This is a genomic window from Aurantiacibacter spongiae (genome assembly GCF_003815535.1).
GTDB classification, from domain to species: Bacteria; Pseudomonadota; Alphaproteobacteria; order Sphingomonadales; family Sphingomonadaceae; genus Alteraurantiacibacter; species Alteraurantiacibacter spongiae.
The window spans coordinates 1,189,130-1,640,547 of sequence record NZ_RPFZ01000001.1 but is presented as its reverse complement, the minus strand read 5'-3'; the positions used below and the strand labels follow the sequence as shown (position 1 = coordinate 1,640,547).

The following is a 451,418-nucleotide window of genomic DNA, read 5'->3' as shown; positions in this document are numbered from 1 at the left end:
CGATCCGCAGCCCGCCGGGGAGGCCGTCGCCCTGCGCGCGGGCGACCTCGCCACCTGGTCCGCCCCGGCGAACCTCGCCATCGCCACCCGCGCCCGTCTGCCGATCGCCGCGAGGCAGGATGCCGAGATCGTCGCCTTCCGCAGCGCCGACGACATGCGCGAGCACGTCGCGCTCGTGCTGGGCACCCGCAATTCGGACCGCGTGCCGCTCGTCCGCCTGCATTCCGAGTGCCTGACGGGCGACATCTTCGGCAGCCTCAAATGCGATTGCGGCCCGCAACTGGATGGCGCGCTCGCGGTCATGGCGCGCGAGGCGGATGCCGGCGGCTGGGGCGTGCTGCTCTACATGCGGCAGGAAGGGCGCGGCATCGGCCTCGTCAACAAGCTGCGCGCCTACCGCTTGCAGGATGACGGCTATGACACGCTCGATGCCAACGCCCGGCTCGGCCTGCCCGAGGAGGCGCGCGATTTCCCGCTGGCCGCGCGGATGCTGGATCTCATGGGGATCGCGCGGGTGCGGCTAATGACGAACAACCCCGAAAAGGTCGTCGCGCTGGAGAATGCCGGGATCACCATCGTGGAGCGCGTGCCGCATCAACTGGCGCCGAACCCGCACAACGAACGCTATCTCGCCACCAAACGCGACCGCGCCGGGCACCTGCTACGCTGACCAGCGCCCCAGCGCCTCTCCCATGCGCACGGCGTCGCCGGCGCGCCTGTCCGCCAGCCATTCCACGCGTCCCGGCTCGAACAGCAGCACGCAGGTCGAACCGAGGATGAAGCGACCCATCTCGTCGCCCGCATCGTAGGACAGGTCGCGGCCACCGAAATCCTCGCGCACGAGTTCGGACGCGTGGGTTTCGACGAGGCCCGACCACACCGTCTCGATCCCCGCCACGATCATGGCCCCGACCATGACACTGGCGAAGCGACCGTGCGGCCCGTCGAACAGGCAGGCGAGCCGCTCGTTACGGGCAAACAGACCGTCGATGTTTTCCGCCGTGACCTGGTTGACGGAAAACAGGTCGCCCGGAACGTAGGTCGTCGTCGCCAGCCGGCCGGCGGCGGGCATGTGGACGCGGTGGTAATCCTTCGGGCTCAGGTAGATCGTGGCGAAGGCTCCGCCCTCGAACCGCCGGGCCGCCTGGGCATCCCCGCCCAGCAGCTGCCGCGCCGTGAAATGCCGGCCCTTGGCCTGGAAGATGCGCCCCTCCTTCACCCGGCCGATCTGACTGATCGTGCCGTCCGCCGGGCTGAGGACGTGCCGCCCGGCATCGGCCAGCGGACGCGCGCCGGGCCTGAGTTCGCGGGTGAAGAAGTCGTTGAAACTGCGATAGGCTTCCACGGGCCGCGCCGCTTCGGCCATGTTCACGCCATAGGCGGCGATGAATCGGCGGATCAGCAGGGTTTTCAGCCACGGCGTCTCGCTCGCGGCGAACGTGCCGGCGAGACGCGAGACCGCGTGATGCGGCACGGCCCGCTGCAACCGGATGAACGCACGGCTCATGTCAGCGCAGCTGGCTGTCCTTGGACCCGCGCCGGTTGATGGAGGAGTGGCGCACGGCGCTGTCGCGGCCCGACTGACAGGCCACGCAGGTGCGCACGCCGGGCACGGCCTCGCGCCGCTTTTGCGGGATATCCTCGCCGCAGATATCGCAGTATTCCGCGCTCTCGCCCCGCGGCATCCGCGAACGGGCCGCGGCGACCGCATCGCTCACCGTATCGTCGATCTGATCCTGAACCGCGCCGTCGCGCGACCATCCGCCTGCCATGTCGGCCTCCTTCCCCACCTCAACGGGCGGGAGCGGCCGCCCGTTCCTCAGCGGATGCGTTCGTAGCGGGTCAGGCGGGGGGCGAGGCTGTTGTCGGCGACGTTCGTCACATCGCCCGACCAATCCGCCACGAAGATGGATTCGCGGTCCACCCCGGTGGCGAAACGGGCATCGTTGTTCGTGACGGCAAGCGCCGAACTGTCATGCGCGCGCCCCTCGGCCGCGACGGCGATGAAGGCGGCGTAGTTCTCCTTGTCCGCCCCTTGCACGAACCAGTTGTTGCTGATCTGCCCGGCGGCCCCGCCCGGCAGGTCGATCATGTAGTTGGTCGCGCGGCCCGCCGCGTCGTCGAAGCTGGATGCGGCGATATCCACGCGCGCGGCGCGCGCCTTCACGTAATGGCCGCCGCGCCCTTCCTCGAAGCGGGAATTGGTGATGCGGACATGGCCGTATTCGCCGGTGTAGATCGAATGCGCGCAGCCGCCCGCTCCCTCGCAGGTGCCGAGGCGGGAGAAGGTGGACCGGTCGACCACCAGCGTGGCGGCCGGATCGTTCGCGGTCAGGATACCCTGCTGGCTGTCGCGGAACCAGCTTTGCGCGACGGTCAGATCGCCCCGCTCCAGCCGGATGCCCGCGCCGTTGAAGTCGGGCACGCGAATGTGTTCGAAGATCAGCCCCGCTACCTCGGCTCCGCGACCGCGCAGCACCAGCGCCGCCTTGCCCTCGCACGCGACGCCGTCGAAGATGGCGGACCCGGGATCGTTCGCGAAGTAGGAGAGATCGCCGCTGCTCTGCACCGCGCATTGTTCGTACCGGCCCGGCGCGATGGCGATGGTGCCCCGCGCATCGCCGATAGCGTCGACCGCGTCCTGAAGCCTGGCATAGCCCTGCCCGGTCTCGATCACGGTGAAGGGAGCGGCGCGCTCCTGCGCCATCAGGCTCGCTATCGGGATCGCCAACACGGCCAGTACCGAGAACGGCGCGGCGGCCTTCGCCGACAGGCGTCTGGGAACGATATGGGCCGCCGGGTTGGTCACGCCGGCATGGATAGCGCGGGGAAGGTTAAGGCCGCGTCAACACCTGCGCATTGTCAGTTGCGGGCGATGACCTTCAGGAACGCCTCGCCATAGGCGGCGAGCTTCTTCGCCCCGACGCCCGGGACGTTCGAGAGCGCGTCGAGGCTGGCGGGGCGCGCAGCGGTCATGTCGCGCAGAACCGAATCGTGAAAGATGACATAGGGCGGCACCTGCGCTTCGCTGGCGAGATCGCGGCGCAGGGTGCGAAGTGCCTCGAACAGCGGATCGCCGACCGGATTGGGCGTGCTGTCACCCCGCCTGCGCCCGTGCCCGCGATTGCCACCCGGCCGCACCGGGGGGCGCACCATGAACAGCTGCGCCTCGCCCTTCAGCAGATCGGGCGCGTCGCCTGCCAGATGCAGACCGCCATGTTCGGTGGCCACCAGGCTGCCCCGCACCTGCAAGGCCCGCGCGACGGGTTGCAGCAGAGCGGCATCGGCCCCCTCGACGATGCCGAAAACCGACAGGTCATCGTGCCCCCTGGCCCGGACGCGCTCATCCTCCGCGCCCGTCAGCACCTTCTGCAGATGGCCGAAGCCGAAGCTCTGCCCGGTGCGATAGACGGCGGATAGCAGCTTGCGCGCCAGCTGCGTCACGTCGATCACCTCGGGCGGGTCGAGGCAGTTGTCGCAATTGCCGCAGGCCGGCGGCGGATCCTCGCCGAAATGACGCAGCAGCACCGCGCGGCGGCAGCCCGCCGTCTCGACCAGGCCGGCCAGCGCGTCGAGCCGCTGGCGCTCGCCGCCCTGCCGCGCCGCGTCCATATCGGCGACGCGCGCGCGGGCGGTGGCGAAGTCGCCCGCCCCCCAGAGCATGAGGGCCACCGACGGATCGCCGTCGCGCCCGGCGCGCCCGGTTTCCTGGTAATAGGCCTCGATCGACTTGGGGATGCCGGCATGGGCGACGAACCGCACGTCCGGCTTGTCGATTCCCATGCCGAAGGCGATGGTCGCCACGATCACCATGTCCTCGCTGGCTACGAAGGCCGCCTGGTTCGCCGCCCGTTCCTCCGCCGGCAGGCCGGCGTGGTAGGGCAGCACAGGCCGGCCGGTGTCGCGCGCGAGGCTCTCGGCCAGCTGCTCCACCTTCCGGCGCGTGGGTGCGTAGACGATGCCGGGGCCGGGATTGTCCGCGCACAGACGGGCCAGTTGCCGGGGCAGCGATTCGCGCGGGGCGATGACGTAGCGGATGTTGGGCCGGTCGAAGCCGGCCACCACCAGACCTTCGTCGGGTATTCCCAGCTGTGCCAGGATATCGGCACGGGTATGCGCATCCGCCGTCGCCGTAAGCGCGAGGCGCGGCACGGCGGGAAAGGCGTCCATCAGCGGGCGCAACTGCCGGTAGTCGGGGCGGAAATCGTGCCCCCATTCGGACACGCAGTGCGCCTCGTCCACGGCGAAAAGCGACAGCGGCGCGCTTCCCAGCAGCTCGCGGAAAGCCGGCTGGCTGGCGCGTTCGGGGGCGACGTAGAGCAGGTCCAGCTCGCCGCTGCGGAAGGCATCGAGCGTCTCGCGCCAGTCGGCATCGGCGCTGGTCAGGGTGGCCGCGCGAATGCCGTTCGCCCGCGCGGCGCGCAACTGGTCGTGCATCAGGGCGATCAGCGGCGAGATGACCACGCAGGTTCCGTCGAGCATGGTGGCGGGCAACTGATAGGTGAGCGACTTGCCGGCCCCCGTCGGCATGACCGCCAGCGTGTTCTCGCCCGCCAGAACCCGTGCGATCACATCGGGCTGGCTGCCGCGGAAGTCGGCGAAGCCGAACAGGCGACGCAGGTCTTCCCGCGCGCGGTCGAGGGTTGGGGCCGATGGCATGGACCGTGCGTGTGACAGATGAGACGCCGCGTTCCTAGGGTGCGAAAAGCGCATTTTCACATCGCCCCGACGCCGCTAGGAACGGGCGCGTCCAACACCAGTGAAGAGGGGCTATCCCGATGAAGAAACTTGTCCTTGCCGCCGTTCCGCTTGCCTTCGCGCTGACAGGCTGCGGCGATTCCACCGATGCGTCGGAAGACGCGGTCGCCGACACCGTCGAAGTCCCTGCGGACGAGGCCATGGCCGACGTCCCGCCGCCCGCCGCGCAGGAGACGATGACGCCGCAGCAGGCCGAGGCGACCATCGAGGAGAACGACCAGAGCGCCGAGGACGCCGCCGACGCCGCGCAGAGCACCGTCGACGACGCGATGGCCGCCGCCGAGGCCGCCACCTCCGAAGCCGAGGATTCGATGGAGTGACGATGGACCCGGCCCGGCGCCGGCATTTCCTGGTGCCGGGCCTCGTCCTCTTTCTCGCCGCCTGTTCGGGTGACGCAGCCGACCCGCCGCGCGCGCCGACCAGGGGAGAACGAGCGGCGCTCGCCGACGCGGCGGACATGCTCGATACGCGCGAACCCGAAGCACCCGGCGCACCGCCTGCCCGGCGATAGGACGATTGGCGGGACGCCGCGCGGTGTGATAGTAACCGCCGCATGAACGATCTTGCCGACACACCCCGCGCGACGCCCGGCGACGCCCCGGATTTCAGCACCCTTCCCGACGTTTCCAGCGACGTCTTCACCGCCCCGCTCAAGCGCCCCGAACACGTTACCGAGGACTGGCTCGAGCCGGCACAGACCGACTACGACAGCGAGGACAATCGCATCTGGGACGAACTGTTCGCCCGGCAGATGGAAATCCTTCCCGGCCGCGCCTGTTCGGCCATGCTGGACGGGCTGGAAAAGCTCGACCTGGGCAAGGGCGGCGTGCCCGATTTCGGGCGTCTGTCGGAGGAACTGGGAGACATGACGGGGTGGAGCGTGGTGCCGGTTCCCATGCTCATTCCCGATCACGTGTTCTTCTGGCACCTCGCCAACCGGCGCTTTCCGGCGGGCAATTTCATCCGCACCCGCGAGACGTTCGACTACATCCAGGAGCCCGACGTCTTCCACGACGTGTTCGGCCACGTTCCCCTGCTGACCAACCAGACCTTCGCCGATTACATGCAGGAATACGGCCGCGCCGGGTGGAAGGCGATGCGGCACAACCGGCTCAAGGCGCTGGGCGCGCTCTACTGGTACACGGTCGAGTTCGGTCTCGTCATGGAGAAGGGCGAACCGCGGATCTACGGTGCCGGCATTTCGAGCGGCCCGCGCGAAGCCATCTTCGCGCTGGAGGGCCAGTCGCCCAACCGCATCATGCTGAATGTCGACCGCGTCATGCGCACCGATTACGTGATCGACGACCTGCAACCGACCTATTTCGTGATCGAGAGTTTCGAGGATCTGTTCCGGCAGACGGTGGAGCGCGATTTCGATCGGCTTTACCGCAACCTTTCGCCCGGCTTCACCTATGCCAATTCCGCGGTGATCGACGTCGACTACGTCCTGCATCGCGGTACCCAGGAATACTTCCTGCGCGGCGGGCGCGGATCGGACGCCGATCCGGTGTAACCGCCATCGCCAGCGCACAAACGAAAAAGGCCGGCCCCCGTCATGCGGGTGCCGGCCTTTTCATGTCGCACGAAGGCGAAGGTTACATGGCGTCGTTGGCGTCCGCCGCGCCTTCGTCCATCGCCTCGCCCTGCTCTTCCATGGCATCGGCGCGATCTTCGACCTGGTCGGTGATGGCATCGGACTGCTCGTCGCTCATCGTGCCGGCGTCTTCCATCGCGTCGACCTGCTCGTTCACGGCTTCGGCCTGCTGCTCGCCGGCGTCTTCCATGGCATTCTCGTTCGGACCGTCGCAGGCGGCCAGGCCGAGGCCCAGGACAGCGGCGGATGCAATCGCAACAATCTTCTTCATGTCATTTCCTTCCTAGAACCAAGAAGGGGCGCCCGCGATGGGCACCCCTTCCCGCATGTAGATGCTGCAAGCAGCTTACATCGTTTCGTCGACCTGGTCTTCCGCGTTCTCTTCCATCGCGTCGGTCTGGTCGTCCATGGCGTCGGCCTGCTCGTCGGTGATCTGGCCGGAGGCTTCCATCTCGTTCACCTGGGCGTCGCGAGCGTCTTCCATCTGCTCGATATTGTCCTCGGCCTCGTTCTCGGCGGCGCTATCACAGGCGGCGACGCCCAGACCCAGGGCGGTGGCGGCGGCGATGGCTACGATCTTCTTCATTATGCTTCCTTTTCACAAACGGGCGGCGCACGCGCCTTCCCGGGAAAATGAATGACCAGAATAAGGCATCCACCGACTCGCTTAACGCAAATCAGGAAGCCGGAACAGGTTTAATGGCAAAATAAAGGCAACAGCACCGGCAAGCGACACGAGAAGCGCACTGATGCGGCAGCTTTCGCCCAGCATCTCGCCCGTTCCGAGCGCGGGACTGATCGCGATCCCGGCGACCAGCGCGCCGAGAATACCGGCGGCTACGTTGTGCTGAAGCGCGCGCGTTCCGTCGCTTCGCGCCACGAAGGCCGCGATCCATCCGACGATCGCACCGGCAACGACCATGAACACCAGACCGACCAATTCGCGCACATCCTCTCGAGGCTTCGTTCGATATCCAACCGGATAAACATATATTGGTTCCCTATCCGCGCACGATGCGGGGCAGTGTGGCGCAGGGGCAACAGGTCAGAACAGGGCGAGCAGCAGCACGCCCATCGCGATGCGATAGATCACGAAGACCAGCATCGAAGCCTTCTTCAGGAAGTTCATCAGGAACGCCATGGTCGCGAAGGCGGCGATGAAGGTCAGCCCGCCCGTGATCAGCGCTTCCGTCACCAGCTCGCTTCCGGCCTCGAACAGGTCGGGCAGGATCAGCACGCCTGCCCCCGCGACCGCCGGGATCGACAGCAGGAAGGAGAAGCGCGCCGCTTCCACCCGGTGGAAGCCGAGCGTGCGGGCCGCCGTCATGGTGATGCCCGAGCGGCTTGTCCCGGGTATCAGCGCCAGGGCCTGCGCCAGTCCGACGATCAGCCCGTCGCGCCAGGTCATGTCCTCGAACCGGCGCCTTTCGGGGCCGAAGCGATCGGCGATGCCGAGCAGGATGCCGTAGACGATCAGGTTCACCGCGATCAGATCGGTGAAGCGCAGGGATTCGAGCAGGTCGTCATTCTCGACCGTCAGGCCGAACCATGTTTCGGCGATGGAATTGAACGCGCCCAGCTTGATCGACAGGCCCACCACCACCGCGGGAATGGTGCCCAGGATGATCCACCAGAACAGGCGTTTTTCGTGCGGGGCGCGGCCGATGCCCACGGTCGCGAAACCGCCGCGTGCCAGCACCATCACGTCCTTGAAGAAATAGACGATGATGGCGAGCAGCGAACCGACATGGACGGAAATGTCCAGCATCGGTCCCTGATCGGGCATGCCGAAGAAGATCGGCGTGAGGATCAGATGCCCGGAAGAGGAGATCGGGAGAAATTCGGTGACCCCCTGCACGATGGCGAGGATCAGCATTTGCAGGAAGGTCATGCGGAAAGCGGCTCCCAGAAAGACTTCTGCCGCCAATACGCTTGCGGGGGCGAAGTCAAGACCTCGCCCCCGCACCCGATGTTCGAACGCTCGTGTTCAGGCGTTACCAGATGACCACGCGCTCTTCCGGCGGCAGGTAGAGATCGTCATCCGGCGTCACATTGAAGGCCTGATACCAGGCATCCATGTTCCGCACCGCGCCGTTGGTGCGATATTCCTCCGGGCTGTGCGGATCGGTCAGCAGGCGCTGCCGGCCCGCCGCCTCGCGCTGGATCGAGCGCCACACCTGCGCCCAGGCGAGGAAGAAGCGCTGGTCGCCGGTGAGGCCGTCGATGACGGGAGCCTCCCGACCGTTCAGCGCCATCTTGTAGGCGCGGTAGGCGACCGACAGGCCGCCGACATCGCCGATGTTCTCGCCCAGCGTGAAGCGGCCGTTCACGCAGGTCTCGCCATCGTCGTACGGGCAGTAGCTGTTGTACTGCTCCACCAGCTGATCCCCGAGTTCGTCGAAGCGGGCGCGGTCGGCATCCTGCCACCAGTTCGCCAGCGCACCGCTGGCGTCGTACTTGGAGCCCTGGTCGTCGAAGCCGTGGCCCATCTCGTGACCGATGACGGCACCGATGCCGCCATAGTTCACGGCAAGGTCCGCGTCCGGCCCGAAGAAGGGCTGCTGCAGGATACCGGCCGGGAACACGATCTCGTTGAAGGACGGATTGTAATAGGCGTTGACCGTCTGGGGCAGCATGAACCATTCGGTCCGGTCGACCGGTTCGCCCAGCTTGCTCTTGTTGTCCTCGACGTTCCAGGCGATCGAGCGGATACGGTTGCCCAGCGGATCGCCGGGAACGATCTCCAGCCCGTCATAGGTCTCGAATTCGTCGGGATAGCCGATCTTGGGGAAGAAGCTGGCGAGCTTCGCCTGCGCCTGCTCCTTGGTTTCCGGCGTCATCCAGTCGTTCTCGGCAATGCTCTGGCCGAGCGAGGCGCGCAAATTCGCCACCAGCTGCTCCATCGCCGCCTTGCTCTCGGCCGGGAAATACCGCTCGGCGTAAAGCTGGCCGAGCTGTTCGCCGAGCTGTCCCTCGGTCGAGGCGATGGCCCGCTTCCAGCGCGGGCGCTGCTCTTCCTGGCCGCCGAGGAACTTGCCGAAGAAATCGAAATTGGCGTTGTCGAGCTCGCTCGGCAGGACCGAGGCGTTGTTCGAGAGGAATTCCTTGGCCATGTACGCCTTGAGGGTGGCGAGCGGGGTGGTCGTCAGCAATTCCATCATCGCCGGCAGACCCCCGCCGATCTTGGCGAGATCTTCCGCGTCCAGACCCAACTCGGCCGCTTCCTCCGCGCTCGGCGGTTCCTGCGAGACGAGGAAATAGTCCTGGTCGGCGAAGTCCTCGGCCTGCAGCAGCGCGCGCGTCGGGAAGGTGGAGGACATGGCCAGCACCTGATCACGGCTCAGCTTGTTGTAGGTGAGGTCGGAATTGCGCAGCATCGTGCGATCCCACTCGACCTGGGCCACCTGCCGCTCGAAATCGTAGACCGCCTGCGCTGCAGCGGCCGGATCCTGGTATCCGGCCTTGCCCAGCATGAATTCGAGGTAATCCATGTAGCGGGCGCGGATTTCCTCGTTCCGTTCGCTGTCGACCAGGTAGTAGTCGCGGTCCGGCAGGCCCATGCCGTTGAAGCCCAGCGACACGATGTAGGCGTTGGGATCCTTGTCATCCACGGTCACGCCGCCGGACACGAGCGAGGGATAGCCCGGTTCGGCGAACAGTTCGACCAGGTCCTCCAGCGAGGATGCGTTGTAGATGTTGCTGAGATAGGGATAGGCGGGGGCCAGACCGGCGGCGTCGATGGCGTCGGTATCGAGATAGGAATTGTAGGCGGCGACGATCCGCGCCTCTGTCGATCCCGGGGCCGGGTTGGAAGCGACGAGATCGCGCACCAGCGTCTCGACGTCGGCGGTCGACTGCTCGCGCAGGATATTGAAAGCACCGAAGCGGCTGTATTCGGCCGGGATCGGGTTCTCGCGGATCCACTTGCCGTTGGCGTATTCGAAGAAGTCGTCACCCGGATCGACCGAGGGATCGAGCGCGTCGGGATCGAAGCCCCAGTCGCCGAATTCCATGGTCGGCGTCGGCGCGCGCTCCTCGTCCTGTGCAGCGGCGGGCAGGGAGAGAGCGAGCGCGGCGGCGGATACGCCGGTTGCAAGAAGTTTGCGGATCATGGGCGGCCTTTCGGTTCGAGTGAAACTCTGCGCGCGGTTCCGCCGCTCGCGATGCGAGGGGGACGCGCCGGCGTGATATGTCGGCACATCACGCCGATTACAAATGAAACATTCACCCTGAACCGGGGCTTGCCAGCGACCAGCCGAGTCGCCGGGGGCGTTCAGGCCGCGGCGCTGTCGCTGAATTGCAGACCCGCCAGATGCGCGTAGAGCCCGCCCTGTTCGGTCAGGCTGGCGTGATCGCCCTGCTCGACGATGCGCGCCTCGTCCATCACCACGATCCGGTCCGCCGCGCGCACGGTCGCGAGTCGATGAGCGATGACGAGCGTCGTGCGATCCGCCATCAGCCGGTCGAGCGCTTCCTGCACCAGCCGTTCGCTTTCGGCATCGAGCGCGCTCGTCGCCTCGTCCAGCAGCAGGATGGGAGCATCGCGCAGCAGGGCGCGGGCAATGGCGATGCGCTGGCGCTGGCCGCCCGAGAGCCGCGCGCCGCCTTCGCCGAGAAACGTGTCGAGGCCGTCCGGCAGATCGCGCAGGAACCCCTCGGCATTGGCCGCACGCGCGGCGTCCCAGATCGCCTCGTCATCGGCGTCCCACGCCCCGTAGCGCAGATTGTCGCGGGCATTGGCGGCGAACAGGATGCCTTCCTGCGGGACGAGCGCGATCCGGCGGCGGATATCGGCGGGGTCGGCCTGCGTCAGCGGCACCCCGTCGATCCGCACGGTGCCCTGCTGCGGATCGTAGAAGCGCTCGGCCAGCTGGAAGATCGTCGACTTGCCCGCTCCCGACGGACCGACGATGGCGACCGTCTCCCCCGGTTCGACGGTCAGGGAGAAATCGGCGATCGCGGTATCGGTGGGGCGCGTGGGGTAGCTGAACGTCACGTTCTGGAACGACAGGCTGCCGCGCGGGGGCCGGGGCAGGGCCTGCGGACGCGCGGGCGGGGCGATGTCGGGGCGTTCCCGCAGCAGTTCGTTCAGCCGGCTGGCCGCGCCCGATCCACGCAGCAGGTCGCCGTACACCTCGGTCAGCGCGCCGAACGCGCTCGCCACGATCACCCCGGCGAAGATGAACGCGCCGATCGTGCCGCCGGTGATCTCGCCCGCCACCACCAGCGTCGCCCCGCGCCAGAGCAGTACGGTGATGGCGCCGAACACGAGCGTAATGAGGAGCGCCGTCATCACCGCGCGCACCATGATGCGCGTCTTCGCGGTGGCGAAGGTGGCTTCCACGGCGCCGGCGAAGCGATCGCCCTCGCGCCCCTCCTGGTTGAAACCCTGGACGATCTTCATGGCGGACAGCACCTCGGTGGTGATGCCGCCGACATCGGCCACCCTGTCCTGGCTGGTCCGGCTGATCGTGCGCAGCCGCCGTCCGAACAGCGCGATGGGCACGATCACCAGCGGGATAGCCAGGATCAGCCAGATCGCCAGTTGCGGCGCCAGGTAGAACAGGTAGCCGAGGCCCAGTACCGCGATGATGAGGTTGCGCAGCGCGACCGAGACCGTGGTTCCCACGACGCTTTCGATGATGGCGGTGTCGGCGGTCATGCGGCTGCTGATCTCCTTCGGGCTCGTCTCCTCGAAGAAGGACGGCGAGAGGCGCAGGAGATTGCGATAGACCGCCTCGCGGATGTCGGCGACGACCCGCTCTCCCAGCCAGCTGACGAAGTAGAAGCGAACCGCCGTGCCCACGCCCAGCACGCCGACCAGCATCAGCAGATAGCGAAACCAGCGCCCGATCTCGTCCCCGCCGGAAAAGCCGCGGTCGATGATGAGCTTCAGCGCCGAAGGCAGGGCGAGCGAGGTGACGACGGCGGTGACAAGCAGCGCCGTGGCGGCAAGGGCGAGTTGCAGCGGGTAAAGGCGCAAGGCCCGCACGACCATCGCCAGCGGCGAGAGGCTCTTTGCCGGTTCGGCTGCGTCTGACACTTCGGGGGAGCGCATCGTGCCTGCCAGTTAGGGTGTCACGGCGGGGCTGGCAATGGCGGCGCGGCCGGGGCGCAGCCACGCATACGGGCGGGGCAAATGTTCTTGCCGCGTTGCAACATGGCGCGCAAAGGCCCATGTAGGCTTCACAAACTTGAAGACGCGGTATGGGGCGGGAAGCGCTTGCCCGCCGCGATAACGGGTCATTCAGGGGCAACAATCCTTTGCTTTATTCCATCTATGAAATGCAGCGCGCCTGGCTCAACACGGCGAGCGAATGGGCTTCGGTCGGCGCGCGCCTGCTCGACAATCCGGCTCTGCCGATGGGATATACCGGCATGGGGCCGGTCATGGCCTCGGGCCTCAAGGTGTTCGCCCACCTCTACGAAGACCGCGGCAAGCCCGACTGGGACATCCAGCCGGTCAAGGTCGAGGGCAGGCAGCACCTTGTCAGCGAGACGGTGGTTTTCGAAAAGCCGTTCGGTTCGCTGCGCCGCTTTCGCCGCGACGATCTGCCAGAAGACGCACCCAGGCTGATGATCGCCGCACCGATGAGCGGGCACTACGCCTCGCTGCTGCGCGGCACGGTGCAGCGCATGGTGGAAAACCAGGAAGTCTACGTCACCGACTGGGCGGACGCGAAGATGGTGCCGGTGGAGGAAGGGACGTTCGATCTCGACGACTACATCGACTACCTGATCGAGTTCCTGCATTTCATCGGCCCCAAGGCGCACGTTCTGGCGGTGTGCCAGCCCAGCGTTCCCGCCTTTGCCGCCGCCGCCATCATGGGCGCGGAGAAGGACGAGTGCCGTCCCAAGACGCTTACCATGATGGGCGGCCCGATCGACACCCGCGCCAGCCCGACCGGCGTCAACGACCTGGCGATGGACAAGCCGCTAAGCTGGTTCCGCAATACCGTCATCGCCACGGTGCCGCTCAACTATCCCGGCGCGGGCCGCCGCGTCTATCCCGGCTTCCTGCAACTGGCCGGCTTCATTTCCATGAACCTCGCCGATCACATGATGAGCCATTACGAGATGTTCAAACACCTCACCCAAGGCGATCAGGAGAGCGCGGACCGGACCAAGCAGTTCTACGACGAATACCTGTCGGTCTGCGACATGACGGCGGAATTCTACCTACAGACGATCGAGCACGTGTTCCAGGAACACGCCCTTCCCAAAGGCGAGTTCATGCATCGCGGCAAGCTGATCGATCCGGGTGCGATCCGCGACACCGCGTTGCTGGCCATCGAGGGGGAGAAGGATGACATCTCCGGCATCGGCCAGACCCGCGCGGCGCTCGACCTGGCACGGGATTTGCCCGTGAGGATGACAAAATACCACCTCGCCCGCGACGTGGGCCATTACGGCATCTTCAACGGCAGCAAATGGCGCACGCGCATCGCGCCGGTGGTCGAGGAGTGGATGCGCGCGTTCTGACCCGTTCGCGAGCGCGCCCGCGCCGGGTCGTTCCCGCCCGCGGCCCGGCGCCGTCTATTCGGCGGGAACGCGCGGGGCGGCGGGGCGCGGGGCGCGGCGATTGAGCCAGCGCTGCGCCGGCTTTTCCCACCACCGGTGAAGCGCGCCCGACAACGCCAGCAGCACCGCGCAATAGACGACGAAACCCACAGGGCCGAGTTGCAGTCGCTCGTCCACGCCGACTAGCTTGACGAGAATGAACAGCGGAAAATGGATCAGGTAGGTGGCGTAACTCGCATCGCCCAGCCAGCGCAGCGGGGCCGAGCCGAGGGCGCGCGCAATCGGCCCCCCGTCGAGGGCCAGCGCGAGCAGGAGGGCGGCGAAGGCGAGCGGCACGAACGCCGTCTCCGGCCAGCCGACGGCAATTCCGAGCGCCGCCAGGACCCCGCCGGCGAGCGCCGAGGCAAGCGCGCCGGTCCACCCTGCGCGCCACGATAGCCACAGATTGGCGCACATGACGCCGATGGCAAATTCCAGCACACAGCGGACCAGTCCAAGTCGCGCGATCCGTCCGCCGAGGCCCGGTTCTCCGGCGAGGGCGAACACGGCGTGCAGCGCAAACGCCGCGCCGATCATGGCCGCGATCAGCATGGCGGGGCGCATGTCTTCCCACCGGACACTGACGGCGACAAGCGGGAACAGCAGATACGCGCCCAGCTCCGCGCTGATCGACCAGGCCGGATGGTTCCACGAAAGATCGGGCGTGAAGCCCCAGTTCTGCACCAGCAGCAGATGCAGCGGCAGCTCGCCGAAGGGATAGCCCGCCGTGCTCCGCCCCGCCGCCAGCAGGACGAGGGCGAAGGCGACCATGCCCGCCAGCACCAGCGCGTGGAGCGGCCAGATGCGCGCGATGCGTCGCCACCAGAAGCGCGGCGCGCCGGCCAGCCCGTCGCGCCGCAATCGGGGGCCGTAATTGAGCCACATGACGAAGCCGGAGAGCAGGAAGAACACATCGACCGCCAGGTAGCCCATGCCCGCCATCGCGGTGACGCCCCCCGGCAGCCAGTCGGTCAGAAGCAGCCGCGCGTGGTAGAGGACGACCATCCAGGCGGCGACGCCCCGCAGGCCCGTCAGCGCGGCGAGGTGCGGAATCCGGGTGTCGAGAGGCGGGGCGATCACGCCGGTGCGCCCTCCCCCGCGCGGCCCCGGCGGCTGGCGAGCCACGGCTTCGCGCGCGCGGCGCCAGCTGCACGCAGCCGCCCGCGCATCAGCGACCACAGCGCGATCTGCAGACCCAGCAACATGAACATGAACGGCTGATAGGCGACCCCGATGAACATCGCGCCGACCAGATAGACGAGTTGTCCGTGCTGCAGCGCGGTCGCCAGCGCCCGCCAGCGCAGGTCGTCCGGATTGCCCGATCCGGCGAAGCGGCGGCGCAGCGTCTCCATCTGCCACAGTCCCGTCAGCTGGAGCGCCAGCCAGATGAGGATGCCCGGAAAACCCTGCTCTCCCAGCACTTCGAAATAGGCGGAGTGGAAGGCTCGGCCCTGCTCCGTGACCTCGCTGTATTCTACCGCTCTCGAACCGCCCTCGTCCACCGTGGTGCGGGTGTCGTAGGTGAACGAATTGCCGAGAAAGGCGTCGAACCCGCCGCCCAGCGGATTGCGCTGCACGTAATCCATCGTCCACATCCACACCGCCACGCGGGTCGAGGCGGACTGGTCGGCCTCGTGATCGGCGATGGTCGACATGCGCTCGGTATAGGATGCAGGCAGGAACGGAAGCGCCGCCGCCAGCGCCAGCGCCGCGCCGCCCGCATAGAGGAAGCGGTGGCGGACCTGGCGCAGCATCACCATCGCCAGGACGGCGATGCAAAGCAGGCCGGTGCGCGTCTGCGTGCCAATCGGCACCAGCAGCGCGGCGAAGATCAGCGCCGCGGCGAAGGCGCGCGTCCAGACGCTTTTCGGAAAGATCGTCGAATGGCGCGCGACCCAGACGATCAGGGGGATCATGGCGATCGCCACGGTCGACAGCGTGCTGCCTTCGTACAGCCCCGAATTGTCCGTCACCAGCGAGGCGAGCTGGCCGTAGCCGCCCCCTCCCAGCAGCGTCTTGATGCCGGCCGGAATGATGATCGAGGCGGCGCTGAGAACCATGACCAGCGCCGCTGCCTCCAGTCTCAGCCGGGTGCGCAGCGTCAGCGGAAGGAAGGCGGCGAAGACCAGGCTCTTCCACACCCAGTCCCATTTCGCCCATGCCGAATCGGGAAAGTCCGCCCCCAGCGTCGTGATCGCGCACCACGCCAGCAACGCGGCGATCAACCCCTGTCGCCAGGCGAACCGGCTGCCCTTCTTGTCGTCGAGGACGAGGTAGCCGAGAAAGGCGGCCACGAAGACCAGCAGCGACAGCGAGATCGAGGTGATGACCCCCCAGCCGATCTTCTGCGGCGCGACGATATCGACATAGATGTACAGCAGCACCCACAGGAACGGGCGCTTCAGCCCCATCGCCGCGATGGCGCCGATGAAGGCGAGAAGGACGAGATCAACCATCGCCGCCTCGGCCGGGCGGCGCGGCACGGTTGGCGAGCCACGGCCGCCTGTCTTCGGGTTCGCCCCGAGCTTCGCACTCCGGGGTCAGCGTGTCGTCGTCCAGCTCGCCGCGCAGCAGCAGCCGCCATGCGGCAAGCAGGATCAGGCCATGCGTCAGCGCGATGGAGAAATAGTCGATCATCGCGAAAGGGGCTTTCGGTCGAGGCGGGCGTGCGGCACATGCTGCGCTTACGCCCGGGGTCTTGACGGGCCGTTAAGCCTGTTGTGGCAGGGCAGCGGGCGATGACCCGGATCCTGCACGTCCTCGACCACTCGCTGCCGATGCACAGCGGCTACACCTTCCGTACCCGCGCGATCATGCGCGCCCAGGCGGCGAGCGGGCTTGACGTGCGCGGGCTGACGGGCCTGCGTCATACCGAGGCCGGTCCCGCGATCCAGACGGTCGACGGCCTTACCTTCCACCGCACGCCCGGAACCGCGCACGGGCCGGCGGGCTTGCGCGAATGGCGGGAGATCGACGCGCTTGCCGATGCGATCGGCGCGCTCGCGCAGGAGTGGCGGCCCGATATCCTGCACGCCCACAGCCCCGCGCTGGGGGGACTCGCCGCGATCCGCGCCGGCCGGCGGCTGGGCATTCCGGTGGTCTACGAGATCCGCGCCTTCTGGGAAGATGCCGCCGTCGGCAATCTGCAGGGGCGCGAGGGCTCGCTCAGATACCGCCTGACCCGGCAGCTGGAAACGCTGGCGGTCGGCGGGGCCGGCGCGGTCGTGACGATCTGCCGGGGATTGAAGGACGATCTGATCGCGCGCGGCATCGCGCCCGGCAAGATCGCGATCATGCCCAACGGCGTCGACCTGACGACCTTCGGCGATCCGAAACCGCGCGATGCGCAGTTGGCGCGGGAACTGGACATGGGCGACGGGCCGGTGATCGGCTTCATCGGCAGCTTCTACGATTACGAAGGGCTGGACGATCTCATAGCCGCCATGCCGCGCCTGCTGGCCCGGCACTGCGACGCGCGTCTGCTGCTGGTCGGGGGCGGCCCGATGGACAAGGCCCTGCGCGCGCAGGCCGAGGCCAGCCCCGCCGCCCACGCGATCCGTTTTACCGGGCGCGTGCCCCATACCGAGGTAGAGCGCTATTACGCGCTCGCCGACATCATGGCCTATCCGCGCAAGGCCAGCCGGCTGACCGAACTCGTCACGCCGCTCAAGCCGCTGGAGGCGATGGCGCAGATGAAGCTCGTGGCGGCGAGCGATGTGGGCGGGCACCGCGAACTCGTCACCCACGGCGATACCGGCACGCTGTTCGCGCCCGACGATCCGGCGGCCTGCGCCGACGTGCTGGCGGACCTCGTCGATCGTCGCGGCGAGTGGAACGCGCTGCGCGAACGCGCCCGCGACCATGTCCGCGCCGCGCATGACTGGCACGATAATGTCCAGCGTTATCAGGTCGTTTACCACCGCCTGCTAGGCACCCAGCGCAATGGCCGCATGACCGACGCCGCCTGACGGCGCGTTCGGCAACCCGCGGCGCTGGAACAGGATTGGCACGTGGCCCGAAGGCTCGATCAGACGGATGACAACGGCGCGCCGGCCCGGCCGCCGCTCGCCGCGCATCCCGCCTTCCCCTTCATCGTCGCGCTGTGGTTCGCCGCCCTGCTGGGGATAGGCAGCCTGGTCGTGCCGGTCGCGCTTGTGGAAGGCGGCGTTTCGGCAACGGGGCTGCCGTCCGTGCTGCCGCAGGCCGCGCCACCGCTGGGCTTCACCGCCCGGGTGCTGGTCGCGCTGGCGGCGACGGCGCTGGGGATCGTGCTCGGCCTCGTCGCCGCGCGCCGGATCGCCGCATCCCACCACGACACGCAGGCCCGGCGAATCGGTGCGCGCGCACCGCTCAGCGCCCGTGACGATCTCGACCCCGAAGGTCTCGAGGACGGCGACGGCGACACCGTCGACATCGCAGCGGATGACGGGCCTCGCCTTGCCGGGTCACGCCGCCGCGCGCTGGCGATGGAGGAGGACGCAGGACCGAGCGACTTCCTCTACGCCGCCCCGTTGCCCGGCGAATACGATGACGCGGCCTTCGTCACGGATGGCGAGGACGAGCCGCTCGAACTGGAAGACCTGGCCGCCGAGCCGCATCTTGCCAGCGCCGATATCCGGCCGGGCTTCGATTTCGGCCCGCCGAGCGCGGACGCGGACGCGTTCGAAGAGAACGCGGCAGACGAAGCCACGGCCGAGGCCGAAAACCCGGCCGAGCAGGAAAAGCGCGACGAAATCGAGGCGCCGCTCGCCATTGCCGCCCTGCCCCGGCCCGCCGAGCAGCCGGCGCCGGCGCCCGAACCGCTGGCCTTCTCGCCGCCATCGATGGCGCGCCGGGAGGAAGCCGGCGATGCGCCCACCCCCGAACTTCCAGAAGAGGTCGTCACCGTGTCCGAACCCGATTCCGAACCGTTCCGCCCCTTCGACCGATCCGGGTCGCCGCCACCGCATGACGAGGAGGCCGGGAGCGATCGTACCGAAGGCGCCGAGCACAGCGAACAGGGCGATGAGGCGGACATGCCGGAGGAGGCGCGTGCCCCGTCCGGCCCGGCCCTGATCCACCTGGTCGAACGACTCGGGGCGACGCTCGAGAGGCACCGGGAATGGAGCGCGCAGAGGGTGGAAACGCCCCCGCCGCCAGTCTCCGAACCCGCACCGCCGGACGATGACGAACCGCAGGACGGCCCCGTCGCCGGTGTTCCCGGCGATTTCGACCCCGCCGCCGCCGACGAGGCCGCGCAGGCCATGGCCGCCTACTTCGCCCGCTCCGCCGCGCCGCAGGAACCCTTGCCGGACGAGACGGCGCCGGACGAGATGGCGCCGGACGAGACGATGCCCGACGATTCGGCCAGGGACGATTCCGGCTCGCGCGCGTTCGATGCGCCCGAAGCGCCGTCGCAGACGGCCGGTCCTGCCCGCGTTCTGTTCGGCGGTGCGACCATCGTGCCGGACGACGAAGAGGACGAGGAAGAGGACGCGGAACTCGACGAAGTGGCAGCGTCCTTTTCGCTTCCCCTCGTCCGGGGACCGGCGGCAGTGCCGCACCGAAGCGAACCGGACGCCGGCGACCGGCAAGCCCCCGCGCACGAAGAGCGCGCGCCCTTTGCCAACCCGTTTCGTCCCACGGGGGAAACCTTCGTGCGGATCGATGAACCGGACGACCCGCACGAAACCGACGGAACCGAACCGGCGGTCCAGTTCCCTAACCAGAAGGTCCGCTCAGCGGGAGCTGGGGGCAGTGCACGCCTGTTCGATCCGCCTTCGGGACAGGCCCCGGATGCCGCCGGCGAGCGCCCCCGCGCCTCGAACGACGATAACGAACGGGCCCTGCGCGAGGCGCTGATGAACCTGCAACGCATGGGCAAGTAGGGCGGGCATACGCCGGAGCCGCCCTTGTGCGGCGCAACAAAACTTGCAAAGAGCCATTCCTGTCGCCAATATCGGGCTTCGCGACATTTTCGTGCAGCCACCAGAGCCTGCGAGTCGCGTTTCGTTACCGTTGAAACCGGTCGCGAAGCGCGTTTCTTGCTCGCTCGCCAGACAGGAAGAGCTTTCGACTTGACCGAGTTACCCCCGCGCCAGGGCCTCTACGATCCGGTAAACGAACACGACGCCTGCGGCGTGGGCTTCGTCGCCCATATCAAGGGCGCGAAATCGCACGCGATCGTCACCCAGGCGCTGGAGATCCTGGCCAATCTCGACCATCGCGGCGCGGTGGGGGCCGATCCGCTGCTCGGCGACGGGGCGGGCATCCTCATGCAGATCCCCGACCGGCTGTATCGCAAGTGGGCCGACGCCCATGGGCTGACCCTGCCGCAGCCCGGCGATTACGCGGTGGCGATGTGCTTCATGCCTCAGGACGCGGAGGCGCGCAGCTTCATCACCGAGCAGTTCGAGAAGTTCATCGACAAGGAAGGTCAGCGCCTGATCGGCTGGCGCGACGTGCCGACCGATCCGGAGGGGCTGGGCGAGGCGGTGCTCGCCTCCATGCCGGTGGTGCGCCAGTGCTTCATCGCGCGCGGCGAGAACTGCGAGGATCAGGACGCGTTCGAGCGCAAGCTGATCGTGATCCGCAAGCAGACCCAGAACCCGCTGAAGGAACTGGCGGCCAGGCACCACATGCCGGAACTCGAAAAGCTCTACATGCCCAGCTTCTCCAGCCGCACCGTCGTCTACAAGGGCCTGCTGCTGGCGACGCAGGTGGGCAGTTTCTACCGCGACCTGCGCGACCCGGATTGCGAGAGCGCGCTGGGCCTCGTCCACCAGCGCTTTTCGACCAACACCTTCCCCAGCTGGCGGCTGGCGCAGCCCTTCCGGCTGATCGCCCACAATGGCGAGATCAACACCGTGCGCGGCAACGTCAACTGGATGAACGCGCGGCGCCGGACGATGGAATCGGATCTGCTGGGGGCCGATCTCGACAAGCTCTGGCCGATCGTCCCGCACGGCCAGTCCGACACCGCCTGCCTCGACAACGCGCTCGAACTGCTGCTGCTGGGCGGCTACAGCCTCGCCCATGCGATGATGATGCTGATCCCCGAGGCGTGGGCGAAGAACGCGCAGATGGACCCGAAGCGACGGGCCTTCTACGAATACCACGCCGCGCTGATGGAGCCGTGGGACGGCCCCGCCGCCGTCGCCTTTACCGACGGACGCCAGATCGCCGCGACGCTCGACCGCAATGGCCTGCGGCCCGCGCGCTACTGCGTGACGAAGGACGACATCGTCTGCCTCGCCTCGGAAAGCGGCGTGCTGCCGTTTGCGGAAGAGGATATCGTGCGCAAGTGGCGCCTGCAGCCGGGGCGGATGCTGCTGATCGATCTCGAACAGGGCCGCATCGTCGAGGACGAGGAACTGAAGGCGGAACTGGCCGGCGCGCAGCCCTACGAGGAATGGCTGGAACAGGCGCAGTACAAGCTGCGCGACATCGAGGCCATCGAGACCGATCAGTCGGCGGTGCAGGAGGCCGAGATCAGCCTGCTCGATCGCCAGCAGGCGTTCGGCTACACGCAGGAGGACATCGCCCGCTTCCTGGAACCGATGGCGGTCAAGGGAGATGATCCCATAGGCTCCATGGGCACCGACACGCCCATCGCCGTCCTCAGCAAGCGGCCGCGCCTGCTGTACGATTATTTCAAGCAGAACTTCGCCCAGGTCACCAACCCGCCGATCGACCCGATCCGCGAGGAACTGGTGATGAGCCTGCTGTCCATGATCGGCCCGCGCCCCAACCTGCTGGGGCGCGACGCCGGCACGCACCGACGGCTGGAGATCAGCCAGCCCATCCTCACCAATCGCGGCATGGAGAAGATCCGCAGCGTCGAGGCCAGCCTCGACGGGGCGTTCCGCACCGCCACCATCGACATCACCTGGGACGCCGCCAGCGGGGCCGAGGGGCTGGAGATGGCAATCAAGGAAATGTGCTGGGCCGCGACCGAGGCGGTGCTGCAGGACCGCAACATCCTGATCCTGTCAGACCGCGCGCAGGGGCCGGGGCGCATACCCATGCCCGCCCTGCTCGCCACCTCCGCGGTGCATCACCAGCTCACCCGGCAGGGCCTGCGGATGCAGACCGGCATCGTGGTGGAGACCGGCGAGGCGCGCGAGGTGCATCATTTCTGCGTGCTGGCGGGATACGGCGCGGAAGCGATCAACCCCTATCTCGCCTTCGAGACGATCGAGGCGATCCGCGCCGACAAGGTGCCCGAACTCGCGCCCGAGGCGGCCGAGAAGAACTATATCAAGGCGATCGGCAAGGGCATTCTCAAGGTCATGTCCAAGATGGGCATATCGACCTACCAGTCCTATTGCGGGGCGCAGATCTTCGACGCGGTAGGCCTGTCGAGCGCCTTCATCGACGGCTATTTCCCGCGCACGTCCACCACCATCGAAGGCGTGGGGCTTGCCGAAGTCGCGGCGGAAACCGTCACCCGCCATGCCCAGGCCTATGGCGACAATCCGATCTATCGCAACATGCTCGATGTCGGGGGCATCTACCAGTATCGCCTGCGCGGGGAAGACCACGCCTGGACGCCGTCCAACATCGCGCAGTTGCAGCACGCCGTGCGCAAGGCGGACCGGGAGGACGGGTGGGACGATTACGCCCAGTTCGCCGCCAGCATCAACGAACAGTCCGAACGCCTGCTGACCATCCGCGGGTTGATGGACCTGCGGATGGCCGAGCAGCCGATCCCGCTGGACGAGGTCGAGCCGGCGGAGGAGATCGTCAAGCGCTTCAGCACCGGCGCGATGAGCTTCGGCTCCATCAGTCACGAGGCGCATTCCACCCTCGCCATCGCCATGAACCGCATCGGCGGGCGCTCCAACACCGGGGAGGGCGGAGAGGAGCCGGCCCGGTTCAAGCCGATGGACAACGGCGATTCGATGCGCAGCCGGATCAAGCAGGTGGCTTCGGGCCGGTTCGGCGTGACGACCGAATACCTCGCCAATTCGGACGACATCCAGATCAAGATGGCGCAGGGCGCGAAGCCGGGCGAGGGCGGCCAGTTGCCCGGCCACAAGGTCGACAAGCGTATCGGCGCGGTGCGCCACGCGACGCCGGGCGTCGGCCTCATCAGCCCGCCCCCCCATCACGACATCTACTCGATCGAGGATCTGGCGCAGCTCATCCACGACCTCAAGAACGTCAATCCGACGGCGCGCATCTCGGTCAAGCTGGTATCGGAAGTGGGCGTGGGCACGGTCGCGGCGGGCGTTTCCAAGGCGCGCGCCGACCATGTGACCATCTCGGGCTACGAGGGGGGAACGGGCGCCTCGCCGCTCACCAGCCTCACTCATGCCGGCTCTCCGTGGGAAATCGGCCTCGCCGAAACGCAGCAGACGCTGTTGCTCAACGACCTCAGGAGCCGCATCGCTGTGCAGGTCGACGGCGGACTGCGCACCGGCCGCGACGTCGCCATCGGCGCGCTGCTCGGCGCGGACGAATTCGGCTTCGCCACCGCCCCGCTGATCGCGGCGGGCTGCATCATGATGCGCAAGTGCCATCTCAACACCTGCCCCGTCGGCGTGGCGACGCAGAACCCGGACCTGCGCAAGCTGTTCAACGGTCAGCCCGAACACGTCATCAACTACTTCTTCTACGTCGCCGAGGAATTGCGGCAGCTGATGGCGGAGATGGGCTTCCGCACGGTCGAGGAGATGATCGGCCGGGTGGACCGGATCGACATGAAGCGCGCCATCCGCCACTGGAAGGCCGATGGCGTCGACCTTTCCCGCCTGCTCCACCGCCCGCAGGTCGACGGCGACGTGCCGCTGTGGAACACGATGACGCAGGATCACGGTCTGGAAGGGGCGATGGACAACGACCTCATCAATGCCGCCGCCGACGCCATCGAGGACCAGGCGCCGGTGCAACTGACCCGGCAGATCCGCAACGTCCACCGTGCCGTGGGTGCCATGCTGTCGGGCAGGATCGCGCTGAAATACGGTCACGCCGGGCTTCCCGCCGACACCATCAGGGTGAGCTTCACCGGCACCGCAGGGCAGAGCTTCGCAGCCTGGCTCGTCCATGGCGTCACGCTGGAACTGACGGGCGATGCCAACGACTATGTCGGCAAGGGCCTGTCGGGCGGGCGCGTGATCGTGCGCCAGCCCGCAGGGGTAGCGCGCGACCCGGTGGACAACATCATCGTCGGCAATACCTGCCTCTACGGCGCCATCGCGGGCGAGGCGTATTTCTCGGGCGTGGCGGGCGAACGCTTCGCGGTACGCAATTCGGGCGCGGTGGCGGTGGTCGAGGGGACCGGCGATCACGGCTGCGAATACATGACCGGCGGCGTGGTCGCGGTCCTCGGCCCTACCGGGCGAAACTTCGCCGCCGGGATGAGCGGCGGCATCGCCTATGTCTACGATCCGGACGGCAGCTTCGCCGATCGCTGCAACCTGGCGCAGGTCGAGTTGCAGGATATCGCCGAAGGCCCGGTGGAGGGGGAGGGCCGCTCCACCGGAGAACCGCGTCAGCGCGGCACTTCGGTCGAGGATTTCGGCATGGGCGATCCGCTCTATCACGACGCCGCGCGGCTGAAGATCCTGCTCGAACGCCACAAGCTGCATACCGGATCGGCTCGCGCCGCCGCGCTGCTGGCCGACTGGGACACCGCGCGCGGTGCCTTCGTCAAGGTCATGCCGACCGATTACGCGCGCGCGCTCCGGCTGCTGCAAGCCGAGCGCGAGGAGGCCGCCAGCGTGGCGGCGGAATGACGGGGCGGGCACCCGCCATTACGACAACGGACTGACAGGAACGATGGGCAAGGAAACCGGATTTCTCGAGATCGAGCGGCAGGACCGCTCCTATGCCGCGCCCGAGGAACGGCTCGCGCATTATCGCGAATTCGCCATCCCGCATACCGAGGACCAGCTGCAATTGCAGGCGGCGCGCTGCATGAATTGCGGCATCCCGTTCTGCCATACCGGCTGCCCGGTCAACAACATCATCCCCGACTGGAACCACCTCGTTTACGAAGGCGACTGGCGCGATGCGCTGGAGGTGCTCCATTCCACCAACAACTTCCCCGAATTCACCGGGCGCGTGTGCCCCGCCCCGTGCGAGGCGAGCTGCACGCTCAACATCACCGACCAGCCGGTGACGATCAAGAGCATCGAATGCGCCATCGTCGATCGCGGGTGGAAGGAAGGCTGGATCACCCCTCAGGTGCCGAAGGAGCGCACCGGGCGGCGGGTGGCGGTGGTCGGTTCCGGCCCCGCGGGCCTCGCCTGCGCGCAGCAACTGGCGCGCGCCGGCCATTCGGTCACGCTGTTCGAGAAGAACGACAGGGTCGGTGGCCTGCTGCGCTACGGCATTCCCGACTTCAAGATGGAAAAGTCGCTCGTCAACCGGCGGGCGGTGCAGATGGAGGCCGAGGGCGTGACCTTCCGCACCAGCACGGAGGTGGGCGTCGACATCTCGATGAAGTCGCTCAAGGAGAACTTCGACGCCATCGTGCTCGCCGGCGGGGCCGAGGAAGCGCGCGGGCTGGACATTCCCGGTGCCGAACTGCCCGGGGTGCGGCAGGCGATGGAATTCCTCGCCCAGCAGAACAAGCGCAACGCCGGCGACGACGAGACGCGCGCCGCCCCGCGCGGCACGCTGACGGCCACGGACAAGCGCGTGATCGTGATCGGCGGCGGCGATACCGGCTCGGACTGCGTGGGCACCTCCAACCGCCAGGGCGCGCGCTCGGTCACGCAGATCGAGATCATGCCGCAGCCGCCGGCCCGGGAAGACAAGCTGCTGACCTGGCCCGACTGGCCGATGAAGCTCAGAACCTCCTCCAGCCACGAGGAAGGGGTGGAGCGCGACTGGTCCGTCCTGACCAAGCGCGTGGTGGGGGAAGACGGCAAGGTCACCGGCCTCGAATGCACGCGCCTGGAATGGGAAGGGCGCGAGATGAAGGAGGTGCCGGGCAGCGAGTTCACCATCCCCGCCGATCTCATCCTGCTGGCCATGGGCTTTCTCGGCCCGCGCAAGACCGGCCTCATCGACCAGTCGGGCGTCAGCCTGACCGATCGCGGAAACGTCGCCGCCGACACCGCCTCCTACCGCTCCAGCGAGGACGGCATATGGGCATGCGGCGACATGCGGCGCGGCCAGAGCCTCGTCGTCTGGGCGATCCGCGAGGGGCGGCAATGCGCCGCCGCGGTGGACGAGGCGCTCATGGGCACGACGCAGCTGCCCCGTTAAGGCGAACCGGCGGCGACGGGCGCCCGCACGGGCGGGGGCGTCAGTCGCGCCGCCCCGCCCGCCACAGCGCCAGCGCCGGCAGCGCGCACGCGACCACCGCCACGCCGAAGCCGATGGCCGCGCCCCACGCCATCGCGTCGGGGCCGAGCAGCCACAGGCCGAGCACCCCGCCGGCGATGGGCAGCACCAGCAGCAGGAGGCATCCCGCAACGGCCATTGTCCTCGCCCGGTCGCCTAGCCGGCTTGCAGGGCGTCGGCCAGCTGCCGGCACTGGCCCGCACCGGGCCGGGCGGCGGTGGCCAGTTCCCGCGCCTCGGCCTGCGCGGCGGCGAGGTCGGCGATGAATTGCGGGTCCGACGAAAGCCGGGCCAGCGTTGCCGAGGCGATGACGCGGGCTTCCTCGACATCGCTTTGCCAGTGCAGGTTGCAGATCGCCCGGCTATCGCCGAACGCACGCCCCCGCGCCACCAGCTCGCTCGCGCGGTCGGGAAAGACGCTCGCCAGAACCAGCCCGGTGCCCCATCCCAGTGCCGAGTGGCCCGACGGGTAGGAACCATTCTGCGCCAGCGCCGCCTCGTCCCGCGGCGTGCAGGTCGGCGCGCCATTGGCGACGAACGGGCGCGGGCGCGAATAGCGGGCCTTCACCGCGCTCGTCGAGATCGCGAAGTCGGCCGCCGCGCGGCGTACCAACCGCGCGATGGCGGGCGTGTTCGCATCGGTCAGGCTGACCCCGGCGGCGCAGGAAAAGGCCGCGTCGAACCAGCCGGGCGCAAGGCTCGCATCCTCCAGCGCCAGCGCGCGTCGCGGCGTGTCGGCGAGCGTCAGCGCGCGGGCATTCGCCTCGGCATCCTGGCGCTGGCGGGCCGATCCCTGTTCCGGCGGCGGGGGCACGAGCGCCTCGGTTCCGGGGATGGGCTGTCCGCCCAGATAGGGCGGGCCAAGATCGTAAACCGGCCGCTCGGCCGCGGGCGGAGCGTCCTGCGCGCCCGCCACCTGCGCCATGCCCGTCGCCCCCGCACAGGCCGTCGCCGCCAGGGCGAACCCTACCATCATCCGTTTCATCGCTGTCATGTCCTCGTGTCGACGTCCCGCACGCGGCTCACCACCCCGGCGCCCCCGCGTCAAGCGGTTCACGCGGCCAGCAGGACGAGCGCGGCCAGCGCGAAGGCGGCGGCGTAGGTGGTCTGCGCGGCGTCGAGCACGCCTGCCACGGCGGAGTGGCGCCGGTGCCCGGGGCGATCGCGCCAGGCTGCGATCAGCAGCGCGGCGGACCACGCCATCAAAGGCGCGAAGGCCACCCAGTAGCGGCCGCTCGACTTGTGGACGAAGGGCTGGGCAAACGCCGCTGCCGTGCCCAGCTTGATCAGCAGCGATTGCAGCCGTTGCCCGTCGCCGCCGCGCAGCCGCGCGACATTCGCGAGCAGCAGGGCGGCCAGCATCGGCGCGTAGAGTAGCCAGGTGGCGAGCGCGACGAAGGCGAGCAGCCCGGCGCGCATGCCGGGCGGGACGCCGTGCATCACCGGCTCGAACAGGCGGGCGACATGCGAAGGCTCGAACAGGAAACGAGCGAAGTTCGCTCGCACCGTGCGCAGATATGTCCGTGGCGACAGGCCGCTCAGCGATGCGCGCATCATGCGCCGCTCTACCACGAGCGGATTTTCCCCCGTTTGCGCCGCGCGCCCCTGCGCGAATTGCCAGGCGGGCCAGATGTCGCGGCCCGCCGGGCACCGCCCGAAACAGGTGCGCGCCGGGTCGCCGAACCCGTCCGCCAGCACCAGCGGAACGTTGGTGGTGGTGATGACGGTCGCATCGAAGTGCCGGCTCGCCGCGATGCTCCACGGAGCCAGCGCCAGCGCGATGGCGAGGCACCCGGCCGCGAGGCGCGGCAGCGCGCCGCGCATGGCGAGGACGGCCAGCAGGATCAGGAACCCGTTCAACGCCAGCGCCAGCAGCAGCGCCGGTCCGCGCAGATAGAGCGCCGCGATCAGGCAGACTTCCATCGCCGCCACGTCCTGCCATTCCGGCAAGCTGCCGCGCGAAATCCGCACCGCGCAGCGCCAGCCGGCCAGCAGTGCCAGAGTCGACAGCAGCCCGGCGGTAATCTCGGGAAACCAGGATAGCGCACTGAAATACCAACCGGCGGCGAGGCCGGGAAACAGCATCGCCAGCGCCGCGTGTCGCGGTCCGAACTGGCGTGCGAACCGGCGGATGAGCAGCGCCGTCAGACCCAGGTTGATCGCGAGCAGCCAGCCGCGTTGCAGCCAGTGCGGCGGATCGTCCGTCAGCACGAAGGGCGGCGCGCCGATCAGCGCGATGCCCGGCATGAACCAGCCCGTTCCGAAGATCGCCTGCATCGCCTGCCGACCCGAAACCGACCCGCGCAACCATTCGCCCACGGCCCGGGCCATTGCCGAATAGGTATATTCGTCCCCGCGCCAGTCGCTCGCTCGCATGATCAGCAGCGCGAGCACCGAGGCGGCGAGGATCGCGGCGGGGGCGAAGCGCCGGACGGCGCGTGCGATACGCTCAACCATCGAGGAGCCGGTAGGGAAGGCCGGGCGAACGGCCATGCCGATCCGCAGACGCGGGCACCCTGCTCATCCGCCCTGCGCGCAGGTCACGCAGGTCGCCCGTGCCGGATCGCTCGCCAGCCGGCCCGCCGCGATCGCCTCTCCGCAGGTCACGCACCAGCCCCACTCGCCCTCCTCCATGCGCTCCAACGCCTGACCGATGCGAACCCGCTCGGCCCGCCGGCGACGCTGTTCGGCCTGCGCCATCGCCTGTTGCTGCATGGCGTCCATGCGCGACAGTCGCCCGACGCTGTCCTGCTGCAATTCGACCGGCTTGCCGGCCTCCTCGCCCGAGGCATCGAGCGCGTCGAGTTCGGCGAGACGGGCGACAAGGGCGGTGCGGGCTTGGGCTGGCGTCATGGCCATCGCAGCTTTCCTACACACGGGCGGCTTGTCAAAGGGAGAGCATGATCGCGCGCCCTTCTTCCCGTTTTCGTGCCGACGGAGTGTCACCTTCGCACGGGAAGGATAAAATCTTGATAAGCCGAGATTTCCTTCGCGAAAGCACGGGTTACACGGTGTCAACTTCGTCAGCTTGCGTGATCCGGATCCAGCCGCCATTCGACCGCTTCGCGTCCGTTGGCGATCAGGAAGTCGTTGGCGCGGCTGAAGGGGCGCGAACCGAAGAAGCCGCGATAGGCCGACAGCGGGCTGGGATGCGGGCTTTCGATGAGCAGGTGCGGGCCATCCTCGACCAGGTCCGGAATGGCCCGCGCCCGGGTCTGCGCGTGGCTGCCCCAGGCGACGAAGACGGTCGGCGCGTCGCGCCGCGCCACCGCGCGCAGGATGGCATCGGTGATCGGGGCCCAGCCGCGTCTGGCATGGCTGCCGGCGCGCCCCTCCTCCACCGACAGCGCGGTGTTGAGCAGGAGAACCCCGCGCCTCGCCCACGCCGTCAGATCGCCGCTTTCGGGCGCGGGAACGCCGAGATCGTCCTCCAGCTCGCGCAGGATGTTGCGCAACGAGGGCGGCGGCCTGATGCCCGCGGGGACGGAGAAGGCAAGGCCGTGCGCCTGCCCGGCGCCGTGATAGGGATCCTGCCCCAGGATCACGACCTTCACCGCGTCGGGAGGGGTCAGTCCGAGCGCGCGGAAGCGCTGCCGAGCCGGGGGAAAGACAAGCCTGCCCGCGGCCTCCTCGTCCATGAGCCAGCGATCCAGCGCCCGCGCGCCGGCGGTGCCGAGCACGGGATCGAGAATGGCGGACCAGCTGGCGGGCGGGGCGATCATCGCGGCAGCGATAGGGCGCGCGGGGCGACGATGCAAAGCCGCCCTTCCCTCGCATCGACGATACGCCTAGAGCCGGCGGGATGACAGTGCATTTCCATGAAGAAGACCTGCCCGAAGGTGTTCTCGCCCACGGCCCCGTTGCCGTCGATACCGAAACGATGGGTCTCGTCACCCCGCGCGACCGACTGTGCGTCGTGCAGATCTCCGATGGCGGGGGCGACGAACATCTCGTCCGCTTCCGCAACAACAGCCCCTACGACGCGCCGAACCTGAAGGCGGTGCTGGGCGATCCGTCGCGGGTGAAGATCTACCACTTCGCCCGCTTCGACCTCGCCGCGATCGAGCATTACCTGGGCGTCGTCGCCGCGCCGGTGTTCTGCACCAAGATCGCCAGCAAGCTGACGCGCACCTATACCGACCGCCACGGTCTGAAAAACCTGATCCACGAATTGCTGGGGGAGGATATCTCCAAGCAGCAGCAGTCGAGCGACTGGGGCGCCGCCACGCTGACGGAGGCGCAGCGCGAATATGCCGCCTCCGACGTGCGTTTCCTGCACCGGCTGCGCGACATCCTGATAGAGCGGCTGGCGCGTGAGGGGCGGCTGGAAATGGCGCAGGCGGCCTTCGACTTCCTGCCCACCCGCGCGCGGCTCGACATTGCCGGCTGGGCGGACAAGGACATCTTCAGTCACGAGTAATCGGCGACTGTGGTAGAGCCAGCCCATGACCGCCCGCGCCGACCGCATCCGCAACCGCCGCCAGCGCTTCGCCGCGCCGGGAAGCGCGCTCGACCGGATCGTGCGGGTTCTGGCGGTGGTGCTGCCGGCGGGGGTCGGCGTGATCGCGGCGATGATGCTGATTACGCCGCTCGGTCCCAAGGGGGAGGTCAGCTTCCTGCTCGACCGCGACAAGGTGCCGACCGCGAAGGACCGGCTGCGCGTCGACAACGCCATGTATCGCGGATCGGACAATCGCGGCCGACCCTTCTCGCTGGTCGCCGGCGAAGCCGTGCAGCGCACCAACGCCGTGCCGCTGGTAGAGATGGAGGATCTGACCGCGCGCATCCTGCTGTCCGAAGGCCCCGCGGTGCTGAGCACCAGGGCCGGGGAATACGACATCGACGACGAGCGGGTTTCGGTGCCGGGTATCATCCGGTTCGAGGCCGCCGACGGCTATTCCCTGTCGGCGCGCAACGTGACGCTGGACCTGGTCGATACGCTGCTGGTGGGCGACGGGCGGGTGTACGGGACGATACCTGCCGGGAGGTTTTCGGCGAACACCATGCGCGTCGACCTGGCCGAACGCACCATCACGCTTGCCGGCCAGGCGCGCATGACGATGGTGCCCGGACGGTTGCAGATGCCGGGGGGATTGTAGGGGAATGGCGAGAATGACTGTGAACGAAAGCTCTGGCAGCACGCCGCGACTGCGGCGCGTCGCGCTGCGCTCGCTGGCCGGTGGGCTGATTGCGGGCGGGATCGCCTCGCTCGCCTTCGGCTCGGTCGCGGATGCGCAGAACATCGCCGGTTTCAACTCGAACCAGCCGGTCAACTACGCGGCCGACCGCATCGAGTTGCAGGACCGCCAGAACCGCGTCGTGCTGACCGGCGGGGTGGTGATCGAACAGGGCGATCTCAGGCTGACCGCACAGCGCACCACCGTGGCCTACACCGATGCGGGAACGCTGCAAATCCAGCGCATCGACGCCACCGGCGGGGTGGTGGTGACACGGGGCGACGAACGGGCCAGCGGCAATGCGGCGGTGTACGACTTCAACCGGCGGGTGATCGTCCTGTCGGGCAACGTCGCGCTACGCCGCGGCAGCGATACGCTGAACGGCGGGAGGCTGACCGTCGATCTGGGATCGGGCGTGTCGAGCGTGGACGGGGCCGGCGGCGCGCCCGCCAATGGGCAGCCGGCGGGGCGTGTGTCAGGCACCTTCGCGGTGCCCCAGTCCGACTAGCGTTCCCGGCATTCCCCCGGCCAGAAGCGCGCCGCCTCTTCGTCGAGACCGCTATTGCGGAACGTGATCGCGACGACGCGCAGATGGCGGCAGGCAGGGGCGGCGCCGCGACGGGCCGCCAGTTCCAGCGTGGTCGCGAGATTGTGCGGCTCGTTGACGGCGCTGGCGAGGCGCAGGCCCGGACCCTGCCAGCGCCCGCCCTCGCCCAGCAGGTCGGCAAAGGCGTCGCGCCCGGCCGGTGTTCGCAGCAAGATGTCGAGCAGTCCCGAGCCCTCGCCGCGAAGGTCCGGCGTCGCCATCAGGGCGGCGATATGCCGCGCGGCCTCTTCGTAACGTCGCCCGGCCAACGCCCCGTCCGCGGCGGCGAGTTGCGCGGGGCCGGCGCGCCAGCCACGTGTCCCGGCCGCTCGCAGAGCGCGGGCATCCTCGACGCCCGCCGCCCGCGACGCGCGCGCCAGCAGGACGAGCGGTTGCGGCGCGATCGGCCGGTTGCGTACGGCGATCCGGGCTTCGCCCACCGCACCCGGCCCATCGCCCCTGCCCAGCGCAAGCCGCGCCCTCGCCCCTGCCGCTTCCCCGGACATCCAGGCTGGGACAAGGGCCGCCGCCACAGGCATGCGCCGGGCGTCGACCTCGAGCGCGGCGAGAATCGCCAGGCATGCCAGGATCGCCAGGCAGACGGCGCCGGCGACCTGCAATACACCGTATGCGGGGATCAGCGCCGACGAGCGCATCGGTCCTGCCAGAGGCGACCGCGATCGGCCCCGTATCCCTCGCGCTTCAAGGCCTGCCCTACGCGGCGCAGCTGTGCGCAGGAGAAGGTCACCCCCTCGGCCAGAGCGAGGGTGACGGTCCTCGCGGTATCCCGGGGAGCGGCGCGCGCGCTCATCGCGGTCAAGGCGTAATCCTGCGCGCCAGTGCGGTCGGCGAGAACCGAAACGAAAGCTTCACGGCCTTCGGAAGACCGGAGCAGTCCGGCCAGCAAATCGAGCGCGTCATCCCGCAGTTCGCCCACGGCGAGCAGCGCCGATACGCGCCGGGCCGCGGCAGTCGCATCGTTCGAGGCAAGTGCCGCTCGTGCCGCGGCGAGCTGGGCGACCGGCTCGCGCCAGCCGCGCCTGGCGGAGGCCTCGAGCGCGGGTATGGCCGCTTCGTCCTGCCCGCTGCGCGCCATTGCGAGGGCGAAAAGCGTCAGGTTTTCCGCCGGTATCGGCCTGCGAAGGAGCAGGTCGCGGGCGGAGTTGGCCGCAGCGTCCCAGTTTTCGGTCCCGATGTCCGTGCGCACCCGCTGCGCCGCGGCGAAACCCGAAAACGCCCGGGGCACAAGCGGCGTCAGCTCGGGCTGATAGCGGACCTGCCGATCGACCTGGGCGAAGACCGCGACCACGCCGGTCGCCAGCAAGGCTGCGATCCAGAGCAGTTTGGCGATCACGGTTCCAGATCCCGCCGTGGCGCCATCAGGATGACCATCAACGCCACCACACACAGCAGGCTCTGGTTGCGGAGCGGATAGTCGACCAACGATTGCGCCGCTACGCAGGCGATGGCCAGCCCGCCGCCGAGACAGAGCCAGTCCTCCCCGCCGGAGCGGCGGCGCAAGGCCGCAAAGCCGCTCCAGGCCAGCCAGGCGAACGCCAGCAGCAATGCGGTCAAACCGCCCTCGATCGCCATCTCGATATAGTCGTTATGCGCGCGGCCGGCGCGCCTCGGCGAAACATATTCGAGCGATTCGTAAACCTGAAACACCTCGTCGAACGTCCCCATGCCGCTTCCGGCCGGCCAGTATTGCCCGGCGACGTACGTACCGTCGTCCCACATGCCCAGCCGATCGGTTTCGATCGTCTCGAAGCGCGCGAAACTGCTCGCTACGCGTCCGCCGTCGGGCGCTACGGCGACGACCGCGATCACCGCGGCCAGCGCTGCGAGCCCCGTCTTGACGACTATTCTCGGGGAGAAGGAAACCCGGTTCGCCCGGGAAGCGCTGAAACGGGCGAACGCCACCCGCAATACCACGAAGGCAATCGGCACCAGCAAGAGGACGATGCTGCTGCGCGACTGGGTCAGGATCGTTCCCAGCGTCAGCAGGGCCCCCGCGGTCCAGGCCGCGGCCAACCACCCTCTTCCTTTCGGCCACGGTACGGCGATCAGCGCGACAAGGGTAATGACGAAGAACAGGCCGGTGGAATTGCGGTTCGCGAAGGTTGCGTAGAGAATGTCGGGCCGGGGCGGGTTGATGAACGGGAAAGCCGCGGTATTGGCCGAAAGGATCTGTATGGTTCCGAGGGCGAACGCACCAAGAGCGGCGACGATCAATGTCCGGACGAGGCGGATGCGCCCTTGTTGCCCCAAGGTCGTGCCCACCGCTATCACTGTCGCAGGGGCGAGCGTGCCGCAAAACGCGACGAGCGTACGGGCACGATCAAGGCTGAACGGGTACCAGATACCAGCATCGTAACCGGCAATCGCCAGACTCTCACCGGCGAGATCGCGCTGCGGAAGAGATCGCCAGACGGCGGGCGGAAGGGGAACGAGTTGAAGCAGGGGCAAGGCCAAGGTGGCCAGGACGAGGGCTACGAGCACCCGCGGGCCGCGCTGGACGAATTCGATGGTCCGCCGACCATTCAGGGCGAGGACCAATAGAGCGAAAAGCTGCACGGCGAGGTTGCGCAGACCGTACGCAACGCCTCCCCCACCGACAAGAACCGCGAGAACGACAAGGATCTGAAGATGCGCCACTGGCGATCGCAGCAGTTGGCGCCTGACCGGTTTGGGCGGCGGGACGGGGGGAGCGGTGGCCATTGTCCTGATCTGACGTCCCGAGATTATAAGACCCGATCATGCATGCAAAAAAACGGCCCGCAAGTCACCTTGCGAGCCGCATTTTACTGTTCAGCCGATCAGGTCAGTTGGCGCCGGGCGACGCGTTGCCGTTATCTTCGTCACCATCGGTGACGATGACGATGACGACGCCTGCGGCAATAAGGAGGGCAAGAAGGTAGCCCACCTTGCCAGCGAGGCCGATTTCCTCGCCACCAGAGTAATCGGCACCAGCGCGATCGAGCGAGGCGAGCGACACATCGGAATCGATGGCACGAGTACCGGCCTGGGCAGCGATCGGGGCGAAAACCATGGTCGTGGCGGCCAGTCCGGCGAGAATGTTCTTCGTCATTGTTTGGCTCCTGAAATAGCCACGGATTTGTTCGATTTGCCCTTTTCTACCGCAACGCAGCAAAAAATTCAAGGTCGATTACGTAATTACCCTGAGGAACCTTCGTTCCGATTCGCATGCGAGATCCGTATCCGCTACCCGTCATAAAGAACCGTATAGGGGGCTACATCACCTCCGGTCACGATCGTTTCGCCGTAAGAAAGCCAGGCGTGCGGTCCGAATTCGCGCGAGGGGGAGAATTGCGCGCCGATGACGATGCGCGTCGCGATCCCCCTTTGGGTCAGCCAACTTTGCGCCGCCAGGGCGCGTACGAGGCAGTCCGATCTGAAGGGCATCCGCGAAGCAAGCCGTTCGATCACGAAACCGGCGCGGGCGGCAATCTCCGCGTCATCGGGACGCGCGGCGTCGGGGTCGCGCCCGCGATCGCTGGACAGGGCGTTTCGCTGCTCGATATCGGCGATCCCGAGCGTGCGGAGGGCCAGTCGCGCGCGCGACAGTTCATAGGTTGCGCGCGGCGCCCCGCGAAGCATCCGAACGATACGGTGCGGACTGCTCCAACTCGATCCGCGAAAGCGTGCGGGTTGCGCGAGGCGGTCTTTCATGGGCAAGACTTCGCACAATCATGGTTCCAAGCCAACAAGGGGCGACCCGGCCATCCGTGGCGCGGCAATTCGGAGGAATTCGCTGATGCAGCTTGCGAGGATACCGGCGTGAGCGGAATCGCCGCGATCTTCCGCAGGGATGGGGCGTCGCTCGAACCATCCGTGGTTGAAGCCATGACAGATGCGATGGCCTATCGCGGTCCCGACGGCATCTCGCACTGGCACGGTCACGGGGCGGCGATCGGCTTCTGTGCGCTGCACACCACGCGGCAATGCGCGCAGTCTAGACAACCGCTCCAGGACGAGGCCGGCGACCTGGTCCTTGCATTCGCCGGCTACCTTGCGAACCGCGATGACCTGCTGCGCGATCTGGAACAGTCGGGCCATGTCCGGCCCGGCAGGAGCGACGCCGAACTGGTGATGAGCGGTTGGCGGCGCTGGGGGACCGACCTGCCTCGCCGTCTGGAAGGCGAATTTGCCTTCGTCGTATGGGATGCGCGCCGGCGGATGGCCTACGCGGCGCGCGACCACCAGGGTTTGCGGCCGCTCCTGTACCGGTGGGATGGTCAGACACTCGTAATCGCCTCCGACATGGCGGCCCTGCTGGCGGGTCTTGCCGATCCCCCCGCGCTGAACGAGGGCTACCTCGCGGAAATCATGGCGGACGAATGGTGGAGCCTTGACGAGACGGTCTGGTCCGGCGTGAAGCGACTGGAACAGGCGTATTCACTGACGTTGCGGGACGGGGATCTGCGGCTCGAAGAATACTGGAGACTGCCCGCTTCGGACCGAATTCGATACCAGCGCGAAGAGGATTACGTCGAACATTACCGGCAATTGCTGAACGAATGCGTAGGGCACGCCGCGCGTACCCATCGTCCGCTCGCATGCGAAGTTAGCGGCGGCCTCGATTCTTCCGCGGTTTTCGCGGTTGCGCACAACCTGGAACAGGAAGGTCGACTGCCCGCTCCTGCCCTTCGCGGCTATACTCTGACTGGTGAACCGGGCTCCGCTGCGGACGAGATCGCTTACGTCGAAGCGATAGAAGATCACCTTGGCGTGTCGATCGCCCGCGCCCCTCTCGTCTTTCCGGACCTTTTCTGGTTCGCCGAGCGGGCGCGAGACGATCGCGACATGCCGATGTACCCGAATTCCGCGATGTCGCTCGAACTCGAGGAGAGGATGGCGGCAGATGGCTGCCGCGTCGCGCTCAACGGCCATGGCGGCGATCATTGGCTGGACGGCAGCCGCCGCTATTACAGGGAACTGGTACGCGAACGAGACTGGCGAAACCTGAAGTCCCGTTATGCGGATGATGCCGCCGACCTCGGTGCCTACCGGGCGATACGCCTGCTCCTGCGATTGGGCCTCGGCCAGTTCCTGCCCCCCGCGCTGAAGCGATTCGCGCGCCGCGTCACCGGCGAAATGCCCCCCGGCGAGACAGGTAGGGCGCATTGGCTCGACGAACCATCGCGGCGGGAAGTGATGCGGCGCGCCGAACGCTATCTCGACACCCTGGATCGCAACGAGTCGGTAAGTTTCCGGCAGCGAAAGCATCGATCCGGAGCGCTGGCGATGGCGCTCGAACTGCGAGAACGGCAGTTGGCCCGCAACGGTCTTTCCAGCCGCAGCCCGATGCTATCGCGAAGATTTATCGAATTTTCTGCGGCCACGCCCGAGCATATCCGCCTTCGTGGAAGAACCCGGAAATTCGTGCATCGGCGCGCCATGACCGGATTGCTTCCCCCCGGTGTCATCGCCCGGGTCGACAAGGCGGAATTCAGCGAAACCTACTATCGGCACATCCCGGCACTTAAGCAAAGATACATATCTGCTCCCCATCATCAGGGCGCTGCAGAAATTCTGAAAATCAACGCAATTCCGGAACTTTTCGCCGATTATTGCGTCGCAGCAATTGACGAAAAGCCCTTATGGCCTCTATGGGGTGTATACGTAGGTGAAATATTGACGGAGCTGGACGCATCGCTCCGATGAAAGGAACTGGTTATGAGCAACAATCACGCAAATGAAAGTCGCGACAGCCAGTATGTGCGTCCGCAGCTTACCGTTTACGGTACGGTTCGCAATCTGACGGGCGGCAGCACCGGAACGCAGAACGACGGCGGCGGGGTCCGCGCCCGTACGCAGGGCGGCGGCGGCTTCGGTTCCGATCCGCGCTTCAAGGAAAACGTGGTCGAGGTCGGTCAGCATCCGGCCGGATTCGGCCTGTATCTGTTCGATTACAAGGCCGAGTTCAGGGATGAGTTCGGTCACGGTCGTCGCTTCGGCGTCATGGCGGACGAGATTGCCGATATCGCGCCTGACGCTGTCATCACTCGTGAGGACGGATACCGGCTCGTGGATTACGGCAAGATCGGCGTTACGCTTCACTAGTCCGAGCGATACCATTCGAACAGACATGCGCCGGGCCGCGAGGTCCGGCGTTGTCGTATGCAGTGCGGACGCGCTCACCGGCAAGACCCAGCCCGGATGTGCGAGTCACTGGCGCAGGGAAAGGTTCGTGACGCGTCTCGAAAAGCACCCGGCCCGCGAACAGGTGGCGCTTGCACGGGAACCATACGACCGCTGGATTACGCCCGCGGGTGATACGCTGGCGGAGTTCCACCGCGAGAACGGCGGCTACCTCGTTCGATTCCGCGGACAAGCGGACTTCCATATCGATGCCGGCACGCAGGTGGCGATTTGCGTGCCGGTTCCCGGCCTTTCAGCGTCGGTTGTCGATACCCTCTACCGAAACTCGGTCCTGCCGATGCTCGGCAATCACGGCAACGGCCTGAACCTGCATGGCAGCGCGGTCGCCATCGGAGATGTGGCCGTCGCGTTCACGGGCCTGTCCCGCCGGGGCAAGACGACGCTGGCCGGGGCCATGGCGCGAACCGGGCATCCCCTGGTCAGCGAAGACGTGCTCGCCCTCGAACGAAGGGGCGACGACTTCTGGGTTCAACCGATGCGGCCATCCTTGCGCGTCTTTGGCGACAGCGCCCGCTATCTTTTCGGCGAGCGCGAGACCAACAGCGCGGTCGGCGAGAAGGCCGACTATGCGTTCGCAGCCGAGATTCCGTTTGCCGATCGCAGCCTGCCACTGGCCGCCATTCACATTCTCGGCCCGGGAACGGCGCCAACCGTTTCGATCGAACCGGTGGGAGAGGCCGCCGCCCTCGCAGAGATGCTGAACCACGCTTTCATCCTGGATGTCGAGGATCGACAGCGTCTGCAGGCCCATTTCGATCGCATGGCGGACCTTGCACGAATGGTTCCCTGCCTAGCGCTTGACTACCCCCGGCAATTCGATCACCTGCCCGAAGTCATCGCGACACTCGTCGCTCGGTATCGCTGAAGCCGGAGGCTCATGAAGCTCGACGACCGCATCGTACAGGCAGACAACGTCGTAGCTCGCCAGGTGGGCGGCGAGATGGTGCTGCTCCACCTCGACGCCGGCACGTATTACGGCCTGAATTCGGTGGGGGCGATACTGTGGGAGGCCCTTTCCGACAATGGCCGAACCATAGCCGCCCTGAGTGATCTGCTGATCGAGAAATACGGCATAGACACGCAGGTCGCGCGAACCGACGTGTTGGCCCTCGCCAGCGACATGCTCGAGCATAAACTGATATCGCTGGATGAAGGGGGCACCCGCTAGCGCGTGGGCCTGCATTCTTCTGTCCGGATTACGCCATTCTCGACGACAGCCACCCGGTCGGCGAGCGCGAGCGTCGCCGCCCGGTGCGTGATGATGATGACCGTGCGATCCACGAGCGCTGTCATGCAGTCCTTGACGAAGGCCGCTTCGCTTTCCAGATCGTACATCGATGTCGCCTCGTCGAGGACGAGGATCGGCGGATTGCCGATCAGAGCGCGGGCAAGGCCGATACGCTGCCCCTGACCGCCGGAAAGGCGCACTCCGTGATCGCCGATGCGCGTTTCCAGCCCTTCCGGCAGGGCGCTCACCAGGTCTCGAGCCTGCGCGAGATCGATCGCGGCGTTCAGTCGGTCCGGATCGACGTTTCTTATCCCGAGCGTGATGTTTTCGCGCAATGTCCCGTCAAACAGCAAGGGGCGTTGCGGCACCATTCCGATCGCCCGTCGCAAATGCTGCACGTGGATAGCGGCTATGTCCGTATCGTCGAGCAGGATCGTTCCCCGTTGCGGCTCGTAAAATCGCGTGAGCAGTTTCACGAGAGTCGATTTCCCTGCGCCGTTGGCGCCCGTGAGAGCCACGATCTCGCCCTTTTCGATGTCCAGGCTTGCCCCTCGCAGCGGACCGGTGCGCCCGGGATAGGAGAAATGAACGTCCTGGAAGGAGATGGATCCCGCGATCCGCGAAGGTCGTTCGCCTGCTGCATAGCCCGGTTCGGGATCGCGCGAGAGCACGATGCGCAACCGGGTGAGCGTACCCTTCGCCCATTGGAATTGCCCGTAGAGGTTCGCCAGTCCGCCTACGGGACGGGCGAGGAGGGCCGCATAGAAGAGAAAGCTGAAGAGGTCTCCGGGATCGCGATTTGCTTCGAACCTCGCCCCTGCCGTCAGGACGAGTCCGATCGCGGCGAGCGCTGCGAGAAGACCCATCGCCGGCGCGAGCGCGGCATCGATACGGGAATGGGACAGGGCGACAAGGCGGGCGCGTTCGAGAGCCCTGGAATAGCTTTCGGCTCGCGCGTCCTCGATCGCGAAGGCCTTGATCGCCGGAAGCATGTCGAGGTTCGTCTCGGCAGCCACGACGACATCGGCGTCGGCCATGCGGGCTCGTCGCGAAAGCACCCGTAGCCGGCGCCCCGCCAGTTTCGCCAGAATGTAGAAAAGCGGAACGAGAACCGGAACGAACAGGGCCATTGCGGGGTCGATCAGGAACAGCAGCACGACCGCACCCGCCGCGGTCAGCAGCAGCGAGGGCACCGTCGCTAGCGTGGAGGTGAGGAAGGTGCTCAGCATCGCGACTTCGAAGGTGATGAGGGTCAGCATTTCCCCCTGCCGCGAACGATCGTGAAAACTCTGCGGCAAGGTCTGAACGTGACGATAGGCCTGCAAGCGCAGATCGGCGAGGATATGCCCGGAGGTCGCGGCTGAAAGAATGGTACTGCCGATCTGCAGCCCCGTGGTTGCGACGAGCGCACCCACGAGCAAGATGACGACCAGCGGGATACCCGGTGCCCGATCGGCAATCACTCCGCCGAGCAACTGCCCGGCGAGCCAGGGTATCGACAGCGTGAAGATCGATCCTGCCAGGGTCAGCACGCTGATGCCGACAAGACTTTTGCGATACGGCTGCGCCAGTTCGAGAATGAAGCGCAGGGAATTCATCGGCGCAGCAATCGCCCGCTCCTGGTGAAATTGCGGGAGAGACGACGCATGTGCAGAAAGGCGAGCGGCGAATCCGCGTCGTCGGGATACAGCTGGCGCAAATGCCACGCGGGCGGAAACAGCGCGCCTGCCAACAGGCGCCCCTTCTCCCTCACTCCCGGTGTCTCCCGAAGGTCGGCCACGAACCGGGCCTGGTTACTCTCCGAATGAAGGTAGCGCATGACCGGTGTATCGGTCTCGGCTGTGGCCAGGCGTTCGAACACGTCGCCCGGAACTTCGGTGCCCAGCGCAGTCCTCGCCCATTCCAGCGCCGCAATGCACACGGGCGCACTACCGCCTGCAAGAGCCCGCTCCGCCAGGTTCCCCCAGTCTCTGGCTTCGAACGCCGACACGAGCAGATGGGTATCGCATGCCCAAACGAGACGTTCTCCGCCGAATACCTTGGTGGCCCCCATCGAGTATCCGAAACGGGCATGCCACGCCTGGTTAAGCGCGCCATGAAGGAACAACGAAACGCGATCCGGCATGTTCGCCCCCTGCCCCAGGCCTTGCACTTCACAAGTGTCAGCGAAACAGTCTTCCGCGCAGAGTGCTTGCTGGAGAACAGGCGAATCCACCGGTCGCCAATGCAAATCTACGATGTGATCCTGCCCGTCGTCGCGGGCCTGAACCCACATTTCCTGAAAATACAAACCGAACGGCTCATTCGCGCGCACGAAACCGGCAGATTTGAGAACCTCGCGCGCCGCCTTTACGTCGGTTTCGCGGACAAGCAGATCGGTATCGCCCCGGCCGCGCGCTGCGGGATCGGGATAGATGCCATAGGCAAGCGCAGTACCCTTGAGCAGTACGCTTTCAACGCTGGCCTGTCGCAACCCGCCAAGAACGCGGAGCAGGGCGCGGACATGCATTTCCTCCCAGAAAACGCGATCCATGGCACCTCTACGCAGCCCCTGGAGAAGAGCCTTCGGCCAGCCCGGCCTCATGTCCGCGCGGCTGAACAGTGCGTAATCAATGCCGTGAAATGCTATGCGGTCAGCTACCCGGGCTGCCATCTCGGCGAGCCAATCGCCTGGCCAGGCTGGATCATCGCCGCGCAGCGCGGACGCCAGAAAGGCATCGATGGAGGACGTCGAGGGCATCCGGCGCAGATGTGCCAGCGCCTGCCAGGCTTGGCAATGACCCCGCCGGCCGCCGGCGACATCCGCGGATGGTTGACCGTAACCGGCCGTGATGCGATGCAGCAGAGCCTTTCGGGCATAGGGAAAGTTACGCAATCATGGCGGACAGGCCGCGCAAGGGCATTATACTGGCGGGCGGTTCCGGAACACGCCTCTATCCCCTGACGCGCGGGGTATCGAAGCAGCTGATGCCCGTTTTCGACAAGCCCATGATCTATTATCCGCTCAGCACGCTGATGCTGGCCGGGATACGCGATATCCTCGTGATTACCGCCCCCGAAGACGGCGATCAGTTCCGCCGCGTACTGGGAGACGGTTCGGATTTCGGCGTTTCGCTTCGCTATGCCGAACAACCCAGTCCCGATGGCCTCGCGCAGGCCTTTCTGATCGGCGAGGAGTTTCTGGACGGCTCGCCCGCCGCACTCGTTCTGGGCGACAACATCTTCTACGGCCACGGACTTCCCGAACTCCTGCACGCAGCGAATGCGCGAAGGGAAGGCGCAAGTGTATTTGCCTACCGTGTGAAGGATCCGTCGGCCTACGGCGTCGTCTCGTTCGACGGAGCGGGCACGGCCCGGACCATAGAGGAAAAGCCCGCGCAGCCGCGTTCGTCCTTCGCGGTGACCGGTCTCTATTTCTACGATGCTACCGTCGCCGAACGCGCCCGCACGCTGAAGCCCTCTCCGCGCGGCGAACTGGAGATCACGGATCTCAACCGCCTGTACATGGAAGAGGGGGCGCTTTCGGTGGAGATCATGGGGCGCGGCTTCGCCTGGCTCGACACGGGCACCCACAGATCGCTCCTCGACGCCGCAGAATATGTGCGCATCACCGAGGAACGACAGGGCCTGAAGATCTGCTGTCCCGAAGAGATAGCCTGGCGTCGGGGCTTCATCGACGACGAGGCGCTGGCAGCCATTGCGGCGCCACTGCGCAAGTCCGGATACGGCGACTATCTGCTGGCCCTGCTCGACATGGGCCGAGCGGGATGAAGATCGTCCCGTGCGAAATTGACGGGCTGCTCGTCATAGAGCCGGACGTGCACGGCGACGAACGCGGCTTCTTCATGGAAAGCTGGAACCGCCGCACGTTCGCGAAGGCAGGGCTGGATCGCGATTTCGTGCAGGACAATCACAGTCGGTCGCAGAAGGGCGTCTTGCGCGGAATGCATTTCCAGAACCCCGGACCTCAAGGGAAGCTGGTGCGCGTGGTCCGCGGGGCGGTGTTCGACGCGGCGGTCGACCTGCGCCGATCCTCGCCGACCTTCGGCCAATGGGCCGGCGTGACGCTTTCGGGCGAGAACAGGCGCATGTTCTGGGTGCCACAGGGTTTCGCCCACGGTTTCCTGACGCTCGAGGACGATACGGATTTCCTCTACAAGTGCGATGCAGCCTACGCACCCGAAGCAGAACATTCGCTTGCCTGGGACGATCCCGAAGTGGCCATAGACTGGCCGTTGGATGACCTCGACGTTCAACTCTCTTCCAAGGATCGAAATGGATTGCCGCTCAGTGCGGTGGAACCGTTCGCGTGAAGGCGCTGATTACCGGTGCGACGGGACAGGTCGGACGGGCCTTGCTGGCCCTTGCGCCCGAAGGCGCGCAGGTCACGGCCTTGGGTCGATGCCAGCTAGACCTGACCGATTCCGCCGCAATCGAGGAGACCATCGCGGTCCTGCAACCCGACATCGTTCTCAACGCCGCGGCCTATACATCGGTCGACAGGGCCGAGAGCGAGGAAGCGATGGCGCAGGCCATCAATGCCGACGCGGTCGGCATGATCGTCGCCGCGCTGGACAGGCACGGCGGCAGGCTGGCGCATATCTCGACCGATTTCGTTTTCGACGGTGCCCGCGCCTCTGCCTGGCGACCGGCCGACAAACGCAATCCGCTCTCCGTCTACGGCCGTTCCAAGGCCGCCGGCGAAGACTATTTGCGTGAACAGGATCTGCTGTTGCGAACATCGTGGGTCCACGCGGCGGGCGGTGTCAATTTCGTGCGGACGATGCTGCGATTGATGCGTGAGCGGGACAGGCTGACTGTCGTGAACGACCAGATCGGCGCTCCCACATGGGCGAGTGCGCTGGCCGATGTGCTCTGGCGCTCCGTCCAGCGAGGTGTGAGTGGGACATACCATTACAGCGACGCCGGGATTGCCAGCTGGTACGACTTTGCAGTCGCAATCGGCGAGGAGGCGCAGCTGCTTGGTCTTCTCGAAAAGAACGTGACGATCCTGCCCGTCGGCAGTCAGGATTACCCGGTTCCGGCCACGCGCCCGGCATTTTCCGTTCTCGATTCTCGTTCGACCCACGAAGTGCTGTCGCTGACGCCCGTTCACTGGCGTTCGAACCTGCGCCGCATGCTCGCCGAGGAGAAGGCGCATGGCTGATCTGCTCGTGACCGGCGGGGCCGGTTTCATCGGCGGCAACTTCGTGCGTTACTGGGCACGCCGGCACCCCGGCGACAGTGTGACGGTTCTCGACAGCCTGACCTATGCCGGCAATCGCTCGACGATCGAGGGAGCATCGGGCGCCGAGCTCATCGTTGGCGATATTCGCAACACCGATCTGGTCGAGACATTGATGGCGGAGCGGTCGATCGACACCATCGTGCACTTCGCGGCGGAAAGTCACGTCGACCGATCGATCAGCGGACCCGATGCCTTCATCGATACCAATATTCTCGGAACGAACAGTCTTCTCAAGGCTGCGCGTGCCGTATGGCTCGATGGGGGATCGGGGCACGATCACCGATTCCATCACATCTCTACCGACGAGGTTTACGGCTCTCTGAATCCTGAGGAGCCAGCTTTCAGTGAAACGACACCCTATCGGCCGAATTCACCCTACTCCGCTTCCAAGGCGGCTTCGGATCACCTGGTGCGCGCATATCACCACACCTTCGGCCTGCAGGTAACAACGAGCAACTGTTCCAACAATTACGGTCCCTATCAATATCCCGAGAAGCTCATTCCGCTCTTTCTGCTCAACGCGCTGCACGGGCGGCCGCTGCCGATCTACGGGGACGGGATGAACGTGCGGGACTGGCTGCACGTCGAGGATCACTGCCGCGGCATAGAAGCGTGCCTTAAGCGTGGTCGGCCCGGCGAGACCTACAATATCGGCGGAGGCGAGGAATTGCCCAACATGGCCGTGATCGACCGCATCTGCGAGGAAGTGGACGGGGCCTTCACCGAAATTCACGGTCTATCCGAACGCTATCCCGATGCGCCCGCAGCACGCGGGCGAACGACCAGCGAACTCAAGACTTTCGTGACAGACCGCAAGGGGCACGACCGCCGTTACGCCATCGACGAAAGCAAGTCGCGAAACGAACTGGGTTATGCCCCCCGGCACGGCTTCGCCGGCGGATTGGCATCGACCCTGCGGTGGTATCTCGACCATGAAGGATGGTGGCGGAATCTGCCGAACCACCCCTTCTCAGCCAGCTAGGCCGCGCGGGGCAGGATCTCATGTCAGCAACCAGCAGATGGGCCGAACGCGTCGTGCAATGGAGCAACGCGCGAGGGCTGGAAATACGCTTCCGCCGCGTCCGCAGGTCAAGACCGGGCCGGAGGGTCATCTACTTCCTGCATGTCGGGAAGGCGGCGGGTTCGCAGATCAAGCAGGCTATCGCACAGATAAACCGCGCCGAGGACGGGGTACTGCTGTTTTCTCTCAACCACGACGTCTATCTCGAAGACCTGCCGCTCGAAAGCGACTACTTCTTTTCAATCCGGGAGCCGGTCAGTCGATTCCGCTCTGGCTTCTACTCCCGCAAGCGGCGTGGTCGGCCTCTCAACGATATCGCCTGGACACCTCATGAAGAGACGGCGTTCGCCCGGTTCGAACACGCCAATGATCTTGCCGAGGCGCTGTTCGAACCGGGCGAGACGGGCATGCGCGCCGTCGCGGCAATGAAATCCATTCGCCATGCCTCGCAGAACCAGTCCGACTGGATTGGTCTTGCCGGCGATATCTTCTCTGTGCGCCAGCCGATCTGGATCATTCGCCAGGAACATTTCGAAGAAGATCTCGATATGTTTCTGCGGCGGGCGGGCATCGCCTGTCGTCCGGAACTGCAAACCGGACGCAGGGGCGCGCACAGCAACGATTACGCCGGCACTCCCGAATTCAGCGACAAGGCGCGGGACAACCTGCGGCGATGGTATGCGCAGGATGTGGCACTTTACGAAGCGGTGGAAACCTGGATGCGTGAACAATCCCCCGAAAGCGGCTAGATACGGCGCAGGCGAAAGCGCAATGTCGCAAATGAGAGGGTGTTTCTCAGGATGATCGCACTCGTCGCTCCAATTGCCGCGCCGAGCATGCCGTATGGCGGTATCAAAACAATGGTCAGCAAGACCCCCGCTGCGGTCGCGACGACCTCGATCCGCAATACGGCTTTTTCCGACTTCATCATCGTCAGCGCTGCACCGACCGGGCCGAAGGCAACGTTGAGGAATTGACCGGCGGCCAGCACCCGCAGGGCATTCGCTCCGCGGATGAAGTCCGGCCCGAACAGGCGCATCGCGTCTTCCGCAAACACCATAAGACCCAGAAGCAGCGGGAGACAAATGCCGCAGCCGAGAAGGGTTGCGGTACGCAGCGTGCCCTTGACGCCGCCGGCGTCCCGCACCGCTGCCGCCCTGGCGATATGCGGGCCGATCATCATGGCGAAACTGCTGTTGATGAGCGTGAAGAGCAGGCAGAACTGGAAACCCACCCGGAATATCCCCGCACTCGCGGCACCCGCGCTCGCGGTCAGCAGAGCCAGCCCGATCCACGTGTTGAACTGCGCCAGGGCGTTGAACCCGGCAATTCTCAGGCCGGGCGCGACGGAGAGAGCGGCCTTGCGATCGACGGTCCATCCTCGGGTCATACGCACAACGACGATCAGGCCCGCGGTCATGACGATTGTCGTCCCGCCGAGATAGGCGGCGGCCGGAAGCCGAGCGTCTGCCGTCATTCCGGACAGCCAGATCGACCCGACTACGATTGCGGCGATGCCGGAATAGGTCCATCCGTCGAGAGACTGGGATAGCATCACATCTCCACGCGCGCGCAGCAGGGACGCGCTCACGCGGATGATCGCAGTCGTGACGAGCGCCGGAGCGAGTATCCGCAAGTGAACCGCGGCGGCCGGTTCCCTCAGGAGCCGATTGGCAAGCGGATCGGCGAAAACGACGATCAGAACAGTCAACGGTATCCCGACGCAGAGGATGCGCGTGCAGGCGGTCAGGAATTTGGCCTTGCCCTCGGCGAGATTTCCTTCGTGAATAGCGACCGATGCATCGCGCACGAGAATGCGGTCGAGACCCTGGCAGGCGAGCACCGAGGAAAGCGTCATGGTCACGATGCCGAGTTGGTAGAGACCGACGACTTCTGCACCGAATACCTGGACGATCAGCCAGACGAGGGCGAACCCTGTCACCGCGCTCGCACCGCGCAGCACCAGGCCGAGAATGAGCTCGAAGCGGAGTCGACCGAGCCGGCTTGCCACCCGGTTCAGGTTCTTGCGGAGTGGACCGGAAGGCATAGTCGACTGTGGCTCCGGGCGAGTGCGTATCCGCATCGCGTGAAATTCGACGTTGCCGTGAAGGAATAGGCGTGCAAAATCCAGCCCGAGCTCGGGCCAACGACGTATCCGGACACGCCAGGATCTAACAGGCGGACAGACCGCGAATGATAATCAGCGACACCCATCGGTTCGCCTTCGTGCATATTCCGAAGTGCGCTGGCACGTCCGTTCGCAGCGTTCTGGAACCGTTTGACGAGAGCGGGGCGAGCATGGCCGTCGGCCTGCCGCCCCATCCCGAGCGGGCTTTCACCTTCGCCGTGGGAGACGAGCATGACTATCGGGATTTTCATCACCTGACGCTTCGCTGCCTCCGGGACCGGTTCCCGCGTGAATTCGGCAAACTGCGCGATTACCGGTGCTATGCGATCCTCAGGGAGCCGCACGAACGCCTGGTATCCTCGGTGGCGCAAAGGTTGAAGCAGTTTCACCGCGTAGCGGTGGGCGATCTGTCCGCCACGGCGCTGGAAGATGCGGTGAGCCGAACGCTTCGCGAGATCGAGCCGCTGTTGATTAGCGGCAACGATCTTCCGTATGGCTACGTGCATTTCGAAAGACAGTCGGCGTTTGTCGAACTCGATGGAGAAACGGTCGCGGACCGGCTCTTTACGACGCGGACGCTGCAACGAATGCACGGCGATCTGCAACGATATCTCCAAAGGGGGGATATGAAGATCGCACCCTTTCACGAAACACGCGCCAACACGACCAAGACGCACCGCTTCGCGCTGTTGCGCAGGTTCGCCGAAGGGAGCGAAGGAAGGTTGAAAGCGGTGAAGGCCATTCTGCCGCAGAGCGCGAAACCGGTCTTGCAAAGGTTCGTCTATCGGGACCGTGCGGCGGGGGACGAGGGCGTTCGTCTGGAAGACGGGGAAGTAGTGCGCGATTTTGTCCGCCGCCATTATGGCAGGGACTTGCAAATCTGGCGGCACCTTCGCAGCCGGGCTGCATGATGACCACGCCCGCCCCTGTTTACAAGAACCCGCCGGACAAGCGCCAGCGTCGGATGCGGTTCGTTCGCTCGATACTCGATCCCCGGGCGTGGCTGCATCTTCTCAAGATGGTCAATTACTACAATTACGGCCACGTTGTCCCACTGCGCGAAATGACACTGGGCCGGCAGAGCAACATCAGTTTCGATGCCAACTTCACAAATCCGCACAATATCGTGATTGGAAAGCGCGTGCGGATCGGTTCGCGTTGCCATATCTGGGCCGGTCCCCTTCAGGGCCGTATACGGATCGGCGACGATGTCCTGTTCGGTCCGGAAGTCATGCTGACGGCGGCAACCTACGACATCGGGGCGGGCGAGCCTATATCGGAACAACCCATGCGAGAAGGTGACATCGTCATCGGTGACGATGTCTGGCTCGCCACCCGCGCGCTTATCCTGCCTGGCGTCACCATCGGTCGCGGCGCCGTGATTGCGGCGGGTGCGGTGGTGAAAACCGACGCGCCTGACTTCGCAATCGTGGCCGGATCGCCCGCCCGCATAGTGGGAGAGCGGCGGTTGCCGGACCGGCCCGACCGGTCACGAAACACCCGCCCCTCCCCCTGAAGACGATCAGGCAAGCGCTCCCGCAGCGCACAGGACGGGCCGTTTCTCGAACTGCGCGTCGTATTGCACCACGGGCGGCCGCAGGGCGGTCAGCAAAGCTCCTGCGGGTCTGAAGTCGCCGGATTGCACATTCGCGTACAGACTGGTCTCGTCCCCGCCAATTGTTGTCCCGATTGCGCCCACCGGCACGCTGGAGCCGGCATGCAAGTGGTTCCCGGCGATCGCCAGATCGCCATCGGGCGCCCCGGCGAATTCGATCCGGTCGCCGGCATTGTTCGCGATGAGGCAGTAGCGATCGAGGTCGAAGCCGGCATTATCCGTGCGGATCAGGATGCGCTGGTTGACGAAGGTATTGTGGGCGATGACGATGTGGCTCGCCACCGTATCGCGCCGACCCAGTTGGCTCGAAAGCGCGGCAGGATCATAGTACTCGCCCGCGACGGGGTTGATGAAGAAGGTGTTGTTGATGAACACCATGTCGTTCGAATAACCGGGTCGCTTCGTCGTCGATATGAAGATGCACTGCGTCTCCACGTTATCGAGCAGATTGTCGGCGCAGTAGACGTTCTCCATATTGCCGGTCCCGTGCTGGAAGAAGTCGCCGTGGCGATCGAACATCGCCACGATCTGGACGTCGCGCGCCTTTGCATCCGCCGGAGCGTTCTGGTTGCCGCCGCCGCCGAACCCCTGCCCCTTGAGCTGACGAAGCGAGCCGTGACCCGCAGCGACTTCCCTGGCGAAGGTGGGATCATCCACGCTCGCATTCCAGCCGGGCAGCGAATTCACCCAGTCGATCACGTCCTGAAAGAAGTAGCCGTCGCCATCGGTGCCGAGGTAGTATTTCTCCAGATTGCCGGTCACGAAAGTTGCCGTGCTTGTGCCCCATGTCGCGGTGTAGACCGCGTTCGCCGCGCTGGCCCCGCCGCTACGCGACAGCGTGGCGGCCGCTTCCGCGCCGTCGTAGCGGACGGTGAAGACCGGATTATCCCTATTGAACCATTCCGAACTATGGTTCGAGATCGAATTGCCGACGATACAATGGGCCTGCGTCGCGATGTCGTAGGTGATTTCCTCCATGGTGCACCCGCGAACAAGCGCGCAGCGACTTGCGGGCCCCGCGATCTTGCTGAACGCGCATTCAGTGACCCACGGATATCCTCGCGCAAACCATCCGAACGCATCCGCCGCGATACCCCGCCGCAACTCGTACCGCCCCGCAGGATCGGAGGTCGATACGTTGATTCCGTCCAGCCAGTGAAAACCGGCGTCGCTCGTCGGTCCCCAGATCTCGACCACGTTGTTGCGGTCGATCGTCAGGTCACGCCCGGCGAAGTGGATCGGCATGTTGTTGTTCTGCAAGACCGCCGAACTGTCATCGACATAGGCGGACTTCCCGATGGACACGCCCGGAACGCTGGCTGTGATCGTGCAGTAGCCGGGCATGTCGTTCATGACCGGCGCGTTATCGGCTGTCATGTCGTACAACCCCGGCTCTATGATCGTGATAAGCGAACTGCGCCAACCGCGTGCCTTCACGTGGTCCGTCGCTTCGTCCAGCGTGGCAAAATCGGCGCCGCCGGCGGAGCCAACCGTCACCTCTCCTTCATAAACGACATCTTGCGGTGCGAAGACATAAGGGCCGATCACCCGCCCTTGCATGGAAGCGTCCTGCGCAATTGCCTCCACGTAGAGGTTGGCGAAGCCCTTTACGCCAACAGGTCGCTTCAGGCGCACCCACCAGCCCAGATATGTGACGGTGTCGCCGTTGACGTCGGCGAAGGTGTGAAACCCGGGCGTATCGACTTCGACCGCGCTGCCCTCGAAATGAAAGACGACCTTGTCCATCCCGAGATTGTCGATCAGCGACCCGCCGGAGTTGGCCGCGGCAGCCACGCCTACGACAAGCTCGTCCGTGAACCATTGGCGCGGCGGCGTCAGAAGTCGGCAGACCGGTTTTGCGGTGATGCGGACAGGGTCGGCCGGCACGGTCGTGAAGCCGCTTCCGGCAATGCCGTCCCATTCCGGCGCGGGGCTGAGGGATCGTAGCATGGCGCCAGGCCCGCCGCCCGGCCAGACCGGAGACGCCGCGATCGCGCCGAAACCGAAACCGAGACCAGCCATCAGGCAAGGCCCACGATGGCGCCGGCGGTGGTTCCCGCCGATCGCACGGCGCGAACGCGCAAGCTGAGGACCGCGCCCGCCGGAACGTTACGGAAAGTCACATCTTCATCATTCGCGAGCGTTCGCACCACGATATCACCACCTTCGCCGATGTAGATTGCCTTCGTAACCCGGGCCAGGTCCGCATCGTCCGCCGGCGTCACAGGGAAACATTCCTCGGCCGGTGCCATCGGATTATCGGCGAACTGGGCGAACGGATCGTAGGTCATATTGCGCTCCTTAATGTTTGAACAGCTGGCGCGTGTGGAAGGCCGGGGGATGTAGGAAAGCAGTATTTGCAATCGCCAAGGTTGTGCGCGCCGCGTCATGCGGGGTATGCGGCTGTGGCGCTAAGTTGCGAGATCGGATCGAACATGGCCAGCGTGCCCGCCCCAGTTAGCAATGACGACCGGCGCCAACACGCCGAGGCAACGGGTCCGGTGCGGATGACCGGGGCCTATGTCGGGGCAATCCTCATCTACGCGATGCTCATGCCGCCGCAATTTTCCGTATCGGTCGGCGATATCCTCCTGCCGTTGTTCCGGATCGTCCTGCTCGTGAGCATCCCTTACGTCCTGCGATCGCTGCAGGCAGGCCGCTGGCGTTGGCGGGTGGTGGATTCGCTGGTTCTCGTCGCTGCCCTCTGGATATTCGTCGCGCTTTACCAGAACACGGGTCTGTCCACCGCGTTAAGTACCGGGGGCGGGCAGGTAATCGAGATTGCCCTGTCCTACTTTCTCGCCAGATCATGCATCACCAGCGTCCGGCACTTGCGCTTCATGCTGGTGATGAGCGCGCCGGGCCTGATCGTGGTCGGCGGCCTGATGGCTTTGGAATCCGTCAGCCGCACACTCATCATTCAGCCGCTCGCCGCGCAGATCATGGGAGACAACTACATCGGTCGTCCGATCGAGCGGCTGGGCCTGCTGCGGACGCCCGGACCGTTCGCCCATCCGATACTAGGAGGTGTGTTCCTGTGCAGCTTCCTGCCAATCTACGCCCTTTCCTCCTTGAGGGGTTGGCCGCGGATCGCCGGCCTCCTGGCATCGTTTTGCGGCTTCTTCTCGATCAGCTCGGCGGCCATCCTGGCGCTCGTATCCGGCACCGCCCTCGTCGGGTACAATTTCCTCGTGGAAAGGGTGCGCAAGGCGAGCTGGCGTCTGCTCCTTCTGATCGGCGGGGTATTCCTGTTCGTCGCCCAGTTCGCGACCGAGGCCGGAGCGTTCCGGCTGCTGGTTCGCTACGCCTCGCTCAACTCGGCAAGTGCATTCAACCGGGTACTGATCTGGCGGTACGGGTCCGCCTCGGTTGAAAACAATCCTCTGTTCGGCAGCGGTATAGACCAGTGGGAGCGCCCGGTCTGGATGCAGGCATCGGTCGACAATTACTGGCTGCTGCTTGCGATCCAGTACGGTATTCTGCCCCCGCTTCTGCTGATAGTCGGCACGATCGTCGCACTTGTCTCTATATCGCGAGCTGCCAAGCGCCATTCGATCATCGACAGGCGGTTGCTGGTCGGAGTCGCCGTTTCTCTCGCGGTCTTTGCCTTCGGGCTGGTTTCGGTCGCCGCATGGCTGAGCCTTCAGACCTGGTATTTCTTCCTGCTGGGAAGCTGCGTATCGCTCGGCACGCTCGGTCTGCGCAGTAGTCCTGCTACCCTGGCCGAACGGCGGACCTGAGCGCCGCAACATAGGCATCGGCGATATTCTCCCGCATGAAGCGACGGGCTTCCGCGCTTTGCTGCCACTCGGCCAGATCGGCTTTCGCTTCCGCCTCGTTCTCGAGCATGTGAGCCATTGCCGCGGCAATGGCCCTGTTGTCACGAGGGTTTACCGCGACGGCGAAGCTGCGTTTTTCGAAAAAGCCGGAAATGGCCTGCCCGGCGGGATAGATGACAGGGCATCCCGCCAGCAGTGCCTCGATGAACACGAGGCCGAAACTCTCGCGCAAGGAGGGCAGGACGAACGCGGAGGCGGCATTCATTCTGGCGGCCATCGCGTCTCTCCCGATCGCACCTTCGAACGTGACTGGCCTGGTCCCGGCCAAGCGGGTGACGGCCTCGATATCATCCTCCGACCCGCCCCCCGCGACACAGAGCCGTGGTTCCGATCCGCGTAGCGAGAGTATGTCGAGCGCGGAGAGCATCCCGGCGAAATTCTTGCGGCGATAGCTCTTGAGGTGAAACACCGTGAGGAACTTGCCGTCCCCTGCCCGGGGGGATTTCACACCGTCGAGATCGGTAGGGCACGGAATGACGAATGTACCGACATCGCGGGGGCCCAGGAGACGCTCGACCTGCTCGAGTGACCACGGGGCAAGGGAAACGACGGCGCCGGCGCCGCGATAAATATCACCGAGCTTTCGCCGAAGGTCGGGCCGCGCGCGAAGAATTTTCGTATCCGTGTCGCCCTGTATCGTGAGCGCATAGGGAAGGTGCAACTCGCGCGCCATGCGGTGGACGACAAAGCCCTCCACGGTCAACTTGTGACCCACCAGCAGATCCGGCGAGAAACCGGGCGGGGGGGCGAGTTCGCCGGCCAGTCGCTCAAGGCGGGTACGGTGCAGGATGCCTTTGGGCGGAGCGCGATACCTCACCGCGACATTGTGGCCGAACGCAACTTTCTGTGAGATGATCGGGTCGCGCCTTCTCCCGAAGATTGTTCCGACCGCGGTCGAGAAAGATGCGCCGAATGTCCGGTTGAGGGAAATCACCCGGTTGGAAAATGCGCGGTCGCTCAGCTTCACGAACGCTTCGATGGCCTTCGTCTTGTCCCCCTCTATAGGGTCGGGAAGATCGTTCGAAACGTGAAGAACGTTCATGGTGTCAATACACGGACGAGAACGTGCGACATGAAACCGCGCGGATCAGGCCGTGTCCGCCGCCTCATAGGCGTAATAATTGTATGCGTACCTGTAGCCCTCGCCGGCTTCCAGCGGCTTGTACTTGGTCAGCACAGCGCCGGCGACGTTAGCATCGACGTCCCGCAAGCGGCGAATTGCGTGGCGGGTCTGTCCTGCCTGCGCGCGGTTGGCCTCAATCACGAACAACACGCCGTCGGCATGGCGGGACATCAGCGGCGCGTCGGCGATGCCGATCACGGGGCAACTGTCGAGAATGACCACATCCCACTGCCGGCGAACCTTGGCGATGAATTCGTCGATGAGACCCGAAGAGAGTATCTCGACCGGATTTTCAGGAGGTTTGACCACGCCGAGCACGCTCAAATTCTCAAATCCGCTCGCGACCAGCGCATCTTCGATGCGGGCCCGTCCGTAGAGGACGTCGACCAGGCCGAGCTTTGGTTTTTTCAATCCCATCGACCTGACGGCGGACGGACGCCTGAGGTCGAAATCGACGATCAGCGTCTTGCGGCCGAGGGAGGCATATTTCTCACCTAGCGCGATAGCTGATGTCGTCTTGCCTTCACCGGGCTGCGTACTCGTGAATTGCAACACCAGCGGAAGTTTCTGATCCATCGCGGCATCGAGCGAAGCGCGAATGGAGGAATAGACCTCCCCGAGCGGAGAGAATGGATTTTCGAGCTCATGCTCGATCCCTTCTTTCGTGTTCGGAGTCTGGCCCAGTACCGGCAGGCCCGTCTTGCGGGCGACTTCATCCGTCGTGCGCAGGCGGTCGTCGAGAAGTTCACGCAGGATCACGATCAGCGCGGCGATGCCAAGCCCGAGGACAAGCGATACGAGCAGATTGCGTAGCAGGTTGGGTTCCGTCGGTGCGCCCGGCCGGTTGGCATAATCGAGGACCGAGAGGTCCGACGTGCGCGCATTGGCCGCCGACTGCAGATCGTTGTAGCGCGTGACGAGCGAAGCGAGCTGGGTCCGCAGACCTTCCGCGTCCCGGTCGTAGATATTGTACTGAACCCGGCGATCCTGCTCGTCGAGCGTGCTGTCGGCAGCGTTCTCGACAGCCTGGGCGAGAGCCTGTTCCTGCATCTGCGCAGTTTCGTACTGATTGCGGATACCCGCCTTGATCTCCTGCTGCGTGGAATTGAGTTCCGATTGCGCAGTGCGCAGTTCCACCAGTGCTTCCTGCAATTCGGGATAATCGTCCTGGTAACGTTCGCGCAGATTCGCGATGCGCGAACGAAGTTCGGCAATACGGGTGTTGAGCGACTGGACGGAGGAATTTTGCTGCACTTCGGGCAGGATCGCAGCTGGTCGGTCCGCGATGGCCCGCCAGCGCTGCTCGGCGCTTATCCGGTCCGCACGGGCGGACATCAGGCGTTCGTTCAGACCGGACAGGTTCGAGGCGGTGAGCGTCGGCGCAATACCCGTGCCGGTCGATCCCGCGCTTCCCGCTTCCCCGGTCATCGGCTGGCCGACGAGCCGGTTGGCCCTGGCATAATTGTTGGCCTGCAATTCGGCGTCGCGCAGCTTCTGGCGAACCTCGGCGATCTGCCCTTCGAGAAAATCCCTGGCATAGACGTTCTGATCGGCCGCCGATGTGAGATCGTAGACCACGAAAGCGTCTGCATAGGCGTTGGCGACCTTCTGCGCCATGCCGGGATCGGGGGAGCGATACGAGATGGTAATGACCCGCGCAGTATCCTCGACTTCGGCGGACACTCCCTGACGAAGCACGGCCGCCGCCGTGGCGAGTCTGGCATCGCGACTGGCTTCCACGGCCGCACCGCCGAAATCGGGATCGGTGTCGAGTTCCAGACGCTCCGCGACCAGCTTCGCGAGACTCCGGCTTTCGATGACGTAGGTGAGGGTCGTGATGTAATCGGGAATCTCGTTGCTCGCCATGTAGGGATCAACGAGATCCTGGCCCTGGACAATGGGAATGCTGTTCGGGTTCACCCGCACGGTCGACTGCGCCGTGTAGATCGGGGTCATCAGCAAGGTTGCGGTCAGGCCGATCAGCAGGGCCAGAGCGACGATGGCGGCCACGATGAACTTCTGGCGCCAGAGAATGCCCCGTATCGTGGCCAGATCGAACAGGTTTTCCACCCGCGACCCGGAATCGTGCATGTCGCCGCCGGGCATGTAGCGTTCGATCGCGGACCCCGAGGGTGTGGACATGCTGCTCGACTGGTTCATTCTCGTTCCCGATCAGAGGCGGGTGAACAGGGCGAAGACCGGAATGGCCTTCAGCGCATCCTGCCAGCCTTGGGAAAGGGCGCTCGTGCCGACGACCACACGATCACCCGGCATCAGGACGGGGTCCAGCATGCGGCCAGCCTGGACCGCCCCGTAATCGAACTTCGCCACCGTCGGCCCGTCGGGCGATTCCCGGAAGATCGCCACGTTCGAACGATCGGCCTCGCGAACCATGCCCTGCGCCAGCGCGATCGCTCCGGAAAGCCGAGTGCCCGGCTGAAACGTGAAGATGCCCGGCTGCTCCACCTGACCTTCGACCACGACGCGGTGGGAGGCGGCTTCGAGCACGTTCACGCTGACATTCGCATCGCGCAGATACTGCGCATCCAGGCTGCGCTCCAATTGCGATTCGAGTTCAGACGTCGTCAGTCCGGCCGCCTGGATCGTGCCCAGGAGTGGCACCGAGATATGGCCATCCGCCGAAATGGGCGTCTCGCCAAGTGAAAGATCGGGTTCCCGAAAGACAGTGACGCTGATGACATCTGACTGGCGAAGCACGTAATCGACGGGTAGTGCCGTTCCGTATCCGACCTGGCCCAGGCTCGGCACCGGGGCGGTCGCTGCCGGGCCCAATTGAAAGTCGGGACCGCTACGACAAGCGCCAAGGGTGGACGCTGCCGCTGGCAGCATCAGCACGACAACAAGGCGCCTGATGTTCATGGCCGAAATTTCCCATCCAACTTCGCCGTCGGCGCGACGATCATGCGTGGCACTACCGATGATAGACCTAAGGGACAATACCTAACATTACCGCGACTTTCCGTCGTGCCGCCTGCCCTGCTAGGAGATCAATTCTTGCAGTGAAGCGTCAGCTGACCGGAGTAGATTTTCTGAGCGGTTTTTCCCTTATCGGTTTGCTTGCCTATCTGGCTGTCGCGGTTCTCGCCCTTGCCACCGGTGCGCTGGCGCGGCGTTTCGTGCGCCCGGCAGATCAGGTGCGGGGTTGGATTTTACTGGCAGTCTGGTTCGTCTGCCTTGCCGCATATCGCGGCTTCGCGGTCGAGGACGCGGCAAAAGCCCTGGTCAGGGGCCGGTTTCGGGAGAGCGGCGTCTATGCGGATCGATGGTATGTTCAGGCACCCACGATTCTGCTCGTCATGCTGCTCGTAACCGTACTGGCCTATGCCGCTTTCCGCGTCCTGCGCGCGAACTGGCAAAGGCGAGGCAAGGCGGCGATGCTGATCGCACAGGTCGCTGCGGCAGCCCATGTGCCGCTTTCGATCCTACGCATCGTCTCGCTGAACACGGTTGACAAGCTGCTTTATCGAGGAAGCCTGCGGCTGAACTGGCTGCTTGAACTGGCGATGCTGACCGCCGTGTTCGTGTGCGCGGCGTGGTATATCCGCAACCTGTTCAGGATGCGGTCCCTCAACGCCGCGAGAGCGCCATTTGATAGGCGTCAAGCAGAGGATCGATCTGCCGGTTCCAGTTGAGTTCGGATTCCACCCGTTTCCGCCCGCGTTCACCCATTGCCTGCCGCCGCTGCGGATCGTCGAGAAGTTCGACGATCCGTCCGGCAAGATCGACCGGATCGTTCGCCCTTGCATAGAGCGAGGCGTCCTGCGCCGAGAAACGGCCCTCGGTCACATCGAACTGCACGATCGCCTTGCCGAGCGCCATGTACTCCATGATCTTGTTCATGGTCGACTTGTCGTTCATCGCATTCACGCGGTCGGGATTGACGCCGATATCCATGGTCGACAGCACCTCGAACAGATCGTCGTCCGGGGCGCGTCCGGTGAAGTGTATCCATTCTTCCAGTTGGCGCGAGGCGACATCCGCCTTCAGTGCTTCCAGGCTCGGCCCGCCGCCCACCAGGACGAAGCGAATATCCCTGCGTCCCGTTCTCCGGACGAGATGTTCTACCGCATCGATCAGCAGGTCGATGCCCTCCTGTTCGCCCATGACGCCGACATAGCCGACCATGTATTGCTTGCCGGCCTTCCAGCTTTCGACCGGCTCGACACGCTTCAGCCGGGACAGATCGGGGCCCGATCGCACCACGAAGACCCTTGCCGGATCCATTCCGCCGCGCTCCACCGCGATTGCCTTGTAGCTTTCGTTCGTCGCGATCGAGACATCGGCCGATCTGAATGTCAGCTTCTCGAACAGGACCATCAGCTTCCAGAAGAATCCGCGCCGGGCGAACTTCGCCTCGTAGAGCTCGGGATTGATGTCATGATGGTCGAAAATGTAGCGTACGCCGAACAGGCGGAACGGCAATGCCACCAGAAAGATGAGGTCCGGGGGATTGCATCCCTGGATCACGTCGATTCCGCGCTTGAAGAAGATGCGCCAGGCCAGCACCGTTTCCCAGAACAACGCCGCCCCGTATTCCAGCAGGAATCCAGCCGCCCCGCTCGCCTCGATCGGCAGGGGGTGGCGGTGGATGTGAACGCCCTCGATTTCCTCGTACCGCTTCTCGTAACCCTTGCCGGTCGGACAGATCACCGAAACCGTCGCTCCTGCGGCCTTGAGCGTGCGCGCTTCCTGCCAAACGCGGCGATCGAAGGGAAGCGGCAGGTTCTCGACGACGATGAGGATCGAACGCCCCTCGAGCGGGCGGCCCTCTATCTCCGTCGGGAAGGCGTAGTCGGCCTGCGCGGCGGGCATCAGGCGATGACGCTCGCGTCCAGCACCGGAGTGTCGCCAAGCTCTAACGCATCGACCAGCCGGTTAGTCGCGACGACGCGGGCATAGTCGCGCGTTTCCGCCTCCTCGCGCGAGACGAGCAGCGTTTCTATCGCCGGCAGCGCGGCGAAGGCGTAGCCCAGGTTCTGACCGACCAGGTCAGCTGGCTTGAGAGCGGGATCGAAGATGTCGAGATCGAAGCCTGCCGCCAGCATCTTGCGCGCCAGATCCACCGCCGGGCTCTCGCGAAGATCGTCCGTGTCCTTCTTGAAGGCGAGGCCGACGAGCAGGATCCTGTCCCCTTCTTCGAGCCCGTGCGTGGCCTTCAGGAACTGGTGATGCTTGTGCGCCTCGTTGGTGCGCATCAGGGCGTCGACCAGATGCGTGTTGGCGCCCACATCAGCGGCAATATGTTGCAGCGCACGCACGTCCTTGGGCAGGCACGACCCGCCGAACGCGCCGCCGGGACGTGTGTAATAGGCACTGATATTGAGCTTCGTGTCCGACACGAAGATCTCGTGAACCTGACGGGCGGAGATATCGAGCTGCTCGCATACCCGGCCGATCTCGTTGGCGAAGGCGACCTTCACCGCGTGCCAGCTATTGTCGACGAACTTGGTGATCTCGGCCTCGCGAAGGCCGACATGGAAGATCGGGGCATCGATACCGTTGTGAAGGTCCTCCATCCGCGCGCAGCGTCGTCCGTCGCGCGTGCCGAGCACGATCTTGGGCGGATCGAAATAATCCCTGATCGCGCTGGCCTCGCGCAGGAATTCCGGATTGTAGACCAGTTCCACCAGATCATCCGTTCTCTCCGCCAGACGCGAGCGGAAGATCGGCAGGATCAGGTGATCGGTTGAACCGGGCCGCATGGTCGAACGGTATGCGACGGTGAGGGGGGCTGCTCGGTCCGGTTTGACAGCGTCCGCAATGGAGCGGGTCACCTGGACGATGTAGCTCATATTGTGCGCACCCTCGACCCCGCTGGGCGTGCCGACGCAGACGATAGCGATGTCGCAGTCGTCGAGGTTCGAGCCGATCTGCGTCGTCGCCGAAAGCAGTCCGTCCCGCCGTGCTTTCGCGATCAGATCGGCTAGTCCCGGTTCCGCGACGGGAGAGCGGCCTTCGTTGACGGCGGACACCTTCGCGGAACTGACGTCGATACCGACGACCTCGTGCCCCTGGCTGGCGATGCAGCCCGCGGCGGTCGAGCCGACATAGCCGAGACCGAATATAGCTACTTTCACCTAAGGCCTCGCTCGCTGGATCGTCCGGACCGGTCGACGGCGGAACGGTGCCTGTAACGTGAACGCGAGGGCGCGTTCAAGGACTTATCGCACTGCACAATACCGGGTGCGGCAGCGGTGCTGCGCTTGCAAACCACCCACCGCGAACCTAGAGGGAACCACGTAGTCCTGCCCAGGCGGCGGCAGGACGAAACCGAGGCGTTGAACCGAGTGACCACCGATTGCGACGGCCTGCCGCTCAGCATCATCATGGTCAATTACAAGACCCCGGACCTGACCTGCGAGGCGATAGCCAGCGCCTTTCGCGAAACCGATACTCCGTTCGAGCTGATCCTCGTGGACAACGCCTCTGACGATGGCATCGTCGAGCGGGTAAGGCACGACTTCCCCCAGGTCCGCATCATCGCGAACGAGGAGAACGTGGGCTTTGCCGAGGCGAACAACCAGGCGGCCAGGATCGCTGCGGGCGAATATCTGCTGCTCTTGAACAGCGATACGGTGACGCTCGATCACGCCATCGACAACTTGCTGGCCTTCGCCCGGCGCACGCCCGAAGCGAAGATCTGGGGCGGCCGCACGCTGTTCGGCGACCGCACGCTGAACGAGACGTCCTGCTTCGACCGCATGACCTTGCGCAGCGTCCTGTTCTCGTCAATCGGCCTGAGCGCCCTGTTTCGCGGCAGCACTTTCTTCAATCCCGAACGCATCGCCGGATGGAAGCGCGACAGCGAGCGGCAGGTCGACATCGTTACCGGCTGTTTCCTGATGATCGAACGCGATTTCTGGAACGCGCTCGGGGGCTTCGATCCGGCGTTCTTCATGTTCGGAGAGGAAACCGACCTGTGCGCCCGCGCCCGCGCCAGGGGCGCCCGCCCGCGCATCACCCCCGAAGCGACCATCGTGCACTACGGCGGGCGAAGTGTATCTTTGAGAGCACAGCGGGCAACTTACGTCGCGGCGGCCCGCGTCGGCATCGCGAAGCGACATCTACCGCCCCTACGCGGGCGACTGGTGCGCGAACTGATTATCATGAGGATACGCCTGATGCACGCATTCTCCGCGATTACGGCACGCAATAGCCCCGAGAGGCGCGACTACCTCAAAACCATCAAGGAAAACATTCCCGTTATTCGCAAGGGGCCGATATCTCCGGGCGAACGATCGTGAGTGGATTGGCGACCCGATTGCGGCATGGCTGGCGCAATGTTCGAAAGGTCCGGCGTGATCTCAAATACCGGGTTCTTGGCCAACCCTGGATGGATGTGCGACCGGATGACCGGTTCCTGTTTTCCTATCCCCGGTCCGGCAATACCTGGTTGCGGCATATCGTATTCTACGCGCTCAATCGTGATCACGTGACCGACATGGAACGTCTCGAACAGCAAATCCCTACGGTCGACACCCTGGAATTTCCCGCTCGCCTGGCGAAGCTGGGAGATCGCCAACGTATTATCAAATCGCATCTTCCCTTCGCGCCATATTTTCTCGACGGGAAGGTCGTCTACATCGTGCGCGATGGCCGCGATACGATCCTGTCCTATTACGATTACTTCCAGCACATCCACGCCTATCGCGGCAGTTTCGACCAGTTTTTGCAGAAGGCGCTGGCCGGCCGCATGCGTTACGGATCATGGCAGGACAATGTGGGCTCCTGGTATGGTTACCGGGACGATCCGAACATGCTTCTGGTAAGATACGAGGACATGCGGGCCGACCCTGTCGCGATGGCCGAGCGTATCCTGTCCTTTTGCGGAATCGACGCGGATCGCGCGGTCTGCGAGGCGGCCGTCGCCGCCAGCGACGTCGGGAAGGTGCACAAGACCTTCCAGAGCTGGAACAGTGCGCGGGGAACGGGGTTCTCGGGCGGAGCCAGCGGCGGCGGACGCAAGGACTGGCGCTCCCGCATGACCGACGACCAGAACGCCTTTTTCCAGGACCATGCCGGCGACCTGCTCGAACAGCTGGGATACGAACGATCCTGAGCCGCCGCGCCTGTCAGACCCAGGACTGGAACCAGCGCTTGGCCTGCACTTTCACGTTGTAGCGATCGACGTCGCGCTGCCGCCCGGGCGGGATGTCGCCGATCAGCGCCGCCGTTACCGAGAAGGTGGAGTGGCTCGAATGGACGAGCCATTCGCATCTTGAAAGGGCGATCATGTCCGCCAGCGCGGCTCGCGCCTCGGTCAGCGGATCGGCAGCTTCGTCGCTGCGAAAGTGAAGGCCGGCATCGCCAGCCGACAGCGTCTTCTCGAGGGCATGGACGTTGTCGAAAGACGCGTGGACAGCATCCTGCGCCTCGGCGCTGTCGGTAGCGAGGAAGATGGGCGCATCGGGCTCCTGTTCGCGAAGTCCGCGAATACGCTCGAGGATCTTCGGCAGGGGTGCCTTGCGGTCGGTGAAGCGGATATGGACACCGATGACAGGGCCGGAAAACCGGGCGAACAGGGCATCGACGGCGCTGAGGACCGGCTCCACCGGGGTAAAATGCGTTTTCAGGGTTTGGCGAACGATCACTCGTTCCGGCCTGCCGGCGAACCGCGCGTCATGCGCCAGGCGACGCCTTAGACGCGGCATCTTGGGCAAATAGGACCAGAAGACCGCGACCTCGCTGGCCGGGTCGCTATTCGCCAGATCGACACACAGCTTGCGATAGACGAGCGGGTTACGATGCGAAGCGGGGAAATGCCGGCGGATCATGTCGGCGGGATGCTCGTCCAGCGATCCGGCCCAGATCGCCGGCGTGACATCGCTCGCCTCGTCGAACCGCGCGGGATCGAGGCTTTGCGAATCATCGAAGAGCAGCGGATAGAGGTTTTGCCCTTCGGGCAGATACATCCCGTCACGCCAGTCTATCGCAACCGCGCGTCCGACGAGTTCGGCCAGGACGCAGGCCGTGACCGCCGACAGCATGCGGTTGCCGAGGCCGCCCTTGGCCTTGACGATCAATACTCGCCGGTCGTCTGGATCTAGCAAGGAACGGGGAACTTTCGCTGCGTGAAACGTCGCGCTCGCCTACATGCCGATCACGCGCGTTGCACTAGCGAATTGCCCCTTCGACCGGTGAGCCGGCGGCCGCGTCGGATAATGCGCCGCGAGCCTTGATCGTGCTTCTCGACCCGCAATCGCCCAATCCATCGCTAGACCTTTGCTTTTCGGTCGTTATGCCCTTGTGGGACCATTCGGGGGGCTAGTGCGTGAAAAGGCAGTTGCGATTCGTGCAGACGAAATTCCCGTCCGTGCGCCCGGCGAAGTTTGCCTTCCAAAACTTCCTGACCCGCGCTTTCGGCCTGCACATGGATATCGACTTCCGCGTCCTTTCCGCGCTTCGCCCGATAGGCCTGGCGCTCGATATCGGCGGAAACTGGGGCCAGAGCATCCACGCCCTGCAGCGCTGCGCCTCGCCCGGAAGGATACTCAGCTTCGAACCCAACCGGGAACTGGCCGACCGGCTCGCGGCCCGGTTCACGCGCGACGATACGGTGGACGTCGTGTCGAAGGCACTCGCCGACAAAAGCGGTCAGATGACGCTCTACGTCCCGCGATACGGTCGATACAGCTACGACGGATTGGCCTCGATAGACCGGGAGGAGGCCCGGTCGTGGCTCAATCCGAAGACAATGAGCTGGTTCGACGAAAATGCGATGGAGCTGGACGAACACGTCGTCGAAGTGATCAGGCTGGACGATCTCCGGCTGTCGCCCGACGTTGTGAAGATCGACGTCCAGGGTGCGGAGGAACTGGTCGTTCGCGGCGGCATCGAAACCTTCGAACGGCACAGGCCGGTCAGCATCATCGAAAACCCATCCGCCCCGCTTACCAGGCTGCTCGGTGAGCTCGGCCTCGATCCCTATGCGTTCGACGGCAGAAAACTTTGTCCGCATGACGGTACGTGGAAGAACACCATCTTCATGAGTGAAACGGACGCGAAGAGGGTATCCGCTTCACGTGAATAGGCGGTTGCTTATGGTCCGGAACCGGCGCGCGAAGTAGACACGAAGCGCTGCCGGAGGATCGCGCAATGGCTTGTCACACGCCGCCACGCCGTAAATTGCCCCGAATGATCTCCCCCAGCGGGAAGAAGCTTGCCGCGTTGGCGGCCCCTGCAATAATCCTCGCACAGCCCGCCCTGGCGGATACCCGGGGCGACTGGGCGACGGCAAGCGATGTCGGTGTCGGCGCACTCACCGCGTGGTCCATCGGCGTTCCGGTGGCCGAGGGCGATGCGCGCGGTGCGATCGAGGCGGGGGTGTCCATCAGCGCGGCCGAACTGGCGGCGCAGGGGCTGAAGGCGACTATCTCCGAGAGGCGCCCGGACGGGAGCGATGCCAACAGCTTCCCCTCCGGCCACGCTAGCATGGCTTTCTCGGCGGCGACCCGCATCGCCGAGCGGCGCGGATTGAGCGAAGGCATCCCCGCCTTCGCGCTTGCCGGTTTCGTGGGCGTGGCGCGCGTCCAGGCGGACAAGCACTACTGGCACGACGTGGCGGCGGGCGCCGGCATCGGCGTGCTGTCGGGCATCCTGCTCACGCACGCACGCCATCCCGACAGGGCGACGATGGTATGGGGCGATGCTCACGGCGCGGGGGTGAGTTACGCGATGCGGTTCTGAGCGTTACGCAATACGTTCGGATCGCTCATAAAATCGCGCGGCGTAGGGTCGCCGGAGAAGCTGACGCGCCAAGCCGCCGAATTTTGCAACAGCGACCAGTCGAAAATGAGGCCTTTGCTTCTAAGAAAATTGTCGCGGCGACGAACGAGCCGCATGTTGGCCTGCCAAACATTAAGACCGATAAAACCGGCACTCATGAGAAACAGTGCAATCGATACCGCAAACACCGGCCAACCGATTTCAACCAGACCAAGTTCGACCGGAATATATGGCAACAAGGCGGCCAACATGGCGGTCGAAATAACCAACTTGGACCATCTGTTGAATTCCCGATCGCCACGACGTGATATGGACTTGGTGACCGCCGTTCTCCGCAGTTTCCGGCGAAGATTTCTTGTCCAACGTATCACCCCTCCCGCTCGACCTCGCGCCAGCCGATGTCCCGGCGGGTGAAGCCGCTAGCAAAGGAAATGGCGTCCACCCCCCGGTAGGCACGGTGCCGCGCTTCGTGCACCGTATCGCCGGTGGCGGTGACATTGAGGACTCGGCCACCATTGGCGGTAAGGGTGCCATCCTCGCCGCGTGCGGTACCGGCGTGGAAGACGATGGCGCCGTCCGCCTCCGCCCCTCCCAGATCGATGGAGCCGCCCTTTTCCGGCGTGCCGGGATAGCCCTTCGCCGCCATGACGACGGTGAGCGCGGTTTCGTCGGAAAAGCGCGGCGCGGGCCGACCGGCCAGCGTGCCGTTGGCGCAGGCGAGCATGGCGTCGGCGAGGTCGCTGTCCAGCCGCACCATCAGCACCTGACATTCCGGGTCGCCGAAGCGGCAATTGTATTCGACCAGTTTCGGACCATCATCCGTCAGCATCAGGCCTGCGTAAAGCACGCCGGAATAAGGCGCGCCCTCCGCGGCCATCTGGCGGACGGTCGGCGCGACGATCTCCGTCATGGCCCGCGCCAGCAAGCCTTCCGTCAGCACCCGCGCCGGGCTGTAGGCGCCCATGCCGCCGGTATTCGGGCCAGTATCGCCCTCGCCCACCCGCTTGTGATCCTGCGCGGTGCCGAAGGGGACAACGGTCTCGCCATCGGAGAGGGCGAAGAGGCTGACTTCCTCGCCTTTCATGAACTCCTCGATCACGACTTCCGCTCCGGCCTCTCCGAAGGCGCCGCCGAACATCTCGACCAGCGCGTCCTCGGCCGCCTCGCGCGTTTCGGCAATGACGACACCCTTCCCCGCGGCCAGCCCGTCGGCCTTCAGCACCCACGGCGCCGCGAATCGGTCCAGCGCTGCCTTCGCGTCAGGAAGCGACGTCGCATGGACGTAGCCCGCCGTGGGAATTCCCGCCCGCGCGCACAGATCCTTGGTGAAGCTCTTGCTGCCTTCAAGCCGCGCGGCTGCCTTCGAAGGACCGAATACCGGCACGCCCGCGCCCCGCAAGCTATCCGCGAGACCTGCTACCAGCGGCGCTTCCGGACCGATCACGACCAGACCAATATCCTTCGCGCGGGCGAAGGCGACCACCGCCGCGTGATCGCCGGCGTCGATCTTGGCCAGCGTCGCGCATTGCGCGATGCCGGGGTTTCCGGGCGATGCGAACAGCGTTCCGCCGTTTTCGCGGATCGCCCGGCATTGCGCGAGCTTCCAGCAAAGCGCATGTTCGCGTCCGCCCGATCCCAGCACCAGGATGTTCATGCCGCGCAATTCTCCGTTCGACGATCAGCCTTCGGCCGACCTGTTAGCGACCAGCGAAGCGGGCGACAATTCCGCGCCGATTTCCGTGTCGGAATTGTCTCAGGCACTGAAGCGCACGGTAGAGGACCGGTTCGGTTACGTGCGCCTGCGCGGCGAACTCTCGGGCGTGAAGCGCGCAGCGTCGGGCCACATGTATCTGGCGTTGAAGGACGACAAGGCGGTGCTGGACGGGGTAATGTGGAAGAGCGCGGTTCCGCGTCTTTCCTTCCACCCCGAAGACGGGATCGAGGTGGTCGCCAGCGGCAAGCTCACCACCTATCCGGGTCGCAGCAAATACCAGATCGTGATCGAGCGGATGGAGATCGCGGGCGAGGGCGCGCTGCTTGCCCTGCTCGAAAAGACCCGGAAGCGGCTGGAGGCCGAGGGGCTGTTCGCCACCGAACGCAAGCGCCCCCTGCCCTTCGCGCCGCGCGTGATCGGCGTCGTCACCTCGCCCACCGGGGCAGTGATTCGCGACATCCTGCACCGGCTCGAGGATCGCTTTCCCACGCATGTCGTGGTCTGGCCGGTCGTCGTGCAGGGGGACGGCGCGGCAAAACAGGTCGCCGATGCGGTGCACGGCTTCGGAACACTCCCCGGCGGGGGGAAAGTGCCACGGCCGGACTTGCTGATCGTGGCGCGCGGCGGCGGTTCCATAGAGGATCTGTGGTCCTTCAACGAGGAGATCGTGGTGCGTGCCGTCGCCGAAAGCCCGATCCCCGTCATCAGCGCCGTCGGGCACGAAACCGATACCACGCTATGCGACCATGCTGCCGACCGGCGTGCGCCCACGCCCACCGCCGCCGCCGAGATCGCGGTGCCGGTGCTGCGCGAGATCGCGGCCATGCTGGAGGAAATGCGCCTGCGCCAGCGCAGATGCGCCGACCGCCCCGTGCAGCTCGGCCGCGAACGGCTGGGGGCGCGGGTATCGCGTCTGCCGCGACCCGAAGCGCTGTTGCAGGCGCAGGCGCAGCGGCTCGACGAGGCAGGCGAACGGCTGCGGCGCGCCCTGCTGGACCGCGCGGCACGCGGGCGGCACGCGCTGGCGGACCTGCGTCTCTCCCCGGCGATGCTGCGTGACCGGGCTGAAACCGCGCGCACCCGGCTTTCCGCTGCAACGCCGCGCCCCGCCGCGATGCAGGATCGGCTGTCGCGATCGGAAGAGCGGCTGGCAGCGGTCCGGTTCGCCCCTTACCTCGCAACCGCCCCTGTCGTTCGTGCCAGGGACCGTCTCGCCGCGACGCGGCTCACCCCCGCCCTCGTCACCCGGCCGCTGGCGGAACGTGGACAACGCCTCGCCGCGCTTGAGCGGCTACGCGTCCAGCTCGACCCCAAAGCGCCTCTGCAACGCGGCTACGCGCTGGTTTGCGCGCCGGGCCATCCGGTCATCTCGAGCAGGGACGTGGCGGAGCGGCAGGATGTCCTGACGCTCGAATTCGCCGACGGCACCCTGCAGGCGGTGCCCGCCGCGTCCGCACCGCGCAGGCGTGCATCGGTCAAACGTGCTGCGGCGAAACCTGCGGACGGACAACCCAAATTGCTTTGAGGACAGACGCGCATTACATGCAGCTCCATGTTGATGTCCGCTTCGGAAAAACCCGCCACCCTGATCTACGGCCCCAACGGCTTTCGCGTCGTGAAACCGGGCCACTACGTCTCCTGCGCCGTTAGCGGCATTCCGGTGCCGCTGGAGGAATTGCGCTACTGGAGCGTGGACCGCCAGGAAGCCTACGCCACCGCCGAACTCAGTACTCGCCGGGCGCTCGGCGAAGAATGAGACGGACGATCCGCGCCGTATGGGCGCTCGCCGCGACCGCGTCGATTTCGGCATGCGCCGTCGTTCCGCAAACGGATACGCCCCGAGAAACGTCGACGGTGCAGGCGGTTCCGATGCCAACCTCCTCCCCGGCTCCGGTGACCCTTCCCGCGCCCGCTCCGGCACCGACCGGTCCCAGCACCTTCGTCTATGACGGCGAGCTGACGCAAGGTGGCTGGATTCGCGGGCAGGCGCCCGGGGGAACGCAGTCGGCCAGGTTGGGCGATGAGGTGCTGGTCCTGGACGATGACGGCCACTTCTTCGCCGCGTTCGACCGCGATGCCGGCCTGCAGACCGAACTGGTCGCCACGCTGGACGACGGCCGCACGATTCGCAGCCCACTGGCCGTTTCTGCGCGCGACTGGAATATAGAGCGGGTCAACGTCGCGCGCAGCAGCGGCGGACCGAGCGAGGCGTTCATGCGCCGTCGGCAACCCGAACTCGAAGCCATCTGGGACGCGCGCACCGCCGACTCCAATACCGATGGCTGGAAGCAGGATTTCATCTGGCCGCTGACGGGCCGCATCTCCGGGCGCTTCGGTTCGCAACGCATCTATCGCGGCGAACCGGGAAGCTACCATTCGGGGATCGACATAGCGACAGGCGGCAGCGGCGATCCCTTCGTCGCCCCGGCGGACGGCGTGGTGACGCTGGCGACCGATTCGCCCTTCAGCCTCGAGGGCAACCTCCTCATCATCGATCACGGCGCCGGGCTGAACAGCGCCTTCCTGCATCTGACCGACATCGCGGTGCACGAGGGCGAGCGGGTGCGCCAGGGCCAGCTGCTCGGCCATATCGGCAGTTCGGGCCGCGCCACCGGCCCGCATTTGCACTGGAGCCTGAAATGGCGCGACGCGCGGCTCGATCCGATCCTCTTCACCGGGCCGATGCCCTGATCTGCGCCCCCTGGCCGGGCCTGGCGGCGAAGGGGCCGGCGTGAGGCATCGGCGGATCGCCGCCATCGCCGCGCTCGTTCTTGGCCTTGCCCCGTCGACATGGCTGCGCAGCGAGGTCGTAGACGGCAAGCTTGCGGATTTCCGGATCACGCCGCTATCCGACTTCACCAGTGACCCGGTCGCCACCGGCGTCCGGATCGAGGGCGTGTGGGAAATCCAGGCCGACAACCTCCAGTTCGGTGGATATTCCGCCCTGCTTCCGCTTGCCGGCGGTCACTTGCGCGCCTTTTCCGATCGCGGCTACCGCCTGACCTTTCCGGAACCCGGCGCACGAGGCCGCTTCCCGACGCTGTCGCGCCAGCTCGCGCTTGCCCCTTACGCCCCGGAGCTGTGGGATATCGAATCGGCCACGCGCGACCCCGATGGCGGCGATTACTGGCTCGGCTACGAGAGCACCCACGCATTCCAGCGATTCTCGAACGCCAGCACGCCGATGGCTGTCCGACTGATCGGGGGCGACGTGAACTGGCCCTCCAACAGCGGCGCCGAATCGCTGGTGCGGCTTGCCGATGGGCGCTTTCTCGTCCTGCCCGAAAGCGGGCGGGACGCGCTGATCTATCGCGGCGATCCGGTCGAGACCCCTTCCTTCGCCACATCCCCGGTGAGCTGGCCGATAGCGGGCTACAACCCCACCGACGCCGCCCAGCTTCCCGACGGGCGCGTGATCATCCTGATGCGCAGGGTTGCCTGGGGTTTCCCGCCATTCTCCAGCCTGCTGGTCATCGCCGATCCCGCGACCCTGCAAGCCGGCCAGCCCTGGAACACATATCTGCTGGCGCGACTGGACCGGCTGGTGCCCAGCGAGAATTACGAAGGTCTGGCCGTTCGCCGGGCCGGGCGGGACGCGGCGGAAATCTGGATGATATCCGACGACAATCGCTCCGCCTTCCAGCGTACGCTGCTCGTCCGGATGCGGCTCGACTACGCATCGGGCAAAGTGCACCAAAAAGCGCGCGAGAGCCGGTAGCCCCCGCGCGCCTTCCTCTCATCTGGTGAAGGAGGCCGTGCGGCCTCAGGCGGCGGCGCTGTCCGATCCAGCCATCGCCTTCTTCAGTTCGCGCTTCACCTTGAGCGCCTGCGCCGACAGCTTGGCGTCGCTGGTCTTCAGCAGCCAGTTGTCGAGCCCGCCATTGTGCTCCACCGAACGCAGCCCGTGCGTCGACACGCGGAACTTGAAGCTGCGATCCAGCTTCTCGCTCAGCAACGTGACGTGTTGCAGGTTCGGCAGAAAGACGCGCTTGGTCTTGTTGTTGGCGTGGCTGACATTGTGGCCGACCTGGCGGCCCTTGCCGGTAAGTTCGCAGATGCGCGACATGGCGATTCTCTCGCTTGGAAAAGAGTTTTACGGTACAGCAATGAGCTGGGAAAGGCGCGCGCTTACAGACGCCGTGCAGATTCGTCAAGCGCCGGGGGCGCTTGCCACGGCGGTCCGCTTGGCTATAGCGGCGGGGCAACCAAGGGAGTCAATCATGAAGAAAATCATCGCCGTAATGGCCGTGGCGGGTGCCGCCCTGTCGCTCGCCGCCTGCGACGTCGACCAGACCGAAGAGGCCGAGCTGCCCGAGGTCGAAGGTGGCAACATGCCCGAATACGACGTTTCCGCGCCGGACGTGGATGTCGAGACCGGCACCGAGACGGTCGAGGTTCCCACCCTCGACGTCGATGTCGATGAAGCGGACGACGCCGCGGGCGAGCCCGTCACCGGCGACGAAGAGTAAACCCCGACCGGCTGGTTCCGGCGTGTTCGGCCGTCCGTTCATGGACCGCGCGCTGGACCTGGCCCGCGAAGCGGCGCTGGCAGGCGAAGTGCCCGTCGGCGCCGTTATCGTGAGCGGCGGGGAGATCGTTGCGGAGGCGGCGAACGAGACGCGCCGCCGGCCTGACCCCACCGCCCACGCCGAAATGCTGGCAATCCGCCGCGCGGCCCACACGCTCGGGCAGGAGCGCCTGACCGGCTGCGAACTCTACGTCACGCTCGAGCCATGCGCCATGTGCGCCGGCGCCATCGCCCACGCCCGCCTGGCCCGCCTCCACTACGCCGCGTCCGATCCCAAGGGCGGCGCGGTCGATCACGGCGCGCGCATATTCGCGCAGCTGCAATGCCTTCACAGCCCGGAGGTGACGGCGGGGACTGGGGAAGGCGAGGCGGCGAGCCTGCTTCGCGCGTTCTTTGTGGAACGGCGGTGAGGGTTTGTCGCGCCGGCGGGGGCTGCTTGCCGCCAGGATGCTACTCCAGCGCGGGGATCATCTTCGCTGGAACCCTTATCGTCTTCGAACGGGAATCGGTGATGTTGTAACCGGGCGAAAACAGCCGCAGGCACAGATCGTCCTTCGTTTCGCGAAGATCGTAAGTCGGCAGCCGAACTTGCCCTGACGTCTCCGGCCGAACTTCCCGATGAGCTACCGGGACGTAGACGCGGTAGTGAAACGCGTCATCAGTACCGGGTTGCAATACCGGCGATGCGGAGAGCAGGCCGAGATCGTCGCCATTCCCGCTATATGGTCCGAAAGCGATAAGACCGCGTGGGTTGGAAAGCGGACAGAAATCGGCATGGACGTACACGCTATCTACCGCGTCCGCGAGGGCTGTCAGATTCGTTTCGGAGCGCAAGCGAATTTCCAGAAACTCTCCATAATACGCCGCGGTTTTGGCGCGAACAGGCGGAGAGGTGGCGATGTGCACGGACTCCACGGCGTAGGTTCCAAGGTTCTGACCGCAACCGGCAAGCAGACATGCCACCGAGAGAACGGCAATTCGCACAGGCAGCTTCATGATACTCGCCTTGTTGGAGACGAAGTCCCGCGTTCGACAGGCGATGCGATCTGCCATTTTTCAACGCCCCCCTTCGCAAGCCTTCACAACCCGCGCCAGATCCGTACCCGCTCGGCGTCCGCCGGGCCGAACCGCCGCGCGTCGCAGCGAGCAGGGCGGAAACGGGTATCGTAGCACAGACGCATTTCCTCCAGCCAGCCGCGTTCGTTGAGGACGAGGCCGACCATCTCCGGCTCCCAGTAGCGATTGGCGTCGGCGAAGGCGTTGCGGATATCGGAGGCGCTCAGATCGCGGTCGCGGGACAGGCGATCGAAGTCGGGCCAGCGCAGCGAATTCCATAAGATGCGCGTGATTCTGAGATATCCGTCCGGATCGCGCACCATGCACGAGCCGTGCTTGGCCCATTCATGCGCGATCAGGCCCGCATCGGGTGTCATGCACAGGCTCGCGCGGACCTCCGTTTGCGAGGGGCGGCGGTCGGTGGGGCACCATTGCGGCCAGCCGCCCCGCCGCCCTTCCGGCCACAGACCGTGAACCACGAAGGCGAACCGTCCTTCGCGCCCCGAACACTGGCGTGCGTGGCGGGCATTTCCCTCGCGGAAGCGGCAGAATTCGGGGCTCCAGCTGAGGGCGAGGGTGTATCCGCCGACCGGCACCCTCCGCACCGGTCCGTCACGGCGGACATTCGGCAGGATTACGGGGCCGGACGGAACGCGGCACTGGTAGGCCTGCGCCCGCGCGTTTCCGGGCATGCCCGGTGCGGCGAGGGCGACCGCGGCAGCCGCCGCCAGCGTGCCCGCCGCCGCTATCGACCGCGCGTGGCGAGCCATTCCCTGGCATCGGGCTGAAACAGGAACCATAGGGCAACCGCCTGAAAGATGATCGTGACGAGCCCGGTTATGCTGACCGAGCCGACACCCGCGATCAGCGCCAGCGGAATGGTGACGACGTTGTAGACAAGGATCGCCAGCATGATCCACTTCACGAAACCCAGCCGCTTTCGCGAGACGAGCCACCACAGCACGACCGACAGCAGGAAGCCGAAGGCGAGACTGGCGTAAAGCGTCGCCTCACCGGTCGATCCCATGCCGCCAAGGCCGCTGCGCGCCAGTTCGGCTTCCAGCGTGGCACGCATGGTGCCGAGGTTGAGAAGCGTCTTCGCCAGCCCCGTCAGAATCGACAGGATGTAGAACATGTCGAACTTGCGGATGGAATCGGGTCGCATCCTTGTCCCCTCGCGCGATGCCGCCTGTTGCGACGGGGCGAATGGCACAGCCGGGCGAACCGGTAAAGCAGGCAGACGCCTATTCGCGGCCCCCGGCGAACCACGCCGCGGCCGCAGGGGTGAACAGGCATACGGCTGCGAAGAGCGCGAGCGCGAGGCTCGCCCACCATGCCCCGCTCGCCGTTCCGTCGGCAATCGCGACAGGCGCGCTCGCCAGCCGGGCCAGTGCCACGGCGGCGACGAACCAGCGGGCGAAGCGCACGGCCAGCAGCCACACGAGCGCCACCGGGATCGCGGCGATGGTCAGCCGGGCGCTGGCAAGGACGATCGCGGCGTCCCGCCCCGGCGCGGGCACCGGCAGATGCGACACGTACCAGGCGGCATAGGCGGGAAGGTCGGTCATGGCCGCGCCAAAGGCGATCAGCCCCTGCGCGAGAAACAGCGCGGCGAACAGGTGGATAGCTAGGGGCCGCGGGCCGGACCGGCGGCGCACGACCCTCACAGCGGCGTGAAATCGAGCCCGATATCGGCCGCCGGCGCGCTTTGCGTAAGCCGTCCGACCGAAACGAAGTCCACGCCCGTTGCCGCTTTCGCCGCAATCGTGGTGAGGTCGATACCCCCCGACGCCTCGCTCGCGGCGCGGCCGGCAATGATGCCGACCGCCTCGCGCAGCGTGTCGGCGTCCATGTTGTCGAGCAGGATGTGGTCCGCCCCCGCGGCAAGTGCCGGTTCGATCTGGTCCAGGCGGTCGACCTCGCAGATGATGCGTCCCACGCCCGCCTCGCGCGCCCGGCGAACCGCCTCCCCAACACTTCCGGCGACGAGGATGTGGTTGTCCTTGATCATCGCCGCGTCCCACAACCCCATGCGGTGATTGCTGCCCCCGCCGGTGCGGACGGCGTATTTCTCCAGCTGCCGCAGACCCGGAATGGTCTTGCGCGTGTCGAGCAAGGTGCAATCGGCATCATCCATCGCGCGCACGTATTCGCGCACCATGGTGGCGATACCCGACAGGTGCTGCACGGTGTTCAACGCGCTGCGCTCTGCGGTCAGCATGGCGCGGGCATTGCCCGACAGGCGCATGAGATCGGTGCCCGGTTCGACCTCGGCCCCCTCCTCGACCAGCATCGCGATCTCCATCCCGGGATCGAGCCGGCGAAAGAACGCCTCGGCGACCGGCAGGCCGGCGACGACGATCGCGTCGCGGCTATCCATCACGCCCGAGAACCGCGCATCTGCCGGAATCACGCTCTCGGCCGTCACGTCCGCCCCGCCGCCGGGCAGTCCTTCGCCGAGATCCTCGGCCAGCGTGTCGCGGACAAAGGTGGCAAGGTCGAAGCCTTCGATGCGGAACTCTTTCACGATCTCTCCGGAGGGGGAGGTCAATGCACGAACCGCGCCACGACATCCCTGTAGGAGCGGCTGACCTTCACCTCCTGCCCGCTTTCCAGCACCAGGAAACATTCGCCATTGGTGTGCGGCTTCACCTGCCGCACCTGGTCGAGATTGACGATGGTGGACCGGTGCACGCGCTGGAAATTCTTCGGATCGAGCCGGCGCTCGAGGTCTTTCATCGTTTCGCGCAGGATCAGCGAGTTGTCGCCGGTATAGATGCACATGTAGTCGCCGGCAGCCTCGATATGCTCGATCGTGTCGACATCCACGCGGAAGATCTGCCCGCGATCCTTGACGTTGATCATCTTCTCGTAGCGGCCCGCGACTTCCTCGCCGCCCTCCATCTCGTCGAGGCTTTCCGGACTGACTTCCGCCAGCACGTCTTTCAGCTTCTCGGCCTCGTGCGCGCTCGCCTTCTCTGCCATCCGCTGGCGCACGCGCTCGACGGTGTCGGCCAGCTTGTCCTCGTCCACCGGCTTCATCAGGTAATTGACGGCGTTGGCCTCGAACGCGCGGATGGCGTGTTCCTGGTAGGCGGTGACGAAAACGAACAGCGGCGGCTCGATCTCCATCACCCCCTTGACCACGGAAAAGCCGTCGAAACCAGGCATCTGGATATCGAGGAAGACGAGGTCGGGCTTCAACGTCTTGATCGCGCGTATCGCCTCGCGCCCGTTGGCACAGGTTTCTATCACCTCGATATCGGAAAAGGGTTCGAGGCGGAGTTGCAGGCCCTGGATGGCCAGTTTCTCGTCATCGACGAGGATCGTGCGTATGCTCATGCGGGTGTTCCGATTTGTGAGGCCCTGTTGCGGTCGGTCCTGTCCGCATCAACGGACGAGGGGCGGGTAGGTTTCGCCGGGGACGAGACGCTCTCGGCCTCGTTTTCGGCAGGTTCGTGGGGCACTTCGATGATGACGGTAAAACCACCGTCCGGCGGTGTCTCGATATCGAAACGGTGATCCTCCTCGCCATAGGCCTGGTTCAGCCGTTCGGCGATATTGGCGAGCCCCACGCCGGTCGAGGAAGGTCGGTTGGCGAGCGTTTCGGCACCACGCTGCTTGCCCTGAAGGCCGGGCCCGGTGTCGGACACCGTCAGCCTGAGGCGCGAGCCGATGATCTGCGCGGCGAGCGAGATGCGTGCGCCCTCCTCCTGAGCGGACACGCCATACTTGATCGCGTTCTCCACCAGCGGTTGCAGCAGGAAAGAAGGAATGCAGGCGTCCGCCGCGCGCGGATCGATGCGGAAATCGGTACGCAGCCGTTCCTCGAACCGCATGCGTTCGATATCGAGATAGAGTTTCAGCGTTTCCACCTCCTGCGCCACCGTGACCCGCGCGCCGGGTTGCGTGACGAGCGTGTGGCGCAGAAAGCTCGAAAGCCGGGTCAGCATGGCGTTCGCCGGCTCCGACTGCTTGAGCAGGACGAGCGTGCTGATCGAGTTCAACGTGTTGAACAGGAAATGCGGATTGAGCTGGTAGCGCAGCATCGCGAGTTGCGCGCTCGTCGCCTGGGCTTCCAGCCGTTCAAGCCGGTCCGCCTGCTGCTCCACCTGAAGGAAGAAGTTGATCGCGTAATACAAGGCCGACCACGCTCCCAGCAAGGTCATGTCGAGATAGGACACGCCTAGCATCAGCTGCGCGAAACTGGCCTCGCTTCCCTGATAGACGTCGATCGTCCAGGCGTCGATGAAGGCGCTGACCGCCACCGCGATCGCCAGTGCCACCACGGTCGCGCTCCACGTGACGATGGGCCGGCGGTTGATGAGGTTCGAATAGACGACGGACAGGACGGTGCTGATGGAAAAGCCGGCGACGGCTGCAATGACCAGCACCACGAGAAAGTCGAAAGGGCGCTCGTTGGCGATGGAAGTCGCCGCCCGAAACACCAGGGAACCGCCCCAGCCGAAGGTCTGCAACCGCCAGAAGGCGCGGTTCTTGTCCGCGAAGAAGGGTGTCGGTTGAAAGGGCAGCATGGCCATGGTGCCCGTTCTAGCGGGCGCAGGGGCTCTCGTCAGAGGGATTTGCATGAAGGCATCTCCCCTTTCCCCCGTTCCGTCTCAGGATTCGCGCGCCGCGGCGACCGCATCGTCCAGCGCCTGCTGACCGACCGCGCCCGCCAGCATCCTGTCGCCCGCGATGAAGGCGGGCGTCCCGCCCACCCCCAGCTGCTGCGCAAGGAAAACGTTGTTCTGCAACTGCCCGTCAAACGCGCCGCTGTCGATCGCAGCGCGCGCACGCGCGAGATCGACGCCGGCGGCGCGCGCTGCGTTCGCGATGCTTTGCGCAGAGAGGGAATCGGCGGTGAACATGGCGTTGTGGAACGCTTCGAACTTGCCCTGCCCCGCGGCGGCAAGGGCCATGCGCGCGGCATCGACACTGCCCTCGGACAGGATGGGATACTCACGGATGACCACCTTCAGATCGGGATTGGCGGCGACGAGGGCATTCACGTCGTCGACGCTCTGGCGGCAGTAGCCACACGCGTAATCGGAGAATTCGACAAGCGTGACCGCGCCGTCCGGATTGCCCAGCACGGCCCCGGGGAAGGCCGTTTCCAGCTCGCCGCGCAGCGGTGCGAGTTTCGCCACCGTGTCGCGTCGCTGCAATTCGTCTATCGCCTCGGGCAGAACTTCGGGGTGCGCAAGAAGATATTCGCGCGTCTCGCTCGGGCCCAGGCCCGCCCACTCCCAGGCAGCGGCCCCGGCAAATCCGGCGAGGAGGGCGATGATGACGGTGACAATCCAGCGCATGACGCCCCCGTGGCTAGTCGCGCGAGCGCTGTTCGTCCAGTTGCGCGCGGGCCTGCATGGCGACGTCCTGCGCGCGAATCCAGTCAGCGGAGCCGGACGGCAACGCCGCTTCCGCGCTTTGCGCGCTGACGAGCGCGGCCTGCGGATTGCCCGACATGATCTGCTGCTCGGCACTGGCAAGGCGGGCGCGCGGAATATCACCGCGCATGCCGTAGACCATGCCCAGCTGGTACCAGGCGAAGGGATTCTCCCGGTCGCGGCCCACCGCCGCCCGAAGCACCGTTTCCGCCTCGTCGAGATGCGAGCGATCCTCCGTCGCCAGCAGCGCATGGCCGAGCATGGAGGCGATCAGCGGATTGGCGTTCGTCAGCCGGGTCGCGCCGCGCAGCGGATCCAGTGCCTCGTCCACCCGGCCCGATTCGAGCAGGACCTGTCCCTTGAGTTCAAGGAAGTAGGGATTGTCGGGATCGTGCTCCAGCAGGGCGTTCACCTCGTCCAGCGACTGCTCGACGCGGGCCTCCTTGTGGTAGGCATAGGCCCGGGCATAGCGCGCCGGATCGCTCGTCATGCTTTCGGGGAAGAAGGTCAGCGTCCGCTCCGGCGGAGCGAGAAACCCGTAGAGCTTCGCCTTAACCCGCTGAAAGCGTTCCTCGATTTCGGGATCGCCGGGAGCGTTCCACGCCGGGTCCGCTTCGTACCCTTCGCGAAGCCGCGCCAGCCGGTTGCCGGTCAGCGGGTGCGTGCGGGAGTATTCGCGGTCGTCCGCCTGGCTCACGCCGTGCCGGAATTCGAGGTTCTGCAGTTTCTCGAAGAAGGCCAGGCTGCCCCGGCCGCTTATGCCGGCATCGGAAAGAAATTGCGCACCGGCGGCATCGGCGCTCGCCTCCTGCACGCGGCTGAAGGAAAGGAAAGAGCCCATCGCAGCCTGCTGTCCGGCGGCCATGACGCCCATCGCCGCGTCCCCCGAACCAGCCAGCGCGGCGGCGGCGGCAAGGACCATCGACAGCAGCGAGATCTTCGCGGCGTTGCCGGCACCTTCGGAATAGCGGTTCACGTGGCCGCCGGTAATGTGGCCCATTTCATGCGCCAGGACGCCCTGAACCTCGTTGGCGCTGTCGGCGGCGTTGATGAGGCCCGAATGCACGAAGATGCGCTGGCCGCCGGCGACGAAGGCATTGATCGAATTGTCGTTGACCAGCACGACATCGACAGCGCCCTCGCCCAGCCCCGCCGCCTCGGCCAGCGGATCCACCATGTCCTGCAACAGCTGCTCGGTTTCCGCATCGCGCAGGATGCTCATGCCACCTTGCGCCGCGACGGGTTGGACGGTCATGGCGAGAGCGGCCAGCACGGCGAGCATCCGCGCGCTCCAGCGGGCGAGAATGCGGTCCGTACGAGCGGACGGCGGGGCGGGGTTGCGGGTCATGTGCGATTGCTGCCTAGACCCTTCGGCGCTGAACCGGAACTGAAGATCACGGGCCGCCCGGATCCCCCGCGATCGGCTCGGCACCGGTGTCGACCTTCTCGACCGCCTTCACGATCTGCTCCGTCTCACCGCCCGGCGTGAAGCCGACAGTGTCGAGGAAATCGCGACCCTCGACGTAGGTTTCCCCGAGCCAGAGCGGCACGCCCGCCGCCTCTATCGCTGCCTGAGCCGCTACTTCCGCGGGCGAAAATTCGCTCTCGGAAACCTTGCGCAGGAACACCGCGGCGATGCGTCCGGGAAAGCGCTCTACCGCGCCGGCGAAGGCCGGCAGATCGCCCTGCGTATCGTCGCCGATCAGGGCGAAGCGCATCGCCGGATACATTCCCAGCACCTCGTCGATGGCAGCGTCCTTGTGCGCGCCGTGACTGTTCGACCCGAAAGTCTCGCGGTTCAATCCCCAGTCGCGCAGCTTGAGGGGGCCGAGCGGCAGTCCCTTGGCGCGCTGGAAGGCGACGAGGTAGGAAAACAGGTTCCACGGCGAGCTTGAAACGTAGAAGAATGGCCGCCTGGTCGCCGGTATGCATTCCCTGGCGCGTTTTTCGCCCGGTTCCAGCACCCCGCCGCTCAACTGGCCGAAAAAAGCGTCGGCACCGGGGACCGCGACCCGGTCGCCGGGCATCTGCGCGAACACCCGGTCCCAGTTTCGCGCGAACCCCCTGAGGCCGCCGGTCAGGCCTGTCTCGATGATCGTGTCGTCGATGTCGGAGATGACCGCGATCCGGCTGTCGCTACCCGGGGCGAGAATATGGGCGTCGACCCGTTGCGGCCGGGCGGTGCCAGTCCAGTGGAGGCTCGCCGTCTCCCAGACGGGACGGTCGGGCAGATCCCAGGGCCGGGAAAAGGTGACGTCGAACAGGACGTAGCCCTCCTTATCCGTTATCCGCTCCTCGCGCAGCAGCAGACCGTTGGGACCGGCGATCTCGAGGCGGACGCTAAGCCCGGCAATCTCGTGACTGATGAAATGGCGGGCCATCCGGCTGATCGCGCCGAGCCGGCTCACCTTGCCGAAATCCGCTGATCTCGACCGCAGGGCCCGCGCCGACAGGATCAGCCGGTCGCGGCTGCGATGGCCCAATAACGGCTGGATGCGAACGGGGTGACGGGGGATGAACGGCATGGGCGGCGAAGCGCTAGCCGTTCAGTCCCGGCGATGCAAAACCGCGTTCGCGGCGCCGAACCCTCAGCCGATCAATTCCCGCGCCGCCTTTTCGATCAGCGGCGTATTGCCCGGAACCTCGCCCAGCACGACAACCTCTCCGGCTTCGGTCCGGCGGATCATGACGAGGGCGAACTCCTCGCCCCGATCGGACAGGGCGGTGAAATCCTGCGGGGCAAGCGCGCGCAGCTTCCTCGCGATGGCGAGGCGTGGACCCCGTGGCCGTTCGTCCTGCGGCACCCCGCTAGCAGCGCGGCGGTGGGCCCGCTCGGCGGCCACGACCCCCTTGAGACCGCCTTCGGCATTGCCGAGATATCCGGCGAGCGCTCCTTGCGGAATACCCTCTCTCTGCGCCAGCGACAGCACGGCGGCGTATTCGGTCAGGCGGGTCTTGTCGTAATCGGCCCCGAATACGAGCTTCACGACCGGCGTCATTGGCGCGCGATCCTGCATGGCGATTCCGGCATCCTCCAGCAGGGCCGCGAAATCAGCGGGCTCCCGGGCCGCGGCAAGCGCGAAATCGTGCGCTCGCGAGACCGCCTCGTATAGGGCGGCCCGGGTGCGATCCTCGCTTGCGCGGGCGGCTCGCGCCATTTCGCGCGCCACGGCCAACCAGTCCCCCAGCGCCATGTCCGCGTTGTCCGGAGCCTGCGGAAAGGCCACCTCATCGAGATCGAGAACGTCCTCGTCATCGGCTGGCCGTTCGACATGGGATAGGCCGAAGGTCGGTGCCGGCAAATCCTTGTGCGGCACCGGCTCGCTATCGACCGCCGCCGGCGTACCAGGGCCATCGGCCCAGTCGGTCAGCCCATCTGCCGCGCGGCGCGACACGGCTAGCGGCGAATCGAGCGCTTGATCGATTTCCAGCAGCAACTCGTCGGCCGAGTGGCTGTCGGCCATTTCCTTCCAGTTGATGACGCCGAAGATGAAGTCGATCGTCTCGTCATCGCTGGAGAACGGCAGAAGGATGCCGCGATAAAGAATCGTTGCTCCGCGCTGATTGACGAATTCGGCCTCGAACCCGATCGGCGCCTGGTTGGCGAGGATCTGCATGTAGTGATCCGTGATGCGGCTCAGCAGCGAGCGCGACGGCACATCCGAAAGGCGGTCGATATCCATCTCCGCCGCGTCGCATTCCGCAGCCAGTTTCGGACCGAGATAGCCGATTCGCGGATCCTCGATGCCGTGCGAGAAGTCGAGCAGCACCGAATGCGGCCCGAAATCGGGAAGCAGATCGGGGTCGAGATCCTCGATCGAGGGAAAGCTGCGCTCGTCCAGCAGGCCGGCCCAGAAATTGTAGGCGCGTACCTGCATCCGGCGCTCGTCCTGGCCGATGGCGGGCGGCGGCGCGTCGTCGGCGGAAGAGTGAGCGGGCTCGTCTTCCACCACGTCGATCTCGTCCGTATCGAACGCTCCGAAAGTTCCACGCATCTGATCCATGCCGTCCATGCCCTTTATCCCTTGCTGGCACGGCCTTTCTGGCGCGACGTGGTAAATAAATCGTGAAGTTGCGCCCGTTTCGGCGCATCGCCGAACCCGGTCGCTAGAGCATGTAGCGCATGCGGATCGAGCGGTGCTGCGCCGTTTCGCCAACCGCTATCGCGGCCTCGTCGAACTTGGGCGGGCCCATGCGCACCGGTGCGTCGCGCGAAAAGCCGAATCCTTCCTTGGGCATCATGCCGAGAGCGCGATCGGCGCGACCGTTGTCGTTCTCGTCATGCAGTAGCGCGATGGCGTATCTCCCCGGCGACACTCCGCGAAAATGCAATTCGTGCGCCTGCGATGCGGGCACCACGACACGGAAGCTTCGCGCATCGTCGCGGCAGCGGGGAAATCGCTCGGGATCGGCCGTCATGCAGGCACGCACCGTGCCCTCGCCCGAGCGCAGGTTCGTCACCTCGACGATCACCTCGGTCCCCCCCGTGCGCGCCGGATCGGCCGCCAGCGGCGTGGAGAATCCGGCCAGCACGAGCGAGGCGGTGACGAAGGTCAGGGTGCGGAAAGTCCGCGGTCGGTTTGGCACAGGCGATCCCAGAAGCGAAAATAGAGGCCGTAATTGCAGTTGTAGGCCTGATGATGAACGTGGTGGTGGCTCGCCGTTATCAGCCATTTGCCTAAGGGCGAATGAACGAAACGCGCGGGAAACATCTCCCAGCCCATGTGATTGGTCACGCCCATCACGGTCATGATCGTCAGCACGAGCGCGAGGACCGCGACATGAACCGGCACCAGGAAGACGAGCAGCGGAATCACGACGGCGCCCGTAACCGCTTCGATCGGGTGAAAGCTCATCGCCGCCCAGGCGGTGGGCGGACGACTGGCATGATGCACGGCATGAGCGATGCGGAACAGGCGCGGGCGGTGCATCAGTCGGTGCGTCCAGTAGAACCAGCTATCGTGCGCGAAGAGGTAGATCAGCAGCGAAACCGGCAGGTACCAGAGCGGAAGTGCCGTCCATTCGGTGTAGATGCGCGTCCAACCTCGCTCCTGCCAACCCCAGGCGACCACGCCTGCCGGAATGCCGTAGATCGCCGCTGAAACCAGAGACCAGCGGATTTCCCGCCCGATCTGCTTGCCCAGCCTGTCGTACAGGCCAGGGCGTCTTCGCGAGGTCGCAAGGGCGAAGGCACCGCTCGCCAAAGCGTAGCGCGCGGCGACGATACCCGTCATGGCGAGGGCGGAAAGGACGATCGCAAACCACATGGCCATGCTTCGTATGCCCGCATTCGGACGCGATTGACAGGGCGGAACGAGCCGCGCGCGCTAGCCGGCCAGTTCGGCGCCCCAGCTACTGCAATGCGGATCGGCGGCAACGAGCTGGCGGCGCATGGACGTGCGCGCCAGGCGCTCGACCTCCAGCCGGCGGCGCGCGGCGGCGAGAGGATGGCTCGGCGCCGGGCGAACGATCTCCGCATCGTATTCGTCGGCCACGATCACGCCGCAGCATTCGGGTCGGTAATCCGCCCCGTCCAGGATCGCGCGATCGAGTTCGGGAGGAAGGCCCCAGTAGAAGCGATCGCAAAAGTCGAGATAGTCCGGCCACTTCCCGTCACCCAGCAGATCGCCGCGCGCCGTCTTCACCTCCACGATCACGATCTTGCCCTTGGCATCGACCCCCATGAGATCGGCGCGGCGACCGTTGCGCAGCGGCATTTCCGTCAGCGTCCAGATGTCGTTGCGGGCGAACAAACGCCCTATGCCCCGGCATACGGCGCGCGAACGCAACGCGAAGGCATCCTGGGCGGAAGCGGTATCTTGGTCCGGCTTGGCGGCGGCGATCAGCGAATCGGGCATGGCCGCATGCTGGAACGAAATAAGAACACGGTCAAGCGCGGGGAAGCGCGGTCGAACCCTTCATGCGTAGCGGCGGGGGCCCATCTCCCCGGCGGGGGGCAGCAGTGCGAGCACCGCGCACCGCGCCTGCGTGAATTCGCGCCACAGGGCGAGCGCGGCCGGTTTGCAGTCGGCCCCGCGGGCGTTAACCGCGAGCAGGGTCGCTATGCCCGGCTCCATGACTGCCGCCAGATCGGCGCAGCCCCTGTCCGCCATTTCGCGCCGCCAGGGCTCGGCATCGCGGATGAGCGCCGGGAAATTGCGGATGTCCTTGCCCGGTCTTTCCGGCTCGATGCCGGCCAGCATGGCGACGACCTGCGCCGCCTCGCTCAGCGCGGCCCAACGCATCGAAGTGGTGCTGGCGCTCACCGTCGAGCGCGCCTGCGAAGAGCCGAAATTGGGGGGAATGGCGTTCATTGCCCCCGCCTCTACCGCGTCGAAGTTTCCATCCGGTTAGCGCCCATGCCCGAGGTCCGGGCATCGACCCGGCAACCGTAGTCCGCCCGCCCGATCTCTCTACCCGACTACGCACCGGATCAGGTTGCTGTGCAGCATAAAGGTAAAACGGGCAGACGGCGGAAAAGCTGGCGCACCCGACAGGATTCGAACCTGTGGCCTCTGCCTTCGGAGGGCAGCGCTCTATCCAGCTGAGCTACGGGTGCCTTGGTCTGTGACCGGTCGTTGCGGGCGATTAGCAACGTGCGGGCCTGTCGCCAAGTCTATTCGGCGGCCCATCCAGTCTCGAGGAATTTCGTGGCGCAACCTGCGAGGAAGGCGGTGCCGCGCGGCAGGACGCTTTCGTCGAGCACCATTCGCGTGGAGTGCAGGCCGCAGCATCCCTTCCAGTCGGCCCCTTCCGCCGCGGCGCCGATGAACAGCATCGCCCCGGGAACCTGTTCCAGCACGTAGCTGAAATCCTCGGCCCCCATCGTCGGGGCCGGGCGGTCGTGCCAGCCGTGCTCGCCGCCGATCTGGCAAGCGATGTCGCGGGCGAGCGCGACGGCGCGCGGGTCGTTCATCGTGACCGGAAATCCATCGGTGAACGTCACCGAGCCGGTGCAGTCATGCGCCGCGGCAACGTTTTCCACGACCCGGGAAATCGCGTCACGCACGGCTGCACGCCGTTCGGGAGATAAAGTGCGGATCGTGCCCTTCAACTCGACCTGGTCGGGGATGACGTTGTGCGCCGAACCGGCCTGCATCGTCGTCACGGTCACGACCGCAGCCTCGGCAGCATCGAAGCGGCGGGTCATCATGGTTTGCACGGCGAGGACGATCTCGGCGCCGACAGGAACGGGATCGGTTGCGTCGTAGGGCATGGAGGCGTGGCCGCCCGCGCCCTCGACAGTGATGTCGAACTGATCGGCGGAGGCCATCATGGCGGGGGCGCGACCTTCGATGCGGCCATGCGGAGCGTTGGGCCACACGTGAAGGGCGAAGGCGGCATCGGGCAACGCCTCGCCGCTGTCCCCACCGCCCAGAAGCCCGTCTCGCAGCATGTGACGCGCGCCGTGATAGCCTTCCTCGCCCGGCTGGAACATGAAGAGCACCCGCCCCGGCAACTCGCCCCGCCGCTCTGCGAGCACGCGCGCGGCGCCGGCCAGCATGGCGGTGTGCGCGTCGTGTCCGCAGGCGTGCATGCGCCCATCGATCGTCGACGCGAAATCGAGACCTGTCGCTTCCTGCATGGGCAGCGCGTCCATGTCGCCGCGCAGCAGCACGGTGCGGCCCGGGCGCGCGCCCTCGAGCACCGCTACCGCGCCGGTGCAGGATGGCCCCTCCCGCCAGTCCAGCGGAAGATCGGCGAGTTCCGCCCTGACCTTGGCCAGCGTCATCGGCGTATCGAGGCCCAGTTCGGGCTCCGCGTGTATCGCCCGGCGCAAGGCGGTGATGCGCTCTTCGTGGCCGCGCGCGGCGTCGAGCAGGGCTTTTGTCAGCATGGCTTCAGCAATCCTTGTTCACACGTGCGGTCCGGGCGCTCATTCGCGATCTGTAACGGCAAACGGGCGGACGGAACAACTCCGGCCTGCCGCCGGTTCTCCCGGAAATCGCCTGCTTGCCGTGTTGCAGGAGGACGACAGGCGTCCCATTTTCGTTTCTGGGCATGGTAAACTGACGAAACCCATGTTTAAGGCAAAAGGATAATGCACGGGACCATCCACCTCTTCGAACGGCTGCCACAGATGGATGCGAAGCCCGTCGCCGCCAACGACGTGCCGCTCTTCCCCGTGCGCGCCCGCCCGCTGGTGGGGATGATCCGCAATTCGCGCAGCCATCGTAACGAGAATGGCCTCGAGCCGTCGACCCTGCGCGACGACGTGATCGTGGCCATGCCCGAACGGCGCAAGGAACTGGCAGGTATCCTTGCCGATTTCGCATCGAAGCGGGTCGATTACATTGCCATCGACGGTGGCGATGGGACGGTGCGCGACGTGCTGACCTGTGGGGCGGGCGTATTCGCCGGCAACTGGCCGCGCCTCATCATCCTGCCCAACGGCAAGACAAACGCACTGGCGCACGATCTGCGACTGCCCTCCGGCTGGACGCTGGACGAGGCACTCCAGGCGGCGCGGCGTGGGCGTGCAGCCTTCCGCCGCCCGCTGGTCGTGACCCAGCGCGAGAACGAGCGGGCGCAGGTGCGCGGCTTCGTGCTGGGCGCGGGCGCTTTCACCCGCGCGATCGCCCTTGGCCAGCGCAGCCACGATCTGGGCGCCTTCAACAATGCCGTCGTCGGTCTGACCACGGCATGGAGCGTCGCGCAGGCCTTTTTCGGCAGCAACGAGAATGCCTGGCGGCGCGGCACGCCGATGCGCCTTCGTGACAGCGAGGGCGCGGACCTGCCGCATCGCGGGGGTTTGCCGGCGGGCGAGCGCTGGATGGTGTTCGCCTCTACGCTCGAACGCTTCCCCGCAGGTCTTGCCCCCTTTCGCGGGATCGAGGAACCGTTGCGTCTCGCGGTGATGGACAATGTTCGGCGCAGCCTGTTGCTGCGGCTGGGGGCAATCCTGCGAGGCAACGCCAGCGAGCGGACCCGGGAGCGCGGTTTTCACGCCTACGGCGCCGAAACGGTCGATTTCGACATCGAGAACAATTTCATCCTCGACGGGGAGGCCTTTCCCCCCGGCGAGTACCGGTTGTCGGCGGGGCCGAGGCTGCGCTTCGTCGTTCCGTGAGCCTGTCTGCGCGGGTGGAGGCGGCGCTGTCGCGAGCCGTCGATCCAGCGGTAACCGAATTCGCCGCAGTCCTGGCCCGGGAAGCCGGCGCGTTGGCCGTCCTGTTCTACGGCTCGAACCTCAGGACAGGCTCGCGCGAGGGGGTGCTCGACTATTATGTCCTGCTTCCCGGCCGACCAGAACGGGGCATCTGGCCCCGCGTTTCCTATCGCGAACGGGCTTGCAAAGACGAGATCCTGCGCGCCAAGATCGCGACCATGACCCTCGCGAAATTCGCCGAGGCGGCGCGGGGAGAAACGCTCGACACGACGATCTGGGCGCGCTTCGTGCAGCCATCCGCGCTGGTCTGGTATCGGGACGACGCAGCGCGCGTCGAAGTGACGCAGGCGACCGAGGCCGCTGTCCTGACGGCGGCGCGACTTGCGGTGGCAGTCGGGCCTTGCAGCGGGACGGAGGCGGACTACTGGCGGGCCCTGTTCCGGGCAACCTACCAGGCCGAATTGCGGGTCGAGAAAGCCGGGCGGGAAAACTCGATACTCGAACTCAACGCCGGCCATTTCGACGGTCTGTTGAGCGACGCCCTGAAGTCGGACGACATCCATTTCCGACGACACGGGTCGCATATCGCGCCCGACATGGCGGCGAACAGGCGCCGGTCGATCAAGGCCTGGTGGCGAACGCGGCGGCGCCTGGGCAAGCCGATCAACATTCTGCGCCTGCTGCGGGCAACGCGAACATTCGACGGGGCGGCCCGATACGGTGCCTGGAAGGTCGAGCGGCATACGGGCATCGCAGTCAAGCTGACGCCCTGGCGCGAACGCCACCCGGTCCTCGCCGCGCCGGGAGTAATGTGGCGCGTATGGCGCGCCAAGCGACGCGCCTGACGCGGCTTCTACATGTAGCGCATGCGGATCGTCATCGGGAGCACCTCGCGGCCCACGGTAAACCGCGTTCGGTTGATGCTCGGACGACCGAGGTTGAAGATGTTGATGCTCGGATTGTTCGACATGCCCCCGCCATCCGACATGATATCGGTGCTGCCATTGCCGTTAGCGTCGTGCCTGATCGCCAGCGCGTAGCTTCCCGCGGCGGGAACGGGCATACACACCTGCATGACGCCCTGCCTGGCGGGAACCTCGATCCGGGTCAGCCAGCGGCCGTCCTCCAGCCAGTCGCGTTCGGTACCGCGGTAAAGCTGAACGCGGAGCTTTCCTGTCGAGTTCTTGATATTGGTCACGTTGATCCAAACCGCCGGACCACTTCCCTGGCACGGCGCGATCGAATGGCGCACCTCGCGATTGTACTGCTGCGCGGCAACCGGCACCGCTCCGCCCGTCGCCATGGCGCCCGCCGCGACCGTGGCAGCCGCGATACGTGTGAACCTGCTCATCATAAAAACAACCTTCAGTCATTGCCCGGGCGCGGGGCCACCAGACCCATGACCTGTCCGAAGCGGCCATGAACAGTCTCGCGCCAAGTGTACCCGATAATTACGGGAGAAATTAGGTTTCGCCAGTGAACCGCCGCTGAAGAGAACGTTCGTCAGGTGAAAGCCGAAGGAAAAGAAGCGGAACGCCGCATACGTCTCACGATTGGTGGAAAAGAAAGTCCGCGCCGCTTGTAGGGCGATTCGCACATCCTTAACGAAGTGATCCGAGCCATGACCGTCCAGTCCAGATCACCGCTGATTTCCCCGTCGATCCTGTCGGCCGATTTCGCTCGCCTGGGGGAAGAAGTTCGCGCCATCGACGAGGCGGGTTGCGACTGGATCCATGTCGATGTGATGGACGGGCACTACGTCCCCAACCTCACCATCGGCCCCGCCGTGGTGAAGGCGCTGCGTCCGCACTCCGAAAAACCTTTCGATGTTCACTTGATGGTATCGCCGGTCGACAACTGGATCGAGCCTTTCACGGGGGCTGGCGCGGATATCATCACCATTCACCCGGAGGCGGGAGCGCATGTGCACCGCACCATCCAGGCGATCCGTTCGGCAGGCTGCAAGGCTGGCATATCGCTCAATCCCGGAACGCCGGCCAAGATGCTCGACTACCTGATCGAAGAGATCGACCTCGTCTTGGTGATGAGCGTCAATCCCGGTTTCGGCGGGCAGAGCTTCATCACCAGTCAGCTCAAGAAGATCGAGGCGGTTCGCCGGATGATCGACAAGGGCGGTCACGAGGTGCTGATCGAGGTCGACGGCGGCGTCAACGCGGATACCGCGCGCCAGTGCGTGGACGCGGGCGCAGACGTACTCGTCGCCGGCTCCGCCACATTCGAAGGCGGGGCGGAACGCTACGGCGAGAACATTGCTGCGCTGAGGGGAGAACGCGCGTGAACGCCCATGCCGGAGAACTCAAGGACGGACCCCGGCAGGGTAAATCGGCCAAATCCTCGCGCCCCGAACAGCTCGCTATCCCGCTGGGTACCGAAACCGCTGAGCCGCTGGTCGAGACGCGACCTGCAAAGGCCCATGACAGGCCAGTCGCCCGCCGCGAATCCGCACCCATCGGCGGGACACCGCAAGGCACCGCCCCGCTCGCTGCCGACCGCGCGCTCGTCGTTACTGATTTCGAGCCGCCGCGCATCTCCGCTGGCGAGAAGCTCATCCGTCTCGCCTATCGCATGGGGTTTTCGGGCACCACGATCGTCGCGCCGTTCCGCAAGCCGGCGCGCCCCCGCCTGCTCGCGACGGTGGAAAGCCCGTTGCCGGGGGACGGACCGGCCGGGACGGCGCTTCGCGCGGGGCATTTCCATATCTTCGGGGTCAAAACTCCCATCGCGCAGATGGATTTCGGGCCGACCGCCAAGCATGTTCCCCCGGTCGAGCGGTCGATCCACGGCTTTTCCTGGTTGCGCGATCTTTCCAGTTGTGCGCCGCGCGAGCAGTGCACGGCAACCGCGCAGCGCATCCTGGAAAGCTGGCTCGATGCCAATCCGCGCCCCGGCAAGGGGCCGGCGTGGAAGGTCGAGCATGCCGGTGCGCGGCTGCTCAACTGGTTGGTCCATGCCCCGCTGTTGCTGGGCGGGGACCATGCCGCCCTTCGCCAGCGCATGCTCGACGCCATGACCGACACGGCCCGCTGGCTCGACCGGAACATCGGGCGGGCACCCGATCGACTCGCGGAAGTCACGGGATGGTGCGCGATCGTCGCCGCCGGCCTGTTGCTCCCCGAAGGCAAGCCGCGCCGCCTCTTCGGCGAGGCCGGGCTGGTGCGTGCCCTGGGCGAACTGGTGGGCGACGATGGAGGCGTCCTGTCGCGCAGCCCGGTAGGACAGATGGACGTCATCGCCGATCTTGTCGATCTGCGGGCCTGCTACGCCGCCTGCGACAGGGACGTTCCGCAGGCGGTGGAGACGATGCTGGCGATGCTCGTTCCACCCTTGCTGGCGCTGACCCATTCGGACGGTGGCCTCGGTAGCTGGCAAGGGGGGGCGGCGACGAGTGCGGAGCGACTGAAAGCTCTGATCGACGCGACGGGCGTGCGCGCCCGCCCTCTCAAGGAACCACGCGGCTGGGGCTACGCACGCGTCACGGCGCGCCGGTCCACGCTGCTGCTCGACGGATCGCCCCCGCCGCTCGGTCGCCATGCCAGACACGGCTGCGCCTCGACACTCGCGTTCGAATTCAGTCATGGCGAACATAGGCTGGTCGTCAATTGCGGGGGCGCGGCGCTGGCTGGCGGGCAGACCCCGATCCGCATAGAGCAGGGGCTGCGCGCCACCGCCGCCCATTCCACGATGGCGCTCGGCGATGCCAATTCCACCGCCGTGCTCATCAACGGCAAGCTTGGCGCCGGCGTGGGCGAGGTCGAGATCGATCAGCGCGTGGTGCAGCTCGATGGTTCACAGGCAACCCGGGTGGATGCCAGCCACGATGGCTATGCGGCCCGGTTCGGTCTCGTGCATCGGCGTATTCTGATTTTGCGCGACGACGGGCAGGAACTGCGTGGGGAGGATATCCTCGTCCCTTCGGGTCGCAAGGGAAAGCGCGGCAAGGTACCCTATGCGCTGCGCTTCCATCTCGGTCGTCACGTGGTGGCCACCCTGGGAGAAAAGGGGCGCGGTGCCTCGCTCAGCCTGCCCGACGGCTCCTTGTGGAAATTCGCCACCGGGGCGGACGGGCTCGAGATCGAGGAAAGCCTGTGGGTCGACGGCAACGGCCGGCCGCATCCCGTGCAGCAACTCGTCATCCAGGGTTTCGCCTCTCGCGGGGGCGGCAACTTTTCCTGGCTTTTCAAGAAAATGAACTAGCAGGACTTACCTCATGAGCGATGTGACGATCAGGCGGGCACTGCTGTCAGTGAGCGATAAGGAGGGCATTGTCGATCTTGCCTCGCGCCTGGCGAAGAACGGCGTCGAGCTCGTTTCTACCGGCGGCACGGCGCACGCGCTGCGCGAGGCGGGGCTCGAGGTGCGCGACGTTGCGGACCTGACGCAATTTCCCGAAATGATGGACGGGCGGGTAAAGACCCTGCACCCCATGGTCCACGGCGGCCTGCTCGCGGTGCGCGATGATCCGGGTCACACCGCGGCGATGGAGGCGCACGGCATCGCCGCGATCGATCTCGTGGTGGTCAATCTCTATCCGTTCGAAGCGACGGTTGCCCGGGGGGCCGAACGTGGCGAGGTCATCGAGAACATCGATATAGGCGGGCCGAGCATGGTCCGCTCCGCCGCGAAGAATCACTCCCACGTCACGATCGTGACAGACCCGGCAGACTACGGGGAACTCGGCCGCGAACTGGCAGATCGCGGCGGCGCGACCGGGCTCGATTTTCGCAGGCGCATGGCGGCAAAGGCATTTGCAGCCACTGCTGCCTATGACGCGGCGATTTCCAGCTGGTTCGCCTTTTCCGATCAGCAGGCGATGTTTCCGCAATCGCTGTCACTGGCCAGCCACCTGTCATCGACGCTTCGCTATGGCGAAAATCCGCACCAGCAGGCTGCCCTCTATCTGCCCAACGGTCCTGCAAACGCGGGCGTGCCGCAGGCCCGTCAGGTGCAGGGCAAGCCGCTGAGCTACAACAATCTCAACGATGCGGACGCGGCGCTTGGCCTGGTGGCGGAATTTTCGGCGGAGCGCCCCTGCGTGGTCATCGTCAAGCACGCCAATCCGTGCGGGGTGGCGGTGGCCGATACGCTCCTGGAAGCCTGGCAGGAGGCGCTTGCCTGCGACAGTATCTCGGCCTTCGGGGGAATCGTCGCGACGAACGTTCCGCTGGACGGAGCCACGGCCAGGGCAATCGCGAAGATATTCACAGAGGTGGTCATCGCGCCCGGGGCCAGCGACGAGGCATGCGACGCGTTCGCGGCGAAAAAGAACTTGCGCTTGCTCCTGCTCGACCATCTGCCCGACCCGGCCCGCCCTGGCCTCGACATCAAGACCATCGCCGGCGGAATGCTCGTGCAGTCACGTGACAATGGTGTCGTCACGGAAGGCGACCTCGAGGTTGTGACCAAACGCCACCCGAGCGAGAGGGAAGTCGCTGATGCCCTGTTCGCGTGGAAGGTGGCGAAACACGTGAAGTCCAATGCCATAGTCTACGCCAGGGACGGGGCGACGGTGGGCATTGGCGCAGGTCAGATGAACCGGCGCGATTCGAGTCGCATCGCCGCCGAACGCGCACGGGAAGCCGCCGAAACCGAAGGCTGGGACGCCCCGCGCACGACCGGCAGCGCGGTTGCATCCGACGCGTTCTTCCCCTTTGCCGACGGTCTGCTTTCCGCGATCGAAGCCGGAGCCACCATGGTGATCCAGCCGGGTGGCTCCATGCGTGATGAGGACGTAATCGCCGCCGCAGACGAGGCAGGCATTGCCATGGTCTTTACCGGGATGCGTCACTTCCGCCATTGACCTCGGTCGGCTTTCGACTGCTATCCGCCGAATACCGCGTGCGGAAGCGGGGCAACGCGCCGAAACGATGGCTATGCAGGACGAAAGCGGAAATTGTCTTTCGCATTCACTGCGAAGTCAGACGCGCATTCCTATATAGGTTGCGAAACGCAATTCTATTCTTCCGGACAGTGACCATGAAATTCTTGAAATCCGATCTCTTCCGATCCTTCTTCGTCGGTTTCGGCGTGACCGCCGTCATCATGACGATCGATCTGATGCCGCATCTGGCGGGGGCTTGAGCATGAAGCACGTCGGCCCCTTCATCGCCGCCGCCGCGCTGGGCTTCGCGGGGCTTTCCCTGCCGGCTATTGCGCGGGCGGAAGCGGTGTTCGATGCGCCGGTCGCTGCGCGCCAGGCTCACGAAACGGGTCTCAAGACCGCGGTTTTCGCGGGCGGTTGCTTCTGGGGCACCGAGGCCGTGTTCAGTCATGTGCGCGGTGTGACGAGCGTGATCTCGGGGTTCAGTGGCGGTACGCAGGGCACGGCGAATTACCGCCGGGTATCCGCGGGCGGAACCGGTCATGCCGAGGCGGTGAAGGTGACATACGATCCCGACGTCGTGCGCTACGATCAACTGTTGCAGATCCTGTTTTCCGTTGTCGCCGACCCGACGTTGCAGGATCGACAGGGTCCGGATGTCGGGTCGCAATATCGCGCGGCGATCATGCCCCGGTCGGACGAGCAGCGCGCCGTGGCGCGGGCCTACGTTCGCCAGATGGGCCGCTCCGGGGTATGGAACAGCCCCATCCGGGTGCAGGTGGAGCGGGCGCAGGGCTTCTTCCCGGCAGAGGACTACCACCAGGATTTCGCTTACCGGAACCCCGGCCATCCCTATATCCGCCGTTGGGACGCGCCCAAGGTTCGCGCGTTGCGAGAGCAATTCCCCCAGCTCTACAGGTCGGCATTCCGCACCGGCTGATTGCCGCCCGCGGCGCCTGCACCTATGTAGGGGGCATGGCGAAGCACGATCACAGCGAGCATTCGGGGGACGCACTTGTCAAAGAGGCGGGCAGCGTCCTCATCGAGTCCGGTGAGCAATGGACCACCATGCGCGAGGACGTGTTTCGCGCCCTCGCCGCGCAGGATCGTCCGGCTTCAGCCTACGACATCGCGGAAATCGTCGGCAAGGCGCGAGGCAAGCGGGTGGCCGCGAACAGCGTCTACCGCATTCTCGACCTTTTCGTGCGGACCAATCTCGCCAACCGGATCGAGAGCGCCAACGCCTACCTCGCCAACACCCACCCCGGCTGCCGGCACGATTGCATCTTCCTGATTTGCGACGATTGTGGACAGGCGGACCATTTCGACGACGATCGCCTGACTGGTTCGCTGCGGCAGGCCGGGGAGGAACACGGGTATTCGGCCGTTCGCCCGGTGGTCGAATTGCGCGGCCTGTGTGCCGAGTGCGCCGGCTGATCGGACGACCAACCGTTGCTTTTCGTCGATCAAGCGTTCATCGACTTGGCAGGTTTGCCGGTGTAAGGATCATGTCATGACCAATTCCCGCCCGGAAACGCCGCTTCTCGATCAGGTCGACACGCCCGAGGATCTTCGTCGCCTCGAGCCCGAGCAGCTGCGCCAGCTGTCCGACGAGTTGCGCGCCGAAATGATCGACGCGGTTGGTTCCACCGGCGGCCATCTGGGGTCGGGCCTCGGCGTGGTCGAACTGACAACCGCCATTCACTATGTCTTCAACACGCCGGAAGACCGGCTGATCTGGGACGTCGGCCACCAGGCCTATCCGCACAAGATCCTGACCGGCCGGCGCGACCGTATCCGCACCTTGCGCCAGGGCGGTGGCCTGAGCGGCTTCACGAAAAGGTCGGAAAGCGAGTACGATCCGTTCGGCGCGGCGCATTCGAGCACCTCGATCAGCGCCGGGCTGGGCTTCGCGGTCGCCAACAAGCTGAATGACCGGCCGGGCAAGGCCATCGCGGTCATCGGCGATGGCGCGATGAGTGCCGGGATGGCCTATGAGGCGATGAACAATGCCGAGCAGGCGGGCAACCGGCTCATCGTGATCCTCAACGACAACGACATGTCCATTGCTCCGCCGGTGGGCGGCCTGTCCGCCTATCTGGCGCGCATGGTGTCCTCCAGCGAGTATCTTGGCCTGCGCACCCTCGCCTCGAAGGTCGCGCGCCGCCTTCACCGCAAGGTCCATTCCGGACTTGAAAAGGCGGAGGAATACGCGCGCGGCATGGTAACGGGCGGGACCATGTTCGAGGAACTGGGATTCTACTATGTCGGCCCTATCGACGGGCACAATCTCGATCACCTCATCCCGGTGCTGGAAAACGTACGCGATTCCGAACAGGGACCGGTGCTGGTCCACGTCGTCACGACCAAGGGAAAGGGGTACGAACCGGCGGAAAACAGCGCCGACAAGTATCACGGCGTTCCCAAGTTCGACGTCGTCACCGGCGAGAAGAAGAAGTCCGCCGCCGGCCCGCCGGCCTATCAGAACGTGTTCGGGGAAACGCTCGCAAAACTGGCTGAGACGGACGAGCGCATATGCGCCATCACCGCCGCCATGCCGGGCGGCACCGGCGTCGACAAGTTCGCCGCGGCGCACCCTGACCGCGCCTTCGACGTGGGCATCGCCGAACAGCACGGGGTCACCTTCGCCGCAGGTCTTGCGGCGCAGGGCATGCGCCCGTTTGCCGCGATCTACTCCACTTTCCTCCAGCGCGCCTACGATCAGGTGGTGCACGACGTGGCGATCCAGAACCTGCCCGTCCGTTTCGCCATCGACCGCGCCGGTCTGGTCGGTGCGGACGGTGCGACCCATGCCGGCAGCTTCGACGTCACCTACCTCGCCAGCCTGCCGAATTTCGTAGTCATGGCCGCAGCGGACGAAGCGGAACTGGTCCACATGACCTATACCGCCGCCGAACACGACAGCGGCCCCATCGCCTTTCGCTATCCGCGCGGAAACGGCGTGGGTGTCGCGCTGCCGGAACAACCGCAGAAACTCGCGATCGGCAAGGGACGCATCGTGCGACCCGAGAGCGGCAATATCGAGAAGGGCGGCAAGGTCGCCATCCTCTCCCTCGGCGCAAGGCTGGCGGAGGCGCAGAAAGCCGCCGACCAGCTCGAGGCGAAGGGCCTGACCACCACCGTTGCCGACATGCGCTTTGCCAAGCCGCTGGACGAGGAACTTATCCGCAAGCTCGCCGCCACGCACGATGTCGTCGTGACGCTGGAGGAGGCTGCGATCGGCGGTCTGGGCGCCCATGTCCTTACCCTGGCGAGCGACGAGGGACTGCTCGATGCCGGTCTGAAGATCCGTACCATGCGCCTGCCCGATGTGTTCATCGATCAGGACGATCCGGACAAGCAGTACGATCAGGCCGGCCTCAACGCTCCGCAGATCGTAGATACCGTGCTGGCAGCGCTGCGGCACAACAGCGCCGCCGTGAAGAAGGCCCGGGCCTGACGGCATTTGTCGGGCGAAGGACGCCGGAGCGGTGACTGCGGGAGAGACCTTCGATTACCTCGCGGTGCTGTATTCCGTCGTCATCGGCCTCGCCCTGACGGAATTGCTGCAAGGGTTTCGCCGGTTGCTCGCCGCCCGGCGGCGCGTGGTGCCATACTGGCCGGCGCTGCTGTGGTCCTTCACCCTGATACTCGTCCTGGCGCAGACCTGGTGGGCGATGTTCGGACTAAGGGTTGCCGGCGAATGGACCTTTGCAACCTACGGCGTCGTGCTCCTGCATACGGTCCTGCTGTACCTTGCCGCCGGCCTTGCCATGCCGGAATTGGGCGGTGGGGAACGGGTCGATCTGCGGGCGCGATACTTCGCCAACGCCCGCCCCTTCTTCACCTTGCTGGTCGCCTTCGGCCTGGCGAGCTTCGCCAAGGAAGCGGTGCTTTACGAACGGTTGCCCGCACTGGCCGATACCGTCTTCCAGATGATATTCGTCGCTGGCGCGGCGATCGCCGCTGTTGTGCCCAACGAACGATTCCACAAGATCATCTCGGTCATCTTCCTCGTGCTGTTCGCTAGCTACATCGCCATCCTCTTCGAATCCTCGTTCTGAGCGGCTGCCGTCAGCAGATGACCCGCAGGGCGTGGCCTACCTTCGCATGATCGGCTGGATCGCGACCGCGACGCTGGTCGTCTATCTCGGCCTGGTCGCGGCTGCCTGGGCAATGCAGTCGCGGATGATCTATCCCGCCCCGCCCGTCTCGACCGAATTGCCCGACGGGTTCGAACGGGTGACCTATCGCACAGCCGACGGCCTCGATCTCGTCGCGGGCTATCGACCGGCGCGCGATGGAATGCCCACCGTGCTGTTCTTTCACGGCAATGGCACGCACTGGCAATCAAGCGCATGGGTCACACGCGATCTCGCAGGGCATGGCTACGGCGTGCTGGCGGCTGAATATCGCGGCTATGGCGGCAATCCGGGGGTGCCGGGGGAAGCTGGCCTCTACGCGGACGGACGCGCCGCCCGGGCTTACCTGCATGACCGCGGCGTGGCAGCAGACGAGATCGTTCTCGTCGGCAACTCCATCGGCTCAGGCGTAGCGACGCAATTGGCGACCGAGATCGAGCCGCTCGCGCTCGTCCTGGTGTCGCCGTTCGACAGCCTTGCGGCAACCGCCGCGCGCAAGGTGCGCTGGCTGCCGGTGAAGATGCTGCTTCGCGATCGCTACGACAACCGGGCCAAACTACCCGCGGTCGCGGCGCCCGTGCTGATATTGCATGGCGGGGCGGACACGCTCATCGCTCCGGAACAGGCGCAGGCGCTCGCCGACGCGAGGCCCGGGACCGAACTGGTCATTCATCCCGGCCGGGGCCACGACCTGATCGCCGATGACGAGGTCCAGTCGAGGATCGCGTCGTTCGTGGCCGAGTTGCGAACGGACAGGTGAGGGCGGCGCCGAAGCGCAGCGCGCCGCGGATTCCAGCGATGGCGCAGGTCAGGAGCGCGCAAGGGCAACCGCCGACAGGGCGAGCAACCCTGCGAGGGCGATGCCGATCTGGGGCGGTCGCAAACCTGCGAAAAAGCGCGGCGCCTCGCCGTGCCGTGCGGCGTGCGGATCGTACACGAGCACGCTTGCATATCCTGCCACGAGTATCGGAAACGCCCACTGGGGCGAGAGAACGAGCGCCAGCAGCCCGCACCCGAAGCGCCCCATCATGATGATAAGCTGCGAAACCTGCGGTCCCGGCACGGTAAAGAAGCTGAGGCCGCGCGCCACCCCGGCAAGAAATAGGAAGATCGCCGCCGCCCAGACCCGCGCCACAGGCACCGCCCAGGAATACCCGGTCAGCGCGGCGAGAGCCAGCAATGCAAGAAGCGCCACCGGCGCGTAAGCCAGTATCACGCTGAGCGGGGGCGTTGCGTCTGGCGTATCGTTGCGCGGCGAGGGCATCGGACTATCGACTATGCGACTAGGCCATGTGCGACAAGGCCACCGGTTCCGCAACTGAGCTTGGCTTGGGCTATAGGTTCGTTCGGACAGGGGGGCTGGTCACGCAACGGGTCGCCGGCGGTGTTGCCCTCGCCCGGTCTTCCTGCCCTTCGCCTGTTGATGCCGGGTGTGGCGCTCCGCGTGCGTCAGCTCACCCAGCGCCACAGGCCGGCGGGCACCCCGGCGGCGTCGATGTGCAGCCAGGTGATGCCCAACCAGGCGGCGACTGCGATGACCCATAGCAGCCAGCCGACCGAGGCCAGTCGGTGCCAGCGCGGCCAGTAGCTGGTCTTAGCCTGCCAGCCGATCCACGCTGCGCCCTGCAGCCGTGCTTTCTTGCGGTCCTGCAAATGGGCGCCGAGCAGGGCGAGAACGAGGATCGCGCCGGCGACGATCACCGTGCGCCAGCTCCACCACAACAGCATGTGCGCTGCGGCCCATAGCGCAAAGCCCCACATCATCGGGTGACGGGTTACGCGAAACACGCCGGCGGGTTCGTGATGCGCCGTATCCGCCGCGGCCGGCGACGGGAAGGCCGGATTGCCTCGCAGCGAGCCGAGGAACAGGACGAGGGCAATCACGGTCAGCGCGCTGGCCACGGCCCAGCCGATATTGCTGCTGCCGGCAAGATCAGGGGAAGGCGCCGCCCGAAAGGCGCGCGTCATCCACCACAGACCCGCGATGGCTACCACCGAATAGAGACCCAGGAATGGCCGCTCGCCGATGCGCGAGACGAGCGGCGCCCGCAGCGGATGGGAAAGGGCGAAATGCGTTCCGACGAAAGCGACGCTCGCCGCGACTAGCGACAGGAGCGCGGGGTCCACGGCGCGCCCTCGCTACCACTCGTAGCCGCGCGGCAGCTGGCTTTCGTCCAGCGTGCGGTAGCGTTCGCGAAGGCGCGTCTGGTGGTTGTCGAGCGGTTGCTCCACACCGTCGATGAAGACGCGGACCGGCGCTGAACTGGTTTCGAGCGGATCGCCGTCCCACACCACCAGATCCCCCAGCGCGCCCGGTGTCAGCGTGCCGCCGGTCTCGCCGAGGCCGGCGATGTGGGCGGGCACCGAACTGATGGCGGCGAAGGCTTCGCCCCAGGTTAGCCCCGTGGCTCCCGGTACACGGCTCAGACCGACCAGATTCCCGGCCTGCTGGGGCAATCCGCGCGGATGATCGCCGCTGCTGTCGTAAAGACCGATCGCAACCTCGACCCCGGCATCGCGCATCCGGCCGACATTGCTCTGCGTGGCGGCGAGCTGTTCGAAGCTGACCGGCAGGTCGCGCAGACCCGCGGCAATCACCGGCACGCCGGCGGCGGCGATACGGTCGGCGACCATCCATCCCTCCGCCGCGCCGACAATGACAATGTCGAGGCGCGGAAATTCGTCCTTCAACGCGATGGCCGAAAGAATGTCCGAAGCGCGTTCCACTCCGATGTAAAGCTTCTGCTCGCCGGTCACGACGGGAACCAGCGCCGCGGCGTCGAAGCGGGAAAGCAGCACGTCGGTATCGCGTTCCGCGCGGCCCGTCAGGCGCGGATCGATCCTGAGGTCGTCATAAGTGCGCATGTCGCGGGTTTCGCTGCGACCCACCAGTTCGGCATCCTCGCCGTAGGCGCTCGCCTCGCGCAGGGCATTGCGAAACAGCGCGTGACTGGACGTGCGGCTGCCTCCGGCAAGGCGCGCACCGCCTTCGCCCAGTTCGACATACTGGAACGCGCGCGGGCGGCGCACCGCATCGTAATCCGCGCCCAGGTCAATCAGCGCGCCCTGCCCGGCAAAGATGGTCGAGCCGGCATTGGGAGTAACGGTGGCGCGAGTGACGCCGCCAGCGCGGCTGTAGGCGAAATCCTGCGCCATCGGGTTGATGACGGGTGACACGTCGAGCGCGGCTCCGAAGGGGGATCCCGTGGCATAGACGTCGTTGCTCTCGTCCACCGCGTCGACATCGACAAGGCCGAGATGGGTCATGGACGCGAACAGGCCGGGCGTCACCCACATGCCGGTGCCGTCGATGGCCTGCATGCCTGCTGGCACGGAAACACCGCTACCCGCGGCCGTCACGCGGCCACCACGCACCACCACGGTCGCGTTCTCCACCGGATCGCTGCCATCGCCCAGGGCAACGGTAGCACCGGTGATGGCGACGTCCTGGGCATTCGCAGGGGTGGCGAGCGAACTGGCGAGGGCGAACACGGCACCGGCGAACAAGGACAGGCGGCTGGTCATTTCACGTCTCCCGCACCGGGCTGGCCGAGCTCGAAATCGCTGATCGGGCGGCGCCGCGGATCGTTGTAGTCGTACATCAGCGCCCCGTCGATCCAGACCATTTCGGGCCGGGTATAGACCGACAGCGGATCGCCGTTCCATAGCACCACGTCGGCCATCTTGCCCGGTTGCAGGCTGCCCGTCATCTCGTCGATCCCCATCGCCCGTGCGGCGTTGAGGGTGAACCACGAGATCACCTGCTCGTCGGGGATGTCGATACCCATGCGGCGGCCGTCCGCCTGCGCCTTTGCGGCCTCCTGATTCAGACGCTGGATGCCGTTTTCGTCATCGGAATGGATGACGACGCAGGCACCGGCATTATGGATGAGCGCGGCGTTTTCGGGAATGGCGTCGTAGGCTTCCATCTTGAAGCCGTACCAGTCCGCCCATACCGCGCTGCATACGCCGTTGTCGCGCAGCAGATCGGCGATCTTGTAGCTTTCGACCGCATGATGAAAAGCGGTCACGCGGTATCCGAACTCGCGCGCCATATCCATCACCAGCGCCATTTCGTCGGCGCGGTAGCAGTGGTTCTGGATGAGGATGTCTCCGTCCAGCACGCCGGCGAGCGTCTCCATGGCGAGATCGCGATCCTCTCGGTCGCCATCGGCGTATTCGCGCGCCTCGATCCAGGTTTCGCGGTTGACCGCGAAATTGCCCATGCGGGTTGAGGGCATCCGCCCCCGGCTGCCATAGACGCGCTTGGGATTCTCTCCGCACGCCATCTTCAGCGAGTAAGGCGCGCCGGGAAATTTCATTCCCTGCACCGTGCGGCTGGGCACGTTCTTGACGGTGACGGAGCGTCCACCCATCAGGTTGGCCGAGCCGGGCAGGATCTGCAGCGAGGTGACGCCCCCGTTGGCCAGCGCGCGGGCGAAGCCGGGATCCTGCGGCCATACCGAGTGCTCCGCCCACACCTCCGGCGTGGTCGGATCGGTTGCCTCGTTGCCATCGGCATGGGCATCGACGCTGGGCGTCGGATAATCGCCGAGGTGCGAGTGCACGTCGATGACTCCCGGCGTCACGAACTTGCCGGTTCCGTCGATACGCGTGTAGCCGGCGGGCACCGCGAGGTCCGCCCCGCCGATGCCGACCACTTCGCCATCGGCGAACAGCACGATACCGTTGTCGATCCGGCCGCCCGCACCATCATAGACGGTAGCGCCCACCAGCGCGGTCGGGACACCGGGATAGCGCGTGTAAGTGGAGGCGTAGGGGACCTGCGCCGTTTCCGCCGCTGCCGGGCGGTTGGCGGCGGGCCGTTCCTCGCCGCCTGCGGTAGCACAGCCGGCGAGTGCCAGAGGCAACGCGGCAAGGGCTGGAAGAAGGCCGATGCCGGCGCTGCGTCTGGTCATCTCTTATGCTCCCTGTTTCGAGCGGTTCGTTATTGCGGACGGGTGGCCGGGTGGAAGCCGGCCTCCTGCTCCGACAGCCCTGCTTGCGGCAGACCTTCCAGATCGTCCGAGACGTTGTCGTCGCGCAAGGTGTCGAGGTGCATCAGCTTCTTGACCAGCGGGCTGACCAGAACGACGAGCACGCCGATACCGATGGCGACGAGACCCATCGACCAGTAGACGTTCAGCGCCGCTTCGCGGGTCATCTCGCCTTCCTCGCCCTCGCCCATGATCGAGCCGAGGAAGCCCGCGACGTAATTGCCGCCCGCCGTGCCGAAGAAGAATGCCGCCATCATCAGGCTGGCCATGTGGGTCACCGACAATCGGTTGACCGCGGACAGGCCGACGGGGCTGAGGCAGAGTTCCCCGGTCGTGGAGAGCAGGTAGAACAGGAAGATGAACAACACCGGCAACAGCAGCACGCCTGCCTCGTTGGCGGAACTGAAATTGTTCGCTCCCCAGACCAGCACCACGAAGGCGAGGCCCATCTGGATGATGCCCAGCCCCATCTTGGCAGGGGTGGAGGGTTCGATGCCGCGCCTGGCGAGGAACTGCCACAGGCCTGCAAAGACCGGGCCGAGCAGGATGATGTAGATCGGGTTGATCGACTGGAACAGCGAGGTCGGAACCCCGCCCTTGTCGACGTAGCGATCGGTGAACAGGTTCACCGAACCGCCTGCCTGCTCGAACAGGCCCCAGAACACCGGCATCAGCAGGATGAAGAAGATCATCGCGTAGACGCGCTCTCGCGCATCCTTGTCCAGCTTGGCCGATTCCTTGAGCACGTAAGCCAGCAGGGCGACGCCGGATGCGAGCAGGATCCAGCCGACCGCTTCCTGGAACTGGATCAGCGCCCAGATCACGACCACGCCGGCCAGACCGACCAGGTAGAGAAACCATTCGAGCTTGATGCCGGCGACGTTCGTCCGCAGCCGTTCGGGCACTGGCGGCTCGCCCCGGCCCTTGAGCAACGGCTTGCCCATGATGAAGACGATCAGGCCGAGCAGCATGCCGATGCCCGCGGCGCCGAAGCCGTAGGCCCAGCCGATCGTCTCGCCCAGATATCCGGCGATGATCGTGCCGGCCGCGGCGCCGACGTTAATGCCGATGTAGAAGATCGTGTAGGCGGAATCGCGGCGGATGTCGGTACGCGGATACAGTTGGCCGACGATCACCGAGATATTGGCCTTGAGAAAGCCCGAACCCACGATGATGAGGGAGAGCGCGAGCCAGAAGACGTTGAGCGTGGGATCGTTCTGGTAGCCTGATCCGTCGCCTTCGAACGCCATGCAGAAATGGCCCAGCGTCAGCAGCACGGCACCGAACAGCACCGCCTTGCGCTGCCCCAGGTAACGGTCCGCCAGCCAGCCGCCCAGAACCGGGGTGATGTAAACCAGAGAGGTGTAGGCGCCGTAGATCAGATTGGCGCTGCCGTCGGAATAGAGCCAGTGCTTGACGAGATAGAGCGTCAGCAGGGCTCGCATGCCGTAATAGGAGAAGCGCTCCCACATCTCCGCGAAGAAGAGGATGACCAGTCCCTTGGGATGGCCGATCACTTCCTCTCCCCTGCGACTGACCGCAGCGAGTCCCGCGATCAGGAAGATGGCGAGGATGACCGACGCGATCGCCGCGATCCAGTCGCCCTCATTCCAAAGTGCCATGTCTTTCATGCGTGCTTCCCCGAATGTCTTGTCTTGCGCGCAGCCTTCTGCTCGATCCCCGTCGAACTGCGCGAAAGCCCGGCACCCTAACGATTGTTTCACCCATGTGAAGCCGTTTCGGTTGCGCGGGAAACGATTGCCCGCCCGGCTTTGCGTCAGCCGCCGCTTGCCCGAGGCGCTGTATTATGGCACCAATCCACCTGTCATGCCCGATACCCGCCCTGTCTATCTGCGCCTGCGCGAACGGATCGCCGCCGCCATCATTGACGGGCGCTACGCCGAAGGGGAGATGCTCCCCTCGGTGCGCGCCTTCGCGGCCGAGCAGGGGGCAAACCCGTTGACGGTGGCCAAGGCCTATCAGCAATTCCAGGCCGACGGGCTCATCCGGGTTCAGCGCGGTGTTGGCATGTTCGTGCGCGCGGGTGCTGCGGAAACGCTCCGCGATTCGGAACGGGCGCAATTCATGCGCGAGGAATGGCCTTCTATCCGCGACCGCATGGCGCGGCTTGGCATCGAACCGGCGGACCTTCTCGACGAAGCGTGAGCCTGCGCGATACCGGCAAAGGTCGGTGATTGACAATTATGAGTTTTTCCGCGCATTATTGTTTCCGGAATCGCCGTTTTCCGGCATTGTTCCGCACGTTCGCGAACAGGATGGGGCTTTCGCGACCTCGCACGTTACAAAGGCCGAGGGGGCACCGACGCTCGGCAGACCACAGCTTATTTGGAGAGCGATCATGATCCGGTCCGAATTGCTGCAGGCCCTAGCTGCCGAGAATCCGGATCTTCGGCCCGAGGAAGTCGAGCAGGTTCTCGACATCTTCTTCGAGGAGATCTCCTCCCGGTTGGCCGAAGGCGGCCGTGTCGAGCTGCGCGGGTTCGGCACCTTTTCCACCCGCCAGCGCGAAGCGCGCACCGGGCGTAACCCGCGTACCGGGGAGGCGGTCGACGTGCCCGCCAAGCGGGTTCCCTATTTCAAGCCGGGCAAGGAAATGCGCGAGCGGCTGAACGCCGACTGACGGTTCGCCCGCCTCGAAGGTCGGACTGGTGCGGGCGGCGGGACTCGAACCCGCACGAGCAAGGCTCAGGGGATTTTAAGTCCCCGGCGTCTACCGGTTCCGCCACGCCCGCAATTCGCATCTCGTACCCTGCGCCTAGCGTCTTTCGTCGCTGCTTGCCAATCGCGCGTGGGCGCATCCGGGTGCCTGGCCCTCGATATGCTCCGGCAGGTGAAGTTAACACGCTGGCGCGGTTTCGATGCGCATTCTTCGCCCTTCCGGGTTAGCGACTCGTCAACGCATGGATTCGTACAAATGTTGACCGAGAAAAAGGCCGTCGACGGTCCGCCCCAGGGTGGATCACGTCCGCCGAAGGGAAACGACAAGATCATGGCAGAACCGCTACGCAACCGCATTCCGGCACCGACGCAATTCTTCGCTCCGGACACGAGGGCGGCACCGGTTCCCGGCCCCACTCCACGCGTCGAGGCGACGCTGGATCAGCGCATCGCGCCCCGCTTCACCCTTTTGATCCGGGCGGCGAAGCTGATCGCGGCAGACGGCGAATACCTGTGCATCATCCGCGACGCGTCCGAAACGGGGATCAGCGTTCGCACCTTCCATCCCCTGCCCGTCGGCAGTCAGATGGTGATCGAACTGCAGAACGGCGATCGCTACCACGCCGATCTCGTCTGGCAGCAGGATGACCGTGCCGGCTTCGCTTTCGATCAGCCGGCGGACATTGCGCGCATCATCGCAAGCCCCAGCCGCTATTCGAAGCGCGCCATTCGCGTGAGCCTGACCGCCGAGGCCGAGATCGTCGCGGGGGGCACCGTCGCTGACGCGACCATCCGGGACATCTCCCAGCAGGGGGCCAAGATCGACTGCGGCTTTCGGCTGGCGATGGACCAGCGCGTCAAGCTGAGGGCCGCGGGCATGGTCGAGACCGACGCCATCGTACGCTGGCGCCGCGAAGGACAATGCGGCCTCGTTTTCGACGAGACCTTCCAGTTCGGTGAACTGGCGCGGATCGTCATGGAAATACAGCGGCGGCGCGCCACTTAACCTCTTCATAACCAATTTCCTTCACTCCCGTTCAGGACAGTTAACGGGGGTCTGGTTTCATGCAGAACAGTTCAATAGCTGGGGTCGCGGCGGCTGACGAAGCGGTCGTCGATGTCGCCATCGTCGGGGCCGGACCGGCCGGCCTTACCGCAGGCTATCTGCTCGCCAAGGCGGGCAAGACCGTCGCCATCATCGAGCGCGACGAGACTTACGTGGGCGGCATCAGCCGCACTGTAGAGCACGACGGCTATCGCTTCGACATCGGCGGCCACCGCTTCTTCTCGAAGAGCCAGCAAGTCGTCGACCTGTGGAACGAGATCCTGCCCGACGACTTCATCCAGCGCCCCCGGATGAGCCGCATCTATTACGAGGGCAAGTTCTATTCCTACCCGTTGCGCGCGTTCGAGGCGCTGTGGAATCTCGGCATCTTGCGGTCCACCATGTGCATGGCGAGCTATGTCAAGGCGAAGGCCTTTCCGAAGCGCGACATCCGCAGCTTCGAGGACTGGACCAGCAACCAGTTCGGCAAGAAGCTCTATTCGATCTTCTTCAAGACCTACACCGAAAAGGTGTGGGGAATGCCGTGCAACGAGATGAGCGCCGACTGGGCCGCGCAGCGTATCAAGGGGCTGTCCCTGTGGGGCGCCGTGGTCGACGGTCTGAAGCGTTCGCTCGGCCTCAACAAGCTCAACGACGGCAGCGGCACGCAGGCCAAGACCCTGCTCGAGACCTTCCGCTATCCACGGCTCGGCCCCGGCATGATGTGGGAAGCCGCGCGCGACCGTATCGAGCAATCCGGCATGGGCCAGGTGCTCATGGGTCGCGAGTTGAAGCAGCTCGCGACTGACGGACAGGGCGGCTGGCGCATGACCGCGACCAGCGCCGACGGAGCCGAAACCGTGATCCGGGCCGCGCACGCCGTCAGTTCCGCGCCGATGCGCCAGCTCGCCGCGCGCCTCCACCCGTTGCCCGCCACGACGCTGCAAGCCAATAACCTCAAATATCGCGACTTCCTGACGGTAGCGCTGATGATCCGCAGCGAGGATCTGTTCCCGGATAACTGGATCTACATCCACGATTCGAAGGTGAAGGTCGGCCGGGTGCAGAACTTCCGCAGCTGGTCGCCCGAAATGGTGCCGGACGAGGACGTGGCCTGCGTGGGTCTGGAATATTTCTGCTTCGAGGGCGACGGGCTCTGGTCGATGGCGGACGACGATCTCGTCGAACTGGCCAAGACGGAAATGGATATTCTCGGCCTCGTCAGCCCCGACAAGGTGATCGGCGGCGCCGTCGTGCGGCAGGAGAAGGCCTATCCCGTCTACGACGAGGACTATGCCGCCAATGTCGAGGCGATGCGAACGGAACTGGAAGAGCGCCACCCGACGCTGCACCTGGTCGGCCGCAACGGCATGCACCGCTACAACAACCAGGACCACGCGATGATGACCGCCATGCTGACGGTCGAGAACATCCTCGCCGGAGAGCGGGTCTACGACACCTGGTGCGTCAACGAGGACGCCGAATATCACGAGGCGGGAGACGAGGGCGAAGAGAAGGCGATCGCAGGTCGAAAGGTCAGCGAGGACCAGGCCGCCGCGCTCGCCTCGGTGCGCGAAGTGCCGGGCCGCGTCGCTGCCGACGCAGGATCTGGCGAAGAACGCCGCGCGGCCTGACGTGGCGAGCGTACCTGTTACCGGCGCCGGGTCTAACGGCAAGCCCCTGGAGATTCTGATCTCCAACGGTGAGGCACGCGCAATGGCCATCTGGCTGCTCGTCTGGGTGGTGCTTGCCAATCTGGTCTTCGCAACGATGTGGCTTCTGGGAGCACCACCTCGGTCTGGGGAGATCGTCGCCGGAGCCGCGATAGGCCTACTCGTCCGCAAATCAAGCTATTGGGTGAAAGCAGCAGCCTTCATTGTCGTGATGGCCTACTCTGTCGCAAGTTTCACTTCCGGTCTGTTCAATCTCGCCGTCTCTTCGTTATTGCATTCCGTCCGGTTCTTTCTCGAACTCAACCCTTCGGAATCGACTGAATACCTCTCCGGTGCAGTCTTTCTGGCCTGCACCATTGGGCTCGCCCTTAAGCTCCTGCGCAAAGATACAACTTTTCACGATACTCGCCTCGTCCTCTTCGTGATCCTCGTCAGCCTATCGTTGGGCGCGGTTGACCACTGGATAGGTCAAGGCATGAGAGGACATTACAATCGAATTGCGAACAGTGACGCACAGTTCAGTTCTGCGAGCGGTGCTTCTGGTTTTGCCCATCCCACGGGGGGAAAGAAGCCCCATCTCATGCTTATCATGGTAGAATCCCTAGGCGAACCGATGGGCAATCCGGAAATGTCCCGCCTGCTGTTCGCCCGGTTCAAAAGTCCTGCAATCCGAAAGCGGTTCGATCTGACCTTAGGCGATACCACCTATTTCAACTCGACGACCGCCGGGGAAATTCGCGAGTTGTGCGGACGGTGGGGGGACTATTATGACGTACTCGACGCTAAAGACGAATCCTGCTTGCCGGCGAGGCTCGCCGTCCAAGGATACGACACTCGAGCCTATCATAGTTTCACCGGCAACTTCTTCGATCGCCGTACTTGGTATCCGAACATCGGTTTCCAGCATCAAGAGTTTTCCGACGAACTGCGGGAGCGCGGCGCGCGCGAATGTGGCGGCGTTTTTCCGGGAGTTTGCGATCGCGATATCCCCGCTATCCTCGCCAAGGACCTTAAAGCGGCGAAGAACCCTCAGTTCGTTTACTGGCTGACGGTCAATTCGCACCTACCCGTGCCGCCCGGAATGAATCTCGATGTCGACCATTGCGAGGATATTTCCCTCGGCCTTGCTCGGGATTTCCCCATGATCTGCCGCCAGTTCGCGCTTTGGGATCAACTCGAGAAGGCACTTGTAGAGGAAATTACCGCTAGCGACTTCCCGGAAACGGACATTCTCGTCGTAGGCGATCACATGCCGCCCTATTTTGGCTACCGACAGCGAAGCCAGTTCGCGCCAGACCGCGTGCCGTTCCTGTTTTTGAAGTGGAAGCACGATAACAAGGTCGGCATTCCGGTCGAAATAGCTAGTCATTCGCCAACAAGAACAGGGCGGTCACCCGGCTAATGCATTTTCTCTATGTCAAGTCTGCAAGCGGTCTCGCCACTTTGGTCCGTTATCTCATCGCCAGCGTAGGTGCGCTCGCAATGGATTATTGGTGCTTCCTGGTGTTACTGGGTCTGGACGCCTGGGCAGCGCCCGCGTCCGCCGTCAGCTATTCGGCTGGTATCGCGGTTCACTGGAATCTCAGCAGTCGCGCCGTGTTTTCCGGTGGTCTCGCGGAAGCTGGATCGGCTCGACATCGACAAAAAGCACTCTTCCTCGCTTCCGCCCTTCTGGGACTAATGCTGACAACAACTATCGTATGGTCAGGCGGCGTGGTGGGCGTAGATCCGCGCATCGCGAAACTTGTAGCGATCGTGATCAGTTTCGTTGCGGTTTGGCTCTTGCGCAGTCGCATAGTGTTTCGGTGACCGGCGACTGTGCCGAAGCCGAGCCTGTTCGACACTGATTTGGTGCGCTCCCCCCGTGCAGTGCTGCTCGCGTGGTCTGCTTGGGCCGCCCTCTGCCTGATCGTCCAACTGCATTTCGACTGGGAACCGGAAAGCACGGATGACTGGATGCGCCTTCTGGAAGTTCGTGCCTTATTGGATGGACAGGGCTGGTGGGATATTTCGCAATACCGGATAAACGATCCGGCGGGCTTTTCGATGCACTGGTCGCGCCTTGTCGATCTGCCTCTTATAATCGCTTTCACGAGCGTCGGCGAAACGGCGGGCATGGCATTCGTACCTCTGCTATGGCTAATTCCCGTACTGTTCGCGCTCAGGTCAATCATGCTCCGCCTGAATTTCGCACCATTCCCGTTTGCTATCGGTCTGCTCGCAATGCCGCTGTTTCCGCTATTGCCAAGCGTTTTCGTACCTTTTGAAATTGATCATCACGGTCCTCAGGCGGCGCTAGCCCTGATTACGGCGGCACTGGCTTTGTCCCATCGGCGCATGGCCGCGGCAGGGTCGGGACTGGCGGCGGCGGCATGGGTCGTAATTTCGCTGGAAGGATTGCCGCTCATTGCAGTTTTTGCCGGACTTTACGGCATTCGCTACTGGTGGGCGGCGCAGCGTCTTCTGCCATGCTTTCTCGGTACGCTAGCAGCGGGCACCGCGCTGCTTTCTTTGACAACAAGGCCGGTATCCGATTTCTCTGCGGGGTACTGCGACATCGTGCTGCCCGGTCATGTCCTTTCCTTCGCGATAGCCGCAATACTGTCCGCCGCAATGCCCTTGGGTCCAGGCCAACGTAGATCGAAGGGTCGGTTCGTCGCGCTATGTGTGGTCGGGACTGCTGCCCTGGTGGCTGGTATTTCCGCTCTCGGCCCCTGCGCCGCGAATCCGATGGCGTCGCTCGATCCTATTCTGCGAACCTATTGGTATGACCATGTTGTCGAGGGCCTGCCTGTCAACAGACAAAGCGCATCGGTCATGGTAATGTTGATCATGCCGCTATTTATTGTCGGAGCCGGCTGGTGGAGTGCAGTCCGCACCGGCCAAACCCATGATGGGCGCGCGTTAGCGTGGTTCCTGCTGACTGTTCTTGCACTGGCGGCGTCTATTTTCTCGCTCGTCGTAATGCGCGGTGCTGTGATCGCGCAGTTGCTTGCGATTCCCTTCGCAGCGATCCTGTTGGGAACGTGGCTGCCGAAAGCCCGCGCCATATCGTCGACCGTGGCGCGCTTTGCCGCAACACTTGCGGTAATCGCTATGTCCACTCCCATTTTCACGACGGCAATGGCCAAACCCCTTGATCGATATATGCCGAGTGCAGGGTCGATCGCACCACTCGCGTCAGGAAATTGCGATTACGCGGGTTTAGCGGCGCTTCGCCCGGGAAAGATGATAGCTCCCCTCGACGCCGGGCCGGAGATACTGGGAAAAACCAGTCATACGGTTGTAGCTGCCGGCTATCATCGCAACCAGATACCGATGAACAGGGTTATCGCAGGTTTCATTGGTCCGGCAAACGTCATGCAGCGCACAGCGCGCCTGCTTGACGTCGATTATATCGTCGCCTGTCTCGCGGCACCTGATTTCGCGATCTACGCCCAAGTGCAGAAAGACAACTTGGCTAGCGAGATTGTCGCAAATCGTCCGCCCGCCTGGCTCGAGCCGGCGCCCGACTTCGCCAGCGGGGCGCTGCGCGTTTATCGCGTGCGCGATCCCGTCAGGCCGGGCGGAAATCCAACGCCACACCGTTGATACAGTGTCGCTTGCCGGTCGGGCGCGGGCCGTCGTTGAAGACGTGGCCCAGATGCCCGCCGCAATCGGCACAATGCACCTCCCGCCGCGCGTAGCCGAGCGAGCGATCCGTCCGATAGCCCACCGCGCCGTCGTCGATCGACTGCCAGAAGCTCGGCCAGCCGGTACCGCTTTCGAACTTGGTGCGGCTCGAATAGACCGCATTGCCGCAGCCCGCGCAGCTGAATGTCCCGGCGCGCTTCTCGTCATTGAGGGGGGAGCTGTAGGGGCGTTCGGTCGCCTCCTGCCGCAACACCCGAAACTCCTGCGCGCTCAAGCGGCGGCGCCATTCGGCCTCGCTGCGCGATACGGGAAAACTGCCCTGAGCCTGCGCCGTGCTGCTGTTGCCGCAGGCGGCGAGCACGGCGATGGAAGCGCCCCCTCCCAGAACGGCGAGAGCGGAGCGGCGGCTGGTGGCTGTGTCGATCATCGCGTCGATCCTACGCCGTCCCGGACGAACCTCTGCTGAACAGCGCATTGCCGAGGCGGGAGAACAGGCTTTCGCGCTTCGCACCCTGCGGGCCGGACTTCATCACCCGGCGGCGGAACAGGTTGGATCCGACGCGCACGAAGATCGCCACGCAAAGCGCCTGCCAGGCGAGCGCCAGCACGTGCGGCCAGAGCGCCTCGTCCATGGCGGCGCGTGCGACCATCGCGAACGGGGAGCTCAGCGGAAACAGGATCGCGGCCGCCTCCATCCAGCCGTTCCGGTCGGTCACGGCAAGGCTGGCGAGGAAGAACACGATGATCTGGAACATCGTTGCCGGCATGGACAAGGTCTGCACCTCGCGCACCGTTGTCGCCAGCGATCCGATGGCGAGGAAGATCGAGCCGAGCAGCAGATAGCCCATCCCGAAATAGACCGCGAAAAGACAGAAGAACATCGGCCAGCCGACGCCCGGATTGGCGTAGTCCGCGAGCGACACGCCGCCCGCCGCCAGGATGGCGAAGCCGGTCGTCCCCCACACCGCTATGCCGACCGCGGAGATGCCGAGCATGGCGAACAGCTTGCCGACGAACACCGCGTCCATCGGTATGGCGGCGGCGAGGATCTCGATGATCTTGTTCCCCTTCTCTTCCACCAGGTTCGATAACACCATGCTGGCGAGCAGCATGATGAGCAGGAACAGCAGCAACTGCCCGCCCTGCGCGGTATGCAGTCGAGCGGTATTCTGCGACGCGCCGCTGGTCGCGACGATCCGCGTCGAGACAGGCGGCACGGGGCGCGAGCCGCCCTCCGCCGCGTTCGCGGCGATCAGCCCGATCATCCCCTGCCACCGCGCCGCCCGCCCCTCGGTTGCGGTCAGTTCGGGCGCGGCGAGCGTGCCGGTGACGATGCCCGCGAGGCTCCCTTCCCGCGATTCGAGCACCGCGCGCGGATCGAAGCGTTCGCCCGGTTCCAGCCGTTCGAGGGCGATCATCGGGGGAACGGCGGGACCGATCCGGTTCGCCAGTTCGTTGCGGGCAGCCAGCATGGCGTCGAGTTCGCCGCCCGGCATGGCGATGCCGACATTGGCCGCCGCCGCCTCGGACTGTACCTGGGCCCCTACTCCACCGGCAAGCGCCATCACGGCGACCGGAAAGAGCGGTCCGAGCAGGAAGAAGATGAAGGCCCGGCTGAACAGGATCGCGGTGAAATCGCGCCGCGCGACGGTCCAGGCCGCACGCGGCAGGGAGAGGCGGCCAGACGCGTCGGGGGCGCTCACGCCGGCTCCCCCGTCCGGTTCGCGACCATGTCTCGGGCAGCCGCTTCCCCGGCGATCGCGACGAAGGCGTCGTGCAGTCCGGCCCGTTCGATGGACAGCGAGAGGATGCCCGCGTCGCCATCGATAAGCGCGCGCAGCAACGGTTCGATGCCGCTTTCCGGCAGCGGAAAATACCAGAAGTCGCCGACGCGGCGAGCATCGTGCGGCAAGGCGGCGCGCCATGGGCCGCCGCGCTTGCGCGTTTCCAGGCGAACCTGCGCGGGAATGCGGTCGCGCGCCTCGTCGACCCGGCCCGCGAACGGAACCTTGCCGCCGGCAATGATCGCGATGCCTTCGCAAAGCCGCTCTGCATGGGCGATGACGTGGGTGGAGAAGATGACTGTCGTACCCCGATCCGCCAGTCCGCGAATCAGGTCCTCCAGATGACCCTGGTTGATGGCGTCGAGGCCGGAAAACGGCTCGTCCAGCACCACCAGTTTAGGCTCGTGAACCAGCGTGCCGAGCAATTGCACGGTCTGCGCCATGCCCTTGGACAACTGGCGGATCTGCCGCTCGACCGCGTGGCCCAATCCGTGTTCCTGCATCAGTGCCCGGCCCCGGCTGCGCCCCACGGCAAGCGGCACGCCGCGCAGCGCACCCATGAAGGCGATCGCCTCGTAGCTTTTCATGGAAGGATAGAGACCGCGCTCTTCCGGCAGATAGCCGATACGGCGCGCGACATGCTGCGGGTTGGCCGCCCCGAGAACGCGCCGGTAGCCCTCGTCCGGGTCGATGATTCCCAGCAGCATCCTGAGCGTCGTCGTCTTGCCCGCCCCGTTGGGTCCGAGAATGCCGTAGATCGCACCTTCGGGCACGGCGAGGTCCACCCCGTCGACCGCTCGCGTGCCGTCGAAGGTCTTCACCAGCCCGCGTGCCTCTATCGCGAGGTCGCGGGTCAGCGCCGGGTCCGCATGCAATTCGCCTGTCGCCATGTCCATGCGCTATTGGCTAATGGCGAGGCATGAATGCAACCCACCCCTGTCATGGTTAACGCAGCCGACACCAATTCCCTCGAAACCGAGCTGAAGGCAAAGGCGCGCGAACTCGGCTTCGCCGCCTGCGGTATTGCGCCCGCCGCCGACGATCCGCTGCGAGCGCATCGGCTCCACGAGTGGCTGGGCGAAGGAATGCATGGCGACATGGGCTGGATGGCGGATCGCGCCACCGTACGGCAAGGTCCGCAAAGCATGTGGCCAGCGGCGAGAAGCGTCGTTGCCCTTGGCATGAGCTATGCCCCCGAGGGGGATCCGCTGGCGCTGGAGGGCCGCGGCGACAAGGCGCGCATTTCGGTCTATGCGCAGGGGCGCGACTATCACGATACGGTGAAAAAGGCGCTCAAGGCCCTCGCCCGCTGGCTGGTGGAGCGCGAACCCGGCTCACAGCTCAAGGTATTCGTCGATACCGCGCCGGTCATGGAAAAGCCCCTCGGCGAGGCAGCAGGTGTCGGCTGGCAGGGCAAGCACACCAATCTCGTCAGCCGCGATCACGGCAGCTGGCTGTTCCTGGGCGCGATCTACACGACGCTTGAACTGACACCCGACGAACCCCATCGCGACCTGTGCGGTTCGTGCCGCAAATGCCAGGACGCCTGCCCCACCGACGCCTTTCCGCAGCCCTATCGGCTCGACGCGCGGCGCTGCATTTCCTACCTCACGATCGAGCACAAGGGGCCGATCCCGGAGGAATTCCGGGAGGCGATCGGCAATCGCATCTACGGTTGCGACGATTGTCTGGCGGTATGCCCGTGGAACAAGTTCGCCCGAACGGCCCATCGCCACCGCGCCTTCGCCCCCCGCCCGGAGCTGGTCGCGCCGTCTCTTGCAGAGCTGCTGAAACTGGACGATGCGGCATTCCGCGCGACGTTCTCCGGATCGCCCATCAAGCGGATCGGACGCGATCGCTTCATCCGCAATTGCCTGATCGCGGCAGGAAACAGCGGCGACCCCGGCCTTGCGGAACAGGTCCGGACGCTGTCAGGCGACCCTGATCCTGTCGTGGCCGAGGCGGCCAGCTGGGCGCTCGCGAGACTGGAAGCCGCCTAGCGCAGATCCTTCAAGGGAATGTCGGTATTAGCCAGATCGCCGGGAGCAGGCGCCGCGCGCGCCTCCACCAGCTTTCGACCCTGGACGTAGTCCTTGACCGAATTGACCGCGTCGACGGCAATCATCCGTCCGTCACGCATATAGATCACCGAGAAGCTGCGGGTTTCAGGATCGCCGCGAAGCACTGTCTCGTCGTAATTCATCGCCAGCCCGGCGGTCTGCAACCTGACGTCGTACTGGTTCGACCAGAACCACGGAAACGCCTCGTAAGGTTCGGGCTTGTCGCAGATCGCCTTCGCTGCCGTAGTCGCCATGTCGTGCGCGTTCTGCACGCTTTCCACTCGAATGACGGAACCGTCGGCCCAGACATTGGCGTGGGCGGCGCAGTCCCCGATAGCGTAGACGTGGTCCAGGCTGGTGTGGCAGATGTCGGACACGTCGACACCGTTTGCCCCGGCCGCGCCGGCGGCGATCAAAGGACCGACGGCAGGCACGATGCCGATGCCGACGACGACCGCGTCACAGGCGACGTCCTCGCCACCCGTCAGCGCCACGCCCGTTACCCGATCCTCGCCCAGCAGGCGCTCGACACCCGAGGACAGGCGGACGTCGACCCCCTGGCGCCGATGTTCGGCGGCGTAGAATTCGGACAGGTCCGTTCCGGCCACGCGGGACAAGAGCCTGTCGGCCACTTCGACCAAGGTGACTTCGCACCCCCGCTGACGCAGGACAGCCGCGGTTTCCAGACCGATATAACCGCCACCGATCACGACAAGGCGCTTCGCTCCGGCGTCTAGCTCTGCCCTCAGCCGGTCCACATCGGCGCGATCGCGCACGCAATGAACGCGGCCCAGATGACCGCCCGGACACGATAGCCGGCGGGCGTCTCCGCCCGCCGCCCAGACGAGCTGACGGTAACCGATGCGGTCCCCCGAGGCGAGCACGACCTCGCGCGGTTGCGGCTTCAGCCGGGAAACGGACGCGCCCAGCATCAGCGCCACGTCTTTATCCGCCCAGAACTGCTCCGGGCGGATCAGGAGCCGCTCGAACGGCTTGTTCCCGGCGAGATACTCCTTCGACAGCGGCGGGCGCTCATACGGCGGCGACGGATCGCGCCCGATCATCAGGATCGAACCGTCGAACCCCTGCTGCCGTAGCGCGATCGCGGCCTGCGCTCCGCCGTGGCCGGTGCCCACGATGATGACGTCGTATCGCTTCATGGGCACCCGGTGGGACAAACCATGCGCGCACGTCAAGCGTCACGGGCCGCTTCGCGCCCGGCGTCAGGCGGCAACCGCGCCGTGTCCCGGCCCCTGCAGCAGATTTCGTGCCTGGCTGGCGATCTGTGCCAGCATCGCCGGGGCGACGGGGGTTGCCGCCTGCGCCCGAGCGATCATCCGGCGGAACTGCGCGATGGCAGCCTTGTTCGCCTCCGCCCACTCGGCGATGCTGGCCGAGGGGTCGGTCGCCTTCTTGCCGCCCGCAGCCCGCGCGCGGCCGCGCAGGAATTCGAAACGCACCGCCTGGAAATCCCGCGCCAGGCCCGCGACGAGAAGCCGCTCCCACGGGTCGGCGGGGCTCATCACCGCAGCGCGCGACTGGGCCCAGTCGATTCCCAGCAATTCGCCGAGCTCGATAAAGGCGTTGGCGAGCGCGATGGCGTCGATGCCGGTTTCACTCGACAGCCGGGCGAGGCCAATGGCGCCGTCTATGGCAAAGAGACGGGCCACGCTTTCCGACAGGTCTTCCGGCGCGCCTTCCGCGACCATCCGCGACGCGATCTGATCGGCATGGGTGCGGGCCTCGTCACCGAGAAGAGTATCGACCTCGTCGATCAGCTTCCGGACGATATCGCCGACCTCGCGGCGCAGTTCGGAGGGCGGGCAGTTCGCACCCCCGGCCCGCAACAGGTCTGCGATATGGCCGCGAAGCGCCAGCGCCGCCTGATCGAACAGCATGAGCCGCGCGGTTTCGGGCATCTGCGCGGTATCGATGGAGTCCCAGATTTCCTCCATACCGAGAAGTCCGCTGGCGGCGACGAAACCGCTGCCGATGTCGGCGAGGCCGGCCCCTTCCTCTTCCGCCAGTTCGAAGGGGTGCAGCATTCCCATGCGGTTGACGATGCGGTTGGCGACGACCGTGCCCACGATCTCGTTGCGGAGCCGGTGGGTCAGCAGTTGCCTGGCGTAGTTCTCCCGCATCTGTTCGGGAAAGTCCTGCAGCACCAGCGGATCGGCAGCCTCGTCGCTCGCTAGTTCGCTGGCTTCGACCGCATCCTGCAGCACCAGCTTGGAATTCGACAGGAGGACGGCGAGTTCGGGGCGCGTGAGCCCACGTCCGTCCGCCTGCCTTCGCTTCAGATCCTCCGAATCGCCCAGGCCCTGCGTGCGCCGGTCGAGACCGCCCAGTTCCTCCAGCGTCTCGATCAGGCGGGCCTGCGCGCCGACCGTGCGGCTCCCACCCTGTTCGGCGATCGACAGGGCCAGCGCCTGAAGGCGGTTGTCCTCGAGCACCAGCGCGCTGACCTCCTCGGTCATGTCCTTGAGAAGCGCGTTGCGCTTCGCTTCGGACAGCTTGCCGTTGCGCCGCAGGGGCTGCAACGCGATCTTGATGTTGACCTCGTTGTCAGAGCAGTCGACGCCGGCCGAATTGTCGATGAAGTCGGTGTTGATGCGTCCGCCCTGCAACGCGAATTCGATCCGGCCCGCCTGCGTCGCGCCGAGGTTGGCGCCTTCCCCGATGACCTTGGCGCGCACGTCCTCGCCGTTTACGCGTAGGGCGTCGTTGGCGGGGTCGCCCACCTCGGCGTGGGTCTCGTCGGCGGATTTGATGTAGGTGCCGATACCGCCGAACCAGATCAGCTCGACCGGCGCGCGCAGGATGCTGGCGATCAGGCTGTCGGGATCGATCCCGCCATCGGTCAGGTCGGCCGGGTCTATACCGAGCACGTCCAGCGCCTGCTGCGAAAGCTCGATCCGCTTGAGCGAACGCGGATAGACACCGCCGCCCCTGGAGATCAGCTTCTTGTCGTAATCGTCCCAGCTTGACCGTTCGAGCTGAAACATCCGCTCGCGCTCCTGCCAGCTTTTCGCCGGGTCGGGATCGGGGTCGATGAAGATATGCCGGTGGTCGAACGCCGCCACGAGCCGGATGGCCCTGGACAGCAGCATCCCGTTGCCGAAGACGTCACCCGACATGTCACCGCAGCCTACGACCTCGACCGGCTCCGACTGCACATCGGTTCCGAGTTCGAGGAAGTGGCGCTGCACCGAGATCCACCCGCCGCGCGCGGTTATGCCCATTTCCTTGTGGTCGTATCCGTTGGACCCGCCGCTTGCGAAAGCGTCGCCCAGCCAGAAATCGTGCTCGATGGCGATGGCGTTGGCGGTGTCCGAGAAACTCGACGTGCCCTTGTCCGCCGCCACCACGAAATACGGATCGTCCCCGTCGTGGATAACCACGCCATCAGGGTGCACGACCTTGTCGTCGACAATGTTGTCGGTCAGCGACAGCAGGGTGCGGATGAACAGCTTGTAGGCTTCCTTGCCCTCGGTGAACCAGCCGTCCCGGTCGAGCGCGGGGTTGGGCAGCTGCTTGGGATAGAAGCCGCCCTTGGCGCCGGTCGGCACGATGACGGCGTTCTTCACCTTCTGCGCCTTCATCAGACCCAGCACCTCGGTGCGGAAATCGTCGCGCCGATCGGACCAGCGAAGACCGCCGCGCGCAACTGGCCCGGCGCGCAGGTGGATGCCTTCTACCCGCCGCGAATAGACGAAGATCTCGCGCCAGGGCACTGGCTTCGGCAGGCCGGGCACGAGGGCGGAATCCAGCTTGAAGGCCAGCGCCTCCGCCGCCGCGGGGGCGAAGGCATTGGTGCGCAGAACCGCGCGGATCGTATCCCAGTAGAGCCGCAGGATGCGGTCGTCGTTGATGGCGACGACATCGACCAGACCGTCCTTGATCCGCTCGTCCAACTCGGCCGATCTGGCATCCCGGTCACCTTTCGCATCGGGATCGTGTCGCGCCGCGAACAGGTCGACCAGTCCGCGCGTTACCGCCGGCGCGCCCGCGAGCGCGTCGACCACGGTGTAGATCGTGAAGGCGATGTTCGACTGGCGCAGATAGCGGTAGAAGGCACGCAACCAGTCCGCTTCCTTTGCCGTGAGGCCGGTCACGATGGTCAGCCGGTTGAAAACGTCGTCCTCGGCATGTTCGTTGAGCACGGCGGAAATCGCCTGCTCTACCGCATCGGCACGTTCCAGCAGCGCTTCGGGCGCCATGCCGGTGGGCAGGCCGAGCGTGAAGTCGTGAATCGTTCCCGCGTCCTGGCCTTCGAGCGCGGTCGGTATCTCGGACAGCACCACGAAGCCGAAATTCTCCAGCGCCGGCACCGCGTCCGACAGTGGCAGAGAGCCGTGATGCTGATAGACCTTGAGGCGCATTTCGCCTTCGGAATCACCGGGGGCGCGATAGAGGCGCACGTCGCGATCGGGTTCGCCGCCCTCCGCACTGGCGGCAAGCTGACGCAGGCGCCGGATGTCGTTTGCCGCCTCCGCCGCGCCGTAGGTGGTGCGATAGAACGTCGGAAAGCTGGCGGCATAACGGGTGGCGAGCGCACCTGCGCGCGAGGCTTCCTCGCCATCGGCCAGCGCCTCCTCCACCGCGTCGTTCCAGCCGCGCAGCATGTCCTGCAGGGCGGCGTCGACGGCCTGGCCATCGACATGATCGCCCTTGCCGCGAAAATCCATGACGTAGCGCAGCAGTGCGAGATTGCCGCCCTCTACCATCAGGCTCCAGTCGAGCGTGTCGGCGCCGGTGCTGTTTTCCAGCAGGTCTTCCACTTGCAACCGCACCGTGGTCGAAAGCATGTCGCGCGGCAGCCACACGAAGGCGAAGACGTGCCGGCCGAGCGGCGCGGTCACGAGCGTCGCGCGCGGACGCGGGCGATCGGCCAGACCCATCATGGCAGTCGCGACCCGCACGATGTCGTCGTCCGAAAAACTGATGATGAGATCGTGCGGAAGCGCGGTGAGCGCATGGACAAGCGACTTGTAATCGTGGCTGCCCGGCTCGAAGTCGAGACGATCCATGATGGTCTGCAACTGCTGGCGCAGCACCGGCACCGTGTCGGGCGACGTGACGAGCGCGGCGCTCGTCCAGATGCCCGCATGGATCGACAGGGCGGCAACGCGGCCCTTGTCCATGACCGGCACGATGAACAGGTCGAGCGGCACGCGCCGGTGGACCCTGGCGATGCGGTTCGCCTTGATGATGAGCGGGGCCCGGCCGGCGGCGCCCTTGCTCGCCGGATCCTCGCCGTCGAACCAGGCAAAGGCCCTGTCATAGGCTTCGTCCGCCAGCAGGTCCGGCGTGGACCGGCGGCAGATACCCAGCGCACCGGTGTTCTTGCCGGCCCGGGTGCGCGTCAGATGGCCGAGCTGCGTCATCATGCCCCCCGCGAGCCAGCGCAGCAGCGCCGCCCCCTCGGCATCGGACATGCGATCGGCATCGTCGGTCAGGACGTCGCGCATCTGCGGCCAGTCCGCCACGCTGGCGCGCACGTCGAGAATGGTCGTCTCCAGTTCCTTCTCGAGTTCGCGGCGTTCGCGGGCGTCGATGCGGGCCGTCTCGATATAGACCCAGCTTTCCTTCCTCTCGCCGGTGGTGTCGCCTTCGAACACCTCCGTCAGGGTGCCGTCCTTGCGCCGCACCGGCAGGATGGGGTGGACCAGAACCTCTATCGGCAGACCGCGAGCGGCCATCGCAGCGGCGATCGAATCAACGAGGAACGGCATGTCCTTGTTGATGATGGCAATACGCATGAAGCGCCGTTCGTCGGCATCGGAGCGCACGAGGATAGAGGGTTTTCCATCCTCGCGATGACGCGCGGCCTCGATCACGAAAGCGGCCGCGGAATCGAGTCGCTCGCTTTCCAGCGGCTCTTCCCCCGGCAACAGCGAATCGGCGATGCGGTCCTTCAGCGTGGAGGCGAAGGCGCGCTCGTCCTTGCCGAGACCGGACAGCGATTCGCTCGCGCTTTTCGATTTAGCCATGGTGCGGGGTCTCTCCTTGTAATGCGCGGGCGTTCCGGTTCGTCTTTCCAGCGAGTGCCCTTGCGCATGGTTCCCGCCCGTCCCTAGCGATCCGCGACAGCCCGTGCAGCAAAATGTTTCAGATGAAACCTGTTCATCCGCGCAACGCTTCCATCGTCAACGCGAGCGATGCCCGGCGTGCCGAAGGGTCGTAGGTCGCGCCCGCTACCACGATCTCGTCGGCCCGGGTCCGGTCGGCGAACCTAGCGATGCGTTCGCGCACCGTCGCGGGCGATCCCACGGCGCGTGCCACGTCCATGCTTTCGAGCATGTGGCGCGCCTGGGGATCGAGACCTTCCCGGTAATTGGCGACCGGCGGCGGCAGCTTGCCCGGGTTCCCGGACCGCAGTGCGACGAAGGATTGCTCCTGGCTGCTAGCCAGATAGCGCGCCTCCTCGTCGGTATCGGCAGCCATCACGCTCATCGCCGCCATCACGTGCGGCCGTTCGAGGTTGGCCGAGGGGCGGAATTGCGCGCGGTAGGTGGCCAGCGCCTCGTCCAGATGGCGCGGGGCGAAATGGCTGGCAAAGGCGTAGGGCAGCCCAAGCTGGGCGGCGAGCTGGGCGCCGAACAGGCTCGAGCCGAGCATCCACATCTCCACCTTCGCCCCCAGGCCCGGGGTCGCGGTGATTGGCAGCTTCGGCTCACCCGTCAGCAACGCGCGCAGTTCGACCACGTCGTTGGGGAAGCTCTCGGCCGCCCGGTGCAGATCCTTGCGCAGGGCCTGGCCGATGATCGGCGCGGAACCAGGCGCGCGCCCCAGGCCCAGATCCACGCGGCCGGGAAACAGGGCATCGAGCGCGCCGAATTGCTCGGCGATGACGAACGGGTTGTGATTGGGCAGCATGATCCCGCCCGAGCCGATGCGGATCGCGTTCGTGACGTGGCCGACATGCGCCAGCACGACCGAGGTCGCTCCACCGGCGATGCCTTCGGTGGCATGGTGTTCAGCGACCCAGAAGCGGTGATAGCCCGCCTCCTCGGCCCCCCGCGCCAGCTTGCCGGCCTCGGCGATGGCTTCGTATACGCCGCTGCCCTGCCGCACCGGCACGAGGTCGAGGACACTGAGCTTCAATTCGGCGAGATCGGTCATAGCGAAGCCACCGTGCGGATGAGGAGGCTGATGTCGGTATCGCGCGAGAGACGATGGTCGCCTGCCTTGACCAGCGTGACCTGCACGTCCTGGCTCGTCAGCGCGTCCGCCAGCCGCAGGGAGATTTCGGGAGGGACGTCGCCATCGTCCTGCCCGTGGAGCAGGCGCACCGGACACACGAGGTCGATACTCCTGTCGAGCAGGAGCAGACCTTGCGCGTCCTGCCAGAAGGCGGGGTGGGTGGGCGTCGGATCGGGACCGTAGGGATTGTCCTCGAACACCGTCTCGCCATTCGCGAGATGACGCTTGAGCGCATCCTCGTAACCCCATTCGGAGAAATCCGGCGCGGCGGCGATCCCGACCATCGCATGAAGCCGATCGCCCAGCCCGCCGGCGACCAGCAGCATGAGCCAGCCGCCCATGCTCGAGCCGACGAGCAGCACCCGGTTTTCGACCTTTGCCGCGATCAGTGCCAGAACCTCGTCCCGCCAGCGGGACAGCGATCCGTCGGCGAAGTCGCCCTCGCTCTGTCCGCAACCCGAATAGTCGAGCAACAGCGCCTCGCGCCCTTGGGCGGCACACCAGTCGAACAGTGCGGTCGCCTTGCCGCCCTCCATGTCGGACATGTAGCCGGGCAGGAACACCAGCGCCGGGCCGCTGCCGGCAGAATGGCGAAAGGCAATGCGTCTGCCGTCGTGTTCGTAATGGTGAACTGCTGTCATCTGGCACAAGGTTGGGACGCGACACCGGGCCCGCAAGTGCGCTTCGCCCTTGGCCTGACGCGAATTGCCCATTACCTGCTGCGCCATGACCGAACTCGTCCAGATCAGCCTTCCCGACGGAACGAAGCGCGCCATGGAGCCCGGCTCCACCCCGGCAGACGTCGCCGCCGCCATCGGTCCGGGTCTTGCCAAGGCCGCGCTCGCCGCGCGCGTGAATGGCGAGGTGCGCGACCTCAACCGCCCGTTCGAGGGCGATGCCGATCTCGCCCTCATCACCGCGAAGGACGAGGCCGACGCGCTCGAACTGGTGCGCCACGATTACGCGCACGTGCTGGCGGAGGCGGTGCAGGCGCTGTGGCCGGGCACGCAGATCACCTTCGGTCCCGCTACGGATGACGGCTTCTACTACGACGTGAAGGCGCCGGAAGACCGCGCCCCGTTCAGCATGGACGACCTGCCCGCCATCGAGGAGAAGATGCGCGAGATCATCAAGGCCGACAAGCCGCTGATCCGCGAGGTCTGGTCGCGCGAAAGGCTGATCGAGAAATGGCGTGCCGAGGGCGAGACGTTCAAGGCCGAATGGGCCGCCGATCTGCCGGAGGACGAGGATCTGACCGTCTATCACTCCGGCAGGCCGGGAGAGAAGGACAGCTGGCTCGACATGTGCCGCGGCCCTCACCTGCCGAGCACCGGCAGGCTCGATCCGCAGGCCTTCAAGCTGATGCGGGTGGCGGGCGCCTACTGGCGGGGCGATCAGAAGAACGCGCAGCTGACGCGCATCTACGGCACCGGCTGGCTCAACAAGAAGCAGCTGAACGCGCATCTTACGCGCCTGGAGGAGGCGGCCAAGCGCGATCACCGCAAGCTGGGCCGCGAGATGGACCTGTTCCATTTGCAGGAAGAGGCGCACGGCAGCGTCTTCTGGCACCCCAAGGGCTATCGCATCTGGCGCGAGCTCGAAGCCTATATGCGGCGCAAGATGGATGGCGGTGGCTATCGCGAGATCAAGACGCCGCAGATGATGGACATCCGCCAGTGGGAACAATCGGGCCACTGGGGCAAGTATGCGCAGAACATGTTCGCTGTCCCCGATATCGTGCCCGACGTGGACGAGAATGGCGCGGGCGCCACTCCGAAGGTCGCGCCCGACGCCGACTGGATGGCGATAAAGCCGATGAACTGCCCGGCGCATGTGCTCGTCTTCAAACAGGGCATCACGTCCTATCGCGACCTGCCGGTCCGGCTGGGCGAGATGGGCTGTTGCCACCGCAACGAACCGCACGGCGCGCTTCACGGGCTGATGCGGGTGCGCCAGTTCACGCAGGACGACGCACATATCTTCTGCACCGAAAGCCAGGTGGTCGAAGAGGTCCGCAAGTTCTGCGAGTTGGCCGACAGCGTCTATCGCGATTTCGGCTTCACCTATCACGTCAAGCTCGCCACCCGCCCCGAACAGCGCTTCGGCAGCGATGCGGACTGGGACAAGGCCGAGCAGGAACTGCGCGATGCCGTGGCCGAGGCGGGCATGGATAACGACGAATACGGATGGGAGGAACTGCCCGGCGAAGGCGCGTTCTACGCGCCCAAGCTGGAATGGCACCTGACCGACGCCATCGGCCGCACCTGGCAGGTCGGCACGATCCAGGGCGACCGCGTCCTGCCCGACAGGCTAGATGCGACCTATGTCGGGGAGGATGGCGAGAAGCACCGCCCGGTGATGCTGCACCGGGCGATCTTCGGCAGCTACGAACGCTTCATCGGCATCCTGATAGAGCACTATGCCGGTCGCCTGCCCGCCTGGCTGGCGCCGGTGCAGGCGGTGGTGGCGACGATCGTGTCCGACGCGGATGGCTACGCGAACGAAGTCACGGCGAAGCTGGCGGCAGCCGGCATCCGGTCCGAAAGCGACCTTCGCAACGAGAAGATCAATTACAAGGTCCGCGAACACAGCCTCGCCAAGGTGCCGCACATGCTGGTGGTCGGCAAAAGGGAAGCGGAGGAAGGCACCGTAGCCCTGCGCACGCTGGGCGAGAAGGAGCAGCGCGTCCTGCCGCTCGATGACGCGGTCGCGCTGCTGGGCGGGGAAGCCACCCCGCCGGACCTGCGCGGCTAGAACGGCCGACGGCAGCAATCCGTCCGCCCGGCCCGATATCGACTAGTGCCTGAATGGACCTGACCGGCGAATTCGCCGCGATCCAGATCGCATTCGCCCTCCTCGCCGCGCTGGGCAGCGCCTTCGTGCGCGGATTGACCGGGTTCGGCATGGCGATCCTGCTGGTGCCGGTGCTGGCGCTGGTGCTGACGCCGGTGGAGGCGGTGCTTGTCGCCAACGTCCTGTCGCTGCTGATCGGCCTGTCGGAAATACGGCGGCTCGTCCGCAATGCGGAGCGATCGGCGCGGACGATCATCGCGCTCGTCGTGCTGGCGACGCCCGCGGGTCTGTTGGCGCTCAGTCTCACCAGCCCGCAACTGGCCCGCCTGCTGATCGCCGCCATCGCCCTGGCCGCATTTCTCGCGGTACTGCTGCCGCGGCGCGCCACCGCCGCGCCAGGTCATCTGACGACGGGCGGGGTGGGCATCGCGAGCGGTCTGCTGACCGGCTATGCCGGAATGCCCGGGCCGCCCGTCATTCCCTATTACGTCGGCCGCGACATGCCCCGCGAAACGGCGAAGGCGTCGATGATGCTCATCTTCACCGCCGCGTCGGCGACCGGTCTGGTTTCGGGCACGGCGATGGGCCTGCTGACAGGGCATACGGCCGTGCTCGGACTGCTGCTGTTCCCCGCGGTTCTCGCGGGCAACTGGCTGGGCAATCGTGTCTCCGGCAGGGTCGGGGACCGAACGTGGCGCATCTTCGTCGGTGTGACGCTCGCGGGCGCGGCGCTGGCCGCCCTGGTGAAGCTGGTCTAGCGCACCGGTCATGTTCGGCTTTCCGGCAGAAGCAGTCTTCGTCGCCGCGCTCGCCGCGCTCGCCGCGGGCTTCGTGCGCGGGCTGGCGGGGTTCGGCCTTTCGGTCGTGCTCGTTCCCGTGTTGCAGCTTGCCATCGATCCGCGCCGCGCGGTGCTGATCGGACTGGTCTCGCTGTTCCTCATCGGCCTGACCGATGTCGGCCGCATCCGCCGGGATGCGGAGCGCTCCGCCGTGCCCATGGCCTCGCTCGCGCTGCTGGCGACGCCCCTCGGTCTGTGGGGGCTGACAACCCTGCCGGCAGACTGGGCCCGCCTGCTGATCGCGCTGGTGTCGCTCGGCGCCTTCGTGCTGGTGGTCGTGCCGCTTGGCCGGGTCGCCGTTCCGCGCCTGCCGGCCACCGCGATGTCTGGCATGTTGACCGGTTTCTTCGGCGGATTTGCCGGTATGCCGGGGCCGGGGATGGCCCCGTTCTACCTGCGCGGCCGGCTCGAACCGAAGGCGGCGCGCGCCAGCATGATGGCGATTTTCCTGGTGGTGACGCCCCTGTCCGCGCTCCTGTTCGTCGCTACCGGCACCGGCGGCTGGCGCGACGCGGCGCTGGCCGGCGCGCTATTTCCCGCGGTGCTCCTTGGCGACCTGCTGGGCCACCGGGCGTTCGGGCGCGTGACCCGCACACAGTGGCAGACGGCGGTCGCCATTGTGCTGGGCGTGGCGGCCCTGGGCGCGCTGGGAAAGCTGCTCGCCTAGAAAGGCAGCGCCTGCCCGGCGGCGATGAGAGTGGCCGCACAGGCGGAAACGATGGCCACGCGCGCATATTCGAGGCCATTGGCCGACAGGGAGCGGGTCAGGGCGAGGGCGCGGGTCATCCCACCCCTATCGCGCCACAATTGCTAAGAAAGTGTTAAGCCGGCCCCTTCGGCACATGGCAACTCGCGCAATGGAAGCTACCCCCGCCGGTCAGAACCGCGTCGGCGCGAAGGCCAATGGCGGCACGCCCGGGAAACAGGTCGCCAATGGTCGCCACCGCCTCATCATCATGCGCGCTGCCATAGGTGGGCACCACGACCAAGTCGTTGGTCACGGCGAAATTCATGTAGCTCGCCGGCTCGACCTCGTCGCCTTCGCCCATCCAGCCCGGCGAAGGCACGTCGCGCACCGTCAGTCCGAAAGCCTGTGCGCGGGCACGGGCATCGTCATAGACGGCCCGGTTCGGATCGTCGCTCGCGGTCGCCCGCGGCACCGCCAGAACCCCTTCGGAAACGAACCTCGCAAGATTGTCGACATGGCCATCGGTATGATCGCCTGCGAGTCCGTTGCCCAGCCACAGGATGCGCCCGAATCCGAGATCGCGTTCGAGCCGCGCGCCGATCTCCTCCTTCGACAGCGACGGATTGCGATTGGGATTGAGCAGGCATTGTCCGGTCGTGACGGCAAGGCCGGTGCCGTCCGTCTCGATCGCGCCGCCCTCCAGGATCCAGTCCGCCTTTGGATGATCGAGGCCCGCGGATGCGGCGAGCGCGGCCCCCGTGTCCCGATCGCCCTCCATCACGAACTTCTCGCCCCAGCCGTTGAAACCGAACCGCTGCGCCAGGCAGCCGCTACCAGTCAGGACCGTGACCGGACCGGTATCGCGCAACCAGATGTCGCCGTAGGGATGCCGTTCGAACGACACCGCGCCGGACACGAGATCGCGCGCACGCATCTCGGTCGCGGCATCGCGCACGACCAGACGGACGGACTGCCCGGTTTCGGCGACCGCGTTGGCGAAGGCGGCAATCTGTTCCTGCGCAGGGACGAGATTGTCCTCCCACAGGTCCGCATGGGCGGGAAAGCCGATCCAGATCCAGTCCTGCTCCGCCCATTCGGCGGGCATGCGTCTCGTCATCGACCGCGCGCTCAGCAGCCCGCGCCGGCGGCGCAGCTTTCGTCTCGCACGTGGCGGAATTCGTCGTTCGGATACCAGTTGGGCCAGTCCGTCGAATCGCCCAGTTCGCGCTCGAGGCGATAATACAGCGCCAGATCCTGCATCACCCCGCTCCAGTCCCAGTCGGGATCGTACTCGTCGTCCGGCCCGTGATAGGCGTTTTCGGTGTAGGCATCGGCGAACGCCTTGCCCGCTTCGCGCCCGCCCTCGAGCAAATCCTGCCCCGGATCGAGATAGAACATCGGCACGCCCCGCTTGGCGAGGCTGAAATGGTCGGATCGGTAGTAATACCCGGCCTGCGGACTAGGATCGGGTGTCTGCGTGCGGCCCACCTGTTCCAGCGCGGTGGCGAGATAGGCGTCCAGTTCGCTCTTGCCGCCACCGATGACGGTGATGTCGCGCGCCGGCCCCATCGGAAAGATCGCGTCGATATTTACCCCGCCCACGGTCTGCGACAACGGATAGATCGGGTTCGCGGCATAGTATTCGCTGCCCAGCAGCCCCGATTCCTCCGCCGTCACCGCCAGGAACAACTGGCTGCGATCGGTCGCCCCGGCGCGGGCCTGCGCTTCGGCGAGAGCGACCAGCGCGGCGGTGCCGGTCGCGTTGTCGATCGCGCCGTTGCAGATGTCGTCCCCCGCCTCGTTCGGCGTGCAGTGGCCCAGGTGATCCCAATGCGCCGTGGTCAGGACGTATTCGTCGGGGCGCGCGGTGCCGGGCAGCACGCCGATGACGTTCTTCGAGGCGAAGCGCCGGATCGCGTTGGCGAAACTGGTGCTCGCCGACACGTTCAGCGGGACGGGGCGAAAGTCGCTGCGCTTTGCCGCGGCTGACAGCGTATCGAGGTTTTGACCCGCCATGCGCATGATCGCCTGCGCCATGTCCATCTGCATCCAGCCGTTCATCATCGTCTGGTCGGACCCGCCGTTCGCCCGCTGCGCGTAGGCCTGCGGGCCGGACCAGCTCGATTCGACGACGTTCCAGCCATAGGCGGCGGGGAAGGTATCGTGAATGATGAGCGCGCCTGCCGCACCCTGCCGCGCGGCTTCCTCGAACTTGTAGGTCCAGCGCCCGTAATAGGTCATCGCCCGGCCGTTGAAGGGGCCGTCCAGCGTCTCGCTCTCGTAATCGGGATCGTTGACGAGAATGACGGCAATCTTGCCGTTCATGTCGACGCCCTTGTAATCGCTCCAGCCGCGTTCCGGCGCCTCGATGCCGTAACCCACGAACACCAGGTCGGCATTGTCGAGGGCGACGCGGTCTGTTTCGCGGTAGGTCACGCCGACCCAGTCGTCGCCATAGGCGAAGCTTTCGGTCTGCCCGTCGGCGGCACGAACCATGAGCGGGGCGAAATCCTCCCCGGTGATCTCGACCAGCGGGACGTCCTGGAACCAGCTGCCACCGTTCCCCGGCTGCAGCCCGGCAGCCTCGAAACGCTGCACCAGATACTCGAGCGTGCGCTCCTCCCCCGGCGTGCCCGGCTCGCGCCCCTCGAACGCGTCGGAGGACAGCGTGCGCGTGACCTCCTTCATCGTCGTTTCGGAAAGTTGCGGCGGCGGGCCGCTCATGTCCTGCATGGTGGTGCAGGCGGCCAGCGGCAGGAGCGCCAGGGAGGCGATTTTCTTGAGCATGCGGAAGCGTCCCTCGATCGGTTCGGTCGGCATCTCCCTGCCAAGTTGTGGAGCGCGTGTCGAGGGTGGCCCTTGCCGCGTCGCGCCCGCGCGGGCAGACGGGCGCACATGTCGGCTGACTGGCAATCGGCGCTCGAACGGGCGCGGGCGAATTCGCCTTTCCTGCGCCTCGCGCTCGGCCGCCGGCCGGACCTGGCCGAGCTGTTGGCGGAAGGAAAGGGCGAGGAAGCGCTGACCACCGCCCGCGCCGGGTTGGGCGAGGCGACCGATACGGGGACGGCCCTGCGCCAGCAGCGGCTGTCCCTCGCGCTCGTCCTGGGCGTTGGCGACCTGGCGGGCGCGTTCGACCTCGATCGCGTGATGACGGAACTGACGCGCTTCGCCGACCACGCGCTCGACGCCGCGATGCTCGCCAGCGTGCGGCGGCGTGTCGAGGATGCCGGAACCAGCGGCTTTCTCGCCATCGCCCTCGGCAAGCAGGGAGCGGGCGAGCTCAATTACAGCTCCGACATCGACCCCATCCTTCTCTACGATCCCGATACGCTGCCGCGGCGCGAACGCGACGAACCTGGCGGGGCGGCGCAGCGCTATGCGCGCCACCTGGTCGAACTGCTGTCGAAACATACGGGCGAGGGATATGTCCTGCGCGTCGATCTGCGCCTGCGCCCCGCGAGCGAGGTCAGCCCGCTCGCCATTCCGGTCCTCGGTGCGATCCAGCATTACGAAAGCAGCGCTCTCGCCTGGGAACGGGCGGCCTATATCCGGGCGCGGGCGGCCGCCGGGGACACCGCCGCCGGCGAACGCTTCCTCGAGGACATACGCCCGTTCGTCTGGCGTCGCAGCCTCGACTTCACCGCCATCGAGGAAATTCGCCGCCTGACGAAGCGCATCCGGCGCGCCTATGACGGCCCGCGCGAACCCGGCCCCGGCTTCGACGTGAAACGCGGACGCGGCGGCATTCGCGAAATCGAATTCTACGCGCAGACCAACCAGCTGATCTATGGCGGGCGCGACCCCGCCCTGCGCTGCCGGGGGACGCGCGACGCGCTCGACGCGCTGGCCGCGGCGGAGATAGTCTCTTCGCGGACAGCCCGGTTGCTGGGCGAAAGCTACGACCGGTTGCGGGTGATCGAGCATCGCCTGCAGATGGTGGACGACCGGCAGACGCACGCCATTCCCGAAAAGATAGAGGCGATCGACACCGTCGCACGGCTGCACGGTCTTGGCGACGGGGCGGCGCTGCTCGAGGAACTGCGCGCGATTACCGGTCCGGTCGCGGCGCTGTACGACGATCTGCTCGGCGATGATGCGCAAGAGAGTACGCGGCAGGTCCAGGTGCCCGAAGACTTCGCCGAGCGCTTCGCGACGCGGGTGGAAAGCTGGCGCGTCACGCTGCGCTCGCTGCGTTCGGTGGAGGCCCGCCGGGCATTCGACGATATCCGGCCGGATCTGCTGGAGGCGCTGGCGCAGGCTCCCGATCCCTACCACGCGCTTGCCCGGTGGGAGACGCTGCTGACCAGGTTGCCGAGCGCGATAAACCTGTTCCGCCTGTTCGAGCAGCGTCCCGGCCTGCTCGATCGCGTGCTCGCGATAATCACCCTTGCGCGGCCGCTCGCGGACGAACTGGCCCGCAGACCCGAGCTGCTCGACGCGCTGATCGACCCAGCGGCCAGCGAATTGCCGGAAAGCGTTCCGACGCTGGCCGGGCGCATGGCCCGAAGCGAAAGCGAAGATTACGAAATGCGGCTCGGGCGGATCCGCCAGGTGGTGGGCGAGGAGCGCTTCGCGCTGGGCGCGCAACTGATCGAGTGCCGCCACGATCCGCTCGCCATCGCGGAGGGTCTGTGCCGGGTCGCCGAAGCCGCGGTGCAAACCGGCGCGGAGGCAGCCACCGCCCAGTTCGTCGAGACGCACGGCTCGATACCGGAAAGCGAGCTGGCGATCCTCGGGCTGGGGCGGCTCGGCGGCGGAGCGCTGACCCATGCCTCCGACCTCGACATCATCTACCTCTTCGAGCGCGAGATAGGGATCGAATCTGATGGCCCCCGCCCCCTCTCGGCTACGCTCTATTACAACCGGCTCGCCAAACGCGTCAGTGCCGCCCTTAGCGTTCCGACCGCCGAAGGGGCGCTCTACGAGATCGACACGCGCCTGCGTCCGCAGGGCAAGCAGGGGCCGCTGGCGGTCAGCTTCGAATCCTTCGAACGCTATCAGCGCGAGGACGCCTGGACCTGGGAACACATGGCGCTGACCCGCGCGCGACCGATCTTCGGTTCGGCCTCAGCACGGCGCAGTCTCGAGAGGTCGATTGCGGCAGTGCTCGATCGGCAGCGCGACCCGGATCGCCTGAAGTCCGACGTGCTGGCGATGCGGCGCGACATGCTTTCCGCCAAGCCACCGCGCGGGCCGCTCGATGTGAAACTGATGCGCGGCGGCCTGATCGACAGCGAATTTCTCGTGCATTACCTGCAATTGCGCGAACGGATCGGGTTCGACCCAGCGATCGAAAAGGCGATCGCTGAACTGGCCGCGGCGGGGTTGCTGCCGCCCGGCTATGCGGAGCGCCATCTTGCGTTGATCCGGTACCTCGTCGCGGCGAGACTTTTCTCCCCCGATGGATCGGAACCGCCCGCCGAAACGCGCACCGTTCTGGCGCGCGCATGCGGGCACGCCAATTACGACGCGCTCTTGCAGGCGATCGCCGAGGCGCGGCAGTGTATTGCCGAGCAATGGGCCGAGCATTTCGGCGAAACCCTGGAGACCGACACATGATTACCCGTCCCGACCAGTCCGACGCGATTCCCGACGTGGCGATGCAAGGGCCGGGGGGCACAGAGATACGGCCTTCGGACTTTCGCGGACAAAAGCTCGCCCTGTTCTTCTATCCCAAGGACGATACGCCCGGCTGCACGACGGAGAACAAGGACTTTTCCGCGCTCAAGGATGATTTCGCCCGGGCCGATACGGCCCTGTTGGGGATCAGCAAGGATCCGCAGGCGAAGCACGAGAAGTTCGCAGCCAAGCACGATCTCGCGGTGCCCCTCGCGACGGATAGCGATGCGGGCGACGGTCTTGCCGAAGCGCTTGGCATCTGGGTCGAAAAGGCCATGTACGGGCGCAAGTACATGGGAATGGAGCGCACGACCTACCTGATCGACGCGAACGGCATCATCGCCCGCGTCTGGCGCAAGGTAAAGGTAAAGGGACACGCCGCCGACGTTCTCGCCGCTGCGCGCGACCTGTAAGTCCGGCGAATCACCTTGAAAGCGCTCGCGCCCGGGCAGGCGGCGCCGCGTTTTCGCGGGTTTTACGGTCATACCAACTCGGTTGAACGATCCGCGAAGTCATTTCGTCCGATGTTGCGCACCTCTGGTCAACAGCGTGGAATTTCAGTCAAAATTAACCGCTCAACCAGGCGGGAAGGGGCGTTTTCGCACGCGGTTGATCGCTTCAACGCATCGTCGCTGCAACTGGTCGTGGATGTCGGGAACCGCTGTTGCCTCGTTAACGAAGTCCAGCATAATCAGTGAATGCACGAGACGGGCGGGGGGTTCCGACCATCTCTTGAGAAAATATCGGGCATCGGCGGTGACACGTCTTTTGCCGGATCTGACGGGGGCGCTCCGGCGCCCGGCAAAAGACAAAAGGGATCGTATGCACGTCAAGATCACGACACTCGCGGCTGTTGCCGCCATCGCCGCCATCTCCGCACCGGCAACCGCGAAGGAAAACGCGCCGACCGGCGTTATCGATACCGGATCGGTCACGGCCAATCCCGCGGACGACAGCGCCGAATTCACCGAACTGTTCGCCAGTTGGGAAGACCTGGAAGAAGGCGGCCGCGTCACCAATACGGGTGAGATCATCGCCGCCCCGCGCGCCAGCCTCGCCATCCCGTCGCGCATGCCGGTGGACGGCGTGCAGCTGACCAGCGGCTACGGCATGCGCGATCACCCGATCCTGCGCCGCCGCGCTCGCCACAATGGCGTGGACCTTGCCGCCGCCAGCGGTACGCCGGTCTTCGCGACGGCCGATGGCATGGTCGGCAAGGCGCAGTATTTCGGTTCCTACGGCAATTACGTCCAGATCGAGCATGGCGGTGACATGGAAACGCGCTACGCGCACTTGTCCGGCTACACGGTCAGCGCCGGGCAGCACGTGAACAAGGGCGACCTGATTGGTTATATCGGCTCGACCGGTCGCTCCACCGGACCGCACCTGCATTATGAAGTCCGCGTCGACGGGGAGCCGGTCAATCCGATCCCCTACATGACCGCTCATCTCGATACGACCGACGACGCGTCTGCCGGACGCGGCGGTCCCGAATAAGCATCATCGCTTCAGAACCCGGTAACTCGGGTCGCCGCCTAATCGCGTAGCAGACGCTGCGCGATTTCGCGTATCTCGCTACCCATGTCCGCCCGTTCGAGAGCCAGCGCCAGCGTCGCTTCGACAAAGCCGGTCTTGCTGCCGCAATCGTAGCGATTGCCGGCGAACGTCACCGCATGGAACGGCTGGGTGCCGATCATTCGCGCCATCGCATCGGTCAGCTGGATTTCCCCGCCCGCGCCCTTGCCCTGCGTTTCCAGCGTTCGCATGACCTCCGGCTGGAGGATGTAGCGACCGGAGATGATCTTGTTCGACGGGGCTTCGTCGGCCGGCGGCTTTTCCACCAGCCCGCGAACCTCGGTCAGCGCGCCGTCCGCCTCGCCCGGATCGATCACCCCATAGCTCGAAACCTCGTCATGCGGGACTTCCAGCACCGAGATGAGGTTGCCGCCGACCGCCTCGTAAGCATCGACCATCTGTTTCATGCAACCCGGTTCGCCGACCATCAGCTCGTCGGGCAGCATGATCGCGAACGGTTCGTCACCGACGATGGCCCGCGCGCACCAGATCGCGTGGCCCAGCCCCAGCGGCACCTGCTGGCGCACGGTGATGATGTCGCCGGGCGTCGCCCGTGTCGGATCGAGCACGGCGAGATCCTTGCCCCGCTCCTCCATCGTCGTTTCGAGTTCGTAGGCGATGTCAAAATGCTCGACGATGGCGGTCTTCCCGCGCCCGGTGACGAAGATCATCTGTTCGATCCCCGCCTCCCGCGCCTCGTCAACCGCATACTGGATCAGCGGACGGTCGACGATCGGCAGCAATTCCTTGGGGATGGCCTTGGTCGCCGGAAGAAACCGGGTGCCCAGCCCCGCCACGGGGAAGACGGCCTTGCGGATGGGTTTTTGCGTGCTCATGCGCGCGGGTTTGGGTGTTCGGGCCGGCGCGGTCAACCATATCAATCAGTATGAATTCGTCACTCTACCAAAGAACCTTTGCGATAGCCGCGCGTTGAGTGGGCAAAGGAAAGGAGGCCATCATGGCTTTGCTAAGACTCGCCGCTCTCGGAGCGCTCGGCTATGCCGGATACAAGTATTACGAGAAAAACTACGCGTCGCAGAACGAGGCCTTCGCTAAGGGGCAGGCCGGTGGGCCAAACCGCCACCAGGTGCGCGATTCCGGTCCCGGCGCGATGGCAGACGAACCGAATCGCAAATGGACCGAAACGGACGAGGAACTGGACGAGACCTTCCCCGCCAGCGATCCGCCCGCCAATTACTGATCCTTCTCCGGCAGCGTCCGGCCCTCGCTTTCGGTGAGGCGGGACGCCAGCCATAAACGTATCGCGGTGGCGAGCCCCGGCGGGTTCGCCACCGCTATGCGTTCGGCATCGATCCGCGCGACCAGCGCGTTGAGGGGCAGGTCGGCGCGGTCGGCTTCGCGGCGCAGCAGATCCCAGAACAGCGGTTCGAGGCTGACCGAGGTCTTGTGCCCGGCGATCTCGATCGACCGCTTGACCGGCGGATGATAGATCTCGTCCACCGGCCGCCCGTCAGTACATGTGCTGTCCGCCATTGATCGACAGGGTGGAGCCGGTGATGAAGGCGCCGTCCTCCGACGCGAGGAAGCGCACACCCCGCGCGATTTCCTCGGCCCGTCCAAGCCGGCCGACCGGGATCTGCGCGACGATCTTCTCCAGGACCGTATCCGGCACCGCCGCGACCATGTCGGTATCGATGTAGCCGGGCGCGATGGCATTCACGGTGATGCCGTAGCGCGCGCCTTCCTGCGCCAGCGCCTTGGTGAAGCCGTGAATGCCGCTCTTGGCGGCGGCGTAATTGACCTGGCCGTACTGCCCCGCCTGCCCATTGATCGAGCCGATATTGACGATCCGGCCCCATTTCTGGGATTTCATGTGGTCGAAGCAGGCCTTGGCCATGTTGAAGCACCCCCCGAGATTGACGCGCATCACGTCGTCCCAGTCCTCCTGGCTCATCTTGGCCAGCGTGCCGTCGCGGGTGATGCCGGCATTGTTGACCAGCACGTCGATCGGGCCGACCTCGTCCGCGATCTTCTGGCAACCGGCCTGGGCATCCTCGAAGCTGCCCACGTCGAACTTGTAGGCGGCGATCCCCGTTTCGTCGGTAAAGGCGCGCGCCTTCTCCTCGTTGCCGGCGTAATTCGCGACGACGGTGAAACCCTCTTCGCGAAGGGATTCGCAGATGGCGCGACCGATGCCGCGCGTGCCGCCCGTAACGACTGCTACTCGTGCCATGAAACTCTCCCGGAATGTTCTGCTGTCGATTTGACAATGTTTAAGCGGGCCAGACGGTCCCGCAAAGAAAAACCCCGCCGAAGCGGGGTTCGTCTTGCAATCGCACCGGACAATCAGAAGCGGAACTGCGTTCCGATATAGACCGCCTGACTGTCCTGCTGCTCCAGATCGGGGAGGGGAGCGATATCGCGATCCTGCTCGTACCGCACGCCGGCGGTGATATCAAGGTTGCGCGTCAGGCGATAGCTGCCGTTGACGTCGAGCATCTGGTCGGCGAGCGCTTCCTCGCGCGGCGGGGTGATGCGGGCGCGGGTCGGACTGCGTCCTTCCTCCAGCGCAACACGGGCGGCAAAGCGGCTCGGTTCCTCGCGCACACCGGCCCGGGGCGTGAATTCGGACAGGTCGGGAATGTTCGCGTTCGCCAGCGAACCGGGAATCCGGGACGCAGCGGGAGCGACAGGTTCGGGCGCCTGCGCGAAGCTGCCATAGCCGCGAGCGAGGCCGAGATTGTAGCGGACCGGCGCAACGCGAAGCGCGGTGGTGGCCGACGCATCGGCACGCGTCTGCCCGGGAAGCGCGGAACGCGCCGCGGCGATGGACTGCGCGGTCTGCCGGTCCACCCGTACGGCTACCGTGACGGAGCGGTTCGGACCCGAGGTTACCGCGCCCGCAGGCGTGAAGCGCATCATCCGCGCCGATCCGTCGCCCTTGCTCGCGACCAATGCGGCGAGTCGCGGATCGGCGGAGGCGGGGGTGAAGGAAACCAGGTTCGTGGCCGCGACGGCGATCGTGTCGCCGGCAACCTGGCCCACGGCAGACCCGGCGCTGGGCAGGGCGAGTGCGACAAGCGCGGCGGACATGCCGAGCGCCGCCTTGGCAGCCAGTCCCTTGCGCGTGAAAGCCATGATCCTTCGATCTCCCCTGTCCCATGGACTCCTGATGAACGGCCGGGTTCCCGGTCCGCGCGAATCCATGAACTGTTCCGGACGATAGGCGGTTCGAAGACGGTTTTCCACATGAGTCGGGCCGTCGCTCCGGTGTTTTTCGCGACTGTTGCCTTCAACCCACAGGCGCGGCTCCGATTCAGCGGCGGTTCACCGGTCGTGCGGGCATCTCGCGGCCCACGTTCGCTTCGCCTTGCCGCGCCGCCCAGCGCGGCTATAGAGGCGCGACGCAGCATTCACGTTAATTGCAGGACCGCCATGGCCATCTTTCTCGCTTCCGACTTCGCCCGCACCGCCCCCCGCCTTCGCCGGGCCGCCTCCACGCTGGCGCTGGTTGCGGCGGCGGCTGGCCTGTCCGCGTGCGGCGGCGGCAGCGACGAAAGGCTGCGTACCGATCTCGCGGCGGCGCAGACCACCCAGATCGGCGTGAATTCGTATCTCTGGCGGGCCAGCCTGGAAACGCTGTCCTTCATGCCGCTGTTGCAGGCCGACAGCGCCGGCGGCGTCCTGGTGACGGACTGGTATTCCCAACCCCAGCAGCCGAACGAGCGGGTCAAGGTGTCGGTCTACATCCTCGACGCCGATCTGCGCGCCGATGCGCTGCGCGTCGCCGCCAGCCGGCAGGTGAACCAGAACGGCACCTGGGTGGATGCGCCGGTGCAGGCCGCCACCGTGCAGCGGCTGGAAGACATCATTCTCACCAAGGCGCGCGACCTCAGGCGTTCCGCCGTCGGCTGATCCGCGCTAGGCGCGCCCGTCATGAGTGACCATCGATTCGATCCGTCCGTCGCCGACGGGCGCTGGCAACGCGCGTGGGACGAGGCGCGCCTGTTCGAGGCGGACAGCCAGTCCGACAAGCCCAAGAGCTATGTGCTGGAGATGTTCCCCTATCCCAGCGGGCGCATCCATATCGGGCATGTCCGCAACTACACCATGGGCGACGTGCTGGCCCGTTATCGGCGGATGCGAGGGTTCGAGGTGCTGCACCCGATGGGTTGGGACGCCTTCGGCATGCCCGCGGAAAACGCGGCGATGGAAAAGGGCGTCCACCCGTCGGGCTGGACCTACGACAACATCGCCACGATGAAAGGGCAGCTTAGACAACTGGGCTTCGCGCTCGACTGGAGCCGCGAATTCGCTACCTGCGATCCGGACTATTACGGCCACGAGCAGGCGCTGTTCATCGACCTTTACGAGGCGGGCCTGGTCTATCGCCGGCAGGCGCAGGTCAACTGGGATCCGGTCGACATGACCGTGCTCGCCAACGAACAGGTAATCGACGGCAGGGGCTGGCGCTCCGGCGCCGAGGTGGAAAAGCGCAGCCTCGATCAGTGGTTCCTGAAGATCACCGATTTCGCGGATGATCTGCTGACCGGACTGGGCGACCTCGACGGCTGGCCGCAGAAGGTGCGGCTGATGCAGGAAAACTGGATCGGCAAGTCGCAGGGACTGGAATTCTCGTTCGGTCTTTCGGACGGGGGCACGCTACCTGTCTACACGACGCGGCCGGACACGATCTTCGGGGCAAGCTTCGTCGCGGTGGCGGCCGATCATCCGGTGGCGCACAAGGTCGCCGAAGATAGCGCGGCGGCACGCGACTTCATCGCGCTGTGCAGGAAGGGCGGGACCAAGGCGGCCGATCTCGACACGGCGGAAAAACTGGGCTTCGATACAAGTCTGACCGCCGCGCATCCCTTCACCGGAGATCCGCTGCCGGTCTATATCGCCAATTTCGTGCTGATGGATTACGGCACCGGCGCGATCATGGCGGTGCCGGGCCACGATCAGCGCGACTACGAGTTCGCCAGCAAGTACGGCCTTCCAATCCCCCGCGTGGTCGCCCCGAGCGAGGCGGAAGCGGCCAGGCCCTTCGCTGGCGAAGCCGAGGCGGGCGACGGCGTGATCGTTAACTCGCGTTTCCTCGACGGGATGGATGTGGAAGCGGCCAAGGCAGCGGTCATCGCCAGGGCCGAAGCGGAAGGCTGGGGAAAGGGTACCACGGTCTGGCGGTTGCGCGACTGGGGCGTCTCGCGCCAGCGTTACTGGGGTACGCCCATACCCTTCCTTCACTGCGAGGACTGCGGCGTGGTGCCGGTCCCGAAGGATCACTTGCCGGTGAAGCTTCCGGAGGATGTCGACTTCTCCGTTCCCGGCAACCCGCTCGAACGCCATCCCACCTGGAAGCGGGCGACCTGCCCGAACTGCGGCGGTCCGGCGCGGCGGGAAACCGACACGCTCGATACCTTCGTCAACTCCTCCTGGTATTTCCTGCGCTTTGCGAGCCAGCCGGCCAACCGGCCCTTCGACGCGGACGAGGTCGCCAAATGGATGCCTGTCGACCAGTATATCGGCGGCATCGAGCACGCGATCCTGCACCTGCTCTACGCCCGCTTCTGGACCCGCGCCCTGGCGAGCATCGGCAAGCTGGAGGTGAAGGAACCCTTCGCCAGCCTGTTCACGCAGGGCATGGTGACGCACGAGACCTATTCGCGGCGCGAGGGCGAACGCACCGTCTATTACGCTCCGTCCGAAATCAGCCGCGAAGCGGAGCGCGCCACGCTTATCGCGGATGGCGGCGAGGTCGAGATCGGCCGCGTCGTCAAGATGTCCAAGTCGAAGAAGAACGTCGTCGATCCCGAGGATATTATCCGCGACTACGGCGCCGACGCCGTGCGCTGGTTCATGCTGTCCGATTCCCCGCCCGAGCGCGATCTCCCCTGGTCCGAGGCGGGGATCGAGGGCTGCGCCCGCTTCGTCCAGCGCCTGTGGCGACTGTTCGGTCAGTACGATGCCGACGCAGGGGGAGAGGACACCGCGCTCGCCAGGCTTGCCGCCCGCACCGTGGTTTCGGTGGGCGAGGATATCGAGGCGCTCGCCTTCAACAAGGCCGTCGCCAGGATCTACGAACTGACGGGAGCCGTGGAAAAAGCGGGTCCGTCCGCGACCCGCAGCGACGCGATCCGCACCCTTGCGATACTCATCGGCCCGATGATGCCGCACCTCGCCGAATCCGGCTGGGAACTGGTCGGCGGCACGGGCCTCGCCGCGCAGCAGGCATGGCCAGCGGTGGACGAGAACCTGCTGGTCGAGAACGAGGTCACCATCGCGGTGCAGCACAAGGGCAAGCTGCGCGACACGCTGACCGCGCCGACCGACGCCTCGAGAGAGGAGCTCGAGACGCTTGCGCTCGCCAGCGAGAAGGTCCAGCGTTCGATCGCCGGCGCCGACATTCGCAAGGTCATCGTCGTGCCCGGGAGGCTGGTGAACATCGTCACATGAAGCGCCTTGCCGCCCTCGCTCTGACCCTCGCCGTCCCATTCCTGACCCTCGCCGCCTGCGGTCTCGAACCAGTCTATGGCGACGGCGGAAACGGCTTCGTCGCGCGCAATCTGGCCGCGGTGGAGGTTCCGGCGATACCGGGCCGGGAGGGCTGGCTAGTCCGCAACGCGCTGACCGACCGGTTGGGCCAGCGCGGCGCATCGGCCCCCTCGCGCTACCGTCTCGACGTCTCCCTCGACGAACAGCTCGAGGGGCTGGGGCTGCTCACCGACGAGACTATCGGCCGAGAGCGCCTGACGCTGCGCGCGCGCTATCAGCTGGTCGATATTGCCAGCGGCAGGGTGGTGCTCGACGCCACTGCAGGTTCCGACGCGGGTATCGACGTGGTGGATTCCGAATTCGCCACAATCGCGGCAGAGCAGACGGCGGTGGAGAACCTGGCTCAGGAACTGGCCGACCAGATCACCGTTCGCGTGGCCCGCACGCTGCGCGATCTGCGATGAAGGCGACGCGGCGCGACTATGCCGCGGTAGTAGGTCGTGCCGGGGCGAAGTGCCGCCTGTTCTTTTTCTGCGGTCCGGACGAAGCGGGCGCCTCCGCCGCGGCTGCCAGGACCATCGCCGGGTTCGCCGATCCGGGCGAACGGGTGGATCTGTCTGGTCAGGAGTTGAAGGGCGATCCCGCACGACTGCTGGACGAAGCGCGCTCGACCTCGCTGTTCGGCGACAGCCGGCACGTATATGTCCGGGTCAATGGCGAGGAAGCCCACGATGCCATCCGCACATATGCCGAAATGGCCGATAGCGGCGAAGCCGCGAACGCCTGGCCCGTCGTCATCGTCGCCACTTCGGCGACCGACAAGTCGCGCAGTGCGAAGCTGCTTCTGAAACGCGACGACGCACTGGTGGCCGTGTTTTATCCCCCCGAGCCAGGCGAAGTCACGGCGCAAGTGCGAAGCATGGCCGACGCAGCCGGTCTGCGACTGAGCGGCGGCCTGGCCGAACGTATCGCCCGCGCAGCAAGCCTCGACGTGCGACTGGCTCGTTCGGAGGTGGAGAAGCTTGCCCTCTACCTCGACGCCTCGCCTCATTCTCCAAGGCTGGCCGACGGCGAGGCGCTCGACGCAATCGGCGCGAAGACGGAAGAAGATGGTATCATGCCTCTCGTCGACGCGGCCCTCGGCGGAAAGACGGGGCAGCTGACGACGCAACTGGCGCGAATGCGCGAAGTTTCGCTCAATCCTGTCGGGGTCGCGCTCGCTCTGGAACGGCGGGTCGCGCAACTGGCGGGCCTGGCGGCGCGGTTTGGCCCGGGCGACGAGATGACAGCATTTCTTGCGCGCGAACGCGTGTTCTTTCGCGATCGCGACGAGATCGGAAATCAGTTGCATCGATGGAGCGGCGCGAAGCTGGAACGGCTCGTTCCGCGCCTGACCGATCTGCATCGCTCCCTGCTGACGAACAGCCAGTCGGCCGAACTGCTGCTGGCCCGGGAATTGACGCTGATTGCGCGGTATGCGGCATCACGCCGCTAGCCATTTCGATCAGCTGATACGCCAAGCCGTCCGCCCGCGGAGACCAGCGGTTTGCTGCATTGCACAAACGGGGTCGTATTTCCCTGAAAACTCAGCTAAGGGATATTGCGTATAAATTCGGCATGACTGGTTGAGGTCGGAAATGGACGATCTGGTACAATCCAGAGACGGTTCTCCGAGCGAGGCCGACAACGCGCTGATCTATCCGCTTGCCCGGGCGGGGGAAAGACCGGAGCGGCGTATCCCCCGCGCCCCGGAAGCCGGCCTGGCCCGTTCGCTGGAGCGGCGCAGGTTGCAGGCATACATCGGTATGCTGATCGTGGACATGCTGGTTCTGAACGCGTCCTTCGCCGGCTGCGCCCTGATCTATCTCGGGGGGACCGGCAGCGCCGCCGCGGTGCAGGACGGTCTGCTTCCGGGCCACCTGCTGCTTCCGATCTACCTGACGATCGCCCTGTTCAACGGAAGCTATTCGCGCTCGTGTCTCGTCGACTGGGTCTGCGCTTCGAAAAAGGCGATCCTCGCCCTCGTCGTTTCCGGCTTCGTGCTGAACTTCCTCGCGTTCTTTGCCAAGATGAACGAGCAATTCTCACGCCTTATATTCCTGGTCGCGTTCGTCACCACGGGCGTGTTGTTCGTGGTCTTCCGCATCGCACTGGCCCGGTTCCTGATCTCGCGATGGGGGCCGACGGCGGTCAACACGCTGGTCATCGGCGCGGGCGGCCCCCCTTTCCGGCTTTACCATGCCTATCACGTGGACGCGCACGAGCATGCTCTCAGACCCGATGTCGGCGATCCCGTAGCGCTGGACAGGCTCGCCAAATACCTGCGCAACATGGATCGCGTTATCGTGAGCTGTCCGAGCGAAACGCGCCATGCCTGGGCGGAAGTGCTCAAGGGATCAGGCATACAGGGCGAGATCGTCGACCGCCTCACCTACGAAATCGGGGCGCTGGGGGTCGAACATCATGACGGCGCGGGAATGTCCTCCCTGCGTGTCTCGATCGGTCATCTGGGCATGCGCGCCCGGGGCACGAAACGGCTGTTCGACCTAGGGTTGACGATCCCCGCGCTCATAGTTCTGTCCCCTCTGCTGGCCTTGTGCGCCGTCCTTATCAAGCTGGAGGATGGCGGGCCCATCCTGTTTCGGCAGCGTCGGATGGGGCGGGGCAACCGCTTCTTCGACATCTACAAGTTTCGTTCCATGCGCGAAGCGGACGAGGATGGCGAACGCTCGGCATCCCGGGACGATGAACGGATTACCCGGATCGGGCGCTTCATGCGCCGCACCAGCATCGACGAACTCCCCCAGCTCATCAACGTCCTGCTGGGCGATATGAGCCTTGTCGGCCCCCGTCCGCACGCCTTGGGTTCACAGGCGGGATCGAAACTGTTCTGGCAGGTGGACCGCAAATACTGGCAACGCCACAGCCTGCGTCCGGGCATCACCGGCCTCGCCCAGGTTCGCGGCTTGAGGGGAGCCACGGACACGGAACGCGACCTGTCCGAGCGTCTGGGTGCCGATCTGGAATATCTGCGCCAGTGGAGCATATGGCAGGATATTCTCATCCTGTTCGCCACCGTACGCGTCCTTGTTCATGACCGGGCTTTCTGACGCGGGACAACGCCGGTAGTCCGATCAGCGCTTGCCTTCTCCGGCCAGGAAGGCGCGGTAGGCATCCGCGATTCCTTCGCGCAGACCGATCGTCGGCTGCCAGCCCATCTCCGCCATAAGCTGCCCGCTCATCAGTTTGCGCGGCGTGCCGTCTGGCCTGGTCGGATCGGTCACGATCTCGCCTTCGAAGCCGACCACCTCGCACACGATACGGGCCAGGTCGATGATGGGCAGATCCCTGCCCGAACCCAGGTTGACATGGCCTTCTTCCGAGTAGTTCCGAAGCAGGAAGACGCAGCCATCGGCAAGGTCGTCGACGTGCAGGAACTCGCGTCGAGGGGTGCCAGTGCCCCAGATCTCGACTGTCTCGGCCTTCGCTTCCTTCGCTTCGTGAGCCTTGCGAATGAGCGCGGGCAGGACATGGCTGCCGGCCAGATCGAAATTGTCTCCCGGACCATAGAGATTGGTCGGCATCGCGCTGATGAAGTCGCAGCCATATTCGCGCCGGTAAGCCTGGCACAGCTTGATACCGGCGATCTTCGCAATGGCGTACCATTCGTTTGTCGGCTCCAGCGGACCGGTCAACAGGGCGTCTTCCTCGATCGGTTGCGCAGCGTGCTTGGGATAGATGCAGGAAGATCCGAGGAAGAGCAGCTTTTCCGCCGCATTCTGCCGGGCCGCCTCGATCAGGTTCGCCTCGATCATGAGGTTGTCGTAAAGGAACTGAGCCGGGTAACTGTCATTGGCGAGGATTCCGCCCACCTTGGCCGCAGCGACGATCACCGCGTCGGGCCGGTTGTCCGCGAACCAGGCACGCACGGCAGCCTGTTCGCGCAGGTCGGTCGTCCGGTCCGCGACGAGGATCGTGCAGTTTTCCCGTTCGAGCCTGCGCACCAATGCGGAGCCGACCATTCCCTTGTGGCCCGCGACATAGATGCGCTTTTGCGAAAGGTCGTAAGCCATCAGTCGCCGCCCGCGATCGGCTCGTCCTGCATGATCTTCATGTCCGCCTCGACCATTTCGCGCGCGAGATCGCGTACCGGTGTTTCGTGCATCCAGCCCAGCTTTTCCCGGGCCTTCTTCGGATCACCGATCAGCAGGTCCACCTCCGTAGGGCGGAAGTAACGCGGATCGACTTCCACCAGCACCCTGCCATCGTCCTTCGCGTAGGCCTTTTCGTCGAGGCCTTCGCCGCGGAATACGACGGGGATGCCGGCATCCTCGAACGCCCACTGGACGAAGTCGCGAACATGCGTCGTCTGACCTGTAGCGAGCACGTAATCGTCGGGAACGTCCTGCTGCATCATCATCCACATGCCGCGCACATATTCACGCGCATGCCCCCAGTCGCGCTGCGCATCCAGATTGCCGAGATACAGCCTTTCCTGCCGGCCGAGAGCGATGGCGGCGGCGGCGCGGGTGATCTTGCGTGTGACGAAGGTTTCGCCGCGCAAGGGGCTTTCGTGGTTGAACAGGATGCCATTGGAGGCGTGCATCCCGTAGGCCTCCCGGTAATTGACCGTGATCCAGTAGGCGTAGAGCTTGGCCGCGGCATAGGGGCTTCGCGGATAGAAGGGCGTGGTCTCGCTCTGCGGGACTTCCTGAACCAGCCCGTACAATTCCGATGTCGAAGCCTGATAGAAGCGGGTCGAATTTTCCAGACCGCAGATGCGAATGGCCTCCAGCAGCCGCAGCGTACCGATGGCATCCGCGTTCGCCGTGTATTCGGGCGTTTCGAAACTGACCGCCACGTGACTCTGAGCGGCGAGATTGTAGATCTCGTCGGGCTTTACCTCCTGCACGATGCGGATGAGGTTGGTCGAATCCGTCAGGTCGCCATAATGCAGGTGGAATCGCTGATTATCGACATGCGGATCCTGGTAGATGTCCTCGATCCGTCCGGTGTTGAAGCTCGACGAACGCCGCTTCACGCCGTGCACCTCGTATCCCTTTCCGAGGAGAAGATGTGCCAGATAGGCGCCGTCCTGCCCGGTAACGCCCGTCACCAGCGCCCGCTTGCCGCTCTCGCTCGTCATAATCGTCCTTTCGTGTTGTCGCCGGAACAGGAGGTCGCTCCGTCCACAAACGCCGCATCATTTCGTTCGCCGGATGTCCCTCGCGATTTTTCCCCGCAGGGAAAGACATAGCGACGAAAGAAACCGGCGCAGCCTCGATTTCCGGATCGGTCAGTCTACCTTATCCGCGATCAACGCCTTGAGGTCGGCTTCGGGCCTCGCACCGTAATGACTGATGATCTCTGCCGCCGCGACAGCCCCGCGCTTGAGACAGCTTTCTAGCGGCTCACCCCTGACATGGCCGGACAGGAAGCCAGCCGCGAAAAGGTCGCCCGCGCCGGTCGTGTCCACGACCTTGCCAACCGGTTCCGCTGCCACTTCGGCCCGGTCCGACCCGGCAACGGCGACGGCGCCTTTGGCCCCGCGCGTCGCCACCAGAACAGGCAGCTTATCGGTCAGCGAAGCGACGCCGTCCTCAAAATCGTCCTTGCCGGTCAGCGTCGCCAGTTCGCTTTCGTTGACGAACAATATGTCGATCAGGCCATCGTCGATAAGCGCCCGGAAATCATCGCCGTGACGGTCGATCACGAAGCTTTCCGAAGCGGTGAAGGCCACCTTTCGCCCGGCCCCGCGCGCGACCTCGATCGCACGGCGCATGGCGCTGCGCGGTTCTTCGGGATCCCACAGATAGCCTTCGAGATAGAGGATAGCCGCATCGGCAATCGCCTTTTCGTCGAGCGCTTCGGCAGGCAGGAACTGGCTGGCGCCGAGAAAAGTGTTCATCGTCCGTTCCCCATCGGGCGTGACGAAGATCAGGCAACGCGCGGTCGGTGGTTCCCCCTCGCGTGCCGGAGTCGTGAAATCGATTCCGGCGGCCCGGATATCGTGGCTGAACACATCGCCCAGTTGGTCCGTCGCGACCTGGCCGATGAAATGGCATTTCAGGCCCAACGCCGCGCAGCCGGCGAGCGTATTCGCCGCCGATCCGCCGGAAATCTCCTTCGCCGGGCCCATCGCCGCATAGAGGTCACGCGCGCCGTCCGTATCGATGAGCGACATGCCACCTCTCGCAAGGCCAAGCCGTTCGATGTCGGCATCCTCGCAGGGGGCCATGACATCCACGATGGCGTTGCCGATAGCGATGACGTCGTAGCGGGGTTCGGTCATTAAGGATCCTCGAGGGCTGGGGATTCGTCGGGAATTGCGGTCCGCCTCGCGCGGGCGGCGTTGACTTGGCGCAAAGGGCGCGCAATCGCAACCGGCGATGGGATCGCTCGCGACTTCGCTTGCACTTGGGCTCGGCCAGATGTTCGATGGCGCGGTGCTGCGTATCGTGCTGAAAAGCCTTGTTGTCACCATCGTGATCTTCGTGATCGTCATCACCCTGGCCTGGTTCGCCATCGACCGCTTGCTGGAGGCAGGCGGAGTGGGCGAAATCCTGTTCGCCGGGGCCGGGGGCCTGCGCGGGGTGCTGGCTCTCGTCCTCGCGGCGATCGGACTCTGGCTGACCTGGCGCGTCGTCGCGATGGCGGTGATGCAGTTCTTCGCGGACGAAGTCGTTATGGCAATCGAGCGCAAACATTATCCCGCCGAAGCGACGATGGCGCGCGAACCTTCTTTCGCAGAGCAGCTGGGAAACGGTATAGGTTCTGCCCTTCGTGCCCTGACGATCAACCTGATCGCTGCACCGTTCGCGCTGTTGCTTCTGTTCACGGGGATCGGCACGGCCGCCCTGTTCTGGCTGGTCAACGCGGTCGTACTTGGCCGCGAACTGCAGGACATGGTCTGGCTTCGCCATCGTCGTAGGGATGGAAGCACGGCTCCTCTCGGACTCGGACAGCGCTTCGGCCTGGGCGGTGTTACTGCCGCCCTGCTTGCCGTTCCCGTCGTCAATCTGCTTGCACCCGTGCTGGGTGCGGCTTGCGCCACCCACCTGGTGCATCGGACCAATCGCAAGGCGAGACTTACCTGACATGCGCTTTCTTCCCGCCATCGTCCTCACGGCGCTTGTTGCCGCCTGCGTTCCTTCGCCGCAACAGGCCCCCGCGCCCCCCGAACGCCCTCGCGAAACCGTGCAGATCCCTCCTACTGCCCCGCCGCCGCGCCCGCGCACCGGTTTTCGCCCACCGCAGATCAACGACGTGCCCGGCCTGTCAGCCATCGTCCGGCAGAACGCCGCTACGCTTCGACGCCGTTTCGGTCCACCACGGCTGACCGTGACGGAAGGCGACATGCGCAAGCTGCAGTTTTCCGGGCAGGCCTGCGTGCTCGACGTCTATCTCTACCCGTTATCGCAAGGTGCGGAGCCGGTTGCGACCTGGGTCGAGGCGAGACGGGCGAGCGACGGCGCGGCGGTGGATCGCGCAGCCTGCGCACAGGCGCTGGCGCAGCGTTAGGTCCGCTCAGTCGCGCCGACGCCTCGCTGCGATCAGCAGGACCAGACCAAGGACCCCCATCCCGATCGCTCCGCCTTCGGGCGAACCGAGCAGGTCGATCATCCCGATCTCCTCGCCCGAATAGATGACGGCGAGGACCAGCGCGATGGCCAGGCTCAGCAGGCCGAGCGTCCGGAGAAGCCGGGGGCTCACACCATGAAGCTTTCGCCGCAGCCGCAGGCGCCCTTGGCATTGGGATTGTCGAACACGAAACCGGCGGTGAAGTCGTCCTCCACCCAGTCCATCGTGCTGCCCACCAGATACAGGACACTGGCCCCGTCGATGTAAAACATCCCGCCGGGCGTCTCGATCTTTTCGTCGAAACCCTCCTCCGCGGTGATGTAATCGACCGAATAGGCAAGCCCCGAACACCCACGGCGCGGCGTGGACAGCTTGACGCCGATCGCATCATCGGGTGCCTTCGCCATCAGATCCGCAACGCGCTGCTCGGCGGCGGGCGTCAGGACTACGGCGGCCTTGCGCGCGGCGCGGGTCTTCGTCTCGGTATCGGACATCACAGCATTCCCAGTTCGAGCCGCGCCTCATCGCTCATCTTGGAGGGATCCCACGGCGGATCCCATGTCACCACGACCTCTGCGTCGCGCACGCCCGGAATCGAGGCAACGCGCATCTCGATCTCGTTGGGCATGGTTTCGGCGACCGGGCAATGCGGGGTGGTGAGCGTCATCGTCACCGTCACGTCCGATTCGTCGGCCACCTCGACATTGTAGATCAGACCGAGTTCGTAGATGTTCACCGGGATTTCCGGATCGTAGATTTCCTTCAGCGCGTCGATCACCGATTCGTGGATAGCACCGCCCGGTTCGCCGGGCGCGACGGCTTCGGGCTTCTTCTGCAGGAAGCCTTCCAGGTAATCGCGCTTGCGCTCCATCTTCGCCCCGGCGCTCTCCGCCTCCGGCAGCGGCGCATCAGATACGCGAGCGCGAGGCGGCTTGTCCGGCGCGACGATCTGTTCGTTGGGAGCCGGCGCCGCGACGAAATCGGTTTCGTCGCCTTCTGTCTCGTGCGTTTCGTCCATCAGCCGAAAATCCTTCTCGTGCGTTCGATGCCGCGGATGAGCGCGGCGACGTCGTCCTCGTCGGAATACAGTCCGAAGCTGGCGCGGGCCGTCGCACTCACGCCGAGCCGTTCCATCAGGGGCTGCGCGCAGTGATGCCCGGCCCGGATCGCGACGTTCTCTTCGTCCAATATGGTGCCCAGATCGTGCGGGTGAATACCGTCCAGCAGGAAACTCACGATTCCCGCCGATTCGTCCGGACCGAACAAGCTCACATCGTTCATCGCGCCCAGCGCGTCGCGGGTCTGCGCCACCAGCGCCGCCTCGTGCCGGGCGATGGCGTCCATGCCGAAACCCGCCGTGTAGTCGCAGGCCGCGGCAAAGCCGATCGCCTCGACGATGGCCGGCGTGCCTGCCTCGAAACGCTGCGGCGGCGAGGCGTAGGTGCTGGTGCCGAAAGCCACCTTCTCGATCATCGCGCCGCCGCCCTGCCACGGCGGCATCGCATCGAGCAGGTCCGCCCGGCCCCACAGCGCGCCGATCCCGGTCGGGCCGTAGAGCTTGTGCGCGCTGAAGGCGTAGAAATCGCAATCGAGCGCGGCCACGTCCACCGGCAGGCGCGGTACCGCCTGGCACCCGTCAAGCAGCAGCTTCGCTCCCACCCCGTGCGCCAGCCTGGCGGCGCGCTTCGCGTCGAGCACCGAGCCGAGCACGTTGGAAACGTGCGCGAAGGAGACGATCGCGTGCTCCTCCGTCAGCATGTCCGCCGCCGCCTCCAGATCGATGCGCCCGTCATCCGTCACCGGACAGACGTCGATCTGCCAGCCGGCCAGTTGCCAGGGCACGATGTTGGAATGGTGTTCGAGTTCGGACAGCAGCACGCGGCGCTTGTCCGGCCAGCAGTGTGCGACGAGGTTGATCGCCTCGGTCGCGCCGCGGGTGAAGACGATCTCGTCCTGCGCCCCGCCGATGAAATCCGCCACCCGGCGCCGGGCCGCCTCGTAACCCAGTGTCATTTCCGCCGAACGAGAGTACACCCCCCGGTGGACGGTTGCGTAGTCGGCTCCGATGGAACGCGTCACCGCGTCGATCACGGCCTTCGGCTTCTGCGCCGTGGCGGCGCTGTCGAGATAGTGCCACGGCTCGCCATCCGCCGTGAGCAGGCCGGGAAAGTCCGCCTTGCGAGAGATGATGGTGGCGCTGCTCACAGCTGTGCCTTCGCCAGTGTGTCGACCGCCAGATCCAGCAGGCGTTCACGCGCCGCCTCGTCGTCCAGCATCATGAAGGCGTCGGCGATGAAGGCCCGGGTCAGCAGACGCTGCGCCGCACCTGGCGCGATGCCGCGGCTGGCCATGTAATAGCGCGCCTGTTCGTCCATCTGGCCGATGGCGGCGCCGTGTTCGCACTTCACGTCGTCGGCGTAGATTTCCAGCTCGGGCTTGGCGTTGGCGGACGCGCCGCGTTCCAGCAGCAGCCCCTTGAAACTCTGCGCGGCGTCGGTGCGCTGTCCGTCGCGGCCGACATCGATGCGCCCGAGGAAATTGCCGGTCGCCTGCCCCCAGTGCACGGCGCGCACGGTCTGGTTGCTGGTCGCGTCGGGGTGGCCGTGATCGGTGCGGGTGACGAATTCACGCACCGCGTCTCCGCCGCCGATGGTGACGCCCCCGAATTCGAAATGTGCGCCTTCGCCCAGATTCACGACGACCTCGACCCTGGCATAGTCCTGCGCCGCGATGACCGCGAACAGTTCGAGCCGCGCGCCCGGGGCCACCCTGGCACGGATGCGGCGCAGTTCAGGCTCGCCGCCGTTCAGCACGAAGCAGTCGCGATGCGTTTCCCCCTCGGCCACGTCGATGTCGTGCCATGCCTCGAACGTGGCGGGCGACAGACCCTTCAGCACGCCGGCATCGGCGTAGCGCCATTCCTCGTCCCTGATGGTGGGCAGATGGTCGGTCATACCGCCATCACCTCGTCATAGCCTTCGGCCTCCAGCTTCTTCGCGAGATCGGCGCCGCCGGTCTTCACGATGCGGCCCTTGCTGAGGATATGGACGAAATCGGGCTGCACGTAATCGAGCAGCCGCTGGTAGTGCGTGATCAGCAGCACGCCCTTGTCGGGTTTGCGCATGATGGCGTTGATCCCCTCGCCCACGGTCTTGAGCGCATCGATGTCGAGCCCGCTGTCGGTCTCGTCCAGCACAGCGAATTTCGGGTCGAGGATGCCCATCTGGACCATCTCGTTGCGCTTCTTCTCCCCGCCGGAAAAGCCGACGTTCACGTTGCGCTTCAGCATGTCCATGTCGAGCTTGAGCAGCGCCGCCTTCTCCTTGGCGACCTTCAGAAACTCGCCGCCCGACAGCGGCTCTTCCCCGCGGGCCTTGCGCTGGGAATTGAGCGCCTCGCGCAGGAACTGCACGTTGGAAACACCGGGGATCTCCACAGGGTACTGGAAGCCCAGGAACAGGCCCGCGGCGGCGCGTTCGTGCGGGTCCATATCCAGCAGATCGTCACCGTCGAAGGTGACGGAGCCGTCCGTCACCTCGTATCCGGGCCGGCCACCGAGAGCATAAGCGAGCGTCGACTTGCCCGCGCCGTTGGGGCCCATGATGGCGTGTATTTCGCCCGCGTTCACCTCGAGGTCGAGCCCCATGAGGATTTCGGTATCACCGACGGTGGCGTGGAGGTTTTCGATCTTCAGCATCAGTCTTTCCTGTCGCGTGTCGCGGTCCGGCGCGGCGGGCCGTTGCCGTCGCGGTCGTAGCGCGGCCTGGTCTGGCGCGGGTGTTCGGCATTATGGCGGCGGCGCGCCTCGCCCTTGTCGGCGATGCGCAGGCGCATGCCGGCGGTGATGCGCGCAAGCACGTCGTCCATGTTCTCGAGAATGTCGGCGGCCTTGATGTGCATCACGCGGATGCCGACCGATTCGAGGCTCTTGTCGCGGCGGCGGGCGAGAGCCTCGTCCTGATCCGGCTCGTCGATCAGGATCGCCATGCCGAGATTGTGGCAGTTGAAATCGACGATGGCGCTGCCGACCACGGCGTGCCGCTTGAAGGTGTAGCGCCCGAGATCGGCCTTGCTGAACCGCGCTGCGAGCGCCTTGTGCGCCTCGCTCGAAAAGCGCCGCATCTCGCGCGCCTGCTCGTGCAGCACGTCGAGCCGCTTGTCCGAAATCTTCCACCCCCGGCCCTTCTTCTCGAGCGCGGGGGCTTCGGCGGTTTCGGACGGATCGCGGAGCTGGAGGGTCTTGCGGTCGGTCATTAGGCGCGGCCCTTGCGGATCGGCATGCCGTAATCGCAACCGAGGTTTTCAATCGTAAACACGAGCAGCCTCTGCAGGATCGGGGTAAAGGGAATCAAGCAGCTCGGAAGCGAAATCTTCACGACCGCAGCTCATTCCCTGAAGTTCGAAACCAAACCCATCGAAACTGCGGATTAGTGCCACGAGCACATACATCGCCGCGTTGTAGTTCCAAGGATCGGTGTGATGCGAAAACCAGACAAGTCGATCGCCGACTGCAACGGGCCGCGCGGCACCCAATTCAGCCATTTGCTCAGCCAATTCAGATGGCTCATCGATCGACTGAATGCCGAAGTCTGGATCGCGAATGTCGCCGTCCAACAGCACCGGCATGACCATTTCGTTCGGCATCGAATACGGCGCGCCCACTTCCACGCCCAGCAGCCGAGCGTGCTGCTGATCAGTTATGGTCGTGATGATTGGCTCTAAAGGGACAGGAGCGAGGGGCGACTCCCACAAGTCCGCTCCGCGGTCTCCGAGGCGCGCCGGAAAACGTAATTCAACAAGCGCAGCGTCAAGCTGTCGCGCTGTGGGCCATGTGTGACCTGGCACGTGGACATTAATATCGAAGCTCACCCCACGCTCCCCTCGAGCGAAATCGCCAGCAGCTTCTGCGCCTCGACGGCGAACTCCATCGGCAGCTCCTTGAGCACCTCCTTGGCGAAGCCGTTGACGATCAGCGCCACCGCCTCTTCCTCGCCCAGGCCGCGCTGCATGGCGTAGAACAGCTGGTCGTCGGAGATCTTCGAGGTGGTCGCCTCGTGCTCGATCTGCGCGGTGGGGTTCTTTACCTCGATATAGGGCACGGTGTGTGCGCCGCATTCCTGGCCGAGCAGCAGCGAATCGCACTGGGTGAAGTTGCGCACGTTGTCGGCATTGGCGGCGACGCGCACCAAGCCGCGATAGGTGTTGTCGGACTTGCCGGCGGAAATGCCCTTGGAGATGATCGTCGAGCGCGAGCCGCGCCCGTTGTGGATCATCTTGGTGCCGGTGTCGGCCTGCTGGTAATTGTTGGTGACCGCGACCGAGTAGAACTCGCCCACGCTATCCTCTCCGTTGAGCACGCAGGAGGGATACTTCCACGTCACCGCCGAGCCGGTCTCGACCTGCGTCCACGAGATCTTCGAGCGCGCGCCCTGGCACAGGCCGCGCTTGGTGACGAAGTTGTAGATGCCGCCCTTGCCCTCGGCATTGCCGGGATACCAGTTCTGCACGGTCGAATACTTGATCTCGGCATTCTCGAGCGCGACCAGTTCGACCACCGCGGCGTGGAGCTGGTTCTCGTCGCGCATCGGCGCGGTGCAGCCCTCGAGGTAGCTGACGTAGCTGCCCTTCTCGGCGACGATCAGCGTCCGCTCGAACTGGCCGGTGTTCTCGGCATTGATGCGGAAATAGGTGCTCAGCTCCATCGGGCAGCGCACGCCTTCGGGGATGTAGACGAAGGTGCCATCCGAAAAGACCGCGCTGTTCAACGTGGCGAAGTAGTTGTCGCGTTGCGGCACGACCTTGCCGAGCCATTTTTTCACCAGTTCGGGATATTCGCGGATCGCCTCGCTGATGGAGCGGAAGATGACGCCTGCGCTTTCCAGTTCCTTGCGGAAGGTGGTGGCGACCGAGACGCTGTCGAACACCGCGTCCACCGCCACCTTGCGCGCGCCTTCGACGCCAGCCAGCACTTCCTGCTCGGCAATGGGAATGCCCAGCCGGTCATAGACGCGCTTGATTTCCGGATCGAGGTCGTCGAGCGATTCCAGCTTCGGCTTCGCCTTGGGTTCGGCGTAGTAATAGGCATCCTGGTAATCGATCGGCGGATAGCCGATCTTGGCCCAGTTCGGCTCGGGCATGTCCTGCCACAGGCGGAACGCCTTCAGCCGCCAGTCGAGCATCCATTCCGGCTCCTGCTTCTTGGCGGAGATGAAGCGGACGGTATCCTCGCTCAGGCCCTTGGGCGCAAAGTCCTGCTCGATATCGCTCGACCAGCCGTGCTCGTAATCCGCGGCCTTCGCGGCGGCGTCGCGCGCGGCCTTGTCCCGCACGGGCTTGTCCTGAAGGTCGACCTGTTCGTTCATGCCATTTCTTTCGTATTCGCAAGCTGGTTCAAGGTAATGTCCGCCAGCGCGCCCCGAATGGCGGCATTCACCTGCGGCCAATGGGGCCGCACGCTGCAATCGTGGTCGAGCATGCAGTCGGTCCCGTCCACGCAGGCAGTCAGGGCGATCGGCCCTTCCATCGCCTCGACGATATCGGCCAGGCTGATGGCGGCGGCGGGTCGCGCAAGCTGCAATCCGCCACCCGCGCCCCGGGTGGAGCGCAGCAGGCCGGCGGCGGTCAGTTTGCTGACGATCTTCTGCACCGTAGGCGCGGGCAGACCCGTTTCCGCCGCCAGTTCGCCCGCGCTCACCCGTCCGCCACCGCAATGGCGCGCGGCCGCGCCCATCGTGACGACGGCGTAATCGGCGAGGTTGGAAAGGCGCATGGCGCGTCCCTTGGGGTTAATCGGAGCAATTCGTTCCGATTTCACCTATGCATGCGACCGCCGGTTTCAACCGAAAACCGGTTGTTGCGAGTCGTTAGCGTTATTGTACTGACGCGCGCTACCGGGCGTCTACCGCTCCGTCTCCGCCGCGATCCAGCTATCGATGTTCTCCTCCAGGATCGACAATGGCACGGGTCCGTTGCGCAGCACCTGTTCGTGGAACTGGCGGATATCGAAATCATTACCCAGCGCGGCGCGGGCGCGTTCGCGCAGTTCCATGATCTTGAGCTTGCCGATCATGTAGGCGGTCGCCTGACCGGGATAGACGGCATAGCGCTCGATCGCCTTGCGAATGTCGCCTTCCGGGTTGGGGGTGTTTTCCTGCAGGTAGGCGATCGCTCGCTCGCGGCTCCAGCGCTTCGAATGAAGTCCTGTATCGACGACCAGCCGCGCGGCACGCCACAGTTCCATCTGCAGCCGCCCGAAATCGGAATAGGGATCGGTGTAGAACCCCATGTCCTTGCCGAGTTCCTCCGAATACAGGCCCCACCCTTCGGTATAGGCGGTGAAGCTACCGAAACGGCGGAAGGGCGGCAGATCCCCCAGACCGGTCTGGATGGCGCGCTGGAGATGGTGGCCGGGAATCCCCTCATGATAGACGAGCGCTTCAAGCTCGTTCCTGCTCATGTCGTTGAGATTGTAGAGGTTCACGTAATAGGTGCCCGGCCGCGAACCGTCAGGCGCGGGACTCTGGTAGAAGGCCTTGCCGGCGCTCTGTTCGCGGAACGCCTCGACCGGTTTCACCTGCAAATCGTATTCGGGCAGCGTCACGAAATATTGCGGCAGTCTGGCCTGCATGGCGTCGATCACGCCCTCGACATCGGCGAGATAGGCTTCGCGCGTCGGGTAATAGAACCGTTCGTCGGTGCGGGTGAACTCGAAGAAGTCCTGCAAGTCGCCTTCGAACCCGACCCGTTCCATGATGTCGCGCATCTCGTCGTGGATGCGGTCCACCTCGCGCAGGCCGAGCCGGTGGATCTGGTCGGCGGTCAGGTCGGTCGTGGTGTAATAGCGCAGCAGCGCATCGTAATAGGCTTCGCCTTCGGGAAGGCGCCAGATGCCGTCCTCGGTCGGTGCGATGGCCTGCTGTCGCTGCATTTCGGCATAGAGCCTTTCGTAGGCCGGAGCGGCGTGCTGCGCCCACGCCGCCTCGGCATCCGCGACCAGCCTGCTCCGCTCCGCATCGGTCAGGTCGAGCGCCGCGACCTTGCTGCGGAAATCCTCCAGCACCGCGTTGTCGTTACCGGCATCGAGGATGTTGCGGATATCGGACAGGACGTAGGGATACACCCAGTCGGGCGGCATGACGCCGTCGTCCGCCCGCTCTGCGGAGCGGCCACGCACCGTATCGAGTCCGTCCTCGATCCCCTCGATACGCGAGATGTAGTCGCGGGCCTGGTCGGCGTTCTGCACCGCGTGAACGTTTATCAGGAAGGCCGGGATGCCGCTTTGCAAGCCGTTCATCTGGTCGAAGAACCAGCCATAGTCGCGATAGGGTTCGAGCAGTTCGCTACGCGCGCTCATTTCTTCGAACAGGCGATAGGACAGCGCATCCTGCGGGGACAGGGTTGCCGGATCGTAAGTCGTCTGCATCCGGGCGAGATAGGCGCGGCGCAGGTCGCGCTGGGCATCCTCCGCCGCCTCGGTCGAATCGGACCATTCGCCGTAATCCTCGTCACGTATGCCGCGATAGGCCTTGCTCTCCGGAGACAGGGCCAGGCTCGCCTCGTCATACTCGTCGAAAAAGGCGTTGATGTCGGCGGGCGCCTCCGATTCGCGAGTCGCCGACACATTCGATTCGGTGGGCACCGTGGCGCAGGCGGTCAGCGCCAGCGCGCCGGAAAGAAGAAAAGGCGCGCGGGATGAATGGCGGAGCATGGCGTGTATCGGCCTCGTTTCGTGCTGTTTTGCGGCCATCGTAGGCCAGCATGGGCGACAAAAAAAGGGCGGCGCCCGAAGGCACCGCCCCGTATAGTGGAGGGTCCGCCGCGATAGATGCGGGCGAACCCCTCGGGTCGCAAGAATTGTCTAGCAGAGTCGGCTCGCGCGTAATTGTAAGAAGGCGACAGCGATACGGACTTTTGTCCTATACCAAGTTAGGCTGACAGCGCGCTGCCGGGTTGCGCAGCGGCCATCGCCGCTGCCATTGGACCGGGCGATGCTGTATTCCCTGCTCCGTCCGGCCTTGTTCCGTCTCGATCCCGAACGTGCCCACGGCCTCGCCGTGACGGCGCTGCGATACGGGCCGAAAGGGCGGCTCGCGGTGCCGGGGGGACCGCTGGCGACCCAGGTTGCCGGAATCGCCTTTCCCAACCCCCTGGGCATGGCGGCGGGTTTCGACAAGGACGCGCAGGCCGTGGACGCGCTGCTCGGGCTGGGATTCGGTTTTGTCGAGGTCGGCTCGATCACGCCGTTCGCGCAAGGAGGCAATCCGAAACCGCGCCTGTTCCGGCTGGAACGAGACCGCGCCGTCATCAATCGCATGGGGTTCAACAATGGCGGTGCGGAGGCCGCCGCCCGCCGGATCGCGACGCGCGCCGGGCGTGGCGGCGTTCTCGGCATCAATATCGGGGCCAACAAGGACAGCCGGAACCGCATCGCCGATTATGCCGCCATGACGAGCGCGATGGCACCGCTCGCCACCTACCTCGCCGTCAACGTCTCCAGCCCCAATACGCCCGGACTGCGCGCCTTGCAGGACGAAGGCGCGCTGACGGAACTGCTCGCCGCGGTGCTGGAAGCGCGCGGTGCGCAAGGGCCGCCGATCTTCCTGAAGGTCGCGCCCGATCTGCAGGCCGCCGATATCGAGGCCATCGCCCGGATCGCGCTCGATGCGAAGCTGGGCGCGCTGATCGTCGGGAACACGACCATCTCGCGTCCGCCCCTGGCCTCGCGCCACGGCGGCGAAGCCGGCGGCCTGTCGGGTCAACCGTTGAAACCGCTGGCCCTTGCCACCCTGCGCCTCTTTCGCGAAGCGACCGGCGGCGCGATGCCGCTTGTGGGCGTTGGCGGCATCGCCACCGCCGAGGACGCGTGGCAGCGTATCCGGGCGGGCGCCAGCCTCGTCCAGATCTACAGCGCGTTCACCTATCGCGGACCCGGCATCGCCCGCGACATCGTGCGGGGTCTGGAGCGATTGATGCAGCGCGACGGCTTCGCCTCCATTGCCGAGGCGGTCGGAAACGAATAGCGAACAGCCATGACTTTCAGACATCTGCTCCCCGCCGCCGCGTTCCTGTTGCTGCCGGCCTGCGCCACCCTTCCGGCTCAGCCCGCCACGACGCACAGGGGCGAAGGTATGGTCAGCGCCGCCGATCCGCGTGCGGCACAGGCGGGCGCCGAAATGCTGCGCCGGGGCGGTAGCGCGACCGATGCCGCCATCGCCACCATGCTGGCGCTTACCGTGGTCGAACCGCAGAGTTCGGGTATCGGCGGCGGCGGGTTCTACGTCCACTCTTCCCCCGATGGATCGGTCGACACGATCGACGGGCGCGAAAAGGCACCCGCCGAAGCGGGGCCGGACTGGTTTCTCGATCCCGATGGCGAACCGCTCGGCTTCATGGAGGCGGTGATCGGGGGGCGGTCCGTGGGCGTGCCAGGCACACTCGCACTCGCCGCGCTGGCGCATGAACGGCACGGTCGCCTGCCCTGGGCGGACCTGTTCCGGCCGGCCATCGCGCTGGCCCGGAACGGCTGGGATCTGACCGAGCGAGGCCGCATGTCGGCGGCGGACAATCTCGATCGCGCCGCTCACGAGCAGGCCGGACGCGACCTGTTCCTGAGCGCGAATGGCGCGGTGATGCCGGTGGGTACGCATCTTACCAACGCGGCGCTCGCCGACACGCTGAGCGCCATCGCAGCGGCCGGGCCGTCCGCCTTCTACGAGGACCGCGCCGAGGGACTGGCCGCCCATGTCGCCGAGGCCACGCCGGGCGAAGCCGCCATGCGAGCGGGCGATCTGCGCGACTATGCCGCCATCGTGCGCCCGCCCGTCTGCGGGTCGTACCGCAAATACCGCATCTGCGGCATGGGGCCGCCTTCCTCCGGCGCCACGACGGTGATCGCCATTCTCGGTCAGCTCGAAACGTTCGACATGGCCGCGCTCGGTCCGCAGTCCCCGGTGGCCTGGCATCTGTTCGCCGAGAGCCAGCGGCTCGCCTATGCCGACCGCGAACTGTATCTCGCCGATAGCGATTTCGTGTCCGTTCCCGTCACGGCGCTGACCGACCCCGACTACCTGCATCGCCGGGGTTCGCTCATCAGCGCCAATGCGACGCTCGGGCGCGTGGCGGCGGGGCGCGTGCCCGTCGAGGCCGCCCTCGCGGACGGCGACGAGCCCGAGGAACACGGCACCAGCCATTTCGCCATCGTCGACGGGGACGGCAACGCGGTGTCCTGGACCTCGACGATAGAGGGGCCGTTCGGATCGGGCCTGATGTATGGCGGCTTCTACCTCAACAACGAACTGACCGATTTCAGCTTCTCGCCGGAGAAGGATGGCGTACCGGTGGCAAACCGGGTGGAGGGATCGAAACGCCCGCGCAGTTCGATGGCGCCAACGCTGGTCTTCGACGCCGACGGTCGAATGGTGCTTGCCGTCGGCGCGGCGGGCGGCGCCACGATCCCGGTGCAGGTGGCCAAATCGCTGATCGGCTGGATCGACTGGGGCATGACCGCGCAGCAGGCGATCGCACTGCCCGTCCTGTTCTCGCCCGGCGACACGGTGGTGCTGGAACGGGGCAGCGCGCTGGGCGCGATGCAGGCTCCGCTCGAAGCGCTGGGGCACCGGGTCGAACTGCGCGATCTGCCGCTGAAGGCCAACGCCGTGGAATGGCGCGGCGGGCGCTGGGTGGGAGCCGCCGATCCGCGCAGCGAGGGCGTGGCGGTGCGCCCGTAAGTCCTCCCCTTGCCGCCGGCCCCGCCCCGGCCTAGCACGTCCGCGATGACGCGGCCGGCCGACCGGCGCGCTTGAGGGAGAGGCTGCCCGGTGGAATTGAGCGATATCGACAATGCGAGCAACCTGGTCTCGCTGTTCCTCCAGCGTGCTGACGAGCGCGGGGACAAACCGTTTCTGACTGCCAAGACCGATACCGGCTGGACATCCATCAGCTATGCCGAGGCCGCGGAGGCGGTCTGCCTGCTGGCCCAGCACCTGCGCGAACTGGGCCTGCACGAAGGCGACCGGGTAGCGATCGTGTCGGAAAACCGCCCCGAATGGTGCATCGCCGATCTCGCCATCATGGCGGCAGGCTGCATCACCGTTCCGGCCTACACCACCAATACCGAGGCCGATCACCGCCACATCCTCAACGATTCGGGTGCCTGCGCGGTGATCGTCTCGAACCCGAAGCTGGCCAAGCCGCTGTTCCCGGCGATCATGCACACCGGCCGGGCCAACAACGTCATCGCCATCGAACCCGTTTCCGCGTCGCAATCGGGGTATTTCGACCTGCACCAGTGGGCCGACATGACGACGGGAGACGCCGCCGCCGCCCGCCGCGCGGTGGAGGAGCGGATGGCTGGCGTCGAGCGGGAAGACATGGCCTGCGTCATCTACACCAGCGGCACCAGCGGCGCGCCGCGCGGGGTGATGCTGCATCACGGCGCGATCCTGTGCAACGTGCGCGGAGCGGCGACGGTGATCGAGCACGATTTCGGATGGGAGGAGGAACGCTTCCTGTCCTTTCTCCCTCTCAGCCATGCGTTCGAGCATACCGCCGGCTTCTACCTCCCGCTCGGTCTGGGGGCCGACATCTGGTTTGCCGAGGGGCTCGACAAGCTCTCCACCAATCTCGAGGAAGCCTCTCCCACGATCATGGTGGTCGTGCCGCGCCTGTTCGAGGTGCTGCGCGGCAAGATGATCAAGCAGATCGAGAAACAGGGCAGGCTCGCCAATTTCCTGCTCGGCCGCGCGCTGCGGCTGGGCGAGCGGCAGGCGGGCAACCGGGCGAACCTGCTCGACAAGCCCGACGACCTCCTGCTCGCCGCCACGCTGCGCCCGAAGATCCGGGAGAAGTTCGGCGGGCGGATCAAGGCGCTCGTCTCGGGCGGCGCGCCGCTCAATCCCGAGGTCGGCGGCTTCTTTTCCGCGATGGGGCTGGTCATGCTGCAGGGCTACGGCCAGACCGAGAGCGCGCCCGTCATCAGCTGCAACTATCCCAGCGCCGGCATCAAGCTCGACACCGTCGGCCCGCCGCTGCGCGGGGTGGAGGTCAGGATCGCGGATGACGGGGAAATCCTGGTGCGCGGCGAGCTGGTGATGAAGGGATACTGGCAGCGTCCCGAGGATACCGAGCGCACCATAATCGACGGCTGGCTGCATACCGGCGATATCGGCCATCTCGACGAGAAGGGCCGCATCGTCATCACCGACCGCAAGAAGGACATCATCGTCAACGACAAGGGCGACAACGTCGCGCCGCAGAAGCTCGAGGGGATGCTGACGCTCCAGCCGGAAATCAGCCAGGCGATGGTCACCGGCGACAAGCGGCCGTACGTCGTGGCGCTGATCGTGCTCGATGCCGAATGGGCGCATGGCTGGGCGCGCGACAACCAGATCGCCTTCGACATGACCGCGCTCAAGGACCTGCCCGCCTTCCGCAGCGCGGTGAAGGCGGCGATCGACCGCACCAATGCCGACCTGTCGGTGATCGAGAAAATCCGCAAGTTCGCCTTCGCCGACGAACCCTTCAGCGTCGACAACAACATGATGACACCGACGATGAAGATCCGCCGCATGCAGATCCGCGAGGAATACATGCCGCGGCTCGACGCGCTGTACTGACGATGCGCGCGGCACCGGCAGGCTGCATTGTGCTGGCGCTTGCCGGGTGCGACGGGGCGGTGTGCGACAACCGGATCGTCGACCGGCTGCCCTCCCCCGACGGCCGGTTCGAGGCCGTGGTGTTCGAACGCGACTGCGGGGCCACGACAGCATTCTCCACGCAATTGTCCATCGGTTCGCCCGGCATGACGCCGCGCGGCGCGGGCAACGTTTTCGTCGCCAGCCGGGGCCGTCCCCACGCGGAATGGAACGGTGCCGAGGCAACCGCCCGGTGGCTCGCCCCCGACCGGCTGGAAATCATCGTCGACAGCGAGGCGCAAATCTTCCACGAGCAGCAATATCTCGATGGCGTGGCGATGGTTTACCGCAAGGCGGGGTAGCGCGGGCGCAAGCCCGGCAATGATGACGAAGTTGACAGTGCGTCAACTTCCACGGACCGGTCAGAAAGCCCGGAATTGCGCCATTCCCGGGCTCCGATTCGGCACAAGGTACCGGTTGACACCTCGCGAGGGGAAAAAAGCGTGCGGCGGGAAAGGGGAAGCAAGGCTGCGGCATGACCGGCCGTCCATGCGCGCAGATCCGCGCTGTAGGAAAGCCCGCTGGCTCAGGCCGGCTCTTCCTCCACCCGTTCGGGATAGAAGGCAGGCTCGCGCATCGACCAGGCGGGGGCGGTGGCGGCGGCCTCGCTCAGGGTCTGCAACAGCTTCCGGCGCCGCTCCGGCGCGATCTGCGGCAACGACGCCGCGCCGCAGAACGCAGCGGGCAGATAGGGACGCGCCGCCGCACCAAGCAGTCGTTCGTAGAGGAAACGATACGCGGAGAAGCTGTCGATCCGCTCCATCGCCAGATCCTGGGCCGTCACGCGCAGCAGCGTGCCGATGAAGTCCTCGACCCCGTCGAAGCCGTCTTCGCCCGGAACCAGGGCGCGCAGATGGCGCAACTCCCGGTAGGCGAGATATTGCGAACGAATGGCGCGGTTGTCCTCGCTACCCGCGCTCCACGTCTTGAACGCATCGCCGCGCGCCAGCCCGATGTCGAGGCTGCGCTCGATGAACGCCCGCTCGGCGGCGGAAAAGCCGGCGAACTCGCGCATCTCGGCTATCGTCAGCGAAGCGGTCTGCCTTACGTGCCCCATATTCTTGCCATCCCATCCCTGTCCTTGCGGGAATGAGACTGCGCCCGGCATGGTTAATTTTCGGTGCAACAGGCGAACTGCCCTCCCCTCTGGCGAAAGCGCTCAGATCAGGCCGGCGAGCGGAGAGCTGGGATCGGCGTATTTGCGGCGGCCCATCCGGCCCGAAAGATAGGCCAGTCGCCCGGCTTCCACCGCCAGCTTCATCGCGCGGGCCATGCGAAGGGGATCCTTCGCCTCGGCGATGGCGGTGTTCATCAGCACACCGTCGCAACCCAGTTCCATGGCGACCGCGGCATCGGACGCGGTACCCACGCCCGCGTCGACCAGCACCGGAACGCTGGCGCCTTCCACGATCAGGCGGATCGTCACGAGGTTCTGGATACCGAGACCCGATCCGATGGGCGCGCCCAGCGGCATGACGGCGACCGCGCCCGCCTCCTCCAGCTGCTTCGCGGCGATGGGATCGTCCACGCAATAGACCATCGGCTTGAAGCCTTCGCCCGCCAGCGTCTCGCACGCCTTCAGCGTCTCGCGCATGTCGGGGTAAAGCGTCTTCGCCTCACCCAGCACCTCCAGCTTCACCAGCTCCCAGCCGCCCGCCTCGCGCGCGAGGCGCAAGGTGCGGACCGCTTCTTCGGCGGTGAAACAGCCGGCGGTGTTGGGCAGATAGGTGACACTGGCGGGGTCGATATGATCCATCAGCACGGGCTGCGAGGGATCGGACACGTTCACCCGCCGCACCGCCACGGTCACGATCTGCGCGCCGGCCGCCTCCACAGCGGCGGCGTTCTGGGCGAAATCCTTGTATTTGCCCGTGCCCACGATCAGCCGGCTGGTGAAGCGGTGGCCGGCAACCTCCCAGCCGTCGTCGTCGCTCGCCTGCCCCGAACCGCCGCCGACGAAATGCACGATTTCCAGCGTGTCGCCATCGCACAGCGCGCAATCGCCGAGCGTGGATCGGGGCGCGATTTCCCCATTGCGCTCCACCGCGACCTTTTCGGGCGCGAAACCGAGCTCGCGAACGAGATCGGCAATGGTGTCGGCGCCGGTCCGGCGGCTGTCGCCGTTGACGGTGATAGTCTTTGCAGCTGTCATGGTGACAGCGCAGATAGCGCGTGTCAGGCGTGACGCAAGTTGAGCACGTGGCCCGCCGCGACCAGCACCACGCCGATCATCGTCATCAGCGCTTCCTCCGCCCCGTGGCCCACGGCGAGCGCGCCGCCCATGAAGGACAGGCCCGTCATCGCCACCACAAAGGGCAGCGCGCGGCGATGGCGGAACGCTCCGGCCCCGATGGCCACGCCCGCGACGACGGTCGCGGCGAGAAGACCCCAGCGATGAATCGCGGGATCGAGCAGGTAATGCGCGCCGAAGCCCAGCCCGGCGACCAGTACGAGGGTCAGCATGCAGTGAACGAGGCACAGCGCCGACAGGAAAACGCCCGCGCGATCCAGCCGGCCGCGAATCCAGGGTGCCAGTTGAGCCATGTCGTGCATTTATGTAACGCTATAACATTGCGCAAGGGCCGGTTTGCCGCTCGTGCGTTTTTTAGCAGGATGCCGGTTTCGCGCCGGCGACTTGCGAATCCGCCTACGAAGGCGCAAATCGCAGCCGACATGACCGCCCTTTCCCGCATCTCCGCCAATTCGAACACCGAACACGGCCCCGAAACGGCAACAGGTCGGGCGCGGACGCGCGCGCCGCGACCCGGGGCGATCGCCGCGTGGCTGCTGGGCGTGGCGGCCCTGGTGGTGGCGATGGTGGTCGTGGGGGGGATCACCCGGCTGACGGAGAGCGGTCTTTCGATCACCGAATGGAAACCCGTGACGGGCGCCATCCCGCCGCTCGGCCGGGCCGACTGGCAGGCGGAGTTCGAGCTGTATCAGCGCACCGGCGAATACCGCACCGTGACCGGTCCGGCGGGCATGGATCTGGCCGCGTTCAAGTTCATCTATCTGTGGGAATGGTCGCACCGCCTGCTCGGGCGGCTGATCGGCCTCGTCTTCGCGGTGCCGCTGGCGCTGTTCTGGCTGCGCGGAGCCATCCCCGAAGGCTACAAGCCGCGCCTGCTGGCCCTGCTGGCCCTGGGCGGCCTCCAGGGCGCGTTCGGCTGGTTCATGGTCCGCTCGGGCCTGTCGGTCGAGATGACCGACGTGTCGCATTTCTGGCTGTCGATCCACCTGCTGACCGCGCTGGTAACGCTGGCCGGGCTGGTCTGGACCGCGCTCGACCTGCGCCGCCTGGCAAGCACCGGCGACAACGCGCCCGCCCGCCTGACCGGTCCGGCCGTCGCGGTCGGCGCCGTGCTCGTCGTGCAGCTGGTTCTCGGCGCGTGGGTCGCGGGGCTCAATGCCGGTCTCGCCTCCGACAGCTGGCCGCTGATGCAGGGACGCGTCGTGCCCGAGGTGGACTGGTCGCGCGGGGCGTTCTTCGCCGCGACGCACGATCCCTTCTTCATCCACTTCCTCCATCGCTGGTGGGCGTGGATCGCGGCGGCGGCACTGATCGTGCTGGCGCGGCGGGCGAAACCGCTGAACCCGGCGGTCGCGCGGACGATCCATGTCGCCGTCGGCACGCAGATCCTCCTCGGCATCGCCACCGTGCTTACCGGCGTTTCGCTGTGGATCGCGGTGGCGCACCAGCTCGTCGGGGCGCTGCTCGTGGCCAGCTTCGCCTGGGGGGCGCACGTCATCGGGCGGCGGGACCAGGCGATACCGCTCGCCACGCGACCTGTCACCGGGCCGGCCCGCGCCGCCGCGAATCCCTAAGGTATCATTTTACCTCTCCGCTAACCCGCGCGAATGCTTGACTTTGCGACCCTCGCGCGACAAATGCGCGCCTTCGCCGGGTTCCGCATGCGTGATTCTTCGCATGGCGGCTGCGACGGCGGCGATCCAGTCGCACTGATTATGGGAATGAAAGCCATGAAGGCGTTGCACAAGACGACGCGGTCGATCAAGCCGGCCGAAGTCGAGAAGAAATGGCATCTGATCGATGCGGAAGGGCTGGTCGTCGGCCGCCTCGCCACGATCGTCGCCAAGATCCTGCGCGGCAAGCACAAGCCGTCCTTCACCCCGCATGTGGATTGCGGCGATCACGTCGTCATCCTCAATGCCGACAAGGTCCGCTTCACCGGCAACAAGGCCGAGAAGAAGGTCTATTACAAGCACACCGGCTATCCGGGCGGGCTGAAGGAAGTCACCGCCGACAAGGTGCTGGCCGGGCGCTTCCCGGAGCGCGTGCTGGAAAAGGCGATCGAGCGGATGATCCCGACCGGTCCGCTGGGCCGCGCGCAGATGAAGAACCTGCACCTCTACAACGGCACCGAGCATCCGCATTCGGGTCAGAACCCCGAAACGCTCGACGTTGCCTCGATGAACCGCAAGAACAAGGTGACCGTCTGATGGCCGACGACAACAACACCGTTTCCGACCTGTCGGACCTGAAGGACATCGCCGCCGACGCGCCTTCCGCCGACGAGACGCAGACGCCGACGCAGCCGCTGCGCGATCAGGAAATTGATGCGCAGGGCCGCGCCTACGCCACCGGCCGCCGCAAGGATGCCGTCGCGCGCGTGTGGCTGAAGCCGGGCAGCGGCAAGATCACCATCAACGGCAAGGACCAGGAAGAATACTTCGTGCGTCCGACCCTGCGCCTGGTCATCAACCAGCCCTTCGCCATCTCGGAGCGTGAAGGCCAGTACGACATCGTCGCCACCGTGTCGGGCGGCGGGCTGTCGGGTCAGGCGGGTGCGGTGAAGCACGGCATCAGCCAGGCGCTGACCCGTTACGAGCCGGCCCTTCGCTCGACGGTCAAGGCCGCCGGCTTCCTTACCCGCGACAGCCGCGTGGTGGAGCGCAAGAAGTACGGCCGCGCCAAGGCCCGCCGCAGCTTCCAGTTCTCGAAGCGCTAAAGGCAAGGTCGCCGAAAGCACGAAGGGCGGTCCCCGGCGGGGCCGCCCTTTTCGTTTGCCGGCGAGCCAATGGCGCAATGGCCCAATGGCCCCTCAGGCGGCGGTGTTCGCCCGGGACAGCTTCTCGACCTCGCCCAGAAGCCGCTCGATCGTGACCGGCTTGGACAAATACGCGTCGGCACCCGCCTTGCGGATGCGGTCTTCCTCCCCCCTGCCGGCAAAGGCGGTGACCGCGAGAATGGGCGTGTCGCGCAATTGGGCGTCGCGTCGCATCATGCGGATGAGCCTGAGGCCGGAGACGTTCGGCAGGTGAATGTCCATGGTGACAAGGTCGGGGCGAAATGCGCGCGCCTCCTCCATCACCGCGCCGCCATCGGAGACGACGGCCACCTCGTAGCCGTGCCCTTCCAGCACGTCGTGGAAGAACATGCGGTTGAGCAGGTCGTCCTCGACCACAAGGATGCGCATAGCCATTCGGAACACTACCACCGGGCCGGCCCCGGGTGCCCGCCAGATCGACGGAACGAAACGACCGGGCGGCGAAGCGTGGTTAAGACCGCCCTTACAAGCGGCTAATGCACCGGCGGATCGGTGCGGGGCACCTGCGCGACCGGTGCGACCGGTTCGCCCGGGCCGCGCGGCGGCGTCGCATCCTCGGGAACGTCCTCGATCATCATGTCGCGCGTATCGACGTCGTCGAGATTGCGGACCTCGACGCGCAGGCGCTCACCGTCCCAGTGCAGTTCGTTGAAGCCGGGCGGGGTCGACCGGACCCGCTGCGACAACGTGCCGGCCCCGATCATCCGGACCGTGCCGTCGACCGTCTGTTCCATGATGTCGAAGGCGTCGTGAACGTGTCCCGACAGCACGGCCAGTACCGGCCGCCGGGCGAGTTCGGTCAGGGCCTTCATTCCGTGCCTGGTCAGCGCCGTGCCTTCGGTCCCCACTTCGCGCAGCGGATGATGCACGGTCACCAGCGCCTGCGTTCCGCCGGGCAGCCGGTCGATCGCATCGAGACACTTCTTCAGCGCGGCATCGGTGATCCAGCCCTTCGACCAGTTGAGCCGCGGCTGCGCGCGTACCGCCGTCTTCAACGGAACGATGGCGAGGCCCGGCAGGTCGATCTCGCGTTCGACGACGTGCTCCATTCCGTGAAACCGCTTGTAGGGCGCGAAGAAGCGCTCGATCGGGTTGAAATAGGGCATGTCGTGATTGCCGACCTCGACCGTCACGGGCACGTCCAGCGCGCGTATCCAGCGGGTCGCCGCCGCGAATTCGCGGTGCCGGGCACGCATCGTCAGATCACCGGTGATGGCGATGGCGTCGGGCCGCTTCTCGGCGATTTCCTGAACCACCCAGTCGAGCGCGCGATTGTCCTCCAGCCCGAAATGGATGTCGGACAGGTGAAATAGCAGCTTTTCGTCAGTCATCATCGAGGGTCGATAGGAGGTCTAGCCCCGCTTCGGCCAGTGCAAAGCGCACCGGCCCCTTCGCCCGTTGCGGTTCCCCGTCGAGCAGCACCCCGAAACCGCCGTGCTCCACGCCCTGCAAGGTCAGGGCGGTCTCGCGACCGAGAAGGTCGTGGGGCCCCTCGCGAAAGTCGCGGCGCACGAGCGCCCAGGTCTGCTCGAGGAATTCGCCCACCGTCTCGGCGTGGTAGGCGGTCACGTCGCAATGGTCGTCGTGCGGCGTCAGCAGCAGCAGAGGATAGCCCTCGCGCCGGCCCAGATCGGGGTCGGTGCAACGGATCGGGTCGCCGGACAGCGTTTCGTTGAAGGCTTCGCCGATATGGGCGGGCATGTCGACGATGTCGGTGCCGCGCATGTCCTCGCGCACGGTGTTCCACCGCGTGCCCGGACCCGCCAGCAATCCGGCATAGGCGTTGCCGAGCTCGCTGGCGATGATGCCCGGCCGCCGCCGCCGGGCGCGGCCGCGCGCGAAAGCGTCGATGGCTTCTTCCATTTCCAGCTCGCCGAACAGCCGATGATAGAGCAGGTTCATGGTGCCGCCCGGCAGGATCAGGGCGCTGCCGCTCCATCCCGACAGGGCGTCGAGGGCGGCGTTGATCGTCCCGTCGCCCGCGAAGACGACGACGGTTTCGATGCCGGCCGTGTCGAGCATGGCTCCGGTCGGCAGATCCTGTTCGGGAAAATCGGTCGTATGCGCCACGCGCAGCCCGCATTCCTCGCAACTGTCGTGAAAGGCTTGCAGCGCGGGCGGCGCGTTGCTGCCGCTATCGGCGTTGTGAATGAGCCACAGGGGGCGATCGTCGGCCATGTCATTCAAAAGCCACGCGAAGCCCAGGCGTTCCCGTCAGATCCGGCGGGACAGGATCAGCCAGGCCGCCCCGCCATTGATGGCGGAATAAAGAAGATAGGCCCACAGACCGGCCAGGTGTCCGTCGGCGATGGCCAGCATGGCTGCGCACAGCAGGACGAATTCTAGACCGAGGCTGACCGTGCGCGCGGCCCGGTAAGCGCCCGGAGACACGGCCCGCATCATCGCATGGCCGCTTTCCAGCACGGCCCGGTGCCAGGCGAAATTGCCGATTCCCAGCAGGAAGGTGACGATCAGCGCCATGTGACAGCCCTGCCCCATCGCGCGGCGCGCTGCAAACCGCCCTTCGTCCGGCGTCGTGCGCCGTTCGTCGGGTTCGGTTCCCGCCGGTCGATGGCCGCCGCGTCCAGGTCGATGGGCGGAGGAACACCGACAAAGGTCCATGTATCTCCTGACCTCGCGCCGCAGCTGCTCCAGTCCCACCGGCTGCGGCGCAACCAACCCGATCAAGCGGGACGGATGAGGAAACCATCATGATCCGATCCAAGAGCATCGTGCTGGCGCTTGCCGCCGCCGGACTCACCCTCTCGGCAGGCGCGCAGGCCGCGCCCGAGGAACAGCAGCGCAGCACCGCCGTGCGTTACACCGATCTCGACCTGGCAACCGCCGATGGCGTGGAAGAACTCGACCGCCGGATGGACCGCGCGGCGCGCTACGTGTGCCGCTACAACGAAACGGATGTCGGCACCCGCATCCGTTCGCGGGAAACCCGTGACTGCGTGGACCGGGCCCGGGCTCAGCTCGACCGTCGGTTCGCCCAGATCAAGCGGGAGGCGCGGCTCGGCGGCTGATCCTTCCGCCCGATCCGTGGAAGGGCGCCGCTACCCCGAGCGGCGCCCTTCATTCTCGTGCAGGGGTGATGTGCGGCGCGCATCGCGCCCGTCGCCGCGTCCGGTACGATCAGCGTCCGGCCATCGCCTTCACGCTCTTGAGATAGGTGCGCCCGATACGCAGCGCCTCGCCATCCTCCAGTTCCGCGCACCATACGCCCAGCCCCTCGTGCCTCAGGCCGGTGATGAAATCCTTGCGCAGGATCGTGGAGCGATGAATGCGGATGAACCTGTCCGGATCGAGCTTTGCCTCCAGCCCGGCGATCGTCTGTAGCAGCAGATAGCTGGCATCGCCGACATGGAGGCGGACGTAGTCGCGTTCGGCATCGATGCGGTGGACGTCGGCGGCGTCGATGCGCAGCAGTTCGGAGCGGTTGGGTACCCAGAATTCGGTCAGCCAGCGGCCGGATTCCCGGTCATCCGCGCCGCGCTCTTCCCGCCGCGCGAGAGCGCGGGCGATCGCCCGTTCGAGACGCTCGCCGCCAACGGGTTTCAGAACGTAGTCGACCGCTTCGATATCGAAGGCTTCGACGGCGAAATTCTCGTGCGCGGTGACGAAGATGACAGCGGGCGGAGACGCCTTGGTGGCCGCCTGGCGCGCCACGGTCAGACCGTCCATTCCGGGCATCGTCATGTCCAGCAGCAGCAAGTCGGGCGCGAGCTTGTCGGCCAGGCGGAGCGCGGATTCGCCGTCGCTCGCGGTGCCGATGACCGTCAGATGCGCGATTTCCGCGCACAGAACCTGCATCCGCTCGATCGCCAGCGGCTCGTCATCGACGATCAGCGTGCGCAGCGTGGTGGCGGGATTGTCGTTCGTGGCGGCCTTCCCCGTCATGCGGCCCGCGCCTCCCTCGCGCGCAGCAGCGGCAGCCGCAGATGCGTGGCGTAACCGCCGGGTACCCGTCCCGACACGACGTTCGCCTCCCGGCCGAACCGCGCTTCCAGCCGCTGCCTGACATTCTCCACGCCGATGCCGAAGCCGGGCGTCCCGGTGTCGTCGTGCTCGTCTCGCTGCCCGTCGTCGGCGACCGTCACCACCAGCCGCCCGTATTCCTCGCGCGCCGAGAGCGTGACGGTGATCTGATCGGAGGACGGCGCGACGGCGTGCTTGACCGAATTTTCCACCAGCGGTTGCAGGATCATGCCTGGCACCAGCGCGCTCTCCAGCTCGGCAGGAATGTCGTAGCGCGTCTGCATCCGCAGCGGAAACCGCACAGTCTCGATGTCGAGATAGAGCTTCTGCAGGGCGATCTCGTCGCGCAGCGGCACGTCCGAGGTGGGATCGTCGGCGAGGCTGCGGCGGTAGAAGGTGCTGAGCATCTGGATCATCCGCTCGGCCGCCTGCGTCTTCCCGGTCAGCACGAGGGCAGACAGCGAATTGAGCGTGTTGAACAGGAAATGCGGATTGACCTGGTAGCGCAGCGAACGCAGCTCGGCGGCCTTTGCCGCACGGCGAAACTCGCCCTCGCGCCGCTCCGCCGCGCGCGCTTTCTCCCCGGTCAGCAGGGCGAGGTAGAGCGCGCACCACGCAAGCAGCATGAAATAGCGTCCGAAGGTGAGTTCCGTGAGGCGGTAGAACTGCGAATCGATGACCGGGATGCCGCCGTCCGCCATCAGATCCTCGTTCTGCAGATCCTCGTTTTCGGGATCGGGGACGCCGGCCTGTTCGCGCACCTGCCGATCGAGCTGCGACTGCATCGAATCGAAGACGAAGGCGTTGGTCTGAGCGGTCAGCAGGGCGGCGGGAAGCGCCAGCACCAGCGCCGCGACGATCTTGACCCACAGCCGCTGCGAATCGAACGGTCGCAGGACCAGCCACAGGCCCAGCGTGATCGCCATTCCGCACAGCGTGGCGGCGATACGCAGCCAGATCAGCCCGCCGAAATCGGGCAGCGCGAGAAGCTCGCCCCGAAGGGTTACGAGCGCGAAATAGGTCGCCCACAGTCCGATGATGGACAGCGCCACCGTTCGAAACGGCACGCGGGCGGGCTGGTTATCGGGTTGGCCGGATACCATCGGCGCTTTCTAGCCGGTTTGCGTACCGCGAGACAGCCTTTCGCGTGTCCCCCATCGAACGAGGTATGCCGCCCGTCGAGCCGACCGGCCTATTTCGCCGCAAGCAGACCCTCCTCGCGGATCTTCCGGCGCCAGTGCAGCGGCGCGAGGGTGTGGACGTTGTTGCCGCGCGAATCGACGGCCACGGTGACGGGCATGTCCTTCACGGTGAATTCGTAGATCGCCTCCATTCCCAGATCCTCGAACGCGACGACCCGGGAAGCCTTGATGGCGCGGCTGACGAGGTAGGCGGCGCCGCCCGTCGCCATCAGGTAGGCGACCTTGAACCGGCTGATAACCTCGACCGCGTCGGCGCCCCGCTCGGCCTTCCCGATCATCGCCAGCAGACCCTGATCGAGCATCATCTCGGTGAACTTGTCCATGCGCGTGGCGGTGGTGGGGCCGGCGGGGCCGACGACTTCGCCCAAGACCGGATCGACCGGTCCGACGTAGTAGATCGCCCGCCCGCGGAAATCGACCGGCAGCTGCTCGCCTGCATCCAGCATGTCCTTGATTCGCTTGTGCGCCGCATCGCGCCCGGTCAGCATCCTGCCCGACAGCAACAGACGGTCGCCGCCCTCCCAGCTGGCCACCTCCCCGGGCGTCAGCGCATCGAGATCGACCCGCTTCGCCTCGGCATCGGGTTCCCAGCGGACATCGGGCCAGGCGTCGAGATCGGGCTGCGCCAGATAGGCCGGCCCGCTGCCGTCCAGCGTGACATGCGCGTGACGGGTCGCGGCGCAGTTGGGGATCATGGCAACGGGCTTTCCCGCCGCATGGCAAGGCCAGTCCAGAATCTTGACGTCGAGTACGGTGGCAAGGCCACCCAGCCCCTGCGCCCCGACGCCCATCGCGTTGACCGCGTCGTAGATGTCGATGCGCAGCTGCTCGATATCGGTTCTGGCCCCCCGCTCCTTCAGTTGCGCCATGTCGATCGGCTCCATCAGCGACTGCTTGGCGAGCTTGATGCACTTTTCCGCGGTGCCGCCTATGCCGATGCCGAGCATCCCCGGCGGACACCAGCCTGCACCCATCGAGGGTATCTGCTCGAGCACCCACTCGACGATGTTGTCGGACGGGTTCATCATCTTGAACTTGCTCTTGTTCTCGCTGCCCCCGCCCTTGGCGGCGACGTCGATGCCGACCGTTGCGCCGGGCACCATTTCCACGTCCAGCACGCAGGGCGTGTTGTCGCGCGTGTTGCGCCGGGTGAAGGCGGGGTCGGCGAGGATGGACGCGCGCAGCGTGTTGTCCGGATCGGTATAGGCGCGCCGCACGCCTTCATCGACCACCTCCTGCAGCGAGCGGCCGGATTCGAGGCGGCAGTCCTGGCCCCATTTCAGGAAGACGTTGACGATACCGGTATCCTGACAGATCGGACGATGCCCCTCTGCGCACATGCGGCTGTTGGTCAGGATCTGGGCGATGGCGTCCCTGGCCGCGGCCCCCTGTTCCGCCGCATGCGCTTCGCCCAGCGCGCCGATGTAATCCATCGGGTGGTAATAGGAGATGTATTGCAGGGCATCGGCGATCGTCTCGATCAGGTCTTCTTCGCGGATGGTGACCGGGTCGTTCATCGTGTCGTCCTGCAGGAGTGTTGGGGCGGTTGCCGTTCGTCGAGGCGCGCCATACGCTTGTCGGGCGCGGCGGGTCAAAGCCCTTGGCCTCGCCCGCCGCAACCCCTAAGGGTTTGACCGCCTGGCGCAGCCTACGAGAGTTCGAGACGTGACCACCCAGACCGTTCCCCAGTCGCCCGCAACCGATGCGCCGTCCTTCGACCGGGCGCGCCGGGCGATGATCGACAGCCAGCTGCGTACCAGCGGGATCAACGCGCATTTCGTTCTGCGCCGGATGCTGGCCGTGCCGCGCGAGGATTTCGTCCCCGCCCACGCACGCGGCGTCGCCTACATGGATCGCGGCATCCGGCTGGATAATGGCGGTTGGCTGCCCGCCCCCGTCGTGCAGGGCAAATTGCTGGAGGAAGCGCGCCCGAGCGGCGGGGAGCACGCCATCGTGATCGATGCAGGATCGGGCTACATGGCCGAACTGCTGCGCCCGCTGGTGGGCGAACTCACCGTGCTCTCGCCCGAGGAAGCCGTTACCGGCAGCGCTGGCGAGGGCGAAGCGCTGTTGCTGGTCATCGACGGGGCGGTCGAACATATCCCCGGCCCGCTCGCCGACAGGCTGGCCGAGGGCGCGCGCATCGCCACCGGCCTCGTGGAGAACGGCATTACCCGCATCGCCGTGGGTCGCAAGACGGCGGGCGGCGTGGCGCTGCTGCCGGTCTACGATACCGGCATTCCGCAACTGCATGCCTTCGACAGGCCGAAGACCTGGACCTTCTGAGAATGCGGACACGGTCGACGATCGCGGCCCTGATCGCCGCAGGCGGCCTGTTGTCGGTGCCCGCCCAGGCCGATACGCTGAAGGAAGCATTGCGGCAGGCCTATCTCGACAATCCCACGCTGGAGGCCGCCCGCGCCCAGCAACGCGCGACGGACGAGACCGTCGTCATCCAGCGCGCCGCCGGGCTACCCTCGCTCAACGCCGATAGCGGCTACACGGAATTCCTGCAGCAGCCGGGCAACAGCTTCATCTCGCCCGATCGCGCCGCGACGGCGAATCTCAGCCTCGGGGTGCCGCTCTACCAGGGGGGAGCGGTCAGGAACGGGGTTCGCGCCGCGCAAAACCGGGTCGAGGCAGGACGCGCGGACCTGCGGGGCACGGAAAGCGGCCTCTTCACGCAGGTCGTCGCCGCCTACATGGACGTCATCGCGAACGAGGCGCTGGTAGCGCTCTCGGCCAACAACGTGGACGTCCTCGGCGTCAATCTGGAAGCGACCAGCGATCGCTTCGAGGTCGGCTATCTGACCCGTACCGACGTCGCGCAATCGGAAAGCCGGCTGGCGCTCGCGCGCGGCGACCTGCGGAGCGCACAGGCGAACCTGCTTTCCGCGCGGGAAACCTATATCCAGCTTGTCGGCGAAGCACCGACCGATCTGCAACCGCCGCCGCCGCTTCCCAACCTGCCCGACAGCCCCGACCAGGCGGTCGATGTCGCTCTCGAGAACAACCCGGATCTGATCGCCGCGCGCGAACGGGCGCAGGCCGCCGATTTCGACATCGCCGTCGCCGGTGCGAACCGCCTGCCGCGCGTCGAGATCGTGGGCGGTCCGGGTTACACCAACTATCTCGGTTCGCTGGGCACCGTGCCCGGCTCGGGAACGGTGGCGGACCAGGATTCGACCAGTTTGCAGGCGGGCGTCCGGCTGACCGTGCCGCTGTTCCAGGGCGGGCGGCCCGCGGCGCAGCAGCGGCAGGCGCAGGCGCAGGCGCAGGCCGCGCTCGAACAGGTCATCGCCGCCGAGCGGGATGTGATCGCGCAGGTGCGCGCCGCCTATTCGAGCTGGCGCGCGGCGAACGCCATTATCGCGTCCAGCCAGTCCGCCGTCGATGCCGCCGCGCTCAGTCTCGAAGGCGTCAGGGCGGAAAACACCGTGGGGAACCGGACGGTGCTCGACATTCTCAACGCGCAGCAGGAACTGCTTCGGGCGCAGGTGGAACTCGTCACCGCGCGGCGCAACGCCTATGTCGCGGGCTTCTCGCTGCTCGCCGCCATGGGGAAGGCCGAAGCGCGCGACCTGGGGCTGGCGGACGAGGGCGTGCTCTACGATCCGATCGACAACTACCGGCGCGTTCGCGGCATCTACTGGGACTGGCAGCGCGATCCCGATCCGGTGACGCAAAGCTCGCGCACCGTTGACATCCCCGCCCCCGACGGTGACATTTCCGGCGACGCCCCGCTGGAAGAGTTCGACACGCAGATACTCGACTATTCCGACACGGCGCCCGGGGTCACACCTTCGGGATTGCAGGAGGATTGAATGCGGCAGGAAGGCGAACCCTCGGTCGAGGAAATCCTCGATTCCATCAAGAAGGTGATCCAGCGCGACAATCGCGAGGCGGCGCAGCGTGAGCGGCTGCGGCGGGAAACCGATGGAATGGACGCCGCGGATACGGATGGCGACGGCGCCGCGTCGCCCGAACCCGTCGATGCCGAGGAAGCCGACGAAATACTCGATCTGGGCGAGCTCGGCTCGCCGCTTACCGGCGATGACATCGCCTTTGCCGACACGGCGGACGACGCGGCCGGGGCAGACGAGGCCTATGTCCTGTCGGAGATGGACGACGGCGGGGCGGACGACGACGACGACCGCGAAGAGGAGCCGCTGACGACCGACCGCGCGGCCGAGGCGATGCGCCAGTCGCTCGCCGCGCTGGCGATGCTCGCCGATCCGCCCGCCAAGCCGCAGATCGTGCGTTCGGGCGAGACTTCGCTCGAAGGGCTGGTGCGGGAAATGCTGCGGCCGATGCTGGCGCAGTGGCTCGATGCCAACCTGCCCGAGATCGTCGAACGACAGGTGCGCGCCGAGATCGCCCGCATCGCCGGCAAGAAGCGCTGACGCTGGACGATTCGCGCAAATCCGTCGCCAGGGCCCGCCGGGCCTACGCCAAGATCGGCGCCGAGACGCTCGAGCGGCAGATCTTCCTCTGCGCGCTGCCGACAAAGCCGAAATGCTGCAAGCCGGAGGTCGGCGAACGGTCGTGGAAGTTCCTCAAGAAACGGCTCAAGGAGCTGGGCCTGGCCGGCCGCGGCGGGGTGCAGCGGACCAAGGCGGACTGCCTGCAGATCTGCGAGGCGGGTCCGGTCGCCGTCGTGTGGCCCGACAACGTCTGGTATCACTCCTGCACGCCGGACGTCCTCGAACGCATCATTCAGGAGCACCTGCTGGGCGGCGTGCCGGTCGCCGACTACCGCCTGCGTCCCCCGGCCCCATGATCCGGATCGCCATCGTCCTCCTCGTCCAGCCCGTCGAGCGAATTGTCGACGGACGCATCGTGCCCGGTGCCGCTGGACAGGAAGACCAGACCCATCAGGGCGCTCATCAGCAGCATGGAAAAACCGATGCCGAGCGCGGTGGCGATGAAGAAATGGGGCGAGACGTCGTCGACCCGCTTGTAGAGCACCGCCAGCGCCAGGATCACCACGCCCAGGGTAATACCCATCATCAGGCGCATGAGTCGCCGGTAGCGCGCCCAGGCGAAGGCGGCGTTTTCGGGATCGTCGAGGGGCGACTTGCGAACCATCGCATCCGCTGTGGCGGTTTTGGCGCGGTCTGACAACGCCGCCGCCCCGGTGGCGATTGGCGAGACTCGGCGAAACGTGGCATTATCGCGGGCCATCAGGAGGAGAGCGCCATGTCCATCGCCCAGATCATCGAAGGTCGCGAAGACCGCACCATCATTTCCTGCACGCCGCGCGATACCGTGGCGGTCGCGGCAAGCCTGCTCGCCGAAAAGCGCATCGGCGCGCTCCCCGTTCTCGACGGGAAGGGCGTAGCCGGCATCTTTTCCGAGCGCGACCTGCTTTACTGCGTGGCCAGGGAAGGGGCCGAGGTTCTCTCCCGCGCGGTGGGGGAGGTGATGACCAGCCCCGCCATCACCATCGACACGAAGGCCGACGCGCTCACCGCGCTGTCGCTCATGACGCGCCGGCGCATCCGTCACCTGCCGGTCTGCGACGGCGACAGGCTGATCGGCTTCGTGTCCATCGGCGATCTCGTGAAATATCGCATGGACCGCATCGAGCACGAGGCGGATCAGATGCGCGAATATATCCGCACGGCTTGAGGGCGCCGGTCCGGCACCCTACATCTGCGCACATGCCAGCACCCATCACCCTTACCGATGCCGCCGCGACCCGTGTCGGCGCGATCGCGGCGAAACAGGGCCGCGCGGCAATCCTGCGCCTGTCGGTGGAGGGCGGGGGCTGTTCCGGCTTCCAGTACAAGTTCGACCTCGACGATGCCGCCGCCGATGATGACAGCGTCAGCGAGACGGACGGGGTGAAGCTGGTGGTCGATCCCGTCAGCCTCGAACTCGTCGCCGGCAGCGTGGTCGATTTCGTCGAATCGCTCGGCGGGGCGGCGTTCCGCGTCGAGAATCCGAACGCCGCGGCCGGATGTGGCTGCGGCTCCAGCTTCGGCATCTGATCCGGCGGCGGGGGCACGCATGAAAATCGCCAGCTTCAACATCAACGGCGTCAAGGCGCGCCTGCCGCGCCTCATCGAATGGCTCGAGGAAACGCGCCCCGCCGTCGCCTGTCTGCAGGAAATCAAGAGCCCGGACGAGAACTTCCCGGCCGGGGACTTCGAGAAGATCGGCTACCACGCCATCTGGCACGGGCAGAAGAGCTTCAACGGCGTCGCGATCCTGACCGACGGAGAGGCTGTCGAAGACCATACGAAGGGCCTGCCCGGCGACCCCGGGGATGACCAGTCGCGCTTTATCGAGTGCGACTATCGCGGCGTGCACATCGCCAATCTCTATCTGCCCAACGGCAATCCGCAGCCCGGCCCGAAATTCGACTACAAGCTGGCCTGGATGGAACGGCTGCGTACGCGGATGCGCGAACTGCTGGCAAGCGAGAAGCCGACCGTCGTCCTCGGTGATTTCAACGTCATACCGCACGACCGCGATGTCTGGTCGGTGCAGCGCATGGCCGACGATGCGCTCATGCAGCCGGCATCGCGCGATGCCTATTTCCGCCTTCTCAACGATGGCTGGACCGACGCCATCGACACGCTCAATCCGCGCGGCGGGGTGTGGACCTTCTGGGACTACCAGGCCGGCGCATGGCAACGTGACCACGGCTTTCGCATCGACCACCTGCTGCTTTCCCCCGCCGCCGCCGACCGCATGGTGGCGGCCGGCGTCGACAAGGAATACAGGGGCCGCGAGAAGGCCAGCGACCATGCGCCGGTGTGGGTCGAGCTCAAGGACTGACCCGGCGGCGGACGCCTCCGCGCCTCAGCGGTAGAAGATATGGCTGTCGATGGTGGCGCGCGCGGTCAGCCTGCCGGCCCAGCGCGGGCGTATGCGGGTGGCGTGGAAATAGAGCGCGTCGTCCGCTTCGCTGTCCCACAGATCGCGATCGGCAATGCGGGCGATCGCCTTGGCCCGGCGCCAGGCGGCCGTGCCGCGATTGGGCGCCGGGATATGGCCGCCGCGAACGAAGCTGAACTGCGCGCGCTGCGTGATGACCGAGCAGTAATCGTCGGGAAAGCGCGAACTGTCCGCCCGGTTGACGATAACCCGCGCCACGGCGAGTTGCCCGTCGAGCGGTTCGCCGCGAGCTTCGAAGTAGACGGCCTGCGCCAGGCACATGACTTCGCGCGGCAGTTCGGCGGACCCATCCATCTGCCCGACCAGTTCGCGCAGCGAAGCCGCCTCGGTGTCGGCATGCTCGGTCGGTTCGATTACGACCGGCTGCGGAGGAACCTCCTGCACCACCTCGCCCTGCACGAAACGGATTTCCGGCTGCTCGGCACCGGATGTCGTCTCGATTTCGGTCTGCAGCACTTCGAGCCGGACCGGCTCACCCTGCCCGGCGGGCTGGGGTATGCCTTCGGCGCCGGCGGCGCCATAGGCATGGGCAAAGAGCATTGAGGCGAGGACACCGGCCCCCACCCGCTTGAGAGAAAATTTCATCGATCCCGTTACTCACGGCGGTGAGGCGACGAGACAGGTCTGCGATGGACGAAGGGGCCGACCCAAATCCCATTTGGCCCGATGTCCGGCATGATCGACCTGCCGCCTCCTCCCCGGCTGCGCGCCGATGCCTGCCGCCGTATTGCGGCATCGCACCAACCTACGCTTTCGAGTGAAGTGGGGCGGAAATAGGGCAGATGGTTACGGAGTCAACCATCGCCCGGTTCGAGGCCGATGAACCGTTCCGGATTCGCGGCATCCAGTTCGACGATCCAGAGGTCGCTGTCCTGCCGCCTGCGTCGGTCCACATAATCGGAGAATTCAGACGGGTTTTCAGTATCTTGTGCGCGAGACAGGGTCCAGCGACGCGTACCGTCGAGCTGCGGCATCCGCTCGTAGGCGCGGGTGTTCGTGCCCTTTTCGCAACACAGGACCAGCAATGTCCCGGCGGTCGGTTCGCCCTTCTGCACGACCATCCCGAAGCCGCCCGCCGCCTGCACCGCGCGAAGCAGTCCGGCCACTTCCACATGCGCGGGCAGGCGGTCGTCCATGCCCGTCACGCGCTTTCCGAATAACCCGGCAGGCCCGAAAGCGGAATGTGCGAGCGCATGAAGGTGCCGGTGCCGCGACCGATCTCGTCGCCTTCCTCGTCACGCAGATGGGCCTCTGCCACGAACACCCGGCGACGGCCGCTGACCCAGCTCCCCTCCGCGATCACCCGGCCGGCCTTCAGCGGCTTGGTAAAGTGCAGGTTGAACCCCGTCGTCAGCAGGAACCGGTCCGATACGAGCGAATTGGCGGCGTAGAAGGCCGCGTCGTCGAGCATCTTGAAGTAGAGCGTGCCGTGCGTCGCGCCGGCGGCGTGAAAGTAATCCGGCGACGTTGCGAAGGTGATCCGGGACCGGCCCGCTCCGGTGATTTCCAGCGCCGAGGGAAAGCGCAAGTTCACCGGCGCGGCGGCATAAAGGCGTTCGAGCGCGCGGAAATGCGCCGCTTCCCCGGCCATCGCCGGCGCCGCATCAGGCCGCGTCACGATCCCTCGCATTCGTCAGCAGCCCGTAGATCGCGTCGGCGTGCGGGGCGTCGATCAGCGCATCGTGAACGCTTTCGTTGCGGACGAGGCGGGAGATCGCAGCGAGGGCATGAAGATGGGCAGCGCCCGCATTATCGGGCGACAGGAGACCGAAAACGAGAGTGACCGGCAGCCCGTCGGCGGCGTCGAACGCCACCGGTCGACGCAGGCGCAACAGCGCAGCGAGCGGACGCTCGATATCGGGCAGGCGCGCGTGCGGTATGGCAACACCGCGCCCGAACCCGGTGCTGCCCAGCGCCTCGCGCTCCTGCAACCGTTCGCGCACGCATCCGGCATCGAGTGACCAGGCGCGGGCGAACAGATCGCTCAGGCGGTTGAGGATGTCCTCCTTCGATTCGGCCCCCGCGATCGCGACGGCCTCCGGTTCCATGGTGAAGATGGCGTTCATCGCTCATGCCCCTCCGGCCCGCCGGCCGTCAGTTCGCGGCGGGCGGCCCGGTTCGTTCAGGACGGTTCGACCCAGCCGATCGAGCCGTCCTCGCGCCGATAGACCATGTTGTGTCGCCCGGTTCCGGCATTCTTGAAGAACAGCGCGTTGGTGTGACGAAGATCGAGCAGCATCACCGCGTCCGATACGCTCACATCGGGGACGTCGATGCGGGTTTCGGCGATGATCGGCGGCGAATCGTTGGCCGATTCCTCGTCACTGTCCTGATCTTCGGCGGCGAAGATGGTGTAGGCGGCCTCTTCCTCCTTCGCGGCGGCGGCGGTTTGCTCGTGCCGGTCCTTCAGCCGGCGCTTGTAGCGGCGCAGCTGCTTCTCGATCTTCTCCGCCGCCTGTTCGAACGCCTGGTGCGCATCGTGGGCGGAACCGTGGCTCTTCAGGATCAGTCCGTGATTGACGTGCAGCACGATATCGGCGGCAAAGCCGTTGGACGGCTCTTTTCCGAAGGTCACCGTGGAGGAAAGCGCGCGGTTGAAATGCTTGTCGACGATCGTTTCCAGACGCTCCGAGGCATGTTCCTGCAAGGCGGCGCCGGTATCGACCTGATGGCCGGATACGCGAATGTCCATGAGCGGTGACTCCTTGTTCAGCTGTTCGTTCTGCCCCCGATGTGGAGGTTAGACCCTAGGACGTCCAGAGCGCAGACTCGAACGTCCCGATAAAGGCCGCGTGCCGTGCCAGTTCCTCGGCGGTTGCGGCGTGCGGGCGGGGCGCGCGCCGCTCCCCGATGCGGGGAACGAAGCGGGTATCGCGGGCCCCGGTGGCACCGGGCGTATCTGCCGCGAGCGCGAGGCCGATCTGCCGCCCGCCGGTCAGCTCGACATACACCTGCGCCAGCAACTCGGCATCGAGCAGCGCCCCGTGCAGCACGCGGTGGCTGCGATCGATACCGTAGCGCGAACACAGGGCGTCGAGCGAGTGCTTGGCGCCCGGATGCCGCTTGCGCGCGAGCACCAGCGTATCGATCATCCGATCCAGCCCGACCTCGGGATGCCCGCAGAAGGCGAGTTCGAAATTGAGGAAGCCGAAATCGAACTGCGCGTTATGCGCGACCAGCGGCGAATCGCCGATGAAGTCGAGCAGATCGCGCACGCCGTCGCGGAAGAACGGCTTGTCGGCGAGAAAGGCCGTGGACAGCCCGTGGACCTTCTCCGCCTCCATCGGCATGTCGCGGTCGGGATTGAAATAGGCATGGAAGGTCCGCCCGGTCGCCACCCGGTTGACCATCTCTATGCAGCCGATCTCGACCATGCGATCGCCGGTCTTCGGATCGAGGCCGGTCGTTTCGGTATCGAAGATGATCTCGCGCATGAGGGCGGTCTAAAGCGGAAAAGACCTCATGCGCGCAAGCCGTCCGCCAGCTTGTCCACCAGAGCGCGGACCTGCGCCCGCGTCCGGTCGAGCGTGGTGCCGGTGTCGATCACGTGGTCGGCCCGCGCGCGCTTGTCGGCATCGGGCACCTGCAAGGCGAGGATGTCCGCGAACTTCGTCCCGGTCATGCCGGGCCGGGCGAGAACCCGGTCGCGCTGCACCTCGAAGGGAGCGGATACGACCGCCACGGCATCGACCCGCTCCGCACCCCCCTTTTCGAACAGGAGGGGAATGTCGAACACCACGAGCGGGGCATCCGCGTGCCGGGCGAGGAAATCCATGCGCGCATTCGCCACGGCGGGATGGACGATGTCTTCCAGCCGGGCAAGGGCATCGCGATCCGCGAAGACCAGGGCGCCGAGCGCCTCTCGCCGAACGCCCCCGGGGCCGGTGCTGCCGGGAAAGGCCGCCTCGATCGCGGGGACGAGGGCGCCGTCCGGACCCTGCATTTTCCGCACCTCGGCATCGGCATCGAAGACCGGCACCCCGAGATCGGCGAACATGCGTGCGACCGTGCTCTTGCCCATGCCGATCGACCCGGTGAGCCCGAGGATGAGCGGGCGCGTCACCGCGTCAGCAGCGCGCGCAACTCGGCGTCGCCGTCCTCGCGCGGCGGCGCGACGCCAAAAAACCTTTCGAACGCCGCCGCGGCCTGGCCGATCAGCATGGCGAGCCCGTCCACCGTCTGCGCTCCGCCCGCGCGCGCCCGGGCGAGGAAGGGCGTCTCGACCGGCGCGGTGACGATGTCGTAGAAGATGCTGCCGGGCGGTGCGTGGCTGAGGTGGAAGCGGAGTGGGGGGTACCCCGCCATTCCCAGCGGACTGGCGTTGACGAAGAGGTCGCAGCACCCCTCGCGCGAATCGAAGGGGAAGTCGGTGGCCTGCGCGAAATGGGCCAGCGGTGCGACGTGATGTTCCCCTTCCGGATCGATTTCGTCCAGGATCGCGCGCGCCTTGCCCGTATCGCGGCCGGCGAGAACGACGGTGAATCCGGCCTCCGCCAGTCCCGCGACCACCGCTCGCGCCGCGCCGCCGGTACCGATGACGCGGGCCATGCGGAAATAGTGCGTCTTCGCCAGTTCCTGCCGCAACGGCTCCAGAAAACCGGCGACGTCGGTATTGCTGCCGATGAGCGCGCCGTTGTGCCGGCGGGTGACGGTGTTCACCGCGCCGATCATTTCCGCGCCGATCTCCAGCCGTTCCAGGAGCGGCAGGATCGCCTGCTTCAGCGGCATGGTGACGTTGCATCCGCGCCAGTCGGGATCGACGCGTCGGCGGGCGAGATAGTCGGGAAGTTCGGCTTTTGTCACCAGCGCGCGTTCGTAGCGCGCATCGAGGCCGAGCCGTTCGATCCAGAAATTGTGGATGAGGGGCGACTTGGACTGGGCGATGGGATCGCCGATGACCTCGGCCCGCATCGCAGCGCTCATGCCGTGCGCCTCACGAGGGAAGGGCGTCCAGATCGCGCAGTGCGCCCAGCACGTCGAGGAGCGGCATGCCCAGAACGGTGAACTGATCGCCTTCGATCCGCTCGAACAGCTGCACGCCTGGCCCTTCCAGCCGGAACACCCCGACGCATTCGCCAACCGCGGGCCATTCCGCGTCGAGATAGGACGCGATGAAATCATCCGACAAGTCGCGCACCGTCAGGGTGGCCAGCGTACCGTGGCGCCATTCGATCACGCCGTCGCGGGCGATGGCGGCGGCGGAGTGGAGCTGCATGACCCGCCCCGAAAACTCGCGCAGGTGCTCGCTCGCTTCCTGCCTGCTGGCGGGTTTGTCGAACCGCCGGTCGCCCAGCACGACCAGCGAATCGCTGCCGAGCACGAGCCGGCCGGGGGCAGGGACGCCCAACGCCTTCGCCTCGGCCAGGGCCAGCGCGACCTGATCGGGGCGAGCGCCGTGCATGTCGGCCTCCAGCGCCCGCTCGTCCACATCGGCGGGCAAGCCCTCGAAATCCACGCCGGCCTGGCGCAGCATCGCCTGGCGTGAAGCCGATCTCGAGGCGAGAACGATCCGTTCGCTCAGCATGGCCCATCCCTCATATCGGCTTAGTCCCGACGCGCGGCGGCACGGCCCGCGCCTCGCGTTCCTGATAGAGCTTGATCACGGCGGCGGCGCTTTCCTCGATCGAGCGGCGGGTGACGTCGATCACCGGCCACCCGTTATCGGCGAACATCCGCCGCGCGAAGGCGATTTCGGTCTTCACCCGTTCCTGATCGACGTAGTCGGTTTCGGTCTTTTCGTTCAGCGACAGCAGCCGGTTGCGGCGGATCTGGATCAGTCGGTCGGGCGCGGTGGTGAGCCCGACGACCATCGGATGACGCAATTCGAACAGCGACGGTGGAGGGGGGCTTTCGACAACCAGCGGAATGTTCGCCACCTTGTATCCGCGATTGGCGAGGTAGATGCTGGTGGGTGTCTTGCTGGTGCGCGAGACGCCGGCGAGCACGATGTCGGCCTCCTCCCAGTTCTCCCAGCCGATACCGTCGTCGTGGGCAATGGTGAACTGGATCGCGTCGACGCGCGCGAAATAGGCATCGTCGAGGGCGTGCTGGCGACCGGGCCGGCCCTTCGCCTCCTGCTCCAGGCGTTCCTCCAGCGCCGCGGTCACGGCGTCGAGCGCGGCGACGTGCGGCAGGCCCAGCGACCGGCAGCGTTCTTCCAGCCGATCGCGGATTTCCTCGTTCACCAGCGTGTAGAGCACGAGGCCGGGATTGGCCTTGAACTCGTCGAAGATACGATCGAGATGCTGGCGCGAACGGACCATCGGCCAGAAATGGCGGTTGACCTCCGAGTGATCGAACTGCGCCAGCGCCGCTTTCGCGATCATTTCGAGCGTTTCGCCGGTGGAATCCGACAGGAGATGGAGGTGCAGGCGGGCCATGTGGACAGGCTTCGGCATAAACCACGGGAAAGACCTATGGACAAGCGGTCGAGTGAATTCGCTCCCCGCTACCGGCCATCCCGTCCCGTCGTTTGCGGACATGTCGGCAGCGATACGCACAGGCTGGGGATTGCGGGGACAGACTCCGTTTGACAGGGCGGTGACGGGAGTCGCAACGCGCTTCGGCCTGTTCACATCGGGAGAAATCGGGCAGGGGCGCGCTATCCCCGCTATCCACAGGACCAACAGAGTCCTGAATCCTATATAAATATCTAGATATTATTGATTGGACTCCTCGATGCCCGGTCTCCTGCTCGACACGCTGAACCGCAAGCCCGATGCCCTGAAGGCCCGGCGCCGACCCGTCTGGCTGATGCGGCAGGCCGGCCGTTATCTGCCCGAATACCGCGAATTGCGCGCCGAGAAGGGCGGGTTTCTGGAACTGGTCTACGATAGCGAGGCCGCGGCGGAAGTGACGCTGCAACCGATCCGGCGCTTCGGCTTCGACGGGGCGATCCTGTTTTCCGACATCCTGATCGTTCCGCACGCGCTGGGCCAGGATCTGTGGTTCGAGGCGGGCGAGGGGCCAAGACTCGCGCCGCCGCTCGCGACCGAGCTGGTCGACGGGGCCTGGCAGGGGCTTGAACGGGCCTTCCAGCATTTCGACCCTGTCTACCGTACCGTCGAGCTGACCAGGGCGCAGCTGGGCGAGGAGACGACCATGCTCGGTTTCGCCGGCTCCCCCTGGACGGTCGCGACCTACATGGTGGCGGGGCGCGGTTCGAAGGACCAGGGCGCGGCGCGCAGCCTCGCCTGGCGCGATCCGGAAGCCTTCGCCTCGTTGATCGAGGCGATCGAGCAGGCGACCGTCCAGTATCTCGTCGGCCAGATCGACGCAGGCGCCGAAGCGGTGCAGCTGTTCGACAGCTGGGCCGGATCGCTTTCGCCCGCCCAGTTCGAACGCTGGGTCATCGCGCCCAATGCGCGAATCGCGGCGGCGCTGCACGAACGGCGGCCCGGCGTGCCGGTTATGGGCTTTCCCAAGGGGGCGGGGGCAAAGCTGCCCGCCTATGCCCGCGAGACCGGTGTGGACGCCCTCTGCATCGACGAGACGACGCAGGCATCCTGGATACACCGCCAGATTGCGCCGGAGATGCCCGTACAGGGCAATCTCGACCCCATGCTGCTACTGGCGGGCGGACCGGAGCTGGAAGGGGCCGTACGCGGCATCCTGAGCGATTTTGCCGACCGGCCGCATATCTTCAACCTCGGCCACGGAATCGACAAGGAAACGCCGATCGCCCATGTCGAGCGACTGCTCGCCATCCTGCGCGGCCGATAGCGCTCGATGCGCAAATGTTCGTGACGAGCGCGTGCCGGATGCCTAGATAGCGGCCCGATGCAGGACTTTCTTCTCTCGATCTACCTGTGGCTGAAGGCTGGTCACATCATCTTCGTGATCTTCTGGATGGCGGGCCTGTTCATGCTGCCGCGGCTGTTCGTCTATCATCAGGAAGCGCCCGAGGGATCGGCGGAGGCGGCGGCCTATGTCGAGCGCGAGCGCAAGCTGCTGAAGATCATCCTGCTGCCCGCCATCATCGTGGTCTGGGTGCTGGGTATCGCCCTTGCCATCGCCATCGGGGCCTGGGACCAGACCTGGCTTCACGTCAAGCTGCTGTTCGTGCTGATCCTGTCGGGCTATCACGGCTACCTGTCCGCCTACGCGAAGAAGCTGGCGCGCGGAGAGCGGCCGCTGGCCGGCAGGACGCTGCGCCTGCTGAACGAGGTGCCGGGCATCGCCATCGCGATCATCGTCATTCTGGTGATCGTCAAGCCGTTCTGAACCGGCGGCGATTCCTGCCGTCGGCCCCCAAGCGCGATTGACCGCGCCGGCACTTCGCCATATTCGTAACGTACCTACCGGCCTTCAGGGCCATCGCTTTCACGTGGTGGCCGGGTTCGCTTTCCCCAAGCCCATACGACCCGCCGGCATTTCAAGATAATCGGAACTTCAACACCATGCATCTCAAAGAACTGAAAAAGCGCGCGCCGGCAGAGCTCGTCTCCATGGCCGAGGAACTGGGCGTCGAAGGCGCATCGACCATGCGCCGGCAGGATCTGATGTTCGCCATCCTCAAGGAGGTGGCGGATGACGGTGAGGAAATCCTCGGCATCGGCACGATCGAGGTCCTGTCGGACGGCTTCGGCTTCCTGCGTTCGCCCGAGGCGAATTATCTGGCCGGCCCGGACGATATCTATGTCTCCCCCAATCAGGTGAGGAAGTGGGGCCTGCGCACCGGCGACACCGTGGAAGGCGAGATCCGCGCCCCGCGCGACGGCGAGCGCTATTTCGCGCTGACCAAGCTCAAGCAGGTCAATTACGAAGATCCCGACGCGGTCCGCCACCGCACCAATTTCGACAATCTGACGCCGCTCTATCCGGACGAGCGTCTGCTGCTCGACACCAAGGATCCGACCGTGCGCGACAAGTCCGCGCGGGTCATCGATCTCATCAGCCCGCAGGGCAAGGGGCAGCGCGCGCTGATCGTCGCGCCGCCGCGGACCGGCAAGACGGTGCTGCTGCAGAACATCGCCAAGGCCATCACCGACAACCATCCGGAAGTATTCCTGCTGGTGCTTCTGGTCGACGAGCGGCCCGAGGAAGTCACCGACATGCAGCGTTCGGTGAACGGCGAGGTGATCTCCTCCACTTTCGACGAACCCGCCAGCCGGCACGTGCAGGTCGCCGAAATGGTGATCGAGAAGGCCAAGCGACTGGTCGAGCACAAGAAGGACGTGGTCATCCTGCTCGATTCGATCACGCGCCTCGGCCGCGCCTACAACACCGTCGTGCCGTCCTCGGGCAAGGTGCTGACGGGCGGCGTCGACGCCAATGCGCTGCAGCGGCCCAAGCGCTTCTTCGGCGCGGCGCGCAATATCGAGGAAGGCGGCTCGCTCTCGATCATCGCCACCGCGCTGATCGACACCGGCAGCCGCATGGACGAGGTGATCTTCGAGGAGTTCAAGGGCACGGGCAACTCCGAGATCGTGCTCGATCGCAAGGTCGCCGACAAGCGCATCTTCCCCGCGCTCGATGTCGGCAAGTCCGGCACGCGCAAGGAAGAACTGCTGGTGGAAAAGGAGCAGCTCTCGAAGATGTGGGTGCTCCGGCGCATCCTCATGCAGATGGGCACGGTCGATTCCATGGAATTCCTGCTCGACAAGATGAAGGATTCCAAGACCAACGAGGATTTCTTCGCGACGATGAACCAGTAAGGCGCAGGCGGGCGGCGGGCCAGCCGATCCGGCCTGCCGCCACGTCAGCCCCTGGCCATCTGAGCCATCATCTTCTCGCGAACCTTCTGCATGCCCTGGAGCGGTCGCAGGAAGACCTTGAAGTCATTGATATTTCCGGCCTCGTCGAAGCTGATGACGTCGATCCCGTTGACGAAGGTACCCTCGATCGTCAGCGTGAATTCCAGCATCGCCTCCCGCCCGTCGACGATCTCGCGAACGTAGCAAAAGTCGTAGGCCGAGAAGAGCTGCAACGCCGCACCGAGATACTGCATGACCAGGTCGCGCCCCTCCTGGGGCGTGTGCATCACGGGCGAGTGGAAGACCGCATCATCCGCGATCCGTTCGGCGAGGGCGCCGGGCGGTTCCTTTCCGCCGATGACGGCATGAAGCAGGCTGAGCGTATCGCGCTGGGCACCGCTGTCCGTCATCCCAGGTGCTTCTCGAAGAACTCCATCGTTCGCTTGTCCGCGAGCTGCGCGGCTTCCTCGTTCCGGCGTTTGCCGAATTCGGTGGCGAAGCCGTGGTCGAGCCCTTCGTAATCATGCAGCGTGACCTTGGGATGATCGTCCAGCCCTTCGTGCATGGCTTTCTGCGTTTCGCTGTCGACGAAGCCATCCTCGGTCGGGATATGGAGCATCAGCGGTTCCGCGATGGCATGCTTCTCGCGCAGAAGTTCATCCACCCCGACCGCGTAATATCCCACCGTCGCATCGGAATCGGTGCGCGCGGCCGTCATGTAGGCCAGTCGCCCGCCAAGGCAGTAGCCCACCGCGCCGACCTTGCCGGTCTTGCTCAGGTCGCGGGCGAACTTGATGGTCGCCTCGATATCGCGCACGCCGGCGTCCTGGTTGAACTTGCCCATCAGGTCCAGCGCCTTGTTGAATTCCGGTTCGATATCCGGATCGAGCTCGATGCCGCGCCCGAGCCGCCAGTAGAGGTCGGGAGCGAGCGCTACGTAGCCGTGTTCGGCGAGCCTGTCGCATTTGCGCCGGATGCCGGCGTTCACGCCGAAGATTTCCTGAATGACGACGATCGCGGCGCGCGGCTCGTCAGCGGGCCTTGCGATATAGGTGTCGAAACCGTCTTCGCCTGAAAGGGTGGAAATGCGGACTGTCTCGCTCATATACTGCTCTCTCCAGGACGGGGTCTGCCCGTTCTACGAAAGACGATGGAAAGGTGTTCCGCATGAAGATGCATATCGAGATCGATTGTTCGCCCGAAGAGGCGCGGCGCTTCATGGGATTGCCGGACGTGGAGAAGGCGAATGCCGTTTACGTCGATTCCATTGCGGCTGCGATGAAGGGCGTATCCAGTACGGAACAACTGGAGCAATATGCAAAACAACTCGCCCCCATGGGTCAGGTGGGACTGAAGATCTTTCAGAGTTTCGTCGAAGGGGCCAGCGGGAAAGGGGCGCCGCCGCCGGCCGAAGGGGACGACATCGCCTGATTTCGGTTTTCCGGTGACTACGATATTCGCGCTGTCCAGCGGTTCTCCTCCGGCGGGGATCGCGGTCATCCGCATCACCGGGCCGGATGCCTTCCGTGCGGTCGATGCGGTGGCCGGGCACCGGCCCGAACCCCGGATGGCGACCCTCACGAAATTCAAGGACGCGCACGGGAACCCTCTCGACACGGGATTGGTGATCCTCTTTCCCGGTCCCCACTCGGTAACGGGAGAGGACGTGGCGGAATTCCATTGCCACGGGGGTCGAGCGGTGATCGCGGCCATCGAAAGCGCTCTGGCAAAGGTGCCCAATTGCCGCCGCGCGGAAGCTGGCGAGTTCACTCGGCGAGCCTTCGCGAACGGGCAACTCGATCTCGCCGAGGCGGAGGGTCTGGCCGATCTCCTGTCCGCCGAAACGGAACTGCAACGCCGTTCGGCGCTCGCCATGGCCGGCGGTGCCCTGACGCGAGAGGTGGAGGACTGGCGCCGTCGCCTGCTCCAGCTGTCCGCACAGGTCGAGGCCGCGCTGGACTTCGACGAAGAAGACGAGGTCAGGCATCTGCCGGATGAATTCAAGAGGTCCGTCCAGGCGTTACTGGACGATATCCGCAACGTCCTGGATCAGCCGCGTGCCGAGCTGCTCCGGGAAGGATACCGGATCGCGCTCGCTGGTCCGCCGAATGTTGGAAAATCCACTCTTTTCAACGCACTGCTGGAAAGTGAGGCGGCGATTACATCCGACATCGCCGGGACTACGCGCGACGTTCTCGTGCGTAGCGTTGCGATGCGCGGAATACCGATGACCTTCGTCGACATGGCGGGCCTGAGGACATCGGGCACGGACGAGATCGAGAATATCGGGATCGTCCGCGCTCGCGAGGAAATGGAACGCGCCGACCTCGTCCTCTGGCTCGGGCCCGAGGGGGAAGGGCCGTTGGGTGCGTGGGAGGTCGACGCGCGAAGCGACGATCCGGGTCGGACGCCGAAAAAGCGTCCGGATAGCCGAGTTTCGGCGCGGACCGGCGACGGTATGAACGACCTGCGGCGAGCGATAATGGAAACGGCGCAAAACGCGATGCCTAACCCCGGGGCCATGGCGATCAACCGCCGGCAGGAACAGCGTTTGAACGAAGCCCACTCTGCTCTCGCAGGCGCCATCGGCATGGACGACCTGCTGCTCGTCGCGGAATCCCTGCGCGAAGCACGAATTGCTTTCGACGGGCTGATAGGCCGAACGTCGACCGAGGACGTACTCGACACCATTTTCGGTCGCTTCTGTATCGGCAAATGATGTTTCACGTGGAACACTGGTTTTGACCAACACGTCTGAGGCGCCTAGATAACCGCGATGACGGACTTCGATATCGTTGTTGTTGGCGGAGGCCATGCGGGTTGCGAAGCGGCGGACGCGGCTGCTCGAATGGGGGCGACAACCGCGCTCGTAACATTCGATCGCCGGACCGTGGGGGCGATGAGTTGCAACCCGGCTATCGGCGGGTTGGGTAAGGGTCATTTGGTTCGCGAAGTCGATGCCTTCGACGGACTGATCGGACGCGCTGCCGACGCCGCCGCCATCCATTACCGAATGCTCAACCGCTCGAAGGGAAGCGCGGTACACGGACCGCGGATCCAGGCGGACCGGAGGCTGTTCCGCAAGGCCATCCAGGATGGCCTGTCCCATCGCAATCTGGCGATTATCGAGGGAGAAGCCGTCGAACTTCTCATCGAGAAGGGGCGCGTAAACGGAATTCGGTTGGAAGACGGTAGCGAATTGAAAGCGGGCGCCGTCATTCTTTGCACCGGCACATTTCTCGGCGGACGGCTGTTCCGGGGAGAGGAACGCTTCGCCGGCGGTCGGATCGAAGAGAGGGCGGCGACGCGAATGGCGCAGCAGCTAAGGTCCGAAAGGCTGCCGATGGCGCGCCTCAAGACAGGCACCCCGCCGCGCCTCGATGGGCGTTCGATCGCCTGGGGGAAGTTGCCGGAGCAGCCATCGGACGAAGACCAATGGACGATGTCGCCGCTCACGCAACGTCGTCGCAATCCACAAGTGTTCTGCGCAATTACACGGACGAACCAGCGGTCGCACGACATCATCGCCGCGAACCTCGATCGGTCGCCCTTGTTTTCCGGCGCGATCGACGCGGCCGGCCCTCGCTACTGCCCGAGTATCGAGGACAAGATACATCGTTTCCCGGACCGGGACGGCCACCAGGTCTTCCTCGAACCCGAGGGCCTGGACACGCATCTCGTCTACCCGAACGGTATCAGCACGTCGCTGCCGGTGGACGTGCAACTGGCCCTGTTGCGGGAGATGGACGGCCTCGACCGCGTCGAGATGATCGTCCCCGGTTATGCCGTAGAATATGACCACATCGATCCCCGTGCGCTGTGCAAGGATCTGCAGGTCGAAGCGCTACCTGGCCTGTACTGCGCGGGACAGATCAACGGGACGACGGGGTATGAAGAGGCCGCCGCGCAGGGCCTGGTCGCCGGGTTGTCAGCTGCCTCCAGCCTGCTCCGCCGGGATGGTCCGGCGCTGGATCGCGCCAACAGTTATATCGGTGTGATGATGGATGACCTCACGCTTCATGGCGTGAGCGAACCCTACCGAATGCTCACCTCGCGCGCCGAATATCGTCTGCGACTGCGAGCCAACAATGCCAGCACTCGCCTGACACCGCTGGCGCTGGAAATGGGTTGCGTGGATCAGGAGAGAGCGGACTGGTTCAGCTCTCGGGAAGCGCTTCGGGACCGATGGCAGGAGGATCTCGCCCGGCCGGTTGCCGCTTCCGACTTGCTCGACCACGATCTGCCGGTTCGTTGCGACGCAGGGGTAAGATCTCTTAAGGAATGGTTGGCATTGCCGGATCTTTCGATGTCCAGTCTCGCTCCATGGCTGGGTGATGACCTCGATCCGGATAGCGAACTCGCCGCAGAGCTCGAGGAAGATATCCGGTATGCACCGTATCTGGCTCGGCAGGATGCTGAGATACGCGACCTGCGCAACAGCTCCGCCGTTTCGCTGGGCTCGTCGTTCGATTTTGCCGCGGTTCCGGGCCTCTCGACGGAAATGATCGAGAGACTTTCGGTCGCGCGACCGGCTGATCTGGCGGCCGCGGGGCGCGTACGGGGGGTAACTCCAGCGGCGCTCGCTGCGGTACTCGTCTTTGCAAGGCGTGGCCTGGCGGCATGATCCGAGATGAGGACGAAGCCCGTGATTTCTGTCGTGAGCGGTGCGACCCGGGCGGAATGGAGCGCCTCGAAACCTTTGTCCGACGCCTCGCTAGGGAAAGTAGCAAACAGAACCTCGTGTCGAAACCATCGCTGGACGAGGTCTGGACACGGCATATTGCGGACAGTCTCCAGCTTCTCGATCATGTTCCACGTGAAACAGGGCTCTGGCTCGATCTCGGCAGTGGCGCTGGTCTGCCTGGTCTCGTCATTGCCGCCGCGCAGCCATCCCTCGAACTCTTCCTTGTCGAGGCACGGCGAAAGCGTGTCGAGTGGTTGCGGAGCATGGCACGGGATCTCGGCCTGGCCTGCTGCACGGTAATTGCTGGAAGGGTGGAAACCATGGAACCCGTCCCCGTCCAGATAATAAGTGCGCGGGCGTTCGCTCCTTTGGGAAAACTTCTTAGCCTGGGTGAGCGATTTTCCACACACTCGACGGTTTGGGTCTTGCCGAAGGGGCAGTCGGGGGCGCAGGAGTTGTCGGAGCAATCGCCTGCAGTCCGCAGCATGTTTCACGTGGAACAATCCGTGACGAGCGATACGGCAAAGATTCTCGTGGGGGAAGGGAGGCCGATCCTGAAATGATCGTCATAGCGATAGCCAACCAGAAGGGCGGTGTCGGAAAGACCACCTCGGCGATCAATACGGCGACAGCCATGGCGGCGAGCGGCTGGCGGACTCTGCTGATCGATCTCGATCCGCAGGGAAACGCATCGACCGGCGTGGGCGTCGCCGCGAGCGAGCGCGACGTGTCGAGCTACGACCTGCTTGTCGATGACGCCCCGATCGAGGATTGTACGATCCGTTCGGCAATTCCCGGGTTGGACCTCATACCGGCGACCGTTGATCTGAGCGGCGCGGAAATCGAACTTGTGAACGTCGACGAACGCACGCAGCGCCTGAAAAAGGTTCTGGCCGACCATGCCGGCCACGATGTCTGTTTCATCGATTGCCCCCCATCGCTCGGCCTGCTGACGCTGAACGCGCTGTGCGCGGCCGATACGCTTCTCGTGCCTCTGCAGTGCGAATTCTTCGCGCTCGAGGGATTGAGCCAGTTGCTGCACACGGTCGAACAGGTGCAACAGCGCTTCAACCCCGATCTGGGGATCATCGGTATTGCCCTGACCATGTTCGATCGGCGCAATCGCCTGACCGATCAGGTGGCGGACGACGTGCGGGAGTGTCTGGGCGATCTCGTGTTCGAATCGGTCATACCTCGCAACGTGCGCCTGTCCGAGGCGCCCAGCCACGGCCTGCCGGCGCTTGTCTACGATCATTCCTGTGCCGGCAGCCGCGCCTACATGGCGCTCGCCCGGGAACTGATTGGCCGCCTCCCCGAACGAAGGAAAGCCGCATGAGCGACGAAAAGACGTCCGAAACCACCGTTCGCCCGGCCGCGACGCGGCGCAAGCTGGGCAAGGGACTGGGTGCGCTGATGGGCGACGCCCGTCGCGAGGAACCGCTCGCAAGCGCCCGTGACGGCGAGGCTAGAGAGCGGGGCCGGGAGAAGGGTGAGGGTCTGACCATGATCGCCGTCGCGAAAATCGAACCCCATCCCGATCAGCCTCGCCGTCACTTCGATCAGGAAGCACTGGACGAGCTCGCTGCGTCCATCGCCGCGCGCGGGGTGATCCAGCCGGTGATCGTTCGCCCGCTCCCCTCGGGGCGTTATCAACTGGTGGCGGGCGAACGCCGCTGGCGCGCGTCGCAAAAAGCCCAACTGCATGAAATTCCTGCATTAGTTCGTGATCTCGACGAGCCGGATGTCATGGCGCTGGCGCTGATCGAGAACATTCAGCGCGAGGATCTCAACCCGGTGGAGGAGGCGCGCGCCTATCAGCGGCTGTCCGAAGACCAGGGTATGACACAGGCCGAAATCGCCGAAATGGTCGAGAAATCGCGCAGTCACGTCGCCAATCTTCAGCGTCTGCTTGCGCTCCCTGAACCGGTGCTCGATCACCTCCAGGCGGGGCGGCTGACGATGGGCCACGCGCGGGCCCTGATCGGTCTCGATGATGCGGACGAGATCGCCGATCGCGCGGTCGAGAAGAAGCTGTCGGTTCGCGATGTCGAGAAGCTCGCCCGGCGCAGTCGCAACGGGGGCGAGGCGTCGGGACGGCGGCAGGCGCGGCCTTCGCGAGACCCGGTCCAGGATGCCGATATCGCCGCGGTGGAGAACCACCTCGAGGAATATCTCGGCCTGCCGGTAAAGATCGCCACCGATGCCGATCCGCGTTCGGGCGCGGTGACGGTTCGTTTCCGCACTCTCGACCAGCTCGACCTGATCTGTCAGCGCCTCACCGGCGGAGGGATCTAGACCGGGTCAGCGGATCGGCGTGGTCTTGCCGCGCGGTTCCCGGCGAATGACGCGCCGCGCCCGAGGGGCGGGCGGGGGCGCCACATCCTCGTCGATATATTCCTCGATCACGGTTTCCCGGCATTCCGGGCCATGTCGATGCACGGGTTGCCGCATCACCATCATGGGCTGGGCGTAGGCCATCGAGCCATATCCCGCGCCGGACATCTCGTACCGGCGCAGGTAGGTTTCGCAGTACCGCGCGGCGTAGATATCCTCGCGCGCGTAGTCATTCCGATAGGTGTCGTCGTCCCCGTCGACCGCCGAACCGATCGCCGCGCCGGCGAGCCCACCAAGACCGGCGCCGAGGAGCGTCCCTCCGACCCGCGATCCGTCGGCGATGCGATTGCCTGCAATTCCTCCGGCGACCGCGCCGAGAACGGCACCCACCGCGGGCCCGTTGCCACCGCGCCGATAGTAATCGCGCGCATATGTGCCGTCGCCGTAATGGTCGCTCATCAGCATCCGGCAATCCGCAAGCCAGGCGTTGCGCTCCGCCAGCGTGTAGCCGAGCCGCCCGTCCGGCGAGGCGGGCAGGTCGCGATAATCCCGGTGCGGCCCATGACGCGCGTCGCCCTCGTACCAGCCACGCTCATCATCGAGCAGCAGGATCTGGCCGTCGTCTGCGTAAAAAGCGCTATCGCCATGAAAGGTGCCGCGATAATGCGCCGCAATCCGTTCTCCATTCCCCGCGATATACGTGCCGCTCCAGACGCCGTCCCAGGTTTCTCCGTCTCGCCAGGAGCCGTTCCACTGGCCTTCGTAAGTCCCCCCGCCGGTATCGTAGCTTTCGAGCGGAGGCAGAGACTGCGCCCTCGCCGGAGTTGCCGATGCGATCGCGAGAGCGGCCAGCGAGAGGGGGAGGCGGATCGACATGAGGCGGATGTCCTGTCTGGAAAGATCGACCGGGCGATGCCCCGCCCGTTAAGCCGATCTTTACCATCGTATCCTGCACGATCCGCAAGGTTTGCGCATCCGCTGTCCCGTTACGGGTCAGCGCGGCCTTCCCGGTCAGATCCTGTCCGCCAGCAATCGCCCGAGCGCCTCGATACCTGCGCGGTCGTCGCTGTCGAACCGCGCGAGGTCCGGGCTGTCGAGGTCGATGACCGCGATCACCTTTCCCCCGCGGCATATCGGAACGACCAGTTCCGACCGGCTGCGCGCGTCGCAGGCGATATGGCCGGGAAAGGCATGGACGTCCTTCACCAGTTGCGTCTCACCCGTTTTCGCCGCGGCCCCGCACACGCCCACGCCGGCGGGGATGCGGATGCAGGCGGGGCGGCCGGCGAAGGGGCCGAGAACCAGCTCGCCGTCCACCATCCGGTAGAAACCGGCCCAGTTGCAGTCCGGAAGATACTCGCCGAGCAGCGCCGCGACATTCGCCATGTTGGCCACCGCGTCGCTTTCGCCGGCGGTCAGCGCATCGGCGGCGCCGACCAGTTCGCGATAGAGATCCGGCTTGGCGAGCGAGGGGTCGGGCGTGAAATCGAACATTCCCCCCGCCTAGCCGCTTCGGTCCCGATCTGGCAAAAGAATTGCCGTCCGCCGCGAGCGCCGGTAATCGTTCCGGCATGAGCACCCGCAAGAAAATCTTCATTGCCGTCGTTGTCTTGATCGTGCTGGTCGGCGCGTTCCTGTGGTGGGCATCGCGCGGGGATGAAGCGCAATTGCCGCTCGAGGCGACGACCGGGACCGATCCGACGCTGGTTGCGCCCGATCCGCAATGGATTCCGACGGTCGGGATAGCCGAGCCTGTCGGCTGGGGTGCCGATCAGAAGCCGCAGGCCGCCGAAGGCCTGGCGGTCAATCGCTTTGCCGAAGGGCTCGACCATCCGCGCGTCATCTACGCCATGCCCAATGGCGACGTCCTGATTACCGAGACCAACGCCCCGCCGCGCGAGGTTGCGGGCGGCTGGCTGCGCAATATCATCGGCAAGATACTGTTTTCCAGCGCCGGTGCGGGGGAGCCTTCGCCCGACCGGCTAATCCTGCTGCGCGATACCGATGGTGACGGACGCGCCGATGAAAGGCATGTCTTGCGGACGGAAAACCTCCATTCGCCGTCGGGCATCGCGTGGAACGAAGGCAAGCTCTACATCGCCAATCACGACGCCCTGCTTCGATTCGATTACGAAATGGGTAGCAACCGGGTCGCGGGCGAACCGGTGAAGCTGATGGACCTGCCGCCCGCCGGCAATCACTGGATGCGCAACATCATCCTCTCCGAAGACGGTTCGAAACTCTACGTCGCGGTTGGTTCGGCCTCGAATATCGGTGAGGGCGGAATGGAAATCGAACAGGGTCGCGCCGCCATCTACGAGGTCAATCTGGCCACCGGAAACAGTCGTATCTTCGGCGCCGGGATGCGCAACCCCAACGGCATGGCCTTCAACCCCTGGACCGGCGAGCTGTGGGTCACGGTGAACGAGCGGGATGAACTCGGTTCGGACCTGGTGCCCGATTACATGTCGAACGTCCCGATCGGGGTGAATTACGGCTGGCCGTGGGTCTATTACAACGACGTGGTCGACGAGCGGGTCGAGGCGCCGATGCCGCAGTTCCTCACCGAATATACCCGCACGCCGCAATATGCCCTGGGGGCGCATGTCGCCGCACTCGGATTGGTGTTCACCGAAGAGGGAACCACGATGGGGGCGGGCTTCGGCCAGGGGGCCTTCATCGCCCGCCACGGATCCTGGAACAGGCAGCCGATGGATGGCTATGACGTGGTGTTCGTGGAATTCGACGATCGCGGCAATCCGGTCGGCAAACCCAGGCCGGTCCTGCGCAGCTTCCTTACCGGGGAAGGCACGACGCATGGCCGGCCGACCTGGGTGGAATGGGACAGGACCGGCGCCCTGCTGGTGAGCGACGATACGGCCGGCATCATCTGGCGCGTCACGGCTCCCGGCGCCACCGGCGCCCCGGCGATCCAGCGCAACAGCGGCGCGCCGCTGGCGCCGCAGCGGGAATTGCGCGGCGATCCCCGGCGGGCTTTCGAGGAAGGCGCGCTGACCCCCGGCGATATCGGCATGGGCCCGGAACCCTGACAGGCATGGGTCAGCGCGGAAGCGCCCTGCCTTCCCGCCCGGCCAGTTCGGTGATGAAGTGCCACGCGACCCGGCCGGACCGCGCCCCTCGGCGCTTCGCCCATTCCAGCGCTTCGTTCTCGTCGAGCGGAAGGGCGTATTCCTCGGCGTAACCGCGCAGGATGTCGAGGTAGTCCTCCTGTCCGAGATTATGGAAACCCAGGGCCATGCCGAAGCGGTCGGCCAGCGCCAGCGAATCGTCCACCGCATCGCGCGGATTGAGCGGATCGTCCTGTTCACTGGCGTGGCGCGGCAGGATGGCCCGCCGGTTCGACGTGACCGCCAGCCGGACATTCGGTGGGCGCGCCTCGATCCCTCCATCGAGCCAACTGCGCAAGTGGCGCGGTCCGGCTGCGTCGGCTTCCGCGAATCCGAGATCATCGACGAAGACCAGAAAACGACGCCGGGCCCCGCCCAGCTCGGCGAACAGCGTCGGCAGGGACGCTACGACGTCCGTCGCCACCTGGACCAGCGCTATGTCGCCGCCCGACCCCTGCACCTCGGCAATTGCGGATCGCAGCAGGGCGGACTTGCCCGTCCCGCGGGCACCCCACAGCAGCATGTCGTGCGCGGGCAAACCTGCGGCGAGGCGGGCGACGTTGCGAGTGACGGCGGCCTTCTGCGCGTCGATGCCACGCAGCAGGCGCAGGGCAGGGGCTTCGATCCGATCGATACCGCGGGCACCGTCGCCGGCCCAGACATAGGCGGGGAACGCTCGCCAGTCTTCCGGTGGCGGCGGCGGCGCGATGTCGCGCTCCAGCGTGTCCGCGATCCTTCGCAACGCGTCCGCGATGTCGGCTTGGTTTGTCATCGCCGCTGGTCCTATAGGCGGGAGTGATGGCTCACAAGACACCGACCGTTCCCGCCGACAGGGAAGGCGTGGCGCGCGCGTTGCGAGTGCTGGAGAATGGCGGGCTCGTGGCCTTGCCGACCGAGACCGTCTACGGCCTCGCTGCGCGGGCCGACGACGCGGAAGCCGTGGCACGCCTGTTCTCGGCCAAGGGACGGCCATCCTTCAATCCGCTGATCGTCCACGTCGCGTCGTTGGAGCAGGCGGCGGCGTTCACCGATATCGAGCGGCGCGTGGCGGACTGGCGAAGTCCGCACGGGGAAATCAGTCTCGGCGAATTCGCGACGGAGGCGTGGGGCCGCTCCGCCACGCTGGTCGTGCCATTGCGATTAGGAGCGCCCGTCGCGCGCGAGGTGACGGCAGGGCTCGATACGATAGGCTTGCGTCTGCCGAACCATCCCGTCGCACGCGCGGTCATTGCCGGGGCGGGGCCGTTGGCTGCGCCGTCTGCCAATCGCAGCGGTTTCACCAGCCCGACAACGGCGGACCACGTGCTGGCGACACTGGACGGGCGGATCGATCTGGTGCTCGACGCCGGCCCTACCGCTGCGGGCGTCGAATCGACGATCCTGAAGCTGCGCGACGATGGCCGCTGGGCCATACTGCGCGCCGGGCCGGCCTTCAACGAGGCCGGCGCCCCGCAATTCCTCGCTCCATCTGCGGAAAAGTCGCGCCAGACGACTATCGAGGCGCCGGGACAACTCGCCAGGCACTATTCACCGGGCAAGCCGGTTCGGTTGAACGCCCACGCCAGGGAAGACGGGGAATATCTGATCGGCTTCGGGGCAGTCACGGGTGATGCGACCCTGTCGGCCACGGGCGATGTCGTCGAGGCGGCCCGTAATCTTTATGCCCGCCTTCACGAAGCGGCGCGATCCGACAATCCCCGCATCGCTGTCGCTCCGGTGCCCGAACAAGGCGTCGGTATCGCAATCAACGACCGGCTGCGCCGCGCCGCCACGCCCTAGCGATCCGGTTCGAGCGGAACCGTCGGCAGCAGTGCGGCCAGTTCGCGGCGGACCTCCGCCGCGCGGCGGCAATCGCCATCGTCGCCGCTCAGGCAATCATGCTCGAGATCGTCGAGATCGCGCTGCAACCGACCCGCGCGCTCCTCGCGCCGGCGAATTTCGCGTCCGCGCCGCTCGTCCGCCTCGGACTGGCTGGTGGTGGCAAGATCGTAAGCCTTGCCGGCAACGCGAAAGGGGGCGGTCGCGACGTCGAAGGCCGTCCTCGCGACACAGCCGCCGAGTGCGAGAAGCAGCAAGGGCGCGGACAGGGCGGCAAATCGCATTGGGCCACATTCTCGAAAGGGCAGCGGGTGTGGTGACGCTGCGCCTTCTCCGATGGACGGGAAATGAACCGGGTCAGGCGGCCCGTTCGCGCGGTACGCAGCGCAATCTGCCCGATCCGCCCGCCTTCAGCGAGCACCGTGCCGCGCCGTGCACCACGATATCGCCCGATCCGCCGATACGGGCCGTGACCTCGCCATCGCTGGCGAATTGCGCCTTGCCCGACCCACCGATGCGAATTTCGGCCTTGCCGACGTCGAGCGCGACCGCGTCGAGCGTTCCCGACCCGCCGATGGCGAGGGACAGTTCATCGACCGAGCCCCCGCCTATGGCGATATCGCCAGCGCCCCCGATCTTCGCGCTCAGACTGTGACCGGCGAGTTTCGCGACGCTTACGCGGCCCGACCCACCGATCGCGATCGACGCCTCGCTCGCCAGCGTTTCCGCCTCTACCGTGCCGCCGCCGCTGATGGCGATTCGTCGCAGACCGGGCAGGGTCACGTCTATCCGCGACCCGCCGCCCATCCCACTCCGACGGGCGATCTTCAAGCAATTGCCGTCTATACGGAAGCGTAGAGCTGTATCATCATCATCATCGTCGCCCTCCACCCGGATCGCGAGGCGATCGCCGGTCGTGACGTGGACGTGGTCCGAACGCGAGCCGGCGAGTTTGAGAGCGTCGACATCCTGCCCTTCGAGGTCGAGCTCGCCGAGCGGTACGCCGTGCGCGCTCTCATCGTTACCATTGCCATCGAAACGGAACGCGAAGCGGCCGTCACGCCCGGCTTCGTTTGCGGCGGTGACCAGCGCTTCACCGAGAGCGCGGATGAACGTATCGAATCGCATGATGCCTATCCCGTGTTTGCGTGTTACATCAGTAATACACGAGTTCGCAGGCACTCGCAAAGACGTTCGGCGGACGGGATCGGCGGTTGGGCGGAAGATACGAAAAAGGGGCGCCGCGCGGTGCGGGCGCCCCTTGCCGATCGTCGCGCGAAAGCGGATCAGGCTTCTTCGGTGTTCTCGTAATATTGCGGTGCGTGTTCCTTCAGCACGTCGAGAATCTTGGTAAGCGCCGTCGGCTCGTCGGTCTTTTCCATCGCCGCGAGTTCGCGGGCCAGCCGGCTGGAGGCGGCCTCGAAGATCTGGCGTTCGGAATAGCTCTGCTCAGGCTGGTCTTCCGGGCGGAACAGGTCGCGGGTTACCTCGGCGATGGAGACCAGGTCGCCCGAATTGATCTTGGCTTCGTATTCCTGCGCCCGGCGGCTCCACATCGTGCGCTTGACCTTCGGCTTGCCCTTCAGGGTTTCCATCGCCTCCTTCAAGGTCTTGTCGCTCGACAGCTTGCGCATCCCGATGGCCTCGACCTTGTTGGTGGGAACGCGCAGCGTCATGCGCTCCTTCTCGAACCGCAGGACATACAGTTCGAGCTGCATGCCGGCGATTTCCTCGTTCTGCAGCTCGATGACACGGCCCACGCCGTGCTTGGGATAAACGACGTAATCGCCTACGTCGAAAGCGGTTGCATTCGCACCCATGAAGTTTCCTTTCTATGCAGGCCGCACTGCCAGCCGGCGACACGATGACCGCGCCACGACCCTGCGGCGCGTATCGTATTCCGATCTGGATGAGAGGAGCGACCTGCCTTCCGTATCGCATGCAGTCCTTCGGCGAAGAGGCTGCAATACCGGTGACACATATCAGATTCGCGACCGCGAATCCAGCGTTGCGAATCGCAACCGGTCAGCCGACCTCGAGCCCGCGATAGCCGGGCCGCCGGTCGCCCCAGCTGGCGTTGAGTTCGGCGCCGAGCAACAGCACGATGGCCGACAGATACAGCCACGTCAGCAGCACCACCACCGCGCTGAGCGAGCCGTAGGTGGCGTTGTAATTGCCGAAATTGGCGACGTAGATGCCGAATCCGAGGGTCAGCAGAAACCACCCGATCGAGGCCAGGATGGCGCCGGGCAGGACCAGTTTCCAGGACGGGACGGGGCGATTTGGCGCATAGCGGAACAAGGTCGCCGCCCCGGCGGTCCCCACGCCGAACAGGAACAAATAGGTCACCGCGGTTCCGGCGATGGCCGCCCCGCCGCCGATCAGCGCCGTCAGCGCGGTCAGCACTCCCATTGCGAGCACCGCCAGGATCACGGCGACGATCCCGCCCGCGGTGATGGCCAACGCCGCCAGATTGCCCCTCACGAGGCTGCGGGCCTCGGCCACGCCGTGCGAGATGTTAAGCGCCGTCAGCACCGAGCCGGCGCCGTTCCGCGCCCCGAACAGCGCAAAACCGAGCGCGATCAAGAGGCCCACGCCCTTCTTGCCGGCGGAGGTTTCGACGACGCTTTCCAGCTGGTCTGCGAACAGGCCCGCCGCCGCCTCGGGCATGACCTGGGTCAGTGCGCCGATATCCTGCGTGACCTGTGCGGGCGTTGCGATGAGGCCGTAGGTCAGCACCGTCGCGGCGAGGAGGGGAACCATCGCGAGAAAGACGTAGAACGCAACGCCGGCGGATACGATCGATATGTTGTTGCGCCCGGCGCGCCCGGCCACGTCCTTCGCCATGCCCACCACCCCCGTAGCCGCACGCCCGGCATACCGGGTGCCGCTCGAAAGCCTGTCGCGCTTGCGCGCCGGCGTCTCTTCGGAAGTATCGGTATCGGCGCTCATCGCGCGGTGGGGCTCAGTCACCCTCGCCGGGTTCGGGGGTGAAGTACTTGTCCATCTTGCCATCCTCGCCCTTGTGCTCGTCGGCATCGGCGGGGGGATCCTTGGCCTCGGTGATATTGGGCCATTCGGCGGAATATTTCGTGTTGAGTTCGAGCCACTTCTCCGTTCCTTCCTCGGTATCGGGAAGGATCGCCTCGGCCGGGCATTCGGGTTCGCAGACACCGCAGTCGATGCATTCGGACGGATTGATGACGAGCATCACCTCGCCCTCGTAGAAGCAGTCGACCGGGCAGACCTCGACACAGTCGGTGTACTTGCACTTGATGCATGCGTCGGTGACGACATAGGTCATGGCGGCGATTGTCCCTTGTTTTTGGTCGCCCCGTCACAGGGCATCGCCCCTGCTATGGCGATAGGAGCGGGCGCGTCAAGGTCGCGGTAGTGCGTCCGCGCCTCGCTGGCCGGACCGCGCCTTTCGGGCAGGGCCTCGACCGCGATGACACGCACCTGCCGCCCCACGGGCAGGGTGAGAACGTCTCCCGGGAAGACGGGTCTGTCGGGCCGTTCGACCCGGTTGCCGTTGCAGCGCATGTGCCCCTCGCCAATCCAGCGCCGGGCGACCGCGCGACTCTTGGCAAAGCGCAGGCGGCACAGCAGCAGGTCGAGCCGCATTCCTATTCCAGCAGGTCCGCCAGCCCGGCGAACGCCTTGCCGGTGGCCGGACCGTGATCGGCCTTCCGGCGTTCGGGCGCACCGCGACGCCGTTCGCGCCCGTCGCCCTTGCTGCGGGGCTTGCCTTCGCCCTTCCCGGCGTGATGCGCCGGCGGTCTGCCGTTCTCACGCACCCTGCGCGGCCCCTGGGCCGGCCCCCGATCCTTGCGAAGGGGGCGCCAGGTCCACGGCACCGGGCGGGGCGGTCCGTAGGCACCCTCCGCCAGTTCGACCGGCTGCCCCTGGCGAAAGCCCGCGTCCTTCATCAGGCTGCGAAAGCCGTCCTGCGTAAGTCCCATGCTGGTGGCGAGCGCGGTATCGACCGGAAAACCGCGCTCTGCCGCCCTGGCCCTCGCTTCGTGTGCGGCCCGAAAGAGCTTTTCCGCCATGTCGACACGGATGGCCTGCCGCCCGGCACGGCGATAGCCGGCGGGGGGATGCCTGCCGGCATCGATGACAGGTTCCATGGTCTCGCGCAGGGGGCGGGGGTCCACCCCGAGTTCGTGGAGAAGCTGTCGCGGCGCGGGCTTGAGCAGCGACGGGACATAGACGTCGAGCGACCCGATGGTGACGCCCAGACGGCGCATGAAGGGGCGCTTGTCCTTGGGGACATGGGCCAGTCCGGCATCCTCCCGCCTAACGGTACCGCCGCGATCCGCAAGCGTCAGCAGCAGCGCGCGCACCTCGCTCCCGGCTTCGGGATCCTCGCTTGCCGCTTCCAGCGCGCGCAAGGGGGCGAGCGGGGCAAGGCGCGCCTCCAGCCAGTGTTCGAGCGCGTCCTGCACGCGCGCGCGATGGGCCGGATCGAGGCGGGCGAGATCCTTCTCCAGCACGATCCGCGGCCGCGTTGCCGCCCGGCCGCGTTCGAGCGCGGCGATGACCTGATCGGGCGCTCCCCCGGCGCCCCTGCGCACGATGGCGCCGTGCGCGATGGCGAGATCGCCCAATTCGTCCGCCACCAGCTTCTGCGCCTTCTGCGCGAGCAGCCCTGCCATGTGCTTTTCCGCCGCGGCCAGCATCAGCTTGCGTTCGTCCGAATCGGCGGTGGCGTCGACGACGAAGCGAAACCCCTCCAGGTGGCCAATGTGCTGGTCCTCGACCTTCACCTGTCCATCGTCTTCCAGTTTCACGCGCAAGAGGCCGGCATCCTTTCCCATGCTTTTCATCAATACAGAGGTTCGCCGATTCACGAAACGCTCGGTCAGGCGCTGGTGCAGTGCGTCGGACAGCTTCGCCTCGGCAGCGCGGGCGCGGGCGGCCATCTCGTCACGGGCCAGCACCCAGTCGGGACGCTGGCAGATATAGGCCCAGCTGCGGATGGCGGCGAGGCGGCCCTGCAACGTGTCGATATCCCCGCCCGTATGGCCCAGTTCGGAAATGCGCGCCGCGACGTAATCCGCGCCGATATGGCCGTGGCGCAGATCGCTCCACAACCGGGCAACGAAGCGGGCGTGCGCATCGGCCCCCTGGCTGCGAAAATCGGGGAGCTGGCAGGCTTCCCAGAACCTTCGCACCAGGCCCGCCGTCGTGACGTCGCGCGCGATGGCCGGGTCTTCGGAAAGGCGTTTCAGCACGGCGAGGTCGATGGCCTCGGGCGCGGCGGTCAGTTCGGGTTCGTGCGGGCGACGCTCCAGGTCGGCGACAAGCACGTCCAGCGTATCGAAGCGCGGCTTCGGGTCGCGCCAGTAGAGTTTCGTCAGCGGGGCGAAGCGATGCTGTTCTATCGCGTAGACCTCGTCCTCGGTCAGTTCCAGCGGCGCTCCGCGGCGGTTGCCAGACAGCGTGCCGAAGCTGCCGTCGGTCTGGTGCCGGCCGGCGCGTCCGGCGATCTGCGCCATTTCCGCCGGTGTCAGCCGCCGCTGGCGCACCCCATCGAACTTGGACAGGGCGGCAAAGGCGACGTGCCGCACATCGAGGTTGAGACCCATGCCGATGGCATCTGTGGCGACGATGTAATCGACCTCTCCCGACTGGAAGAGCTCGACCTGCCGGTTGCGCGTCTGCGGACTGAGCGCCCCCATGACCACCGCCGCCCCGCCGCGGAAACGCCGCAGCAGCTCGGCCACCTGATAGACCTGCTCGATGGAGAAGGCGACCACGGCGCTGCGCGGCGGCAGGCGCGACAGCTTGGCGCTGCCGGCATGGGTCAGGGTGGAAAAGCGCGGACGCTCCTCGATCTCGGCCCGCGGCACGAGCGCGCGGATCAGCGGTTCGATCGTGGCGGAACCCAGCAGCATCGTCTCGTCCCGCCCGCGTGCGTTCAGCAGGCGGTCGGTGAAGATGTGCCCGCGTTCGCGGTCGGCGGCGAGCTGCGCCTCGTCGAGTGCGACGAAGCTCTTGCCGCCGCCATCGCGCGGCATGGCCTCGGCGGTGCAGAGGAAATAGCGCGCGGTCTTCGGCTCGATCCGCTCTTCCCCCGTGACGAGCGCGACCTGGCTTTCGCCCTTGATCGCACAAACCCGGTCGTACACCTCCCGCGCGAGAAGCCGCAGGGGAAAGCCGATCACGCCGCTGGCATGACCGCACATCCGTTCGATCGCCAGATGGGTCTTGCCGGTGTTCGTCGGGCCGAGCACGGCGCGGACGCGGCTGTCGGTTGGTCGCGAAGTCACGATGTCCGGGAACATGGCGCGCATGGGCGCTGGGTGCAACAGCGCTTGCAACGGAATCAGGACGATAGTGGAACCGTTCCCGCCCTTGGTAACGGTTCGTCGCTGACAGCGCGCATTTCGTCGTCATTAAGCGGAAATTTACTTTGCCGTGGCAGCTTTTCCCGCAATCAACACGGCCGGGTGGGTTATCCGCATGTTTTCCGGTCGGTCTTGGATCGCGCACCCAGGAGGGTTGCCCCGTGTTCACATCGCATGAGGACGAACAGAGCGGACACGGCGGAAATTATCCGCCCGCGCAGCTGACCCATGCGCATATACTGGCGGAAGGTGGCGGGGACTCTCCCCGCAAGGTCGCCCGCATCACGACTTTCGCCGATCGCTACGCCGAGTGGCGCCTGCGCGCCTCCGCCCGTTTTCACAGGCTCGACCTCGCGCCCGATCTGGCGCGCGATATCGGGTCGCGCCGATGGCTTCGCGGGGTCGCCACGCTGATCGGTCTGTCCGTCGTGGCGCTGGCGAGCTGGCCGGGCTTCTCCCCGGTCGAGGCTGCGCCCGCAATGCGCATGGACGACCGTGTGCGAGACGAATTCCGCAGCCAGATGATCATGCCGCTGGCGCTGGGTGCCGATAGCGGGCGGAGAATGGGTGCGACGCTTGCCGTGTCCGAACTGGCCCGCGCCCCCGAGCGCCCGACGCTCGATCTCGTCGCCACGCTGACGCAGGGCGATGGCTTCGACCGGATGCTGCAACGCGCCGGCGTGAGCCGCGACGAGGCGAGCGCCATTGCCGCCCTCATCGGGGAGGCCATTCCCGTCGACGACATCCATCCCGGCACGCAGGTCGACATCACGCTCGGCCGCCGGCCGGGGCCGGACCTGCCGCGCCCGGTCGATGCCCTGAGCTTCCGCGCCCGCTTCGACCTGGAACTGGCGGTCGAGCGTCGGGGCGGCCGGCTGGCGCTCGATCCGCGTCCGATCCAGGTCGATACGACGCCCCTCAGGATTCGCGGCAGGGTGGGCGACAGCCTGTACCGTTCGGCCCGCGCATCGGGCGCACCGCCCAGCGCGGTGCAGCAATTCCTGCGCACCATCGGGCAGGAGATGAATGTCGAGAGCGACATCGCCGCCGATGACGAATTCGACCTCATCGTCGATTATCGCCGCGCCGCCACCGGCGAGGTCGAGGTGGGCGATCTGATCTATGCCGCGATCATCCGCAACGACCGGCCGAAGAAGCAGCTGATGCGGTTCGGCCGCGATGGCAAGTTCTTCGATGCCGCGGGGGCTGGCGCGCAGCAGGATGGGTTGATCGCTCCGGTGCCCGGTCCCATCACCTCGCGCTTCGGCATGCGTCGCCACCCGATCCTGGGGTATCGGCGAATGCATTCGGGGCTCGATTTCCGCGCGAGCAGCGGCACCCCGATCTATGCCGCCACCGATGGCACGGTGAACTACGCCGGCCGCAACGGCGGCTACGGCAATTACGTGCGCATCCGCCACGCCGGCAACCTTGCCACCGGCTACGCTCACATGAGCCGCATCGCGGTACGCAACGGCGAGAGCGTGCGGCGCGGGCAGGTGATCGGCTATGTCGGCACCACCGGGCTATCGACCGGTCCGCACCTGCATTACGAGATGTATCGCGGCGGGCAGAAGATCGATCCGGCCAGCGTGCGCTTCGTGACCCGGGCGCAACTCTCGGGCGCGGATCTCGCCAATTTCCGGCAGCAACTCGTGCGGCTTCAGCAGGTGGAGCCGGGGGCGGCGCTCGTCGATCTTCAGCCGCAGAAGCCGGCGAATGCGCAGCCGGTTCGCGAAATCGACCGGATCGAGCATCGCGAACGGATAGGCTGACGCGCGCTGACGATTGAAGCCCGGCGCGAATTGCCGCATGTGCGGGCCTGAGATGACCCGTTCCTTCCCCAACACCCGCCTGCGCCGGACGCGCTCGACCGGCTGGAGCCGGGCCATGCATCGCGAGACGATGCTTGCCCCTGCCGATCTCATTTGGCCGCTCTTCGTGACCGAGGGCGAAGGGGTGGAGGAGTCGGTCGCGGCGTTGCCGGGCGTTTCGCGCTGGTCGGTCGACGGCATCGCGAAGCGCGCGCGCGAAGCGGTCGATCTCGGCATTCCGTGCATCGCGCTGTTTCCCAATACACCGGCTGGCAAGCGCTCCGACGACGGGGCGGAGGCGCTCAACCCCGACAACCTCATGTGCCGCGCGATCCGCGCCGTGCGCGACGCCTGCGGCCATGACGTCGGCATCCTCACCGATGTCGCGCTCGACCCCTATACCTCGCACGGGCAGGACGGGCTGGTGAACGAAGCCGGATACGTCGCCAATGACGATACCGTTGCGGTGCTGGTCGATCAGGCCATGAACCAGGCCGCCGCCGGGGCCGACATCATCGCCCCTTCGGACATGATGGACGGCCGCGTACGCGCTATCCGGATGGCGTTGGAGATGGGCGGACATGCCGAGGTGCAGATCATGGCCTATGCGGCCAAGTTCGCCTCCGCCTTCTACGGCCCGTTCCGCGACGCGGTGGGATCGCGCGAGCGGCTGGCGGGCGACAAGTCCACCTACCAGATGGACCCGGCGAACGGGGGCGAGGCGCTGGCCGAGGTGGCGATGGACATCGCCGAAGGCGCGGACAGCGTGATCGTCAAGCCGGGGCTCGCCTATCTCGACATCGTATGGCGCGTGCGCGAGAGGTTCGCGATTCCCGTCTTCGCCTATCAGGTGAGCGGGGAATACGCGATGATCGAGGCTGGCGCAGCCGCCGGCGTGGGGGATCGCGATGCGCTGCTGATGGAAAAGCTGCTCGCCTTCAAGCGCGCGGGGGCGAGCGGCGTGCTCACCTATCATGCGCCCGTGGCCGCCCGCCTGCTGAATGGATAGCGACGCGCTTTTCACCGAGCGGCTGGTCCTGCGACCTCCGGACAGGGGCGATCTGCCATTCCTTCTCGACTGCATGAACACGCCTGCAGTGATGCGCCATCTCGGCGGCGAGATTCGCTCTGCGGCGGAGGTGGAGGATGGCCTCGAAGCGGATATCGCCGCCTTTGCCGACGACACCTATCGTCACTGGACGATCTGGTTGCGCGGGGAAGATCGGCGAATCGGGCGCTGCGGACTGTTCAGCGTCCGCTCGCAGGCCGCGCCGCGACCCTTGCGCGGACAGCGCGAGATCGGCTGGACGCTGGCGGAGGACTTCTGGAACATGGGTTATGCCAGCGAGGCGGCGCGCGCCGTGCTGGCCTACGCCTTCGACACGCTCCATCTTCCGGTGATCTACGCCCAGACCAGCGATTCCAACCACGCCTCGACGCGGATGATCGCCCGGCTCGGTTTCGTCGCGCGGACCGGGCTGGGATACGACGATCCCGACTATCCGCCGCGGGACAATCCCACCACCGTCTGGTCGCTCGCCGCGGGCGATTTTCATGACCGTGGCTGAGTTTCGCCGCGAAACCCCGCGCCTCACCTTGCGCGACTGGCGCAAGGAGGACTGGCCCCGCTTCTGGGAGGTGACCAACACACCGGCCGTCATGCGCTGGCTGGGCGGCGTGGCCGACGACGCTACGCGGGCCGGCGCGCGCGAAAGGCTGCAAGGCTATGCCCGCGATCACGGGCATACGTTCTGGGTCGTCGAGCGGCACGAGGATGGCGGCCACCTGGCGGGCGAACTGCTCGGCTTCTGCGGGCTCAAGCGCTCCAATGCCGAAGGCGAGCGGGTCGAGGGCATGGTCGAAATCGGCTGGCGCCTGCGCCGGGAGGCATGGGGTCATGGCTATGCGCGCGAGGCGGCGGAAGCGTCACTCGACGAAGGGTTCGCCCGTTTCGGCGCAGACGAGATCATTGCCCTCACGGTGGAGGGTAACATCGCCAGCCGGACGCTGATGCGCCGGCTCGGCCTGACGCGCCGGCCCGAACTCGACTATACCGATCCGCGGCACGGCCCCGACCTCAACCCCGTCTGGGTCCATTCCATTACCCGCGACCGCTGGGGACAGCGAGCGCCGTGACCGGTCCGGCGCGCTGGCTGTTCACGCTCGCCATCTTCGCTGGCAGTTTCCTGCTGTTCCTCGTGCAGCCGATGGTGGCGCGCATGGCGCTGCCGGGGCTGGGCGGCGCGCCGGCGGTCTGGAACAGCGCGCTGGTGGTCTATCAGGCACTGCTGCTGGCCGGCTATGCCTACGCCCATCTGCTGACGCGCCTGCCGGCGACCATGCAGGGCGCGGCCCATCTTGGGGTGCTCGCGCTGGGCGCGCTGTCGCTGCCGATAGGTCTGGCCGAAGGGGTTTTTGAGCGTCCCGGCATGGAAGTGCTCCGGGTGCCCTGGCTGTTCCTGCTGACCGTCGGCCCGGCCTACTTCGCCCTGTCCGCGCAGGCGCCGCTGGTGCAGCGCTGGTTCGCCGCGCATCCCGATGCCGGCAATCCCTACCCGCTCTACGCCGCCTCCAATCTCGGGAGCTTCGCCGGTCTGCTGGCCTACCCGCTTCTGGCCGAACCACTGTTGACGCTGAGCCGCCAGAGCCAGGCCTGGTCGGCGGGATACGGTGTGGTCGCAGTCCTGACCGGCCTGCTCGTCGTGAACCGGCGCCGCGCGAGCGGTGCGGGCGCGAGCGGTGCGGCGGCGGCTGACGAACGCCCGGACGACGTCCCGCCCGCGGACTGGCGGACGATCGGCCTGTGGCTTGCCCTGTCGGCGGTGCCCTCGGGTCTGATGATGTCGACCACGACCTTCCTCACTACCGACATCATGGCGATGCCTTTGCTCTGGGTCATTCCGCTCGGCCTCTACCTGCTCAGCTTCACCATTGCCTTTGCACAGGGTCGCGCGCTGGCGAGCGTCATCGTGTTTCTCGCGCCGGTCGTGCTGCTGGTCGATGGCGCGCTGTCGATGTTCGCCGCCGACCGGGCGGACCTGCTCGCGGCGATCGCCAGCGTCATGATGCTGTTCGCCGCGGCGACGGCGCTTCATGCACGGCTCTATCACCTGCGTCCGCCCCCGGCGGAACTGACCCGCTTCTACCTCGTCACCGCCGCCGGCGGTGCCATTGGAGGCGTGTTCACCGCCCTCGTCGCGCCAGCGCTGTTCGACTGGACCTGGGAGCATCCGCTGCTGATCCTGGCCGCGGCGCTGCTTATCCCCCTGGGCGCGTGGGCCGGATTGATGCGTCGCATTCTGGGCAGCGAGGTTCGTGCCCGGATCGCGCTCGGCGGGATACTGTCCCTTGTGTTCGCCCTGTCCCTCGCGCTGTTCGGGGGAGCGTCCGACAACGGCGACCTTACGCTCGGCCACTGGCTGATGCTCGCCGGCATCCTGCTGCTCGCGCTCGTGCTCGCTTCGCGCCGCTGGGCCTTTACCGGTGGCATGGCCGCCCTGCTGGTGGCACTGGGCGGCATCGGCCAGGCCGAGACGACGCTCGCCGGTACGCGCGAACGCAGCTATTTCGGCGTCTACAGCGTGCGCGAGGACGCCGGCGGTACTCGCACGCTGATGCATGGCACCACGATTCACGGAATCCAGCGCAGCGGCGCGGGAGCCGAACAGCCGATTTCCTATTACGGTCCGACGTCGGGCGTGGGCCAGGTGCTGCATCTGGCTCCGGCGCTGTTCGGCGCGCAGGCTCGCATAGGCGTCGTGGGTCTGGGCGCGGGCACGCTCGCCTGCTACCGCCAGCCGGGCCAGGACTGGACCTTTTTCGAGATCGATCCGACCGTGCTGGCTTTCTCCGAGAAGCGTATCTTCACCTTTCTCGGCCGCTGCGCTCCGCGTGCCAGGGTGCGGATCGGCGATGCCCGCGTCACGCTCGGGAGTTTGCCGGCCCGGCGCTTCGACCTGCTCGCCGTGGACGCCTTTTCCTCGGATGCGATCCCGCTGCACCTGCTGACGGCGGAGGCGCTGGCCGTCTATCGCCGGGCGCTGTCGGACAAGGGCGTGCTGGTGGTTCACATCTCCAATCGCTACGTCCGGCTGGAGCCCGTGCTGTCGAGACTGGCGCGCGATGCCGGCATGGCGGCGCTGGTTCTGGACGACGATGGCGCGCAGGACGAAGACATCTACGCATCGAGCTGGGTCGCGCTTGCGAACGAGCCGGAGCGTCTGGCACTACTTGCGGAGACCGGAGACTGGCGCGCTCTCGTTCCGCCCGAGGGACGGGCCTGGACCGACGATTACGCCTCCATCCTGCCCTATCTCGTTTGGGAGAACTTCCTGTGACCGGCACCGACCCCCGCTTCCCCGGCGCGACCATCCTGCCCTTCGAGGGCAAGGCGCCGCAGATCGCCGACAGCGCCTTCGTGGCGCCGGGTGCGCGCATCATCGGCGATGTCACGATCGGTCCGGAGGCGAGCGTGTGGTACAATTGCGTGCTGCGCGGCGACATCCACCGCATCGAGATCGGCGCGCGCTCCAACGTCCAGGACGGCAGCGTCTTCCACGTGGAGGGGCCGCGTCCGGATACCGACGGCTGCCCGACGATCCTTGGGCAGGAATGCGTGATCGGGCACATGGCGGTGGTCCACGGCTGCACCGTGGAGGATCGCGGCTTCGTCGGCATGGGAGCGGTGGCGATGGACGATTGCCGCATCGGCGAGGGCGCGATGCTGGGCGCGGGCGCGCTGCTCAGTCCGGGCAAGCGCATTCCGGCGCGCGAGATCTGGATCGGTCGTCCCGCGAAGCCTTTCCGCACGATAGACGATGCGCAGGCCCAAAAGGTGCGCTTCCAGACCGAGCGTTACTGCCGGCTGGCGCAGCGGCACATGGCGGAACTGCACGGATAGAAGTCGCGCGGCGCGACTTGTCGCCCGCGAATGCGCGCCCCGGGGCGTCCGGTCCTGCTCGCTCCCGCCGGTGTTCGCCGCCGTGCCCTAATCGCGGATGAGCGCTTTGAGCGCCGAGATCCGGTCCGCTTCATGGACCGGCTTGTCCCACCTGATCCGGTGGATGCGCGGGAAGCGCATGGCGAGGCCGCTCTTGTGGCGCTTGCTTTCGTGGACCGAATCGAACGCAACCTCGAACACCAGGCTCTTGTCGGTCTCGCGGACCGGGCCGAAGCGGTTGACGGTATTCTGGCGCACGTGCCGGTCGAGCTTCTTCAGCTCCTCGTCGGTGAAGCCCGAATAGGCCTTGCCCACCGGCAGCAGATCCGCCCCCTCGTCGGGGTCGCCGTCCCAGCAGCCGAAGGTGTAGTCGGAAAAGAAGCTGGAGCGCTTGCCGCTGCCGCGCTGGGCGTACATCAGCACGCAATCGACGAGCAGCGGATCGCGCTTCCACTTGTACCACAGGCCGGTCTTGCGACCCGGCACGTAGCTGGAATCGCGCCGCTTGAGCATGAGCCCCTCGATCGCATCGTCGCGTGCCCCCTCGCGGATTGTGGCCAGCTGATCGAAATCGCGTGCCTCGACCAGTTGCGACAGGTCGAAATGCGTCGCGGGAAGGCGCGCCATCAACTTTTCGAGCGCCGCTCGCCGTTCGGTCCAGGGGAGGGGGCGCAGGTCTTTCCCGTCCAGCATCAGCACGTCGTAGAGTCGCACGAACGCAGGCGATTGCGCCAGCATCTTCCTGCTGACGGTCTTGCGCCCCAGCCGCTGCTGAAGCGCGTTGAAGCTCGCCGCTCCCCCCGCCTCGCCGCCCTGGTGACTGCCCCGCACTAGCAATTCGCCGTCCAGCACGGCGGGAAAATCGAGGGCGTGGACCATTTCGGGGAATGTGCCCGAGATATCATCGCCCGAGCGCGAGTAAACGCGTGTTTCGCCAGCCACATGGACCATCTGCACGCGGATGCCATCCCATTTCCATTCGGCGGCATAGTCGGACAGGTCGACCACCAGGTCTTCGAGCGGGTGGGCCAGCATGAACGGACGGAACAGCGGCATGTTCTCGGTATCGGGCGGCTCCGCGCCGTCAGCCGCCCAGGCGAACAGGTCGGCGAAGGGCGGTTCGAGCGCGTGCCAGTATTCCTCCACCCGGTCGACATCGACGCCGAAGGCCTGTGCGAAGGCGACCTTGGCGAGGCGACCCGACACGCCCACGCGCATACCGCCGGTCGCGATCTTGAACAGGGCGTAGCGGCCCGAGCTGTCGAGCCGGTCGAGCAGGCGCGGCAATTCGCCCGTCACGCTGGCACGGGTCATGCCGGACAGGGCCTCCACGGCTTCGGACACGGACGGCGGCGGCGCGGCCTCGCCCGGCGGATCGGGCCACAGGAAGCTGGCCGTTTCCGCCGTATCGCCGACGAAATCGCGACTGAGCGTCCACAGTACCGGATCGACCCGCTCCTTGAGCAGGTTGCGAATGGTGCTGGACTTGACCGCCGGAAAATCCAGGCCGTCCGTCAGTGCCGCCAGCGCCCACCCGCGATCGGGATCGGGGGTGGCCTGCAGATACTCCGCGATCAGGCGCAGCTTCTCGTTGCGCGAACGGGTATAGACCAGCGCATCGACGAGGGCGGCGAACTCTTCCATCAGCGGCCCGCCTCAGTCATCCTCGTCCTCATACCCCACCATCGCCAGTGCGCGGGCGCGCCGCTGGCCCAGCTGGCACCAGCGCAGCAGCGCTTCCTCGCGGCCGTGGGTGATCCACGTTTCCTGCGGGTCGACCTCTTCCACGGTGCGCGTCAGCTCGTGCCAGTCGGCGTGGTCGGAAATCACCAGCGGCAGCTCGACATTGCGCTGACGGGCGCGCTGGCGCACGCGCATCCAGCCGCTCGCCATGGCCGTGATGGGGTCGGGCAGCCGGCGGCTCCAACGGTCGTTGAGGGCGGAGGGCGGGCACACCACTACCGAACCGCGCATATCGTCCTTCGCGTGATCGGAAACGAGGCGCAGTTCGCCAAGATCGACGCCGAATTCCTCGTACAGCCGGCACATCTTTTCCATCGCGCCGTGGAGATAGATCGGTTCGCCATGCCCGGCCGCGCGCAATTCCGCGATCACGCGCTGCGCCTTGCCGAGGGCATAGGCGCCGACGAGGACGCAGCGATCGGGGTGGGCGGCGAGGCGGTCGGTCAGCTTGGCCATTTCCTGCGCGATGGGCGGATGCGTGAACACCGGCAGGCCGAAAGTCGCCTCGGTGATGAAGATATCGCACGGCGTCACTTCGAAGGGCGGACAGGTCGGATCGGGCCGGCGCTTGTAATCGCCTGTCACGACAACCCTCTCCCCGGCATGTTCGAGCAGGATCTGCGCGCTGCCGAGCACGTGGCCGGCGGGAATGTAGGTCGCATCGACCCCGCCATCGAGCCGTACCGTCTCGCCATATTCCACGGGCCGCGTGTTTTCCCGCGTGTTGTAGCGCAGTTCCATGATCGCCAGCGTCTCGGGCGTGGCCACGGTCTTGCCGTGCCCGCCGCGCGCGTGGTCGGCATGGCCGTGCGTGACCAGTGCCTTGTCGACCGGCTTCGAGGGGTCGATCCAGCAATCGGCGGGCGGAATGTAGATGCCGTGCGGGTCGGGCTTGATCCAGGAAAAGGCGGCGCTCATCGCATGGATGAACCGGCGGCGTGCCCGGTTCGTTCCTACTCGGCCGCGGCTGCCTCCCGCCGTTCCTCCTGCGCCGCACGCCATGCGGCAATGGCGTCATCGGCCCTCAATATGCGGTTGTCCGGATCGAGGAGGACATGGCGATCCCCACTGTCCAGCGCGAGCTTCGCGCGGCCGCCCGTCATGGGCACCGACACGCGGTTTCCGTCGATCTCCACCTCGACGGGCATTTCGAACGGATATCGGGAGGGTGTCTGCCATTCGAGCAGCAGATCCCCGCCTTCGCGAGCGGATGCGAGGCGAGGCAGGTCCGCCCGGGTGAAATAGGCATCGAAGAACCAGCGCAGGTCGCGGCCCGACTTGTCTTCGAGAATGCGGCGAAAATCGTCGGTCGTGCGGGTCACCGGCCGGATCGCGCCGGGGCGCGGATCGTCCGTGCCGTAGACCAGCCGGGTAATGGCCGGAAACAGCACCTCGTCCCCGACCAGATGGCGCAGCGTGTGCAGCACCCAGGCGCCCTTGTAGTAGATGTCGGTGCCCCAACCCGCGTCGCTGTCATTGTAATCGGGCCGCACGGCGTCCGGCGAAACGAGCGGTACGCGGCTGGCGATCTGCGTGCGGTAGCGCCACATTTCGGCATCGTACTGCATGCGACCGCGCGTGCGTTCGAGATAGAGCGGCTGCATCCACGTGCCCAGCCCTTCGTGCAACCACATGTGGTTGATGCTGGCATGGGTCAGCTGGTTGCCGAACCACTCATGCGCGAATTCGTGATGGAGCAACCAGTCATACCCCAGCGGATCGCGCGCGAAACCGTTGCCGTAGGCATTGATGGTCTGGTGTTCCATGCCGAGATGCGGGGTCTCGGCAATGCCGGCCTTCTCGTCGGCGAAAGGGTAGGGGCCGACCGTGCTTTCGAAAAAGGCGAGGAAGTCCTCCATTTCCCCCAGCAGGCGGTTCACCCCGTCGTCATGCCCGGGCAGGTGCCAGAACCGGATCGGCACGATATTGCCGAAGCGGCTGGCGTAGTCGCGCCGGGCCAGTTCGTAGGGCGCTATTTGCAGCGCGATTCCGTAATTCGACGGATTTCTCGCCCGCCAGTGGAAGGTCCGCGTGCCGTCGTCATTGTCCGTCGTGCCGATCAGTCGGCCATTGCCCGCCGCCGTCAGCGCCTCCGGGACGGTGACGAGCAGGTCCATCGTGTCGATCCGGTGCGCGGAGGAATCGATGCAGGGCCAGAACAGGTCGCACCCCTCGCCCTGCACGGTGCTGGCGATCCAGGGCTGCCCGTCCGGTGTTTCGGACCAGGTCATTCCGCCTTCCCACGGCGGATTGGCGGCGACATGCGGCGCGCCGCGATAGCGCAGCGCCAGTATCGCCGTGTCCCCGGCGGCAAGCGGGCGCGGCAGATCGATCGTGAGCAGCCCGTCGGGATTGCGCCACCGGCCGGGCGCGATGGCCGTGTCGTCAACCGAGACGTCGGAGATGGCGAAGCGCGGGTCGAGATCGAGCGCCAGCCGGTCCAGCGGAGCGGTGGCGACGATGCGGTAGAGTATCGCCCCGGCAATCTGCCGGTGGGCCGGATCGACCAGGATCGACAACGAGGCGTGTTCGATATGCTCGCCCGCCCTCGCGCCTTCGAGCGGCAGGTCGCTTTCGCCGGTTCGTTCGGCGAGCGGCGGGGCGTGTTCCTGCGCGCATACCGAAGCGGCGAGGGCCGAGGCCCCCGCCGCCAGAACGATGGTGAGTTGGCGAAGCGTCATGCCGGATCGGTAATCCGCCGCGCGCCCGCCGCCTAGTCCTCGTTCCTGCCCGCCTCGTTCTCGGCATCGGCGTCGGAAGAGGGCTTGGCGGGCCTGGCCTTCTTCGCCTTCTTCTTGCGGCCCTTGGGCGGCGCCGGGGTCAGTTCGAAGGCGAGCTTGTCGTCCTTCACGCTGACATGCACCTCGCCGCCGCTCGCCAGCTTGCCGAACAGCAATTCCTCGGCCAGCGGCTGCTTCACCTTTTCCTGGATCAGGCGCGCCATCGGACGGGCGCCCATCAGCTTGTCGTAACCGCGCTTGCCCAGCCATTCGCGGGCATCGCCGTCGAACTGGATGTGCACGTTCTGCTCCGACAGTTGCAGTTCCAGCTGGAGGATGAACTTGTCGACCACGCGGCTGATCGTCTCGCTGCCGAGATAGGCGAAGGGCACGATCGCATCGAGGCGGTTGCGGAATTCCGGGGTGAACATCTTCTTCACCGCTTCCTCGCTCGCCTCGAGCTTGGTGCCGCTGCCAAAGCCGATGCCCTGTTTCGCCGCGTCCGCCGCGCCGGCATTGGTCGTCATGATGAGAACGACGTTGCGGAAATCGACGGTCTTGCCGTGGTGATCGGTCAGCTTGCCGTTATCCATCACCTGCAGCAGGATGTTGAACAGGTCGGGGTGCGCCTTCTCGATCTCGTCCAGCAGCAGCACGCAGTGCGGGTGCTGGTCGATGGCGTCGGTCAGCAGGCCGCCCTGATCGTAGCCGACATAGCCCGGAGGGGCGCCGATCAGGCGGCTGACCGAGTGGCGCTCCATGTATTCCGACATGTCGAAACGCTTCAGCTCGATCCCCATGATGCTGGCGAGCTGGCGCGCGACCTCGGTCTTGCCGACGCCGGTGGGGCCGGAAAACAGGAACGAGCCGATGGGCTTGTCCGCCTCGCGCAGACCGGCGCGGCTCAGCTTCATGGCGGTGGACAGGCGCTCGATCGCCTCGTCCTGACCGTAGACCACGCGCTTCAGATCCTTTTCCAGGTTCGACAGCGCGGCCTTGTCGTCCTTGCTGACCGATTTGGGGGGAATGCGCGCCATCGTCGCGATGACCTTCTCGATCTCCTTGGCGGTGATGGTCTTGCGCCGGCGGCTGGGCGGCACGAGCATCTGCATCGCACCGACCTCGTCGATCACGTCGATCGCCTTGTCGGGCAGCTTGCGGTCGTTGATGTAGCGCGCGCTCATCTCCACTGCGGTCTTGATCGCATCCGGCGTGTACTTGACCTTGTGATGCTCCTCGAAGGCGGAGCGCAGACCCTTGAGGATCTTGATCGTGTCCTCCACCGTGGGTTCGTTCACGTCGATCTTCTGGAAGCGCCGCAGCAGCGCCCGGTCCTTCTCGAAGTGGTTGCGGAATTCCTTGTAGGTGGTCGAACCCACGCAGCGGATCGTGCCGCTCGACAGTGCGGGCTTGAGCAGGTTGGAAGCGTCCATCGCCCCGCCGCTGGTCGCGCCCGCGCCGATGACCGTGTGGATCTCGTCGATGAACAGGATCGCCTCGGGCATCTTTTCCAGCTCGTTCACGACCTGCTTCAGCCGTTCCTCGAAATCGCCGCGATAGCGGGTACCGGCCAGCAGCGCGCCCATGTCGAGCGAGTAGATGACCGCGTCCTCGAGCACCTCGGGCACCTCGCCCTCGACGATCTTGCGCGCGAGACCTTCGGCGATGGCGGTCTTGCCGACGCCGGGATCGCCGACGTAGAGCGGGTTGTTCTTCGACCGGCGACACAGGATCTGCACCGTGCGATCCACTTCCGGGCCGCGCCCGATGAGCGGATCGACCTTGCCGTCCAGCGCCTTCTGGTTGAGGTTGACGCAGAACTGGTCGAGCGCGGAATCCTTCTTGGACTTTTCGGCCTTCTCTTCGCCGCGGGCGGGCGCTTCCTCCTCGCTACCTTCGGCATTGCGGGTGTCGATCTGCCGGCCGCCCTTGCCGATGCCGTGCGAGATGAAGCTGACCGCGTCCAGCCGGCTCATGTCCTGCTGCTGCAGAAAATAGACCGCATAGCTGTCGCGCTCGGAGAACAGCGCGACGAGCACGTTCGCGCCGGTGACGGTGTCCTTGCCGCTCGACTGCACGTGCAGGATCGCGCGCTGGATCACGCGCTGGAACCCGGCGGTGGGCTGCGGATCGGCGTCCTCGTCGGTTTTCAGCGACTGGTATTCCTGATCGAGATACTGGCGCACCACATTGCCCAGCTCGTCCATGTCCACGCCGCAGGCATTCATCACGTCGCTCGCTTCCGGATCGTTGACCAGCGCCAGCAACAGATGTTCGAGCGTCGCGTATTCGTGGCTGCGGTCGATCGCGTTCTGGATCGCCGAGTGCAGGGTCTTTTCGAGGTTTTGCGCGAAACTTGGCATTGTCGTCCTTACGTTGGCGTCAGGCCCGGTCAGGTCTTGGAGTGTGAATATGCGGCGCGCGCGGTGAACGCGGGCCTAATGCCGGCGGCGGGCCTGGCGGTTTCAAACGGGTATGTAGGGCGCCTTCGCGCGATTTCGAGAGGTCGGCGGGGCCGGCGGCCCATCAGTCGGCCTCTCGCGGTCGGAACAGCGTGTCGGCGGCCTGCCGATGCGCCGCCGCCTTCGCATGGCGGCGGCGGACCCGTTCGATCTCGGCTTCCAGCAAGGCGATGCGCGCCATCAGCTCGTCCTGCGAATAGCTGTCGAGCGGTTCGCCGGCCAGCTGACCGGCGGCATCGGAACGCGTCCGCGGAAGCTCGTCCTCGTGCATCTGGAGGCAGCATCGGTCGCGGGCGGCTTGCTGTCAATGCCGCCCCGCCCTAGGGATGCGCGCCGGGGCGCAATTGCTTGCGATGTGTTGAAAAGGGGTATCAGTGCCGGACGACCTGCCAGCCACCATGACGGCCATCGCGATCAGCGAACCCGGCGGACCCGGCGTCCTCCAGCCAGAACACAGACCGTTGCCGGTGCCGCAGCCGGGCGAAGTGCTGGTCAGGGTCGATCACGCCGGGGTCAACCGGCCCGACTGCCTGCAACGCGCGGGCAAGTATCCGGCACCCGCGGGCGCGTCGGACCTGCCGGGGCTGGAGATTTCCGGCACCGTGGTGTCGGTGGGCGACGGGGTGGACGCGGGGGAGGCGGGCAAGCGGGTCTGCGCGCTGGTGGCCGGGGGTGGCTATGCCGAATTCTGCATCGCCCGGCCCGAACATTGCCTGCCCGTCCCCGCGACGCTGACGATGGCGCAAGCTGCGGCGATACCCGAAACGCTGTTCACCGTCTGGCACAACGTCTTCCAGCGCGGGCTGGCGCGCGACGGCGAAGTTCTGCTGGTTCACGGCGGGACCTCGGGCATCGGTACGATGGCGATCAAGCTGGCGAAACTGTTCGACATGAGTGTCATCGTCACCTGCGGCAGCGACGAGAAGTGCGCCGCGGCCCGCCGGATCGGGGCGGACCACGCGATCAACTACAACACGCAGGATTTCTCCGAGCGCGTGAAGACCCTCACCGACGGACGCGGCTGCGACGTGGTGCTCGACATGGTTTCGGGCGACTATGTCCAGCGCAATCTCGCCTGCCTGGCGACGAATGGCCGCCATGTCACCATCGCCGTGCTCGGCGGAGCGCAGGCACGGATCGATATGGCCAGGCTCATGACGAAACGCCAGACGATGACCGGCTCGACGCTGCGCCCGCGATCGGATGCGTTCAAGGGATTGGTGGCGGACGAGATCTTTCGCGAAGTGTGGCCGCTGGTCGAACAGGACCGCCTCCATCCGGAAATGGACGAGGTGTTCGCGCTGGCCGACGCGGCCGCGGCGCACGAACGCATGGAGGCGGGCGAGCATATCGGCAAGATCGTGCTGAAGGTCGCCGGCTGACCGGAGCGTGCGGGCGGCGTCACCAATCGGTCACAATGTCGTCAAACGGACTCGCAACCTTGCGCGGGGCGTAACATTCGCGCGCTAGGTGATCCAGGCCAGGACCAGGCCATGCGAGGGCGCCCACCATGTTCAGCGACTACATCGACGGCTATGTCGGCAATTCCGGACCGGTCCGCGCCGTCCCGTCGCTCGAACGGTTGACGCCGCAGGAGCCGGCGCGTCCCGAGCGCCCGCCCGAACCGCGTCGCCGCTATCGCACGATCTGGATCTCGGACATTCACCTGGGAACCAGGGGGTGCAATGCCGACCTCCTGATCGACTTTCTCGACAGCACGGGTTCGGACACGCTCTATCTCGTGGGCGACATCATCGACGGCTGGCGGCTGAAGAGGAAGTTCTACTGGCCGGCCGCTCACAACGACATTGTCTGGCGCCTTCTCAAACGGGCGAAGCGCGGAACCCGGATCGTGTACATCCCCGGCAATCACGACGAGATGTTCCGGCAGTTCACCGGTCTCAACTTCGGCGGTATCGAGATCCGCCGCGCGGCCTTCCACGACACCGCCGACGGGCGGCGGCTCATGGTGCTGCATGGCGACGAGTTCGACGCCGTCATGCTGTCGCATCGCTGGCTCGCCTTCGTCGGCGATACCGCCTACCATCTGCTGATGGCGGCGAACAACTGGGTCAACGCCGCCCGCCGCACGCTCGGCCTGCCCTACTGGTCCTTGTCGAAGACGGCCAAGCACCGGGTCAAGAACGCGGTGGAGTTCATCGGCCGCTACGAGGAAGTCGTCTCGCGCGCCGCGGCGGAACGCGGGCTGGACGGGGTGGTGTGCGGTCATATCCATACCGCCGAACACCGCATGATCGGGCCGCAGGGGCGGCAGGTCGAATACTGGAACGATGGCGACTGGGTCGAGGGATGCAACGCGCTGGTCGAGCACGAGGACGGTCGCATGGAAATCCTCGACTGGCCCGCCGAAGTCGCGGCGCGCGAGGAACGGCTCGCCGCGACCGGCGCAGAAGCGGACCGCGCCGGGGTGCTCGCGGCCTGATCGGCGGCGACGGGGGGCGGCGTGGGAGCGGGAACCATGAGGATCGCCCTGGTCACGGATGCGTGGTTGCCGCAGATGAACGGCGTGGTCCGCACGCTCACGACGATCGTTGCCGAACTGCGCAGCCGCGGCCACCGGGTCGCAGTGATCTCGCCCGATCAGTTCGGTTCACTTCCCGCGCCTTCCTACCCGGAAATCCGCCTCGCGCTGGCCGGCCGCCGCGCGGTGGCGAAGCGCATCGACGCCTTCGCGCCGGACGCCATTCATATCGCGACCGAAGGTCCGCTCGGCTGGGCGGCGCGCGGGCACTGCGTGAAGCGGAATCTGCCGTTCACCACCGCCTACCACACGCAGTTTCCCGACTACGTCGCCCGCCGGACCGGGCTATCGCCAGAGCTTGTCTGGCCGTTCATCCGCCGCTTCCACGCGCCGGCCGCGCGGACGATGGTGGCGACTGCGACGATCGAGCGCGAATTGCGCGCGCAGCGAATCGGGCCGCTGCATCGCTGGGGTCGCGGGGTCGACACCACCGCCTTCGGACCCGACCATGCGCCGCCGGACCTGTTCTTCGAACTGCCGCGCCCCATCCAGATCTACGTGGGCCGCGTGGCGGTGGAGAAGAACATCGAGGCGTTCCTGGGCAACACGCATCCCGGATCGAAGGTGGTGATCGGCGACGGTCCGGCGCGCGACAGCCTGCAGCGGCGCTTTCCCGAAGCGCATTTCCTGGGGCGGCGCGAGGGCGATGATCTTGCCGCGTGCTATGCCGGGGCGGACGTGTTCGTATTTCCCAGCCGGACCGACACGTTCGGCCTGGTGATGATCGAGGCGATGGCCTGCGGCACGCCCGTCGCCGCCTTTCCCGTGCCGGGGCCGCTCGACGTCCTCTCCCCGGACAGCGGAGCGATGAACGACCGGCTGGAGGACGCCATCGCCGCCGCGCTTCGCTGCGATCGCGCCGCCTGCCATGCCCGGGGAACCAGCTTCACCTGGGAAGCGAGCGCCGACCAGTTCGTTGCCGGCCTGCGGACCGTCGATCCGCCGGCGTCGAGGGTATCCGTCAGACCCGCCGCCGCCTGACCTTCGCCGGTAACGCTTGCCGTTGGCGGGCAAAGCCTCTACATCTGCCAAGCGCAAGGCCGTCCCGCGAGGGGCGGCCCTTTTATTTCGTATCCGGAGAAACGCCTGTGGCCCAGCCCACGCCCCTGATGCCCCATGCGACCGCCAGCTGGCTGGTCGACAACACGGCCCTGAGCTTCACCCAGATCGCCGACTTCTGCGGTCTTCACATCCTCGAGGTGCAGGCGATGGCAGACGACCTCGCCGGGGCCAAGTACACCGGTCGCGACCCCGTCCATTCGGGTGAGCTGACGCACGAGGAGATCGAGCGCGGACAGAACGACAGCTCCTATCAGCTCAGGATGCAGAAGGCGCCCGTCGATGTCAGCCGCACGAAGGGACCGCGCTACACGCCGGTATCCAAGCGGCAGGACAAGCCCGACGGCATCGCCTGGATCCTGCGTAACCACCCGGAAATATCCGACGCGCAGATCGGCCGTCTGATCGGCACCACGCGCAACACCATCAACGCGATCCGCGAACGCAGCCACTGGAACATCCAGAATATCCAGCCCAAGGATCCGGTCACGCTCGGCCTGTGTTCGCAGCGTGAACTGGACGCGGCGGTGGCCAAGGCGGCGAAACGCGCGCCCGCCCCGGCGGAGGGTGAGGAAACACCCGTGACGCAGGAGTCGATCACGCTCGACAAGCGCGACGACAAGGAAAAGCTGATCGAGGAACTGCGCCGCGAGCGCGAGGAGGCCGCAAAGGCCGCCTCCGAAGCCGCGCAGGAGGCCGAGGCCGAAGCCTGGCTGACGGCCAAGCGCGCCGCCGAGGCCAACCCCGATCCCGGCGACCTGTAGGCCGCTGGCGCGACCGGAACGAAAAGGGGCGACCCCGCCGGGGCCGCCCCTTTTCGTTCGGACTTCGGCACGCCGCCCTATCCGGCGAGGGTCAGGGTGCGCTCCTCGTCGGACGTGTCCGCGTCCGCCGCGTCATTCGCGCCCCTGATAGCGGAGCGGTTGTCGAGCGGGGCGAAGCGGCCATCGACCGACGCGCCCTGTTCGATGGTCAGCGTCTCGTAGGAAACGTCACCGGCGATCCGCGCGCTACGCAGCACGACCAGTTCGCGCACCTCCACCGTGCCGGCGACCTCGCCCGACAGGCGGGCGCTTTCGGCCTTCACCTCGCCCTCGATGCGGCTCGATTCGCCCTGTACCAGCGAGGCGCAGGCGATATCGCCGACCACCTTGCCATCGACGTGCAGGTCGACCGACGCCTCGATATCTCCGCGTATGGTGACGTCGGGACCGATGACGGAAAAGGTGCTGCCGGCCTTAGCCACGGTGCGTGGCCCCGCGATGGCCGGCGAATTCTGCTCGGGCTTCTTCGAGAACATCGGGTGCGGTCTCCAGGAACGGGCGCGGGTTTACGGCGCGGCCATTGATGCGGACTTCGAAATGCAGGTGGGGGCCGGTCGAACGACCGGTGCTGCCGATCGCGCCGATCACGTCGCCGGCATCGACGCGGGCACCGACGCGGGTGTTGAAGCGCGACATGTGGGCATAACGGGTGATCATGCCGGAAGTGTGCGTGATCTCGACCACGTTGCCGTAGCCCGAGCGAACGCCGACAAAGGATACCCGGCCGTCGGCGGCGGCATGGATGGGCGAGCCGAGCGCACCGCGGAAGTCCAGCCCGCTATGCATGGCGGCGGTGCCGTTGAACGGATCGCTGCGCGGACCGAAGCCGGAGGAGATGAGGTTCATGTCGGCTGGCATGACCTGCGGGATCGAATCGAGGCCCCGCTCCAGCGCGCTCATCCGCGCGAGCGACAGTCCCAGGCGTTCGAAACGCGGATCGAGCGAACCGTCGGCTTCGGATGACAGCGTCTCCAGCGGACCGCCCATCGCGGCGGCGCTTGCGCGTTGCATCGCCCGCGGATCGAGGCCCAGCTTGCGTATCGCCGCTTCGGCGCGGGTCGCGCGGCGATCGGCATAGCGGGTCAGCCCTTCGGCGAAGGCGAGCTGCCGCGCCTCGATGCGGGCCAGCCCTTCCGCTTCGGGAAACGAATCGCGGATCATGCTGATGAGCTTTTCCGATTCGGCACCCGAATCGGTGGCGGCATCGGCCTTCACTTCGGCAACGATGTCCTCGGGCAGCATGTCGAGCATGCCTTCGAGATAGGCCTGGCGCTGTTCCAGATCGGCGGTGGTGTGGGCCAGATCGTCGCGGTAATCGGCAAGGCGCGTTTCCGATTGCGCCACGTGCGCTTCGCGGTCGGCCAGCGCGATCCGCTCGCTCGCGGCGCGGTACTGGCTGAACGCGGTCGCGCCCATCGTGCCGAGAACGACCAGCACGAGCGCGGCCAGCGCTCCGGCGGCGATCATCTGCATGCGCGTGGTCACGGTAATGAAGCGAACCTGGCCATCGGAGCGCATGAAGAATTCACGCTCCGGAAACCAGCTCCGCAGGCGGTCCCATCCGCCAGCGGTAAATATCTGCAAAACGACCCCGTCCGGTTGCTTCTAGACTGTTGCCGACCGGGATACCGGCGCGGCGCCCTACGTCGATAGGCTGGTATTAACCTTTGGGGCGAGTCGAACAAAAGTTGCGATGAAACGTGCCCCGCCCTGAAAAATTTTCCGTTTCATCGGGAACCGGATGGGCGAATCTCTATTGTTTGCGGCTTCGATTCGAGCGCGCAGGGGCGAATTGAAACGTTCGGGAACACGGCCCGCCTCTCGCGACTTGGAAGATCGGTTTCAGCGTAAAACGGATAATGGCAGACATGCAGTACAACCAGTTCGGCCGGACCGGCCTCTTCGTTTCCGAATTGTGCCTCGGCACCATGACGTTCGGCGGCGGGGACGGCATGTGGCAGAAGATCGGCAAGCTGCAGCAGGACGAAGCGACGCAGATGGTGCGTACCGCCATCGACGGGGGCATCAATTTCCTCGACACCGCGAATGTCTATGCCGAGGGGCTGAGCGAGAAGATAACCGGGCAGGCGATCCGCGACCTCGGCCTCGCGCGGGACGAGGTGGTGGTCGCCACGAAGGCCTACGGCCCGATGGGCGAGGGCGTGAACCAGCGTGGCGCGGGGCGCGGACACCTGCTGAACGCCATCGACGCCAGCCTGGACCGGCTCGGCATGGATCATGTCGACCTCTACCAGATCCACGGCTGGGATCCCGCCGCTCCGGTCGAGGAGACGTTGCGCGCGCTCGAGACGATCGTGGCGTCGGGCCGCGCGCGCTATGTCGGCGTGTCGAACTGGGCCGCCTGGCAGATCGCGAAGGCGCTCGGCATCGCCGAACGGCTGGGCATCGCGGCGCCGGTTTCGCTCCAGGCCTATTATTCGCTCGTGGGTCGCGGGCTCGAACGCGAGATCGTGCCGTTGCTGGAGAGCGAGACCCTCGGCCTGATGGTGTGGAGCCCGCTCGCCGGCGGGTTCCTGTCGGGCAAGTACACCCGCGACAAGGGGGCCGAGGGCCGCCGCGCCGATTTCGATTTTCCGCCGGTCGATAAGGAGCATGGTTTCGCCATCCTCGACATCATGCGCGAGATCGCCGACGCGCGCGGCGCCAGCGTCGCGCAGGTCGCGCTGGCGTGGCTGCTGGCCAAGCCGGTTGTCACCAGCGTCATCGTCGGGGCCAAGAAGACGCACCAGCTGGAGGACAATCTGGGCGCGGTCGACGTTTCGCTGTCGGACGAGGACATGGAGCGGCTCGACAAGGCGAGCGCGCTGCGCCCCGAATATCCGGGCTGGATGATCGAGAGGCAATCCTCCTACCGCTCCGGCGGCAGGGCCGGCGATCCCCCGAAGGACGACTGACCGCTTGCGTCGCACCGGACCTGTCACCGGCCTTCTTGGCGGAAGCTTCAATCCCGCGCATGGCGGACACCGCCGGATCACCCTGTTCGCTCTGAAGGCCTTGGCGCTGGACGAGGCGTGGTGGCTCGTCTCCCCGGGAAATCCGCTGAAGCCGAAGACCGGCATGGCCCCGCTTGCGGCCCGCGTGCGATCGGCGAAGCGCATGGCGCGCCGCGCGCCGATCCGCGTGACCGCCATCGAGCGTGACCTCGGCACACGGTACACCGTCGATACGCTGCGCGCGCTCAAGCGCCGCTATCCCCGGCGCCGCTTCATCTGGCTGATGGGGTCCGACAATCTCGCGCAATTCCACCGCTGGAAGGACTGGCGCACCATTGCCCGGGAAATGCCGATTGCGGTCATCGCCCGGCCCGGATATGATGGCGAGGCCCTGGCGAGCCCCGCTAGGGCATGGCTGCGACGTTACCGGTTGCCCGCGGCCCGTCTTGGAAACCGGCGCGAATGGAGCGCACCTGCGCTGATTGAATTGCGTTTCGATCCCGATCCGCGCTCGGCCACCCAGTTGCGCCGTGCGGATCCCGACTGGTCCGACGCCATGACCGGCGCGGCCCCGAGGGACGATGTGACGCATACCCTTATAAAACCTGGCGAACCTTCCCATATCGCGGGGGTGCGGACGCAATGATGCTGCCGCGCGCCACTGGGTATTCCCCATTCGCACTGCACAGGAGCATCTCTCGTAGCGATGATCGAAGCCAGCCAAACCGGTTCCGCCGCGAAAGCCACCCCCTATTCCATGCCCGATAACGATACCCTTCCCGATGCCGAGCCCGGCTCGCTGCATCACCTGATCCTCACCCAGCTCGACGACGACCAGGCGATCGACCTCGTCTCGATCCCGCTCGAGGGCAAGAGTTCGATCGCCGATCACATGATCGTCGCCTCGGGCCGCTCGACCCGGCAGGTCGCCGCGATGGCGCAGAAGCTCGCCGAGAAGATCAAGCATTCGGGCGAACCGGCCCCGCGCATCGAAGGGCTGCCGGCGGCAGACTGGGTCCTGATCGACGCGGGCGACGTCGTGGTTCACCTGTTCCGCCCCGAGGTCCGCAGCTTCTACAATCTCGAGCGGATGTGGGGCTTCGGCGAGGATGGCGAGGCGAAGAGCGCGGTCGGGAACTAGCCGCCTTCGCGTGCGGGAAACCGACCGGCCAGGCCCATGCTCCTACACGTCATCGCGCGCGGCAAGATCGCCCGCTCGCCCGAAGCCGAACTGGTCGAGCGGTACGAGAAGCGAATTGCCTGGCCGCTCAGGCTGACCGAACTGCCGGAAACCGGGGGCAGGGTCGCCGACCCGCTGACGCCGTATCGCACGGTGCTGCTCGACGAGAAGGGCCGCGACCTGTCCTCCGAACAGCTCGCCCGTCACCTGGAACGCTGGCGCGACGATGGGATGCGCGAATGTCGCTTCGTGCTCGGCGCGGCGGACGGGCACAGTGATGCCGAGCGTGCGGAGGCTGATCTGCTGGTCGCGTTCGGCAGGGCCACCTGGCCGCATCTGCTTGCCCGCGCCATGCTGATGGAACAGTTGTTCCGCGCGACGGCGATCCTTGCCGGCCACCCCTATCATCGGGCAGGATAGGCCCGCCATGCACCGCCTGCTGCTGTTAACCGGGGCCATAGCCCTGTTCGCCGCCGCCCTGGTTTCGACCGGGGCGAAGGGGCAGCGCGCCACGCTCTACGACGATCCGGGCGAAACCCGCGCCGCGCTCGCCGCTGCGCTGGAGGGGCGCCGCGCCGCCGAGGCGCGCAGCGTGCGGCTGGAGGCCCGGGCTCAGGCGGCGAAGGATGCCGCCGAACGTGCCGCCAGCAAGGCCGCCGCGCTGGCCGCCCGGATCCAGCAGGCCGAGGAAGGGATCGCCGCGGCGCGCGCGCGCATCGCGATGATCGACGCCCGCCGCACCGCCCTGCGCGAGGAACTGGGCCGCGAGCAACAGCCGGTGGTGCGCCTGACTGCGGCGCTCCAGCAATTCGCCCGCCGCCCGGTCACGCTTGCCGTCCTGCGACCGGGCTCGGTCAAGGACGTGGTCTATCTGCGCGCCATGCTGCACGACACCGTCCCCGAAGTGCGCGGCCAGACGCGCGGCCTTCGCGAACGGATCGCGCGCTCGCGCCAGTTTCGGGCCGAAGCGCTCGCCGCCGCGCAGGCGCTGCGGAACGAGGAAGCGACGCTGGCGAACCGGCGCGAGGAACTGGCCGAAATCGAAACTCGCCAGCGCCTCGCCGCGCGGTCTGCCGGCGGCTCCGCCAGTCGCGAAGCGGAGCGCGCGCTGGCGCTGGCGGAGGAGGCTCGCGATCTCGATGCGCTGGTCGGCGAACTGGACCGCGCGGCCTCCTTGCGCGCGCAGCTTGCCGCGCTTCCCGGGCCGCGGCCGCGACCGGCCCGGCCGGATCTCGCGCAAACGGGCAATGCCGCGGAAGAGGCGGCTCCCGAGCCCCGCCGAACCGCCGCGCCCTCGCCCTATATCCTGCCGGTGGCCGGCCGCACGGTGACGGGCTTCGGCGCCCCCGTGGAGGCGGGATTGAGCCAGGGCCTGACGCTCGCCCCGCTTGCCGGCGCCCAGGTCGTCGCCCCCGCCGCCGGGCGCGTCGCCTTTGCCGGGCCCTATCGCGGATACGGGCGCATCGTCATCATCGAGCATGCCGGTGGCTGGACGAGTCTCGTAACCGGTCTCGCCCGCTCCGACGTAGCGGTGGGGGAGACGCTGCTCGGCGGCGCGCCGCTGGGCGTGGCAGGGCCGGACAAGCCCACGGTGACGCTCGAACTGCGCCGGGACGGAGAGCCGGTCAATCCGCTGGGCCTGCTGCGCTAGCGCCGCGCTGTCCCGCAACGGCGCGCCCCGATCGCCTCATCTGGCGTTCAGCGCCGCCATGCGATAAAACGACAAACATGGGACACGCCTCTTTCGGCAAGGACACGCCACTCAGATGAAATTCGCCCCGACCCTGCGCGCTGCCGCCCTCTGCACGGCCGTCGCCCTGCTGCCCGCCACCACCGCCGGTTTCGCGCAGGTGGAGGGGCGCGCCTCGCCCGAATTCGCCAAACTGTTCGCCACCTATCAGCGGATCAAGGCGAGCTACGTGGATCCGGTGGACGACGAGACGCTGATTCGCGGCGCGATAGACGGCATGCTGGCCTCGCTCGATCCGCACTCGGCCTATCTCGACGGTACGGCGCTCGAGCGCCTGAACACCATGATCGACGGCAATTACCAGGGTCTCGGCATTTCCGTGCAGATGGACGAGGGCGCGGTGAAGGTCGTCAGCCCGTTCAAGGGCAGCCCGGCGGATGCCGCCGGCATCAAGGCCGGCGATTTCATCACCCATATCGACGGCAAGCTGATCTACGGACTGGATCTGGACGAAGCGGTCGCGCAGATGCGCGGGCCGGCGGGTTCGGCGATCGAGCTGACCATCTTCCGTCCCGGTCGCGACGATCCGTTCGAGGTCAGCGTGACGCGCGGCGTGATCGAACTGGAACCGGTGACGCACGAGCTGCTGGACGGCAATATCGGTCATATCAGCGTCAACGAATTCTCCGCCGACGTCGGCAGCGACGTGCGCGACGCGCTCGCCGCCCTGCGGACCGAGGCGACCGGCAGGCTGAACGGCATCGTGCTCGACCTGCGGCGCAACCCGGGCGGCGCGCTGGACGAGGCGGTGGCACTGTCCGACCTGTTCCTGGCCGACGGGCAGATCGTCTCCCAGCGCGGACGCAGCCGGCGCGACACGATCTACTACGATGCCGAGAGCGTCTATCGCGGCGATGTCGCCGAAGGTCTGCCCATCATCGTGCTGATCGACGAAGGCTCCGCCTCGGCCAGCGAGATCGTCGCCGGGGCGCTGCAGGATCATCACCGCGCGCTGGTGATGGGAGAGCGCAGCTTCGGCAAGGGTAGCGTGCAGACGCTGCTGCCGCTGACCCGCGACACCGCGCTCAAGCTGACCACGGCGCGCTACTACACCCCCTCGGGCCGCAGCGTGCAGGAAGGCGGGATCGAACCCGACATCCGCGTCCCGCAGCTGTCCGATCCCGACGCCGCGCGCCGCCAGCGCTACGCGCTGCGCGAAAGCGACCTTCGCGGCCATCTGGTCGGCGAGGTAGGCCGGGAGGACGAGGCGCTCGAACGCGACCGGATGGACGATCCGCGCTTCCAGCTTACGGCCGCGCAGCTGGAGGAACAGGGGATCGACGACTTCCAGCTCGACTACGCCGCCCGCACGCTGAGGCGCACGGCGGGGCGCGGCGTGGCTTCGAGGTAATCCGTCTGGCGGGCGTGGCTGCGCGGCGCCCGCCAAACAAACGCATTGCCTCGTGCCTCGTGCCTCCCGATAAGGCGCGCATGACCCCGCTATCTCCCTCCGACAAACTTGCGCAGCGCCTTGCCCTCGGCATTCCCGCGCTGCTGCTGGCCGGTGCCTATGTCGGGCAATACGGCTTCGACCTCGCCCCGTGCCAGATGTGCTGGTGGCAACGCTATCCGCACTTCGCGGCGATCCTGATCGGCCTCGTTTCGACCGTATTGCCGCCGCGCCGGGCGTGGATCGCGTTGGCGGGGCTTGCCATCGCGGTGTCGGGCCTGATCGGGGTGTTCCATGCCGGCGTCGAATATCGCTGGTGGGAAGGGCCGGGATGCGCGGGCACGGGCGATTTCACCTCGCTCGATTTCGTCCGCTGCGACGAACCGGCCTGGACCTTGTTCGGCATCTCGCTCGCCGGGTTCAACGCGCTCCTTTCGCTGGGCGGCGCAATCGCCATATGGGTGTTGCTGCTGGCCAGGGAGACGCGCGCATGACCGAGACGAACCGCAAGACCCGCGAAGAGATGATCCGCGTCGACCAGGCCGGCGAATTCGGCGCGACGCGGATCTATGCCGGGCAGCTCGCCGTCATGGGCGACCGCGGCCCGCACTCGGCGGAAATCCGCGGCATGGCCGAGCAGGAGAAGCGCCACCGCGCGCAATTCGACGCGCTGATGGCCCGGCGCGGCGTGCGCCCCACGATCCTCCAGCCGTTCTGGGACCGTGCCGGTTACGCGCTGGGCGCGGTCACCGCGCTGATCGGACCGGAGGCGGCGATGGCCTGCACCGCCGCGGTGGAGGAGGAGATCGACCGCCATTACTCAGCGCAGCTGGAAACGCTCGAAGCGGACGGCGACGATCCCGAGCTTGCCGACATGATCGAACGCTTCCGCGAGGACGAGCGCGAACACCGCGACGCGGCACTCGAGGCGGGCGCAGAGCGCGCGCCCGGCTATCCGCTGTTGTCCGCCGCGATCCGGCTGGGCTGCAAGGCCGCGATCGGCATCTCGAAGAAGATCTGACGGGTTGCCCGGGGGAAGCGCGGAAACAACCGGCCTTCATCGCGCGTTAAACGGGAAAGGCGCTGATCTGGCGCATGACCCGAACCCTCCCGAGAGGACGACAATGACCCGCCACCTGTTCCTGACCGCCGCCACCGCCCTGACCGGTCTGGCCGGCCTTGCCGCCGCCGCTCCCGCCGCCGCGCAGGACCAGCCCGGCGACCGCATCAACCAGGTCATCATCTACGGCGATGACGAATGCCCGCAATCGACCGACGATACCATCACGGTCTGCGCGCGAATGGACGAGAGCGAGCGCTATCGCATTCCCGAGCGCCTGCGTCAGAGCGATTCGCCGCAGAACGAGGCGTGGGCGGCTCGCGCGCGCAGCCTCGAGACGATCGGCGAGTTCGGTCCGCTCAGTTGCACGCCGGTGGGCGCGGGCGGCGATCTTGGCTGCACGGTCGAGATGATCGAGGCCGCCTATCAGGAGCGCGCACAGGGGAGCGACGTTCGCTTCAGCCAGCTGATCGCGGAAGCGCGCAACGAACGCCTGGCCGAGATCGACGCCGAAGCCGCGGCGACGCAGGCGCGCGTGGAGGAGCTGGAGGATGCCGAACTCGCCCGCCGCCGCGCCGCGCAGGAACGGCCCGTGGGCGACGAGACGGTCGATCCCGCGGCGCCGCCGGCGGAGATCGTCGATCCCAGCCGCATCCCGCCGCAGGATCTGCCGCCGCCCAGTTTCGAAGGCGACGAGGATGACGGCCCCCGGCCGCTCGACGCCATTCCGCCCGCGCAGTCGCCGCAATGAGGCGACGGGCCGGGGCCACCGGCCCGGTCAGCTCAGCGCGATATCCGGCGCGTCTTCCTGTTTCATGCCGACGACATGATAGCCCGCATCGACGTGGTGCGTCTCTCCGGTTACGCCCGATGACAGGTCGGAACAGAAATACAGCCCCGCCCCGCCGACATCCTCGATGGAGACGTTGCGCCGCAGCGGCGAATTGAGCTCGTTCCATTTAAGGATGTAGCGGAAATCGCCGATCCCGCTTGCCGCCAGTGTCTTGATCGGGCCGGCGCTGATCGCGTTCACGCGGATGCCGTCCGGTCCCAGATCGTTGGCGAGATACTGCACGCTCGTCTCCAGCGCGGCCTTGGCGACGCCCATGACGTTGTAATGCGGCACGACCTTTTCCGCGCCGTAATAGGTCAGCGTGACGATGCTGCCGCCCTTAGCCATCAGCGGGGCGGCGCGCTTGGCGGCGGCGACCAGCGAGTAGGCGGAAATGTTCATCGTCATCAGGAAATTATCGAGGCTGGTATCGACATACCTGCCACGCAGTTCGCTCTTGTCCGAAAAGCCGATCGCGTGGACGAGGAAGTCGAGCCGGCCCCAGCGGCTTTCTATCTCGGCGAAGGCGGTGTCCATCGCCTCCATGTCGGAAACGTCGCAGGGAATGAGGAAATCGCTGCCGACCTGCTCGGCAAGCGGCCCGACGCGTTTCTTCAGCGCTTCTCCCTGATAGGAAAAGGCCATGTCGGCGCCTGCCTCGTGCAGCTTCTTCGCGATGCCCCAGGCCAGCGACTTGTCGTTCGCCAGCCCCATGATGAGGCCCTTCTTTCCTGCCATCAGCCCTGACGTCATGCCTGCTGCGTCTCCTGTTCGTGTTCAGCCGCGGCCGCCGCTCGTGCCCGGTCGTCCGCCTGGCCCACCCGGTTGCGTTCTTCCTCCGGGGTTTCGGCCAGCGCCGCGTTCAGCTCGGCGCCGGCGACCATCCCTAGGCCCACCAGCCAGAAAAAGAAAAGCGCGATCATGAAGCCGGCCAGCGATCCGTAGGTCAGGTTGTAGCTGAACAGGCTGCGCAGCACCGGCGGCAGGGCGATGGTCACGGTCAGCCACCAGCATGTGACCAGCAGCGCGCCGGGCCATTTGGGATAGCGCCTGGTGCGGTAATTGGCCGGCGTCAGCGCGTAGAACAGCAGGTAGATCGATCCGAAAAGCCCCGCTGCCGGAACGATGCGCGACCAGGCGAGCTGGCCGAGCGCGTCGTTGAGCTGCGGGAAATACGCCGCGATCACTTCCTGCGCGGCGCCGATCATCACCTGCGCGATCAGCGACAGGATCAGCATGAACATGGCGGCAAGGATGATCCCGGTCGAGAAGATGCGGTACTTCCAGAAGGCCTGCGTCGCATGCGTGCCGTAGGCGCGGCGCAGGATGTCGCGAATCGTTTCGACCAGGCTGCCGACGGTCCACAGGCCGAACAGGCCGCCCACCCACAGCAGCCAGCCGCTGCGCGCATCGACCACGCTGCGCGCGACCGGGCCGATCACCTCGCCCACCACGGGCGGCAGGGCGGTGAGGATGGCGTTGATCGTGGCGGCGCGTTCGCCCTCTTCCCCGATGACGGAAAAGATCGCCGCTCCGGTGATGAAAAAGGGAAAGATCGCCAACACCGACATGTAGGCGAGGTTGCCGGCATGGATCAGACCGTCGTTGAAGCACCCGGCGGCGACCCGTTTCAGGATGTCCCACGCCCTCGTGCCCGGCCCGTAGCGATTCTTGAGCCGTTCGAGCCGACCGGGATCCTGCGCGTCGGCCAGCGCCGCGCGGCGGCGGGCCTCGGGCGAGTAGTCGGGCCGCGGGGGGCCGGGCTGCGCGCTTTCTTGGGTGAGTCCGGGTGGCGCCATCGCAGCCCGGTTCTAGCAGCGCCGCGCGGCAAGTCGAGGACGGGGGCCGGGGCGGTCCGGGATCACACGCCCAGGTCGGCGCGCGGATTGCCGGTATCGCGCCATCCCTCGAGCTTTCCGGCAAGCTCCGAAACGTCGTCAGGAAGGTGGATCTGCAGCTTGACCAGCTGATCGCCGCGCCCGCCGGTCTTGCGGGTGAAACCCTTGCCCGTCAGCTTCAGCGTGCGGCCCGATCCGCTTCCCGGCGCGACCGTCAGCATGACCGGCCCGTCCACCGTGGGCACGCGCACCTTGGCTCCGTTCACCGCCTCGTCGAGCGTGATGGGCAGGTCGAGCCGCACGTCGTTGCCATCCCGCTCGAAGAAGGGATGGGGCTGCACGTCGATGACCACCAGCCCGTCGCCCGCGCCGCCCGGACCCGCCTGGCCCTTGCCCTTGAGTCGCATCTGCGTGCCGTCGTCCACGCCGGCGGGCAGGGACAGGTCGATGGTCTTGCCGTCCGCCAGCGTGATGCGCTGCTTGGCGAGCGTCGCGGCATCGACGAAGGGCACCGACAGCGTATAGCGGATGTCGGCCCCCTTGCGCGGGGGCGCCTGCCGGGTGCGCTGCCCCGCTCCGCCGAAACCGGCGCCGCCCGGCTGCGCCCCGCCGGCGGGGCCGCCGCGGCGACCGAACAGACCTTCGAACAGGTCGCCGAGATCCATTTCCTCTGCGCCCTGGAAACCCTGGAAGTCGCGCGCCGAATAGCCGCGCTGTCCGCCGCCCCCGGGCCGCGCCCCGCCGAAGCCGCCCGCGCCGCCGCCCATGCCAAAGGGCATGGCCGGATTGCCGTCCGCGTCGATCTCCCCCCGGTCGAACTGGGCGCGCTTGTCCTTGTCGGACAGCAGATCGTAGGCGTTGGTGACCTTGGAGAATTTCTCCGCCGCCTGCGGATTGTCCTTGTTGCGATCGGGATGCAGCTCCTTGGCGAGCTTGCGGTAGGCCGACTTGATGTCGGATTCGGTCGCGGAACGGCTTACGCCGAGGGTGGAATAGGGATCGGCCATACGGGTGTGTTAGCTAGGTAAGGCGACGGGCGAAGGCAAGTGGCCCTTTCCTACGCGCGCCGGGCGCGTTAGGTCCGCTGCGCTATGATGCGGCCCCCACTCCCCTCGCTCTCGATCCCGCCCGGGATGCGCGGCGGGCTTTTGCGCACAGGACACTGTCACACCTGTCACACCTTGGAGGCTTGCCATGCCCGGTAGCGACCGCGGCGAAGAGACGGCCCTGCCCGAAACCGACCCGTTCGCGCTGTTCGACGCCTGGTTCGCCGAAGCCCGGCAGAGCGAGCCGAACGATCCCAACGCGATGGCGCTCGCCACCGCCACCCGCGGCGGCGCGCCGTCGGTGCGGATGGTGCTGCTGAAGGGGCATGGCGAGGACGGCTTCGTGTTCTACACCAACGCCCACAGCCGCAAGGGCGGCGAGATCGCCAGCAATCCGCAGGCCGCGCTGCTGTTCCACTGGAAGAGCCTGCGTCGCCAGGTCCGCATCGAAGGCAGGCTGGCCGAGGTGAGCGTGGCGGAGGCCGACGCCTACTTCCACTCGCGCGCCTTCGTCAGCCAGGTCGGCAGCGCGGCGAGCGACCAGTCGCGGCCGCTCGACGGGCGGCGGACCTACACCGACCGGGTCGAGGCGCTGCGCGAGCGGTACGAGGACGCGGGCGAGGTGCCCCGCCCGTCGCACTGGACGGGCTTTCGCATGACCCCGCTCGCCATCGAGTTCTGGCAGGACCGGCCCAACCGCCTGCACGACCGCCGCCGCTACACCCGCGCGGGCGAGGAGGAAGCGTGGACCAGCACGCTGCTCTATCCGTGAGGGGGCCGAGCACGCCCGTATGACCGAAACACGCGCCTCGCTGACCCGGAGCGCCGCAATGGCGTCCATCGCCGCGGCACTGGTGCTGGGCGTTCTGAAGCTGTGGGCGGTATGGCAGACCTCGTCCACCGCCATGCTCGGCAGTCTCGCCGATACGGGGCTCGATCTGGTGGCCAGCTGCGCCACCCTGTTCGCGGTGTGGTTCGCCGCCCAGCCGGCGGACCGGGAGCACCGTTTCGGCCACGGCAAGGCGGAAGCGCTGGCGGCGATGTTCCAGGTCATCCTGATCGTGCTGTCGGCGGGGGCCATAGCCTTTCGCGGCGTGCTTCGCCTGCTGGGCGGGAGCGAGACGCAAGGGGCGGAGCAGGGCATCGCCGTGTCGCTGATCGCGATCGCGGTGACGCTGGCGCTGGTGGCCTGGCAGCGGCACGTCGTCAGGCGTACCGGCTCGGTCGCGATCCACACCGATTCGGTTCATTACCAGTCCGATCTGCTGCTGAACCTGGCCGTGATCGCCGCGCTGGCGCTGGACCAGTATCTCGGCTTCCGGCAGGCCGATCCCTTGTTCGGCATCGCCATTGCCGCCTGGCTGTTGTGGAACGCCTGGGCCGCGTCGGCGGAGGCTGTCGATCACCTGATGGACCGCGAATGGGACGACGAGAAGCGCCGCGCCTTCGTGGCAGCGGCAGCGCGTCACCCGGAGCTTTCGAACCTTCACGACCTGCGCACGCGCACCAGCGGCGACCGCGACTTCGCGCAGTTCCACGTCGACCTGCCCGGCTCGATGAGCGTGGCCGAGGCGCACGACATCATCGACCGGGTCGAGGAAGATCTGCATGCGCGCTTCCCCAACCTCGAACTGGTCGTGCATATCGATCCGCGCGGCCATGTCGACGAACCCGACAATCCGCTCGCCGAGACGGACGAATTCAAGGAGCTGAGGAATAGCTGATGACCGGCAACACCATCCCCTACTGGCATGTCGACGCCTTCGCCGGAACGCCTTTCGCCGGCAATCAGGCGGCGGTGGTGGTGGTCGACGCCTGGCCCGACGACCGTGTCATGCAGGCGGTGGCGGCGGAAAACCTGTTCGCCGAATCCGCCTTTCTTCTTCCGTCCGGCTCTGACGCCGCCGATTACGAACTGCGCTGGTTCACACCGGCCTGCGAGGTGGCCTTGTGCGGACATGCGACGCTCGCCTCGGGCCACGCGATGCTGGAGGGCGACGAAGCGCGCGAGAGCGTGACCTTCGCGACCCGCAAGTCCGGCATGCTGGAGGTACGGCGCGACGGGGCCGGCGGATACGAGCTCGCACTGCCGGCCATACGGGTCCGGGATGCAGTGCCGGAAGGAATGCTGGCAGGTCTCGATCGCGAGCCTGAAGAAGCGCTTTACGACGGACGCGGCTATGTCATCGCGCTCTATCGCGACGAGGCGACGGTGCGCGCGCTCGACCCTGACATGGCGCAGCTGGCCAGTCACGGCGACACCATGTTCATCTGCACCGCGCGCGGCACCGCGTCGGACGTGGTGAGCCGAGTGTTCGTGCCCGGTGCCGGCGTGCCGGAGGATTCTGTCACCGGGTCGGCCCACGCGGCACTGACCGTCTACTGGGCCGACAAGCTGGGTCGTGACAGGTTCACCGCGCATCAGGCGAGCGCGCGCGGTGGCGACATCGCCTGCCGCATCGACGGGGACCGGGCCGTCCTCGGCGGGCACTGCGTGACGGTGGTGGAAGGACGCTTCCGGCTGCCCTGAGGGCTAGCGCGACGGATAGAGCGCGAAGATATCGCCCAGTTCTTCGCGCAGAACCGGCTGCGCCTCGTGCCCGGTCTTGCCGACGCGCAGGACGGTCAGGCGCTGTTCGGGGGAGACGATCAGATACTGGCCCAGATGACCGACTGCGGCAAAGACCGTTTCGGGCGCCTGATCGGGAAACAGGACCGTGCGATCCGAACCGGAGGGGTGGTTGAGCCACATCTGCGCACCGTAGTCGGGAGCGGCGGGATTTTCCCCGCGCATGAACTCGATCCAGCGACGCGGGACGATCTGCGCACCCTTGACCGACCCGCCGTGGCGGAGGAATTCGCCGAGCCTTGCCCAGTCGCGGGCCGTCGCCCAGAAATGGCTGCCGCCCACCAGCGTACCGCTCGCATCGTACTCGCCCACCAGCGAGCGCAGACCCAGTGGAACGGCGAGCCGCGCTTCGACGAACTCGGCCATCGCGCGCTGACGGCTGTCGGCATCGGCGCCGGGCGCGATGGTATCGGTGGCGATGTCGGCCAGTATCACGCTCGTGGCGGTGGAATAGGCAAAGGTCGAACCCGGTTCGTGCTCCAGCGGCTGCGCCTCCGCCCAGGCTGCCATGTCGTCACGCCCGTCGAGGAACAGCATCCGTACCTCGTCCGAGGTGTAGAGCGGTTCCACCGCTTCCTTGTGCCGCAGACCGGAGCGCATCTGCAGCAGATGGCGCAGGGTGATCTCGCCGCGCGGATCGCCGGGACGCTGCCAGCGCGCGACCGGGGCCGGATCGTCGAGGCGCAGGCGACCGTCCGCCACCATCATGCCGATGACGAGGCCGGTGACGGTCTTCGACATGGACCAGCCGGTAAAGCGCGTTTCGGCATTGAAGCCCTCGGCATAGCGTTCGGCCACGACCTCGCCGTCATGCATCACCACGACCGCCCGCGTTTCGCCGATACCCTCGGCCGCGAACAAGTCGTCGACCGCGCGGGCGAGGCGTTCGCGCGGCACGCCGGGATCGGCGGCGACGGCGGCAAGGGCCTCCTGTGGCAATGGCGGTTCGGGCGGGGGACCATCCTGCGAACATGCGCCGAGCGCCAGCAGGCCTGCCAGCAGGGCTGGCGAGCGAAGGGCGGGGCGGCTAGGGAACTTGCGACGCGGCATCGGCGCGCTCTCTTTCTGGCAGGACACTAAGAATGGCAACCGCAAAACGGGCCGGCAGCAGGCGGGGCGGCGCATGGTTCAAGGCATTGTTGCTGGTCTCGGCGGTGCTGGCCGGCACGTTCTGGTACTACCGCGCCCCGATCATGGGGCTGAGCGCCGCGGGAACCGCATACGGTGCCAAGAACGCCTGCTCCTGTCGGTTCATCGCCGGACGCTCGCTATCGAGTTGCAAGGACGATTTCATCGACGGCATGGGCGCCATCTGGTTGAGCCAGGACGAAGAAGCGAAGAGCGTTACCGCCTATGTGCCGCTGGTGGCGAGCAATACGGCGACCTGGCGCGAAGGGTATGGCTGCACGCTGGCGCGCTGGGAAGGATAGCGCTCAGGCTTTGACGGTCGAATCGATCCAGCCGCCGCCGACCACCCGCTCCCCGGCGTAGATTACCGCCGCCTGTCCGGGGGCGACGCCGTATTCGGGGGTTTCGAAACGAAGGGTCACGGCGCGCCCGTCACCCGGCTCCCCTTCCAGCATGACCGGCACCGGCTTCGCCATCGAACGTACCTTGGCTGAAAGGGGTTCGCGCGGCATGGGCCCGATGCGATTGCTTTCGATCACGCGCGCGCTCGCCACCGCCAGCATCCGGCGCGGACCGACCAGAACCTGCGCCGCTTCGGGGTCGAGGCCCACGACGTAGAGCGGTTCGGCCTGTCCACCGATTTCCAGCCCGCGGCGCTGGCCGACCGTATAATGGATGACGCCCGGGTGCTGCCCCAGCTGAGCGCCGGTCTCGGCGTGGACGATCATGCCGGCACGCCCGCCCTGTGGGCGCATCGCCTTCACGATCTTTGCGTAATCGCCGTCGGGGACGAAGCAGATGTCCTGGCTGTCGGGCTTTCCGGCCACGGCCAGACCGGATTCGGCGGCGATGGCGCGTACCGCATCCTTGGGTAGTCCGCCGAGCGGAAAGCGCAAATAATCGAGTTGCTCTCCCGTCGTTGCGTAGAGGAAATAGGACTGGTCGCGCGCGGGATCCCGGGCGCGGTGCAGTTCGGCCCCGGCATCGCCCGGTACGCGGCGCACGTAGTGGCCCGTGGCGAGGCAGTCCGCACCCAGCTCGCGCGCCATGCGCAGCAGATCGGTGAATTTGGGGCCCATGTTGCAGCGAATGCAGGGTATGGGGGTTCGGCCGGCGAGATATTCGTCGGCAAAAGTCTCTACCACCTCTTCGCGAAAGCGGCTTTCATGGTCGAAGACGTAGTGGGCGATACCGAGCCGGTCGGCGACCTTGCGGGCATCGGCGATATCGTCGCCCGCGCAGCAGGCCCCCTTGCGCCCTGTAGCCGCCCCGTAATCGTAGAGCTGGAGTGTTATGCCGATGACCTCGGCACCGCTTTTCGCGGCCAGTGCGGCGACGACCGAACTGTCCACTCCGCCCGACATGGCGACCACGATGCGGCAGCTAGACGCGTCTCGCGGCAGATCGAACAGATGCGCGGCGTCGCCGGGCGTCATGGCGGCGAATTCGGGCGCGGCGTTAACCGTGCAAGGAGAAAGGCAGGCATCTGTCATGGGGCGGGTTGCGCCGCCATACACGCCCGCGCCGGCTACGCCAAGGCATCCACGCGGGCGGCGGGCAGGGATCGCGGGGAACTTGCGAGCCGCTGACCTGCCGGCACATTCTATCCCCGTTTTCGTCGCGATTTGCGGCTTTACCCGATCTTGACCCTTGGCGGTTATCGCTTCGATCCATGTTCGAGGGGAAACAGCCCGAAGCCGCGCATTCGCGCGAGTCGGTCGGTCCGGATGCGGGGCGGGAGTCCCTGCGCCGGGTGACCTGGTCGGACCTCGTCTCCAGACTGGCGGCGGCACGCGAATTGCGGGCGGAACTTGCGTCGGCGTCGGGCGGCCGGAAAACCGATCCCGCCAGTTTCGATGCCGCCTTCGCCCGGCACATCGCCGCTCTCGGCGAACCGCATGCCGGGAGTACGGGCCACGTGGTTCGAAGGCCGGAGAAACAGGACGTTAACCCCAATGGTTTAGGCAATGGCAAATGCCAGCGCCGCAAAACTGGCCGCGTCGAGGGGCCGGATGCCGGTCCGCGCGCCGACCGCGACCAAACGGCCAGCCGAGGAAGTACATGATCGAGAACCAGAAAATCCGACCGGCGCAGGTGATCGGTCCCCTCGGGGAACCGCTGACCATCGCCGATCTGCCGTCTCCGAAGACGAAGCGCTGGGTCGTCCGGCGCAAGGCCGAGGTCGTCGCTGCGGTCAATGGCGGCCTGCTGACCATCGACGAGGTGCTCGAACGCTACAACCTGACGCTGGAAGAATTCGCCGGCTGGCAGCGCGCCGTCGACCGGTCGGGCATGCAGGGTCTCCGCGTGACCCGCATCCAGCACTATCGCGACCTCTACGAGCGGCAGCTGAAGTACTGAATCTCCCGATCCCCCGTAACTTACTTTATGGCCACATTGCGCCGTTTTTCGCGAATACACGATCAGCCAAACCCCCGAGCCCGCGCGGCTTTCGGAACGTCGCGGGTGCATCCGCGTTTCTTTCTCCGTTCCCCCTCGACAGGGGCCTAAGGAGAAGGGAGTAACGGATATGGGTTGGATTATCGCGATTATCGTCGGTGGTATCATTGGCTGGATTGCCAGCATGATCATGGGCCGCGACGCTTCAATGGGCATCTTCTGGAACATCGTCGTCGGTCTGATCGGCGCTCTTCTTGGCGGCTGGATCGGTTCGCTGATCGGTGTTGGCTCGACGCTGACCGAATTCAGCATTCCCGGCCTGCTGATGAGCCTGGTTGGCGCGATCGTACTGCTCGGCATCGCCAACCTGATCCAGCGCGGTCGCGTGCGGTAATGCCTTGTTGAACTGAGGGAATGTCCGCATTCGGGGGCGGGAAACTCACGCAAGTTTCCCGCCCTTTCGTATGGCGGGACGGTTTTCGTCGGCGGGGATCGCGGTTTGGCAGAAGGGTGCGTTGCGCCGCCTGCCCGCTTGGCGCTATGGCGGGGCGAACGCCGGACCTGTCCGGCCGTCGCAACGCGCCCCCGCCAGGCGCCCGAGATGACAAGGCATCAGGCCGATGAATTACGAAACCAGGATGGACAGCGCCGAACCCGCCGACCGCATCGTGATGGACGGTCGCGTTCTCGAGGAAGAGGCGTTGGCCGAGGAAAAGGGTAGCCAGCGTCGCCGCCTGTTCATCGTGCTCGCCGTCATTCTCGCCGGCGCGCTGATCGCCGCGCTGATGTTCTCGGGGGGCGAAGAGGAAACCGCCTTTGCGCCCGAGGAGGACGGTACGCTTGCCGCGGTCACGGTGCTCGCTCCCGGCGCGGCGACGCTGGAAGGAACGATCAACGCCACCGGTACGCTGGCGGCGCGGCGCGAAATGCCGGTCGGCGTGGTCGGCGAAGGCGGGCGCGTTACCTTCGTCCCCGTCGAGGCAGGGCAGTGGGTGCGTCAGGGGCAGGTGCTGGCGGTAATCGACCGCTCGGTGCAGAACCAGCAGGCCGAAAGCCAGGCCGCGCAGATCCAGGTGGCGCAGGCTGACGCCGATCTTGCGCAGGCCAACCTCGACCGCGCGCTGCGCCTTGTAGACCGGGGCTTCATCAGCCAGGCGGACATCGACCAACTGACCGCGACGCGCGATGCCGCAGTCGCCCGCGTCCGGGTGGCCCGGGCGCAGCTCAACGAACGACAGGCGCGCAACGCGCAGCTCAACATCGTCGCCCCCGCCGCCGGTCTCGTGCTGGAGCGCAATGTCGAACCGGGCCAGGTCGTCAGCCCCGGCTCGGGCACGCTGTTCTCGATCGCCCGCGGCGGCGAGATGGAGATGCTGGCGCAGGTCAGCGAGGAGGAGCTGGCGCAGATACCGGTCGGCGCGACCGCCCGCGTGACGCCAACGGGCAGCAGCCAGAGCTTCACCGGCCAGGTGTGGCAGGTTTCCCCCACCATCGACGAGCAGAACCGCCAGGGCACGGTGCGGGTGGCCCTCTCCTACGATCCGGCCCTGCGACCGGGCGGCTTCGCGACGGCGACCATCGCCAGCGGCACTCTCGTCGCGCCCCGGCTTCCCGAAAGCGCGGTCCTGTCGGATGACGAGGGCAGCTATGTCCTCATCGTCAACGGCGAAGACAAGATCGAGCGGCGCAATGTCGAGGTGGGCATGATCACCGATGACGGTCTTGCGATTTCGTCCGGCCTAGACGGCTCGGAAAAGGTCGTCCTGCGGGCCGGCGCCTTCCTCACCGAGGGTGAAACGGTGCGCCCGGTCATGGCCGGCAAATAAAGCGAACCGACCCGCCAATGGACCTCAACCGCATATCCTCCTGGTCGATCCGCAACCCGATCGTCCCCCTGCTGGCCTTCATCGGCCTGACGCTCGCCGGCATAGTCAGCTTCTCGCGCATGGACGTGCAGAACAATCCGGACATCGAGTTTCCGGTCGCAATCGTCAGCATCTCCCAACCCGGCGCCGCGCCGTCCGAAGTCGTCAACCAGATCACGCAGCGGGTGGAAGCGGCGGTGCAGACGCTGGAAGGCGTGGAAAGCATCCGCTCCACTGCGTCCGAGGGCAATTCGACGACCGTGATCGAGTTCGAACTCGGCACCGATATCGACGCCACCGTCAGCGAGGTTAAGAGCGCGGTCGACCAGATCCGCGGCGAACTTCCCGACGGAATACTCGAACCGCGCGTGTTCAAGCAGCAGACCAGCTCCCGCCCCATCGTCTATTTCGGCGTCGAGGCCGACGACATGACGATCGAGCAGCTGAGCTATTTCATCGACGATACCGTTACCAAGCGATTGCTGAACGTGCCGGGCCTGGCCGAAGTCAATCGCAATGGCGGCGTCGACCGGGAAATCCTGGTCATTCTCGATCCTGCGAAGATGCAGGCGCTCGGCCTCACCGCCAGCCAGGTGAACGCGGCGCTGAGACAGCTCAACATCAACGCTGCCGGCGGGCAGGCGGAAATCGCCGGATCGCGCCAGTCGGTGCGCGTGTTGGGCAATTCGCAAACCGCCTACGAACTCTCCCAGGCGCAGATTCCGCTCAACGGCTCGACGATCAAGCTCGCCGACATCGCCCGCGTGACCGATTCCTATGGCGAGGTCAGTTCGCTCGCCAAGCTGAACGGGGAGCAGGTCGTCACCTTCTCCGTCACCCGCGCCCGCGGCGAGTCCGACGTGACCGTATATGACGGGGTCGTCGAGGCCCTGCACGAGATCGAGGAGCAGAACCCCGGCGTCAGCTTCACCCGGCTGTTCACCGAGGTCGACTATACCAAGGCGCAGTACGAGAGCTCCATCGCCGCCATGGTGGAGGGGGCGATCCTCGCGGTCATCGTCGTTTTCCTGTTCCTGCGCGACTGGCGCGCCACCATCATCGCCGCGCTCGCCATTCCGCTTTCGGCGATCCCCACATTCTGGTTCATGGATGTCTGGTTCGGCTTCACCCTCAACACGATGAGCCTGCTGGCGCTGGGGCTGGTGGCCGGCGTGCTGGTCGACGATGCCATCGTCGAGATCGAAAACATCGTGCGCCACATGCGCATGGGCAAGAGCGCCTACCAGGCCAGTATTGATGCGGCGGACGAGATCGGCCTCGCCGTCGTCGCGACCACGTTCTCCATCGTCGCGGTGTTCCTGCCGGTGGGTCTGATGCCGGGTATCACGGGCATCTTCTTCAAGAATTTCGGCCTTACCGTGGTTGCCTCGGTGCTCATGAGTCTGGCCGTTGCGCGCATGATCACGCCGATGATCGCCGCCTACTTCCTCGAGGCGAAGGGTCATGCAACCCACGGCGAGGGCCGGGCGATGGATCTCTACATGCGCGTGCTGCACTGGTCGCTCGACGACAGCGGCCTGCGGGACCGGGTGCGCGCCCTGGGCAGGGCGCCCTTCCGAGCGCGTTACGGCGTGATGGCGGCGCCGCTGTTCCTGCTCATCACGGTCGCAGGCATCGCCGGCTTTGCCGCAGTGCTCTATTTCTGGTTCACCACCCCGGCCCTGTCGGGAGCGATGGATCTCGGGTTCTGGAAGGATCGTCTCTCGGCGCTGCCGGATCTCGGGGCGCAGCTTGGTGGCTTCGTTCTCGTCGTCATCGTGATGAGCCTCGCGATCTTCGCCGCCGGGATCGGCGGCTGGCTGGCCGCCAAGCTGGTCGGTTTCGTCCTGGCTCAGCTCGCGCGCGGCGGTGGCGGAGGGTTCCATGCCTGGTTCGTCAACCGCAAGGCCCGGTTGCGCGCCCGGTTCGCCGATCACCGCGTCTGGATGCTCGGCGTGGGTGCCGGCGCGCTGGCGATGACGGTCTTCACGATCATCACCATGCCCGCGCAGTTCTTCCCCTCCACCGACAGCGACTTCTCGATGGTGCGGATAGAGATGGTGCCCGGCACCACGCTGGAACAGACCGACGCCGTCGTCACCCGCGTCGCCGACCGCTTGCAGCAGGAACAGGAGGTGGCCCTTGCCCTCGGCATCGTGAACGAGGGCAGCGGCATGGTGCGTCTGGTGCTGCGCGAGGATCGCGAACGCAGCAGCCTGGAGTTCGAACGCGAACTCGGCCCCGTTCTTCAGCAGTTTCCCGATGCCCGGATCAACTTCCAGGACCAGAACGGCCCGGGCGGCGGCAGCGGTACCGGCCGCGCCATCTCCATCATGCTCGCGGGATCCGAACCCGATCTGCTGAACGAGGCGGCCGAGACACTGGCCGATCAGATGAAGAGCGTGCCCGGGGCGGTGGCGCCACGGGTGGAGCGCGACCTTCAGCGGCCCGAGCTGCTCGTTCAGCCGCGCGAGGAACTCGCCGCCAGCCTCGGTGTCACGACCACCGCGCTGAGCCAGGCGATCCGTATCGCCACGCTCGGCGACATCGACCAGAACGCGGCCAAGTTCTCGCTGTCGGACAGGCAGGTGCCGATACGCGTGCGCCTGGCCGAGGAACAGCGGCGCGACCTTTCAACGATCCGCAACCTGCCCGTGCCCACCGCCGCCGGCGGATCGGTGCCTCTCGAACGGGTCGCCGACATCAGCTTCGGCATGGGACCGACCGCGATCGAGCGCTATGATCAGAACCGCCGCACCTTCGTAAGCGCCGACGTGGCGGCGGGCTATGCCCGGGGCGATGTGACCTCCGCCATCCAGAAGCTGCCGATCATGCAGAACCTACCGACGGGCGTCACGAGTCCGGCGATCGGCGAGGACGAGATACAGCAGGAAATGCAGTCGGCGTTCTCGGGCGCGCTCATCACCGGCGTGCTGCTCGTCTTCGCGGTGCTGGTGCTGCTCTACCGCCGCTTCGTCTCTCCGCTCGTCAACATGGGTTCGCTCTTCCTCGCTCCGCTCGGCGGCCTGCTGCTCCTGCTGGCGGCCGACAAGCCGTTGTCGCTGCCTGTCTTCATCGGCATCCTCATGCTGTTCGGCATCGTCGGCAAGAATTCCATCCTCCTGATCGATTTCGCCATCGAGGAAATGGATGACGGGGTGGAGAAGCGTGCTGCCATCCTCGACGCCGGGCACAAGCGCGCCCAGCCCATCGTCATGACCACCGTGGCGATGACGGCCGGGATGATCCCGACGGCGCTGGCGCTCAGCGCCGACGGGGCGTGGCGTCAGCCGATGGGAATGATCGTGATCGGGGGGCTGTGCCTGTCGACGCTGCTGACGCTGCTGATCGTGCCCGCCGGGTTCAGCCTTGCCGATGGCATGGAAAAGCGCCTTGGCCCGTGGCTTCGCGATCGGTTGCTGACCTACCGGCCGGGCGACGACGCCACAACCAGCGCGGAGCCGCGACCTGCCGAATAGGCAACCCCCCGCCCCGCTCCCCGGCGCTTCGCTGTCGCCCGACCGTGCGCGGCGGATGCGCGTTACGGCGACCCTCCTCCTGGTGGCGATGGCGGGTCTTTTTGTCATCACCCAGGGGATGCTGGGCGCAAACCCTGCCTGGGGCTACGTCCACGCCTTTGCGGAGGCGGCGATGGTCGGCGGTCTGGCCGACTGGTTCGCGGTGACCGCGTTGTTTCGGCATCCGCTCGGCATTCCCATCCCGCACACAGCCATCATACCGGAGAACAAGGACAGGATCGCCGATACGATGGCGGTCTTTCTGCGCTCGAACTTCCTAACCCCGGTCGTCGTCGCGCGGCGGATGCGCGAGATGAACGTGGCGCGCGCCGCCGGCGATTTTCTGAAGCGCAGCGGCGAGAGCGGCGAGGGGCGCTTTCGCGCGGGTGCCGGTGAACTGATGGTTGAACTGCTCGAATCGCTCGATCCCGATCGGCTCGGGCTACAGGTGAAGGCCGGGCTGGCGCGGCAGGCCGAGAAGATCAATGTCGCGCCCTTGCTGGGACAGATGCTGGAGGCGGCCATTGCGGACGACCGCCACCGCCCGTTGATCGACGGGTTGATCCGCTGGGCGGGCCTCGCGCTGGAAGACAATGAGGACATGGTCCGCGACATGGTGCAGCAGCGGGCGAATTCGCTGATTCGCTGGGCCGGGCTGGACGGCCGGATAGCCAATTCGGTGCTGGACGGGCTCTATCGTCTGCTGGCGGAAGTTCTGGTCGATCCGCAGCATCCGCTGCGCCGCAAGGTCGAGGAAGGTCTGCAGAAGCTGGCGCGCGATCTTCAGCACGATCCCGCCACCCGCGCCAAGGTGGAGGCGATGAAGAACGACCTGCTCGCCAATCCAGCCGTTTCCGCGTGGTGGATGGGCGTGTGGGAGCGCATACGTCATGCGCTGATCGACACGATCCGCGATCCGGGGCGTGCCCTGGGCGGGCAGCTCGGCAGCAGCCTTTCCGAACTGGGGGAGACGCTGCGCAGCGATCCGGCGCTGCAATTGCAGGTGAACCGCTTCGCCCGCCGCACGCTGGTGGGTGTCGTCAACCGTTACGGGGAACAGATCGTCGGACTCGTCTCAACCACGGTAAAGGGCTGGGACGCGCGGACCGTAACGGGGCGAATCGAAGGCGCCGTCGGCCGCGATCTGCAATTCATCCGCATCAACGGCACGCTCGTCGGCGGACTGGTGGGCGTGGTTATCCACGCAGTCACCCGGTTCATCTAGCGGCGGCGTTGTCCGTTGGCGCCGGGCCACAGCGAAAAGGTGAAGTTTATGCTTTGCGTCATGTACCCGGTGACAGCCTCGCCCTGCGCCGTTCGCGCCGGGGTGAACTGGGCGACCTCTGTCATGGTGTCGCAGACCAGCTGACGCAATTCAGCCGACATCAGCCTGTCGGTGGAGCGGCAGTGCGTCATCTTCCCGTCGGCATCGACGACATAAAACACGGTGATCGCACCGCGCCCGCTCTGCCGCAGCAGCCGCCCGCGATACTCGTTCTCGAACGCATCTATCAGCGCACCAACATTGGTGAGTTCGACGTTTTGCGAAAGGGTGCGCTGGACAGCGAGATCGACGCCCAGGCTTTCCAGGATCTGCCCCTGACAATCCACCAACGCGGCGAGCGCCTGGCCAAGCGGACCGGTCGAAAGGACTACCGGTTCGGTGCGTTTCGCCTGCGCCACGTAATAGCGCATGTTCGCCGCCCCCGTTTGACTGATTGCCTGGCCGTCTCCGAACATCGCACCGGTGTAGATCACGCCATGACGATCGCCGATGGAGGCGCGCCGGAGATAGGTGAACGGGGTCAGTCCGGTGCCCGGTACGAAACCGGCTTCCAGATCATCGCCAATTTCGAAACCGGCTCCGATCAGGGAAAATTCGGTGGGACCGGCGGGTTGCTGCCGCATGGCGAGAGTGACGCGCGCGTCATCGCGGATGAAATCGCGTTGAATGTTGCAGCCATCTTCGGATCGCGTGAGGCGCCACACGCCGTCGGGCAGGTATAACCTGCCCTCGGCGATGGCCTCGCGCGTCCTCCCGTCGAGCTGGGCCGTGGGCGCGTCGCCGGTCTGCGCGAATGCGCTCGCCCCCGACGTGACTGGACTTGCGATAGCCGCAATCGCGGCTGCGACTGTGAATCGCCCCATGAATAATCCCCCCGATGCCGGAAGCTTAGGGGGAATTCTCGGATCGATGCAACCCGCCGCTTCAGAGTTTCTCGGTCAGTTCCGGGACGGCGCTGAACAGGTCGGCGACGAGGCCGAGATCGGCGACCTGGAAGATCGGTGCATCGGGATCCTTGTTGATTGCGACGATCGTCTTGGAATCCTTCATGCCGGCGAGGTGCTGGATCGCGCCGGAGATACCGATGGCGATATAGACTTCGGGTGCGACGATCTTGCCGGTCTGACCGACCTGGTAGTCGTTGGGCACGTAACCGGCATCCACCGCGGCACGGCTGGCGCCGATGGCGGCGCCGAGCTTGTCGGCAAGCGGGGTGATGTATTCCTCGAACGTTTCGCCATCCTTCAACGCCCGGCCCCCCGAAACGACGATCCCGGCGCTGGTAAGTTCGGGGCGTTCACTCTCTACCGCATCCAGCTTGACGAATTCGCTGGTGCCGGCCGCCCCGGGCCCGTCGACGCTTTCCACCGACGCGCTGCCACCCTCGGCCTCGGCCTTGTCGAAGGCCGTGGTGCGCACCGTTACGACGAGCTTGGAATCGGAACTTTCGACCGTGGCTATGGCATTTCCGGCGTAGATCGGGCGGGTGAAGGTCCTGGGGCCTTCCACGCTGATGATGTCCGACACCTGCATCACGTCGAGTCCCGCGGCCACGCGAGGCAGGATGTTCTTGCCGGTAGTGGTGGCGGGGGCGAGGATCGCGTCGTAACCGTCGGCCAGGCTGGTGATCAGCGGAGCCATGTTTTCCGCAAGACCGTGCGCATACGCGTCCCCGCCGGCATGCAGGATCCTTGATACGCCTTCCACCTTCGCGGCAGCCTGCGCGGCGGCCTCGGACCCTGCCACGAGCACGTGGACATCACCGCCGAGCTTCGCGGCGGCGGTGACGGTGGCGAGCGTCGCGTCGGCGACGTCGTCGCCATGCGGTTCTGCGATTACTAGTGCGGTCATATCAATCCTACCTCATTCCCGTTCGGTTCGCGCGCACGGGGTCGTTCAGGCGACGCCGAGCGCCTTCAGCTTCGCCACCAGCGCATCCACGTCTTCCACGATTTCGCCCGCCTGGCGGACCGGGGGTTCGGAAACGTTGGTAGTGGTAAGGCGCGGGGAAACGTCGACGCCGTAATCGGCGGGGGACTTGCTATCGAGCGGCTTCTTCTTCGCTTTCATGATGTTGGGCAGCGAGGCATAGCGCGGCTCGTTCAGGCGAAGGTCGGTGGTCACGATCGCCGGCATGGCCAGCCGCACGGTTTCCAGCCCGCCATCGACCTCCCGCGTGACGGAAACGTGGTCGCCATCGATTTCCACCTTGCTGGCGAAGGTGCCCTGCGGCCGGTCCATCAGCGCGGCGAGCATCTGTCCGGTCTGGTTGGAGTCGTCATCGATGGCCTGCTTGCCCAGCATCACGATGCCCGGACCTTCCTCCTCCGCCACGGCCTTCAGGATCTTGGCGACGGCCAGCGGCTCGACCTGCTCGTCGGTCTCGACCAGGATCGCCCGGTCGGCGCCCATGGCGAGCGCGGTCCGCAACGTTTCCTGCGCCTTGGCCGGCCCGATGCTGACAGCGACGACTTCCTCGGCCTTCCCGGCTTCCTTGAGGCGCAACGCCTCTTCCACAGCGATCTCGTCGAACGGGTTCATGCTCATCTTGACGTTCGCAAGATCAACACCGGACCCGTCAGCTTTCACGCGCGGCTTCACGTTGTAGTCGATCACCCGCTTCACGGGGACGAGGATCTTCATCGCATCGCTCTCCTCAAACTCATCGTGCCGCTTATGTAAGCAGCCTTACCTATACGTCAACCTGCCCGAAGGGCGAGGGGCCCGTATTCAGGCCGCCTCCTTCACTTCGGCGACGATCTTCCTGGCGGCGTCGCCGAGATCGTCCGCCGGGATGATCGGCAGGCCCGAATTGGCAAGGATGTCCTTGCCCTTCTGCACGTTGGTGCCTTCCAGACGCACGACCAGCGGGACGGAAAGGTTCACTTCCTTGGCCGCGGCGACGATGCCGTCGGCAATGATGTCGCACTTCATGATGCCGCCGAAGATGTTGACGAGGATGCCCTCCACCGCCGGGTCCGACAGGATGATCTTGAACGCGGCCGTCACCTTTTCGGTCGTTGCACCGCCGCCCACGTCGAGAAAATTGGCCGGGAAGGCGCCGTTCAGCTTGATGATGTCCATCGTCGCCATGGCCAGCCCCGCGCCGTTGACCATGCAGCCGATATTGCCGTCGAGCTTGATGTAGGCGAGGTCGTGCTTGCCGGCCTCGACCTCCGCCGGGTCTTCTTCGGTCTCGTCGCGCATGCTCTCGACATCGGGATGCCGGTAGAGCGAATTGCCGTCGAAGCTCATCTTGGTATCGAGCACCAGAAGCTCGCCGTCCTTCGTCTCGACCAGCGGATTGATCTCGAGCATGGCGCAATCGAGCGTCGTGAACGCTTCGTAGAGCTGCTTCGCCAGCTTGGCGGCGGACTTGGCAAGCTTGCCGTCGAGCTTCAGCGCATGCGCCACCGCGCGTCCGTGGTGCGGCATGAAGCCGGTGGCCGGATCGATGTCGATGGTGGCGATCTTCTCGGGCGTGTGGTGGGCGACTTCCTCGATATCCATGCCGCCCTCGGTCGAGACGATCATGGCGATGCGGCTGGTCGCGCGATCGACCAGCATCGAGAGATAGTATTCCTTCTCGATGTCGACGCCATCGGTAACGTAGAGCCGGTTGACCTGCTTGCCCTCTTCTCCGGTCTGAACCGTGACGAGGGTGTTTCCGAGCATGTCCTGCGCGTCGGCCCGCACGTCGTCAATCGAGTTCGCCAGCCGGACGCCGCCCTTCGCGTCGGCAGGAAGCTCGGAAAACTTGCCCTTTCCGCGCCCGCCGGCATGGATCTGCGCCTTGACGACATAGAGCGGGCCGGGAAGCTTCTGCGCCGCGGCAACCGCCTCGTCCGCGCTCATCGCCGGATACCCAGCCGGAACGCCGACCCCGAATTTGGCGAGCAGTTCCTTGGCCTGGTATTCGTGAATGTTCATGGGGACAGTGCTTTCTTCTACGATCGGATGGGGAGGTTTCTCGCGAGTGCCTAAGCATTATCGCACCGGCCTTGCAATTGGTTCCGCATCGCACCATCGACGGCTCTTCCACCGATGATCGACACGATGCGCCTCGAACAGATCTGCCGGGAGGCAGGCCATATCGCCCACGGCAAATGGCCGGGGACCGGGTACGACCTGAAAAGCTGGGACAAGACGCCGGGCTCTCCGGTGTGTGAGGCCGATCTCGATGTCGACGCCTTCCTCAAGCGGGAACTGGCCAGCCTTCTGCCGGCAGCGGGGTGGTTGTCGGAGGAAACCCGGGACAGCGAGGCGCGGCTCGACAGGGGACTTGCCTGGCTGGTCGATCCGATCGACGGCACGCGAGACTTCATCCGCGGACGAAAGGGCTGGGCGGTATCGGTCGCGTTGGTGAGCGGCGGGCGTCCGCTTCTCGGAACGCTGGTGGCGCCCGCCCGGGGCGAGGTGTGGTCGGCCACCGCCGGCAAGGGGGCCTGGCGCAATGGCGAACGTCTGCGGGCCAGCACCAGGACGCGGTTTTCCGGCGCGCGTGTCCCCGCCGATTCGCTGTCGAAGGACGATCGCGACCTGACGATGGTCGAGAAGCCGAACTCCATTGCCCTGCGCATCGCCATGGTGGCCAGTGACGAGGCCGACCTGGTGGCGACGGTACGCTGGGGCTTCGAATGGGATGTCGCCGCGGCCGCGCTGATCGCGCGCGAGGCAGGGGCGCGCGTGAGCGACGCGTTCGGACAGCCGCTAACCTACAACAAGCGCGACCCGCGTGCCTTCGGCCTTCTGGTCAGCTCGCCCGCCATCCATGACGCGGCAATCGTGCGGCTGAAGGAGCGGGCCGAGCGGTTGGCCGGATGAATGCGCGCCGCAGCGAAAGGCCGGCCCCCTTGCGAAGAACCGGCCCTTTGCGTCGGCGATCGACGGCCTCTGCCTAGTAGGCCTGCTGCACGTCCTGCTGCGTGATCGGCGTAATCCGGATTTCGACGCGGCGGTTCTGCGACCGCCCGGCTTCGGTCGAATTATCCGCGATCGGATACTGTTCGCCGTAACCGATCGTCTCGATCCGGGCGCGCGACACCCCGCGCGAGGTCAGGTAGTTGGCGACCGATTCGGCACGGCGGCGCGAGAGGTCGAGATTGTACTGCTCGCTACCGGTCGAATCGGTGTGGCCCATGACGTCGATCAGCGAGTTGGGGTAGTTCGTCATCGACTGCGCCACGTCGTCGAGAACGTTGCGCATGTTGGAATTGATCGTCGTGCTGTCGACCGCGAAGGTGACATCGGGGAAATTCAGCAGAATGCCGTCGCCATTGGGCGTCTGGCCCACGTCGACGCCCGTGCCGGCCGTCGCCTCTTCGAGTTCGCGAATTTGCTCGTCCATGCGGTAGCCGACGTAACCGCCGGCCGCTGCGCCGATGCCGGCGCCCACGATGCGGGCGGTCTTGCCGCCGATCAGGCCGCCCAGCAGATAACCGAGACCGGCACCGCCGACGCCGCCGATGGCGGTGCGCGAGGCGTAGCGTTCTCCGGTGTTGGGATCGGTGACGCATGCGCTGGTGCCCAGCAGGGCGAGCGCACCGATGGAGCAGGCAAAAATCTTGGTCTTTTTCATTATCATAGTCCTCACTGCGTTCAGCAGACCACATCGGCGAGTGGCCGGTCTTGCGGTGGGAAAACGCATTTTACCCGGCACCGTTCCGCGCCGATCGACAACGCACGGCGCAAGGATAGGCTTTCGCCGGGAGCGAATGTTCTGCTAGCGCGGCAGGCCTGATGGCACCGTTCCCCTGGCATTATCTTGCCGCGCTCGCCTTGCTGATTGTGCTCAACGGCGTGTTCGCGATGTCCGAGCTGGCCATCGTTTCGGCCCGCACCGCGCGCCTTCGCCTGGCCGCCGACAAGGGCAGCGGCAGCGCGGAAGTGGCGATGAAGCTGGCGGCGGAGCCCGGCAAGTTCCTGTCCACCGTGCAGATCGGCATCACGCTGATCGGGATCGTCGCCGGCGCGGTGTCGGGCGCCACGCTGGGCGGTCCGGTGGGCGAGCGCATCGCCAGCTGGAACGTGGTCGACCGCGAAACGGCGATGAATATCGGCTTCGTCCTGATGATCGCGCTGACGACCTATTTCAGCCTCGTCGTCGGGGAACTGGTGCCCAAGCAGCTGGCGCTGCGCGCCGCCGACCGGATCGCCATCATCATGGCGCGGCCGATGGCCCTGCTGGCGAAGGTCGCCGCGCCTTTCGTCTGGCTACTGGACGCATCGTCCGGCCTGCTGCTGCGGGCGATCGGGATACGCCGGGGCGGCGACCATTCGCTGACCGCCGAGGAACTCCACATGATCTTCGCGGACGCGACGCGTACCGGCGTCATCGAGGAACAGGAGCGCGCCATCCTGTCGGGCATCATGCGGCTGGCGGATCGGCCGGTGCGCGAACTGATGACGCCGCGCACCGACATGGTGTGGCTCGACGTCAATGCCGACGCGGATACGCTGCGCGCCCGTATCGCCGAATCCCCGCATTCCCTGCTGCCGGTGGCGGAAGGTGCTGCGGACAAGATGCTGGGCGTGGTCAAGGTGCGCGAGGTGCTCAGCCGGCTGCTGCGCGGCGAGACCTTCTCGCTCGCCGATCTCGCGCGCAAGAGCGAGGTGCTGCCGGACCAGCTCGATGCGATGGATGCGCTGCGCGTGCTTCAGCAATCGGGCACCGGAATGGCGATGGTGCATGACGAGTACGGTCATCTCGATGGTATCGTCACCACCGCCGACCTGCTTTCCGCCATCGCCGGCGACTTCGCCAGCCATCAGGACGAGGGCGACACGCCCATGGTGACGGAGCGCGAGGACGGCTCGCTTCTGGTGTCGGGCGGACTGTCCGCCGATGCGCTGGCGGAAAGGCTGGGTCTCGATCTTCCCGAAAACCGCGAATTCGCGACGGCGGCGGGTTACGCTCTTTTCGTGCTCAAGCGCCTGCCCGCAGAGGGCGAGCATTTTACCGAGCAGGGCTGGCGGTTCGAGGTTGTCGACATGGACGGCCGCAAGATCGACAAGCTGCTGGTAAGCGAGGCGGGGTGATCGCCTGCCCGCGCGCCTGGACCGGCGCCGCACCGTAGCCGGTGGAACACCCGGCACGACGACCCCGAGCATGCGGGGTCAAGAGACACTCAGCCGGGTATGCTCGCCCGCGCGCTCTGGCCGTCCCCTTCGGGGGCCGCGATGATGGCGCGGGTGGTCGCGCCCTTGGCGACCGTGTTGGTGTCCGTATCGCCCACGGCCGAACGGATGCCGGGCGCCGCTTCTCCGGCCTCGCGCAGGGCGCTCGTCTCCACCTGGCTGCGCGGCGCGCTGCCGCCGAACAACGCGTCGAGCGCCTGTTGCGAGGCGGTGTCGTCGGTCGGTCGCGGAGCGCCGGGAGCGGGCGGCACGAGGTGGAAATCGGGCGGCACCACCAGCGGAGCCTGGCGCGATACGGCGAATTCGTCCGGCCGGTCACGCCCGCCGATATTGATGCCGCCGCAGCCGACAAGCGCGAAGGCAAGGGTGCCCGCGATGGTGATCCGGATGGGGTTACGCATTGGTCAGGTCCTCGGAAGTGTCGTCGGCGGTCGTGGTGGCGGTTGGCGCGGCGCGCCCGCCCTCCTGCTCGTCGCTCCGTTTCTCGCGCATGAACAGCGCGCGGGCAAGGATAATCACCACCCCCACGGTGATCGCGGCATCGGCGACGTTGAAGATCAGGAACGGGCGGAAGTCGCCGAAATGCAGGTCGGCGAAATCGATGACATAGCCATAGAGGAAGCGATCGCGAATGTTTCCGATCGCCCCGCCCAGCACCATGCCCAGCGCGACGATGTCCCACAGCTTGCGCTCGCGCATCATCCACACCAGCACGAGCACGGCGATGGCGGCGGTCATGGCGACGAGAATCCAGCGCATCTCCATGCTCGTGGCTTCGAACATGCCCAGCGATACGCCGTAATTGTTGGTTCGCGTGAAATCGAAGAAGGGCAGCAGGTCGTAATGGTTGCCTACCTGCGTCAGGCCGAGCGTGTTCACCACCACGCTCTTGAGCCACTGGTCGGCAACGAACACGACGAACGCGACCACGAGGCCGATCATGCGATGGCGATTGAGAAAGCTCATCGTGCGGCGTCCAGTTCGGCGACCACGCCCTCGCACCGCGCGCACAGGTCGCCGTCTTCCGAAACCTCGGGCAGCAGGCGCCAGCAGCGGCCGCATTTGGCGTCGTCGGTCTTGGCGACTTTCACGGTATCTCCATCGTGCAGACGGACTTCACCCGAGATGAACAGCGTCATCAACTGGTCGGAAGAGAACCCTTCGGGCACCGCCGGCGCGGGCACGGATACCTCCGCCTCCAGGCCGGAGCGGATGGTCTTCTCGCGCCGCATCGGCTCGATTGCCTCCATCACCCGCTCGCGCAAGCGACGCAGCGCGTCCCACCGGTCCATATCGGCATCGGCCGGCGGGATCTCGGGCCATTCGAGCAGGTGGACCGAACCGCCGTCCGGATAGCGCGTGCCCCATACCTCTTCGGCGGTGAAGACCAGCACCGGCGCGGCGTAGCGCACCATCGCGTGAAACAGCGTGTCGAGCACGGTGCGATAGGCGCGCCGCTCGATGGAACCGGGCGCGTCGCAGTAGAGCCGGTCCTTGCGGATATCGAAGAAGAAGGCCGACAGATCCTCGTTCGCGAACTCGGTCAGAGCGCGGACATAGGCGTTGAAGTCGTAATCCGCGACCGCCTGCCGCAATCGCGCGTCCAGCCTGCCGAGCAACGCCAGCATGTACCGTTCGAGCTCGGGCATGGCGGCCACGTCCGTCACGCGCTCGTTCTCCGCGAACCCGGAGAGGGCGCCCAGCATGTAGCGGAAAGTGTTGCGCAATTTGCGGTAGCTATCGGCCACGCCCTTGAGGATTTCAGGCCCGATCCGGTGGTCCTCGGTGTAATCGACGCTCAGCGCCCACAGGCGGATGATGTCGGCGCCGTATTCCTCCATCACCTTCAGCGGATCGACCGTGTTGCCGAGCGATTTGGACATCTTGCGCCCGTCCGCGGCCATGGTGAAGCCGTGCGTCAGCACCTGGTCGTATGGCGCGCGGCCGCGGGTGGCGCAGCTTTCCAGCAGCGAGGACTGGAACCAGCCGCGATGCTGGTCGCTGCCCTCCAGATACAGATCGGCGGGGGAGCGCAGGTCGGGCCATTCGTCGCTTTCGAGCACGAAGGCGTGGGTGGAGCCGGAATCGAACCACACGTCGAGAATGTCCGTGACCATCTCGTAAGCGGCAGGATCGCGGTCCGGGCCGAGGAGCGAGGCGGCGTTGTCCTCGCTCCAGGCGTCGACCCCGTCCTGCTTCACCGCCTCGACGATGCGGGCATTGACGGCGGGATCGACCAGATACTCGCCCGAGCGGCGATCGACGAACAGCGTGATCGGCACGCCCCATGCGCGCTGACGGCTGAGCACCCAGTCGGGGCGGCCCCCCACCATGGCGCGAATGCGGTTCTGGCCCTTGGCGGGGACGAAACGGGTGGCCTCGATTTCGGCGAGGGCGGTTTCGCGCAGGGTCGTCTCCCCCGCCCCTTCAGGGGAGGGGGTCGGGGGGAGGGGGCTGCCGGCCGCGGCGGTGCGCGCATCCCCCTCTCCCAACCCTCTCCCCTCAGGGGGAGAGGGCTTTAGGGGCCGGTCCATCGGCACGAACCACTGCGGCGTGCAGCGGTAGATGACCTTCGCCTTCGACCGCCAGCTATGCGGATAGGAGTGCTGGTAATCCGCGCTCGCCGAAAGCAGCGCGCCCGCCTCCCGCAAGTCCGAGCAGATCGGGCCGTCGGGCGCGTTGAACGTGGGGTTGATGACGCTGGCGCTGCGCTCGTCGTAACGCGGCAGCCATCCCCAGTCCTCGCGATAGCGCCCGTCGGCCTCGACAACGAATTTGGGGCCGATGCCGTAGGCCTTGCACAGCTCGAAATCGTCCTCGCCGTGATCGGGCGACATGTGGACGAGGCCGGTGCCGCTGTCGGTGGTGACGAAATCGCCGGGCAGCAGCGGACGCGGCTCGGCGTAGAACCCGCCGAGATGGTGCATCGGGTGGCGGGCGATGGTGCCGGCGAGGTCGGAGCCTTTGCCGGACCAAGCTTCGTGATGGCTCGTAAAACCCAGACGCGCTTTCACCGCGCCTAACAACAACCGCGCAACCAATAACTTCTTATGAGAAACTGCGTCCGCGTTTGTGAAGGAAGCATCGTTTAACGCACGATCATAAGACGGCGTGAGCAGAACGTAATCAATCTCCGGCCCATACGCCAGCGCCTGGTTAACCGGAATGGTCCAAGGCGTCGTGGTCCAGATAACCGCATGCGCCCCGACCAGCTCCGCGATCGGCGACTCAACGATCTCGAACGCCACGTCGATCTGCGTCGAGACGATATCCTCGTACTCGACCTCCGCCTCGGCCAGCGCGGTCTTCTCGACCGGGGACCACATCACCGGCTTGGCGCCGCGATAGAGCTGGCCTGACTCCGCGAATTTCAGCAATTCGGCGACGATGCCCGCCTCGGCCTCGGGCGCCATGGTGAGGTAAGGCTTGTCCCATTCGCCGCTGACGCCCAGTCGCTTGAACTGGTCGATCTGCACCTCGACCCATTTCTGCGCGTATTCGCGGCATTCCTGGCGGAATTCGGCGGGCGGCACGGCGTCCTTGGAGCGCTTTGTCTTGCGGTACTGCTCCTCGACCTTCCACTCGATCGGCAGGCCATGGCAGTCCCAGCCGGGCACGTAGGGCGCGTCCTTGCCCAGCAGCGTCTGCGTGCGCGTCACCGCGTCCTTCAGCACCTTGTTCAGCGCGTGGCCGATATGGATGTTGCCGTTGGCGTAAGGCGGGCCGTCGTGGAGGATGAATGTCTCGCGCCCGGCCCGCGCCTCGCGCAGCTGGCGGTAGAGCCCCTCCTCCTCCCAGCGCGACAGGATGCCCGGTTCCTTCGCGGGGAGTCCGGCCTTCATCGGGAAATCCGTCCTGGGCAGGAAAACCGTGTCGCGGTAGTCGCGCTTGCCTGTATCGTCGCTCATGATGCCTGTTCGCCGTTTCGGGGCGCACCTAGGCGTTTCACCGCCTCCTCGCAATCCTTGGCCATCTGCGCGCGCAGCTCGTCCATCGAATCGAACTTCGCCTCCGGCCTGATGAAGGCGCGAAAGGCGATGTCGAGCTCCTGCCCGTAGAGATCGCCGGTGAAGTCGAAGAAATAGGGCTCGAGCAGTTCCCGGGGCGGATCGAAGCTCGGCCGCACGCCGACATTGGCCGCACCGAGCAGGCGCTGCCCGGTCGCCAGCACGCGGCCCGATACGGCATAGATGCCGAAGCGCGGGCGCAGATAGCTGCCGAGCTCGATATTGGCCGTGGGATAGCCCAGCTCACGCCCGCGCTTGTCACCGTGGACCACGGTGCCGCGCACGGTGAAGGGACGGGTCAGCAATTCGCAGGCGGTATCGCATTCCCCCGCTTTCAGCGCATCGCGAATGCGGCTGGACGAGACGGTCTGGCCGCGCGTCCCCACCGGGCCCACGGTGCGCGCCTCGATCCCGCAGCTTGCGCCGATGGCCTTCAGCACCTGCGTATTGCCGCCGCGATCCTTGCCGAAGGTAAAGTCCTCTCCCGTTACCACGCCGCTTGCGCCCAGATGATCGCCCAGCAGATCGCGCACGAAGCCCTCGGCACTCATCGCGGCAAGATCGTCGTCGAAATCGAACACCAGCATCGCGTCGGCCCCCGCGGCGCCGAACAGTTCGTTGCGCTGATCGAGCGTCGTCAGGCGGAAGGGCGGGACATGCGGTGCGAAATGGCGCACCGGATGGGGATCGAACGTGGCGACGATGGCGGGCCTGCCCTGCAACCGCGCCATGTCGACCGCCTCTGCCACGACGCGCTGGTGGCCAAGGTGAAAACCGTCGAAATTGCCGAGAGCGATCACGGCTCCGCGCAGCGCGTCGGGCACGCGGTCGCGATGGTGGAGAATCGTCATGGCCGCGCCTGTTGGGGGAGCGGGCGCGGCGGCGCAAGGGGCACGCGCGCCATCGGTTCCAGCCCGCGCTCCAGCACCCGCAGAGCGTTGCCGCCCATGACCTTGCCGATCTCGCTGTCGGTAAAACCCGCGTCCATCAACGCCTGCGTGACCTGTACCAGGTGCGACGTGTCGAAGCGGGTCGTCACCGCCCCGTCGAAATCGCTGCCGAGTGCGGCGTGGTCGACGCCGGCGACATCGGCCACGTGCCGTATGGCGCGGGCGATGGCGGCGGGCGAGGTGTCGCACACGGCACCCGGCCAGTAGCCGATGCCGACGATCCCTCCGGTCGCGGCGATGCCGCGTATCTCGGCATCGGTCAGGTTGCGGTTCTCCCGGCAGGTCGCCTGTACCCCGCCGTGGCTGGAGACGACCGGCCGCCGCGCCATCGCCAGCACGTCGGCGACGCAGGCATGGCTGCAATGGGCGATGTCGACGACCATCCCCATGCGCTCCATCCGCCGCACCGCCTCGCGCCCGGCATCGGTCAGCCCGCCCTTCGTAGTCCCGTGCATCGATCCGGCGAGAAAATTGTCGAAGAAGTGAGTCAGGCCCGCCATCCGCACCCCGGCGGCGTACAGCCGGTCGAGGTTGTCGAGATCGCCTTCGAGATCGTGAAGTCCCTCTACCGACAGCATCGCAGCAACCGGCCCCGGCGCGCCGGTACGCCGGACCTGTCCGAGATCGGACCCGTTTCGCACCAGAACCAGGCTGCCGCCCGACGCCTCCGCCGCCCGTTCGAGTTTCGCCGCATGGTAAAGCGAGCGCTCGAGCAGCGATCCCCATGTCCGCACCGGTTGCAACTGCCCGACCACGAGCGGCGTGATCGTATCGGTCTCGCTTGTGTTCGCCTCGTAGTTCTGTCCGCGCGGCGTCTTGGTGACGCTCGAGAAGACCTGCAGCGCGACGTTGCCATCCCGCAATCGCGGCAGGTCGATATGCCCCCGCTGCGCGCGGGTCAGCAGGTTGCGGTCCCACAGCAGGGTATCGCCGTGCAGGTCCACGATGGTGAGCGCGGCATGCAGGTTTCGTGCCTCGTCGCTGACCGGCGGGAGCCGCTGGCCGTCAACCCGGTTCATGCTCCGCTCCGCAATGCCGGGCGCAACTGCGAAGAAGGCGAGCGCCACCAGCGCAAGCCCGGCAAGCACCAGCAACGGCCAGCGCCGCATCAGCGCGCTCGCCGCTCGTAGGTCACGAAGTCGAAAGGCGGATGGGCGTCTGCGGCGGGGCGGCATTCGCGCGCCACCTCCCGCCACGATGGATCGTCGGCGGGGGATCGCATCGTGGTGTCGCCGCCGGTACTCTCGTATATCTCGGTGAGTTCGAAGCGGCCCCCGTGTTCCCACAGCAGGTCGAACACCTCGGCCCCGCCGATGACCGCGAAGCCGTCATCGCCGGCCAGTGCCTGTGCCGCTTCCGGGGAATGCGCCACTTCCGCGCCGTCGGCCCGCCAACCCGCCTGCCGGGTAAGGACGATGTGACGGCGCCCGGGCAACAGGCCAGGCAGGCTCTCGAAGGTCTTGCGACCCATGACCATCGGCCGGCCCATGGTCAGGCGCTTGAACCGCCGAAGATCTTCGCGGATCGCCCACGGCACCGCGCCGTCATGGCCGATGGTGCCATCGGTTGCGCGGGCGACGATGAACACGATGTCGGTCATGCTATCCGACCCGCGTGACGTGACCCATCTTGCGCCCGGCGCGCGCCTCGCCCTTGCCGTAGAGATGGACATGCGCCGTCGGGTCCGAGCAATGGCGCCGGATATCGAGCGCGTCGGGACCGATGAGATTGTCCATCACCATCCGATGCGCGACGCTGCCTGTGTCGCCGAGCGGCAGGCCGCAGATCGCGCGGATGTGGTTTTCGAACTGGCTGGTGACGGCACCCTCGATCGTCCAGTGGCCCGAATTGTGGACGCGGGGCGCCATTTCGTTGAACACGGGGCCGTCTTCGGTGGCGAAGAATTCGAGCGTCAGCACGCCGACATAGCCCAGTGCGGTGGCGACCTTCTCAGCGAGATCGCGCGCCGCACCCACCTGCGCGTTGACGATGGCGGGCGGGGGCAGCTCGCAATGAGCGAGAATGCCGTCATCGTGGCGGTTGCGGGTCGAATCCCAGAACCTTGCCGCCCCATCCCGGCCCCTTGCCATCACCACCGAGAATTCGCACTCGAACGCCACCTTCCGCTCGTAAACCGCACCCGTATGCGGGACGCGTATGCCGTTCGCGTCGGCGGCACCGGTTATGGTCCACTGTCCCTTGCCGTCATACCCGTCGCGCCGGGTCTTGAGGATTCCGGGCGTACCGATCCGTTCTAGCGCGGGAACAAGGTCGCTGTCGTGATCGACGGCGGCGAAGGGCGCGGGGCGGCCACCGAGATTCTCCACGAAGCGCTTTTCGCGCACCCGGTCCTGGGCGACTTCCAGCGCCCGCGGCCCCGGAGCCAGCAGATCGGCGGGAAGGGCCAGCAGCGGTTCTGTCGGTACGTTTTCGAATTCGTAGGTTATGACTTCGCAACCTTGCGCGAAGGCCGCCAGCGCTTCCCGGTCGTGCCATTCGGCGCTGGTGAAGGAAGCGGAAACCTCGGCCGCGACGCAGTCCTTCTGCGGTGCGTAGATATGGCAGCGATAGCCGAGCTGCGCGGCGGCCATGGCCAGCATCCGCCCGAGCTGGCCGCCCCCCAGAATGCCTATCGTGGAACCGGGCTCGAGCATGTCAGGCCACAGGCCTGTCCGCTACGTCCCCGGTCTGCCGCGCGCGGAACGCCCGCAGCCGATCGGCGAGCGAATCGTCGGACAGGGCAAGGATCGAAGCTGCGAGCAGCGCCGCGTTCGTTGCCCCCGCCTCGCCGATGGCGAGCGTGCCGACCGGCACGCCAGCCGGCATCTGAACGATGGACAGCAGGCTGTCGAGACCGCTCAGCGCGCGGCTCTGCACGGGCACGCCCAGCACGGGCAGATGGGTAAGGGCGGCAATCATCCCAGGCAGATGTGCGGCCCCTCCCGCGCCCGCGATCACGACCTCGAACCCCTCCTCCGCCGCGCCCTTGCCGAAGGCGTGAAGCCGATCGGGCGTGCGATGGGCGGATACGATGCGCGCCTCGCACGAAACCTCCAGCTGGCCGAGTGTATCCACCGCGGCCTGCATGGTCGGCCAGTCGGACTGGCTTCCCATGACGATGGCGACCCTGGATGCGGTCCTGTCCATGTCCTCAGCTATCCTTCAGGTAGTACCGTTCACCCGGCTGCATCGCCTCGTCGAATTCGTAGACGATCGGCTGCCCGGTAGGAATTTCGAGGCCGGTGATATCCTCGTCCGAAATGTTCGAGAGATGCTTGACCAGCGCGCGCAGCGAGTTTCCGTGGGCGGAGATGATGACCGTCTCGCCCCCCGCGAGCTGCGGTACGATGTCGCTCTGCCAGTAGGGCAAAACCCGCTCTATCGTCAGCTTCAGGCTCTCGGTCTGCGGTACGTCGATGCCGGCATAGCGGGGGTCGGCGCCCGGATCGTAGCGATCGCCCCTTTCCATCGGCGGTGGCGGGGTGTCGAAGCTGCGCCGCCAGATATGAACCTGTTCCTCGCCGTGCTTTTCCCGGGTCTCATCCTTGTCGAGTCCGGTCAGCCCGCCGTAATGCCGCTCGTTGAGGTGCCAGTCCTTGACCTCGGGGATCCACAGCCGTCCGCACTCCTCCAGCGCGAGATGCAGCGTCTTGATGGCCCGGGTTTGCAGCGAAGTGAAGGCCATCGTCGGCAACACGCCCTTTTCCAGCAACAGCCGGCCGGCGGCTCGGGCTTCCTCCGCGCCCTTTTCGGTAACATCGACGTCCCACCACCCGGTGAAGCGGTTTTCGAGGTTCCACTGGCTCTGGCCGTGGCGGACGAGGATCAGAACGGGCATGGTGTCGGCTCTCCCTGCAAGGCGCGGTCGGGCGTTAGCCGCCGCGCGCGGGATTGGAAAGGTCGCGATCCGCCGACGTGCCGGCCCCGCCCTTGGCCCTGGCCTGCGCCTTGCGCCGCCGAAGGTTCTCGCGAAGCTTTTCGGCGAGCCGTTCCTCGCGCCCGCGTCCGCTGTTCGTGTCGTCCGATGCCATGCCCTTATCCTTGCCGCAACCGCGTGCGCGCCTCAAGCTCGGCTTGACTTTCGGCCCTCGCCCGACAATAGCGCGCGCCTGTTTCGACAATGTGCCGCGGTAGCTCAGTGGTAGAGCGCACCCTTGGTAAGGGTGAGGCCGAGAGTTCGATCCTCTCTCGTGGCACCATTCTTCCATGCGTTGCCCTGTGGCAAGGCCCCCGAGCAGGCGGGCGCGATGGAAAATGGAAACGAGAGGGCGCGGCGTTCGCTTACCGGCCTACAGCGCTCGACGGACGAACTTGCCCGTGCGTGCCGACCGTGCCACTTTCCCGCCATGCACGACCTCATCGCCGATGACGCATTTGCTCGCCCCGGTCGGGATGACGGATACGGGGAACTGACGAAGCTCGATCCGGGATACGCGACCGTCCTGCGTATTCGCGGGGCGCTGATACTCCTGCCCCTGATCGCGGGCGGGGTAGGCCTTTCCGTGGCAGGCGATCTGCCGCCCCTTGTGCCGGTTCTCCTCCTGATTTTCATCGCGGCGATCCTGCTGATCTATCTTCCGATGCGCCGGTACGCCGCGCGCGGTTACGATATGGGCGAGGATCGGTTGCAAGTGGTGAAGGGCGTCATGTTCCGTTCCGACACCGTCGTGCCGTTCAGCCGGGTGCAACATCTGGACGTCGAGCAGGGACCGCTCGAGCGCGCCTTCGGCATCGCCCGGCTCATTCTGCACACGGCGGGCACGCACAATTCGTCGGTGACCCTGCCGGGCCTCGCCCACGTCGATGCCGTAGCGATGCGCGAGGCCATTCGCCGGCACGTGAAGCGCGAATCGCTATGAGCGCGGCGGCGGTTGCCGAGGCGGGCCTGCCCGAAGTCGCCGAGATCGACGAATGGCAACGCGTCAATCGGCTCAGCGTCCTTGCCGAGAGCGTGCGGGCGCTCGCCAGATCGGCCTTGCCGGTACTGGCGATCTTCGTCGGCTCGGCCGCCCAGGATGGTCAGGGTCTGTCCGCCATCGCGCCGTTCGCCGTTCCCATAGTGCTTGGCATCGTGGCGCTGAACTTGGGCGGAAGCTGGCTTCGCTGGTGGCGGCTGCGCTACCGTATCGGCGCGAACGACGTGCGCGTGGAGCAAGGCGTGCTCAGCCGCACTGCGCGCTCGGTCCCCTATGACCGTATCCAGGACGTCAGCCTCGAACAGAAGCTGATACCCCGGCTGCTGGGTCTGGTCGAGGTGCGCTTCGAGACGGGCGCCGGCGGCAAGGACGAACTGAAGCTCGCCTATGTGACCGAGGCGGAGGGCGAACGCCTGCGCGAAACCGTGCGTGCGCTCGCCGAGGAGGAAAGCGGTTCGGCGATACCTTCGGAACAGGGAGAGGGGGAAAGCAGTACAGCGGCGTCGGAGGGCGGACGCACGCTTTTCGCAATGGGGCCGCGCCGGTTGTTCACCTACGGCCTCTTCAATTTCTCGCTTGTCGTATTTGCCATCCTATTGGGCGCTCTTCAGCAGTTTCAGGGTTTTGTGCCGTTCGACCCGTGGGGATGGCTCGCGGCGTTCGTGACCGATGGCGGTTACGTCACGACCGGCAGCTACCTGTCCCATCTCGGCTTAGCGGCGCAGATTGCCGCCGCGCTCTACTTCGCTGGCGGGATCGTCGTTGTCGGACTCGCGAGCGGGGTCATCATCACCTTTTTGCGCGACTGGAAATTCCGGCTCGAGCGAACGACACGGGGGTTTCGGCGGCGACGCGGGCTGCTGACGAAGACCGACGTGATGATGCCGGCCCACAGGGTGCAGGCGATGAAGGTCTCGACGGGATGGCTGCGGCGCCTGTTCGGCTGGCACGGCCTGTCCTTCATCAGCCTGGCGCAGGATTCGGGCGCGGCTAACCATGACGTCGCGCCGTTTGCCAGGATGGCGGAGATCGCGCCAATCGTCGAGGAAGCGCAGTTCGCCCTGCCGGTCGACGCGCTGGACTGGCGCCGATCGAGCCGGAGATACCGGACCGATCGACTGTTGTTGAGTGCCGGCACGTGCTTCATCGCGGCCGGCGCGTTTCTGCTGGCGAAGGCTGTCCTTCCCGCTGATGCGCGCGGGCTTGGTCTGGGTGCCGTGCTGATGGCGGCGATCGGAGTGATGTTCGCAGCGCAACAGGCCTTTTTATGGCGACACCAGAGACATGCCCTGGACGAAACCTTCCTCTTCACGCGGCGACACTGGCTCGCACCCGAAATGAAGATCGCCAGCCGGATCAAGCTGCAGTCCGTCGAGATTTCGCAAGGCCCGCTTTCCCGACTGCGCGGCTATGCCGACCTCAATTTGGGCCTTGCGGGAGGGAAGCTCGCCATTCCCGGCCTGCCGCTCGAAGAAGCCCGCCGGATCCGGGGAGAGATCGTAGGGTCGATTACTGCGGTCGATTTCGCGAAATTGCCCCGCTGACGGCGATCAGCTTTCGATTTGCGCGCGTATGTCGGCCCATTCCGGATGCTGGCGAAACTGCGCCTCCACGTAGGAACATTGCGGAACGATCGTGAAGCCGTTCGCCCTGGCGTCGGCGATCATCGCTTCGACCAGTTTCAGCGCCACGCCCTTGCCGCGCGCCTCGGGCGGGGTGAAGGTGTGAGTGGCGACGCGGGCCTCGCCACGCGCCTGCCATGTCAGTTCGGCGGGCCTGTCGGCTCCCTCTACCCGGGCGCGGTAGGCGCCGTGCGTAGTTTCGTCGGTGGTTGTGATATCGATATCGGACATGGGCAGGTTCTCCTTCTTGCGCTCAACCGGCAGGGCGGGCAGGGCGTTCCGCGATGCAGTTCCTTTCCGACAATGCCGCCCCCGTCCATCCGCAGGTCTGGCGCGCCCTGCAGGCCGCCGATGACGGCGATACGCCATACGACACCGATGCCCTGAGCCGGGAGATGGATGCGCGGTTTTCGGCGCTTTTCGGACGCGAATGCGCTGCTCTGTGGGTCGCCACCGGCACGGCGGCGAACTGCCTCGCGCTGGCGACGATGGTCGAACCGCATGGCGGGGTGATCTGCCACGAGGAGTCGCATATCGAACAGGACGAATGCGGCGCGCCGGGGTTCTACCTCCACGGGGCCAAACTGATGCTCGCTCCGGGCGAGGGCGCGAAGCTGAGCCCGGAAGCGATCGAGATGCGGCTGAAGGGCATCACCCGCGGCGTGCATCAGGTGCCTGCACAGGCGATTTCCATCACGCAATCGACCGAATACGGCGTTGTTTATCGACCCCGCGAACTGGCGGCCATCGGTGCGCTGGCGGGCGCGCACGGACTGGGCCTTCATATGGACGGGGCGCGTTTCGCCAATGCGGCGGCGTTCCTCGGCGGTGAGCCAAGCGAGGCGGTGGGACCGGCGGACGTCCTGAGCTTCGGTTTCGTCAAGAATGGCGGCATGGGGGCCGAGGCCGTAGTGTTCTTCGACCCCGGGAAAGCCGAGGTCGCACGCTGGCGACGCAAGCGGGCGGGGCACCTGCAAAGCAAGGGCCGCTTCCTCGCCGCACAGATTCTGGCGCTGCTTGAGGACGATCTCTGGCTTCGGAACGCACGTGCCGCCAATGCCGCCGCGCAGGAAGTGGCGGGCGGAGCGACGGATCGTCTGCTTTGCCCGGTTGAAGCCAACGAGCTGTTCGTGCGCGCTGATGCCGCCGAACGAGCCGCGTTGCGCGAGGCCGGCTTTGCCTTCTACGACTGGAACGACAGCACGATCCGCGTCGTGACAAGCTGGGCGACCGATCCCGCCCACGCGGCTGCCTTCGGCAAGGCGATCGCCAGGCTGTGAGCGCATGGCAGTGACAGCGATGCAATCCGATCACGCGTTGCTTCGTCCACGCATCGTCATCCCCTTCGTCCTGACCGGCATCATCTGGGGATCGACCTGGTGGGTCATTACCGATCAGATTGACGGAATGCCGCCAAGCTGGTCGGTCGCCATCCGCTTCCTGGTGGCGACGCCCGCCATGTTCGTGCTGGCCGCGGCCATGCGCCGCCCCTTGCGTATCGGGCGCGGAGGGCAACTGCTCGCCCTGTTCATCGGCGTCGCGCAGTTCTGCGGCAATTTCAACTTCGTCTACCGGGCCGAACTTCACCTTACGTCGGGGATCGTGGCGGTCATGTTCACCATGCTCATCGTGTCGAATGCGACACTGGGCTGGTGGCTGCTTGGCCAGCGCATCACGCGTAATTTCGTGATCGGCACCATGATCGCGCTGGCCGGAATATCGCTACTGCTGCTCCACGAAGCGCGCCTCTCGCCCCTCGGCGGAAACGTCTCGATCGGGATCATGTGGGCAGTCCTCGGAATTCTCGCCGCCAGCCTCGCCAATGTCGTTCAGGCGAACGAGACGGGGCGGTCGCTCCCCATGGTCAGCCTGCTCGCCTGGTCGATGTTTTACGGCACGCTGGCAGACATTGCCCTCGCCTGGATTACCGCCGGACCTCCCACCCTCCCGGACCGGGCGAGCTTCTGGGCGGGGATCGCCTGGCTGGCGCTGTCGGGCAGTATCGTCACCTTCCCCCTCCACTACACGCTGGTGCGGCAGATCGGCGCTGGACGCGCGGCCTATAACGGCATCGTCACCGTGATCGTCGCCATGTTGCTCACCACCCTGTTCGAGGATTACCGGTGGAACCCTGTCACCATTTCCGGAGCGGCGCTGGCCCTGATCGGCCTGGTCATCGCGTTGCGCGCGCGCGCAGCACCCCGACCGCGCCTCTAAAGCAAGCTGCGTAGTCCCTCGCGATAGGTCGGATGGCGCGGGCGCCAGTTCAGCACCCGCCTGGCCTTGCCGTTCGCCACACGGCGGTTCTCGGCATAGAAGCTGCGCGCCATCGGCGACAGGCCGGCCTCATCCAGGGTCAGCAGAGGCGGCGGTGCAACGCCGAGCAGGCGGCAGGCCTCTTCGGTCACGGCGTTGTGACTGGCCGGGAGATCGTCGCCCAGATTGTAGGCACCCGGTGGTGCCGGGCCCGTCAAGGCCGCCATCACTCCGCTCACGATGTCGTCCACATGCACGCGGCTGAAGACCTGCCCGGGATGGTCGATCCGGTGGGCCGAACCATCGCGCACCTTGTCGAGCGCATTGCGTCCCGGCCCGTAAATGCCCGGCAGGCGAAACACCCGCGCACCGAGGCGGAGCCACAGCGCATCACATTCGGCCCGCGCCGTTCGCCGCCCCGTACCGACAGGAGAGCTCTCGTCCACCCAGGCGCCGCGCGTGTCGCCGTACACTCCCGTGGATGAGAGATAACCGTACCACGCCCGCCCGAAATCGCGCCCGTAGGTGTTCAGCGCCGGGTCCAGTCCGCTTTCGCGGTCGGGGGGAACGGAAGACAGGACATGCGTTGCCGCATCCAGCGCGGCCCGCACTCCATCGCCATCGGCAAAGTCGATGTCCCCGTCGCTCCCGGTTGCGTTCACCGTCCAGCCGGCTTTTTCGACGACGGCCTTGACCCGAGACGCCGTATAGCCAAGTCCGAAGATGAACAGATGTGTCACAGGCGCGTTGTAGCCATTCTACCGCCCATGCCAAGGACAACAGGCTCGCCAATGGATATCGCCCGCACTCCTGCAACTCCCGACGGCAATCCGGAAATGGCCGACGCCGCCGGCGAACCGCATCAGCCGCCCGAGATCAGGCGGGAAGACTATCGACCCTTCGCCTGGCGCGTTCCGCAGACCCGGCTCGACTTCGATCTCAGCCTCGAAAGGACGACGGTCGTCGCTACGCTTTCGGTCGAACGCAATCCGGATGCCGAAGCCGATCCGGTCCTGCGCCTCAATGGCGACGAGATCGAGCCGCTTTACGTAAAAGTCGACGGGAAAACGGTGAACGAGTGGCGGATGGAGGGGGGCGATCTTCTGCTTCCTCTCTCCGGCAGTACCCACGAGGTGGAGGTCGCCAGCAGTTTCGACCCTTCCGCCAACACGCAGCTGATGGGCCTGTTCGCATCGAACGGCATACTGTGTTCGCAATGCGAGGCCGAGGGATTTCGTCGCATCGCCTTCTTCCCCGACAGGCCCGACGTCCTTTCCACCTACCGCGTGCGGATGCGCGGTCAGAAGGCCCGGTTTCCGATCCTGCTTTCCAACGGCAACCTGGAATCCGAAGGGGAAGGCCAGGACGGCACGCACTGGGCCGAGTGGCACGATCCCTGGCTCAAGCCATCCTACCTGTTCGCGCTGGTCGCGGGCGATCTGGTCGCAAGATCCGACAGCTTCACCACCCGGGGCGGACGCAAGGTCGCGCTGAACGTATGGGTTCGCGAGGGCGATCTCGAGCGGACCGAACACGCGATGGAATCGCTCAAGGCAGCAATGCGCTGGGACGAGGAAACCTTCGGGCGAGAATACGACCTCGATCTCTACAACATCGTCGCCGTTTCCGATTTCAACATGGGCGCGATGGAGAACAAGGGTCTGAACGTCTTCAATACGAAATACGTGCTGGCCGACACCGAAACCGCGACCGACGGCGATTACGATGCCGTGGAGGGCGTGATCGCGCATGAATACTTCCACAACTGGTCCGGCAACCGCGTAACCTGCCGCGACTGGTTCCAGCTTTCCCTGAAAGAGGGGTTCACGGTTCTTCGCGACCAGTTGTTCAGTCAGGACATGCAATCCGAGGCGGTCAAGCGGATCGAGGATGTCCGGGTTCTGCGCGCCGCTCAGTTCCCCGAGGACTCGGGCCCGCTGGCGCATCCCATCAGGCCCGATTCCTTCCGCGAGATCAGCAATTTCTATACCGCAACGGTTTACAACAAGGGGGCCGAAGTCATCCGCATGATGCGGACGATGAGCGGGGAAGAACGGTTTCGCGAAGGGACGGACCTCTATTTCGATCGGCACGACGGCGAAGCGGCCACCTGCGAGGATTTCGTGCGCGCCATCGAGGATGGAGCCGGGCTGGATCTCGAACAGTTCCGCTTGTGGTATTCCCAGGCAGGCACTCCGAAGGTCAGCGTCCGGCTGGAGCACGAGGGGAGCACCGCAAGGCTGCACCTCGTTCAGACGGTTCCGCCTACCCCGGGCCAACCTGACAAGCACCCCATGCCGATCCCGCTGAAGATCGCGCTGTTCGATCGCGACAGCGCTACCCATGACGGGGAGCGACTGGTCATTCTCGACGAGGCGCAAAAGACGCTTTCCTTCGACGGATTTGCCCGGCTCCCTGTTCTTTCCATCAATCGCGGCTTTTCCGCGCCCGTCACCATCGAGCGCGACATATCGCAGGACGACCTCGTCTTTCTGGCAGCGAACGACGACGATTCGTTCGCTCGCTACGAGGCGCTGCAGGATCTGGTCGTCAACCACCTGAAAGCCGCCATCGAGGGCAGTTTGTCCGAAAGCGGGCGAGACCGGACTCGCGGGGCCATCGCACAAGCCATTCGCGCGGTCATCATCGATGACACGCTCGACGACCTGATGCGGGGGGAACTGCTTGTTCTGCCGAGCGAGACCTACCTCGCCGAAACGATGCTAATCGCCGATCCCGGTCGCATTCACGACGAGAAGGAGGGCCTGAAGGCCGACCTGGGCCGCCGCCTGAAGACGGATCTGCACGCCCTCTACGAGCGGTGCGAGCAAGTGCCCTATTCGCTCGATCCCGCGGCACGCGGGGCGCGCAAGGTCAAGGCCCAGGTGCTTGTTCTTGCCGCGGCGAGTGATCCTGCCAAGGCTGCCGACCTCGCCGCGCACCAGTACGGCCGCGCCGACAACATGACCGACCGGCAAAGCGCGTTGATGGTTCTCGCGGGCCTGCCCGGGGTGGAGCGGACCGATGCCTTGCTCGATTTCTACAACCGCTACGCGGGCAATGCGCTGGTCATCGACAAGTGGTTCGCGCTTCAGGCTGGCTCCCAGCACCCATCCGTTCTCGAGCACGTGAAGGCGCTGCGCGAGCACAGCGACTTCACGCTCGCCAATCCGAACCGCGTGCGCTCGCTCATGATGACCTTTGCCTACAATCCCCATGCCTTCCATGCGGCGAGCGGCGAGGGATACCGGATGATCGCCGATCTCATTCTCGAACTCGACCGCATCAACCCGCAGACCGCGGCGCGATTCGTCACGCCGCTCGGACGCTGGCGACGGATAGAAACGGAGCGCTCCGCCCTTATGCGCGGACAGCTCGAGCGGCTGGCGTCGGCGACCCTTTCGCGCGACACCTCCGAACAGGTGATCCGGTCGCTTGGCTGACTTGGGAGGCGCAATCCGCTCGGCGGTCCTGGAAGGCGTTCCCCATGCGTTTCTTCCCGGCGTCGGCCGCGAGGGCGAACCTGATCCAGGCGAGATTGCAGCGGGATCGCGCCTGGTTCTCGTTCGGCAGGTCCACTCCGCCCGGGCTTGCATCGTGCGCGCACCCTTTGCCGGCGAATCCGACCGCCCCGAAGCCGATGCTCTCGTGACGGATAGGCCCGGCCTGGCGCTGGGTATCGTGACCGCCGACTGCGCCCCGGTACTGCTCGCCGATCGCAGGGCGGGCGTTGTCGGGGCTGCCCATGCCGGCTGGCGCGGGGCCGTCGGGGGCGTCCTCGAATCGACAATCGACGCGATGGAAGGACTGGGGGCGGAGCGCTATCGCATCGCCGCGGCGATCGGTCCGACCATCCGGCAGGAGAATTACGAGGTGGACGCAGGCTTCCGGAAAGATATCGAGGATCGGCTCGACACGGACCCCGCCCGCTTCTTTGCCACTGGACGCACCGGTCACTACAAGTTCGACCTTCCCGGGTTCGTCGCCTTCCGCCTGTCCGAAGCGGGCGTGCGAACTGCTGACGAGCTTGGCGTCGACACCTATGCCAATCCCGGGCGGTATCACTCCTATCGCCGTGCCACGCATAGCGGAAACCCGACCAGCGGACGCCAGTTTTCGCTGATCGCCCTGCCCGGCTGACCGCCGCTCCGAACGAGTGCTGGCGGGCGGACTGCCATATTACCGCCAAAAGGCGGTTGGCATGGCGGGTTCGCTCGGCTATCAGCCGCGCCAAGCCGCCGCCCGGGAACGGTTCGTCGTGCGGCTTGAACGGATTTTCACGCATTCATGGCGGGCCGGGTCGCGGCCTTCTTCCCCATGAAGCGATGGGCAAGGCAAGGGTATGGCTACCACCACCGGCAATGCTGAAGGGCACGACGCAACCGTCGATGGTCCCGAGAACGACGGCGTGCGTCGCCGCGACTTCATCAATATCGCCGCGGTTTCCGCCGCGGGCGTTGGCGGTCTGCTGACGCTGCTGCCGCTGATCAGCCAGATGGCACCGTCTGCGGACGTGCTGGCCGAAAGCACGACCGAACTCGATATTTCCACGCTCGAGGCGGGCCAGTCGATCAAGGCGGTGTTCCGCAAGCAGCCGGTCTTCGTGCGCCATCTCACGCAGCGCGAGATCGACGAGGCGAACGCGGTCAACGTCAGCTCGTTGCGCGATCCGGCCACCTTGCAGGAGCGCACGCTCGAAGGGCACGAGAACATCCTCGTCGTCATGGGGGTTTGCACCCACTTGGGCTGCGTGCCGCTGGGCGCCGCCGAGGGGGAGCCCAAGGGCGAATTCGACGGCTATTTCTGCCCCTGCCACGGTTCGAGCTACGATACCGCCGCGCGCATCCGGAAAGGACCGGCGCCGCTCAACCTCGAAGTGCCGCCCTATGAATTTTCGACCGACACGACGATCGTGATCGGCTGAGGCAAGAGAGACCTGCGATGAGCTTTCCCTGGGCCCGAGAATATACCCCCCAAACCGGCCTGACGCGCTTCCTCGACGAGAAGCTGCCGTTGCCGCGTCTGGTCTACAATGCAGTGGGTGCGGGCTACCCGGTGCCGCGCAACCTGTCCTATTTCTGGAATTTCGGCGTTCTGGCGGGCTTCTGCCTGATGCTCCAGATCGTCACCGGCGTCATCCTTGCGATGCACTACGCACCCAATGCGCTGGTCGCCTTCGAATCGGTCGAGCACATCATGCGCGACGTCAACTGGGGCTGGCTGATGCGGTATGCGCATGCCAACGGCGCCAGCTTCTTCTTCGTCGTCATCTACATTCACATCTTCCGCGGCTTCTTCTACGCCAGCTACAAGCCCCCGCGCGAGATGATATGGCTGATCGGCGTGGTGATCTTCCTGCTGATGATGGCCACCGCCTTCATGGGTTATGTGCTTCCCTGGGGCCAGATGAGCTTCTGGGGCGCGAAGGTCATCACCGGCCTGTTCGGTGCGATTCCCCTGGTGGGCGAGCCGTTGCAGGTCTGGCTGCTGGGCGGTTACGCGCCCGACAACGCCGCGCTCAACCGCTTCTTCTCGCTTCACTTCCTGCTGCCTTTCGTGATCGCGGGCGCCGTTATCATGCATATCTGGGCGCTGCACATTCCCGGTTCGAGCAATCCCACCGGCGTAGAGGTGAAGAGCGAGAGCGATACCGTGCCGTTCCATCCCTATTACACGGCCAAGGACGGCTTCGGGCTCGGCATCTTCCTGCTCATCTACATGGCCTTCGTGTTCTTCATTCCGAACCAGCTCGGCCACCCGGACAACTACATTCCGGCCAACCCGCTCTCCACGCCTGCGCACATCGTGCCCGAATGGTATTTCTGGCCGTTCTACGCGATCCTGCGAGCCTTTACCTTCGACTTCATTCTGCCGGCGAAGCTGTGGGGCGTGCTCGCGATGTTCAGTGCGATCCTGTGCTGGTTCTTCCTGCCCTGGCTCGATCGCGGTCCGGTCCGCAGCGGCCATTACCGCCCGCTGTTCCGCAAGTTCTTCTGGTTCGGTCTGATCCCGTGCATGGCGGTACTGTTCTACTGCGGCGGCGCGCCGGCGCAGGAACCGTTCGTGATGCTGAGCCAGATCGCGACCGCCTACTACTTCCTGCACTTCCTCGTGATCCTGCCGCTGGTCTCCTCGATCGAACGGCCCGAACCCCTGCCCTTCTCGATTACCGAGGCGGTGCTGGGATCGGACAAGAAGGCCGTGCTGGGCGAAAACGCCGAGCCCGCGGTCTGATCGCGAGCTTCAGGGGAAAGACGAAAATATGATCCGCCTTGTTGGAATCCTTGTCGGCCTGGGCTTCACCCTCGTGGTGCTGCTCGCCTTCGTGACCGGTGCGTACACCGCGGCGACGGACGATGCCGCGGAAACCGCCGACCATGTCTTCCATCTCGCGCCGAAGGAGGACGTGAGCTACGCCTTCGAAGGACCGGTCGGACACTGGGACATCGCGCAGCTTCAGCGCGGCTACAAGGTGTACAAGGAAGTCTGCTCGGCCTGCCACTCGCTCAACCTGGTCGCCTTCCGCAATCTCGCCGGGCTCGGCTATTCTGAGGCGCAGATCAAGGCTGAGGCAGCCAGCTGGCAGGTTCCCGGTATTGATCCGGACACCGGCGAGAACGTTTCCCGGCCGGGTGAACCGACCGACTACTTCCCATCGCCCTATCCCAACGACGTTGCCGCCAAGGCGGCCAATGGCGGCAAGGCTCCGCCCGACCTCTCGCTGATTACCAAGGCGCGCGAGGAGGGCACGCATTACGTCCATTCGCTGCTTACCGGCTATCGCGACCCGGCGACCTTCGCCCTGTCCAACGGGGAGAGCCTGACCGAGGAGTTCCCGGATTACGAGGTGCCGCCCGGCACCTACTTCAACCCGTATTTCCCGGCTCTCGCCATCGGCATGCCGCCGCCCCTGACGAGCGCGGGCCAGGTTACCTACGACGACGGCATGGATGCCTCGATCGATCAGATGGCGACCGACGTGTCCGCCTTCCTCACCTGGACGGCTGAACCCATGCTCATCAAGCGCAAGCAGACGGGCTGGCCGGTTCTCGGCTTCCTGCTGCTGGCCACGCTTCTTGCCTGGTTCGCGAAGAAGCAGGTCTGGGCCCCGGTCAAGCCGCGCAAGGATTGACGGCGTGGGGGCGGAGGAGCTCAAGGCGCTCATCCGCACCGTCCCGGACTTTCCAGCGCCAGGAATCCAGTTTCGCGACGTCACGACCCTGCTGGCCGATGCCGGCGGGCTGGCGGGCGCGGTCGATGGGCTGGTCGGCCTGACACGTGATCTGCCCGTCGCCTCCGTCGCCGGGATCGAAGCACGCGGATTCATCTTCGGCGCCGCCCTTGCGCTCAGCCTTGGGGTCGGATTCATCCCAATGCGCAAGGCGGGCAAGCTGCCCGTCGAGACGCTGGGTGAGGATTACAAACTCGAATACGGCGTCGCGCGGCTGGAGGTCGATCCGTCGGTCGTCGTGAAGAACGCCGAAGTGCTGATCGTCGACGACCTGCTCGCCACGGGCGGTACGGCGCTGGCCGCGACACATCTCCTGCGCCGCGCCGGCGCCCGGGTAGCCGACGCGGTGTTCGTCGTCGACCTACCCGATATCGGCGGTTCGAAAGCCCTTGAAAAGGCGGGGGTCGCCACGCGCGCGCTCGTCGCTTATGGTGGGCATTGATCCGTATGGGATAGGCTACCGGCCACAGGCAATGTCCCAGCGTCTCGAAGCAATCGCGCTTCAACCGGGGAGATAGATGGAACAGCAAGCCCTCGTCATCGCCCTGGTGGGCGTGCTCGGCATCGGCGCGCAGTGGATCGCTTGGCGCACGGGTTGGCCGGCCATCGTGCTGATGCTGGCCGCGGGCTTCCTCGCCGGGCCGGTGCTCGGCATCATGAACCCCAAGGCCGCATTCGGCGAAATACTCGAACCGATGATCTCGATCGGCGTCGCGCTCATCCTGTTCGAGGGTGGCCTCAGCCTCGATTTCCGCGAACTGCGCAAGTATGGGGAGGGCGTATGGCGCCTGGTGCTGTTCGGGGTGCCGCTGGGCTGGTTTTTCGGATCGCTGGCCGGTTATTACGTCGCCGGCCTCGTCTGGCCGGTCGCCATCTTGTTCGCCGGCATTCTGGTGGTCACCGGGCCGACCGTGGTCATTCCATTGTTGAGACAGAGCGCGGTCCAGCAACGGCCCGCCGCGCTGCTGCGCTGGGAAGCCATCGTCAACGATCCGCTCGGCGCGCTGTGCGCCGTCATCGCCTACGAGTATTTTCGCGCTACGGTCGATGGCGGAACGGCGTTCGAGGTGGTGCCCGAAATCGCTATTGCCGCGGGTCTCTCCGGCCTGTTCGGCTACGCCGCCGCCTGGGTGATCGCCTTCGCCTTCCCGCGCGGTCTCGTGCCGGAATTCCTCAAGGTTCCGGTCCTGCTGGTCGCGGTGGTAGGAACGTTCGTGCTGTGCAACAAGATCGAGCATGAAGCCGGTCTCGTCGCCGTCACGGTCATGGGCATCGCACTTGCCAACATGCATGTTTCCAGCCTGCGCTCGATCCACCCGTTCAAGCAGAACATCGCCGTGCTGCTGGTCTCGGGGATCTTCATCCTGCTGTCCGCCAGTCTGGAGTTCGAGGACATGCGCTTCTTCGACTGGCGCTCGGGCGCGTTTCTGCTGACATTGCTGTTCGTGGTGCGACCCGCCACGATCCTGCTGAGCCTGTTGTTCAGCAAGGTGCCGTGGAACGAGCGCTTGCTGCTTGCCTGGATCGCCCCGCGAGGGATCGTCCTCGTGGCGATCTGCGGCCTGTTCGCGCTGCGCCTGTCGGATCTGGGTTACGACGACGGCTCGATCCTGATCGGCCTGAGTTTCGCAGTGGTGGTCGCTACCATCGTGGCGCATGGTTTCACCATCGATATCGTCGCCCGGCTGCTGAAGGTGAAGGGGGCCGAACGACCCGGGCTGCTGATCGCCGGCGCCACGCCCTGGACGGTAGCGCTCGCCAGGCAGATGCACGAACTGGAAACGCCGGTCATGCTCGTTGATTCGAGCTGGACCCGTCTGAAGCCTGCGCGGGCCGCCGGCATCCCGACCTACCACGGCGAAATCCTCAACGAAGCCACCGAACACAATCTCGACCTGACACCGTTCCAGAACCTCGTCGCGGCTACCGACAACGAGGCATACAACACCCTCGTATGCTCCGAATTCGCCCCGGAGATCGGTACGGACCGCGTCTATCAGCTGGGCGATGCCGCCGATGACGATGATCCGCGCAAGCTGCCCAGCACGTTGCGCGGCAGGGCGTTGTTCAAGTCGGGATTAAGCGTCGACGATGTGCAGCAGCGGCAGCTCGAAGGCTGGGTATTCCGCCGCACCAAACTGTCGGAGCAGTACGGTCTGGAAGACGCGCGTGACAACCTGCCCGAATCGGCCAACATGCTCCTGCTGCTCAAGCCCGACGGCGATCTCGCCTTCTTCACCCATGCAGCGGCGCCCACGCCCGAACCGGGAGACACGATCGTCTCCTTCTCCCCGCCCCGCACCAAGACTGCCGAAGACCAGGCTGCCAAAGCTGCCCGGAAGAAATCGCCCAGGGGCGGCTCGAAACCGCAACCGGCATGACCAGCACAGGACACGACATGCGAATCCGCAAACCCGCCGCCGCCACCCTGATCGCCCTTTCCGCCCTGGCGCTCGGCGCTTGCGACCTGCGCCGGGAAGATGACGGGAATTCTGCCGATGGGAAGGCCGGTCCGGTCGCCGCGTCCTCCGCGACGCCCGCAACGGCGCCGACCAATTCGATCATTCGCGACGACATCGCCCCGCCCGAACCGATGAAATTGCCTTCGCAACCCTTCGACGTCACGATTCCCATGCCCGAAGGAACGGATATCAACGAATCAGCGGAGCGACAGCTCGCCAGCGCAATGGAATCGGACGCAATGGATGAGGCTGACTGGCCGATCGTGCTGTCGGGCCATACCGATTCGTCAGGCAATGATCAGGCCAATCTGCGCGCTTCGCGCGCCCGGGCCGAGGCGGTGGCCGCCTGGCTGGTCGAACGCGGAGTGGACGACGACAGGATCGAGGTGATCGCATTCGGCGAGCAGAACCCCGTCGCGCCGAACGCACTTCCTGATGGCTCGCCTAACGAGGAAGGACGCCGCACGAATCGCCGCGTCGTCATCCGTATCGCCCCGCCCACATCGAGCGGCACGGGCGGCACGGACGAAGGCAAGGCAAAAACCGGGGGTAAGGCAGGAGAGCCCCGTTCTCGCCCGCTCGCCCGAACGAACGACTGAGATGGAAGCGGAAAACGCGATGTCCGCTTGACGGCGGGCCTGTGCCGGTGGCAATCGGCACGAAGCGAGCGGGCGGGTATAGCTTAGTGGTAAAGCCCCAGCCTTCCAAGCTGGTTATGCGGGTTCGATTCCCGCTACCCGCTCCATTTCGTTCCACGTGGGTCTGTCCGCAGTTTGCCCTCAGCGTGTTGGGTTAAGCCAGGCGATTCGGGGGTCTATTGACAACGCCTCAGCCCGTCCGGGATTGCTATGGTACCTATCTGGTCTTTCGAGCAGCGAGATTTGGGATCGACCAGCATCCGCAACGGATGGCAATTTGTGCGGAACGTGCGGACCTACGCGATCCGGTGCTCTCCCTTGACCCAGCGCACTGTCCCGCTCGATGCGCGCATCACCACGCTTTCGGTCGTCATGATCCGCTCTCCGTTCGGCCGCCGGATGCGTTTCACGCCTTCGAGCAGCGATCCGTCGGTAACACCTGTCGCGGCAAAGATGCAGTCTCCGCGCGCCAGATCTTCGAGACGGTAGATGCGGTCCAGGTCCTCGATGCCCCACTTCGCGGCACGGGCGCGCTCGTCGTCGTTACGAAATACGAGGCGAGCGTTGAACTGGCCACCGACGCAGCGAAGCGCGGCGGCCGCCAGCACACCCTCCGGCGCTCCGCCCTGGCCCATATACATGTCGATGGTCGTATCCTGGTCGGTGGTTGCGATCACGCCCGCCACGTCGCCATCGCCGATCAGCACGACCCCGCATCCAAGGCTCCGCAGTTCGGCGATGAGGTCCGCATGGCGCGGGCGGTCGAGCACGCATACGATGATGTCGCCCGGCTCCACGCCTTTCGCCCCTGCCACGGCCCTGACGTTCTCGGTCGGCGATTTCGCGAGGTCGATGATGCCATCGGGGTAGCCCGGTCCGACGGCCAACTTGTCCATGTAAACGTCGGGAGCGTTGAGCAGGCAGCCTTCCTCCGCCGCGGCCAGCACGGCCAGCGAGTTCGGCCCGGCCTTGGCCGTGATGGTGGTTCCTTCCAGCGGATCGAGCGCAATGTCGATCTTGGGGCCGGTTCCCGGCGCGCCGCCGACCTTCTCTCCGATATAGAGCATCGGCGCCTCGTCCCGTTCGCCTTCGCCGATCACGACCGTGCCGTCGATGGATAGCGTGTCGAAACTTCTGCGCATGGCCTCTACCGCGGCGGCGTCGGCGGCTTTCTCGTCGCCCCGCCCAATCAGCTTCGACGCGGCGACTGCGGCGGCCTCGGTTACGCGGACCAGTTCCATCACCAGGACGCGGTCGAGGGTGGTGGCCTCGCCGCCAGCGCTACTGTGGGAATTCATGGGTAATTCATGCTCCTGTGCCGACCGTCCGATGCGCTTAGGTCGGGGGGACGCGTATGTCGAGATGGGTGTTCGCGTTCGTTCCGATCGCGGTCACGGTTGTTCCCTGGCCGAGCCTTGCGCAGGAACTCGGCGAGCACGACGCGCCCGTTTACGGCCCGGTATTGCCAGACCCGCCGATTACCGGAGACGGTCCGCTGCCGATTACCGGCGCAGCGGCGGATGCGTGCGATCCGGATGCGGTGCAGGCCGACGGCACGATCGTCGTCTGCGCCCCGAAGGATGAAACCGAGTTGTACATGTCGCCGCTTCCCAAGCCCGTGAAGTCGGACCGCAGGATAATACCGGGTCTCACCGACCCGCCCTGCTGGGTGACGAACCCCGGACCGTTCTGCATACGGTTCGGCTCCGTCCCGCCATATCCGCCAATCATCGACATGACAGCGTTTCCCGAACCCCTTTCGGAAGAAGATGCCGCGCGCGTTTTCGCGGCACCGGGGGAAGGTGGCGCGCCTTCCGTTCCGCGCGTCACGGGCGAGCGCCAGCCAATCGACCTGTCGCCGGAGGACTAGCCGAGCAGGCGCATTACCAGGGGTTCTTCCGCCAGGCTTGCCGAACCGGCAAGCAGGTCGAGCGCCTTCGTCACCGCGCTTTCCGGCCCCTCATGCGTAACCATGGCGACGAGTACCGGGTTCTCCTCGTCGTCCGGATGGCCGAGCTGGATCATGCTCTCGATGGAGACGCCGGCGTCGCGCAGGGCCGCGGTGATCTCCGCAAGAACGCCCGGGCGATCGGCAACCATGAAGCGTAGATAGGCGCGATTGCGGCGATGGCCCGGATCGACCGGCGCGCTGGCTTCCAGCGCTTCGACCGGCAGGCTGAAAGCGGGCGCGGCCGATCCGCGAGCGATATCGACCAGGTCCGCGACGACCGCGCTCGCCGTTGGTCCATCGCCCGCGCCCGCGCCCTCGAACAGCAGGCGTCCGACGAAATTGCCTTCCGCGACCACGGCATTGGTCGGCCCGTCGACGCCGGCAAGCGGATGGCTCACAGGCACAAGGTAGGGAGCGACGCGCTGGAACAGGTGTCGGCCACCCCCGCCGGCAAGCTCGCAATCGGCGAGGCCGATAAGACGGATGACATAGCCCAGCGCGCCTGCCTGCGCGATATCGGCGGCACGGATGCGGCTTATCCCGTCTATTTCGACCCCATCGAAATCGAGCCGCGTGCCAAAGCCCAGTGAGGCCAGAATGGCGAGCTTGTGCGCCGCGTCCACCCCTTCGACGTCGAAGGTCGGATCGGCTTCCGCATAGCCCAGAGCCTGCGCTTCGGACAGGACTTCGGCGAAATCGCGGCCCGTGTCTTCCATTTCGGAGAGGATGTAATTGCAGGTTCCGTTGAGTATGCCGTAGATGCGTTCGATCCGGTTGGCCGCCGCCCCTTCGCCCAGCCCCTTCACGATCGGAATGCCGCCGGCCACCGCCGCTTCGTAACGCAGGCGCGCCGCGTGATCTTCAGCCAGCCGGGCGAGTTCGAGGCCGTGATGGGCGATCATCGCCTTGTTCGCCGTGACGAGGCTTTTTCCGGCCCCCAGGGTCGATCTGGCGAGTGCGAGGGCCGGACCGTCGGACCCGCCGACAAGTTCCACCACCACGTCCACATCGTCGCGCGCGGCCAGCGCAGTCATGTCGTCTTCCCAGGCGTAGGGTGCCAGATCGATCCCGCGATCGCGTTGGCGGTCGCGCGCGGAAACGGCGACGATATCGATCCCGCGCCCGGCACGCGATGCGATCAGCGCGCCGTTATCCGCCAGCAACCGGATCACTCCGGTGCCAACCGTTCCCAGCCCGGCCAGCGCGATACGCAGATTTGCGGCCATGCCCCGTTTTCTCCCGTTGGTTCGATCAAAAGCGGGATAGGCGGGTAATGGTCCTTGCCGGGCATGGCCAGTGCCTTGTCGCCGAAACCTGTCAGCCCGGATCGGTGAAACGCCGTTCGCACGGGCCGAGATCGGCGAGAACGTAGGCGTAATCCTCGCGCGCCTGAGCCTGGCGCGACCGGTCGGTCTGGAGAAAGGCGTCGGCCGGCAGTTCCCGCGGCAGCGAACAGGCGAACCTGTACCACGTCAGCGTTCCCGGTTCGGGTGCGGTCGCGGACTGGTCGACGATTTCACCGAGCGAGACACCCCACTCAGGGTCCATCCCCGGCCGACGGATGACCGACAGGGACACTGGCGCGCCGGTTTCGGTTTCCACGAACATCTGCGTTTCCGATTCGCCCGCGAGATTGCCCGGCACCGAGATGACGTCGCGGACGCCCGTAATGGCGGGCGGCACGTCGCCCGAGGCGAGCTGGGTGAGCACCGCGCGCACGCGGTTCTCGATCGTCGGTCCGGCCGGTATCATGGCGCGCGAGGACAGCAATTGCAGGGCGTCCGGAGACCGCGTGGAAAGATCGCCGAACACGACGAACGGTCGGCGTTCGAGCGAGGGCGGGTCTCCATCCGCGTCGCGATCCCGGTCGACGACGAAGGTCAATGTTTCGCCCAGGGCACGGGGGCTGACGAGAAGGTTCCGGGTCAGTGCTTCGATGTACAGGCGTACGCGGTCCGAAGGAACGTCGGGCGCGCGTTCCGTCGGAAAGGCGATCTGATCCTCGACCGTGACGATGGCGACGGTGTCGGCCGCCATCGCCATCTCGACGAGATCGACATAGGTCGGCGCTTCGCCGGCGGGCAGTTCGGCAACGAGGTCGTCCCCGCGGCCGCCGCCGGGCAGGGTGGCGCAGGCGGCAAGCAGGCCGGCGCAGACGCCGGCGAGCGCCAGCCGCGCCGGACGACGCAATAGCGGGTAAAAACGATCTGAGCACATGAACGGACCTCCTGCCTGCGACAATGCGCGGACGGCGTTTCGGTGTCCTGAACGACCATCAAACGCGGCGGTACACCGATTTTTCGCACCGATTTCGTTGCCGGACCGGGAAACGCCCCGACAGATAAAGCGATTGCCCGATCCCTGCCCAATGGTTAAGAGCCGGCCGATCCGGTCCCGACGGACAGAAAATAACCCGCTGTTGCGAGTGTGGCACGTTTTCGCGCCCCGCTCATTTATGACAGAACGGAATTGGGGCTGGACAACATTTCGCTGCGGCTGTCAGGATGCCTGTCCGATCGGTCGCAAATGCCAGGGCAACCTGGCACACGAAGAATGGAGTGAAGGGACTGGATGGCTTACGCTGACCAAGAATTAAGCGGTAATCGCATCGTCGCGATCATTATCGTTGCCCTGATCCACGTCGGTATCGGCTACCTGCTGATTTCCGGACTCGCCATTTCGGCGGTGAAGGAAGCGGTGGAACGCGTCACCACCGTGGATATCGAGGAACCGCCGCCCCCAGAGCCTGAGGAAGAGCCGCCGCCCCCGCCGCCGGACGAGCCCGTGGCTCCTCCGCCGCCGGTCGCGCCTCCGCCGCCGGTGAACATCGCGCCGCAGCCACCGCAGATCCGGACGCAGCCGAACATTCCGCCGCCGGCCCCGCCGGTCCGGATCGTGCCGCCGCCGGCCCCGCCCGCGCGCATCGTGCCGCCGCCGGCTCCGCCGCCCCCGCCGCCGCCGCCGCCGCCGTCGCAGGCTCGTCCCGCGCGGCCGGACAATCAGGGTCGCTGGGCTGCCCAGATCCAGAACGATTACCCCCAGCGCGCGTTGCGCCGCGAGGAAGAGGGTACCGTTCGGATGCGGATCACCATCGGTACCAACGGTCGGGTGCAAAGTTGCAGCGTGACGGGTGGGTCCGGTTCCAGCGAACTGGACAGCGCGGCCTGCCGCGGCATGGAGCGATACGCTCGATACGAGCCCGCGCTCAACGATGCCGGCAATCCGATTTCGTCGACCACTACCCAATCTATCGTTTACCGCATCCCGAGGTAAACTCCCACAAGCCTCCGGTTTCATTCAAAGAGGACTACTCGCATGCTTATCGACATTCTTGCAGCGGCCGGCGACGCAGCCCCCGCCACCGAATTCGGCTTCGTGCCGGCCATCGTCGAGGGTGGCCCCGTCACCTGGGCGATTCTTGCCGTGCTCGTCATCATGTCCGTCGGATCGTTCTACATCCTGATCACCAAATATATCGAACAGAACAAGGTGATGAAGGAATACCGTTCCAACCGCGCCGCGTTCTGGAAGGCCGGATCGCTGAAGGAAGGCGCGACCAAGTTCGACAAGAACAGCGCCTGGCGGCAGCTCGTCGATGACGGCATTCGTGCCGGCAACGAATCCGACAAGATGAGCGACAACCTCGAATCGCACGACTGGCTGCACGGGACGCTCGCGCGTTCGGAAGCCTCGATCAACGCGAAGCTCGCCAGCGGCCTGCCCTTCCTCGCCACCGTCGGCGCGACCGCGCCGTTCGTCGGCCTGTTGGGCACGGTGATCGGTATCTACCGCGCGCTCATCAATATCGGTATCCAGGGATCGGCCTCGATCGACAAGGTTGCCGGGCCGGTGGGCGAGGCGCTCATCATGACCGCCATCGGCCTGCTGGTCGCGGTGCCCGCCGTGTTCGCCTACAACTACCTGCAGTCGCGCAACCGTCGCATCGCCTCGATGCTGTCGGGCTTCAGCACCGATCTCCAGGCGAACATCACTTCGAACGGCACGGTGAAGCCGTCGCTGATGACCTCGAATTCCACCCAGACCTCGGGTGCGGCGGCGAAGTCCGCTCCGGCCACTGCCAAGACCACCTCGACCACGACGGGCGGCACCACCACCGCGCGTCCGGCGGGTTCGACCACCACCACCACCACGACCACGCCGCCACGCAAGAGCTGAGGCGACGGGCCGTACGATTATGGCGGGTGCCGTCGCATGCGGGCACCCGCCACATGATTAAGCCATACGCGAGATAGGACGAGACTTATGGCCATTCAGATGGGAGGAGACGGCGGCGAAACGCCGATGTCCGACATCAACACCACCCCGCTGGTGGACGTCATGCTGGTTCTGCTGATCATCTTCCTGATCGCGGTTCCCGTGGCCATCCAGACGGTCGAGCAACTGGAAATCCCGATCTTCGAATCCACCGAATCGGACGACAAGGTGGAAAACCTGCTCATCACGGTGATGACCACCGACGCGCAGGGCCGGACCCCCAGCACCTTGCGCACGGACTATACCGGGCCCACGCGCGATGGCGAATGCCGGGTGTTCCTCAACAACACGACGCTGGTCGATTCGACGGAACTCTACGACCAGGCCTTCGCGCGGCTCGATGCCATCGTGCAGCGCGCCGGCGGGGCGGAAGCGATCATGGCGGATCCGGAGCAGATCCCGCAGGTGCATATCCGCGGCGACGTCAACGTGCCGTGGCGCTGCGTCGCGGGCACGATCTTCAACGTGCAGGCGGCCGGCTATCCGACCATCGGTTTCATTTCCAATCCGGTCGATCCCAACAGCTGATCGCGCCGCAACGATTACGTATCAGGAGTAACAACCATGGCAATGTCAGGCGGCTCAGACGACGGCGCCCCGATGATGGACATGAACATGACGCCGCTCATCGACGTCCTGCTCGTGCTGCTCATCATGTTCATCATCACCATCCCGGTCGCCACCCACGCGGTGAACATCGACCTGCCGGTTCCCAGCCAGAACGAGAACCAGCCCGAGGTCGATCCGATCACCAACAAGATCGTGCTCACGCCCAATGACGAGATCCTGTGGAACGGGGAGCCGATCAGCCAGGGTGGTCTGGTGGCCAACCTGCAGCAATCGCTGACCTTCGCGGTCGAGCCCGAATTGCAGTTCGAACCGGAAGCGAATGCCAGCTACGACCTGTCGGCCAAGGTGCTCAACATCATCAAGGCGTCAGGCGTCACGCGCTTCGGCTTCGTCGGCAACGACCAGTATCGTCAGTTCGGCACCGGCGAGTAGGCGCTTCGTCCATCGGGAAAAAGGGAAGGGCGGCTGCGGGCCGCCCTTTTCGTGTTCGGCCGCCGACGCGCGCCGGTCGGCCAGTTCCGCGCTGCGGCCCTGAACCCCGATAGGCGCGATATCGCTATTCCCCGGCGATCGTGGCGAGATCGGGAAGATCGTCTCCGCGCATGGCAGCGCTGGCGAGGCTTTCTGCCTCCAGCAGCAATTCGTCGTCCTGTGCCCCCTGGGGCACGCTCTCGCGCCCGATCATCACCATCACGGGGACCGCCAGCGGACTGACCCGGTCGAGCACGACATGGGTCATCCGCTCCGCCGCGCTGTCGAGAAGGTCGCCCAACCGCCCGATATCGGTCATCCGCGCCCGCGCATCCGCCCACGCTGCCTCGATCAGCACATGATCGGGTTCATACTTGCGCAGCACATCGTAGATGAGATCGGTGCTGAAGGTGACCTGCTTGCCGCTCTTGCGCCGGCCGGGATGCTGTCGCTCGACCAGCCCGCCGATAACCGCAACCTCGCGGAAGGCACGCCGCAGCAGGTGCGAATCCTGCACCCAGTCGATGAATTCGTCGGTCAGGATGTCGGGCGAAAGCAGGGGGCGCGGATCGTTCACCGGCTTCAGGCCCCAGACGGCCAGCGAGTAGTCGTTGGCAACGAAGCCGCCCGGCAGGAGCCCCATGTCCTCCATCCGCTTGGTGATCAGCATGCCGAGCGACTGGTTCGCGTTCCAGCCGACGAAAGTGTAATAGACCGTGTATTCCCGCCCGCCGTGAGGGAAGCTTTCCACCAGCAGATTGTCCGGTCCTGGCAGTTCGCTGCGCCAGTCCTGCACCTCCAGCCACTCGCGCACGTCATCGGGAAACCGCGCCCAGCCGGTCCGGTCGACGAGCATGGCCCGCACCCTGTCGGCAAGGTGAGTGGTCAGCGGCAGCCGCAGCCCGCCGTAGGAAGGGATCATCGCCGCCTTGGAACTGGCGCGCACGATCAGCTCCATGTCTTTCAGCGATTCGACTTCCACGTTCACCCCGGCGAACTGGAATGTGTCTCCCGTACGAAGGGACGCCGCGAACCGTTCCTCCACCCGTCCGAGCGAGCGACCGTTGCGAAAGCGCACGTCGAGCATTTCGGCGTCGAGAATGATTCCGGCATTCATCCTGTGGCGCTGCGCCTGTTCGGGATGCGTCAGGCGCCATGTGCCCCCGCCCGCGCCGTCATTGTCACGCGTAATGCGCTTGAACTTGTCGTAGGCGCGCAAGGCGTACCCACCGGTTGCCACGAATTGCAGCACCCGTTGCCACGTCGCCTCGTCGACCCAGGCATAAGGCAGGCAGGAGCGAACCTCGTTCAGCAGAGCGGCTTCTTCGAACGGCGCGGCGCAGGCGCAGCATATCACGTGCTGGGCCAGCACATCCAGCCCGCCGGGACGGAAATCCTCGCCGTCGCGCTTGCCTTCCTCGACCGCCTCCATCGCCGCTGTCGCTTCGAGGAACTCGAACCGGTTGCCCGGCACCAGCAAAGCGCGGCTCGGCTGGTCTAGCCTGTGGTTCGCGCGACCGATGCGCTGCAGGAGCCGGCTCGACCCCTTGGGCGCGCCCATCTGCACTACCAGGTCGATATCCCCCCAGTCCACGCCAAGATCGAGACTGGCGGTGGCCACCAGCGCACGTAGCTCTCCCCGCGCCATTGCCCCTTCCACCTTGCGCCGCGCTTCCTTCGAGAGCGAACCGTGGTGGATGCCAATCGGCAGATTGTCCTCGTTGGCGTCCCACAGGTGCTGGAAGATGTATTCGGCAAGGAAGCGGGTATTGGTGAAAACCAGCGTGGTTCGATTGTCGCGGATGCGTTCGTAGAGTTGCGGGATGGACCAGGTCGCGGCATGACCGCCCCAGGGCACACGCTCCTCGATCGGCAGAAGGATTTCGACCTCCGGTTCCGCGGCTTCTTCACCAGTGATCACCTCAACCACATCCAGATCGCCCCACGGTGCGATCCAGGCGCGAAAGGCCTCAGGGTCGGCCACCGTTGCCGACAGGGCGGCCCGCTGCATGTCGGGCGCTATCGCCTGAAGGCGCGCGAGGGTGAGTGCCAGCAGATCGCCGCGCTTCTGGGTGGCGAAGGCGTGGATCTCGTCGACCACCACCCGCCGCAATCCGGCGAAGAGATCGAGACTGTCCGGGAAGCTCAGCAGCAGCGACAGGCTTTCGGGCGTGGTCAGCAGCACGTTGGGCGGCCGACTGCGCTGGCGACGCTTGCGGTCGGAGGGGGTATCGCCGCTGCGTGTCTCGATCCGCAGGTCGAGACCCATCTCCTCGACCGGGACGACGAGATTGCGCTGAACGTCGTGCGCAAGCGCCTTCAGCGGCGAGACGTAGAGCGTATGCAGACCCTGCGGCGCCTTCTTGCCCGCAAGTCGCGACGGGCAAAATGCGGCAAGTGTCGGCAGGAAACCGGCCAGCGTCTTGCCCGCTCCGGTATCGGCGACAAGCATGGCATGCTTTCCGGCGTCGGACGCCGCCAGCATCTCCGCCTGGTGGCGACGAACACGCCAGCCGCGCGACGCGAACCAGTCCGCGATCTCCGGGGGAATGTTCGGCGGTGCAATCACCTTGCAACAGCGAACCATGAGAATGGCGGTTCCTTTGAAGGCGGATCGCCAGATTCTCGCCCGACCTCGCAATGCGCCATGCCGCCCTCCGAATAATGTTTTCTAACAAAGGTTTGGATGCGCCAGATCGGTGTTTTCCCGCGCTGAGGCCCGAAACCGCGCCGTGGTGCCAAGCGTTTTCCATATACGACGCGCCACCCGTCCGGTGCGAGAAGAAGTCGTTACCTGCCACGCTTCACAACCCATTCCACCCGGCAGGAGAGGAGATCACCAAATGGCAGACCAGTACGATACCGATCGAGCCGACCGCCGCCGAGACCGCGGCGATTATGGCAGCTATGACGATTACGACGACCGCCCGCAGCAGTCGGAACAATTCCAGTCCTCACGCGAAAGGCAGTTCGACGAGGGGCGTTTCACTCGCGACGATCGCGACTCGTCTCGCAGACGGGAATCGACATTCGGGCAACGCCGGCTAGAAGGCGGAACATCCTATCGGGGCGATTACGACTATCGCGGCGGTCGGCAGTCCGAATACGATCCGCTCGACGATTATGACCGCGCCAGCAACCGCTCCATGCAGCCCCGCCCCCAGAACCGGGCAACGCATAACAGCTTCCGCGGTGACGAGTATGGCGGCGTAGCCGAATCCGGCCCGGCCTATGGCGAGAACCGCGGTGGCGGATTTGCCGGCGGCTCGACCGGGTATGGAAATTACGCCAGCGACCGGCGCAGTGATCGCGGCTTTTTCGAGAAGGCAGGCGACGAGGTCGCGAGCTGGTTCGGGGACGAAGACGCCGAACGGCGGCGGGAAATGGACCATCGCGGACGGGGCCCGTCGAACTACACCCGCTCGGACGAACGTATCCTCGAAGACTGCTGCGATCGTCTGACAGAAGATCGACGCGTCGACGCGCGCAACATCACCGTCACGGTCGAGGGCGGCGAGGTGACCCTCGATGGCACCGTCGACAACAGGATGCAGAAGCGGCGCGCGGAAGACTGCGTGCATGATCTGTCCGGCGTCGGCCATGTCCAGAACAATTTGCGGCTGAAGGAACACGCCGAAGACCGTGATACGGACAGCACCAAGGGATCGCTCGCCTGATAACGAGAAACCGGATTGTTTCCGAACCCGCGGGATCGTCCGGCCGGAAGGGGCTCGCCTCGGCGAGCCCCTTTTCAGGTCAGTGGGAGGCCTGATCCCCACGCTCAAGACCGGACTTGGCCAGTTGTTCGTCGATCTGCTGCATCAAGCGGCCGAGACCTTCCTCGCTCTCGCTCTCGGCCCGCGCCACGAGCACGTCCTGAGTGTTCGAGGCACGCAATAGCCACCACCCGTCAGGCGTCGTCACGCGCACGCCGTCGGTCGCATCGACCTGAACATCGCCAGGCACGTCTGATCCACTCATCCTTTTGCGAATTTCGTCGATCGCAGCAAATTTCCGACTTTCGTCCACCTGAAAGCGCATTTCCGGGGTGTTGATCATGTCTGGCATGTCGCCGCGCAACTGCGTGACCGACCTGCCCAGCCGCGCCGCGGCCGCGATCAGGCGGACGCCGGCGTAAAGCGCATCGTCATAGCCGTAATACGCGTCGGCGAAGAAGACGTGGCCCGACATCTCGCCGGCCAGCGGCGAACCAGTTTCCTTCATTTTGGATTTAATCAGCGAATGGCCGGTCTTCCACATCAGCGGCTTGCCGCCATGCTCGGCCACGGTATCGAACAGGGCGCGGCTCGCCTTCACATCGGCGATGACGGTGGCGTTAGGTAGTCTTCCCAAGAGGTCTTCGGCGTAGATCATCAGTAACTGATCCCCCCAGATGACCCGGCCTTCGCCGTCGACGGCCCCGATCCGGTCGCCGTCTCCGTCGAAAGCCACTCCGAAGTCGAGCGACTTCGCCGCGACAAGCGCGCGCAGATCCTCGAGATTGGCCTCGACAGTGGGATCAGGATGATGATTGGGAAAGTTTCCGTCGACCTCGGTAAACAGCAGATGATGCTCTCCCGGCAATCGCTTGGCGAGTGCCTCGAGAGCAGGGCCGGCGGCGCCGTTTCCGGCATCCCAGCCGACGCGCATATCGGTAAGCCTGTCCTCCGCTATCCCGTCGAGTGCGACCAGCAGACGCTCCACATACTGTTCGAGAATGTCGACTTTCTCGACAGTCCCGGACCCGTCGACCCAGTCCCCTTCCGCAGCCATCCGCCCGAGCGTCTGGATGTCGTCCCCGAAGAAGGGGCGCCCGCGAAATACCAACTTGAAGCCATTGTAATTGGCGGGATTGTGGCTGCCAGTTATCTGAATGCCGCCATCCACCTCTTCGGCTGACGCTTCGGCAAAATACAGCATGGGAGTAGGCCCCATGCCAATGGCGCGAACGTCGCAACCGGAGGAGGTCAGCCCTTCCACCAGCGCGTGCTCCAGCACCGGCGAGCTGACGCGTCCGTCATATCCGACCGCGACCATCGGCTGACGCTTCTCTTCGTCCAGCGCGCGGCGCATGAGCGTGCCGAAGCCACGGCCTATGGCGCGCGCATCGTCGGGACCGAGTGTTTCGCCGATGATGCCGCGAATGTCGTATTCGCGCAGTACGGTCGGGTCGAATGTGTGGCTCATGTCCGCTCCTTCTGCGGGTGGCCGCACGATCCACGCGCTAGCCGACCCGTCTGGGCAAGTCGTCGTATAGCAGGTCGCGCGCGGCGTTCGCCTCGTGTACCTGATGGCTGCTGCCACCCTTATCGGGATGGATCAGCGCGACAAGTCGCTTGTGAGCTGCGGCTATTTCCTGCCGATCGGCGTTCGGGCTCACACCGAGCAACGTTCGCGCCCTGAGAAGCGCCCGATCTCGCGGCGACAGACGTTTTTCCCACGGCCAGCGCCCGGTCAGCATGCGCCAGCCGATTACCGCCAGTGCGATCAGTACGATGATCTTGCCCATGAGGCGCTCAGGCCGCCTCGGTCAGTGGCAGCGCGTCGCGGTCGGTCGGCAGCGAATCGGGCATCGGCAGGTTGAGATTCGCGACCAGCGTGCGCACTTCCTGTCGGGCAACCAGATGGCTGGTGCCGAGTTCTCCGAGATGCCCCTTGTCGAGCAAGGTGAGGCCGGAGGGGAAGAGTTCGCGGTAGATGACGCGTTCGGACAGGCCGTGCGAGACGCGAAAGCCGACCCGCTTCGACAACTCGCCGAGAGCCTGGTCGATGCGCCGCTGGTTGCGCGCATCGGTATGGCCGGTGCGGTTCCTGACGACAACCCAGTCCATTTCGCGCCGCTGTTCCTCGATCGTGGCGCGGCTGCGCTTGATGCGCGCTTCCCAGATGAGTTCGGCATAGAAGCTCAGGCGGCGGACCTTGAAGTTCTCCGCATCGACATGGCCGATGAGATCGAAATCGACAAAACTGTCATTCATCGGCGTTACCAGCGTATCGGCGCTGGCGGCGACATGACGGGCGAAAGGATCGTCGCGGCCGGGAGTGTCGAACAACAGGAAATCCGCATCCGCCGCGATCCGGGCGGCTTCTTCCTCGAGCTGCTCCACCGTCTCGCCGTGACAGACGTCGAAGCTCGGCCCGGGAAGCGACACCTTGCGCCGTCCCTGCGTTTCGGCGCGGTTCTCGCAATAGCGGTAGAAGGTGCGCTGTCGCGTATCGAGATCGAGCGCGGCGACCCTTGCTCCCTGATAGGCGAGTGCGACCGCGACATGAACGGCGGTGGTCGACTTGCCGGTGCCCCCCTTCTCGTTGGCGAAGACGATCCGGTGCGGGCGGCGGGGTGCCTGATCGGGCATGGGACGGGCTTTCTCTTGCGGCATCGGGCGGCTAGGTCCGCCGACACGAGGTTCTACCCAAGGGATGCCCCCATGCAAACCGTCACCACCCTCCACACCCTGCGGCAAACTGTGGATGACTTGCGCAGGACAGGCCCGGTCGCGCTGGTTCCCACTATGGGTGCGCTACACGAAGGTCATCTGACGCTGGTGCGCGAAGCAGCACACCATTCGGCCTCCGTAGTGGTGTCGATCTTCGTCAATCCCAGGCAGTTTGGTGCGGGCGAGGACCTGGATGCCTATCCCCGGCAGCTTGCGGTCGACAGCGCGAAGCTGAAGGAGGAGGGCGTCACGCTGCTATGGGCGCCCGATGCCGCGACGATGTATCCCCCAGGCTACGCCACCAACGTTTCCGTTTCAGGGGTCAGCGAGGGGCTGTGCGGGGCGGACCGGCCTGGACATTTCGACGGCGTCGCGACTGTCGTATCCAAGCTGTTCAACCAGGTTCGCCCGGATATGGCGTTCTTCGGCGAGAAGGACTGGCAGCAGCTTGCCGTCATTCGCCGCATGACGCGCGATCTGGACCTGACGTTCCCCAGGGTCGACGCCGTTCACGGCGTCGCGACCGTGCGCGAAGCTGACGGTCTGGCGATGTCGAGCCGCAACGCCTATCTTTCACCCCCGCAACGCGCCGCCGCCGCGACCCTGCCGCGCGCGATGACCGAAGCGATAGCGCGTATTCGCGATGGCCAGGAAGTGCGGCCCACACTGGCCATGCTGGAGGACCAGCTGCTCGGTGCCGGATTCGAGCGCGTTGATTACGCCGAATTACGCGATGGCGACAGCCTCGCATCGTTGACCGGGCCGAGCGACAAGGCCCGCCTGTTCGTTGCCGCGCGGATCGGGGGAACGCGCCTCATCGACAACATGGCTGTCGGCGGGTGAAGCCGCTTACGGCCGGTCGGCGAACGCCCGCTCGCCGCCTCCCAGCGCGGTGTATAGCGTTGCCTGATTCTGTAGCGCGGCACGCCGGGTCGAGAGCAATTGCTGCTGCGCGTCGAACAGGTTGCGCTCGGCGTCTAGCACCTCGAGATAGTCGGCAACGCCCTCCCGGTACCGTAGCCGGGCGATGCGGGCGATACGCTGCTGTGCCTCTACCGCGCGTTCCAGCGTCCGGACCTGCTCGGTCAGATAAAGCCTGCCGGCCAGTGCATCCGCCACCTCGCGAAAGGCGTTCTGCACCGCGCGGTCGTAATTGGCCACCTGCTCCATTTCGAGCGCCTCGGCGAGGTCGAGATTGGCTTGCCGCTCTCCGCCGTCGAAGATTGGCAGACTGATCGAGGGGCCGAAGGACCAGCCGAACCCGTCCGCGCCGAACAGTCCGCCGAGGCTATCGGACGTGAGGCCGGTATTCCCGGTTAGCGAGATGGAGGGGAAGAACGCCGCCCGTGCCGCGCCGATATTGGCACGCGCCGCGCGAAGCTGCTCTTCCGCCGTCCTGATATCGGGCCGGACGAGAAGGATTTCCGACGGCAGGCCAGCCTCCAGCCGCCGTCCATTATCCTGTTCCGCCAGTCCAAGACCGGCCGGCAGGTCGCCTGGCACCCGCCCGCCGGCAAGGACAAGAAGCTGATTGCGCAATTGCGCGCGGTTGAGCCGCTCTGCCGCAAGCTGCTGCTGCGCCTGGGTCAGCAGCGTTTCCGCCTGGCGATAGGGCAACGCGGAGGTAACGCCTTGCTCGAGCCGCAGCCGCGCGATGCGCAGCGCTTCGGCACGGGTCGATTCGGTTGCCCGGGCGAGTTCGATCTGCTCGTCGGTTTCGACGATAGCGAAATATGTGGTAGCGACATCGGCGATCAGCGAGAGGTAGAACGCCCGTTGCGCGGCCACCGTGGAAAGGTATTCGGCCCGCGCCGCCTCGCTCAGATTGTCGAGCCGGCCCCAGAAGTCGAGTTCGAAAGAGCTGACCCCCACGCCGACCTGAAAGCGATTGTAGGTGATCGAATCGGGCGCATCCTGTCCGTTGGCGACCTGACCCAGCGTGCTCGCCCCGGTCAGCGCCTGCCGGGTGCGCGTGGCGCTGCCGTCGGCGACGACGGTGGGCAATTCGCGCGAATCCTGGATACGGTAGCGGGCTCGCGCTTGCTCGATGCGGGCGGTCGCTGCCAGCAGATCGCGATTGTTGCGCAGGGCCGTGGCGATCAGGGCGCGGAGCCGGGGATCGACGAACCAGTCGGTATAGGCGATCTGCGACGCGACCTCGAAGCCGTCGGGTCGAAGATCCGGATCGAAATCCGCGGGAACGGCGGGCGCCGGGCGCCGGTGCTCGGGGGCGAGGTTGACGCATCCCGCCAGAGCTGTCGCCGTCAGGACGAGGGACACAACCGCGCGTCGCATCACGCCGGCTCCCCCGTGGAACCGGGCATGCTTTCTTCCGGCACCGTACCCGCGCTGTGCGGAACCTGACGGCTGAGCCAGCGGCGCACGAGCAGGTAGAGCACCGGAATTACGAAAATGCCGATTGCCGTCGCCGCGATCATGCCGCCCATCACGCCGGTGCCCACGGCGATGCGGCTGGCTGCGCCCGCCCCGCTCGCGAGCACCAGCGGGACCATACCCATCGTGAAGGCGAGCGACGTCATGATGATCGGCCGCAGGCGCAGGACCGCTGCATCCTTCACCGCTTCCAGGATCGGCTGGCCGCGCTCTTCTTCCTCGATGGCGAATTCGACCACCAGGATCGCGTTCTTCGCGGCAAGTCCGATGATGGTGATAAGCCCGACGTTGAAGTAGATATCCGCCGACAGACCGCGTGCCATGGTCAGAAGGACGGCCCCCAGCACGCCCATCGGCACGATGAGCAACACGGCGAGCGGCACCGCCCAGCTTTCGTACAGCGCCGCCAGCACCAGGAAAACGACGATCACCGACAGGCCGAGAAGCAAGCCGATCTGCCCGCCGGCCTGGCGTTCCTCGTAGGATACGCCGGTCCATTCGAATCCGATGCCCTCGGGCAGTTGCGATGCGAGTTGTTCCATCTCGTCAAGCGCGGCGCCGGACGACCGGCCCGGTGCCGCCGCGCCCGACAGGGTCATCGCCGGATAACCGTTATATCGCCCGAGCGAATCGGGCGAAGCGGACCAGTCCGCCTCCGCGAAGGCGCCGAACGGCACCAGTTCGCCGCGATCGTTCGGAATGCGGAGCGAAAGCACGTCGTCCGGCGTCATGCGATAGGGCGCGTCGGCCTGGACCAACACCTGCAATACGCGACCGTCGCGATTGAAGTCGTTGGCGTAGGCGGAACCGAAAGTGATCGACAGCGCTGCGTTCACGTCGTTCATCGACAGCCCCAGAGCGCGTGCCTGCAGGCGGTCGATCTGCAAGTCGACCTCGGGACTTGGCGGTTGGTCCTCGGGCCGCAGATTGGCGATAACATCGCTCTGCGAGGCGAGGCCGAGCAATTGGTCGCGAGCCTGGGTCAGCACATCGCGACCCACACCCCCGCGATCCTCGAGCTTCATCGTGAAGCCGCTCGCTTGGCCGAGCGAACGGATCGCCGGTGGCTGAATGACGAACGCCTGCGCGGTATCGATTTGCGAGAATCGGCCCATCGCGCGGCCGAGTATGGCCTCGGCGCCGCTTTCCGATCCGCCGCGTTCCTCCCAGGGAATGAAAGGCGTGAACATCAGCGCGTTGTTCTGCCCTTGTCCAAAGAAGCTGAACCCGCGGACGACGACGACATTCTCGACCTCTTCTAGGTTCTGCCAGTAATCCGTGATCGGGTCGAGCGCCTCGTTCAGCCGGTCGACGGTGGCACCCGGAGGTGCCTGCACGGCCGTTATCAGATAACCCTGATCCTCGGTCGGCAGAAAACCGCCGGGCAGGCGGGTAAAGAGAAACACGGTGAGCGCCGCAAGCACACCGAACACGGCAAGAACGCGCAGCGGGCGTCCAAGCAGCCTGTCGTTGGCGCGACCGTACTTGCGGGTCATGCCGGCGAACCAGCGATTGAAGCCGGCAAGCCAGTACGCCAGACGGTGCCGCCCCCAGGCGAACCATTCGCGCGGATTGCCGCCCTTGGGGCGAGGGCGCTTGTCCTCTTCGTCGACCTGGGGTTCCTCGGGATCGTGTTCGACCGGCTTCAGGAAGGTCGCGCACAGGGCCGGGGTGAGCGACAAGGCGAGCAGGGCAGAGAAGAAGATCGAGATCGCCAGCGTGACCGAGAACTGACGATAGATGCCCCCCGTCGATCCCGGGAAGAACGCCATCGGCACGAAGACCGCGATCAGCACCAGCGTGATACCGACGATCGCTCCGGTGATCTGGTCCATGGCCTTGCGCGTGGCCTCCAGCGGACCGAGCCCTTCCTCGCGCATGATGCGCTCGACGTTCTCGATCACCACGATGGCATCGTCGACAAGGATGCCGATGGCCAGCACCATGCCGAAAAGCGAGAGGACGTTGATGGAGAAGCCCACGATCCACAGGCCCAGGCACGCGCCCGCCAGCGCGATTGGGACGACGAGAGCCGGGATCAGCGTCGCGCGCCAGCTCTGAAGGAACAGGAACATGACGACGAAGACCAGGATCATCGCTTCGACCAGCGTCTTGATGACCTCGTCCACCGACGCCTGCACGAACGGGGTCGTGTCGTAGGGTATTGACCAGGCGACGTCGGCGGGGAGGCCATCGCCAATCTCCTCCATGCGTTCCTTTACGCCCGCGGCGGTGGCAAGGGCGTTCGCCCCCGTCGCCAGCTGCACCGCCATGCCGGCCATGGGTTGTCCGTTGAGGGTGGTCGAGGTCGAGTAGTTCTGCGCTCCCAGCTCGACCCTCGCGACCTCTCCCAGGCGCACGGCGGCGCCCCCGGTGTCGGCGCGCAGGATGATGTTCTCAAACTCGCGTACCGCGTTGAAGCGGCCTTCGGTGGAGATGGTGGCGGTAATCTGCTGGCCATCCTCGATCGGCAGCGCCCCCAGCGCGCCGCCCGCGGTCTGGCTGTTCTGTTCGCGAATGGCGGCAAGAACCTCTGCCGGGGAAAGGTTGTAGGACGCCAGCGCATCGGGATCGAGCCAGATGCGCATGGCGTATTGCGAGCCGAACAGGGTTATGTCGCCCACGCCGTTCACCCGGCGCAGTTCGTCGACCACCTGGGTCGAGGCGATGTTGCCGAGATCGGTCGTGGTGAGCGATCCGCTTTCCGACGTCAGCGCCAGGATCATCAGGAAGCCGGCATTGGCCTGTCGCACGGTGATGCCCTGCCGCCGAACTTCTTCCGGCAGGCGGGCCTCGACCGTACTGAGACGATTCTGCACTTCGGTCTGGGCGATGTCGATGTCGGTCCCGGCCTCGAAGGTCAGGGTAATCTCCGCCGAGCCGTTCGATCGGCTCGTCGATGACATGTAGAGAAAGCCGTCCACGCCGTTGAGCTGCTGCTCGATTACCTGGGTGACGTTCTCCTCCAGCGTCTCCGCATCGGCGCCGGGATAGGCGACCCGGATGGAAAGAGACGGGGGCGCGACTTCGGGATACTGTTCGACGGGCAAGGCGCGAAGGGCGAGAAAGCCCCCCAGCAGGATGCCGATGGCGATGACCCATGCGAAGATGGGCCGGTCGATGAAGAAGCGTGGCACGCTAGCGCGCTCCGCCGGCGTTCGATTGGCCTCCGCTGTCGCTGCCGCCGCTCGCCCTTCCGCGGCCCGCCGGTGCGTTGGCGCGCGTGACGGGCATTCCGGGCCTGATCTTCTGCAGGTTGCTCACGATGACGACGTCGCCCGGTTCGAGGCCGCTTTCGATGATCCACTTCCCGTCGGTCATGGAACCGAGTTCCACCGGACGCAGCGCGGCCTGACCCTCCTCGTCCACGACGAAAACGGACCCCCCGTCCTCGTTAACGGTCACCGCGCGCTGCGGGACGGCGATGCCGTTGGCGATGGTGCCGGCGTAGATGCGGGCACGGACGAACTCGCCGGGGAGCAGCAGGCCGTCGGGGTTGGGAAATTCCGCGCGCAGGTCGATGGTACCGGTCTGCTCGTCGACGGAGAAGTCCAGGAAATCGATGTAGCCGGGGATCGGGTACTCGCTTCCGTCGCTGAAGGTCAGGCGCACCTCGACCCGGTCGTTTTCGCTGAGATCGAGCTCGCCTTCCGAGATCGCACGCCGGATCGCCAGCACCTCGCTCGCCGATTGGGAGAAGCTGACATAGACGGGGGAGATCTGCTCGATCCGGGTGAGAAGCGTGCCCTCCGGCTGGCTCACCAGCGCGCCCTCCGTCACCTGCGCACGGCCCGCCCGCCCGGCGATGGGCGCGCGAACCGTCGTGTAGCCCAGTTGCAAGGAGGCCGAACGAAGCTGCGCCTGGATCTGCGCGACATTGGCCTCCGCTTCGCGCGCGGCAGCGACTGCGGCATCATATTCCTGGCGGCTGATGGCATTCTCGCTCACCAGCGGGCGGTAACGATCGACCACGGCGCGGGCATTGGCGGCGGTAGCGCGAGCGCGCTGAAGGCTGGCCTCGGTCTGGGCATAGCTCGCGCGCAGCTCGCTGGGATCGATCCGGAACAGGGGCTGCCCGGCGCCCACGTCGCTGCCTTCTTCGTACAACCTTTCCTGCACGATACCGGTGACGCGGGCGCGCACTTCCGCCTCGCGCACCGGTTCGACCCGACCTGGAAGTTCGATGACGTTGGGCGTGGCGGTCGTGGCAACGGTGATCGTCTGCACCGGAACGGGTTGCGGTGCGGTTTCCTCCTGCGAGGACGAGCAGCCCGCAAGTATCGCGGAAAACAGGAAGAGGAGAAAATACCGCATCGCCGGGTCGCAATCGTCGTGTTTGCAGGTGCGAAGGTGTAATAGTGGTTACATTGCTCCTTGCAACCCATTTTCCGATCTGGGAACGTGAGGGCATGACTCCTTCGTCAGAATGCGATCGGCTGGCCCAGCGTCGCACCGCGATCGTCGCGGCGGCCCGGGCATTGTTCGTCGAACAGGGTTTCGATCGTACCACGCTCAACCAGGTGGTCGCGCAGGCCGGGGGGTCTCTGGCTACCGTCTACAAGCTGTTCGGCAACAAGGAAGGTCTGCTGGACGCGGTCGTCAAGGAAAAGATCATCCCCGGCACCGAGATCGTGCGCCGGTTCGCCGGGCGGGGCGGCGATCCCGGCGAGATCCTGCGCATGATCGGCAGCGCGCTGCATGCCCGGTTCCTCAATCCGGAAGACATTGCCCTTACCCGGCTCGTGATATCGCGCAGCGTGGCGGATCCGCATTTCGCTCGCCATTTCTTCGAGACCACCGCGTCCCTCACGAAAGAGGCGATGACCGGACTGTTCGAACGATGGCGCGACGCGGGCGTGGCCCTGGCCGGCGATCCGGCCTCGCTTGCCGAAATCTTCGTCGGCCTGATCGTCAACGATCTCCAGCAGGAGGCGATGAGCCATGGCGCGGTCGCGCGCACGAGCGTCGCCGACCTCGACCGGCGCATCGATTTCTTCCTGCGCGGGGCCGGCCTTCAGCCCTGACGACAACCGCGCCGGCCCGCGTTGCAATTTGGTGACGCTTCGCTAGGCCCGTCTCACCAGCCGCCTCACGAGGGATTCGCGCTCTGCCATGAAGATCATGTCCGGCAACTCCAACCTGCCGCTCGCCCGAGCCATTGCCGGCTATCTGGAGGTGCCGTTGACGGATGCTTCCGTACGCCGCTTCGCGGACGAGGAGGTTTTCATCGAGATACACGAGAACGTGCGCGGCGAGGACGTGTTCATCGTCCAGTCCACGAGTTTCCCGGCGAACGACAACCTCATGGAACTGCTGATCGGGGTCGACGCGCTTCGTCGCGCCTCGGCCAGCCGCATTACTGCCGTTGTGCCCTATTTCGGCTATGCCCGGCAGGACCGGAAGCCCGGACCGCGCACGCCCATCTCGGCCAAGCTGGTGGCCAACCTGATCACCGAGGCGGGTGCGGACCGGGTGCTGGCGGTGGACCTGCACGCGGGGCAGATCCAGGGGTTCTTCGATATTCCGACCGATAATCTCTACGCCGCCCCGACTATGGCCGCCGATATCCAGGCCCGGTACGGCGACAAGGATCTGATGGTCGTTTCCCCCGACGTGGGCGGGGTGGTGCGAGCCCGTGCGCTGGCCAAGCGGCTCGACAACGCACCGCTCGCCATCGTCGACAAGAGGCGCGACCGGCCCGGCGAATCGGAGGTGATGAACATCATCGGAGACGTGAAGGGCCGCGCGTGCATTCTGATCGACGATATCGTCGATTCGGGTGGCACGTTGTGCAATGCCGCGCAGGCCCTGCTCGACGAAGGGGCCAAGAGCGTCGCCGCCTATATCACCCACGGCGTGCTGTCGGGCGGCGCGGTTGCCCGGGTGGACAAGTCGGCGCTTACCGAACTGGTCATCACCGACACGATCCAGCCGACCGACGCCGCTAGGGATTCCGACCGCATCCGGGTCCTCACCATCGCTCCCCTGCTGGGCGAGGCGATCCGTCGCATCGCCGACGAATCGAGCGTCTCGAGCCTGTTCGACTGATGCTCGCCAGCCTGTGAACCTCGCCGCGGAGATCGCGCTGGCGCACCGACTGGCGGACGCCGCGCGAACGGAGATCGTGCCGCTGTTCCGCTCGGGCGTCGAGATCGAGGTCAAGGCCGACGCCTCGCCGGTGACCGTCGCCGATCGCGCCGCGGAAGAGGCGATGCGGCGGCTGATCGAGGCGGAGTTTTCGGGCGACGGCATTCACGGCGAGGAATTCGGGGTGAAGGACGGCGTCACCGGCAGGCAGTGGGTGCTCGACCCCATCGACGGGACCACCGCTTTCCTTGCCGGAAGACCTATCTTCGCGACGCTGATCGCGTTGCTCATGGACGGCTTCCCGGTACTCGGCATGATCGATCAACCGATCACGAAGGAACGCTGGTTGGGCACGGCCGGGCAGGCGACCGTCTTCAATGGCGACCCTGTCCGGACCCGCCAGTGCCGCGACCTTTCGACCGCCAGCATCGCCACCAGCGGGCCGCACTATTTCAGCCAGGCCGAAGGCGATGCCTTCATGGCGCTTGCGGCGAAGACCGACCACAGGAGGATGGTCATGGGTGGCGACTGCTACAACTACGCCTGCCTCGCCTCGGGTTTCATCGACGTGGTGTGCGAGGCGAACCTCAAGCTTCACGACTTCGCCGCCCTCGTACCCGTGGTGGAGGGTGCTGGCGGTCTGATGTGCGACTGGTCTGGAGAGCCGCTTCATGCCGGTAGCGATGGCACCGTGCTGGCACTGGGCGATCCCGCAAGGCTGGAGGACGCGCTGGAGGCGCTGGGGAGTTAGGTTCTGCCTCCCCCGACCAGCTACGCCATCGTCAGTCCGCCATCGACACGCAGTTCGGTTCCGGTGATGTAGTCGGCGTGATCCGACAGCAGGAAGGCAGCGGCCCGGGCAACGTCCCCGGGCTCTCCCATCCGGCCGAGGGGGATCGCCTCGGCCATCTTCGCATGGTACTTTTCGATCTCGTCGTCGCTCATTCCGCCTTTTTCGTGAAAGCCGGTCGCAGTGGCGCCGGGGGTCACCGCATTGACGCATATTCCGCGCGAAGCGTAGTGCGTGGCGAGCGAGCGAACCAGCTGGCGTACCCCCGCCTTCATCATCGAGTAGGCGGCAAGATCGGTCCGCCCTCCGCCCACGCTGCCCGACCCGATCAGCAGCATCTTGCCACCGTCCTTCAGGCATGGCCCGAGAGCGCGACTTTGCAGGAACGGCGCTCTTAGATCGACCGCGTAGAGGCGCTCCAGCTCGTCCAGCGACAGGTCCGCCATTCCCGCGAAGGTGCCGATGCCGGCGTTGAGGAAGACGTCGTCGAGGCCGGCGGGAGCGAACTCCCGCGCAGCGTTGGCGAGATCCGTCGCGCAATCAGGGTCGGCGGCGTCGTTGGCGATGAACTCGACATCGGGGACGTCGCCGCGGGCCTCGTCCAGGTGGCTTTCGTCGTGACCGGTGCCGAGGACGCGCGCGCCCTCGTCGGTCAGGAGCCGGGCGGTCGCCCTGCCAATACCCGATGTGGCGCCGGTGATGAGGAAGGCGTGGTCGGTGAAGCGGGGCATGTCGGGATCTCCGGGCCTTGGGATATCGGTGTTGGCAATGGCCGAATCGCGCGCAGCGTTCCCGCATGGACTTGCCGAGCGAAAGAAGGCACCGGGTCGGGCGCCTATCCCCCGCGGTGCGGGCGGGCAATCGTCCCGCGGAGAGACCTTGCATTCCCGGCCCGAAACGCTAAATGCGCACCCTTCACCGACACGTGAATGACTGCCGGTCTGGCCGAAAGGGCTGCCAGGGCTGGCAAGGACGTGTCCCTGACGAAGGAGACGAAAATGCCCAAGCTGAAGACCAAGAGCGGTGTGAAGAAGCGCTTCAAGATCACCGCCAGCGGCAAGGTCAAGCACGGGGTCGCCGGCAAGCGCCACCGCCTGATCAGCCACAGTGCGAAGTATATCCGCCAGAATCGCGGCACCACCGTTCTCGCCAAGGCCGACTGGGCCGCGGTGAAGAAGTGGGCGCCCTACGGCCTGGGTTGAGCCTTCCGCGCTCCCCGACCGTTTCAATTCAGGAGTTAGACAATGCCTCGCATCAAACGCGGTGTGACCACCCGCACCAAGCACAAGCGACTACTCGACCAGGCCAAGGGCTATCGCGGTCGTCGCAAGAATACCATTCGCGTCGCCCGCCAGGCGGTCGAGAAGGCCGGCCAGTACGCCTATCGCGACCGCAAGGTGAAAAAGCGCAATTTCCGCGCGCTGTGGATCCAGCGGATCAACGCAGCGGTGAGAGAGGAAGGGCTGACCTATTCGCAGTTCATGCACGGCGTGAAGCTCGCCGGCATCGAGCTCGACCGCAAGGTGATGGCCGATCTGGCGATGAACGAGGGCGCAGCCTTCGGCGCGATCATCAAGCAGGCGAAGCAGGCTCTTCCGGCCTGATCGCAAGACCCGGCCGCTTTGCGGCGGACCGCGCCGGAAACGACGCAACGACATCTCGAAGGGTGCGGGTGGCCAGGGCCGCCCGCACCCTTTTCGTATCCAGATCGGACCCATCTTTCCCGTTTCCGTTGAGAATTGCACCAGTTGTGGTATTGCCCTGAGTATAAGAAGTCGTGTGGAGCAGGATTGTAGGGGGCAATCCGGCGCTGCTTCGAACGGAAGCAACAGGACATGGGGCAGGTCGCACAAATCGGCGTTCGCTACTACCGCTTGTCGGAGGCGGTGGCCCCTTTCTTCACGGCGCTTTATTTTTTCACGGTTTCCCATACCGATGGTGATCCGGTAGAGGATTACCTTCTCCCCGAATGGGCCGCGATGCGCTTTACCGCGGCGGGAGAGCCGCCGCACGCGGCCGTCGTCCCCGATCCGATACGCGAGCGCTGGCCTTTCGTGTGCAGCGGTCCGACGAGTCGGGCGATTCGCTTCCAGCTGAAGGATACGCGAACCTGGGGTCTCGGGATGCGACCGGTCGGCTGGGCGCGGTTCCTCGACGCGCAGGCGTCGGACGTGAACGACGAGATCGTCAACGGGAATGTGCACGACGCGTTTGCCTTCTTCAGGCCGCTCCTGCGCATCGCGCGCAACCACCCGGACGACCCGGATGAAGGGGCCGCAGCAATCGACCGGTTCCTGGTCGACAACCTGCCCGAACCCAATCCGGCGGAAGACCAGATAGAAGCGTGCATCGCCGCCCTCTCCGATCCCGAAGTGGCGGACGTCACCATGCTGTGCGAGCGCGTGGGTGTAAGCCGCCGGACCGTGGAGCGCCTGTGCTCGCGCTATTTCGGCTACTCGCCCAAGCTTCTCCTGCGCCGCCAGCGCTTCCTGCGAAGCGTCGGGCGCTTCACATTCGAGCTATCCTCCAACTGGAGCAAGGCGATCGACCCGCAATATTGCGACCAGGCGCATTTCGTGCGCGATTTTCGCAAGTTCATGGATATGTCGCCGAGCGAATATGTCGAGATGGACCACCCCATTCTCGCCCGCATCATTGCCCAGCGGCTCGCCGATCAGGGAGCGGTTCCCGAACCGGGCGGCGTGCCCGTCATTCCCGCACCCGGCCCGGCCGATACCGGCTGGACCCCCATGGATCGCGGGGCCAGGGCGGCAGGGGCGATTAAGGGGGTTGGGCAAAGGCGCTCGCGGCGCTAACGCGGCGACCTCGTCGGCCGTACGGGTCGACCCCACAGGATAGCGGTAGCGGACATGTCGGACCTCCAACAAACAGCCACGGATGCGCAGGCACGCATTGCCGGTGCCGGCGATCTCGAAGCGCTGGAGGCGTTGCGGGTGGAATATCTGGGCAAGCAGGGCAGTATTTCGGCGCTGCTCAAGACGCTGGGGGGCATGAGCGCAGAGGAACGACAGGAAAGGGCGCCCGCCATCCAGGCGCTGCGCCAGTCGACGGCTGACGCCATTGCCGCGCGCAAGGGAGAGCTGGAAGCCGCCGAACTCGAGCGGCGGCTGGCGACCGAAACGCTGGACCTGACGCTGCCTGCGCCGGATGCCCGTCGCGGCGGTGTCCATCCTGTCAGCCAGGTGATGGATGAGCTGGCGGAGATCTTCGCCGATCTTGGCTTCACCGTCGCGACCGGACCGGAGATCGAGGACGACTGGTACAATTTTACCGCGCTCAACATGCCCGAAAGCCATCCGGCGCGCGCCATGCACGATACGTTCTACTTCCCGGACGCGGCGCCCAAGGGCGGGAGGATGCTGCTGCGCACCCATACCTCGCCGGTGCAGGTTCGCACGATGATGCGCGAGGGCGCGCCGCTGCGAATCATTGCCCCGGGCCGCGTCTACCGCTCCGACAGCGACGCCACGCATACGCCGATGTTCCACCAGGTGGAAGGATTGGTCATCGACCGGGGTATTCATCTCGGCCATCTCAAATGGACGCTGGAAACCTTCCTCGGGGCGTTTTTCGAGACCGACGACATCGTGCTGCGGCTGCGGCCGTCCTATTTTCCCTTCACCGAACCCAGCGTGGAGGTCGATGTCGGCTTTGCCTGGGACAACGGCCGGCGCGTGCTGGGCGGCAACGGGGACGCGCCGGGCCATGCGTGGATGGAACTGCTGGGCAGCGGCATGGTCAACCGCCGGGTAATCGCGTTCGCCGGGCTCGATCCCGACGATTGGCAGGGCTTCGCCTGGGGGCTGGGCGTCGACCGGCTGGCGATGCTGAAATACGGGATGGACGACCTCCGCGCCTTCTTTGACGGCGATGCCCGCTGGTTGTCTCATTACGGCTTTTCCGCCTTCGACCAGCCGACCTTGTCCGCCGGTGTGGGGGCACGGGCATGAAGTTCTCGCTCGAATGGCTGCGCGACTACCTCGACACCGACGCGACGGTCGAGGAGATTTCCGCCAGGCTCAACGCCATCGGCATCGAGGTGGAGGGTATCGAGAACCCGGCCGAGAAGCTCGAGGGTTTCCGCGTGGCCGCGGTGCTGACCGCCTCGCCGCACCCCGATGCCGACAGGTTGCAGGTGCTCAGCGTCGATGCCGGCGATGGCGGCGAGCCGTTGACGGTGGTGTGCGGCGCGCCCAACGCGCGGGCGGGGATGAAAGGCGTTCTCGGCCTGCCGGGCGCCACGGTGCCATCGAACGGGATGCAGCTTCGCAAGAGCGCGATTCGCGGGATCGAATCGAACGGAATGATGTGTTCGGTGCGCGAACTCGAACTGGGCGAGGCGCATGACGGCATCATCGAACTGCCCGCCGATGCGCCCATCGGACAAAGCTTCGCCGACTACCACGACGCTTCGCCGATCTTCGACGTGGCCATTACGCCGAACCGCCCCGATTGCATGGGTGTCATGGGTATCGCCCGTGATCTCGCCGCGTCAGGACTCGGAACGTTCAGGCCGGCAAGTGTGCCCCGGATCACCGGCAACGGCCCGATCGCCATGTCCATTGCCATCGAGCCGGGCGCCGATTGCAGCGCGTGGTACGGGCGCTCGATAGCGGGCGTGACGAACGGCGAGAGTCCCGAATGGATGCAGCGACGCCTGGTTGCTGCCGGTCAGCGGCCGATCAGCGCGCTGGTCGACTGCACCAACTACCTGATGCTGGCGACCGGTCGCCCGGCCCACGTCTACGATCTTGCGAAGCTTGGCGGAGGCATGGTCGCCCGCCGGGCCCGGGATGGCGAGAGCGTGGAGGCGCTGAACGGGAAGACCTACACCCTCGACTCTACCATGACCGTCATCGCCGACGATGCCGGCGTTCACGATATCGCGGGGATCATGGGCGGCGAACAGTCGAGCGTGCAGGCGGATACGACCGACGTGCTGCTCGAAATCGCCTATTTCGACCCCGAGGCCATCGGCGTGTCGGGGCGGAAACTGGGCCTTGCAACCGACGCGCGCACCCGTTTCGAACGGGGCGTCGACCCGGTCTTCCTGGATGACGGACTGGCATTGCTGACCGACCTCATCGTGCAGACCTGCGGGGGGGAGCCGTCCGAAGTGGTGCGGGCCGGATCGCCCCCGACAGAACCGAAGGTGATCGCCTTCGACCCCGCTCTGACCGAGCGTCTGGGCGGCGTCCGGGTTGTGCCGGAGGAGCAGAAACGCATCCTCGAAGCGCTCGATTTTTCCGTGTCGCGCGACTGGAAGGTGACGTGTCCCCCGCGCCGGCACGACATCGAGGGACCGGCGGATCTGGTCGAGGAAGTGGTCCGGATCCATGGCCTGGACCGGGTGGAGAGCGTTGCCTTGCCGCGCCGCGACGGCGTTGCGAGGCCAACCGCCACCCCCCAACAGGCAATGGAACGGCGCCTGCGCCGGGCGGCCGCCGCGCGGGGTTTGCACGAGGCGATCACCTGGTCGTTCCTGCCAGTGGCCGAGGCGCGGCATTTCGCGCCGGAAGGTGAAGATCTGTGGCTGCTCGACAACCCCATCAGCGAGGACATGAAGGCCATGCGCCCCTCGCTCATACCCGGCCTGCTGTCGGCGGCCAAACGCAATGCCGACCGCGGCGCCGCGTCCTCGCGGCTGTTCGAGATCGGGCGCCGCTATCTGCGCGGGGCGGACGGGGCCAGCGACGAGCGCACGACCCTGGCCGTGCTGCTGGCGGGCGAGCGGGACGCACGCGGCTGGGTTGGCGGCAAGGCGCGGGGCGTCGATGCGTTCGATGCCAAGGCAGAGGCGATGGCCTTGCTGGAAGAGGCCGGTGCGCCGGTCGCCAACCTGATGGTCATGGGCGAGGCGGGGCCGCAATTTCATCCCGGCCGGTCCGCAACGCTGCGGCTCGGCCCGAAGAAGATCCTTGCCCGCTTCGGCGCCCTGCACCCCTCCACGCTGGCGGCGTTCGGCCTCGACGGTCCGGCCGTGGCGGTCGAGATGTTCCTCGATGCCGTGCCCGCGAAGAAGGGCGGCGGCTCTTTCGCACGGCCGGCTTTCCTGCCCCCGGTTCTCCAGCCGGTAACGCGCGACTTCGCCTTCCTCGTTCCCGCTGACCTGCCTGCCGGCGATCTCGTCAAGGCGGTGCGCGGAGCGGACAAGGTCCATGTCGTCGATGCTCGCATATTCGATGTCTTCGCCGGCGCCGGCGTGCCCGAGGGGTACAAGTCGCTCGCCGTGGAAGTGACGCTGCAACCGGGTGAGACGAGCTTCCGGGATGCCGACCTCAAGGCGATTTCGGACAAGGTCGTGGGCGCGGCGGCAAAACTCGGCGCCCAGTTGCGCGGCTGACCGCCAGGTCGGTGCGCGCCCCTGCTGGCGCTGGCAAAAGTGGCGGGCTGCTGGTAGCGGCGCGCCACCATGCCATCCAATCGCCGCACCTTCGCCATTATCTCGCACCCCGACGCGGGCAAGACCACGCTGACCGAGAAGCTGCTGCTGCAGGGCGGCGCGATCCACATGGCGGGCGAGGTCAAGGCGCGAGGGGCGGCGCGGCGGGCGCGGTCCGACTGGATGAAGATCGAGCAGCAGCGCGGCATCTCCGTCACCAGCTCGGTGATGACGTTCGAGAAGGCGTATGACGGCGAGACGATCACCTTCAACCTGCTCGATACGCCGGGGCACGAGGACTTTTCCGAAGACACCTACCGCACGCTGACCGCGGTCGATTCGGCGATCATGGTGCTCGACGCCGCCGCCGGTATCGAGCCGCAGACGCTCAAGCTGTTCGAGGTCTGCCGCCTGCGGTCGGTCCCCATCATCACCCTCATCAACAAGATCGACCGCGAGGGGCGCGATCCCTTCGAACTGCTCGACGAGATCGCCGACAAGCTGGCGCTCGACGTCTCGCCGATGAGCTGGCCGGTCGGCATGGGCGGTCTGTTCGAGGGCGTCTACGACTTCGAACAGGACGAGCTCTATCTGCCCGAAGGCGACGACAAGGCGTTTCGCGGCAAGACAGTGAAACTTGCCGGCCCGGGCGATCCGAAGCTTGCCGACCACCTTTCCGCCGACGGTGTCGCCCGCGTCGCCGAGGAAGGCCTGCTGGCGCGTGAGGGCTACGCCCCGTTCGATTTCGAGGCCTATCGCAATGGCGACCTGACGCCCGTCTTCTTCGGCTCCGCGCTCAAGGAGTTCGGCGTGGAGGCCATCATCGACGCCATCGCCCGGCACGCCCCGCCGCCGCGCCCGCAGCCCGCAGGCGACGGCGAGGTCAGCCCCGAACGCGACGAGGTGACGGGCTTCATCTTCAAGGTCCAGGCCAACATGGACCCCAATCACCGCGACCGGATCGCCTTCATGCGGCAGGTGTCGGGCACCTTCCGGCGCGGCATGAAGCTGACGCCGTCGGGCCTCGGCAAGCCCATCGCCGTGCATTCGCCGATCCTGTTCTTCGCGCAGGACCGCGAGATCGCCGATACCGCGCAGCCGGGCGACATCATCGGCATTCCCAATCACGGCACGCTGCGCGTGGGGGACACGCTGAGCGAGAAGGACGAGGTGCGCTTTACCGGCCTGCCCAATTTCGCCCCCGAGATCCTGCGCCGCGTCAGGCTGAAGGATCCGACCAAGACCAAGCAGCTCAGAAAGGCGCTGGACGACCTTTCCGAAGAAGGGGTGATCCAGGTATTCTATCCCGAACTCGGCGCGCAGAGTATCATCGGCGTGGTCGGGCAGTTGCAGCTCGACGTGCTGATCTCCCGCCTTTCGGCCGAGTACAAGGTCGATGCCTCGCTAGAGGATTCGCCGTTCGCCACCGCCCGCTGGCTGGCGGGAAGCGAGGAAGACCTGCGCGAATTCGAACGGTTCAACCAGGCCAACCTGGCGCGCGACCGCGACGGCGACCTCGTGTTCATGGCGAAAAGCGGGTGGGACGTCGGCTATCAGGAAGAGAAGAATCCAAAGCTGACATTCTCCGCAACCAAGGAGCGGTGACGCGAAGTTGACGAAGCTGACATCCCGTCAAGCGCAAATTTTCGTCTTTTACCTCCTGGTTTCAATAGGTTGACCGCGATTCGCGAAGGTGACAGGTGTGCGCCGCCAAAAACGCGCCCTCACCCCTGCCGCCCGCCACGGGGGCGGGGGCGATACCACGGCCCCACCACGCACCGGGAGCTGTAGGAAAGTCCGCGGCGCGGTTGTATGATCGCGGTCATGGCCGATTTCACCGCTACGCTGACGCCCGACCATATCGCCATGATCGAGGGCCAGCCCGTGTTCTTCGTCGCGACGGCGGCGCCGGATGCGCGGATCAACCTCAGCCCCAAGGGGTATGATAGCTTCCGCATCCTGTCGCCTTCGCGCGTGGCCTATCTCGACCTCGGCGGATCGGGCAACGAGACCAACGCCCACCTGCTTGCGGACGGGCGCATCACCGTCATGTTCTGCAACTTCCGGCAGCCGGCGCTGATCCTGCGCATCTACGGGCGCGCGGCGCCGGTGTTGCCGCAGGACGAGGGCTGGGACGGGCTGGCGCGGCATTTCGACCTGTTGCCCGGCACGCGGCAGATCTTCGACATCGCGGTGGACAGCGTGCAGACCTCATGCGGCTGGGGCGTGCCGGTGATGACGCTCGATCACGAACGCGCGACGCTGGTGCGCTACCACGCGCAGGCCGATCCGGACGAATGGGCGAAAAAGGCGGCCACGCGCACGCGCAGCATCGACGGACTGCCCGCCCGGCCGAGCGAACGCTACATCGCCGGGGAACTGCCGGACCACTTCGCGCGCTGAACCAGCCATGCGGCTGACCTTCGCCAGCTACAACATCCACAAGGGCATCGGGGCCGACCGACGCCGCGATCCGGCGCGCATCATGGCCGCGGTGGACGATCTGGGCGCCGATATCGTCGCCCTGCAGGAAGTCGATCTGCGCCTCGGCTCGCGCCGGGCCGTGCTCGACGAGGGCGATCTCCACCGCCGGGGCTGGCAGGTTGCCGCGGTGGGCACGAAGCAGGCGAGCATGGGCTGGCACGGCAACGCCATTCTCGTGCGTGATGGCATCGCCATCGACCATGTCGAGCCGATCGACCTGCCGGCGCTGGAACCGCGCGGTGCCCTGCGCGCGACGGTCACGCACGGCTCCACCCGCTTCTGCGTCACCGCCATGCATCTCGACCTGTCGGGCCTGCGGCGGCGGCGGCAATTCGCGACGCTGTGCGAGGGGGCGCGCGATACCGATCTGCCGGCGGTGATGATGGGCGATTGCAACGCCTGGGGCCGCCCGCGCGGGGAATTGAAGGGACTGGCCGATTACTGGTCCATCCTCACGCCCGGCCCCAGCTTTCCCGCCCGCCGCCCGGCGCTGGCGCTCGACCGGCTGATGCATTCCCCCCACTGGCATGCCCATCGCACGCAGGTGCCGAGCGACGCGCGGCTGCGCATGGCGTCGGATCATCTTCCGATCCGGGCGGAACTGGAACTGCTGCCCGTTCGATAGGCAGCCTGCCCGATTTTTGGGCGCACCCCGCCCCCTGGGCGGAGGCTTAACAAACGTAAGTCCCCGAAAACGCGGTCGGTGCCCAGACTGGCACGCCTGTTGCAACGCAGCATGACGGCCGGTGATCGTCCGGCAGGCAACAGGGGTCAGGCATGAAATTCGTCATCGCCATCATCAAACCATTCAAGCTCGACGAGGTGCGCGAGGCGCTGGCCGGGATCGGGGTCGCGGGCATGACCGTGTCCGAGGTCAAGGGGTTCGGCCGGCAGAAGGGCCAGACCGAAATCTATCGCGGGGCCGAATACTCGGTGAACATGCTGCCCAAGGTAAAGCTGGAGATCGCCACGACCGAGGAACTGGCGCCCAAGGTGGTGGAGACGATCCAGCAGACCGCCAGCACCCAGAGCATCGGCGACGGCAAGATCTTCGTGCTCGACCTCGCGTCGACCACGCGCATCCGCACCGGCGAAACCGACGAAACCGCGCTGTGACAGAGGGGTACACGTACATGATACGCACAATCGCCAAGGGCGCCGCGGGGCTTGGCGCCTCGCTGTTCGTCGCCACCGCCGCCCTCGCGCAGGATGCCGGCGTTCCCATAGAAGCCGCGACCGAGGAAGCCGCCGCGGCAGTCGCCAATCCGGGCAACAACGCCTGGATGATGACCTCGACCGTGCTCGTCCTGCTGATGATCCTGCCGGGCCTTGCCCTGTTCTACGGCGGACTGACGCGCAGCAAGAACATGCTTTCCACCATGACGCAGATCGGCGCGACTGCCGCTCTCGCGATGGTGGTGTGGATCATCTGGGGGTATTCCACGGCGTTCGGGCCGGAGGGCAATGCCTTTTTCAGCTGGGGCAATCTGTTCCTGTCCGCCACCGATGCGGACAGCACGGCCCCGACCTTCAGCGACGAGGTGATCAGCGAATACGTGTTCATCTGCTTCCAGATGACCTTCGCCGCGATCACCGCCGCGCTGATCCTGGGCGCGACGGCGGAACGGATGAAGTTTTCCGCGGTCATGCTGTTCGTGCCGATCTGGCTGACGCTCGTCTATTTCCCCATCGCGCACATGGTCTGGGCGGGGCAGGGCCTGCTGTTCAACATGACGCCCGCCGCGCTGGATTTCGCCGGCGGCACCGTGGTGCACATCAATGCCGGTGTCTCGGGCCTGGTGCTCGCCTACCTGCTGGGCAAGCGCAAGGGCTATCCGGCGGAACTGATGCCGCCCCATTCGATGACGCTGACGATGGTCGGCACCGGCCTGCTGTGGGTCGGCTGGTTCGGCTTCAACGCGGGTAGCGAGCTGGAGGCCGACGGCACCGCCGGCCTCGCCATGATCAACACCTTCGTCGCCACCGCCATGGCGGGACTGACCTGGATGCTGATGGAGCGCTTCGCCGGGCACAAGGGGTCGGCGCTGGGCTTCTGCTCGGGCATCATCGCCGGTCTTGTCGCGGTGACGCCGGCGGCGGGCAATAGCGGCCCGTTCGGCGCGCTGATCCTGGGCGGGGTGGCCTCCGTGGTCTGCTACTTCATGGTCGCCAAGGTGAAGGGCGCCATCGGCTACGACGATTCGCTCGACGCCTTCGGCATTCACGGAATCGGTGGCATCGTCGGCGCGATCGGCACCGGCATCGTCTATTCCCCGGCGCTCGGCGGGCCGGGCGATCCGGCGGAATACGCAATGGGCGCGCAACTGGTGACGCAGGTCATCGCGGTCGCCATCGCCATCGCCTGGGCCACCATCGGCACGCTGATCGCCGGCCTGATCGTCAAGGCCACGGTGGGCCTGCGCGTCTCCGACGAGGTGGAGGTCGAGGGCCTCGACATCTCCGAACACGGGGAGCGCGCCTACAACTGATACCGCACTGTCCAAGTTTGGCGGGACCGGGACTCTCTCTCCTCTCCACCGGTCCCGCCAGAACCGCGTTCCTCCTGCGAACGACCAACTCTTACGGGCCGGGGCCGAACAGCTCCGGCCCCTTTTTTGCGAGGTGGCGGTTGCACCCGGGCGGTTGCTTGCCCAAGGTGGCGGGCCGCAGACGGGGAAAGCCAGCGCATGCAGCTCATCATCGCGATCATCAAGCCGTTCAAGCTGGAGGAGGTGCGCGAGGCGCTGGCCGCGATAGGCGTATCGGGCATGACCGTCAGCGAAGCCAAGGGCTTCGGCCGGCAGAAGGGGCAGACGGAAATCTATCGCGGGGCCGAATACGCGGTGAACATGCTGCCCAAGGTGCGGCTGGAAATCGCCGCCACCGCCGATCTGTCGCCGCAGATCGTGGAAACGATCAGGCAGACCGCCAATACCGGCTCGATCGGCGACGGAAAGATCTTCGTCCTCGACCTGGCCGGGGTGAGCCGCATCAGGACCGGCGAAACCGGCGAACTGGCGATCTGAGCCGCGTGTTTGCGAGCCGCGCACGGATCGGGTCGGCGAAGTTTTCGAATCTGTATCATTTGGGCAACAAAAACGTAAGAATACGCTCTACGATGCGGCGTTCTGCCCGGTTTCCGGTGGTAAACCCTTCGCAACCTTTGTTTTTGTCCGGGAACTGACGCGCCCCTCGTTCACTGTTGCGGGGACTGCGGCGTGCGGCTTGCAGTTGTCAGCGTTCAAAGCCGCACGTAAAGGGATGGACGCAGATTGAATGGGGAATTTTCTATGCGAAAGATTGCGCTTGGTCTGGGCGTGGCGGCAGCTGCCGTTGCAGCGCCCGCCGCGGCCCGCGACGGTTCGGCCTATCTCGGGCTCGACGCCGGTGTCGTGTTTCCGGACGATTACAATATCAGGATCAGCGGCACCGACGATGCCGCCACCGCCAGCAGCGACATGGGCTGGGAACTCGGTGGCCTGATCGGCTACGACTGGGGCCGCATACGCACCGAACTGGAAGGCGCGCACAAGAAGTGGTTCAACGACACGATCACGGGTAACACCGACATCGTCGATCCGCAGGGCGTGCCGTTCTTCGGTGTGGCCCAGAATGGCGAATTCGCCTATGGCGGCGACGCGCAGCTGACTTCGGCAATGGCGAACGCCCTGCTCGATTTCGGCGGCGAGGACGGCGCGGGCTTCGCGATCGGCGCCGGCGCCGGTTACACCTGGCTGAACCTCGATTCGCGTCTCGACAACAATGACGGCTCGTACCTGTTCGACGATGACGATGACGGCTTCGCGTGGCAGGCGATCGCCCAGGTCCGCATCCCGGTGACCAGCAATGCCGAGATCGGTCTGAAGTATCGCTATCTCAACACGCACGAATACACGTTCCGCGACAATCTCGGGCGCACGAACGATTTCGACCTGTCGACGCACTCGGCGCTGCTCAGCCTGCTGATCAATTTCGGCGGTCGCGAAGAAATCGCGCCCCCGCCGCCGCCGCCGCCCCCGCCGCCGCCTCCGCCGCCGCCTCCCCCGCCGCCTCCGCCGCCGCCTCCGCCGGTCGCGCAGTGCAACACGGGTCCGTACATCGTGTTCTTCGACTGGGATTCGGCCGAGATCACGCCGGAAGCGGCCACGGTGCTCAACTCCGCGGTTACCGCCTATGGTGACTGCGGCACGGCGCAGGTCATGCTGGCCGGCTACACCGACCGGTCCGGCACGGTGCAGTACAACCTCGGCCTCGCGGCACGCCGCAACAACTCGGTCCAGGCCTATCTGACCAACCGCGGCATCCCCGCCTCGCGCATCTCGAGCGAAGCGTTCGGCGAAGCCAATCCGCGCGTCCCGACCGCCGACGGCGTTCGCGAGCTGCAGAACCGCCGCGTGCAGATCACCTACGGTCCGAACTCGGGCATGTAAGCTCTGCCGCTATGGCAAGCGAAAGGGGGCCGCCGGACACCTGTCCGGCGGCCCTTTTTCTGTGCGGGCTTGCAAAACAGGGCAGCTGGATCGTCGCCGCTCTACGGGCGGAATGGGGCCGAGTTCCGCGATTTGCGACCCTGCATGATGCCCCGCTGCCGGGGGACGCCAATGATGCGGACGCCGCCCATGGGGCTGATGGCGGTGTTCGCGAGGTTTGCCGAACTGCGGTGTGCCGGGCGCCGGTCGATCCCGTCCCGCTCCCCCGGCGGATCCCGCGCCGGCCCCCATGGGGTGCATTCAGGGTTGCATGTCCGGTGCCGCCGCGCCGCGCTGCGAGCGCATCCACCGGTCGCGGATCGTCGCGGAGGTTTCCCGGCTGCCGTCGTGGCTCCAGCCCGGTTCGCGCCACAGATAGCTCGCCTTGTATCGCCACGGCGCCCCGCGCAGATCGCGTCCGATCGCCAGCCATTCATGGAAAACCGCGCGCAGCAGGTTGAACGTCCCCAGCTGGCTGACGATGCCGTAGCGGATGCGTTCGCCATCGACTTCCGGTTCGAACGTGCCGAACAGCCTGTCCCACACGATGAAGGTGCCGGCGAAATTGCGGTCGAGATAGCGCGGATTGACGGCATGATGGACGCGGTGGTGCGAGGGCGTGTTCATCACCGCCTCGAACCAGCGGGGCAGTCGTCCGACCGCCTCCGTATGGATCCAGAACTGGTAGACCAGGTTCAGCCCCGCGCAGGCGAGGACCATTCCCGGCTCGAACCCGGCCGCCGCCAGCGGCAGGCGGAAGAGGAAGGACAGGGCGATGAAGCCCGTCCAGCTCTGCCGCAGGGCGGTCGACAGGTTGTAGTGCTGGCTGGAATGATGGTTCACATGGCTCGCCCAAAACCAGCGCACCCGGTGGGCGCTGCGATGGAAGGCGTAATAGGCAAGATCGTCGAGCACGAAGCAGACCGGCCAGGCCCACCAGGCCCAGCCGACGCCGAGCGGAGACAGGGTGTGGACCCAGCCGAGCAGCGCGGCCACCGCGCCGCCCGTCAGGGCCCCCGCCACCGTACTGCCGAGTCCGATGGCGAGCGACAGCGCCGTGTCGCGGGTTTCGTAGGCGCCGCGGACCCCGCGCGCCCGCACCCATGCCATCTCCGCCACGATCAGCCCGACGAAGACCGGGATGGCGTAGGGCAGCGGATCGAACCCCATCGGCCGGTCAGCCCTTCGCCCGGCGGATGTCCGCCCAGTACGCCGCCTCGTCGCCCAGCGTCAGGGTGAGGGGGCGAGCGCCCTGTTCATGCATGGCGATTCGCAGCACGCCGTCTTCCGCCCGAAGCGTGCCCCCGGCAGGCACGAGCCGCGCGACGAATCGCCCGCCGTGCGGAACCAGCACGGCGACCTTCCCCCCGGCATCGCGCGCGATGGCCCCGCGTCCGTCCTGGTCGAGGGTAAGGTGAAGCGGCCGGAAACCGCCGAGATCGCTGAGAACATCGAGCGCCTCGCCCTCGCTTTCCAGCTTCGCGCCGACCGAGAAGCCGAGTCGATGGGCGATGAGGACGAGGCTACCGACCGCCAGCAGCGATGCCGCGAACTGCGCCGCCATCGCCTCCGCCCCGCTCATTCCCCGGCGCGGGCGGACAGCGCCATTATGGCCTGGCGCACCGGGGCTATGTCGTAACCGGCTTCTGCCGCCGCGCGGGCGATGGTGTCCGTATCCTCCCCTTGTTGCGCACGGGCGAGCGCCCACAGCAGCGTGGAACGGGTGCCCGATCGGCAATAGGCGAGCACCTTGCCATCGGCGGCCGCCAGCGCTTCGGCCATCGCATCGACCTGCGGCCCGCTGAAGCCTGCGTGACCCACGGGGATGGCCCGGTAATCGAGGCCGGCGGCGCGCGCGGCGGCCTCGATCGCGTCACCTTCCGGCTGATCCTCCACCTCGCCGTCGGGGCGGTTGTTGACGATCATCGCGAAGCCGCGCTCGCGCGCCTCGGCGACGTCGTCGAGGGTGATCTGCGGGCTCGCCCACACCTGATCCGTCAGTCTGCGAAAATCACTCATGATAGGGTCTCCCGTCGCGCCCGGGCGCCGCTGGCCCGGTTGCGCTTGACCATGTTGAGCAGTTCCACGCCCACCGAAAAGCCCATCGCGACGTAGATGTAGCCCTTGGGAACATGGAACCCGAAGGCATCGGCGATCAGCACGAGCCCGATCATCACCAGGAAGCTGAGCGCGAGCATGACCAGCGTCGGGTTCCTGTCGATGAAGTTCGCCAGCGGATCGGCGGCGAACAGCATGATGGTGACGGTGATGATGACGGCAGCGACCATGATCGGGATCTCGTCCGTCATGCCGACCGCAGTGAGGATCGAATCGATGGAGAACACCATGTCGAGAACGATGATCTGCGCGATGGCCCCGCCGAAGGTCATCGTCGCCGCCTGCACCCCGCCGGTGGTGGCATCGGGGTTCATGACGTCGGGCGCGGTATCGCCCGGTTCCATCGAGTGATGGATTTCCTTGGTGGCCTTCCACAGGAGGAACAGGCCCCCTGCCAGCAGGATCAGGTCGCGTCCGGAAAAGGCGGTCTCGAAAGTCGGTTCGCCATGAGGGCCGGGCGCACCCTCCAGACCGAGATCGAACAGCGGCGCCTGCAGCGTGACGAGCCAGCCGATCAGGAGCAGGAGGCCGATCCGCATGACGAGTGCGAGAATCAGGCCGATCCGCCGGGCGCGCGACTGCTGTTCCTCCGGCAGTTTGGCCGAGACGATCGCAATGAACACGAGGTTGTCGATCCCCAGCACCACCTCCAGCGCGATGAGCGTCAGCAGCGCCAGCCACGCGGCGGGATCGGTCAGGAGGGCGACGATATCCATGCCGCTTCCATGCCGCAGCACCCGGTTTCGGGCAAGACGAAGGGGCGGGTGTGTGACGCAAATGCCGCTGCCGCGAAGGTTGTAATCTGAAAAGGTTCGCGTCCGCGTCAAATTGAGTCTATGAACAGGCGGTTAGCGTGGCGGGGCAAGTCCTTCCGCTTCCTGGCGACGGGTAATTCGTCCGCTTCGTCGTCCAGAAAAACGAGGACGGGATTGAAGGTTTAGTAGTTTCATGGGTTACGACAAAGGACGTCGCGGTCGGGGACGTGACAAGCGCGACAGCATCGGCGAAGAGGGTTACGATCCCTTCATGGATGGCGGCCCGCCCCCCGGCGGCGGCTGGCGCGATGGCGGCAACGATCGCTTCGGCGGCGGTGGCGGTGGCGGTTACGGCGGCGGGGATCGCTTCGGCGACGATCGCGGCGGTAATCGTGGCGGCGGCTTCGGCGGCCATCGCGGTGGCGGCGGTGGCTTCGGCGGCGGCGGTCGCGGCGGACCTCGCGGCGGCGGCGGCGGCATGCCGGCGCAGGTCGTCGGCACCGGCCAGGGCAAGGTCAAGTTCTTCAACGCGCAGAAGGGCTTCGGCTTCATCCAGCGTGACGAGGGCGGGGAAGACGTGTTCGTCCACATCAGCCAGGTCGAGCGGGCCGGGCTGGAAGGCCTGGCCGAAGGGCAGGAGCTGCAGTTCAACCTGGTCGATCGCGGCGGGAAGGTTTCCGCGGCCGATCTTCAGGTCGTGGGCGATGTCATCGAACCCGCGCCCCGCGCCCCGCAGCGCGAGCTGACCGGCGAGAAGGCCGTTGGCACGGTGAAGTTCTTCAATTCCATGAAGGGCTTCGGCTTCATCACTCGTGACGATGGCAAGGAAGACGCCTTCGTGCATATCAGCGCGGTGGAACGCTCCGGCCTGCAGGGCATCGACGAGGGCGACCGGTTCGAGTTCGATCTGGAAGTCGACCGACGCGGCAAGTATTCGGCCGTGAACCTGGTGCCGGTGCAGGGCTGATACTGCCCCGCGCCTGACGGACGGGGGCGGCCGGCGTTTGACCGGCCGCCTCCTCCCCCATACACGTTCGAACCACAAGCGCGGTCTGTTCAGGCCGCTTTCGTCATTTCAGCCGAGAGGAAGTTTCCATGTCGATCACCCCGCTCATGCCCGTCTATCCGCGTTGCGGCGTGCGTCCGGTGCGCGGGGACAACTGCCATCTGATCGACGAGGACGGCACGCGCTATCTCGATTTCGCGGCCGGGATCGCGGTGAACCTGCTCGGCCATTCGCATCCGGGCCTGATCGGCGCGATCCAGGAACAGGCCGGCACGCTGATGCACGTCAGCAACCTCTATGGCAGTCCACAGGGCGAGGCACTGGCGCAGCGGCTGGTCGATGCGACCTTCGCCGACACGGTGTTCTTCACCAATTCGGGGGCGGAGGCCGTCGAATGCGCGATCAAGACCGCGCGCGCCTATCACCAGGCCGGCGGAAACGAGGAGCGCTTCGAGCTCATCACCTTCAAGAACGCCTTTCACGGCCGCACGATGGCAACCATCAGCGCGTCCAATCAGGACAAGATGCACAAGGGCTTCAATCCCCTGCTGCCCGGCTTCCGTTATGTCGAATTCGACGATCTGGAGGGCGCGAAGGCGGCTGTCGGGCCGAACATCGCCGGTTTTCTGGTAGAGCCGGTGCAGGGCGAGGGCGGCATCCGCGTCGCCAGCCAGGCGTTCATGCGCGGCCTGCGCGACCTTGCCGACGAGCACGATCTGATGCTGGTGCTGGACGAGGTGCAGTGCGGCGTCGCGCGTACCGGCACGCTCTACGCGCACGAACAGTTCGGTATCGAGCCCGACGTCATGGCGACCGCGAAGGGGATCGGGGGCGGCTTCCCGCTCGGCGCCTGCCTCGCGACCGAAAAGGCAGCGCGCGGAATGACCTTCGGCACGCACGGCTCCACCTATGGCGGCAACCCGCTGGCGATGGCAGCCGGACAGGCGGTAATGGAGGAAGTGGCGAACGACGCCTTCCTTGCCGCGGTGCGCGAGAAAGGGGAGCGGCTGCGTTCCCGGCTCGAACAGTTCATCGGCAACTATCCCGACCTGTTCGAGGAAGTGCGCGGCCTGGGGTTGATGCTCGGCCTGAAGATGAAGGTCGAACCGCGCCCCTTCATGCAGCATCTGCGCGACGATCATCAGCTGCTGACCGTTGCCGCCGGCGATCACACGCTGCGTCTGCTGCCACCGCTGGTCATCGGCGATGCTGAAATGGACGAGTTCATCGAGAAGCTGTCCGCCGGCGCCGCGGCCTACCGCGTGCCAGAGCCGGCATGACCGGGGTTGCCGCGGCGCAAGGACCGCTAGTTCGCCATTTCACCGACCTTGCCGCCGCGGGCGGCGAGGCCATAGCGGCGATGCTGGTCGATGCGCTGGACCGCAAGGCGGAACGGCGCGGCTGGCCCAAGGGCAGGCCCGATGCGGACGCGCCGCTCGACCGGCACGTGCTGGGCATGGTGTTCGAAAAAAGCTCCACCCGCACGCGCGTCAGTTTCGATATCGCCATGCGCCAGCTCGGCGGTTCGGCCATCATTCTCGACGCCGGTACCTCGCAACTGGGGCGGGGGGAGAGCGTCGCCGATACCGCGCGGGTGCTCAGCCGTATGGCCGATGCGATCATGGTGCGAACCGACGATCATGCCAAGATCGAGGAAATGGCGCACCATGCCGACGTACCCGTCATCAACGGGCTGACCGACCGCTCCCATCCGTGCCAGATCGTCGCCGACCTGCTGACGATCATCGAGCATGGCAAGGCGCTGCCGGGGTTGGACGTCGCCTGGCTGGGCGACGGCAACAACGTGCTGCACTCGATCCTGGAAGCGGCAGGGCTGCTGAGGTTCAACGTGCGGGTCGGCACGCCTTCGGGGTTTGCACCGGATGCCGAATTCGTCGACAGGGCGCGCCGGGCCGGCTCGCAGGTTATGCTGACGCAGGACGCTGCCGCCGCCGCCAGCGGGGCGGATGTCGTCGTCACCGACACCTGGGTGTCGATGGGGCAGGACCATGCGGCTCGCAAACTGGCCGCAATGGAGCCCTACCGCGTCGATGCGGCTTTGATGGGCCGGGCGAAACCGGACGCGATCTTCCTTCACTGCCTGCCCGCGCATGTCGGCGAGGAAGTGAGCGAAGAGGTGTTCGAAGGGCCGCAATCGGTCGTGTTCGACGAGGCGGAAAACCGCATCCATGCGCAGAAATCCATCCTGCGCTGGTGCTTCGGGCAGATCGCCTGACACTTTTATTGGCGCGCCGCGGCCCCATATGCGCGGGATGAACAATACGCAGAGTCAGACTTTTTCCGATCAATTGCTGGCATTCGCCATTCCTGGCCGCAACAGTCGCGGCCGCGTCGTGCGACTGGGGCCGGTGCTCGAGAATATCCTCGCGGCGCACGACTATCCCAAGGCGATCCGCCATGCACTTGCCGAGGCTTTGGTGTTGACGGCGCTGATGGGCGGTCTGCTGAAGGAGGACGACGATCAGCTGACCGTGCAGATCCAGTCCAGGGGCGGAATTGCGAGCCTGCTGGTGTGCGATTATCGCGCGGGGATGCTGCGCGGCTATGTCCAGCACGATGCGGAGCGGGTGGCCTATGCCGGAGCCAGCCCGACCTTGCAGACCCTGTTCGGCAGCGGACATCTGGCGATCACCTTCGATATTGCCCGCACCGGCAAGCGCTATCAGGGCATCGTACCGCTGGAGGGTGCCTCGCTCTCTCGCGCGGTCGAGAACTACTTCTTCCAGAGCGAGCAGGTTCCGACCCTCATCCGCACCGCGATCAGCGACGGACCGGAGGGCACGCTGGCCGCCGGCCTGCTGGTGCAGCACATGCCCGAGGGCGAGGAAGGACGCGAAAGGTTGCACGTGCAGCTCGATCATCCCGAATGGGAGCATGTCGAGGTGCTGGCCGGCAGCCTGCGCCACGAGGAACTGGTCGAACGGTCACTGCCGTTGGAAGAAATCGTCTGGCGGCTCTACCATGAAGAGGACAGGGTCCTGATCAATCCGGGAACGGAGCTGGCGAAGGGATGCCGTTGTTCGGAGAGCTATTACGAGCAGGTGCTGGCGCGCTTTCCCAAGGAAGACCGGCGCGAAATGGTGAACGAAGACGGGATAATCCTGGTCGACTGCGCGTTTTGTTCGAAGCAGTTTGCCATTCAGGACTGACGCGGCACGCCGCGGGCAGAGAGCAACTGATCGTTCACCCCCACCGGGCATGGTCGGGGTGACCAAACGGGGTTTCTAATGGTGATGAAGGTCATGGTTCGTCTTCTGGGTGTCGCTGCGGTCGCGGCTGCCGCGGCCTTTCCGGTCGCCGCGCAAGCACCCGGCCTCGCCATGCTCGGCGGGCTGGAAAAGGGCAGCTGGCTGCTGCGGACCCGCTCGGATGGCGAGAACCGCCGCATCTGCGTGCGCACGGGCCGCGAGTTCATCCAGCTGCGGCACCGCAATCCCGGCTGCGAGCGCTTCGTGGTGCAGGACGACCCGCGCGAGGTAACGGTGCAGTACACCTGCCGCGGGAACGGCTATGGCCGCACCACCATCCGCCGCGAAAGCAGCGAGCTGGTGCAGATACGCAGCCAGGGCATTCACGGCGGGCGCCCCTTCGTCATAGAGGGCGAGGCCCGGCGCACCGGCGGTTGCTGACCGGTCCTAGCATCCCCTTGCTAACCATCCGGATCGGACCTAGCCGGGTCGCATGACCGACACGCCCGCCGCCACCGCCGTCGTCCTGCTGTCCGGCGGGCTCGATTCGATGGTGAGCGCAGCCCTCGCGCGGGAGGACGGCTTCGAGGTCGCCGCGCTGTCGATCGATTACGGGCAGCGCCATAAGCGCGAACTGCAATCGGCGAGGGCGATCGCGCATAGGCTAGGGGTGAAGAGGCATGTCGTCCTTCCGCTAGACCTGCGACAATTCGGCGGGTCGGCGCTCACGGCCGATATCGACGTGCCGAAGGACGGCGTGGGGGAGGAGATTCCGGTAACCTACGTCCCGGCGCGCAATCTCGTCTTCCTCGCGCTCACCACCGCCTTCGCCGAAAGTTGCGGGTCGCGAGACATCTTCATCGGTGTGAACGCGCTCGATTATTCGGGCTATCCCGATTGCCGCCCCGAATTCATCGCCAGCTTCGCCGAAACCGCCCGGCTCGGCACGAAGCAGGGAATGGAGGATGGAGCCTTCGCGATCCACGCGCCGCTCCAGCATCTTACCAAGGCAGACATCGCCCGCGAATGCGCCCGCCTAAATCTCGATCCGGCGTGGAGCTGGTCATGCTACGACCCGGCCCCGTCGGGGGAAGCTTGCGGGCTGTGCGATTCGTGCCGCCTGCGCATCCGGGGATTTGCCGAGGCGGGGGTGGCGGACGCCACGCGTTACGCAGCAGCGCCCCGGTAGTCCCCCGGCCGCCGCTGTCTAACCGCGCCGCACCACGCCGCAGGCGATACGGCTGCCTGCGTCCCCGGCGGGATCAGTGCGATAGTCGTCTTCGCTTTCATGCACCACGATGGCGGTGCCGTCGGTGTCGAAGATGGCAGGAGCGATCCGGTCGCGCGTTCCGCGCAGGATCGTGCTGACCGTTCCGACGCCGTTCTCGACAGCGAAATTGGGAAGGTCGCCGAGATGCGCGCCCTGCGGATTGCGGGTGCCATGCTGGTTGTTGCCGGGGTTGAGGTGGCCGCCGGCGGAGGTGAAATCCTGTGCGCTGCAATTGCCCGTCTGATGCAGGTGAATTGCGTGCGTACCGTCGGGCAGGCCGTTGAACGAGGCCGTCATCGTAACCTCTCCGCCCAGCGAATACATACGGGCGATCCCGACCTGCTGACCGGCGCGGTTCTCGATGGTGGCGGTGCCGATCTCGTCGGCGGTGTTCTCGTAGGCCGTCTGGCAACCGGCGGTCGAGACGGCGGCGAGGCCTGCAAGGGCGAGCGTCATGCGGTTCATGGCGGAGGGTCCTTCCGTTCCTGCTGTCCACCGCCAACGGGTCACGGCCGCAAAGGGTCCGTCATCCGGGCGGAATGACGCCAGCCGCGGCGAGGGCCTCGATCAGTTCGGCGATCGCCGTTCGCGCCTCCGCGTCGACGACCGCTCCGCCCGCAGGCGCGGGGGGGGCGGACGGCGCGGCGCCAGTCGCCATCAAAGCGCATGAGCTGCAGCGATTGCAAGTCGAGCACGGTCATTCCGGTCACGGGCGCGGCAAACAGCCACGTGCCGGCCTGCCGGCAGGCGATGCGGCCGTCCCGACCGATCCAGGCGCCGGTCGCGCCGGCCCCTACCAGCCAGCATTCGCCGTTTTCCGGCGAGGTGGGCGGGGTATCCGCCTCGCCCTCGATAACCGGATGCAGCAGGGCGTCTATCAGCGCCAGCGCCTCGTTGACCGTGAACTCCTTCTGCGCCTGCCCCGCGAACAGGTTGGGCAAGGCATGGCGGGCGGTAGCGGATTGGTAAGTGACGGGATCGGTCATGATGGCCTCAATCGATGGTGAGAAGGAGCAGGGGTTGCGAACGCGCGAAGCTGCCGATCTGACGTACCCAGAGCGGCTTGCCGGAATGATCCCGGCGGAGGTTTTCGAGCGTAGCTGGGGACAGAGCGAGCGTGGGTTCGGACACCTGCCAGCCGAGATCCGGCCGGTCCGGCGCGCCCACGCCGATCTCGTAGCTTTCGCTGTCCTCGACGAGGGGGACGTCGGCGCCGTCCGTCCAGCGCCACGCCCCGCGCGCACGCCGGGTCCAGGCGAGCGTCATGCCGCCCGCGGGCAGCCGGAACCGGCGCGGGTGAACCGGGGCCAGCGGCGTCCGGCTCAGGCCCGCATTGGCGATGGGGGCGAGCACCGGATCAGTATCCGCAAGCCCGATGGCGGCCAGCATCCCGGCGGAGCCGACAATGTCGGGATCGAGGGCATTGGGCCGGTCGTCGAGCAACACGAAAGGGCTCCGGGCGTCCGCACCCAGGACGGCACGATGCTCGGTTCCGCCGCGACCGCGAAGCAGGCCGGAAAGCCTCCAGCGGCGCTCTCCCAGCGGAGCGGCCTCGAGGAATTGTATCACCTCCTCACCGATAAGCGCGCGATTGGCGCCGCCGGCAAGATCCTCGCTCGTGCAGGACCGCAGGGCGAAATCCGCCGCGACCAGTTCGATTTCCATTACCGCCAGGCGGTCGAGCAGCACCGCGCTGGAGGGCGGCAGGGCGCCGAGGGTCTTGCCGAACACGCTGCGGCGCGACCCGGTGGCGCCGAGGGGGCGCAGACTGCCCCCTTCCTCGGCGTAGAGGACGGCCCCGGTCCATCCCGCGCTGGCCGAGCTCGCCGCGGCAAAGACACGGCGGTCGGCGGCGTTGCCGATGCCGTCCTAGGGGAGTTCGTAGGCCTGGAGCAGGGTGGGCGTGGCGACGAGGTCGGGCGGAGCGAGCGCCTGTCCCGCATCGACCGCACGCGCTTTCGCGCGGTGCCATGGAAGCCGGCGCAGATCGAGTTCCACGCCGGTTTCGCGCCATCCCCAGCCCTCGATCCGCCAGCGGCCCGGCCGGTCAGGGACCGCCACGATCGCGCCGGGGGTCAAGGCCGGGTCGAGTTCGGCGATACGCCAGGACAGCCGCTCCTGCGCCGTATCCGCCCGCTGCGCCGCGTCATCCGCGAGGCGCTGCGCGTCGGAGGCCCGCAGCGCGCCGGGAAATTCGATGAGTCGCTGCCCGCCACTGCGTGCCCGTCCGCCGGCGCGTTGCAGTCCGGGCTGATAGTCGCGCGCGATGTCGTAGTAGCGCAATCCCTCCGGTACCGAACGGGAATCGGCGCGAAGCTGAATGCTGCGGCCCTGCGTGCGGCCAAAGGCGTCGCCGGTCGTATCGACGACGGGGGGCGGAAGGGCGGCAACCGGCCCGCCTTCGGGCGCCCCGTCGGAAATCGCCAGGGTTTCGCCGCCCGCGTCGCAGGCGATCGGATACAACCGGTCGACCGAGGACAGGAGGCCGAGCACCGGGCCGCCCTCGTCCGAATAGCCGATGAGCGCGGTCAGGTCGCGGTGCACCGCAGCGACCGGAGCCGCGGGGGCGATCATCTGCGCCAGGCTGACATCACCGTCATCGGCGACGATCTCGAAGGTGAGCGCCGGTATACGGTTGCCGAATTCCGCCAGCTGCAGATCCTCGAACACGCAATAAGCGAGGCCGCGGAAGGCCGGACACGATATGCCCTCGGCCGAGGCGATGAGCGGATCGACCGGCTGATCGCGGCGACCTTCGTAAACGCGCAAGGTGCCCGCGACCTTCAGATCGCCCGCGGTGCCGCGCAGCAGGTTCCCGTCCGCCCAGATGCGGCGCACCGCGCGGATGGGCCGGCTGGCGAGCGCCACCGCGAAGGAAATCGAGTAGCTGTAGGTGGTGGTCGACCCGCGGCCCTTGCCTCCGCCCGTTTCCTCGCTCGATTCGACGAGATCGGTTGCCCAGATGATCGTGCCGGATGCGCGCATGGTGCCGAAATGGCGTGGAACGGGAGAACCGTAGCTCGACGTCGTGACGGCGAGTTCGCGAAGACGCGATCCTTCGCGGTCGGCGGGGGCGAACAGGGCGCCGTCTATACGGCTGCCGACGAGCGAACCGAGCGCCCCGCCGAGCGGACCGCCGATGGCCGTGCCGACGGCGGTGAGTACGAGTGTAGCCATGAGGAAACTTTCGTGGTGGTCAGGAAAGGCGCCAGCGCGCAACGATCGGCCAGGGCGCGGGCGCGGGGCTCTCGGTGACGCGGCGCAGGCCGGCATGGGCATGAACGATGGTGCCGGGCGAGGCGCGGATCGCCAGGTGATACTGCGCCGGGCCGGGTTGCAGCAGCAGCACATCGCCAATCCGGTCCGGGCCTGTCGCGGGGGCGAGACCCACCTGCGGCAGGAGCGCGGTCAGGCGGTCGATGGCGATGATCCTGGCGGCATAGCGCGGGAGCGGGGGGACTGCGATCCCGATGGCCGTCAGGGACGCAGCGACCAGCCCGAGGCAATCGAGACCCGTCCTAGGGTCGCGGCCAAGCCAGCGAAACGGTGCACCCGTCATTCCCCGGGCGGCCTCGGCAAAGGCCTCGGGTCCGGGCGTCATCGCGACGCCGCGGGATAGCGCGCGAGCAGATCGTTGCCGGGCAGGAACGGCTCGCCCTGGAAGTTGGCGGCGTTGCCGAACCGTCCGGCGCAGGTTGCGATAGTGTGGTCGCACCCTTCGCGCAGGATCGCATGCACGCCGGCGGACAACGTCTCCGCGAGCGGGATGTCCAGCACGAGGCCATCGGCGCCCGCTTCGAGCACGGTCATCGCAAGGCCGGCGTGAGGCCCGTCGATCCAGCGTACCTGCCCGTGCAGCATGGCATCGCCATCCGGCGCGACATCGAACCGGACGCGGTTTTCGGCCGTTTCTATTCCGGACAGCCGCGCCGCGTGGGTGAAGCGCGCCGGGCTCAGCTGGCACGCCTTGTCGCAGAATGCGGCGCGACAGGTCGGGCTGGTGCGCGGTACGAGGTCCGCCTCGAGGCTAGCCTTGGCGGAGCGCAATTCCGCTTCGAAGCGTCCGTCTTCCTGCGTTACGCTTCCCAGTTCGCCGTGGAAGAGAGTGGCGGTTTCGCCAGTCTGCCAGTCGATCACGCCGATCGCGATCCGCGCGCCGGCGAAGCGGCCATCGGCCAGATCCTGCGCCGAGAGAGCGTCGTGGGCGAGTACTCCGCGCACCTCCACGCTGTCGCGGTCGAGGTCCGCGGTGCGGCGAATCGCCGATGGCACCATGCCCGGTGCGCTGCGATAGGTGATGCCGCCAGTCGTCAGGTCGCGGTCGTGGCTGGTAAAGCCCAACAGCACGCCGTCACGCCGCTGGACCCGCCAGAACGTCGCGACGTTGTCCAGTTCGCCGGCGAAAAAGGTCCGACTCATACCGCCTCGCGCAGTTCGATCAGTGGCACTGACGGCGCTTCGCCGGCGGCGAAGGTTGCGCCGGTGATGTCGAGCCGATCCTCGGCAAAGCGCACCGGCACGTCGAACAGGAAACCCGCCCTGATGGCCGCGCCTGCGGGCGGCGCGTCGCGGAACACGATCCGGCCGCCCTCTTCCAGCGTCCAGGCGCTGCTGGTCGTACCGTCGACGCTGACGATGATCGTGCCTGCGCGGGGGCGGGTGATGATGCGCTGCTGCGGTTCGGAGCCGCCGCCGTAGGATTTGACGAGTCGGAACGTGGCCGTCAGCCCGTCGCTCGTGCCGATGAGCTGGTCGGTCGCCGTGGGCGTGCCGGTCAGCCCGCTGGAACTGAAGTCGAACGGGTCCTCCAGCCGGAAGCCGCGCGCCGGACCGCGACGGGCGCGATAGAATTCGAGCAGTATGCCAAGCTCGGCGTGGCTGCGGATGCCCGGTCCGACGTCGTAGTGCAGCCGCGCATCGCTCCACTGGCTGTTGCGCCGTTCGTGGCCCGAGGCCGTCAAGGCGATGCTGGTCGAGAATTCGGGGCTTACCCCGGCATCGCGCCCCAGCGCGAGCGGATAGAGTACATCGTCGAAAGGGTTCACAAGATTCTCCGGTGAAAGGGGCAGGCGGACATATCCGTCCCGCGCGACCTGCGGCAGCGCCCAGACGAAGGTGCGGCCCACGCCGCGGGCCGTCGCCTCGTCCAGCCCTGCGTCTATCAACCGCCAGAAGCGCTCCGCATCCGCGGGTCGCAGCACAAAACCGGCAAGGTAATCCTGGCTCTCGACCGGATAGCCGAGCGCCGCGTCCATCGCCGCGTACCCGTTGCGGCGCAGCGCCTCGGCCCCTCCGGTCAGCCAGTCGTAATCCTCCAGCTGCAACCGGTCGAAGGCCGGATAGCGCCATCTGTCCGACAGCAGCGCGCGGCGCAGATCCGGCCGCTCGGGATCGAGAAGGGTCGGGGTGAACAGCAGCAGATGCGTCACCGCCCCGCCGCCCGTCTCGGTCAGAACGCGGTCGCGCAGGGCGATGACCGAACGACCGAGCATGTCGCCCGCCCAGTCGAGAAAGTCGCGCTGCGCAACTTCCAGCGGCGCGATCAGGTCAGCGATCTCCGGCGTGTCCGAACGGATGGCCCGTATGCCGGAATCGTAGAGGCAGATGCCTGCGCCGGGGGCGATCCACCACCACGGCTCGCCGATCTGGAATTCGACCGGCACGTCGCGCAAACGGAACAGCGCGCAAAATCCCGCGGCCACGTCCTGCAGCCAGCGCATGGCGGCATCGGAGGCGGGGGACAGCAACGTGGAGGGCGGCTCCCAGCCGGTCAGCGCGGGGCTGCCGTCGAACGCTCTCTGCTTCCAGTCCCCGGGACAATGGGCGTCGAACAGTTCGTAGGAAAGGGATGCGACGGGCTGCAGGCCGACCGCCTTGCAGGACGCGAAATAGGCCATGTGCCATTGCCGGCACGGTGCGCAGATCGTGCCCGCCGGATCGACCAGCAACGCCCCGCCCGCCGCGTGGACCAGCTGGAAGTAGTGGCTCATCCCGACATAATGGACGACCCGTCCCCGGTAGCCGAGCTGCATGATGTTGCGCACCACACGCTCTGGCGTGAGGTTGTAGCTGTCGTCGTAGGCGGTGGCCATTCCGGTACCGTGCGGCGGAACCATGACGTCGCCGACGCCGAGCATCGAGCGATCGCCGTCGCAGCGGATGTTTCGCAAGGTGATCTGGCCGATGCCGTGTTCCGCCAGCAGCGCATGATCGGCCGGATCGTAGCCGGGCGGGACCAGCGAGATGAACATCCGGTCGATGTCATGGGGATGGACGCGCTCGCCGGTTCCATCCCATCCGTCACGCAGGTCGTCGAAGGGCAAGGTGATGCGCGCTTCGACAGCCGTGCCCGCCGCATAGTTCCACAGCCGCACGTACCAGCTGCGTGGCACCCCCGCCGCATCGCGTCCCTCGATCGTGAGCGTCGGGCCGTGAACGCGGTCGAGCGGGAGGATGCCGGCGCTGGATTGCCAGTCGAACGACAGCGTGGTGTAGCCGTAGTCGCGGTCGCTCTCGTAGGCGAGCAACGGGTGATCGTAGCGATCCTCGCTTTCCCAGATCAGGCCGACCAGCGCATCGCGGTGCTGAAAGTCGCAGGTCACGCGCAGCGCGTCGGGTGCGAGGGTGAAGACCGTGGCCATTTCCGGGCGCGGAAAATCAATGGTCCAGAAACGCGGGTCGAAGCGCTGAATGGTATCGGTTTCGTGCCCTGCAGGGTCGGAGGCGAGCCAGTATGCCATCGTCGATCGTCCTCAGGCGTCGCGCATCACGCGGGCGACGGCGCTTGCCACCTGCCGCGAGGACCGGCGCAACATGGCCGGACCGTGCGTGCCGCGCTGGGGTGCCAGGTTGATGGCGGGCTTGTTGGTGAAGGGATCGCGCAGGATCTGCGTCGCGCTGCGTTCGGCGATCAGGTAGCCGGCCTTGAAATTGCCGAAGGCGATGGGCGTGGTGCCGGCGGCGATGTCGGGCATGTCCTCGGCCTCGACCACCGGATAGCCGAGCAGGCGATCGGGCTGGCCTTCCACCAGCCCCGGCTGCCACAGGAACGCGCCATCGGCGGTCTTGAGCTTGCGCACTTCGGACAAGGTCGCCGAGTTCATCACCCAGCTCGCACCCTGCCGATGACCTGCCTTCATCGTGTGAACAAGGTCGATCAGCCGTGATTCCGGCGCGGAATCGAAGCCGTCGGGATCGCCCGAACCGATATATTGCAGGGTGCCGAACGGGCGCACGGCGTCGCCGGCCATCGAGGTCGGGCTGGAAAGGAAGCCGAGCGGCTGGTCGATCCCCGTTCCGCGCACGAAGGCCGCCCCCTCGGCGCGGGCGAATTCCATCGCGATCTCGCTCGCCAGCCAGCTCTCGAGGTCGAAGGCGGCGTCGTCCAGCATCCCCTGGCTCGCTGCCGGATTGGCATAGAGTTCGCCGGTGGGCGGAGCGATCTCGGTGAATTCGGGCGCGTCGGTCTCCGGGCGCGGGGCCGTCTCGCCGACCCATCCGCTCGCCGTACCGCCGGTCGCCACCAGCTTGCGATAACCGGCACTGCCGACGGCCACGACCTGCGCGAGATTGCGCAAGGGCGAGATCTCCTTCAGTTCGGCGCTGATCATCGCGTCGATTTCCTGGGGAACGGCGAAACCGCCATCGGTCGGCACCGCACCGGAAAGGGACTTGATCTCGGTTTCCCGGCCCCGGCGCAGATAGCCATCGACGAAGCCCTTCATCTCCGGACTGCCGGCAGACACCGTGCCGTCGCCGATGGCGGGGCGGGCGGCGGCCTTGCTGACGCGGTCGATGCGGGCCTTCACCTCGTCGACATCGGTGCGGAGCGCCTTGATGTCCTGTTCGGCCCGGTCTTGCCGGGCGACGAGATCGAAGCTGGAGGTCATGGCGTCGGTTTCGGGTTGGATCTGGATATCCATAGAGGCATTTTCCTTTTCGGTTGGACAAGCGGATTGGCCGGCACCGGGGCATGCCGGGCCGGGTTCGGGGGGAAGTCGAGAGGGGACGGCTTCGGCCGGTCCCCGAAGCTAACGGATCAGATGCACACGCGCGCCGTGCTGGAGCGGGCGGTTGACGAGGCTGACCTCCAGCAGGTCGACATCCTCCAGCAGGCGACCCGCTGGCGTGCGGCGAAATCCGCGGGCGCGGTAACCGAAGCTGAGGCCGTCGACCCGGCGAGCCAGCAGCGCATGCCCCGCACGGCTGCCCGGATTGTCGATCCGCGCGATGACGCGAAGGCCGCGCCCATCCTCGGCGATGCGTTCGACCCAGCCGATGCGCTGCTCGGCCCGGTGCTGCCAGTAGAGCGGGACCGGATCATGGCGGGCGGCGAGCGTGCGGGCGAAGGCGCCGGGGACGATGATGTCGCGCGCGGCATCTGGGATCCCGAACAGCGCCGCGTATCCGGCTATGCGCAGCCCGGCGCGCGTAGGTGCCGACGCGCTCATTTCAGCATTCCCGGCACGCCCAGCCGGAAGGCTATGCCGATCAGCAGAAGGGCCATCGCCCCGCGCACGATCCACTCGACCACCGCCTTCCAGGCGCTCGCCTTGGCGGCGCGCCAGGCGCCCAGCAGGTCGCGCAATTCGTCGAGGTCGTCCTGCGCGCTCTCGTCGGCTAGGCCGAGGCGGCCGAGCACGCGTTCCGCCCCCAGCTCGCTCGCTTCCTCGACGATGGCGCGCAGCGTAACGAGGTCCGCCCCGCCCGCCGCCGCGCTGTCGATGAGCGCAGCCAGCATGTCCTGCCGCATCATGGCGTCGTTCCTTTCGTGATGTCGCCGTCGAGCCCGAGCAGGGCCCGCTTCTCCGCGTCGGAGAGGAAGGCTGCCTCGCTCGCCTGGGTCCACAGCTTTTCCCGATCCTCCGACAGGGCCGGCACCCGGTCGAGATCGAGCGCGAGGTCCAGTTCGGCGAACCACGGCGACAGCCCTTGGGAAAGGCCCGACAGGATCTTGCCCGCCAGCGGCAGCAGGGTGAGGCGCCACAGCGCCCGGTTGGCCTCGCGGTAGTTCGCGTAGGTGTTGTCGCCCGGCAGGCCGAGCAGCATCGGCGGCACGCCGAAGGCGAGCGCGATATCGCGCGCGGCGGCGGCCTTCAGTTCGGCGAAATCCATGTCGGCGGGGGACAATGACAGGCTTTGCCATTTCAGCCCGCCTTCCAGCAGCATCGGGCGCCCGGCGTTGACGCCGCCCTGGTAGGCCTGCGCCAGTTCCGTCTTCAGCCGCTCGAACTGGTCGGCGGTCAGTCCGCTCGTATCGGTTCCGCCGTCGTAGACCAGCGCACCCGAGGGCCGGGCCGCGTTTTCCAGCAGGGCGCGGTTCCACTGCGCGGCTGCGTTGTGGATCCCCACAGCCTGTTCCGCCGCCGACAGGCAGCCTGCGCCGTAATGATCGTCCGCCGGGTGGAAGGACTTGAGATGGATGAGCGCGGGCCAGCCATCGGCATCTTCCACCGGAGATCGAGGACGCTGTCGCCGACCTTGTAGCGGTAGGAAACCGGCCAGCCGTCCTCTCCCTGCACCACCGAGACACGCTCGGGCCGCAAGGCGAACAGTTCAGCCGGATGTCCGTCGCCGCCCCGGGCGATCTGGACGTAGCCGTTGCCGTGGAGCAGCAGATGCGCCGCAAGCGTTTCGAGCAGCGACTGCCCGGCACTCGTCGCCCTGACGAGGGCGAGGGCGCCGGGGTCGCGGCAATTGATTGGCGCATTGCCGACCCCCTCGGCCACGATCCGCACGGCCCGCTGCGCGACCGGATTCTCCAGGAAGGCGCGGGTGACGGCCGAGCGGTAATCGAACGGCGCCCGCGCCCCGCCCGTCTCGTACTGCCAGCTCCACGCGGACTGGAACCCGCGCGACAGGGGCGCGCGAACCGCGCCGCCGCCCTTGAAGGCGGTGCGCAAAGTGTCGAAAATTGACATCGGTTTCTCCGAAGGTGAGGGTATGGTCGGACCTTGGTGAGCCAAAGGGGATGGCGGCCCTGCGTGGTGTCCTGGCGACTGGAATGATGGCGATGGCCCTGTCCGCTTGTGGATCGGAGGCGCCGCTCGACTGCGCGAAGGCCGACGCGGCCTTCTCCGCCTGTTTCGACGAAAATGCCCACAGGTCGCTGGATGAACGTTTCGAGACGTGCATTCTCCACTCCAGACAGCTCCTGCTGTCCGGAGTTTGGGTGACGGACTTCGAATGGAACCAGTTTCACGAAGACGTTGACCGGTCACAGAAGGGCGGCTGGGACGAGAGCCATCTCCGCTTCGGGGAGAACCTGCCGCAGCTTGCCGGCCCCGGGCTTCGCGACGTGGACACCGGCGATGGTGCCGCGATTACCAGGAACACCTTCGTCGGCCGGCGGCGTCTTTGTGATCCCTACCCCGATTTCGACCGGCTGACGGTCGACCGGGTGGTGTCCTGGCAAGTCCTTGCCCGGGGCGAGGAAGGGGCGATAACGTACGGCCCGAACGCTTCGCAGGCTCGTTCTGCTCCATAGGGTTCCCCTTTCACAACGTCCGCACCATCGGCTCTCCGCGGCGGCCCAGCATCAGGTCGGTCAGCGCCCAGACCAGCGCGTCGGCGCGGTCAGGGCTGCGGCCGGGGCCTTCGTAGGCGCCGCCCGACATGACGCCGCACAGCTGATCCTCCAGCTTGGCGAACTGGCCCGAATGGAGCACCCGGCCCGTCTCGTACAGCGCCGCGACCGGTTCGGCGCGGGCCGACTTGCCGGTGCTGGCATGAACCAGCCGGATCGGCATGGCGCAATCGGCGGCGCGCAGGACGCTTTCCACCATCGCGCCGCCCTGATTGGCTTCCGCGACGACGCGATCGGCCTTCCACGCGAGCGCGGTCACGGCGACCTCGCGGGCCCAGCGCTCGGGGCTGGGCCGTGCGATCGAAGCATCGGCGAGCACGCGCGCGCGCCCGTCCTCGGCCAGGCCCGTGACCACGATGCCGCATTCGTCGCCCCGCGCGGAAACTGGCGGATCGACCCCTACGACCACGCGGTCCAGCCGCGCCGTATTGAACGGTTCGCGCGACCGCTCGATCAGCGAACGCGACCACAGCGCGCCGGCGATATCGGTCAGCAGCTCGCCGTCCAGTTCCTGCCTTCCCAGCGCGCTCGCGCCATACTGGCGGCGCATGGCGGCGATGTAGTGGGCGGGCAGGTGCTGCGCGTTGTCGTAGGTGCTGCCCCTGGTGATAGCCACGCCGGGATCGCCCTGCGCTTCGTCGATCAGGCGCCGCATGAGGGGCACGGCGCGGGGGGTGGTCGTCGCCAGAACTCGCGGCGTCTCGCCGAGCCGGAGACCCATTTGCAGATTGTCCCATGCGGTCATTGCCCGCTCACCGGAATTATCCCATTTGGCTATTTCGTCACACCATGCGTAACCGTGCTGGGGGCCGCGTAACGAATCCGCCTCGTGCGCCGAATACAGCGTGGCCTGCGCGCCCGTCGGCCAGGTGACGCGGCGCAGCGACGGTTCGAATACCGGTTCCTCGCCGTAGGCGTCGCAGGCCAGGATGCCGCTTTCGCCTTCCACCATGACCGCGCGGGCCTCGGTAAGCGAGCTGGCGACCAGCGCTATGCGCGCGTCGGGATCGTCCTCGGCGATGCGGCGTACCCATTCCGCGCCCGCGCGGGTCTTGCCGAAGCCGCGGCCGGCGCAGATCAGCCATATGCGCCAATCGCCGTCGGGCGGCAGTTGTTCGGCCCGCGCCCACAGCGGCCAGTGACCTTGCAGGGTGAGCTGCTCATCCTCGCGAAGCCCGGCGAGGAAGCCACCCGCCTCGCCGGCGCACAGGCCCGCGAGGAGAGCGTCGCGATCATTTCGCGGCATGGTCTTCGAGCCGTATCACGCCTTCGTTGCGGAGCATTTCTTCGGCAGCGACCTTGCGTTCGCGCATCATTTCGAGCTTCTTCGTCAGGCTGGCGAGGACCACTGCCCTGTCGCGCTTGCTCTGCCGGGCCTTTTCCCGCGCGGCGGCCTCCCGATGGGCGGCCAGCAATCGCAGCGCGCTGGCGATGTCGAACTTCCTGTCGCCCGGCGGGGTACCGAACCGCAGGCGCTCGAGCGTCTCCAGTTCGAGGTGCTCGTAGCCCTCGAGCAGCGCCTCGCTCCATCGCCGGCGGAAAACCGGATCCTGCCGCCGGTGCCGATAGGCGTAGGACGGCATGGCGTTGCAGGCTTGCGCGGCCCGGGTGACGTTCGACGTCTCGGCCAGCGTTTCCAGGAAGATTGCCTTCCAGTTCGGCCTGAGGTTCTGACCCTTCTGATCCTGACGTGGCTTGACCCGTTTGGGCATGATCGATCCCCTCCACTGCTCGGCGCGAAGAACGACACCCACGAGAAAGGGCGGCTCCCGATGCGGGGCCGCCCTGATGACGTGATGCGTTTCGATTCGGTTTTTCGCGATGTTCCGTTTTTCTAACCAAAGAGCGTCACGATGTCAATAAAAAAGTGCCATAACGGTTATTTTGTAGGACTTGCCTCTGATGGTACGCTCGCCTAATGGCCGCCGCTTGCGGGAGAAGACGGCGATGCTGCGCGGGCTGTACGAGTGGACGATGGCCAAGGCGGCGCACCCCCGGGCGCAATGGTGGCTGGCGCTGTTCGCCTTCGTCGAATCCTCGTTCTTCCCCATTCCGCCCCACCCCCTGTTAGGCCTGATGTGCCTCGCCGAACCGCGAAGGGCGATCCGCTTCGCCATCCTGTGCACGGCCTTTTCGGTGCTGGGCGGCCTGTTCGGCTACGCCATCGGATACTTCCTCTACGAATCGGTGGGCGCCTGGCTGATCGGCCTGCTGGGACTGTCCGACAGCTTCCCGCAGGCCGCCTGCTATCTGCGCGAGTTCGACTGGGAGGTAATCGTGGTCGCCGGGTCGACCCCGGTGCCGTTCAAGCTGCTGACGATCAGCGCGGGCTTCGTGAAGATGAACCTCGCCACCTTCGTCATCGCCAGCCTGGTCGGGCGGGGGATGATCTTCATCGTGGTCGGCGTGCTGTTCCGCGTGTTCGGCGCCCCGATCAAGCGCGTGATCGACAGGTATCTCGGCATCGTCGCGACCGTCTTCGTGGTGCTGGTCATCGGCGGTTTCGTGCTGTTGACGCAGCTTGGCCACGGCGACGGGCAGGCCGACCCCGCCGACCGCTGCGCCGCCGTCACCTCGCTGGACCAGTTACGCTGACCCTCGCGCGCCCCTAGCCCTCGAACGTCGTATCCAGCGAAATCTCGGCGTCGAGCAGCTTGGAGATCGGGCAGTTGGCCTTCGCCTCGTTCGCCAGTGTCTCGAACTCGGCCTTCTCGATCCCCGCGACCTCGCCCGTCAGCGTCAGGTCGGATCGCGATACCTTGAAGCCGTCACCGTCCTTTTCCAGCGTGACCTTCGCCGTCGTCGACAGCGTGCCCCGCTCGTGCCCCGCCCGGGCGAGCGCGAAACTCAGGGCCATGGTGAAGCAACTCGCATGGGCGGCCGCGATCAGTTCCTCGGGATTGGTGCCGGGCTCGTCCTCGAACCGGGTGGAAAAACCGTAGGGCTGGTTGTCTAGCGCGCCGGATTCGGTCGATACGTGGCCTTGGCCGTCCTTGCCCAGACCTTCGTATTTCGCGCTGCCGCTGCGGATGTTCGCCATGATCGTCGTCTCCTCGTTTTTCGGGGGTTCGGCGGGCAAACGGCTCGCCCCGCGGCGCAGTTCCGCGCTCGCTCAGATACCGAACGCCTTGAGCATGGCATCGAAGGCGTTCTCCAGCCCCGCGCGCACGCCCTGCCGCTGCCCGGCCATCGGGGCCTCTTCGATGACAAGGATGCCGTCCGCCGCGGCGCCGTCGTCCACGACCCGGTCCCGAAACAGCGGCTCGCGGCCGAACAGGTAGGGCTGAAAGGTTTCGTTGCGGCCGATCGAATAGGCGGTGTGCGCGGAAAACCCGATCAGCTGGTCCTGTCCGAACACCCGCCCCGCCTTCGCCTGCTCCACGCGCACGCCGCGCCCGCCCTTGACGATCAGCGCCACGGGGCCGTGGAAGACGAGGTAGCGGAACTGCAATGTCAGCCAGGCATGCAGGCTGAAGAGCCGCCACCGGCTGCGGATCTGCAACGGCCGGTCGACCGGTTGCACCACCGCCGCCAGCGCGCGGGGCTGCACCACCAGCGCCCCGCCCGGCGGGAGGTCGATCCGGGCGATCTCGGCGAAGGGATCGTCACGCGCCGATACGGTGAATTCGGCCCCCTCGCCGCGCGCCTCGGTGAGGAAGGCAAGACCGCTGGCGAGGCTCGACAACGGACGTCGCCAGCTCAGCAGCCAGCGGGTGCGCATGTGGGCGCCGACCGGACTCGATTGCAGAAAGCTCTGTCTGACCAGCAATTCCTCGTCGGGGCCGAGCGTTACCGAAAGCGACGGTTCCGAAACCCCGGTCGTTCGCGGACCCCCGCCGGTCCCGCCGGAAGGGGCAAGGCGGATGGGCGGGCGCCGCTCCGCGATCGGGGCGAGCGCGTAATAGAACAGCGTGCGAATGGCGAAGGGCGTCAGCAATATGGCGAGCAGCGCCAGTGCCGCGCGCCATGCGATGTCGCGGATCGTGGTGTCCGAGACGGACCTGGCAGGGTCGGGCAGGGCGGCGACGCTCCAGTCTTCCGCCTGCACGACGCGCGCTTTCGCCTGGCGATAGGCGCTGGCGGCCTGCAGGCCGCGCTGCCGCCTCGTCGCGCGCTCGCTCGCCGCCGTGCAGCGTTCCCGCCGCGCCTCGTCGAGTGCCGCGCGTTCCTGCAGGAAGACGTTGCGCAGACCGCGATCGACCGGCTCGCGCGCGTCGAAAGTCGCCAGGGCCCGCTCCGCCCGGGTGCAGGCCTGCCGCGACAGGCTCACGGCGCGCGCGGTCGGGATGCGGGCGTAACGCGCGAGCGCGGCCCGGGCGGATGCGAGCGCGTCGGCCCGCATACGCGCATCGCGCGCCGCCTCCAGCGCGCCGATCTCGGCATCGAGCGCGGCGAGGCGCAATTCCAGCCGCTTTCGCTCCAGGATGCGCGACGGGCGCACCGAATCGAGCCAGCCGCCACCTTCGCCAAGCTCGGCGGTCAGCGCCGCGCGTTCGCCGCGCCTCTTGGCCAGTTGCCGGTCGAGCGCCTCGCGGCTGTCATCGCGAATCGCCTCGGCGCGCGCCTCCAGCGCGCTTTGCGCCGCGCGCCGGTCCTGCGCCAGCCGATCGCGGATTTGCGCCACGCTCATCGCGTCGGTGCGCAGGCTTTCGCCCGAAAACTGCGCGGACAGCGACGGCCACGCGAACAGGTAGAAGGCGATCGCCGCGCACAGCAGCAAGTAGAGCAGGCCGGTGCGGCCAAGCCAGCCGAGCAGCGCCTTCATGGCGCGCCGCGCGTCAGATGATGCCCGTCGCCCGTCCGGCGCGTTCGAACATGCCGAGGATGGTCTCGACCTCCTCGTCCGAATGTTCGGCGCAGAGCGAGCATCTGAGCAGCGTCATGTTGGCGGGCGTCGCGGGTGGCCGGGCGAGGTTGACGTAGAGGCCTTCGCGCAGCAGCGCCTCCCACATGCTCGCCCCCTGTTCGAGGTCGGGCATGATGACCGCGACGATGGCGCTTTGCGGTTCCTCGGTGCCCAGGCGAAAGCCCAGCGCCTTCAGTCCGCCATGCAGCCGCCGCGAGTTTTTCCAGAGGTGTTCGCGCTTGTCCCTGGCATCCATCAGCTTGCGGATGGAGGTCGCGGCGGTGGCGACTACCGATGGCGGCAGGCTGGCGGTGAAAACGTACGGGCGGCAGACGAGCCGCATGATGTCGAACTTGGGGTGGTTGGAAACGCAGAAGCCCCCCACCGTGCCCACGCTCTTGGAAAAGGTGCCGATGATGAAGTCGACATCGTCGATGACGCCCGCCTCCTCCACCACCCCGCGACCGTTCTCGCCGATGAAGCCCATCGAATGCGCCTCGTCCACCAGCACCATCGCGCCGTTGGCCTTGGCGATGCGGACCATCTCGGCGAGCGGGGCGACGTCGCCCAGCATGGAATAGACGCCTTCCAGCACGACCAGCTTGCCCGCGCCTTCGGGAATGCGCTTCAGGCGCTTTTCCATCGCCTCGATGTCGTTGTGCCTGAACGGCACGATCTCGGCCTGGCCCATGCTGCACCCGTCCCAGATGCTGGCATGGCTGTCGATGTCGAGGACGACGTAGTCGCCCTTGCCCGCGATGGTCGAGATGATTCCCAGATTGGCCTGGTAGCCGGTGGAGAACACCATCGCGTGATCCATGCCGTAGAACTCGCGCAGCGCCGCCTCGCATTCGCGGTGGCCCTGATAGGTGCCGTTGAGCACGCGGCTGCCGGTGGTGCCGGACCCGTAATCGCGCAGGGCCTGTTGACCGGCGCTGATGACGTCCGGATCGAAGGTCATGCCCATGTAGTTGTAGGTGCCGAGCAGGATCGTCTCGCGACCGTTGCATACCGCGCGGGTGGGCGAGTGAACCTTCTCCATCACCAGCGCGAACGGATCGGTCACGCCGCTCGCCAGCAGGTTGGCGCGCATGGCGATGGTGTCGTCGAACTTGGAGAACAGGTCGCCCTGTCCGCCCTCCGGCCTGTCCGGCCGGTCCGGTTGCACGGGGCCCTGGCTCATGCCTGCCTCAGTCCTTCGTCTGCGTGTGCACGGCGTCGACGAGCTGGCCGTAGGTCTCGATCTCGGCCTGCTGGTTCATCGAGATGATGATGTCGAACTCGTCCTCGATCGCGGCCACGAAATCCATCACCGTCAGGCTGTCGAATTCGAGGTCGCCGGCGAAGGTCGCGTCCTCGGTGATGGTCACGCCCTTCTTGTTGAAGGGTTCGATGATCGAGCGGATCTTGCTGTCGACTTCGGCGCGGTCCATCCGGATGTCCTGTCTTTCCTGTGCAAAGGGCGGCCCCCGCGTCCTGCGACGGGGTGATGTGGCGGCGAAAGCTGCCGCGCGGTGCAATGTCAAGCGAATGAGGGCACCCGCGCGTTCCCGATCGCGCGGCCCTTGGCCCGCGTCAGCCGGTAGCGGTCGTCACCGGGCGCACCTCGACCAGGGAGCGCACCGCGGCCATGAACGGGCCGATGCTGACCGGCTTGGACAGATACCCCTCCGCCCCCGATTCGCGGATGCGCTGCTCGTCTCCCTTGCCGGCATAGGCGGTCACCGCCAGCACCGGGACGCCGGAGAGGTCGACGTCGCCTTTGATCGTGGCGATGAGGTCGAGACCCGAGATCTCCTGCAACTGGATGTCCATGACCACCAGGTTCGGATCGAAGGCGCGGGCCCGCTCTATCGCGAGGTTTCCGTCCGAAACCGGCTCCACCTGGAAGCCGCTCGCCCGCAATACGTCGCAGAAAAGCTTCCGGTTCAGATCGTTGTCCTCGACAACGAGGATTCGCTTCGTCATCTAGCCCCCGAGCGACCCGCCCGGCCTTGTCGTTCGACCGGGTTTTTGCCACATTTGTTCAAACGGACATGCACCATCCTTAACACACATAAAGATTCCGTAAAGGATGCTTCGGCGCTGGCGCTGGCCGCGCTCGGCTGGATCCTGGCGGACGGGCCGCGCGCGCAGCGCTTCCTCGACCTGACCGGCCTTACGCCCGACGCGCTGCGCGGCGCCATCGCCGATCCGGCGACGCACCGCGCGGTGCTCGATTTCCTCGCTCAGCACGAGCCGGACCTGCTGGGCGCGGCGGAGGCGCTCGACGTCCCGCCCGATACGCTCGCCGCGGCGCGGGCGGAGCTGGCGCGATGAGCCGTCCGCTGGTCGTCACCGATTGCGACGAGGTGCTGCTGCACATGGTTCGCCATTTCCGCGAATGGCTCGATAGCGAGCACGATGTGGAGTTCGCGCTGGAGGGAAATCCCTTCGTCCAGTCCATGCGCCGGCGCGGCAGCGAGGAGGCGATGACCGAGGAGGACGTCTGGCGCCTGCTCGGGGGCTTCTTCGACACGCAGATGGACACGCAGCAACCCATCGCCGGCGCGCTGGAGGCAATGGCGCGGCTGGGTGAGGATGCCGATGTGGTGGTCCTCACCAACCTTACCGACGAGCGCAATGCGGCGCGCACGCGGCAGCTTAACGCGCTTGGCCTGAACGTGCCGGTGTTCACCAACCAGGGGCCCAAGGGCGAGGCGCTGCGCCGCATCGTGGAGGAGCGCGGCGCGACCCGTGCGGTCTTCATCGACGACCTGGCCATCCATCACAAGTCGGCCCGCAGCGTCGCCCCCGAGGTCCATCGGCTGCATCTGTGCGGAGAGCCTTCCATCGCCCCGCACGTCCCCTGCGCGCTCGAGGCCGGCCACGCCCATGCGCGGATAGACAGCTGGGACGAGGCTCTGCCATGGGTGCTGGAAACCCTGCACGGAGACACTGACGCATGAGCATCGAAGCACGCCTCGCCGGCCTTGGCATCACCCTGCCCGAGGTGTCCGCGCCTCTCGCCAGCTATCTGCCGGTGGTGGTACACGGCGATCTCGCCTTCGTCTCGGGCCAGCTTCCCTTCATCGACGGCGAGGTGTTCACCGGCACGCTGGGCGACGGCGTGAGCGTGGAGGAGGCGATCCCTGCCGCGCGGGCCTGCGGGCTGATGATCCTGGCGCAGCTGAAGGCGGCGCTGATACCGCTCGACCGGGTGGAGCGGGTCGTGAAGCTGGGCGGCTTCGTCGCCAGCGCGCCCGGTTTCACCGATCAGCACAAGGTCGTGAACGGCGCATCGGACCTGATGTTCGAGGTGTTCGGCGACAAGGGCCGCCACGCCCGCGCGGCGGTCGGCGTGCCCGCCCTGCCGGTGGGCGCCGCGGTCGAGGTCGACGCGGTCATCGCCCTCGCGCCGGGCTGATGCCGCGCCATCGCGCGCCGGCCTGGCTGAGCGCGCAGCCATACGCCCATCGCGGGCTGCACGGCGGGCCGATACCGGAAAACTCGCTCGCCGCCTTCGCCGCCGCGAAGGAAGCGGGCTACGGCATCGAATGCGATATCCGCGTCAGCCGCGACGGGCGGGCCGTCGTCTATCACGACGAGGACATGATGCGCCTGACGGGGCGGGAGGGGCAGTTCGACGCCCTCTCCGCCGCCGAGCTTGCCGCGCTCCGCCTGTCGACAACCGACGAAGAGGGCGATCACCCGATCCCGGCCATGCGCGACGTGCTCGATATCGTGGCGGGGGCGGTCCCGCTGCTGATCGAATGCAAGACCCGGCGCGACAGGCCGGTCCACAGCCTCTGCCGGGCGCTGCGGCGTGATCTCGAAGGCTACCGCGGCAGGGTCGCCGTGATGAGCTACGACCCGCGGATCGCCCGCTGGTTCGCGAAGCGGATGCCCGGCCTGCCCGTGGGAATGGTGATGAAGGAGGAGAATGCGCGCGACTTCGCGGGCCATCTCCACCGCCTGTGGGAACTGGCGCGGGGGCGGCCCGAATTCATGGCCTATGACGTGCGCGACTATCCCAGCCGCCTCGCGCGATCGCTCAGGCGGCTCGGCCTGCCCCTGCTCGCCTGGACGGTGAACGATGGCGCGCGGCTGGACGTCGCGCTGGCCGAGGGGGCCACGCCGATCATGGAAGGCGAGGGGGTGGCGGCGTGGGCGGCGCGTTCCTAGATTGGTGGCAATGGCCAATCGCGAACTGACGGCTCGGATCGCTTCGGCGGTGGGCGACATACCCGCCGACGACTGGAACGCGCTCGCCGGCAGCGACAATCCTTTCGTCGCGCACGAATTCCTTACCGCGCTGGAGGATTCGGGAAGCGTCGGGCCGGGAACCGGATGGACCCCGGCACCGATTCTGCTCGAGGACGGCGACGGGACGCTGCTGGGGGCGCTGCCCAGCTATCTCAAGAGCCACAGCCAGGGCGAATACGTGTTCGACCACGCCTGGGCCGATGCCTGGTACCGGGCGGGCGGCGATTATTACCCCAAGCTGCAGATCGCCGCGCCCTTCACACCCGCCACCGGCCCGCGCCTCCTGCTCCGCGACGATGCGCTGGTCGCGCCGCTCCTGCGTGCCGCCGAAACGCTGGTGGCGCGCGAGGGGTGGTCGGGCGCGCACGCGACCTTCGTGGAACCGCGGCAGCGCGCGCTGTTCGAGGATGCGGGCTGGCTAAGGCGGGAGGATACCCAGTTCCACTGGTACAATCGCGGCTACGCGGATTTCGACGGCTTTCTTGCCGAGCTGACCAGTCGCAAGCGCAAGGATCTGCGCAAGGAACGCGCCGCGGCGAACGATGGCATCACCGTGCGGGCGCTGCGCGGGGACGATATCCGCCCCGCACACTGGGATGCCTTCTGGCTGTTCTACCAGGATACCGGCGCGCGCAAATGGGGGTCGCCCTATCTGACGCGCGAGGCGTTCGACCTGTTCGGGGAACGGCTGGGGGAGCGCGTGCTGCTGCTGCTGGCCTTCGACGCGGACGGGCGGGCGATCGCCGGTGCGCTCAATTTCGTCGGCGGGTCGGCGCTCTACGGCCGCTACTGGGGCTGCCTGGTGGACAAGCCCTTCCTGCATTTCGAGCTGTGCTATTACCGCGCCATCGACATCGCCATCGATCTCGGCCTCGATCGGGTGGAGGCGGGGGCGCAGGGCGGGCACAAGCTTGCCCGGGGATACGAACCCGTCGTCACCACCAGCATGCACTGGCTTGCCGATCCTGGCTTCCGCCGCGCGGTCGCCGAGTTCCTGAAGCAGGAGCAGCGCGGGGTGGAGGTCGATCAGCTGTACATGGCCGGTCGCACGCCGTTTCGCAAAGGCGACTAGGCGCCGCGCGGCGGGGGCGCGGCCGGTCAGGCGGCCTGCCGCTCGGCACGCAGCCATTCGCGGGCGCGGCGCTGCGCTTCGGCGATCTCGCGCGCGCTCATTTCGCCGGCAATGTCGGCCCGGCACCATTGCGCGGCCTCGTGCCCGCTGGCGGCGGCAAGGTTGAACCACTTGTGCGCTTCGACCAGGTCGCAGTTCACCCCGTGGCTTCCCGTCGAATAAGCGACGCCCAGATCGTACAGCGCGTCCACGTCACCATCGGCGGCGTCGGCGAGGCAGGTCGCCACCAGCATGTCCATCCCGGCGATGTCGGCCGGGCTGACCTTCACGAATGTCTCGATCCTGGCGAGTTCCATAATCCAAACCCCTGTGTGTTCGCACCGGCCCCCTGGTCCGGCGTTTCGTTGCCGGGACGATGTTTGACGAACGTGCTCAAGAAATGGTTAACGCCGCCGCGCAATCGTTAACGCGCCGGTGGAGGAGGTCGCCGTGTGGGCGGAATGTCACGGTTTTGCGCAGGTGTCTCCCGGCCCAGATTGCCGCTTGTGCGGCGCTGGCGCCGCTCCTATAGGCCCGCCCGACGAATGGCCTTGGCGGGGCCGCCGACAGACCCGGACACGGCACCTGTCGCAGGGAAGGCAATGCGCACCGGGACCAGGAGCACCTGATGGCTGTTGCCATGCACGACGATATCGACATCCTCGCCAAGGCGAAGCGGTCGTTGCCGGACGACTACACGCCCTCGGACGACGAGGAATACATGTCGGAAAAGCAGCTCAACTACTTTCGCGTGCTGCTGCTCGAATGGAAGCGCTCGATCCTTCAGGCGTCCGAAGGAACTTTGCAGAACCTGCAGGAAGGACCGCTGCGCGAGCCTGATCTGAACGACCGCGCCTCGAGCGAGACCGACTGGGGCATCGAGCTCAGGACGCGCGACCGGCAGCGCAAGCTGACCGCCAAGATCGACGCCGCGATGCGCCGCATCGACGAGGGCGAATATGGCTGGTGCGACATGACCGGCGAACCCATCGGCATCAACCGTCTGATCGCCCGGCCCATTGCCACCATGACGGTGGAGGCGCAGGCGGCCCACGAACGGCGCGAAAAGATCTCCCGCGACGACTGACCCATATCGGAACACATTGGACCATTCGACGCGCGAATTAAGGATTCGTTAGGCATTCGGCCCGCATCGCGCATGTCCCCACGGTCGCGGGCCGGTGCAAGGCCGCCGCGCGGCGCGACCGGATGGTCCGAACGAAGGCAGGCAAGGATTGAGACCGACGCGATGAGCGAAATCGATACCCGCCAGGTTGGCCGCGACAGCCTGTTCCTGCTCGCGCAGCTGCGCGTGGACGGGCAGGAGGCGGCGCAACGCGTCAAGGTGCGCAACCTGTCCACCGGCGGCATGATGGCGGAAGGCGACGTGCGCGTCATGCGCGGCCAGCTGGTCGCGGTGGAGTTGCGCAATATCGGCTGGGTCGAGGGCACGGTGGCGTGGAAGCAGGACAACCGCTTCGGCATCGCCTTCGTCGACGAGATCGATCCCAGACAGGCCCGCGGCCCCGCCGCCGCGCCGACCACGAGCAGCGTCCATCCCGCCTATGACAGCCAGGGCCGCATGATGCGCAATTCCTGACGCATCGGTCAGGCGGCCCGCCGCCCCGACGATCCGCCATTGCTGGCACGCGGCGCGCGGCCTAGAGCCGGCGGCTCCATGCGTTGCCGTCATGCCTTTCTCGCCCTCGCGTTCGCCGCTGGCCTGACGGCCTGCGATTCGCCGGCAGAGGGCGAGATCGACGTTGCCCTGATCGGATCGCCCGACACGGTCTTTGCCGATGGCCTGCGCCTTGCGCCCGGCGCCCAGATCGTGCGCGCGGCAACGCAGTCGGGGCTGGTCGCGCTCAACGCCAATGGTGACGTCGTGCCCGACCTCGCCGAACGCTGGCTGGTGACCGATGGCGGGCGCACCTTCATCTTCCGTCTGCGCGAAAGCGACTGGCCCGATGGCAGCCCGCTCACCGCGGAAAGCGTCGCCGACCGACTCGAGGCGACGCTGGCAGACCTTAAGGGCACCTCGCTCGGCCTCGATCTCGCGCCGGTGGAGGAGGTGCGAGCGATGGCCGGGCGGGTGGTCGAGCTGCGCCTGTCCGAACCCGAACCCTATCTGCTGCAACTGCTCGCCCAGCCTGAACTCGCGCTCGGGGCGCCGGGCGGCGACACCGGAGCGATGACCTTGGCGCGCACTGATGGCTCGGCCGAGCTGGCGCTGCGCCCGCCCGGCGAGCGGGGCCTGCCCCAGCCCGAAGACTGGCAGGACGACGTGCGCGCGGTGAACCTGATGGTGACCGACGCCCGGCACGCCATCGCGCTTTTCAACGACAACCGCGTGCAGATGGTGCTGGGCGGCGATCTCGGCTCGCTGCCGCTGGTCGATACCGGCCCACTGTCGACCGGCACGCTGCGCATCGATTCGACCTTCGGCCTGTTCGGCCTGCGGGTTCGCCGCGCCAAGGGGTTGCTCGGGAGTGACCGCGTGCGCGAGGCGCTGGCAATGGCGATCGACCGGCAGGCGCTGCTGGCGCGCTACAATATCGGCGGCTGGGTGGCGACGACGCGCCCCGTGGCGCCCGGACTGCCCGGCGATCCGGGGCTGGTCGCGGAGCGTTGGGCCGATGCCGATATCGAGGAACTGAGGGAGGAGGCGCGCGCCCGCATCGGCACCTGGCAGCGCGCGGCGGCCGCCGACGGCGAGCCGGCATCGGCCACCCTTTCCGTCGCGCTTCCCGAGGGGCGGGGCTGGGATCTGCTGTACCGCGACCTCGCACAGCAATGGGCGAGCGTGGGCGTAACGCTCGAACGGGCGGGCGAGGCGGGCGCGGCGGACCTGGTACTGGTCGATGCCGTGGCCCGCTATCCCGCTCCGCGCTGGTTCCTCAACCAGTTCGCCTGCTCGCTGCGGCGCGGCCCGTGCCTGGACGACGCCGATACGCTCGTTGCGCAGGGTCTTGCCGAAGCCGATCCGGCCCAGCGCGCCGTCCGCTTCGCCGAGGCCGAGGCGCAGCTGACGCTCGCCAACGTGTTCATTCCGCTGGGGGCGCCGCTGCGCTGGACGCTCGTGCGCGGCGGGCTGGAGGGCTATCAGGCCAACGCCTATGGCTGGCATCCCTTGCCGCCGCTCGCCGAGATACCCAGATAACGGGCATGGACAGCCCGCAGACCGCCCGCCCCCGCCCGCCGAGGCCAGACCTGCCGCTGGGCACCGATCCGCAGGCGGTCCGCAGACGGATCGAGGCGATGGAGCAGGTGCTCGAACGCAGCTTCACCGTCCCCGGCGTCAACCGCCCCGTCGGCCTCGACGCGATCGTCGGGCTGGTCCCGGTGGTGGGCGATGTCATCGGCATGGCGATGGGCGCGTGGATCGTGTGGGAGGCGCGCAATCTGCGCATGCCGAAGTGGAAGCTGGCGCGCATGGCCGGCAATGTGGCGTTCGATTCGGCGGTCGGCGCGGTGCCCATGCTGGGTGATGCGTTCGATTTCTTCTTCCGCTCCAACACCCGCAACCTGAGAATAATCAGGAAGCACCTCGACAAGCACCACCCCGAAACGCGGGTGATCGACGGATAGTTTCGCCCGACCCCGCTTGCCGCTAAGGCCTGACGCATGGCCCGTACCGACGTCACCTATTCCTCCTATCTCGATCTCGACCGCATCCTGTCGGCGCAGCATCCCGCGTCCGACGCGCATGACGAGTTCCTGTTCATCATCGTCCACCAGGCGAGTGAATTGTGGCTCAAGCTGTGCCTGCACGAACTGTCGGGCGCGCGGGCGCTGATCGTGGCCGATGATCTCGATCCGGCGTTCAAGATGCTGGCCCGGGTCGCCCGTGCGCAGGAACAGCTGATCGCCAGCTGGAACGTGCTGAGCACCATGACGCCGCACGACTATTCGCTGATCCGCCCGCATCTGGGCGGCTCGAGCGGCTTCCAGTCGGCGCAGTACCGACTGATGGAATTCATTCTGGGCGGGCGCAATCCCGATCACGTGACCATGCACGAGGCGACGCCCGACGTGGCGGACAAGCTGCGCGCCGAACTGGATCGCCCGAGCCTCTACGACGAGGTGCTGCGCCTCCTGCAACGGCGCGGCTTCGCCATTCCCGATGCCGTGCTGGACCGCGACCTCGCCGCCCCGCACGAGCCGGTCGATGCGATTACGCAGGCCTGGGCGCGGGTCTATCGCGATCCGCAGACCTACTGGGATCTGTATGAACTGGCGGAAAAGCTGGTCGATCTGGAATATCATTTCCAGCGCTGGCGCTTCGGGCATCTCAAGACCGTGGAGCGGATCATCGGGTTCAAGCGCGGCACCGGGGGCACGGCGGGGGTGGCCTATCTCGAAGGCGTGCTGAAGCTGGGTTTCTTTCCGGAACTGCTGGCGGTGAGGACGCAGCTGTGACCGATTTCGCCGGCGAAGCCGCCCGCCTCGATGCCGCCGACCCGCTGGCGAAGTGGCGCGGCCACTTCCTGCTGGACGACGCCGTGGCCTATCTCGATGGCAACTCGCTCGGCGCGTTGCCCCGGGCGACCCCGGAACGCATCGAGACGGTCGTTCGGCGGGAATGGGGCGATGGGCTGATTGCGAGCTGGAACCCGGACGGAGCCGGTGGGGCGGACTGGATCACCCTGCCGCAGCGCGTCGGCGCGAAGATCGCGCCGTTGATCGGGGCCGGGCCGGACGAGGTGATCGCGGCGGACAGCGTCAGCGTGAACCTGTTCAAGCTCGTCAGCGCCGCGCTCGCCCATTTTCGCGGCGACGGCCACCGCCGCCGCAAGGTCGTGCTGAGCGAACCGGGCAATTTCCCGACCGATCTCTACATGGTGGACGGCTTGGAGGGACAGGGGCTGGCGACGCGGAAACTGGCCCCGCGCGAGCATCTGGAAGCGGCGCTGGACAAGGACGTGGCGCTGCTGCTGCTGACGCATGTGCATTACAAGACCGGCGCGATGCACGACATGCTCCGTCTGACGCGGGCCGCGCACGAGGCCGGGGCGCTGGTGCTTTGGGACCTGTCGCACAGCGTCGGCGCGGTGCCGGTCGATCTTACCGCGGCGCAGGCCGATTTCGCCGTCGGCTGCGGCTACAAGTACCTGAACGGCGGCCCCGGCGCGCCCGCCTTCGCCTACGTCGCCCCGCGTCACCACCGGGCGCTGCGCCAGCCGCTGTCGGGCTGGATGGGCCACGCGCAGCCCTTCGCCTTCGAGGACGACTACGCCCCCGCGCCGGGCGTCGACCGACTGCTCGCCGGCACGCCGCCCGTGATCCAGATGAGCGCGCTGGAAGAGGGCGTGGACCTGATCGCGCGCATCGGCATGGACGCGCTCGTGGCGAAATCGCGCCGCATGTCCGAGTTCACCCGCCGCGCGGTGGCAGAGCTGGTGCCGGAGCTCGAATGTATCTCGCCCGCCGACCCGAAGGCGCGCGGCAGCCAGCTATCCTGGCGGCACGAGCATGCCTACGAACTGTGCCAGGCGCTGATCGAGCGCCGCGTCGTCGGCGACTTCCGCGCCCCCGACGCCCTGCGCCTGGGGTTCGCGCCCGCCTATGTCCGCTACGCCGATTGCTGGCGCGCGGTCAGCGAACTGCGCGACATCCTCGACAGCGGCGCATGGCGGGAGGAGCGGTTTGCCGAACGCGCGGCAGTGACGTGAGGGCGCGGTCTCGGGACGGTAAGCGGACCGTCGGATTTGCGCCATCGTGTTCCATGCCCGCACCGGGGTAATCGAAACTGCCGAATGTCATGGCCTCCCACAGCCTCAACTGCCCGCCCGATTATGCGGCAGACCTGCCCGAGCCTCTTGCCAATTCCACGCCGCGCCGCGGCGCAGATCCCCGCTCATCCCGGAACCGCCATCGCGGCGGTCCGCCGGAGCCGACGAATTTTTTCGCGATCGACCCATTGACTGCCTGAACGCGCGACAACATATCCGCGCCGCTGGCACTCTCGTGCGGAGAGTGCCAAACACGGTTCAACACCCTTTAGATAACAATGGAAGAGGTCAGTATCATGGCATTCCGTCCGCTGCACGACCGCGTACTGGTCCGCCGCATCGAGGCCGAGGAAAAGACGGCCGGTGGCATCATCATTCCCGACAGCGCCAAGGAAAAGCCGAGCGAGGGCGAGGTCGTCTCCGTCGGTTCGGGCGCCCGCGCCGATGACGGCACCGTGACCCCGCTCGACGTCAAGGCCGGCGACCGCGTTCTGTTCGGCAAGTGGTCCGGCACCGAGGTCAAGCTCGATGGCGAAGACCTGCTCATCATGAAGGAAAGCGACATCATGGGCGTGCTCGGCTGAGCCGACCCGTCGAGACAGCTTTTCGCAACACGAATTTCCAGGAGAAACACCAATGGCTTCCAAGGACGTAAAGTTCGGCCGCGACGCGCGCGAGCGCATCCTCAAGGGCGTGGACACGCTCGCCAATGCGGTAAAGGTCACGCTCGGCCCCAAGGGCCGCAATGTCGTGATGGACAAGAGCTTCGGCGCCCCGCGCATCACCAAGGACGGCGTGACCGTCGCCAAGGACATCGAACTCAAGGACAAGTTCGAGAACATGGGCGCGCAGATGCTGCGCGAAGTCGCCAGCAAGGCCAATGACAGCGCCGGTGACGGCACCACCACCGCCACGGTGCTGGCCCAGTCGATCGTGCGCGAAGGCATGAAGTCGGTGTCGGCCGGCATGAACCCGATGGATCTGAAGCGCGGCATCGATCTCGCCGTAGGCAAGGTCGTCGCCGATCTGCAGGCCCGTTCCAAGGACGTCGCCGGTTCGTCCGAGATCGCCCAGGTGGGCATCATCTCTGCCAATGGCGACCGTGAAGTCGGCGAGAAGATCGCCGAGGCCATGGAAAAGGTCGGCAAGGAAGGCGTCATCACCGTCGACGAATCGAAGGGCCTCGAATTCGAGCTGGAAACCGTCGAGGGCATGCAGTTCGACCGCGGCTATCTCAGCCCCTACTTCGTGACCAATCCGGAAAAGATGACCGTCGAGCTCGACGATCCCTACATCCTGATTCACGAGAAGAAGCTGTCGAACCTGCAGGCCATGCTGCCGGTGCTCGAAGCCGTGGTGCAGGCCGGGCGTCCGCTGCTCATCATCGCCGAGGACATCGAGGGCGAGGCGCTGGCCACTCTGGTGGTCAACAAGCTGCGCGGCGGCCTGAAGGTCGCGGCGGTCAAGGCCCCCGGCTTCGGCGATCGTCGCAAGGCGATGCTGCAGGACATCTCCATCCTGACCAAGGGCGAGATGATCTCCGAGGATCTCGGCATCAAGCTGGAGAACGTCGGCATCTCGATGCTCGGCCAGGCCAAGCGCGTCACCATCGACAAGGACAACACCACCATCGTCGACGGTGCCGGTGACGAGGGCGACATCAAGGCCCGCGTCGAGCAGATCCGCGCGCAGATCGAGACGACGACGTCCGACTACGACAAGGAGAAGCTGCAGGAACGTCTCGCCAAGCTGGCCGGCGGCGTCGCCGTCATCAAGGTCGGCGGTGCGACCGAGGTCGAGGTGAAGGAGCGCAAGGATCGCGTCGACGACGCGCTGCACGCCACCCGCGCCGCGGTCGAGGAAGGCATCGTTCCGGGCGGCGGTACCGCGCTGCTCTACGCCATCAAGTCGCTGAACGGCGTCGAGGGCGAGAACGACGACCAGACGCGCGGCATCGACATCGTCCGTCGTGCGCTGCAGGCGCCGATCCGCCAGATCGCCGAGAACGCCGGCCATGACGGCGCGGTCGTCGCCGGCAAGCTGATGGACGGCAACGACGATTCGATGGGCTTCAACGCGGCCACCGACACTTACGAGAACCTCGTGAGCGCCGGCGTCATCGACCCGACCAAGGTCGTGCGTACCGCCTTGCAGGACGCGGCTTCCGTCGCCGGCCTGCTCATCACCACCGAAGCCGCCATCTCGGAAATCCCCGAGGAAAAGAGCGGCGGCGGCGGAATGCCCGACATGGGCGGAATGGGCGGCATGGGCGGCGGCATGGGCTTCTAAGCCCGCCGACGCACCGGCATCGCCGAACGAAAGGGGCCGGGAGGAGCGATCCTCCCGGCCCTTTTTCGCGGTGTGCGACTATGTCATATCCGCGCACCGGGGAGCCGACGATTTATGACGACAATCGAAAGCCAGCGTTCCGCAATGGTCGAGAGCCAGTTGCGCGCCAGGGGCATATCCGACCCTCATGTGCTCGATGCCATGGCCACCATTCCGCGCGAAGCGTTCGTGGAAGACGACGACCGCTCCCGCGCCTACGAGGACCGCGCCCTGTCCATCGCCGCCGGGCAGACGATATCGCAGCCCTATGTCGTCGCGCTGATGCTGGAGGCCGCGAGGCTGACACCCGAAGCTCGCGTGCTGGAGGTCGGGGCCGGCTCGGGCTACGCGGCCGCGGTCGCCGCGCAGATTTGCGCCCATGTCCACGCGGTCGAATTCCACGCCGAACTGGCCGATCTCGCGCGTGGGCGACTGGCGACACTGGGTATCGGCAACGTGACCGTGATCAACGCGGACGGGTCGCAAGGTCTGTCCGACTTCGCGCCGTTCGATGCAATTCTCGTCGCGGCCGGCGTGGACGAGGCGCCCGACCCGCTGAAGCGCCAGTTGACCGTCGGCGGGCGACTGGTCATCCCGCTCGGCGATACCCGCTCGCAGGCGCTCTGCGTGATCGAGCGGACCGGGCCCGAAGACTGGCGGGAAACGTCGCTTGGCGGGGTACGCTTCGTACCGCTGGTGGGCGAACACGGACGATAGGGAGAGGCCATGAGAAAATCGATCGCGATACCGGGCGTGCTGCTGATGGCGTGCGCCCTTGCCGCCTGCGCCGATACCGAACCGCCGGCCGCCAGCGAAACCGTGGCCTACTCGCCGGCCAGATACCAGCAGGCGATAACCGACATCGCCCGCACCGACGATCGCCGGTATGACGATGCGCGCAAGCCCGGCGAACTGCTCGCCTTCGCCCAGATCGACCGGGGCGACGTGGTCGGCGACTTCATCATGGGCGGTGGCTATGTGACGCGGTTGCTGGCCATGGCCGTGGGTGCGGACGGCAAGGTCTACGCGTTCCAGCCCGACGAATTCATCGCGCGGCGGCCCGAATACGCGCAGGAACAGGATGCCGCCATCCGCCCCTACACCAATCAGCAGGGCGAGCCGGTGCGCGTGTTCCCGCTTACCGGCCCCATCGATGCGCCCGGCTGGCCCGAACCGCTCGACACCGTCATAACCGCCCTCAATTTTCACGACCTCTACCTCGACGACATGCCCGAAGGCACGCCCGAGCGCGTGGCGCGGATGCTGTTCGATGCGCTGAAACCCGGCGGCACGCTGGTGGTCGTCGATCACCTGGCGGCGGACGGCAGCGGTCCGGCAGCGGCGAACGATCTTCACCGGATGGACCGGCAGGTGGCGCTCGACCTTTTGACCGGCGCCGGCTTCACGCTGGAGGAAGAGAGCGACCTCTATTCCCGGCCGTCCGACGATCGCAGGGCCAGCGTGTTCGACGACAGCGTGCGCGGCTCCACCGACCAGTTCGCGTGGCGCCTGCGCAAACCGGACTGAGCGGGGCGGGCCGCGAGATCATCGCGGCACCATCGCCGCCTGCGCTCGTTGGTGGGGCAGAACCGATAACGCAGGAGAGAACCGCGAATGAAAATCCCCCACAACGCCCATGTCGCCCTCGTCGATGGTACGCGTTTCGTGCTGTTGCGGAACGAAGGGCAGATATTCGAGCCCAGGCTGAAGAAGATCGCCGAACCTTCCCTGGAAGCCACCAATTTCAGCGCCGGCGTCAAGCATCAGGACACGACGGGACAAATGAAGGGGAATACCGATCTCAACGAACTGGCTCACGGCGCGGCGGCGGCTGAATGGCTGAATGCGAAAGCCATCGCCGGCGAATTCGAGGAATTGCTGGTCGTTGCCGACCCCAAGACATTGGGCGAGATGCGGCGGCACTATCACAAGGAACTGGAAAAGCGGCTGGTCGGCGAAGTCGACAAGGCACTGACCAGCGAACCGCTCGACAGGATCGAGAAGGTGCTGGCGAACGCCTGACGTGACGGGAGAGGTCGGAGCCGGCGCTGGACGTCGGTTCCCGCTTCCCTTCCTCGACATACCGCTGATTTCAAACCGTTCGCCGCTGGTTTATGGTCAGACCGCCTATTGTTAAGCCATTGCAAAGCATGTTCCGGGCAGGGTGGTGACATGAACATCAAAAGGATCGGTCGTTTCATTGCGCCGCTGGCGTTGCTTGTTGCTCCATTCGCGGGCGCTCCGGCGCAAGCGCAGACCGGGGCGCAGGCGACCGGGTTCGAACAGAGCTTCGATTCCGCGTTCGGAACCGAACTGCGAGAACCGCGCGACTATTCTCCGGATTTTCAAAATCAGCTCGAACTGCGGATTGCGCAGCTCGCCGAGGGGAGCGAGGGCCGGATCGGGGTTGCCGCGGTCGATCTGGCTACGGGGCAGACCATTTCCATCCTCGGCGATCAGCGCTTCCCGATGGCCAGCACCAGCAAGATCGCCATCGCGGCTACCTTCATGGAAGGGGTCGAGCAGGGAAGGTGGAGCCTTTCGAGCGAGTTTCCGCTGCTCTGGGCGGTTCGCTCGCAACCCTTCTCGACGCGGGTCGCCCCCGTGCGGGAAGGCGAATATCTGAGCGCGCGCCGGCTTATCGAGCTGATGCTTACGCGCAGCTCCAACCAGGCGACCGACGCTTTGCTGAAGGCCATCGGCGGGCCGTCGGCGGTCAATGACTGGGCGCACCGCGCAGGTCTGAGCGAGTTCAGCCTCGATCGCGACATCGCCACCCTCGTGCGCGACGATGGCGAGCACGATCCGGCGACCTTCATCGACGAACGCGACAGCGCTTCGCCCGAAACGATGGTGCAGCTTCTTGCGGGCCTGTATCAGGGACGCTGGCTGAGCCAGGCGAGCCGGGAGTTCATCATCGACACGATGGAACGCTGCCGGACCGGTACGCGCCGGATTCCGGCGATGATGCCCGGCGGTGTGACCGTAGCGCACAAGACCGGTTCGCTGAACAACACCTCGAGCGATATCGGCATCCTCACCTCTCCCGACGGGCGGGCCATCGCGCTGGCCATTTACGTCACCGGCCAGGGCAGCCGCCTCGCCCGGGAACGGCGGATCGCCTCGATCGCCCGGGGTATCTACGACGGCTATGCCGAGGCGGAAGCGCGGCGCTACGCCAATGCCGAGCACAACGTTCCCGCCTATACCCAGTAAACGCCGGCAGGCCCCGATACTCATCGCCGCGCACGAAAAAGGGGCGCGGCCATCGCTGGCCACGCCCCCTTTCGTGCTTCGAAAGCTGAACCGGGATCAGTCGGCTTCGGCTTCGGCAGTGGTCTCGCCCTGCAGGTCGCCTTCGACCTGAGCGGCTTCGTTGTCGATCTCGGCACCGGCCTGGTCCAGTTCGGCACCCGCTTCGGCGGTGGCGTCTTCCATGTCGTTGCCCAGCGCTTCGGCGTTGGTCTCGGTATCGGCCATGGCGCCTTCGGCAGCGTCTTCGGCGTTCTGCTCGGTACCCTCGGAGCAAGCCGACAGGGTCAGGGCGGAACCGGCGATCGCGGCGGCGAGAATGATCTTACGCATAGGATAAATCCTTGATTTGTCTCATGACCGAGGCTGGCGATCCGCCCGCCCCGGAGCCGACTTTCCGCCGGCTCGTTGCCTAAATAAGGCCACATTCTGCCCCGATCAAGAGGATTAAGGCAAAAATGCGGCAAAATGTGTCCCGGCATGCCCGATTCCGCGGCGTTGCGGGAGAAATTGTCCGTTACGCCGCCTCCCGCTCCGTGCTAGCAGGCCTTTCATGGCCGAAAAGCAGCATCTCTACCTGGTCGACGGATCGGCCTACATCTTCCGCGCCTATCATCGCCTGCCCCCGCTCACCAATCCCGAGGGGCTCAATGTCGGGGCGGTTTACGGCTATACGACCATGCTGTGGAAGCTGGCGGACGATCTGGACAAGGCTGACGGTCCGACGCACCTTGCGGTCATTCTCGACAAGGGTTCGCATTCCTTCCGCAACGATCTTTATGACGAGTACAAGGCGCATCGGCCCGATCCGCCCGAAGACCTGGTGCCGCAATTCCCCCTGATTCGCGAGGCGACGCGCGCCTTCTCCCTTCCCTGCATAGAGGAAGAGGGCTTCGAGGCCGACGACATCATCGCCACTTACGCGAAGGCGGCAACCCGCAAGGGGTTCGACGTGACCATCGTCAGTTCGGACAAGGATCTGATGCAACTGATCGGCCAGTGCGCCGATACCGATGTCGAGGAGGGGGTGAGCGAGGGCGGCTGCATCGACATGCTCGACACGATGAAGGATGCCCGGATCGGCCGCGAGGAAGTCGTCGAGAAATTCGGCGTTCCGCCCGAGCAGCTGGGCGACGTGCTCGCCCTCATGGGCGACAGCGTCGACAACATCCCCGGAATCTACGGCATCGGGCCCAAGACGGCCAGCAAGCTGATCGCCGACAATGGCGGGCTGGAAGCAGCCCTCGATTCCGCGACGGGCATGAAGAAATCGAAGCTGAGGGAACGGCTGCTCGAAGGGCGCGACATGGCGCTTCTCAGTCGCGAACTGGTGGAACTGAAGACCGACTGCACCATGCCCGTCGCGATCGAGGACATGAAGCTGGACGGCATCGATCCCGAACCGCTGACCGAATTCCTGACGGCGCACGGCTTCAACAGCCTGCTCAAGCGATTGCAGACCGGCACTGGCGCCCCGGGCCGGGCGACCAATCTCAACCCCGCGAAGCAGAGCCAGAAGGCAGCGGACGCCGCTGTTGCGGGCAATGCCCAGCCGTTGCCCGAAATGCCGGACGTCGATCGCTCCGCCTACGAGACGGTGCAGACGATGGAGCGCCTTCAGCACTGGATCGACCGCGCCTTCGCCGCGCACATGGTGGCCGTCGATACCGAGACGAGCGACCTCGATTGCATGCTGTGCGACCTGGTCGGGGTAAGCCTGGCGCTCGGCCCCAACGACGCATGCTACGTGCCGCTGGCGCATGGCGGATCGGACATGTTCGACGAGGCGCCGCACCAGGTCGACCGCGCCGAGGCGCTGGCCGCGCTCAAGCCGTTGCTGGAAAGCGATGCCGTCCTGAAGATCGGGCAGAACGCGAAGTACGACATCAACGTGCTCGCCCGCAACGGCGTGTGCATGGCGCCGGTCGACGATACGATGATCGTGAGCTTCGCGATGGATGCGGGGCGCAGCGAGACGGGGATCGGCGGCGGCCACGGGATGGACGAACTGGCGGAACGCCATCTCGGCCATACCTGCATGACCTTCAAGGACGTCTGCGGCACCGGCAAGAAGGCGATCCCCTTTGGCCAGGTGCCGCTAGACAAGGCGACGCAATACGCGGCCGAGGATGCGGACGTCACGTGGCGGCTGCATCGTCACCTGCATCGCCGGCTGCCGCTGGAAGGCGCGACCCGCATCTACGAGCAGGTGGACCGCCCGCTGATCCCGGTGGTCGCCGACATGGAACGCCATGGCATCAGGGTGGACAAGGGGGAACTGGCGCGCCTGTCCGAACAGTTCGCCGAAACGACCGCCCGGATCGAGACCGAGATCCACGAGGATGCCGGGACCAGGTTCACCATCGGCAGCCCCAAGCAGCTGGGGGAGGTGCTGTTCGACAAGCTCGGCTACAAGGGCGGCAAGAAGGGCAAGAGCGGGCAGTATTCGACCGACCAGTCCGTGCTCGAACGCCTGGCCGCCGACGGGGCGACAGTGGCCACCAAGGTGCTCGAATACCGTCAGCTGACCAAGCTCAAGAGCACCTATACCGATGCGCTGCAGGCGGCGATCAATCCGCATACGAACCGCGTTCACACGTCCTACTCGCTGGTCGGCGCACAGACCGGGCGCTTGTCCAGCACCGATCCCAATCTGCAGAACATCCCCATCCGCACCGAGATCGGTCGACAGATCCGCAAGGCTTTCGTGCCGGACGAGGGCAATGTCCTGCTGGCCGCCGACTATTCGCAGATCGAGCTGCGCCTCGCGGCGCACATGGCCGATGTGGACGCGCTCAAGGATGCCTTCGCCAAGGGCGAGGACATCCACGCCCGCACGGCGACGGAGATGTATGGCGAGGTCAACCGCGATACCCGCGCGCAGGCCAAGACCATCAACTTCGCCATCCTCTATGGCATATCGCGCTGGGGGCTGGCGGGGCGGCTGGGCGTCGAACCGGACGAGGCACAGGACATGATCGACCGCTATTTCGATCGCTTTCCCGGCATCCAGCGCTACATCGTCCATACGCTGGAACGGGTGCGCGAGCGCGGCTATTCCGAAACCCTGTTCGGTCGCAAGACGTGGTTCCCGCGCATCAACGCCAAGAACCCGAACGAACGCGCCGGGTCGGAGCGCGCCGCGATCAATGCGCCGATCCAGGGCACCAGCGCCGACATCATCAAGCGAGCCATGGTCCGCATGGGGCCGGCCCTCGCCGATGCCGGGCTCGCCCCTCAGGCGGACGCAGACGGGAACAACGTGCGCGGGGTGCGGATGCTGTTGCAGGTGCATGACGAACTGGTATTCGAAATGCCGGAATCCGATGTCGCCCTCGCCAGTCCGGTGATCGAGCGGGTCATGACCGAAGCCGCACTGCCCTCGGTCGAACTGACCGTTCCGCTCGGCATCGAGATCGGCCACGGTGAAAGCTGGGACGCGGCCCATTGACGGTTCGAGGTCTGGCCCGGGGCGGGCTTGATTGCCGCCCGGCCCGCCCATAGGTGCGCGCCATGTTCGAACACTTCACCTTTGATCCCGATACCATCGCCTGGCAGCGCATCGCCATCAGCGCGCTCGTGATGCTGGGGGCCGTCATCGCGGCCTGGCTCATCTACCGGGTGGTGTTCGCCCTCGTGCGCCGGCTGGCGCACCATTCCCATTCTCCCGCCGACGACATCGTCCTCGATCGGGTGAAGCGGCCGGTGAAGTGGGCGCTGGTCGCCATCGCCATCACCATCGCGGCGCAGGCGGACCCGTTCCTCGCCCGGTACTGGGAGCCGGTCGCCCGGTTCGTGCGCCCGGCGCTGCTCGGCTGGATCGTCTATTCGCTCATCAAGGCGTTCACCGCGGCGATGGAGTTGCGGCTGGACCTGGCGGACGATCCGGTGGCCGTACGCAGCCGCCGCACGCGCATCGCCATCCTGTCGCGCACGGCGACCTTCGTCATCATCTTCATCACCGTGGGCCTCATCCTGCTGGGGATTCCGGGCGTGCGCGACATCGGCACGACGCTGCTCGCATCGGCGGGTATCGCCGCGCTGGCCGTGGGCGCCGCCGCGCAGCCGGCGCTCAAGACCATGATAGCCGGCTTGCAGATCGCCATCACCGAACCGCTGCGGATCGGCGACCTTGTCAACATAGCCGGCCATGTCGGGCGGGTGGAAGAGATCCACATGGCCTTCATCATCGTGCGCACGTGGGACGAACGCGCCATCGTCGTGCCGACCAGCGAAGTGCTCGAAACGACGTTCGAGAACTGGTCGCGCACCAACGAGATGCTGACGGGCCCGGTCTATCTCCACCTCGACCCGGCAACCGACGTCGCGCCGGTCCGCGCCGAGTTCGAGCGCTACATGGACAGTCAGGATCTGTGGGACAAGCGCACCGCGCTCATGCTGATGACGGAGGCCTATCCCGAGAGCATCGAGCTGCGCCTGGCCGTCAGCGCCAAGACCATCGGCGACCTGTGGATGCTGCGCTGCGTGCTGCGCGAACACATGATCGACTGGCTGCGCCGCGAAATGCCGGGAGCGCTGATCCGCCACCGGCTCGAGGTCGAGGCGGCGAACGCCCGGGTCACGCAGGGATAGGACCGCCCGCCGCGCGGGTCAGCCGTGCTTCGATTCGCGGGTCGATTCGACCATGCCCTCGGTCAGGAAGCCGATCGGGCGCACCTCCATCGCGCGCTTCTTCAGCTCGCCCTTCATCTTCTGGTATTCCTGCTCCATCTTCTGCGTGACGGTGGCCCGGCTGTCCTCGAAGGCGTCCTCGAAGTCCCTCGCGGTAACGCTGTCGGGCGCCCCGTCCGAACGGCGAATGGCGTTGAGTCCCGCGCGGCGCACCACGTCCTCCAGGTCGGCACCGGTGAAGCGTTCGGCCTTCTTCGCGAGCGCAGCGAGATCGACGTCCTCGGCAAGCGGCATTTCGGACGTATGGATCTTCAGGATATGTTCCCTGCCCGCCTCGTTGGGCGCGCCGACATAGACCAGTTCGTCGAAGCGGCCCGGGCGCAGCAGCGCCGGATCGACCAGCGTCGGGCGATTGGTCGCGCCGATCACGACGATCGAGGACAACTCCTCCATTCCGTCCATCTCGGCGAGGATGGTGTTGACGACCCGCGCCGTTACCTGCGGTTCGCCCGCGCCGGAGCCGCGTGCGGGCACCAGCGAATCGATCTCGTCGATGAAGATGACGCACGGTGCGACCGCGCGGGCGCGGGCGAACATGCGGGCGATCTGCTGCTCGCTCTCGCCGTACCACTTAGACAGCAGGTCCGACGATTTCATCGAGATGAAGTTCGCCTCCGCTTCCTTGGCGACGGCCTTGGCCAGCAGGGTCTTGCCGGTCCCGGGCGGGCCGTAGAGCAGGAAGCCCTTGGCCGGGCGAATGCCGAGCCTTTCGAACGCCTGCGGGTTTTTCAGCGGCAGTTCGACCCCTTCGCGCAGCATGTCCTCCGCTTCGTCGAGACCGCCGATATCGGACCAGCCCACGGTCGGCGCCTGCACCATGACCTCGCGCATCGCGGAAGGCTGCACGCGCTTGAGCGCCTCGCGAAAGTCCTCCTTCTCGACCTGAAGTTCCTCCAGCACTTCGGCGGGGATTTCCCGCGCGTCGAGGTCGAGCCTGGGCATGATGCGGCGCACCGCCTCGATCGCGGCCTCGCGGGCCAGCGCCGCCAGATCGGCCCCGACGAAGCCGTGGGTGGAGCGGGCCATTTCCTTCAGGTCGACCCCTTCGCCCAGCGGCATTCCGCGGGTGTGGATGGCGAGGATTTCGCGCCGCCCGTTCTCGTCGGGCACGCCGATCACGATCTCGCGGTCGAAACGACCGGGGCGTCGCAGCGCCTCGTCGATCGCGTCCGGGCGATTGGTGGCGGCGATGACGACGAGATTGGTGCGGGCCTGCAATCCGTCCATCAGGGTCAGCAATTGCGCGACCAGGCGCTTCTCCGCCTCGCCCTGCACGTTCTGGCGCTTGGGCGCGATGGAATCGATCTCGTCGATGAACACGATGGCCGGCTGGCTTCGCTCCGCCTCCTCGAACACCTCGCGCAGCCGCTTCTCCGATTCGCCATAGGCCGAGCCCATGATCTCGGGCCCGTTGATGGCGAAGAATTCGGCATCCGATTCGTTCGCCACCGCCTGCGCCAGACGGGTCTTGCCGGTTCCGGGCGGGCCGTGCAGCAGCACGCCCTTGGGCGGATCGACCCCGAGCCGGGTGAACAGTTCAGGGTAGCGCAGCGGCAATTCGACCATCTCGCGCAGCGCCTTGATGGTTTCCTCCATGCCGCCGACATCGTCGTAATTGACGGTGCCGCGCCCGTCGCGCGGCTCCTCGAACTCGGAACGCAGCTCGACCTCGGTGTTCTCGTCGATATGGACGCTGCCCTTGGGGCTGGTGGAAATGACCTGAAGCCGGATCTGCGTCAGCGCGTAGGCGGGCGCATTGAACATGCGGCGCACTTCGGGGGGCACGTTTTGTACCGGCTGCTGGCCGTGCGTGGCGACGAGATCGCCGGCCATCAGCGGCTTCTTGAAGAACACGCGCTTGAGGGCTTCGGTCGGACCCTGCAAGCGCATCTCGCGGCGCGCGGGTGCGAAGACGACGCGCTTGGCCGGACGCGTCTCGGCGCGGCGAACCAGAACGTGCTCGCCGCTCGCGGTTTCGGCATTGCCGCGCTGCAACCCGTCGAGCCGGATGACCGAAAGCGCCTCGTCCTCGTCATAGGCGGGCGCGGCCATCGCCACCGTCACGCGCTTGCCCTCGATCTCGACCGGATCGCCCTCCGTTATGCCGAGGGTCTGGAACGCGGTTCGCGGAATACGCACGACGCCCCGTCCCGATTCCTCCTGCCGGGCCGCGGCAACCTGCAACCGTACCGTCCCTTCGTCGACCAGAGCCGCATCCGCTTCCGCCATGAATGATTCCGCCTTGCCTGTCTGTCTCGCGTTGTGCGCGATCTGGTGACGACCCCGCCACCTTGCAAACCGGCCAGCGGCACGATGGTGCCGAAAATCTCGCGACACCGCGCCGGGGCGGTTCGGGCCGGGGACAAAAAAAGGCCCGGTCGTCGCCGACCGGGCCCTGGAAGTTTTGGGAGAGGATGCCTGAAAAGGCAGGTGGAGATATGCGCGGACCGCGCCCATCTCGCAAGTGCGAAAAGGACAAGTTGCGTTGCGTAAAGCGCAACACGCAAGGAAACAACTGATTTGAAGTAACAATCCACTCCGTCAGGGAGCGTGGCGGCCATTGGACGTGGTAAAAGCGATCCTTGTTCGCCCGTCAATGCTGCACTGCGAAACGCGCCGGACACGCCTTCGAGGTGACATCGCCTGACTCAGTGCCTATGCGCGAATGCGACAGTCCACCTTGCCGGTAAAGAGGAACCCGATCCCATGCAAAAGCTCTATCCCGATGCGCAATCCGCTCTCCACGGTCTTCTTCGCGACGGCATGACGATTGCGTCGGGCGGGTTCGGCCTGTGCGGCATTCCGGAACGGCTGCTCGACGCGATCCAGGAGAGCGGGGTGAAGAACCTCACCTTCGCCAGCAACAACGCGGGTATCGACAACGAGGGTATCGGAAAGCTGCTGCGCACCAGGCAGGTAGCGAAGATGATCTCTTCCTATGTCGGCGAGAACAAGGAGTTCGAACGGCAATTCCTGTCGGGTGAGCTGGAGGTGGAGTTCTGCCCGCAGGGCACCCTGGCCGAGCGCATGCGCGCCGGCGGCGCGGGTATTCCCGGCTTCTATACCAAGACCGGCGTCGGCACGACGGTTGCGGAGGGCAAGGAGGTCAAGCGCTTCGCCAACCGCGACGGGGAGGAGGAAGACTTCATCCTCGAGCATGGCATTTTCGCCGATCTCGCCATCGTCAAGGCATGGAAGGCGGACGAGACGGGCAATCTGGTGTTCCGCAAGACCGCGCGCAATTTCAACCAGCCCGCCGCGACCTGTGGCCGGGTCTGCGTGGTCGAGGTCGAGGAGATCGTGAAGCCCGGCGAGCTTGACCCCGACTGCATCCATCTGCCCGGCGTCTTCGTGCAGCGCATGGTGCTGGGCGCCCCCTATGACAAGAAGATCGAGTTCGTCACGACCCGCGAGCGCGAGGCGGCCTGAGGCGCGACAGGGCAGGAAGCACAGGGCGTTCGGTGCGACGGGACGTGACGACCCTCGGGCGGATGCGCTTCGCCGCGGCGCTGTGCGCGGCATTCGGTCTGCAGGGCTGCGTCGCCCTAGCCGCCGTCCCGATCCTGGCGAGCGGCGCGATGGTCGGTCGTACGGCGGTGTTCGGGGAGCGCACACGGCAGGCGCTCGTCGAGGGCACCGATATCGACCCCGGCGACCTGGAAGCCGTGCCGCTCGATACGCAATACGTGCTGCTCGATACGACAACGCTGCCCGAACCCGCGCAGCCGGCGCCGCAATCGGCCAGTTACACCGCCTTTCACGATTACGCCGCCGCAAGGTTTGCCGAAGGCGACTGGAGCCGGTCCGCCATTCTCGCCGATCCCGGAAAGCTCCGGCCTCTGCGCGCGCCGTGCGAGGAGCATCGTCCGGCGGTGCTGGTCGATCTCGACCCGCAGGCGGGCCTGGTCCCGCTTTCGCCGACGGCGCGCCCCGCCGCCCGGTTCGTCGGCCTGCTGGGCGATCTGCGCCGCCGGGGGATCACCGTCGCCTGGATGACCGACCGCGAACCGTCCGATGCGCGGGCCGTGCGCGCGCGCCTGCGCGACACCGGCCTCGATCCGACGGGCCGCGATCCGCTGTTCGTCCAGCGCTATCCCGGAGAGAAGAAGCAGGCGAGGCGGCAGGCGCTCGGCGAAACGCACTGCCTGCTCGCCATCGCCGGCGACGAGCGCGCCGATTTCGACGATCTCTACCTCTACTTGCTCGACCAGTCCTCCGCCGCCCCGCTCGAAGCGATGCTCGGCGAGGGCTGGTTCCTGATGCCGGCTCCGCTGCAATGAGCATGGCCGTGGCGGCAAACTCTTTCGTTCGGACGGTAGGCTTTGCTTGTCGCTGGCGCTATCACCCCATCACCCCTGTACTGACGAGGATTTTTTCATGCCCTGGACCCGAGACGAGATGGCCGCCCGCGCTGCGAAAGAGCTGGAGGATGGCTATTACGTCAATCTGGGGATCGGGATTCCAACCCTGGTGGCGAACCACATTCCCGAAGGCATGCAGGTCACGTTGCAGAGCGAGAACGGAATGCTCGGCATCGGACCCTTCCCCTACGAGGGCGAAGAGGATGCCGACCTGATCAACGCAGGCAAGCAGACCATCAGCGAGCTACCGCATTCCGCCTATTTCGACAGCGCCACCAGTTTTTCGATGATCCGCGGCGGCCATATCGACCTGACCGTGCTGGGCGCCATGGAAGTCAGCGAAAGCGGAGACATCGCCAACTGGATGATCCCCGGCAAGATGGTGAAGGGCATGGGCGGGGCGATGGACCTGGTCGCCGGGGTGAAGGAGATCGTCGTCGTCATGGAGCATACCTCCAAGAACGGCACGCCCAAGTTCATCCCCGAATGCACGCTGCCGCTGACCGGACAGAACGTGGTGGACATGATCGTCACCGACCTCGCCGTGTTCCGCCGGCCCGACCATTCCGCGCCCTTCAGGCTGATGGAACTCGCGCCCGGCGTCTCGGCGGACGAGGTCGCGGAAAAGACGACGGCGAAATACGAAAGCTGACGAAGCGGCCGCATCGATCGCCGGCTACGGCGATCACGCTGCCCTTCCGTCGGGCCGAGAGGATCGAGGCCGTTCGCGAAGAGCGGCCTCAGTCCACCGCGGCCTTCAGGTCTTCCACCAGATCGGTGCGCTCCCAGGGGAAGTAGTCGCCCGATACATCGCGGCCGAAATGGCCGTAGGCGGCGCTCTTGCGGTAGATCGGCTTGTTGAGGCCCAGATGGGTGCGGATGCCGCGCGGGGTCAGACCGCCGAGCTTGCCGATGGAACGGATCGCCTGCTCCAGCTTCTCGTCCGCCACGCAGCCGGTGCCGTGCGTGTCGACATAGAGCGACAGCGGCTCCGACACGCCGATGGCGTAGGCCAGCTGGATCGTGCAACGCGTGGCGAGGCCCGCGGCAACGATGTTCTTGGCAAGGTAGCGGGTGATGTAGGCGGCGGATCGGTCGACCTTGGTCGGATCCTTGCCGCTGAACGCGCCGCCGCCATGCGGGGCCGCGCCGCCGTAGGTATCGACGATGATCTTGCGGCCCGTCAGCCCGGCGTCGCCGTCCGGCCCGCCGATCTCGAAGGCGCCAGTCGGGTTGATGTGCCATTTGGTCGCATCGGACAGGAAACCGTCGGGAATGATCGCCGCGACCGCGTCCTTCACATAGGCCTTCAGCTCGGCTTCCTTCTCGCCCGCGTCGTAACCCGGCGCATGCTGGGTGGAGACGACGATCGCCTCGCACGCGACCGGCTTCCCGTCCTCGAAGCGCAGCGTCACCTGGCTCTTGGAATCGGGTTCGAGGAAAGGCGCCTTGCCGCTCTTGCGGTCCTGCGCCAGACGATGGAGGATCTTGTGGCTGTAATCGAGCGTCGCCGGCATGCGGTCGGGTGTCTCGTCGCAGGCGAAGCCGAACATGATGCCCTGGTCGCCGGCGCCCTCGTCCTTGTTGCTGCCCTGCGTGCCGGCATCGACGCCCTGCGCGATTTCGCTCGACTGGCCATGCAGGTGGTTCTCGAAGGTCAGCGTCCGCCAGTGGAAACCGTCCTGCTCGTACCCGATGTCGCGCACGACCTGGCGCACGGTGTCCTCGATCTCCTCGCGCGCGCCGGGCGCCCAGCCGCCGTTGTCGGCCCACTTGTCCTCGTCATAGACCGGCGCGCACCGGATCTCGCCGGCGAGGATGACGCGCTGCGTCGTCGTCAGCGTCTCGCAGGCGACGCGCGATTCGGGATCTTTCGACAGCAGCAGGTCGACGATCGCGTCGGAAATCTGGTCGGATACCTTGTCCGGATGGCCTTCGGACACGCTTTCGGACGTGAAGATGTAGGATTTGCGCATGAAGTGAGGGATTCCCCGGCTAGGAAGGTCGTCGATATGCGGGCGGCTCTAACCGCCGCTCCGTCGCATTGCAACGCGCCGCGACAGCAGCCCGGCGCCCAGCAAAGCGACGGCCCAGACAAGCGCCAGCCAGTTGCCCAGCCGCGCGAACAAGGTAGGGGGGCGGGCCGGCGGAACGAGGGCATCGATCCGGTCCTGCACGTTCTTGCCGAGATGCCGGCGAACCACGCCGCGCGGGTCGATCACTGCGCTGATGCCGGTAGTGGTGGCGCGCAGCACCGGCAGCCCCTCCTCGATCGCGCGCATGCGGGCCTGCGCCAGGTGCTGCGGCGGACCGAAGGCACCGAACCAGCCATCGTTCGAGGGGTTGAAGATATAATCCGGTCGCGCGCCGTCGGCGGTGACTTCACCGGAAAAGACGATCTCGTAGCAGATCTGCACACCGGCCCTGCCATACGGTCCGAGGTCGAGCGTGCGCGGGCCGGGGCCGGGCAGGAAATCCAGCGTGCCGGCCACCAGTCGCGACAGGCCGAGCGGTTCCAGCAGGCCGCGCATCGGCAGATATTCGCCATAGGGAACCAGATGCGCCTTGTAGTAGCCGCCGAGGATGTCGCCCCTCGAAGACAGCGCCGTTACCGCGTTGCGCGCCGCCAGCGCCCGCGCGTAACCGGTCTCGTCCGCGCCGATGTCGAGATCGACCGCGCCGGTCAGCAGGACCGACCCCTCGCCCACGGTCGCGCCGAGCCGCCGCCGGGCGAAAAGCGGGCTGGCGAGCGCGGTGGTCTGGTCGTAATACCGCTGCGGATAGCCTTCGCGCAGATAGTCGGCCATGCCCGATTCGGGCCACAGCACGATGCGCGGGCCGTCCTGCCCCGCCCGGCGCGCGGAAAGCGCGGCGAGCCGCCGGTAATTGCTTTCGTAGTTCAGCGGACTGGCGAGCAGATCCTGGGTCAGGTCGGGTTGAACGATGGTGACCGCCAGCGTTCCCTGGCGCGCTTCACCGGCGGGCAGATACATCCCCACGGTCAGCAATACCGCGACGAGGCCGGCGACCCGCCAGCGCCGCTCCGCCAGCGCCAGCGCCAGCGCCGCGCCGATAGCGATCATGATGCCCGACAGCGCGTAGGTTCCCGTAAACGGAGCGACGGCGGCGAGGCCGGGCCGCTCGAACGGACCCAGCGCGATCATCGCGAACGGGTTCCAGGCATAGCCGGTAAAGACCCAGCTCCTGAGCCACTCGGCCCCGATCCACGCCGCTGCGAACACCAGAGCGAAAGCGAAGGACGGCCCGGAGCGCGTCAGCGCCCGCGCCGCCATTGCGGCCAGCGCGGGATAGACCGCAAGATACAGCGCCAGCAGCGGCACCGCTACCCAGCCGAGCACGGCGGGCATTTCCGCCTGATAGGTGAAGGCGGTCGCGATCCAGCTATTGCCGAGAGTGAAATGCGCGACACCGAACAGCCAGCCCAGCCAGCCGGCCTGGCGCCAGCCGGAACTGCGCGCCGCCATCAGGGCGAACGCACCGATGGCGATCAACGCCACCGGCCACAGCGCCAGCGGCCGGAAGCCCGTGGCCGACAGCAGGCCGAGCGCCAGCGCCCAGAGCCATCCCCGGCTCGGCAGGGTATCGAGAACGGGCCAGGCGCGCATCATTCCCGGATCGGCCCCGCGCGATGAACGCTGCACGGGACGTCTCAGCCGACGGCGCTCATCGCTCCGTCGTCGTCGTCCGGGCGCTTGCGCGCGCGAGGCTTGCGCTTGGGCTTCTCCTCGGCCGCGTCGCTGTCGTCGCTGCGGGCGATGGACGGCGGCAGCATGTCGGGGTTGAGCCCGCCCTCGTCCGTAGCGGAGGTTTGGCCGTCATCGTCGTCGTCCGACTTCCTGCGGCGCGGCGCCTTGCGCGGCTTGGCATCACGGGTGAACGGGTTGGCGTCGTCCGACTGGTCGCCGGCATCCCCCTCCACACCCTCGGCCAGGTCGTCGCCCTTGGCGCGGCGGGGCTTGCGCGGCTTCCTGCCGCCCTCGTCCCGCCCGCCGCCGCGCTCGTCTTCGCCCGAATTGTCGTCGTCGCGGCCCGATCCGCGATTGCCGCGACTGTCGTTCCGGCGCCCGCGCGAACGGTTCTGGTTGTCGGTATCGTCGTCGTCGTCGTCGTCCGGATCGCTGTCCGAACGGTTGTCGTCGCGCCTGGCGCGCTGTTCGTCCTTCTGCGCCTTGTTGTCGGCGATGACGCGGAAATAGTGATCGGCAAACTGCAGGTAGTATTCGGTCTGCACCCGGTCGTCGTTCAAGGCGGCGTCGTTCGCCAGCTTCTTGTACTTTTCCAGCATCTGCGGCGCGTTGCCGCGCGCGCGGCTGTCGATGCGGTTGGACTGGTTGCCACCGCCGCCTCCGCCACGATTGTTGCCGCGGCCGCGCCGACGATTGTTGTTACGATTGCTGTTCAAGGGAAATTCGCTTCCTCATTGCGACCGCCTGGGGCACCGTTTCTGCATCCGCCATATCTGCATCAGCAAGGTGCGCGGCCCATGACCCCCAATTCGCCCCTCCGCCGGCCACACCGTGCCGTATCGCCTGCCCCGTCAAGGTTGCGGCGCAAGCCGCGGTCGCAGGCGATTGTCGGAGCGCGTCCCCGAAGCGTCGAGCCGCGATCGGAGACCTGTCAGGAGAGGTAATGGCTTGATTCGCCTTTGCCAAGAGCAAATCTGAGAACGAGCGCGCGGTCGCGCCGGGCAAGGTCACGCCGGATTTCGACCGCGAAGCCGCAGTCGTCTGCGATTTCGGTGACCTTGCGGGCCTGCCGGGATCCGATTTCCAGCACGGCGACGCCCTTTTTCGTCAACAGCCGTGGCAATTGCGGCACAAGCGCGCGGTAGTCGTCGAGGCCGTCGACGCCGGCGAACAGCGCGCCGGGCGGCTCGTGATCGCGCACGCTGGCGTCGAGGTCGGCATCCTCCTCGACATAGGGCGGATTGGCGATGACGAGATCGAACCGCCCCAGCCCCTCGTCCCAACCCGGCGCGTGCCAGTCCGCCGCGCGCAGATCGGCCCGTTCGCCCAGTCCCAGCGCCTCGGCGTTGCCGCGCGCCACGGCGAGCGCGGCCTCGCTGCGGTCGATGCCCACACCCGCGGCGCCGGGCCGTTCGCCGAGGATCGTCAGCAGCAGCGCGCCCGACCCGGTGCCGAGATCGAGCACGCGCCCGGGCTGCGGCACCGCCGCCAGCGCCGCTTCCACCACGCTCTCGCTGTCGCCGCGCGGGATCAGCACGGCGGGCATCACCGCAAAGCGCCGCCCGTAGAACTCCGCTTCGCCCAGGATGTAGGCGACCGGCTCGCCGGCCAGCCGGCGCGCCAGCAACGGCCCGAACGCGGCGGGTGCGGGATCGTCCATGCGCGCCAGCAGCATGCCGGACCGCGTGGTGCCGAGCGCATGGGCCATCAGCACTTCGGCGTCGAGTCGGCCCCATTCGGCGTCCAGCGCGGCGGCGGCGTCGCGGATGGCCTGCGATACGCGCACCTGCCGCTCCCTGTGCGAACTCAATCCGCCATCGCCGCGAGCCGCTTCGCCTCGTCCTCGGCGATGAGCGCGTCGACCAGTTCGCCAAGCCCCGGCCCGGCGACAATTTCAGGCAGCTTGTGCAGCGTCAGGCCGATGCGGTGATCGGTCACGCGCCCCTGCGGGAAATTGTAGGTACGGATGCGTTCGGAGCGGTCGCCGCTGCCGACCATCGCGCGGCGCGCCTCCGCCTCTGCTCCGTGCGCTTCCTCGCGCCGCCTTTCGTAGAGGCGAGCGCGCAGCACCTTCATCGCCTTGTCGCGGTTCTTGTGCTGGCTGCGCTCGTCCTGCATCGCCACGACGATGCCGGTGGGCACGTGGGTGATGCGAACCGCGCTGTCGGTGGTGTTGACGTGCTGGCCGCCCGCCCCGCTGGAGCGGTAGATGTCGATCCTGAGGTCATTCTCGTCAATCGAGACATCGACCTCGGTCGGTTCGGGGAGGACGGCGACGGTCGCGGCGCTGGTATGGATGCGCCCGCCACTCTCGGTGACGGGTACGCGCTGCACGCGGTGGACGCCGCTTTCGAACTTGAGCCTGGCGAACACGCCGGTGCCGGTAACGTTGGCGACGATCTCCTTGTATCCGCCGACATCGGCCGCCGCGACACTGACCGGTTCCACCCGCCAGCCCTGCTCGGCGGCGTATTTCTCGTACATGCGATAAAGGTCGCCAGCGAACAGCGCCGCCTCGTCGCCGCCGGTGCCGGCGCGGATTTCGAGCATGGCGGGCCGCGCGTCTGCCGCATCGCGCGGCAGCATGGCGAGCGCGAGACGGCGCTCGGCCTCGGGAAGCGCCTTGCGGATGGCAGCGAGTTCCTCCTCCGCCATTCCGCGCATCTCCGGGTCGGCGAGCATGTCCTCGAGCCCCGCGATCTCCTCGCGCATGGCGGAGACTTCGGCGGCGACCTTCGCCACCGGTTCCAGTTCGGCGTAGTCGCGGCTGGCGGCGACGAATTCCTCGCCCTCCAGCTGCCCGCTCGCCATGCGCGCCTCGAGCTCGGCGAAGCGGTTGGCGATCTGGCGAAGGCGTTCGGCTGGGATGGTCATTCGTCGACGAGACCGAAATCGTAAGAGAAACCGTCGACCTGCGGGTCAAGCGTCAACTCGTATTTGCTCGCGAAGCGTTCGACAAAAACCTTTTCGGTATCATGCCTGAAGCCACGAAAACGCTTGATATTGATGGTCGCCTTGAAACGCGAGAAAGGTGGTGCGGCAACGAAAAGTGCGGTCGTTACACCACGGTCGCGGAGCTTTTTAAGCACCTTGTTCGAACGACCGCTGTAGAGTTGGTCTACCTGTAAGTTCTTTGATCGCAAATAGGTTGAAATTTCCTGTGCTACAGCCGCCGCTTCAGGGGTCTCGGCAATTACACCCACGACTTCTTGATAATTGCGTAGCTTGGCGGCTGGCACCAACATAGCCAGCCGCTCAATCCCGGCGGCCCAGCCGACCGCCGGCGTCGACGCACCACCCAGCGACTCCATCAGCCCGTCGTAGCGGCCGCCGCCGAGGATCGTGCTTTGCGACCCCAGCGCCTCGGCCGCTGCCGAGCCCTCGTCGGGAATGAATTCGAATGCCGTGTGGCGGTAGTAGTCGAGCCCCCTCACCAAACTTTCCGCGCGGGTCCATTTCACGCCCGCCGCGTCCAGCCCGCCGGTCACCGCGTCGAAGAAGGCGCGGGCCTCGTCGGACAGGAACTGGTCGATCCGGGGGGCACCGGCCACGAATTCGCGGTCGCGCGGGTCCTTCGAATCGAGAATCCGCAGCGGGTTCTTCTCCAGCCGCCCTTGCGAATCCTCGCTCAGCTTCTCGCGCACGCCGGAGAAGTACTCGACCAGCGCCGCGCGCCAGGCATCGCGGCTGTCGGCATCGCCCAGCGTGTTGAGGTGCAGCGTCACGCCCTCGATACCCAGTTCCTTCAGCAACTGGTCGGCCATCGCCAGCAGCTCCACGTCCGCCTGCGGCTCGGCGGCGCCGATGATCTCCGCGTCGATCTGGTGGAACTGGCGATAGCGGCCCTTCTGCGGACGTTCGTAGCGGAACAGCGGGCCATGCGTCGCCACCTTCAGCGGGGCGTGCTGCTGCCAGCCATTCGTCACGAAGGCGCGCGCGATCCCGGCGGTGAATTCGGGGCGCAGCGTCAGCGAGTCCCCGCCGCGATCCTCGAACGAATACATTTCCTTGGAGACGATGTCGGTCGTCTCGCCGATGGACCGGGCGAACACCTCGGTCCGCTCGAACACCGGCATTTCGACGCGGCGAAAGCGGTACAGCCGGCGCACGCGTTCGAACGTCTCGACGATGAAGGCGAAGCTTTCCGCGTCCGCGCCGAAGATGTCCTGCGTGCCGCGAATGGCCTGTGGCGTGTTGCTCTTGCTCATGGGTGAGCGCCCCTAGCGCGTCGCGGGCGGGCGGGAAAGCCGCTTGCCTCGCACGCGCAGCTTGGGCATGGCCCGGTTCCATGAAGTTCATCCTCGCGCCGATCGCGCTTTCCGTCGCTCTCCTTTCCTCCACTGCCGCGCTGGCCCAGCAGGCCGGAATCCGGCCCGACGCCAATTCCGCGCCGGTTGCGCCGCAACTGGACGACGCGACCCCGCTGCCGCGCGACGTGGCCTATCCGGGCGGCACCATCCGGCTCGACATCGACGCCACCGATACGCGCCGCCATCTCTACCGCGTGACCGAGACGATCCCCGTCGCCCGCGGCACGACGCAGCTGGCCTTGCTGTTTCCCGAGTGGCTGCCCGGCAACCACGCCGCGCGCGGGCCGATCAACCTGCTTTCGAACATCCGCTTCACCGCGGGCGGAGAGGAACTCAACTGGTTCCGCGACCCGCTCGACGTCTATCGCCTTGTGGTCGAGGTGCCGCCGAGCGCGCGCGAGGTGGTGGCCAGCTTCATCCACACCTCGCCCGTCACCGGCAGCGAGGGGCGCGTGACCATGACGCAGGAGATGCTCAACCTGCAATGGGAGAAGATGAGCCTTTATCCCGAAGGCCATTACGTGCGCCGCATCGCCATCGCGCCGAGCGTCAAGGTGCCCGAAGGCTGGCGCGTGTTCACCGCGCTCGACGGGCAGACGCGGCGCGGCGACACGGTGCGTTTCGACGACGTCGATTACGAAACGCTGGTCGATTCGCCGATCTTCGCCGGCGCACATTCGCAGCAGTGGTCGCTGGGCGAGGACGTGCAGCTCGACGCCATCGCCGACGAGCCGGACTACCTCGACCTCGCGCCCGAGAACCTCGCCCGTTTCGAAAACCTGGTGGAAGAAGCCGACGCGCTGTTCGGCGCGCGGCATTTCGACCATTACGACATTCTCCTCGCCATGACCGACACGATGGGGGGCATCGGCCTCGAACATCACCGCTCGGCGGAAAACCAGTACGAACCCACCGCCCTTACCGACTGGGACGCGATGGACTGGGATCACAACGTCGTTTCCCATGAGCTCGTCCATAGCTGGAACGGCAAGTTCCGCCGGCCCGAGGGATTGTGGACGCCCGACTACCGCACGCCCATGCAGGACACGCTGCTGTGGGTGTACGAAGGGCAGACGCAGTTCTGGGGCTGGGTGCTGGCGGCCCGATCCGGCCTGCAGCAGAAGGACACGGTGCTCGGCATGTTCGCCAACGCGGTCGCCAACTATTCCGAGGGCCAGCCGGGCCGCGCGTGGCGCAGCGTGCAGGACACGACCTACGACCCCATCGTCAATTCGCGGCGCCCGCTGCCCTATTCCTCGCTCCAGCGCAGCGAGGACTATTACGTCGAGGGGGCGCTGACCTGGCTGGAAGCGGACCAGATCATCCGCGATGGCACCGGCGGGGCGAAGGGGCTGGACGATTTCGCCCGGGATTTCTTCGGCAAGACCGACGGCGACTGGGGCGAGCTGACCTACGATTTCGACGAGGTCGTCGCGACGCTGAACCGGGTCTATCCGTATGACTGGGCCGGCTTCCTCGACACCCGGCTGCGCCAGCCGAATCAGCCCGCGCCGACGCGCGGCCTCGCGATGGCCGGCTACGAACTGGTATGGAAGGACACGCCCAACCCCTACGCCAAGGGCCGGATGGACAATGGCGACTATGTCGACCTGTTCTATTCGCTGGGCATGAGCCTGTCGGTCAGCGGCACGGTCGTCTCGACGCTGTGGGACGGGCCGGCCTTCGCGGCCGGCATCGTCAACGGGGCGGAGATCGTGGCCGTCAACGGCGAGGAATTCGCGCCCGATACGATCAGGGACGCGGTGACGGCAGCCAGGGATTCGCGCGAACCGATCGAACTGCTGGTCAAGCGGGGCGAGCGCTACGACACCATCGCCATCGACTATCACGGCGGCCTGCGCTTCCCGTGGATCGAGCCGACAGGCGATGGCGAGCAGGGTCTCGACCGGTTGCTGGCGGCGCGCACGCGCTGACCGGGCTCGCCGCGAGCCGATCGGCCCTCGCTTTTCGCACTGCAACACGCTAGGCGCTCGCCGCGCCATTCACGCCCTGCCCATGCGCCGGGCCAGACATCGGGACAAGCAGACAGACCATGCGTATCGACAAGGTAGCCATCGGCGACAATCCGCCCGACAGCCTCAACGTCATCATCGAGGTGCCCGTCGGCGGAGAGCCGGTGAAGTACGAATTCGACAAGGAATCGGGCGCGCTGTTCGTCGACCGCATCCTGCACACGCCGATGCGCTATCCGTGCAATTACGGCTTCATTCCGCACACGCTCTCGCCCGATGGCGATCCGCTGGATGCGATGGTGATCGCCCGCAGCCCGTTCATCGCCGGCAGCGTGGTACGCGCGCGCCCCATTGGCGTGCTCAACCTGGAAGACGAGCATGGCGGCGACGAGAAGCTGGTCTGCGTGCCGGTGGACACGACCTTCCCCTATTATTCCGACGTCGGCGAGACGAAGGATCTGCCCAGCATCATCTTCCAGCAGATCGAGCACTTCTTCACCCACTACAAGGATCTGGAGAAGGAGAAGTGGGTGCGCGTCGGCCAGTGGGGCGATACCGCCGAAGCCAAGCGCATCGTGCTGGAAAGCATCGAACGCGCGAAGCAGGCCAAGGCGGGTTAACCTCCGGCCTTTTCCCGCCGCATCGTTACGATGCCTGCCCGTCCGCCGCCCGGTCGGCGGTTCTGCCGGAAGCGGGCGCCCCCAGACTCCATGTGAGCGCATCGTCTTTGGTCGCGCGGAAAATGGTGTCGTGCCGCTCGCCCGGTCGATCGCGGTAGATCCACCGCAACCCCTGCGGGGCGTTTCGTGAGAGCGCGTCCGCCAGCGCCCGCGTATGCGGTTGGATATCGGCCGCGCCGGACCCTGCAAACCACAGCGACTTTCCCGCCGCATCCATCGCCGCGAGGCGCGACGCAGCCTGCCGGACCAGATCGTGATCGTTCCACCACAGGGCCGGGTCCATCGCGATGTAGTGATCGAACAGTCCGGGTTCGCGGAAGAAGGTATCCACCACGAACAGCCCGGCGCTCGATTCCCCGATGATCGTCCGGCCATCGGCGGTGCGGTAGCGCGCGTCAATTTCGGGCATCAATTCGTCGCGGATGAACGCCCGGAATGCACGGGCACCGTCGCCCTGCGGGGCGTAGTCGCGGTCGTAATCCGTCGTGGAGGACGGGGTCAGGTCACGCCCGCGCTCGGTGTTCTCGATTCCCACGAGGATGACAGGCGGCACGGCGCCGCGTGCGATCAACCCGGCGAGGGTGTTGGCGATATGGGGGAAATCCTCGTCGATGCCGCCATCGGGCATGTAGACAACCGGAAACGCCGTCTGCCCCCCGTCATATTGCGGCGGAACGAAGACGTTGATGACCCGGTCCTCGTCCAGGATATCCGAGCTGACCGTCAGTTCGTCGTGCTCGGGGATGGGGTCCGCGGGTTTGGAATCGGCGGAACAGGCCGCGATGCTGGTGACGAACAGGGCGGCCAGCAGGGCCTTCATGATCGGACGCACGGCGATCTCCCGGAACGGTCGCCTCGCCCTGGTCATTCGACGGGCTGGCTGGAATCGAGCAGATCCTTCTCCTGCCCGGCAGTGTTGGCCGCGCGTTCCCTGTCCACCATCGACGCCACTTCATCGTCCGGCGCCACGTCGCTGTGGTCCGCCGCAGAAGGCGCGGCGGGGGGCGGGGCCGGAGGCTGGGGCGGGGAGGGCGGAGCGCTGTCTGCCTTGGCGCCGCCCCCGCCCACGTTCTCGAACGGCAGCACGCCGGTGCGCTGGTCGAAGCGCAGGCGGTAGATCGGTTCGGGCAGGGCGAAGCCGGCCTGCTCCAGCGCCGCCTTGGTGACGGCGATGGCGCGGCTGCGGGCCTTGTACCAGTCCGCCTGGGTCTGATCGATCCAGCCCAGGAACTGCAGCACCACGTTGGAATCGCCCACTTCGGAAATGCGCGCTTCGGGCGGCGGTTCGGCGAGCACGAAGGGCAGACCCTTCAGCGTGTCGCGCCCCAGCCGCCGGGCCGCCTCCACGTCGTCGTCCGCGTCCACACCCAGGGCGAAGTCGAAGCGGCGCTGCGGATTGCGCGTATAGTTGAGGATGGTGGCGTTGAAGACGGTGGAGTTGGGGATGCGCAGATGGTTGCCGTCGAGCGTCATCAGCACGGTCGCCCGGCTGGTCAGGCGGATGACCCGGCCCTCGTAGGTGTCGATCACCACGTGGTCGTTGGCGCGGAAGGGCTGACGCAGGCTCAGCATGATGGATGCGACGTAGGTTTCTATCGTGTCGCGCATGGCGAAGCCCAGCGCGATGCCGATCACCCCCGCTCCGCCCAGCACCGCGCCCATCAGCGCGCCCGCCCCGATCATGTCGAGCGCGACGACGATGCCGCCGATGACGAAGACGAAGCGTATCGCGCTGGCGATCAGCGCGGCGAGGAAGGAATTGGGTGCGATCCGCCGCCACAGGCCGGTAAGCGAGGCGAGCAGATAGCCCAGCACCCCGATCAGCACCGCGACCACGATGGCCGCGCCGATCAGTGGCAGCATCCGGGCGGCCTGCCGCGCCTTGTCGCCGACCCCGCCGATGCCCTGCCCCAGATCGACCGAGACGTCCCGCTCGATATCGTTCTCGACGGTGACGACGCCCTCGACCCCGCCGGCGATGCTTTCGGCGCGCGTCACCGCCTCCTCGTCCGCCGCCGTGCCGCCCAGCGTGACGACGCCCTGGCGCACGGTCACGGTCACGCCGGTCAGGCTGGGGACGTTGGCGAAGGTTTCGCTGAGAAAGCGCTCGATCCGGCTGTCGGCGTCGGCTGCGCGGTCGAGCGCGATGGAGCCGGGCGCGGGGGCGGGCGCGCTGTCGGGGGCCGGGCTTTCAGCCGGGGCTTCGGGTAGCAGCGCGCCCGCGGCATGCGCGCCGGCAGGCAGCAGAAGCGCCCCCAGCAGCAGGGCCAGAAAGGCGCGCGGGATCGTCAGGCGAAGTCCGCTCAGAACGCCGCGGCGAGCGATTTGAAGGCGATGGTGAGGACAATGGGCAGGCCGACCGCGGCGAGCCAGAGCAGCGCCATTTCGCGCCGGAATACCGGGGCGAGCGCGGGGTCCGCGGCCTGCGCGTCCGGCAACCGCTCCCACCGCTGCTCGATCAGGCGGCAGCCGGGGATGATCGCGGCAACCAGCACGACGAGCGCGAAGTAGGGGAGCAGCGAACCGCCATGCCCCTTGATCGCGGTCATGGTGACGAAGATGTGCATGCCGGTATAGACGAGCAGGCCGAAGGCGACGTGGTCACTGACCTTGCGGCGCCAGTCCAGCGCGGCGCGGCGATCCGCCGGCCCCGTATCGGCAGGAGCCTGCGCGGTGCCGCGCGTCTGCGGTTGCCGGCTATCCGAAAGCGCCCTGTTCATGCGCAACTCCTCTTCCAGTCCCGAGTCGCGAATATTCCAGATCGGCGCGCCATGTGCAATGCCGGCAGCCGCAGACCCGTCCGATCCGCATAGGCGGGCGCGCCGGCCATGCACGAATCTTGCCAGACACCCCCTTCATTCGCTGGCGCAACATGGCTATGCGCAGGGCATGAGCGCGCTCGACGACAGTTTCCTCGACGAAGAGGCCCTGGCCGAGGCCGTGGCGGAGGCGCCGGCCCGCGCCGCGCCCGACCTGGGCGAGGTCGGCGGGCTGGAAGTCGTCTCCATCGCCAAGAGCTACGACAAGCGCAGCGTGCTGTCGGACATCTCGCTTTCGGTCGCCAAGGGGGAGGTGCTCGGCCTGCTCGGGCCCAACGGCGCGGGCAAGACGACGTGTTTCTATTCGATCATGGGGCTGGTGAAGCCCGATTCGGGCCGCATCCTGATGGACGGGGAGGACGTGACGCGCCTGCCGATGTATCGCCGCGCCATCCTCGGCCTCGGCTATCTGCCGCAGGAAACCAGCATATTTCGCGGCATGAGCGTGGAACAGAACATCAACTGCGTGCTGGAAATGGTCGAGCCGGACAAGCAGGTGCGCGCGGCGGAGCTGGAGCGGCTGCTCGACGAATTCGGCCTCACCCGCCTGCGCGCCAGCCCGGCCATGGCGCTTTCGGGGGGCGAGCGGCGGCGGTGCGAGATCGCCCGCGCGCTGGCGGCCAAGCCCACCATCATGCTGCTGGACGAACCCTTCGCCGGCATCGACCCGCTATCCATCAGCGACATCCGCGATCTGGTGGCGGATCTCAAGACACGCGGTATCGGCGTGCTCATCACCGACCACAACGTGCGCGAGACGCTGGAGATCGTCGATCGCGCCTGCATCATCTATGGCGGTCAGGTGCTGTTCGCCGGAAGTCCGCAGGAACTGGTCGCGGACGAGAACGTGCGCCGCCTCTACCTGGGCGAGGGATTCACGCTGTGACCCCCCGCGCCTGCCCCTCGCAGTAACCGGCATGGCGCTCGGCCCGCGCCTCGATCTGCGCCAGTCGCAATCGCTGGTGATGACGCCGCAATTGCAGCAGGCGATCAAGCTGCTCGCGCTCAGCAACCTCGAGATCGAAAGTTTCGTCGGCGAGGCGCTGGAGAGCAATCCGCTGCTGGAGGCGGGCGAACTGCGCGCCGAGACGCGCGATGCGCCAACCGAGGCCGAGCCGCACGACGCGACGCCCGGCGACGGCGAGCAGGCGCTCGACATCGATCCCGCCACGCTCGACCGCGACAGCGATACCGGCGACTGGTCCGCGCCGCTGTCCGGGGCCGGCGGTCAGGAGGCGCCCGACCTGGAGAACCGGGGCGACGACGAGCCGACGCTGGCCGAACATCTCGAACGGCAGATCGGCCCGTGCGCGCCCGATGCCCGCTCCGCCTTCATCGCCCGCCACCTGATCGGCCTGCTGGACGAGGCGGGCTACCTCTCCACGCCGCTGCGGGAGGTGGCCGAGGCTCTCGGCGTGCCGCTGGCCCATGTCGAGCGGGCGCTGGCCTGCGTCCAGTCGCTCGAACCCACGGGCGTCGGCGCGCGGTCGCTGTCCGAATGTCTCGCGCTGCAAGCCAGGGAGGCCGACCGCTACGATCCGTGCATGGCGGTGCTGATCGACAATCTCGATCTCGTGGCCAAGGGTGCCTTCGCGCATCTCAGGCGCATCTGCGACGTGGACGAGGAGGACATGGCCGACATGCTGCGCGAACTGCGCAGCTACGATCCCAAGCCCGGCCTCGCCTATGGCGGCCCCGGCACCAGCGCGGGCGTCGTCCCCGACGTGCTGATCGCGCCGGGCGAGAAGGGCGGGTGGACCATCCGCCTGAACGAGGCGACGCTGCCGCGCCTCGTCGTCAACCGGTCCTACTACCTCGAAGTCAGGCGTGGCTGCACCGGCAAGCGGGCGAGGGGCTGGCTGTCGGAGAAGCTGGCCGACGCCAACTGGCTGATCAAGGCGCTGGACCAGCGCCAGAAGACCATCCTCAAGGTCGCCGCCGAGATCGTGAAGCAGCAGTCCGGCTTCTTCGCGCGCGGCGTGAGCGAGTTGAAACCCCTGACGCTGGCGAAGGTGGCCGACGCGATCGAGATGCACGAAAGCACCGTCAGCCGCGTCACCAGCAACAAGTTCCTGAGCTGCCCGCGCGGCACGTTCGAGCTCAAGTATTTCTTCACCAGCGGCGTCGGCCGGACCGGCGGCGGAGAGGACGGCGAGGGCGCGAGCGCCGAAGCGGTCAAGGCGCGCATCCGGGCGCTCACGGACGCGGAAGACCCGCAAAAGGTCCTGTCGGACGATGCCCTGGTGGACCTGCTGAAAGCCGAGGGCTTCGACCTCGCGCGGCGGACGGTCGCGAAATACCGCGAGGCGATCGGCATCGGGTCGAGCGTGCAGCGGAGAAGGGCGAAGAAGCTGGCGGCGATGGGGTGAGGGGGGAACGTCCGGTATCGACCAGGTTGCGGACTATGGGCGTTGTCCATCACTACGGCGAAAACGAATAAGGTCGCCATCCTTCACAAATCTCGATGCTGCGCCGTTACGGCGAATGTCTTGCCAAGCCAGCTTGCGACACTCTGCGTTCCGATTGATGCGCTGCGCTATGAGCTTTCGCATTTCGGCGTCGGCAAAGATCAAGTCATGAGCGCCCTGAATAGACACATCGAACCTCAGCCGGGTCGCCTTGACCAACTCGATCCAATCTCGGTTTCGTATGTCCATAGCGTTCTTTGGTTCGCACATGACAAGGCAGCTAGCCAGCCTATCATTGGTCATTGATAAGTCGTCATTCCCGCGCAGGCGGGAATCCAGTTAGCTCAGCGGCGCAAACCCGAGATGACATGCAAGATCGCGCCAGGCGGGATTGCCCTCTTCGATCAGACGCAGCTTCCACGCACGGCTCCACTTCTTGCTGCGCTTTTCCCGCTGGATCGCGAATTCCATCGTCGCGTGCTGTTCGAACCAAACGAGCGTCTTCACGTCGTAGCGGGCGGTGAAGCCTTCGAACGTTCCATCACGATGTTGGGCAACGCGCTGCAGAAGATCGGAAGTCACCCCGCAGTAAAGCGTCCCGTTGCGCCGGGATGCCATGAGATAAACGCATGGTTGGAAGTCCTGATGCATTCCCACGGCCTAGTGGATTCCCGCCTTCGCGGGAATGACGAGGAGGAGATATCTGATCCCATTTAAACCCCTTTCCTACAACACGCGCCCCATGCCTCACCCGGGGGCATGACACAGCACACCCCCATCATCCCCGCCGCCCCGCAATCCACCACCGTGACCCGCCACGACGGCTGGACCCCCGATCGTCAGGCCCGGTTCCTGCGCGAGCTTGGCGCGACGCATTGTGTCAGCCGGGCCGCGCGTTCCGTCGGCATGTCGCGCCAGTCGGCCTATGCCCTGCGTGCCCGGTCGAAGGGCGAACCGTTCGACCGGGCCTGGAGCGCGGCGCTCCTCTGCCGGTTCGACGCGCTGGCCGAGGCGGCGATGGAACGGGCGCTGAACGGCGTGGAGGTGCCGCACTTCCATCGCGGGGAGGTGGTCGGCACCTCGCGCAGGTTCGACGAGCGGCTCACGGTCGCCCTGCTCGCCATGCGCGAGAGTTTCCGTCCGGCACTTACCGCCTACCCGTCCGACCCTTCGGCCATGTACGGCGCCGATGCCTTCGGACCGCTGGTCGAGCGGGTCGAGCGCGGTCCGGCGACCTGGCTGGAAGAACGGTTGTCGCACTACGAGGAGGACGGGGATTCGCCCGAGGACGAGTTCGAAGCCGACGAGGACGAGGCTCGCGAGATCGACGAGATCGACGGGGCTGGCGCCGGGGGTGAGAAAAAGTGATCGGGCCATGTGTCAACTTCGCCTTCGGTCCGCCGAACGGCGCAGTTCGGGGCTTTTCGTCGTCAGATCGCGCCTGACACGGTGTCAACTTCGTCAGGCGATCGGGCGCGCGAGGGTGCAGCGCCCGATGCGCGGCCATCAGGGCACACGCGACTGTAACCCAAAGGACTCACACGAAAGTCTTAACGCGCGAAACCGTTTGTTAACCTTTTTTGGTGAGAAGCGACGTGGTTAATTCCCGGCAACACCTCTTTCACAGGGGTTACCAAGGGCACGAAGGGGACAAGGGCAATGCGCGTTTTGCTGATCGAAGACGAACCGACCACCGCCAAGGCGATCGAGCTGATGCTCACGACCGAGGGGTTCAACGTCTACAGCACCGATCTGGGCGAGGAAGGCCTCGATCTGGGCAAGCTGTACGATTACGACATCATCCTGCTCGACCTGAACCTGCCCGACATGCACGGGTACGACGTGCTCAAGAAGCTGCGCGTCGCCAAGGTGCAGACGCCGGTGCTGATCCTGTCGGGCATTGCCGAGATGGACAGCAAGATCCGCAGCTTCGGCTTCGGCGCCGACGATTACGTGACCAAGCCTTTCCACCGGGACGAGCTGGTCGCCCGCATCCACGCCGTGGTGCGCCGGTCCAAGGGCCACAGCCAGTCGGTCATCCGTACCGGCAAGCTGGCGGTCAATCTCGATGCCAAGACGGTCGAGGTCGACGGGGCGCGCGTCCACCTGACGGGCAAGGAATACGCGATGCTCGAGCTGCTTTCGCTGAGGAAGGGCACGACGCTGACCAAGGAAATGTTCCTCAACCACCTGTATGGCGGAATGGACGAGCCGGAACTCAAGATCATCGACGTATTCATCTGCAAGCTGCGCAAGAAGCTGTCGAGCGCGTGCGGCGGAGACAACTACATCGAGACGGTATGGGGCCGCGGCTACGTGCTGCGCGATCCGGACGCGGCCGAGGAAACCGAAGCCGCCTGAGGAGGGCAGTCGCCTAGTTGCTGGCGGGCGTGAGAACGTCCCCGGAGGCCCGCGGCTTCCGGGGCGTTGCCGTTCTCTCGCTCCACGCCATCGCGCCCACCACGCACCCGGCGAACAGCGCGCCCTCCAGCGTCGCGGTCACGGCGTTGGCGAGGGGGCCGAACCCCGCCTCTCCCGCCAGCGCGCCCAGCGGGGCGAGCGAGAGGTGCGAATCGGGCATGGCGGCGGCCAGCAGGGCGAGACTGCCCGCCATCAGCACCCCGCCCGCCAGCGCGATGACGAGGCCGGCCCCCGCGCCGACCAGTGCGGCGAGCAGAACCACGGACCGGACCGGGCCGGCGCGGCGCGCGGCGAGCCAGACGGCCAGCCCGACCGCGCCGCCGAGCGCCAGCCCCTCCAGCCCGCCGGTCATTCCGGTGGGCGCGCGACCGAACACGAGGTTGAAGGCATCGACGCCGATCAGCTTGACGAACCCGCCCTCCATCATGCCGCCGAGAGCGCCGCCCGCGATCGTCCAGCCCGCCGTTCCGCCCGCCAGCCGCCCCGCCGCCGCGCCGAAGCTGACGCCCACCGCGCCCAGCGCGGCAATGAAGACGGTGATGGCGAGCACGGCCAGCACGCTTGACGCGCCGCCGGTCGCCGCGTCGCTCGCCGCGCCGAAGCCGTAGGCCAGCCCGCCCAGCGCCCCGGCCACCGCACCGCCCGCGACACCGGCCGTCCCCAGCCGGACGATGGCGTGGCGAGGGGAGGAGGCAACAGCCGGGACGGGTGCGGGGCCGGTTGCCGCGGGCCTGTCCCGAACCGGCCCCGGCACCGGCTGGGACTCGACCTCGGCGACGAAACGGTAGCCGTGGCGCGGCACGGTCTCGATGAAACGCGGATTGGCGGCGTCGTCTCCCAGTTCCCGCCGCAGTGTCCGGATAGCCTGGGTCAGCGCCTCGTCCGTCACCGGCACGCCGCGCCACACCTCGTCCATGAAGCGATCCTTGGTGACGAGCCCGTCCGCCTCCTCCACCAGCAGCACGAGCGCATCGAGATAACGCGCGCCGAGCTCGACGGGCGCGTCGCCGCGCAGCAGCCGCCGTTCGCCCGGATCGAGCACGAAATCGGCGAAGAAATAGCGGTTTCCTACAGTCTTCATCGAATGCTCACCCGCTTCTCATGCCGCTCATCGCGGGGCAGGATAGGCCGGACGGCATGGAAAGACAAAGGAGCTGACCCCATGACCGACAATGCCTTCGCCCGCTTCATCAACAACGCTACGCTGTGGCGCATCCTGTTCGCCTGCTTCGCCGCCTTCGTCATGCTGGCCCCGATTATCGCGATGCAGTTCACCGGAGAGGTGAAATGGGGGCCGGAAGACTTCATCTTCGCCGCCATCATCCTCGCCTTCGTCGGCGCCGTGATGGAAACGATCCTGCGCGCCAGCGGACAGCTCGCCTACCGCGCCGCCGGGGGAATCGCGCTGGCGACGATCTTCGTGACGATCTGGGCCAACGCCGCCGTCGGTATCATCGGCAACGAGGACAATCCCGCCAACATTCTCTTCGCCATTCCGCTCGCCGCGGCGATGATCGGCGCGCTCGTCGCCCGCTTCCGCGCCCGCGGCCTGGCGCAGGCGATGCAGGTGACGGCTGTGATGCAGGTCGCCATCTTCATCGCGGCGCTCGTCTTCTGGGGTGCCTTCATCCCGGTCGTCACCGCGATCTGGACCGTTGCCTGGCTGACGAGCGCGTGGCTGTTCGGGAAGGTCGCGCGGGCCGATGACGCAGCGGCCACTGGACAAGACCGGCAGGCGTGACCTAACCGCCCGCGCCATGACGGCACACAAGCACGGCGATCCCACCACGTTGAACCGGCTGTACGGCCGCTCGGTCGGCAAGGCCCTGCGCGCCGGACAGCAGGAGCTGCTGGAAACCCTGCTTCCGCGCATCGCCGTACCGGAGGAAGGGCCGGTAACGGCGAAGCGCCTGTTCGGAGACGAGCGGCCGCTGCACTTTGAGATCGGTTTCGGGGGCGGAGAGCATCTCGCCTACCGGGCCGATCTGCTGCCGGACCACGGTTTCGTCGGCGCCGAACCGTTCGTCAACGGCGTGGCGCAGGCCCTGGTTCATGTCAGGGACGGGGGGCTTGCGAACGTCCGTTTGCACGAAGGCGATGCGCTGGGCGTCCTCGGCCGCGTGCCGGATGAAGCGCTGACCATGTGCTATCTGCTGCACCCCGATCCCTGGCCCAAGGCACGCCACGCGAAGCGGCGGATGATGAATGACGGGCCGATGAGGATGATCGCCGACAAGCTCAAGCCCGGCGGCGAATTTCGCTTCGGCACCGATCATCCGGTCTATCTCCGCCACGCGCTGATGGTGATGCAGCGGTTCACCGACCGGTTCGAGTGGCTGGCGCAAGGCCCGGCGAGCTTTCGGAACCGCCCCTCGGGCTGGCTCGAAACGCGCTACGAAGCCAAGGCCCGGCGCAAGGGACACGAGGTGTGGTACTTCCGCTACCGCCGTCGCTGACGCTCAACCGCGCATGGTACCGTCCGGATTGAGCTGCACGGTGCGACCGGTTCCGGCGGCGGTGTAGATCGCTTCGATCAGGCGCAGGTCGCGCAGACCCATTTCGCCCGGCGTGCGGATCGCGCTGCCGTCGATCACCGCATCGGCGAAATGGTCGAGTTCGCCCGCGAACTGAACGGTGGCATCGCCCTCGTCGTAAACCTGCGCGTTTCGTCCCTCGACCCGCAGGTTGAGATCCGAATAGTTCGTGGCGGGGTTCATGACGAGCGCGCCTTCGTCTCCGTAGGCCTCGGCGAAATTGTTGCCGAGCGAATCGTACGACGTCGCAAGCTGCGCCACCGCTCCCGACGGGAAGCGCCACTGCGAGGCGACATGCGCGAACACCTCTGCGAAGCGCGGATCGCCGGCGGGCCGGAAGGTCGAGGCGGCGATGCTTTCGGGCATCTCGTTCGAAAGGTATAGCGCGGCCTGCAGGCCATAGATACCCAGATCCTCCAGCGGGCCGCCGCCCGCCAGCGCGCGGTTCAGACGCCAGTTGGTCAGCGGCGTCGCCGGTCCGGTTCGATAGGCCTGCCCGGTGCGCAGGGTCCGCAGATGGCCGACCACCCCGCGATCCATCAGCGCCATCGCGCGCCGGTTATGCGGCTCGAAATGGCAGCGATAGGCAACCATCAGCCGGCGGTCGGCCCGCCGGCTGGCGGCGATCATCCGTTCGCATTCGCGACTCGACAGAGCCATCGGCTTTTCGGTGAGGACGTGCTTGCCCGCGGCGAAGGCGCGCTCCGCCCACTCGGCATGGAGTCCGCTGGGCAGCGCGATGTAGACCGCTTCGACTGCGTCATCCTGCGCGATGCGGTCGAAATTGTCGTAGGAATACCGTGAAGCGCTGCCGACTCCGTATGCCGCGCCGACGCGGTTCAGCTTGGTGGGATTGCCCGATACGAGCCCGGCAACATGCACCCGGCGCGCCTCGCCGAAACGCGGCAGCATCTGCTTGAGCGCGAAATCCCCGAGGCCGATCACCGCGATGCCGAGGCTGCGACCCCGCGGGGCGGCAGGGGGGTCTTCGGGCAGATCGACGCCTTCGGGCATCGGTTGCCCCTCGGCACGAGGCCCGCCCGCCTGCGCTAGAGCCAAATCGGGCAAGGTCAGCGCCGCCGCCGCGGCGATGCCTGCGGTTCGAAGCATGTTGCGGCGTGTCAGATCATCAAAGGTCATAGCAATCCTGCGTTTCTCGTTCTTGCCGCTTGTCCGGCAGATCGCGGCCCGCTGCAAGGGGGGGTGCAAACCGGCGGAACGTCCCGCCGCCGCCCCCCGTTGAAGACCGCGACTCAACAGCGACGGAGACATTTTCATGAGCGACAGGACTGCCATCGTCATCGGTGCCTCGCGCGGTCTGGGCCTCGGCCTGACCCGCGAACTGGCGGAGCGCGGATATCGCGTCATCGCCAGCGAACGCAGCCAGAGCCAAAAACTGCGCGATGCCGAAGCGGAACACGAACCGGCCATCGAGATCGTCACTTGCGACGTGACCGACACCGGATCGGTCGCCGGAATCGCGGACAAGCTGAGGGATGGCAGCGTCGACCTGCTGATCCTGAATGCCGGAATCTACGGAGAACGGCCGCAGAATATCGACGACCTCACACGGGAAAACATGGCCGATATCGTGATGACCAACGCAATCGGCCCGATCCAGGCCGCCGCCGCGCTGCTTCCGTTGCTGAAGAAGGGGGGCACCATCGCGATGATGAGCAGCAAGATGGGTTCGATCGAAGACAGTTCGGGCGGCAGCAACCTCTACCGCGTCAGCAAGGTGGCGCAGAACATGCTGGCCCGATCGCTTTTCGAGGACCATGCGAAGAAGGTCGGCGTCGGCGTTCTCTCGCTGCATCCGGGGTGGGTGCAGACCGACATGGGCGGACCCAACGCCCTGATCGATGTCGATACCAGCGTGCGCGGCATGGTCGATGTGCTCGAAGGCGAGCGCGCACCGCGCCACGCCTTTATCGCTTACGACGGTCAGACCGTACCCTGGTAAAAAGCGCCGCTCACCGCTAGCCGACGACCCCTGCACTCGCCAGCACGGCCAGTGTCAGAACGTCGGGCGCGATTGCGGTCATGGGGGCGATCTGCACCGGCTTTTCCGATCCGATCAGCAGCGGCCCGATGGTCGTATCCCCCGACAATTCGCGCAGAAGCTTGGCCGACAGATTGGCACTCTGTAGTCCCGGCATGACGAGCACGTTGGCCGGACCGGACAGGCGGCTGAACGGGTATAGCGCCATCACCTTCGGATTGAGCGCCGCGTCGGGCGCCATCTCACCCTCGTATTCGAAATCGGGTTTCTGCTCGTCCAGAATTGCGACCGCCTCGCGGATGTTCTCGAGCCACTGCCCCGACGGATTGCCGAAGGTGGAGAAGGACAGGAAGGCAACGCGCGGTTCGTGCCCCATGCGCTTGGCCACCTCCGCCGTCTCGGTGGCGATGTAGGCCAGTTCCTTGGCGGTCGGTCGTTCGTTGATCGTGGTATCGGCGAGGAAAGTGGTGTGGTTCTTGCCGATCACCATGTGAATGCCGAAGGGCGTGGCGTCCGGTTTGGAGTCGATCACCTTGGCGACTTCGCGCGCCGACTGGCTGAATGTTCGCGTAAGGCCGGTAATCATTCCGTCCCCCTCGCCCAGCGCGACCAGCAGGGCCGCGAAGACGTTGCGTTCCTGGTTGACCATGCGGCGCACGTCACGCTCGGTATAGCCGCGTCGCTGGAGCCTCTTGTACAAGTACTCCACCATCGGCTCGATCTTGTCGTAGTTGAACGAATTGGCGATTTCCCACCCTTCGGGGTCGTCGACCTGCAATTCGCGCAGCTTCTCGAGCACCTTTTCGGTGCGTCCTACCAGGATCGGCGTGCCGTAACCGAAGTCGCGGAACTGGATCGCGGCGCGAATCGCGACGTCTTCCTCTGCCTCTGCGAACACCATCCGCTTGGGATTGGCCTTGGCGTCCTCGTAGACCCGGGTGAGCACGGCGGTGGTGGGATTGAGTCGCGCCTTCAGGTGCAACTGGTATTCCTCGAAATCCTCGATCGGATCCTGCGCCACGCCACTATCCATCGCGGCCTTGGCCACAGCGGCGGACACGCGTTCCATCAGGCGCGGATCGAACGGGGCGGGAATGATGTATTCGCGACCGAATTGGTGGCTGACGCCGTAGGCCGCTGCGACTTCGTCCGGCACGCGCTCGCGCGCCAGTTCGGCGATGGCCCGGGCGGCGGCGATCTTCATTTCCTCGTTGATCCCCGTTGCGCGCACGTCCAGCGCGCCGCGGAAGATGAAGGGGAAGCCCAGCACATTGTTGACCTGGTTCGGGAAATCGCTGCGCCCGGTGGCGATGATCGCATCGGGCCGCACGGCTTTCGCCTCGTCCGGCATGATCTCGGGCACGGGATTGGCCATGGCGAAGATGATCGGCTTGTCCGCCATTTTCTCGACCCATTCGGGCTTCAGCGCGCCGGCGGCCGACAGGCCGAGGAAGATGTCCGCTCCCTCGAGCGCCGCTTCGAGGCTGCGGTGCGGAGTATCCACGGCGTGCGCGCTCTTCCACTGATCGACATTGTCGCGCCCGGGATAGATCGGTCCGGATCGGTCGCAGACGATGACATTTTCGTGAGGAACGCCCATCGCCTTGATAAGCGCGGTGCAGGCGAGCGCACTGGCGCCCGCGCCGTTCACCACCATTCGGCAGTCCTTCAGCCGGCGACCCGTCAGGTGGCACGCATTGATGAGGCCGGCCGCCGCGATGATGGCGGTGCCGTGCTGGTCGTCGTGCATGACGGGAATGTTCATTCGCTCGCGCAGGGCCTGCTCGATGATGAAGCATTCAGGGGCGGCGATATCCTCGAGGTTGATGCCGCCGAAGCTCGGCTCCATCAGCGCGACTGCCTCGATGAAGGCCTGCGGATCTTCCGTCGCCAGTTCGATATCTATCGAATCGACGTCGGCGAAGCGCTTGAACAGTACGGCCTTGCCTTCCATCACCGGCTTCGAGGCGAGCGCACCGAGATTGCCAAGCCCGAGTATCGCGGTGCCGTTGGAGATGACGGCAACGAGGTTCGATCGCGCGGTATATCTTGCCGCGAGCGCGGGATCTTCGGCGATCGCTTCCACCGGGGCGGCGACACCGGGCGAATAGGCGAGGCTGAGGTCGCGCTGCGTGGTCATCGGCTTGGATGCGATGATCTCTATCTTACCCGGTCGGATCGTCTCGTGATAGAACAGCGCCTCGCGCGCGGTGAATCCCGGATTGCTGTCTTCGGCCAAGCGTCGTCTCCTTGTTAGGGGCCGCCATACGGATCCAATGCGCCCGGCGATAGGGGAAAGCTGAGCCGCTGCCCTTCCCGAATCGGCGCGCGCCCCGCTAGTCCGGTCGACCTATGGCGGACGCCCCCACTCCGATGATGCGGCAGTATCTCGACCTCAAGGCCGAGGCGGGGGACTGCCTGCTGTTCTACCGTATGGGCGACTTCTTCGAACTTTTCTTCGAAGATGCGAAGCGGGCGGCGGCGATACTCGATATCGCTCTCACCAGTCGCGGGGAGCATGACGGCGCGCCGGTGCCGATGTGCGGCGTACCCGTGCATGCGGCGGAAAACTACCTCGCTCGGTTGATCAGGGCCGGTTGCCGCGTCGCCATCGCCGAACAGACGGAGACGCCCGAAGAGGCGAAAGCGCGGGCCAGGCGCGAAGGGACGGCGGTTTCCAAGGCCCTGGTGTCGCGCGATATCGTGCGTTTCGTAACCGCCGGGACGCTGACGGAGGAGACGCTGCTCGAACCGCGCCGCGCGAACGTGCTTGCGGCCATAGCCGAACTGCGCGGGACATTCGGGGTGGCGTCCTGCGATATCAGTACCGGGCGAATGGAAATGGAGGAATGCCAGCCGGGCACCCTTGCGTCCATACTCGCGCGTATCGGCGCTAGCGAAGTCGTGGCGGCAGAGGATCGCGACGTACCGTTCGATGCCGTGACCCGGCCCCCCGGCGACTTTTCGAGCGACGCGGGGGAGCGTGCTCTCAAGGCCGCGCACGGCGTGGCGACGCTGGACGGGTTCGGCCAGTTCACCCGGCCAATGCTGGCCGCTGCGGGCGGGCTGCTGGCCTATCTGGACCATGCCGGGCGCGGTTCGATGCCGTTGCTGCTGCCACCGGTCGTGCGCCGTTCGGACGGCTTCCTGGGGATGGACGAAGCGACGCGTGCCAGCCTCGAGATTCTGTCCAGCCACCGGGGCGGGCGCGCCGGCAGCCTGATCGCGGCGATCGATCGCTGCGTCACGGGGGCGGGGGCGCGCCTGCTGGCGGACGACCTCGCCGCCCCTCTGGCAGAACGAGCCCCAATCGAGGCGCGACTGGCGCTAGTCGACCACGTTCATGCCGATCCGCTTCTGCGCGGCGATCTGCGCAACCTGCTGCGCGGACTGCCCGATATCGGGAGGGCGCTGGGTCGGCTCGTGGCGGGACGCGGTTCACCACGCGATCTCGGTCAGTTGCGCGACGGCCTGGGCGAAGCGCGGCGTGTAGGCGACCTGCTGCGCGACAGACCCGATCCCCCGGCACTGCTAAATACCTTGCTACCGGACCTCGCCGGTCATGCCGAACTGACCGACCTTCTTGCCCGCGCGCTCGTTCCCTCTCCGCCGACCGAACGCCAATCAGGCGGGTATATCGCCGCCGAATACGATCATGCGCTCGACGACCTTCGCGAGGTCTCGGGAAACGCCCGCCGCGCGATCGCGGCTATGGAAGCGCGCTACCGCGATGAGACGGGGATCGGCTCGCTCAAGATCAAGCACAACGGTGTGCTTGGCTACTTCATCGAGGTGCCAGCTCGCCATGCCGACGCCCTGATGACGTCCGACAGCGGTTTTACCCACCGACAGACAATGGCGAGCGCGGTGCGCTTCAACTCGCTCCGGCTGCATGAGGAAGCCAGCCGCATAGCCGAGGCCGGTGGGAGGGCGCTGGCGGCGGAAGAGGCCCATTTCGAGGAGCTGGTGGAAACAGTCGCGGCGCGTGCCGAGCCCATCGCGCGCACCGCCGCTGCCGTGGCCCGGCTGGACGTTGTCGCGGGCCAGGCGGAGCGGGCGAGCGAGGGCGAGTGGTGTCGACCCGTCATCACCGAAGATACCGCGCTCGCCATCCGGGAAGGCCGGCATCCGGTGGTGGAAGCGGCGCTGGTATCGTCGGGCGAACGCTTCGTCGCCAACGACTGTACGCTGTCCCAGGCGGACCGCCTGTGGCTCGTCGGCGGTCCGAACATGGGCGGCAAGTCCACCTTCCTCCGTCAGAACGCGCTCATCGTTCTGATGGCGCAGGCCGGCGGCTTCGTGCCCGCTGCCTCGGCCACGATCGGCCTCGTGGATCAGCTCTTCAGCCGCGTCGGCGCATCGGACAACCTGGCACGCGGGCGGTCGACCTTCATGGTGGAAATGGTCGAAACGGCCGCCATCCTGCAACAGGCCGGTCCACGGAGTTTCGTGATCCTGGACGAAGTCGGGAGAGGCACTTCGACATATGACGGACTGGCGCTCGCCTGGGCGGTGGCGGAGGCGATCCACGAAACCAATCGCAGTCGGTGCCTGTTCGCGACGCATTACCACGAAATGGCCCGGCTCGCGGAGACGTGCCCCGCCCTCTCTCTCCACCATGTCCGCGCGAAGGAGTGGAAGGGTGACCTCGTTCTCCTTCACGAACTGGCCGCGGGCGCGGCGGATCGGTCCTACGGCCTGGCGGTGGCCAAACTCGCCGGAGTGCCCTCCGCCGTGGTGGCCCGCGCAAGATCGGTATTGCAGAAGCTGGAGAAAGGGCGCGCGGAGACAGGGGGCCTCGCGGCCGGTCTGGGAGAACTGCCGCTCTTCGCAGCCGCTGCCGAAGCGGAGGAGAAGGAGTGCGATGCCGTGCGCGAACGCCTGGCCGCGCTCGACGTGGATACTCTCAGTCCCCGAGAGGCGCTTGACCTCCTCTACGTGCTGAAGCGAGAAGCGGGAGAGGATTAACCTCGATCAATTTGCCAAGCACCGCGGTATCGTTACGCTGTCTCCCCATGGCGCAGGATGATCCGGTCAGCGAGGACGACGATCGCAGCACGAAGTGGGCGCAGGACCGGACGGACTGGGCCGAAGATCGTACGATCATGGCGCTGGAACGGACCTTTGCAGGCTGGATACGGACGGCCTTTGCCGCCATCGCTATAGGTATCGGCTTTCGCGCGCTGTTCGGCGCGTTCGAACCGCCGTGGCTCGCCCGCGCCATCGCAACCGTTTTCATCGCCCTTGCCATCGTCTTCGCGATCGGCGCCGAGAGACGCGCATCCAAGGCGTTCCACCGCCTGTCATCGCACGCGGTGGATTCGCCCAGATTGCCGAACATTCGCCTGATAGCTTGGTCGATTTCGGCGGGGGCGGCGTTGCTGATCGTCGCGTTGTGGCTGCTGAACGGCGATACTGCGGCTGCTTCCGCCAACGGATAAGTCGGCGTCAGTCGTTCTCGTTGGTGAGATCGGGGTCAGGCTCGTGCCGCTTGCCGTACTTGCCTTCGTTATCGTCATGATTCGGCTCGCCGCGATAGGCGTCCATGTCGATACGGCCCGAACTTTCCATGTCGCGCATGTGATCGACGGTGTCCTGCGTCGAACCGTTGAGCAGTCCCGATTTGTTGTCTCCCTTGACGCTTTCGGTCGGGCTGCGCGTCTTGCGCGTGGTCGCCTGCGCTTCCTCCGACACTTCCTGCGCCTGACTGCGGTGATCGTCCTGCTCGTCATTGTGCATTTCGGGCGCCTGGTCCGCCATGCGCTGTTCCTTGGATTCGGGTTTTTCGCTTGTGGTCACGTCGTTGGTCTCCTTTCCGGCAGAACGGGCGGGCCGGCACGGGCGTTCCCACCCGGCCTACCTGCCGGCGCCGGGGGCCCAGAGAATGTCGGCGTTCCCACCGTCGTTCGCAGCGCGGGCCAGCACGAACAGATAGTCCGACAGCCGATTGACGTAGGAAAGCGCAGCGGGATTCACGGGCTCCTGCTCGGCCAGGGCAGTCAGTGCGCGTTCGGCCCGGCGGGTTACGGTGCGCGCAAGGTGCAACCGCGCCGCAGCTTCGCTGCCCCCCGGAAGGATGAAACTGGTCAGCGGTTCGAGTTCGCTCGTCACGGCGTCGATCCGCTGCTCCACCCATTCAACCTGCGAAGGGACGATGCGCAGCACCATCTGCGACGGCGCGAAGTCATCGCCCTCCTTTGCGGGAGTGGCCAGGTCGGCACCCAGATCGAACAGGTCGTTCTGTACCCGGCGAAGGTCATCCGCGGCCCGCCCGGACATCTCGCGGATGGCCAGGCCGATGACGGCGTTCGTCTCGTCCACGTCGCCCACCGCCGCCATCCGGGGCGCATGCTTGGACAGACGAGATCCGTCGACCAGTCCCGTCGTTCCTTCGTCCCCCGTGCGGGTGTAGATGCGGTTGAGCTTGACCATGAACGCGCCGGCGCCGGAGGCTCGGTCAGCTGTTGATGGCGAGCAGGACGCCGACGACCAGGATGGCCAGCGCCTGGTATTTGATACGCGCGAACATCGCCTTGTTCTGACGCTCCTGCAGCATCACCGAGTTTTCGCCCTGCCCCTCGAGATCGATCTTGGTCGTCTGCAGGAAAGCGACGATGCCGCGCACCAGGGAAACCACCACCATAATGGCAAGGAGGACGATGACGATGACGAGGAAGGTGTTCATGCTGTCCCATGTAGGGAGCGTGACCGGGTAATGCCAGCGGGCAATCGGCCGGCGCGCAGGGCATCGGCCAGCGCGCGCCCGTCCTCCCCCGCTCCGCGCCGGTCGGCAAGCGAGGGCGAACCTCGGCGCTTGGCTAGCTTGCGGCCATCCTCATCCAGCAACAGCGCATGATGGTGCCAGCGGGGCACGGGCAGGTGGAGCAGCGCCTGCAGCAGGCGGTGGACATGCGTAGCGGCGAACAGGTCCGTCCCGCGCGTCACCAGGGTCACGCCGTCGGCCGCATCGTCCAGCGTGGCGGCCAGATGATAGCTCGCGGGCGTCGTCTTGTCCTTGCGGACCAGCACCACGTCGCCCGCCAGGTCTGGCCGCGCCTGTTGCTCGCCTGCCGACCGGTCGGTCCAGGTGAGCGGTCCGGTCAAGGCAAGCGCCTTCGCCACGTCCAGCCGCCAGGCGACCGGTTCGTCCTTGCGCGGGGGCGCTTCCTTGCAGGTGCCGGGATAGACGGGTCCGTCCGGCCCCGTCTCGGTCGCAAGGGCGGCAATCTGCGAGCGGGTACAGCGGCAGGGGTAGAGGAGGCCCATGTCGCGCAGCCGCTCCGCCGCCGCGGCATAGGCATCGACCCGCGCGCTCTGCGGCGTCACCTCGTCCCATTCGAGGCCGAGCCATGCCAGATCGGCGCGGAAGCCATCGGCGAGGTCGGGGCGCGAGCGGGCGCCGTCTATGTCCTCGATCCGCAGCAGGAAGCGCCCGCCCGCCTCTTTCGCCAGATCGTGCGCCACCACGGCGGACAGCGCATGGCCCAGATGCAGCGGGCCGTTCGGGCTGGGGGCGAAGCGGGTGACGATCATGGCATCGTCCGGCAGGCGACTCGTGGATGAAGCTGTGGATGAGCTGTTTGTAACAGGGTTGACGCTTTGAAGTGCAAGTGCATGGTGACGCTATCAGGGAGGACGCTAAAGGTGTTCAAGGCCGAACTGATCGAACGCGCCGCGCATTTCCGCAGCGCCCATGACGATCCGACCCGCAGCCTCGAGAGCTGCCCGGCGCTGGTGCTCAACGCGGATTACACGCCGCTCAGCTACTATCCGCTCAGCCTGTGGCCGTGGCAGACAGCGATCAAGGCCATCTTTCTCGAACGGGTGGACGTGGTGGCGAGCTACGACCGGGCCGTCCACTCGCCCAGCCTCGACATGCAGATCCCGAGCGTCATCGCGCTCCGCCAGTATGTCCGGCAGTCCGAGTTTCCCGCCTTCACCCGCTTCAACGTGTTCCTGCGCGACCGCTTTTCCTGCCAGTATTGCGGCAGCCAGCAGCATCTCACCTTCGACCATGTCGTGCCTCGCCGGCTGGGCGGCAAGACGACGTGGGAGAACATCTCCACCGCCTGTGCGCCCTGCAACATGAAGAAGGGCGGCCGCACGCCGAAGCAGGCGGGGATGCACCTGCACGTAAGCCCGATCCGCCCGACCAGCTGGCAGTTGCAGCAGCAAGGCAAGAGCTTCCCGCCCAACTACCTGCACGAAACCTGGCGCGACTGGCTGTATTGGGACATCGAACTGGAGGAGTGACCGACACGCCCCGGCAGGCGTTGCCGGGCGAAGGTGTGACAGGTGTTACACGGTCCAGGCGCGGAAAGCGTGCCTTCGTCACCCCGCCAGCGAATTGCGTTACCTGCGCGCGCAAATGCGTCACCTTGCGCAAGCGACCCGTTACCCTTCCGCGAGCCTGCGTCACCGCCGGCGCCGCACGGGTCTTATCGTTGCGGTCAGGATGCATCACCCACGCCCCGGCGAATGGTGTGGATGATCGTTCGGGGCGGGCGCGGCGATGAGGCCCAGTCTCTCGCGGCTGAGCCAGCGCGCCAGCAACAGGGCGGCGGCGACCGCGAGGCCGGTGGCGAGACCGAACCAGACCCCACGCGCGCCGGTGTCCGTACCAAAGGCAAGCCAGGTCGCCACACCGAAACCCGGTATCCAGTAGGCGAAGATGGCAATGGCCATCGGCACGCGCGTATCCTGCAAGCCACGCAGCGCGCCGGCGGCCACCACTTGCAACCCGTCGACCAGTTGGAAGGCCGCCCCGATGGCGAGAAACGCGAGCGCGAACTCGGCCACCGCCGGCTCGTCCGGATTCCAGGGGTCGATGTAGAGAGCCAGAAGATATTCGGGCGCCAGCAGCAGGGCGAGGGCTGTCAGCACCATGAAGCCGGTCCCCATCACAAGCGCCACCGTGCCGGCCCGCCGCACCCCCTCCGCATCGCGCGCACCGAAGTAATAGCCGACGCGGATCGTTGCCGCCTGGCTCACGCCGAACGGCACCTGGAAGGCAAGCGCGACGATTTGCAGGGCGATGGCATGGGCGGCAAGCGGAGTGGCGCCGATGCGCCCCATGAGGAAAGCGGCGGCGCCGAATATTCCGGCTTCCGCCGTAATGGTGAGCGCGATCGGGGTGCCGATGCGGATCAGTTCGGCGAAACGGGGCCAGTCCGGCCGCCAGGCGAAGCCGAAGATGCGATAGCGGTGCAGGCGCGGATCGAGCCGGATGGCGAGCGCGTAGAACGCCAGTATCGTCAGCGAGGTCAGCACGGTTGCCACCGCCGCGCCGGGCAGCCCCAGCGCCGGCGCGCCCCAATTGCCGAAAATGAAGGCCCAGTTCGCCGCGGCGTTCACGCCTATGCCGGAGGCGGTTATGAGCGTGGCGAGGATGGGCCGCCCGAGCGTCGAGACGAAATTCCGGAAAACACCTGCCATCACCATCGGCCCCAGCGCGAGCAGCAGGACGTCCATGTAGTCGCCGGCCAGCGCGGCGATCCGGGGCGGCTGGCCGGTCAGCAGCATCAGGCTTTCCGCGAAGGCGCACACGATCATGGCCACCGCACCGGTCGCCAGCGCAAGCCACATCGCCATCCGAACCGAACGACGCACGGGCCGCAAGGCCGGCGCCCGCGCACCCAGTTCCGCCGCCATGATGGGGGAGACGGCCCCGGTCAGACCCTGGAGGGACCAGGTCAGCAGGCCGAACAGGGCTACCGCCAGGCTGGACGCCGCCAGTTCGTCCGCTCCCAGCCGGGCGATGAACATGACGTCGATGGCGTAGGTGAGCATCTGCAGCAGGTTGGCGAGCGCCAGCGGCCACGACAGGCGGAAGGTTTCCGCGGCCTCGGTGCGCCAGCCGGGCGTGGGGGGATGGGCAACGGGTCGCACGCGAAGCAGGCGCGTTAGGCGCTCGCGACGCTGTAGGAAAGAGAGCTCTGCGGGAACCAATCGGGTGCGCGGCTTGCTTCATCCGGCATGACGACCAGACATCCGGGCCTCGCAATTGCTTCCGCCGCCTTTCTCGCGCTGGGACTTGGCGCGTGCGGGGGCGAGAAAGCGGGGAATGCGGACGCGGTGGACGAAGTGCTGACCGCCAGTCCGCAGGAAATGGCTGGCGGTGAGGATACCGGGAGTGCCGGGGATGCGAGCGGTGTTCGCGTGAACGAACCGGTGGACCGCGATCCCTCCTCCGGCAAGGCCGATGTCAGCGCGGACCGCCAACCACGACCGGCCCCGTCCGAACCGCCGCCCGCCACCCCGGTACCCGGACCGCCGCCGACGAGCGCCGCCACAACGGGGCCATCGTCCAGGTCATCGGCATCTGCCCGTCCGACCGGAGAGCAGACTCCAACTCCGACGCCGACGCACAGCGCGACGGCCCCGGCCGCCGAGGGGGTCGATTGATCGCGGTCAGCAATGCGAAAGCCGCCGGCGATTAGCGGCTCGGGCATGAAACACGTTATCCTTCGGGCTTTAGCAGCCATCGCCGCCCTCGCCGTTCCCGCAAGCGCCAGTGCGCAGGAGATCTTCGGCGGCGTCTATGCCCATGCGGTCGATACGCCGTTCACGCTGGACACGACGGAAAGCGGCACGCTCGACATTGCCGCCGGCATTCGCTTCGGGCGGATCGACGCTCTGGATTTCATCGGTTCGCCTGCGCCCTACGTCGTGGGCAACCTCAATACGGATGGCTACACCTCCTTTGTCGGGGGCGGACTTGCCTGGACCATCGGCGACGGCCCGGTCTACGTACGTCCCGGCATCGGCATGGTGGTGCACGACGCGCCCGAATTCCGCGTCAACCCGGAAACCGGATACCGTACCGACCTGGGCAGCCGCGTCCTGTTCGAACCGGAAATCGGCGTCGGGTATCGCCTGACGGACCGGGCCAGCGTGGAGGCGCACTGGATGCATATCAGTCAGGGCCAGATCTTCGATGGCGAGCAGAACCCGGGAATAGACATGATCGGCGCGCGGATGAACTGGCGGCTCTAGCGACCGGACGGAACTCTCGTGTGAAAAGAGCGTTTTGGTTGCCTTGAAGCGGCACGGTTGCGTGTCCGCGGTCGGGGAGACGAAAACATGAAGAAGGTTCTCACTCTGGTAGTCCTGGGCAGCACGATGGTGCTTCTGCCGGCCTGCAACACCATCCGCGGTGCCGCTGACGACGTCGAATCGGTCGGCGATTGCGCTGACGGCGTCGAAGGGAATTGCTGACGCCCGTTTTCAGATGATCGAACAGAGCAGGCGCCGCCCGTCGTGGGCGGCGCCTGTTTTTTTGCCCGTGGGCCAGGACGAGGAAAGGGCGGCACCTCGCGGCACCGCCCTTCCTAGTGATCCGGTTGTGGATCGAAGCGCAAGCGTGGGGGCTTATTTAAGCTCGACGGTACCGCCGGCGGCTTCGATCTTGCCCTTGATCTCTTCGGCTTCGGCCTTGTTCACGCCTTCCTTGAGCGGCTTGGGCGCGCCTTCGACCAGGGCCTTGGCTTCGGTCAGGCCCAGGCCGGTGATGGCGCGGACTTCCTTGATGACCTGGATCTTCTTGCCACCATCGCCGGTCAGGACGACGTCGAACTCGTCCTTCTCTTCGGCGGGCGCGGCGTCACCGCCACCGCCGGCGGCGGGCATGGCGACGGCCGCGGCAGCGGAAACGCCCCACTCTTCCTCGAGCTTCGAGGCGAGTTCGGCGGCTTCCATGACGGTCAGCGACGACAGTTCTTCAACAAGCTTGGCAATATCGGCCATGATGTATCACTCCAGTTTTTTCGGGGCGCGAACCGGCCCCGCAGTATGTTTCGTATCGAATGCGAATAGCGTCTCTTACGCCGCGTCCTTGGCGCCGTAGGCACCGAACACGCGGGCGAGCTTGGCTGCCGGGGCGTTGACCACCTGGGCGATCTTCGTCGCCGGGGCGTTGACCAGGCCCACGATCTTGCCGCGCAGTTCGTCGAGGCTGGGCAGCGAGGCCAGCGACCTCACCCCCGCTTCGTCGAGCACCTGCGTGCCCATCGCGCCACCGACGATTTCCAGCCTGTCGTTATCCTTGGCGAATTCGACAGCTGCCTTGGCGGCCGCAACCGGGTCTTCGGACCAGGCGAGGCCGACCGGACCGGTGAGGTATTCCTCGATGCCGGTGTAGTCGGTGTCCTTCAGGGCGAGCTTGGCGAGACGGTTCTTCGCGACCTTGTAGGTTGCACCGGCTTCACGCATCTTCCCGCGCAGCGCGGTGGACTGGTCCACCGAGAGACCCAGATTGCGGGTGACGACCACCACGCCGACCTGGTTGAAGACATCGTTGAGCTGGGCGACCGATTCGGATTTCTGCGAACGATCCATGCCGTACTCCTTCATTATGGCCGACCGGATTGCCCGGGCGACCGGCTCATGTCTGTCCGCGCCGACAGGTCGGCGCGGGCGAGTCCGTTGATGGGGGAAGGAGCACGCCGTCTGGCGTGACTTGGGAACGCGGACGGGCCGGTTCCGGTAATCTCTTTTCCCCGTCTAGGCCGGAAATTAAGCCCCCGCGAAATCGGAGGCACCAGCTGTCTCGGACGGATGACCGCCTGGGCGGTCGGCTGCGGCCCCTAGCAGACCGGAACCAAAGGTCAAGCGCAGCGGGGCGCCGGACGCGAAAAGGCCCGCCGCTCGGGCGGGCCTTCCCTGTATCGATGCGAACGAGGTGTCTTACATCGTCTCGTCGGTGGTGGGCGTGTCGGTGGCGGTCTCGTCCGTCATCGCGCCGTCGTCCGTCATGGTGTCGTCGGTCATGGCACCGTCTTCGGTCATGGCCGGATCGGTCATGGCCGGATCGGACGCCATCGGAGCGGGGGCGACGGTCTCGGCGGCCATCGGTTCGGTGGTGGCGGCTTCCTCGGGCGCGCTGTCGCAGGCGACGAGCGTCAGGGCGAGGGGGAGAGCGGCGAAAACAATCTTCTTCATGATCGTGATTCCTCACAGCCGTGATTGGCGGCCTTATTATCGCCACATTCGCGGGGCGGCGCAAGCGATTTGCACGCAGCCCGCCCTCATTTCGCCGCATATTCGAGCAGGTCGCCCGGCTGGCAATCGAGTTCGCGGCAGATCGCCTCGAGTGTGGAAAAGCGGATCGCCCTGGCCTTGCCGGTCTTGAGGATCGACAGGTTGGCGAGCGTCAGTCCGACCCGCTCGGCCAGCTCGGTCAGCGTCATGCGGCGCTCGTGCAGCAGGTCGTCGAGCCTGACCACGATGGTGCTCCCTTCGGTATCGGCGCCCATCACACGGTTCCTTCCAGGTCTTCGCGCATCGCCGCGCCATGGCGGAACACGCGGGCGAGGATGAACAGGACGAGCACGAGCACGATGCCCGACAGGTCGACGTCGGTTTCCATCGACGGCCGGGTTTCCTCGAACGCGCGCTGCACGGCCACGATCAGCGGCACCATGGCGACGGTGGCGATCTGGATGCCCAGCATCAGCCAGCCCATCGCCCGCAGTCGATCCGCGTTGTCGGGCACGAAGGGGTCGCCATCGCCCACCGTGTCGATGATGCGGCCGAGATGCCGCAGGAAGACGAAGGCCAGCACGACGACGACGAGGCCGGCAAGCATCAGCCCGGCAATCTGCAGCGAGGGGAAGGCGCCGACCAGGGGGACGGCCTCCTCGTCGATCTCCGCCTCGATCAGCGATTTGCCGAACAGCACGAAGGGGATGGCGGCAGTCAGCGCGAGCGCCGCGATACCCAGCAACACCTGGATGACGAGAACGACGATGCGTGACACGGTGAGCAACGGATCGTTGAGACGGACGGACATGGCGTGTCTCCCTTCCCGAGGTCAGGCCAGCGCCGGGATGTGCACCGCGGCCACGGCTTGCGGCGCGGGAACGGTGACGACGGCAGTGAAGCTCGTCGCGGCGATGACGATCGCGGCCAGCGCGGCGAGCGAATTGGTGGCGAGGCGGTTCATATCGATCTCCTTGGTCTGACTTACCGAATATCGATATGGCCGAGTCGTGTCTTATTGTCAATCGATAATATCGAAAAGCAATGCGGTGCTTATCGTTGAACGGCATTTCAGGCCGCTGCGATGCTGACGAAGTTGACACCGCGTCAAGCCGGGGTTTCGCCATCGGAATGGCAGATTTCCGCACGTCTCGCTGGGAAAAGCGAAGTTGACACCCGGCGAGTCGAAATCCTGTCGAACGGGGCGATCGGGCGACAGCGCGGAGAGTCGCATGACGGGCGAAGACTTTGCAAAACCATGACGACAGGTGCTGCATGCAGGCCGGGCCTGTAGGAAAGGTCGCACATGGCTGCGCCATCCGCCCCGCCGCCCATTGACCCATCGCCCTTCGCCCCCTATATCGCCGCCATCGCCGGACAGCTTCGAGCAAGGCGGGCCTGACGCGGGGGCCTGTCCAGGAACGGAAGCTCCGGCATTCGCGCGAGACACGACGACATGGCTGCAACGGCGGTATCCCGGCAGGGTGCGCGCGCTTGCGGCTGTTTTCGCGTCCGGCGATTCGAACCGCTCCAGACATTTCCCTGTGCCGGGGCGAGTCGCATGTGCGATTCGGCCGGCGCGACACGCGAAGAAGAGGCCCGTCCACCCCTATGGCGACCAAGGCACCGGTGCAGTCCACCAGCAAGTCCAAGCGCATCCGCAAGATCTTCGGCGACATCCATGAAGTCGTGCAGATGCCCAATCTGATCGAGGTGCAGCGCGAAAGCTACGAGCAGTTTCTGCGTTCGGACCCCTCTATCGACTACGTCTCGGGCCTGGAAAAGACGCTGCGCAGCGTCTTCCCGATTCGCGACTTCGCCGGGACCGCCGAGCTCGACTTCGTGAATTACGAGCTTGAGCCGCCGAAATACGACACCACCGAATGCCGCCAGCGCGGCATCACCTACGCCGCGCCGATGAAGGTGACGCTGCGTCTGATCGTGTTCGAGGTGGACCAGGAAACCGAAACCCGCTCCGTGCTCGATATCAAGGAGCAGGACGTGTACATGGGCGACATGCCGCTGATGACGTCGAACGGGACGTTCATCATCAACGGCACGGAACGCGTCATCGTGTCGCAGATGCACCGGTCGCCCGGCGTGCTGTTCGATCACGACCGCGGCAAGACCCATTCCAGCGGCAAGTTCCTGTTCGCCGCGCGCGTCATTCCCTATCGCGGCTCCTGGCTCGACTTCGAGTTCGATGCCAAGGACATCGTCAACGTGCGTATCGACCGCAAGCGCAAGCTGCCCGTCACCGCGCTGCTGTTCGCGCTCGGCCTGACGAGCGAGGACATTCTCGATCACTTCTACGACAAGGTCACGTGGAAGCGTGGCAAGGACGGCTGGGAAATTCCCTTCGTGGCCGAGCAGTGGCGTGGCCAGAAGCCGGCCTTCGCGCTGGTCGATGCCAGGACCGGCGAGGAAGTGTTCCCCGCCAATCAGAAGGTATCCCCGCGCGGCGCCAACAAGGCCGCGAAGGACGGGCTGGAGAAGCTGCTGATCCCGACCGAGGAGATCTTCGGCCGCTACGCCAGCGAGGATCTGATCGACGAGAAGACCGGCCGGATCTACATCGAGGCGGGCGAGGAAGTGTCCCCCGACAATCTGGAAAAGCTGGACAATGCCGGCATCGACCAGATCGACCTGCTCGACATCGACCACGTCAATACCGGCGCCTGGATGCGCAACACGCTGGAGGCCGACAAGGCCGAGAACCGCGAGGAAGGGCTGGAGGCGATCTACAAGGTCATGCGTCCGGGCGAACCGCCGACCAAGGAAACCGCCGAGGCGCTGTTCGAAGGGCTGTTCTTCGATTCCGACCGCTACGATCTTTCCGCGGTGGGCCGGGTGAAGCTGAACATGCGCCTGGGTCTCGATGCCGAGGACACCGTCACCACGCTGCGCAAGGAAGATATCCTCGCGGTGGTGAAGGAGCTTGTCGACCTGAAGGACGGCAAGGGCGAGGTCGACGACATCGACAACCTCGGCAATCGCCGCGTGCGTTCGGTGGGCGAGCTGCTGGAGAACCAGTACCGCGTCGGCCTGCTGCGCATGGAGCGCGCCGTGAAGGAGCGCATGTCGAGCGTGGACGTCAGCACGGTGATGCCGAACGACCTGATCAACGCCAAGCCCGCGGTCGCCGCGGTGCGCGAGTTCTTCGGTTCGTCGCAGCTTTCGCAGTTCATGGACCAGACCAACCCGCTGTCCGAAGTCACCCACAAGCGCCGCGTCTCGGCGCTCGGCCCGGGCGGTCTGACCCGCGAGCGCGCGGGCTTCGAGGTGCGCGACGTCCACCCGACGCACTATGGCCGCATCTGCCCGATCGAGACGCCCGAAGGCCCGAACATCGGCCTCATCAACTCGCTCTCGACCTTTGCCCGCGTCAACAAGTACGGCTTCATCGAGACGCCGTACCGCGCGGTGAAGGACGGCAAGGTATCGGGCGACGTGCAGTATCTGTCCGCGATGGAAGAACAGAAGCACACGGTCGCGCAGGCCTCGGCCGAGACCGACGGTGACGGCAAGTTCGTGGAGGAGCTGGTCTCCACCCGCCAGAACGGCGAGTTCATGATGAGCCCGAACGAGCAGGTCACGCTGATGGACGTCAGCCCCAAGCAGCTCGTGTCCGTGGCCGCTTCGCTTATTCCCTTCCTGGAGAACGACGACGCCAACCGCGCGCTGATGGGATCGAACATGCAGCGCCAGGCGGTGCCGCTGGTGAAGGCCGAGGCGCCGTTCGTCGGCACCGGCATGGAAGAGACCGTGGCGCGCGACAGCGGCGCCGCGATCGCCGCCACGCGCGCCGGCGTGGTCGACCAGGTCGACGCCACCCGCATCGTGATCCGCGCATCGGGCGAGGTCGACACGACCAATCCGGGCGTGGACATCTACACCCTGCAGAAGTTCCAGCGCTCCAACCAGTCGACCTGCGTCAACCAGCGTCCGCTGGTGAAGGTGGGCGAGACGGTCGAGGCCGGCGACATCATCGCCGACGGTCCCTCCACCGATCTCGGTGAACTGGCGCTGGGCCGCAACAGTCTCGTCGCGTTCATGCCGTGGAACGGCTACAATTACGAGGATAGTATCCTCATTTCCGAACGCATCGTGAAGGACGACGTGTTCACCTCGATCCACATCGAGGAATTCGAGGTGATGGCCCGCGACACCAAGCTGGGGCCGGAGGACATCACCCGCGACATCCCGAACGTGGGCGAGGAAGCGCTGCGCAACCTCGACGAGGCGGGCATCGTCTATATCGGCGCCGAAGTGCATCCGGGCGACATCCTGGCGGGCAAGATCACGCCCAAGGGCGAAAGCCCGATGACGCCGGAGGAAAAGCTGCTGCGCGCCATTTTCGGCGAGAAGGCCAGCGACGTGCGCGACACCTCGCTCCGCCTGCCGCCCGGCGTGTCGGGCACCATCGTCGACGTGCGCATCTTCAACCGCCACGGTATCGAGATCGACGACCGTACCCGCGCCATCCAGAACGAGGAGATCGAACGCCTCAAGAAGGACAGCGAGGACGAGCGGGCGATCCTGAACCGCGCGACCTACAACCGGCTCGAGGAAATGCTCGACGGGCAGACGGCTTCGGCAGCGCCCAAGGGCGTGAAGAAGGGCACGGTCATCGACCGGCAGGTGCTGGACGGCGTCGAGAAGCGCGAATGGTTCAAGTTCGCCGTCGCCGACGACAACATGCAGAGCCAGCTCGAAGCGGTGAAGGGCCAGTACGACGAGGCCGTGAAGGCCATCAAGGACAAGTTCGAGGACCGCAAGGAGAAGCTCGAACGCGGCGACGAACTGGCGCCGGGCGTGCTCAAGATGGTCAAGGTGTTCGTCGCGGTGAAGAGGAAACTCCAGCCGGGCGACAAGATGGCCGGCCGCCACGGCAACAAGGGCGTCATCAGCCGCATCCTGCCGGAAGAGGACATGCCCTTCCTGGAGGACGGCACGCCGGTCGACATCGTGCTGAACCCGCTGGGCGTGCCCTCGCGCATGAATGTCGGGCAGATCTTCGAGACGCATCTCGGCTTCGCGGCGCGCGGGCTGGGCATGCAGATCGCGGCGCAGCTCGACGAATGGCGCGACGCCAATCCCGATGCCGAGGCGGGCCCGCCCCCCGCGGCCGTCGTGGAGAAGCTGAAGGACGTCTACGGCGAACAGTATCACGAGGATATCGACAGCCGCTCCACCGCCGAAGTCGTCGAGCTGGCGAACAACCTTCGCACCGGCGTTCCGATGGGCACCCCCGTGTTCGACGGCGCGCGCGAACAGGACGTGACCGACATGCTGCTGAAGGCAGGCTACGATTCCTCGGGCCAGTCGACGCTGTATGACGGCCGCACGGGCGAGGCGTTCGACCGCAAGGTGACCGTGGGCATCATCTACATGCTCAAGTTGCACCACCTGGTCGACGACAAGATCCACGCCCGTTCCATCGGCCCGTACTCGCTCGTCACCCAGCAGCCGCTGGGCGGCAAGGCGCAGTTCGGCGGCCAGCGTTTCGGCGAGATGGAGGTCTGGGCGCTCCAGGCCTACGGCGCGGCCTACACCTTGCAGGAAATGCTGACGGTGAAGTCCGACGACGTGGTCGGCCGAACCAAGGTCTACGAAGCGATCGTCAAGGGCGACGACACCTTCGAGGCCGGCATTCCGGAGAGCTTCAACGTGCTCGTCAAGGAAATGCGCAGCCTGGGCCTCAACGTCGAACTCACCTCGCTCAGCGACGGCGAGGACGAGGACGAGGACGGCTTCGGCCAGATCGCGGCGGAGTAGGACAACTTCCCCTCCCCGGCGGGGAGGGGACTGAGGGGTGGGGGTTGCGCCCCACCGGAAAGAACTGACCCCCCACCCCAACCCCTCCCCCGGGGGGAGGGGCTCAGGAAGGCGGAAAAGACATGAACGAACTGACCAAATTCACGAACCAGCTGGCGAAGCCCGAAACCTTCGACCAGATCCAGATCGGCCTGGCCTCGCCCGAGCGCATCCGCAGCTGGTCTTTCGGCGAGATCAAGAAGCCCGAGACGATCAACTACCGCACGTTCAAGCCCGAGCGTGACGGGTTGTTCTGCGCGCGCATCTTCGGTCCGGTGAAGGACTACGAGTGCCTGTGCGGCAAGTACAAGCGCATGAAGTACAAGGGCGTCGTGTGCGAGAAGTGCGGTGTGGAAGTCACCGTGACCAAGGTGCGCCGCGAACGCATGGGGCACATCGAACTGGCCGCCCCGGTTGCGCATATCTGGTTCCTTAAGTCGCTGCCGTCGCGCATCGGCCTGCTGCTCGACATGCAGTTGAAGCAGCTCGAGCGCGTGCTTTATTTCGAAAGCTACATCGTCACCGAGCCCGGCCTGACGCCGCTGGAGAAGTTCCAGCTGCTGACCGAGGACGAGCTGCTCGACGCGCAGGACGAGTATGGCGAGGACGCCTTCACCGCCGGCATCGGTGCCGAGGCGGTCAAGATCATGCTGATGGATCTTGACCTTGAACAGGAGAAGGCCGACCTTCTCGAGGAACTTGAAACCACCAAGTCCAAGCTCAAGCCCGCCAAGATCATCAAGCGCCTCAAGGTCGTCGAGAGCTTCATCGATTCGGGCAACCGCCCCGAATGGATGATCCTGGAAGTCGTGCCGGTCATTCCGCCCGAACTGCGCCCGCTGGTGCCGCTGGACGGTGGCCGCTTCGCGACCTCCGACCTCAACGACCTCTATCGCCGCGTCATCAACCGCAACAACCGGTTGAAGCGGTTGATGGAACTGCGCGCGCCCGATATCATCGTGCGCAACGAGAAGCGCATGCTGCAGGAAGCGGTCGACGCCTTGTTCGACAACGGTCGCCGCGGCCGCGTGATCACCGGCGCCAACAAGCGTCCGCTGAAGTCGCTTTCCGACATGCTCAAGGGCAAGCAGGGCCGCTTCCGTCAGAACCTGCTCGGCAAGCGCGTCGACTATTCGGGCCGTTCGGTCATCGTGACCGGGCCGGAACTCAAGCTGCACCAGTGCGGCCTGCCCAAGAAGATGGCGCTCGAGCTGTTCAAGCCGTTCATCTACGCCCGCCTCGACGCCAAGGGTCTGTCCATGACCCTCAAGCAGGCGAAGAAGTGGGTGGAGAAGGAGCGCAAGGAAGTCTGGGACATCCTGGATGAAGTCATCCGCGAACACCCGGTCCTCCTCAACCGCGCGCCGACGCTCCACCGTCTCGGCATCCAGGCGTTCGAGCCGGTGCTGATCGAAGGCAAGGCGATCCAGCTCCACCCGCTCGTCTGCTCGGCCTTCAACGCCGACTTCGACGGCGACCAGATGGCCGTTCACGTGCCGCTGAGCCTCGAGGCCCAGCTGGAAGCGCGCGTGCTGATGATGAGCACCAACAACATCCTCAGCCCCGCCAACGGCAAGCCGATCATCGTGCCTTCGCAGGACATGGTGCTGGGCCTGTATTACCTCTCGATGGACCGCGAGGGCGAGCCGGGCGAGGGCCGCGTGCTGGCCGACATCAACGAGGTGCACCAGGCGCTGCACGTGGGCGCGGTGACGTATCACTCGAAGATCACCACTCGCATCCCGCAGACCGACGAGGACGGCAACCAGTACATGCAGCGCGTCGACACGACGCCGGGCCGCATGCTGATCGCCGAATGCCTGCCGAAGTCGCACAAGGTGCCCTTCGACGTCGTCAACCGCCTTCTGACGAAGAAGGAAATCGGCGACGTGATAGACCAGGTCTATCGCCACACCGGGCAGAAGGACACGGTGCTGTTCGCCGACGCCATCATGACGCTGGGCTTCCGCCACGCGTTCAAGGCCGGCATCTCGTTCGGCAAGGACGACATGATCATCCCCGACAGCAAGGAAGGGATGATCGAGGAAACCAAGACGCTGGTTGCCGATTACGAGCAGCAGTATCAGGACGGCTTCATCACCCAGCAGGAAAAGTACAACAAGGTGATCGACGCCTGGAGCCGCTGCGGCGACCAGGTGGCGGCGGCCATGATGGAAGAGATCAAGGCCACGCCCAAGGACGCTGACGGGCGCGAGGCTAAGGTCAACTCGATCTACATGATGAGCCATTCGGGCGCGCGCGGTTCGCCGGCGCAGATGAAGCAGCTCGCCGGCATGCGCGGCCTGATGGCCAAGCCTTCGGGCGAGATCATCGAGACGCCGATCATCTCCAACTTCAAGGAAGGCCTGACCGTCCTCGAATACTTCAACTCCACCCACGGCGCCCGCAAGGGCCTGGCGGACACGGCGTTGAAGACGGCGAACTCGGGCTACCTGACGCGCCGCCTCGTCGACGTGTCGCAGGACTGCGTGATCGTCGAGGACAATTGCAAGACCGACAACGCGCTGGAAATGCGCGCCATCGTGCAGGGCGGCAGCGTCATCGCTTCCCTGGGCGAGCGCATCCTTGGCCGCACCGTCGCCGAGGACATCAAGAACGCCGCCACCGACGAGGTGATCGTCAAGGCCGGCACGCTGGTGGACGAACCGATGGTGAAGGTGATCGAGGATGCCGAGGTGCAGGTCGCCAAGATCCGCTCCCCGCTGGTGTGCGAGGCCGAACAGGGCGTCTGCGCGACCTGCTACGGGCGTGATCTGGCGCGCGGCACGCCGGTCAATATCGGCGAGGCGGTGGGCGTCATCGCGGCGCAGTCGATCGGCGAACCCGGCACGCAGCTGACGATGCGGACCTTCCACATCGGCGGCGCGGCGCAGGTGAACGAGACCAGCCATCTGGAATCGATCTCCGACGGCAAGATCGTCTATCGCGACATGCCGACCATCACCGACAAGAAGGGCCGCCGGCTCTCGCTCGCCCGCAACGGCGAGATGGTGGTGATGGACGCCGAGGGCCGCGAACGGGCGATCCACCGCGTGCCCTACGGCACCGTGCTGATGTTCGAGGACGGCGCATCCGTGAAGGAGGGTGATCGCCTGGCCGAGTGGGATCCGTTCACCCTGCCGATCATCACCGAGCAGGCGGGTATCGTGCGCTACCAGGATCTCGTCGAAGGCAAGACCCTGGAAGAGCGCGTGGACGAGGCCACCGGCATCGCTCAGCGCGTCGTTACCGAGTACCGCGCGGCCGGCCGCTCCAAGAAGGAGGATCTGCGTCCGCGCATGACCCTGCTGGGAGAGGAAGGCAGCGGTAAGAAGGGCGACGACACGGAGGCCGCGCGCTACATGCTGGCGCCGGGCACCACGCTGTCGGTCGAGGACGGTCAGGAAGTGCAGGCGGGCGACATCCTTGCCCGCGCTTCGCGGGAGGCCGCCAAGACGCGCGACATCACCGGCGGTCTGCCGCGTGTCGCCGAACTGTTCGAGGCGCGCGTGCCAAAGGACGCCGCGATCATCGCCAAGATCAGTGGCCGGATGGAATTCATCCGCGACTACAAGGCCAAGCGCAAGATCGCGATCGTCCCGGAAGAGGGCGATCCGGTGGAATACCTGATCCCCAAGACCAAGGTGATCGACGTTCAGGAAGGCGACTTCGTGAAGAAGGGGGACACCCTGATTTCCGGCTCGCCCAACCCGCACGACATCCTGGAAGTCATGGGCGTGGAGGCGCTCGCCGAGTTCCTCTGCACCGAGATCCAGGAAGTCTACCGCCTGCAGGGCGTGAAGATCAACGACAAGCACATCGAGGTGATCGTTCGCCAGATGTTGCAGAAGGTCGAGATCACCGATGGCGGCGACACCACGCTGCTGCCGGGCGAGCAGGTCGATCTGGAGGAGATGAACGAGGTCAACTCGAAGCTCACGCGTTCGAAGAAACCGGCGGTCGGCAAGCCGATCCTGCTGGGCATCACCAAGGCGTCGCTGCAGACCCGCAGCTTCATCTCCGCCGCCTCCTTCCAGGAAACCACGCGCGTGCTGACGCAGGCCGCGGTCGAGGGGAAGAAGGACACGCTGATCGGGTTGAAGGAGAACGTGATCGTCGGCCGCCTCATCCCCGCCGGTACCGGTGCGGGCATGAACCGCCTGCGCGTCACCGCCTCTTCGCGCGACGCGGCGATCCGCGCGCAGTACAAGAAGATGCAGGAAGCGCTGGTTGCGGCGGAGGAAGCGGAAGCGGCCGAGAAGGCCGAAGCCGCTGCCGAGGTCGCCGCGATGAGCGATGCCGCGGTCGAGGAAGACCTGATCGCGCCCGAATCCGCACAGGCGGAGCACGAGGCGGAACTGGCGCAGGACGCCGAGGCCGCCACCGGCGACGATCCGCTCGCGCGCATGGAGGGCGAGACGCACGGCACCGATGCGGATGCGGGCGAGTATCTGCGCGAGGACGAGGGCGAGGAGCCCGAAGCCATCGCCAAGAAGGCCGACGACAGCGAGGAAGACGGCGAGGCGTAGGCCCCGCCGGACCCTCCTGACCGAAATGGCCCCGGCGGGAGCGATCCTGCCGGGGCTTTTTCGTGCCTTTTTGCCGCGCCGCGCATTGAACCGGGCGAAGGAGACCAGCGTGACCCGTTTGCCACTCATCGCCGCCGCCGCCGCCGCCGCCGCGCTTGCCTGTGCCGGCTGTTCCGCCAATCCCGATGATGGGCAGGACCGCATCTGGGAGGACGAGGCGCTCGAAGAGGGGGACGCGCCGACCCCCGGCGCCCCGGCCGACCGGTCGGACCGCGTGACCATGATCGCCGGCGAATACCGCGTAGCCGGGGTGGACGGCGCCGAGGTCGACTTGCCGCACGCCATTACCCTCTCCATCGACGATGCGACGATCCGCTTCGTCTCCGACTGCGTGACGGGAACGTGGCGCTACGCTTTCGAAGGCGATCTTCTGGCAACCCGGGGCGTGTCCGAAGAGGCTTGCGAAAGGGCGCCCTACCCGGCGGAAGAGGGATTGCAGGCCGCCTTCGATGCCGGCGGAAGCTTCGTCCGCACACCCGCCAACGCCCTGCTGTTCACGGGCGGCCGGCACACCGTCACCCTGTTCTCGCAATAGCGGCGATCCCGCGCTAGAGCGCGCGCATCATGGCAGTTGTCACCCGCTTCGCCCCGTCGCCGACCGGCCGGCTCCACGTCGGCAATATCCGCACCGCGCTGCATAACTGGATGCTGGCGAGGAAACATGGCGGGCGTTTCATGCTGCGGATCGACGATACCGACGCCCAGCGCAGCGAGGACCGCTTCGTCGATGCCATCCGCGAGGATCTCGGCTGGCTCGGCCTCGCGCCCGATGGGGAGGAGCGGCAGTCGCGCCGGCTGGCGCTCTACGAGGCGGCGTTCGAACGGCTGCGCGAGGCGGGGCGGATCTACCCGGCCTACGAGACGCAGCAGGAGCTGGAATTGCGTCGCAAGGTGCTGATGGGGCGGGGCCTGCCGCCGATCTACGACCGCGCCGCGCTGACGCTGACCGACGCCGACCGCGCGGCGAAGGAAGCGGGCGGGATCGCGCCGCACTGGCGCTTCCGGCTCGACCACGATGAACCGATCGCCTGGGACGACGGCGTGCGCGGGGCGCAGAAGTTCGACGCCGCGCAACTGTCCGACCCGGTCGTCCGGCGGGCTGACAACAGCTGGCTCTACATGCTGCCGAGCGCGGTGGACGATATCGCCATGGGCGTTACCCACGTGCTGCGCGGAGAAGATCACGTTTCCAACACGGCCGTGCAGATCCAGATGTTTACCGCCCTCGGCGCCGCACCCCCGCGCTTCGCGCACGAGGCGCTTCTGGTCGGTAGCGAGGGGAAGCTGTCAAAGCGCCTGGGGTCGCTCGGCTGCGATGCCCTGCGCGAGGCGGGACTGGAGCCGGAGGCGCTCGTCGCGCTGCTCGCCCGGCTGGGCACCAGCCTGCCGGTCGAGCCGGTCGCCGATCGCGCGGTCCTGCTCGAAAGCTTCGATCTCGCCACGTTCGGCCGTGCGCCGGCGCGTTTCGACGAGGCCGAGCTGGAGCGGGTGAACGCGGCCATCGTTCACGCGATGGACTACGGCGACGTGGCCGGCCGTCTGCCCGCCGGAATGAATGCCGCCGCCTGGCATGCCATCCGGCCCAACCTGTCGCGCGTGAACGAGGTGGGCGAGTGGTGGCGTCTCGTCACCGGCCCGGTCGATCTGCCGCAGTTCGACGCCGAAACGCGCGAATACCTCGGGCTGGCGGCCCGCGAACTGGCCTGGAGCGAAACGCCGTGGGCGGACCTGACGGCCGCTCTCAAGGCCCGGACAGGACGCAAGAGCAAGGCCCTGTTCCTGCCGCTGCGCCAGGCGCTGACCGGGCGCGACCACGGCCCCGACATGGGCGAGCTGCTGCCGCTCATCGGCGAGGAGCGCGCGCGCCGGCGGCTCGAGCGGGCGGCTACCGCAAACGGTTGACCGCATGGCGCGGTGCAGCACTTGACAATCACCGGCGGCGAAATAAAGGCGCGACGATATAAAATATCATTACTAGGCGGATCGCACCAGCCCATGAAAATCGCCGTTCTCGTCGTCCTGTGTGGTTCGGCTGCATTCCCCGTTTCCGCCGCCGCGCAGGAGACATCCGAACCCGCCGCTCCGCAATCCGCAAATCCCGACGATACCGACACCGTCAGCGAGGTCATCGTGGTGCGTGCGGGCGGGCTGGACCGGCTCGACATCCTCGCCAGCACCAGCATGGTCGACGATTTTCAGCTCGAGCGCGATGCCGACGGCCAGATCGGAGAGGTGCTGGCAAAACTGCCCGGTGTGTCGGCCACCAGTTTCTCGCCCGGCGCTTCGCGCCCCGTCCTGCGCGGGCTACAGGGCGACCGGGTGCGCGTGCTGACCGACGGGATCGGCAGCATCGATGCGTCAAGCACGTCGGCAGACCATGCCGTTGCCATCAATCCGCTGCTGGCCGACCGGGTGGAGGTGCTGCGTGGCCCGGCCACGCTGCTGTTCGGCAGCTCCGCGATCGGCGGCGCGGTCAACGTCATCGACCGGCGCATTCCCACCGAGAAGCCCGAAGGCGGCGCGCGGCTCGATACGCTGGCGAGCACCGATACCGCCTATGACCTGCGCGAGGCCGGCGCATCGGGTGACGTCACGCTCGGCCGGGCGATCGTGCTCCACGCCGATGGCAGCTACCGCACCACCAACGATGTCGAGGTGCCGGGCTACGTCCTCGCCCCGCCGCTGCGTGAGGAATTGCTGGCAGAGGCGGCGGCGCGCGCTGCGGTCGCGCCCGGGGAAGCGGCCGAACTGCGCAGTGCCGCCGACCGGCGCGACGTCCTGCCCAATTCCGCGACGGAGACGTACACGCTGGGCGCGGGCCTGGGTTACGTCACGCCCGACGTGAACTTCGGGGCATCGGTCGGCTATTACGATACGTTCTACGGTGTGCCCGAACGTCCCGGTCCCGGCCCCGCGCAAGACGCTGGCGACGGGGCAGCGGAAGAGGGCGGCGTCGCCATCGGCCTGAAGCAGTGGCGCGGCGATTTTCGCGGTCAGATACATCTGGGCGAGGGCGGGGTGTTTCACGACATCATCGCCCGCGCCGGCTATTCCGACTACACCCATACCGAGTTCGAGGGGGCGGAAACCGGCACCGTGTTCGATGTCGAGGGCGTCGAGGCGCGGCTCGAACTGATCCAGAACGAACGCGCGCTGGGCGAGAATGCCGACTGGCGCGGCTCACTCGGCGGACAGTACGGCCATACCGATTTCGTCGCCACCGGAGAAGAGGCCTTCGTGCCGCCCAACGTCACCGAAAATGCCGCCCTGTTCGCCTTGCAGGAGGTCGATATCGGCGCTTTCGAGGCGGAACTCGGCGCGCGCTACGAACGCACGGACATCACCGAAAACCTGGACGGTCGACAGCGCGATTTCGATACGATCTCGGGCGCGCTCGGCCTGTCCTGGACGTTCGACAACGACGTGCGTGTTGGCGTGAACCTGTCGCGCGCCGAACGCGCACCCACGGCGGAGGAACTGTTCGCCCGGGGCCCGCACGTCGCCACCCAGCAATTCGAGATCGGCGACCCCGATCTGGACACGGAAGGCGCGTTCGGGCTGGAGGGGTGCGTGCAGGCACGTCTGGCGGGGGCGGACATTCGCCTCGCCGCCTACCGCAACGCGTTCCGGCATTTCATATACCTCGCCGAAACCGGACAGGTGCGTGACGATCTGCCCGTCTTCCGCCACGCGCAGCAGGATGCGACCTTCACCGGCTTCGAGACGGAGGCGACCGCGCCGCTATTGGCGACGGCGGCGGGCGAGCTGGTAGCCGACGCACACGGGTCCTACGTGCGCGCCAAGCTGGAGGATGGCAGCCCGGTGCCGCGTATTCCGCCGCTCGGCCTGGGCGGGGGTGTCGAATGGCAGGCCCGGAGCTACGATTTGCGCGCGGAAATCGACTGGACGGCGCGGCAGGACCGCATTGCTGCCTACGAAACGCCGACCGACGGATTTACCTTCGTCAACCTGTCGGCCCGCTGGCGTCCGCTGGGAACGGACCGGGTGACGGTCCTGGTGCAGGCGGAAAACCTGTTCGATGCGACCGGCCGCCGGCACGCCAGCTTCACCAAGGATTACGTGCCGCTGGCGGGCCGCAACGTGAAGCTGACGTTGCGCACGCGGCTCTAGCGGGGGGCTACAGGCGGGGCAGGGTGACGCCGCGCTGTCCCATGTATTTTCCCGCCCTGTCGGCATAGGTGACTTCGGGCCGTTCGTTGCCCTGCAGGAACAGGAACTGGCACGCGCCCTCATGGGCGTAGATCCGGGCGGGAAGCGGCGTGGTGTTGGAGAATTCCAGCGTGACGTGGCCTTCCCAGCCCGGCTCCAGCGGGGTGACGTTCACGATGATCCCGCAGCGCGCATAGGTGCTCTTGCCGAGGCAGATGACGAGCACGTCTTCCGGTATGCGGAAATATTCGACCGTGCGGGCGAGCGCGAAGCTGTTGGGGGGGATGATGCAGACGTCGGTCTGCCGGTCCACCAGGCTGTCGCCGTCGAAATCCTTGGGGTCGACCACGGCGGAATTGACGTTGGTGAAGATCTTGAACTCGTCCGCCACGCGCGCGTCGTAGCCGAAGCTGGAGAGGCCATAGGAGATATTCCCCTCCCGCCGCTGCGCCTCCACGAACGGCTCGATCATCCCGCGCGTCGTCGCCGCCTCGCGAATCCATTTGTCGGAGAGGATTGCCATGAGACGGGGATTGCCGATGGCGGCGTGCGGGGCAAGGGGTGGGGCAGGGGGCATAGGACGTTATCCCCTTATCGCAAGACTCATTCGGCGTCCGCCTTACGGGGTCGTCAGCGCGCTTTCCGAAATGTTTCGCTAACCCCCTGCCAGCAACGTCGCGTTGCCGCCCGCCGCCGTCGTGTCGATCGTCGTCACGCGCTCGGTCGCGAAGCGGGCGACGTAGTGCGGGCCGCCGGCCTTGGGGCCGGTGCCGGATTTGCCCTCCCCGCCGAAGGGCTGGCTGCCCACGACCGCGCCGATCTGGTTGCGGTTGACGTAGAAATTGCCGACCTTCGCGCGGCTTTCCACGAAGCGGCGAACTTCCTCGATACGACTGTGGAGGCCCAGCGTCAGGCCGTATCCGGTCGAATTGATGTCGTCGATCACCTGGCCCATGCCGCCCGACGGAAAGCGCGCGACGTGCAGGATGGGGCCGAAATGCTCCTCGTCCAGATCGAGGATGGAGCCGATCTCGATGATCGTAGGCGATACGAAATGGCCGTGTTCGCAATCGCCCGGCAGGCTGCGTCGCCAGACGGGGAAGCCGTGATCGGCCATGTCGGCGACATGCGCCTCCAGCCGTTCCTTCGCGTCGGCATCGATCACCGGGCCGACATCGGTATCGAGATCCGCCGGGTCGCCGATGGTCAGCGCCCGGAAAGCGCCCTTGATCATGTCCAGCATCTCGTCCGCCACGTCGTCCTGCAGATAGAGGACGCGCAGGGCCGAGCAGCGCTGCCCGGCGCTCTGAAAGGCGCTGCCCACGACGTCGCGGGTCACCTGTTCGGGCAGGGCCGAACTGTCGACGATCATCGCGTTCTGGCCCCCGGTCTCCGCGATCAGGGTCGGGATCGCACCTTCACGGGCGGCCAGCGAGCGGTTGATGGCGTGCGCGGTGCGGGTCGAGCCGGTGAAGGCCACGCCGGTGATCTGCGGATTGGCGGTGAGCGCCGCGCCGACCTTCCCGCCGCCCGGCACGAGTTGCAGCACGTCGCGCGGGATGCCCGCCTGGTGGCACAACTCGATCGCGAGGGCGGCGATCAGCGGGGTCTGCTGAGCCGGCTTGGCAATGACGCAATTGCCCGCCGCCAGCGCGGCTGCGGCCGGCCCCATGAAGATCGCCAGCGGGAAGTTCCACGGGCTGATCGTCGCGAATACGCCGCGCCCGACCAGGCGCAGCAGGTTCTGCTCGCCCGTCGGGCCGGGCAGCGGCAGGGGCGCGGCGAACAGCATCCGCGCCTCGCAGGCGTAATAGCGCAGGAAATCGACCGCCTCGCGCACCTCCAGAATGGCGTCGGTCAGCGTCTTGCCCGCCTCCCGGCGGCACAGGTCGATCAGGCGCGCGGTGTTCTCTTCCAGAAGGTCGGAGGCCCGCACGAGCATTTCCGCGCGCGCTTCGCCGCCCAGCGCATCCCAGGCGGGCTGCGCGGTGACGGCGCGGGCGACGGCGAGATCGACGTCGGTCTCGGTCGACTCGACCCAGTGGCCCACCACCTTGCCGGTCTGCGGCGCGCAGATGGCGATGCGCTCCCCACCTACGCTCGCGCGCAGGGTCGGGGTGGCCACGGGGTCGTCCCGCCGCCAGTAGGCGAGCTTTTCGCGCAGCTCCGCCAGTTCGGGCGGGTGGGCGATGTCGACCCCCGCGCTGTTGCGGCGGTTGGGGTAGATGTTGCGGGGCAGCGGGATGTTCGGGTTGCGGCGCGGACGCAACCCGGCAAGGTCCGCCGCCGGATCGGTCGTCAGGTCGCTGACGGGTACGTCGGCATCGGCCATGCGGTTGACGAAAGAGGAGTTCGCCCCGTTTTCGAGCAGCCGGCGCACGAGATAGGCGAGCAGTTCCTTGTGCCCGCCGACGGGCGCGTAGATGCGCACCGGGGTGCGATCGTTATCTTCCAGCTTTCCGAGCACGCCGTAGACGTCCTCGCCCATGCCGTGCAGGCGCTGGAATTCGAAAGCGGTCTCCCCCGCCATCGCCTTGATCGCGCCGATGGTGTAGGCATTGTGCGTGGCGAAGGCGGGATAGATCGCATCGCCCGCCTCCAGCAGTTCGTGGGCGCAGGCGAGGTAGGACACGTCGGTCGCCAGCTTGCGCGTGAACACCGGATAATCGGTGAAGCCGCCCACCTGGCTCAGCTTGATCTCGGCATCCCAGTAGGCACCCTTGACCAGCCGCACGAACAGCCGGCGGCCATGCCTGCGCGACAGGTCGCCGACCCACCGGCACAGCGGCACGCCGCGCTTCTGATAAGCCTGGATGGCCATGCCGAAGCCTTCCCAGCCGGTCTCGAACAATTCGTCGTCCGCCACCAGCGCCTCGATGATGTCGAGGCTGAGTTCCAGCCGCTCCGCCTCTTCCGCATCGACGGTGAAGTGCATGTTGGCGTCGCGCGCCTGCATGGCGAGCTGCCGGACGATGGGAACGAGCGCGGCCTTCGCATCCTCGGCATGGTAGAAATCGTATTTGGGGTACAGCGCGCTCAGCTTGACCGAAATGCCCGGCCCGGTGTGCACGTCGCCCTCCTCCCGGGCCAGCCGCGCGATCGCGTCCTCGTAGGCCTGGCGATAGGATTCCGCGTCGTCGAAGGTCATCGCCGCCTCGCCCAGCATGTCGAAGCTGTGCGTTTCGCCCTTCTTGCGCTCGGGCGCGGCGCGGGTCATCGCCTCGTCGATGGTGCGGGCATAGACGAACTGGCCGCCGATGATGCGCATCGCCTGGGTCGTGGCGGTGCGGATGACGGGTTCGCCCAGCCGCCCGGTCGCGCGGCTCAGCGCGCCCCACAGGCCTTCCTCGGTCTTCCTGCCACCGCGCAGCACCTCGCCCGTCAGCATCAGCGAGAAGGTCGCCGCGTTGACGAAGGTGGACTTGCTTTCTCCGACATGCTCGGCCCAGTCGACGCCGCCGAGCTTGTCCATGATGAGCGCGTCGGCCGTGCGCGTGTCCGGCACGCGCAGCAGCGCCTCCGCCAGGCACATGAGGGCGATGCCCTCGTCGGTGTTGAGACCGTAGCTGGCGAGGAAGGCGTCCAGCCCGCTGCTCTCGCGTTTTCGCGCGCCCTCGATCAGCGAGGTGGCGATAGCCGCCGCTTCGTCATGGACGGCGGATGCCGGCCCGGCCTGTTCGAGGCGCTGGGCGATGCAGTCTCCCTCGTCGAGGCGATAGGCGTTGCGAAGCTCGGTACGGTCGATGGACATTGCGCCCACTTGTCACTTGTCATCCGCCCTTTCAAGCAAAGCGGGCGCGCCGGCCCGAGATTGCCGAGGTCGCGGTAATCCTTGCAAAAATCGCGCGGTGGGCGCGCCCCTTTCATTGCGCTAGAGCGCATGGTCCATGCGTATCGTGTTCAGCCGCAAGGGATTCGACAGTTCCGCAGGCGGCGGCCCCTCCCCGATCGTGAACGGGCGGCCGTTCAGCCTGCCGATCCCCGCCTACGGCAGCCTGTCGCGCACGAGCTACGCCGACCTCGGTCTTGGCGATCACGCCGTCCGGGCGAGCCGGGGGCGGCTGGGGGCGGAGGATCTGTGCCACCACGATCCCATGTTCCTGCCGGGGGAACGGGCCATGCTCGGCCAGTGCAGCGCGGCGCAGTCGCATCTCGAGAACGAGGGTGTGGGCGTGGGCGACCTGTTCGTGTTTTTCGGTCTGTTTCAGGCAGCAGGCGAACATCCGCATCACCGCCTGTTCGGATGGATGCGGGTGGCGGAAATTCTCCCCGTCGCCGAGGCTTCGCCTGCCAGGCTGGCACAGCTTGCCTCGACGGGGATGCCGCACGCACTGGGCATGCACGCACGCAACGACACCGTCTGGATGGGGCCGGGCGGAACGGCGAAGCGGGCGAGCGCCGCGCTCCGCCTGACGGTACCCGAAGGCCCGCCGAGCGTGTGGCGGGTGCCCGCCTGGTTGCCGGAAACGGGACTGAGCTACCATCGCGACGCGGCCCGCTGGTTGCCGGGCGACCGCCTGCGCAGCGCCCCGCGCGGCCAGGAATTCGTCGCGGACGTGGGCGAGCGGGCCGATGCGCGCGCATGGGCCGAACGGATCGTCGGCGAAATGCGCGGCTAGTTCGCCGGCTGCGCCGCGCCGCCTTCGTTGAGACGGTTTATCCCCTCATGCACCCGCCTTTCGATCTCGCGCCGGTCGAGGCCGGGCTCGATCGGTTCGCCGAAATGCACGCGGATCGTGCCCGGGCGCTTCCACTTGCGCTGGTAGAGCGGTCCCGAATCCACCGCCACGGGCACCACCGGCAGGCCGAGCAGCTTGTATAGCGCGGCGAACCCCGATTGCAGGCGCGGGCGCTGTCCGTGGGGGACGCGGGTGCCTTCGGGAAAGATCACCACGCTGCGCCCTTCCGCCACGTTTGGCCGTACCTCGCGCACCATGCTCATCAAGGCGCGCGCGCCCTCGTCCCGGGCGACGGGGATCGCACCGTAGACGCGCGCGGCGCGGCCCCAGCCGGGAATGGCGAACAGTTCCTTCTTGGCGAAGCCCGTCGGGTAGTCGAACAGCCACGGCAGGCTGATCGCCTCGTAGAAGCTTTCGTGCTTCACCGCATAGAGCGCGGGAAAAGCGGGGCGCGCGCCCGTCTCCTCCAGCCGGATGCCGAGGAAGATGCGCGCGCATGCCGCATGGCCGGCAGACCACCAGTCGCACATTGTCAGCGTCATCGGGCGCCACAGATGCGAACCGACCCAGGCCAGGAAGATCATCGGTATGGAGATCGCCGTGAAGGCGGCGAGAAAGGCGATGTTACGCAGGTAGATCACTTGAGCGCCTGCAAGGTCCAGGCTGCCAGGAACTTGTGATATTCGAGGAACAGCGTCCACAGGCTCACTTCGGAGCGGACCGCGTCGCGGGTCACGTCGATCTCGGGCGGAACCTGCTCGGCCAGCTCCGCGGCGGCGCGGCGCATGTGCCAGTCGGCGGTGACGAGGCGCAGCGAATTGTAGTCCCGGTCCGCCATCCACTGCGCCGTCTCACGCGCGTTGCCGCGCGTGTCGAGCGCAGCGAAGCCCAGCGTGACGCAGCAACCCATCAGCCGGTCGGAAACGTCGTATTCGCGCTGGAAATCGGCAGGCGTGACGTCCTCGCCCACGCCCGTCACCAGCATCTGCCGCGCCGCGCCCATCTCCAGCATCTGCAGCCCGCGCTCGATCCGCCCGCCGCTGCCCGTGGGCACCACGATGGCATCGGTGCGCTGCCCGTCCACCGGTTGCGGCAGGGCGGCGGCGAACCAGATGAAACCCAGCGCCCAGACGACGAGCAGCAGCGAGACGAGCCGGCGGATCACAGCATCTTCCGCAGGGCGGCGGTCACGGTAAGGCGGGCGGTCAGCATGGCGAGCGCGATACCCGCCAGCGGCACGGCTGCAAGCACCACCCAGTCGGCAATCCCCAGTCCTCCACCCGCGACCAGGCCCGAATCCAGGCCGGCGAACTGGCGTCCGAGCAGCAGGATCGCCGCCACGCCGAGCAGCAGGCCCGCCGCGCCGCCCAGCGCCGCGTCGATGCCGATGGACCGCTGGAAGATGCGGGCGATCTGTCCGTCGGTGCCCCCCAGGTGATGAATGACCTCGATCGTCTCGCGGTTGCTGCCCAGGGCGCTGCGTGCGGCCAGCCACACCGCCGCCACGCTGGTCGCGGCGAGCAGCACGATCAGGCCGAGCGCGAGGATCTGCATCGAGCGGATCGCCTCGAACACCGGGCCGAGCCAGGCCGCCTGCGCGTCCAACCGGGCGGCGGGGGCGACCCGTTCCAGCCGAGCGCGAAGGCTGCGCACCCGCTGCGCGGTGACAGGACCGGACAACGCCACGTCGATCAGCGCGGGGACGGGCACGGCGTCCTCCTCTGCGAGCGCGCCCGACCGTCCGCCAAGCCAGGGTTCGAGCAGGGCGGCCAGCTCTTCCTCGGGCACCAGCCGGACCGAGGCGATGTCGTCGCGCGCCGCGAGGTAATCGACCGCGGCGGCCGCCTGCCGGGCACGCGCCGCGGGCGCTCCCTCCACGATCTGCACGGTCAGCCCACCGGCGATCTCGGCCCGGGCGTTCTCGGCCAGGTTGTTGAGCGCCAGCCCCGCGCCCGCCGCCATCACGGTCAGCGCGATCATGATGGCGATGACCCACGGCATCGGCCCGGCGATGCGCGCCTGCGGCAGCATCCGCGCGCTTTCCCCGGCCAACCGCCGACCGAACAGCGGCAGGCCGCGGCGTACGGGAGAGGGACCGATGCCGGTCTCCTCCGCCTCGTCGTAATCGGCGTGGTAAGGCGCCTCGCTCATCGCGCGATTCTTTCGCGCCGGGGCGGATAGCGCAGCGCGCCCGTCGGGTCGGACAGCCGCCCCTTGTCGAGCCGCATGATAAGCGAATCGGGCACCTTGCGCAGCAGGTGAACGTCATGCGTGGCGACGACGACCGTCGTGCCGAGCCGGTTGAGCGCCTCGAACAGGCGCAGCAGCTTGACCGCCATGTCCGGGTCGACGTTGCCGGTCGGCTCGTCCGCCACCAGCATCTCGGGCCGGGCGATGACCGCGCGGGCTATGGCGACGCGCTGCTGCTCGCCGCCCGAAAGCGTGGCCGGACGTGCCTCGGCCCGGTGATCCAGTCCGACCCAGTCGAGCATGTCCGCCACCGGCTTGCGGATGTCCTGCTCCCCCATGCCGGAAATGCGCAGGGGCAGGGCCACGTTGTCGAACGCGGTGAGGTGCGGCACGAGGCGGAAGTCCTGGAACACGGTGCCGATGCGGCGGCGGAATTCGGGCAGGGACCGGCGCGCGGCGGTAATCACGTCCTCGCCGAACATGCGGATCATCCCGCGACTGGGCCGCTGGGCGAGGTAGAGCAGCTTCAGCATGGATGTCTTGCCCGCACCGCTGGCGCCCGTGAGGAAGTAGAAGCTGCCCGGATAGAGCGTGAACGAGATATCGCTCAGCACCTCGCGCTCGGTGCCGTAGCGCAGTCCGACATTGTCGAACTGGACGATGGACGCGTCGCTCCCGGTCATGGCCGCTCGGTACGGCCGCCGGGGGCGATGGGGAAGCGGGAAACGGACATTCGCACGGCCTATAGGACGTGCCGCTTGTGGAAAAAAGGCGTTTGGCGCCCGCCCCGCCCGGCGATGCGCTTGTTGCGCGGTGCCCCCGGGCGTAGCAAGGCGGAACGGCCATGATCATTCAGTGCCCCGCCTGTGCGACCCGCTATGTCGTGCCCGATACCGCCCTGGGGGTCGAAGGGCGGACCGTGCGCTGCGCCAAGTGCCGCCACAGCTGGTTCCAGGAAGGGCCCGGTATCGCCGCGCCGCCCGGGGAACCGCCAGCCGCCCCCGATCCCGCGCCGCCCGCTGCTCCGCCGCCGGCCCGGTCCGCTCCCCCGCCGCAGCGTGAGCCGGACGAGGATTACGAGCGCGCGCCGATCATCCCGCCCGCGCCGGCAGGGGCCGCAACGGCTGCCGAAGACCCGGACGAACCGCCGTTCGACGATGGCCCAATCGCCGCACCCGCGTCGCGCCCGGCGCCCGCAAACGCCGCGCCGCGCAGCCACGAAGAGGGTGCGCAGCCCTCCCGGTTCGAGCGCGAACCGCCCTTTCGCCCCCGGCGCAATCCGCTGAAGATGTGGACGTGGGCGGCGGCGATCTTCGCGCTCATCGCGGCCGGGACGATCCTGGCCGTCTCGTTCTGGGGTCTGCCCGACTGGGTGCCGGTGGAACGCCCGACCTTCGCCGCCAACCAGCCCGACCTGCAACTCGATTTCCCCCCGGCGCAGCAGGAGCGGCGGCAACTGCCCAACGGCACCGAATTCTTCGGCGCGAGCGGCACGATCACCAATATCGGAACCACCAGTCGCGCCGTGCCCACGATCCTGATCGTGCTGCGCGACGCGCGCGACCGGATCGTCTACAGCTGGGAAGTTCCGCCCCCGCAGCGCAGCCTGGCCCCGGGCGAGACCGTCCCGGTGAACGAGGCGGTGACGGACATCCCCCGCTCCGCCCGCTTCGCGGAGATCGGCTGGAAGCCCGACTGATCGTTCGTCGCGAGAGTGGTCGCATCTTCACCTTGCAGCGCTGCATCGGTGCTGCTAGGGGCGCGCTCCTACCGGGACGGGCGGCCACGGCGGCCCTTCCAGCATGATGTGCGGTCGTGGCGGAACTGGTAGACGCGCAACGTTGAGGTCGTTGTGGCCGAAAGGCCGTGGAAGTTCGAGTCTTCTCGACCGCACCATACCCATCCTGCAGTCATCGCGTATGCCGCCGGGGCGCGGCAAACGGCACACGGGTGTTCGAATTCCGGCCTTGCGGAGCCTGCTGTTAGCGCTACCATGACCTGCGGGCGGCGCACAGTCCGTCGGTAGCGTCAGGAGAGCGGCTCGCGATGATGGAGGGCACACGAACGGTTCGCGCGGCTGCGCTGGCCCTGTCGCTCGCGGGGTGCGCCACGACGCCGGTGACCGATACGCCGTCCGGTCATATCATCCGCGACCGGTTCACGGCAGACCCCGCGCCCCTGGTCGTGGGCGACACGCTTTACCTTTATGTCGGCCATGACCAGGCCGGACCGGGCGAGATGTTCGATATGCGCGAGTGGCTCGCCTATTCGACCACGAACATGCAGGACTGGACCTATCGCGGCCCGATCATGAATGTGGCGGATTTCGGCTGGGCGAAACAGGATGCCTGGGCTTCGCAAGTGGTCCGCAAGGACGGTCGCTACTGGTTCTACGCCGCCGTGGAGCACGACGACAGCAATCCGGGCAAGGCCATCGGCGTCGCGGTATCGAACAGCCCCACCGGCCCGTTCGTCGATGCCAAGGGGTCGGCGCTCGTCACCAACGACATGACGCCCAGGGGTACGCACAGCTGGGAGGACATCGATCCCACGGTCTTTACCGACGACGACGGTACGAGCTAGATCGCCTGGGGGAACCGGCAGTGCTACATCGCTCGGCTCAAGCCGAACATGATCGACATCGACGGTCCGATCAGGGAGATAACCCCGCCGTTCTTCGAAGAGGGTCCGTGGCTCCACAAGCGCGGCGACCTCTATTACCTCACCTATGCCTCGCTGGACCGCGCAACGCAGACCAACGAGCATATTTCCTACGCCACCGCGCCGTCGATCGAGGGGCCCTGGACGCCTCGCGGCCTGCTGGCGGACGCCGGGCGCAACAGCTTTACCATTCATCCGGGCATCGCCGAGTTCCGGGGGCGCTGGTATCTGTTCGCCCACGATGCTGACATGGCCATCGCCGGGGAGGAGGGCGCCCTCGGCCGCCGGGCGGTCACCGTCTGGCCCCTGACCTACAATCCCCACGGAACCATGAAGCCCGTCGTCCAGACGCATGAGGATGACGACCGAAAATGATCTTTCCGACCAGTAGCAGAACCTCGGCAAACTCTGTCCTGGCAGCGGTGACGTTCGCCTTCGTGGCGCTGGCGACGCCGGCGCTGGCGCAGGATGATCGCATGGTAGAGATCGATGCACCAACGCAGCCCGCCGCGGTCGACCTCGATACGGGGCGCCTGCCGGGCGCCACGACGGAGGAAAGCTGGCACAGCCAGTATGGCAGCATGTTTGCGCGTAACGTTACGCAGGCGACGCTGACCCCGTTCCTTCCCGATCCGGCACGGGCGAATGGAACCGCCGTCATCGTCGCTCCCGGCGGGGGTTTTCGCACCTTGTCCATGGAAAACGAGGGTTGGGACGTCGCGCAGGCGCTTGCCGACCGGGGCGTCGCCGCCTTCGTCCTGAAATATCGTCTGAACCAGACGCCAGCCGCGCTCGACGAGTTCGCCGAATCCATGGAGCGGATGTTCACGGAAGGGGGCCAACGGCCGCCACGCGGCTCCGCCGAGGAAGTCCGCGCGCTGGCTCCGCAGATCGCCGATGCCGAAGCGGCTTTCGACCTGGTGCGCCACCGCGCGGCGCAATGGCACGTCGATCCGGACCGGATCGGCATGATCGGATTTTCAGCTGGCGCCATGCTGACCCTGGCGACGGAGTTGCGGGGGGACGCGGCCGACCCCGCCTTCATCGCCACGATCTACGGGCCGCTCGCGTCCGTTCCGGTGCCGGACGACGCGCCCCCGCTTTTCGTCGCCCTGGCGGCGGATGACGGATTGTTCGCCGATAGCGGCTTCGGACTGATCGAGGCGTGGCGCACGGCGGGAAGGCCGGTGGAATTCCATCTGTACGAACAGGGCGGGCACGGCTTCGGCATGTATCCCAAGGACACCACGAGCACCGGGTGGTTCGACGCCTTTGCCAGCCGGCTCACCATGCATGGCTGGATGGGAAAGATGCCGTGACCGCCGGCTTGGCAAATCCTTCGTAACGCCACCGGGCGAGCGTCCGGCGCGCGTCTTCCGACGAGCCGAACTGGAAGCCGATCTGGCTGCGGTAGGCGAGGACGGCCGCAGTCTTGCGTTCCAGGATCTCGTCCGAAAGACAGGCACGCTCGATCCCTCGCGGTGCTGCCGCCTCTCGCATCGCATAGGGAAAGTCCTCCCACAGCACCGCGCCGGGGGCAATTCGTGCCAGGGCTTCGCGCACCGCCAGGTGATCCACGTGACCGCCGACACCGCAGGGACCGTAGATGATATCCGGCCTGCGACGCGCGATGACCGGGCGGAGCGCCTCGGCGACGGTTTCGATCGCATCGTCGCTGGCCTTTAGCGCACCGAACAGCGCGGCGGCGTTCTCGTAACCGCGATGCGGCGCCTCGAGCAGCGGCAGATGGACGCAGCGGGCGCCGATCGCCGCACATGCCACCACATCCTCCGCCCGGCGCAGCGCCATGTAGTCAGCATCCTTGTCCAGTCCCTTGTCGAGCTGGCAGGCGAGCGCGAAGCCCGCGGGATTTGCGACGCTGCCGGTGAAGCAGGTGACGACAGTGACGACGTCGCCCGCATCCGCATGGGCCGCCAGGGTGCCGCCGGCGGAAAAGACCGCGTCGTCGAGATGCGGGGAGATCGCCAGCACCCGGCTCACAGCAGATGCGGCTCCGCGCGGAAACGGCAGTCCGGGTCTGCCGGCAGCACGGGATCGAACGATGTCGGCCCGCCGCTGCCGCGAAGCTGCCCGTAGATCCCGGCAATCATGCCGCCGACCACGTCCCAGCTGTAGACCGCGCGGCATTCGGTAAGCGCGGCGTCGGCAAGCCGGTGGCGCTCGCCCTCGTCGTCGATCAGGCGTTGCAGGCAGGCCGCCTGCGCTTCCACGTCGCCCGGTTCGATCAGCAAGCCGTTTTCCGCGTCGCGCAGGCAATCGGAAACGCCGACCGCGTGGCACGAGACGATCGCCAGTCCGCTCGCCATCGCTTCGAGGATGGTGTTGGAAAACCCTTCCGCATAGGTGGGCGAAGCGAAGATGTGGTGCTCGCGGTAGATCTGCGGCACGTCGGCGTAATCGGCATAACCGGTGAAGACGATACGCTCGCCCAGATCTCTTTTCGCGGTCAGCGCCTTCGCCGCGTCGAGATCGGGTCCGATCCCCGAAATGGTCGCGCGCCAATCCCCCGTCAGACGGTCGCAGGCGGCGATGAAGTCGAGGACGCCCTTCCGGCGGTCGACGCGGCCGTGGTAGAGGATGCGAACGGTGTTCCCGTCGCCCAGCGTGCCGGGCGTAAAGCGCTTCGTATCGACCGCGCCGGGAATGAGGGTGAAGCGATCCATTGGCGTGCCGAGCCGGTCATGCACTTCGCGGGCGAAGCTCTCTCCGCCGATCAGCACGGCATCCGCATGATCCAGAACGCGGACCATCGCCGCCCGGTGCGTCTCGCAACACGAACCGACCCAGTGGCCGTCGCCGCCCTGGATCGACACCACGACCGGCAGGCCGAGCCGCTGTCCGGCAAGCAGCGCCGCCCAGCCGGTCGGGTAGCCGTATTGGGCGTGAAGCAGATCGAAGGGGGCGGCGGCGTGCTCGCGTTCTATCGTCGCCACGATGGTGTCGATGTCGCGTTCGAAGTCGGCGGCGGTATCGTTCGCCAGCTGCTCTCCAAGCTGCTCGAGTCCGATGACCTTCACGCCCGCGACACCGGGCGGCGGGCCGCCCCCGTACACGCCCTTGCCGAAGTCGTCTCCGCGATACTGGCTTATCATGGTGACGTCGTGACCGCGTGCGACCAGCTGGCGCAGCAGGTTGATGGCGTAGATGGACATGCCGCTGATGGCGGGAAAGAAGCGGCGGCTGACAAAGCAGGTTCTCATGCCGGCTCGTGGTCCTTCAGATAGGCGATGCTTTCGGGAATAGCCTCGTGCGCGCGCGGGCTTTCGCGCGAAAGTTCTACCGAAACGAGGCGCTCGAAACCGATGTCCGACAGCGCCGCGAGCACGGCGGGGATGTCCATGTCGCCCTCCCCGAAAGGCAGATGGACGTGAACGCCCGTCGCCATGTCCTCGATGGCAACGGTGCCGAGATGGTCGGCGTGCCGGCGTACGGCGTCGGCGGGGTCGATGTCGCCGCTCACGAGGCAATGTCCGGTGTCGAGCGCCAGCTTGAGGCGCGGGTGGCGGGCGCGCAGGTCTGCCCATTCTCCGCACGTTTCGATCAGCATTCCCGGTTCCGGTTCGAACGCGGCATCGACCCCGATCGCCTCGGCGTGGTCGAGCACGCGCGCCAGGCCCTCGTGCAGCCATTCCATCGCATCCTCCCGCCCGGTTCCGGGACGAGGAACGCCGGCCCAGAAGCTGACCGCATCGGCCCGCCAGATCGCCGCGATGTCGAGCGCGCGGGTCAGAAAACCGATGCGCCTCTCGCGCCCTTCGGGTTCGGGCGAGATCAGCGTCGGTTCGTGCTTGGACCGCGGATCGAGCAGGAAGCGGGCTCCTGTCTCGACGACGGCACCGAGCCCGAGTTCGCTTAGCAGGCGGGCAACGCGCTCCGCTTCGGCACGCCAGCCGGGGGCCAGCGGGTCGCAGTGATGATGGTCGAGCGTGATCGCGGCCCCGGCATAGCCGCTGTCGGCGATCAGGCGCAGCGCGTCGTCCAGCCGGTGATTGGCCGCACCATTGGTGTTGTAGGCGTAGCGCAGTGTCATGTCGCTGCGTTTCGCGCGGCGGCGGCGTGGTGCGCCTCCGGTTCGCGATAGAGCGGGTAGAGCGGGCCGACGATCCGTTCCGCCAGCGCGGTATCGAAATAGGGTTGCCCGCCCAGCCGTTCGACCGCCTCGGGCGTGAGGCGCACCGGTTCCTTTCCCGGGCCGGGGACGAAGCCGACAAGCTCGCTGTCCATCGCCATCAGCTTGGCCACGCCGCGCTCGCCTATGCGGTAATAGCTCATCGTCTCGACCTCCATGCCCGGCACGATCAGCTTGACCGTGCTGACCGGGCAACCTTCGGGCGCCATGTCGACATAGAGGGGGTCGAACCCCGCCGCGATCACGCGTTCGAGCGCAATGCGGCCCCTGTCGCGCGGGCCGGGGCAGGGCGTGTGCGGCAGGTCGGCGAACGGCTTGCGGGTCGTCTCGGCGAGCATGTTCGGCGCGAGCCACTCGCGGATCTCGCCGGCTGCGCGCGCTTGCCAGTCGATCATGGCATCGAGCGCGCGCCGGTCACTGCTTTTCGCCGCGCCGCCGCTCTGCGCGAGGAAACGCTCGACATAGCCCGACGGACTGAGAGCGCGGGTCCGCGCCTCGTCGCCATGCGCGTAGGCCTTGCGCGATCGGCTGGCGGCATATTCGGTCAGCGCCTTCTCCAGCGCGGCGAGGGCATCGGGATGCGCCGCTTCGCCGCAGCTCGACACCATGATCGGTTCGGCGGGATCGACGTGCGTATCCTCGCCCACGCAATAGATGTTGGCGATGCCGAACTCGTCGGTCGCGAATTTGGGTATCGGGCGGATGCCGGCCTGTTCGTAGCGCGCCAGCAGGGCCGCGATGCCGGCCGGCGGATCGTGTGGCAGGCCCAGCGCCACGCCCCGGTCGAGCGCGCGGAACAGCAGGCCGTTGCCGTCTCGTTGCAGGATCTCGCAAAGTCCGTGGCCGACCGCCCAGTCGATATCCGGTCCCGCGCCCATGCCGTTCGAGATGATCGTCGTGAAAGGCGCGTATCCGGGCGACAGCTCGGCGGAATTGTAGGCGGCGAGGTCTATCGGCACGAGCACGCGGGAACCGTCCGCGTGGCGCACCGCCTCGACCCATTCCAGCACCGTGTCGCGCGCGACCGGAGAACCGGCCGGCAGGCACAGCGTCAACGGGTCTGCTGCCGCGTGCTCGCCTTCGCTGGCGATCAGGTCGGCATAGCTGGCGCGCACCTTGCTGCGCCGTGACAGCGAAAGGGCCGGGAAGGCCATTTCCGCAATCTCGCCCATCGCGCCCAGGATCGCCTGCCCTTCGTCGGCGCCGTAGCCCACGCCGTAGGGCATGACGCCGCCGAGCGGTGTCTGGTCGTCGGGAAACAGCGCGACGATCCATACAGGGATGCCCAGCCGGTCGACGGGGTCGATGGGGAAGGCGACGATCTCGCCCGCCGGGAAGGCATCGAGATAGAGTCGCGCCGCGTCGGGCAGGCCGGCGGGAAGGTCCTTATGGGCGCTGCCGGTTCTCACAGGGCGTATCTCCTGACCTGGGGCGGACGGGCCAGCGCCTCGTCCAGCACCGCGAGCGCGGTTTCGCGTCCGATCTCGGGCGCGTATTCGAAGGGGGTGAGCAGCGCCTCGAACGAGAGTGGCGCGATGACATCGCGATAGTGCCGCAACTCGCCGTGGGTCAGCGGAATGTTTCTGTGAAACGCCTTGTGGCTGGAGACATGGGTGGACCGCCCCGCCTCGTCCTGATCGACCTTGAACATGTCGCCGCAGAACAGGCGCCCGCCGCCGGCATCGTGCAGCGCCGCCTGTCCCGCGTAATGCCCGCCGACCCGGTAGAGCGTGCAGCCGGACGCCAGCTCCAGGGTCTCATCGTAGGGAGCGGTCACGCGAAACGCCTTGGTGTAGGCCAGATCGTCCTTGTGGATCGCGACGACAGGGGGATCGAATTCGCGCTGCAACTGGAACAACGCGCCGTAGCCGTGGGGATGACTGGCCGCCAGTGCGGCAATGCCGCCGAGCCGCGCGAGCGTGTCCAGCATGGGCGGCGAGTAATAGGGGGCGGCCTCGAAGGCGACGTTGCCGCCTTCGCGCACCAGCAGCCAGCCGGTTCCGCCCAGCCCGAGGGCGGGCGTCGTGGTGAAGGCCCACAACCCTTCCGCTACCTCCCGTGCCGACCCGTCGTGACTGGCGGCGACTTCGCGTTCGGGCAGGAAACGCCAGCCATCCTCCGGCAGATCGTTGCGAACGTCGGTGCAGACGGGGCACTCCGGCGGATCGAAATGCAATTGCCAGAAGCCGCAATTGGCGCAGGCGAAATGGTTCAGGGGCATGGTTGCGCCTTTCGGTAGGCCGCGAAAAAGCGGCGCGCGGCGGCGATGTCGCGCGCGATCGAGAATGTGCCTGACGGCCGTTCGCACCAATGTGCGAAAGCCAGCGCCTGCCGCACGAAGGGGGTGGTCGCGCTGTCGAAGGCGATCACCTGCCGGCCCCCGCCCGCCGCGTCTATCAGCGACACGTGCCCGCCCGCGTCCTGGCCCATCGTGTCGGTAGCGACGATCAGCCCTCCGGTCCCGGCGATCTCCAGCCGGCGGCGCGGCAGTTCCTCGGGCCAGTTGTAGGAGACGTGGCTGGAAAACAGCACGTGCGATGCGGTGCGCCCGATCACCATGCCCCCGTCCTCGACCGGGTAATCGTGGATCCGGCGCTGGAGGGTCACGGAAAGATCGCCCACCGGTTCCCCGAGCAGGTATTCCGCGAGGTCCAGCCCGTGCGGCGCGAGATCGAGCACCGCTCCGCCGCCCGCGCACCGGGGCTGCGCGCGCCAGTTTTCGCCCGTGCCCCGCGACCATTCGGGATCGACCCAGCAGCAATAGACGATGCGGATCGCGGTGACGGTTCCGAGATCGCCGGCGCGGATACGTTGGCGAACAGCCTCGTGCGCGGGATGATGGCGCTGGTCGAAAGCGGTGGCGATCGCCGTGCTACCGGAATCGGCGACCGCCGCGATACGCTCCACGCCGGCGATGTCCTCGGCCAGCGGCTTCTCGCACAAGATGGGCAGGCCCGCCGCCGCCGCCGTCTCTATCGTCCCGGCATGCAGGTGGTTGGGCGTCGCGACGTAAAGCGCGTCGAGCGCACAGCCATCCAGCATGTCCTCGAGCCGTGCGAACCCTTGCGCGCCGCGTTCCTCCGCCAGGGCACGCGCTTCGCGGGAGGGATCGCAGACCGCCGCGACGGTCCCGCCGGCGGCGGCAATGGCCGGCGCCATGTAGTCGCGCGCCACCCATCCGTAACCGGCGATTCCCCACCGCATCGTCACCACCTTTCCGGCAGGTCGACCAGCCGGCGATCGCGTTCGGGATCGCTCGTCGCGGCGGGATCGGTCCAGGTCGCTGCGGGGCCGTATTCGCTTGCGTATCGCTGCGAAGGCCATTGCGGCCCGTCGCTCCCGATCAGCGGATTGGGCCGCAGGCGGGCGGATGGCGGGGGCAGGGCGAGGCCCGCTTCGACGGCGCCAGGGGCGGTTGCCCGCTCGGCCAGCGACCACGCTTCCACGCTCTCGTCCTCGCGCAAGGCTACGGGGTCCGGCGCCCGGGCGGCGAGCAGGGCGGCCCGCAACTCGCGCTCGTCGTAAACGAGGGCTTCGGGGAAGATGGCGCGCCATTCCCCTGCCGTTCGTGCCGGTCCCATCGCCCCGGCGGCATAATCGGCATTGTGCAGATGCCCGACGAGGAGGGTGCCGCCATCGGCAAGAGCCTCGCGCATGCGCTGCGCCACGCGGCCTTGTTCGGGAAGGAAGTAGAACGCATCCTGGCAATGCACGAGATCGAAGCGCGCATCGCCGATCGGCCAGCGATCCTGCGCGTCGAACACGACGTATTGCGCTTCGGGCGCGATCCAGTTCTTCGCCAGCCAGCACTTCGCGAAAACCACGTCGCCGCTGACGCAGCGAACGGCGTGCCGCGCCAGATCGCGAGAGTAGTGGCCGATCCCACCGGCCAGTTCGAAGGCGGTTCGCGCCCCGCCGCGATGCGCCTCGAGCAGGGCGAGACCGGCGAGAAAGGTCGGATCGGACCAGCGATGCGCGAAATAGTCGGCGACGGGCCCGAAGCGCAGCAGGCGCATCGCTTCGCGCAAGGTCAGTTCGTCGCGGCGCGCGACCAGTTCGCGCAGCTCCCCCGGATCGGTGCCGGTCCCGCTCCACCATTCATCCTGGTCGCTCAGCAAGGCGACGAGGGCGGCGTCCATATCGCCCGAATCGAGCAGGCCGAGCGCCAGTTCGACCAGCGCCTCGCTCCCGGAGCGCAGATAGGGGATGCCCTCCACCAGCGGCCAGCGCTCGCCTCGCCCATCGCTCAACGAATGGGGCGTGTCGGCGGCGAGCGGGCGGCCGGTAACGGGCGAATGCCAGATCACGGCAGCCCTGTCTCGGCCAGCACCCGGTCGTGGAATGGCTTTACCGGGCCATCGTGCACGAGGCCGTAATCACCGAGCACCACGTCCATCGTGACGGCACCGCGCTTCAGATGCTGCTCGATCTCCACGACCCGGTCGATGACATCGCCGGCATGAAAGGCGCGGGCGGCGGGGGTGGTGTCGTCGGCAATCTCCAGCAGATGCTCGCGCGACACGGCCGCCGGCTTGTCGGGAAGCTGTGCCAGCGCCAGCTCGCGCGCACGGTCGATCACGCTGCCGAGACGGTCGCCCAGCAGCACTTCCCCGGTATAGCCCGCGTCCGGCATGGCGGCGGAATGGAGGTGGTGGACCATGCCGTGCCAGAAGGATCGGGCGGGGGGCGCACCGTAAAACGGCGCCAGCAGACTGGCATAGAGCGCGACGAGGAAGCTGTGCTCCGCGTGGTTTTCCTCGGGTTGCAGCATGATGCGCGGTCGGCCCGGCCCCGTCACCCCCGCGCGCGGCTGGTGACGCAGCGCGGCGATGGCATCGGGGAGCGGCCCGGGGGGCGACAGCGGCGCATCGAGATACGTCTTGAGCGCGGCGGCATGATCGTCGGGCAAGGGTGCGGCAATCTCGTCCACGGCGCGTTCGAGGGCCGTGCGGCGATCATCCCCGGACATGCCCAGTTCGCCAAGCTTGGCGTGGTCGAGATCGCCCAGACGGCAAGCCGCCAGCGCCTGCGCCATCGCTCGCATCGCCACCGTGTCGCGGTCTTCCCCGGCCAGCCACGCGCTCCACGCCATTTCGAACAGGCGTGTCGCGACCGTTCCGTCTCGCCCCGCGGACCGTATCCGCTTCAGATCGCCGAGTTCGCGCAGCAGCGGCAGCAGGGCTGGCGACAGCGTCATCAGGCCGGTTCGCCGAGCCATTCGTCGAGCATCGCCTGTTGCTGCGCGAAGCCGTGAACGGGGGCTCCGCCGTCGGCCGTCTGCGGCAGCTTGAAGAACAGGCTCAGTTCCTCTCGCACGCCGCCGTCACCGCGCTGCGCGGCGAGATCGAGACACCGCGCGATCTCTATCGCCAGCGGAGCGGCGAGGATGGAATCCTTGCACAGGAAGTTCAGCTTGAGCTGCATCTTCTGACCGAGGAACCCGGTCATGTCGATATTGTCCCACGCCTCCTTGTCGTCCCCGCGCGGGCGGTAATAGTGGATCATGATGATGTGATCCTCGACCTTGTAGCCGAGGATATCGTCCAGCACGCTGCCCTTGGTGCCGAGCTTCGACGCGAGCGACTTGGGATCGTCCAGCGCCAGCCCGTCCGAATTGCCCAGGATGTTGGTCGAGAACCATCCGTCGACATGCAGCGAGCGTTCCCTGAGCGCGGGTGCGATCACCGTCTTGAGGAAGGTCTGGCCGGTCTTGCCGTCCTTGCCTGCCACCGGCACGCCGCGCGTCCGCGCCATCTCCGCCAGCGGGGCCAGGTCGGCAGCAACGGACGGCGTGAAATTGGCGTAGGGCACGCCGGCGTCGATCGCGGCGTAGGCATAGAGCATGGCCGGGCTGATCGCCGTATCGTCGCCGTCCAGACCTTCCTCGAACGCATCGAGCGAAGCCAGGCTGGATTCGTTCGCGTCGGGGGTTTTCTCGGTCGAGGCGAGGTTGACGACCACCATCCGGTCCAGCCCGCGATCTTCCCGGAACCGGTCGAGATCGGACTGGATCTGGCCGATCGCGGCGCGGTGCCCGTCCGCCATCCGGTTGTTGCCGTCGATATTGGCGCAGTGCGCCTTGCTGCCAACGGCTGGCCATGCCCGCATGTCGCGCAGGGCAGACGCGCCATTCTGAAGATCGGCTTCGGTAAGCACGCCGTGCCGTGTCGCGCAGGTGCCGAGATCGGCATCGGCCAGATCCCATCCGCCGAATTCGAGATCGCGATAGGCCGCCATGTCGGCGATGTCGCGGTCCGCCAGGGGCAGACCCGAAAGACCGTTCGATCCGGCCTTGATCATCTCGATGCCCGCGACCGCGGTGGTCGCGACAGCGCCGCCCAGACCCACGATCGCCACGCCAACCTTCTCCGCCATTGTGCCTCTCCCTCGCATTGCGGCACCGTCTGGCACCGCTGGCTGGGATACGCGCCGGGCGCGTGAGGGCTGCACCCGGCGAGGCGAAAACCGAAGAAAACCGGTGGCGGGGGTGACCTATGTGTCCGGCACGGTCCGGTGCGATGACCTATGTCACCGTAAGGCGCCTATCGCGGGGCGGCGTCCGGCAGCCAGTCGGTGGCGATATGGCCGTAGCGATCCTCGAACCCGACACGGCTGGCCAGTTCCGCCACGTCGACGATACGGATGATCCGCCCGTCCCGCTCGAGAAGCCGCTGATCCTCCAGCTTCTTCAGCGTTCGGCTGACATGCGTCTTGGTCAGGCCGACGGCATCGCCCAAATCCTGCAGCGTGAGCGGCAGTTCGAAGGTCGATCCGCTCTCCCCGTCGACAACCCGCAATTGCGAACGGATGTCGAGCAGCAGCTTGCCGATCCGCGTAATGGCGTCGGTCCGGCCAACGGAGGTGAGCCTGTCGGCCATCGCTACCTGTTCCGACGCCGCCACGCCGTAGAACAGGCCCGCGAGCCGGGGATGTTCGGAAAAGATACGCCACAGCGCATCGCGCGGGAATTCGTAGAGCGTGCAATCGCTCACCGCCGTCAGCGTGGCCGCGCTGACCCCCCAGGCGATCGAGAAGGTCGTCGTCAGGTCGCCGACGAAATAGAAGCGCAGGATCTGCCGCGCCTCGTCAGGCAGGCGGGTCGAGCCGTGAAGCCAGCCCGACGCGACGACATGGAGCGCATCCGTTTCCTCGTTCTCGTGCAGAACCACGCTGCCCGCCGCGTAACGGCGTTCGCGCCGCTCGAGCCAGCGCAGAGCGTCTCGCTCCGAATAGGTCAGCGTCATGTAATGGCCGAGCTTGCGTTCGAGCGCGCTGCGCCGGTTGTCACCGGCAAGGTCTGGCGATGCGAAGGTCCGGTCCGTCATGATGGCATGTTCTAGACGATGGAAGGCCTCGCGGCACAAGTCCTATCGCGTTGCGGGCGACGGCCCCGGGGCGTGCTGTCAATCCAGAAGCTGGCGGTAGATCGTCAGGATCGCTTCCCGGTGCCGGTCGATGCCGAACCGCTCGAGCGCGGACGCCCTCGCCCGGCGAGCCATCTCCAGCGCGACACCGGGCCGATCCAGTATATGCGCGCAGGCTCCCGCGAGGGCCGCCGGATCGTCGGGCGCGACCAGCAGCCCGAGATCCGGCTCGAGCGCCTCGACATTGCCGCCCGACCGGGCAGCGACGACGGGCGTCTGCACGAGCATGGCCTCGACCAGCGTTCGCCCGAAGGGTTCGCCTACCGCGGGCACCAGCAGCACGTCGCAGGCGGCGATCCAGCGCCATCCCTCGTCACGATAGCCGGGACGATGCACCGCCTGCCCCATCCCGGTTTCGGCAATCGTCGCCGCGAGCCTTTCGGCCATGTGGGGAGAACGCGCCTCTCCGAACATGACGCCGCGCACATCGCGCCCGGTTCGTTCCCGCAGATCGGCGAGGGCGCGCACGAACATCTCGGGCCGCTTGCGCTCCACGAAGGCACCGAAGAAGCCGAGGATCGCGCCGCCTGCGTCAAGACCGATCTCTTCGGCAAGGCGCGCTCGCATGGTCGAGCGATCGACGGCGATGGAGGTATCGAAGGGGCTGTGAACGACCTGTGCCCGCGCGGCCGCCGACCACCGGCCCGGCGGCGGCAGGGCGAAGCGCGAAACGGTCGCCACGCGGTCCGCCAGCAGGGGGGCGACAAAGCGCAGCCCGACAGAACCCGGATCGCTGCGATGGTGCCACAGCAGCTTGGCCCCCGCCAGCTTGGCCGCCAGCCCCCAGTCGGCGCAGGATCGACCGTCGTTGCAATGCACGATGGCGACGCCGTGCCGCCGGAGGAACCGGGCGCGGCGCAGGGCATGGCGAAGCGTGCCGAGATAGGCTGCCAGCGACACGCGCTGTCCGGGCGCGAACCCGCTGGCGGCGGCCGGGTCGACGACGACGCGCCGGCCGGGAAACAGCCGCGCGATCGGGTTGTCGCCCGCTTCGACGACGATCAGCGGGGATACGCTGGAGGCACCGAGATTGTCGATCAGTCCCTTGACCGACAGGTGGCTGCCACCCACCGCCGCTCCCGAGAAGGGGTAGCAGACCACCGGCACCCCCTCGGCGGCGCCGGTCCGCCGGGCGCTATCGCTGGCAGGGGCGCGGCGTTCGCCCGCAAGCCTCGCCCGGCTCGCCATCAGCGTGCCGCATTCATCAGCTGCGTGTGGCGATAGGCCAGGAATTCCTCCAGATTGGCGATCCCGTCGCGATCGGCGTCCTCCCACGCGTCGGGTTCGTAGCGATCGATGCCGTTCGCCTCCTCCCACCCGTCATCCATGCCGTCACGGTCGATGTCGGGATAGGCAGGTTCGGTGCTTCCGGCGAGGAAGCGCGCGGGGATCGACCCCGGGGCCTGTACGATGCTGCCGGAACGGTTGCGGACTTCGGTCACGATCCGTTCGTCCACCGCATCGCGCGGCAGGGCGCCGGAACTTGCCAGCACCCGTCGATAGGCGTCGGCGGGGGAGAGCGGATTGACGGTGAGGGGGCAGGGCGGTTCGGCCACGCGCACGGCCGCCACTTCCGGACCGATATGAACGAACCTTCCGTCGAAGGCGTTGTCCCATTCGTAGATTTGCGCCTCGCCCGTCGCGTTGAGTTCGTGCTGCATTATTCCGATGGCGTTGTGACCGGTATTCGGGCCGGCGATGAAGCTGTTGCCGACCAGCGAAACCGGCGATCCACCGAAGCTGGACCAGATCTCCGCAAAGGCGGACTGGGCGTTGTAGAACGTGTTGTTGATGATCTCGACACAGGACATGGGCGGAAAGTTGACGTCGGGATTGCGGTCGCCGTTATGCGCGCACAGATTGCCGATGAAGCTCAGCCGCTGCGCTCCGGTGGGGTCGCTCGCCAGCAGGGCGCACTTGTCGTGCCGGGGAATGCCTTCCGCGAAGATCGAATTGCTGATGGTGATACGGTCGTTGTCGCCATATCCGTTGACCAGTTCGTCGCGTGCCCAGCTGCCGCTGACGTGATCGAGGATGACGTTGTCGCTGTCTTCGATAGTGAACGAGTCTTCCGACTGGCGATGCTCGCCTTCGATGTCGTTGCGCACGCGAATGTGGCGCACCACGACGTCGTGCGTCCCCTTCACGACGAGCGGGGTGCGGGCCTCGCTGCCGCCCGAATGCGCCAGCGTCACCCCGGGGGCGGGAGCGCTTTCGCCGGCGATGGTGAGGTAGGGATCGTGGATCACCGGAGGGCGGCCGACAAAGCGGAAGATGCCGCCGGTCCGGAAGATGCAGACGCGCGCGCCCCGCGCTTCGAGGCATTCGCGCAACGATCCGCTGGTATTGTCGGCGGTGGTGGTGACCCACATGATCCGTCCGTCGCGCCCCCCGCGGCTGGCGGCACCGTAGCCCGTCGCGCCGGGGAAGGCGGCGGAATTCGTTTGCACGACCGGCTGGCTCGGCCCCGGCTGCTCGATCGGGGCCGAGGCGGAGTTGGAGCCCGAACCCGAACAGGAGCCGGGGGCATTGGTCGCCGCGAGGGCGAGGCCGGCGGCAACGGCAAACACGCAGAAGGATACGGATCTCGGCATGGATGTCAGATGTATCCGTAGGCCGCCAGCATCGGGCGGGTGGCGGCGGTGACGATCCGACGTTCGCGCGCCGGCATGTCGCGCTTCCAGCTTTCGTCGGCGCGGAAGCGGATGGACGGAGCCATGCGATGACGGCTGCCGGCCATCTGATGCCCCGGGAAGACGCGGCCCTGCGCATCGAGGACCGGGTCGCGGGACGGGCGTCCGCGTACCATCGTCAGGATCGCGCGCACCGTACCTTGCGGATCGGCGACGAAATCCTCGTAGCGCACGCGCATCGAACGGTCCGGGCCGACCTTTTGCGCAAGAGCTTCGGCGGCGCGGTTGACCAGCGCCCAGCGCGCGGCGGCGTAGAGCAGCGGTTTGGGCCGCAATTCGCGCTGAACACCGGCTTCCTTGTCGATCTTGTGCGGCTTGCGCAGCGACCACACCACTCCGCGCGCGTCGCGCGTCATGTGCACGACGTAGAGCGCGATGCCGGGCATGTCCGCCAGCGCCAGGCCGCGCCCCGGCAGTTTGGAAGAATCGATCACGATCGATTTGCCGGTCCGCGCCGCGATGCGGCGGTAGAGGTCGCCAGTCACGCGGGCGAACCGTTCGCTCGAGCGGCCGGGCACGTGCCGGTCGCTCCACCGCGCGGGCGAGATCATCGCTTCGCGGGGCCGTTGAAGCCGTGCAAGTTCGGCCAGTCCGGAATCGCTATCGCCGGGCATCCAGTCCGCGACGATGTCGCGCCACTGGGCGCAATCGCGCACGGTCTCCCCGCAGGCGCAGAATTCGCCTTCATGCCAGACATGGCGCGCCAGCGTGGCGAGTTCGCCGCAGGATGCCACGTCCTCGGCCGCTCCCAGCGAGATGTCGAGCAGGGTCGTTCCGCTGCGCCCGTAGCCGGCGATGTAGACGACCGTCACCGGCGCAGCCGCGATTGCGTGCGCCATCCCCCGGCCGGATGATGCGCCCGGCACGTCTCCGGCTCGCTCCGGTTCCAGCGCCAGCGTATCGTGCGCAGCTGTTCGTGCCATGTCGACTCCCGGTATCTCGGGGCCGCACGCTAACCCGCGGCGCCCGCAGCCCCAATAGCGCGAGCGGCATGCCGTTGGCGATTTGGGATAGGTTCGCAGGGATAGGCGCCGCCCCCCACACGACCGACCGCGCGCCGGCGTACCGATGGCAGGGTTGCGCTACCCCGAAAGAGGTAGTCGGGAAGATTCCACGTCGCATCCGAATCGCCTTTGCCCGCACCGGTCGGCGCGTTCACAACGGATCGCGCGATGCGAGAGTTCTATTCAGACGCGGTTCCCGCAGGCCCGGAAGGGATGGATCAGGTCGATGCGGTCGATCAGGTCGATCCGGCGGCTCGGGCCCCGGCGCGCGATCCCGTGATGAAGCTCGCTTGGTGGCTGCTGTGCGTGGGTTGCTTCTTCGCCTGCTGGAACCTGCTGCGTCTCGGCGACATCAACTTCACGCTCACCGATTTCGCCCTTTTGTCGAGCCTCGTGCTGGTGACGCTGCGGGGCAAGCTGCGGCAGTCACCCTTCGGCCCGCTCACGGTCTACTGGATCGCCGCGGTCGGGTGCCTTTTGGGTGGATTGATGCTGAGCACGCTGATCAACGGGGATCCGCTGCGCGCGGTCAACGTCATCAGCCAGTATGCGGTCGCCTACCTGGCCCTTGCCTTCCTGTTCATGAGCGTTCCGCGCGAGCAGGCGCGGCGGCTGCCGCTGTTCTTCGTTGTGGGCGTCACGCTGTCGCAGATCGTCGGGATCCTCGCCAGTCAGCTGCTGACATTCGACGCGCTCCCCGATTTCTTCGGTAACGGCTTCATCACGGGCAACGGCCGGATCGGCGCCATGGCGGGCGAGCCCAATCCCAACGGCGCGTCGGTGGCGTTCGCCATGCCCATGCTGATCTACTGCATGCACCGCCGCCTGATCCGCCCCCTGCTGGGCGTGCCGGCGTTCTTCCTGCTCGGCTGGGGCCTGATCCTGAGCGCATCCTTCACCGGCTTCTCCTCCACCTGCATTGCGCTCGTCATCACGCTGGCCCTGTTCAACTGGCGGTGGCTGGCGATCGCGGGCGTTGCCGCAACGGTGGCGATCGGCCTGTTCGTGGCCAGCGGCGCGCCATTGCCCGCGACGTTTCAGGAGCGGGTCGGCAACGCCATCGAGACCGGCGAGATCGACCAGGCGGGCACCTTCGTCAACCGCGCCGAACTGATCGAGGAGGCGTGGCACCTGGCAGAGCACAACGCGATCATCGGAATGGGGGTGGACGAATACCGGGTGATCAGCGCCCACGACAATCCCGTGCACAACCTCTATCTCCTCATCTGGAACGAGGGCGGAGCACTGGCGATCGGGGGCCTCGCGGCGATGCTGGTCCTGCTTCTCGCGATGTCGTTCGGCGCATGGCCGACGATGCGGGCCGAAGGCGCGGTCGCGGGGGCGGTAGTGGTGGTGTTCCTGATCTACACCGTTTCCTATCCGCATATGTATTCGCGGCAATGGATCGCCCCGGTGATGCTCGTCCTGAGTCTGATCCATGCGCGCGCCGCCAATGTCTGGCCCTCGCAGTTCGAAAGCATCGGGCCGCGGCCGCTTCCGGCCTGACCAGCGCCCCCGATTGGCCGTACACCTACCCATCGGGATAGTCCGCTTCCTACCATGCGCGCCGCGGCGCAACCTTGGGGGATAGACGCAAGAACCTTTGCTTCCGGCACGGCCGCCCCTGCATGATGTCACCTGCCGGGCCCAATTCCGGCTGAACCTGTCAGGATCGAACCCATGTCGAGCAACACGCTTCTGGACCATCACGGGGACAATGGCGGCCGCGCCCTCTCGGCGGCGACTCCCTATTCCCCAGGCTATCAGCAGAGCGCGCCGAACCTGTCCGCGCGCCAGCTGTGGCGCATGGTGGCGCGTCACTGGAAGCTGATCGCGGTGATCGTGGCGGTGACTACGGCTGTCGTGCTCACCAGCCAGCTGATGCAGGAAAAGGTCTACGAATCGACAGCCATGGTGCAGGTCGAACTCAACGATTCCAGCGGCGCGAACCAGGCGGACGAGGCGCGCAACATGCAGCGCGTCAACAACGAGGCGGAGATCTACCGCTCGCCGGCGCTGGCGGAGGAGGTGGTGGCGGCGATGGCCCTCAACACCAATCCGGTATTCACCGGCGGCCCGCGCATCGGGGTGCGCCAGGCGGCGCGGTACCTGTCCTCGCAGACCATCATCACCACCAGCAACGCGTCCGACCTCATCGATATCACCGTGCGATCCACCAGCCCGCAGCTGGCCCAGCGGATCGCCAATCAGTATGTCGAGAGCCTGCGCCAGATGCGCGTGGAGCGGCGGCGCACCTGGCGCGACAAGCTGCTGTCCGACGTCGGTGTCGAACGCGAGCGGCTGGCCGCCGAACTGAACGAGGCCGAACAGGCCGTGGCCGATTTCCGGCAGACGCGCGGCATGCTGGTCGGCGCCGGGGGCATGGAGGATTACCAGCAGCTCAACCGCATCGCGGTGGAAGCCGCCAGCGCCGATGCGCTGGAGGCGGCCGATGCACAGCGCGCCGCTGGGGTAGCGGGCGCGGCCGGCGCACGCACGACGGCCGGCGCGACCTCTCCGGTGCTCCAGCAGCTCATCCGCCAGAACAACGAGCTGGCGCAGCAATATTCCGATCTCTCGACCACGCTCGGCCCGAACCACCCGCGCATGCAGAGCCTGCAGGCGCAGATCGACCGGGTGGCAAGCGACATGCGGCGCGAACAGAACGCGGTCGTCGCCGCGACCGCCGCGCAGAACGCCGCCGATGCCTCGCGCGAGCGGCAATTGGCCTCGGCCGAGGCGCGGGCGGCGGCCGCGCGCGCGGGAAATCTGCGTTCGCGGATGAACCAGCTGACCGGGAAGGCCTATGCCAACACCGCCAACAACGTCGAACTCGCCGCGCTCGAACGGCGGGCGGAGGTCGCCCGCGCGGCCTACATCACGACGGCGGAACGCGCGCAGAACATCCGCGCCGAGCCCGACACGACCGGGGTGAATTCCACCCTCGTCTCGGCCGCCACCGTGCCGACCGATCCGATCTCGCCCAATCCCAAAAAGGCGACGCTGGCCGCTCTCATCGGCTCCTTCATCATCGCGATGCTGCTGGTGCTGGCGATCGAACTGCTCGACAACCGGCTTCGTTCGAGCGAACAGCTGGCCCGTCTGTTCGGCCTGCGAACCTTCGGCATGTTGCCGCAGCTCGAAGATGGCCTGCCCGAAACCGTGGCGGACAACCCGGTGCTGACGAAGCCGCAATCACTTTATTCCGAAGTGTCGCGCTCCATGGCCAGCCGCGTGCTGGAAGGCGCGGGGCATCCGGGCCGCCATTCGGTGCTCGTCACCTCTCCGCTGCCGGGGGACGGCAAATCGAGCGTCGCCCTGTCGCTCGCCGCCGCGGCGACGGCGCTGGGCCATACCGCGGTCGTCCTCGACCTCGACCTGCGCAACAAGCAGACCAACATCCTGCGCGAGATCCAGGCGCGAAGCGGTACGCCGAGCCTGCTCGACTGCCTGCGCACGAATTCGGAAAGCGGCGAACTGATGCTGCCCGGTGCTGTCGGCCCGCATGCGGCCGAAACAGAGGACGGCCACACCGCCGGCCCCGTCGTCCTCAGCACCACCGAGGCGATTCACGATCCCGCCGCGCTGATCAAGGGCTGGCAGGTCGCGCGCCTGATGAACGAATTGAAGGATCGCTTCGACCTCGTCGTCATCAACGCGCCGCCCGTTCTCGCGGTACACGATGCGCGCACGCTCTCGCAGCTGGCCGATCAGACGCTGGTTCTGGTGAAGTGGGGCAAGACCACCATCGAACAGCTGCGCGTCACCATGCAGATGCTCGGCGGCAGCGTCACGGCGGCGGTCATCAACCAGGTCGACTACGCGCGCCATGCCTCCCGGTCCTATGGCGACATGGCCGATTTCTACATGAACGCTTCGCGCTATTATTCGGATTACGAGGAACCGGTGCGCGGCAACTGGGCGGACAGGCTGGGGGCGGCAATCCGGGCGCCTTTCACGCGCACCGCCTTCAGCCAGTCCGCTTCGCGATGAGAGTGGCGGGGGCGCAACGCAGCATGGCCGCGCCCACGATGCGCGAGGCGTCGGTCCTGCTGGTCGATCCGCACCCGGTGACGCGCCATGCCATTCTCGCCGCTCTGGAAGCGACGCAGGGGTTGAGCCTTTCGTCCTGCGGAGCGAGCCTCGATGCGCACGACGTGCTCGATCCGCCCGATATCGTGGTCCTGCGCCTCCCCGATCGCAACGCCAACGGTTCGCAGACGAGCGAACTCGCCCGCGCGCGCGAGCTGTTTCCCGATGCCGTGCATGTCGCCATCGTCGATTTCGGCGAGCAGCACGACATCGTCGGTACGCTTCTGAACGCCGGCGCCGGGGCGATATTCGACGATCGATCGGCGCTGTCGGAACTGGGCGCGGTGTTGCGTCTGGCGGCGGCGGGATATGCCGTTCTGCCGGCGGACACCTTCGATGCGATCATGGCCATGCTAGCATCGGACGGCTCGGAAAACGCCGCTAACGGCGACGTACGATCCGGCTTCGGCGAACTCACCGCGCGGCAGTGCGAGGTTCTCGATCTGCTGGTAAAGGGCCATTCCAACAAGACGATAGCCCAGATGCTCTCGATCAGCGAAAGCACCGTGAAGGTGCATGTGCGCGCCATCATGGCGGAGAGCGGGCTGCGCAACCGCACGCAGATCGCCGCGCACTACCTCGCCGCAGTCCGCTGACGGGCTGGATAAAGGACGGGCCGCGTCAGCGCGCCGCGGCGGCTTGTGCCAGCGGCATCGTGCGACGGTGGAACCGGATATCCAGCAATATGGCCGTGATGGCGGCGAACGCGATATGCGCCATGTTCGCCCCCATTGCCCCGAACACCGGAACCGCCACGAAGGCGACGGCCCAGAAGGCAACCGTGCCCATCAGCATGTAGGTGAGGATGCGCCACGATTCGTTCATGGCGAGGACCGCCGAGCGCGCCGGGGCGGCGTGCATGGTGAAGAACACCGCCACAAGCTGCGTCAGCAGGAGCGGATAGGCGCTGGCGTATTCGGTTCCCAACCCCAGGTCGATGACCAGTCGCCCCAGCACCCACGCGCCGCCGATCATCACCAGGCACACCGCAGCGAGCGCTGCCTGTACCTGGAGCGTGGCCGAGCGGAATTCCCGCACCGCACCCTGCATCCACAGGCGTGCGACGTCGGGATAGATCACCTGCTGGACCTGCGCACCGACCTGCATGGCTACCTTGGCGATCCGCTTGGCGAGGTAATAGACCGCGGCGGCCGACGGCCCCAGCGCGCCCCCCACGAACAGCGTGTCGGCCTCGGTCGTGATGACGCGCAGCGTCAGCGAGAGATTGGACGAAAAGGCAAAGCTGAAAAAGCCCGGGAAGGCCTTGTGCAGGCCGCGCAGATCGGCCCGCCACGGAGCCGGAATACCCATGTGCGTCATGGCCCGCAGGCCGAGCCAGATCATCAGCAGCGACCCGAGCAGTTGCGCAAGCGTCCAGGCAATCATGAAGCCGGTCACTCCGGCGTCCAGCCACAGGCAGATCGCGGCCAGGACGATGCGCAGCACGTTGCCGGCCATCTGGGCATAGGCGAGCAGCTTGAACTGCCCGGCCATGCGCAGGGCCGCATTGGGAACGCCGGCGATGTTGAAGACGAGGGCGACGGCATAGATTGCCACGAGCAGGAGATGCCCCGGCCCGATATCGAACCACGATCCCGCCAGCCACGCTATGGCCACGGAAAGCAGCCCCGCGGCCATCGCGGCCAGCGCATCGACCCCCAGGCCGAAGGCGTAGAGCCGCGAGAGGCGCTGCTTGTCGCCGGTGATCTCTTCCTCGGCGGCGTAGCGGATCACCGCCTGCCACGATTCGAACCGCACCAGCCGTTCGATCAAACGGCCAAAGGACAGCACGATCACCATGACGCCGTAGACCGCCGGCCCCAGCGCGCGCGCCGCGATGGCGGTGCTCACCAGGACGATCAGCGCATTCATGAAATTGCCCGAAAGCAGGTGGCCGATCGGGATCAGCCGGGATCTGAGGTCGAACGACCGGGTCTGCGCGTTTGCCATGACGGCGAAGCCTCGCGGGCCCGCCCCGGAACCAACGGCAACCGGAGCGGACCGGGAAGAGGGAGATCAGGCCGGAACGGTCAGTCCGGCGCTGGCCGTCGGCCACTTGATCGCATCGGCGGCGACGAGAGCCTCGGTCGCGACGGGGGCCGGTGCCTTCGTGCCAAGCGGTAGCGCCGGCGTGGAGGCTTCGTCGAAGGACCGCCCGCGCAGCCCGTTATTGGCTGCCCAGATTGCCGCCTGGGTGCGGTTCTTGACGTTCAGCTTGCGCAGGATCGCCTTGACGTGAACCTTCACCGTCGCCTCGCTGATGTCCATGTGGCGCGAGATGACCTTGTTGGGACAACCCATGATGAGCCATTCGAGTATCTCGACCTCACGCTGCGAGAGATTGGTTGCCGCCTGCACGTCGGCGACATCGGCCACCGCGCCGAGCGCGGGGCGGGTCTGCAGCACGTCAGCCAGCTGGCTGGGCAGCACCTTTTCCCCGTGTGCGACAAGTTCGAGCGTGTTCACCAGCGGCTCGCACGAGATTTCCTTGACGATGTAGCCGAAGGCACCGCTGCGCAGGGCCTCGATCATCGCCGAATAGTCGAAGCTTTCCGTCAGCACCACCGGGCGGATGCCGGGATGGGCGGAATGAAGATCCTTCACCGTCGCCGCGTCGCACTGACAGGTTCCGTCGTCGATGAGGACGAGCGTCCCGGCGGGCAGTTCGGGACTGTCGGCCCGGGTCAGCTGCGCCGGCGAATCCGCGGCCTGCAGGACATTGAACCGCGTCTCGTCGAGAATGCGGCACAAGCCTTCGCGCGTAATGGTATTGCGACATATGATCGCGACATTGCGATTGGCAGACATGATGAATTTCCCCCTTCGAGAAAGCACGAACCCTCACCCCGGATCTTGCGCCTTCCACAGGTCGGCGCACGCCCCGTAATCCGGACGGAGAGCAACAACGGATCATTTTTGTTGTCGATAACTTGTATACCACTTGTTTACTATTTCAGCTAGCTACTCGAAAGTGGTAGAGGCGCTCATATGTTGAATCGTATCTGATTGAAACAGTACCAGATTTTAACTTTTGAACATATGCGACACGGAAAGAATCCTCCTAATCGGAGCATATTTGTTCGCAGATGCACAATGCGAGTCGGCCGATCCCGCCGGCCTTCTGCCGCCAAGAGCGATCTCAGATGATCTGGCGCACCAGCGCGAACGCCTCGCCGGCTTCGCAAAACACGGTCGATCCCCGCAGCTTCGCCAAGGCGCGGATCGTCTCGAAAGACCGTTCGTCGGGAAAGTCCTTCACCTGCGAAGCGAAGCAGCGAAACGCCTCCAGCTTCGCTTCGAGATGGCCGGAGATGTCGATCGTGACGTTGGGCAGGAAGCCCGGTGTCAGGCCAGGCGCCCACCAGTTCGTTTCCGACAGTGTTTCGTAGGCGAGCACGAGCCGCGGACAATCTCCGTCGCGCGGGCGGGCATAGACCATCGCCGCGTCGAAACAGGCGCGATGATCGGCGTGGATGTCGCCGTTGAAGGGAACGAACAGCGCGTCGGGGCGGATCGCGCCCAGCGCCTTTCCCACGGTCGCGTTCAACTCCGCCTGAGGCAGCGTATCAAGTTCGGCGGCCGGCAGGTCGAGATGGTGGGTGGCATGAATCCCGAGGAGGTCGTGCGCCGCCTGCGTTTCCGCGCGCACCCGATTGACGAGATCTTCCGGGAATTTCGGCGGCCGCCCGCGGGTGACGATCACCACGTGGACGCTCCGCCCCTCCGCGACGAAGCGGCTGATCGTCCCGCCGCATCCCAGGATCTCGTCGTCGGGATGGGGCGCGACCACCGCGATCGTGCGCATGTCCTCGCTCAGCACGAAGCGGCTCCTTCTCCGAGCAGGACGTGCACCCCGGGCATCCGACCGGTGGTGCTTTCCCATTCCTCGACCCGCAACGCCCCGCCATTGCCGCACGATACGGTAAAGGCGTTCTCCTCGCGGCTGATCACCTGCCCCGCGCCGGCCAGATGGCGCTCGCCCGATCCGCACTCGCGCGCGGACCAGATCGTCAGGCGATTGTCGCCGGCGCAGGTCCAGGCGCCGGGATAGGGGCGACCGACAGCGCGCACCAGGCGGGCGATCTGCGAGGCGGGTCGTGTCCAGTCGATCCGCCCGTCCGCCGCCGTCCGCCGCGCGCACCAGGTTGCGCAATCCTCGTCCTGCTCGCGCCGCGGCTCCTCGCCGCGCGCCAGGACGGGCAAGGTGCGAGCGAGCATTTCACGCAGCGCCCGCATGTGCTTGGCATACAGCGTCGCCGCGGTTTCCCCGGGCGCGACATGGAAATAGGCCTGGTCGAGCAACGCACCGGTATCGGTTCCGCCGTCGATCCAGAACAGGCTTCCCGCAGTGATCTTCTCGTCGGCGAGGATCGTCCACGGGATTGCCGCGCGCCCCCGCATCCGGGGCAGGGCCGCGGGGTGATAACCGATCGTCCTACCGGGCGCGATGGCGCGAAAGTCCGGCCCGCAGATCTGCGACCAGCCGATGACGAACAGGTAGTCGGGCCGGCAGTCGCGGATCGCCGAGAGGGCCTCGGGATCGTTCACGTTGGCCACCTGAATGGGCCGGGCCCCCCGCGCCTTCGCCGCCGCCGCCATGTCGACGAAATCGGAATGCCGCCCCGACAGCGCATCGCGCAGCGAAACGACGCCCGCCACCGTCCAGTCGGCGGCATCGCCGAGCGCCTCCAGCGCAATGCGACTGCTCTCAACCGAGCCGACGAGAACCGCGCGCATCGCGAGCCTCCTTCGTCATGGTCGCGTTTTCACCCAGCAGCACGACCAGCACGGTCCGCAACACGATCCTCGTATCGAAGCGCAGCGAGCGGGCGCGGATATAGGCGAGATCGAGCGCCAGCTTGTCCTCCCGCGACAGGAGCGCATTGCCGTTGACCTGCGCCCAGCCGGTGAGGCCGGGGCGCACCGCGCCCCGCGCGATGCCGCCGTCGCCCATTTCGGCGATCGTGGCGGGCAGCAACGGACGCGGGCCGACGAACGCCATCTCGCCGCGCGCGATGTTCACCAGTTCGGGAAGCTCGTCGATCCGCAGCCGGCGCAGCCAGCGTCCCAGCGCAGGCGTACGGTCGGGGTCTGGCAGAAGGTTTCCCTGTGCATCGCGCGCGTCGGTCATGGTGCGGAACTTGATCATCAGGAACGGCACGCCGCCAAGGCCGCTCCGAGTCTGGCGGAAAAGCACCCCGCGACCCAGTGCCAGCCGGACTGCCAGCGCGGTCGCCAGCAGGACGGGCGCCAGCAGAACGAGGAGCAGCGCCGCCAGCACGGCTTCCAGCGCGACGCGCAAGGTCATGCCGCGACCCGTTCGCCGGCCGCCCGCTGACCGGTCTTCCCGTTTGCGACCAGGCCCATCTCGCGCAGCAGCAGGGCGTTGACGATGGCGACGTCATATCGCTCCACCGCCGTGCGCCGGGCGGCATCGCCCATGCGCGCCACACGCGCCGGATCGTCCATGAGGGTCTGCATCGCACGTTCGAGCGCCCGCGCATCGCGTGGCGGCACGAGAAGACCGTTTTCGCCCGGTTCGATCGCGTCCCGGCACCCGGGCATGTCGGTGGTGATGACGGGCCGGCCCGTCGCCAGAGCCTCCAGGATCGTGCGCGGCAGACCCTCCCGGTAGAAGGAGGGCAGCACGAAGACGTGCGACCGGGCGAGAACGGGCCGCACGTCGCGCACCTCGTCGAGCAGGGTGACGATACCCTCGGCGCGCAAG

At 66.4% G+C, this 451,418-nt stretch carries 447 protein-coding genes, 5 tRNA genes and 2 pseudogenes (2 of these 454 running past the window's edge); 218 read left to right on the top strand and 236 right to left on the bottom strand.

Going from position 1 to position 451,418, the window contains the following annotated elements:
• Window positions 1–670, top strand: the 3' portion of a protein-coding gene (gene ribA / locus EG799_RS08010) for a GTP cyclohydrolase II (RefSeq protein ID WP_234029074.1). It extends 356 nt beyond the left edge of the window; 670 of the gene's 1,026 nt are visible here — the last part of the coding sequence; its start codon lies beyond the left edge, outside the window; it ends in the stop codon at window positions 668–670.
• On the opposite strand, the gene asd is transcribed toward ribA, so the two are convergent.
• From asd to recQ, 4 genes are read right to left on the bottom strand one after another with little or no spacing between them, the layout of a single operon-like run.
• Window positions 662–1,507, bottom strand: coding sequence for an archaetidylserine decarboxylase (gene asd, locus EG799_RS08005; RefSeq protein WP_123880146.1), 846 nt, complete (start codon window positions 1,505–1,507; stop codon window positions 662–664). The genes ribA and asd overlap by 9 nt on opposite strands.
• 1 nt (window position 1,508) lies before the next feature.
• Window positions 1,509–1,772: a DksA/TraR family C4-type zinc finger protein gene (locus EG799_RS08000; RefSeq protein ID WP_123880145.1), complete on the bottom strand. Its 264-nt coding sequence runs from the start codon at window positions 1,770–1,772 to the stop codon at window positions 1,509–1,511.
• 47 nt (window positions 1,773–1,819) lie between these two features.
• Window positions 1,820–2,809 carry a right-handed parallel beta-helix repeat-containing protein gene (locus EG799_RS07995; protein WP_407641221.1) on the bottom strand — a complete coding sequence of 330 codons (990 nt, stop codon included), beginning with the start codon at window positions 2,807–2,809 and terminating at the stop codon, window positions 1,820–1,822.
• Between the two features lie 53 nt (window positions 2,810–2,862).
• Window positions 2,863–4,659, bottom strand: a complete 1,797-nt coding sequence (gene recQ, locus EG799_RS07990; RefSeq protein ID WP_123880143.1) for a DNA helicase RecQ — start codon at window positions 4,657–4,659, stop codon at window positions 2,863–2,865.
• Window positions 4,660–4,778: 119 nt separating this feature from the next.
• Between recQ and EG799_RS07985 the strand changes: the two genes are divergently transcribed.
• The 3 genes from EG799_RS07985 to phhA are packed head-to-tail and all read left to right on the top strand — an operon-like array spanning window position 4,779 to window position 6,271.
• Window positions 4,779–5,078 (top strand): hypothetical protein, encoded by a 300-nt coding sequence (locus EG799_RS07985; protein ID WP_123880141.1) that lies wholly within the window; start codon window positions 4,779–4,781, stop codon window positions 5,076–5,078.
• Entirely contained in the window at window positions 5,075–5,269 is a 195-nt protein-coding gene (locus EG799_RS07980; protein ID WP_123880139.1) for a hypothetical protein, read from the top strand. Before EG799_RS07985 ends, EG799_RS07980 begins: the two co-directional genes overlap by 4 nt.
• A 42-nt stretch (window positions 5,270–5,311) precedes the next feature.
• Window positions 5,312–6,271: a phenylalanine 4-monooxygenase gene (phhA, locus tag EG799_RS07975; protein WP_123880137.1), complete on the top strand. Its 960-nt coding sequence runs from the start codon at window positions 5,312–5,314 to the stop codon at window positions 6,269–6,271.
• A gap of 82 nt (window positions 6,272–6,353) precedes the next feature.
• On the opposite strand, the gene EG799_RS07970 is transcribed toward phhA, so the two are convergent.
• From EG799_RS07970 to EG799_RS07945, 6 genes are all read right to left on the bottom strand, one after another.
• Window positions 6,354–6,623: a hypothetical protein gene (locus tag EG799_RS07970; protein WP_123880134.1), complete on the bottom strand. Its 270-nt coding sequence runs from the start codon at window positions 6,621–6,623 to the stop codon at window positions 6,354–6,356.
• Window positions 6,624–6,698: 75 nt separating this feature from the next.
• The gene (locus EG799_RS07965) at window positions 6,699–6,938 is read right to left on the bottom strand and encodes a hypothetical protein (protein ID WP_123880132.1); all 240 of its coding nucleotides are present in this window, start codon (window positions 6,936–6,938) and stop codon (window positions 6,699–6,701) included.
• An 81-nt stretch (window positions 6,939–7,019) separates the two neighbouring features.
• Window positions 7,020–7,301 carry a GlsB/YeaQ/YmgE family stress response membrane protein gene (locus tag EG799_RS07960; RefSeq protein ID WP_123880130.1) on the bottom strand — a complete coding sequence of 94 codons (282 nt, stop codon included), beginning with the start codon at window positions 7,299–7,301 and terminating at the stop codon, window positions 7,020–7,022.
• Window positions 7,302–7,397: 96 nt separating this feature from the next.
• Complete coding sequence (locus EG799_RS07955) at window positions 7,398–8,243, bottom strand: undecaprenyl-diphosphate phosphatase (RefSeq protein ID WP_123880128.1); 846 nt, start codon at window positions 8,241–8,243, stop codon at window positions 7,398–7,400.
• A gap of 103 nt (window positions 8,244–8,346) precedes the next feature.
• Complete coding sequence (locus tag EG799_RS07950; protein ID WP_123880126.1) at window positions 8,347–10,464, bottom strand: M13 family metallopeptidase; 2,118 nt, start codon at window positions 10,462–10,464, stop codon at window positions 8,347–8,349.
• 161 nt (window positions 10,465–10,625) lie between these two features.
• Window positions 10,626–12,410, bottom strand: coding sequence for an ABC transporter transmembrane domain-containing protein (locus EG799_RS07945; protein WP_123880124.1), 1,785 nt, complete (start codon window positions 12,408–12,410; stop codon window positions 10,626–10,628).
• Window positions 12,411–12,616: 206 nt separating this feature from the next.
• Here EG799_RS07945 and EG799_RS07940 point away from each other — a divergent pair, with 206 nt between their 5' ends.
• Window positions 12,617–13,834, top strand: coding sequence for a polyhydroxyalkanoate depolymerase (locus EG799_RS07940; protein WP_123880122.1), 1,218 nt, complete (start codon window positions 12,617–12,619; stop codon window positions 13,832–13,834).
• 54 nt (window positions 13,835–13,888) lie between these two features.
• Here the strand turns inward: EG799_RS07940 and EG799_RS14120 are convergent, their stop codons facing one another.
• Genes EG799_RS14120 through EG799_RS07925 form a run of 3 tightly spaced genes read right to left on the bottom strand, consistent with a single transcriptional unit; the run spans window position 13,889 to window position 16,549 of the window.
• Window positions 13,889–14,992, bottom strand: coding sequence for an acyltransferase family protein (locus EG799_RS14120; protein WP_234029073.1), 1,104 nt, complete (start codon window positions 14,990–14,992; stop codon window positions 13,889–13,891).
• Window positions 14,989–16,368, bottom strand: coding sequence for a putative O-glycosylation ligase, exosortase A system-associated (locus tag EG799_RS14115; protein WP_123880120.1), 1,380 nt, complete (start codon window positions 16,366–16,368; stop codon window positions 14,989–14,991). The genes EG799_RS14120 and EG799_RS14115 overlap by 4 nt, the downstream gene beginning before the upstream one ends.
• A complete protein-coding gene (locus tag EG799_RS07925; RefSeq protein WP_123880118.1) occupies window positions 16,361–16,549 on the bottom strand; it encodes a hypothetical protein in 189 nt (62 codons plus the stop codon). Before EG799_RS07925 ends, EG799_RS14115 begins: the two co-directional genes overlap by 8 nt.
• Before the next feature lie 101 nt (window positions 16,550–16,650).
• On the opposite strand from EG799_RS07925, the gene EG799_RS07920 reads away from it, so the two are divergent.
• The 4 genes from EG799_RS07920 to EG799_RS07905 all read left to right on the top strand — a co-directional run bounded on the left by EG799_RS07920 (window position 16,651) and on the right by EG799_RS07905 (window position 26,110).
• On the top strand, window positions 16,651–17,880 hold the full coding sequence (locus EG799_RS07920) for a TIGR04063 family PEP-CTERM/XrtA system glycosyltransferase (protein WP_123880116.1): 1,230 nt from the start codon (window positions 16,651–16,653) through the stop codon (window positions 17,878–17,880).
• A 42-nt stretch (window positions 17,881–17,922) separates the two neighbouring features.
• A complete protein-coding gene (locus EG799_RS07915; protein WP_123880114.1) occupies window positions 17,923–19,779 on the top strand; it encodes a hypothetical protein in 1,857 nt (618 codons plus the stop codon).
• A 189-nt stretch (window positions 19,780–19,968) separates the two neighbouring features.
• Entirely contained in the window at window positions 19,969–24,630 is a 4,662-nt protein-coding gene (gltB, locus tag EG799_RS07910; RefSeq protein ID WP_123880112.1) for a glutamate synthase large subunit, read from the top strand.
• Between the two features lie 43 nt (window positions 24,631–24,673).
• On the top strand, window positions 24,674–26,110 hold the full coding sequence (locus tag EG799_RS07905; protein ID WP_123880110.1) for a glutamate synthase subunit beta: 1,437 nt from the start codon (window positions 24,674–24,676) through the stop codon (window positions 26,108–26,110).
• A gap of 40 nt (window positions 26,111–26,150) precedes the next feature.
• Here EG799_RS07905 and EG799_RS14070 read toward each other — a convergent pair whose 3' ends face one another.
• From EG799_RS14070 to EG799_RS07885, 5 genes are all read right to left on the bottom strand, one after another.
• Complete coding sequence (locus EG799_RS14070) at window positions 26,151–26,327, bottom strand: hypothetical protein (RefSeq protein WP_181950884.1); 177 nt, start codon at window positions 26,325–26,327, stop codon at window positions 26,151–26,153.
• Window positions 26,328–26,344: 17 nt separating this feature from the next.
• Window positions 26,345–27,181, bottom strand: coding sequence for an acid phosphatase (locus EG799_RS07900; RefSeq protein WP_123880108.1), 837 nt, complete (start codon window positions 27,179–27,181; stop codon window positions 26,345–26,347).
• Between the two features lie 59 nt (window positions 27,182–27,240).
• On the bottom strand, window positions 27,241–28,644 hold the full coding sequence (locus EG799_RS07895) for a hypothetical protein (protein WP_123880106.1): 1,404 nt from the start codon (window positions 28,642–28,644) through the stop codon (window positions 27,241–27,243).
• A gap of 63 nt (window positions 28,645–28,707) precedes the next feature.
• The gene (locus EG799_RS07890) at window positions 28,708–29,040 is read right to left on the bottom strand and encodes a TraR/DksA family transcriptional regulator (protein WP_123880104.1); all 333 of its coding nucleotides are present in this window, start codon (window positions 29,038–29,040) and stop codon (window positions 28,708–28,710) included.
• Window positions 29,041–29,210: 170 nt separating this feature from the next.
• Window positions 29,211–29,909, bottom strand: a complete 699-nt coding sequence (locus EG799_RS07885; protein ID WP_123880102.1) for a uracil-DNA glycosylase — start codon at window positions 29,907–29,909, stop codon at window positions 29,211–29,213.
• 80 nt (window positions 29,910–29,989) lie between these two features.
• Here EG799_RS07885 and EG799_RS07880 point away from each other — a divergent pair, with 80 nt between their 5' ends.
• Genes EG799_RS07880 through EG799_RS07870 form a run of 3 tightly spaced genes read left to right on the top strand, consistent with a single transcriptional unit; the run spans window position 29,990 to window position 31,872 of the window.
• Window positions 29,990–30,607 (top strand): ribonuclease D, encoded by a 618-nt coding sequence (locus tag EG799_RS07880; protein ID WP_123880100.1) that lies wholly within the window; start codon window positions 29,990–29,992, stop codon window positions 30,605–30,607.
• Between the two features lie 25 nt (window positions 30,608–30,632).
• Complete coding sequence (locus tag EG799_RS07875; RefSeq protein WP_123880098.1) at window positions 30,633–31,286, top strand: LPS export ABC transporter periplasmic protein LptC; 654 nt, start codon at window positions 30,633–30,635, stop codon at window positions 31,284–31,286.
• A gap of 13 nt (window positions 31,287–31,299) precedes the next feature.
• On the top strand, window positions 31,300–31,872 hold the full coding sequence (locus tag EG799_RS07870) for an LptA/OstA family protein (RefSeq protein ID WP_123880096.1): 573 nt from the start codon (window positions 31,300–31,302) through the stop codon (window positions 31,870–31,872).
• Here EG799_RS07870 and EG799_RS07865 read toward each other — a convergent pair.
• The 5 genes from EG799_RS07865 to EG799_RS07845 all read right to left on the bottom strand — a co-directional run bounded on the left by EG799_RS07865 (window position 31,869) and on the right by EG799_RS07845 (window position 35,643).
• A complete protein-coding gene (locus tag EG799_RS07865; protein WP_123880094.1) occupies window positions 31,869–32,606 on the bottom strand; it encodes a hypothetical protein in 738 nt (245 codons plus the stop codon). The two genes, EG799_RS07870 and EG799_RS07865, sit on opposite strands and share 4 nt — an antisense overlap.
• Window positions 32,588–33,304 (bottom strand): hypothetical protein, encoded by a 717-nt coding sequence (locus EG799_RS07860; RefSeq protein WP_123880092.1) that lies wholly within the window; start codon window positions 33,302–33,304, stop codon window positions 32,588–32,590. Before EG799_RS07860 ends, EG799_RS07865 begins: the two co-directional genes overlap by 19 nt.
• A complete protein-coding gene (locus EG799_RS07855; protein ID WP_123880090.1) occupies window positions 33,301–34,671 on the bottom strand; it encodes an O-antigen ligase family protein in 1,371 nt (456 codons plus the stop codon). Before EG799_RS07855 ends, EG799_RS07860 begins: the two co-directional genes overlap by 4 nt.
• A 103-nt stretch (window positions 34,672–34,774) precedes the next feature.
• Window positions 34,775–35,041, bottom strand: coding sequence for a hypothetical protein (locus tag EG799_RS07850; RefSeq protein ID WP_123880088.1), 267 nt, complete (start codon window positions 35,039–35,041; stop codon window positions 34,775–34,777).
• A gap of 134 nt (window positions 35,042–35,175) precedes the next feature.
• The gene (locus EG799_RS07845; RefSeq protein WP_123880086.1) at window positions 35,176–35,643 is read right to left on the bottom strand and encodes a lasso peptide biosynthesis B2 protein; all 468 of its coding nucleotides are present in this window, start codon (window positions 35,641–35,643) and stop codon (window positions 35,176–35,178) included.
• Window positions 35,644–35,751: 108 nt separating this feature from the next.
• On the opposite strand from EG799_RS07845, the gene EG799_RS07840 reads away from it, so the two are divergent.
• The 4 genes from EG799_RS07840 (at window position 35,752) to EG799_RS07825 (ending at window position 39,304) form a co-directional block, all read left to right on the top strand.
• Window positions 35,752–37,638 (top strand): asparagine synthetase B family protein, encoded by a 1,887-nt coding sequence (locus tag EG799_RS07840; RefSeq protein ID WP_123880084.1) that lies wholly within the window; start codon window positions 35,752–35,754, stop codon window positions 37,636–37,638.
• A gap of 12 nt (window positions 37,639–37,650) precedes the next feature.
• Complete coding sequence (locus tag EG799_RS07835) at window positions 37,651–38,037, top strand: tail fiber domain-containing protein (RefSeq protein ID WP_123880082.1); 387 nt, start codon at window positions 37,651–37,653, stop codon at window positions 38,035–38,037.
• A 127-nt stretch (window positions 38,038–38,164) separates the two neighbouring features.
• A complete protein-coding gene (locus tag EG799_RS07830) occupies window positions 38,165–39,001 on the top strand; it encodes a phosphoenolpyruvate carboxykinase (ATP) (RefSeq protein WP_123880080.1) in 837 nt (278 codons plus the stop codon).
• 12 nt (window positions 39,002–39,013) lie between these two features.
• The gene (locus EG799_RS07825; protein WP_123880078.1) at window positions 39,014–39,304 is read left to right on the top strand and encodes a PqqD family protein; all 291 of its coding nucleotides are present in this window, start codon (window positions 39,014–39,016) and stop codon (window positions 39,302–39,304) included.
• Here EG799_RS07825 and EG799_RS07820 read toward each other — a convergent pair.
• Entirely contained in the window at window positions 39,301–40,962 is a 1,662-nt protein-coding gene (locus EG799_RS07820; RefSeq protein WP_123880076.1) for an ABC transporter ATP-binding protein, read from the bottom strand. The two genes, EG799_RS07825 and EG799_RS07820, sit on opposite strands and share 4 nt — an antisense overlap.
• Entirely contained in the window at window positions 40,959–42,239 is a 1,281-nt protein-coding gene (locus EG799_RS07815; RefSeq protein ID WP_158611039.1) for a nucleotidyltransferase family protein, read from the bottom strand. Before EG799_RS07815 ends, EG799_RS07820 begins: the two co-directional genes overlap by 4 nt.
• 2 nt (window positions 42,240–42,241) lie before the next feature.
• Between EG799_RS07815 and rfbA the strand changes: the two genes are divergently transcribed.
• Genes rfbA through EG799_RS07790 form a run of 5 tightly spaced genes read left to right on the top strand, consistent with a single transcriptional unit; the run spans window position 42,242 to window position 46,382 of the window.
• Window positions 42,242–43,135 carry a glucose-1-phosphate thymidylyltransferase RfbA gene (gene rfbA, locus EG799_RS07810; protein WP_123880072.1) on the top strand — a complete coding sequence of 298 codons (894 nt, stop codon included), beginning with the start codon at window positions 42,242–42,244 and terminating at the stop codon, window positions 43,133–43,135.
• Window positions 43,132–43,677 (top strand): dTDP-4-dehydrorhamnose 3,5-epimerase, encoded by a 546-nt coding sequence (gene rfbC / locus EG799_RS07805; RefSeq protein ID WP_123880070.1) that lies wholly within the window; start codon window positions 43,132–43,134, stop codon window positions 43,675–43,677. Before rfbA ends, rfbC begins: the two co-directional genes overlap by 4 nt.
• Window positions 43,674–44,531, top strand: a complete 858-nt coding sequence (gene rfbD / locus EG799_RS07800) for a dTDP-4-dehydrorhamnose reductase (RefSeq protein WP_123880068.1) — start codon at window positions 43,674–43,676, stop codon at window positions 44,529–44,531. Before rfbC ends, rfbD begins: the two co-directional genes overlap by 4 nt.
• Window positions 44,524–45,594 carry a dTDP-glucose 4,6-dehydratase gene (gene rfbB, locus EG799_RS07795; RefSeq protein WP_123880066.1) on the top strand — a complete coding sequence of 357 codons (1,071 nt, stop codon included), beginning with the start codon at window positions 44,524–44,526 and terminating at the stop codon, window positions 45,592–45,594. The genes rfbD and rfbB overlap by 8 nt, the downstream gene beginning before the upstream one ends.
• Window positions 45,595–45,614: 20 nt before the next feature.
• Window positions 45,615–46,382, top strand: a complete 768-nt coding sequence (locus EG799_RS07790; protein ID WP_123880064.1) for a hypothetical protein — start codon at window positions 45,615–45,617, stop codon at window positions 46,380–46,382.
• Here the strand turns inward: EG799_RS07790 and EG799_RS07785 are convergent.
• Entirely contained in the window at window positions 46,379–47,644 is a 1,266-nt protein-coding gene (locus EG799_RS07785) for a lipopolysaccharide biosynthesis protein (RefSeq protein ID WP_158611038.1), read from the bottom strand. The two genes, EG799_RS07790 and EG799_RS07785, sit on opposite strands and share 4 nt — an antisense overlap.
• 182 nt (window positions 47,645–47,826) lie before the next feature.
• Between EG799_RS07785 and EG799_RS07780 the strand changes: the two genes are divergently transcribed.
• Window positions 47,827–48,672 (top strand): sulfotransferase family 2 domain-containing protein, encoded by an 846-nt coding sequence (locus EG799_RS07780; protein WP_123880060.1) that lies wholly within the window; start codon window positions 47,827–47,829, stop codon window positions 48,670–48,672.
• On the top strand, window positions 48,669–49,277 hold the full coding sequence (locus EG799_RS07775) for an acyltransferase (RefSeq protein ID WP_123880058.1): 609 nt from the start codon (window positions 48,669–48,671) through the stop codon (window positions 49,275–49,277). The genes EG799_RS07780 and EG799_RS07775 overlap by 4 nt, the downstream gene beginning before the upstream one ends.
• Window positions 49,278–49,283: 6 nt before the next feature.
• Here EG799_RS07775 and EG799_RS07770 read toward each other — a convergent pair whose 3' ends face one another.
• Together EG799_RS07770 and EG799_RS07765 are read right to left on the bottom strand one after the other, a co-directional pair.
• Window positions 49,284–51,398 carry a hypothetical protein gene (locus EG799_RS07770; RefSeq protein ID WP_123880056.1) on the bottom strand — a complete coding sequence of 705 codons (2,115 nt, stop codon included), beginning with the start codon at window positions 51,396–51,398 and terminating at the stop codon, window positions 49,284–49,286.
• Window positions 51,398–51,667: a spike base protein, RCAP_Rcc01079 family gene (locus EG799_RS07765; protein ID WP_123880054.1), complete on the bottom strand. Its 270-nt coding sequence runs from the start codon at window positions 51,665–51,667 to the stop codon at window positions 51,398–51,400. Before EG799_RS07765 ends, EG799_RS07770 begins: the two co-directional genes overlap by 1 nt.
• A gap of 144 nt (window positions 51,668–51,811) precedes the next feature.
• On the opposite strand from EG799_RS07765, the gene EG799_RS07760 reads away from it, so the two are divergent.
• Window positions 51,812–53,116 carry an O-antigen ligase family protein gene (locus EG799_RS07760; RefSeq protein WP_123880052.1) on the top strand — a complete coding sequence of 435 codons (1,305 nt, stop codon included), beginning with the start codon at window positions 51,812–51,814 and terminating at the stop codon, window positions 53,114–53,116.
• Here EG799_RS07760 and EG799_RS07755 read toward each other — a convergent pair.
• The 3 genes from EG799_RS07755 to EG799_RS07745 are packed head-to-tail and all read right to left on the bottom strand — an operon-like array spanning window position 53,091 to window position 57,107.
• Window positions 53,091–54,257, bottom strand: a complete 1,167-nt coding sequence (locus EG799_RS07755; protein ID WP_123880050.1) for a glycosyltransferase — start codon at window positions 54,255–54,257, stop codon at window positions 53,091–53,093. The genes EG799_RS07760 and EG799_RS07755 overlap by 26 nt on opposite strands.
• 45 nt (window positions 54,258–54,302) lie before the next feature.
• Window positions 54,303–56,480 carry a GumC family protein gene (locus EG799_RS07750; RefSeq protein ID WP_158611037.1) on the bottom strand — a complete coding sequence of 726 codons (2,178 nt, stop codon included), beginning with the start codon at window positions 56,478–56,480 and terminating at the stop codon, window positions 54,303–54,305.
• A 30-nt stretch (window positions 56,481–56,510) separates the two neighbouring features.
• Window positions 56,511–57,107 (bottom strand): polysaccharide biosynthesis/export family protein, encoded by a 597-nt coding sequence (locus EG799_RS07745; protein ID WP_234029072.1) that lies wholly within the window; start codon window positions 57,105–57,107, stop codon window positions 56,511–56,513.
• A gap of 251 nt (window positions 57,108–57,358) precedes the next feature.
• Here EG799_RS07745 and EG799_RS07740 point away from each other — a divergent pair, with 251 nt between their 5' ends.
• Window positions 57,359–57,991, top strand: a complete 633-nt coding sequence (locus tag EG799_RS07740; RefSeq protein ID WP_123880046.1) for a hypothetical protein — start codon at window positions 57,359–57,361, stop codon at window positions 57,989–57,991.
• Here the strand turns inward: EG799_RS07740 and EG799_RS07735 are convergent.
• Window positions 57,927–59,171 carry a glycosyltransferase family 4 protein gene (locus EG799_RS07735; RefSeq protein WP_123880044.1) on the bottom strand — a complete coding sequence of 415 codons (1,245 nt, stop codon included), beginning with the start codon at window positions 59,169–59,171 and terminating at the stop codon, window positions 57,927–57,929. The genes EG799_RS07740 and EG799_RS07735 overlap by 65 nt on opposite strands.
• Window positions 59,171–60,436 carry a nucleotide sugar dehydrogenase gene (locus tag EG799_RS07730; protein ID WP_123880042.1) on the bottom strand — a complete coding sequence of 422 codons (1,266 nt, stop codon included), beginning with the start codon at window positions 60,434–60,436 and terminating at the stop codon, window positions 59,171–59,173. Before EG799_RS07730 ends, EG799_RS07735 begins: the two co-directional genes overlap by 1 nt.
• A 126-nt stretch (window positions 60,437–60,562) precedes the next feature.
• Here EG799_RS07730 and EG799_RS07725 point away from each other — a divergent pair, with 126 nt between their 5' ends.
• Together EG799_RS07725 and EG799_RS07720 are read left to right on the top strand one after the other, a co-directional pair.
• Window positions 60,563–61,603 (top strand): glycosyltransferase family 2 protein, encoded by a 1,041-nt coding sequence (locus tag EG799_RS07725; protein WP_123880040.1) that lies wholly within the window; start codon window positions 60,563–60,565, stop codon window positions 61,601–61,603.
• A gap of 89 nt (window positions 61,604–61,692) precedes the next feature.
• On the top strand, window positions 61,693–62,418 hold the full coding sequence (locus tag EG799_RS07720; RefSeq protein WP_123880038.1) for a sulfotransferase domain-containing protein: 726 nt from the start codon (window positions 61,693–61,695) through the stop codon (window positions 62,416–62,418).
• A gap of 13 nt (window positions 62,419–62,431) precedes the next feature.
• Here the strand turns inward: EG799_RS07720 and EG799_RS07715 are convergent, their stop codons facing one another.
• Window positions 62,432–63,382 (bottom strand): nodulation protein NodZ, encoded by a 951-nt coding sequence (locus EG799_RS07715; protein WP_199798274.1) that lies wholly within the window; start codon window positions 63,380–63,382, stop codon window positions 62,432–62,434.
• Between the two features lie 269 nt (window positions 63,383–63,651).
• On the opposite strand from EG799_RS07715, the gene EG799_RS07710 reads away from it, so the two are divergent.
• On the top strand, window positions 63,652–64,389 hold the full coding sequence (locus EG799_RS07710; RefSeq protein ID WP_123880036.1) for an FkbM family methyltransferase: 738 nt from the start codon (window positions 63,652–63,654) through the stop codon (window positions 64,387–64,389).
• Window positions 64,390–64,493: 104 nt separating this feature from the next.
• Window positions 64,494–65,045 (top strand): phosphatase PAP2 family protein, encoded by a 552-nt coding sequence (locus tag EG799_RS07705; protein ID WP_158611036.1) that lies wholly within the window; start codon window positions 64,494–64,496, stop codon window positions 65,043–65,045.
• Here EG799_RS07705 and EG799_RS07700 read toward each other — a convergent pair.
• Entirely contained in the window at window positions 65,027–65,353 is a 327-nt protein-coding gene (locus EG799_RS07700) for a hypothetical protein (RefSeq protein WP_123880032.1), read from the bottom strand. The genes EG799_RS07705 and EG799_RS07700 overlap by 19 nt on opposite strands.
• 98 nt (window positions 65,354–65,451) lie before the next feature.
• Window positions 65,452–66,738 (bottom strand): phosphoribosylamine--glycine ligase, encoded by a 1,287-nt coding sequence (gene purD, locus EG799_RS07695; RefSeq protein ID WP_123880030.1) that lies wholly within the window; start codon window positions 66,736–66,738, stop codon window positions 65,452–65,454.
• Between purD and xseA the strand changes: the two genes are divergently transcribed.
• The 4 genes from xseA to EG799_RS07675 all read left to right on the top strand — a co-directional run bounded on the left by xseA (window position 66,737) and on the right by EG799_RS07675 (window position 70,516).
• Window positions 66,737–68,323 carry an exodeoxyribonuclease VII large subunit gene (gene xseA, locus EG799_RS07690; protein WP_123880028.1) on the top strand — a complete coding sequence of 529 codons (1,587 nt, stop codon included), beginning with the start codon at window positions 66,737–66,739 and terminating at the stop codon, window positions 68,321–68,323. The genes purD and xseA overlap by 2 nt on opposite strands.
• Window positions 68,324–68,350: 27 nt before the next feature.
• Entirely contained in the window at window positions 68,351–68,554 is a 204-nt protein-coding gene (locus EG799_RS07685; RefSeq protein ID WP_123880026.1) for a DUF2093 domain-containing protein, read from the top strand.
• A 113-nt stretch (window positions 68,555–68,667) separates the two neighbouring features.
• Window positions 68,668–69,489 (top strand): M23 family metallopeptidase, encoded by an 822-nt coding sequence (locus EG799_RS07680; RefSeq protein ID WP_234029071.1) that lies wholly within the window; start codon window positions 68,668–68,670, stop codon window positions 69,487–69,489.
• A 40-nt stretch (window positions 69,490–69,529) separates the two neighbouring features.
• The gene (locus EG799_RS07675; protein WP_158611035.1) at window positions 69,530–70,516 is read left to right on the top strand and encodes an esterase-like activity of phytase family protein; all 987 of its coding nucleotides are present in this window, start codon (window positions 69,530–69,532) and stop codon (window positions 70,514–70,516) included.
• A 45-nt stretch (window positions 70,517–70,561) separates the two neighbouring features.
• Here EG799_RS07675 and rpmB read toward each other — a convergent pair whose 3' ends face one another.
• The gene (gene rpmB / locus EG799_RS07670) at window positions 70,562–70,864 is read right to left on the bottom strand and encodes a 50S ribosomal protein L28 (RefSeq protein ID WP_123880020.1); all 303 of its coding nucleotides are present in this window, start codon (window positions 70,862–70,864) and stop codon (window positions 70,562–70,564) included.
• Window positions 70,865–71,018: 154 nt separating this feature from the next.
• Between rpmB and EG799_RS07665 the strand changes: the two genes are divergently transcribed.
• A complete protein-coding gene (locus EG799_RS07665; RefSeq protein ID WP_123880018.1) occupies window positions 71,019–71,267 on the top strand; it encodes a hypothetical protein in 249 nt (82 codons plus the stop codon).
• A gap of 40 nt (window positions 71,268–71,307) precedes the next feature.
• Entirely contained in the window at window positions 71,308–71,736 is a 429-nt protein-coding gene (locus EG799_RS07660) for a nucleoside deaminase (protein ID WP_123880016.1), read from the top strand.
• Window positions 71,737–71,776: 40 nt separating this feature from the next.
• On the opposite strand, the gene EG799_RS07655 is transcribed toward EG799_RS07660, so the two are convergent.
• The 17 genes from EG799_RS07655 to EG799_RS07575 all read right to left on the bottom strand — a co-directional run bounded on the left by EG799_RS07655 (window position 71,777) and on the right by EG799_RS07575 (window position 85,609).
• Window positions 71,777–72,379 (bottom strand): hypothetical protein, encoded by a 603-nt coding sequence (locus EG799_RS07655; RefSeq protein ID WP_123880014.1) that lies wholly within the window; start codon window positions 72,377–72,379, stop codon window positions 71,777–71,779.
• Between the two features lie 26 nt (window positions 72,380–72,405).
• Entirely contained in the window at window positions 72,406–73,152 is a 747-nt protein-coding gene (locus EG799_RS07650; protein WP_234029070.1) for a ribonuclease T2 family protein, read from the bottom strand.
• Window positions 73,128–73,547: a hypothetical protein gene (locus EG799_RS07645; RefSeq protein ID WP_123880012.1), complete on the bottom strand. Its 420-nt coding sequence runs from the start codon at window positions 73,545–73,547 to the stop codon at window positions 73,128–73,130. Before EG799_RS07645 ends, EG799_RS07650 begins: the two co-directional genes overlap by 25 nt.
• A 79-nt stretch (window positions 73,548–73,626) precedes the next feature.
• The gene (locus EG799_RS07640; protein WP_123880010.1) at window positions 73,627–74,040 is read right to left on the bottom strand and encodes a hypothetical protein; all 414 of its coding nucleotides are present in this window, start codon (window positions 74,038–74,040) and stop codon (window positions 73,627–73,629) included.
• Window positions 74,041–74,045: 5 nt separating this feature from the next.
• Window positions 74,046–74,909 carry a carboxylating nicotinate-nucleotide diphosphorylase gene (gene nadC / locus EG799_RS07635; protein WP_181950883.1) on the bottom strand — a complete coding sequence of 288 codons (864 nt, stop codon included), beginning with the start codon at window positions 74,907–74,909 and terminating at the stop codon, window positions 74,046–74,048.
• A 20-nt stretch (window positions 74,910–74,929) separates the two neighbouring features.
• On the bottom strand, window positions 74,930–75,724 hold the full coding sequence (locus tag EG799_RS07630) for a LytR/AlgR family response regulator transcription factor (protein ID WP_123880006.1): 795 nt from the start codon (window positions 75,722–75,724) through the stop codon (window positions 74,930–74,932).
• Entirely contained in the window at window positions 75,721–76,923 is a 1,203-nt protein-coding gene (locus EG799_RS07625) for a sensor histidine kinase (protein ID WP_123880004.1), read from the bottom strand. Before EG799_RS07625 ends, EG799_RS07630 begins: the two co-directional genes overlap by 4 nt.
• 78 nt (window positions 76,924–77,001) lie before the next feature.
• Entirely contained in the window at window positions 77,002–77,694 is a 693-nt protein-coding gene (locus tag EG799_RS07620; protein ID WP_123880002.1) for a DsbA family protein, read from the bottom strand.
• 13 nt (window positions 77,695–77,707) lie between these two features.
• Window positions 77,708–79,120, bottom strand: coding sequence for a M48 family metalloprotease (locus EG799_RS07615; RefSeq protein WP_181950882.1), 1,413 nt, complete (start codon window positions 79,118–79,120; stop codon window positions 77,708–77,710).
• A 46-nt stretch (window positions 79,121–79,166) separates the two neighbouring features.
• On the bottom strand, window positions 79,167–80,297 hold the full coding sequence (locus EG799_RS07610; RefSeq protein ID WP_123880000.1) for a phosphatase domain-containing protein: 1,131 nt from the start codon (window positions 80,295–80,297) through the stop codon (window positions 79,167–79,169).
• A 63-nt stretch (window positions 80,298–80,360) separates the two neighbouring features.
• Window positions 80,361–81,785 (bottom strand): PAS domain-containing protein, encoded by a 1,425-nt coding sequence (locus tag EG799_RS07605; protein ID WP_234029069.1) that lies wholly within the window; start codon window positions 81,783–81,785, stop codon window positions 80,361–80,363.
• A gap of 94 nt (window positions 81,786–81,879) precedes the next feature.
• Entirely contained in the window at window positions 81,880–82,359 is a 480-nt protein-coding gene (locus EG799_RS07600) for a DUF2141 domain-containing protein (RefSeq protein ID WP_181950934.1), read from the bottom strand.
• Window positions 82,326–83,039 carry a sterol desaturase family protein gene (locus tag EG799_RS07595; RefSeq protein WP_123882944.1) on the bottom strand — a complete coding sequence of 238 codons (714 nt, stop codon included), beginning with the start codon at window positions 83,037–83,039 and terminating at the stop codon, window positions 82,326–82,328. Before EG799_RS07595 ends, EG799_RS07600 begins: the two co-directional genes overlap by 34 nt.
• 60 nt (window positions 83,040–83,099) lie before the next feature.
• The gene (locus tag EG799_RS07590; protein WP_123879996.1) at window positions 83,100–83,630 is read right to left on the bottom strand and encodes an MmcB family DNA repair protein; all 531 of its coding nucleotides are present in this window, start codon (window positions 83,628–83,630) and stop codon (window positions 83,100–83,102) included.
• A 60-nt stretch (window positions 83,631–83,690) separates the two neighbouring features.
• Entirely contained in the window at window positions 83,691–84,086 is a 396-nt protein-coding gene (locus EG799_RS07585) for a hypothetical protein (protein WP_123879994.1), read from the bottom strand.
• A 168-nt stretch (window positions 84,087–84,254) separates the two neighbouring features.
• Window positions 84,255–84,331, bottom strand: a tRNA-Arg gene (locus EG799_RS07580).
• A gap of 57 nt (window positions 84,332–84,388) precedes the next feature.
• Window positions 84,389–85,609: a M20 metallopeptidase family protein gene (locus EG799_RS07575; RefSeq protein WP_123879992.1), complete on the bottom strand. Its 1,221-nt coding sequence runs from the start codon at window positions 85,607–85,609 to the stop codon at window positions 84,389–84,391.
• A 204-nt stretch (window positions 85,610–85,813) separates the two neighbouring features.
• On the opposite strand from EG799_RS07575, the gene EG799_RS07570 reads away from it, so the two are divergent.
• Window positions 85,814–86,842 (top strand): diacylglycerol kinase family protein, encoded by a 1,029-nt coding sequence (locus tag EG799_RS07570; RefSeq protein ID WP_123879990.1) that lies wholly within the window; start codon window positions 85,814–85,816, stop codon window positions 86,840–86,842.
• The gene (locus tag EG799_RS07565) at window positions 86,839–87,726 is read left to right on the top strand and encodes a hypothetical protein (RefSeq protein ID WP_123879988.1); all 888 of its coding nucleotides are present in this window, start codon (window positions 86,839–86,841) and stop codon (window positions 87,724–87,726) included. Before EG799_RS07570 ends, EG799_RS07565 begins: the two co-directional genes overlap by 4 nt.
• 8 nt (window positions 87,727–87,734) lie before the next feature.
• Here EG799_RS07565 and EG799_RS07560 read toward each other — a convergent pair whose 3' ends face one another.
• Window positions 87,735–88,232 carry a DUF2141 domain-containing protein gene (locus EG799_RS07560; RefSeq protein WP_123879986.1) on the bottom strand — a complete coding sequence of 166 codons (498 nt, stop codon included), beginning with the start codon at window positions 88,230–88,232 and terminating at the stop codon, window positions 87,735–87,737.
• A 270-nt stretch (window positions 88,233–88,502) separates the two neighbouring features.
• Here EG799_RS07560 and rpe point away from each other — a divergent pair, with 270 nt between their 5' ends.
• The 8 genes from rpe (at window position 88,503) to EG799_RS07520 (ending at window position 97,622) form a co-directional block, all read left to right on the top strand.
• Window positions 88,503–89,180, top strand: a complete 678-nt coding sequence (rpe, locus tag EG799_RS07555; protein WP_123879984.1) for a ribulose-phosphate 3-epimerase — start codon at window positions 88,503–88,505, stop codon at window positions 89,178–89,180.
• The gene (locus EG799_RS07550; protein WP_234029068.1) at window positions 89,177–91,096 is read left to right on the top strand and encodes a heparinase II/III family protein; all 1,920 of its coding nucleotides are present in this window, start codon (window positions 89,177–89,179) and stop codon (window positions 91,094–91,096) included. Before rpe ends, EG799_RS07550 begins: the two co-directional genes overlap by 4 nt.
• Before the next feature lie 13 nt (window positions 91,097–91,109).
• Window positions 91,110–92,699, top strand: a complete 1,590-nt coding sequence (gene purH, locus EG799_RS07545) for a bifunctional phosphoribosylaminoimidazolecarboxamide formyltransferase/IMP cyclohydrolase (RefSeq protein WP_123879982.1) — start codon at window positions 91,110–91,112, stop codon at window positions 92,697–92,699.
• 283 nt (window positions 92,700–92,982) lie between these two features.
• Window positions 92,983–93,660 (top strand): peptide-methionine (S)-S-oxide reductase MsrA, encoded by a 678-nt coding sequence (gene msrA, locus EG799_RS07540; RefSeq protein WP_123879980.1) that lies wholly within the window; start codon window positions 92,983–92,985, stop codon window positions 93,658–93,660.
• Window positions 93,661–93,695: 35 nt separating this feature from the next.
• Window positions 93,696–94,157, top strand: a complete 462-nt coding sequence (locus tag EG799_RS07535) for a Fur family transcriptional regulator (protein ID WP_123879978.1) — start codon at window positions 93,696–93,698, stop codon at window positions 94,155–94,157.
• Window positions 94,158–94,233: 76 nt separating this feature from the next.
• Window positions 94,234–96,180, top strand: coding sequence for a 1-deoxy-D-xylulose-5-phosphate synthase (dxs, locus tag EG799_RS07530; protein ID WP_123879976.1), 1,947 nt, complete (start codon window positions 94,234–94,236; stop codon window positions 96,178–96,180).
• A gap of 31 nt (window positions 96,181–96,211) precedes the next feature.
• A complete protein-coding gene (locus EG799_RS07525; protein WP_123879974.1) occupies window positions 96,212–96,784 on the top strand; it encodes a hypothetical protein in 573 nt (190 codons plus the stop codon).
• A gap of 31 nt (window positions 96,785–96,815) precedes the next feature.
• Complete coding sequence (locus EG799_RS07520) at window positions 96,816–97,622, top strand: alpha/beta hydrolase (protein WP_123879972.1); 807 nt, start codon at window positions 96,816–96,818, stop codon at window positions 97,620–97,622.
• A gap of 48 nt (window positions 97,623–97,670) precedes the next feature.
• Here EG799_RS07520 and EG799_RS07515 read toward each other — a convergent pair whose 3' ends face one another.
• The 5 genes from EG799_RS07515 to EG799_RS07495 all read right to left on the bottom strand — a co-directional run bounded on the left by EG799_RS07515 (window position 97,671) and on the right by EG799_RS07495 (window position 103,490).
• Window positions 97,671–98,126, bottom strand: a complete 456-nt coding sequence (locus EG799_RS07515; RefSeq protein ID WP_123879970.1) for a DUF3429 family protein — start codon at window positions 98,124–98,126, stop codon at window positions 97,671–97,673.
• Window positions 98,127–98,311: 185 nt separating this feature from the next.
• Window positions 98,312–98,989: an NnrU family protein gene (locus EG799_RS07510; protein WP_123879968.1), complete on the bottom strand. Its 678-nt coding sequence runs from the start codon at window positions 98,987–98,989 to the stop codon at window positions 98,312–98,314.
• A 12-nt stretch (window positions 98,990–99,001) separates the two neighbouring features.
• Complete coding sequence (locus tag EG799_RS07505) at window positions 99,002–100,387, bottom strand: amidohydrolase family protein (protein ID WP_123879966.1); 1,386 nt, start codon at window positions 100,385–100,387, stop codon at window positions 99,002–99,004.
• Window positions 100,384–101,781: an amidohydrolase gene (locus EG799_RS07500; RefSeq protein ID WP_123879964.1), complete on the bottom strand. Its 1,398-nt coding sequence runs from the start codon at window positions 101,779–101,781 to the stop codon at window positions 100,384–100,386. Before EG799_RS07500 ends, EG799_RS07505 begins: the two co-directional genes overlap by 4 nt.
• Window positions 101,782–101,810: 29 nt before the next feature.
• On the bottom strand, window positions 101,811–103,490 hold the full coding sequence (locus tag EG799_RS07495; RefSeq protein WP_123879962.1) for a peptide MFS transporter: 1,680 nt from the start codon (window positions 103,488–103,490) through the stop codon (window positions 101,811–101,813).
• A gap of 196 nt (window positions 103,491–103,686) precedes the next feature.
• Between EG799_RS07495 and EG799_RS07490 the strand changes: the two genes are divergently transcribed.
• Window positions 103,687–104,025, top strand: a complete 339-nt coding sequence (locus EG799_RS07490) for a GntR family transcriptional regulator (RefSeq protein ID WP_123882940.1) — start codon at window positions 103,687–103,689, stop codon at window positions 104,023–104,025.
• Window positions 104,026–104,218: 193 nt separating this feature from the next.
• On the top strand, window positions 104,219–104,500 hold the full coding sequence (locus EG799_RS07485; RefSeq protein WP_123879960.1) for an integration host factor subunit beta: 282 nt from the start codon (window positions 104,219–104,221) through the stop codon (window positions 104,498–104,500).
• A gap of 26 nt (window positions 104,501–104,526) precedes the next feature.
• Here EG799_RS07485 and EG799_RS07480 read toward each other — a convergent pair.
• Window positions 104,527–104,612, bottom strand: a tRNA-Leu gene (locus EG799_RS07480).
• A 257-nt stretch (window positions 104,613–104,869) separates the two neighbouring features.
• On the opposite strand from EG799_RS07480, the gene EG799_RS07475 reads away from it, so the two are divergent.
• The 5 genes from EG799_RS07475 (at window position 104,870) to EG799_RS07455 (ending at window position 110,847) form a co-directional block, all read left to right on the top strand.
• The gene (locus EG799_RS07475) at window positions 104,870–105,544 is read left to right on the top strand and encodes a PilZ domain-containing protein (RefSeq protein ID WP_158611034.1); all 675 of its coding nucleotides are present in this window, start codon (window positions 104,870–104,872) and stop codon (window positions 105,542–105,544) included.
• A 59-nt stretch (window positions 105,545–105,603) separates the two neighbouring features.
• Entirely contained in the window at window positions 105,604–107,217 is a 1,614-nt protein-coding gene (locus tag EG799_RS07470) for an NAD(P)/FAD-dependent oxidoreductase (RefSeq protein ID WP_123879956.1), read from the top strand.
• Between the two features lie 82 nt (window positions 107,218–107,299).
• Window positions 107,300–108,658, top strand: a complete 1,359-nt coding sequence (locus tag EG799_RS07465; RefSeq protein ID WP_123879954.1) for a sulfatase-like hydrolase/transferase — start codon at window positions 107,300–107,302, stop codon at window positions 108,656–108,658.
• Window positions 108,658–109,065, top strand: coding sequence for a GtrA family protein (locus EG799_RS07460; RefSeq protein ID WP_123879952.1), 408 nt, complete (start codon window positions 108,658–108,660; stop codon window positions 109,063–109,065). The genes EG799_RS07465 and EG799_RS07460 overlap by 1 nt, the downstream gene beginning before the upstream one ends.
• A 9-nt stretch (window positions 109,066–109,074) precedes the next feature.
• Complete coding sequence (locus tag EG799_RS07455; RefSeq protein ID WP_123879950.1) at window positions 109,075–110,847, top strand: hypothetical protein; 1,773 nt, start codon at window positions 109,075–109,077, stop codon at window positions 110,845–110,847.
• Here the strand turns inward: EG799_RS07455 and msrB are convergent.
• From msrB to EG799_RS07440, 3 genes are read right to left on the bottom strand one after another with little or no spacing between them, the layout of a single operon-like run.
• Entirely contained in the window at window positions 110,813–111,316 is a 504-nt protein-coding gene (gene msrB / locus EG799_RS07450; RefSeq protein ID WP_123879948.1) for a peptide-methionine (R)-S-oxide reductase MsrB, read from the bottom strand. The genes EG799_RS07455 and msrB overlap by 35 nt on opposite strands.
• Window positions 111,317–111,326: 10 nt before the next feature.
• On the bottom strand, window positions 111,327–112,592 hold the full coding sequence (locus tag EG799_RS07445) for an ABC transporter permease (protein WP_181950881.1): 1,266 nt from the start codon (window positions 112,590–112,592) through the stop codon (window positions 111,327–111,329).
• On the bottom strand, window positions 112,589–113,569 hold the full coding sequence (locus EG799_RS07440) for an ABC transporter ATP-binding protein (RefSeq protein WP_123879946.1): 981 nt from the start codon (window positions 113,567–113,569) through the stop codon (window positions 112,589–112,591). Before EG799_RS07440 ends, EG799_RS07445 begins: the two co-directional genes overlap by 4 nt.
• A gap of 45 nt (window positions 113,570–113,614) precedes the next feature.
• Here EG799_RS07440 and queG point away from each other — a divergent pair, with 45 nt between their 5' ends.
• Window positions 113,615–114,673, top strand: a complete 1,059-nt coding sequence (queG, locus tag EG799_RS07435) for a tRNA epoxyqueuosine(34) reductase QueG (protein ID WP_123879944.1) — start codon at window positions 113,615–113,617, stop codon at window positions 114,671–114,673.
• On the opposite strand, the gene EG799_RS07430 is transcribed toward queG, so the two are convergent.
• From EG799_RS07430 to EG799_RS07415, 4 genes are all read right to left on the bottom strand, one after another.
• Complete coding sequence (locus EG799_RS07430) at window positions 114,670–115,893, bottom strand: NAD(P)/FAD-dependent oxidoreductase (protein WP_123879942.1); 1,224 nt, start codon at window positions 115,891–115,893, stop codon at window positions 114,670–114,672. The genes queG and EG799_RS07430 overlap by 4 nt on opposite strands.
• A gap of 63 nt (window positions 115,894–115,956) precedes the next feature.
• Window positions 115,957–120,726: an NAD-glutamate dehydrogenase gene (locus tag EG799_RS07425; RefSeq protein WP_123879940.1), complete on the bottom strand. Its 4,770-nt coding sequence runs from the start codon at window positions 120,724–120,726 to the stop codon at window positions 115,957–115,959.
• 133 nt (window positions 120,727–120,859) lie between these two features.
• On the bottom strand, window positions 120,860–121,858 hold the full coding sequence (locus EG799_RS07420; protein WP_181950880.1) for an LLM class flavin-dependent oxidoreductase: 999 nt from the start codon (window positions 121,856–121,858) through the stop codon (window positions 120,860–120,862).
• Entirely contained in the window at window positions 121,855–122,580 is a 726-nt protein-coding gene (locus EG799_RS07415) for an alpha/beta fold hydrolase (protein WP_123879938.1), read from the bottom strand. The genes EG799_RS07420 and EG799_RS07415 overlap by 4 nt, the downstream gene beginning before the upstream one ends.
• Window positions 122,581–122,665: 85 nt before the next feature.
• Between EG799_RS07415 and thrS the strand changes: the two genes are divergently transcribed.
• The 3 genes from thrS to EG799_RS07400 are packed head-to-tail and all read left to right on the top strand — an operon-like array spanning window position 122,666 to window position 126,238.
• Window positions 122,666–124,693 (top strand): threonine--tRNA ligase, encoded by a 2,028-nt coding sequence (thrS, locus tag EG799_RS07410; protein ID WP_123879936.1) that lies wholly within the window; start codon window positions 122,666–122,668, stop codon window positions 124,691–124,693.
• 53 nt (window positions 124,694–124,746) lie between these two features.
• Window positions 124,747–125,490 carry a sulfite exporter TauE/SafE family protein gene (locus tag EG799_RS07405; protein WP_123879934.1) on the top strand — a complete coding sequence of 248 codons (744 nt, stop codon included), beginning with the start codon at window positions 124,747–124,749 and terminating at the stop codon, window positions 125,488–125,490.
• Between the two features lie 10 nt (window positions 125,491–125,500).
• A complete protein-coding gene (locus EG799_RS07400; RefSeq protein ID WP_123879932.1) occupies window positions 125,501–126,238 on the top strand; it encodes a sulfite exporter TauE/SafE family protein in 738 nt (245 codons plus the stop codon).
• On the opposite strand, the gene EG799_RS14275 is transcribed toward EG799_RS07400, so the two are convergent.
• From EG799_RS14275 to EG799_RS07390, 3 genes are read right to left on the bottom strand one after another with little or no spacing between them, the layout of a single operon-like run.
• Window positions 126,235–126,357 carry a hypothetical protein gene (locus EG799_RS14275; RefSeq protein WP_267900629.1) on the bottom strand — a complete coding sequence of 41 codons (123 nt, stop codon included), beginning with the start codon at window positions 126,355–126,357 and terminating at the stop codon, window positions 126,235–126,237. The genes EG799_RS07400 and EG799_RS14275 overlap by 4 nt on opposite strands.
• Window positions 126,358–126,392: 35 nt before the next feature.
• Window positions 126,393–127,376: an agmatine deiminase family protein gene (locus tag EG799_RS07395; RefSeq protein ID WP_123879930.1), complete on the bottom strand. Its 984-nt coding sequence runs from the start codon at window positions 127,374–127,376 to the stop codon at window positions 126,393–126,395.
• Between the two features lie 11 nt (window positions 127,377–127,387).
• Entirely contained in the window at window positions 127,388–128,992 is a 1,605-nt protein-coding gene (locus tag EG799_RS07390) for a M28 family metallopeptidase (protein ID WP_234029187.1), read from the bottom strand.
• A 162-nt stretch (window positions 128,993–129,154) separates the two neighbouring features.
• On the opposite strand from EG799_RS07390, the gene glnE reads away from it, so the two are divergent.
• From glnE to EG799_RS07375, 3 genes are all read left to right on the top strand, one after another.
• The gene (glnE, locus tag EG799_RS07385) at window positions 129,155–131,818 is read left to right on the top strand and encodes a bifunctional [glutamate--ammonia ligase]-adenylyl-L-tyrosine phosphorylase/[glutamate--ammonia-ligase] adenylyltransferase (RefSeq protein ID WP_123879926.1); all 2,664 of its coding nucleotides are present in this window, start codon (window positions 129,155–129,157) and stop codon (window positions 131,816–131,818) included.
• The gene (locus EG799_RS07380; RefSeq protein WP_123879924.1) at window positions 131,815–132,291 is read left to right on the top strand and encodes a peroxiredoxin; all 477 of its coding nucleotides are present in this window, start codon (window positions 131,815–131,817) and stop codon (window positions 132,289–132,291) included. Before glnE ends, EG799_RS07380 begins: the two co-directional genes overlap by 4 nt.
• A 409-nt stretch (window positions 132,292–132,700) precedes the next feature.
• Window positions 132,701–133,375, top strand: coding sequence for a M23 family metallopeptidase (locus EG799_RS07375; protein ID WP_123879922.1), 675 nt, complete (start codon window positions 132,701–132,703; stop codon window positions 133,373–133,375).
• A 38-nt stretch (window positions 133,376–133,413) separates the two neighbouring features.
• On the opposite strand, the gene galU is transcribed toward EG799_RS07375, so the two are convergent.
• Entirely contained in the window at window positions 133,414–134,289 is an 876-nt protein-coding gene (gene galU, locus EG799_RS07370; protein ID WP_123879920.1) for a UTP--glucose-1-phosphate uridylyltransferase GalU, read from the bottom strand.
• A 122-nt stretch (window positions 134,290–134,411) separates the two neighbouring features.
• Here galU and EG799_RS07365 point away from each other — a divergent pair, with 122 nt between their 5' ends.
• On the top strand, window positions 134,412–134,654 hold the full coding sequence (locus EG799_RS07365) for a hypothetical protein (RefSeq protein WP_123879918.1): 243 nt from the start codon (window positions 134,412–134,414) through the stop codon (window positions 134,652–134,654).
• On the opposite strand, the gene EG799_RS07360 is transcribed toward EG799_RS07365, so the two are convergent.
• From EG799_RS07360 to EG799_RS07350, 3 genes are all read right to left on the bottom strand, one after another.
• The gene (locus EG799_RS07360; protein ID WP_123879916.1) at window positions 134,648–134,947 is read right to left on the bottom strand and encodes a ribbon-helix-helix domain-containing protein; all 300 of its coding nucleotides are present in this window, start codon (window positions 134,945–134,947) and stop codon (window positions 134,648–134,650) included. The genes EG799_RS07365 and EG799_RS07360 overlap by 7 nt on opposite strands.
• A complete protein-coding gene (gene phbB / locus EG799_RS07355) occupies window positions 134,925–135,647 on the bottom strand; it encodes an acetoacetyl-CoA reductase (protein WP_123879914.1) in 723 nt (240 codons plus the stop codon). Before phbB ends, EG799_RS07360 begins: the two co-directional genes overlap by 23 nt.
• Window positions 135,648–135,760: 113 nt before the next feature.
• Window positions 135,761–136,552 (bottom strand): hypothetical protein, encoded by a 792-nt coding sequence (locus EG799_RS07350; RefSeq protein ID WP_123879912.1) that lies wholly within the window; start codon window positions 136,550–136,552, stop codon window positions 135,761–135,763.
• Window positions 136,553–136,849: 297 nt separating this feature from the next.
• On the opposite strand from EG799_RS07350, the gene EG799_RS07345 reads away from it, so the two are divergent.
• The 5 genes from EG799_RS07345 to EG799_RS07325 all read left to right on the top strand — a co-directional run bounded on the left by EG799_RS07345 (window position 136,850) and on the right by EG799_RS07325 (window position 143,019).
• Entirely contained in the window at window positions 136,850–137,329 is a 480-nt protein-coding gene (locus EG799_RS07345) for a DUF3576 domain-containing protein (protein ID WP_123879910.1), read from the top strand.
• A 21-nt stretch (window positions 137,330–137,350) separates the two neighbouring features.
• On the top strand, window positions 137,351–139,870 hold the full coding sequence (gene leuS, locus EG799_RS07340; protein WP_123879908.1) for a leucine--tRNA ligase: 2,520 nt from the start codon (window positions 137,351–137,353) through the stop codon (window positions 139,868–139,870).
• Complete coding sequence (gene lptE, locus EG799_RS07335) at window positions 139,867–140,373, top strand: LPS assembly lipoprotein LptE (RefSeq protein ID WP_123879906.1); 507 nt, start codon at window positions 139,867–139,869, stop codon at window positions 140,371–140,373. The genes leuS and lptE overlap by 4 nt, the downstream gene beginning before the upstream one ends.
• Window positions 140,370–141,404, top strand: a complete 1,035-nt coding sequence (holA, locus tag EG799_RS07330) for a DNA polymerase III subunit delta (protein ID WP_123879904.1) — start codon at window positions 140,370–140,372, stop codon at window positions 141,402–141,404. Before lptE ends, holA begins: the two co-directional genes overlap by 4 nt.
• A 142-nt stretch (window positions 141,405–141,546) precedes the next feature.
• A complete protein-coding gene (locus tag EG799_RS07325) occupies window positions 141,547–143,019 on the top strand; it encodes a sugar transferase (protein ID WP_123879903.1) in 1,473 nt (490 codons plus the stop codon).
• Window positions 143,020–143,043: 24 nt separating this feature from the next.
• Here the strand turns inward: EG799_RS07325 and fcl are convergent, their stop codons facing one another.
• The 3 genes from fcl to EG799_RS07310 form a co-directional block, all read right to left on the bottom strand.
• Entirely contained in the window at window positions 143,044–143,982 is a 939-nt protein-coding gene (gene fcl, locus EG799_RS07320; RefSeq protein ID WP_123879901.1) for a GDP-L-fucose synthase, read from the bottom strand.
• A complete protein-coding gene (gene gmd, locus EG799_RS07315; protein WP_123879899.1) occupies window positions 143,982–145,055 on the bottom strand; it encodes a GDP-mannose 4,6-dehydratase in 1,074 nt (357 codons plus the stop codon). The genes fcl and gmd overlap by 1 nt, the downstream gene beginning before the upstream one ends.
• A 150-nt stretch (window positions 145,056–145,205) precedes the next feature.
• Window positions 145,206–146,201: an adenosine kinase gene (locus tag EG799_RS07310; RefSeq protein ID WP_123879897.1), complete on the bottom strand. Its 996-nt coding sequence runs from the start codon at window positions 146,199–146,201 to the stop codon at window positions 145,206–145,208.
• 97 nt (window positions 146,202–146,298) lie between these two features.
• On the opposite strand from EG799_RS07310, the gene EG799_RS07305 reads away from it, so the two are divergent.
• Both EG799_RS07305 and EG799_RS07300 read left to right on the top strand, forming a co-directional pair.
• On the top strand, window positions 146,299–147,006 hold the full coding sequence (locus EG799_RS07305) for an EI24 domain-containing protein (protein WP_123879895.1): 708 nt from the start codon (window positions 146,299–146,301) through the stop codon (window positions 147,004–147,006).
• Between the two features lies 1 nt (window position 147,007).
• Window positions 147,008–147,430, top strand: a complete 423-nt coding sequence (locus tag EG799_RS07300) for a hypothetical protein (RefSeq protein WP_123879893.1) — start codon at window positions 147,008–147,010, stop codon at window positions 147,428–147,430.
• Window positions 147,431–147,436: 6 nt separating this feature from the next.
• On the opposite strand, the gene EG799_RS07295 is transcribed toward EG799_RS07300, so the two are convergent.
• The 11 genes from EG799_RS07295 to EG799_RS07245 all read right to left on the bottom strand — a co-directional run bounded on the left by EG799_RS07295 (window position 147,437) and on the right by EG799_RS07245 (window position 156,197).
• Window positions 147,437–147,622 (bottom strand): hypothetical protein, encoded by a 186-nt coding sequence (locus EG799_RS07295; RefSeq protein ID WP_123879891.1) that lies wholly within the window; start codon window positions 147,620–147,622, stop codon window positions 147,437–147,439.
• Window positions 147,619–147,984, bottom strand: a complete 366-nt coding sequence (locus tag EG799_RS07290) for a HesB/IscA family protein (RefSeq protein ID WP_123879889.1) — start codon at window positions 147,982–147,984, stop codon at window positions 147,619–147,621. The genes EG799_RS07295 and EG799_RS07290 overlap by 4 nt, the downstream gene beginning before the upstream one ends.
• Entirely contained in the window at window positions 147,984–148,508 is a 525-nt protein-coding gene (locus EG799_RS07285; RefSeq protein ID WP_123879887.1) for an SUF system Fe-S cluster assembly protein, read from the bottom strand. The genes EG799_RS07290 and EG799_RS07285 overlap by 1 nt, the downstream gene beginning before the upstream one ends.
• Complete coding sequence (locus EG799_RS07280; protein WP_123879885.1) at window positions 148,508–149,695, bottom strand: aminotransferase class V-fold PLP-dependent enzyme; 1,188 nt, start codon at window positions 149,693–149,695, stop codon at window positions 148,508–148,510. Before EG799_RS07280 ends, EG799_RS07285 begins: the two co-directional genes overlap by 1 nt.
• The gene (locus EG799_RS07275; RefSeq protein ID WP_123879883.1) at window positions 149,692–150,444 is read right to left on the bottom strand and encodes a SufD family Fe-S cluster assembly protein; all 753 of its coding nucleotides are present in this window, start codon (window positions 150,442–150,444) and stop codon (window positions 149,692–149,694) included. The genes EG799_RS07280 and EG799_RS07275 overlap by 4 nt, the downstream gene beginning before the upstream one ends.
• Window positions 150,441–151,187, bottom strand: a complete 747-nt coding sequence (gene sufC / locus EG799_RS07270) for a Fe-S cluster assembly ATPase SufC (RefSeq protein ID WP_123879881.1) — start codon at window positions 151,185–151,187, stop codon at window positions 150,441–150,443. The genes EG799_RS07275 and sufC overlap by 4 nt, the downstream gene beginning before the upstream one ends.
• Window positions 151,187–151,744, bottom strand: coding sequence for an endonuclease domain-containing protein (locus tag EG799_RS07265; RefSeq protein ID WP_123879879.1), 558 nt, complete (start codon window positions 151,742–151,744; stop codon window positions 151,187–151,189). Before EG799_RS07265 ends, sufC begins: the two co-directional genes overlap by 1 nt.
• 48 nt (window positions 151,745–151,792) lie before the next feature.
• On the bottom strand, window positions 151,793–152,359 hold the full coding sequence (locus EG799_RS07260) for a hypothetical protein (protein WP_123879877.1): 567 nt from the start codon (window positions 152,357–152,359) through the stop codon (window positions 151,793–151,795).
• A complete protein-coding gene (sufB, locus tag EG799_RS07255; protein ID WP_123879875.1) occupies window positions 152,356–153,852 on the bottom strand; it encodes a Fe-S cluster assembly protein SufB in 1,497 nt (498 codons plus the stop codon). Before sufB ends, EG799_RS07260 begins: the two co-directional genes overlap by 4 nt.
• Window positions 153,849–154,259 carry an SUF system Fe-S cluster assembly regulator gene (locus EG799_RS07250; RefSeq protein WP_123879873.1) on the bottom strand — a complete coding sequence of 137 codons (411 nt, stop codon included), beginning with the start codon at window positions 154,257–154,259 and terminating at the stop codon, window positions 153,849–153,851. Before EG799_RS07250 ends, sufB begins: the two co-directional genes overlap by 4 nt.
• A 129-nt stretch (window positions 154,260–154,388) precedes the next feature.
• Window positions 154,389–156,197 (bottom strand): DUF885 domain-containing protein, encoded by a 1,809-nt coding sequence (locus EG799_RS07245; RefSeq protein ID WP_234029067.1) that lies wholly within the window; start codon window positions 156,195–156,197, stop codon window positions 154,389–154,391.
• Between the two features lie 280 nt (window positions 156,198–156,477).
• Between EG799_RS07245 and EG799_RS07240 the strand changes: the two genes are divergently transcribed.
• From EG799_RS07240 to EG799_RS07225, 4 genes are all read left to right on the top strand, one after another.
• Window positions 156,478–157,509, top strand: a complete 1,032-nt coding sequence (locus EG799_RS07240) for a quinone-dependent dihydroorotate dehydrogenase (protein ID WP_181950879.1) — start codon at window positions 156,478–156,480, stop codon at window positions 157,507–157,509.
• Window positions 157,510–157,518: 9 nt separating this feature from the next.
• Entirely contained in the window at window positions 157,519–159,216 is a 1,698-nt protein-coding gene (gene ggt / locus EG799_RS07235) for a gamma-glutamyltransferase (RefSeq protein ID WP_123879867.1), read from the top strand.
• Between the two features lie 90 nt (window positions 159,217–159,306).
• Window positions 159,307–161,103, top strand: a complete 1,797-nt coding sequence (locus tag EG799_RS07230) for an AMP-dependent synthetase/ligase (protein ID WP_123879865.1) — start codon at window positions 159,307–159,309, stop codon at window positions 161,101–161,103.
• A gap of 2 nt (window positions 161,104–161,105) precedes the next feature.
• A complete protein-coding gene (locus EG799_RS07225) occupies window positions 161,106–161,483 on the top strand; it encodes a hypothetical protein (RefSeq protein WP_123879863.1) in 378 nt (125 codons plus the stop codon).
• Window positions 161,484–161,707: 224 nt separating this feature from the next.
• Here EG799_RS07225 and EG799_RS07220 read toward each other — a convergent pair whose 3' ends face one another.
• From EG799_RS07220 to EG799_RS07210, 3 genes are all read right to left on the bottom strand, one after another.
• Window positions 161,708–162,238, bottom strand: a complete 531-nt coding sequence (locus EG799_RS07220; RefSeq protein WP_123879857.1) for a hypothetical protein — start codon at window positions 162,236–162,238, stop codon at window positions 161,708–161,710.
• A 102-nt stretch (window positions 162,239–162,340) separates the two neighbouring features.
• Window positions 162,341–163,333 carry a sulfur carrier protein ThiS gene (thiS, locus tag EG799_RS07215; RefSeq protein WP_123879855.1) on the bottom strand — a complete coding sequence of 331 codons (993 nt, stop codon included), beginning with the start codon at window positions 163,331–163,333 and terminating at the stop codon, window positions 162,341–162,343.
• A 23-nt stretch (window positions 163,334–163,356) separates the two neighbouring features.
• The gene (locus EG799_RS07210) at window positions 163,357–163,725 is read right to left on the bottom strand and encodes a MerC domain-containing protein (RefSeq protein WP_123879853.1); all 369 of its coding nucleotides are present in this window, start codon (window positions 163,723–163,725) and stop codon (window positions 163,357–163,359) included.
• A gap of 129 nt (window positions 163,726–163,854) precedes the next feature.
• Here EG799_RS07210 and EG799_RS07205 point away from each other — a divergent pair, with 129 nt between their 5' ends.
• From EG799_RS07205 to rpsI, 3 genes are all read left to right on the top strand, one after another.
• Window positions 163,855–165,006: a COX15/CtaA family protein gene (locus tag EG799_RS07205; protein ID WP_123879851.1), complete on the top strand. Its 1,152-nt coding sequence runs from the start codon at window positions 163,855–163,857 to the stop codon at window positions 165,004–165,006.
• 156 nt (window positions 165,007–165,162) lie between these two features.
• Window positions 165,163–165,642, top strand: coding sequence for a 50S ribosomal protein L13 (gene rplM, locus EG799_RS07200; RefSeq protein ID WP_123882934.1), 480 nt, complete (start codon window positions 165,163–165,165; stop codon window positions 165,640–165,642).
• Window positions 165,642–166,151, top strand: a complete 510-nt coding sequence (gene rpsI, locus EG799_RS07195) for a 30S ribosomal protein S9 (protein WP_123879849.1) — start codon at window positions 165,642–165,644, stop codon at window positions 166,149–166,151. Before rplM ends, rpsI begins: the two co-directional genes overlap by 1 nt.
• A 93-nt stretch (window positions 166,152–166,244) precedes the next feature.
• Here the strand turns inward: rpsI and EG799_RS07190 are convergent, their stop codons facing one another.
• From EG799_RS07190 to EG799_RS14210, 4 genes are all read right to left on the bottom strand, one after another.
• A complete protein-coding gene (locus tag EG799_RS07190) occupies window positions 166,245–166,625 on the bottom strand; it encodes a response regulator (RefSeq protein ID WP_123879847.1) in 381 nt (126 codons plus the stop codon).
• A 98-nt stretch (window positions 166,626–166,723) separates the two neighbouring features.
• A complete protein-coding gene (locus tag EG799_RS07185) occupies window positions 166,724–167,581 on the bottom strand; it encodes a metallophosphoesterase family protein (protein ID WP_123882932.1) in 858 nt (285 codons plus the stop codon).
• Window positions 167,574–168,428 carry an acylglycerol kinase family protein gene (locus EG799_RS07180; RefSeq protein ID WP_123879846.1) on the bottom strand — a complete coding sequence of 285 codons (855 nt, stop codon included), beginning with the start codon at window positions 168,426–168,428 and terminating at the stop codon, window positions 167,574–167,576. The genes EG799_RS07185 and EG799_RS07180 overlap by 8 nt, the downstream gene beginning before the upstream one ends.
• 36 nt (window positions 168,429–168,464) lie before the next feature.
• Window positions 168,465–168,938 carry a hypothetical protein gene (locus EG799_RS14210; protein WP_234029065.1) on the bottom strand — a complete coding sequence of 158 codons (474 nt, stop codon included), beginning with the start codon at window positions 168,936–168,938 and terminating at the stop codon, window positions 168,465–168,467.
• Between the two features lie 23 nt (window positions 168,939–168,961).
• Between EG799_RS14210 and EG799_RS07170 the strand changes: the two genes are divergently transcribed.
• A complete protein-coding gene (locus tag EG799_RS07170) occupies window positions 168,962–169,279 on the top strand; it encodes a UrcA family protein (protein ID WP_123879844.1) in 318 nt (105 codons plus the stop codon).
• 109 nt (window positions 169,280–169,388) lie between these two features.
• Here EG799_RS07170 and EG799_RS07165 read toward each other — a convergent pair whose 3' ends face one another.
• From EG799_RS07165 to EG799_RS07155, 3 genes are all read right to left on the bottom strand, one after another.
• Window positions 169,389–170,153 (bottom strand): LytR/AlgR family response regulator transcription factor, encoded by a 765-nt coding sequence (locus EG799_RS07165; RefSeq protein WP_123879842.1) that lies wholly within the window; start codon window positions 170,151–170,153, stop codon window positions 169,389–169,391.
• The gene (locus EG799_RS07160) at window positions 170,150–171,334 is read right to left on the bottom strand and encodes a sensor histidine kinase (RefSeq protein WP_123879840.1); all 1,185 of its coding nucleotides are present in this window, start codon (window positions 171,332–171,334) and stop codon (window positions 170,150–170,152) included. The genes EG799_RS07165 and EG799_RS07160 overlap by 4 nt, the downstream gene beginning before the upstream one ends.
• Before the next feature lie 89 nt (window positions 171,335–171,423).
• Window positions 171,424–172,950 (bottom strand): fumarate hydratase, encoded by a 1,527-nt coding sequence (locus EG799_RS07155; RefSeq protein WP_123879838.1) that lies wholly within the window; start codon window positions 172,948–172,950, stop codon window positions 171,424–171,426.
• Between the two features lie 148 nt (window positions 172,951–173,098).
• Here EG799_RS07155 and EG799_RS07150 point away from each other — a divergent pair, with 148 nt between their 5' ends.
• The 4 genes from EG799_RS07150 to EG799_RS07135 are packed head-to-tail and all read left to right on the top strand — an operon-like array spanning window position 173,099 to window position 176,213.
• Entirely contained in the window at window positions 173,099–173,719 is a 621-nt protein-coding gene (locus EG799_RS07150) for a protein-L-isoaspartate O-methyltransferase family protein (protein WP_234029064.1), read from the top strand.
• Window positions 173,720–173,721: 2 nt separating this feature from the next.
• Window positions 173,722–175,257, top strand: coding sequence for a TolC family outer membrane protein (locus EG799_RS07145; RefSeq protein WP_123879836.1), 1,536 nt, complete (start codon window positions 173,722–173,724; stop codon window positions 175,255–175,257).
• A complete protein-coding gene (locus EG799_RS07140) occupies window positions 175,258–175,836 on the top strand; it encodes a DUF2497 domain-containing protein (protein WP_123879834.1) in 579 nt (192 codons plus the stop codon).
• 2 nt (window positions 175,837–175,838) lie between these two features.
• Entirely contained in the window at window positions 175,839–176,213 is a 375-nt protein-coding gene (locus EG799_RS07135; RefSeq protein ID WP_123882926.1) for a (2Fe-2S) ferredoxin domain-containing protein, read from the top strand.
• Here the strand turns inward: EG799_RS07135 and EG799_RS07130 are convergent.
• Window positions 176,186–176,521 carry a hypothetical protein gene (locus tag EG799_RS07130; RefSeq protein ID WP_123879832.1) on the bottom strand — a complete coding sequence of 112 codons (336 nt, stop codon included), beginning with the start codon at window positions 176,519–176,521 and terminating at the stop codon, window positions 176,186–176,188. The two genes, EG799_RS07135 and EG799_RS07130, sit on opposite strands and share 28 nt — an antisense overlap.
• Before the next feature lie 111 nt (window positions 176,522–176,632).
• Here EG799_RS07130 and EG799_RS07125 point away from each other — a divergent pair, with 111 nt between their 5' ends.
• The 3 genes from EG799_RS07125 to xth are packed head-to-tail and all read left to right on the top strand — an operon-like array spanning window position 176,633 to window position 178,219.
• Window positions 176,633–177,064, top strand: a complete 432-nt coding sequence (locus EG799_RS07125; RefSeq protein WP_123879830.1) for a CBS domain-containing protein — start codon at window positions 176,633–176,635, stop codon at window positions 177,062–177,064.
• A gap of 32 nt (window positions 177,065–177,096) precedes the next feature.
• Entirely contained in the window at window positions 177,097–177,426 is a 330-nt protein-coding gene (gene erpA, locus EG799_RS07120) for an iron-sulfur cluster insertion protein ErpA (protein ID WP_123879828.1), read from the top strand.
• A gap of 19 nt (window positions 177,427–177,445) precedes the next feature.
• Window positions 177,446–178,219, top strand: coding sequence for an exodeoxyribonuclease III (xth, locus tag EG799_RS07115; RefSeq protein WP_123879825.1), 774 nt, complete (start codon window positions 177,446–177,448; stop codon window positions 178,217–178,219).
• Between the two features lie 24 nt (window positions 178,220–178,243).
• On the opposite strand, the gene EG799_RS07110 is transcribed toward xth, so the two are convergent.
• The 10 genes from EG799_RS07110 to EG799_RS07065 form a co-directional block, all read right to left on the bottom strand.
• Entirely contained in the window at window positions 178,244–178,924 is a 681-nt protein-coding gene (locus tag EG799_RS07110; protein WP_234029063.1) for a cell wall hydrolase, read from the bottom strand.
• 209 nt (window positions 178,925–179,133) lie between these two features.
• On the bottom strand, window positions 179,134–179,475 hold the full coding sequence (locus EG799_RS07105; RefSeq protein ID WP_123879823.1) for a DUF1491 family protein: 342 nt from the start codon (window positions 179,473–179,475) through the stop codon (window positions 179,134–179,136).
• A gap of 5 nt (window positions 179,476–179,480) precedes the next feature.
• The gene (locus EG799_RS07100; RefSeq protein ID WP_181950878.1) at window positions 179,481–179,969 is read right to left on the bottom strand and encodes a PaaI family thioesterase; all 489 of its coding nucleotides are present in this window, start codon (window positions 179,967–179,969) and stop codon (window positions 179,481–179,483) included.
• Window positions 179,944–180,405, bottom strand: a complete 462-nt coding sequence (locus tag EG799_RS07095) for a PTS sugar transporter subunit IIA (RefSeq protein WP_123879819.1) — start codon at window positions 180,403–180,405, stop codon at window positions 179,944–179,946. The genes EG799_RS07100 and EG799_RS07095 overlap by 26 nt, the downstream gene beginning before the upstream one ends.
• A 56-nt stretch (window positions 180,406–180,461) precedes the next feature.
• A complete protein-coding gene (gene hpf, locus EG799_RS07090) occupies window positions 180,462–181,031 on the bottom strand; it encodes a ribosome hibernation-promoting factor, HPF/YfiA family (RefSeq protein WP_123879817.1) in 570 nt (189 codons plus the stop codon).
• Window positions 181,032–181,086: 55 nt separating this feature from the next.
• The gene (gene dnaQ, locus EG799_RS07085; RefSeq protein ID WP_123879815.1) at window positions 181,087–181,773 is read right to left on the bottom strand and encodes a DNA polymerase III subunit epsilon; all 687 of its coding nucleotides are present in this window, start codon (window positions 181,771–181,773) and stop codon (window positions 181,087–181,089) included.
• Between the two features lie 26 nt (window positions 181,774–181,799).
• Window positions 181,800–182,402, bottom strand: coding sequence for a dephospho-CoA kinase (gene coaE / locus EG799_RS07080; RefSeq protein ID WP_123879813.1), 603 nt, complete (start codon window positions 182,400–182,402; stop codon window positions 181,800–181,802).
• Window positions 182,399–183,262 (bottom strand): shikimate dehydrogenase family protein, encoded by an 864-nt coding sequence (locus EG799_RS07075; protein WP_123879811.1) that lies wholly within the window; start codon window positions 183,260–183,262, stop codon window positions 182,399–182,401. Before EG799_RS07075 ends, coaE begins: the two co-directional genes overlap by 4 nt.
• 10 nt (window positions 183,263–183,272) lie before the next feature.
• The gene (locus tag EG799_RS07070; RefSeq protein WP_123879809.1) at window positions 183,273–183,863 is read right to left on the bottom strand and encodes a Maf family protein; all 591 of its coding nucleotides are present in this window, start codon (window positions 183,861–183,863) and stop codon (window positions 183,273–183,275) included.
• Between the two features lie 10 nt (window positions 183,864–183,873).
• The gene (locus EG799_RS07065; protein WP_123879807.1) at window positions 183,874–184,719 is read right to left on the bottom strand and encodes a pyruvate, water dikinase regulatory protein; all 846 of its coding nucleotides are present in this window, start codon (window positions 184,717–184,719) and stop codon (window positions 183,874–183,876) included.
• Between the two features lie 298 nt (window positions 184,720–185,017).
• On the opposite strand from EG799_RS07065, the gene hemE reads away from it, so the two are divergent.
• The 3 genes from hemE (at window position 185,018) to rho (ending at window position 187,995) form a co-directional block, all read left to right on the top strand.
• Window positions 185,018–186,061 carry a uroporphyrinogen decarboxylase gene (hemE, locus tag EG799_RS07060; RefSeq protein ID WP_123879805.1) on the top strand — a complete coding sequence of 348 codons (1,044 nt, stop codon included), beginning with the start codon at window positions 185,018–185,020 and terminating at the stop codon, window positions 186,059–186,061.
• Between the two features lie 57 nt (window positions 186,062–186,118).
• The gene (locus tag EG799_RS07055; RefSeq protein ID WP_123879803.1) at window positions 186,119–186,562 is read left to right on the top strand and encodes a CopD family protein; all 444 of its coding nucleotides are present in this window, start codon (window positions 186,119–186,121) and stop codon (window positions 186,560–186,562) included.
• 176 nt (window positions 186,563–186,738) lie between these two features.
• Window positions 186,739–187,995 carry a transcription termination factor Rho gene (gene rho / locus EG799_RS07050; RefSeq protein ID WP_123879801.1) on the top strand — a complete coding sequence of 419 codons (1,257 nt, stop codon included), beginning with the start codon at window positions 186,739–186,741 and terminating at the stop codon, window positions 187,993–187,995.
• 44 nt (window positions 187,996–188,039) lie between these two features.
• On the opposite strand, the gene EG799_RS07045 is transcribed toward rho, so the two are convergent.
• Both EG799_RS07045 and EG799_RS07040 read right to left on the bottom strand, forming a co-directional pair.
• Window positions 188,040–188,444 carry a nuclear transport factor 2 family protein gene (locus EG799_RS07045; protein ID WP_123879799.1) on the bottom strand — a complete coding sequence of 135 codons (405 nt, stop codon included), beginning with the start codon at window positions 188,442–188,444 and terminating at the stop codon, window positions 188,040–188,042.
• Window positions 188,441–189,139 carry a dienelactone hydrolase family protein gene (locus tag EG799_RS07040; protein WP_123879797.1) on the bottom strand — a complete coding sequence of 233 codons (699 nt, stop codon included), beginning with the start codon at window positions 189,137–189,139 and terminating at the stop codon, window positions 188,441–188,443. Before EG799_RS07040 ends, EG799_RS07045 begins: the two co-directional genes overlap by 4 nt.
• 62 nt (window positions 189,140–189,201) lie before the next feature.
• Between EG799_RS07040 and EG799_RS07035 the strand changes: the two genes are divergently transcribed.
• Genes EG799_RS07035 through EG799_RS07010 form a run of 6 tightly spaced genes read left to right on the top strand, consistent with a single transcriptional unit; the run spans window position 189,202 to window position 195,013 of the window.
• Window positions 189,202–189,465: a DUF6489 family protein gene (locus EG799_RS07035; protein WP_181950877.1), complete on the top strand. Its 264-nt coding sequence runs from the start codon at window positions 189,202–189,204 to the stop codon at window positions 189,463–189,465.
• 13 nt (window positions 189,466–189,478) lie between these two features.
• Window positions 189,479–190,753 (top strand): tRNA uridine-5-carboxymethylaminomethyl(34) synthesis GTPase MnmE, encoded by a 1,275-nt coding sequence (gene mnmE, locus EG799_RS07030; RefSeq protein ID WP_123879793.1) that lies wholly within the window; start codon window positions 189,479–189,481, stop codon window positions 190,751–190,753.
• 57 nt (window positions 190,754–190,810) lie between these two features.
• Window positions 190,811–192,658, top strand: coding sequence for a tRNA uridine-5-carboxymethylaminomethyl(34) synthesis enzyme MnmG (gene mnmG, locus EG799_RS07025; RefSeq protein ID WP_123879791.1), 1,848 nt, complete (start codon window positions 190,811–190,813; stop codon window positions 192,656–192,658).
• A complete protein-coding gene (rsmG, locus tag EG799_RS07020) occupies window positions 192,655–193,281 on the top strand; it encodes a 16S rRNA (guanine(527)-N(7))-methyltransferase RsmG (protein WP_123879789.1) in 627 nt (208 codons plus the stop codon). The genes mnmG and rsmG overlap by 4 nt, the downstream gene beginning before the upstream one ends.
• The gene (locus tag EG799_RS07015) at window positions 193,278–194,054 is read left to right on the top strand and encodes a ParA family protein (RefSeq protein WP_123879787.1); all 777 of its coding nucleotides are present in this window, start codon (window positions 193,278–193,280) and stop codon (window positions 194,052–194,054) included. Before rsmG ends, EG799_RS07015 begins: the two co-directional genes overlap by 4 nt.
• A complete protein-coding gene (locus EG799_RS07010) occupies window positions 194,051–195,013 on the top strand; it encodes a ParB/RepB/Spo0J family partition protein (RefSeq protein WP_123879785.1) in 963 nt (320 codons plus the stop codon). The genes EG799_RS07015 and EG799_RS07010 overlap by 4 nt, the downstream gene beginning before the upstream one ends.
• A gap of 6 nt (window positions 195,014–195,019) precedes the next feature.
• Here the strand turns inward: EG799_RS07010 and EG799_RS07005 are convergent, their stop codons facing one another.
• A complete protein-coding gene (locus EG799_RS07005) occupies window positions 195,020–195,928 on the bottom strand; it encodes a glycine zipper 2TM domain-containing protein (protein ID WP_123879783.1) in 909 nt (302 codons plus the stop codon).
• 135 nt (window positions 195,929–196,063) lie between these two features.
• Window positions 196,064–196,546, bottom strand: coding sequence for a GAF domain-containing protein (locus EG799_RS07000; protein WP_123879781.1), 483 nt, complete (start codon window positions 196,544–196,546; stop codon window positions 196,064–196,066).
• 77 nt (window positions 196,547–196,623) lie between these two features.
• On the opposite strand from EG799_RS07000, the gene EG799_RS06995 reads away from it, so the two are divergent.
• Window positions 196,624–198,102 carry a PQQ-dependent sugar dehydrogenase gene (locus EG799_RS06995; protein WP_123879779.1) on the top strand — a complete coding sequence of 493 codons (1,479 nt, stop codon included), beginning with the start codon at window positions 196,624–196,626 and terminating at the stop codon, window positions 198,100–198,102.
• Between the two features lie 10 nt (window positions 198,103–198,112).
• Here the strand turns inward: EG799_RS06995 and EG799_RS06990 are convergent, their stop codons facing one another.
• Entirely contained in the window at window positions 198,113–198,952 is an 840-nt protein-coding gene (locus EG799_RS06990; protein ID WP_123879777.1) for an ATP-binding protein, read from the bottom strand.
• Between the two features lie 26 nt (window positions 198,953–198,978).
• Between EG799_RS06990 and EG799_RS06985 the strand changes: the two genes are divergently transcribed.
• The gene (locus EG799_RS06985) at window positions 198,979–199,959 is read left to right on the top strand and encodes an L-threonylcarbamoyladenylate synthase (RefSeq protein ID WP_123879775.1); all 981 of its coding nucleotides are present in this window, start codon (window positions 198,979–198,981) and stop codon (window positions 199,957–199,959) included.
• Here EG799_RS06985 and EG799_RS06980 read toward each other — a convergent pair.
• From EG799_RS06980 to EG799_RS06950, 7 genes are all read right to left on the bottom strand, one after another.
• Window positions 199,956–200,282: a hypothetical protein gene (locus EG799_RS06980; protein WP_123879773.1), complete on the bottom strand. Its 327-nt coding sequence runs from the start codon at window positions 200,280–200,282 to the stop codon at window positions 199,956–199,958. The genes EG799_RS06985 and EG799_RS06980 overlap by 4 nt on opposite strands.
• A gap of 73 nt (window positions 200,283–200,355) precedes the next feature.
• Window positions 200,356–201,126 (bottom strand): GIN domain-containing protein, encoded by a 771-nt coding sequence (locus tag EG799_RS06975; RefSeq protein WP_123879771.1) that lies wholly within the window; start codon window positions 201,124–201,126, stop codon window positions 200,356–200,358.
• Between the two features lie 158 nt (window positions 201,127–201,284).
• Window positions 201,285–201,818 (bottom strand): CarD family transcriptional regulator, encoded by a 534-nt coding sequence (locus EG799_RS06970; protein ID WP_123879769.1) that lies wholly within the window; start codon window positions 201,816–201,818, stop codon window positions 201,285–201,287.
• 205 nt (window positions 201,819–202,023) lie between these two features.
• Window positions 202,024–202,971 (bottom strand): YihY/virulence factor BrkB family protein, encoded by a 948-nt coding sequence (locus tag EG799_RS06965; protein ID WP_234029062.1) that lies wholly within the window; start codon window positions 202,969–202,971, stop codon window positions 202,024–202,026.
• A complete protein-coding gene (fdxA, locus tag EG799_RS06960) occupies window positions 202,964–203,302 on the bottom strand; it encodes a ferredoxin FdxA (protein ID WP_123879767.1) in 339 nt (112 codons plus the stop codon). The genes EG799_RS06965 and fdxA overlap by 8 nt, the downstream gene beginning before the upstream one ends.
• Entirely contained in the window at window positions 203,299–203,622 is a 324-nt protein-coding gene (locus EG799_RS06955; protein WP_123879765.1) for a S4 domain-containing protein, read from the bottom strand. Before EG799_RS06955 ends, fdxA begins: the two co-directional genes overlap by 4 nt.
• A 2-nt stretch (window positions 203,623–203,624) precedes the next feature.
• The gene (locus tag EG799_RS06950) at window positions 203,625–206,288 is read right to left on the bottom strand and encodes a helicase-related protein (RefSeq protein WP_123882920.1); all 2,664 of its coding nucleotides are present in this window, start codon (window positions 206,286–206,288) and stop codon (window positions 203,625–203,627) included.
• Window positions 206,289–206,512: 224 nt separating this feature from the next.
• Between EG799_RS06950 and EG799_RS06945 the strand changes: the two genes are divergently transcribed.
• The 6 genes from EG799_RS06945 to EG799_RS06920 are packed head-to-tail and all read left to right on the top strand — an operon-like array spanning window position 206,513 to window position 213,065.
• Window positions 206,513–208,126 (top strand): M23 family metallopeptidase, encoded by a 1,614-nt coding sequence (locus EG799_RS06945; RefSeq protein WP_123879763.1) that lies wholly within the window; start codon window positions 206,513–206,515, stop codon window positions 208,124–208,126.
• Window positions 208,127–208,178: 52 nt separating this feature from the next.
• Window positions 208,179–209,174 (top strand): porphobilinogen synthase, encoded by a 996-nt coding sequence (gene hemB, locus EG799_RS06940; protein ID WP_123879761.1) that lies wholly within the window; start codon window positions 208,179–208,181, stop codon window positions 209,172–209,174.
• Window positions 209,167–209,733 carry a GNAT family N-acetyltransferase gene (locus tag EG799_RS06935; RefSeq protein ID WP_123879759.1) on the top strand — a complete coding sequence of 189 codons (567 nt, stop codon included), beginning with the start codon at window positions 209,167–209,169 and terminating at the stop codon, window positions 209,731–209,733. The genes hemB and EG799_RS06935 overlap by 8 nt, the downstream gene beginning before the upstream one ends.
• On the top strand, window positions 209,726–210,301 hold the full coding sequence (locus EG799_RS06930; protein ID WP_123882919.1) for a GNAT family N-acetyltransferase: 576 nt from the start codon (window positions 209,726–209,728) through the stop codon (window positions 210,299–210,301). The genes EG799_RS06935 and EG799_RS06930 overlap by 8 nt, the downstream gene beginning before the upstream one ends.
• Window positions 210,298–212,502 carry a fused MFS/spermidine synthase gene (locus EG799_RS06925; protein ID WP_123879757.1) on the top strand — a complete coding sequence of 735 codons (2,205 nt, stop codon included), beginning with the start codon at window positions 210,298–210,300 and terminating at the stop codon, window positions 212,500–212,502. Before EG799_RS06930 ends, EG799_RS06925 begins: the two co-directional genes overlap by 4 nt.
• On the top strand, window positions 212,499–213,065 hold the full coding sequence (locus EG799_RS06920) for a gamma carbonic anhydrase family protein (RefSeq protein WP_181950876.1): 567 nt from the start codon (window positions 212,499–212,501) through the stop codon (window positions 213,063–213,065). Before EG799_RS06925 ends, EG799_RS06920 begins: the two co-directional genes overlap by 4 nt.
• An 87-nt stretch (window positions 213,066–213,152) precedes the next feature.
• Here EG799_RS06920 and EG799_RS06915 read toward each other — a convergent pair whose 3' ends face one another.
• The 5 genes from EG799_RS06915 to EG799_RS06895 all read right to left on the bottom strand — a co-directional run bounded on the left by EG799_RS06915 (window position 213,153) and on the right by EG799_RS06895 (window position 220,300).
• Complete coding sequence (locus EG799_RS06915; RefSeq protein ID WP_123879753.1) at window positions 213,153–214,748, bottom strand: cisplatin damage response ATP-dependent DNA ligase; 1,596 nt, start codon at window positions 214,746–214,748, stop codon at window positions 213,153–213,155.
• Window positions 214,749–214,760: 12 nt separating this feature from the next.
• Window positions 214,761–215,765, bottom strand: coding sequence for a ligase-associated DNA damage response exonuclease (locus EG799_RS06910; RefSeq protein ID WP_123879751.1), 1,005 nt, complete (start codon window positions 215,763–215,765; stop codon window positions 214,761–214,763).
• Between the two features lie 35 nt (window positions 215,766–215,800).
• Window positions 215,801–217,528, bottom strand: coding sequence for a M1 family metallopeptidase (locus EG799_RS06905; protein ID WP_123879749.1), 1,728 nt, complete (start codon window positions 217,526–217,528; stop codon window positions 215,801–215,803).
• Between the two features lie 32 nt (window positions 217,529–217,560).
• The gene (gene clpA, locus EG799_RS06900; protein WP_123879747.1) at window positions 217,561–219,930 is read right to left on the bottom strand and encodes an ATP-dependent Clp protease ATP-binding subunit ClpA; all 2,370 of its coding nucleotides are present in this window, start codon (window positions 219,928–219,930) and stop codon (window positions 217,561–217,563) included.
• A gap of 163 nt (window positions 219,931–220,093) precedes the next feature.
• A complete protein-coding gene (locus EG799_RS06895; RefSeq protein ID WP_123879745.1) occupies window positions 220,094–220,300 on the bottom strand; it encodes a DUF1192 family protein in 207 nt (68 codons plus the stop codon).
• Window positions 220,301–220,427: 127 nt separating this feature from the next.
• Between EG799_RS06895 and EG799_RS06890 the strand changes: the two genes are divergently transcribed.
• From EG799_RS06890 to EG799_RS06875, 4 genes are all read left to right on the top strand, one after another.
• Window positions 220,428–221,411: an NAD(P)H-quinone oxidoreductase gene (locus tag EG799_RS06890; RefSeq protein WP_123882917.1), complete on the top strand. Its 984-nt coding sequence runs from the start codon at window positions 220,428–220,430 to the stop codon at window positions 221,409–221,411.
• 128 nt (window positions 221,412–221,539) lie between these two features.
• The gene (locus tag EG799_RS06885; RefSeq protein WP_123879743.1) at window positions 221,540–222,472 is read left to right on the top strand and encodes a UDP-2,3-diacylglucosamine diphosphatase; all 933 of its coding nucleotides are present in this window, start codon (window positions 221,540–221,542) and stop codon (window positions 222,470–222,472) included.
• Window positions 222,473–222,508: 36 nt separating this feature from the next.
• Entirely contained in the window at window positions 222,509–223,552 is a 1,044-nt protein-coding gene (locus EG799_RS06880; protein ID WP_123879741.1) for a glycosyltransferase family 4 protein, read from the top strand.
• Between the two features lie 128 nt (window positions 223,553–223,680).
• A complete protein-coding gene (locus EG799_RS06875) occupies window positions 223,681–224,394 on the top strand; it encodes a DUF1013 domain-containing protein (protein ID WP_181950875.1) in 714 nt (237 codons plus the stop codon).
• A 77-nt stretch (window positions 224,395–224,471) separates the two neighbouring features.
• On the opposite strand, the gene EG799_RS06870 is transcribed toward EG799_RS06875, so the two are convergent.
• Both EG799_RS06870 and EG799_RS06865 read right to left on the bottom strand, forming a co-directional pair.
• On the bottom strand, window positions 224,472–224,876 hold the full coding sequence (locus tag EG799_RS06870; RefSeq protein WP_234029060.1) for a bactofilin family protein: 405 nt from the start codon (window positions 224,874–224,876) through the stop codon (window positions 224,472–224,474).
• Window positions 224,869–226,038: a M23 family metallopeptidase gene (locus EG799_RS06865; RefSeq protein WP_234029059.1), complete on the bottom strand. Its 1,170-nt coding sequence runs from the start codon at window positions 226,036–226,038 to the stop codon at window positions 224,869–224,871. The genes EG799_RS06870 and EG799_RS06865 overlap by 8 nt, the downstream gene beginning before the upstream one ends.
• 275 nt (window positions 226,039–226,313) lie before the next feature.
• Here EG799_RS06865 and EG799_RS06860 point away from each other — a divergent pair, with 275 nt between their 5' ends.
• From EG799_RS06860 to EG799_RS06820, 9 genes are all read left to right on the top strand, one after another.
• Window positions 226,314–227,369, top strand: coding sequence for an aldo/keto reductase (locus EG799_RS06860; RefSeq protein WP_325051107.1), 1,056 nt, complete (start codon window positions 226,314–226,316; stop codon window positions 227,367–227,369).
• Between the two features lie 4 nt (window positions 227,370–227,373).
• Window positions 227,374–228,054, top strand: coding sequence for a nicotinate-nucleotide adenylyltransferase (locus EG799_RS06855; protein ID WP_123879735.1), 681 nt, complete (start codon window positions 227,374–227,376; stop codon window positions 228,052–228,054).
• Window positions 228,055–228,165: 111 nt separating this feature from the next.
• A complete protein-coding gene (gene rsfS / locus EG799_RS06850) occupies window positions 228,166–228,549 on the top strand; it encodes a ribosome silencing factor (protein ID WP_123882910.1) in 384 nt (127 codons plus the stop codon).
• A 36-nt stretch (window positions 228,550–228,585) separates the two neighbouring features.
• Window positions 228,586–229,008: a 23S rRNA (pseudouridine(1915)-N(3))-methyltransferase RlmH gene (locus tag EG799_RS06845; protein ID WP_123879734.1), complete on the top strand. Its 423-nt coding sequence runs from the start codon at window positions 228,586–228,588 to the stop codon at window positions 229,006–229,008.
• Between the two features lie 7 nt (window positions 229,009–229,015).
• Entirely contained in the window at window positions 229,016–230,239 is a 1,224-nt protein-coding gene (locus tag EG799_RS06840; RefSeq protein WP_123879732.1) for a murein hydrolase activator EnvC family protein, read from the top strand.
• Between the two features lie 115 nt (window positions 230,240–230,354).
• Window positions 230,355–231,689 (top strand): S41 family peptidase, encoded by a 1,335-nt coding sequence (locus EG799_RS06835; RefSeq protein WP_123879730.1) that lies wholly within the window; start codon window positions 230,355–230,357, stop codon window positions 231,687–231,689.
• Window positions 231,690–231,769: 80 nt separating this feature from the next.
• On the top strand, window positions 231,770–232,222 hold the full coding sequence (locus tag EG799_RS06830) for a disulfide bond formation protein B (RefSeq protein WP_123879728.1): 453 nt from the start codon (window positions 231,770–231,772) through the stop codon (window positions 232,220–232,222).
• On the top strand, window positions 232,219–232,749 hold the full coding sequence (locus EG799_RS06825) for a demethoxyubiquinone hydroxylase family protein (RefSeq protein ID WP_123879726.1): 531 nt from the start codon (window positions 232,219–232,221) through the stop codon (window positions 232,747–232,749). The genes EG799_RS06830 and EG799_RS06825 overlap by 4 nt, the downstream gene beginning before the upstream one ends.
• Before the next feature lie 103 nt (window positions 232,750–232,852).
• Window positions 232,853–233,539, top strand: a complete 687-nt coding sequence (locus EG799_RS06820; protein ID WP_123879724.1) for a hypothetical protein — start codon at window positions 232,853–232,855, stop codon at window positions 233,537–233,539.
• Window positions 233,540–233,566: 27 nt separating this feature from the next.
• Here the strand turns inward: EG799_RS06820 and fabI are convergent, their stop codons facing one another.
• The 3 genes from fabI to EG799_RS06805 all read right to left on the bottom strand — a co-directional run bounded on the left by fabI (window position 233,567) and on the right by EG799_RS06805 (window position 236,465).
• A complete protein-coding gene (gene fabI / locus EG799_RS06815) occupies window positions 233,567–234,373 on the bottom strand; it encodes an enoyl-ACP reductase FabI (protein WP_123879722.1) in 807 nt (268 codons plus the stop codon).
• The gene (locus EG799_RS06810) at window positions 234,370–235,419 is read right to left on the bottom strand and encodes a YihY/virulence factor BrkB family protein (RefSeq protein WP_123879719.1); all 1,050 of its coding nucleotides are present in this window, start codon (window positions 235,417–235,419) and stop codon (window positions 234,370–234,372) included. Before EG799_RS06810 ends, fabI begins: the two co-directional genes overlap by 4 nt.
• A gap of 62 nt (window positions 235,420–235,481) precedes the next feature.
• Window positions 235,482–236,465 (bottom strand): DnaJ C-terminal domain-containing protein, encoded by a 984-nt coding sequence (locus EG799_RS06805; protein WP_123879717.1) that lies wholly within the window; start codon window positions 236,463–236,465, stop codon window positions 235,482–235,484.
• 187 nt (window positions 236,466–236,652) lie between these two features.
• Between EG799_RS06805 and pdxH the strand changes: the two genes are divergently transcribed.
• Genes pdxH through EG799_RS06790 form a run of 3 tightly spaced genes read left to right on the top strand, consistent with a single transcriptional unit; the run spans window position 236,653 to window position 239,034 of the window.
• Window positions 236,653–237,276: a pyridoxamine 5'-phosphate oxidase gene (pdxH, locus tag EG799_RS06800; protein ID WP_123879715.1), complete on the top strand. Its 624-nt coding sequence runs from the start codon at window positions 236,653–236,655 to the stop codon at window positions 237,274–237,276.
• Window positions 237,277–237,295: 19 nt separating this feature from the next.
• Window positions 237,296–238,228, top strand: a complete 933-nt coding sequence (locus EG799_RS06795) for a cation diffusion facilitator family transporter (RefSeq protein ID WP_123879713.1) — start codon at window positions 237,296–237,298, stop codon at window positions 238,226–238,228.
• Window positions 238,228–239,034, top strand: a complete 807-nt coding sequence (locus EG799_RS06790; protein WP_123879711.1) for a PhzF family phenazine biosynthesis protein — start codon at window positions 238,228–238,230, stop codon at window positions 239,032–239,034. Before EG799_RS06795 ends, EG799_RS06790 begins: the two co-directional genes overlap by 1 nt.
• A gap of 3 nt (window positions 239,035–239,037) precedes the next feature.
• On the opposite strand, the gene EG799_RS06785 is transcribed toward EG799_RS06790, so the two are convergent.
• Complete coding sequence (locus EG799_RS06785) at window positions 239,038–240,183, bottom strand: serine hydrolase domain-containing protein (protein ID WP_123879709.1); 1,146 nt, start codon at window positions 240,181–240,183, stop codon at window positions 239,038–239,040.
• A 32-nt stretch (window positions 240,184–240,215) separates the two neighbouring features.
• Between EG799_RS06785 and EG799_RS06780 the strand changes: the two genes are divergently transcribed.
• Window positions 240,216–240,563, top strand: coding sequence for a hypothetical protein (locus tag EG799_RS06780; protein ID WP_123879707.1), 348 nt, complete (start codon window positions 240,216–240,218; stop codon window positions 240,561–240,563).
• Between the two features lie 3 nt (window positions 240,564–240,566).
• Here the strand turns inward: EG799_RS06780 and mnmA are convergent, their stop codons facing one another.
• The gene (mnmA, locus tag EG799_RS06775; protein WP_181950915.1) at window positions 240,567–241,697 is read right to left on the bottom strand and encodes a tRNA 2-thiouridine(34) synthase MnmA; all 1,131 of its coding nucleotides are present in this window, start codon (window positions 241,695–241,697) and stop codon (window positions 240,567–240,569) included.
• A 236-nt stretch (window positions 241,698–241,933) separates the two neighbouring features.
• On the opposite strand from mnmA, the gene EG799_RS06770 reads away from it, so the two are divergent.
• From EG799_RS06770 to EG799_RS06745, 6 genes are all read left to right on the top strand, one after another.
• Window positions 241,934–242,326 carry a hypothetical protein gene (locus EG799_RS06770; protein WP_123879703.1) on the top strand — a complete coding sequence of 131 codons (393 nt, stop codon included), beginning with the start codon at window positions 241,934–241,936 and terminating at the stop codon, window positions 242,324–242,326.
• A complete protein-coding gene (gene sciP, locus EG799_RS06765) occupies window positions 242,323–242,622 on the top strand; it encodes a CtrA inhibitor SciP (protein ID WP_123879701.1) in 300 nt (99 codons plus the stop codon). The genes EG799_RS06770 and sciP overlap by 4 nt, the downstream gene beginning before the upstream one ends.
• A 169-nt stretch (window positions 242,623–242,791) precedes the next feature.
• A complete protein-coding gene (locus EG799_RS06760; RefSeq protein ID WP_123879699.1) occupies window positions 242,792–243,055 on the top strand; it encodes a GlsB/YeaQ/YmgE family stress response membrane protein in 264 nt (87 codons plus the stop codon).
• 226 nt (window positions 243,056–243,281) lie between these two features.
• Entirely contained in the window at window positions 243,282–244,487 is a 1,206-nt protein-coding gene (locus EG799_RS06755) for an efflux RND transporter periplasmic adaptor subunit (RefSeq protein ID WP_123879697.1), read from the top strand.
• A gap of 17 nt (window positions 244,488–244,504) precedes the next feature.
• Window positions 244,505–248,005: an efflux RND transporter permease subunit gene (locus tag EG799_RS06750; protein WP_123879695.1), complete on the top strand. Its 3,501-nt coding sequence runs from the start codon at window positions 244,505–244,507 to the stop codon at window positions 248,003–248,005.
• A 55-nt stretch (window positions 248,006–248,060) separates the two neighbouring features.
• The gene (locus EG799_RS06745; protein WP_123879694.1) at window positions 248,061–249,269 is read left to right on the top strand and encodes a DUF445 domain-containing protein; all 1,209 of its coding nucleotides are present in this window, start codon (window positions 248,061–248,063) and stop codon (window positions 249,267–249,269) included.
• On the opposite strand, the gene EG799_RS06740 is transcribed toward EG799_RS06745, so the two are convergent.
• From EG799_RS06740 to sucC, 4 genes are all read right to left on the bottom strand, one after another.
• Window positions 249,266–250,192 carry a hypothetical protein gene (locus tag EG799_RS06740; RefSeq protein ID WP_123879692.1) on the bottom strand — a complete coding sequence of 309 codons (927 nt, stop codon included), beginning with the start codon at window positions 250,190–250,192 and terminating at the stop codon, window positions 249,266–249,268. The two genes, EG799_RS06745 and EG799_RS06740, sit on opposite strands and share 4 nt — an antisense overlap.
• A 61-nt stretch (window positions 250,193–250,253) precedes the next feature.
• Window positions 250,254–251,180 (bottom strand): electron transfer flavoprotein subunit alpha/FixB family protein, encoded by a 927-nt coding sequence (locus tag EG799_RS06735; RefSeq protein ID WP_123879690.1) that lies wholly within the window; start codon window positions 251,178–251,180, stop codon window positions 250,254–250,256.
• A gap of 45 nt (window positions 251,181–251,225) precedes the next feature.
• Entirely contained in the window at window positions 251,226–251,972 is a 747-nt protein-coding gene (locus EG799_RS06730; RefSeq protein WP_123879688.1) for an electron transfer flavoprotein subunit beta/FixA family protein, read from the bottom strand.
• Window positions 251,973–252,059: 87 nt separating this feature from the next.
• Window positions 252,060–253,259: an ADP-forming succinate--CoA ligase subunit beta gene (sucC, locus tag EG799_RS06725; protein ID WP_123879686.1), complete on the bottom strand. Its 1,200-nt coding sequence runs from the start codon at window positions 253,257–253,259 to the stop codon at window positions 252,060–252,062.
• 114 nt (window positions 253,260–253,373) lie between these two features.
• On the opposite strand from sucC, the gene EG799_RS06720 reads away from it, so the two are divergent.
• Window positions 253,374–254,153, top strand: a complete 780-nt coding sequence (locus tag EG799_RS06720) for a 3'(2'),5'-bisphosphate nucleotidase CysQ (RefSeq protein WP_123879684.1) — start codon at window positions 253,374–253,376, stop codon at window positions 254,151–254,153.
• 73 nt (window positions 254,154–254,226) lie between these two features.
• Here EG799_RS06720 and EG799_RS06715 read toward each other — a convergent pair whose 3' ends face one another.
• Entirely contained in the window at window positions 254,227–254,907 is a 681-nt protein-coding gene (locus tag EG799_RS06715; RefSeq protein WP_123879682.1) for an OmpA family protein, read from the bottom strand.
• Between the two features lie 161 nt (window positions 254,908–255,068).
• Between EG799_RS06715 and EG799_RS06710 the strand changes: the two genes are divergently transcribed.
• Window positions 255,069–256,367 carry a hemolysin family protein gene (locus EG799_RS06710; protein WP_123879680.1) on the top strand — a complete coding sequence of 433 codons (1,299 nt, stop codon included), beginning with the start codon at window positions 255,069–255,071 and terminating at the stop codon, window positions 256,365–256,367.
• A gap of 89 nt (window positions 256,368–256,456) precedes the next feature.
• On the opposite strand, the gene EG799_RS06705 is transcribed toward EG799_RS06710, so the two are convergent.
• From EG799_RS06705 to EG799_RS13970, 10 genes are read right to left on the bottom strand one after another with little or no spacing between them, the layout of a single operon-like run.
• Window positions 256,457–256,867, bottom strand: coding sequence for a DUF3035 domain-containing protein (locus tag EG799_RS06705; protein ID WP_123879678.1), 411 nt, complete (start codon window positions 256,865–256,867; stop codon window positions 256,457–256,459).
• Window positions 256,860–257,432, bottom strand: coding sequence for a signal peptidase II (lspA, locus tag EG799_RS06700; protein ID WP_123879676.1), 573 nt, complete (start codon window positions 257,430–257,432; stop codon window positions 256,860–256,862). Before lspA ends, EG799_RS06705 begins: the two co-directional genes overlap by 8 nt.
• On the bottom strand, window positions 257,429–260,374 hold the full coding sequence (gene ileS / locus EG799_RS06695; protein WP_123879674.1) for an isoleucine--tRNA ligase: 2,946 nt from the start codon (window positions 260,372–260,374) through the stop codon (window positions 257,429–257,431). Before ileS ends, lspA begins: the two co-directional genes overlap by 4 nt.
• Complete coding sequence (locus EG799_RS06690; RefSeq protein ID WP_123879672.1) at window positions 260,371–261,324, bottom strand: bifunctional riboflavin kinase/FAD synthetase; 954 nt, start codon at window positions 261,322–261,324, stop codon at window positions 260,371–260,373. The genes ileS and EG799_RS06690 overlap by 4 nt, the downstream gene beginning before the upstream one ends.
• Window positions 261,321–262,532 carry a dipeptidase gene (locus EG799_RS06685; RefSeq protein WP_123879669.1) on the bottom strand — a complete coding sequence of 404 codons (1,212 nt, stop codon included), beginning with the start codon at window positions 262,530–262,532 and terminating at the stop codon, window positions 261,321–261,323. The genes EG799_RS06690 and EG799_RS06685 overlap by 4 nt, the downstream gene beginning before the upstream one ends.
• Window positions 262,532–263,023, bottom strand: coding sequence for a dihydrofolate reductase (locus tag EG799_RS06680; protein ID WP_123879668.1), 492 nt, complete (start codon window positions 263,021–263,023; stop codon window positions 262,532–262,534). The genes EG799_RS06685 and EG799_RS06680 overlap by 1 nt, the downstream gene beginning before the upstream one ends.
• A 1-nt stretch (window position 263,024) precedes the next feature.
• Window positions 263,025–264,077, bottom strand: a complete 1,053-nt coding sequence (locus EG799_RS06675; RefSeq protein WP_123879666.1) for a 5-(carboxyamino)imidazole ribonucleotide synthase — start codon at window positions 264,075–264,077, stop codon at window positions 263,025–263,027.
• A gap of 1 nt (window position 264,078) precedes the next feature.
• A complete protein-coding gene (purE, locus tag EG799_RS06670) occupies window positions 264,079–264,570 on the bottom strand; it encodes a 5-(carboxyamino)imidazole ribonucleotide mutase (protein WP_123879664.1) in 492 nt (163 codons plus the stop codon).
• A gap of 4 nt (window positions 264,571–264,574) precedes the next feature.
• On the bottom strand, window positions 264,575–265,261 hold the full coding sequence (gpmA, locus tag EG799_RS06665) for a 2,3-diphosphoglycerate-dependent phosphoglycerate mutase (RefSeq protein WP_123879662.1): 687 nt from the start codon (window positions 265,259–265,261) through the stop codon (window positions 264,575–264,577).
• 34 nt (window positions 265,262–265,295) lie between these two features.
• Entirely contained in the window at window positions 265,296–265,454 is a 159-nt protein-coding gene (locus EG799_RS13970; protein WP_158611032.1) for a hypothetical protein, read from the bottom strand.
• 93 nt (window positions 265,455–265,547) lie between these two features.
• Between EG799_RS13970 and EG799_RS06660 the strand changes: the two genes are divergently transcribed.
• The 3 genes from EG799_RS06660 to EG799_RS06650 all read left to right on the top strand — a co-directional run bounded on the left by EG799_RS06660 (window position 265,548) and on the right by EG799_RS06650 (window position 267,883).
• Window positions 265,548–265,622, top strand: a tRNA-Thr gene (locus EG799_RS06660).
• Window positions 265,623–265,769: 147 nt separating this feature from the next.
• The gene (locus EG799_RS06655; protein ID WP_123879659.1) at window positions 265,770–266,282 is read left to right on the top strand and encodes a PH domain-containing protein; all 513 of its coding nucleotides are present in this window, start codon (window positions 265,770–265,772) and stop codon (window positions 266,280–266,282) included.
• Window positions 266,279–267,883, top strand: coding sequence for a PH domain-containing protein (locus EG799_RS06650; RefSeq protein ID WP_123879657.1), 1,605 nt, complete (start codon window positions 266,279–266,281; stop codon window positions 267,881–267,883). Before EG799_RS06655 ends, EG799_RS06650 begins: the two co-directional genes overlap by 4 nt.
• Before the next feature lie 6 nt (window positions 267,884–267,889).
• Here EG799_RS06650 and EG799_RS06645 read toward each other — a convergent pair whose 3' ends face one another.
• Window positions 267,890–268,192 (bottom strand): GNAT family N-acetyltransferase, encoded by a 303-nt coding sequence (locus tag EG799_RS06645; protein WP_123879655.1) that lies wholly within the window; start codon window positions 268,190–268,192, stop codon window positions 267,890–267,892.
• A 53-nt stretch (window positions 268,193–268,245) separates the two neighbouring features.
• Here EG799_RS06645 and EG799_RS06640 point away from each other — a divergent pair, with 53 nt between their 5' ends.
• Entirely contained in the window at window positions 268,246–269,241 is a 996-nt protein-coding gene (locus EG799_RS06640; protein ID WP_123879653.1) for a threonine aldolase family protein, read from the top strand.
• Window positions 269,242–269,245: 4 nt separating this feature from the next.
• Window positions 269,246–270,178, top strand: a complete 933-nt coding sequence (locus EG799_RS06635; RefSeq protein ID WP_234029058.1) for a DMT family transporter — start codon at window positions 269,246–269,248, stop codon at window positions 270,176–270,178.
• Here the strand turns inward: EG799_RS06635 and EG799_RS06630 are convergent.
• Window positions 270,175–270,957, bottom strand: a complete 783-nt coding sequence (locus EG799_RS06630) for a Rossmann-fold NAD(P)-binding domain-containing protein (RefSeq protein WP_123879651.1) — start codon at window positions 270,955–270,957, stop codon at window positions 270,175–270,177. The genes EG799_RS06635 and EG799_RS06630 overlap by 4 nt on opposite strands.
• Before the next feature lie 51 nt (window positions 270,958–271,008).
• Here EG799_RS06630 and pepN point away from each other — a divergent pair, with 51 nt between their 5' ends.
• The 9 genes from pepN (at window position 271,009) to EG799_RS06585 (ending at window position 280,655) form a co-directional block, all read left to right on the top strand.
• Window positions 271,009–273,660: an aminopeptidase N gene (gene pepN / locus EG799_RS06625; RefSeq protein ID WP_123879649.1), complete on the top strand. Its 2,652-nt coding sequence runs from the start codon at window positions 271,009–271,011 to the stop codon at window positions 273,658–273,660.
• Window positions 273,653–274,357, top strand: a complete 705-nt coding sequence (pgeF, locus tag EG799_RS06620; protein WP_234029057.1) for a peptidoglycan editing factor PgeF — start codon at window positions 273,653–273,655, stop codon at window positions 274,355–274,357. Before pepN ends, pgeF begins: the two co-directional genes overlap by 8 nt.
• 202 nt (window positions 274,358–274,559) lie before the next feature.
• Complete coding sequence (petA, locus tag EG799_RS06615; RefSeq protein WP_123879647.1) at window positions 274,560–275,141, top strand: ubiquinol-cytochrome c reductase iron-sulfur subunit; 582 nt, start codon at window positions 274,560–274,562, stop codon at window positions 275,139–275,141.
• A 17-nt stretch (window positions 275,142–275,158) separates the two neighbouring features.
• Window positions 275,159–276,451 carry a cytochrome b gene (locus EG799_RS06610; protein WP_123879645.1) on the top strand — a complete coding sequence of 431 codons (1,293 nt, stop codon included), beginning with the start codon at window positions 275,159–275,161 and terminating at the stop codon, window positions 276,449–276,451.
• Between the two features lie 28 nt (window positions 276,452–276,479).
• Complete coding sequence (locus tag EG799_RS06605) at window positions 276,480–277,349, top strand: cytochrome c1 (protein ID WP_123879643.1); 870 nt, start codon at window positions 276,480–276,482, stop codon at window positions 277,347–277,349.
• A 4-nt stretch (window positions 277,350–277,353) separates the two neighbouring features.
• Window positions 277,354–277,890 carry an adenine phosphoribosyltransferase gene (locus EG799_RS06600; protein ID WP_123879641.1) on the top strand — a complete coding sequence of 179 codons (537 nt, stop codon included), beginning with the start codon at window positions 277,354–277,356 and terminating at the stop codon, window positions 277,888–277,890.
• Between the two features lie 76 nt (window positions 277,891–277,966).
• Window positions 277,967–279,829, top strand: coding sequence for a cation:proton antiporter (locus tag EG799_RS06595; protein WP_123879639.1), 1,863 nt, complete (start codon window positions 277,967–277,969; stop codon window positions 279,827–279,829).
• 17 nt (window positions 279,830–279,846) lie between these two features.
• On the top strand, window positions 279,847–280,509 hold the full coding sequence (locus EG799_RS06590) for an OmpA family protein (RefSeq protein WP_158611031.1): 663 nt from the start codon (window positions 279,847–279,849) through the stop codon (window positions 280,507–280,509).
• 72 nt (window positions 280,510–280,581) lie between these two features.
• Window positions 280,582–280,655, top strand: a tRNA-Gly gene (locus EG799_RS06585).
• Window positions 280,656–280,844: 189 nt separating this feature from the next.
• On the opposite strand, the gene glpX is transcribed toward EG799_RS06585, so the two are convergent.
• Window positions 280,845–281,846 carry a class II fructose-bisphosphatase gene (glpX, locus tag EG799_RS06580; protein WP_123879635.1) on the bottom strand — a complete coding sequence of 334 codons (1,002 nt, stop codon included), beginning with the start codon at window positions 281,844–281,846 and terminating at the stop codon, window positions 280,845–280,847.
• Window positions 281,847–281,902: 56 nt separating this feature from the next.
• Between glpX and EG799_RS06575 the strand changes: the two genes are divergently transcribed.
• Window positions 281,903–282,418 carry a hypothetical protein gene (locus EG799_RS06575; RefSeq protein ID WP_123879633.1) on the top strand — a complete coding sequence of 172 codons (516 nt, stop codon included), beginning with the start codon at window positions 281,903–281,905 and terminating at the stop codon, window positions 282,416–282,418.
• Here EG799_RS06575 and EG799_RS06570 read toward each other — a convergent pair.
• Together EG799_RS06570 and EG799_RS06565 are read right to left on the bottom strand one after the other, a co-directional pair.
• Window positions 282,415–283,725 carry a homoserine dehydrogenase gene (locus tag EG799_RS06570; protein WP_123879631.1) on the bottom strand — a complete coding sequence of 437 codons (1,311 nt, stop codon included), beginning with the start codon at window positions 283,723–283,725 and terminating at the stop codon, window positions 282,415–282,417. The genes EG799_RS06575 and EG799_RS06570 overlap by 4 nt on opposite strands.
• A 91-nt stretch (window positions 283,726–283,816) precedes the next feature.
• Entirely contained in the window at window positions 283,817–284,716 is a 900-nt protein-coding gene (locus EG799_RS06565; RefSeq protein WP_123879629.1) for a hypothetical protein, read from the bottom strand.
• Between the two features lie 354 nt (window positions 284,717–285,070).
• Between EG799_RS06565 and EG799_RS06560 the strand changes: the two genes are divergently transcribed.
• The 4 genes from EG799_RS06560 (at window position 285,071) to EG799_RS06545 (ending at window position 287,776) form a co-directional block, all read left to right on the top strand.
• The gene (locus EG799_RS06560; protein ID WP_123879627.1) at window positions 285,071–285,772 is read left to right on the top strand and encodes an energy transducer TonB; all 702 of its coding nucleotides are present in this window, start codon (window positions 285,071–285,073) and stop codon (window positions 285,770–285,772) included.
• Window positions 285,773–285,814: 42 nt separating this feature from the next.
• On the top strand, window positions 285,815–286,675 hold the full coding sequence (locus tag EG799_RS06555) for a MotA/TolQ/ExbB proton channel family protein (protein ID WP_123879625.1): 861 nt from the start codon (window positions 285,815–285,817) through the stop codon (window positions 286,673–286,675).
• An 87-nt stretch (window positions 286,676–286,762) separates the two neighbouring features.
• Entirely contained in the window at window positions 286,763–287,302 is a 540-nt protein-coding gene (locus EG799_RS06550) for an ExbD/TolR family protein (RefSeq protein WP_123879623.1), read from the top strand.
• 36 nt (window positions 287,303–287,338) lie between these two features.
• Entirely contained in the window at window positions 287,339–287,776 is a 438-nt protein-coding gene (locus EG799_RS06545) for an ExbD/TolR family protein (RefSeq protein WP_123879621.1), read from the top strand.
• 124 nt (window positions 287,777–287,900) lie between these two features.
• On the opposite strand, the gene EG799_RS06540 is transcribed toward EG799_RS06545, so the two are convergent.
• Window positions 287,901–290,402: a ligase-associated DNA damage response DEXH box helicase gene (locus tag EG799_RS06540; protein ID WP_123879619.1), complete on the bottom strand. Its 2,502-nt coding sequence runs from the start codon at window positions 290,400–290,402 to the stop codon at window positions 287,901–287,903.
• 256 nt (window positions 290,403–290,658) lie between these two features.
• On the opposite strand from EG799_RS06540, the gene EG799_RS14110 reads away from it, so the two are divergent.
• Entirely contained in the window at window positions 290,659–291,492 is an 834-nt protein-coding gene (locus EG799_RS14110) for a BON domain-containing protein (RefSeq protein ID WP_199798273.1), read from the top strand.
• A 79-nt stretch (window positions 291,493–291,571) separates the two neighbouring features.
• Here EG799_RS14110 and pgmG read toward each other — a convergent pair whose 3' ends face one another.
• The 3 genes from pgmG to EG799_RS06520 are packed head-to-tail and all read right to left on the bottom strand — an operon-like array spanning window position 291,572 to window position 294,195.
• Window positions 291,572–293,002: a phosphoglucomutase/phosphomannomutase PgmG gene (pgmG, locus tag EG799_RS06530; protein ID WP_123879617.1), complete on the bottom strand. Its 1,431-nt coding sequence runs from the start codon at window positions 293,000–293,002 to the stop codon at window positions 291,572–291,574.
• Between the two features lie 37 nt (window positions 293,003–293,039).
• Window positions 293,040–293,324 carry a J domain-containing protein gene (locus EG799_RS06525; RefSeq protein WP_123879615.1) on the bottom strand — a complete coding sequence of 95 codons (285 nt, stop codon included), beginning with the start codon at window positions 293,322–293,324 and terminating at the stop codon, window positions 293,040–293,042.
• 7 nt (window positions 293,325–293,331) lie between these two features.
• On the bottom strand, window positions 293,332–294,195 hold the full coding sequence (locus tag EG799_RS06520) for a division plane positioning ATPase MipZ (protein ID WP_325051106.1): 864 nt from the start codon (window positions 294,193–294,195) through the stop codon (window positions 293,332–293,334).
• A 48-nt stretch (window positions 294,196–294,243) separates the two neighbouring features.
• Between EG799_RS06520 and panC the strand changes: the two genes are divergently transcribed.
• Window positions 294,244–295,095: a pantoate--beta-alanine ligase gene (gene panC, locus EG799_RS06515; protein WP_123879611.1), complete on the top strand. Its 852-nt coding sequence runs from the start codon at window positions 294,244–294,246 to the stop codon at window positions 295,093–295,095.
• 6 nt (window positions 295,096–295,101) lie between these two features.
• On the opposite strand, the gene EG799_RS06510 is transcribed toward panC, so the two are convergent.
• Genes EG799_RS06510 through EG799_RS06500 form a run of 3 tightly spaced genes read right to left on the bottom strand, consistent with a single transcriptional unit; the run spans window position 295,102 to window position 300,960 of the window.
• Window positions 295,102–296,547 (bottom strand): efflux transporter outer membrane subunit, encoded by a 1,446-nt coding sequence (locus EG799_RS06510; protein WP_123879609.1) that lies wholly within the window; start codon window positions 296,545–296,547, stop codon window positions 295,102–295,104.
• Window positions 296,547–299,783, bottom strand: a complete 3,237-nt coding sequence (locus EG799_RS06505; RefSeq protein ID WP_123879607.1) for an efflux RND transporter permease subunit — start codon at window positions 299,781–299,783, stop codon at window positions 296,547–296,549. Before EG799_RS06505 ends, EG799_RS06510 begins: the two co-directional genes overlap by 1 nt.
• Window position 299,784: 1 nt before the next feature.
• Window positions 299,785–300,960: an efflux RND transporter periplasmic adaptor subunit gene (locus EG799_RS06500; protein ID WP_123879605.1), complete on the bottom strand. Its 1,176-nt coding sequence runs from the start codon at window positions 300,958–300,960 to the stop codon at window positions 299,785–299,787.
• 95 nt (window positions 300,961–301,055) lie between these two features.
• Here EG799_RS06500 and EG799_RS06495 point away from each other — a divergent pair, with 95 nt between their 5' ends.
• The 3 genes from EG799_RS06495 (at window position 301,056) to EG799_RS06485 (ending at window position 303,484) form a co-directional block, all read left to right on the top strand.
• Window positions 301,056–301,670 carry a TetR/AcrR family transcriptional regulator gene (locus EG799_RS06495; RefSeq protein WP_123879603.1) on the top strand — a complete coding sequence of 205 codons (615 nt, stop codon included), beginning with the start codon at window positions 301,056–301,058 and terminating at the stop codon, window positions 301,668–301,670.
• A gap of 88 nt (window positions 301,671–301,758) precedes the next feature.
• Window positions 301,759–302,694 (top strand): ribose-phosphate pyrophosphokinase, encoded by a 936-nt coding sequence (locus EG799_RS06490; protein ID WP_123879601.1) that lies wholly within the window; start codon window positions 301,759–301,761, stop codon window positions 302,692–302,694.
• A gap of 13 nt (window positions 302,695–302,707) precedes the next feature.
• Window positions 302,708–303,484 (top strand): inositol monophosphatase family protein, encoded by a 777-nt coding sequence (locus EG799_RS06485; RefSeq protein WP_123879599.1) that lies wholly within the window; start codon window positions 302,708–302,710, stop codon window positions 303,482–303,484.
• Window positions 303,485–303,504: 20 nt separating this feature from the next.
• Here EG799_RS06485 and EG799_RS06480 read toward each other — a convergent pair whose 3' ends face one another.
• Entirely contained in the window at window positions 303,505–304,254 is a 750-nt protein-coding gene (locus EG799_RS06480) for an SDR family NAD(P)-dependent oxidoreductase (protein WP_123879597.1), read from the bottom strand.
• A gap of 267 nt (window positions 304,255–304,521) precedes the next feature.
• Between EG799_RS06480 and rpmI the strand changes: the two genes are divergently transcribed.
• The 12 genes from rpmI (at window position 304,522) to EG799_RS06420 (ending at window position 316,840) form a co-directional block, all read left to right on the top strand.
• Entirely contained in the window at window positions 304,522–304,725 is a 204-nt protein-coding gene (gene rpmI, locus EG799_RS06475; protein WP_123882902.1) for a 50S ribosomal protein L35, read from the top strand.
• A 42-nt stretch (window positions 304,726–304,767) separates the two neighbouring features.
• Entirely contained in the window at window positions 304,768–305,127 is a 360-nt protein-coding gene (rplT, locus tag EG799_RS06470; protein WP_123879595.1) for a 50S ribosomal protein L20, read from the top strand.
• Window positions 305,128–305,358: 231 nt separating this feature from the next.
• Entirely contained in the window at window positions 305,359–306,339 is a 981-nt protein-coding gene (locus tag EG799_RS06465) for a helix-turn-helix domain-containing protein (RefSeq protein WP_123879593.1), read from the top strand.
• 54 nt (window positions 306,340–306,393) lie between these two features.
• Complete coding sequence (gene pheS / locus EG799_RS06460; protein ID WP_123879591.1) at window positions 306,394–307,494, top strand: phenylalanine--tRNA ligase subunit alpha; 1,101 nt, start codon at window positions 306,394–306,396, stop codon at window positions 307,492–307,494.
• Window positions 307,491–309,887: a phenylalanine--tRNA ligase subunit beta gene (gene pheT / locus EG799_RS06455; protein WP_123879589.1), complete on the top strand. Its 2,397-nt coding sequence runs from the start codon at window positions 307,491–307,493 to the stop codon at window positions 309,885–309,887. The genes pheS and pheT overlap by 4 nt, the downstream gene beginning before the upstream one ends.
• Window positions 309,888–309,956: 69 nt before the next feature.
• Window positions 309,957–311,531: a peptide chain release factor 3 gene (locus EG799_RS06450; RefSeq protein WP_123879587.1), complete on the top strand. Its 1,575-nt coding sequence runs from the start codon at window positions 309,957–309,959 to the stop codon at window positions 311,529–311,531.
• Between the two features lie 219 nt (window positions 311,532–311,750).
• Window positions 311,751–312,329, top strand: a complete 579-nt coding sequence (locus EG799_RS06445; RefSeq protein ID WP_123879585.1) for a pyridoxamine 5'-phosphate oxidase family protein — start codon at window positions 311,751–311,753, stop codon at window positions 312,327–312,329.
• Between the two features lie 7 nt (window positions 312,330–312,336).
• On the top strand, window positions 312,337–313,035 hold the full coding sequence (locus tag EG799_RS06440; RefSeq protein WP_123879583.1) for an endonuclease/exonuclease/phosphatase family protein: 699 nt from the start codon (window positions 312,337–312,339) through the stop codon (window positions 313,033–313,035).
• A 152-nt stretch (window positions 313,036–313,187) separates the two neighbouring features.
• On the top strand, window positions 313,188–313,526 hold the full coding sequence (locus EG799_RS06435) for a P-II family nitrogen regulator (RefSeq protein ID WP_123879581.1): 339 nt from the start codon (window positions 313,188–313,190) through the stop codon (window positions 313,524–313,526).
• A gap of 17 nt (window positions 313,527–313,543) precedes the next feature.
• The gene (locus EG799_RS06430) at window positions 313,544–314,899 is read left to right on the top strand and encodes an ammonium transporter (RefSeq protein WP_123879579.1); all 1,356 of its coding nucleotides are present in this window, start codon (window positions 313,544–313,546) and stop codon (window positions 314,897–314,899) included.
• A gap of 198 nt (window positions 314,900–315,097) precedes the next feature.
• A complete protein-coding gene (locus tag EG799_RS06425; protein WP_123879577.1) occupies window positions 315,098–315,436 on the top strand; it encodes a P-II family nitrogen regulator in 339 nt (112 codons plus the stop codon).
• Window positions 315,437–315,700: 264 nt separating this feature from the next.
• Window positions 315,701–316,840: an OmpA family protein gene (locus tag EG799_RS06420; RefSeq protein WP_123879575.1), complete on the top strand. Its 1,140-nt coding sequence runs from the start codon at window positions 315,701–315,703 to the stop codon at window positions 316,838–316,840.
• A gap of 300 nt (window positions 316,841–317,140) precedes the next feature.
• On the opposite strand, the gene EG799_RS06415 is transcribed toward EG799_RS06420, so the two are convergent.
• Genes EG799_RS06415 through EG799_RS06400 form a run of 4 tightly spaced genes read right to left on the bottom strand, consistent with a single transcriptional unit; the run spans window position 317,141 to window position 319,713 of the window.
• Window positions 317,141–318,049 (bottom strand): sterol desaturase family protein, encoded by a 909-nt coding sequence (locus EG799_RS06415; protein ID WP_123879573.1) that lies wholly within the window; start codon window positions 318,047–318,049, stop codon window positions 317,141–317,143.
• A 7-nt stretch (window positions 318,050–318,056) separates the two neighbouring features.
• Complete coding sequence (locus EG799_RS06410) at window positions 318,057–318,461, bottom strand: hypothetical protein (protein ID WP_123879571.1); 405 nt, start codon at window positions 318,459–318,461, stop codon at window positions 318,057–318,059.
• A complete protein-coding gene (locus tag EG799_RS06405) occupies window positions 318,458–318,898 on the bottom strand; it encodes a TIGR01244 family sulfur transferase (RefSeq protein WP_123879569.1) in 441 nt (146 codons plus the stop codon). Before EG799_RS06405 ends, EG799_RS06410 begins: the two co-directional genes overlap by 4 nt.
• Window positions 318,895–319,713, bottom strand: a complete 819-nt coding sequence (locus EG799_RS06400; RefSeq protein WP_123879567.1) for a TerC family protein — start codon at window positions 319,711–319,713, stop codon at window positions 318,895–318,897. The genes EG799_RS06405 and EG799_RS06400 overlap by 4 nt, the downstream gene beginning before the upstream one ends.
• A 232-nt stretch (window positions 319,714–319,945) precedes the next feature.
• Here EG799_RS06400 and EG799_RS14325 point away from each other — a divergent pair, with 232 nt between their 5' ends.
• The 6 genes from EG799_RS14325 (at window position 319,946) to queC (ending at window position 325,156) form a co-directional block, all read left to right on the top strand.
• Window positions 319,946–320,719: a cold-shock protein gene (locus EG799_RS14325; RefSeq protein ID WP_123879566.1), complete on the top strand. Its 774-nt coding sequence runs from the start codon at window positions 319,946–319,948 to the stop codon at window positions 320,717–320,719.
• 128 nt (window positions 320,720–320,847) lie between these two features.
• A complete protein-coding gene (locus EG799_RS06390) occupies window positions 320,848–322,038 on the top strand; it encodes an aspartate aminotransferase family protein (protein WP_123879564.1) in 1,191 nt (396 codons plus the stop codon).
• Window positions 322,035–322,994 (top strand): ornithine carbamoyltransferase, encoded by a 960-nt coding sequence (gene argF, locus EG799_RS06385; protein ID WP_123879562.1) that lies wholly within the window; start codon window positions 322,035–322,037, stop codon window positions 322,992–322,994. The genes EG799_RS06390 and argF overlap by 4 nt, the downstream gene beginning before the upstream one ends.
• 28 nt (window positions 322,995–323,022) lie before the next feature.
• On the top strand, window positions 323,023–323,928 hold the full coding sequence (gene hslO, locus EG799_RS06380; RefSeq protein ID WP_407641220.1) for an Hsp33 family molecular chaperone HslO: 906 nt from the start codon (window positions 323,023–323,025) through the stop codon (window positions 323,926–323,928).
• 93 nt (window positions 323,929–324,021) lie between these two features.
• Window positions 324,022–324,408, top strand: coding sequence for a hypothetical protein (locus EG799_RS06375; protein ID WP_234029056.1), 387 nt, complete (start codon window positions 324,022–324,024; stop codon window positions 324,406–324,408).
• Between the two features lie 52 nt (window positions 324,409–324,460).
• Window positions 324,461–325,156: a 7-cyano-7-deazaguanine synthase QueC gene (gene queC / locus EG799_RS06370; protein WP_123879558.1), complete on the top strand. Its 696-nt coding sequence runs from the start codon at window positions 324,461–324,463 to the stop codon at window positions 325,154–325,156.
• An 18-nt stretch (window positions 325,157–325,174) separates the two neighbouring features.
• Here queC and EG799_RS06365 read toward each other — a convergent pair whose 3' ends face one another.
• From EG799_RS06365 to EG799_RS06315, 11 genes and pseudogenes are all read right to left on the bottom strand, one after another.
• Window positions 325,175–325,702 (bottom strand): superoxide dismutase family protein, encoded by a 528-nt coding sequence (locus tag EG799_RS06365; RefSeq protein ID WP_123879556.1) that lies wholly within the window; start codon window positions 325,700–325,702, stop codon window positions 325,175–325,177.
• A 41-nt stretch (window positions 325,703–325,743) separates the two neighbouring features.
• On the bottom strand, window positions 325,744–326,223 hold the full coding sequence (locus EG799_RS06360) for a DUF2793 domain-containing protein (RefSeq protein WP_234029055.1): 480 nt from the start codon (window positions 326,221–326,223) through the stop codon (window positions 325,744–325,746).
• 7 nt (window positions 326,224–326,230) lie between these two features.
• On the bottom strand, window positions 326,231–326,968 hold the full coding sequence (locus EG799_RS06355; protein ID WP_123879554.1) for a GTA baseplate fiber-binding domain-containing protein: 738 nt from the start codon (window positions 326,966–326,968) through the stop codon (window positions 326,231–326,233).
• Window positions 326,969–327,106: 138 nt separating this feature from the next.
• Window positions 327,107–328,414 (bottom strand): phage tail protein, encoded by a 1,308-nt coding sequence (locus EG799_RS06350; RefSeq protein ID WP_158611030.1) that lies wholly within the window; start codon window positions 328,412–328,414, stop codon window positions 327,107–327,109.
• 19 nt (window positions 328,415–328,433) lie between these two features.
• Window positions 328,434–328,838, bottom strand: a complete 405-nt coding sequence (locus tag EG799_RS06345) for an NlpC/P60 family protein (protein ID WP_123879550.1) — start codon at window positions 328,836–328,838, stop codon at window positions 328,434–328,436.
• Window positions 328,835–329,656: a DUF2163 domain-containing protein gene (locus tag EG799_RS06340; RefSeq protein WP_123879548.1), complete on the bottom strand. Its 822-nt coding sequence runs from the start codon at window positions 329,654–329,656 to the stop codon at window positions 328,835–328,837. Before EG799_RS06340 ends, EG799_RS06345 begins: the two co-directional genes overlap by 4 nt.
• Window positions 329,653–331,977: a DUF2460 domain-containing protein gene (locus tag EG799_RS06335; protein ID WP_123879546.1), complete on the bottom strand. Its 2,325-nt coding sequence runs from the start codon at window positions 331,975–331,977 to the stop codon at window positions 329,653–329,655. Before EG799_RS06335 ends, EG799_RS06340 begins: the two co-directional genes overlap by 4 nt.
• Window positions 331,978–331,989: 12 nt before the next feature.
• Window positions 331,990–333,159, bottom strand: coding sequence for a phage major capsid protein (locus tag EG799_RS06330; RefSeq protein ID WP_123879544.1), 1,170 nt, complete (start codon window positions 333,157–333,159; stop codon window positions 331,990–331,992).
• 108 nt (window positions 333,160–333,267) lie between these two features.
• On the bottom strand, window positions 333,268–333,687 hold the full coding sequence (locus EG799_RS06325; RefSeq protein ID WP_123879541.1) for an HK97 family phage prohead protease: 420 nt from the start codon (window positions 333,685–333,687) through the stop codon (window positions 333,268–333,270).
• Complete coding sequence (locus EG799_RS06320) at window positions 333,684–333,992, bottom strand: DUF6127 family protein (protein WP_123879539.1); 309 nt, start codon at window positions 333,990–333,992, stop codon at window positions 333,684–333,686. Before EG799_RS06320 ends, EG799_RS06325 begins: the two co-directional genes overlap by 4 nt.
• Window positions 333,989–335,157, bottom strand: a pseudogene (locus EG799_RS06315) (phage portal protein). Before EG799_RS06315 ends, EG799_RS06320 begins: the two are co-directional and overlap by 4 nt.
• An 86-nt stretch (window positions 335,158–335,243) precedes the next feature.
• Here EG799_RS06315 and EG799_RS06310 point away from each other — a divergent pair.
• Entirely contained in the window at window positions 335,244–335,723 is a 480-nt protein-coding gene (locus EG799_RS06310; protein WP_123879537.1) for a hypothetical protein, read from the top strand.
• A 10-nt stretch (window positions 335,724–335,733) separates the two neighbouring features.
• On the opposite strand, the gene EG799_RS06305 is transcribed toward EG799_RS06310, so the two are convergent.
• The gene (locus EG799_RS06305) at window positions 335,734–337,068 is read right to left on the bottom strand and encodes a DNA-packaging protein (protein ID WP_123879535.1); all 1,335 of its coding nucleotides are present in this window, start codon (window positions 337,066–337,068) and stop codon (window positions 335,734–335,736) included.
• Entirely contained in the window at window positions 337,055–337,534 is a 480-nt protein-coding gene (locus EG799_RS06300; RefSeq protein ID WP_123879533.1) for a hypothetical protein, read from the bottom strand. The genes EG799_RS06305 and EG799_RS06300 overlap by 14 nt, the downstream gene beginning before the upstream one ends.
• Before the next feature lie 235 nt (window positions 337,535–337,769).
• On the opposite strand from EG799_RS06300, the gene EG799_RS06295 reads away from it, so the two are divergent.
• Complete coding sequence (locus EG799_RS06295) at window positions 337,770–338,417, top strand: YqaA family protein (RefSeq protein WP_123882898.1); 648 nt, start codon at window positions 337,770–337,772, stop codon at window positions 338,415–338,417.
• A gap of 13 nt (window positions 338,418–338,430) precedes the next feature.
• Here EG799_RS06295 and EG799_RS06290 read toward each other — a convergent pair whose 3' ends face one another.
• The 5 genes from EG799_RS06290 to EG799_RS06270 form a co-directional block, all read right to left on the bottom strand.
• The gene (locus EG799_RS06290) at window positions 338,431–338,862 is read right to left on the bottom strand and encodes an OsmC family protein (RefSeq protein ID WP_123879531.1); all 432 of its coding nucleotides are present in this window, start codon (window positions 338,860–338,862) and stop codon (window positions 338,431–338,433) included.
• A gap of 72 nt (window positions 338,863–338,934) precedes the next feature.
• Window positions 338,935–340,587: a hypothetical protein gene (locus EG799_RS06285; protein ID WP_123879529.1), complete on the bottom strand. Its 1,653-nt coding sequence runs from the start codon at window positions 340,585–340,587 to the stop codon at window positions 338,935–338,937.
• A gap of 13 nt (window positions 340,588–340,600) precedes the next feature.
• Window positions 340,601–341,851 carry a serine palmitoyltransferase gene (gene spt, locus EG799_RS06280; RefSeq protein ID WP_123879527.1) on the bottom strand — a complete coding sequence of 417 codons (1,251 nt, stop codon included), beginning with the start codon at window positions 341,849–341,851 and terminating at the stop codon, window positions 340,601–340,603.
• A gap of 7 nt (window positions 341,852–341,858) precedes the next feature.
• Complete coding sequence (locus EG799_RS06275; protein ID WP_123879525.1) at window positions 341,859–342,101, bottom strand: acyl carrier protein; 243 nt, start codon at window positions 342,099–342,101, stop codon at window positions 341,859–341,861.
• Window positions 342,102–342,243: 142 nt separating this feature from the next.
• On the bottom strand, window positions 342,244–342,636 hold the full coding sequence (locus EG799_RS06270) for a response regulator (RefSeq protein WP_123879523.1): 393 nt from the start codon (window positions 342,634–342,636) through the stop codon (window positions 342,244–342,246).
• A 54-nt stretch (window positions 342,637–342,690) separates the two neighbouring features.
• On the opposite strand from EG799_RS06270, the gene EG799_RS06265 reads away from it, so the two are divergent.
• From EG799_RS06265 to EG799_RS06245, 5 genes are read left to right on the top strand one after another with little or no spacing between them, the layout of a single operon-like run.
• Window positions 342,691–342,987, top strand: a complete 297-nt coding sequence (locus tag EG799_RS06265; protein WP_234029054.1) for a DUF3572 family protein — start codon at window positions 342,691–342,693, stop codon at window positions 342,985–342,987.
• Window positions 342,984–343,616, top strand: a complete 633-nt coding sequence (locus tag EG799_RS06260; protein ID WP_123879521.1) for an HAD family hydrolase — start codon at window positions 342,984–342,986, stop codon at window positions 343,614–343,616. Before EG799_RS06265 ends, EG799_RS06260 begins: the two co-directional genes overlap by 4 nt.
• Window positions 343,613–344,074, top strand: coding sequence for a RidA family protein (locus EG799_RS06255; protein ID WP_123879519.1), 462 nt, complete (start codon window positions 343,613–343,615; stop codon window positions 344,072–344,074). Before EG799_RS06260 ends, EG799_RS06255 begins: the two co-directional genes overlap by 4 nt.
• On the top strand, window positions 344,074–344,832 hold the full coding sequence (locus EG799_RS06250; RefSeq protein WP_123879517.1) for a glycerophosphodiester phosphodiesterase family protein: 759 nt from the start codon (window positions 344,074–344,076) through the stop codon (window positions 344,830–344,832). The genes EG799_RS06255 and EG799_RS06250 overlap by 1 nt, the downstream gene beginning before the upstream one ends.
• 10 nt (window positions 344,833–344,842) lie before the next feature.
• Complete coding sequence (locus EG799_RS06245; protein ID WP_123879515.1) at window positions 344,843–345,985, top strand: GNAT family N-acetyltransferase; 1,143 nt, start codon at window positions 344,843–344,845, stop codon at window positions 345,983–345,985.
• A 26-nt stretch (window positions 345,986–346,011) separates the two neighbouring features.
• On the opposite strand, the gene EG799_RS06240 is transcribed toward EG799_RS06245, so the two are convergent.
• Window positions 346,012–346,341 carry an SEL1-like repeat protein gene (locus EG799_RS06240; protein ID WP_123879513.1) on the bottom strand — a complete coding sequence of 110 codons (330 nt, stop codon included), beginning with the start codon at window positions 346,339–346,341 and terminating at the stop codon, window positions 346,012–346,014.
• 311 nt (window positions 346,342–346,652) lie between these two features.
• On the opposite strand from EG799_RS06240, the gene dksA reads away from it, so the two are divergent.
• The 12 genes from dksA to EG799_RS06180 all read left to right on the top strand — a co-directional run bounded on the left by dksA (window position 346,653) and on the right by EG799_RS06180 (window position 357,300).
• Entirely contained in the window at window positions 346,653–347,111 is a 459-nt protein-coding gene (gene dksA, locus EG799_RS06235) for an RNA polymerase-binding protein DksA (RefSeq protein WP_123879511.1), read from the top strand.
• A 162-nt stretch (window positions 347,112–347,273) separates the two neighbouring features.
• Window positions 347,274–347,624: a PilZ domain-containing protein gene (locus EG799_RS06230; RefSeq protein ID WP_123879509.1), complete on the top strand. Its 351-nt coding sequence runs from the start codon at window positions 347,274–347,276 to the stop codon at window positions 347,622–347,624.
• 78 nt (window positions 347,625–347,702) lie between these two features.
• Window positions 347,703–349,184, top strand: a complete 1,482-nt coding sequence (locus EG799_RS06225) for an ABC transporter substrate-binding protein (RefSeq protein ID WP_234029053.1) — start codon at window positions 347,703–347,705, stop codon at window positions 349,182–349,184.
• Window positions 349,185–349,189: 5 nt separating this feature from the next.
• Window positions 349,190–349,612 (top strand): DUF4112 domain-containing protein, encoded by a 423-nt coding sequence (locus EG799_RS06220; RefSeq protein WP_123879507.1) that lies wholly within the window; start codon window positions 349,190–349,192, stop codon window positions 349,610–349,612.
• Window positions 349,613–349,648: 36 nt separating this feature from the next.
• Entirely contained in the window at window positions 349,649–350,443 is a 795-nt protein-coding gene (locus tag EG799_RS06215; RefSeq protein WP_123879505.1) for a tryptophan 2,3-dioxygenase, read from the top strand.
• Complete coding sequence (gene kynU, locus EG799_RS06210; RefSeq protein ID WP_123879503.1) at window positions 350,440–351,696, top strand: kynureninase; 1,257 nt, start codon at window positions 350,440–350,442, stop codon at window positions 351,694–351,696. Before EG799_RS06215 ends, kynU begins: the two co-directional genes overlap by 4 nt.
• Before the next feature lie 356 nt (window positions 351,697–352,052).
• Entirely contained in the window at window positions 352,053–352,340 is a 288-nt protein-coding gene (gene groES, locus EG799_RS06205) for a co-chaperone GroES (RefSeq protein ID WP_123882892.1), read from the top strand.
• A gap of 52 nt (window positions 352,341–352,392) precedes the next feature.
• Window positions 352,393–354,045, top strand: coding sequence for a chaperonin GroEL (groL, locus tag EG799_RS06200; protein ID WP_123879501.1), 1,653 nt, complete (start codon window positions 352,393–352,395; stop codon window positions 354,043–354,045).
• Between the two features lie 114 nt (window positions 354,046–354,159).
• Complete coding sequence (locus tag EG799_RS06195; protein WP_123879499.1) at window positions 354,160–354,801, top strand: protein-L-isoaspartate(D-aspartate) O-methyltransferase; 642 nt, start codon at window positions 354,160–354,162, stop codon at window positions 354,799–354,801.
• A gap of 9 nt (window positions 354,802–354,810) precedes the next feature.
• Window positions 354,811–355,611, top strand: a complete 801-nt coding sequence (locus tag EG799_RS06190) for a class I SAM-dependent methyltransferase (RefSeq protein WP_123879497.1) — start codon at window positions 354,811–354,813, stop codon at window positions 355,609–355,611.
• An 87-nt stretch (window positions 355,612–355,698) separates the two neighbouring features.
• Entirely contained in the window at window positions 355,699–356,106 is a 408-nt protein-coding gene (locus tag EG799_RS06185; RefSeq protein ID WP_123879495.1) for a baeRF12 domain-containing protein, read from the top strand.
• A 150-nt stretch (window positions 356,107–356,256) separates the two neighbouring features.
• Window positions 356,257–357,300, top strand: coding sequence for a serine hydrolase (locus EG799_RS06180; RefSeq protein WP_123879493.1), 1,044 nt, complete (start codon window positions 356,257–356,259; stop codon window positions 357,298–357,300).
• 96 nt (window positions 357,301–357,396) lie between these two features.
• Here EG799_RS06180 and EG799_RS06175 read toward each other — a convergent pair whose 3' ends face one another.
• Window positions 357,397–357,669, bottom strand: a complete 273-nt coding sequence (locus tag EG799_RS06175; protein ID WP_123879491.1) for a hypothetical protein — start codon at window positions 357,667–357,669, stop codon at window positions 357,397–357,399.
• A gap of 220 nt (window positions 357,670–357,889) precedes the next feature.
• Here EG799_RS06175 and polA point away from each other — a divergent pair, with 220 nt between their 5' ends.
• Together polA and EG799_RS06165 are read left to right on the top strand one after the other, a co-directional pair.
• Window positions 357,890–360,787: a DNA polymerase I gene (gene polA, locus EG799_RS06170; protein WP_123879489.1), complete on the top strand. Its 2,898-nt coding sequence runs from the start codon at window positions 357,890–357,892 to the stop codon at window positions 360,785–360,787.
• A 62-nt stretch (window positions 360,788–360,849) separates the two neighbouring features.
• Window positions 360,850–361,929, top strand: coding sequence for a mechanosensitive ion channel family protein (locus EG799_RS06165; protein ID WP_123879487.1), 1,080 nt, complete (start codon window positions 360,850–360,852; stop codon window positions 361,927–361,929).
• Window positions 361,930–361,947: 18 nt separating this feature from the next.
• On the opposite strand, the gene EG799_RS06160 is transcribed toward EG799_RS06165, so the two are convergent.
• On the bottom strand, window positions 361,948–364,257 hold the full coding sequence (locus EG799_RS06160) for a CDC48 family AAA ATPase (protein WP_123879485.1): 2,310 nt from the start codon (window positions 364,255–364,257) through the stop codon (window positions 361,948–361,950).
• Between the two features lie 477 nt (window positions 364,258–364,734).
• Here EG799_RS06160 and EG799_RS06155 point away from each other — a divergent pair, with 477 nt between their 5' ends.
• The 3 genes from EG799_RS06155 to EG799_RS06145 all read left to right on the top strand — a co-directional run bounded on the left by EG799_RS06155 (window position 364,735) and on the right by EG799_RS06145 (window position 367,041).
• Complete coding sequence (locus EG799_RS06155) at window positions 364,735–365,457, top strand: CoA transferase subunit A (protein WP_123879483.1); 723 nt, start codon at window positions 364,735–364,737, stop codon at window positions 365,455–365,457.
• A 44-nt stretch (window positions 365,458–365,501) separates the two neighbouring features.
• Complete coding sequence (locus EG799_RS06150; RefSeq protein WP_123879481.1) at window positions 365,502–366,308, top strand: HAD family hydrolase; 807 nt, start codon at window positions 365,502–365,504, stop codon at window positions 366,306–366,308.
• A gap of 97 nt (window positions 366,309–366,405) precedes the next feature.
• Window positions 366,406–367,041, top strand: a complete 636-nt coding sequence (locus EG799_RS06145; RefSeq protein WP_123879479.1) for a CoA transferase subunit B — start codon at window positions 366,406–366,408, stop codon at window positions 367,039–367,041.
• An 88-nt stretch (window positions 367,042–367,129) separates the two neighbouring features.
• Here EG799_RS06145 and metK read toward each other — a convergent pair whose 3' ends face one another.
• The 6 genes from metK to hisS all read right to left on the bottom strand — a co-directional run bounded on the left by metK (window position 367,130) and on the right by hisS (window position 374,304).
• A complete protein-coding gene (gene metK, locus EG799_RS06140; protein WP_123879477.1) occupies window positions 367,130–368,365 on the bottom strand; it encodes a methionine adenosyltransferase in 1,236 nt (411 codons plus the stop codon).
• 48 nt (window positions 368,366–368,413) lie between these two features.
• The gene (lnt, locus tag EG799_RS06135; RefSeq protein ID WP_325051105.1) at window positions 368,414–370,051 is read right to left on the bottom strand and encodes an apolipoprotein N-acyltransferase; all 1,638 of its coding nucleotides are present in this window, start codon (window positions 370,049–370,051) and stop codon (window positions 368,414–368,416) included.
• 8 nt (window positions 370,052–370,059) lie between these two features.
• Complete coding sequence (locus EG799_RS06130) at window positions 370,060–370,812, bottom strand: DUF4167 domain-containing protein (protein WP_123879475.1); 753 nt, start codon at window positions 370,810–370,812, stop codon at window positions 370,060–370,062.
• Window positions 370,813–371,027: 215 nt separating this feature from the next.
• Window positions 371,028–371,882: a peptide chain release factor N(5)-glutamine methyltransferase gene (gene prmC / locus EG799_RS06125; protein WP_123879472.1), complete on the bottom strand. Its 855-nt coding sequence runs from the start codon at window positions 371,880–371,882 to the stop codon at window positions 371,028–371,030.
• A 20-nt stretch (window positions 371,883–371,902) separates the two neighbouring features.
• The gene (prfA, locus tag EG799_RS06120) at window positions 371,903–372,970 is read right to left on the bottom strand and encodes a peptide chain release factor 1 (RefSeq protein WP_123879470.1); all 1,068 of its coding nucleotides are present in this window, start codon (window positions 372,968–372,970) and stop codon (window positions 371,903–371,905) included.
• Window positions 372,967–374,304: a histidine--tRNA ligase gene (hisS, locus tag EG799_RS06115; RefSeq protein ID WP_123879468.1), complete on the bottom strand. Its 1,338-nt coding sequence runs from the start codon at window positions 374,302–374,304 to the stop codon at window positions 372,967–372,969. The genes prfA and hisS overlap by 4 nt, the downstream gene beginning before the upstream one ends.
• Before the next feature lie 80 nt (window positions 374,305–374,384).
• Here hisS and EG799_RS06110 point away from each other — a divergent pair, with 80 nt between their 5' ends.
• Both EG799_RS06110 and ppa read left to right on the top strand, forming a co-directional pair.
• Complete coding sequence (locus EG799_RS06110) at window positions 374,385–376,340, top strand: M61 family metallopeptidase (RefSeq protein ID WP_123879466.1); 1,956 nt, start codon at window positions 374,385–374,387, stop codon at window positions 376,338–376,340.
• A 119-nt stretch (window positions 376,341–376,459) separates the two neighbouring features.
• Window positions 376,460–376,999, top strand: a complete 540-nt coding sequence (gene ppa / locus EG799_RS06105) for an inorganic diphosphatase (protein ID WP_123879465.1) — start codon at window positions 376,460–376,462, stop codon at window positions 376,997–376,999.
• Between the two features lie 25 nt (window positions 377,000–377,024).
• On the opposite strand, the gene EG799_RS06100 is transcribed toward ppa, so the two are convergent.
• The 3 genes from EG799_RS06100 to EG799_RS06090 form a co-directional block, all read right to left on the bottom strand.
• Window positions 377,025–377,927, bottom strand: coding sequence for an alpha/beta hydrolase (locus EG799_RS06100; protein WP_199798272.1), 903 nt, complete (start codon window positions 377,925–377,927; stop codon window positions 377,025–377,027).
• Entirely contained in the window at window positions 377,924–379,273 is a 1,350-nt protein-coding gene (locus tag EG799_RS06095; protein WP_234029182.1) for a mechanosensitive ion channel family protein, read from the bottom strand. Before EG799_RS06095 ends, EG799_RS06100 begins: the two co-directional genes overlap by 4 nt.
• 89 nt (window positions 379,274–379,362) lie before the next feature.
• Window positions 379,363–379,779 (bottom strand): hypothetical protein, encoded by a 417-nt coding sequence (locus EG799_RS06090; RefSeq protein ID WP_234029052.1) that lies wholly within the window; start codon window positions 379,777–379,779, stop codon window positions 379,363–379,365.
• A gap of 169 nt (window positions 379,780–379,948) precedes the next feature.
• On the opposite strand from EG799_RS06090, the gene lptB reads away from it, so the two are divergent.
• Entirely contained in the window at window positions 379,949–380,764 is an 816-nt protein-coding gene (lptB, locus tag EG799_RS06085; RefSeq protein WP_234029051.1) for an LPS export ABC transporter ATP-binding protein, read from the top strand.
• Window positions 380,765–380,795: 31 nt separating this feature from the next.
• A complete protein-coding gene (rpoN, locus tag EG799_RS06080; RefSeq protein ID WP_123879463.1) occupies window positions 380,796–382,247 on the top strand; it encodes an RNA polymerase factor sigma-54 in 1,452 nt (483 codons plus the stop codon).
• 378 nt (window positions 382,248–382,625) lie between these two features.
• Here rpoN and EG799_RS06075 read toward each other — a convergent pair whose 3' ends face one another.
• The gene (locus EG799_RS06075; protein ID WP_123879461.1) at window positions 382,626–382,937 is read right to left on the bottom strand and encodes a GIY-YIG nuclease family protein; all 312 of its coding nucleotides are present in this window, start codon (window positions 382,935–382,937) and stop codon (window positions 382,626–382,628) included.
• 108 nt (window positions 382,938–383,045) lie between these two features.
• Between EG799_RS06075 and EG799_RS13965 the strand changes: the two genes are divergently transcribed.
• Both EG799_RS13965 and ctrA read left to right on the top strand, forming a co-directional pair.
• Window positions 383,046–383,654: a hypothetical protein gene (locus tag EG799_RS13965; RefSeq protein ID WP_158611029.1), complete on the top strand. Its 609-nt coding sequence runs from the start codon at window positions 383,046–383,048 to the stop codon at window positions 383,652–383,654.
• A gap of 291 nt (window positions 383,655–383,945) precedes the next feature.
• Window positions 383,946–384,647, top strand: coding sequence for a response regulator transcription factor CtrA (gene ctrA, locus EG799_RS06065; RefSeq protein ID WP_123879459.1), 702 nt, complete (start codon window positions 383,946–383,948; stop codon window positions 384,645–384,647).
• 13 nt (window positions 384,648–384,660) lie between these two features.
• Here ctrA and EG799_RS06060 read toward each other — a convergent pair whose 3' ends face one another.
• On the bottom strand, window positions 384,661–385,788 hold the full coding sequence (locus EG799_RS06060; protein ID WP_123879457.1) for a winged helix-turn-helix domain-containing protein: 1,128 nt from the start codon (window positions 385,786–385,788) through the stop codon (window positions 384,661–384,663).
• An 81-nt stretch (window positions 385,789–385,869) separates the two neighbouring features.
• On the opposite strand from EG799_RS06060, the gene EG799_RS06055 reads away from it, so the two are divergent.
• Complete coding sequence (locus EG799_RS06055) at window positions 385,870–386,448, top strand: hypothetical protein (protein ID WP_123879455.1); 579 nt, start codon at window positions 385,870–385,872, stop codon at window positions 386,446–386,448.
• 16 nt (window positions 386,449–386,464) lie between these two features.
• On the top strand, window positions 386,465–387,163 hold the full coding sequence (trmB, locus tag EG799_RS06050; RefSeq protein WP_123879453.1) for a tRNA (guanine(46)-N(7))-methyltransferase TrmB: 699 nt from the start codon (window positions 386,465–386,467) through the stop codon (window positions 387,161–387,163).
• 3 nt (window positions 387,164–387,166) lie between these two features.
• Here trmB and EG799_RS06045 read toward each other — a convergent pair whose 3' ends face one another.
• Window positions 387,167–388,351, bottom strand: a complete 1,185-nt coding sequence (locus EG799_RS06045; protein WP_234029050.1) for a Gfo/Idh/MocA family protein — start codon at window positions 388,349–388,351, stop codon at window positions 387,167–387,169.
• A gap of 166 nt (window positions 388,352–388,517) precedes the next feature.
• On the opposite strand from EG799_RS06045, the gene EG799_RS06040 reads away from it, so the two are divergent.
• Window positions 388,518–389,204, top strand: a complete 687-nt coding sequence (locus EG799_RS06040; protein WP_123879449.1) for an SDR family NAD(P)-dependent oxidoreductase — start codon at window positions 388,518–388,520, stop codon at window positions 389,202–389,204.
• Window positions 389,205–389,220: 16 nt separating this feature from the next.
• On the opposite strand, the gene EG799_RS06035 is transcribed toward EG799_RS06040, so the two are convergent.
• A complete protein-coding gene (locus tag EG799_RS06035; RefSeq protein WP_123879447.1) occupies window positions 389,221–391,482 on the bottom strand; it encodes an NADP-dependent malic enzyme in 2,262 nt (753 codons plus the stop codon).
• 113 nt (window positions 391,483–391,595) lie between these two features.
• On the opposite strand from EG799_RS06035, the gene mutS reads away from it, so the two are divergent.
• Window positions 391,596–394,211 carry a DNA mismatch repair protein MutS gene (gene mutS / locus EG799_RS06030; RefSeq protein ID WP_234029049.1) on the top strand — a complete coding sequence of 872 codons (2,616 nt, stop codon included), beginning with the start codon at window positions 391,596–391,598 and terminating at the stop codon, window positions 394,209–394,211.
• 47 nt (window positions 394,212–394,258) lie between these two features.
• Window positions 394,259–394,684, top strand: a complete 426-nt coding sequence (locus EG799_RS06025; protein WP_123879445.1) for a YidH family protein — start codon at window positions 394,259–394,261, stop codon at window positions 394,682–394,684.
• Window positions 394,685–394,691: 7 nt separating this feature from the next.
• Here the strand turns inward: EG799_RS06025 and EG799_RS06020 are convergent, their stop codons facing one another.
• The 4 genes from EG799_RS06020 to gluQRS are packed head-to-tail and all read right to left on the bottom strand — an operon-like array spanning window position 394,692 to window position 396,776.
• Window positions 394,692–395,042, bottom strand: coding sequence for a hypothetical protein (locus EG799_RS06020; protein WP_234029048.1), 351 nt, complete (start codon window positions 395,040–395,042; stop codon window positions 394,692–394,694).
• A gap of 57 nt (window positions 395,043–395,099) precedes the next feature.
• Window positions 395,100–395,675 (bottom strand): cob(I)yrinic acid a,c-diamide adenosyltransferase, encoded by a 576-nt coding sequence (locus tag EG799_RS06015; protein WP_123879443.1) that lies wholly within the window; start codon window positions 395,673–395,675, stop codon window positions 395,100–395,102.
• 25 nt (window positions 395,676–395,700) lie between these two features.
• On the bottom strand, window positions 395,701–395,928 hold the full coding sequence (locus EG799_RS06010) for an HIG1 domain-containing protein (RefSeq protein ID WP_123879441.1): 228 nt from the start codon (window positions 395,926–395,928) through the stop codon (window positions 395,701–395,703).
• The gene (gluQRS, locus tag EG799_RS06005) at window positions 395,925–396,776 is read right to left on the bottom strand and encodes a tRNA glutamyl-Q(34) synthetase GluQRS (protein WP_123879439.1); all 852 of its coding nucleotides are present in this window, start codon (window positions 396,774–396,776) and stop codon (window positions 395,925–395,927) included. Before gluQRS ends, EG799_RS06010 begins: the two co-directional genes overlap by 4 nt.
• A gap of 111 nt (window positions 396,777–396,887) precedes the next feature.
• Here gluQRS and EG799_RS06000 point away from each other — a divergent pair, with 111 nt between their 5' ends.
• The gene (locus EG799_RS06000) at window positions 396,888–397,496 is read left to right on the top strand and encodes an HNH endonuclease (RefSeq protein WP_123879437.1); all 609 of its coding nucleotides are present in this window, start codon (window positions 396,888–396,890) and stop codon (window positions 397,494–397,496) included.
• A gap of 207 nt (window positions 397,497–397,703) precedes the next feature.
• On the opposite strand, the gene EG799_RS05995 is transcribed toward EG799_RS06000, so the two are convergent.
• Complete coding sequence (locus EG799_RS05995; RefSeq protein ID WP_234029047.1) at window positions 397,704–399,131, bottom strand: MATE family efflux transporter; 1,428 nt, start codon at window positions 399,129–399,131, stop codon at window positions 397,704–397,706.
• Window positions 399,132–399,218: 87 nt separating this feature from the next.
• Here EG799_RS05995 and EG799_RS05990 point away from each other — a divergent pair, with 87 nt between their 5' ends.
• The 3 genes from EG799_RS05990 to EG799_RS14270 all read left to right on the top strand — a co-directional run bounded on the left by EG799_RS05990 (window position 399,219) and on the right by EG799_RS14270 (window position 400,460).
• On the top strand, window positions 399,219–399,647 hold the full coding sequence (locus EG799_RS05990) for a hypothetical protein (protein WP_123879435.1): 429 nt from the start codon (window positions 399,219–399,221) through the stop codon (window positions 399,645–399,647).
• 45 nt (window positions 399,648–399,692) lie between these two features.
• Window positions 399,693–400,238, top strand: a complete 546-nt coding sequence (locus tag EG799_RS05985; RefSeq protein WP_158611028.1) for an acyloxyacyl hydrolase — start codon at window positions 399,693–399,695, stop codon at window positions 400,236–400,238.
• 87 nt (window positions 400,239–400,325) lie between these two features.
• Complete coding sequence (locus tag EG799_RS14270) at window positions 400,326–400,460, top strand: hypothetical protein (protein WP_267900628.1); 135 nt, start codon at window positions 400,326–400,328, stop codon at window positions 400,458–400,460.
• 153 nt (window positions 400,461–400,613) lie between these two features.
• On the opposite strand, the gene rplL is transcribed toward EG799_RS14270, so the two are convergent.
• From rplL to EG799_RS14265, 6 genes are all read right to left on the bottom strand, one after another.
• Window positions 400,614–400,988: a 50S ribosomal protein L7/L12 gene (gene rplL / locus EG799_RS05980; protein ID WP_123879431.1), complete on the bottom strand. Its 375-nt coding sequence runs from the start codon at window positions 400,986–400,988 to the stop codon at window positions 400,614–400,616.
• A 75-nt stretch (window positions 400,989–401,063) separates the two neighbouring features.
• Window positions 401,064–401,579 carry a 50S ribosomal protein L10 gene (gene rplJ / locus EG799_RS05975; protein ID WP_123879429.1) on the bottom strand — a complete coding sequence of 172 codons (516 nt, stop codon included), beginning with the start codon at window positions 401,577–401,579 and terminating at the stop codon, window positions 401,064–401,066.
• A 348-nt stretch (window positions 401,580–401,927) separates the two neighbouring features.
• A complete protein-coding gene (locus EG799_RS05970) occupies window positions 401,928–402,182 on the bottom strand; it encodes a hypothetical protein (RefSeq protein WP_123879427.1) in 255 nt (84 codons plus the stop codon).
• Window positions 402,183–402,268: 86 nt separating this feature from the next.
• Entirely contained in the window at window positions 402,269–402,496 is a 228-nt protein-coding gene (locus EG799_RS05965) for a helix-turn-helix domain-containing protein (RefSeq protein ID WP_123879425.1), read from the bottom strand.
• Entirely contained in the window at window positions 402,496–403,032 is a 537-nt protein-coding gene (locus EG799_RS05960; protein WP_123879423.1) for a DUF2975 domain-containing protein, read from the bottom strand. The genes EG799_RS05965 and EG799_RS05960 overlap by 1 nt, the downstream gene beginning before the upstream one ends.
• Window positions 403,033–403,053: 21 nt before the next feature.
• On the bottom strand, window positions 403,054–403,185 hold the full coding sequence (locus EG799_RS14265) for a hypothetical protein (RefSeq protein WP_267900627.1): 132 nt from the start codon (window positions 403,183–403,185) through the stop codon (window positions 403,054–403,056).
• 647 nt (window positions 403,186–403,832) lie between these two features.
• On the opposite strand from EG799_RS14265, the gene rpoB reads away from it, so the two are divergent.
• From rpoB to EG799_RS05935, 5 genes are all read left to right on the top strand, one after another.
• On the top strand, window positions 403,833–407,999 hold the full coding sequence (gene rpoB / locus EG799_RS05955; protein WP_123879421.1) for a DNA-directed RNA polymerase subunit beta: 4,167 nt from the start codon (window positions 403,833–403,835) through the stop codon (window positions 407,997–407,999).
• 122 nt (window positions 408,000–408,121) lie between these two features.
• On the top strand, window positions 408,122–412,567 hold the full coding sequence (gene rpoC / locus EG799_RS05950; RefSeq protein ID WP_123879419.1) for a DNA-directed RNA polymerase subunit beta': 4,446 nt from the start codon (window positions 408,122–408,124) through the stop codon (window positions 412,565–412,567).
• Window positions 412,568–412,676: 109 nt separating this feature from the next.
• A complete protein-coding gene (locus tag EG799_RS05945) occupies window positions 412,677–413,162 on the top strand; it encodes a hypothetical protein (protein ID WP_123879417.1) in 486 nt (161 codons plus the stop codon).
• 29 nt (window positions 413,163–413,191) lie between these two features.
• Window positions 413,192–414,529, top strand: coding sequence for a glutamate--tRNA ligase (locus EG799_RS05940; protein WP_123879415.1), 1,338 nt, complete (start codon window positions 413,192–413,194; stop codon window positions 414,527–414,529).
• Between the two features lie 93 nt (window positions 414,530–414,622).
• Window positions 414,623–416,758, top strand: coding sequence for a TonB-dependent receptor (locus EG799_RS05935; protein WP_123879413.1), 2,136 nt, complete (start codon window positions 414,623–414,625; stop codon window positions 416,756–416,758).
• Window positions 416,759–416,765: 7 nt separating this feature from the next.
• Here EG799_RS05935 and dcd read toward each other — a convergent pair whose 3' ends face one another.
• Both dcd and putA read right to left on the bottom strand, forming a co-directional pair.
• On the bottom strand, window positions 416,766–417,320 hold the full coding sequence (dcd, locus tag EG799_RS05930; protein WP_123879411.1) for a dCTP deaminase: 555 nt from the start codon (window positions 417,318–417,320) through the stop codon (window positions 416,766–416,768).
• Between the two features lie 132 nt (window positions 417,321–417,452).
• A complete protein-coding gene (putA, locus tag EG799_RS05925; RefSeq protein WP_123879409.1) occupies window positions 417,453–420,548 on the bottom strand; it encodes a bifunctional proline dehydrogenase/L-glutamate gamma-semialdehyde dehydrogenase PutA in 3,096 nt (1,031 codons plus the stop codon).
• A 136-nt stretch (window positions 420,549–420,684) separates the two neighbouring features.
• On the opposite strand from putA, the gene EG799_RS05920 reads away from it, so the two are divergent.
• Window positions 420,685–421,416: an Nmad3 family putative nucleotide modification protein gene (locus EG799_RS05920; protein ID WP_123879407.1), complete on the top strand. Its 732-nt coding sequence runs from the start codon at window positions 420,685–420,687 to the stop codon at window positions 421,414–421,416.
• Here the strand turns inward: EG799_RS05920 and EG799_RS05915 are convergent.
• The 4 genes from EG799_RS05915 to ftsE are packed head-to-tail and all read right to left on the bottom strand — an operon-like array spanning window position 421,413 to window position 424,349.
• Window positions 421,413–422,117, bottom strand: a complete 705-nt coding sequence (locus tag EG799_RS05915) for a lysophospholipid acyltransferase family protein (protein ID WP_234029046.1) — start codon at window positions 422,115–422,117, stop codon at window positions 421,413–421,415. The genes EG799_RS05920 and EG799_RS05915 overlap by 4 nt on opposite strands.
• A complete protein-coding gene (locus tag EG799_RS05910) occupies window positions 422,114–422,641 on the bottom strand; it encodes a YdcF family protein (RefSeq protein ID WP_123879405.1) in 528 nt (175 codons plus the stop codon). Before EG799_RS05910 ends, EG799_RS05915 begins: the two co-directional genes overlap by 4 nt.
• A complete protein-coding gene (locus EG799_RS05905) occupies window positions 422,638–423,627 on the bottom strand; it encodes a cell division protein FtsX (protein ID WP_234029045.1) in 990 nt (329 codons plus the stop codon). Before EG799_RS05905 ends, EG799_RS05910 begins: the two co-directional genes overlap by 4 nt.
• Window positions 423,624–424,349: a cell division ATP-binding protein FtsE gene (gene ftsE, locus EG799_RS05900; RefSeq protein WP_123879403.1), complete on the bottom strand. Its 726-nt coding sequence runs from the start codon at window positions 424,347–424,349 to the stop codon at window positions 423,624–423,626. Before ftsE ends, EG799_RS05905 begins: the two co-directional genes overlap by 4 nt.
• Window positions 424,350–424,510: 161 nt before the next feature.
• Between ftsE and EG799_RS05895 the strand changes: the two genes are divergently transcribed.
• From EG799_RS05895 to EG799_RS05880, 4 genes and pseudogenes are all read left to right on the top strand, one after another.
• Window positions 424,511–425,365, top strand: coding sequence for a zinc-ribbon domain-containing protein (locus EG799_RS05895; protein WP_123879401.1), 855 nt, complete (start codon window positions 424,511–424,513; stop codon window positions 425,363–425,365).
• 110 nt (window positions 425,366–425,475) lie between these two features.
• Window positions 425,476–425,562: transfer RNA gene (locus tag EG799_RS05890), tRNA-Leu, on the top strand.
• A 150-nt stretch (window positions 425,563–425,712) separates the two neighbouring features.
• Window positions 425,713–426,702, top strand: a pseudogene (locus tag EG799_RS05885) (glycoside hydrolase family 43 protein).
• The gene (locus tag EG799_RS05880) at window positions 426,699–427,646 is read left to right on the top strand and encodes an alpha/beta hydrolase (protein WP_123879399.1); all 948 of its coding nucleotides are present in this window, start codon (window positions 426,699–426,701) and stop codon (window positions 427,644–427,646) included. Before EG799_RS05885 ends, EG799_RS05880 begins: the two are co-directional and overlap by 4 nt.
• Here the strand turns inward: EG799_RS05880 and EG799_RS05875 are convergent.
• The 13 genes from EG799_RS05875 to EG799_RS05815 form a co-directional block, all read right to left on the bottom strand.
• The gene (locus EG799_RS05875; RefSeq protein WP_158611027.1) at window positions 427,612–428,328 is read right to left on the bottom strand and encodes a PIG-L deacetylase family protein; all 717 of its coding nucleotides are present in this window, start codon (window positions 428,326–428,328) and stop codon (window positions 427,612–427,614) included. The two genes, EG799_RS05880 and EG799_RS05875, sit on opposite strands and share 35 nt — an antisense overlap.
• Window positions 428,325–429,548, bottom strand: coding sequence for a glycosyltransferase family 4 protein (locus EG799_RS05870; protein ID WP_123879395.1), 1,224 nt, complete (start codon window positions 429,546–429,548; stop codon window positions 428,325–428,327). Before EG799_RS05870 ends, EG799_RS05875 begins: the two co-directional genes overlap by 4 nt.
• A complete protein-coding gene (locus EG799_RS05865) occupies window positions 429,545–430,378 on the bottom strand; it encodes a sugar phosphate isomerase/epimerase family protein (RefSeq protein WP_123879393.1) in 834 nt (277 codons plus the stop codon). Before EG799_RS05865 ends, EG799_RS05870 begins: the two co-directional genes overlap by 4 nt.
• Complete coding sequence (locus EG799_RS05860; protein WP_123879391.1) at window positions 430,375–431,886, bottom strand: YcaO-like family protein; 1,512 nt, start codon at window positions 431,884–431,886, stop codon at window positions 430,375–430,377. The genes EG799_RS05865 and EG799_RS05860 overlap by 4 nt, the downstream gene beginning before the upstream one ends.
• Entirely contained in the window at window positions 431,883–432,698 is an 816-nt protein-coding gene (locus EG799_RS05855; RefSeq protein ID WP_123879389.1) for an MBL fold metallo-hydrolase, read from the bottom strand. Before EG799_RS05855 ends, EG799_RS05860 begins: the two co-directional genes overlap by 4 nt.
• Window positions 432,689–433,681: a Gfo/Idh/MocA family protein gene (locus EG799_RS05850; RefSeq protein ID WP_123879387.1), complete on the bottom strand. Its 993-nt coding sequence runs from the start codon at window positions 433,679–433,681 to the stop codon at window positions 432,689–432,691. The genes EG799_RS05855 and EG799_RS05850 overlap by 10 nt, the downstream gene beginning before the upstream one ends.
• Before the next feature lie 2 nt (window positions 433,682–433,683).
• Window positions 433,684–434,784 carry a class I SAM-dependent methyltransferase gene (locus tag EG799_RS05845; protein WP_123879385.1) on the bottom strand — a complete coding sequence of 367 codons (1,101 nt, stop codon included), beginning with the start codon at window positions 434,782–434,784 and terminating at the stop codon, window positions 433,684–433,686.
• On the bottom strand, window positions 434,781–435,695 hold the full coding sequence (locus EG799_RS05840; protein WP_199798271.1) for an HD domain-containing protein: 915 nt from the start codon (window positions 435,693–435,695) through the stop codon (window positions 434,781–434,783). The genes EG799_RS05845 and EG799_RS05840 overlap by 4 nt, the downstream gene beginning before the upstream one ends.
• Window positions 435,674–436,852 (bottom strand): inositol-3-phosphate synthase, encoded by a 1,179-nt coding sequence (locus EG799_RS05835; protein WP_123879383.1) that lies wholly within the window; start codon window positions 436,850–436,852, stop codon window positions 435,674–435,676. The genes EG799_RS05840 and EG799_RS05835 overlap by 22 nt, the downstream gene beginning before the upstream one ends.
• A 167-nt stretch (window positions 436,853–437,019) precedes the next feature.
• Window positions 437,020–437,802, bottom strand: a complete 783-nt coding sequence (locus EG799_RS05830; protein ID WP_123879381.1) for a Crp/Fnr family transcriptional regulator — start codon at window positions 437,800–437,802, stop codon at window positions 437,020–437,022.
• A gap of 78 nt (window positions 437,803–437,880) precedes the next feature.
• The gene (locus EG799_RS05825; RefSeq protein WP_123879379.1) at window positions 437,881–439,089 is read right to left on the bottom strand and encodes a glycosyltransferase family 4 protein; all 1,209 of its coding nucleotides are present in this window, start codon (window positions 439,087–439,089) and stop codon (window positions 437,881–437,883) included.
• Window positions 439,089–440,495 carry a pectate lyase family protein gene (locus EG799_RS05820; protein ID WP_234029044.1) on the bottom strand — a complete coding sequence of 469 codons (1,407 nt, stop codon included), beginning with the start codon at window positions 440,493–440,495 and terminating at the stop codon, window positions 439,089–439,091. Before EG799_RS05820 ends, EG799_RS05825 begins: the two co-directional genes overlap by 1 nt.
• Before the next feature lie 5 nt (window positions 440,496–440,500).
• Window positions 440,501–441,517: a sulfotransferase family protein gene (locus EG799_RS05815; protein ID WP_123879378.1), complete on the bottom strand. Its 1,017-nt coding sequence runs from the start codon at window positions 441,515–441,517 to the stop codon at window positions 440,501–440,503.
• A 249-nt stretch (window positions 441,518–441,766) separates the two neighbouring features.
• On the opposite strand from EG799_RS05815, the gene EG799_RS05810 reads away from it, so the two are divergent.
• The 3 genes from EG799_RS05810 (at window position 441,767) to EG799_RS05800 (ending at window position 446,286) form a co-directional block, all read left to right on the top strand.
• The gene (locus EG799_RS05810; protein ID WP_123879376.1) at window positions 441,767–443,104 is read left to right on the top strand and encodes an O-antigen ligase family protein; all 1,338 of its coding nucleotides are present in this window, start codon (window positions 441,767–441,769) and stop codon (window positions 443,102–443,104) included.
• 174 nt (window positions 443,105–443,278) lie between these two features.
• Entirely contained in the window at window positions 443,279–445,591 is a 2,313-nt protein-coding gene (locus EG799_RS05805) for a GumC family protein (RefSeq protein ID WP_123879374.1), read from the top strand.
• Entirely contained in the window at window positions 445,588–446,286 is a 699-nt protein-coding gene (locus tag EG799_RS05800; protein WP_123879372.1) for a LuxR C-terminal-related transcriptional regulator, read from the top strand. Before EG799_RS05805 ends, EG799_RS05800 begins: the two co-directional genes overlap by 4 nt.
• A 25-nt stretch (window positions 446,287–446,311) precedes the next feature.
• Here the strand turns inward: EG799_RS05800 and EG799_RS05795 are convergent, their stop codons facing one another.
• The 6 genes from EG799_RS05795 to EG799_RS05770 form a co-directional block, all read right to left on the bottom strand.
• Window positions 446,312–447,640, bottom strand: a complete 1,329-nt coding sequence (locus EG799_RS05795; RefSeq protein WP_123879370.1) for a lipopolysaccharide biosynthesis protein — start codon at window positions 447,638–447,640, stop codon at window positions 446,312–446,314.
• 66 nt (window positions 447,641–447,706) lie between these two features.
• On the bottom strand, window positions 447,707–448,498 hold the full coding sequence (locus EG799_RS05790) for a response regulator transcription factor (RefSeq protein WP_123879368.1): 792 nt from the start codon (window positions 448,496–448,498) through the stop codon (window positions 447,707–447,709).
• 331 nt (window positions 448,499–448,829) lie between these two features.
• On the bottom strand, window positions 448,830–449,510 hold the full coding sequence (locus EG799_RS05785) for a PIG-L deacetylase family protein (protein WP_234029043.1): 681 nt from the start codon (window positions 449,508–449,510) through the stop codon (window positions 448,830–448,832).
• A complete protein-coding gene (locus EG799_RS05780; protein WP_123879366.1) occupies window positions 449,504–450,427 on the bottom strand; it encodes a methionyl-tRNA formyltransferase in 924 nt (307 codons plus the stop codon). The genes EG799_RS05785 and EG799_RS05780 overlap by 7 nt, the downstream gene beginning before the upstream one ends.
• Window positions 450,399–450,998 carry a sugar transferase gene (locus EG799_RS05775; RefSeq protein ID WP_123879364.1) on the bottom strand — a complete coding sequence of 200 codons (600 nt, stop codon included), beginning with the start codon at window positions 450,996–450,998 and terminating at the stop codon, window positions 450,399–450,401. Before EG799_RS05775 ends, EG799_RS05780 begins: the two co-directional genes overlap by 29 nt.
• A protein-coding gene (locus EG799_RS05770) for a glycosyltransferase family 4 protein (protein WP_123879362.1) crosses the window boundary here: on the bottom strand, window positions 450,995–451,418 show its final stretch. 743 nt of this gene lie beyond the right edge of the window; only the last 424 of its 1,167 coding nucleotides appear in the window; its start codon lies off the right edge, out of view; its stop codon occupies window positions 450,995–450,997. The genes EG799_RS05775 and EG799_RS05770 overlap by 4 nt, the downstream gene beginning before the upstream one ends.

Coding starts and splice junctions, on each gene's coding strand:
- asd (WP_123880146.1), bottom strand. CDS start 1,507: ATGAGCCGTGCGTTCATCCGGTTGCAGCGGGCCGTGCCGCATCACGCG.
- EG799_RS08000 (WP_123880145.1), bottom strand. CDS start 1,772: ATGGCAGGCGGATGGTCGCGCGACGGCGCGGTTCAGGATCAGATCGAC.
- recQ (WP_123880143.1), bottom strand. CDS start 4,659: ATGCCATCGGCCCCAACCCTCGACCGCGCGCGGGAAGACCTGCGTCGC.
- EG799_RS07985 (WP_123880141.1), top strand. CDS start 4,779: ATGAAGAAACTTGTCCTTGCCGCCGTTCCGCTTGCCTTCGCGCTGACA.
- phhA (WP_123880137.1), top strand. CDS start 5,312: ATGAACGATCTTGCCGACACACCCCGCGCGACGCCCGGCGACGCCCCG.
- EG799_RS07970 (WP_123880134.1), bottom strand. CDS start 6,623: ATGAAGAAGATTGTTGCGATTGCATCCGCCGCTGTCCTGGGCCTCGGC.
- EG799_RS07965 (WP_123880132.1), bottom strand. CDS start 6,938: ATGAAGAAGATCGTAGCCATCGCCGCCGCCACCGCCCTGGGTCTGGGC.
- EG799_RS07955 (WP_123880128.1), bottom strand. CDS start 8,243: ATGACCTTCCTGCAAATGCTGATCCTCGCCATCGTGCAGGGGGTCACC.
- EG799_RS07950 (WP_123880126.1), bottom strand. CDS start 10,464: ATGATCCGCAAACTTCTTGCAACCGGCGTATCCGCCGCCGCGCTCGCT.
- EG799_RS07945 (WP_123880124.1), bottom strand. CDS start 12,410: ATGCGCTCCCCCGAAGTGTCAGACGCAGCCGAACCGGCAAAGAGCCTC.
- EG799_RS14115 (WP_123880120.1), bottom strand. CDS start 16,368: ATGGTTGATCTCGTCCTTCTCGCCTTCATCGGCGCCATCGCGGCGATG.
- EG799_RS07925 (WP_123880118.1), bottom strand. CDS start 16,549: ATGATCGACTATTTCTCCATCGCGCTGACGCATGGCCTGATCCTGCTT.
- EG799_RS07920 (WP_123880116.1), top strand. CDS start 16,651: ATGACCCGGATCCTGCACGTCCTCGACCACTCGCTGCCGATGCACAGC.
- EG799_RS07905 (WP_123880110.1), top strand. CDS start 24,674: ATGGGCAAGGAAACCGGATTTCTCGAGATCGAGCGGCAGGACCGCTCC.
- EG799_RS14070 (WP_181950884.1), bottom strand. CDS start 26,327: ATGGCCGTTGCGGGATGCCTCCTGCTGCTGGTGCTGCCCATCGCCGGC.
- EG799_RS07900 (WP_123880108.1), bottom strand. CDS start 27,181: ATGACAGCGATGAAACGGATGATGGTAGGGTTCGCCCTGGCGGCGACG.
- EG799_RS07895 (WP_123880106.1), bottom strand. CDS start 28,644: ATGGTTGAGCGTATCGCACGCGCCGTCCGGCGCTTCGCCCCCGCCGCG.
- EG799_RS07890 (WP_123880104.1), bottom strand. CDS start 29,040: ATGACGCCAGCCCAAGCCCGCACCGCCCTTGTCGCCCGTCTCGCCGAA.
- EG799_RS07885 (WP_123880102.1), bottom strand. CDS start 29,909: ATGATCGCCCCGCCCGCCAGCTGGTCCGCCATTCTCGATCCCGTGCTC.
- EG799_RS07880 (WP_123880100.1), top strand. CDS start 29,990: ATGACAGTGCATTTCCATGAAGAAGACCTGCCCGAAGGTGTTCTCGCC.
- EG799_RS07875 (WP_123880098.1), top strand. CDS start 30,633: ATGACCGCCCGCGCCGACCGCATCCGCAACCGCCGCCAGCGCTTCGCC.
- EG799_RS07870 (WP_123880096.1), top strand. CDS start 31,300: ATGACTGTGAACGAAAGCTCTGGCAGCACGCCGCGACTGCGGCGCGTC.
- EG799_RS07865 (WP_123880094.1), bottom strand. CDS start 32,606: ATGCGCTCGTCGGCGCTGATCCCCGCATACGGTGTATTGCAGGTCGCC.
- EG799_RS07855 (WP_123880090.1), bottom strand. CDS start 34,671: ATGGCCACCGCTCCCCCCGTCCCGCCGCCCAAACCGGTCAGGCGCCAA.
- EG799_RS07850 (WP_123880088.1), bottom strand. CDS start 35,041: ATGACGAAGAACATTCTCGCCGGACTGGCCGCCACGACCATGGTTTTC.
- EG799_RS07845 (WP_123880086.1), bottom strand. CDS start 35,643: ATGAAAGACCGCCTCGCGCAACCCGCACGCTTTCGCGGATCGAGTTGG.
- EG799_RS07835 (WP_123880082.1), top strand. CDS start 37,651: ATGAGCAACAATCACGCAAATGAAAGTCGCGACAGCCAGTATGTGCGT.
- EG799_RS07825 (WP_123880078.1), top strand. CDS start 39,014: ATGAAGCTCGACGACCGCATCGTACAGGCAGACAACGTCGTAGCTCGC.
- EG799_RS07820 (WP_123880076.1), bottom strand. CDS start 40,962: ATGAATTCCCTGCGCTTCATTCTCGAACTGGCGCAGCCGTATCGCAAA.
- rfbA (WP_123880072.1), top strand. CDS start 42,242: ATGGCGGACAGGCCGCGCAAGGGCATTATACTGGCGGGCGGTTCCGGA.
- rfbC (WP_123880070.1), top strand. CDS start 43,132: ATGAAGATCGTCCCGTGCGAAATTGACGGGCTGCTCGTCATAGAGCCG.
- rfbB (WP_123880066.1), top strand. CDS start 44,524: ATGGCTGATCTGCTCGTGACCGGCGGGGCCGGTTTCATCGGCGGCAAC.
- EG799_RS07790 (WP_123880064.1), top strand. CDS start 45,615: ATGTCAGCAACCAGCAGATGGGCCGAACGCGTCGTGCAATGGAGCAAC.
- EG799_RS07780 (WP_123880060.1), top strand. CDS start 47,827: ATGATAATCAGCGACACCCATCGGTTCGCCTTCGTGCATATTCCGAAG.
- EG799_RS07775 (WP_123880058.1), top strand. CDS start 48,669: ATGATGACCACGCCCGCCCCTGTTTACAAGAACCCGCCGGACAAGCGC.
- EG799_RS07770 (WP_123880056.1), bottom strand. CDS start 51,398: ATGGCTGGTCTCGGTTTCGGTTTCGGCGCGATCGCGGCGTCTCCGGTC.
- EG799_RS07765 (WP_123880054.1), bottom strand. CDS start 51,667: ATGACCTACGATCCGTTCGCCCAGTTCGCCGATAATCCGATGGCACCG.
- EG799_RS07760 (WP_123880052.1), top strand. CDS start 51,812: ATGGCCAGCGTGCCCGCCCCAGTTAGCAATGACGACCGGCGCCAACAC.
- EG799_RS07755 (WP_123880050.1), bottom strand. CDS start 54,257: ATGAACGTTCTTCACGTTTCGAACGATCTTCCCGACCCTATAGAGGGG.
- EG799_RS07750 (WP_158611037.1), bottom strand. CDS start 56,480: ATGTCCACACCCTCGGGGTCCGCGATCGAACGCTACATGCCCGGCGGC.
- EG799_RS07735 (WP_123880044.1), bottom strand. CDS start 59,171: ATGCCCGCCGCGCAGGCCGACTACGCCTTCCCGACGGAGATAGAGGGC.
- EG799_RS07720 (WP_123880038.1), top strand. CDS start 61,693: ATGGATGTGCGACCGGATGACCGGTTCCTGTTTTCCTATCCCCGGTCC.
- EG799_RS07705 (WP_158611036.1), top strand. CDS start 64,494: ATGATCTCCCCCAGCGGGAAGAAGCTTGCCGCGTTGGCGGCCCCTGCA.
- xseA (WP_123880028.1), top strand. CDS start 66,737: ATGCCGCGCAATTCTCCGTTCGACGATCAGCCTTCGGCCGACCTGTTA.
- purD (WP_123880030.1), bottom strand. CDS start 66,738: ATGAACATCCTGGTGCTGGGATCGGGCGGACGCGAACATGCGCTTTGC.
- EG799_RS07685 (WP_123880026.1), top strand. CDS start 68,351: ATGTTGATGTCCGCTTCGGAAAAACCCGCCACCCTGATCTACGGCCCC.
- EG799_RS07680 (WP_234029071.1), top strand. CDS start 68,668: ATGCCAACCTCCTCCCCGGCTCCGGTGACCCTTCCCGCGCCCGCTCCG.
- rpmB (WP_123880020.1), bottom strand. CDS start 70,864: ATGTCGCGCATCTGCGAACTTACCGGCAAGGGCCGCCAGGTCGGCCAC.
- EG799_RS07665 (WP_123880018.1), top strand. CDS start 71,019: ATGAAGAAAATCATCGCCGTAATGGCCGTGGCGGGTGCCGCCCTGTCG.
- EG799_RS07660 (WP_123880016.1), top strand. CDS start 71,308: ATGGACCGCGCGCTGGACCTGGCCCGCGAAGCGGCGCTGGCAGGCGAA.
- EG799_RS07655 (WP_123880014.1), bottom strand. CDS start 72,379: ATGGCAGATCGCATCGCCTGTCGAACGCGGGACTTCGTCTCCAACAAG.
- EG799_RS07650 (WP_234029070.1), bottom strand. CDS start 73,152: ATGGCTCGCCACGCGCGGTCGATAGCGGCGGCGGGCACGCTGGCGGCG.
- EG799_RS07645 (WP_123880012.1), bottom strand. CDS start 73,547: ATGCGACCCGATTCCATCCGCAAGTTCGACATGTTCTACATCCTGTCG.
- EG799_RS07630 (WP_123880006.1), bottom strand. CDS start 75,724: ATGAGCATACGCACGATCCTCGTCGATGACGAGAAACTGGCCATCCAG.
- EG799_RS07625 (WP_123880004.1), bottom strand. CDS start 76,923: ATGGCCATGCTGCCCTTTCAACCGACACCCTTCTTCGCGGACAAGAAC.
- EG799_RS07620 (WP_123880002.1), bottom strand. CDS start 77,694: ATGCGCTGGATTGTCACCGTCATCATCGCCCTCCTCGCCGGATTTGCC.
- EG799_RS07615 (WP_181950882.1), bottom strand. CDS start 79,120: ATGACCCGCAACCCCGCCCCGCCGTCCGCTCGTACGGACCGCATTCTC.
- EG799_RS07610 (WP_123880000.1), bottom strand. CDS start 80,297: ATGCCGTTCATCCCCCGTCACCCCGTTCGCATCCAGCCGTTATTGGGC.
- EG799_RS07605 (WP_234029069.1), bottom strand. CDS start 81,785: ATGGACGGCATGGATCAGATGCGTGGAACTTTCGGAGCGTTCGATACG.
- EG799_RS07595 (WP_123882944.1), bottom strand. CDS start 83,039: ATGTGGTTTGCGATCGTCCTTTCCGCCCTCGCCATGACGGGTATCGTC.
- EG799_RS07590 (WP_123879996.1), bottom strand. CDS start 83,630: ATGCCCGATTCGCTGATCGCCGCCGCCAAGCCGGACCAAGATACCGCT.
- EG799_RS07585 (WP_123879994.1), bottom strand. CDS start 84,086: ATGAACGCCATTCCCCCCAATTTCGGCTCTTCGCAGGCGCGCTCGACG.
- EG799_RS07575 (WP_123879992.1), bottom strand. CDS start 85,609: ATGCTGACAAAAGCCCTGCTCGACGCCGCGCGCGGCCACGAAGAGCGC.
- EG799_RS07570 (WP_123879990.1), top strand. CDS start 85,814: ATGCACGGGACCATCCACCTCTTCGAACGGCTGCCACAGATGGATGCG.
- EG799_RS07560 (WP_123879986.1), bottom strand. CDS start 88,232: ATGAGCAGGTTCACACGTATCGCGGCTGCCACGGTCGCGGCGGGCGCC.
- rpe (WP_123879984.1), top strand. CDS start 88,503: ATGACCGTCCAGTCCAGATCACCGCTGATTTCCCCGTCGATCCTGTCG.
- purH (WP_123879982.1), top strand. CDS start 91,110: ATGAGCGATGTGACGATCAGGCGGGCACTGCTGTCAGTGAGCGATAAG.
- msrA (WP_123879980.1), top strand. CDS start 92,983: ATGAAGCACGTCGGCCCCTTCATCGCCGCCGCCGCGCTGGGCTTCGCG.
- EG799_RS07535 (WP_123879978.1), top strand. CDS start 93,696: ATGGCGAAGCACGATCACAGCGAGCATTCGGGGGACGCACTTGTCAAA.
- dxs (WP_123879976.1), top strand. CDS start 94,234: ATGACCAATTCCCGCCCGGAAACGCCGCTTCTCGATCAGGTCGACACG.
- EG799_RS07515 (WP_123879970.1), bottom strand. CDS start 98,126: ATGCCCTCGCCGCGCAACGATACGCCAGACGCAACGCCCCCGCTCAGC.
- EG799_RS07505 (WP_123879966.1), bottom strand. CDS start 100,387: ATGACCAGCCGCCTGTCCTTGTTCGCCGGTGCCGTGTTCGCCCTCGCC.
- EG799_RS07500 (WP_123879964.1), bottom strand. CDS start 101,781: ATGACCAGACGCAGCGCCGGCATCGGCCTTCTTCCAGCCCTTGCCGCG.
- EG799_RS07495 (WP_123879962.1), bottom strand. CDS start 103,490: ATGAAAGACATGGCACTTTGGAATGAGGGCGACTGGATCGCGGCGATC.
- EG799_RS07490 (WP_123882940.1), top strand. CDS start 103,687: ATGCCCGATACCCGCCCTGTCTATCTGCGCCTGCGCGAACGGATCGCC.
- EG799_RS07485 (WP_123879960.1), top strand. CDS start 104,219: ATGATCCGGTCCGAATTGCTGCAGGCCCTAGCTGCCGAGAATCCGGAT.
- EG799_RS07475 (WP_158611034.1), top strand. CDS start 104,870: ATGGCAGAACCGCTACGCAACCGCATTCCGGCACCGACGCAATTCTTC.
- EG799_RS07470 (WP_123879956.1), top strand. CDS start 105,604: ATGCAGAACAGTTCAATAGCTGGGGTCGCGGCGGCTGACGAAGCGGTC.
- EG799_RS07465 (WP_123879954.1), top strand. CDS start 107,300: ATGGCCATCTGGCTGCTCGTCTGGGTGGTGCTTGCCAATCTGGTCTTC.
- EG799_RS07460 (WP_123879952.1), top strand. CDS start 108,658: ATGCATTTTCTCTATGTCAAGTCTGCAAGCGGTCTCGCCACTTTGGTC.
- msrB (WP_123879948.1), bottom strand. CDS start 111,316: ATGATCGACACAGCCACCAGCCGCCGCTCCGCTCTCGCCGTTCTGGGA.
- EG799_RS07440 (WP_123879946.1), bottom strand. CDS start 113,569: ATGGACATGGCGACAGGCGAATTGCATGCGGACCCGGCGCTGACCCGC.
- queG (WP_123879944.1), top strand. CDS start 113,615: ATGGTTAACGCAGCCGACACCAATTCCCTCGAAACCGAGCTGAAGGCA.
- EG799_RS07430 (WP_123879942.1), bottom strand. CDS start 115,893: ATGAAGCGATACGACGTCATCATCGTGGGCACCGGCCACGGCGGAGCG.
- EG799_RS07425 (WP_123879940.1), bottom strand. CDS start 120,726: ATGGCTAAATCGAAAAGCGCGAGCGAATCGCTGTCCGGTCTCGGCAAG.
- EG799_RS07420 (WP_181950880.1), bottom strand. CDS start 121,858: ATGACCGATCTCGCCGAATTGAAGCTCAGTGTCCTCGACCTCGTGCCG.
- EG799_RS07415 (WP_123879938.1), bottom strand. CDS start 122,580: ATGACAGCAGTTCACCATTACGAACACGACGGCAGACGCATTGCCTTT.
- thrS (WP_123879936.1), top strand. CDS start 122,666: ATGACCGAACTCGTCCAGATCAGCCTTCCCGACGGAACGAAGCGCGCC.
- EG799_RS07405 (WP_123879934.1), top strand. CDS start 124,747: ATGGACCTGACCGGCGAATTCGCCGCGATCCAGATCGCATTCGCCCTC.
- EG799_RS07400 (WP_123879932.1), top strand. CDS start 125,501: ATGTTCGGCTTTCCGGCAGAAGCAGTCTTCGTCGCCGCGCTCGCCGCG.
- EG799_RS14275 (WP_267900629.1), bottom strand. CDS start 126,357: ATGACCCGCGCCCTCGCCCTGACCCGCTCCCTGTCGGCCAATGGCCTC.
- EG799_RS07395 (WP_123879930.1), bottom strand. CDS start 127,376: ATGACGAGACGCATGCCCGCCGAATGGGCGGAGCAGGACTGGATCTGG.
- EG799_RS07390 (WP_234029187.1), bottom strand. CDS start 128,992: ATGCAGGACATGAGCGGCCCGCCGCCGCAACTTTCCGAAACGACGATG.
- glnE (WP_123879926.1), top strand. CDS start 129,155: ATGTCGGCTGACTGGCAATCGGCGCTCGAACGGGCGCGGGCGAATTCG.
- EG799_RS07380 (WP_123879924.1), top strand. CDS start 131,815: ATGATTACCCGTCCCGACCAGTCCGACGCGATTCCCGACGTGGCGATG.
- EG799_RS07375 (WP_123879922.1), top strand. CDS start 132,701: ATGCACGTCAAGATCACGACACTCGCGGCTGTTGCCGCCATCGCCGCC.
- galU (WP_123879920.1), bottom strand. CDS start 134,289: ATGAGCACGCAAAAACCCATCCGCAAGGCCGTCTTCCCCGTGGCGGGG.
- EG799_RS07365 (WP_123879918.1), top strand. CDS start 134,412: ATGGCTTTGCTAAGACTCGCCGCTCTCGGAGCGCTCGGCTATGCCGGA.
- EG799_RS07360 (WP_123879916.1), bottom strand. CDS start 134,947: ATGGCGGACAGCACATGTACTGACGGGCGGCCGGTGGACGAGATCTAT.
- phbB (WP_123879914.1), bottom strand. CDS start 135,647: ATGGCACGAGTAGCAGTCGTTACGGGCGGCACGCGCGGCATCGGTCGC.
- EG799_RS07350 (WP_123879912.1), bottom strand. CDS start 136,552: ATGGCTTTCACGCGCAAGGGACTGGCTGCCAAGGCGGCGCTCGGCATG.
- EG799_RS07345 (WP_123879910.1), top strand. CDS start 136,850: ATGGCCATCTTTCTCGCTTCCGACTTCGCCCGCACCGCCCCCCGCCTT.
- leuS (WP_123879908.1), top strand. CDS start 137,351: ATGAGTGACCATCGATTCGATCCGTCCGTCGCCGACGGGCGCTGGCAA.
- lptE (WP_123879906.1), top strand. CDS start 139,867: ATGAAGCGCCTTGCCGCCCTCGCTCTGACCCTCGCCGTCCCATTCCTG.
- holA (WP_123879904.1), top strand. CDS start 140,370: ATGAAGGCGACGCGGCGCGACTATGCCGCGGTAGTAGGTCGTGCCGGG.
- EG799_RS07325 (WP_123879903.1), top strand. CDS start 141,547: ATGGACGATCTGGTACAATCCAGAGACGGTTCTCCGAGCGAGGCCGAC.
- fcl (WP_123879901.1), bottom strand. CDS start 143,982: ATGGCTTACGACCTTTCGCAAAAGCGCATCTATGTCGCGGGCCACAAG.
- gmd (WP_123879899.1), bottom strand. CDS start 145,055: ATGACGAGCGAGAGCGGCAAGCGGGCGCTGGTGACGGGCGTTACCGGG.
- EG799_RS07310 (WP_123879897.1), bottom strand. CDS start 146,201: ATGACCGAACCCCGCTACGACGTCATCGCTATCGGCAACGCCATCGTG.
- EG799_RS07305 (WP_123879895.1), top strand. CDS start 146,299: ATGGGATCGCTCGCGACTTCGCTTGCACTTGGGCTCGGCCAGATGTTC.
- EG799_RS07300 (WP_123879893.1), top strand. CDS start 147,008: ATGCGCTTTCTTCCCGCCATCGTCCTCACGGCGCTTGTTGCCGCCTGC.
- EG799_RS07290 (WP_123879889.1), bottom strand. CDS start 147,984: ATGTCCGATACCGAGACGAAGACCCGCGCCGCGCGCAAGGCCGCCGTA.
- EG799_RS07285 (WP_123879887.1), bottom strand. CDS start 148,508: ATGGACGAAACGCACGAGACAGAAGGCGACGAAACCGATTTCGTCGCG.
- EG799_RS07275 (WP_123879883.1), bottom strand. CDS start 150,444: ATGACCGACCATCTGCCCACCATCAGGGACGAGGAATGGCGCTACGCC.
- sufC (WP_123879881.1), bottom strand. CDS start 151,187: ATGCTGAAGATCGAAAACCTCCACGCCACCGTCGGTGATACCGAAATC.
- EG799_RS07265 (WP_123879879.1), bottom strand. CDS start 151,744: ATGACCGACCGCAAGACCCTCCAGCTCCGCGATCCGTCCGAAACCGCC.
- sufB (WP_123879875.1), bottom strand. CDS start 153,852: ATGAACGAACAGGTCGACCTTCAGGACAAGCCCGTGCGGGACAAGGCC.
- EG799_RS07250 (WP_123879873.1), bottom strand. CDS start 154,259: ATGCGCCTTTCCAACCTCGCCGATTACGCCGTCGTCACGATGGGCGCG.
- EG799_RS07245 (WP_234029067.1), bottom strand. CDS start 156,197: ATGCTCCGCCATTCATCCCGCGCGCCTTTTCTTCTTTCCGGCGCGCTG.
- EG799_RS07240 (WP_181950879.1), top strand. CDS start 156,478: ATGCTGTATTCCCTGCTCCGTCCGGCCTTGTTCCGTCTCGATCCCGAA.
- ggt (WP_123879867.1), top strand. CDS start 157,519: ATGACTTTCAGACATCTGCTCCCCGCCGCCGCGTTCCTGTTGCTGCCG.
- EG799_RS07225 (WP_123879863.1), top strand. CDS start 161,106: ATGCGCGCGGCACCGGCAGGCTGCATTGTGCTGGCGCTTGCCGGGTGC.
- EG799_RS07220 (WP_123879857.1), bottom strand. CDS start 162,238: ATGGGGCACGTAAGGCAGACCGCTTCGCTGACGATAGCCGAGATGCGC.
- thiS (WP_123879855.1), bottom strand. CDS start 163,333: ATGACAGCTGCAAAGACTATCACCGTCAACGGCGACAGCCGCCGGACC.
- EG799_RS07210 (WP_123879853.1), bottom strand. CDS start 163,725: ATGGCTCAACTGGCACCCTGGATTCGCGGCCGGCTGGATCGCGCGGGC.
- EG799_RS07205 (WP_123879851.1), top strand. CDS start 163,855: ATGACCGCCCTTTCCCGCATCTCCGCCAATTCGAACACCGAACACGGC.
- rplM (WP_123882934.1), top strand. CDS start 165,163: ATGAAGGCGTTGCACAAGACGACGCGGTCGATCAAGCCGGCCGAAGTC.
- rpsI (WP_123879849.1), top strand. CDS start 165,642: ATGGCCGACGACAACAACACCGTTTCCGACCTGTCGGACCTGAAGGAC.
- EG799_RS07190 (WP_123879847.1), bottom strand. CDS start 166,625: ATGGCTATGCGCATCCTTGTGGTCGAGGACGACCTGCTCAACCGCATG.
- EG799_RS07185 (WP_123882932.1), bottom strand. CDS start 167,581: ATGACTGACGAAAAGCTGCTATTTCACCTGTCCGACATCCATTTCGGG.
- EG799_RS07180 (WP_123879846.1), bottom strand. CDS start 168,428: ATGGCCGACGATCGCCCCCTGTGGCTCATTCACAACGCCGATAGCGGC.
- EG799_RS07170 (WP_123879844.1), top strand. CDS start 168,962: ATGATCCGATCCAAGAGCATCGTGCTGGCGCTTGCCGCCGCCGGACTC.
- EG799_RS07165 (WP_123879842.1), bottom strand. CDS start 170,153: ATGACGGGGAAGGCCGCCACGAACGACAATCCCGCCACCACGCTGCGC.
- EG799_RS07160 (WP_123879840.1), bottom strand. CDS start 171,334: ATGGTATCCGGCCAACCCGATAACCAGCCCGCCCGCGTGCCGTTTCGA.
- EG799_RS07155 (WP_123879838.1), bottom strand. CDS start 172,950: ATGAACGACCCGGTCACCATCCGCGAAGAAGACCTGATCGAGACGATC.
- EG799_RS07145 (WP_123879836.1), top strand. CDS start 173,722: ATGCGGACACGGTCGACGATCGCGGCCCTGATCGCCGCAGGCGGCCTG.
- EG799_RS07140 (WP_123879834.1), top strand. CDS start 175,258: ATGCGGCAGGAAGGCGAACCCTCGGTCGAGGAAATCCTCGATTCCATC.
- EG799_RS07130 (WP_123879832.1), bottom strand. CDS start 176,521: ATGGTTCGCAAGTCGCCCCTCGACGATCCCGAAAACGCCGCCTTCGCC.
- EG799_RS07125 (WP_123879830.1), top strand. CDS start 176,633: ATGTCCATCGCCCAGATCATCGAAGGTCGCGAAGACCGCACCATCATT.
- erpA (WP_123879828.1), top strand. CDS start 177,097: ATGCCAGCACCCATCACCCTTACCGATGCCGCCGCGACCCGTGTCGGC.
- xth (WP_123879825.1), top strand. CDS start 177,446: ATGAAAATCGCCAGCTTCAACATCAACGGCGTCAAGGCGCGCCTGCCG.
- EG799_RS07110 (WP_234029063.1), bottom strand. CDS start 178,924: ATGAAATTTTCTCTCAAGCGGGTGGGGGCCGGTGTCCTCGCCTCAATG.
- EG799_RS07105 (WP_123879823.1), bottom strand. CDS start 179,475: ATGGACGACCGCCTGCCCGCGCATGTGGAAGTGGCCGGACTGCTTCGC.
- EG799_RS07100 (WP_181950878.1), bottom strand. CDS start 179,969: ATGCGAGGGATCGTGACGCGGCCTGATGCGGCGCCGGCGATGGCCGGG.
- EG799_RS07095 (WP_123879819.1), bottom strand. CDS start 180,405: ATGAACGCCATCTTCACCATGGAACCGGAGGCCGTCGCGATCGCGGGG.
- hpf (WP_123879817.1), bottom strand. CDS start 181,031: ATGGACATTCGCGTATCCGGCCATCAGGTCGATACCGGCGCCGCCTTG.
- dnaQ (WP_123879815.1), bottom strand. CDS start 181,773: ATGCGCGAGATCATCTTCGATACCGAAACGACCGGCCTCGATCCGAAG.
- EG799_RS07075 (WP_123879811.1), bottom strand. CDS start 183,262: ATGAGCGCTGCGATGCGGGCCGAGGTCATCGGCGATCCCATCGCCCAG.
- EG799_RS07070 (WP_123879809.1), bottom strand. CDS start 183,863: ATGCTGAGCGAACGGATCGTTCTCGCCTCGAGATCGGCTTCACGCCAG.
- EG799_RS07065 (WP_123879807.1), bottom strand. CDS start 184,719: ATGGCCCGCCTGCACCTCCATCTCCTGTCGGATTCCACCGGCGAAACG.
- hemE (WP_123879805.1), top strand. CDS start 185,018: ATGCCCGGTCTCCTGCTCGACACGCTGAACCGCAAGCCCGATGCCCTG.
- EG799_RS07055 (WP_123879803.1), top strand. CDS start 186,119: ATGCAGGACTTTCTTCTCTCGATCTACCTGTGGCTGAAGGCTGGTCAC.
- rho (WP_123879801.1), top strand. CDS start 186,739: ATGCATCTCAAAGAACTGAAAAAGCGCGCGCCGGCAGAGCTCGTCTCC.
- EG799_RS07045 (WP_123879799.1), bottom strand. CDS start 188,444: ATGACGGACAGCGGTGCCCAGCGCGATACGCTCAGCCTGCTTCATGCC.
- EG799_RS07040 (WP_123879797.1), bottom strand. CDS start 189,139: ATGAGCGAGACAGTCCGCATTTCCACCCTTTCAGGCGAAGACGGTTTC.
- EG799_RS07035 (WP_181950877.1), top strand. CDS start 189,202: ATGAAGATGCATATCGAGATCGATTGTTCGCCCGAAGAGGCGCGGCGC.
- mnmG (WP_123879791.1), top strand. CDS start 190,811: ATGACGGACTTCGATATCGTTGTTGTTGGCGGAGGCCATGCGGGTTGC.
- rsmG (WP_123879789.1), top strand. CDS start 192,655: ATGATCCGAGATGAGGACGAAGCCCGTGATTTCTGTCGTGAGCGGTGC.
- EG799_RS07015 (WP_123879787.1), top strand. CDS start 193,278: ATGATCGTCATAGCGATAGCCAACCAGAAGGGCGGTGTCGGAAAGACC.
- EG799_RS07010 (WP_123879785.1), top strand. CDS start 194,051: ATGAGCGACGAAAAGACGTCCGAAACCACCGTTCGCCCGGCCGCGACG.
- EG799_RS07005 (WP_123879783.1), bottom strand. CDS start 195,928: ATGTCGATCCGCCTCCCCCTCTCGCTGGCCGCTCTCGCGATCGCATCG.
- EG799_RS07000 (WP_123879781.1), bottom strand. CDS start 196,546: ATGTTCGATTTCACGCCCGACCCCTCGCTCGCCAAGCCGGATCTCTAT.
- EG799_RS06995 (WP_123879779.1), top strand. CDS start 196,624: ATGAGCACCCGCAAGAAAATCTTCATTGCCGTCGTTGTCTTGATCGTG.
- EG799_RS06990 (WP_123879777.1), bottom strand. CDS start 198,952: ATGACAAACCAAGCCGACATCGCGGACGCGTTGCGAAGGATCGCGGAC.
- EG799_RS06985 (WP_123879775.1), top strand. CDS start 198,979: ATGGCTCACAAGACACCGACCGTTCCCGCCGACAGGGAAGGCGTGGCG.
- EG799_RS06980 (WP_123879773.1), bottom strand. CDS start 200,282: ATGCGATTTGCCGCCCTGTCCGCGCCCTTGCTGCTTCTCGCACTCGGC.
- EG799_RS06975 (WP_123879771.1), bottom strand. CDS start 201,126: ATGCGATTCGATACGTTCATCCGCGCTCTCGGTGAAGCGCTGGTCACC.
- EG799_RS06970 (WP_123879769.1), bottom strand. CDS start 201,818: ATGGGTGCGAATGCAACCGCTTTCGACGTAGGCGATTACGTCGTTTAT.
- fdxA (WP_123879767.1), bottom strand. CDS start 203,302: ATGACCTATGTCGTCACCGACGCATGCATCAAGTGCAAGTACACCGAC.
- EG799_RS06955 (WP_123879765.1), bottom strand. CDS start 203,622: ATGCGGCTCGACCTGCTGCTGTGCCGCCTGCGCTTTGCCAAGAGTCGC.
- EG799_RS06950 (WP_123882920.1), bottom strand. CDS start 206,288: ATGTTCCCGGACATCGTGACTTCGCGACCAACCGACAGCCGCGTCCGC.
- hemB (WP_123879761.1), top strand. CDS start 208,179: ATGACCCGTTCCTTCCCCAACACCCGCCTGCGCCGGACGCGCTCGACC.
- EG799_RS06935 (WP_123879759.1), top strand. CDS start 209,167: ATGGATAGCGACGCGCTTTTCACCGAGCGGCTGGTCCTGCGACCTCCG.
- EG799_RS06915 (WP_123879753.1), bottom strand. CDS start 214,748: ATGGAAGAGTTCGCCGCCCTCGTCGATGCGCTGGTCTATACCCGTTCG.
- EG799_RS06910 (WP_123879751.1), bottom strand. CDS start 215,765: ATGAGCGCCGCCTTTTCCTGGATCAAGCCCGACCCGCACGGCATCTAC.
- EG799_RS06905 (WP_123879749.1), bottom strand. CDS start 217,528: ATGACGCTTCGCCAACTCACCATCGTTCTGGCGGCGGGGGCCTCGGCC.
- clpA (WP_123879747.1), bottom strand. CDS start 219,930: ATGCCAAGTTTCGCGCAAAACCTCGAAAAGACCCTGCACTCGGCGATC.
- EG799_RS06895 (WP_123879745.1), bottom strand. CDS start 220,300: ATGCACGAGGACGAGCTTCCGCGGACGCGTTCCGATGCCGCCGGTCAG.
- EG799_RS06890 (WP_123882917.1), top strand. CDS start 220,428: ATGACGGCCATCGCGATCAGCGAACCCGGCGGACCCGGCGTCCTCCAG.
- EG799_RS06885 (WP_123879743.1), top strand. CDS start 221,540: ATGTTCAGCGACTACATCGACGGCTATGTCGGCAATTCCGGACCGGTC.
- EG799_RS06880 (WP_123879741.1), top strand. CDS start 222,509: ATGAGGATCGCCCTGGTCACGGATGCGTGGTTGCCGCAGATGAACGGC.
- EG799_RS06875 (WP_181950875.1), top strand. CDS start 223,681: ATGCCCCATGCGACCGCCAGCTGGCTGGTCGACAACACGGCCCTGAGC.
- EG799_RS06860 (WP_325051107.1), top strand. CDS start 226,314: ATGGCAGACATGCAGTACAACCAGTTCGGCCGGACCGGCCTCTTCGTT.
- rsfS (WP_123882910.1), top strand. CDS start 228,166: ATGCCCGATAACGATACCCTTCCCGATGCCGAGCCCGGCTCGCTGCAT.
- EG799_RS06845 (WP_123879734.1), top strand. CDS start 228,586: ATGCTCCTACACGTCATCGCGCGCGGCAAGATCGCCCGCTCGCCCGAA.
- EG799_RS06840 (WP_123879732.1), top strand. CDS start 229,016: ATGCACCGCCTGCTGCTGTTAACCGGGGCCATAGCCCTGTTCGCCGCC.
- EG799_RS06835 (WP_123879730.1), top strand. CDS start 230,355: ATGAAATTCGCCCCGACCCTGCGCGCTGCCGCCCTCTGCACGGCCGTC.
- EG799_RS06830 (WP_123879728.1), top strand. CDS start 231,770: ATGACCCCGCTATCTCCCTCCGACAAACTTGCGCAGCGCCTTGCCCTC.
- EG799_RS06825 (WP_123879726.1), top strand. CDS start 232,219: ATGACCGAGACGAACCGCAAGACCCGCGAAGAGATGATCCGCGTCGAC.
- EG799_RS06820 (WP_123879724.1), top strand. CDS start 232,853: ATGACCCGCCACCTGTTCCTGACCGCCGCCACCGCCCTGACCGGTCTG.
- fabI (WP_123879722.1), bottom strand. CDS start 234,373: ATGACGTCAGGGCTGATGGCAGGAAAGAAGGGCCTCATCATGGGGCTG.
- EG799_RS06810 (WP_123879719.1), bottom strand. CDS start 235,419: ATGGCGCCACCCGGACTCACCCAAGAAAGCGCGCAGCCCGGCCCCCCG.
- EG799_RS06805 (WP_123879717.1), bottom strand. CDS start 236,465: ATGGCCGATCCCTATTCCACCCTCGGCGTAAGCCGTTCCGCGACCGAA.
- pdxH (WP_123879715.1), top strand. CDS start 236,653: ATGCCCGGTAGCGACCGCGGCGAAGAGACGGCCCTGCCCGAAACCGAC.
- EG799_RS06795 (WP_123879713.1), top strand. CDS start 237,296: ATGACCGAAACACGCGCCTCGCTGACCCGGAGCGCCGCAATGGCGTCC.
- EG799_RS06790 (WP_123879711.1), top strand. CDS start 238,228: ATGACCGGCAACACCATCCCCTACTGGCATGTCGACGCCTTCGCCGGA.
- EG799_RS06785 (WP_123879709.1), bottom strand. CDS start 240,183: ATGCCGCGTCGCAAGTTCCCTAGCCGCCCCGCCCTTCGCTCGCCAGCC.
- EG799_RS06780 (WP_123879707.1), top strand. CDS start 240,216: ATGGCAACCGCAAAACGGGCCGGCAGCAGGCGGGGCGGCGCATGGTTC.
- mnmA (WP_181950915.1), bottom strand. CDS start 241,697: ATGACGCCCGGCGACGCCGCGCATCTGTTCGATCTGCCGCGAGACGCG.
- EG799_RS06770 (WP_123879703.1), top strand. CDS start 241,934: ATGTTCGAGGGGAAACAGCCCGAAGCCGCGCATTCGCGCGAGTCGGTC.
- sciP (WP_123879701.1), top strand. CDS start 242,323: ATGATCGAGAACCAGAAAATCCGACCGGCGCAGGTGATCGGTCCCCTC.
- EG799_RS06760 (WP_123879699.1), top strand. CDS start 242,792: ATGGGTTGGATTATCGCGATTATCGTCGGTGGTATCATTGGCTGGATT.
- EG799_RS06755 (WP_123879697.1), top strand. CDS start 243,282: ATGAATTACGAAACCAGGATGGACAGCGCCGAACCCGCCGACCGCATC.
- EG799_RS06750 (WP_123879695.1), top strand. CDS start 244,505: ATGGACCTCAACCGCATATCCTCCTGGTCGATCCGCAACCCGATCGTC.
- EG799_RS06745 (WP_123879694.1), top strand. CDS start 248,061: ATGCGCGTTACGGCGACCCTCCTCCTGGTGGCGATGGCGGGTCTTTTT.
- EG799_RS06740 (WP_123879692.1), bottom strand. CDS start 250,192: ATGGGGCGATTCACAGTCGCAGCCGCGATTGCGGCTATCGCAAGTCCA.
- EG799_RS06735 (WP_123879690.1), bottom strand. CDS start 251,180: ATGACCGCACTAGTAATCGCAGAACCGCATGGCGACGACGTCGCCGAC.
- EG799_RS06730 (WP_123879688.1), bottom strand. CDS start 251,972: ATGAAGATCCTCGTCCCCGTGAAGCGGGTGATCGACTACAACGTGAAG.
- sucC (WP_123879686.1), bottom strand. CDS start 253,259: ATGAACATTCACGAATACCAGGCCAAGGAACTGCTCGCCAAATTCGGG.
- EG799_RS06720 (WP_123879684.1), top strand. CDS start 253,374: ATGATCGACACGATGCGCCTCGAACAGATCTGCCGGGAGGCAGGCCAT.
- EG799_RS06715 (WP_123879682.1), bottom strand. CDS start 254,907: ATGAAAAAGACCAAGATTTTTGCCTGCTCCATCGGTGCGCTCGCCCTG.
- EG799_RS06710 (WP_123879680.1), top strand. CDS start 255,069: ATGGCACCGTTCCCCTGGCATTATCTTGCCGCGCTCGCCTTGCTGATT.
- EG799_RS06705 (WP_123879678.1), bottom strand. CDS start 256,867: ATGCGTAACCCCATCCGGATCACCATCGCGGGCACCCTTGCCTTCGCG.
- lspA (WP_123879676.1), bottom strand. CDS start 257,432: ATGAGCTTTCTCAATCGCCATCGCATGATCGGCCTCGTGGTCGCGTTC.
- ileS (WP_123879674.1), bottom strand. CDS start 260,374: ATGAGCGACGATACAGGCAAGCGCGACTACCGCGACACGGTTTTCCTG.
- EG799_RS06690 (WP_123879672.1), bottom strand. CDS start 261,324: ATGACGATTCTCCACCATCGCGACCGCGTGCCCGACGCGCTGCGCGGA.
- EG799_RS06685 (WP_123879669.1), bottom strand. CDS start 262,532: ATGCGGCGCTGGCCGTTGCTGGTGCTTGCCGGGCTTGCGCTGGTGGCG.
- EG799_RS06680 (WP_123879668.1), bottom strand. CDS start 263,023: ATGACCGACATCGTGTTCATCGTCGCCCGCGCAACCGATGGCACCATC.
- EG799_RS06675 (WP_123879666.1), bottom strand. CDS start 264,077: ATGCTCGAGCCCGGTTCCACGATAGGCATTCTGGGGGGCGGCCAGCTC.
- purE (WP_123879664.1), bottom strand. CDS start 264,570: ATGGACAGGACCGCATCCAGGGTCGCCATCGTCATGGGAAGCCAGTCC.
- gpmA (WP_123879662.1), bottom strand. CDS start 265,261: ATGCCCGTTCTGATCCTCGTCCGCCACGGCCAGAGCCAGTGGAACCTC.
- EG799_RS13970 (WP_158611032.1), bottom strand. CDS start 265,454: ATGGCATCGGACGACACGAACAGCGGACGCGGGCGCGAGGAACGGCTC.
- EG799_RS06655 (WP_123879659.1), top strand. CDS start 265,770: ATGCACGACCTCATCGCCGATGACGCATTTGCTCGCCCCGGTCGGGAT.
- EG799_RS06650 (WP_123879657.1), top strand. CDS start 266,279: ATGAGCGCGGCGGCGGTTGCCGAGGCGGGCCTGCCCGAAGTCGCCGAG.
- EG799_RS06645 (WP_123879655.1), bottom strand. CDS start 268,192: ATGTCCGATATCGATATCACAACCACCGACGAAACTACGCACGGCGCC.
- EG799_RS06640 (WP_123879653.1), top strand. CDS start 268,246: ATGCAGTTCCTTTCCGACAATGCCGCCCCCGTCCATCCGCAGGTCTGG.
- EG799_RS06635 (WP_234029058.1), top strand. CDS start 269,246: ATGGCAGTGACAGCGATGCAATCCGATCACGCGTTGCTTCGTCCACGC.
- pepN (WP_123879649.1), top strand. CDS start 271,009: ATGGATATCGCCCGCACTCCTGCAACTCCCGACGGCAATCCGGAAATG.
- petA (WP_123879647.1), top strand. CDS start 274,560: ATGGCTACCACCACCGGCAATGCTGAAGGGCACGACGCAACCGTCGAT.
- EG799_RS06610 (WP_123879645.1), top strand. CDS start 275,159: ATGAGCTTTCCCTGGGCCCGAGAATATACCCCCCAAACCGGCCTGACG.
- EG799_RS06605 (WP_123879643.1), top strand. CDS start 276,480: ATGATCCGCCTTGTTGGAATCCTTGTCGGCCTGGGCTTCACCCTCGTG.
- EG799_RS06595 (WP_123879639.1), top strand. CDS start 277,967: ATGGAACAGCAAGCCCTCGTCATCGCCCTGGTGGGCGTGCTCGGCATC.
- EG799_RS06590 (WP_158611031.1), top strand. CDS start 279,847: ATGCGAATCCGCAAACCCGCCGCCGCCACCCTGATCGCCCTTTCCGCC.
- glpX (WP_123879635.1), bottom strand. CDS start 281,846: ATGAATTCCCACAGTAGCGCTGGCGGCGAGGCCACCACCCTCGACCGC.
- EG799_RS06575 (WP_123879633.1), top strand. CDS start 281,903: ATGTCGAGATGGGTGTTCGCGTTCGTTCCGATCGCGGTCACGGTTGTT.
- EG799_RS06570 (WP_123879631.1), bottom strand. CDS start 283,725: ATGGCCGCAAATCTGCGTATCGCGCTGGCCGGGCTGGGAACGGTTGGC.
- EG799_RS06565 (WP_123879629.1), bottom strand. CDS start 284,716: ATGTGCTCAGATCGTTTTTACCCGCTATTGCGTCGTCCGGCGCGGCTG.
- EG799_RS06560 (WP_123879627.1), top strand. CDS start 285,071: ATGGCTTACGCTGACCAAGAATTAAGCGGTAATCGCATCGTCGCGATC.
- EG799_RS06555 (WP_123879625.1), top strand. CDS start 285,815: ATGCTTATCGACATTCTTGCAGCGGCCGGCGACGCAGCCCCCGCCACC.
- EG799_RS06550 (WP_123879623.1), top strand. CDS start 286,763: ATGGCCATTCAGATGGGAGGAGACGGCGGCGAAACGCCGATGTCCGAC.
- EG799_RS06545 (WP_123879621.1), top strand. CDS start 287,339: ATGGCAATGTCAGGCGGCTCAGACGACGGCGCCCCGATGATGGACATG.
- EG799_RS06540 (WP_123879619.1), bottom strand. CDS start 290,402: ATGGTTCGCTGTTGCAAGGTGATTGCACCGCCGAACATTCCCCCGGAG.
- EG799_RS14110 (WP_199798273.1), top strand. CDS start 290,659: ATGGCAGACCAGTACGATACCGATCGAGCCGACCGCCGCCGAGACCGC.
- pgmG (WP_123879617.1), bottom strand. CDS start 293,002: ATGAGCCACACATTCGACCCGACCGTACTGCGCGAATACGACATTCGC.
- EG799_RS06525 (WP_123879615.1), bottom strand. CDS start 293,324: ATGGGCAAGATCATCGTACTGATCGCACTGGCGGTAATCGGCTGGCGC.
- EG799_RS06520 (WP_325051106.1), bottom strand. CDS start 294,195: ATGCCGCAAGAGAAAGCCCGTCCCATGCCCGATCAGGCACCCCGCCGC.
- panC (WP_123879611.1), top strand. CDS start 294,244: ATGCAAACCGTCACCACCCTCCACACCCTGCGGCAAACTGTGGATGAC.
- EG799_RS06510 (WP_123879609.1), bottom strand. CDS start 296,547: ATGCGACGCGCGGTTGTGTCCCTCGTCCTGACGGCGACAGCTCTGGCG.
- EG799_RS06500 (WP_123879605.1), bottom strand. CDS start 300,960: ATGCGGTATTTTCTCCTCTTCCTGTTTTCCGCGATACTTGCGGGCTGC.
- EG799_RS06495 (WP_123879603.1), top strand. CDS start 301,056: ATGACTCCTTCGTCAGAATGCGATCGGCTGGCCCAGCGTCGCACCGCG.
- EG799_RS06490 (WP_123879601.1), top strand. CDS start 301,759: ATGAAGATCATGTCCGGCAACTCCAACCTGCCGCTCGCCCGAGCCATT.
- EG799_RS06480 (WP_123879597.1), bottom strand. CDS start 304,254: ATGCCCCGCTTCACCGACCACGCCTTCCTCATCACCGGCGCCACATCG.
- rpmI (WP_123882902.1), top strand. CDS start 304,522: ATGCCCAAGCTGAAGACCAAGAGCGGTGTGAAGAAGCGCTTCAAGATC.
- rplT (WP_123879595.1), top strand. CDS start 304,768: ATGCCTCGCATCAAACGCGGTGTGACCACCCGCACCAAGCACAAGCGA.
- EG799_RS06465 (WP_123879593.1), top strand. CDS start 305,359: ATGGGGCAGGTCGCACAAATCGGCGTTCGCTACTACCGCTTGTCGGAG.
- pheS (WP_123879591.1), top strand. CDS start 306,394: ATGTCGGACCTCCAACAAACAGCCACGGATGCGCAGGCACGCATTGCC.
- pheT (WP_123879589.1), top strand. CDS start 307,491: ATGAAGTTCTCGCTCGAATGGCTGCGCGACTACCTCGACACCGACGCG.
- EG799_RS06450 (WP_123879587.1), top strand. CDS start 309,957: ATGCCATCCAATCGCCGCACCTTCGCCATTATCTCGCACCCCGACGCG.
- EG799_RS06445 (WP_123879585.1), top strand. CDS start 311,751: ATGGCCGATTTCACCGCTACGCTGACGCCCGACCATATCGCCATGATC.
- EG799_RS06440 (WP_123879583.1), top strand. CDS start 312,337: ATGCGGCTGACCTTCGCCAGCTACAACATCCACAAGGGCATCGGGGCC.
- EG799_RS06435 (WP_123879581.1), top strand. CDS start 313,188: ATGAAATTCGTCATCGCCATCATCAAACCATTCAAGCTCGACGAGGTG.
- EG799_RS06430 (WP_123879579.1), top strand. CDS start 313,544: ATGATACGCACAATCGCCAAGGGCGCCGCGGGGCTTGGCGCCTCGCTG.
- EG799_RS06425 (WP_123879577.1), top strand. CDS start 315,098: ATGCAGCTCATCATCGCGATCATCAAGCCGTTCAAGCTGGAGGAGGTG.
- EG799_RS06420 (WP_123879575.1), top strand. CDS start 315,701: ATGCGAAAGATTGCGCTTGGTCTGGGCGTGGCGGCAGCTGCCGTTGCA.
- EG799_RS06415 (WP_123879573.1), bottom strand. CDS start 318,049: ATGGGGTTCGATCCGCTGCCCTACGCCATCCCGGTCTTCGTCGGGCTG.
- EG799_RS06410 (WP_123879571.1), bottom strand. CDS start 318,461: ATGAGCGGGGCGGAGGCGATGGCGGCGCAGTTCGCGGCATCGCTGCTG.
- EG799_RS06405 (WP_123879569.1), bottom strand. CDS start 318,898: ATGAGTGATTTTCGCAGACTGACGGATCAGGTGTGGGCGAGCCCGCAG.
- EG799_RS06400 (WP_123879567.1), bottom strand. CDS start 319,713: ATGGATATCGTCGCCCTCCTGACCGATCCCGCCGCGTGGCTGGCGCTG.
- EG799_RS14325 (WP_123879566.1), top strand. CDS start 319,946: ATGGGTTACGACAAAGGACGTCGCGGTCGGGGACGTGACAAGCGCGAC.
- EG799_RS06390 (WP_123879564.1), top strand. CDS start 320,848: ATGTCGATCACCCCGCTCATGCCCGTCTATCCGCGTTGCGGCGTGCGT.
- argF (WP_123879562.1), top strand. CDS start 322,035: ATGACCGGGGTTGCCGCGGCGCAAGGACCGCTAGTTCGCCATTTCACC.
- hslO (WP_407641220.1), top strand. CDS start 323,023: ATGCGCGGGATGAACAATACGCAGAGTCAGACTTTTTCCGATCAATTG.
- EG799_RS06375 (WP_234029056.1), top strand. CDS start 324,022: ATGGTTCGTCTTCTGGGTGTCGCTGCGGTCGCGGCTGCCGCGGCCTTT.
- queC (WP_123879558.1), top strand. CDS start 324,461: ATGACCGACACGCCCGCCGCCACCGCCGTCGTCCTGCTGTCCGGCGGG.
- EG799_RS06365 (WP_123879556.1), bottom strand. CDS start 325,702: ATGAACCGCATGACGCTCGCCCTTGCAGGCCTCGCCGCCGTCTCGACC.
- EG799_RS06360 (WP_234029055.1), bottom strand. CDS start 326,223: ATGACCGATCCCGTCACTTACCAATCCGCTACCGCCCGCCATGCCTTG.
- EG799_RS06350 (WP_158611030.1), bottom strand. CDS start 328,414: ATGGCTACACTCGTACTCACCGCCGTCGGCACGGCCATCGGCGGTCCG.
- EG799_RS06345 (WP_123879550.1), bottom strand. CDS start 328,838: ATGACGCCCGGACCCGAGGCCTTTGCCGAGGCCGCCCGGGGAATGACG.
- EG799_RS06340 (WP_123879548.1), bottom strand. CDS start 329,656: ATGAGTCGGACCTTTTTCGCCGGCGAACTGGACAACGTCGCGACGTTC.
- EG799_RS06335 (WP_123879546.1), bottom strand. CDS start 331,977: ATGGCATACTGGCTCGCCTCCGACCCTGCAGGGCACGAAACCGATACC.
- EG799_RS06330 (WP_123879544.1), bottom strand. CDS start 333,159: ATGGATATCCAGATCCAACCCGAAACCGACGCCATGACCTCCAGCTTC.
- EG799_RS06325 (WP_123879541.1), bottom strand. CDS start 333,687: ATGAGCGCGTCGGCACCTACGCGCGCCGGGCTGCGCATAGCCGGATAC.
- EG799_RS06320 (WP_123879539.1), bottom strand. CDS start 333,992: ATGATGCGGCAGGACATGCTGGCTGCGCTCATCGACAGCGCGGCGGCG.
- EG799_RS06310 (WP_123879537.1), top strand. CDS start 335,244: ATGGCGATGGCCCTGTCCGCTTGTGGATCGGAGGCGCCGCTCGACTGC.
- EG799_RS06305 (WP_123879535.1), bottom strand. CDS start 337,068: ATGCCGCGAAATGATCGCGACGCTCTCCTCGCGGGCCTGTGCGCCGGC.
- EG799_RS06300 (WP_123879533.1), bottom strand. CDS start 337,534: ATGCCCAAACGGGTCAAGCCACGTCAGGATCAGAAGGGTCAGAACCTC.
- EG799_RS06295 (WP_123882898.1), top strand. CDS start 337,770: ATGCTGCGCGGGCTGTACGAGTGGACGATGGCCAAGGCGGCGCACCCC.
- EG799_RS06290 (WP_123879531.1), bottom strand. CDS start 338,862: ATGGCGAACATCCGCAGCGGCAGCGCGAAATACGAAGGTCTGGGCAAG.
- EG799_RS06285 (WP_123879529.1), bottom strand. CDS start 340,587: ATGAAGGCGCTGCTCGGCTGGCTTGGCCGCACCGGCCTGCTCTACTTG.
- spt (WP_123879527.1), bottom strand. CDS start 341,851: ATGAGCCAGGGCCCCGTGCAACCGGACCGGCCGGACAGGCCGGAGGGC.
- EG799_RS06275 (WP_123879525.1), bottom strand. CDS start 342,101: ATGGACCGCGCCGAAGTCGACAGCAAGATCCGCTCGATCATCGAACCC.
- EG799_RS06270 (WP_123879523.1), bottom strand. CDS start 342,636: ATGACGAAGCGAATCCTCGTTGTCGAGGACAACGATCTGAACCGGAAG.
- EG799_RS06260 (WP_123879521.1), top strand. CDS start 342,984: ATGAGCCGTCCGCTGGTCGTCACCGATTGCGACGAGGTGCTGCTGCAC.
- EG799_RS06255 (WP_123879519.1), top strand. CDS start 343,613: ATGAGCATCGAAGCACGCCTCGCCGGCCTTGGCATCACCCTGCCCGAG.
- EG799_RS06250 (WP_123879517.1), top strand. CDS start 344,074: ATGCCGCGCCATCGCGCGCCGGCCTGGCTGAGCGCGCAGCCATACGCC.
- EG799_RS06245 (WP_123879515.1), top strand. CDS start 344,843: ATGGCCAATCGCGAACTGACGGCTCGGATCGCTTCGGCGGTGGGCGAC.
- EG799_RS06240 (WP_123879513.1), bottom strand. CDS start 346,341: ATGGAACTCGCCAGGATCGAGACATTCGTGAAGGTCAGCCCGGCCGAC.
- dksA (WP_123879511.1), top strand. CDS start 346,653: ATGGCTGTTGCCATGCACGACGATATCGACATCCTCGCCAAGGCGAAG.
- EG799_RS06230 (WP_123879509.1), top strand. CDS start 347,274: ATGAGCGAAATCGATACCCGCCAGGTTGGCCGCGACAGCCTGTTCCTG.
- EG799_RS06225 (WP_234029053.1), top strand. CDS start 347,703: ATGCGTTGCCGTCATGCCTTTCTCGCCCTCGCGTTCGCCGCTGGCCTG.
- EG799_RS06220 (WP_123879507.1), top strand. CDS start 349,190: ATGGACAGCCCGCAGACCGCCCGCCCCCGCCCGCCGAGGCCAGACCTG.
- EG799_RS06215 (WP_123879505.1), top strand. CDS start 349,649: ATGGCCCGTACCGACGTCACCTATTCCTCCTATCTCGATCTCGACCGC.
- groES (WP_123882892.1), top strand. CDS start 352,053: ATGGCATTCCGTCCGCTGCACGACCGCGTACTGGTCCGCCGCATCGAG.
- groL (WP_123879501.1), top strand. CDS start 352,393: ATGGCTTCCAAGGACGTAAAGTTCGGCCGCGACGCGCGCGAGCGCATC.
- EG799_RS06195 (WP_123879499.1), top strand. CDS start 354,160: ATGACGACAATCGAAAGCCAGCGTTCCGCAATGGTCGAGAGCCAGTTG.
- EG799_RS06190 (WP_123879497.1), top strand. CDS start 354,811: ATGAGAAAATCGATCGCGATACCGGGCGTGCTGCTGATGGCGTGCGCC.
- EG799_RS06185 (WP_123879495.1), top strand. CDS start 355,699: ATGAAAATCCCCCACAACGCCCATGTCGCCCTCGTCGATGGTACGCGT.
- EG799_RS06180 (WP_123879493.1), top strand. CDS start 356,257: ATGAACATCAAAAGGATCGGTCGTTTCATTGCGCCGCTGGCGTTGCTT.
- EG799_RS06175 (WP_123879491.1), bottom strand. CDS start 357,669: ATGCGTAAGATCATTCTCGCCGCCGCGATCGCCGGTTCCGCCCTGACC.
- polA (WP_123879489.1), top strand. CDS start 357,890: ATGGCCGAAAAGCAGCATCTCTACCTGGTCGACGGATCGGCCTACATC.
- EG799_RS06165 (WP_123879487.1), top strand. CDS start 360,850: ATGTTCGAACACTTCACCTTTGATCCCGATACCATCGCCTGGCAGCGC.
- EG799_RS06160 (WP_123879485.1), bottom strand. CDS start 364,257: ATGGCGGAAGCGGATGCGGCTCTGGTCGACGAAGGGACGGTACGGTTG.
- EG799_RS06155 (WP_123879483.1), top strand. CDS start 364,735: ATGCAAAAGCTCTATCCCGATGCGCAATCCGCTCTCCACGGTCTTCTT.
- EG799_RS06145 (WP_123879479.1), top strand. CDS start 366,406: ATGCCCTGGACCCGAGACGAGATGGCCGCCCGCGCTGCGAAAGAGCTG.
- metK (WP_123879477.1), bottom strand. CDS start 368,365: ATGCGCAAATCCTACATCTTCACGTCCGAAAGCGTGTCCGAAGGCCAT.
- prfA (WP_123879470.1), bottom strand. CDS start 372,970: ATGACCATCCCAGCCGAACGCCTTCGCCAGATCGCCAACCGCTTCGCC.
- hisS (WP_123879468.1), bottom strand. CDS start 374,304: ATGAGCAAGAGCAACACGCCACAGGCCATTCGCGGCACGCAGGACATC.
- EG799_RS06110 (WP_123879466.1), top strand. CDS start 374,385: ATGAAGTTCATCCTCGCGCCGATCGCGCTTTCCGTCGCTCTCCTTTCC.
- ppa (WP_123879465.1), top strand. CDS start 376,460: ATGCGTATCGACAAGGTAGCCATCGGCGACAATCCGCCCGACAGCCTC.
- EG799_RS06100 (WP_199798272.1), bottom strand. CDS start 377,927: ATGACCAGGGCGAGGCGACCGTTCCGGGAGATCGCCGTGCGTCCGATC.
- EG799_RS06090 (WP_234029052.1), bottom strand. CDS start 379,779: ATGAACAGGGCGCTTTCGGATAGCCGGCAACCGCAGACGCGCGGCACC.
- lptB (WP_234029051.1), top strand. CDS start 379,949: ATGAGCGCGCTCGACGACAGTTTCCTCGACGAAGAGGCCCTGGCCGAG.
- rpoN (WP_123879463.1), top strand. CDS start 380,796: ATGGCGCTCGGCCCGCGCCTCGATCTGCGCCAGTCGCAATCGCTGGTG.
- EG799_RS06075 (WP_123879461.1), bottom strand. CDS start 382,937: ATGCATCAGGACTTCCAACCATGCGTTTATCTCATGGCATCCCGGCGC.
- EG799_RS13965 (WP_158611029.1), top strand. CDS start 383,046: ATGACACAGCACACCCCCATCATCCCCGCCGCCCCGCAATCCACCACC.
- ctrA (WP_123879459.1), top strand. CDS start 383,946: ATGCGCGTTTTGCTGATCGAAGACGAACCGACCACCGCCAAGGCGATC.
- EG799_RS06060 (WP_123879457.1), bottom strand. CDS start 385,788: ATGAAGACTGTAGGAAACCGCTATTTCTTCGCCGATTTCGTGCTCGAT.
- EG799_RS06055 (WP_123879455.1), top strand. CDS start 385,870: ATGACCGACAATGCCTTCGCCCGCTTCATCAACAACGCTACGCTGTGG.
- trmB (WP_123879453.1), top strand. CDS start 386,465: ATGACGGCACACAAGCACGGCGATCCCACCACGTTGAACCGGCTGTAC.
- EG799_RS06045 (WP_234029050.1), bottom strand. CDS start 388,351: ATGCTTCGAACCGCAGGCATCGCCGCGGCGGCGGCGCTGACCTTGCCC.
- EG799_RS06040 (WP_123879449.1), top strand. CDS start 388,518: ATGAGCGACAGGACTGCCATCGTCATCGGTGCCTCGCGCGGTCTGGGC.
- mutS (WP_234029049.1), top strand. CDS start 391,596: ATGGCGGACGCCCCCACTCCGATGATGCGGCAGTATCTCGACCTCAAG.
- EG799_RS06025 (WP_123879445.1), top strand. CDS start 394,259: ATGGCGCAGGATGATCCGGTCAGCGAGGACGACGATCGCAGCACGAAG.
- EG799_RS06015 (WP_123879443.1), bottom strand. CDS start 395,675: ATGGTCAAGCTCAACCGCATCTACACCCGCACGGGGGACGAAGGAACG.
- EG799_RS06010 (WP_123879441.1), bottom strand. CDS start 395,928: ATGAACACCTTCCTCGTCATCGTCATCGTCCTCCTTGCCATTATGGTG.
- gluQRS (WP_123879439.1), bottom strand. CDS start 396,776: ATGATCGTCACCCGCTTCGCCCCCAGCCCGAACGGCCCGCTGCATCTG.
- EG799_RS05990 (WP_123879435.1), top strand. CDS start 399,219: ATGACGACCAGACATCCGGGCCTCGCAATTGCTTCCGCCGCCTTTCTC.
- EG799_RS05985 (WP_158611028.1), top strand. CDS start 399,693: ATGAAACACGTTATCCTTCGGGCTTTAGCAGCCATCGCCGCCCTCGCC.
- EG799_RS14270 (WP_267900628.1), top strand. CDS start 400,326: ATGAAGAAGGTTCTCACTCTGGTAGTCCTGGGCAGCACGATGGTGCTT.
- rplL (WP_123879431.1), bottom strand. CDS start 400,988: ATGGCCGATATTGCCAAGCTTGTTGAAGAACTGTCGTCGCTGACCGTC.
- rplJ (WP_123879429.1), bottom strand. CDS start 401,579: ATGGATCGTTCGCAGAAATCCGAATCGGTCGCCCAGCTCAACGATGTC.
- EG799_RS05970 (WP_123879427.1), bottom strand. CDS start 402,182: ATGAAGAAGATTGTTTTCGCCGCTCTCCCCCTCGCCCTGACGCTCGTC.
- EG799_RS05965 (WP_123879425.1), bottom strand. CDS start 402,496: ATGGGCGCCGATACCGAAGGGAGCACCATCGTGGTCAGGCTCGACGAC.
- EG799_RS05960 (WP_123879423.1), bottom strand. CDS start 403,032: ATGTCCGTCCGTCTCAACGATCCGTTGCTCACCGTGTCACGCATCGTC.
- EG799_RS14265 (WP_267900627.1), bottom strand. CDS start 403,185: ATGAACCGCCTCGCCACCAATTCGCTCGCCGCGCTGGCCGCGATCGTC.
- rpoB (WP_123879421.1), top strand. CDS start 403,833: ATGGCGACCAAGGCACCGGTGCAGTCCACCAGCAAGTCCAAGCGCATC.
- rpoC (WP_123879419.1), top strand. CDS start 408,122: ATGAACGAACTGACCAAATTCACGAACCAGCTGGCGAAGCCCGAAACC.
- EG799_RS05940 (WP_123879415.1), top strand. CDS start 413,192: ATGGCAGTTGTCACCCGCTTCGCCCCGTCGCCGACCGGCCGGCTCCAC.
- EG799_RS05935 (WP_123879413.1), top strand. CDS start 414,623: ATGAAAATCGCCGTTCTCGTCGTCCTGTGTGGTTCGGCTGCATTCCCC.
- dcd (WP_123879411.1), bottom strand. CDS start 417,320: ATGGCAATCCTCTCCGACAAATGGATTCGCGAGGCGGCGACGACGCGC.
- putA (WP_123879409.1), bottom strand. CDS start 420,548: ATGTCCATCGACCGTACCGAGCTTCGCAACGCCTATCGCCTCGACGAG.
- EG799_RS05920 (WP_123879407.1), top strand. CDS start 420,685: ATGCGTATCGTGTTCAGCCGCAAGGGATTCGACAGTTCCGCAGGCGGC.
- EG799_RS05905 (WP_234029045.1), bottom strand. CDS start 423,627: ATGAGCGAGGCGCCTTACCACGCCGATTACGACGAGGCGGAGGAGACC.
- ftsE (WP_123879403.1), bottom strand. CDS start 424,349: ATGACCGGGAGCGACGCGTCCATCGTCCAGTTCGACAATGTCGGACTG.
- EG799_RS05895 (WP_123879401.1), top strand. CDS start 424,511: ATGATCATTCAGTGCCCCGCCTGTGCGACCCGCTATGTCGTGCCCGAT.
- EG799_RS05880 (WP_123879399.1), top strand. CDS start 426,699: ATGATCTTTCCGACCAGTAGCAGAACCTCGGCAAACTCTGTCCTGGCA.
- EG799_RS05870 (WP_123879395.1), bottom strand. CDS start 429,548: ATGAGAACCTGCTTTGTCAGCCGCCGCTTCTTTCCCGCCATCAGCGGC.
- EG799_RS05865 (WP_123879393.1), bottom strand. CDS start 430,378: ATGACACTGCGCTACGCCTACAACACCAATGGTGCGGCCAATCACCGG.
- EG799_RS05855 (WP_123879389.1), bottom strand. CDS start 432,698: ATGCCCCTGAACCATTTCGCCTGCGCCAATTGCGGCTTCTGGCAATTG.
- EG799_RS05850 (WP_123879387.1), bottom strand. CDS start 433,681: ATGCGGTGGGGAATCGCCGGTTACGGATGGGTGGCGCGCGACTACATG.
- EG799_RS05840 (WP_199798271.1), bottom strand. CDS start 435,695: ATGGCTCGGCGAACCGGCCTGATGACGCTGTCGCCAGCCCTGCTGCCG.
- EG799_RS05835 (WP_123879383.1), bottom strand. CDS start 436,852: ATGGCGGAGAAGGTTGGCGTGGCGATCGTGGGTCTGGGCGGCGCTGTC.
- EG799_RS05830 (WP_123879381.1), bottom strand. CDS start 437,802: ATGACGGACCGGACCTTCGCATCGCCAGACCTTGCCGGTGACAACCGG.
- EG799_RS05825 (WP_123879379.1), bottom strand. CDS start 439,089: ATGGCGAGCCGGGCGAGGCTTGCGGGCGAACGCCGCGCCCCTGCCAGC.
- EG799_RS05820 (WP_234029044.1), bottom strand. CDS start 440,495: ATGCCGAGATCCGTATCCTTCTGCGTGTTTGCCGTTGCCGCCGGCCTC.
- EG799_RS05815 (WP_123879378.1), bottom strand. CDS start 441,517: ATGGCACGAACAGCTGCGCACGATACGCTGGCGCTGGAACCGGAGCGA.
- EG799_RS05810 (WP_123879376.1), top strand. CDS start 441,767: ATGCGAGAGTTCTATTCAGACGCGGTTCCCGCAGGCCCGGAAGGGATG.
- EG799_RS05805 (WP_123879374.1), top strand. CDS start 443,279: ATGTCGAGCAACACGCTTCTGGACCATCACGGGGACAATGGCGGCCGC.
- EG799_RS05800 (WP_123879372.1), top strand. CDS start 445,588: ATGAGAGTGGCGGGGGCGCAACGCAGCATGGCCGCGCCCACGATGCGC.
- EG799_RS05795 (WP_123879370.1), bottom strand. CDS start 447,640: ATGGCAAACGCGCAGACCCGGTCGTTCGACCTCAGATCCCGGCTGATC.
- EG799_RS05790 (WP_123879368.1), bottom strand. CDS start 448,498: ATGTCTGCCAATCGCAATGTCGCGATCATATGTCGCAATACCATTACG.
- EG799_RS05780 (WP_123879366.1), bottom strand. CDS start 450,427: ATGCGCGCGGTTCTCGTCGGCTCGGTTGAGAGCAGTCGCATTGCGCTG.
- EG799_RS05775 (WP_123879364.1), bottom strand. CDS start 450,998: ATGACCTTGCGCGTCGCGCTGGAAGCCGTGCTGGCGGCGCTGCTCCTC.